At 43.7% G+C, this 343,858-nt stretch carries 322 protein-coding genes, 5 tRNA genes and 2 riboswitches (1 of these 329 running past the window's edge); of the genes, 186 read left to right on the top strand and 141 right to left on the bottom strand.

Going from position 1 to position 343,858, the window contains the following annotated elements; genetic code table 11:
- Positions 1 to 78: 78 nt before the first annotated feature.
- Entirely contained in the window at positions 79 to 459 is a 381-nt protein-coding gene (locus JEY82_RS01845; protein ID WP_304082022.1) for a PDDEXK nuclease domain-containing protein, read from the bottom strand.
- 190 nt (positions 460 to 649) lie between these two features.
- Between JEY82_RS01845 and JEY82_RS01840 the strand changes: the two genes are divergently transcribed.
- Both JEY82_RS01840 and JEY82_RS01835 read left to right on the top strand, forming a co-directional pair.
- Complete coding sequence (locus JEY82_RS01840) at positions 650 to 886, top strand: DUF6088 family protein (protein WP_304082020.1); 237 nt, start codon at positions 650 to 652, stop codon at positions 884 to 886.
- Positions 887 to 1,148: 262 nt separating this feature from the next.
- A complete protein-coding gene (locus tag JEY82_RS01835) occupies positions 1,149 to 2,363 on the top strand; it encodes a hypothetical protein (protein ID WP_304082018.1) in 1,215 nt (404 codons plus the stop codon).
- Positions 2,364 to 2,706: 343 nt separating this feature from the next.
- Here JEY82_RS01835 and JEY82_RS01830 read toward each other — a convergent pair whose 3' ends face one another.
- The gene (locus JEY82_RS01830) at positions 2,707 to 3,045 is read right to left on the bottom strand and encodes a hypothetical protein (protein WP_304082016.1); all 339 of its coding nucleotides are present in this window, start codon (positions 3,043 to 3,045) and stop codon (positions 2,707 to 2,709) included.
- An 800-nt stretch (positions 3,046 to 3,845) separates the two neighbouring features.
- Here JEY82_RS01830 and JEY82_RS01825 point away from each other — a divergent pair.
- The gene (locus tag JEY82_RS01825) at positions 3,846 to 4,781 is read left to right on the top strand and encodes a hypothetical protein (RefSeq protein WP_304082014.1); all 936 of its coding nucleotides are present in this window, start codon (positions 3,846 to 3,848) and stop codon (positions 4,779 to 4,781) included.
- A 74-nt stretch (positions 4,782 to 4,855) separates the two neighbouring features.
- Here JEY82_RS01825 and JEY82_RS01820 read toward each other — a convergent pair whose 3' ends face one another.
- The 23 genes from JEY82_RS01820 to JEY82_RS01710 form a co-directional block, all read right to left on the bottom strand.
- Positions 4,856 to 6,166: a hypothetical protein gene (locus JEY82_RS01820; RefSeq protein ID WP_304082013.1), complete on the bottom strand. Its 1,311-nt coding sequence runs from the start codon at positions 6,164 to 6,166 to the stop codon at positions 4,856 to 4,858.
- Positions 6,167 to 6,177: 11 nt separating this feature from the next.
- The gene (locus tag JEY82_RS01815; RefSeq protein ID WP_304082012.1) at positions 6,178 to 6,864 is read right to left on the bottom strand and encodes a hypothetical protein; all 687 of its coding nucleotides are present in this window, start codon (positions 6,862 to 6,864) and stop codon (positions 6,178 to 6,180) included.
- On the bottom strand, positions 6,861 to 7,394 hold the full coding sequence (locus JEY82_RS01810; protein WP_304082011.1) for a DNA-binding protein: 534 nt from the start codon (positions 7,392 to 7,394) through the stop codon (positions 6,861 to 6,863). The genes JEY82_RS01815 and JEY82_RS01810 overlap by 4 nt, the downstream gene beginning before the upstream one ends.
- Positions 7,391 to 8,293, bottom strand: coding sequence for a hypothetical protein (locus JEY82_RS01805; protein ID WP_304082009.1), 903 nt, complete (start codon positions 8,291 to 8,293; stop codon positions 7,391 to 7,393). Before JEY82_RS01805 ends, JEY82_RS01810 begins: the two co-directional genes overlap by 4 nt.
- Positions 8,293 to 8,586 (bottom strand): hypothetical protein, encoded by a 294-nt coding sequence (locus tag JEY82_RS01800; RefSeq protein ID WP_304082007.1) that lies wholly within the window; start codon positions 8,584 to 8,586, stop codon positions 8,293 to 8,295. The genes JEY82_RS01805 and JEY82_RS01800 overlap by 1 nt, the downstream gene beginning before the upstream one ends.
- 5 nt (positions 8,587 to 8,591) lie before the next feature.
- Positions 8,592 to 11,381 carry a phage tail protein gene (locus JEY82_RS01795; protein WP_304082005.1) on the bottom strand — a complete coding sequence of 930 codons (2,790 nt, stop codon included), beginning with the start codon at positions 11,379 to 11,381 and terminating at the stop codon, positions 8,592 to 8,594.
- A complete protein-coding gene (locus JEY82_RS01790) occupies positions 11,378 to 11,974 on the bottom strand; it encodes a phage tail protein (RefSeq protein WP_304082003.1) in 597 nt (198 codons plus the stop codon). The genes JEY82_RS01795 and JEY82_RS01790 overlap by 4 nt, the downstream gene beginning before the upstream one ends.
- A complete protein-coding gene (locus JEY82_RS01785; RefSeq protein ID WP_304082001.1) occupies positions 11,971 to 13,140 on the bottom strand; it encodes a baseplate J/gp47 family protein in 1,170 nt (389 codons plus the stop codon). Before JEY82_RS01785 ends, JEY82_RS01790 begins: the two co-directional genes overlap by 4 nt.
- A gap of 2 nt (positions 13,141 to 13,142) precedes the next feature.
- The gene (locus JEY82_RS01780; RefSeq protein WP_304082000.1) at positions 13,143 to 13,466 is read right to left on the bottom strand and encodes a DUF2590 family protein; all 324 of its coding nucleotides are present in this window, start codon (positions 13,464 to 13,466) and stop codon (positions 13,143 to 13,145) included.
- A complete protein-coding gene (locus JEY82_RS01775) occupies positions 13,466 to 15,268 on the bottom strand; it encodes a phage tail tape measure protein (protein ID WP_304081999.1) in 1,803 nt (600 codons plus the stop codon). The genes JEY82_RS01780 and JEY82_RS01775 overlap by 1 nt, the downstream gene beginning before the upstream one ends.
- 171 nt (positions 15,269 to 15,439) lie before the next feature.
- Positions 15,440 to 15,715: a putative phage tail assembly chaperone gene (locus JEY82_RS01770; protein ID WP_304081997.1), complete on the bottom strand. Its 276-nt coding sequence runs from the start codon at positions 15,713 to 15,715 to the stop codon at positions 15,440 to 15,442.
- 15 nt (positions 15,716 to 15,730) lie between these two features.
- On the bottom strand, positions 15,731 to 15,955 hold the full coding sequence (locus JEY82_RS01765; RefSeq protein ID WP_304081995.1) for a hypothetical protein: 225 nt from the start codon (positions 15,953 to 15,955) through the stop codon (positions 15,731 to 15,733).
- Positions 15,956 to 16,459, bottom strand: coding sequence for a hypothetical protein (locus tag JEY82_RS01760; RefSeq protein WP_304081993.1), 504 nt, complete (start codon positions 16,457 to 16,459; stop codon positions 15,956 to 15,958).
- On the bottom strand, positions 16,456 to 16,863 hold the full coding sequence (locus JEY82_RS01755; protein WP_304081992.1) for a structural protein: 408 nt from the start codon (positions 16,861 to 16,863) through the stop codon (positions 16,456 to 16,458). Before JEY82_RS01755 ends, JEY82_RS01760 begins: the two co-directional genes overlap by 4 nt.
- On the bottom strand, positions 16,860 to 17,060 hold the full coding sequence (locus JEY82_RS01750; protein WP_304081991.1) for a TraR/DksA C4-type zinc finger protein: 201 nt from the start codon (positions 17,058 to 17,060) through the stop codon (positions 16,860 to 16,862). The genes JEY82_RS01755 and JEY82_RS01750 overlap by 4 nt, the downstream gene beginning before the upstream one ends.
- Positions 17,060 to 17,512 carry a DUF2597 family protein gene (locus tag JEY82_RS01745; RefSeq protein ID WP_304081990.1) on the bottom strand — a complete coding sequence of 151 codons (453 nt, stop codon included), beginning with the start codon at positions 17,510 to 17,512 and terminating at the stop codon, positions 17,060 to 17,062. Before JEY82_RS01745 ends, JEY82_RS01750 begins: the two co-directional genes overlap by 1 nt.
- Complete coding sequence (locus tag JEY82_RS01740; RefSeq protein WP_304081988.1) at positions 17,513 to 18,628, bottom strand: DUF2586 domain-containing protein; 1,116 nt, start codon at positions 18,626 to 18,628, stop codon at positions 17,513 to 17,515. It abuts the gene before it with no gap.
- A gap of 9 nt (positions 18,629 to 18,637) precedes the next feature.
- Positions 18,638 to 19,354, bottom strand: coding sequence for a hypothetical protein (locus tag JEY82_RS01735; RefSeq protein WP_304081986.1), 717 nt, complete (start codon positions 19,352 to 19,354; stop codon positions 18,638 to 18,640).
- Positions 19,355 to 19,356: 2 nt separating this feature from the next.
- Positions 19,357 to 19,818 (bottom strand): phage tail protein, encoded by a 462-nt coding sequence (locus tag JEY82_RS01730; RefSeq protein WP_304081984.1) that lies wholly within the window; start codon positions 19,816 to 19,818, stop codon positions 19,357 to 19,359.
- Positions 19,815 to 20,288 (bottom strand): head completion/stabilization protein, encoded by a 474-nt coding sequence (locus JEY82_RS01725; RefSeq protein WP_304081982.1) that lies wholly within the window; start codon positions 20,286 to 20,288, stop codon positions 19,815 to 19,817. The genes JEY82_RS01730 and JEY82_RS01725 overlap by 4 nt, the downstream gene beginning before the upstream one ends.
- 103 nt (positions 20,289 to 20,391) lie before the next feature.
- Positions 20,392 to 21,099 (bottom strand): phage terminase small subunit, encoded by a 708-nt coding sequence (gene gpM, locus JEY82_RS01720; protein WP_304081980.1) that lies wholly within the window; start codon positions 21,097 to 21,099, stop codon positions 20,392 to 20,394.
- 83 nt (positions 21,100 to 21,182) lie between these two features.
- Positions 21,183 to 22,208 carry a phage major capsid protein, P2 family gene (locus JEY82_RS01715; RefSeq protein WP_304081978.1) on the bottom strand — a complete coding sequence of 342 codons (1,026 nt, stop codon included), beginning with the start codon at positions 22,206 to 22,208 and terminating at the stop codon, positions 21,183 to 21,185.
- Positions 22,208 to 23,083: a GPO family capsid scaffolding protein gene (locus JEY82_RS01710; RefSeq protein ID WP_304081976.1), complete on the bottom strand. Its 876-nt coding sequence runs from the start codon at positions 23,081 to 23,083 to the stop codon at positions 22,208 to 22,210. Before JEY82_RS01710 ends, JEY82_RS01715 begins: the two co-directional genes overlap by 1 nt.
- Positions 23,084 to 23,194: 111 nt before the next feature.
- Here JEY82_RS01710 and JEY82_RS01705 point away from each other — a divergent pair, with 111 nt between their 5' ends.
- From JEY82_RS01705 to JEY82_RS01690, 4 genes are read left to right on the top strand one after another with little or no spacing between them, the layout of a single operon-like run.
- Positions 23,195 to 24,976, top strand: a complete 1,782-nt coding sequence (locus JEY82_RS01705; RefSeq protein ID WP_304081974.1) for a terminase family protein — start codon at positions 23,195 to 23,197, stop codon at positions 24,974 to 24,976.
- 11 nt (positions 24,977 to 24,987) lie between these two features.
- Positions 24,988 to 25,962: a phage portal protein gene (locus JEY82_RS01700; RefSeq protein ID WP_304081972.1), complete on the top strand. Its 975-nt coding sequence runs from the start codon at positions 24,988 to 24,990 to the stop codon at positions 25,960 to 25,962.
- Positions 25,963 to 25,986: 24 nt separating this feature from the next.
- The gene (locus JEY82_RS01695) at positions 25,987 to 26,247 is read left to right on the top strand and encodes an ogr/Delta-like zinc finger family protein (protein ID WP_304081970.1); all 261 of its coding nucleotides are present in this window, start codon (positions 25,987 to 25,989) and stop codon (positions 26,245 to 26,247) included.
- Positions 26,244 to 27,041 (top strand): hypothetical protein, encoded by a 798-nt coding sequence (locus JEY82_RS01690; RefSeq protein ID WP_304081968.1) that lies wholly within the window; start codon positions 26,244 to 26,246, stop codon positions 27,039 to 27,041. The genes JEY82_RS01695 and JEY82_RS01690 overlap by 4 nt, the downstream gene beginning before the upstream one ends.
- 65 nt (positions 27,042 to 27,106) lie before the next feature.
- Here JEY82_RS01690 and JEY82_RS01685 read toward each other — a convergent pair whose 3' ends face one another.
- From JEY82_RS01685 to JEY82_RS01660, 6 genes are all read right to left on the bottom strand, one after another.
- Positions 27,107 to 27,583 carry a hypothetical protein gene (locus JEY82_RS01685; RefSeq protein ID WP_304081966.1) on the bottom strand — a complete coding sequence of 159 codons (477 nt, stop codon included), beginning with the start codon at positions 27,581 to 27,583 and terminating at the stop codon, positions 27,107 to 27,109.
- 1 nt (position 27,584) lies between these two features.
- A complete protein-coding gene (gene dcd, locus JEY82_RS01680; RefSeq protein WP_304081964.1) occupies positions 27,585 to 28,187 on the bottom strand; it encodes a dCTP deaminase in 603 nt (200 codons plus the stop codon).
- A 674-nt stretch (positions 28,188 to 28,861) separates the two neighbouring features.
- Positions 28,862 to 29,335: a hypothetical protein gene (locus JEY82_RS01675; protein WP_304081962.1), complete on the bottom strand. Its 474-nt coding sequence runs from the start codon at positions 29,333 to 29,335 to the stop codon at positions 28,862 to 28,864.
- An 18-nt stretch (positions 29,336 to 29,353) separates the two neighbouring features.
- Positions 29,354 to 31,984, bottom strand: a complete 2,631-nt coding sequence (locus JEY82_RS01670; protein WP_304081960.1) for a toprim domain-containing protein — start codon at positions 31,982 to 31,984, stop codon at positions 29,354 to 29,356.
- Positions 31,974 to 32,225 carry a hypothetical protein gene (locus JEY82_RS01665; RefSeq protein ID WP_304081958.1) on the bottom strand — a complete coding sequence of 84 codons (252 nt, stop codon included), beginning with the start codon at positions 32,223 to 32,225 and terminating at the stop codon, positions 31,974 to 31,976. Before JEY82_RS01665 ends, JEY82_RS01670 begins: the two co-directional genes overlap by 11 nt.
- Position 32,226: 1 nt before the next feature.
- Positions 32,227 to 32,430 carry a hypothetical protein gene (locus tag JEY82_RS01660; protein WP_304081956.1) on the bottom strand — a complete coding sequence of 68 codons (204 nt, stop codon included), beginning with the start codon at positions 32,428 to 32,430 and terminating at the stop codon, positions 32,227 to 32,229.
- Positions 32,431 to 32,786: 356 nt separating this feature from the next.
- Here JEY82_RS01660 and JEY82_RS01655 point away from each other — a divergent pair, with 356 nt between their 5' ends.
- Both JEY82_RS01655 and JEY82_RS01650 read left to right on the top strand, forming a co-directional pair.
- Positions 32,787 to 33,083 carry a type II toxin-antitoxin system RelE/ParE family toxin gene (locus JEY82_RS01655; protein ID WP_304081954.1) on the top strand — a complete coding sequence of 99 codons (297 nt, stop codon included), beginning with the start codon at positions 32,787 to 32,789 and terminating at the stop codon, positions 33,081 to 33,083.
- Positions 33,040 to 33,414, top strand: a complete 375-nt coding sequence (locus JEY82_RS01650) for a helix-turn-helix domain-containing protein (RefSeq protein ID WP_304081952.1) — start codon at positions 33,040 to 33,042, stop codon at positions 33,412 to 33,414. Before JEY82_RS01655 ends, JEY82_RS01650 begins: the two co-directional genes overlap by 44 nt.
- Before the next feature lie 216 nt (positions 33,415 to 33,630).
- Here JEY82_RS01650 and JEY82_RS01645 read toward each other — a convergent pair whose 3' ends face one another.
- Together JEY82_RS01645 and JEY82_RS01640 are read right to left on the bottom strand one after the other, a co-directional pair.
- Positions 33,631 to 34,119 (bottom strand): phage regulatory CII family protein, encoded by a 489-nt coding sequence (locus tag JEY82_RS01645; RefSeq protein ID WP_304081950.1) that lies wholly within the window; start codon positions 34,117 to 34,119, stop codon positions 33,631 to 33,633.
- Between the two features lie 18 nt (positions 34,120 to 34,137).
- On the bottom strand, positions 34,138 to 34,401 hold the full coding sequence (locus tag JEY82_RS01640) for a hypothetical protein (RefSeq protein ID WP_304081949.1): 264 nt from the start codon (positions 34,399 to 34,401) through the stop codon (positions 34,138 to 34,140).
- 106 nt (positions 34,402 to 34,507) lie between these two features.
- Here JEY82_RS01640 and JEY82_RS01635 point away from each other — a divergent pair, with 106 nt between their 5' ends.
- Complete coding sequence (locus JEY82_RS01635) at positions 34,508 to 34,789, top strand: hypothetical protein (RefSeq protein WP_304081948.1); 282 nt, start codon at positions 34,508 to 34,510, stop codon at positions 34,787 to 34,789.
- A 15-nt stretch (positions 34,790 to 34,804) separates the two neighbouring features.
- Here JEY82_RS01635 and JEY82_RS01630 read toward each other — a convergent pair whose 3' ends face one another.
- Positions 34,805 to 34,969: a hypothetical protein gene (locus tag JEY82_RS01630; protein ID WP_304081947.1), complete on the bottom strand. Its 165-nt coding sequence runs from the start codon at positions 34,967 to 34,969 to the stop codon at positions 34,805 to 34,807.
- Positions 34,970 to 35,150: 181 nt separating this feature from the next.
- Between JEY82_RS01630 and JEY82_RS01625 the strand changes: the two genes are divergently transcribed.
- The 5 genes from JEY82_RS01625 to JEY82_RS01605 all read left to right on the top strand — a co-directional run bounded on the left by JEY82_RS01625 (position 35,151) and on the right by JEY82_RS01605 (position 39,741).
- On the top strand, positions 35,151 to 35,384 hold the full coding sequence (locus JEY82_RS01625) for a DNA-binding protein (protein ID WP_304081946.1): 234 nt from the start codon (positions 35,151 to 35,153) through the stop codon (positions 35,382 to 35,384).
- Position 35,385: 1 nt separating this feature from the next.
- On the top strand, positions 35,386 to 36,411 hold the full coding sequence (locus JEY82_RS01620) for a hypothetical protein (protein ID WP_304081944.1): 1,026 nt from the start codon (positions 35,386 to 35,388) through the stop codon (positions 36,409 to 36,411).
- 355 nt (positions 36,412 to 36,766) lie between these two features.
- The gene (locus JEY82_RS01615) at positions 36,767 to 37,954 is read left to right on the top strand and encodes a site-specific integrase (RefSeq protein ID WP_304081943.1); all 1,188 of its coding nucleotides are present in this window, start codon (positions 36,767 to 36,769) and stop codon (positions 37,952 to 37,954) included.
- 93 nt (positions 37,955 to 38,047) lie between these two features.
- Positions 38,048 to 38,791, top strand: coding sequence for a DUF6088 family protein (locus JEY82_RS01610; RefSeq protein WP_304081941.1), 744 nt, complete (start codon positions 38,048 to 38,050; stop codon positions 38,789 to 38,791).
- Complete coding sequence (locus JEY82_RS01605) at positions 38,788 to 39,741, top strand: nucleotidyl transferase AbiEii/AbiGii toxin family protein (RefSeq protein ID WP_304081939.1); 954 nt, start codon at positions 38,788 to 38,790, stop codon at positions 39,739 to 39,741. Before JEY82_RS01610 ends, JEY82_RS01605 begins: the two co-directional genes overlap by 4 nt.
- Before the next feature lie 553 nt (positions 39,742 to 40,294).
- Here the strand turns inward: JEY82_RS01605 and JEY82_RS01600 are convergent.
- From JEY82_RS01600 to JEY82_RS01560, 9 genes are all read right to left on the bottom strand, one after another.
- Positions 40,295 to 40,609: a DUF6573 family protein gene (locus JEY82_RS01600; RefSeq protein ID WP_304081937.1), complete on the bottom strand. Its 315-nt coding sequence runs from the start codon at positions 40,607 to 40,609 to the stop codon at positions 40,295 to 40,297.
- Positions 40,610 to 40,841: 232 nt separating this feature from the next.
- Positions 40,842 to 41,678 (bottom strand): hypothetical protein, encoded by an 837-nt coding sequence (locus JEY82_RS01595; protein WP_304081935.1) that lies wholly within the window; start codon positions 41,676 to 41,678, stop codon positions 40,842 to 40,844.
- Between the two features lie 267 nt (positions 41,679 to 41,945).
- A tRNA-Ser gene (locus tag JEY82_RS01590) sits at positions 41,946 to 42,077 on the bottom strand.
- The gene (locus JEY82_RS01585) at positions 42,028 to 43,467 is read right to left on the bottom strand and encodes a relaxase/mobilization nuclease domain-containing protein (protein ID WP_304081932.1); all 1,440 of its coding nucleotides are present in this window, start codon (positions 43,465 to 43,467) and stop codon (positions 42,028 to 42,030) included. Before JEY82_RS01585 ends, JEY82_RS01590 begins: the two co-directional genes overlap by 50 nt.
- Positions 43,458 to 43,757, bottom strand: a complete 300-nt coding sequence (gene mobC, locus JEY82_RS01580; RefSeq protein WP_304081930.1) for a plasmid mobilization relaxosome protein MobC — start codon at positions 43,755 to 43,757, stop codon at positions 43,458 to 43,460. Before mobC ends, JEY82_RS01585 begins: the two co-directional genes overlap by 10 nt.
- A 271-nt stretch (positions 43,758 to 44,028) precedes the next feature.
- Complete coding sequence (locus JEY82_RS01575; protein WP_304081928.1) at positions 44,029 to 46,080, bottom strand: bifunctional DNA primase/polymerase; 2,052 nt, start codon at positions 46,078 to 46,080, stop codon at positions 44,029 to 44,031.
- Between the two features lie 3 nt (positions 46,081 to 46,083).
- Positions 46,084 to 46,344, bottom strand: coding sequence for a hypothetical protein (locus tag JEY82_RS01570; RefSeq protein WP_304081926.1), 261 nt, complete (start codon positions 46,342 to 46,344; stop codon positions 46,084 to 46,086).
- A 46-nt stretch (positions 46,345 to 46,390) separates the two neighbouring features.
- The gene (locus JEY82_RS01565; protein WP_304081925.1) at positions 46,391 to 47,707 is read right to left on the bottom strand and encodes a hypothetical protein; all 1,317 of its coding nucleotides are present in this window, start codon (positions 47,705 to 47,707) and stop codon (positions 46,391 to 46,393) included.
- A 159-nt stretch (positions 47,708 to 47,866) separates the two neighbouring features.
- A tRNA-Ala gene (locus tag JEY82_RS01560) sits at positions 47,867 to 47,942 on the bottom strand.
- Between the two features lie 257 nt (positions 47,943 to 48,199).
- Between JEY82_RS01560 and JEY82_RS01555 the strand changes: the two genes are divergently transcribed.
- From JEY82_RS01555 to proB, 15 genes are all read left to right on the top strand, one after another.
- Positions 48,200 to 49,192 carry an ABC transporter permease gene (locus JEY82_RS01555; RefSeq protein WP_304081923.1) on the top strand — a complete coding sequence of 331 codons (993 nt, stop codon included), beginning with the start codon at positions 48,200 to 48,202 and terminating at the stop codon, positions 49,190 to 49,192.
- Positions 49,192 to 50,037, top strand: coding sequence for an ABC transporter permease (locus JEY82_RS01550; protein ID WP_304081921.1), 846 nt, complete (start codon positions 49,192 to 49,194; stop codon positions 50,035 to 50,037). Before JEY82_RS01555 ends, JEY82_RS01550 begins: the two co-directional genes overlap by 1 nt.
- Positions 50,038 to 50,049: 12 nt before the next feature.
- Positions 50,050 to 51,609 carry a DNA repair protein RecN gene (locus tag JEY82_RS01545; RefSeq protein WP_304081919.1) on the top strand — a complete coding sequence of 520 codons (1,560 nt, stop codon included), beginning with the start codon at positions 50,050 to 50,052 and terminating at the stop codon, positions 51,607 to 51,609.
- 161 nt (positions 51,610 to 51,770) lie between these two features.
- A riboswitch (SAM riboswitch) is annotated at positions 51,771 to 51,869 on the top strand.
- 269 nt (positions 51,870 to 52,138) lie between these two features.
- The gene (locus JEY82_RS01540; RefSeq protein ID WP_092160156.1) at positions 52,139 to 52,411 is read left to right on the top strand and encodes a hypothetical protein; all 273 of its coding nucleotides are present in this window, start codon (positions 52,139 to 52,141) and stop codon (positions 52,409 to 52,411) included.
- A 166-nt stretch (positions 52,412 to 52,577) separates the two neighbouring features.
- The gene (locus tag JEY82_RS01535) at positions 52,578 to 53,168 is read left to right on the top strand and encodes a hypothetical protein (RefSeq protein ID WP_304081917.1); all 591 of its coding nucleotides are present in this window, start codon (positions 52,578 to 52,580) and stop codon (positions 53,166 to 53,168) included.
- An 18-nt stretch (positions 53,169 to 53,186) separates the two neighbouring features.
- On the top strand, positions 53,187 to 53,705 hold the full coding sequence (locus JEY82_RS01530; RefSeq protein WP_304081915.1) for a nitroreductase: 519 nt from the start codon (positions 53,187 to 53,189) through the stop codon (positions 53,703 to 53,705).
- The gene (locus JEY82_RS01525) at positions 53,705 to 54,328 is read left to right on the top strand and encodes an MBL fold metallo-hydrolase (RefSeq protein ID WP_304081913.1); all 624 of its coding nucleotides are present in this window, start codon (positions 53,705 to 53,707) and stop codon (positions 54,326 to 54,328) included. Before JEY82_RS01530 ends, JEY82_RS01525 begins: the two co-directional genes overlap by 1 nt.
- A gap of 367 nt (positions 54,329 to 54,695) precedes the next feature.
- Positions 54,696 to 55,298 (top strand): flavodoxin family protein, encoded by a 603-nt coding sequence (locus JEY82_RS01520; RefSeq protein WP_304081911.1) that lies wholly within the window; start codon positions 54,696 to 54,698, stop codon positions 55,296 to 55,298.
- Positions 55,295 to 55,672 carry a response regulator gene (locus tag JEY82_RS01515; protein WP_092160166.1) on the top strand — a complete coding sequence of 126 codons (378 nt, stop codon included), beginning with the start codon at positions 55,295 to 55,297 and terminating at the stop codon, positions 55,670 to 55,672. The genes JEY82_RS01520 and JEY82_RS01515 overlap by 4 nt, the downstream gene beginning before the upstream one ends.
- Positions 55,673 to 55,682: 10 nt before the next feature.
- Complete coding sequence (locus tag JEY82_RS01510) at positions 55,683 to 56,363, top strand: ComF family protein (protein ID WP_304081909.1); 681 nt, start codon at positions 55,683 to 55,685, stop codon at positions 56,361 to 56,363.
- A gap of 78 nt (positions 56,364 to 56,441) precedes the next feature.
- A complete protein-coding gene (locus JEY82_RS01505) occupies positions 56,442 to 59,549 on the top strand; it encodes a DUF5714 domain-containing protein (protein WP_304081908.1) in 3,108 nt (1,035 codons plus the stop codon).
- A 72-nt stretch (positions 59,550 to 59,621) separates the two neighbouring features.
- Entirely contained in the window at positions 59,622 to 59,933 is a 312-nt protein-coding gene (gene rplU / locus JEY82_RS01500) for a 50S ribosomal protein L21 (RefSeq protein ID WP_092160172.1), read from the top strand.
- A gap of 33 nt (positions 59,934 to 59,966) precedes the next feature.
- Entirely contained in the window at positions 59,967 to 60,236 is a 270-nt protein-coding gene (gene rpmA, locus JEY82_RS01495) for a 50S ribosomal protein L27 (protein WP_304081905.1), read from the top strand.
- 243 nt (positions 60,237 to 60,479) lie between these two features.
- Positions 60,480 to 61,526 carry a GTPase ObgE gene (gene obgE, locus JEY82_RS01490; protein ID WP_304081903.1) on the top strand — a complete coding sequence of 349 codons (1,047 nt, stop codon included), beginning with the start codon at positions 60,480 to 60,482 and terminating at the stop codon, positions 61,524 to 61,526.
- A complete protein-coding gene (gene proB / locus JEY82_RS01485) occupies positions 61,501 to 62,643 on the top strand; it encodes a glutamate 5-kinase (protein WP_304081900.1) in 1,143 nt (380 codons plus the stop codon). The genes obgE and proB overlap by 26 nt, the downstream gene beginning before the upstream one ends.
- A gap of 51 nt (positions 62,644 to 62,694) precedes the next feature.
- On the opposite strand, the gene JEY82_RS01480 is transcribed toward proB, so the two are convergent.
- Positions 62,695 to 63,411: a potassium channel family protein gene (locus tag JEY82_RS01480; protein WP_304081898.1), complete on the bottom strand. Its 717-nt coding sequence runs from the start codon at positions 63,409 to 63,411 to the stop codon at positions 62,695 to 62,697.
- A gap of 155 nt (positions 63,412 to 63,566) precedes the next feature.
- On the opposite strand from JEY82_RS01480, the gene JEY82_RS01475 reads away from it, so the two are divergent.
- On the top strand, positions 63,567 to 64,748 hold the full coding sequence (locus JEY82_RS01475; RefSeq protein WP_304081896.1) for an MFS transporter: 1,182 nt from the start codon (positions 63,567 to 63,569) through the stop codon (positions 64,746 to 64,748).
- Positions 64,749 to 65,021: 273 nt separating this feature from the next.
- On the opposite strand, the gene JEY82_RS01470 is transcribed toward JEY82_RS01475, so the two are convergent.
- The 3 genes from JEY82_RS01470 to JEY82_RS01460 form a co-directional block, all read right to left on the bottom strand.
- Positions 65,022 to 65,378, bottom strand: a complete 357-nt coding sequence (locus JEY82_RS01470; protein WP_304081894.1) for a PilZ domain-containing protein — start codon at positions 65,376 to 65,378, stop codon at positions 65,022 to 65,024.
- A gap of 127 nt (positions 65,379 to 65,505) precedes the next feature.
- Entirely contained in the window at positions 65,506 to 66,693 is a 1,188-nt protein-coding gene (locus tag JEY82_RS01465) for a cation:proton antiporter (RefSeq protein ID WP_304081892.1), read from the bottom strand.
- Between the two features lie 74 nt (positions 66,694 to 66,767).
- Positions 66,768 to 67,943, bottom strand: coding sequence for a cation:proton antiporter (locus tag JEY82_RS01460; protein ID WP_304081890.1), 1,176 nt, complete (start codon positions 67,941 to 67,943; stop codon positions 66,768 to 66,770).
- 277 nt (positions 67,944 to 68,220) lie between these two features.
- Between JEY82_RS01460 and argB the strand changes: the two genes are divergently transcribed.
- Genes argB through JEY82_RS01435 form a run of 5 tightly spaced genes read left to right on the top strand, consistent with a single transcriptional unit; the run spans position 68,221 to position 73,539 of the window.
- On the top strand, positions 68,221 to 69,099 hold the full coding sequence (gene argB / locus JEY82_RS01455) for an acetylglutamate kinase (RefSeq protein ID WP_304081888.1): 879 nt from the start codon (positions 68,221 to 68,223) through the stop codon (positions 69,097 to 69,099).
- Positions 69,100 to 69,117: 18 nt separating this feature from the next.
- Positions 69,118 to 69,825 (top strand): molybdopterin-guanine dinucleotide biosynthesis protein MobB, encoded by a 708-nt coding sequence (locus tag JEY82_RS01450; protein ID WP_304081886.1) that lies wholly within the window; start codon positions 69,118 to 69,120, stop codon positions 69,823 to 69,825.
- An 8-nt stretch (positions 69,826 to 69,833) separates the two neighbouring features.
- A complete protein-coding gene (gene glp / locus JEY82_RS01445; protein WP_304081884.1) occupies positions 69,834 to 71,075 on the top strand; it encodes a gephyrin-like molybdotransferase Glp in 1,242 nt (413 codons plus the stop codon).
- A gap of 25 nt (positions 71,076 to 71,100) precedes the next feature.
- Entirely contained in the window at positions 71,101 to 73,032 is a 1,932-nt protein-coding gene (locus JEY82_RS01440; RefSeq protein ID WP_304081882.1) for a molybdopterin biosynthesis protein, read from the top strand.
- A 21-nt stretch (positions 73,033 to 73,053) separates the two neighbouring features.
- Positions 73,054 to 73,539, top strand: coding sequence for a hypothetical protein (locus JEY82_RS01435; RefSeq protein ID WP_304081880.1), 486 nt, complete (start codon positions 73,054 to 73,056; stop codon positions 73,537 to 73,539).
- Positions 73,540 to 73,619: 80 nt separating this feature from the next.
- On the opposite strand, the gene JEY82_RS01430 is transcribed toward JEY82_RS01435, so the two are convergent.
- The 6 genes from JEY82_RS01430 to JEY82_RS01405 form a co-directional block, all read right to left on the bottom strand.
- Complete coding sequence (locus JEY82_RS01430) at positions 73,620 to 74,276, bottom strand: cytochrome b/b6 domain-containing protein (protein WP_304081878.1); 657 nt, start codon at positions 74,274 to 74,276, stop codon at positions 73,620 to 73,622.
- 2 nt (positions 74,277 to 74,278) lie between these two features.
- Entirely contained in the window at positions 74,279 to 75,907 is a 1,629-nt protein-coding gene (locus JEY82_RS01425) for a tetrathionate reductase family octaheme c-type cytochrome (RefSeq protein ID WP_304081876.1), read from the bottom strand.
- A gap of 182 nt (positions 75,908 to 76,089) precedes the next feature.
- Positions 76,090 to 76,698, bottom strand: coding sequence for a glycosyltransferase (locus JEY82_RS01420; RefSeq protein ID WP_304081875.1), 609 nt, complete (start codon positions 76,696 to 76,698; stop codon positions 76,090 to 76,092).
- A complete protein-coding gene (locus JEY82_RS01415) occupies positions 76,671 to 77,234 on the bottom strand; it encodes a DUF3880 domain-containing protein (RefSeq protein WP_304081873.1) in 564 nt (187 codons plus the stop codon). The genes JEY82_RS01420 and JEY82_RS01415 overlap by 28 nt, the downstream gene beginning before the upstream one ends.
- 136 nt (positions 77,235 to 77,370) lie before the next feature.
- Complete coding sequence (locus tag JEY82_RS01410; RefSeq protein ID WP_304081871.1) at positions 77,371 to 77,838, bottom strand: iron-sulfur cluster-binding protein; 468 nt, start codon at positions 77,836 to 77,838, stop codon at positions 77,371 to 77,373.
- Positions 77,831 to 78,817, bottom strand: a complete 987-nt coding sequence (locus tag JEY82_RS01405; RefSeq protein WP_304081869.1) for a 4Fe-4S dicluster domain-containing protein — start codon at positions 78,815 to 78,817, stop codon at positions 77,831 to 77,833. The genes JEY82_RS01410 and JEY82_RS01405 overlap by 8 nt, the downstream gene beginning before the upstream one ends.
- 328 nt (positions 78,818 to 79,145) lie before the next feature.
- Between JEY82_RS01405 and JEY82_RS01400 the strand changes: the two genes are divergently transcribed.
- The 3 genes from JEY82_RS01400 to JEY82_RS01390 all read left to right on the top strand — a co-directional run bounded on the left by JEY82_RS01400 (position 79,146) and on the right by JEY82_RS01390 (position 82,380).
- The gene (locus JEY82_RS01400) at positions 79,146 to 80,540 is read left to right on the top strand and encodes a sigma-54-dependent Fis family transcriptional regulator (RefSeq protein ID WP_304081868.1); all 1,395 of its coding nucleotides are present in this window, start codon (positions 79,146 to 79,148) and stop codon (positions 80,538 to 80,540) included.
- 343 nt (positions 80,541 to 80,883) lie between these two features.
- Positions 80,884 to 82,173, top strand: a complete 1,290-nt coding sequence (locus JEY82_RS01395; protein ID WP_304081867.1) for a citrate synthase — start codon at positions 80,884 to 80,886, stop codon at positions 82,171 to 82,173.
- 121 nt (positions 82,174 to 82,294) lie between these two features.
- A tRNA-Leu gene (locus JEY82_RS01390) sits at positions 82,295 to 82,380 on the top strand.
- 131 nt (positions 82,381 to 82,511) lie between these two features.
- On the opposite strand, the gene JEY82_RS01385 is transcribed toward JEY82_RS01390, so the two are convergent.
- A complete protein-coding gene (locus JEY82_RS01385) occupies positions 82,512 to 83,180 on the bottom strand; it encodes a Crp/Fnr family transcriptional regulator (protein WP_304081864.1) in 669 nt (222 codons plus the stop codon).
- A 79-nt stretch (positions 83,181 to 83,259) separates the two neighbouring features.
- On the opposite strand from JEY82_RS01385, the gene JEY82_RS01380 reads away from it, so the two are divergent.
- Together JEY82_RS01380 and JEY82_RS01375 are read left to right on the top strand one after the other, a co-directional pair.
- On the top strand, positions 83,260 to 83,976 hold the full coding sequence (locus JEY82_RS01380; RefSeq protein ID WP_304081862.1) for an HAD family hydrolase: 717 nt from the start codon (positions 83,260 to 83,262) through the stop codon (positions 83,974 to 83,976).
- 49 nt (positions 83,977 to 84,025) lie between these two features.
- On the top strand, positions 84,026 to 84,463 hold the full coding sequence (locus JEY82_RS01375; protein WP_304081860.1) for a PACE efflux transporter: 438 nt from the start codon (positions 84,026 to 84,028) through the stop codon (positions 84,461 to 84,463).
- A 90-nt stretch (positions 84,464 to 84,553) separates the two neighbouring features.
- Here JEY82_RS01375 and JEY82_RS01370 read toward each other — a convergent pair whose 3' ends face one another.
- A complete protein-coding gene (locus JEY82_RS01370; RefSeq protein WP_304081858.1) occupies positions 84,554 to 85,003 on the bottom strand; it encodes a hypothetical protein in 450 nt (149 codons plus the stop codon).
- A gap of 854 nt (positions 85,004 to 85,857) precedes the next feature.
- On the opposite strand from JEY82_RS01370, the gene JEY82_RS01365 reads away from it, so the two are divergent.
- The gene (locus JEY82_RS01365; RefSeq protein ID WP_304081857.1) at positions 85,858 to 87,432 is read left to right on the top strand and encodes a DEAD/DEAH box helicase; all 1,575 of its coding nucleotides are present in this window, start codon (positions 85,858 to 85,860) and stop codon (positions 87,430 to 87,432) included.
- 84 nt (positions 87,433 to 87,516) lie between these two features.
- Here the strand turns inward: JEY82_RS01365 and JEY82_RS01360 are convergent, their stop codons facing one another.
- Together JEY82_RS01360 and JEY82_RS01355 are read right to left on the bottom strand one after the other, a co-directional pair.
- Positions 87,517 to 89,979, bottom strand: a complete 2,463-nt coding sequence (locus tag JEY82_RS01360) for a cytochrome ubiquinol oxidase subunit I (protein ID WP_304081856.1) — start codon at positions 89,977 to 89,979, stop codon at positions 87,517 to 87,519.
- Between the two features lie 2 nt (positions 89,980 to 89,981).
- Positions 89,982 to 91,022 (bottom strand): hypothetical protein, encoded by a 1,041-nt coding sequence (locus tag JEY82_RS01355; RefSeq protein ID WP_304081855.1) that lies wholly within the window; start codon positions 91,020 to 91,022, stop codon positions 89,982 to 89,984.
- A 206-nt stretch (positions 91,023 to 91,228) separates the two neighbouring features.
- Between JEY82_RS01355 and JEY82_RS01350 the strand changes: the two genes are divergently transcribed.
- From JEY82_RS01350 to JEY82_RS01340, 3 genes are all read left to right on the top strand, one after another.
- A tRNA-Leu gene (locus JEY82_RS01350) sits at positions 91,229 to 91,315 on the top strand.
- A gap of 95 nt (positions 91,316 to 91,410) precedes the next feature.
- A complete protein-coding gene (locus JEY82_RS01345) occupies positions 91,411 to 92,295 on the top strand; it encodes a DMT family transporter (protein ID WP_304081854.1) in 885 nt (294 codons plus the stop codon).
- A gap of 102 nt (positions 92,296 to 92,397) precedes the next feature.
- Positions 92,398 to 93,087 carry a hypothetical protein gene (locus JEY82_RS01340; protein WP_304081853.1) on the top strand — a complete coding sequence of 230 codons (690 nt, stop codon included), beginning with the start codon at positions 92,398 to 92,400 and terminating at the stop codon, positions 93,085 to 93,087.
- Positions 93,088 to 93,143: 56 nt separating this feature from the next.
- Here JEY82_RS01340 and JEY82_RS01335 read toward each other — a convergent pair whose 3' ends face one another.
- The 3 genes from JEY82_RS01335 to JEY82_RS01325 all read right to left on the bottom strand — a co-directional run bounded on the left by JEY82_RS01335 (position 93,144) and on the right by JEY82_RS01325 (position 97,389).
- The gene (locus JEY82_RS01335) at positions 93,144 to 94,022 is read right to left on the bottom strand and encodes a methylenetetrahydrofolate reductase (RefSeq protein ID WP_304081851.1); all 879 of its coding nucleotides are present in this window, start codon (positions 94,020 to 94,022) and stop codon (positions 93,144 to 93,146) included.
- A gap of 72 nt (positions 94,023 to 94,094) precedes the next feature.
- Positions 94,095 to 96,368 (bottom strand): 5-methyltetrahydropteroyltriglutamate--homocysteine S-methyltransferase, encoded by a 2,274-nt coding sequence (gene metE / locus JEY82_RS01330; RefSeq protein ID WP_304081850.1) that lies wholly within the window; start codon positions 96,366 to 96,368, stop codon positions 94,095 to 94,097.
- Positions 96,369 to 96,447: 79 nt separating this feature from the next.
- A riboswitch (cobalamin riboswitch) is annotated at positions 96,448 to 96,645 on the bottom strand.
- 171 nt (positions 96,646 to 96,816) lie between these two features.
- Entirely contained in the window at positions 96,817 to 97,389 is a 573-nt protein-coding gene (locus JEY82_RS01325; protein WP_304081849.1) for a DUF4136 domain-containing protein, read from the bottom strand.
- 211 nt (positions 97,390 to 97,600) lie between these two features.
- On the opposite strand from JEY82_RS01325, the gene JEY82_RS01320 reads away from it, so the two are divergent.
- The 3 genes from JEY82_RS01320 to JEY82_RS01310 all read left to right on the top strand — a co-directional run bounded on the left by JEY82_RS01320 (position 97,601) and on the right by JEY82_RS01310 (position 101,231).
- A complete protein-coding gene (locus tag JEY82_RS01320; protein WP_304081847.1) occupies positions 97,601 to 97,957 on the top strand; it encodes a pilus assembly protein PilZ in 357 nt (118 codons plus the stop codon).
- Between the two features lie 89 nt (positions 97,958 to 98,046).
- Positions 98,047 to 99,042 carry a glycosyltransferase gene (locus JEY82_RS01315; protein WP_304081845.1) on the top strand — a complete coding sequence of 332 codons (996 nt, stop codon included), beginning with the start codon at positions 98,047 to 98,049 and terminating at the stop codon, positions 99,040 to 99,042.
- 326 nt (positions 99,043 to 99,368) lie between these two features.
- Entirely contained in the window at positions 99,369 to 101,231 is a 1,863-nt protein-coding gene (locus JEY82_RS01310) for a methyl-accepting chemotaxis protein (RefSeq protein ID WP_304081844.1), read from the top strand.
- Positions 101,232 to 101,347: 116 nt separating this feature from the next.
- Here the strand turns inward: JEY82_RS01310 and JEY82_RS01305 are convergent, their stop codons facing one another.
- From JEY82_RS01305 to JEY82_RS01280, 6 genes are all read right to left on the bottom strand, one after another.
- Positions 101,348 to 103,084 (bottom strand): phosphoenolpyruvate carboxykinase (ATP), encoded by a 1,737-nt coding sequence (locus JEY82_RS01305; protein WP_304081842.1) that lies wholly within the window; start codon positions 103,082 to 103,084, stop codon positions 101,348 to 101,350.
- 360 nt (positions 103,085 to 103,444) lie between these two features.
- Positions 103,445 to 104,572 carry a sodium ion-translocating decarboxylase subunit beta gene (locus tag JEY82_RS01300; RefSeq protein ID WP_304081840.1) on the bottom strand — a complete coding sequence of 376 codons (1,128 nt, stop codon included), beginning with the start codon at positions 104,570 to 104,572 and terminating at the stop codon, positions 103,445 to 103,447.
- Between the two features lie 9 nt (positions 104,573 to 104,581).
- Positions 104,582 to 104,845, bottom strand: coding sequence for an OadG family protein (locus JEY82_RS01295; RefSeq protein ID WP_304081838.1), 264 nt, complete (start codon positions 104,843 to 104,845; stop codon positions 104,582 to 104,584).
- A gap of 30 nt (positions 104,846 to 104,875) precedes the next feature.
- Positions 104,876 to 106,708: a biotin/lipoyl-containing protein gene (locus tag JEY82_RS01290; RefSeq protein WP_304081836.1), complete on the bottom strand. Its 1,833-nt coding sequence runs from the start codon at positions 106,706 to 106,708 to the stop codon at positions 104,876 to 104,878.
- Positions 106,709 to 107,467: 759 nt separating this feature from the next.
- The gene (locus tag JEY82_RS01285) at positions 107,468 to 107,653 is read right to left on the bottom strand and encodes a FeoB-associated Cys-rich membrane protein (RefSeq protein ID WP_304081835.1); all 186 of its coding nucleotides are present in this window, start codon (positions 107,651 to 107,653) and stop codon (positions 107,468 to 107,470) included.
- Positions 107,654 to 107,828: 175 nt separating this feature from the next.
- Positions 107,829 to 108,002, bottom strand: a complete 174-nt coding sequence (locus JEY82_RS01280; RefSeq protein WP_170830344.1) for a hypothetical protein — start codon at positions 108,000 to 108,002, stop codon at positions 107,829 to 107,831.
- Positions 108,003 to 108,292: 290 nt separating this feature from the next.
- On the opposite strand from JEY82_RS01280, the gene cbiM reads away from it, so the two are divergent.
- Positions 108,293 to 108,904: a cobalt transporter CbiM gene (gene cbiM, locus JEY82_RS01275; RefSeq protein WP_304081833.1), complete on the top strand. Its 612-nt coding sequence runs from the start codon at positions 108,293 to 108,295 to the stop codon at positions 108,902 to 108,904.
- A 92-nt stretch (positions 108,905 to 108,996) separates the two neighbouring features.
- Here the strand turns inward: cbiM and JEY82_RS01270 are convergent, their stop codons facing one another.
- The gene (locus JEY82_RS01270) at positions 108,997 to 110,367 is read right to left on the bottom strand and encodes an MATE family efflux transporter (RefSeq protein WP_304081831.1); all 1,371 of its coding nucleotides are present in this window, start codon (positions 110,365 to 110,367) and stop codon (positions 108,997 to 108,999) included.
- 210 nt (positions 110,368 to 110,577) lie between these two features.
- Positions 110,578 to 110,850, bottom strand: coding sequence for an HU family DNA-binding protein (locus JEY82_RS01265; RefSeq protein ID WP_092160242.1), 273 nt, complete (start codon positions 110,848 to 110,850; stop codon positions 110,578 to 110,580).
- A gap of 512 nt (positions 110,851 to 111,362) precedes the next feature.
- On the opposite strand from JEY82_RS01265, the gene JEY82_RS01260 reads away from it, so the two are divergent.
- On the top strand, positions 111,363 to 111,635 hold the full coding sequence (locus JEY82_RS01260) for a co-chaperone GroES (protein ID WP_092160244.1): 273 nt from the start codon (positions 111,363 to 111,365) through the stop codon (positions 111,633 to 111,635).
- Positions 111,636 to 111,693: 58 nt separating this feature from the next.
- Entirely contained in the window at positions 111,694 to 113,280 is a 1,587-nt protein-coding gene (groL, locus tag JEY82_RS01255; protein WP_304081828.1) for a chaperonin GroEL, read from the top strand.
- 146 nt (positions 113,281 to 113,426) lie between these two features.
- Here groL and JEY82_RS01250 read toward each other — a convergent pair whose 3' ends face one another.
- The 5 genes from JEY82_RS01250 to JEY82_RS01230 are packed head-to-tail and all read right to left on the bottom strand — an operon-like array spanning position 113,427 to position 122,016.
- A complete protein-coding gene (locus JEY82_RS01250) occupies positions 113,427 to 116,405 on the bottom strand; it encodes a phosphoribosylformylglycinamidine synthase subunit PurS (RefSeq protein WP_304081826.1) in 2,979 nt (992 codons plus the stop codon).
- Positions 116,406 to 116,451: 46 nt separating this feature from the next.
- Complete coding sequence (locus JEY82_RS01245; protein ID WP_304081824.1) at positions 116,452 to 118,944, bottom strand: HDOD domain-containing protein; 2,493 nt, start codon at positions 118,942 to 118,944, stop codon at positions 116,452 to 116,454.
- 29 nt (positions 118,945 to 118,973) lie between these two features.
- Positions 118,974 to 119,942 carry a polyprenyl synthetase family protein gene (locus tag JEY82_RS01240; RefSeq protein ID WP_304081822.1) on the bottom strand — a complete coding sequence of 323 codons (969 nt, stop codon included), beginning with the start codon at positions 119,940 to 119,942 and terminating at the stop codon, positions 118,974 to 118,976.
- Between the two features lie 59 nt (positions 119,943 to 120,001).
- Positions 120,002 to 120,700 carry a futalosine hydrolase gene (gene mqnB / locus JEY82_RS01235; protein WP_304081821.1) on the bottom strand — a complete coding sequence of 233 codons (699 nt, stop codon included), beginning with the start codon at positions 120,698 to 120,700 and terminating at the stop codon, positions 120,002 to 120,004.
- A gap of 5 nt (positions 120,701 to 120,705) precedes the next feature.
- Positions 120,706 to 122,016, bottom strand: a complete 1,311-nt coding sequence (locus tag JEY82_RS01230) for a nucleotide sugar dehydrogenase (RefSeq protein ID WP_304081819.1) — start codon at positions 122,014 to 122,016, stop codon at positions 120,706 to 120,708.
- 140 nt (positions 122,017 to 122,156) lie between these two features.
- Between JEY82_RS01230 and JEY82_RS01225 the strand changes: the two genes are divergently transcribed.
- A complete protein-coding gene (locus JEY82_RS01225) occupies positions 122,157 to 122,366 on the top strand; it encodes a DUF2065 domain-containing protein (protein WP_092160402.1) in 210 nt (69 codons plus the stop codon).
- Between the two features lie 5 nt (positions 122,367 to 122,371).
- On the opposite strand, the gene JEY82_RS01220 is transcribed toward JEY82_RS01225, so the two are convergent.
- From JEY82_RS01220 to JEY82_RS01185, 8 genes are all read right to left on the bottom strand, one after another.
- Positions 122,372 to 123,106 carry a ubiquinone/menaquinone biosynthesis methyltransferase gene (locus tag JEY82_RS01220; protein WP_304081817.1) on the bottom strand — a complete coding sequence of 245 codons (735 nt, stop codon included), beginning with the start codon at positions 123,104 to 123,106 and terminating at the stop codon, positions 122,372 to 122,374.
- Positions 123,107 to 123,292 carry a hypothetical protein gene (locus JEY82_RS01215; RefSeq protein ID WP_092160263.1) on the bottom strand — a complete coding sequence of 62 codons (186 nt, stop codon included), beginning with the start codon at positions 123,290 to 123,292 and terminating at the stop codon, positions 123,107 to 123,109.
- Between the two features lie 292 nt (positions 123,293 to 123,584).
- Entirely contained in the window at positions 123,585 to 125,594 is a 2,010-nt protein-coding gene (locus JEY82_RS01210; RefSeq protein ID WP_304081815.1) for a hypothetical protein, read from the bottom strand.
- A gap of 68 nt (positions 125,595 to 125,662) precedes the next feature.
- On the bottom strand, positions 125,663 to 126,064 hold the full coding sequence (locus JEY82_RS01205; protein ID WP_304081814.1) for a cytochrome c3 family protein: 402 nt from the start codon (positions 126,062 to 126,064) through the stop codon (positions 125,663 to 125,665).
- A gap of 139 nt (positions 126,065 to 126,203) precedes the next feature.
- A complete protein-coding gene (gene cobJ / locus JEY82_RS01200; protein WP_304081812.1) occupies positions 126,204 to 127,058 on the bottom strand; it encodes a precorrin-3B C(17)-methyltransferase in 855 nt (284 codons plus the stop codon).
- Positions 126,944 to 127,987 carry a cobalt-precorrin 5A hydrolase gene (locus tag JEY82_RS01195; RefSeq protein ID WP_304081810.1) on the bottom strand — a complete coding sequence of 348 codons (1,044 nt, stop codon included), beginning with the start codon at positions 127,985 to 127,987 and terminating at the stop codon, positions 126,944 to 126,946. Before JEY82_RS01195 ends, cobJ begins: the two co-directional genes overlap by 115 nt.
- A gap of 89 nt (positions 127,988 to 128,076) precedes the next feature.
- Positions 128,077 to 129,345 carry a glutamate-1-semialdehyde 2,1-aminomutase gene (gene hemL / locus JEY82_RS01190; protein WP_304081809.1) on the bottom strand — a complete coding sequence of 423 codons (1,269 nt, stop codon included), beginning with the start codon at positions 129,343 to 129,345 and terminating at the stop codon, positions 128,077 to 128,079.
- A gap of 64 nt (positions 129,346 to 129,409) precedes the next feature.
- On the bottom strand, positions 129,410 to 129,886 hold the full coding sequence (locus tag JEY82_RS01185) for an Lrp/AsnC family transcriptional regulator (protein WP_304081808.1): 477 nt from the start codon (positions 129,884 to 129,886) through the stop codon (positions 129,410 to 129,412).
- Between the two features lie 288 nt (positions 129,887 to 130,174).
- On the opposite strand from JEY82_RS01185, the gene JEY82_RS01180 reads away from it, so the two are divergent.
- The 4 genes from JEY82_RS01180 (at position 130,175) to JEY82_RS01165 (ending at position 133,604) form a co-directional block, all read left to right on the top strand.
- A complete protein-coding gene (locus tag JEY82_RS01180) occupies positions 130,175 to 130,744 on the top strand; it encodes a NapC/NirT family cytochrome c (RefSeq protein WP_304081807.1) in 570 nt (189 codons plus the stop codon).
- A gap of 18 nt (positions 130,745 to 130,762) precedes the next feature.
- A complete protein-coding gene (locus tag JEY82_RS01175; protein WP_304081806.1) occupies positions 130,763 to 132,115 on the top strand; it encodes a multiheme c-type cytochrome in 1,353 nt (450 codons plus the stop codon).
- A 199-nt stretch (positions 132,116 to 132,314) separates the two neighbouring features.
- Positions 132,315 to 133,304, top strand: a complete 990-nt coding sequence (locus tag JEY82_RS01170) for an NAD(P)H-dependent glycerol-3-phosphate dehydrogenase (protein ID WP_304081805.1) — start codon at positions 132,315 to 132,317, stop codon at positions 133,302 to 133,304.
- A 21-nt stretch (positions 133,305 to 133,325) separates the two neighbouring features.
- A complete protein-coding gene (locus tag JEY82_RS01165) occupies positions 133,326 to 133,604 on the top strand; it encodes a hypothetical protein (RefSeq protein WP_304081803.1) in 279 nt (92 codons plus the stop codon).
- Positions 133,605 to 133,665: 61 nt separating this feature from the next.
- Here the strand turns inward: JEY82_RS01165 and JEY82_RS01160 are convergent, their stop codons facing one another.
- Positions 133,666 to 134,631: a chemotaxis protein gene (locus JEY82_RS01160; protein WP_304081802.1), complete on the bottom strand. Its 966-nt coding sequence runs from the start codon at positions 134,629 to 134,631 to the stop codon at positions 133,666 to 133,668.
- A 139-nt stretch (positions 134,632 to 134,770) separates the two neighbouring features.
- Between JEY82_RS01160 and JEY82_RS01155 the strand changes: the two genes are divergently transcribed.
- The 3 genes from JEY82_RS01155 (at position 134,771) to JEY82_RS01145 (ending at position 137,852) form a co-directional block, all read left to right on the top strand.
- On the top strand, positions 134,771 to 135,409 hold the full coding sequence (locus JEY82_RS01155; RefSeq protein WP_304081801.1) for a hypothetical protein: 639 nt from the start codon (positions 134,771 to 134,773) through the stop codon (positions 135,407 to 135,409).
- Between the two features lie 113 nt (positions 135,410 to 135,522).
- A complete protein-coding gene (locus JEY82_RS01150) occupies positions 135,523 to 137,202 on the top strand; it encodes a long-chain fatty acid--CoA ligase (protein ID WP_304081799.1) in 1,680 nt (559 codons plus the stop codon).
- Positions 137,203 to 137,333: 131 nt separating this feature from the next.
- On the top strand, positions 137,334 to 137,852 hold the full coding sequence (locus JEY82_RS01145; RefSeq protein WP_304081797.1) for a hypothetical protein: 519 nt from the start codon (positions 137,334 to 137,336) through the stop codon (positions 137,850 to 137,852).
- A 75-nt stretch (positions 137,853 to 137,927) separates the two neighbouring features.
- Here JEY82_RS01145 and dxs read toward each other — a convergent pair whose 3' ends face one another.
- From dxs to JEY82_RS01100, 9 genes are all read right to left on the bottom strand, one after another.
- Positions 137,928 to 139,847 carry a 1-deoxy-D-xylulose-5-phosphate synthase gene (dxs, locus tag JEY82_RS01140; protein WP_304081796.1) on the bottom strand — a complete coding sequence of 640 codons (1,920 nt, stop codon included), beginning with the start codon at positions 139,845 to 139,847 and terminating at the stop codon, positions 137,928 to 137,930.
- A 136-nt stretch (positions 139,848 to 139,983) separates the two neighbouring features.
- The gene (locus tag JEY82_RS01135) at positions 139,984 to 140,874 is read right to left on the bottom strand and encodes a polyprenyl synthetase family protein (protein WP_304081794.1); all 891 of its coding nucleotides are present in this window, start codon (positions 140,872 to 140,874) and stop codon (positions 139,984 to 139,986) included.
- The gene (gene xseB, locus JEY82_RS01130; RefSeq protein WP_304081792.1) at positions 140,864 to 141,106 is read right to left on the bottom strand and encodes an exodeoxyribonuclease VII small subunit; all 243 of its coding nucleotides are present in this window, start codon (positions 141,104 to 141,106) and stop codon (positions 140,864 to 140,866) included. The genes JEY82_RS01135 and xseB overlap by 11 nt, the downstream gene beginning before the upstream one ends.
- A gap of 25 nt (positions 141,107 to 141,131) precedes the next feature.
- Positions 141,132 to 142,031 carry a M23 family metallopeptidase gene (locus JEY82_RS01125; protein WP_304081790.1) on the bottom strand — a complete coding sequence of 300 codons (900 nt, stop codon included), beginning with the start codon at positions 142,029 to 142,031 and terminating at the stop codon, positions 141,132 to 141,134.
- Between the two features lie 17 nt (positions 142,032 to 142,048).
- Positions 142,049 to 143,452, bottom strand: coding sequence for an exodeoxyribonuclease VII large subunit (gene xseA, locus JEY82_RS01120; RefSeq protein WP_304081788.1), 1,404 nt, complete (start codon positions 143,450 to 143,452; stop codon positions 142,049 to 142,051).
- Positions 143,453 to 143,531: 79 nt separating this feature from the next.
- Complete coding sequence (locus JEY82_RS01115; RefSeq protein ID WP_304081787.1) at positions 143,532 to 145,274, bottom strand: proline--tRNA ligase; 1,743 nt, start codon at positions 145,272 to 145,274, stop codon at positions 143,532 to 143,534.
- Positions 145,275 to 146,351 (bottom strand): flavodoxin-dependent (E)-4-hydroxy-3-methylbut-2-enyl-diphosphate synthase, encoded by a 1,077-nt coding sequence (gene ispG / locus JEY82_RS01110; protein WP_304081785.1) that lies wholly within the window; start codon positions 146,349 to 146,351, stop codon positions 145,275 to 145,277. It lies immediately after the preceding gene.
- A 211-nt stretch (positions 146,352 to 146,562) separates the two neighbouring features.
- Entirely contained in the window at positions 146,563 to 147,273 is a 711-nt protein-coding gene (locus JEY82_RS01105) for a uracil-DNA glycosylase (protein ID WP_304081783.1), read from the bottom strand.
- On the bottom strand, positions 147,273 to 147,959 hold the full coding sequence (locus tag JEY82_RS01100; RefSeq protein ID WP_304081781.1) for a phosphoadenosine phosphosulfate reductase family protein: 687 nt from the start codon (positions 147,957 to 147,959) through the stop codon (positions 147,273 to 147,275). The genes JEY82_RS01105 and JEY82_RS01100 overlap by 1 nt, the downstream gene beginning before the upstream one ends.
- Positions 147,960 to 148,191: 232 nt before the next feature.
- Between JEY82_RS01100 and JEY82_RS01095 the strand changes: the two genes are divergently transcribed.
- The 3 genes from JEY82_RS01095 to JEY82_RS01085 all read left to right on the top strand — a co-directional run bounded on the left by JEY82_RS01095 (position 148,192) and on the right by JEY82_RS01085 (position 150,478).
- A complete protein-coding gene (locus JEY82_RS01095) occupies positions 148,192 to 148,680 on the top strand; it encodes an ATP-dependent zinc protease (RefSeq protein WP_304081780.1) in 489 nt (162 codons plus the stop codon).
- A gap of 1 nt (position 148,681) precedes the next feature.
- Positions 148,682 to 149,587 (top strand): 30S ribosomal protein S6--L-glutamate ligase, encoded by a 906-nt coding sequence (gene rimK / locus JEY82_RS01090; protein WP_304081779.1) that lies wholly within the window; start codon positions 148,682 to 148,684, stop codon positions 149,585 to 149,587.
- Positions 149,588 to 149,887: 300 nt separating this feature from the next.
- Positions 149,888 to 150,478 (top strand): hypothetical protein, encoded by a 591-nt coding sequence (locus tag JEY82_RS01085; RefSeq protein ID WP_304081778.1) that lies wholly within the window; start codon positions 149,888 to 149,890, stop codon positions 150,476 to 150,478.
- Positions 150,479 to 150,570: 92 nt separating this feature from the next.
- Here the strand turns inward: JEY82_RS01085 and nifJ are convergent, their stop codons facing one another.
- The 10 genes from nifJ to JEY82_RS01035 all read right to left on the bottom strand — a co-directional run bounded on the left by nifJ (position 150,571) and on the right by JEY82_RS01035 (position 164,771).
- A complete protein-coding gene (gene nifJ, locus JEY82_RS01080; RefSeq protein ID WP_304081776.1) occupies positions 150,571 to 154,107 on the bottom strand; it encodes a pyruvate:ferredoxin (flavodoxin) oxidoreductase in 3,537 nt (1,178 codons plus the stop codon).
- A gap of 171 nt (positions 154,108 to 154,278) precedes the next feature.
- A complete protein-coding gene (gene pta / locus JEY82_RS01075; protein ID WP_304081774.1) occupies positions 154,279 to 156,411 on the bottom strand; it encodes a phosphate acetyltransferase in 2,133 nt (710 codons plus the stop codon).
- 55 nt (positions 156,412 to 156,466) lie between these two features.
- Entirely contained in the window at positions 156,467 to 156,628 is a 162-nt protein-coding gene (locus JEY82_RS01070) for a hypothetical protein (protein WP_304081772.1), read from the bottom strand.
- Positions 156,629 to 156,981: 353 nt separating this feature from the next.
- On the bottom strand, positions 156,982 to 158,520 hold the full coding sequence (locus JEY82_RS01065; protein ID WP_304081770.1) for a DASS family sodium-coupled anion symporter: 1,539 nt from the start codon (positions 158,518 to 158,520) through the stop codon (positions 156,982 to 156,984).
- Between the two features lie 196 nt (positions 158,521 to 158,716).
- Entirely contained in the window at positions 158,717 to 160,036 is a 1,320-nt protein-coding gene (locus tag JEY82_RS01060) for a malic enzyme-like NAD(P)-binding protein (protein WP_304081768.1), read from the bottom strand.
- A 57-nt stretch (positions 160,037 to 160,093) separates the two neighbouring features.
- Positions 160,094 to 160,648 carry a Fe-S-containing hydro-lyase gene (locus JEY82_RS01055; RefSeq protein ID WP_304081766.1) on the bottom strand — a complete coding sequence of 185 codons (555 nt, stop codon included), beginning with the start codon at positions 160,646 to 160,648 and terminating at the stop codon, positions 160,094 to 160,096.
- On the bottom strand, positions 160,648 to 161,487 hold the full coding sequence (locus JEY82_RS01050) for a fumarate hydratase (protein ID WP_304081764.1): 840 nt from the start codon (positions 161,485 to 161,487) through the stop codon (positions 160,648 to 160,650). Before JEY82_RS01050 ends, JEY82_RS01055 begins: the two co-directional genes overlap by 1 nt.
- 3 nt (positions 161,488 to 161,490) lie before the next feature.
- A complete protein-coding gene (locus JEY82_RS01045; RefSeq protein ID WP_092160312.1) occupies positions 161,491 to 162,228 on the bottom strand; it encodes a fumarate reductase iron-sulfur subunit in 738 nt (245 codons plus the stop codon).
- Between the two features lie 28 nt (positions 162,229 to 162,256).
- Positions 162,257 to 164,110, bottom strand: coding sequence for a fumarate reductase flavoprotein subunit (locus JEY82_RS01040; protein WP_304081761.1), 1,854 nt, complete (start codon positions 164,108 to 164,110; stop codon positions 162,257 to 162,259).
- A gap of 13 nt (positions 164,111 to 164,123) precedes the next feature.
- Positions 164,124 to 164,771 carry a succinate dehydrogenase/fumarate reductase cytochrome b subunit gene (locus JEY82_RS01035; protein WP_092160316.1) on the bottom strand — a complete coding sequence of 216 codons (648 nt, stop codon included), beginning with the start codon at positions 164,769 to 164,771 and terminating at the stop codon, positions 164,124 to 164,126.
- A 1,086-nt stretch (positions 164,772 to 165,857) separates the two neighbouring features.
- On the opposite strand from JEY82_RS01035, the gene JEY82_RS01030 reads away from it, so the two are divergent.
- The 4 genes from JEY82_RS01030 (at position 165,858) to JEY82_RS01015 (ending at position 169,236) form a co-directional block, all read left to right on the top strand.
- Entirely contained in the window at positions 165,858 to 166,430 is a 573-nt protein-coding gene (locus JEY82_RS01030; RefSeq protein ID WP_304081759.1) for a TetR/AcrR family transcriptional regulator, read from the top strand.
- Positions 166,394 to 168,619 (top strand): MFS transporter, encoded by a 2,226-nt coding sequence (locus tag JEY82_RS01025; RefSeq protein WP_304081758.1) that lies wholly within the window; start codon positions 166,394 to 166,396, stop codon positions 168,617 to 168,619. The genes JEY82_RS01030 and JEY82_RS01025 overlap by 37 nt, the downstream gene beginning before the upstream one ends.
- A complete protein-coding gene (locus JEY82_RS01020; RefSeq protein WP_304081756.1) occupies positions 168,616 to 169,032 on the top strand; it encodes a hypothetical protein in 417 nt (138 codons plus the stop codon). Before JEY82_RS01025 ends, JEY82_RS01020 begins: the two co-directional genes overlap by 4 nt.
- Positions 169,033 to 169,159: 127 nt before the next feature.
- Positions 169,160 to 169,236, top strand: a tRNA-Arg gene (locus JEY82_RS01015).
- Positions 169,237 to 169,576: 340 nt separating this feature from the next.
- Here the strand turns inward: JEY82_RS01015 and JEY82_RS01010 are convergent.
- The 8 genes from JEY82_RS01010 to JEY82_RS00975 form a co-directional block, all read right to left on the bottom strand.
- On the bottom strand, positions 169,577 to 170,242 hold the full coding sequence (locus tag JEY82_RS01010) for a GntR family transcriptional regulator (RefSeq protein ID WP_304081754.1): 666 nt from the start codon (positions 170,240 to 170,242) through the stop codon (positions 169,577 to 169,579).
- A gap of 79 nt (positions 170,243 to 170,321) precedes the next feature.
- On the bottom strand, positions 170,322 to 171,209 hold the full coding sequence (gene murI, locus JEY82_RS01005) for a glutamate racemase (RefSeq protein WP_304081753.1): 888 nt from the start codon (positions 171,207 to 171,209) through the stop codon (positions 170,322 to 170,324).
- On the bottom strand, positions 171,172 to 172,422 hold the full coding sequence (locus JEY82_RS01000; RefSeq protein ID WP_304081751.1) for a hypothetical protein: 1,251 nt from the start codon (positions 172,420 to 172,422) through the stop codon (positions 171,172 to 171,174). Before JEY82_RS01000 ends, murI begins: the two co-directional genes overlap by 38 nt.
- Positions 172,423 to 172,485: 63 nt before the next feature.
- On the bottom strand, positions 172,486 to 173,766 hold the full coding sequence (locus JEY82_RS00995; protein ID WP_304081750.1) for a TRAP transporter large permease: 1,281 nt from the start codon (positions 173,764 to 173,766) through the stop codon (positions 172,486 to 172,488).
- A 12-nt stretch (positions 173,767 to 173,778) separates the two neighbouring features.
- Positions 173,779 to 174,270, bottom strand: coding sequence for a TRAP transporter small permease (locus JEY82_RS00990; RefSeq protein ID WP_304082027.1), 492 nt, complete (start codon positions 174,268 to 174,270; stop codon positions 173,779 to 173,781).
- Positions 174,271 to 174,335: 65 nt separating this feature from the next.
- Complete coding sequence (locus tag JEY82_RS00985) at positions 174,336 to 175,331, bottom strand: TRAP transporter substrate-binding protein (protein WP_092157090.1); 996 nt, start codon at positions 175,329 to 175,331, stop codon at positions 174,336 to 174,338.
- A 113-nt stretch (positions 175,332 to 175,444) separates the two neighbouring features.
- The gene (locus JEY82_RS00980) at positions 175,445 to 176,446 is read right to left on the bottom strand and encodes a D-cysteine desulfhydrase (protein WP_304081748.1); all 1,002 of its coding nucleotides are present in this window, start codon (positions 176,444 to 176,446) and stop codon (positions 175,445 to 175,447) included.
- 35 nt (positions 176,447 to 176,481) lie between these two features.
- Entirely contained in the window at positions 176,482 to 176,865 is a 384-nt protein-coding gene (locus tag JEY82_RS00975; protein WP_092157094.1) for a RidA family protein, read from the bottom strand.
- A 532-nt stretch (positions 176,866 to 177,397) separates the two neighbouring features.
- Here JEY82_RS00975 and JEY82_RS00970 point away from each other — a divergent pair.
- Positions 177,398 to 179,824: a cache domain-containing protein gene (locus JEY82_RS00970; RefSeq protein WP_304081745.1), complete on the top strand. Its 2,427-nt coding sequence runs from the start codon at positions 177,398 to 177,400 to the stop codon at positions 179,822 to 179,824.
- A gap of 17 nt (positions 179,825 to 179,841) precedes the next feature.
- Here the strand turns inward: JEY82_RS00970 and JEY82_RS00965 are convergent, their stop codons facing one another.
- Entirely contained in the window at positions 179,842 to 180,249 is a 408-nt protein-coding gene (locus JEY82_RS00965) for a hypothetical protein (RefSeq protein WP_304081743.1), read from the bottom strand.
- A 260-nt stretch (positions 180,250 to 180,509) separates the two neighbouring features.
- Here JEY82_RS00965 and JEY82_RS00960 point away from each other — a divergent pair, with 260 nt between their 5' ends.
- Entirely contained in the window at positions 180,510 to 185,909 is a 5,400-nt protein-coding gene (locus JEY82_RS00960; RefSeq protein WP_304081741.1) for an alpha-2-macroglobulin, read from the top strand.
- 145 nt (positions 185,910 to 186,054) lie between these two features.
- Complete coding sequence (pbpC, locus tag JEY82_RS00955) at positions 186,055 to 188,373, top strand: penicillin-binding protein 1C (RefSeq protein ID WP_304081740.1); 2,319 nt, start codon at positions 186,055 to 186,057, stop codon at positions 188,371 to 188,373.
- 3 nt (positions 188,374 to 188,376) lie between these two features.
- Here the strand turns inward: pbpC and JEY82_RS00950 are convergent, their stop codons facing one another.
- The gene (locus JEY82_RS00950; RefSeq protein WP_304081738.1) at positions 188,377 to 189,969 is read right to left on the bottom strand and encodes a SidJ-related pseudokinase; all 1,593 of its coding nucleotides are present in this window, start codon (positions 189,967 to 189,969) and stop codon (positions 188,377 to 188,379) included.
- A gap of 203 nt (positions 189,970 to 190,172) precedes the next feature.
- Between JEY82_RS00950 and JEY82_RS00945 the strand changes: the two genes are divergently transcribed.
- The 5 genes from JEY82_RS00945 to JEY82_RS00925 all read left to right on the top strand — a co-directional run bounded on the left by JEY82_RS00945 (position 190,173) and on the right by JEY82_RS00925 (position 195,486).
- Entirely contained in the window at positions 190,173 to 191,450 is a 1,278-nt protein-coding gene (locus JEY82_RS00945; protein WP_304081736.1) for a double-cubane-cluster-containing anaerobic reductase, read from the top strand.
- 63 nt (positions 191,451 to 191,513) lie between these two features.
- On the top strand, positions 191,514 to 192,278 hold the full coding sequence (locus JEY82_RS00940) for an acyl-CoA dehydratase activase (RefSeq protein WP_304081734.1): 765 nt from the start codon (positions 191,514 to 191,516) through the stop codon (positions 192,276 to 192,278).
- A 102-nt stretch (positions 192,279 to 192,380) separates the two neighbouring features.
- Positions 192,381 to 193,883, top strand: a complete 1,503-nt coding sequence (locus tag JEY82_RS00935) for a 30S ribosomal protein S1 (protein WP_304081732.1) — start codon at positions 192,381 to 192,383, stop codon at positions 193,881 to 193,883.
- Positions 193,884 to 194,233: 350 nt separating this feature from the next.
- Positions 194,234 to 194,959, top strand: a complete 726-nt coding sequence (locus JEY82_RS00930; protein ID WP_304081731.1) for a sulfite exporter TauE/SafE family protein — start codon at positions 194,234 to 194,236, stop codon at positions 194,957 to 194,959.
- 26 nt (positions 194,960 to 194,985) lie between these two features.
- On the top strand, positions 194,986 to 195,486 hold the full coding sequence (locus tag JEY82_RS00925; RefSeq protein WP_304081730.1) for an FxsA family protein: 501 nt from the start codon (positions 194,986 to 194,988) through the stop codon (positions 195,484 to 195,486).
- An 85-nt stretch (positions 195,487 to 195,571) separates the two neighbouring features.
- On the opposite strand, the gene JEY82_RS00920 is transcribed toward JEY82_RS00925, so the two are convergent.
- Both JEY82_RS00920 and JEY82_RS00915 read right to left on the bottom strand, forming a co-directional pair.
- Positions 195,572 to 196,297, bottom strand: a complete 726-nt coding sequence (locus tag JEY82_RS00920; protein ID WP_304081728.1) for a septal ring lytic transglycosylase RlpA family protein — start codon at positions 196,295 to 196,297, stop codon at positions 195,572 to 195,574.
- A 92-nt stretch (positions 196,298 to 196,389) separates the two neighbouring features.
- Positions 196,390 to 196,698: a hypothetical protein gene (locus JEY82_RS00915; protein ID WP_092157121.1), complete on the bottom strand. Its 309-nt coding sequence runs from the start codon at positions 196,696 to 196,698 to the stop codon at positions 196,390 to 196,392.
- Between the two features lie 39 nt (positions 196,699 to 196,737).
- Here JEY82_RS00915 and rlmD point away from each other — a divergent pair, with 39 nt between their 5' ends.
- From rlmD to JEY82_RS00895, 4 genes are all read left to right on the top strand, one after another.
- On the top strand, positions 196,738 to 198,141 hold the full coding sequence (gene rlmD, locus JEY82_RS00910) for a 23S rRNA (uracil(1939)-C(5))-methyltransferase RlmD (RefSeq protein WP_304081726.1): 1,404 nt from the start codon (positions 196,738 to 196,740) through the stop codon (positions 198,139 to 198,141).
- A 108-nt stretch (positions 198,142 to 198,249) separates the two neighbouring features.
- Positions 198,250 to 202,218, top strand: a complete 3,969-nt coding sequence (locus tag JEY82_RS00905; protein ID WP_304081724.1) for a class I adenylate cyclase — start codon at positions 198,250 to 198,252, stop codon at positions 202,216 to 202,218.
- Positions 202,219 to 202,246: 28 nt separating this feature from the next.
- Positions 202,247 to 203,491, top strand: coding sequence for an HD domain-containing protein (locus tag JEY82_RS00900; protein ID WP_304081722.1), 1,245 nt, complete (start codon positions 202,247 to 202,249; stop codon positions 203,489 to 203,491).
- 180 nt (positions 203,492 to 203,671) lie between these two features.
- Complete coding sequence (locus tag JEY82_RS00895) at positions 203,672 to 204,157, top strand: CBS domain-containing protein (protein WP_092157124.1); 486 nt, start codon at positions 203,672 to 203,674, stop codon at positions 204,155 to 204,157.
- An 84-nt stretch (positions 204,158 to 204,241) separates the two neighbouring features.
- On the opposite strand, the gene JEY82_RS00890 is transcribed toward JEY82_RS00895, so the two are convergent.
- Entirely contained in the window at positions 204,242 to 205,255 is a 1,014-nt protein-coding gene (locus JEY82_RS00890) for an HD-GYP domain-containing protein (protein WP_304081719.1), read from the bottom strand.
- A 429-nt stretch (positions 205,256 to 205,684) separates the two neighbouring features.
- Here JEY82_RS00890 and mraZ point away from each other — a divergent pair, with 429 nt between their 5' ends.
- The 26 genes from mraZ (at position 205,685) to gltX (ending at position 236,049) form a co-directional block, all read left to right on the top strand.
- Positions 205,685 to 206,134 (top strand): division/cell wall cluster transcriptional repressor MraZ, encoded by a 450-nt coding sequence (mraZ, locus tag JEY82_RS00885; RefSeq protein WP_092158750.1) that lies wholly within the window; start codon positions 205,685 to 205,687, stop codon positions 206,132 to 206,134.
- Positions 206,135 to 206,256: 122 nt separating this feature from the next.
- Complete coding sequence (rsmH, locus tag JEY82_RS00880) at positions 206,257 to 207,231, top strand: 16S rRNA (cytosine(1402)-N(4))-methyltransferase RsmH (RefSeq protein ID WP_304081717.1); 975 nt, start codon at positions 206,257 to 206,259, stop codon at positions 207,229 to 207,231.
- Between the two features lie 7 nt (positions 207,232 to 207,238).
- A complete protein-coding gene (locus JEY82_RS00875; RefSeq protein WP_092157127.1) occupies positions 207,239 to 207,529 on the top strand; it encodes a hypothetical protein in 291 nt (96 codons plus the stop codon).
- A 30-nt stretch (positions 207,530 to 207,559) separates the two neighbouring features.
- Positions 207,560 to 209,506, top strand: a complete 1,947-nt coding sequence (locus JEY82_RS00870; protein ID WP_304081715.1) for a penicillin-binding transpeptidase domain-containing protein — start codon at positions 207,560 to 207,562, stop codon at positions 209,504 to 209,506.
- A gap of 12 nt (positions 209,507 to 209,518) precedes the next feature.
- Positions 209,519 to 210,976: a UDP-N-acetylmuramoyl-L-alanyl-D-glutamate--2,6-diaminopimelate ligase gene (locus tag JEY82_RS00865; RefSeq protein ID WP_304081712.1), complete on the top strand. Its 1,458-nt coding sequence runs from the start codon at positions 209,519 to 209,521 to the stop codon at positions 210,974 to 210,976.
- Positions 210,973 to 212,364: a UDP-N-acetylmuramoyl-tripeptide--D-alanyl-D-alanine ligase gene (gene murF, locus JEY82_RS00860; protein ID WP_304081710.1), complete on the top strand. Its 1,392-nt coding sequence runs from the start codon at positions 210,973 to 210,975 to the stop codon at positions 212,362 to 212,364. The genes JEY82_RS00865 and murF overlap by 4 nt, the downstream gene beginning before the upstream one ends.
- Complete coding sequence (gene mraY / locus JEY82_RS00855; RefSeq protein WP_304081708.1) at positions 212,361 to 213,437, top strand: phospho-N-acetylmuramoyl-pentapeptide-transferase; 1,077 nt, start codon at positions 212,361 to 212,363, stop codon at positions 213,435 to 213,437. The genes murF and mraY overlap by 4 nt, the downstream gene beginning before the upstream one ends.
- Positions 213,438 to 213,442: 5 nt before the next feature.
- Complete coding sequence (gene murD, locus JEY82_RS00850) at positions 213,443 to 214,747, top strand: UDP-N-acetylmuramoyl-L-alanine--D-glutamate ligase (RefSeq protein WP_304081706.1); 1,305 nt, start codon at positions 213,443 to 213,445, stop codon at positions 214,745 to 214,747.
- The gene (gene ftsW, locus JEY82_RS00845; RefSeq protein ID WP_304081704.1) at positions 214,744 to 215,859 is read left to right on the top strand and encodes a putative lipid II flippase FtsW; all 1,116 of its coding nucleotides are present in this window, start codon (positions 214,744 to 214,746) and stop codon (positions 215,857 to 215,859) included. The genes murD and ftsW overlap by 4 nt, the downstream gene beginning before the upstream one ends.
- Positions 215,859 to 216,941 (top strand): undecaprenyldiphospho-muramoylpentapeptide beta-N-acetylglucosaminyltransferase, encoded by a 1,083-nt coding sequence (gene murG, locus JEY82_RS00840; RefSeq protein ID WP_304081703.1) that lies wholly within the window; start codon positions 215,859 to 215,861, stop codon positions 216,939 to 216,941. Before ftsW ends, murG begins: the two co-directional genes overlap by 1 nt.
- A 53-nt stretch (positions 216,942 to 216,994) precedes the next feature.
- Positions 216,995 to 218,416, top strand: coding sequence for a UDP-N-acetylmuramate--L-alanine ligase (murC, locus tag JEY82_RS00835; protein WP_304082025.1), 1,422 nt, complete (start codon positions 216,995 to 216,997; stop codon positions 218,414 to 218,416).
- Positions 218,417 to 218,445: 29 nt separating this feature from the next.
- Entirely contained in the window at positions 218,446 to 219,318 is an 873-nt protein-coding gene (murB, locus tag JEY82_RS00830) for a UDP-N-acetylmuramate dehydrogenase (protein ID WP_304081702.1), read from the top strand.
- Positions 219,315 to 220,181 carry a cell division protein FtsQ/DivIB gene (locus tag JEY82_RS00825; RefSeq protein ID WP_304081701.1) on the top strand — a complete coding sequence of 289 codons (867 nt, stop codon included), beginning with the start codon at positions 219,315 to 219,317 and terminating at the stop codon, positions 220,179 to 220,181. Before murB ends, JEY82_RS00825 begins: the two co-directional genes overlap by 4 nt.
- A 39-nt stretch (positions 220,182 to 220,220) precedes the next feature.
- A complete protein-coding gene (gene ftsA, locus JEY82_RS00820; RefSeq protein ID WP_304081700.1) occupies positions 220,221 to 221,450 on the top strand; it encodes a cell division protein FtsA in 1,230 nt (409 codons plus the stop codon).
- Between the two features lie 90 nt (positions 221,451 to 221,540).
- On the top strand, positions 221,541 to 222,794 hold the full coding sequence (gene ftsZ / locus JEY82_RS00815) for a cell division protein FtsZ (RefSeq protein ID WP_092158754.1): 1,254 nt from the start codon (positions 221,541 to 221,543) through the stop codon (positions 222,792 to 222,794).
- A gap of 68 nt (positions 222,795 to 222,862) precedes the next feature.
- Positions 222,863 to 224,563, top strand: a complete 1,701-nt coding sequence (locus JEY82_RS00810; RefSeq protein ID WP_304081698.1) for a radical SAM protein — start codon at positions 222,863 to 222,865, stop codon at positions 224,561 to 224,563.
- Between the two features lie 189 nt (positions 224,564 to 224,752).
- Positions 224,753 to 225,238, top strand: a complete 486-nt coding sequence (locus JEY82_RS00805; protein WP_304081697.1) for a Spy/CpxP family protein refolding chaperone — start codon at positions 224,753 to 224,755, stop codon at positions 225,236 to 225,238.
- 191 nt (positions 225,239 to 225,429) lie between these two features.
- Positions 225,430 to 226,311, top strand: a complete 882-nt coding sequence (locus JEY82_RS00800) for a DUF4405 domain-containing protein (protein WP_304081696.1) — start codon at positions 225,430 to 225,432, stop codon at positions 226,309 to 226,311.
- A gap of 19 nt (positions 226,312 to 226,330) precedes the next feature.
- Positions 226,331 to 228,046: a nitrogen regulation protein NR(II) gene (locus JEY82_RS00795; RefSeq protein ID WP_304081694.1), complete on the top strand. Its 1,716-nt coding sequence runs from the start codon at positions 226,331 to 226,333 to the stop codon at positions 228,044 to 228,046.
- 3 nt (positions 228,047 to 228,049) lie between these two features.
- Positions 228,050 to 229,450: a sigma-54 dependent transcriptional regulator gene (locus tag JEY82_RS00790; RefSeq protein WP_304081692.1), complete on the top strand. Its 1,401-nt coding sequence runs from the start codon at positions 228,050 to 228,052 to the stop codon at positions 229,448 to 229,450.
- Between the two features lie 633 nt (positions 229,451 to 230,083).
- Complete coding sequence (locus JEY82_RS00785) at positions 230,084 to 231,274, top strand: glycine betaine/L-proline ABC transporter ATP-binding protein (protein ID WP_304081690.1); 1,191 nt, start codon at positions 230,084 to 230,086, stop codon at positions 231,272 to 231,274.
- Between the two features lies 1 nt (position 231,275).
- Positions 231,276 to 232,106 carry a proline/glycine betaine ABC transporter permease gene (locus tag JEY82_RS00780; RefSeq protein ID WP_304081688.1) on the top strand — a complete coding sequence of 277 codons (831 nt, stop codon included), beginning with the start codon at positions 231,276 to 231,278 and terminating at the stop codon, positions 232,104 to 232,106.
- A gap of 25 nt (positions 232,107 to 232,131) precedes the next feature.
- Complete coding sequence (locus JEY82_RS00775) at positions 232,132 to 232,983, top strand: glycine betaine ABC transporter substrate-binding protein (protein WP_304081686.1); 852 nt, start codon at positions 232,132 to 232,134, stop codon at positions 232,981 to 232,983.
- 157 nt (positions 232,984 to 233,140) lie between these two features.
- A complete protein-coding gene (locus tag JEY82_RS00770) occupies positions 233,141 to 234,196 on the top strand; it encodes an HDOD domain-containing protein (protein ID WP_304081685.1) in 1,056 nt (351 codons plus the stop codon).
- Between the two features lie 79 nt (positions 234,197 to 234,275).
- Entirely contained in the window at positions 234,276 to 234,500 is a 225-nt protein-coding gene (locus JEY82_RS00765; protein ID WP_092157164.1) for a NifU family protein, read from the top strand.
- A 154-nt stretch (positions 234,501 to 234,654) separates the two neighbouring features.
- Positions 234,655 to 236,049, top strand: a complete 1,395-nt coding sequence (gltX, locus tag JEY82_RS00760; protein ID WP_304081683.1) for a glutamate--tRNA ligase — start codon at positions 234,655 to 234,657, stop codon at positions 236,047 to 236,049.
- A gap of 60 nt (positions 236,050 to 236,109) precedes the next feature.
- Here the strand turns inward: gltX and JEY82_RS00755 are convergent, their stop codons facing one another.
- Entirely contained in the window at positions 236,110 to 236,793 is a 684-nt protein-coding gene (locus tag JEY82_RS00755) for an ABC transporter substrate-binding protein (protein WP_304081681.1), read from the bottom strand.
- A 235-nt stretch (positions 236,794 to 237,028) separates the two neighbouring features.
- Positions 237,029 to 237,700, bottom strand: a complete 672-nt coding sequence (locus tag JEY82_RS00750) for an ABC transporter substrate-binding protein (protein WP_304081680.1) — start codon at positions 237,698 to 237,700, stop codon at positions 237,029 to 237,031.
- Between the two features lie 306 nt (positions 237,701 to 238,006).
- On the opposite strand from JEY82_RS00750, the gene ggt reads away from it, so the two are divergent.
- Positions 238,007 to 239,677: a gamma-glutamyltransferase gene (gene ggt, locus JEY82_RS00745; RefSeq protein WP_304081678.1), complete on the top strand. Its 1,671-nt coding sequence runs from the start codon at positions 238,007 to 238,009 to the stop codon at positions 239,675 to 239,677.
- Between the two features lie 36 nt (positions 239,678 to 239,713).
- On the opposite strand, the gene JEY82_RS00740 is transcribed toward ggt, so the two are convergent.
- Both JEY82_RS00740 and JEY82_RS00735 read right to left on the bottom strand, forming a co-directional pair.
- On the bottom strand, positions 239,714 to 239,998 hold the full coding sequence (locus tag JEY82_RS00740; RefSeq protein WP_304081676.1) for a hypothetical protein: 285 nt from the start codon (positions 239,996 to 239,998) through the stop codon (positions 239,714 to 239,716).
- Between the two features lie 32 nt (positions 239,999 to 240,030).
- Positions 240,031 to 240,363, bottom strand: coding sequence for a CGGC domain-containing protein (locus JEY82_RS00735; protein WP_092157171.1), 333 nt, complete (start codon positions 240,361 to 240,363; stop codon positions 240,031 to 240,033).
- 556 nt (positions 240,364 to 240,919) lie between these two features.
- On the opposite strand from JEY82_RS00735, the gene JEY82_RS00730 reads away from it, so the two are divergent.
- The 3 genes from JEY82_RS00730 to JEY82_RS00720 all read left to right on the top strand — a co-directional run bounded on the left by JEY82_RS00730 (position 240,920) and on the right by JEY82_RS00720 (position 244,319).
- Positions 240,920 to 241,909 carry a TAXI family TRAP transporter solute-binding subunit gene (locus JEY82_RS00730; RefSeq protein ID WP_304081673.1) on the top strand — a complete coding sequence of 330 codons (990 nt, stop codon included), beginning with the start codon at positions 240,920 to 240,922 and terminating at the stop codon, positions 241,907 to 241,909.
- Between the two features lie 39 nt (positions 241,910 to 241,948).
- On the top strand, positions 241,949 to 243,856 hold the full coding sequence (locus tag JEY82_RS00725) for a TRAP transporter permease (protein WP_304081671.1): 1,908 nt from the start codon (positions 241,949 to 241,951) through the stop codon (positions 243,854 to 243,856).
- Between the two features lie 100 nt (positions 243,857 to 243,956).
- Entirely contained in the window at positions 243,957 to 244,319 is a 363-nt protein-coding gene (locus JEY82_RS00720) for an STAS/SEC14 domain-containing protein (protein WP_304081670.1), read from the top strand.
- Between the two features lie 78 nt (positions 244,320 to 244,397).
- Here JEY82_RS00720 and rpmB read toward each other — a convergent pair whose 3' ends face one another.
- The gene (gene rpmB / locus JEY82_RS00715; protein WP_092157176.1) at positions 244,398 to 244,619 is read right to left on the bottom strand and encodes a 50S ribosomal protein L28; all 222 of its coding nucleotides are present in this window, start codon (positions 244,617 to 244,619) and stop codon (positions 244,398 to 244,400) included.
- A 183-nt stretch (positions 244,620 to 244,802) separates the two neighbouring features.
- Between rpmB and JEY82_RS00710 the strand changes: the two genes are divergently transcribed.
- From JEY82_RS00710 to JEY82_RS00595, 24 genes are all read left to right on the top strand, one after another.
- Positions 244,803 to 245,321 (top strand): DUF177 domain-containing protein, encoded by a 519-nt coding sequence (locus JEY82_RS00710; protein WP_092157177.1) that lies wholly within the window; start codon positions 244,803 to 244,805, stop codon positions 245,319 to 245,321.
- 47 nt (positions 245,322 to 245,368) lie between these two features.
- The gene (rpmF, locus tag JEY82_RS00705) at positions 245,369 to 245,548 is read left to right on the top strand and encodes a 50S ribosomal protein L32 (protein ID WP_092157178.1); all 180 of its coding nucleotides are present in this window, start codon (positions 245,369 to 245,371) and stop codon (positions 245,546 to 245,548) included.
- Positions 245,541 to 246,566: a phosphate acyltransferase PlsX gene (gene plsX / locus JEY82_RS00700; RefSeq protein WP_092157179.1), complete on the top strand. Its 1,026-nt coding sequence runs from the start codon at positions 245,541 to 245,543 to the stop codon at positions 246,564 to 246,566. Before rpmF ends, plsX begins: the two co-directional genes overlap by 8 nt.
- Positions 246,567 to 246,680: 114 nt before the next feature.
- Positions 246,681 to 247,664 (top strand): beta-ketoacyl-ACP synthase III, encoded by a 984-nt coding sequence (locus JEY82_RS00695; protein WP_304081667.1) that lies wholly within the window; start codon positions 246,681 to 246,683, stop codon positions 247,662 to 247,664.
- 190 nt (positions 247,665 to 247,854) lie between these two features.
- Complete coding sequence (fabG, locus tag JEY82_RS00690) at positions 247,855 to 248,598, top strand: 3-oxoacyl-[acyl-carrier-protein] reductase (RefSeq protein WP_304081665.1); 744 nt, start codon at positions 247,855 to 247,857, stop codon at positions 248,596 to 248,598.
- A 30-nt stretch (positions 248,599 to 248,628) separates the two neighbouring features.
- Complete coding sequence (locus tag JEY82_RS00685; protein ID WP_092157183.1) at positions 248,629 to 248,856, top strand: acyl carrier protein; 228 nt, start codon at positions 248,629 to 248,631, stop codon at positions 248,854 to 248,856.
- 128 nt (positions 248,857 to 248,984) lie between these two features.
- The gene (gene fabF, locus JEY82_RS00680; protein ID WP_304081663.1) at positions 248,985 to 250,223 is read left to right on the top strand and encodes a beta-ketoacyl-ACP synthase II; all 1,239 of its coding nucleotides are present in this window, start codon (positions 248,985 to 248,987) and stop codon (positions 250,221 to 250,223) included.
- 45 nt (positions 250,224 to 250,268) lie between these two features.
- Positions 250,269 to 251,507 carry a serine hydroxymethyltransferase gene (gene glyA, locus JEY82_RS00675; protein ID WP_304081661.1) on the top strand — a complete coding sequence of 413 codons (1,239 nt, stop codon included), beginning with the start codon at positions 250,269 to 250,271 and terminating at the stop codon, positions 251,505 to 251,507.
- A gap of 123 nt (positions 251,508 to 251,630) precedes the next feature.
- A complete protein-coding gene (locus tag JEY82_RS00670) occupies positions 251,631 to 252,086 on the top strand; it encodes a cytidine/deoxycytidylate deaminase family protein (RefSeq protein WP_304081659.1) in 456 nt (151 codons plus the stop codon).
- A complete protein-coding gene (gene ribD, locus JEY82_RS00665) occupies positions 252,061 to 253,203 on the top strand; it encodes a bifunctional diaminohydroxyphosphoribosylaminopyrimidine deaminase/5-amino-6-(5-phosphoribosylamino)uracil reductase RibD (RefSeq protein ID WP_304081657.1) in 1,143 nt (380 codons plus the stop codon). The genes JEY82_RS00670 and ribD overlap by 26 nt, the downstream gene beginning before the upstream one ends.
- An 11-nt stretch (positions 253,204 to 253,214) precedes the next feature.
- Positions 253,215 to 253,880: a riboflavin synthase gene (locus tag JEY82_RS00660; protein ID WP_304081655.1), complete on the top strand. Its 666-nt coding sequence runs from the start codon at positions 253,215 to 253,217 to the stop codon at positions 253,878 to 253,880.
- A 221-nt stretch (positions 253,881 to 254,101) separates the two neighbouring features.
- Entirely contained in the window at positions 254,102 to 255,322 is a 1,221-nt protein-coding gene (locus JEY82_RS00655) for a bifunctional 3,4-dihydroxy-2-butanone-4-phosphate synthase/GTP cyclohydrolase II (protein WP_304081653.1), read from the top strand.
- Positions 255,323 to 255,334: 12 nt separating this feature from the next.
- Entirely contained in the window at positions 255,335 to 255,805 is a 471-nt protein-coding gene (gene ribE, locus JEY82_RS00650) for a 6,7-dimethyl-8-ribityllumazine synthase (protein ID WP_092157191.1), read from the top strand.
- A gap of 182 nt (positions 255,806 to 255,987) precedes the next feature.
- Complete coding sequence (gene nusB, locus JEY82_RS00645; RefSeq protein WP_092157192.1) at positions 255,988 to 256,449, top strand: transcription antitermination factor NusB; 462 nt, start codon at positions 255,988 to 255,990, stop codon at positions 256,447 to 256,449.
- Positions 256,450 to 256,519: 70 nt separating this feature from the next.
- Entirely contained in the window at positions 256,520 to 259,018 is a 2,499-nt protein-coding gene (gene leuS / locus JEY82_RS00640; protein WP_304081649.1) for a leucine--tRNA ligase, read from the top strand.
- Positions 259,019 to 259,104: 86 nt separating this feature from the next.
- Positions 259,105 to 259,611, top strand: a complete 507-nt coding sequence (gene lptE / locus JEY82_RS00635) for an LPS assembly lipoprotein LptE (RefSeq protein WP_304081647.1) — start codon at positions 259,105 to 259,107, stop codon at positions 259,609 to 259,611.
- Positions 259,612 to 259,723: 112 nt separating this feature from the next.
- Positions 259,724 to 260,710 carry a DNA polymerase III subunit delta gene (gene holA / locus JEY82_RS00630; RefSeq protein WP_304081646.1) on the top strand — a complete coding sequence of 329 codons (987 nt, stop codon included), beginning with the start codon at positions 259,724 to 259,726 and terminating at the stop codon, positions 260,708 to 260,710.
- A 245-nt stretch (positions 260,711 to 260,955) separates the two neighbouring features.
- Complete coding sequence (radC, locus tag JEY82_RS00625) at positions 260,956 to 261,633, top strand: DNA repair protein RadC (protein WP_304081644.1); 678 nt, start codon at positions 260,956 to 260,958, stop codon at positions 261,631 to 261,633.
- Between the two features lie 28 nt (positions 261,634 to 261,661).
- Positions 261,662 to 261,934, top strand: a complete 273-nt coding sequence (locus JEY82_RS00620) for an acylphosphatase (protein WP_304081642.1) — start codon at positions 261,662 to 261,664, stop codon at positions 261,932 to 261,934.
- A 148-nt stretch (positions 261,935 to 262,082) separates the two neighbouring features.
- Positions 262,083 to 264,602, top strand: coding sequence for an endopeptidase La (gene lon, locus JEY82_RS00615; RefSeq protein ID WP_304081640.1), 2,520 nt, complete (start codon positions 262,083 to 262,085; stop codon positions 264,600 to 264,602).
- A gap of 167 nt (positions 264,603 to 264,769) precedes the next feature.
- Positions 264,770 to 265,018 carry a zinc ribbon domain-containing protein gene (locus JEY82_RS00610; protein ID WP_304081639.1) on the top strand — a complete coding sequence of 83 codons (249 nt, stop codon included), beginning with the start codon at positions 264,770 to 264,772 and terminating at the stop codon, positions 265,016 to 265,018.
- A gap of 31 nt (positions 265,019 to 265,049) precedes the next feature.
- On the top strand, positions 265,050 to 265,982 hold the full coding sequence (hemC, locus tag JEY82_RS00605; protein ID WP_304081638.1) for a hydroxymethylbilane synthase: 933 nt from the start codon (positions 265,050 to 265,052) through the stop codon (positions 265,980 to 265,982).
- A complete protein-coding gene (locus JEY82_RS00600; RefSeq protein WP_304081636.1) occupies positions 265,963 to 266,232 on the top strand; it encodes a helix-hairpin-helix domain-containing protein in 270 nt (89 codons plus the stop codon). The genes hemC and JEY82_RS00600 overlap by 20 nt, the downstream gene beginning before the upstream one ends.
- Positions 266,233 to 266,480: 248 nt before the next feature.
- The gene (locus JEY82_RS00595) at positions 266,481 to 266,705 is read left to right on the top strand and encodes a hypothetical protein (protein ID WP_092157209.1); all 225 of its coding nucleotides are present in this window, start codon (positions 266,481 to 266,483) and stop codon (positions 266,703 to 266,705) included.
- Positions 266,706 to 266,814: 109 nt separating this feature from the next.
- Here the strand turns inward: JEY82_RS00595 and selD are convergent, their stop codons facing one another.
- Together selD and cobT are read right to left on the bottom strand one after the other, a co-directional pair.
- Positions 266,815 to 267,858 carry a selenide, water dikinase SelD gene (gene selD / locus JEY82_RS00590; RefSeq protein ID WP_304081632.1) on the bottom strand — a complete coding sequence of 348 codons (1,044 nt, stop codon included), beginning with the start codon at positions 267,856 to 267,858 and terminating at the stop codon, positions 266,815 to 266,817.
- 23 nt (positions 267,859 to 267,881) lie between these two features.
- Positions 267,882 to 268,961: a nicotinate-nucleotide--dimethylbenzimidazole phosphoribosyltransferase gene (gene cobT / locus JEY82_RS00585; RefSeq protein WP_304081630.1), complete on the bottom strand. Its 1,080-nt coding sequence runs from the start codon at positions 268,959 to 268,961 to the stop codon at positions 267,882 to 267,884.
- Positions 268,962 to 269,045: 84 nt separating this feature from the next.
- On the opposite strand from cobT, the gene JEY82_RS00580 reads away from it, so the two are divergent.
- Entirely contained in the window at positions 269,046 to 269,900 is an 855-nt protein-coding gene (locus JEY82_RS00580; protein WP_304081628.1) for a WcbI family polysaccharide biosynthesis putative acetyltransferase, read from the top strand.
- A gap of 47 nt (positions 269,901 to 269,947) precedes the next feature.
- Here JEY82_RS00580 and JEY82_RS00575 read toward each other — a convergent pair whose 3' ends face one another.
- From JEY82_RS00575 to pyrR, 5 genes are all read right to left on the bottom strand, one after another.
- Positions 269,948 to 270,496: a hypothetical protein gene (locus JEY82_RS00575; RefSeq protein WP_304081626.1), complete on the bottom strand. Its 549-nt coding sequence runs from the start codon at positions 270,494 to 270,496 to the stop codon at positions 269,948 to 269,950.
- Between the two features lie 42 nt (positions 270,497 to 270,538).
- On the bottom strand, positions 270,539 to 271,939 hold the full coding sequence (locus tag JEY82_RS00570) for a beta-1,3-glucanase family protein (protein ID WP_304081624.1): 1,401 nt from the start codon (positions 271,937 to 271,939) through the stop codon (positions 270,539 to 270,541).
- A gap of 146 nt (positions 271,940 to 272,085) precedes the next feature.
- Positions 272,086 to 272,688, bottom strand: coding sequence for a hypothetical protein (locus JEY82_RS00565; protein ID WP_304081622.1), 603 nt, complete (start codon positions 272,686 to 272,688; stop codon positions 272,086 to 272,088).
- Between the two features lie 24 nt (positions 272,689 to 272,712).
- Entirely contained in the window at positions 272,713 to 273,249 is a 537-nt protein-coding gene (gene thrB, locus JEY82_RS00560; protein ID WP_304081620.1) for a homoserine kinase, read from the bottom strand.
- A gap of 44 nt (positions 273,250 to 273,293) precedes the next feature.
- Positions 273,294 to 273,833, bottom strand: coding sequence for a bifunctional pyr operon transcriptional regulator/uracil phosphoribosyltransferase PyrR (pyrR, locus tag JEY82_RS00555; RefSeq protein WP_304081619.1), 540 nt, complete (start codon positions 273,831 to 273,833; stop codon positions 273,294 to 273,296).
- A 136-nt stretch (positions 273,834 to 273,969) separates the two neighbouring features.
- Between pyrR and JEY82_RS00550 the strand changes: the two genes are divergently transcribed.
- Positions 273,970 to 276,456 carry a heavy metal translocating P-type ATPase gene (locus tag JEY82_RS00550; protein WP_304081617.1) on the top strand — a complete coding sequence of 829 codons (2,487 nt, stop codon included), beginning with the start codon at positions 273,970 to 273,972 and terminating at the stop codon, positions 276,454 to 276,456.
- Positions 276,457 to 276,514: 58 nt separating this feature from the next.
- On the opposite strand, the gene JEY82_RS00545 is transcribed toward JEY82_RS00550, so the two are convergent.
- The gene (locus JEY82_RS00545) at positions 276,515 to 277,069 is read right to left on the bottom strand and encodes a TetR/AcrR family transcriptional regulator (protein ID WP_304081615.1); all 555 of its coding nucleotides are present in this window, start codon (positions 277,067 to 277,069) and stop codon (positions 276,515 to 276,517) included.
- Between the two features lie 194 nt (positions 277,070 to 277,263).
- Between JEY82_RS00545 and JEY82_RS00540 the strand changes: the two genes are divergently transcribed.
- Positions 277,264 to 277,575 carry an IscA/HesB family protein gene (locus JEY82_RS00540; protein WP_304081614.1) on the top strand — a complete coding sequence of 104 codons (312 nt, stop codon included), beginning with the start codon at positions 277,264 to 277,266 and terminating at the stop codon, positions 277,573 to 277,575.
- A 108-nt stretch (positions 277,576 to 277,683) separates the two neighbouring features.
- Here JEY82_RS00540 and JEY82_RS00535 read toward each other — a convergent pair whose 3' ends face one another.
- Positions 277,684 to 278,340, bottom strand: coding sequence for a CBS and ACT domain-containing protein (locus JEY82_RS00535; protein ID WP_304081613.1), 657 nt, complete (start codon positions 278,338 to 278,340; stop codon positions 277,684 to 277,686).
- A 316-nt stretch (positions 278,341 to 278,656) separates the two neighbouring features.
- On the opposite strand from JEY82_RS00535, the gene JEY82_RS00530 reads away from it, so the two are divergent.
- The 7 genes from JEY82_RS00530 to JEY82_RS00500 all read left to right on the top strand — a co-directional run bounded on the left by JEY82_RS00530 (position 278,657) and on the right by JEY82_RS00500 (position 284,398).
- On the top strand, positions 278,657 to 279,004 hold the full coding sequence (locus JEY82_RS00530) for a hydrogenase maturation nickel metallochaperone HypA (RefSeq protein WP_304081611.1): 348 nt from the start codon (positions 278,657 to 278,659) through the stop codon (positions 279,002 to 279,004).
- A gap of 21 nt (positions 279,005 to 279,025) precedes the next feature.
- Positions 279,026 to 279,682 carry a hydrogenase nickel incorporation protein HypB gene (hypB, locus tag JEY82_RS00525; RefSeq protein ID WP_304081610.1) on the top strand — a complete coding sequence of 219 codons (657 nt, stop codon included), beginning with the start codon at positions 279,026 to 279,028 and terminating at the stop codon, positions 279,680 to 279,682.
- A 114-nt stretch (positions 279,683 to 279,796) separates the two neighbouring features.
- Positions 279,797 to 281,131, top strand: coding sequence for a sigma-54-dependent Fis family transcriptional regulator (locus JEY82_RS00520; protein WP_304081609.1), 1,335 nt, complete (start codon positions 279,797 to 279,799; stop codon positions 281,129 to 281,131).
- Positions 281,132 to 281,366: 235 nt separating this feature from the next.
- Positions 281,367 to 281,711: a NifB/NifX family molybdenum-iron cluster-binding protein gene (locus JEY82_RS00515; protein WP_304081607.1), complete on the top strand. Its 345-nt coding sequence runs from the start codon at positions 281,367 to 281,369 to the stop codon at positions 281,709 to 281,711.
- Positions 281,708 to 282,067 (top strand): NifB/NifX family molybdenum-iron cluster-binding protein, encoded by a 360-nt coding sequence (locus JEY82_RS00510; protein WP_304081606.1) that lies wholly within the window; start codon positions 281,708 to 281,710, stop codon positions 282,065 to 282,067. Before JEY82_RS00515 ends, JEY82_RS00510 begins: the two co-directional genes overlap by 4 nt.
- Positions 282,068 to 282,235: 168 nt before the next feature.
- Positions 282,236 to 283,489, top strand: a complete 1,254-nt coding sequence (locus JEY82_RS00505) for an iron-sulfur cluster carrier protein MrpORP (RefSeq protein ID WP_304081604.1) — start codon at positions 282,236 to 282,238, stop codon at positions 283,487 to 283,489.
- A gap of 186 nt (positions 283,490 to 283,675) precedes the next feature.
- Positions 283,676 to 284,398: an SDR family oxidoreductase gene (locus JEY82_RS00500; protein WP_304081600.1), complete on the top strand. Its 723-nt coding sequence runs from the start codon at positions 283,676 to 283,678 to the stop codon at positions 284,396 to 284,398.
- A gap of 108 nt (positions 284,399 to 284,506) precedes the next feature.
- Here JEY82_RS00500 and JEY82_RS00495 read toward each other — a convergent pair whose 3' ends face one another.
- From JEY82_RS00495 to rfaD, 6 genes are all read right to left on the bottom strand, one after another.
- Entirely contained in the window at positions 284,507 to 285,691 is a 1,185-nt protein-coding gene (locus tag JEY82_RS00495; protein ID WP_304081598.1) for an ABC transporter substrate-binding protein, read from the bottom strand.
- Between the two features lie 89 nt (positions 285,692 to 285,780).
- Positions 285,781 to 285,969, bottom strand: a complete 189-nt coding sequence (locus JEY82_RS00490; protein WP_304081596.1) for a hypothetical protein — start codon at positions 285,967 to 285,969, stop codon at positions 285,781 to 285,783.
- Between the two features lie 58 nt (positions 285,970 to 286,027).
- Entirely contained in the window at positions 286,028 to 287,152 is a 1,125-nt protein-coding gene (alr, locus tag JEY82_RS00485) for an alanine racemase (RefSeq protein WP_304081594.1), read from the bottom strand.
- Positions 287,153 to 287,185: 33 nt separating this feature from the next.
- Positions 287,186 to 289,069, bottom strand: a complete 1,884-nt coding sequence (gene mutL / locus JEY82_RS00480) for a DNA mismatch repair endonuclease MutL (protein WP_304081592.1) — start codon at positions 289,067 to 289,069, stop codon at positions 287,186 to 287,188.
- Between the two features lie 146 nt (positions 289,070 to 289,215).
- A complete protein-coding gene (locus JEY82_RS00475) occupies positions 289,216 to 291,453 on the bottom strand; it encodes an LPS-assembly protein LptD (protein ID WP_304081590.1) in 2,238 nt (745 codons plus the stop codon).
- Between the two features lie 111 nt (positions 291,454 to 291,564).
- Positions 291,565 to 292,542 (bottom strand): ADP-glyceromanno-heptose 6-epimerase, encoded by a 978-nt coding sequence (rfaD, locus tag JEY82_RS00470; RefSeq protein WP_304081588.1) that lies wholly within the window; start codon positions 292,540 to 292,542, stop codon positions 291,565 to 291,567.
- 634 nt (positions 292,543 to 293,176) lie between these two features.
- On the opposite strand from rfaD, the gene JEY82_RS00465 reads away from it, so the two are divergent.
- From JEY82_RS00465 to JEY82_RS00455, 3 genes are all read left to right on the top strand, one after another.
- Complete coding sequence (locus JEY82_RS00465; RefSeq protein ID WP_304081586.1) at positions 293,177 to 294,496, top strand: serine dehydratase subunit alpha family protein; 1,320 nt, start codon at positions 293,177 to 293,179, stop codon at positions 294,494 to 294,496.
- Positions 294,497 to 294,609: 113 nt separating this feature from the next.
- Positions 294,610 to 295,674, top strand: coding sequence for an OmpA family protein (locus tag JEY82_RS00460; RefSeq protein WP_304081584.1), 1,065 nt, complete (start codon positions 294,610 to 294,612; stop codon positions 295,672 to 295,674).
- Between the two features lie 117 nt (positions 295,675 to 295,791).
- Complete coding sequence (locus tag JEY82_RS00455) at positions 295,792 to 296,211, top strand: hypothetical protein (RefSeq protein WP_304081582.1); 420 nt, start codon at positions 295,792 to 295,794, stop codon at positions 296,209 to 296,211.
- A 94-nt stretch (positions 296,212 to 296,305) separates the two neighbouring features.
- Here the strand turns inward: JEY82_RS00455 and JEY82_RS00450 are convergent, their stop codons facing one another.
- Positions 296,306 to 298,309 (bottom strand): methyl-accepting chemotaxis protein, encoded by a 2,004-nt coding sequence (locus JEY82_RS00450; protein WP_304081580.1) that lies wholly within the window; start codon positions 298,307 to 298,309, stop codon positions 296,306 to 296,308.
- Positions 298,310 to 298,319: 10 nt separating this feature from the next.
- Positions 298,320 to 298,799 carry a cytochrome c family protein gene (locus JEY82_RS00445; protein ID WP_304081579.1) on the bottom strand — a complete coding sequence of 160 codons (480 nt, stop codon included), beginning with the start codon at positions 298,797 to 298,799 and terminating at the stop codon, positions 298,320 to 298,322.
- A gap of 525 nt (positions 298,800 to 299,324) precedes the next feature.
- Here JEY82_RS00445 and JEY82_RS00440 point away from each other — a divergent pair.
- The 8 genes from JEY82_RS00440 to JEY82_RS00405 all read left to right on the top strand — a co-directional run bounded on the left by JEY82_RS00440 (position 299,325) and on the right by JEY82_RS00405 (position 306,548).
- On the top strand, positions 299,325 to 299,885 hold the full coding sequence (locus JEY82_RS00440) for a 4Fe-4S dicluster domain-containing protein (protein ID WP_304081577.1): 561 nt from the start codon (positions 299,325 to 299,327) through the stop codon (positions 299,883 to 299,885).
- Positions 299,882 to 300,772, top strand: a complete 891-nt coding sequence (locus tag JEY82_RS00435; RefSeq protein ID WP_304081575.1) for a CoB--CoM heterodisulfide reductase iron-sulfur subunit B family protein — start codon at positions 299,882 to 299,884, stop codon at positions 300,770 to 300,772. The genes JEY82_RS00440 and JEY82_RS00435 overlap by 4 nt, the downstream gene beginning before the upstream one ends.
- 41 nt (positions 300,773 to 300,813) lie before the next feature.
- Positions 300,814 to 302,772, top strand: coding sequence for a CoB--CoM heterodisulfide reductase iron-sulfur subunit A family protein (locus JEY82_RS00430; RefSeq protein ID WP_304081573.1), 1,959 nt, complete (start codon positions 300,814 to 300,816; stop codon positions 302,770 to 302,772).
- Positions 302,760 to 303,224: a hydrogenase iron-sulfur subunit gene (locus tag JEY82_RS00425; RefSeq protein ID WP_092157256.1), complete on the top strand. Its 465-nt coding sequence runs from the start codon at positions 302,760 to 302,762 to the stop codon at positions 303,222 to 303,224. Before JEY82_RS00430 ends, JEY82_RS00425 begins: the two co-directional genes overlap by 13 nt.
- Positions 303,225 to 303,253: 29 nt before the next feature.
- Complete coding sequence (locus tag JEY82_RS00420) at positions 303,254 to 304,213, top strand: 4Fe-4S dicluster domain-containing protein (RefSeq protein WP_304081570.1); 960 nt, start codon at positions 303,254 to 303,256, stop codon at positions 304,211 to 304,213.
- Positions 304,213 to 305,277, top strand: coding sequence for a 4Fe-4S dicluster domain-containing protein (locus tag JEY82_RS00415; RefSeq protein ID WP_304081568.1), 1,065 nt, complete (start codon positions 304,213 to 304,215; stop codon positions 305,275 to 305,277). The genes JEY82_RS00420 and JEY82_RS00415 overlap by 1 nt, the downstream gene beginning before the upstream one ends.
- A 2-nt stretch (positions 305,278 to 305,279) precedes the next feature.
- Positions 305,280 to 306,110: an FAD/NAD(P)-binding protein gene (locus JEY82_RS00410; RefSeq protein WP_304081566.1), complete on the top strand. Its 831-nt coding sequence runs from the start codon at positions 305,280 to 305,282 to the stop codon at positions 306,108 to 306,110.
- Positions 306,111 to 306,173: 63 nt separating this feature from the next.
- Positions 306,174 to 306,548, top strand: coding sequence for a response regulator (locus tag JEY82_RS00405; RefSeq protein ID WP_304081564.1), 375 nt, complete (start codon positions 306,174 to 306,176; stop codon positions 306,546 to 306,548).
- Positions 306,549 to 306,666: 118 nt separating this feature from the next.
- On the opposite strand, the gene JEY82_RS00400 is transcribed toward JEY82_RS00405, so the two are convergent.
- Positions 306,667 to 307,854: an NAD(P)/FAD-dependent oxidoreductase gene (locus tag JEY82_RS00400; RefSeq protein ID WP_304081561.1), complete on the bottom strand. Its 1,188-nt coding sequence runs from the start codon at positions 307,852 to 307,854 to the stop codon at positions 306,667 to 306,669.
- Between the two features lie 118 nt (positions 307,855 to 307,972).
- Between JEY82_RS00400 and JEY82_RS00395 the strand changes: the two genes are divergently transcribed.
- Positions 307,973 to 308,707, top strand: coding sequence for a hypothetical protein (locus JEY82_RS00395; RefSeq protein ID WP_304081558.1), 735 nt, complete (start codon positions 307,973 to 307,975; stop codon positions 308,705 to 308,707).
- Between the two features lie 20 nt (positions 308,708 to 308,727).
- On the opposite strand, the gene JEY82_RS00390 is transcribed toward JEY82_RS00395, so the two are convergent.
- Complete coding sequence (locus JEY82_RS00390) at positions 308,728 to 309,045, bottom strand: XRE family transcriptional regulator (RefSeq protein WP_304081557.1); 318 nt, start codon at positions 309,043 to 309,045, stop codon at positions 308,728 to 308,730.
- A gap of 2 nt (positions 309,046 to 309,047) precedes the next feature.
- Positions 309,048 to 309,398, bottom strand: coding sequence for a type II toxin-antitoxin system RelE/ParE family toxin (locus JEY82_RS00385; protein ID WP_304081554.1), 351 nt, complete (start codon positions 309,396 to 309,398; stop codon positions 309,048 to 309,050).
- 155 nt (positions 309,399 to 309,553) lie between these two features.
- Here JEY82_RS00385 and ychF point away from each other — a divergent pair, with 155 nt between their 5' ends.
- Complete coding sequence (gene ychF / locus JEY82_RS00380; RefSeq protein ID WP_304081552.1) at positions 309,554 to 310,654, top strand: redox-regulated ATPase YchF; 1,101 nt, start codon at positions 309,554 to 309,556, stop codon at positions 310,652 to 310,654.
- A gap of 72 nt (positions 310,655 to 310,726) precedes the next feature.
- On the opposite strand, the gene JEY82_RS00375 is transcribed toward ychF, so the two are convergent.
- Positions 310,727 to 311,653 (bottom strand): DMT family transporter, encoded by a 927-nt coding sequence (locus JEY82_RS00375; protein WP_304081550.1) that lies wholly within the window; start codon positions 311,651 to 311,653, stop codon positions 310,727 to 310,729.
- A 197-nt stretch (positions 311,654 to 311,850) separates the two neighbouring features.
- Here JEY82_RS00375 and JEY82_RS00370 point away from each other — a divergent pair, with 197 nt between their 5' ends.
- Positions 311,851 to 313,014, top strand: coding sequence for a hypothetical protein (locus JEY82_RS00370; protein WP_304081549.1), 1,164 nt, complete (start codon positions 311,851 to 311,853; stop codon positions 313,012 to 313,014).
- Positions 313,015 to 313,023: 9 nt separating this feature from the next.
- Here JEY82_RS00370 and JEY82_RS00365 read toward each other — a convergent pair whose 3' ends face one another.
- Entirely contained in the window at positions 313,024 to 313,470 is a 447-nt protein-coding gene (locus JEY82_RS00365; protein WP_304081547.1) for a PACE efflux transporter, read from the bottom strand.
- Between the two features lie 194 nt (positions 313,471 to 313,664).
- On the opposite strand from JEY82_RS00365, the gene JEY82_RS00360 reads away from it, so the two are divergent.
- The 30 genes from JEY82_RS00360 to JEY82_RS00215 all read left to right on the top strand — a co-directional run.
- Positions 313,665 to 314,840, top strand: a complete 1,176-nt coding sequence (locus JEY82_RS00360) for a CDP-glycerol glycerophosphotransferase family protein (protein WP_304081545.1) — start codon at positions 313,665 to 313,667, stop codon at positions 314,838 to 314,840.
- 19 nt (positions 314,841 to 314,859) lie between these two features.
- Positions 314,860 to 315,546 (top strand): phosphocholine cytidylyltransferase family protein, encoded by a 687-nt coding sequence (locus JEY82_RS00355; protein ID WP_304081542.1) that lies wholly within the window; start codon positions 314,860 to 314,862, stop codon positions 315,544 to 315,546.
- Positions 315,547 to 315,570: 24 nt separating this feature from the next.
- The gene (gene pseF / locus JEY82_RS00350) at positions 315,571 to 316,254 is read left to right on the top strand and encodes a pseudaminic acid cytidylyltransferase (protein WP_304081540.1); all 684 of its coding nucleotides are present in this window, start codon (positions 315,571 to 315,573) and stop codon (positions 316,252 to 316,254) included.
- Positions 316,247 to 317,287, top strand: a complete 1,041-nt coding sequence (locus JEY82_RS00345) for a PseG/SpsG family protein (protein ID WP_304081537.1) — start codon at positions 316,247 to 316,249, stop codon at positions 317,285 to 317,287. The genes pseF and JEY82_RS00345 overlap by 8 nt, the downstream gene beginning before the upstream one ends.
- Entirely contained in the window at positions 317,280 to 318,203 is a 924-nt protein-coding gene (locus JEY82_RS00340; RefSeq protein WP_304081534.1) for a bifunctional 2-polyprenyl-6-hydroxyphenol methylase/3-demethylubiquinol 3-O-methyltransferase UbiG, read from the top strand. The genes JEY82_RS00345 and JEY82_RS00340 overlap by 8 nt, the downstream gene beginning before the upstream one ends.
- A gap of 6 nt (positions 318,204 to 318,209) precedes the next feature.
- Positions 318,210 to 318,959 (top strand): SDR family NAD(P)-dependent oxidoreductase, encoded by a 750-nt coding sequence (locus tag JEY82_RS00335; RefSeq protein ID WP_304081532.1) that lies wholly within the window; start codon positions 318,210 to 318,212, stop codon positions 318,957 to 318,959.
- 38 nt (positions 318,960 to 318,997) lie between these two features.
- Entirely contained in the window at positions 318,998 to 319,828 is an 831-nt protein-coding gene (locus JEY82_RS00330) for a transketolase (protein WP_304081530.1), read from the top strand.
- Entirely contained in the window at positions 319,828 to 320,760 is a 933-nt protein-coding gene (locus JEY82_RS00325) for a transketolase family protein (RefSeq protein ID WP_304081527.1), read from the top strand. Before JEY82_RS00330 ends, JEY82_RS00325 begins: the two co-directional genes overlap by 1 nt.
- Positions 320,761 to 320,786: 26 nt before the next feature.
- On the top strand, positions 320,787 to 322,316 hold the full coding sequence (locus JEY82_RS00320; protein ID WP_304081525.1) for a TIGR04372 family glycosyltransferase: 1,530 nt from the start codon (positions 320,787 to 320,789) through the stop codon (positions 322,314 to 322,316).
- 19 nt (positions 322,317 to 322,335) lie between these two features.
- Positions 322,336 to 323,541 (top strand): class I SAM-dependent methyltransferase, encoded by a 1,206-nt coding sequence (locus tag JEY82_RS00315; RefSeq protein WP_304081524.1) that lies wholly within the window; start codon positions 322,336 to 322,338, stop codon positions 323,539 to 323,541.
- A gap of 4 nt (positions 323,542 to 323,545) precedes the next feature.
- Positions 323,546 to 324,781, top strand: coding sequence for an ATP-grasp domain-containing protein (locus tag JEY82_RS00310; RefSeq protein ID WP_304081522.1), 1,236 nt, complete (start codon positions 323,546 to 323,548; stop codon positions 324,779 to 324,781).
- A 1-nt stretch (position 324,782) separates the two neighbouring features.
- Positions 324,783 to 326,732, top strand: coding sequence for a glycoside hydrolase (locus JEY82_RS00305; RefSeq protein WP_304081519.1), 1,950 nt, complete (start codon positions 324,783 to 324,785; stop codon positions 326,730 to 326,732).
- Positions 326,732 to 327,709 (top strand): UDP-N-acetylglucosamine 4,6-dehydratase (inverting), encoded by a 978-nt coding sequence (gene pseB / locus JEY82_RS00300; RefSeq protein WP_304081517.1) that lies wholly within the window; start codon positions 326,732 to 326,734, stop codon positions 327,707 to 327,709. Before JEY82_RS00305 ends, pseB begins: the two co-directional genes overlap by 1 nt.
- 20 nt (positions 327,710 to 327,729) lie before the next feature.
- Positions 327,730 to 328,749: a sialidase family protein gene (locus tag JEY82_RS00295; protein WP_304081514.1), complete on the top strand. Its 1,020-nt coding sequence runs from the start codon at positions 327,730 to 327,732 to the stop codon at positions 328,747 to 328,749.
- 8 nt (positions 328,750 to 328,757) lie between these two features.
- Positions 328,758 to 329,633 carry an N-acetylneuraminate synthase family protein gene (locus JEY82_RS00290; RefSeq protein WP_304081511.1) on the top strand — a complete coding sequence of 292 codons (876 nt, stop codon included), beginning with the start codon at positions 328,758 to 328,760 and terminating at the stop codon, positions 329,631 to 329,633.
- Positions 329,634 to 329,678: 45 nt separating this feature from the next.
- On the top strand, positions 329,679 to 331,208 hold the full coding sequence (locus JEY82_RS00285) for a PfkB family carbohydrate kinase (RefSeq protein ID WP_304081508.1): 1,530 nt from the start codon (positions 329,679 to 329,681) through the stop codon (positions 331,206 to 331,208).
- A 6-nt stretch (positions 331,209 to 331,214) separates the two neighbouring features.
- Positions 331,215 to 332,207, top strand: coding sequence for a hypothetical protein (locus JEY82_RS00280; protein WP_304081504.1), 993 nt, complete (start codon positions 331,215 to 331,217; stop codon positions 332,205 to 332,207).
- A complete protein-coding gene (locus tag JEY82_RS00275) occupies positions 332,197 to 332,763 on the top strand; it encodes an SIS domain-containing protein (RefSeq protein WP_304081501.1) in 567 nt (188 codons plus the stop codon). The genes JEY82_RS00280 and JEY82_RS00275 overlap by 11 nt, the downstream gene beginning before the upstream one ends.
- 14 nt (positions 332,764 to 332,777) lie before the next feature.
- Entirely contained in the window at positions 332,778 to 333,848 is a 1,071-nt protein-coding gene (locus JEY82_RS00270; protein ID WP_304081498.1) for a radical SAM protein, read from the top strand.
- 10 nt (positions 333,849 to 333,858) lie between these two features.
- Positions 333,859 to 334,488, top strand: a complete 630-nt coding sequence (locus JEY82_RS00265) for a hypothetical protein (protein WP_304081495.1) — start codon at positions 333,859 to 333,861, stop codon at positions 334,486 to 334,488.
- Positions 334,475 to 335,509, top strand: a complete 1,035-nt coding sequence (locus JEY82_RS00260) for a hypothetical protein (protein ID WP_304081493.1) — start codon at positions 334,475 to 334,477, stop codon at positions 335,507 to 335,509. Before JEY82_RS00265 ends, JEY82_RS00260 begins: the two co-directional genes overlap by 14 nt.
- Before the next feature lie 42 nt (positions 335,510 to 335,551).
- Complete coding sequence (locus JEY82_RS00255) at positions 335,552 to 336,358, top strand: transketolase (RefSeq protein WP_304081491.1); 807 nt, start codon at positions 335,552 to 335,554, stop codon at positions 336,356 to 336,358.
- Positions 336,348 to 337,274, top strand: a complete 927-nt coding sequence (locus tag JEY82_RS00250; protein ID WP_304081488.1) for a transketolase family protein — start codon at positions 336,348 to 336,350, stop codon at positions 337,272 to 337,274. The genes JEY82_RS00255 and JEY82_RS00250 overlap by 11 nt, the downstream gene beginning before the upstream one ends.
- A 27-nt stretch (positions 337,275 to 337,301) precedes the next feature.
- Positions 337,302 to 337,949, top strand: a complete 648-nt coding sequence (locus JEY82_RS00245) for a bifunctional 2-polyprenyl-6-hydroxyphenol methylase/3-demethylubiquinol 3-O-methyltransferase UbiG (RefSeq protein ID WP_304081485.1) — start codon at positions 337,302 to 337,304, stop codon at positions 337,947 to 337,949.
- A 2-nt stretch (positions 337,950 to 337,951) separates the two neighbouring features.
- Positions 337,952 to 338,560 (top strand): hypothetical protein, encoded by a 609-nt coding sequence (locus tag JEY82_RS00240; RefSeq protein ID WP_304081483.1) that lies wholly within the window; start codon positions 337,952 to 337,954, stop codon positions 338,558 to 338,560.
- A gap of 20 nt (positions 338,561 to 338,580) precedes the next feature.
- Positions 338,581 to 339,240, top strand: a complete 660-nt coding sequence (locus JEY82_RS00235; protein ID WP_304081481.1) for a class I SAM-dependent methyltransferase — start codon at positions 338,581 to 338,583, stop codon at positions 339,238 to 339,240.
- A 20-nt stretch (positions 339,241 to 339,260) separates the two neighbouring features.
- A complete protein-coding gene (locus JEY82_RS00230) occupies positions 339,261 to 340,328 on the top strand; it encodes a radical SAM protein (RefSeq protein WP_304081479.1) in 1,068 nt (355 codons plus the stop codon).
- Positions 340,329 to 340,346: 18 nt separating this feature from the next.
- Complete coding sequence (locus JEY82_RS00225; RefSeq protein WP_304081477.1) at positions 340,347 to 341,198, top strand: sugar nucleotide-binding protein; 852 nt, start codon at positions 340,347 to 340,349, stop codon at positions 341,196 to 341,198.
- On the top strand, positions 341,195 to 342,322 hold the full coding sequence (locus JEY82_RS00220) for a class I SAM-dependent methyltransferase (protein WP_304081476.1): 1,128 nt from the start codon (positions 341,195 to 341,197) through the stop codon (positions 342,320 to 342,322). The genes JEY82_RS00225 and JEY82_RS00220 overlap by 4 nt, the downstream gene beginning before the upstream one ends.
- Positions 342,323 to 342,389: 67 nt before the next feature.
- Positions 342,390 to 343,858, top strand: partial view of a radical SAM/SPASM domain-containing protein gene (locus tag JEY82_RS00215; protein ID WP_304081473.1) — the 5' portion only. Its footprint extends 1,135 nt past the window's final position; only the first 1,469 of its 2,604 coding nucleotides appear in the window; it begins with the start codon at positions 342,390 to 342,392; its stop codon lies beyond the right edge, outside the window.

Genomic DNA, 343,858 nt, shown 5'->3' with positions numbered 1-343,858 from the left:
ACACTCCTTTTAGGCTGAAGAGTGAGTATGCAGGATTTCAAAAATTATGAGTAGATGGAGCCTATGTGACGCTTACATTCATAAACTTCGTTTCAATTCTTCTGTCAGCACAAATTCACTCACGCCCATGGGCTTATTAATATCAAGTGGAGCAAATTCTGTTTCTATTTTCTTCTTATCACGGCAAAGAAGCATGCCTATTGTAGGATTGTCTTCTTCTGATTTCAAAAGGATATCTACGGCTAAAAGATAGAAATTAAGCTGTCCTGCATACTCAGGGATAAATTTTATATTCTTCAGTTCCAACACAACAGAGCAACGCAAAATAATGTTGTAGAAAAGCAAATCCAGATAGTAATCACTTTCACCAACTTCCAAATGATATTGCTTACCCACAAAAGCAAACCCTTTACCAAGTTCAAGCAAAAATTTCGTAATGTGCCCCAGTATGAGGCTCAATTGAATAATCAACTGGAAAACCAGTAATATAGTCTCTTTTTTTTAAGCACACCAATTACTAACGGACGAAGAAAGGCTTCTGATATTTTGGAGGAATTAACATTCTTAAACTATTCTTTTGTCATGTTTTAACCACTAAAACTTTACAATATTAAAGAAAAACCACATTATTTCGAGAGTGGATTAAATCATGCAAGTTTCAGCACAAATAAATAATTACATAAAATCGATCCCACCGGGAAAGATCATCACTTATCAGGACTTTCGGGACTTGCAGAAAAGCAAACCGCAAGCTCTAGCAAAGGCTTTGGAGCGTTTGGTGAAAAAGCAGGTTTTAATCCGGCAGGCAAAAGGAACTTTCTACCGCCCAAAGAAAACTATTTTTGGGCAGGTCAGCCCTTCTGACTTTACCATATGCTGGAATTGAATATAACGGAACTATTGGCCTCTATAATCCAATTTAAGAGATCTTCCAACTGAGGTAAAACCCCTAAATTAAACATACTGGATGAATAAACAATTTCGGCTCAAAATTAAATCAAAACACTTAATTGAACAGCCGGGGAAACCTAAAATGCCTGTGGAATGTACTACACTTTGAATAAATTTTATATATATTTTTTTTAAAACACGAACATTAACAAAAAACACTATTGCTTCAAACACTATAACTATTGACCATAAAAGATATGTTTAACACTCTGCCAGATAAAATATTAAATAATGCATCATCTGAACTATTCTTCCTATTAGTCGGGTCCCTTATACTTTTCATAATACAACTAATATACAAACACTTTAAAAATATTAAATATCGCCACACAATAAAATCAGAAATTAAATTTTATAAAAAAAGAAAAGCAGCTATAAATGTTATCGACCTTGCAAATGGAGACCCGGAATTTGAAAAAAAGAATATCTTTACAAGAGAAATTTCAACTTTTGGCGTTAAACGATGCCTATATATCGGCATACCAGACAGCATTAAATCAATAGTTACTTCAAAAGAAATAAATTATGGATACTCAAAATCACAGTTAACAAAATTTAATACAGACACATCGTTCGACCAAGGTCATGACTTCAAAGATCTTGTTGACATGACTGAAATACAACATTTGCCTGACCTCATTGCTAAACATAAACATATTGTAGGTACAAAATTTCTGGAAACAAAAGACGGGTTAATATTTAATGGGAATAAATACGGTATTTTCAATATGAATTTTACCCGCTTTGGCGAAAATGAAAATCCGGGAGCTGAGATTGATTTCTTTCATACAGACTATTTCACCCACAGGGTATTTCGGTCTATTTATCACGAATTAAAAAGCACAAGCCACCCCATTGCCTCTGCAGAAATTTCAAACTTTCTAAAATACAAACCTTTTCTTACATCATTTGGAGTAAATACTCTTTTAATTTGTGACGGAGAAAAAGGAAAAGAAATTGTTTTATGCAAGCGATCAAATAGAGTTCATGGAAATGCATCAAAATTCCATATCACAATGAACGAGGGACTATCTCAGACAGACAAAGATCCATTTGGAAAAATAGACATAGAGAGATGTTTTAAGCGCGGCTTAGCCGAAGAATTAGGAATTAATGACAAACTATACCAATATGGAATAACAGCTACTTTTTATGATTTTTTTTTAGAAAAGAACAATTTTGAAATTGGCTTATCCTCAGTTTTTGAATTAGACCTTAATTTCAAAAAGGATATCGAACCTCTAATCGCTAGGGATAAATGCCTTGAAGCAGACTCATTTGTAACGATCCCTCTCAACTCAAAAGAGATAAATAAATTCATTGCTAAACACGAATTCATTCCTCACGGATTATATGTACTAGAGAGAGTGCTCCTTAGAAAGAACATATTACTTTCCACCCCCCAAAAATAGACTTAGTGCACCCGAAAATGCATTCACAATAGCAGAGCTTGTATTCTGCGTATGTGGTTAGGTGGGTTGGCATTTTCCACCAATTGTCTTCTATTCCAAAAAACATTTGGGATACTTCATTTAAAACTTCCCAAATGTCTCGCCACAGCATTTAATATAATTCAAAATTTAAAAAAAGAAGATGACAGCAGATGTATACTGTCACTCCCAGAAGAGTGAGAAGAAACGTGCAGTGAGTTTGTTGCCGGAATTGTAGCGTGTTCTGATTGATCGATTAGCTTTAAATTATGAAGGCCAGTCCTGTTATGGGGCTGGCCTTCTTTTGAATTACCTTAACAGGAAACTATTTCTTAATGTCATTTTTAGCTTGAAAGTATACTGGAACCTGAAACTTAACCCTGCTCACACTTTCATGATTAACTGCTGAATCCCGCTTTCCATCAACAGATATGCCAACACCGATTACAGAAATTTTAGCACTCCCACCACCAGTTAAGCTACTAGCATCAACAACGGTAGTAGCAATATCAAACTCAATCAGTTGGGGGTCAACTATAGTTGTTCGACCTTTACTAGTTGTCACGTACCCCGGTGCTATTGAAACAGGTGAAATATCCTTAGCCTCCTCCACTGCACTGGTAATATCTGCTAATGCTTGCTTTACAAAGTTTTTCAAGTCCACGATATCCTCCTTACTAAATAAGAACTACATGTATAAAAGAACAACTTCGTACCCAATTAATAGTATCCAGCAAAAAGCATTCTAAAAACTATCGACTGCCATGACTATGCACAATTTTTCTAGCAAAATGGTACCGATCATTCAAGATGTGACTCTCAAAATCAACAACCCAGAATTTCAAAATGTTATCCAATTGTTATCCAAGTGGTTATCCACACAAAAAAACCGACTAAGCTTCTACGCCTAATCGGTTAGTTTTATTCACAAAAAGTGGTGGAGCTGAAGAGAATTGAACTCTTGGCCTCTTGAATGCCATTCGTGCGTGCTAAAAATATATCCTTAGAAACTAGTAGGTTGAATATTTTTTTACGACATAAATATACAGTTTCCCTTTATACGCTCGGTTCTCTGTACGTAAAACAATGTCGTAAAAAGATTATCGCCCCATGGCCATAAAGCATAATCTGAATAGATCTAGTCACCAACTTTTTTGAAAACGGCATAAAGCTCTATCTTTGTTGAATTTATTTTTTATTGTAAAGCCAGCCCCTTTGCACAAACTTGCAATTCTTTGCAAAACTTGCAATCCGCTAAAACCGCTAGAAAGCCTGTGTCTAGGCTCCATCAATAAGGCATTGCACGGTTCTTTTCTTTGCAAAAAATCGCTCCAAATGCCTCGAAGGGAGGTACGGGTGAGTTCGTTTCTTCTGCGGGCCGCTCTTTTTCTTTGAATTGACGCTTTTTATCAATTACACCAATTAAATAGTCACTAACAGAATCAAACCAAAAGGATTAGACCTATGAAGTTCGGTTTCCTTCTCGATAAAACAAAAATTACTTTTGACGGGATTACGATTTCGCCCCTTAAAGAACAGGAAGAAGTTGTCAGATTCGTTTTTGACGAATTCCCCGTTGCTAATGGATGGATTTACCCGCCAATAAAGAAAGTTAAGTTAAATAGAAATGAAGAAAAATTGAATATAAAGACTGAAGCCTATGAGCACTCTATTCCTTTTAAGCTGCCAGCTACACATCAAATTAAATTTGAGAATGGAAACGAAGATGATGATAATAGATTTGAATTTTTAATCCTATGCTATGGCTTTTTACATGGCCTATATCTATTAAAAGACGGCTATAACTACTTGATAAAAACCCCTTATAAAAAAAACACGGCTCATAGATTTGTCCCAAATAAAAAAGACTTAAAAATAGGAATGTCCGTTTTAAATAATGCGCATATAGAAAATACTGAAGAAATTAGAAAATATATTTTTGCTGCATTGCATTGGTTTCTAATAAGTGAATCCTATGAAAGACTATGGGAACACTTTGAAGCACAATACAAAGTACTTGATGGTGTTTATAAAATTGCTGAAAAGAAAAAAATTATCACAATCCTTAAAAAGAAGGATAGGTCTCACGCCAAAAGGCCAATTCTTATTGCTAAAAAATTTGGTCTCAAAATCCCAAACTGGGCAGATGTTAAAGAAGGTACGTCTTCAAGCACTCTTAGCATTCTCCGTAATAATCTTGTTCACCAAGCTCTTTTTGAGGGGGAACCAATAGGATATCGGCAGCCAAAAGAAAATTATCGACGTTATTTTAATAACTTTAATTTGAATCTAATCTGTGCAGTACTGGGCCTAAATACTAAACATCTGCGTGAAACGCCCACAACTAGAGGGATCACAGGCTGGGATCTTTTACCTTCCCCGATAACTCCTGTGGATTAAATGGCAACCCACACCAAAAAGCCCCGCTTCATCACTGAAGCGGGGCTTTCCTTTCTCATATCTCCGCACCAACCTTACCCAGACAACACATCCAACTTGCCCCGTATCACTCCTATATCATCCGCGTGGCTTTGAACTTCCGGACCTTCTACAATCTTGGTTGCTTCCGGATGCGTATGAACGGCCAGCACGTTAAGAGCATCCCGCACTTCCTGCATGAAATCCAGCATCAACGGAAAGAAACTAATTGTTCCGTCCTTTGTCATTAGCGTAATGGTCGTTCCTTTGATTCTCACGTTTTCTGCTTCAAGCTGCTTATCGCCGGTGACGGTTTCGTTGCTCTGCCCTTCAACGGTTGAATCCTGATTCCCTGTTATTAATTCAGTATAATTGCCATCGGTCTGGCTGGTGAAATTTTGTTGTACTGTCCTGGAAAAATCTTCCTTCACAATATCTGTTTTGTTGCCATTAATCGTAGCAGTTCGATCTTTCAGGACCGTTTCAATTCTATTTTCATTTACAGTGGAAGTGTGATCCTTCCCGACTGTTTCAGTCCGGTTCAAAATAACCGCCTCAGTCAGATCCTTCTGAACTGTCAAACTGTGATTCTCTCCCACCGTTTCAGTTAAATTCAGAGTTGTGTTTTCATTCCGATTCATCAGCACATTTTCAGTCATATTCAGTTTAACTGTATGGTGATGATTCCCGCCTGTAACCCCGTTCCAGTGTTGGGATATAATCCAGCTACAATCCTTGGCCGTGACAAAATTCAAATTATCCACTGCCACCATATCAATATGGCCACCGGAACCAAGCAGCACCGCGCCCAGTGCTTCAATATGCTTCACCCCGCCTATTTCCTCGGTACTGTTTCCGGCAACCTTGCGGAAGTCGCGCACCAGCTCCACCATGGAATCAACAGCTTCAACAACCCGCTTTAAGGATCTGTCTGTGATCTGGCCAGTTGTTTTCCGCGTCCAGTTTCCGTTTGGATCCACACGCTGCAAAGTGTCTGCGTCCTGCTGCCAAAGCAATTCACCGGTGGCCACTTTAGGAAGTGATAATCCTAATGGATAAATTTGCTTTATCAGCGGATGATCCGGACGGCCGTAAGCAAAACCAATCACAACCAGTGTTCCGGTTTCTGGGAATCCATAAACCCCGCGTTCCATTCCCGCACTGGCCACCGGAAGCGGAACGTCCTTATATATTGGATAGGCTGCGTCCCTTTCCCCTTCAGGTGTGAGAATTTCCAGATCTACAGCATAACGCGGCCGGAACCGTTCACAACTGCCGCCCTGCTCCGGTTCATCAGCCACGGCCAGAACTCTTGCATATCTATCCAGGTGTAAGCCTCCGGACAGCTCCGGAAACAATTTCAACATTACTTTCCTGATTATTTCACGCATGTAATCACCATTTCATGACCTTTTAACTGTACCTGCTTAACTCGCTTGCCATTCAGCTTAATCCCCGGCCGCATGGCCGGAATAATTGGACAGCACTTTGACCCATCGGTAAAGACGCGCTTGAACCATTTTTCAGCCAGCTCCAAAGGTTCATTTACGTTTTTAGTATCTGTCCATGATCCAACAAAAACGCGCCCATCAGGTTGCGGTTGCCATACATAATCAGGAATTGAAAAAACGGATCCGAATGAATCAACCCCGTGGTATCCATCTCCCAGAGTTTGAAAAAATGGTACGCGGGTACTTGAATAAGGCTTATCCGGAACAATAAAGATTATTCCGGTCTTTTCAGTATAATGATTTAAAACATCTACCAAAGTAGGATGGCGCATGGAGATAGGACAATGCAGATCAAGTACACCGGACAATTCACGGCAAAAAATGCGCTGTTGCCCGTTATCTACCATATGGCAGCTATCAATATAGCCCGTAAAATAAAGCCGGTCTTTGTCCTGGGTAGAATAACCAACAAAAAATTGAACTAAGCCAGTAACGGATTCCTTTGCTTTAATCTGAAAGACTGCGCGCCCAGTACCGCACAATTCCAGCCGGATATCATCACTGATAATATCAAATGCTTTCCCGGCAACGGTTAAGGTTTTGCGAATCTTCACGAAACAACCTCATCCACTTTTTTGATAACTTTATCCCAGGATGATTTTAAATCTGTAGCCGGTTGCACTGAAGAATCAGAAGTTGAATTTATGCCGTCCTCACTTTTAATAACGGCTGCAACTCCTTTTTCGCGCTGTTCAACTCGTTCAGGTACGGACAAATGTTCCCGCAAGCTAAAAGACACAGACCACGCCCTGACTGTTTCCTGTTCATCCCATCCTACGGAAGAAGTACACCGCACTTGCCTGATACCGCCCATGTTCGCGGTACGGTTGGCAATGGTATAAATCTTCATTTCTCCGTTTTCATCCTTGGTTTCAAGAACCTGGATCAACTCCCGCAATTTATCTTGATCTTTAAATTTTATATTAAGGGAAACGTTAAGATTTTTTGCTTTAATGCCCTTATTAACAACATCTGTTCCGCTTGTTTCTCCGGACAGTTCTTCATCGTAAATCTCCATGCCTCCGGAAACCTTCAGGCCGTAACCTGGAACATTGTAATCACCGAGTCTTAAAAATGTATTCATATGCCTAAAACCTCACGAAAAACAGTCATGGCTTCAGCTTCACCAATCCAGCAGCAAATCACGCTTAATACATGCGTTCCGTCACTTGTTCCCATGTTTGCGAGCTCAAGCCGGATATCGCGAACGCTGCCGTTTAAATATGCCGCCTGCCCAGATCCACCTGAAAAAAGAGAACAAAACCTTTCCCAAGCTGCACCGGCTTCTTCAGTGGCTTTTTGTTTTTTAGTAATCAGTTCACTTAGCAACGTTTCCGGCCGTTTATTTTGGCAGTCATACCCATGAGAAACCGCCACCATTCTGGCCAGTTTTGAATCCATTTTATTATTCGTTACCTGCTGCCTTGCATCCAGATCCTGAAACTTTGGAGAAATAAAACCATCACCCAGAATATACTTTTCAGTTTCAAGCACGTTTAAATCTTCGGCCCTGCGCTGAACCATCTGCAAAGGGGTAACGGGAAGAACCGCATTGAAAGCGGCAAGCTTTGCGGCCAGATCTGCGTGATCGTAAGCGGTAAATTTCAGGAAGACGGATCCGGAAACGGTTTCCGGCAAATCATCTGAAGGATCTGCAAGCTTGGCCAGCATTCCATCCAGACAGCCGGAAGGTGAAAGATAGGTATAATCGCCGCGCTTATCTCCCAAAGGATGAACATAGGGGTGTGCGCATAAAAATTTGCTTGATACGTTCAGCAGTTCATTCAGCTGACTGATTAAACCCTGCGCATTGCCGGCGCTGCCGGATATAATTGAAGGTGTGACCGGAATAAATCCGGCCACACCTGATAAGCGGCTTCCAGCTGCAGACATTTCACCAGCCACGGCAGCAAGAACAGGATCCGCGCCCTGGTTGATTGCTGCAGCTGCAGCAGGAACTTTAAAATTTACGGATTTCCACACTATTTCCTGCCCATCAAAATAACTCGGAAAATCCCGATTACGGTTTTAACTGCTGCTTTTAACCCTGCAATTGTTGTTGCATCATCAAGCGCGGCTTCAGCTGCCGCCAGCTCGTCATGGGTTCCAGTTGATATCTTGCCACTGTCCACGATCCGCACTTGCACTTTCACGGATTTTTCAGTTCCTGGAAGGATCATTTCAGGATTGGCGTGCAACTGCTGAACAAAGAAAGGGAGTAGGTCTGCAGCAAGCTTTTTTTTGTCTTCAAGTGATAGAGTTTCTACTTTTATCATCTTTTTTATCCCAGTTTGTAAGTATCAATTCTTGTTTCAGCTACACGGCATTCACTGCCAGCAGGTAAGTTTTTAACGCCCATGGCAACGCACCGGAATGGAACGCCACTTAATTTTATTGATTCAAGTAGTAAGAAGTTTGGATTGTCCGGATCTGTGTCGGTTCCGAGAGTTATTTTTTCAATCGTAATTTCTGTGAAATTGTCGGCAGTGAAAGCGGTTCCGGCCGCGCCTGTTGCGGCGGTGAGTGCTGGTAATTTATGGGCGCGATTTGGTGCTGTGGGAAAGTTCGCAGCCGAAATATCACCGTGATACACAGTGCATTCTTCTGCAAAAAGTCGCTGTATTTCTACATCTGACAGACTACGTTTAAACACCCGAACTTGATCATAATATTGATTTGCCGAAGATCCATATTGAGACTGTAACGCAGAAACAATTAATTCTGGTTGAGCACTAGTCCCACGAGTGTAAATTAAATTATTATCTATCCACAATTGAACTCCATCAAGAATTGGAACAAGACAAATATGATGCCATCCTCCAGAAAAAATAGCAGCTAATTGGTTTTGAATATCAGCTGGTAATAACCCCCCGGCTGTACCTTGATGTTGCGGTGAGTCGAACCAGCCGAATATATAATTACTAGCTAATCCAATGTGGCTATGAAGATAACCTTCAATAATTCCAAATCCAGTTCCGCTTGTTGACCAATAAGAAAACGAATGATCAGCTGTGATTGAAAACCCGTTAGCTTGTGAAGCATAGTTGCCGGGAGTACAGAGAGCTGTACCAAAATTCCCACCAACATATGACATTACGCCTTCCCATGTTCCTCCGTGAGTCCCTAAATTTGTACCGTTACCATTAAATTGATAAAGGGCGAGACCACTAGAATCGTTAAAAGGATCAGGATCATCAAGCCTTGCAGCTACGGACGTAGTTACAACGCCAACGGTTGCGAGACCTAACCCCGTTGCAACCAAATCTTCTTGATTGATCCGACTTGTCGTATCCAATTGATCTTTAGATGTAGAATCTAAAATGTTAAGTCCTTTATCGCGAACCTTCGCCCGAACCGAAATTTCCCCCCAATCGCCATCCCCTTCATCTTGATCAATCCCATTACTACAAAGCTCTGCACCATCTTCAAGCGCCATCCCTACGGAACTGGCCTTGCTCACTATATCCCAAGCTGAAGGATAAACCGCTTCATCACCAACCATAAACGCAGCAACTGTTCTAAAAGTCGTTGCAAGCGACCATTCAGACCAGTCCAGATTTGCACCCCGGTGACGGCATTCTAAAATATAATCCGAGGAAACAAGCAGAAGGCCAGCAGGAAGGATATATTCAAAGCCGGCTAAAATTTCAGGTGAAACATGCAGCACGGTATCACCAATCCGGATCCGGAACTGTGTTGCCGCGTGTGTGTCTTCAGCATCACCGGCAACGGAAAAAGGACCGGATTTCAGAACTGGCCGTTCCTGGATACCTATTGCATTATTTACCGGTTCCAAGTTCACAGGCCTGGCAACATAATTAAAAACTGAGCGAGTCGTAAAAATCACAATTTCAGACCATGGGGACCACTGGCCCGTATTCAAACGGCGGCGGCAACGCACTTTATAAATATTACTTACCTGCAGATATCCGGCTGGCATTTCAAAGCTGGTCAAGGCTACAGCTGAAGGACCAGAGTCAAAAACAGGATTGGAGAAATCACCAGAAGCATAATCAACTTGCCACTGTGCTGCATTCTGAACCGTGTTTATGAAGATAGGTACAAACTCATTGCTGCTAAAAACAGGAGTTTCACCGATATCAACAGCAGCCTGAAGCGGGTTCATAATGACAACAATGCCAGTTGCCAGTCTTGCAAGCAGTTCCATATGTGCATTCGGATCCGCGCCATGCCCACTGATTAGATTTTTCAAATATTCAACAAGATCCGTTTCAATATTATCTACTGTTCGGCAGTCTGTAACAGTTCCGGACCCGTCTATTTCAGCGATTTTTACAAAGTAATGATTTATTCCATCCAGAATAGAATCTTCAAAATCATCACCGTAAACTGGAACTGCCTTTGCTACGACATCAGAACCCTGCAATGTGTATGAAACATCCAGCCAAACGGATTTGGGAAGATTTTCACCGGAAACCGGAAGCACGTTTTCCAAGTCAATGCGGATACCTTCCACATATCCAACGCCAGCGGACAAAGTGAAAGCACCTTCAGCATTAACCAGCTTGAATCCGTCTTTCCAGAACCTTGCGCGGCCGTAAGTGTCTCTATTTGATTTTCGTTGCCTGTCATCAATTCCATTCAGACGAACTGAAAAATCAAGCTGCCATGTATCAGCTGCCACATTCATTCCGGTGCTTTCTGCCGCTCCGGTAAATTCAAGCATGAAATTTCTGGTTAAGTGGTTACCCTGAATTTGACCTTCAGTTTTCCATTTTGAAATTTTCGGCAGTGTAGTTATGGCCACAACCACATCATCAGCGGATGAATAAAGCCCGATCCAGTTGAAATCATAGTTTCCAGCATTGGAATCCAGAACAATGGAGTAAACCACCTGATTAGGATTCACGAACCCCTTGTATTCATCTGGAATGATAAATTCCTGCATAATCTGGCCAGCTTCAGGCTTGCCAGTAGCACGATCAATAGCAGCTTCAGGATCCACACCTTCAACATTTGCAAAGATCATTTTATCAATATTCAATACTCGCCCTTCGCCCTGGCATTGAGCTATCAGGTTTTCGCCTTTTGTCGTAATAATTGCGCTCATAATTTAGCCTCTACTGTCATGGTATCGTTATCGAAAATCTGCCCGTTTAAACTAACGGATAAAGGAGGAACAGCCGCGTATATTGTGAAAGTGTCGTGATTGAATTCTTGAGTCTGAACAGATATGGCCAGCGGGGTTATTACCTGCCAATCATAACGGCGACAGGTGCGGCCATAATGCTGAATCAAGGTTTCAAGTAACCGTTGATTAAGTGAAAGCTGGCTATCAGAAAGCCGGATGGAAACAATGTCCCAATCCTGCCCTGGAAGCCTTTCTTCTATTTCCACATACCCAACGCCTAGACGCTGAAAAATGCTTTTAAATCCGGCAACACTGCCCGAATCAACAGCATTGATATAAGCAAATTTAACCCGTTTCCTGAATAATTCGATAGGTTCGGTGTCAAAGCGCCTGATATCGCGCTGCCATGCAATCAGATTTAAAAACAGCTCTGTGCAAGTTTCAGGATCTTGCTGATTAGCGGGGAGCATTGCCCAGCTTGCAACCTTCTCCCAATACTTAAGAGCAGCTAAACGAAGCTTTTCAAGTTCAGGCCCACCTAACCAAAATGGAAGCTTCAGGACTGGTATCATTCACCCAGCTCCACGGTTAAACTTGACAGTTCAGGCAGATTCATCCCGGTTACTATGTCTTGATTCAAGCTGAATTCAACGGACTGAAGATCTTTGAATGCAAGATGCAGCTCTTCTTTTAATCTGGACAATGAAAAGCGGCTGAAGGGAAATGTCTGCGTAACTTCATAGTTGCTATTCTCACGAAAAGCAGAGCGGATCATATCCCCAAGACCTTGAAGCAGGGCCACTGTTTTTTCTTCAGATAAATGCGCCACTGGGTAAACCGTAGCAACTATGGCCACATCAATAAGCGGCATGGGAAAACATACCATGTCATCACCATGGCCATGATGGCCGGTATCGCGAACATAGTTATTGATTGCGTCAACGAAATCTTGAGAAGGTGCGCCGGAATCAATCATTATGAAACCGTTAGCGGTTCCAGGTCCGCGCGGTGCGTCATGCTCAAAATAAATATAATCGGGCCTGATACCCGCAAAAAGTGAAATATCGGCAGTGTAAGCTGCATCATGATGATACTGGCCAACAGCAGAAAACTGATTCTGCGCCCGTAGCTTGAAAGGTTCATCCTGTTCTTTGTCTGCACCGGGGATATCCAGCCAATCGCTTTCATTTTTAACTGAAGCTATGCCGGGAATAGGGCGGGGCAAAATTGAATAATAGCCAGGTCCAAGATTGTAAGCAGCTCCGCTATTTTCAGCCTTCACCGGAATCTGAAAAGTTAATTCTCCATCAGCTGCAGCAACTTCTTCAGAAGTAATAAGCCGATAAACATAGCCGGATATTGAAGGCGTTTCTATGATTGTCCCTGCCGGAATAGTCACGGCTCCGACACTGTTTACTCTTGTAAAAATCAAAAACCCCTGGGCAAAGGTAGCGTTCTTGCGTTCCAGATCTACGCCCCAGGCGAATATATCAAGCCAGATCCCTGAAGACGTTTTTAAAAAGGTATTAGGCAGGGCAGTATCAGCAAGGAGATCAACCAGCCATTTGCATGGTGTTGTCACAATTGCAGTAATAAGCTTCCAGAACGGGGACCATGTTGAATCATTCTGAATGACAGAACCTTGTTCAATGTTCAGATCCTTCCAGACTTTATCCATTTCCAGTTCAGTAGTGGGAACGCCTGCGTCCTTCAGCATTTGCCTGTAATCAACTGTCATTGCTAAACCTCGATAGAAAAGCCCAGCTCACCAAAATCATAAGCTATGGCCGTCAAATTAAATGTTCCAGGCTGGCCAGTAACTTCAACAATCTGGCAAGTACCGGGAACAATGCGTTCATCATCTTCCACTTCAATAATAATTTTAATGAGGTTTTCAGCTGTTACCCGCTTATCTCTGTTTGCAACAAGCTCCACCAGCAACCCGGTGTCACGGATCATGTGCAGCAGATCTTGCGCAATGCAGGCCAGATCTGTGACTTTTTCAGGGTTTCCCCCAGCGTCCAGCGTGATATCATTTTCTGATATTAAAATATCAAAATACATCAGCCACCCAGCCCGAGAGCGAACTGCTCATTTGTATTTGAATGTGGCCCGTAATGATTATGAGTTACCGGCCCGTTATTCTGAGTCTGGGAATTGCTCTTATTGGAAATATTAACCAGATCTTGCTTAATGCCGCCGCTTGCAACTGCAGATTGCTTCATTTGCTGCAAAGACTGAACAGGTGCAACTTTACTGGCTGAAACAGTTTCAGAAGCCTGCACCACTTTTTCAACCTTGGAAGTTGCTGAAACATCGAAAGACAAACCTAACTTTTCCAGAACCCAGCCCACCGCTTTTCCAAGACTTTTAAGCCAGTCCATAACTGGATCAAGTGCGCCTATTAAAGCCTTGCCCCACCAGGTATCACCGAAGGCGTTTTTAAAAGAATCCCAAAGTTTCGTGATTACGGGAATTGCGGCAATCAGCAGAGTTATTCCGGCTAAGACCATGCCGAAAGGACTAGCCTTCCAAGCCATATTTAAAAGAGTAGTGGCCTTACTCCATATGGTTGTGGCCAGAGCTGCGCCCTTAGTAACAGTGGTCCACATAGAAACCGCACCGGACCACGCCAGCATTGTAATTTTCCCAAAACCGGCAACGATGGATAAAACTCCAAGTATTCCGGTAAAAGCCAAGAGGCCAACCCCGGCATATCCAACCCACTTAGCAAGTTCAGGATAAGCGTTCGCCCAGTCAACAATCCCTTTTGTTACATCAGCAACAAAGTTAAAAAGTTTATCAATGGCCGGTGTAAGCAAGCGGCCTATCACTATCTGTGCAGCGTTCGCGCCCTGAATCATCCGTTGATAGGGATCAACCCTTTTCATGGCCATAGATTCAGCCTTTGCCATGCCACTTACTTTTTCCAGCTTGCCGATTGATGCTGAAAGATTATCTGTGTCATTTATCAACAACTTTATCATTGCGACAGCTTCAGCAGATCCAAAGGCCGATTTCAACGAATCAGATTCCGCAACGTCCAGAGTGTCACCGAACTTTGATTTCATCTTTTGCATGATATCAAGCATCGGCAGCATCTTTCCTTCAGAGTCGGTGAAACTAAGCCCAAGTTTTTTCTGAGCAGCTCCAACACCATCAAGAAAAGCTTTGTATTTCGTACCGGCTTCAGATCCGGACATGGTAGCCTGAAGAGTTCCAAGGACTGCAAATTGTTCAGAAGCAGATATTCCAGCCGCTTGACCTGCCGCCCCCACTGAGCTGAAAGCCTCGCTCATTTGCGTACCAGTGGTTTTAAACATTTCAACAGCGGTGGCCGTTTTGCCGGACATTTGTTCAACCCACTTACTTTTCCCCATGGCTTCAGCATCCTTTTTAAAAATGCCGTACATGGTTCCCATATAATTTGTGATTGTTCCCGCGTCCGCTTTGGTTCCTTTTGCCAGAACGTTACTGGCATTTGTAAAACTGGCTAAATCGTTTCCACTCAAGCCACCAATTGCAGACTGAATGTCATAGGAAGAGGATACAAATTCAGCAGCTCCTTCACCGTATTTTACTGAATAAAGCAGAGATTTATTCGCCAAAGCATCCATTGCATCAGCCTGAACACTAAGCGAGCTAACGTCCCGCATGGCATTATTGAAATCAAGAGCAGGCTGGATCATGGACTTGATAGCGAACCCCGCACCAAGAACACCAGCCCCGCCCATTCCAATGTTTCTAAAAGCAGAAGAAGCTTTGTTAGCTAGAGTATCTAAAGATTGCTGAACCTTCCCGACTGTCCCCATGGCCTTGCTGGCCAGAACATCAATTGAGAAAGTAAGTTTTTCTAATTTTGACACTCTACGGCTACCCCTTAAAAGCTTTGATCATTCCGTTACATATCGCCACGTTCATCTTTTCCCAGTAATCTTTTTCCAGAAATAGAGCTTCAGCCATGACCTGCTCAGTTACGTCTCTTCCTGGAAACCATTTAGAAGACAAAACTTCTAACTGAGAAAAACCATTACTCTCTATTGAACTGGCGAGCTTTTCGACTTTCCCACAACAATCTCAACTTCCGGTGTGAATTCTTCAATCACCGCAGCTGCAAGCTGAATTTCAAGTCCAGCCAGCTTAAGCAATTCACATAAATCTTCTTTGCTTTCAGGCAGAACACTGCGCATTAAAAAATTATGAGCAGGTGCAACTTTATTGTCCGGCCGCAAATCATTAATGTAAGTATTAAAAACGGAAGTCTTAACATCAAAATCCAAGTTTTTTCCGTTCACTTCTACAGGTATAATCATTCGTAATTCTCTCTTTTATTTTAGATCCATTTTTGCGTCTAAACGATCAAAACGCTTTTCCATTCGGCTGATAAATTTATCCATTTCATCCGTTGAAATATAATTTTTAGCCATATCAATCTGGACTGACTGAAGATCATCACGATTAGCAAGAACAGCACTGTGCAAATATCCATTCCAAAAAATGACCACAGACCAGACAATACTTATAACCACACGGATTATATTTTCTGCCTTCACTTACTTGGCCCCCTTTGTGTTGCCGCCCCCGTTCTGACCAAAGACTTTCATAATCAACGGCTCCAAATTCTTGATAGTGCGTTCTCCAAACAAAAAGCCAAGTACCAGGAAATTGATGATGCACAGGGCCGTTTCCTGTGTCTCGGTCAACTTCCAAGTCGTGAACCAGAGAAAATCCATATACAGAGTTGCAAAGCCCCACATAGGCCGCTGGCAACCGCGCAAAAAAATGATTAACGCGCCAAGGTAGGGCACACGCAGAAGGTCAGAAGCAGAGCCTTCCAGCTTCGCGATCCTGTCAGTCACAGCCTTGTCGGCTTCCATGGCCTTATCCCTCACAAGATTGGCCTGCTTGTCGGCTGCAGCTTTAATTCCCAGCTCAAGAGTCGCTTTCTGTTCAGGAGTCATATCAGGTGGAAAATATGTTTTGACGGCATCAAGAATAGTCCCGCCAAGCCCTTTTTCACCGCCCAAAGCCGCGCCAATAGTGGCTAAAATACTCATGCAACCCCCATAGCCATGTTCACACCGCGCTGAACAGTTGCAATGTCGTAAGGCTGCACACCGTTTTCATGGCGAATAATGGCCGTGCAAAGTTTATCCAGGAACGAACGGACAACAATAGGTTCATCAACTCCAACTTCCAGCTGCTTGGCTACGTGTTCCGCATATGCGTTTGTGTCGTTTTCGATAGGTGGAGCCCAGCGATCAATGATACCGGAAACGGTATCAAGACCGTACTTGTCCTGATAAGTAATCAGAATCTTACCCATGGCTCTGATTCCATGTTCAGGGGTTTTAAAAGTACAGAAAGATTTATCAAGCTGCTCTTCAGCAAGACCGTTCCACTTTGCACCATGACGAATATTGCCGGGATTGTGATTTCTGATACCTCTTGGTTCACTCATTGTATTTGCTCCATTTCAGTTTGACATTTGATGCAGTACCGGACTCCTGGGATTGCAACCCGTCTTGCTTCCGGAATCTCTTCGCCGCACTCTTCACAATATTTATTGCTGGGCCTGTTTGGGCAGCTCAACCTGTTAGCAAGGGCAGCTTCTATAAAAAGCTTTTCAACGCCCTGGGCAGCATCAACAATATCCATTACAGACCTTCAATATCTTCTTCTGAGAGGTACGGAACTCCGTTAATGCGCACAAAATCAGGGCTGGTAACTTCAAAAGGAATCTTGGAAATATGCTTTTCACCGCCTGCTGAATCAATATCCAACAATGAGGTAAGCTTGAGCTTGCAGCCGAAAGCCTGAACTTTCAGTTCATCCGTTCCGGTTTTTGCAAAAAATAAAATATCGAATTCTGGTAGCTCCCTGAAAGATCCGGCAGAAGAAGCTGCTTCCATAATCAAATTCAGATTACGTGCATCAACTTCAATTTCTCCGGATGCGGCAACGTCACCATCAACCCAGCCATTAGGAACTCCGCGGTCTTTTGCGGTGGAACTATTGTCTTCAATTTCAAGAGTCGCTTTTTCAACACGAAGCAGCATATCTCCTAAAGTCACATCAAAATTCTTTCCGCTTAAACGCTGGCCGCTCATTTACGCCTCCGCCTGATTCTGCAAGTTCAAAAGTAGATTGCAGGTAATATGTTTGGGGGAATTATAAGGAGTGACAACCAGATAAATTTCCACTTCGTATTTACTTTTCCAAGAAATCACGATGTCGGAATCCTTAGGTGGTTTAATTTCACCGGGAAACTGAATGCCCATAATTTCCACAGATTTAGCCATTGAGAACAGCGGACGCATGAAATAAAGCTTGTTGGCTTCAATGCTATTAGGGGTAGAATTCAGTTTTCTATCAGCGATTCTGGCAACGGCCAGCACGTAGATCCGGCGCATGGCTTTCTGCACGACTCGCAGATTTTCGACCATCTGATAATCTCCGGCAGGTACATCAAGCATGTTGCCGTCTGCCCAATAAACACCGGGATAATCCGGATACCATTGCGGAACTGACAAGCGGGAGCTTTCCAGATCTTGCAAAATGGACATATCAATTGCACGGCCGTCTTTATCAACCGGCTTGGCAGACCATGCACCCAGAAGCGGACCGGTTGCCACACGCATGGGAGAATCAGCAATGGTAACAGAGCGGTTGCATAACCTTCCGGCCAGCGTTCCCAAATCCATTCCCCACAGAGTAGGAACGACCATAACTTGATCTGCAGCAATGCTGCTAACAATGGGCTTCACTGCTGCAGTAAAATCAGACCAGCTTTCATCAACGGCCATGGCTCTTGTAGTTCCCATGAAAAATAAAGGCCGCATGTACTTGCCCATAATTAACTCTGCTTTAGCCTGCAGAGCTTCCACCGCGACAGAATCGGCAAGCGGATCCGTGACAACGATAGCTTCAACGGAAGCGAGTTCCATACATGCATCAATTGCATCAGCCAGATCTTCATCAGCTGCCAGCGGATAAACGCAAGCCACCCAGTTCTGACCAGCGTTAAGTTTGGCCGCTTCAATGTGAGTTTTTAAATTAAATTCATTTGCGCCCAGAACATCATCAAGCTCGGTATCACTGTTAACAGTGACAAGCTTTCCTTCATTCGTTCCGGATCCACGGCCGATAAAAAGAAAGTAATTTTCTACCTCCTTAAATTCGCCCTGCATTAAATTCAGGTTGTTTACTTGTACTCTGCCTAGCATTCAGATCTCCTATGCTTTTTTGATATATTGTAAGGCTGTTCGGGCCAGCTCGGTTGTATATTGAGTGGCATCTTTTGAAGTTATCCCTAAAAAAGGACGAGCTGGGATTTCAATTTTCCATTTTTCTTTTGCAGGAACACCAAGCAAAGTCTGAAGTGCAAAAGAGGCTTGCCCCCTGGTCAAATTTTCCATGATAAATTTTGAACTAACCCGTCGAACTCTATCTTTCTGCCCAGGATTTCGAAATGTGTGCCTGTACCTATTTTCTACCAACTCTTTAGCCAACCAACGAGGACACTTTGCCCTCCGCGAAACATATTTTTTTTCTCTTTTAAGCTGCTTGGTCAAAAGAATATGACCGCTTTGAACTTCCGCTCCATGCTGATGCTGATATGCAATCTGAGCGAGAACTGGATTCCTCCATGAAACAGAAACGCCTGCTTTGCCCGAGGGAATAATGCCCATGAACCGATTTAAATTCCGAAACATTTTGACGCTTTTATTCTTATGTCGTCCACGAGCTCGCTTTTTACGAGATTCCATAGACTTTCCGTCAATAGTTGTTCTTCTTGTGGTGTTGCGTCTTGCGCGCTTCCTAATATCTCCACCAACTTTGTTATTAAAAATCTTCCGTTGCTTTGGAGTAAGAGCTAAAATTTCAAGCTGTTCACGCAATCTAAGAAGCTTCTTAGAATCAACATCGCAGGTCATTGCAGAATCAGACATAACTAGTCCTCTTCATTTGACTTCCCATCCATATCAACCAGCTCTTCAGCAACATCCACTTTCAATTCACTGACAGACCACTTCTTGCCGTTCCAAAAAATTGGCCCCTCTTCATCCAGAACAATTAGAAGCGGCTCTTCAAAAGATATGGCAATTTCAACATTTGCGGTGTTGCGATTATTCAATGAAATATCAACTTCCGGATCCGGAAGATTTAAATCATGGCGTTCTAGATCATTTTCTGAAAGCCACGCCATGACATGGGCCAGCAAAAGGTTTGCATCACCGTGAAACTTTTCAATCCAAAAAACGGCATCATATTTAAGCCGTCCCAGCTCCACGCAATTTCCCAAATCTTTTCCGGTTAAAATCAAATCACCACGATCCGCAAAACATTCCAATTGCTCACGTTTAACTTCTAAAACTTCCAACAAAAATTTTGATAGATTTTGCAGCTGCTTCATAATGCTTCAACCATAATAGAAATTTTGCCTTGCAGATCTGCAATGGCCGCACTGGCATACTGATAAAAAAGTGATTCTTGGCTTTCAGCTTCGACAGCATCACCGATTCTTGAACTTGCACCCTTGGCCTGAACCATAGTTTTGTACTGGTGAATCAAGCTGCCCTTTGCACGACAACAAACAGCGTGCTTGTAATGAATGATTTTGGTTGTTTCGCCACCAATCATAGGCGCTATAATATCAACCAGAGCAGTTATTCCTTCTGCCTCTTTCTCTGCCTTGAAAGTTTCAAGCTGGCTATTTGCCCACGCTATGGCCAACTTCAAATGAGTCTTGACCATTTCAAGTTCATATTCAGCGGGTACACGGTAGCAATCGTGAAAATGTGAAACGGATATGCCAGGGTAAAACGATTCATTTTGTATTTCTTCGTCTTTCACTTCATCCGTCAAGCCGCTAAAACCAATCATGCAGATCTCACTTTATTTTTAAGACTGGCCCTTTCGGAATTATGAGAGAAGGAAAAAACAAATCTCATATTCATCAGGGCCAGTGCGAGGTTGGGTGTCTAATTTATTCTTTTGGCTCTGTTGATTCGTTTGAATTCTTCAGTTTCTTCTTAAGTTTTTCGAGTCTGGTCTTGACCTGTGCGCCAATATCAAGCGCCGTGGTAAGAAGCTCGGCAGCCTCTTCAAGTTCACCGTTCTGCTCTTGCTGGAAACCCATCATTTTATAGAGATCAGCAGTAACAGCGTCTGCAATGTCCCAATCCTGTTCAATGACCATTTCAAAAATCTGGGCAATGTAAGGATCTGCAGATCTATCTGCTGAAAGTTCCGCTTCAGCCCACTTGCAAAACTCACCCACTAGGAAAGTTTTCAGTTCAGATTTGAACCGTTCAGGCAAGGAAATATTGTTTTCGACACAGTAGGAACCGAAAGAAAGAACTTCGTCCCAGTCCTGTGCATCAATCAGCCAGACCAAATAATATCCAAGCAATGGATGATCCTGATTCAGTTCTTTCAACCTGCTGATATATGGCTGATATTTGGGAATCAGCTCGTTTTTTTTGAATTCAATTTTGCGAGTCACGGCCTGAATTTCATGGAGCTGGTGAAGATCTTCTTCAAGGGAGTTAGTAAGCAGCTCTGCCATTTGCTGAGTTCCGACACTGCCGCCAGGGAAAATCCCGATTTTTGCAGATGAAGCCACGGCAGATTCATCAGTTTCAACTTGCCCCTGCTCTTTCATTTTTCTTTGATGCGCTAACATTAAACTCATAATTTTTTCCTTCTTAAAATTGGCGGGAGCATCAGCCCCCGCCACTGGATTCAATTTTCAATTAACTTGGTTAAGCTTTCAGCTTATGCCCAACCGCCGGCACCATCAGAAATCAATACATTATCAAATTCCAAAGCAACAAAAGCTTCGGTATTTTCAACGGTATATCCCTCATTGCGGGAGTTGAAATCCTCAACACGGTTCTTTTCAGGCTTGTCCTTAAGGTTCCTGCGCCAAGAGCCAGACTGTGTGTAAATAGATAGATTTGAATAAGAAGTAATAACCAGACCACGACCAGGGAAATTAGAAGGAGTTTCCCAGGGAAGACCGCCAAACTTTTCAAGTGAAGCTGTAGCAGCAAGTTTCTTAACCGGATCATCAACGATAGCCTTGTAAAGCCCCGTAGACTCGGTACCGACAAGTTCATCACCAACCAAAGCGACTAGATCTTTGCGCAGCCATTTAGGAATGCCCTGTTTCAAATCAGCAACAATATGGTCGATGCTTTTAAAATCACCATCAGTGCCGACTTTGATTGCTCCGGCAACAGATCCCCCTTCAGCAAGGATATTTGCTGCACGTTTTTCACGCATGTACTGCAGCCACCCCTTATTGACATCCTGCATCAACGGGTAGGTTGTAATATTAGTGTCGGCAGCAGCAGAAACACCGTTCCAGCCGATAACTTCACGGTCATTTGCAATACGAGCTTGAACGTAACGAGCGTAACGTTCCTGGAAGTCATGAAATTTAGCCCATGCATCAAGGTGGGAATAAAGCATGTAAACATCAGAATCAGTTTGATGCAGCGTAAAAATGTTGGAATCCATGCCAAGCAGGTTAACCGGCACACGTTCCTTATCTCCGCTAGTATCAGTACGTCCGGAAGCAGGCCCGTTTGCATAGCCAAGGATGTTCTGGCCAGTCATTTCATCAACGGTAATTACGTTGATCTTCTGTAAAAAAGTGGACTGTTCAACAATCTTATCCTGAAGGCGCTGTTCAACGCTCGGCTCAACAGTGAACTGCTCGGTCACATTCTGAACGCCGTAACCTTTCGCAAGATTAGCCTGCAACGCAGAATATTGCTTTCTTGAATGGCTATTCATTAGATAAGCCCTCCATCAGCTGCAGCACCATCATTTTCAGGGACAGGAGTGGAACCGGCTGCACCTTCAAGGCGGGAAGTAAAGTCTTTCACGGAAGTTGTAAGCTCTTTCATCTGGGCGGAAAGCTCTGAAAACTTATCAGGTTCAGCTGCATCCGCTGGCTGCTCATTCACGCCTTCGGCCGGAACTTCTCCTTTGCCGGGTTTCATGGATTCAGCGAGTGCCGAAAACTGAACTCCAAGCCCTGCGATAGAGTCATTTAGTTGTTTAAATTGTTCTGCATTCATAGGCTGTTCTGTGTCCTCTACTTTGAAATTTTCAGGTTCTTTTTTTTCGACATGGGAATTGTTAGAGCCAAACTGAGACATGAATTTTTTGAACCAGCTGGGCGGCTCAAATTCATCAGCAGCTTCAGCCTGGGAAAAGCTGTTTGCATCCAATTCAACTCCACACAGCATGATATTTTTTTCATTCTGCTTGCGATGTGAGAACATCAATTCATGCGTTCCGAGGGATGCGGGGCTATCTGTAACGGCCAAGCCTGTAAGATAACATTTGCCGGACTTGGCAAAATCTGAATCTAGTTCCATGGAGGTGAAAAGTTTCTGGCGGGATTTATTATAAGCAAGAAGCTGTTCACCTGGCTGCAACTTCGCATATAGAGAAGTTATCCCGTCCTTTTCTTCAGCTTTCAATTCAACAACCTTTCCAGCGTTCCCGAAAAAGCGGAAATGTTCAGGCCAGATCAATGAAACATACTGGTCCAGATCATAAGAAGCGGCAGCTTCTTTCAACCAAGCTGCTTCAATCGTCCGTCCATCAGCAGTCGGCCCACTCTGACCAATCTTGATAAACCCAGTTATTAATTTACTCATAGACACAACAATACCCCTGCCAATGCATTGCAACAAGAAAAGCAATTCCTACAATGCAGTAATAGGAAACTAGAATAGAAAATATGAAGATAATTCATGTATTGTGAGCGAATGTCACAATACGCAGATGAAATAAAACAAGCAGCTAGATCACTATACCTGCGTAAATTAAAAATATCAGAGATAGCTGAAGATCTGAATGTTCCAAAGCGCACTTTGTATCATTGGGCAGATGTAGGAAACTGGAATGATTTAATAGCGCATGAATCAGCAGAAGAAGCGATCCGTAGAAGGATAACTTTGCTTGTAGAACGGGAAGACAAAACCAAGCTCGAATTGAAAGAACTTGATTCTCTCGTTTATCATTTAGAAAGGCTGGCCAGATTAGCGACTAGAAAGAATGGATTCGAAGATTCGGCAGACGGATCCGCGCAACAAGACTCGCACCAGGGTAATAAAAACAGCGGCAAAAAGAACAACAAAAAGCGTAAAGGAAAGATCATTAAAAATGATGTTTCCCATTTAACGCTGGCAGATTTTCAAGACAAATTTCACAAAACATACTTTCATTACCAGACAGAACTTTACGAGAATAAAGAGCGCCGCAACCGGTTCTTGCTCAAGTCCCGCCAGATCGGTGCAACTTGGTACTTTGCGCAGGAAGCTTTTGAAGATGCTTGCCTGACTGGCGATAACCAAATTTTTCTTTCAGCTACCAGGGCGCAAGCTGAAGTATTCCGCGCTTACATTGTAGCCCTTGCACAAGAGCATTTCGATATTGAACTGAAAGGTAATCCCATTGTGCTGCATACCGCCAAGGGACCAGCTACACTATATTTCCTTTCCAACAATTCTAAGTCTGCGCAGTCCTATCACGGTCATGTTTATATAGATGAATGTTTCTGGATCAATAAATTCAGTGAACTTTATAACGTGGCCACAGGCATGGCCGCTCATAAAAAATGGCGCAGAACATTCCTTTCCACTCCATCAACTATAAATCACGAAGCCTACCCGCTTTGGAGCGGCGAAAACTACAACCAGCGATTTAAAAAGAAACGAGCCGTATTCCCGACCTTTGCAGAAATGCAAGCCGGTGCTGAATGTCCGGATAATATCTGGCGTAAAATCATCACGCTTGAAGATGCGGAAAAAGGCGGTCCGAAGAATGGCGGTTGTGATCTCTTTGACCGTAAGGATCTGGAACTGGAATACGCGCGTGATGTATTCTTGAACCTGTTTATGTGTCAATTTGTGGATGATACCTTTTCAGTCTTCAAACTGCATTCGCTCGAAAAGTGCGGTGTAGATCTGGACACATGGAAAGACATAAACATCTTTGACCCTAAACCAGTTGGCAATCTGCCTGTGTGGTGTGGTTATGATCCTTCCAGATTCAAAGATGATGCATCCTTTGTTGTTCTACTGCCGCCATTAAAAGAAGGTGGAAAATTCCGAGTAATTGAAAAACACAAATGGCTGAACAAGTCTTTCACGTTCCAAGCTGCACGAATCAAAGAAATTTGCGCGCGGTATAATGTTCAATTCATGGGCGTTGATGTTACGGGCCCAGGCTACGGAGTTTTTGAAAAAGTTATGGAGTTCTACCCAAATGCAACCGCTATTCATTATAGCGTTGAAAGCAAAAACCATATGGTTCTAAAAGCTGCTGAAGTAATAGAAGAAAGCCGTCTTGAATGGGATGCAGCTCAGACAGAAATAGCCCACGCCTTTATGACTATTCGCAAAACAACATCAAGTTCAGGAAAAATTATATACGCGGCAAGACGTACTGCAACAACTGGCCATGCGGATGTTGCATGGTCCGTCATGCACGCCCTTTCACACGAACCAATCAGAAATCAATCTAACGGCGTAATAGTAGAATTTTAGGAGTAAATTATATGAGTAAAGCAGAAACATTTGCTTTTGGCGATCCAGAACCGGTTCTTTCTTCTCACATAACAGATAATCTCGGAATCTGGTTGCTGGACAATGGCCGTTATTATTCAACACCTACACCGTGGACGGGACTAGCTAGGCTGTTAAGAGCAAACGCCTACCATGGCCCTATTCTGGATTTTAAAACCCAGCTTGTAATGCGCGGTTTTAAGGGATCCAAAGTCCTGAAGCGTAGAGCTATGCTTGCAGCAACAACAGATTATAATGTTTTTGCAAACAGCTATTTTCAGCTAGTCCGCAATCATTTTAAAGAAGTGATTGAAGTGCGACATTTGCCGGCTATCAATATGCGCAGAGCAAAAGAACCAGATACATATTGTATATTAAACACAATCGGCGAAATAGTTAATTTCAAGGCTGGTGAAGTCGTTCATATAAAAAATTATGATGTGTCCCAATCTGTTTATGGAATGCCCGGTTATCTGGGTGCGATTCAGTCCATGCTTCTTAATGAAGATGCAACACTATTCAGGCGCAAATACTACTTGAACGGTGCGCACACGGGTTACATCTTCTATTCTTCTTCAGCATCGCTAGGAGAAAAAGAACAAAATGAGATTCGCAAATCTCTAAAATCAACAAAAGGTCCAGGTAATTTCAAGAACACATTCTTACACATTCCGAACGGCCGTGAAAAAGATATTCAAATTATTCCCGTTGGTGACTTCTCCACCAAAGATGAACTTGAAAAAATCAAGAATATTTCGCGTGATGATATCATAGCAGCGCACCGAATGCCGCCTGCACTGGCCGCCATCATACCCCAAAATATGACAGGATTTGGAGACATAACAAAAGTAGATGCTGTTTATAAAGAAAATGAAATTGAACCCATCAGAGAAACGCTACTTGAAATCAACGATCACCTTTTAAACACTGGTAAAATCAGCTTTGAAGCGGTACAAGTATCAGCATAATAATTAAGCGGAGGGGTTAACACCGTGAGTGTAAGAATACGTTGTGATAGATGCGGACAATTAGCGAGGATTGAATCCAGTTCACAGGAAGCTGAGTCATACAAGAAGTTGTATTGCTCTTGCAAGAATCCTGAGTGTGGCCATTCATTTGTTATGGATCTTACTTTTTCACACACGTTAAGCCCTTCGGCCTTGGATCTGCCTGACCCTCTCCGGAAGAAAATTCAGAGTATGGGGCATGCGGAGCAGTTGGAATTGTTTGCGGGGTTGGGGGTAAATTTATGAGAGACTATAAAATTATTCTTACGATTGGAATTTCCATTATCATCTTTGGACTCATTATTGGATTCATTTTCTTGCTTAAGACACAGAGCCAAGGGTATTTAAATTTGGGGGGCATAGATTTTGAAAAATCTGCACAGATTGGATCTTTCTTATCTGGAGCGGTAGCCCCATTCTTATCCTTGGCTGGAACAATCTTCTTTCTCGGTGCATTATGGCTTCAACGGGAAGATTTGGTAGATCAACGTCAGGCAATCAAAGCACAACAACAAAATTCAAGACAACAATTATTTGAGACCTACTTATTCAAAAATCTTGATTTATTTGATAATGCTATAAAAGAATTTATTGAAAAAGGCATCGACCCTATACTCAACTCTGCTACAGATGAATTTTTGGATAAAAATTTCTCCTATGACATAGATTTTGGATATGACTGCAACAACGGTGAAGAGGTAATATATGAGATGGAACTACAAGAAGATTTAGAAAAATATGGAACGCGGATTGACGAGCTACGAACTAAAAAAATCCAATTGTCCTATACTGAGACTTTTCTAGCAAATCACTTTTACAATATATTAGAAGGCATCAAAAAAAACGACGTAAGTGAAAACAATTATGAACAATTAGTTTTTGCTAAACTTCCGAAAGAAATTCTTCGATTCCTTTTATATTACACATTATTCCACCAAGAAGACAAACTACATCTCTTAAAAGAGTTAAGAGTCGCAATCCCGCTTCATCCTCTATACCACCCAAGCCACGCAAAACTATTTAAACCTGAAACAGAATAACAAAACCCTCGGCACTGGATTCAGTACCGAGGGTGTTTCATATATATTTTTTAAGGAAAAGATCTTTACCGAGGGGAACGACGGTAGCGAATTATTATATTTAAAGCTAGCAACAAAAAAAATAATCCTGAAGAACCATACATAATATTCTTTGTTTGCAAAAAAACATCAGAATACAAAAATTCTATATTACTTTTGCCTTCAAGAGCAGGAGGTAAAACAGCAAAAAAAAGACCAAAAATAAAAAGAATCACTGTAAAAGATGATTCCAAAAACCTATCCAATGCAGAAGCATGAGTCAGTTCTTTTCGAACATCTTTCACAATTATATCTTTAACCTCTTCAATCGACACACTAGCTTTATAATCTCTGAGCAACTCATCAGCTTGAGGCCCTACGATTCTAACAATATTAGGCCTAAGCTCTTTCAATTTATCTACATCAATTTGAACGCAATCAGATTCCATAGTTAAACAGGCATCTACAACAAGACCGTCTAATATTTTTTCTTTTATCTTTTCCTCAGAAGAGCAAGAACTCATACTATTTACCCATCATTTTACGATAGAGAGAAACACCTGATCCGTCTCTAAGAGATTGAGCCATAGCACTTAACTCTTGATCTGTATGAATCAAAGAATGTGAAGCCTGCTCCTTAAAATACTTTGCATCGCTGCCCTCTTCATATTTATTCCTAGGAGAACAAGAAAGACTAAAAAGAACAAGCTGAACAGCTCGTACCCCTGGAACAATTGTAATGGTCATAGACGAATTATTAGTAATGTGAACAGGGAGAACACCACTATACCCAGGCTGAATAAATATTTCGCTAATAGACAACCCAAGTCTTGTAATACTAGAGCGAGGCTTTAAAATTCCACAATGACTTTCAGGAATAGTTATACTCTGTGCTAATGCAATATGAGCCGAATCATTTGGCCCTATTTCATGCTCTATAAATTCAAACTCATCCAACAAGTCCGAAGGAAATTCTTCTCCCAGCGTATATCTATCTTTAGTGTATCTATAGGCACAGCATCCTAGCCTCAAATCAATAGAAGCAGGAGAAATAGAATACTCACCCTTTGGTTCAATTTTTACTTCACCGCTTGAAATAAGTTTTTCTAGATCTTTGTCTGCCAGCACACACATACTCAGCCCCTTTATTATTACATACAAACAAATACAACCTATAAAAACATACCAAAAAAAGTAGGATATGAGATCCTAGCTCATTTTCCTTATCATATCAAGCTAAGTTGTCGTTGTTTACATTGCCGCGGCTCTGGCTCCGATCCAGAATAGGGATACAGCCCAATCAAATTCATGGGTATTTCCTTACCACCTTCCAGCCTTACTGATTCAGATCCTACGTGTAAAACCTTACGCGCCTTGCCATCTACTTTAAGATATCCGTTTACTTCCATGATGCTCTCCTAAAACTTAAGGGGGTAGGGGCATCGGAAAGAGGTTACATTGATGCGTAAAACCTTCCATACTACCTAAACACTCAATATCTTTGATTTATTATTGTAACCTGAAAGTCCTAAAACAGGTGACATTGAGGTTACTAAAAAGGTGACATTCAATTATTTCAGTATGTTAACTTTTTGCAATTTGGTTTCAAAAATAGGTTACATTGTCACCAGTTGTGCCTTACTTGTAACTATAAGACTTTAACCAATTATTAATATATTTGAATATGTTATATATATATTTATTTTTTGTAACCACTGTCACCTCTTTCCGTAGCCCCCTATAGCGACTTAATTCAAACTCACACACGCGTGTGCGCATGTGCGCGCGTATATACACATAACCTACTGTAATTTTTTAAATATATAACACTTTACGGCTCTACTATCATGACAACTGCGTACGGCCTTATTCCTTTCCATGAATTGATACTGCTGCGAGTACGGCAACCACTTTATCAAAGTCATACGATCAAACCCTGTGTATCCGTTTTTTTCACAAAAGTTCATAAACTGATTCAGGTTTATTGCCAGCTCATAATCATTTTTTTTGTGATTCAAATCTACCCAGTGTTTTTCTACTATATTCCAAAACTGCTGTAGAATAGGTTCTTCAGGAAGATCATGCAGAAAATGAAGCTGTTCTGATACGTTCACTTGTTTTGCGCCACAAAGCATTTCAGCCATCTTCAACATGTCTAGAACATTTTTTTTAGACATGTTGACCCTAGTGTAAGCAGACCAGACTTCAGTCAACCATTTAAGATTCTCCGGACTTATATCTAATACATTTGGAATTTGTTTTCTCAGATCTGACACGGCTCTTCCTCCTAAATGTTATTTTTTAAAAACCCAGCACTTAACAACTTTATCAAACAACTTACTGCGCACAGACCTGTTCTTTTCAATCAGTTCATGCTTTTTGGAATGAATAAGCAGCTTCTTCAGCTCCTTCATGTCTGGAACTTCTTGACCGTTTTCGCGACAACGTTGTTTAAAATGATTCAGGTTTATAGCGTACTGATCTGGTTCAGCACTATGGTTCAGCGTGTAATCAATTGAAGCTTTAGTTTCCGAATTTAAATACCTGAAAGTTTCCCAGAACTGTTCAACCAGCGGATGATCTGCCGCAAGACGTTCTTCACGTAGCAAGGCTCTACTTAATAGGTAGTCCTGCAGCCTTTGCGTACTCCGATCCTCAATGTTCGGGAATAAAACCTTAAGGGCATGGCCACAGGCGGCAACCTGTGCGTGATTCTTAGCTATTCGTTCATTTTTAAGCTTTGAAGAAAAGTCCTGCTCGATGCGGTCAAAGGCTTCAAAGAAAGTGGCCAGAATCTTCTTTTCATTTTTGAGTGCTTCTTTAAGAAAGCCGGAAACGTCTTCACTGCTTAATCGTTCAAAGAATCTTGCAATGTCTCTTGTGCCAGCTCCGTGGTGCGATTTATCCGCATGGCAATGAACCACGCGCTGAAGGAGTGCTTCCGATCCGTCAACCTCTGCGTTCTGGGAGATAATAAGCGAAGCCTGAAACAATGATTCATCAACATCGTTATTTCGTCTGGCCACACCGAGTGTTCCGGTTCCACGGCCGTTATAGAATGGTTTACATTCATCAAAGTTAAACTGCCGTTGTTTGCCGTCTGAAACGCCGCTGTCTCTGTCTGATTCTATAATTACAACCGGAAGATTAGAAACCTGATTGAATGCTCTGCGTCGTCCTGCAACGGTGGCCTTCATAACATCAAACCCTTCGTAACCTTCACGGCCAACCAGTTTCCAAAGGAATTCAAGCAGGGTTGATTTACCTGCACCGGGATCACCAGTGAATTCAAAGAATGGAAAACTTTTATGGTCTTGCCGGATCTGCTGAACAAACAACGAGCCAAGCCAGAACGCAAGTAAGGCAACGCCTTGCCAGTGAAATGCCTTCATAAAATCCGGCAACCAGCGTGGATCAAATTTACCATCCGAACAAATAGAAACGGATTTAAGCCCCGGTCTAATGAAAGTCTTTCCGAAGTCGAAAAACTTATTTTCATTCAGAAGTATTTCACGGCCGTTATGATAGGCGGCTGAAGGGAAAACATATGTCTCTGATTCTTTGTCGTAACCAATGTAGGGGATTGAGCGGACAATGGGCAGCGCGTCACGGAGCCAGCGCCCTGTTAGCACTCGCATATCAGCAGGGGAACCATTGAAGATTCCCCCGCCTGTTTTATTCAGTAAGGCTTTATGAAAGGCATCAGCTGAAGCAATATTGGTTCCTTCAAAGCTAACCACTTCCGGCTCACCTTTCGGGGAATGGATCTTGAACACATAAAACTGTTCGCCTAGAATTTCATCAACTTCACGGTAAAGGCACTGAGGATCACGGTTGCAGATTTCTATCACGTCACAATTAGACAGGAATATTTTAAAACCATCATCCGTTTCGATGGGATCGCCTTCAAGATCTTCAACTATTTGTCCAATATCAATTTTCACACTGAAAAGACGGTTCCGGAAGTTAATTACAAACTTCCTGGAAGTGAACTTGCAATATTTGATGTAGGCGCATTCTTCTACAGTCTCGGCCATCATCAGCTTACCGCGATATTCGCAGCCCTTCAGGAAGGTTGAATTGATCTTTCCAGCTCTGTGCAGATCATCCCAATCCTGTTTTTCCGGCAGCTGGTAAACTTCGTACTTTTCGCCCATCACACGGAGCTTTCTTGCGTGTTTCCGGCTGTAATCCATTCCGGCCTTGTCACCATCCAGCGCAAGGATCCAGATGATACCCTTTCCTTTGTGCTGCTCAATAAAGTTCTTCGGGAAATTATTACAACTGAAACAAGCCGCTGATTTCTTGTCGTGATGATGCAAGGCTATGGAGTGGAAAACACCTTCCACGAGAAAGCATTTATCCCCTTCCTTCAGCTCTTGTTCTGGCGGTGTCCATGCATCACCTTTGTATAAAGTTCCGTCTTGCTTTTTCTGGCCGCCAAAGTTTGCTTTCTGGCCATCCTTCTTAGTTTTATCTATCAGCCGTTCCCAGTACCGTGTGCGCTCTTTATCAAAATAGAAACGTACCGTATTGCAATGCTGATTAGTTCTAGGAATCTGATAAGCTTGCTGTTCATACCAGCCACGAATCCGCGAAAGGTCAAAGGCTCTGTCTATTCCTAAAAAAGCATCCGCTGTTCTGTTTGGTTCTTCTTCCGTTGCCGGATACTTTCTGGAGAAGTCCGCAAACACTTCCGGAAAAACGTTCCTGGTTGCTTCTTCATAACCGCATTTGTTTAGCCGGTTGCATTTCATCTGCCACGGCTTTTCTTTGGATATATATAATTCATTTTTACCACAGGACGGGCATTCACCTTTAATGAATGCCGTTCCTGTTTCAGTAAAATTAAACTGAGAAGTGCGCAGGGCTTGCACTACTTCGTCAATGTTTACTGTGAATTTGGGAGGGGGGTTATTGGTCATTAGCCACCTCACTAGGAATATATGAAATCTCTTTTCGGATTTTGATACGGAACAGTTTTTTATTACCTTCGGAATCCGTAACTTCAATGGGCGGCATATCGTCAAATTCATCCTGTGTTTCGATCATTCCCACTTCTGCTTCTTCTTCAGCAAACAGGCTGGCGGCTATGGCCATACACGGACATTGATAGGTAGCATCCTCTGCATCATCATTCAAAAATTTAACTGTGAATCTTTCCATCTTAATTTCCCCCTTCTGCTTCAACATCAATTGCATCGTCCAAAACCACCGCGCACGAACACACGCCATGAGCCACAAGATCAATAAGAATCTTGGCTCCGGCGGAGATTTGTTCGTCTGGTAAAGTCTTAAGAGTTTCGAGCGCAGTGCATGCGTCAAAGAGGAAGAAAATTGCCTGATTAGGGGACAGGTCTTGTCTGGCCATGATAGCCTCCGTTCTAGTTTTGAGTGTCGGCTGCTCAGTCTCCCAAAAACAAAAGAGCAACCAGAATTCTCAACGCCTAGAACGACGCCCCCATGCTTCACAACATGGAGATTCTGGTTGCCCTGTCTATCAGGATTAGTACCTTCTAAAAAGAATGGACTAATCCCGTCAGATTCATAGGGTGCGCTAATGCGCAATAAAAAGTCCCCAGTTAGGCTGGAGAACACCGTTCTAGATTTGAGGACTTCAGAATGCCCTTTATCTTTTAATTTTGTCAAGTAGCTAGGGTGATCTATCCTAAACAAAAATAAACTATCATAGTTGACAAGTAACCTGTCAGGGCTTACTTTGTATTCATGAACTGGACAGTAAACATTTCCACAAAATTGCAGAAGCAAATCAAGAAACTGCCAAAACAAGTGCAGCAGGCTTTCTTCCTTTTGAACAACAGACTCAAAGAGGATGGTCCAGAACAATTCGGCTGGGCCAACTATGGACAGTTGAAAGGAATGGAAAGCGTTTACCACTGCCACCTGAACAAAGGTAAACCCCGCTATGTGGCTGTCTGGAAGGTGGAAAAGAACAGTATTCAAGTAATGGAGGTCAAATATGTTGGAACTCACGAGAAGGTCAATTACAAAAGATTCGGTTGATTTCTGCGTCCGTATTCCTGCAAAAGAGGCCGCTAAAATCATTGAAAGCACAAAGTCTTTCTGGTTGCTGGCAGGTCTTGAAGTCATGGAAAAAAACAGTGAAGGAGAAGAAATCATCACCGTAGATGAAGCTTTTCCAGATGTTACCCCCGGCGATCTTCTGCGCGGAGCAAGATTCCGTGAAGACATGACACAGATTGAACTGGCTGCCGCAACAGGGATACACAAGAACAACATTTCTGAAATGGAAAGAGGTGTTCGGCCTATCACCTTGGAAATGGCCAAGAAGCTGGGTGAAGCTCTGAACATTTCATACAAGTCTTTTTTGTAGTTCATTTTTACCCTTCACAAGAAACGCCCTTGCCAGTATTTGGTTAGGGCGTTTTCTATTTGAAATATTGAATTGTTATCACTCTTCATTTAATTATCTGCAGCCCTTCCCTATGCAATTTAATTTATTATATTTGAGGGAGGGAAGGACCGCAGATAATGCCGATTATCCCGACTTCGGCAGGCTTCAGCAAAGGAGGTCGACATGCAAAATTTATTAGGCAGATTCCTTAATCATCTTTGTAAGATCTCTTTCTGCCTTCCGGATCTCTCCGATCGTTTTCATAGCTTTATCTGTCAGCTGAGTTAATTCTTTGATGATCCTGCGCAGTTCGGACGGTTCCAGCTTGCCATCTTTTATAGCGGCCTGAACCTCAGTTCCCACATCACTGGTTTCTCCGAAGATCTGACCAACGCGAAACAGTAAAGCCGTGCAATCAATCTCTTCTACTGACAACGGCTGTTCGTAATTTTCAGCCTTAACAGCCAGCCACTCAATAACGATATTATTGCCAACAACAGCACAAAACTTTGGAAGATCTTCATAAGAACAATAGTAATGCTCAGGGGAAAAAATCCGGTTGGTATGGTAGTCCTGCCAGCCCATTTCATGCGAGATCTCCTGTTTTGATTTATCGCTGAGTTCAAGCGCAAGTTTGAAGGCATCCAGAGCATCAAGAGGAAGTAAGCTTTCTTTGTTATCCATTGGTTTTACCTGTTTATTTTATATAGTTCTTGCTTGCTTACATGCGGCGCGGATATCTTCAATTGGAACGCCATAATCCTCTCTCAGAATTCTAAGCGTTATTTTCAATCGTAAATATTTGGCAGCTAAAATAATTGCCCTGCGTGCGCTTCGAGTCATCTTCAAATCTTTACGCTGATTGCGGTAAGTGCGTGGATCAATACCCAAAAGCCTTGCAGAGCTAGAATAAGATCCCGTCTTCTCTTCGATATATCTAATGTGTTTTATTATTCTGTTTCTCATGTATGTAGACTTAGGATTAATAATCCTATCTAGTCAAGGATAAAATAGACCTTTACTGCTAGGATAATGAATCCTATACAGTACAAAAAGCAATCTGGAGAACTCAATGAAAATAGAATTTGAAAGGGTTTTTGTGAGATTTATAGTTAATTATCTTACTGAAAAAAGAATCTCACATTCAGATTTTGCGCGGCAACTCTTCCCTGACTTGTCAGAAGAAATTGCAGTTAGACAATGGCGCAGAATCAGAGACCCAAGAGGAGGAGGAAAACCAAGAAAATTAACACTTTCAGAATCAGAAAGAATCAGCAGCATATTAAATATAGAATTCCCAAGTCTGATCTGGCAGGTCGACCAGTACAACAAAAACCTAAAAGACCCGAAATAATCGGGCCTCATTATATTACTCCTTCACCACTTCTTCCTCTTCAAGCTTTAGAACAACTTGATACAATCTGTTCTTCAATATTTTCAACATATAAGACAACCCTGAAGGCGCTGTTTTACTACATAAATCAATTGCTTCAACTAACTGAAAAAGTTCATCAATAGGATCTTCCACTTCCACCCCTTCATTTTCCTGCAAATGTACATTTGTAAGATTTTAAATATAACTATCTTGATAATTAGGATATAATAGCCTAGCTTGTGCCTCACGTTGAGGACATAAAAGCCTATTAAATTAGGCGATCAACAACGCTTTTTATAAAGATTAGTCACATTATTAAAGGGATTTGAGGGAGGCAATTATGGATATAACTAGCATCAAGGGGCCGTTTTACAACAAGAAAAAAGCGGCTGAATATTGTGGATATGCAGTTTCGACATTCGATGAAAAATTAAAAGGTTATGAGATTCCTTTAGCTGGTCCGGAGCGGAATAGATTTCCGGAATCCATGCTTGATCTTTGGATGGTGAGTCCCGAAACATTTAGCAAGCAACCAAATCTGCGCAGAAGAAAATTCAACAGGGTAAAGGTTTAAAGTGAGTGTTAGAAAGCGAAAAGATGGATACTGGATTGTTGATTTCCGTGACGAATTCGGAAAACTAAGATCCCGTTCATTCGGCAAAACTCAGGCCGGACAAAAAAAAGCTACTCAGTTTGATCTTGAAATTAAGCTTAAGAAAGCAAAGGGTGAAGCCTTGCCGCTTCATAGATCTGAAGGGATCTATATTGACGAGCTATGCCAAATGTGGATTGACGAAAAAAAAGCGCAAGGCAGGCGGGAAAAATGGCTCAAAGACTGGGCAAACGTTTTCAATAATTATTTTGCTGAAGAACTTAGTAGCAGACCTTGCCGATTAATAACTCAAGCCGATGTTATGAAAATCATCAGCACGCATTATTCAGATTCTTCCCAATCAACAAGAAACCGCTATATTGGATACTTAAGATCTATTTTTCAGTTCGGACAGGATCACGGATTGATTCAAAAAAATCCATTAGGGCTATGGAAAAAAGGAAAAGAATCCAGCCGTCATTCAATGCTTACAGTTAAGGATCTTAGATCCATTCAGGATCATTCACCGGACCATTTAGCATGGGTTCTTGATGTTGCCTGGAATATCCCGGTAAGAGCGGGAAAGCTAGATTTCTTTTCCCTGCGCTACGATAGCAATGTGAATTACACAACCGGCGAAATTAAAGTATTTCATACGAAAGTAAATAAATGGGCTACGATTCAATGTTCAGACGAATTTATAAAAAAAGTTTACCTCTCGGAGCTGCAGCACAAAAGCGGATTCATCATAGAATACAAAGGCAAACCTGTTACGCATGTTCGCCGCTCACTGACCAGAGCAACAGGCCCGAAAGGTGCAGATCTACCGTACCCCGTTTGCCTTTACGATATTCGTCACCTTTGGATCACAACGATGCTTAACCAGGGTATAGAGATGTCAACCATAGCCTATTTGGCCGGAACCAGCGTCCGGATGATCATGAAAAATTACTACGAACCACATTCAGCGGATCGGGCGCGGGCTTCTGAGGTTTTGCCACAACTTTAAATTTTCATCGCCAAATTGTGCAAGTCATGCAAACGCAGAAAACCCGCTTCAATTGAGGCGGGTTTTCTGCGTTTTTAGAGGCTTTGTACGTAAAGGCTGTACGTAAAACAAAAAAAGGGTTTACGACATTACTCGTAAACCCTTGAAATATATGGTGGAGCTGAAGAGAATTGAACTCTTGGCCTCTTGAATGCCATTCAATTATTTCACCCTTCATTTCACCTCACAAAACGTCACATTATCCCTTTGTTTAAAAGAAACTTGACGACTTTACACTTATTTTCATATCACCATATTTCAGGTTGTTTTTTACAAAAAGTGGTACCTAAGTGGTACCGCACTTTTGGAGGCACGTATGGCGAAGGAAAAAAGAAAGTGGATTACTTCTACAAAGTTTTCAGGTGTTCGCTGGTACCAGCATGAAACTCGAAAGCATGGGGTCAAATTTGATAAGTGCTATGGCTTACGCTATGCGGCAGCTGGAAAAAGATTTCAACCGACTCTAGGTTGGGCTAGCGAAGGTTGGACTGAGCAAAAAGCAGCGATAGAACTTTCAAAGCTCAAGGAAGCTTATAAAACAGGCAAAGGCGACTTCTCACTTTCAGAAAAACGGAAAAAGAACCAGAAGAAATATCTGCAAGAACAAGAAGAGATAAAAACAAAAGAAAAAGAATCTATCACCTTCTCTGATTTCTGGAAACAAAGCTACTGGCCAACGCAAAACTATAAGTCTGTCGGGTCTCTCGGAGCTGAATCGGCACTCTACAGAAATTGGATATGCCTGAAGATAGGCAAGGTTCAGCTTGTAAGTCTCAAAGCTAAAGATATTGAAAAAGTTTCATCCGCTATGTTTGCAAAGGGTAGAAGTGTAGCATCTGTCAACTATGCTTTAGCCGTGATCTCACAAGTATGGAATCTTGCAAAACGCGATGGACTTGTTGCAGAAGACTCCCCCACTAAAAAAGTGAAACTCCCAAAAAAAGACAATCGGCGCACCCGCTTTTTGACGAAAGATGAAGCAACCAGACTTTTCAAAGAGCTAAAAACAAGATCCCCCGAAACCCACGACATGGCTATTCTAGCCTTATACTGCGGATTACGATTCGGAGAAATAGCATCCCTTACATGGCAGGACATCGATTTCGAAAATGAAGATATTTATATCAGAGATCCAAAGACCCCAGTAAACCGAAAGGCTTTTTTCATTAAGCCCGTACGCGAAATGCTAGAACGAAGAGCTATAGAGCCTCATTCAAATTCAGACCGCCTGTTCAACACAGTTAATGGAGACAAACTTGCACGAGTTTCTAAAACATATGGCAGAATCGTTGCGGAGATGTTCAACCAAGGCGTAGACGACTCAAGACAAAAAATGTGCTTTCATAATCTCCGTCACACATTCGCATCATGGCATGTCCAGCTTGGAACAGACTTGTACACTGTAAAAGAGCTTATGGGCCATAGTAACTTCAAAATGACTCAACGCTATGCACACCTTGCCCCTGATGGACTCAGGAAGGCTGTTAAGGTTTTGGAGGATTAGCAGGTTTATGTAATCTTTTTGTCACGTTTTAACCACTAAAAACTTGACAAATAACAAAAGGAGAATAACTTTATTTCAGGAGAGAATTAAATCATGCAGGTTTCAGCGCAGATAAATAATTATATAGAATCGATCCCGCCGGGGAAGATCATCACTTATCAGGACTTTAGAGACTTGCAGAAAAGCAAGCCGCAAGCTCTGGCAAAAGCGTTGGAACGTCTGGTGAAAAAGCAGTTTTTAATCCGACAAGCTAAAGGGGCTTTCTACCGCCCCAAGGAAACTATTTTTGGGCAAGTTAGCCCTTCTGATGAGGAACTTATTTCTTTTCTGACACGCAAAGGCGACAAAATAACCGGACTCCTCACCGGACAGTCAGTATATCTCAAACTCCAGATAGCCACGCAGGTTCCGAGTACTCTAACCATTGCGACTATCACTCCCAGAAAAAAACAAACGGTGGGTAAACTGCAAGTCCAGTTCGTGCGCAGTTATGTTTCATCGATCGATGAAAACGACATTCCCCTGCTAGAACTGCTTGAGGCTCTGAGATTCATCAAGAAAGCTCAGGATTGCACACCGGACGAAATTGTTGCTGCTGTTGGGAAAAGTATGAAAGACCTTACAGAAAGGGAATTGAAAAGATTTGTTCAGTTTGCGAAAGCATACCCTCCCATGGTTCGAGCCCTTTGTGGAAACCTTTGCGAAACCATTCCTGAAGGGTTAGCTAAACCCTTTCTGATCGAGTCATTGCGTGCGACTTTGAATCCATATACGAAATACAAATTGCCAATATCTGAAACGATTCTGAGAAACAAAAAGGCATGGGGTATAGTGTGAAACTTCATGAATCCGAAGAGCTTTTTAAAGACGCAATTCAGGCCACCGCAGAACACCTCCGCCTGCAAAACATCTTCATTGAAAAAGATTACTGGCTGACATTGGCCATCTATCGCATTGCCCAGACAGACCTTGCAGATGTGACGGTATTCAAAGGCGGGACTTCACTTTCCAAAGCATACGGATGTATCGAACGCTTTTCAGAAGATGTTGACCTTGCCGTCATTACAGACAAGGACCAGCCAGCTAACCAGACAAAAAAGCTACTCAAAAGAATCACCACAGTAGCGAGTGTGGATTTAAAAGAAGAACTGAAAGGCAGCAGCAAAGGCTCCATGATACGTAAGATCTACTATTCGTACCCAAAGTCATTCGATGGAACATTTGGGCCTGTTTCAAATAAAATTTTGTTGGAAGTTAACGCCTTCGCCCATCCGTCACCAGCTCAGCCCATGCCGATTTCTACTTATATTCACGACTTTCTGAAAAGCCGTGGGCAAGATGAAATTATCAAGCAATTTGACCTTCAGCCTTTCTCGTTTCAGGTTCTATGCCTTGAGCGGACCTTCACAGAAAAAGTCATGGCAATAGTCAAAGCATCATGCAGTGAGACTCCGATCGAATCTCTGCGCCAGAAAATCAGACATATCTACGACATCCACCAGCTTATGCAGAGGAAAGAAATTCAAACCTTCGTCGGCTCTTCTGCCTTTCATGAGCTACTGGAAGTGGTGCGTAAATATGATCAGGAAGCCCCGGTTGGAGATGCCAAGTGGATAGACATGAATATTGCAGGATGTCCTATTTTTGCTGACACAGAAAAAGTGTGGGGATCGTTAAGTTCCGCGTATCGGGATGGGCTTGGGGCTATTGTTTATGGGGAGTTGCCTGCGGAAAGGGATGTGTTGGAATCGCTTATGAAGATTGGGGCTATCTGTAGGTCAAATTGATTCTTTCCCGCGATCAACTCCATCTCAATCGGCTCCCGATATTAGCAATCAATGAATTGAGCCTCCATCCGGGGCACAATTACCCTAATAGAAAAAGATTAGCTCTCGATTTGCAGCTAACACCGAACGGAGCTGCGCTCGGGCACCCCGTCCTTTGATATCTTTGAGCCATGCTATATATTGTGAATCTAGTTTTGAAATACTATATATTATCTCGAATTCAGCCTACTATCAGGCATTAATTAATCACTATTTATGCTAAAAAGGCGCTACCCAAATGGTGCTTTTCTATACCGCAGAACACCGCCACAGAAGCGAAATTTAGAAAATTGGTAGACCAACCTTTCAGTTTCAGGTGATGCCCCTGAAGGATTACAGAGGCACACCCCATCCCCATATTCACAGGATCGCTGTTGTCTGCATCCGCCTGCTATCCAGTAAATACCATACTGCCCCTGCTTCTATTCTCAGCCTGTATGGTTTTGAATCCCCAAAATACCACAGAATCCAAATAGATCAACTCCAGTCCAGTTAACCAGCAAGCTATTCAGTTTTAATCATCATCAGGCAGCATCAGAGTAATGCAGGGCTTCATATCATCGTCTGGCCCGCACGGACTGATAACCTCTACGTCTTCAAGGGTCCTAGGCTGTGACTTGGTTAAAAACAAGACCTGAAAGCTTATCCTGCTCTGGTCCAGCTTATCCTGCATAGCTAACAAGCACATGGTGAACAAGTCATGGAGTCGACCAGTAACGCTCTGCCCTTCGCCTTCAAGTCCTTTCGGTGGAGTGATGTGCTTCGCATACAGATTCAGAGACACCGCTACTGGAACCTTGAATCCGGTCTGCTTCGCCTGCCCGGTCACACGATTAAATTTCCGTCTTCGATTGCCTGCTTTCTGGTATATGAAAAGATTACGTTGAACAGTGAATCATCAAGCCCGTGCATAAGTAAATCTCCTTCAATTTCATATTGTTAAATAATCATGAAAATTGAAGGTCATCCTGATTGGTTTGATTTGGTCACTGGGGGGATTTGATTATCTTTCGATTTTTTTGGTTATTATAGAAGTTAGTCTCTGCCTCTTGATTAGCCTACTAATATTTTATAAAAAAACGCCTATACCAAGAAGACTGAGGCACATAACGAGCAATCCTCTGCACAAAGAGGTCTATAAAGGACAATGGGTAAAGCGGAATATCTGCAAAAAATATTTCTTGCACAAGGGCATTAGCAATGGCTTTTTTAGTATGCATACCTTTTGGTAAATCTTCGATATGATGCGAAAGAGCTTTGTGCTTTGAAAAAAGTCTAAAGCGCCCACCTGCGTAATAGATGGGGCTAAACATATGCTCAAAAAGATTGCGCATAAGTGCTGGAACATGTACAGGACGCAACCCATTAAAAATATATATTTTTGCCTTGCTCTCATGGGCAAAGTTCCGCATATCGGTTTCTGGTGACGCCTCCCACTTGAGTATTTCCGGGTGGGCGGCAATATAGGATTTTTTTATCAAAAAGAAGTCAACGCCAAGTGATTTTCTTTTTTCGATCCAGATCGTTGTGGCAATATCAGCACCAGACAAAATACCTTCATTAATCAATGCATCATCAAAAATCCAAAAATCAGACTCTATAAAGAGCACATAATCAATGTCCTGACGGCATTGAATATGCGCATAGCTTTTTTTTACAAGATCGGTAGCTCCAGATAGATGCCCTGAATTTTCTGTAACATCAATAACCTCTGCCTGTTGTCTGATTTCTTCATCAAGGATATAACCATCATTCGCGCCATTGTGCGCTATAAAAAGGGTATATTTATTTTTTTTCCAATATTGCTGTATGATTTGTACAAGAGCTTTAGCATCGTCCACCCGTGAGTAGACTCGAATGATGACCGCAATATGTTTGCTGTCAGCTGTTCTAGACATGGATTTTACCTTTTAATGAAATTGTTGCGAAAACCATACTGTGCATGAAGACAAACTATTTACTCTTCAATCTTTTAGTTTAGACAGTCATAATATATAGTTTCAACATACTAAAAACAAGAATTAATTATACAAATTTACGAATACACCCACCCCGGTTGGCACCAAAGGTTGGCAGCACACCAAAAATACCGCAAATAAACGCAAAAAAGTGCTAACTCAAAAAAAAGAGTTAACCCTTTAATATTGTACTACTTTTGTACTAAATGGTGACCCCGGCAGGAATCGAACCTGCGGCACCAGGATTAGGAATCCTGTAAATTGTGAATAAATCCTGTATCATCACACATTAACGCCCCATCACCTTATTTTTCACCCGTTTTCTCACCACTACCCGTCCAAACGCCCCGACAACAGCTCCAACTCGCTCAAGACTCTTTCCAAGTCTTTCTGCAAGTCCCGACAACCTTGAACCTCCCTTGTCAGCTCGGCAATTTTCTCGTCCTGGTCGCTTAACCTGCGACTTTGTTCCTTCTCTATTCTTCCCAATGCCTCCGATAAGTTCTGACTTAACTCGTTCATGATCTACCTCTTTAGTAAAAGCGCAGGACTTCCGCTCTCTGTGCGTGTTATTTCCAGCTTCATTCCCTTGGGAAAGACCAGATATTTTTGACTCTCGGTCTGATATGCGTTGATCTTCCATGCTGTAAATTTGCTTATATTCTTCTTCTGGCTTGCTATTTGTGTGTTGATTCTCGCTAATTCCTCGTGATTCTCGTTGATTCTCCAACCGTAGAATCCTGTTATGGAGACCGACACTATGACTAGCAGCAAAGCGGATAGGAAATTTGCCAGTAAATTTTGCTTCCAATGATAAGCCGAAATTGCGGACTGCCTCTTTCTCAACTTTTGCAGCTGTTCGTCCATATCGTTTTTGATTGTATTCAGCTCGGCTGCGGCGTACTTCCTCAAGCTCTCGCTCAAGTCGTGAAATACGTCCTGTACGGCTTGCTCCATTTCCTGCGACTGTGAGTTCACCTGCTCTTTCAATTTGCTTGTCAGCTCTCCAAGATGCTGCATAGATTCCTCCTTTCATCCTTATTCGTTGACCGTCCTGAGACGACTCCAATGTGATATACTTTTTGCCCTTACGTGGGATGGAAAAACCTGCTTTTTCCATCCCTTCAATTAAATCATCCCTGTTTTGATAAACGCCCTTAGAAATGCCCTGAGCCAGATAATCCGTAATTTGTTGCTTCAGCTCTGCCCGTTTGTTTTTGCTGTCAAACTGAATTTCCTTACCCGGCTGAGCAACTCGCGCCCGCTTCGGATCATCCGGCCTTGCCCACTCCATTCGCTCGTTCCATAAATCCCGCCAGACATCATATTGCTTCTGCCAACCCGGTGGACATGCATTCATAGCCTTATCCTGAGTCAATTCCGTACGTGGGATTATGAAATGCATTTCATGATGCCCTGCGTGGCTATGCCGAACCCACAAGACCGAATATTGATCAGGTTCCATGCCTGCGAAAGCTGTTTTCTCAAAATCTTCCATGATCTTCTTTTCAGTTTCTGGCGAAACCTGATCTTCTGGAGCCCATGAAAGAACGCCTGAAGTATACTTCCACTTACGACCCGTTGATCCGATCACCTTTCGGACTATCTCCGGATCTCCGCGCAAAACTTCAGGCGGCGATTCCTCCCGCCCCTTCCTTTTCGGATCAATCACGTAATTAACGGCCTTGGCTCCATCTCCCTGACCATGAGCGAAAACCTTCATATACATTTCACCTCCCGCTCAATTTCAGTCAGCTCGGAAATAATTAAAAGCGAATCGGCACTGCTCTTATATGTATTTGCCCAGCGGGCGAGCTGATTCAGATTGTTACCAATACAGGCAATATGAAGCAGCTTTTCTCTTTCTATTTTAGTGCGACGCACTCTGGTTTGCCCGAGGCGAACTCGCACAAAATCAGCGAGACTCATGCCGCATTCATCGGCTAGGGCAAGAATGCATTCCTTGTCTTGTGGACTCACTCGCAGTGAGAGATGTTTTGTTTTTTTGGCATTATTCATATGTATTTCGTCCAGAGGGTTTGAAGGGAGGCGGAGCAACTCCCTCACCAGCCCCAATGTTTTTGCGGAGCAAAAGTGTGACATTGGGTAGGCTGGCTTAGCAGGATACGCAAACTCCAATAAGAGCACCTGAACCAACAACCGCTATCCCTGCTTTTTTTATTTTTATTGCGATTTTTGCGAACTTTGCGAATTTACTATCTCGATCTAAAGCATGCGAATTTTGCGAACTTACTCTCATGGCACTTTTAGTAAATTCGCAAAATTCGCTTTATTCGCACAAATAAAATAATTTTCGAGGTCTTCCGCCACCTTCAGGCTTCATCTCATCAAGCCGTATATTTTTGCTGGCAAGGAGGTTATTCAGGGCAACGGTCATTTTCTTTTTCGAGATGTGATTTCCAAAAAACTTATACAACCCAGAAGTGTCCAATCTTCCGCCAGACTCCTCCAAAGCTTCTAATATTTTCTGACATGTCGAATCTGTTTCCATGCCCGCAAAAATGAACTGCGCTGACTGTTCGCAAAAATCCCAAAGCGAAAGCGCAGCCCTTAGATGAGAAAGTTCAACACTCTCACATCCATCAAGCAGGGCATAAATTAACGCTATGCGCCTGACATACGCTTCAGACCGATTCAGCACTGAGCCGAGTAGATCAGCTCGTTCTTTTGCAAGAAATGGATAGTTGTCTCCCCACTCCTTTTTTGCTTCAGGACTAAAATCCATCTGAGATCGTGACTTTGATAATTTTAGAAGGGAGATCAGCTTATCTTGAAATTGTTTCACCATCGAAACGTTGAGCGGCTCGGGGAATGGAATGAGTTTTGTTCTGCGAACACAGAGCCATAAAAATCGGTTAGCAAAGCCGTTAAATATCTCGACTCGGTCAAGACGAGCGTGCAGCTCCTGCAACGTGATATGTGTTGTGATAGCTACATGGGGATTTGTGGCCACCAGCCTGCTGGTTTTGGTCAGCGGCTCGATAGTGCCACCGTCAAACAATGTACGGATTATAGTTGAAAGGGTATTCCCTTCCCTTTTAGTACAGGCAAGAGCTCCAGCAAATTCCTGATCCAGAATAAACAGCCGTTTGTCGTCAACACCGGGATCTGTCGTAATGGATTCACAAACACCAGTACTCTTATCCACCTGAAACTTATGTTCTGGGTCACGAATGGCATGAATTAGACCCTCCCCACTGGAAAGCGGCCCTTGAGAAGTGTGTGCGGGAATCCATTGCTTTTCATTGAAACTGAAAAGTTCACGAATGGGCAAAGCGGATGTGCCTTTTCGAGCCTTTGAACTTTGGCCGACCAGCACAACATTAATTCTGCCATACTGCTTTTCCCCAGCAAACATATGCGGAGAGTGACCGATCTCAACGCCAAAGCGGCATAAGAAAGTAGCTAGGACAGCAATAGGATCGGCTTCAGATTGCTCGACTGCAAATTGTGCAAATTCCCCCGCCAAGCCATAAAAGACATTCTTAGCAGGAATGGGCCACGGAGCGGTTTCAAGGCTTGAGTATGGATTACTTTCCTCAACTACTTTTTTCCCGGCCTGCACACCGCTTTGAATCGTACTCTGAACTTCCTGTGAACCAAGTCCTGTTTTCAAAGCAGCCTCTGCAATAGCATTGACGCTTTCTGCTCCGGTCTTTCCCGAAGCTATGTCTTTCCCAACTTGAAAGGCTGCCTTGTTAAGAGAATCGTTCCGAGAGCCTTCTTTGGCATTCAATAAAGACTGAGCATAAGGAATATTCTTACCTAGTGAATTTGGAACGGATGATCCAGACTTGGAATTTTGAACAATCAACTCGATCAGCCAAGCCGGAGCATCAACGGGTAAAACTTCGGTTATCCATTGATAGCTATTTCCTGATTTATGAATGGAAGGTGGCAGAATGACATAACCGCCAGAACCTCGAATATCGAGACCCAATCCAATTTTACCGGCAGAGTTGCGAATATCCATTCCGACCGGCTTGGAAAAGAAAAGATGTCTTCCACCACTTCCGGTTCGCTGGGTCAAAGTTTCAGGTAACCGAGAATTATTGCTTTCAAGGAAGGCTAGAGATTCCTCTCCATGCGGAGGATCAATATCTAAGACAAAACTATTTGCGCCAGTAGGACTTCCAATATTTGCATCAGGAAATCTCTGCCACCAAGCATTGATTTGATCTAAATCTGTGCTCGCAGCATTAAATCCGCCAGAAACACAGGGGCGTTTATCAATGCATGGAAAGACGGAAATTCCAGAGCGAGCGTACAGCAAAGCGGCACGGCTTATACTAGATTTATTTATATGAAGATAATCCAGCATGGCTTAATCATTCCCTGTGCGGGATTCAAGCCACTGTACAAAACTATCACGTTCATAAACAACGTGACCGCCGATTCTGCGTGATTCTGGTCCTTGCCCGGCAGAATCAAGATTTGCCATATAGCCTACACTTATCAAGTTACCAAGGTACTTAGGCAGCTCCTTACGAGGAATGATGGGGGGAAGTTCAGCTAAAAGATTTTTAAAAAACGTATCTTGACGTTTTGATTCCTTAGTCGTTGTTTTTAATTTCTTAAAAGACATGATGTCATCTCCAGAGTTATGATTTCCTCCAAAGATAACGGCAAAACTAGGGAATAATAGGAATATTCTCAATATTCCTTTTCATACAAAACTCTTTTATTTTCGGGATGATAGGCTTTATTTCTTTGAAATACATGGTTTTAAATGTACTTTTTTGAACCTGACTATCTTTTGTTGAATTATTCAACAGACCTAAATGCCTGATGATACCTCCACTCAAAAAGATCTTAACTTCATGGCCATCAATATTGCGAGTTTGCAAAGGATTATCTGCCAAATATTTTTCAAGCCATTTCCAAAAGGACTTGAAAGTCAGATTATTCCCTACTCGTACAAACTCATAAGCAATAATGGCAAAATAAATATCTCTACGGTGGTGATCTTCTTCAAGTTTTGAAAGAAACTGAATTACATCAGCATTGACATTTTCAATCAAATCTTCACTTTCGCCTAATAAATCAGCCGGTGGCAACTCAACAACTTCAACTTCCAAATGCTTTTCAGTTGATTCAGTACTCCTTTTTGCACTAAGAGAATAATTGTTTTGTTGCGGAGATTCTGATGCAACCTCAGACTCCAATATAGCTTCAGATAATGATTTATAAGGAATCATTAATCTTGCTACATCCTCATATGGAATTTCTCTTAACGACTTTTCCCGTTCCATTTCAAAATTCACAAAATCCCGGTCAGAATGAGTTCTATTCAACAGGAATTTTAATTCTTTTCCATTCTCTACAAGTCTTTCAAATAAGGGATTATTAATAGTCCCAGCTTCTCTATATTCTTGCACAAGAATGGATGATGCCATGAAAATTTCTAAAAAAACTCTCTGAAAAATAATTATCTTGGGGTAATGGGCTAAAGCAGGATTTCCTAAAAAACCCCTTAAATAATCTCCAGAAAAAACATATTCAGGAAGTGAAGTGAAAGGGGTGAATACATGAGCACTAGAGGGATGGGCTTCATAGACATCAAAGATTGGATGATAATATTTTTGATTGATGCCACTTAAACAAAATATAGAATTCATCTCTGCTAATGATCGAAAACACGCTTTATTGATCATTAAGCCATTTAGCGCATTTACGTTAATAGATTCAACAAAGCTGCAAAAACATTCAGAAAGACCTTGTGTATTTTTTTTACTAGCACCCTCTATTCTTTCACAAATAAAAGAACTGACACTACGAAAAGCGTATTGTTCGAGAAAAACATCTTTTTCAGCCCTTTTCTCATATTCGTTTTTGCAAAAAACATTTTTACAAAACGAAACTGCCTTTGAATAAAGGCTCTTATCCTTACGGGGAACCCCTTTTAAGATAGAGCTATCCTTGTCCTTATTGAATAAAATTGAAAACATACGCCACCTTTTCATTTTTTTTCACAGAGAATGACATAATATGAAGGCATTTTGAAGTGGTACCAAGTGAAAGCATAAAAACTGGTACCAAACTGGTACCTCTGATGACAACGCACAAAAAAAGGGTTTACGAAATTACTCGTAAACCCTTGAAATGTCTGGTGGAGCTGAAGAGAATTGAACTCTTGGCCTCTTGAATGCCATTCAAGCGCTCTCCCAACTGAGCTACAGCCCCACTCGTTGTGGAAAAGTATCTACAGACTACTATGCAACCTGTCAATACTCTCGACTGTTTTATTTCAATTTTATTCTAAACTTACTGCTAAAACATCACTTTTTTGCTGATCAACCTTAGCTTTCCCTCTTCTATTGTTTTTTTTAACTTACTATACTTAATTACTCATCGATTCAGCTGTTGATTAGCCAGAAGACTTAGACTATCTTAGTAAAGTTTTGATAAAAGCCTAACTCTCTACTTTTTCACGAGGTATCATGCTGGATATTGCCTTTAAAATTGCTTCAAAAATAGCTTGGGTCGGTGTTGTCTTCATAGGCATCACTGTTATCAGCTTCTGGGTAATTCACCTTGCCCCCGGCTCGCCCACAGATATGCAGACCACCATGAACCCGACCGCTACAATCGAAACCCGCCAAAAACTTGAAAAACTTTACGGGCTGGATAAACCTCTGCACGTTCAATACGGCAGATGGATTTCACGTATGGTCCGTTTCGATTTCGGACGCTCAATGTCCGGCGACAACCGCCCTGTGTGGGAACGCATAAAAGAAAGACTGCCTCTCACCTTCGGCATGAATGTAGCTTCGCTGTTGCTGACGCTTTTGATAGCCGTACCTATAGGTGTGTACTCCGCGTGGAAACAAGGAGGCTGGTTCGACCGGGGAATGACGGTCTTTGTTTTCATAGGTTTTGCTGTGCCGGGCTTCTGGCTGGCACTTCTGCTCATGCTCTGGCTGGGCATCTATTACCCGATTCTGCCCATATCCGGCCTGACCTCACTGGATTATGCAATGCTTTCACCGATGGGTAAATTTATCGATATTTCGCGCCATCTGGCCCTTCCCATTTTTATATATACATTCGGCAGTCTGGCGGGAATGTCCCGTTTCATGCGTTCATCAATGCTGGAAGTTCTCCGGCAGGATTACATCACCACCGCCAAAGCTAAAGGGCTTCCCATGCGGACGGTGCTGTTCAAGCATGCCCTTCGCAACGGACTGCTTCCTGTTATTACTCTGCTGGGCCTTTCCATTCCCGGGCTTATCGGCGGCAGTGTTATCATTGAATCAATTTTCGCTTTGCCCGGACTGGGACAGCTTTTTTATAATGCGGTTATGTCGCGTGACTACTCATTAATTATGGGCAGCCTTGTACTCGGGGCACTGCTCACCCTTGCCGGAAACTTGCTGGCAGATGTGGCTTACGGTTTTGCCGACCCCCGTATTCGGGCCGGAGGTAAGGACTGATGCTGAACAAAAAACCACTTACTCCCCCCACCCGCTTTCAGCGATACGGTTTGCTTATTTTAGGGCTTACACTCGTGGGAACCATTTCAATTGCGGCAATTTGTGCGCCTCTGCTTACGTCCTATGACCCCTTTGCACTTAATGTGGATAATCTTCTGCAAGCTCCGAACTTAACACACCTGTTCGGAACAGACGCGCTTGGGCGCGACGTTTTCTCCCGTATTCTATACGGCGGACGCGTCTCACTTTGGGTCGGATTTGTCGCAGTTGGAATTTCGACTGCTATAGGACTTGTGCTCGGGCTGACAGCAGGGTATTTCGGAGGTCTGGTTGATGAAATAATCATGCGCGGCGTTGACGTAATGCTCTGCTTTCCGTCATTTTTCCTCATTCTGGCGGTTATTGCCTTTCTTGAGCCAGGCCTTATGAACATTATGATAGTGATAGGATTCACCTCATGGATGGGCGTGGCTAGACTGGTGCGGGCGGAAACTTTATCGCTTCGAAAGCGTGATTTTGTGCAAGCATCAAAGCTGGCAGGCGCAGGCCCGATACGCATCATGGCAACTCATATTCTGCCGAATGCCATAACACCTGTACTTGTCTCAGCGACTCTCGGTGTGGCGGGTGCAATACTTGTGGAATCATCTCTCAGCTTTCTAGGTCTCGGAGTTCAGCCGCCTGATCCATCTTGGGGCAACCTGCTCATGGATGGAAAAGAGGTGCTCGAAATTGCTCCGTGGCTCTCTATTTTCCCCGGAATGGCGATACTTCTAACCGTTCTGGGCTATAATCTACTTGGTGAAGCATTGCGTGATATTCTTGACCCCAGACTGAAACAGTAAACGGGATAATAAATGCTGGAACTGCTTAGAATACGTGACCTTGCCCTGATTGAAGATGCTGAAATCGAATTCGCCCCCGGCATGAATGCCCTGACAGGCGAAACAGGGGCAGGTAAATCTTTCATTTTACGCGCCATTGATTTTTTAACAGGGCAGCGCATGGCTCCCGATATGGTTCGCCCCGGTAAAAAACAGGCTTTAGTTGAAGCTATGTTTGTACACCCTGACGGACAGGAATCAATCATCCGCAGAGTTCTTTCCGCTGAAACTGGACGCAGTAAAGTTTACGTCAATGACAAGCTCAGTTCACAGGGAATCATCCGTGACATGGGCGCGACAATGATTCTGCACACCAGTCAGCATGCTCAGCAAAGGCTCTTACAACCATCATATCAATGTGTGATTCTTGATACTTTTCTGAAAGACAAATCTCTGCCCCAAATAAAAGATAATATTTTAAATTCATTACGAGAACTTCTTGCGAAAAAAGAAGCTCTGAAAAACCGTTCAGCAAATTTGCTTGAAAAGAAAGATTTTCTCGAATTTCAACGCACTGAGATTGAAAAAGTTGATCCTTACCTCGGTGAAGAAGAGGAACTGCTCAGTAAAAAGAACCTGCTTCGTCAACATGAAGATGCCGGAAAATGTATCCAGAATACTATGGATATTATACGCGGTGAACATGACCTTTCAGGAGGACTCTCCGCCCTTTCAGCTGAAATGGAACGAGTCTGTGACCTCTTCCCCGACTACGAAAAAGATCAGGAAACAGTAGTTGAATTTAAACATTTTCTTGATGAACTTGGAACACGTCTCCGTTCACAGCCGCTGGACTTTGAAATGGAAGAGTCTATCGATGATATCGAAAGCCGTCTTTATGATCTTTCAAAACTTAAGCGCAAACTGGGCCGCACACTGGATCAAATTGTTGGTATGCAAAAAGAAATTGAGGACAATCTCAACTTCCTTGACTCCTGCGCCATTGAACTTACCCAGCTTGAACGAAAAGAAAAAGAACTTGTCGACAAACTTAGAGCGGCCTTGGAAAACCTTTTCGCAGCCCGAAAAATTGCTTCGAAAAAGCTCACTACCCGCATTGAAGCGGAACTGAAAGGGCTGGGGTTTTCCGATCATGTCCACGTGGAATTCGAATTTGAACCTCACGAACTTTATCCGGATTTATATGAAATGCGGGGGCGGCTTATGTGGGTTCCTAACCCCGGACAAGCTCCGCAACCTCTTGAAAAGATTGCATCCGGTGGTGAGCTTTCACGCTTCCTGCTCGCCATTACAGGATTGCAGGGTGAGACAGATAAACCGACGCTCATCTTTGATGAAATTGATTCAGGGATAGGCGGGACCACGTTGAACAGAGTCGGTGAAAAAATGCAGGAGCTTGCTAAGCGCCAGCAAATGATATTAATCACACATTGGCCTCAGCTCGCAACTCTCGCGGACAGGCATTTCCTGATTCATAAAGGCGTAGTGAACAAGGAAACATTCACAACGTGCCGACAGCTTAATGAAGCGGAAGTTGCCGCTGAACTTTCACGTATGAAGGGTCAGGAATAAAAGGACAAATCCAATTATTTTAGAATTTCCGTAAAAACTTGTTGACGCAGCTCCGAAGCAAGAATAATTTGTATCCACGTTCTTTGATTTACAAATAAAAAAAAGATTGTTCAAAAACAGCGAGAACTTAACAAAGTGATCGATGAAATTTTGTACAATATTACTCATGAAGAGGGTGCGAGGGATCTGGCCTGTCGACCACCCGGCAACCTGCTGTTATACAGCAAGGTGCCAATGCCTCCCATTCGGGACCATGAGCGAAGATCTACAATAGAATTTTCAAAAAAGGCATTTCCAGAAGGAAGTGCCTTTTTTTTGTTTTAAGTGTCTGAGCAACTTAGTTGTCAGGCCGCCCACAGGTGGGAAGATTTATGATACTTGCGCGCCCACCTTAAAAACAGATGCCGCTAAAATGCCCATGCTAACGGAAAAAATCCCGTTACCCTTTAAAGAGGGCCTACAGGATTTTATTATGCGAACTGCTTCAGGGCATTCAAGGAAGCAAACCGCAAACACGGAGATTTTTAACATGACAAACATCGTCAAAAAAGCATCATGCAACCGGTCCGCCGGAGTTATTCAGTTTTTATGCAAAGACAACGCCTGTGAACCACTGCCTCAAGATTACAGTGATCCTCTGGCTCTTCTTGGTGATATTAAAATTTTGAACCTCGATACCACTCAGAAAAAAGAACTCCGGGAAATTCTTAATAAAGAAGTAACCACAAACGGAGCCAAAGATGTCTGGGATAACCGTACATTCCGTAAAAACTTAATCCTGTCCTTTGGTAAAGTTGTCTAAACCGGAACAAATACAGAAAACATTTTATATTAAGCCCTTCCTGCTCTACATAGAATGGAGCAGGAAGGGCTTTCTTATGTTTAAATATTCCTACGTTGCTTTTGATCGCATGTATGGTTAAGACCTGTACAACGTACACTACGTTCATATTAAGAGGGGAAATCTTATGACGCTACGCAGACTTTCTATATTTTTCATGTTTTTCGCAGGACTTATTCTTTGCGCTGCACCTTCTGCCATGGCGCAGAAAAAAACTTTCACTATTATTAACCATACAGGCAGCGTTGTCCGAATATGGGGTAAAAGTAATGATTTTGAATTCGGAAGAGTAAAAGCAAGTACAATTACAGACTGTTCCTGCAATGCTCTTTACAATAAAGACTGCTTTGACAAAAAAGGCGGCAAGGCCAAAATAAAGCTGGCCCGTGAAGACAAGAACGGCGTAGACTTCTGGTCCGGCGATACATGCGTTAAACTTTACATCGCCCCCGGAACAAATATTGATGTAACGCTTGCTGCTGACGGGCGCCATATTAAGTGTGAAATTGTTAAGGATTATGAAATCAAAAAACCTCTTCCCACCTTTGAAGAAGCCGACCTCAACAAAGATGGTAAAATAGATGAAGAAGAAGCAGAAGCAATTCAGCTGAAAGCTAACTTTAAAGATTTTGACTCTGACCTTAACAATGAGCTTAATCCAAGTGAGTTTGACAACGCGGTCAACAAATTCAATATTTTCAGAGGCGTGCCCTTCTAAAAAGGAGAATACGACACAATGATTGATAACAATCCCGTTCTTGAAGCTCTGGCGGATAGACGCTCCATACGAAAATACACAGACAGTCCCATTTCCCGTGAAGACCTGACTGCAATACTTGAAGCCGGCAGGTGGGCGCCCAGCGGTTTAAATAACCAGCCATGGCGCTTTCTGGTGATACACAAAGACGACCCGCGTGCCGCAAAAGTTGCACAGTGCACAAAATATTCTAAAATTGCGCAAGCGGCAAAAGTTCTTATCTGTGTATTCCTTGAACGCGAATGTATCTATAATGAGATGAAAGACCATCAGGCTGTCGGTGCATGTCTGCAAAACATGATGCTCGCCGCCCATTCTTTAAATATCGGAACAGTCTGGCTCGGAGAAATTCTCAATCAGGAAGCTCAGGTGCTTGAAATACTGAACCTTCCGCTCGAAAAATATGAACTACAGGCTGTTGTAGCCGCAGGACACCCAGCCCAGAAGGGCGGATCCAGTCGCAAAGATCTTTCTAAAATAATGTTGGAGACCTATTAATGGATATTAAACTTTTTCCTCTCGGACCGCTTGAAACTAATTGCTACGTGATCACTAATGACAATAAAGCTGTTGTAATTGATCCGGGCGGCGATCCTACTTCCCTGCTTAATTTTTTCAAAAAAACAGGAGTCGAGCTAGACTGTATTCTAAATACACATCTTCACTTCGATCACATAATTGGAAATGCAGCATTGGTTGAAGCAACTGGCAAGACTATATATGCAGACGAGTCCGGACTTTCTCTTATGGAGACAGGATTAGGCGACGGCAGCATGATCGGTGTAAAGGTTGCCCCCTTCGAGTCAGAACACATCAAAATCGGCAAAACTGAAATAATAGGTCTTGAATGTAATGTCCTGTCTACTCCGGGCCATGCTCCGGGCAGTCTGACTTTTTATTTTCCAGCTCTTGAAACGGCTTTTGTGGGAGATCTCATTTTCCAGCGCTCCATCGGCAGAACTGATTTCCCCGGCGGTGATCTTGAACTGTTGAAAAAGTCCGTACAGGAAAACATTTTCACTTTACCCGAAAATACAACTCTCTTATCAGGACACGGCCCTGCCACGTCTGTCGGAGATGAAATCAACCATAATCCTTTTTTTAGCAGCATGCAGTTTTAGACTCTTCCCCTTTAGTTGAAAATATACTAAGAATAACTAATCTCTTTTGCTTCACTTTTAAAAAAAGTTGCATATCTCCTAGGATTAATTTCGGAAGGAATACAGATGGATAACAACTCACGGACAGTAGATATCCGTAACAAATGTTGAGGAGTAGGACTGGAGGTAGGTTGGTATCTCCGTTTTGCCAGAACTCAGGAAGTAATAGCTCTTACAGATAAGGGCACGGAACCCCAGTTGCATCATCAACTGGAAATTTTACCCGAATGGTCACTTGAAATTCAAGATGAAGACGACCATGTAAAAGCGATTTTTACATGCAGTCATCCAAGGGATAAAAAAAAATCTTAAAAGCAGACTTGAATATATGAAACAACCTCCGGTCCTTTTTGCTTGCAGCCATCATAGAAAAGGCAACAGCGATCTCGCTGCTGATCTTTTTCTTGAAGGAATTCAAAGAGCCGGAGGAAACGCAGAAATAGTTACTCTCGGCAATTTAGATTTTCATCACTGCATCGGCTGTCTGAAATGCCGGACATCAGAGAACAATCTCTGTATCTTTGCCGCTAAAGACGAAGCGCAGGAACTTTATTTGAAAATTATCCATGCGCCGTTCACATTCTTTGCCTCCCCTATATATTTTTATCATCTCCCTTCCCGTCTGAAAACTTTTATAGACCGGTCCCAATGGGCTTTTGAGGCTATGAATCAGTCGGCACCGCAACTTTGCACTTTACCCGCGAGACCTTCTTACGCATGTTTTATTGCCGGCAGACCCAAAGGTGAAAAACTGTTTGAAGGCGCGGAACTTTCGTTAAAATTTTGTTTGAAATTTTTTAAAGCATCCCTTGAGCCCCCTATTACTTTCAAGGGAATCGATTCTCCGCAGGACCTTAAAAGTCAGCCGGATAAATGTGAGCTGTTAATTCAGGCTGGAATAAACGCATGGGAAAGGAGCCTTCAGGCATGAGCTGTAAAGATCTATCAAAATTCAAAATTCTAGTTGCGGAGGATTCCCGTCCGGTCCGCCTTGTGCTCAAAACTTATCTGGCCCAGCTCGGAATTAAGCCTGTTTTTGCAGTAAACGGCAGTGAAGCTCTCGAACAGCTCAATAATGAAGAATTCGACATGGCCCTGATGGACGTTCATATGCCCGAAATGAACGGGACAGAAGTCGTATCAAGAATACGAAACGAAGGAATAACTACACCTGTTTTTGCCATGACTACAGGGGACAATGCAGACCTGCTCACAGAATGTCTGGACTGTGGATATAACAGTTTTCTGCTTAAACCGATTGTTAAAACTGAACTGGCTAAAATAATTTCCAGATTCACTGATTAAAGCTTATTTTATGATCTCCGGCTTTATTTCATACTTTTCACCGATTGCCGCATTCGACAGATTAAGATCAATCTTTACTGAAAAAAGATGCCCGATCTGTCGTACACCGCATTCGAATAAAAAACTTCTCTGCCCTGATTGCTATTCTGAACTTATCGAAGGTTCTGTTCATGACGAAGAAGAGGCCCCTCATAAAGGAATTTACTTTTACGGACCATACCGCGGCCTGCTTCGCGATTTAATATTAGATTGGAAATTCAATAACAACTTCGGTTACAGCGCACTCCTTTCGCAGTTCGCAACCGGTGTTGCCGAATCAATTCCCGAGTCCTCCCGCCCTGACATTATTATTCCTGTTCCTCTTCACCCTTCGCGGCTACGCAAAAGAGGATTTAATCAAAGCCGGATAATAGGACGCAGTGCGGCCTCGGTATTAGGCGCTAAAATTTCTGACCGCGCTCTTGTAAGAAATCGTAAAACTACTCCGCAAAGCACGCTTTCTAAAGAGATGCGTACCGAAAATATCAAGAACGCTTTTACTGCGAATCCGGCAACCGTCGCCGGAAAAAAGATTCTGCTGATCGATGACGTCTATACAACCGGATCGACTGTTCAGGAATGCGCCAGTACATTATATGATGCTGGAGCCGAAAGAGTGGAAGTTCTGGTTCTGGCAAAGACCTTGATTTAACGGTCATAAATAGACTAAGATCGTCCTCCTGCCTTTCATTTAAAATTAAAAAACAATCTTTCAAACGGAGAAATCCCTTTGCCTTTTAAACTCAGCGAGTGGACTAGAATCTCACACGACAATACCCCTGTTTATATCAGACCGAAATCTCCAGACTGGTTTGTCCCCACTCCGGCAGGCGATGCCCTGCTCCAAAGATTATCCGAAGATGAAAACAGTTGTTTATCCATTGCCGATGAAAAATTTCTTATGCGCTTACCGGATGAAGCAACTAGTATTTACCCGGGCAGGAAAGAACTCCTTAAACTAGACACTCTCCGCGAACTTTGGTTTCACCTGACCAACAATTGCAACATGAGCTGCAATCACTGTCTATTCGCTTCATCACCTTCCGCAGCCTCATCACTTTCCTCCGAAGCACAGCCGGAGCTAGCAATCGAAAGAGTTCTCGATTTGACCGATCAGGCTGAAAAGCTGGGCTGTAAACTTTTTGCCCTGACTGGCGGAGAACCATTAATTCACCCGGGTGCGGACAAAATCATCAACAGAATGCTTGAAATTGAATCAAGCCACGTTGCAATTCTTTCCAACGGCCTTAATGCTAAAAATTTCTTTTCAAAACACCGCTATGACTTTGAACGCTGCCACCTGCAAATCAGTGTTGACGGCATAAAAGATACACATGACGAAATCAGAGGACCGGGCATGTTTGCTGCCCTTGAAAATTCTCTGAAATGGCTTTCATCCGAAACCATTCCCTTTACAATCTCCATGTGTGTTACAAAATCAAATGTAACTCAGATGAAGGATGTAGTTGAATTAGCGGCTGAGACCGGAGCTTCAAACGTTCATTTCATGTGGTATTTCGTGCGAGGAAGAGGACAAGCGCAGCGTTTTGTTGATCCGGACATTATTTACACTCATTTGCTTGAAGCAATAGAGACAGGAGAACGCACCGGGGTAACAATCGACAATATCGAAGCAATAAAAAGCATGATTTTTGCTCCTTGCGGAACTATTCACGATGGGTCGACTGCCGGATGGGAATCTCTGGCAATTGGACCGGACAATAAGCTGTACCCTTCTCCAGCAACTGTCGGCATTGAAAAGCTTGCCACCCCTCTTGATAAAAACCTTGAAAAGGGCTGGAAAGAAAGTCGTATTCTGACGGATATACGTGAAACCACCGGCAAAAATCTGTCTACCCCCTTCAAGCTTATTCTTGGCGGCGGTGACACTGATCACAGCTGGATGCACAGCGGAGATTTTACCGGTAACGATCCTTACACCGGGCTATATGAAAAAACTGCTCTAAAACTGATCACAGACAAAGCCGCGCAAAGTCCGGGCCACGATTCTCCGAAACTGCTCCTTAAAATGGGTGACAAGCTCGACAAATGTTCAGAACACGGCAAAGTGGCGCTGACTCACACCAACTGCCTCTTAGCTGTCGCAGGTAAGGACAGCCTTACAGTTGTAAAAGACTTTTACACAGATGCTGCCGACACAGCCAAAGAAGATATTTTAAACCCTGCATGCTATGATTCTGAGCTTATGGTCCACATTCCAGAGGAATTCAAATTCAGAGGATACGGATGCGGTTCTCCGGTTATGGACGCACAAATTCTGTCTGGAGAACACGTTGTAGATCTCGGCAGCGGACGCGGGATAGAATGTTTTATTGCATCTAAAATGGTGGGTTCTTCGGGCAAAGTCACCGGAATAGATATGCTTGATCCCATGCTCGCCCATTCGCGCAAAGGGCAACAAGCTGTTGCCGCCAATCTGGGCTATGACAATATGGATTTCCGCAAAGGATATCTTGAATCTATCCCTCTTGAAGATAATTGCGCAAACCTGTTGCTTTCCAACTGTGTTCTGAATTTATCCACCGATAAGCGCAAAACATTTTCTGAAATGTTAAGGATTCTAGCACCAGGCGGCAGGCTGACAATTTCGGATGTTGTCTGCGAAACTGAACCCGGCCCTGAAATCCGTAATGATGACAAGCTGCACGGAGAATGTATCGCCGGAGCGCAAACTCTGAAAAACCTTGTCGGGCTACTCGAAGAAGCTGGATTCAAATCAATTTGTATGATCAAGCGTTTCCCATACAGAGTTGTCGGCGGGCACAATTTTTATTCTCTGACATTTTCAGCACTGAAACCGTCTACTGAGAAAATGACAAAAATCATGTTCAGAGGTCCGTTTTCAACAGGACAGACCGCACAGGGAGAATTGCTTGTCCCGGGAAGCATCACTGAAATTTCCGAAAAAGAAGCCGAACAAATGGGAGAGCAAATCTTCATTCTTAATGATGAAGGTGTCATATCTAATATGATGGTAGGCGAGTCCTGCTGCTGTCCGACTCCTGATTCTTTTGACGGGCCTACAGCTCCCCTCTTATCTGGCCACACTGTCAGCATGAAAAATAAGAGTGGCTGCATGGTCTGCGGTGCTGAACTGAACTATCTGACCAGATATGAAAAAAGAATCTGCGCATACTGCGGAGAAGAACATGAGGCCAATGCTTACTGCGTAAACAAACACTTTGTCTGTGATAATTGCCACAGAGAAGACGGAATTGAAGTTTTGCCGCATCTGCTTACAAGCAGCACTGAAACAGATATGATTGACCTTCTTATGAAAATAAGAAATCATCCGGCAATCCCCATGCACGGCCCTGAGCATCACGCCCTGGTTCCGGGAATTATAGTTGCCGCCTACCGCAACAGCGGCGGGAAAATAGACAACAAAGTAATTGAAACCGCAATTTCACGCGGAGCTAAAATTGCCGGTGGATTCTGCGGATTTATGGGAGTCTGCGGCGCAGCAATAGGTGTAGGAGTAGCAATAAGTGCTATTCTTGAAGCCACTCCGTTGACACCCGACCTAAGATCTACCGCTCAGAAGGGAACTCTTGCTGCGCTTCAATTAATTGCTGACATTGAAGCTGCAAGATGCTGTCAGAGAGACTCGTGGCTTGCCCTTAAAGCCTTCGCAAAAATATCAGAAGAAATTATGGGCTTGCGTATTACTGCAGACAAGCATATGGTGTGCAACCAAATGGATACCAATCTGGAGTGCATGGGCCGAAACTGCCCTGTAATCCGCAACAATAAAGGGAAGAATATCTTTATTTCTCCGATGTTGGACTTAAGCGTTAATTATGCTAAAAAAAGTTAATTACGCGCTTGACTTTTGCATCGAGTTACGGATACTTTCCCCTCTCTTATACATGATGGAGGTTAGTTACAAATGTACGCAATAATAGAGACTGGCGGCAAGCAGTTCCGCGTTGAAGAAGGCTTGGAACTCAATATCCAGAAAATGGACGTTGAAGCAGGCACCAAGGTCGATCTTGATAAAATTCTTCTCATCGGTCAGGGCGAAGATATTAAAATCGGAGCTCCTTACGTTGAAGGCGCGAAAGTTGCCTGCACAATCCTTGAACACGGCCGTGATAAAAAAATCATCGTTTTCAAGAAAAGACGCAGGAAAGACTCTCAGACCAAACAGGGTCATCGTCAGGATTATACAAGAATCAAAGTTGAAGCTATACAAGCTTAACTTGACGACAAGTCCTAACTAAGGAGATTTAAAATGGCACATAAGAAAGCGGGCGGTAGCTCGAAAAACGGTCGCGATAGTAATGCGAAACGCCGCGGTGTTAAGCGTTATGCTGGTCAGGAAGTTCTGGCTGGAAGTATCCTAGTTCGTCAGGTTGGAACTAAAATTCACCCCGGCAAAAATGTAGGTACTGGTAGAGACTGGACTTTGTTTGCACTGGTTGACGGCGTTGTGAAATACGAAAAGTATATCCGCAACAACCGTAGCAAAACCAGAGTTCTCATCGTTCCTGCCGAAGCCTAATTATTTCAGGCCGAAAGTTTTTCGGGCAGAGGTCGCATTGATAAATGCGTCCTCTGCCTTTTCTTGTCTGGAATACATACATGGATCTCCCTTATCCCGCTGTGACAGCCCCCTAGAGTGCATGCCTGATTATTCAAAAGGCACTCGAAAGGTATACTCACAGCTTTATCTATATTTTATCCGAGAATATTCCTGCCTGAGAAAAGGCTAGGCCCTTCTCAGGTCATTCAAGGAAGGAATTCAATGAAATTTTTTGATGAAGCAACAATCACAGTGCGATCAGGAAAAGGCGGCAACGGATGCGTAGCCTTTAGACGTGAAAGGTACATCCCAAAAGGTGGCCCTTGCGGCGGAGACGGCGGTAAAGGCGGAGATTTAATCCTTCGCGGAAGCTCTGACCTGTTATCTCTTTACGACTTCAGACTGAAAAGAGTTTATGACGCTAGAAATGGAATGCAGGGACAGGGCAGTGATAAGTACGGTAAAGCTGCCGACGACACAATTCTCGACCTGCCTATCGGAACTCTCGTATATGAAGTATACGAAGACGGTTCCGAGAAACTGCTTGCTGACCTGACAAAAGAAGGCAAGCAGGTTGTTATATGTAAGGGAGGCGATGGCGGACGTGGTAATATTCACTTCAAGTCCTCCGTAAACCAGACTCCCAGACAATCGGAAGACGGCTTCCCCGGTGAAGAAAAAAGACTTCGTCTGCAACTTAAAATTATTGCAGATATTGGTTTACTTGGACTTCCTAACGCTGGAAAATCGACCTTTATTTCTAAAATTTCTGCTGCGAAACCTAAAATCGCAGCATACCCGTTTACCACCCTCGTTCCTAATCTTGGAGTTATTGAGGACTACATGGGCAACAAGCTCATTATAGCCGACATTCCCGGACTGATTGAAGGAGCCAGCACAGGGCTGGGACTGGGACATAGATTCCTGAAACATGTTGAACGCACCAGATTTCTTGTTCATATTTTGAGCGCAGCCGACCTCAGCCTTGACGATCCTTTTGAAGGATTCAATATGCTGGACGAAGAACTCCGCATATATGATAAAGAACTTGCAGAAAAAACTCAGCTCCGTGTAATCAACAAAATCGATTTGCTTTCCGAAGAAGACCTTGCGACTTTGAAAGAAAAAGCTAAGGAAGCAAACGACAACATCTACTTTATATCCGCTCTGCACAAAGACGGAGTTGACCTGCTTTTAAAAGATATGTGGGACAGATTCAACACCATGAATCAAGAGGAAAAAGATGAGCAAGATGAGCAACAGGCTTGAGACTCTTCGCGAAGCTAAAAGAATTGTTGTAAAAATCGGCAGTGCCGTTCTGACCACGTCAGAAGGCATCAACCTCGGCCTTATATGCAGACTGGCAGATCAGCTGGCAACTCTGCATGAACGGGGTGTTGATATTGTTCTGGTTTCTTCCGGCGCTGTTGCTGCCGGACGTAAATCTATTCCTTCAGGGCAGAAGCTGAGAGATCTTCCGGCCAGACAGGCTGCTTCATCCATCGGACAAAGCAGGCTTATGCACGAATATGATGAAACCTTCCGCAGATTCGGACTGGTTTCCTCACAGATTTTGCTCACTCGCGATGATTTAAAACACCGTGACCGCTTTCTCAATGTCCGCAATACCCTCTCAAGACTTCTTGAATGGAGGGTAATTCCTATCATTAATGAAAATGATACTGTTGCAGTTCAGGAACTCGAGTTCGGAGACAATGACACTCTGGCAAGTTTAATTCTGAATGTTGTGGAAGCTGATCTTTTCATTAACCTCACTTCCGCTGACGGGGTCTTTGATAAAAATCCCGACAAAAATCCCGACGCAAAAAAACTTTCCCATGTTGAGAATATAGGGTCGCTGGACCTCGACGCCATGTGCGACGGAAAAACAGCAGTAGGCTCAGGCGGCATGTTCTCTAAAATGAGAGCAGCTCACAGAGCGGCCCAGCTCGGCGTTCCGACACTGATATTATCCGGTAAAGACCGCATGGTAATTGAGCGGGTATTTAACGGTGAAGAATGCGGTACATGGATTGTTCCTGATGAAAAGTGCGTATCAGGCCGTAAATTCTGGCTTGCATACAACTGTGACCCGGCCGGTGACCTGATCATCGACGAAGGCGCAAAAAAGGCACTGATGGCCGGAGGTAAAAGTCTACTTCCCGCTGGTATAACTGCGGTTGAAGGTGATTTTAAAGCGGGCGAACTTGTACGAGTTGTCAGCAAATCCGGTATACCTGTTGCTGTAGGACTAGCCTGTTACGGTTCCGAAGACATGAACAAGATTCTCGGTCATAAATCAGATCAAATAGAATCCATTCTGGGCAAATGCCCTTTCCCCGAAGCAATTCACAGAGATAATCTGCTATTAGACGCAGCTCTTTAATTTTTATTTAGTACGGCGGCAGAATTTATTTTCTGTCGCCACGCTAAAGATCTATTCCAACTTCCTGCTCTCAGACTCAACTTCTTCATCAACACTTCCCCTATCCCGCTGTGCCAAAAACATTCCTATAGTTCCGGCGACAAAAACCGCCAGATACATTTGTCCGAAAAGACCCTGCAACATAACTAAAGACCTAGCCATATTGGTAACGGGAAGCATTTCTCCATAACCAACTGTCATCATTGTTATATAGCTGAAATACACAAGAATATTACGTACAGCGAAAACAGATTCACCAAGATCAATACCGGAAACTGCGCTGCGATCATAAAGTACGCACAAACTATACCCGTTGGCCCAAAGCAACGCGCAAAGCATATACACGCAAATTGCCCCCGATACTAAGTCGCGGGTAACTTTTTTCTGCTTGCGCATAAAGATCAGAATTCCCCAGATAGCGATCCCGAGCATCATCATATCAGAGGCTTCACTTACGCCAAGCCAGTAGATGGAATGCAATTTAAAAAATAAAACGGAACTTACAAAAGACGTTACATATAGCGATATAAAAACAACAAGTTTTGCTCGACTTTCAATTATAGCTGTAACCGCTGAAAGAAGAACTAAGTATGTGTAAAAATATAAAATCTGCTGAAGATAAATTGATTTTCCGGCAATCGGGGTTAAAAAAATCTGCGAAATCATAAACCCCAGAAGCACTGTAAATTTGGAAGGGCTGTACCTGAATATTTTGTGTAATCTAAACATAGTTGCTCTTAATTAACTGATAAGAATAATAAACTCTATTAATTTTTCGTATACAGATTACTTATTATAAAAGTGAGCGGCGTTCATGTTGCGGTGTCCACAATTTGCGAGTAGCTTGCCACTTCATCTACATCTTCGGAAAGGATTGCTATCTGATGAAAGATCTCTGTAAAAATAAAAATCTCCGCATTTTATTCGCGGTTACCCTCATGGCCATCATGGGAGTCTCAAGTATTATCCCGTCTTTACCGCTAATGATCAGGGAACTCAATATTTCTCCTTCATCAATAGGTTTAGTCTTTACCGTTTTCACTCTGCCGGGAATCATTTTTGCTCCTCTTGCAGGAATTTTTGCCGACAGAATCGGCAGAAAAAAGATTCTTGTTCCCTCGCTGATTCTTTTCGGAATAGCCGGAATAGCCTGCTATTTTGCCCCCGACTACAAATGGCTGCTTGCTTTACGGCTTTTTCAAGGAATTGGAGCCGCAGCTATCGGAGTGATAAACCTTACCATAATAGGGGACCTTTTCACAGGTCAGGACCGAATCAAGGCCATGGGGCTGAATGCAAGCGTCCTTAGCATCGGCACCGCAATTTTTCCGGCAGTGGGAGGAATACTGGCTCAAATAAGCTGGCAAACACCATTCCTGCTAGCAGTTGTGGCTCTACCACTTGCATGGGTCGTCGCCTTCAAACTTGAGAACCCCGAGCCTTCATCAAACGGCGCATTCATGAAATACCTGAGCGCGGCAGTAAGCGGCATGAAAAATAAGCAGGTACTGGGACTTTTCGCAATTTCCATGCTGACCTTTATTATTTTATACGGCCCCATCGTGACCTATCTGCCCATACTTCTAAACTCACGTTTTGAAGCTTCTCCGCTGATGATAGGATTTGTTATTTCAAGTGCCTCATTTGTTACAGCATTAGCAGCTTCGCAGTTGGGAAGACTGGCAAAAATAATGTCGCAACCAAGAATGATTGCACTCTCAGCCTTCGCATATGCTACTGCAATGGTCTTAATTCCGGAATCAGGCTCTGCGCTTTGGTGTATAATCCCCGTCTGCTTTTTCGGCCTAGGACAAGGACTGAATCTTCCGAATTCAATGTCCATGCTGACCACAATTGCTCCCATGGAACAACGGGCTATTTTCATGTCCATGAACGGAATGCTGCTCAGAGTAGGACAAACCATCGCCCCGATACTTATGGGACTGATTTATTCAGGATTTGGACTGGAATCTATTTTTTATGCAGGAGTAGTAATATCAGCAATAGTCTTTGTTATTGCAATCACGACTTTAAAAGGATTTAAAGCTGAAGAGTTGCATGACTAGATATGGAAACATCAATAATTGACTAAAATTCAATTTAGAGCCACTTTCTTATATCAATGAATGACAATAAATAACCGCTTTCATAATAAACAATTAACCAGCTAGAAACTAACATGAAAATCGGAATTAAAGAATTTATGGAGCATATATTTAATCCGCTCCACATTTATTGCAGACTCATTGACTGTGGCCTTTCATCCCGTACAGCAAAAAAAGTAGCCCGAATTTATGAACTGTTTATATTTAAGCCCACTGCTTTTTGCATTCCTACTATCAAGCATCAAAAGCAGGCAAAGTAAGCTCGCCATCAATAACGTCCGCATCTGTTGAATTATACTGAATCACTCTGTGCAAGTGTGTAAAACTTTCCTCATCCAGCAAGATAAAATCTACAGCCAGACCGGAATCATCAGACCTTACAACCTTCCCCTCAATGCGAATAACTATCTCTTCTGAAAGAGTAATTAAAACTTCACATTTCTCCCCGACAGCGAACCCTTCCACTCCAGTGCAAAGAATACCTTTCAAACTTAAATTCTGAGTTTCAGCAATCGCACTGAAGCCATTCTTATTTAACTGAACGGTAAATTCTACATCAATACGAGTTCTGCGCCTTTTATTCTGTTCCATCACCGACTCCATCCGAGCTTATTAATTTTAAAAAACGGCTTATTGATTAATTTATTTAAAAGAATAAATACCCGCTATCTGTAAAATAGACAATTTAATATATGTTAAAAATTATGTAATTAGAAGTCTAAATATGCCTATGCCCGCTCTCCGGGATATCGCCTACTTTATTAAGAGCAATACGAGTACAGATAGGACCGGCAATCTCAAAAAAGACTGTTGCCGTAGCTACAACTGTGACAATTGATTCAAACTGCGAGAACCTGTGAGCTGCGGCAAGAGCCATACCCAGAGCCACTCCGGCCTGTGGCATAAGCGCCAATCCCATCCACTTGCCGAAAGTTTTTCCTTCCCCCGCGACCCCTGCTCCAAGTATCACCCCTATTATACGACTTACTATGCGCAAAAAGATATAAGCTACGATCACTAATGCGTTAACCGAAATATCCTTAAGCTCAATACTGACTCCTGCAAAAATAAAAAACAAAACTATAACGGGCCATTCCACCCCTTCGATGGCTGAAAATGGACGGGTATGATGTTTGGCAAGATTTGCAACAACAGCTCCCATTGTCATGGAAGAAAGCAGAAACGACACATCAAGCCATAATGCAACACCACTGCATATAAAAACCATCCCGAGAGCTTCAACTAGAGTGGGCTCTCCCCGCTGGATACGCCCGGTAAGAAAACTCATAGGCACTCCCAGAGCAACTCCCACAAGTATCGCAAGGAAGAGATCCCGACCGCCTGTCATAAGAATATTCATACTTCCACCGCCAAGCATTATCATCTGTGCTGCGGCAAGCATAAAGCTGAACAGAATCAACCCCCATGCATCATCTATTGCAGTTATTCCTAAAAGAGTCTTTGTAAAACGACCTTTTGCCTTTGATTCATTTATAACATCCGCCGTGGAAGCAGGATCTGTTGCGGGGGCGAGTCCTCCATAAAGAAGTGCAAGCTGCAAAGGGATGCCTACCATCCATAGACCGAAGCTCACCATCACAGCGGTTATCACCACAACGGCAATTGAAATAGAGACAACAGCTCGGCCTGATTCTTTTATTTCTGAAAACTTTAAAGAATTGCCCAATAGAAATCCGATCATTGCCAGCGCCATATCAGACACAAGGGGCATCCAGTGATTCGTTGTTACCGGTAACACGTCAAACCCGGAAGGCCCTATGCAAAACCCGAAAACCAAAAGAGCTGACACACGGGGCAAGGGAGTTCTCTGCCCGATAAAATCAGCAACAAGACCCACAAGAAACAAAAGGCCCAACGTGATTAATGAAAGAGCTGGAGAATCCATTTTTTACCTTATTCTTAATTTGAAAACACAGTAATAAAGTACACGATTTTAAAGAATTATAACATTTTTTAATTTCACGAAGCATCTCCCATCCTGTGCAAAGCTATACGAGTAAATACAGGGCCTACAATTTCAAAGAAAACGGTGGCCGTAGCGATCACAGTTACAATTGATCCCAATTCTGGAAATCGATGAGCAGCGGTTAAAGCCATTCCCAGTGCTATCCCGGCTTGCGGCATCAAAGCCATTCCCATCCACTGACCGTAAGATTTATCAATACCCACCACCTTCGCGCCCGCCATAGAACCGATAAGACGCCCGGCAATCCTGAAAACGATGTATAAAATTATAAGCAGAGCATTCTTTGAAACATCTTCAAGTTCAATGCTGACTCCTGCAAAAATAAAAAACAATGCAAGAATCGGCCACTTAATAGTTTTTATTGTTTCGATAGCGCAGAGAGGGCAGTTATGATGTCTAGCCATGTTTGCGACGACAACCCCCATGGTCATTGCCGCTAAAAGAAACGAAACATCGAGCCACAAAGAAAATCCTCCGCAAATAAAAACCAATCCCAGAACCTCAAGAAGTGTCGGTTCCCCGGATTTAACCCGCCCTGCGAGGTAGCTCATAGGAAGTCCAAGTAAAATTCCCACAAGCACAGCAAGAAAAATGTCGCGTCCACCAACAAAAATAATGTCTAAACCGCCGCCACTATTTATCATCATTTGTGCTATCGCGACCATTATGCTGAAAACTATCAAACCTACAGCATCAGATGTCGCTACAATTTTAAGAAGATTATCCGTAAAAGAACCATGAGCCTTGGATTCATGAATAACATCGAGAGTCGTAGCAGGAGCGGTTGCAAGAGCAATCCCGGCATAAATAATAGCTAGCTGTATTGAAAATCCTGCTACCCAAATACCGACACTCATAATTAAAAGTGTAATTATCACAACGAAAAAAACAATGCCCAGAACCAACCGTCCAGAATTTTTAAGGGCAGACCATTTTAAGGAACTTCCCAAAACAACCCCGATAAGAACAAGTGCCATATCCGAAACAATAGGCAGCCATTGGCTTGCTTCCTCGGGAAGCACATTAAACCCGGACGGGCCGATACAAAATCCAAAAATAATAAGAATTGAAACTCTGGGGACAAGTGTAGTCCGGCCGATAAACTCGGCAACAAGACCTAGTAAAAACAAAAGACCCAGCGTTATTAATGTAAGTGCTGAAGATGTCATTTTTTACCTTTATAAACAAGTCACTACAAATTATAACTCTTGTACTTTGAGAGCCACCGGGCTTACTATATTAAATCAAAAGTTAATATTTAAAAAGTAAATCAATCAAAAATTCACTTGTTCAATTTCTAACTCAAGAAAGACAGGGTTTCCCTCGGCACTTTTTTAAATTATACAAGTTTTGTAGATTCAGTTATTTAATTTTACTGCACAACTTAAAGAAGTATTCACATATAAATTACAGGTTCTAAGTTAGATATTAAGGAGAGTTAAGATCATGGAAAGAGATATAATGAGAGCAAAACTTCTAATTGAATCACTACCATACATTAAAGAGTTTTTCGGGGAAACCGTTGTTATCAAATATGGCGGAAATGCCATGATAGACGAAAACCTTAAACGAGCCTTTGCTCTTAATATAATTTTGCTGAAATATATCGGTGTAAATCCTGTTGTTGTACACGGAGGCGGGCCGCAAATTCAGAAGATGTTAAGCGCACTGAACATCGACAGTCATTTCAAAAGCGGATACCGCGTAACCGATGAAGCAACTATGGATGTTGTGGAAATGGTCCTCGTCGGAAAAGTGAACAAACAGATTGTCAACCTGATCAACCTTAACGGCGGAAAAGCTGTCGGACTTTCAGGAAAAGACGGGATGCTCATTAAAGCCGAAAAAAAAGAAATGGTTATTGAATCAGAAGCTAAAGCTCCTGAAATCATTGATCTAGGAAAAGTAGGCGAAGTGACTGAAGTTAATACAACCCTGATCAATTCATTACAGAGAGACGGATTCATCCCCGTCATTGCACCTGTCGGAGTTGATGACAAAGGGTCCACCTACAATATCAATGCTGATTCTGTTGCCGGAGCCGTTGCGAAGGCTATGAATGCCAAAAGGCTCCACCTGCTCACAGATGTCACAGGATTGCTGGATAGAGATAAAAAACTCATTTCATCAATGACCTGCCGGCAAGCTGCGGAATCCATCTCTTCCGGTGTTGCCACGGGCGGTATGATTCCTAAGCTTACCTGCTGTATTGAAGCAGTTCATGGCGGAGTCGAAAAGGCTCACATAATTGATGGAAGGGTTGAAAATTGTGTCCTGCTTGAGCTTTTCACCAAGACAGGTATCGGCACTGAAATAGTTGGTTAATATAATCTGGAGATTAATATGAAAGCTGTTGCAATAGTAGGAAAAAAGAAAAGCGGAAAGACGACTCTTGGACTGGCTCTTGTTCAATATTTTACTGATAAAGGGTTAAAAGTCGGAGTGATTAAACATTCTCATCACGGCTTTGACGAAGAAGAAGGAACCGACACACAACAGTACAAGCAGATAGCTACTTCTGTGGCGGCTTATTCTCCTTCACAATCTTTTGTCTCATGGAGTAAGGAGAAGCCTCTTCAAGATCTTATCCCTCTGCTTGATGCGGATGTTATCGTTATGGAAGGCGGGAATAAAATCGGCTGGATGCCTCGCATTATCACTGTCCGCGAAGACGATGACGACAAAGATTTTTTTCCCGAACTTGCGATCGCCCAGATTCCGGCTTGCACTAATGATAATCCTCCAAGCTCAGAAGAAATTGAACGGCTGGCTACGCTTGTTATGGAAAAAGGATTTTTGTTACCCGGACTTAATTGCGGAGCATGCGGAAGAGAATTCTGCAGAGATTTTGCCGCAGATATTAATGCAGGAAAAGCAACACTTAATGGTTGCAAATCTACATTCGGCAAAATGGATGTTACCTGCAACGATATGCCTCTGGCTCTTAATCCCTTTGTTGCCGACATGCTTTCAGCCGGAATTTCAGGAATGTTATCCCAGTTAAAAGGATATGTTCCCGGAGACCTCAAAATAACTATTAAAAACCGGTAGCTAAATAAATGCATCATGATTTTTTCAACATCATAAGCCGAGAAGAATTTGAATCTCTGCTCCTTTCTTTTGCTCCTACCGGCATTGAAAAAAGTTCCATCGCTGACGCATACGGCCTTGTACTTGGCGAGAATATTCTTTCGCCTGAAGACCTTCCACCCGCAAACCGCTCCTGCATGGACGGTTATGCTATAAATGCCCGCAACGCTTTCGGAGCAACAGAAGGAAACCCTGCATACCTCGAATGCTGCGCTGAATTACGAGTTGATGAAGCCCCGAATTTCACACTAAAACCCGGCGAATGCGCAGCCATTCCGACCGGTGGCACATTGCCGGACGGTGCTGATGCTGTAGTAATGGTTGAACATACCCACGAACTGGGGTCCGGAACCATTGAAATCCGCAAATCATCTGCTCCCGGCGAAAACATCATGCTTAAGGGTGAAGATACAGCCAAAGGCGAAAACATATATGAATCCGGACATACCGTCCGTTTTCAGGATGTAGGCTTACTGGCAGCCCTTGGTATCGGCACTGTTTCAGTCCACAAAAAACCGAGCATCGGCATAATCTCCACCGGAGATGAGCTTGTTGCAATCGAATCACCGTCCCGTGCCGGGTCTATTCGAGACGTAAACTCACACACTCTGCGCTGCCTCGTATCCAAGGCCGGAGGGATTCCCGTAAATTACGGTATAGTTCGCGATGAAATTGAAAAACTCGAAGCCACCCTTGCGAAGGCTATTGCTGAAAACGACATAGTTCTCCTCTCAGGCGGAAGCTCGGTCGGAATGCGCGACTTGACGGTTCGAGCCATCGAATCCATGCCGGAGTCAAAAATACTCGCCCACGGAGTCGCAATCAGCCCCGGCAAGCCCACAATTTTAGGCAAAGTAGGTTCCAAACCTGTACTTGGCCTGCCGGGTCAGGTAACGTCCGTTCAGGTCGTTATGCTTTCAATAGTAATGCCGTTTATCAGGCATATTATGGGACAAAAAGACGCGTTTGCATGTCTTGACCGCCCCATTCGTTTGGCAGAACTCGGCCGCAACACCCCCTCCAAACAAGGGCGTGAGGATTATGTCAGAGTCAGCTTGGAACACAGAGAAGGGAAGCTTCCTATTGCCCATCCTGTTTATGGTAAATCAGGACTTCTTAAAACTCTGATTAAGGCTGACGGGCTTATGATCATTCCTGCTGATACGGAAGGCTTATATGCCGGAAATCAGATTCAGGTCTGGTTGATTTAGTATACTTCACTTACGGAGACTCATTATGTCTAAACGCAATATATATTTAAAAACAATTCCTGTTCATGAAGCTGTAGCTACCGCCATTGCTGCACTTGACCGCGAAACTCTCGTTAAACCGGAAAGTGTTCCTGTTCACGAAGCGTTGAACAGAGTTACCTCCGAGGCAGTACATGCCCGTTGTTCTTCCCCCACATATCACTCCGCCGCTATGGACGGGTACGCTGTAAAAAGTGACACAACTTTTTCTGCACGAGAAGGACAACCTCTTGATCTGATCAAAAACAATACATGTATCCCGGTCAACACGGGTAATGCCCTTCCAGAAGGCATGGATGCAGTTATAATGATAGAAAATATCGTCGACAACGGTGATTCTGTCAGCATAGAGGCTCCGGCATTTCCATGGCAGCATGTGCGGAGAATCGGTGAAGATATTGTCGCAACCGAAATGCTTCTGCCCCGCAATCATTCTATTTCCGCATTTGATCTCGGAGCGCTGCTTTCCGCCGGAATCTACGAGATAAAAGTCCATGAAAAAATACGCATGACCTTTATTCCCACAGGGGATGAAATTCTTCCCTTCGCAGACCGCCCTACACCGGAACCGGGTGAAGTTATTGAATCAAACTCACAGGTCTTCCGTTCTCTGGCTCTGGGGTTGGACGTAGAATTTAAGGCCACATCACCAGTTCGTGACCGTGAAGATCTGCTGGCTAAAGCCGTTGAAACTGCTCTGCAAAATTCTCACATTGTAGTGATAGGTGCAGGGTCTTCAGCCGGAAGCAAAGATTTTACCAGCAAAACTATCGCTCAACTCGGCACCCTGCTCGTTCACGGTATCGCAGTAATGCCGGGCAAACCGACAGTGCTCGGAACTGCCAATAACAAACTGCTAGTCGGCGCTCCCGGATATCCTGTAAGCGCAGTTGTTTGTTTTGAAGATGTTCTGACTCCTATAATTTCATGGCTTTCAGGCAAACCGACACCGGAAAGAGAAAAAGTTCAAGTCAGGCTTGCCAGACGTACCCCCTCCAAACCGGGTATGGAAGAAATTGTCAGACTTGCGGTTGGAAAAGTCGGCGAAGGTTATGCAGGAGTTCCCCTTGCTCGCGGAGCAGGAATGATAACCACCCTTACCAAAGCGCAAGGATTCACCCGTGTTCCGGCAGAAAGTGAAGGTATTGAACTCAATGAATCCGTTGAAGTTGAACTATTCTCAGGCAAGCAAACCTTAGAAACAATCCTCATGCACGTCGGAAGCCACGACAATACTCTTGACCTGCTGGGTGACATCCTCATGGGCGGCGACACTCCCATACGACTGGTATCTACTCATGCGGGGTCAATGGGCGGACTGGCGGCTCTCAAAACAGATGTAGCTCTGTTCGCCGGAGTGCATCTTTTCGATCCTGAAAGCGGTGATTTCAATTTTCCGTTCCTTACAAAATACCTGCCGGGTGTAGATGTAACCGTCATCAATCTGGCTATCCGTCATCAAGGATTTATTGTTCCCAAAGGAAATCCTCTGAATATCATAGGAATTGAAAGTCTACGAGATGGTAAAGTGAGCTTCATCAACAGACAAAGAGGAGCAGGAACAAGAATCCTGTTTGATTACCACCTTGATAAGGCCGATATTTTACCGACATTAGTCAAGGGATATGATAGAGAGGAATACACCCATATGGCCGTTGCGGCCAACGTGCTGACAGGTTCCGCCGATTGCGGACTTGGAATATACGCTGCTGCCAAAGCTCTTGATCTGGGCTTTGTCCCTCTGGCTCATGAAAGATATGACCTCGTAATACCTGACAAATATATTCAGGATAGAAGAATCATATCACTGATCAACCTTCTTAAGTCAGATAAAATTAAAAAAGCTGTGAGCGAACTCGGCGGCTATGAAACTCCACTGACAGGGGAAATAATGAAACCGGGTATGGGCCTCGGCTAGAGAATCAAGCGAAGGGGATTTATGAACAGAGACAAAGAACATCTTATAAAGCAGAAGTGCCGTGAAAACGTCATCGGCTTTGCTCCGTTCAGATACAGATTCAGCAAAGGCAGTGCCGTAAGAGAAGGGTTGCTGAACATCGGCAAGTTCAAAGAAGACAACGGGGAAAACCTTGTCCTGACCTTCATATTCGATTCCGACAATTTACAGACTGACAGCGATATTCATGACCGTTTGTCACACCTTAAATTCAACCCGATTATGAAAAAAGGACTACTTACTGCTTTACGCAATTCTGCCGAGTTTGAAGAAAATGAAAACTTCGCGATGCATGAATTCAACTTCTACTTTGACAAGATGCCGGCCAATCTTGAAAAATTAATGAATGCAACCATGATCCCGTTTTTTATGGAACATCTACCAATAAAAATTGGCAAAGTGGAATGGATGAAAAATGACGAAGGTCTGAATTTTTTCTGCATATTGAAAAGCAAGTTGAACTTGTAGGATTTGCCTGAAAGACAAAAACAAAAGTCCCGCTGAATTAAAACTCAGCGGGACTTTTGTTTTCCATAAACTAAATAGTTCTAACTCTTTTCATGAACTTCCCAGTCTTCGACCTTGTAATCTTCCGACACTTCTTCCCAGCCGCTGAACATTGCACCGATATGAGCAGTTAGAGAATGCCCTGTTGTGGTCATATAAATATGCACAATCAGGAAAGCCAGCAATGCGTAGGCGCATCCCATATGCACATTCGCAATAGTTTCCAGGCTTACAAAATTAAGCCCGTAAGCAGCCCAGTCGTTATAGGTCCAGTACAACAACCCTGTTACCATCTGCAAAGGAAGAAGAATCGCGGACAGGCCTAGATAGACAAGCCTCTGCAATGGATTGTGCTTAGCACCAGCGCTCTTGTGAACAGGATGTTCTTCACCTTTGAAGATACCTACTGCGTAATATCTTGCCACCGCAAACAGCTTCTTGGAAGTAGGAATATACTGCTTCCATTCACCAGTTGTGAGCAGCCAGAAAACGATAAACACAAATAGTACCAGCCAGCTTAATCCCAAGGTATTATGCAGATCTACCGCTCTTTCGAAACCGAAGAGCTTAAAAACTCCGTGAACTTCCATCCCTGTGATCATAAGCATGATGATCAGTATGGACTGAGTCCAGTGCCAGAAACGCTCAAACCGTGAATACAGATATATCTTTTTCATATTATTATGTGTTGCAGCCATGACTAGTCCTCCTTGCGTCCCTTTATGAAGATTCGCCCGAGTGCATGCAGAACAACTCCCACAATGGAAGCTATTACGATGAACCAGCCGCCCGCATCCACAACACGACTTGCATCCCGTCCCGGCATATAAAACGTAGTGAGACTGCTCAAACGACTTTGCTTACTGTGACACGCTTCACAGGCAAGTACGTTGTCCTTAGGAGCAACCATGTGAGTGATAGGATAAACATATTCAGTATCTACAAAACCGACATCTCCGCTAAAAGGAAGGCCCGCATAAGCCATTCCGGCAGCGGTTGCCTTGGTCCAGTCATATCCCTTCCAATATGCGGCCTTGTCCTTACCGAACAAATGGGGAATTACCATATTCTTATTAACCACGTCGTAAGGAGTCTTTCCGCGATGCACTTTGAAAGGCATAATGCGCGACTTATGATCCTTACTGCTTCCGATAGGTCTGCTGACCTTTACAGGTGCTCCGGGATCAATAATAGTCTTGGCGGTAATGGATTCTATTGTGCCGTTAAACCAGTAATATTCAGGAATAACATTCTTTTCCCAGCGCATGTCACCTTTCTTGCTCATATACGTAGGCTTGCCCCACTCACCCTTGACCACATAAGGCTTGCCGTCCTTCATCTTACCGGCCTGCGACCAGTCCCACCACATTTTGGTTGGGAGTTCTCGTGCAAAAGTCGGTATATGACAGCTCTGACAAGCTACTTTGTCAGTATGATCATTAAGCTTCATACCAATCTCGGACTTATGCGGAGTTGCGCTATGGCAGGACTCACACATGATCTTTGCACCAAGGTCATCTTCGAGCAGAGACTTACGATCTACAGCCGCCGGATTTGAATAAATACGGCCCGCAATCTGATGCTTCACAGTTGTATGACAACGGGAACATTCAAAATTCTGCCCCTCAGTGCTCATGTGAACATCAAGATTCTTGCTCGGCATACGCATGGATGAATCAAGATCACCATGCTTTACACCGTCACCACCGCCACCGTAGAAATGACACGTTCCGCAATTTGCACGGGTCGGGCGACTGACAGATTGAGCCACCTTGTTCCATTCGGGTGACTTATAAAATTTACCGTTTCCCTTAAACAACATCCCCGGCGCAGGGGCAGGATTACCCGCTCCAGCTGGAAACTTCTTATAAGTTCCGGTCTGCTCATGACAAACTAGACAGTCGATCTTTTCTTCCGACTTAAAATCAAAATCCTTATTTTTCCACCCATATCCGGCATGACAGGAAGTACAGCGAGGTTCATTGGACTGAATGCTGATACAGAAGTTGTTAAGCACAAGACCGCCCTTCCCTATACCCATTTCCTTTTCGGCCTTGGGGTCGAGCCATGTCCAGTGAATAGTCTTGTGAAACTGATGTCCGGCCTCTGTATGACAGGTCAGACAAGCCTTTGTAACTTCAGGACCGCTTTTAAAAGGCTGCTTAAGAGCATCAAACTTGGAATGATCCGCAGTAATCCAAAGTTCTTTACCCTTTGTCGCCTGACGAGCCATTTCTATGCCCGGAGCATCGTCACCGACGCCAAAAGCTGGACCGCACAAAAAAACAACTGCTACCAGTGCGAAGACTGATCTCCTTATGAATCTCATTACTACCCTCCATCTTTTGTAAGCCCCGGTAAGTTAAAAAAACTTACCATCTTCAAAGTATGATGAACGCCCCCGAATAGAGGCTGTCAACGCAGTAATTCCGAGAAGAATCGCAAAACTTAAATGTGTCCATGGTTACGTATGAAAAAAATTTAATTAATATCTGGTCATAACATTAATGCTTACTGATAAAAAAACATGTTCATCTTTGAAATAATTTCTACAATTCTATGCTGATAAGTATGATGGGCGAAAATTCTTTTCATTCCGGCGCAGATTATTTTTTTACGCCCCTTCTCATCTATAAGCCATTTCGATACAATTTCTGAAACACTATCAGTATCGTTATAGCACACAACCTCTCTACCTGGTTCAAAAAGATTTTCCAGTGCAGAGTTATATTCGGTTAACAAAAAAGCACCGCAAGCAGGCACATCGAAAATACGTTGATTTAAGGAAGCCGCAGACTGGAGGCTGACTGTATTAAAGTTCAACTTAGACTGCCTGTAAAAAGCAGGTAATTCCTCTTCATATTTAAGATGATTCCACCATGTAAAATCCATCCTCTTCTTAGATAAAACTTTAGCCCAATAAGCATCCCCCACAATCGCAGGATTAAACTCCAGTAACCCCGACACAACCTTGATGCGCCTTAACCTTGTGGCTTGCAGTTGTATAAGACGAAAAAACATCTCCTGCTTGTCTGGAGGTAAACTCTTACACGTTTCAAAAACTTCATTCCCTGCATGGTCAAGCAGCTCATTTATACTAATTGAAAAATCTGCCTCCAACAATCTGCCAAAGTTTTATATTTCCGTAGCAAAACAGCAGGAAAATCTCCGGCACGCAACACATCAACTATCTTAGATGTCCACGAAGATCCTACGAAAGAGACTGGATACGCGAAATCATGATCTGCCCTGACTGGATAAAAAATAGAAGTATCAGTTCCAAGAGGGAGATACTGAGCATAAGGGACATTTCGCTTACTCAAAAACGAAATGGCCTCTGGATCCCAACTAAAAACAGCAAGTAAAGAATTAGGATCAACAGATGATTTCAAATACGTTTCCTGCCGATCCACAAACCAGCTTGCAAAAGGCACCCCGCAACGTTTTAACAATTCCAGAACCTGCCCTTCTCCGTCCAGTCCGGCATGATTAACCGATAATATAAAATGAGGTTTGAAAACCGCAACCTTATCAAACAGCTCTTTAAGAAAAGAAGGACTCTGTTGAAAATCTACTGAAGCAAAGGAAATTCCAAGAGACCTCAACCCCCTAGCAAGTTCAGGAACAATGAAATAATCTTGAGTGATAAGCAGCACCCGAGGGCTCTGCCCTTTTATATATGGAATTTTAATCATCTATAAATAATTATAGTGCGAAACAGGCAAAGTCTATCATAGATTACACACTGAACCCTCCACATACACACAACTAAGAAAGATTCCTGTCTTGAAGTCATAACTTTCTCTCCACTCTACCCTCTTCAAAATATGAAGAACGCCCCCGAATAAGGGCTGTCAACGCAGTAATTCCGAGAAGAATCGCAAAACTTAAATGTGTCCAATCAATCATCATAACCGTTAACGGGTCCATCGTTACATACGGAAGATTCTTAATTACACGGAAAACACCCGTAAAAATTACGGCAGCAAAAAGAGAAGCACGCACGACACCGCAACGCGATAACTGCAATGTATTCCTTTTGCTCAAAATATACTCAGTCGCCAGATACATGACCATAAAGATTAACACTGCGCCTAGTGCGTAATGAATTTTATTAGTTAGATAAAAATCGGCAAGCCATCCCAGACCGGGAATATCCGAGATGTAGTATCTTTTAAAAACAGGCATCTGGGCAGCTCCGGTAAGAGCTATGAAAAATACTGTTATTTTAAATAAACGGGCGAAGATGATATTACTCATTGTTCTTCCCCTTTGCGGAGGAGGACAGATAATGTCCGGCCTTGATAATTCCAGCGGCAATACCGGCTAACGGAGCAATAGCAACCGCAGTTGCAAGAGTTTCCTCATCGGCCATCGAATCGGCGACCGGCTGCAAACCGGGCTTTCCAGCCCCCTTATCAATTGCTCGGTTCAAAAGATCAAAAGGAACAGGGGATACATAAATTGTATTGGTTCCGCCGTTTTCTTCTTCACCGTAAATGAACCAGCCGTTTTTATCTGCAAGTTCATGCGCCTTGGCTAAAATTTCACTGCGCGGACCTATGGTCTGAACATTTTCAGGACAAACTTCTATACAGGCCGGTTGCTGACCTTCAGCAATGCGATTGTAACAACGATCGCACTTATACATAACGCCATTACCTCCGAACTTCGGAAGCAATCGCATGTACAGTCCAACTCCGGTTTGACGCTGCGGAATATGCCAAGGACATACCGTCCGGCACTTAGCGCCGCCCAGACAGACATTATCAAAAATCCTTGTGATGCCGTTCTTCTGCTTAGCAGCCGCACCCCACGGACAAAGATTCGCGCAAGGTGGATTTTGACAATGCAGACAACGGCGCGGAATATTAATTTCATGAAGAGTACCGTTGTACTCAACTTCCGCACTCTGAATGAAAAGCCAGTTATACGGTGTCAGCCGATCATCCACATCCCGTTTATCCGACCAGTCTTCAACCTCAACACGAGATGTCGGATACATTACCGGGAAAGGCTTTTTCGGTTCAGGATATTTAGATTCGTTAACCTCAGAGCATCCTCTTACGCATTCACCACAACCGATGCATTTTGAAATATCAAGCAAAGTCGCAATTTCTTCTGTTTCCGAAGAAGACGCGACAGCAGGCAAAGCTGATGGCAGAAGCATAGCAGCACTTCCGGCACCAAGCCCTTTTAAAAAATTGCGTCTTGATATGCCTTTGTTTTTTACTGTCATATATATTTTTCCTAGCTCCACATTCAGATTAAGATTCAGATTTAAATACCAACATTTATGGATTTGCAGCCTGTTTTTTATGTAAACAAAGCAGAATTCGTGCCCGAAAAGTGTATTTTATAAATAAGTACCACAAAACATTGTAAAAAGGCCAACTTTTGCTTTTTCCCTTAAAAACAGGCTTCACAAGGGAAACTATCAAATTAGACATATGCTTAAACATATGTTCAAATATATACATATACACTGACAAATTGAACACAATTGGACACGTGTAAAACAGCCACACATAATCGTGGCATTAAAGTAAACGGGAAGACTAAAAAGCATGAAAGATCAGGAAATTAATTTATACCTTCGTAAAGTGATTGACACTATGAACGAAGGCCTTTTTCTTATCCGGCCGGACGGAACTATCATGCTGGTTAATGACGCATTGCTAAGAATGACCGGATTTGAGCGAGAAGAATTACTCGATAAACCATGTTCAGTGCTTGGCTGTGATGATTGCGAACGTTCAAGAAAACTCGGCAAACAGCATTGGTGTAAATTATTCAATACCCGCAAAGAAAATCGCAAGAACTGCCACTTTATCAGCAAGAACGGTTCATATCTTCATGTTCTTAAAAGTGCTTCACTGCTTGAAAATGAAAACGGAGAAATTATAGGCGCGGTTGAAACACTTACTGACATTTCTGAATTGGATCGCAAGGAACTTAAAATACAGGAACTTTCACTTAAATTGCATCATGAAGATGAACGCTTTTGCGGTTTTGTCGGCAAATCCTCGGCCATGCAGAAAGTATATGCACTCATCAAAAAAGCTGCACAATCAGATGCTCCTGTAATAATTTTCGGAGAATCAGGAACGGGAAAAGAACTTGCCGCACAGGCCATCCATGAACTCAGCCCGAGAAGCGATAAACCTTTTGTTCAGCTCAATTGTGCGGCTCTTAACGACGCATTACTTGAGAGTGAACTGTTCGGACATGTAAAGGGAGCGTTCACCGGAGCTTACAGACACAGAGCCGGAAGATTTGAAGAAGCAGGAGACGGGGATATTTTTCTGGACGAAATAGGAGATGTGCCACTCCCTATTCAGGTCAAATTGCTACGAGTGCTTGAAACACGCTCCTTCGAAAGAGTGGGCGACAGCCTGTCACTTTCCATGAACGCCAGACTCATAACCGCAACCAATCAGAATTTACAGGAACTGGTGCTGAATAAAAAATTCCGCGAAGACTTCTTTTTCCGCATCAACGTAATCCCAGTACACCTGCCTCCTTTACGAGATCGGAAAGAAGATCTTCACCTGCTGGTTGAGCATTTCATTAATATTAATCCGAATCTGGATAAGACGGAATACCCCACGCCGGAAACAATGCGGAAGCTTGTTGAATACGACTGGCCCGGAAATGTGCGTGAACTGAAAAGTGCATTGGAATATGCCGCAGTGGTAAAAGAAGCTGGCCCTATGCAGCCCGAACATCTACCGCCACAAATCGGTGCATTTTCAAAAAAAAATTGTATCTTCCCTGAAATTCAACAGATGGTCATAGAGGATACACTGCCAAGCGATTTAAACGAAAAAGATCAACTTATATATGCACTTAATAAATCTTCAGGAAACAAAAGCGAAGCGGCCCGCATCCTGAAAGTTAGTCGTGGAACCATTCATAACCGGATTCGTAAACATGGCATCGAGTACCGAATTTACGAATAATTGATGTTTAATCAACCTTATTTATATTAATTATTCAGCCGGGCTCACTCTTTCCAGAAGAGAAGGCAAGAGTTGTTAAGACTGGACATTTTCTGACAAATTACGTAGTGGTCTTGGAACATCAGGGGAGGAAGCACCAGCCTTCAACCCCGCTTTTTCAGCCGTATAACTTATACACTGGTGACATTAATCAAGCCGCAGCTGACTTGATCCCAGTGACAAAGCAACAAGATTGCCCGCTCAGCCATCCGGATTTTTTCAAGGTTCACAAAACCCCCTGAAACCGGACACCGCAATACCCCGGCATCAAGTAAAATTCAGTTCTTTTCAGGAGACCCCACCAATGAGCAATGAAGAAAAAGCTACTCTTAATTACAAAGGTAAAGAATATGAATTACCTATCATCACAGGATCAGAAGGCGAAGTTGGTCTGGACATTTCTAATCTGCGATCACAAAGCGGATTAATCACCTTCGACCCCGGTTTCGGAAATACCGGTTCCTGCAAAAGTAACATCACATTTGTTGATGGCGAAAACGGCATTCTGCATTACAGAGGCTATCCCATCGAGGAACTGGCTGAACACGGAAATTTCATTGAAACAGCATGGCTTTTGATTTTCGGAGAACTGCCTCTGAAAGAAGATCTTGCCAGATTCAGAGCGCTGCTTTGCGCCGAAGAACTGATTCACGAAGATCTGCTGCATCATTTCAACGGCTTCCCTTCACACAAGAGTCAACCTATGGCTATTCTTTCCGCAGTAATCAATGCGCTGGGTAGTTATCATACAGACCTTTACGACATCCATAATAAGTCTGAATTTTTCCTTGCTGTGGGTAAAATGATATCCAAGGTCAGAACCATTGCCGCATTTTCATACAGAAAATCCATCGGCAGACCTTTCATGTACCCCAACCCCGATCTCAGCTACTGCCATAACTTTCTGCACATGATGTTTTCCATTCCAAACAAACATTATGATCCACCGATTGAAGCAGTAAAAGCGCTTTCATTGGTGTTCATGCTCCATGCCGACCATGAGCAAAACTGCTCCACTTCCACAGTACGCATGGTCGGATCTACTCAGGCAAATATTTTTGCATCCGTATCAGCCGGAATCTGCGCTTTGTGGGGAAAACTACACGGCGGAGCAAACGCTGCGGTTATCGAAATGCTTGAGCAGATCAAAGACGGTGACATCACCATTGATGAATATCTGGAAAAAGTAAAAAAGAAAGAATGCCGACTAATGGGATTCGGTCACCGTATTTACAAGAGCTTTGACCCCCGCGCACGGATCCTTAAAAGAGCTGCGGACAATCTGCTCCAGAACGGTTTCAACGACCAGCTTCTGGATATCGCGCTGGAACTTGAAGAAAAAGCAATTGCGGATGATTACTTCACCGAACGCAAACTGTATCCAAATGTAGACTTCTACTCTGGAATAATTTTGCGGGCACTGGGTATTCCGGTTGCAATGTTCACTGTAATGTTCGCCATAGGCAGACTGCCCGGCTGGATTGCTCACTGGTATGAGGATTTCGAAAATCCAACCACAAGGATCAACCGCCCAAGACAGATTTACACCGGGCAGACACAGAGGAATTACATCCCTATCGATTTCAGAAAATAAGATAAAAACTAAGTCCAAGATTACACCATATAATAATGTGTAGTCTTGGACTTTTTTATTAATATGCACCGAGCAAAAAACACTTGCATTCACCGTAACTTCAATCTATATCCACCGTCGTGCCGAAGTGGTGGAATTGGTAGACACGCTAGGTTCAGGGTCTAGTGGAGTTACTCCGTGGAAGTTCGAATCTTCTCTTCGGCACCATCTTTCAAGAAAAAAGGGTTACAGCTTAATAGCTGTAACCCTTTTTTCTTTTCGGCGTGAAACAATATAAAACCGACAAGATAGCCACAAACAGTTAGAGACCAAACAGCAAATACTTTATTTTCGCTCTTTTATTCTTCGTAAGCTGACAAAACGAGATTCAATGTGTCTATTGATACTATCTCTATTGTCCCGTTTCCACTTTTAAGAATTTTCCGTTCATACAGGATGGATAAGACCCTGCTAACGCTTCTGAAGCTTGTTCCCAAGTAATCAGCGATTTCTCCTTTGGAGACAAACAATACTCTAGAATTGCTATCATTTGACAACAATTTTAGGAGCTTCAACACCGAATACTCCAAAGGATATGATAAATGGATTGCCGCACGTTTAGTGATTTTTTGCAGCCGATCACAAACTATTTTGTTTATCAACAAAGTGAAATCGTGGTCGTCTTCCAACCACTGCAGATAATCCTCTTTCGTAAGTGCAGCCATCCGAACATTTTCAATAGCTTCCACAGAACAACTATACAATTCTCCTGTCAAAATCTCGACCTCTCCCAATATCTCGCCCGGGCCTTCTATGGCAATAAGATAATCGTTACTTTTCAACGTACTATGAAAAATTTTGACAGTCCCCTCCAATACAATAAAAACTTTTTTCGGCGCAGAACCTTGTAAAATTACATTTTCTCCTGCCTGCAAGAAAACCTCAAGGCCTTGGTGTGCCAAGGACGGAGACCTTGCCTCATAAGCTTCCAGCAAATCCAAAGCTAATTTATTATGCAATGCTTCCATATGAACACCCTCAGGACAAATGTCCTTTTAACGCAAAATACTTTTATGTATTCCTTCAGCCAAAACAACTGGAGAAATAATGTATAAACCAAAAATCAATGTTATTGCATTCGATGCGGACGACACTCTGTGGGTAAATGAACCCTTTTTCCACAAGACAACAACCAAGCTGTGCGCGATGCTGTCAAACTACAGGAATCCCGAGGCCGTTGGCAAGCAACTTGAAGAAATTCAAAGCCGCAATTTGCAAATATTTGGATATGGAATCAAGGGATTTACTATTTCAATGATGGAAACGGCCCTAGAAGTTTCCCAAGGTCAAATCGATGGAGACACTCTTAAAAATATCATAGACATGGGCAAAGAAATGCAAACCCACCCCGTCAAACTGCTTCACGGCGTAGAGAACACCTTGCAGCAACTACACAGCCATTTCAAACTCATGCTTATAACAAAAGGTGACTTAATTGAACAAGAACGCAAACTCCATCAGTCAGGATTATCAAACTATTTCCAGTACGTGGAAATAGTGAGTGAAAAAAACGAAACTCTTTATGAAAAACTGCTCACAAAACACGACATAGCGCACGATCAGTTTCTCATGGTCGGAAATTCAATCAAGTCCGACATTCTCCCCGTGATAAACATAGGATCACACGCCTTTCATATTCCATTTCACACTACGTGGATTTTGGAACAGGTTAATCAACAAGATATTCAAGACCAAAAGATTATAACCCTGAAGTATGCCCACGAATTGCTAGATATATTATTGCCTCCAAGCGTGAGCCAATAACAAATTTACCTGCATAGCTTAAATTTTTTACACATTAGAAGGAATTAACATGCGAACTATCTCTGAACGTATCCGCCACACCATATTATTTGAAGGAATAGCCCTAATTATTGTCATCCCCGGCACTTCAATTATCACAGGCCGCCCCCCTCATGAAATAGGAGCCATGTCTATTATCGTAAGCATAATCGCCATGAGTTGGAATTATATATACAATTTAGGCTTCGATAAAATATTAATCAAAATGAAGAAACCTCTCATGCCTCGTCCTGCCCATATGCGTATCTGTCATGCTCTTTTCTTTGAAGTGGGACTTATTGGTCTTATGGTCCCATTTTTTATGTACTGGTTCCAAATGGGAGCCTTGCAGGCTTTGATCTTCGATGCAGGTATAGCTCTTTTCTTTTTGATTTACAGCTATATGTTCAACCTAGCTTACGATCATCGTTTTCCTGTTCAAACAATAATGGAAGAACTACATACATAGGCTCTCGCTCACTTCTCTTCGGCACCATCTTTCATAAAAAAAGCCGCAACTGATGTTGCGGCTTTTTTGTGCTTTTATTAAAAAAGTAAATTAGTCGGCAAGAGGCATATAATACATTGTGAGCTTATGTACTGTTCCTTCAATATCTTCTTTCAGCTTGATTTTAACATCACCTTTAGTCCACTTGTTGACAGTCCAGCCATCTTGAATGGAAACTTTTGATTTGCCGAAACTCTCACTAAAATGCTTGTAAAGCTTATCAAGATCGGAAGAATCAAAGATATTTACTATTCGGGCATACAACTTTCCACCTTTGAAAGCATAAGTAGCCTTAGCAGCAGCAACCTTAGTGACTTCACAAACCTTTTCGCCTTTCACTACATAGTATTTAATATCATTGCTTTCGTGCGAGAAGGTCAAATTCTTGAATGTTGAAAAGTCTTTTCCCCAAGGGAGTTCATGACCATCAGATGCATAAGAAATGCTACAGATGGATAGAATAAACAAGGCACACAGTAAACTTACAAGTCTTTTTTTCAAAGCAATTTCCTCCATTTTTTCAATACGATACCTAATTACAATTTATTAGCAATGATTGAAAAAAAGAGAAATGGCTTCAACTATAAAAGACTTAATTTATATGATTCATGGTTATACTTTTCTACATACTTCAGAGAGGAACTATATTGGTAGAGAAATATTTGAAGATATTCTTTGCGAGTTCGATTAAATTTAAAAATTAAGAGCTAATTCATAAGTTAAATGAATTTCATTTTAATTTTTTATCAAAAGAAAAAACTTGACCCACTTTTAATTTAATGCTTAAAGGGTCATCGTCCGTCCAAATCCGGTTGTGTTGATTCTGTGTTTTTCAGAATCGAATCATGCAAGGGCAGTGTACCTGTTTCGTACTCCGTCCTACCTAATAGACGATAGACCTTAGAACTCCTTTTAAATTACAGGGACCATAACGCTAAGCACCCCGCTTGGCTGTTCTAAGGATAAGTACGATCTGCCTTTGACTGGCTTGCTACCCGCTTGCTGTTTGTAGATCGCGATAACCGGACGGTCCCCTCAATTACCGGACATTAATTACGGTAGAAAGACTTCCCCATATTTTCTTGGGGTGGGCTTTTCTTTTGTTTGCACCCCGCAATTTCCGCCGACCCGGAACCTTCGATCACGAAGAGTTGATCGTGTTTTTATTATTTTTGCTTATGCAAAAGTTTTAGATAACCGACTGATGGTTTATAAAAAATCCGGATTAGCTGAATAACGGGAATTAAACATGGGACTATTTATTAAATGGCCCCTTTATGATGTTTATTGCCCTGTTTTCATTACTCAACTTATATAATCAACCACTTCAACATACATAAAAGAAAATAAACAATATGGAAAAATTTAGAAATCTCGGCCTTTCAGACGCAATTATCGACGCACTTTCAAAAAAAGGTTTCACCGAACCAACTCCTATTCAAGCACAGACAATTCCTATGCTCCTTTCCGGTGAAAAAGATATCGTTGGTCAGGCTCAGACCGGAACAGGTAAAACCGCTGCATTCGGTCTGCCTATCCTTGAAAACGTTCGTGAAGGCGCTGGACATGTTCAAGCAATCGTCCTGACTCCTACACGTGAACTTGCTATGCAGGTTGCTGACGAAATCAGCTCATTCCGCGGAAATAGAAGAGTTCGCATTGCGACTGTTTACGGCGGACAGGCTATGCTTCCTCAGCTTAGAGCTCTCAAGAGCGGCGCTGACATAGTTGTCGGTACTCCCGGACGTGTTCTCGATCACATCAAAAGAAAAACTTTAAAACTTGCAGACATTTCCTTCTTTGTTTTGGATGAAGCAGATGAAATGTGTAACATGGGCTTTCTTGAAGACGTAAGCGAAATCATGGAAAACGCCAGTGGCAAACACCGCACACTGCTTTTCTCCGCAACCATGCCTCAGGCTGTTATGCGTATTGCCCGTAAATTCATGGGTGATTATGATGTCGTTTCTGTTAAACCTGAAAAAAATGAGATTCCTCTCACCGAACAGGTTTACCACGAAATGCCTGAACGCGACCGTCTGGAAGCTCTTTGCCGTGTTATCGATTCCCAGAACGACTTTTTCGGACTGGTTTTTTGTAGAACACGTGCAGACGCTGACCGCGTAGCTGCTGCTCTCAATGAAAGAAAATATCCAGCTGAACCAATTCATGGTGACCTTTCACAGTCTCGCCGTGAAGAAATTCTCCGTAAATTCAGAAACCGTAAATGTAAAATTCTTGTTGCCACTGACGTTGCAGCACGAGGCATTGACGTTCCTGACCTGACTCATGTTGTCAACTTTGCTCTTCCACAGGACCCGCAGAGTTACGTTCATCGTATCGGCCGCACCGGCCGTGCAGGTAAAAGCGGTATCGCTGTTACTTTGATCAACCCGCATGAATTCGGCAAACTCAGATATATCTCCAAAGTTACCGGCGCAAAAATAGAAAAGAAAGCTCTGCCTACTATTGACCAGGTCATCGAAGCAAAAAAAGCACACATGGGTGCTGAGCTCCACGACATCGTCACCAACGGCAAGCACTTGTCCTACCTGCCGCTTGCAAGTGAACTGCTCGAATCAAGCGAAGCTGTCGAAATAATCGCAGCGCTTCTCAAACATTCACAGGGTAACGTTCTGGACAAAAAAACTTACCGCAGAATTGACGAAGGCGGACGCAATGGCGCTAGCGGCAGCGCTCGCGGTAGAGTTAGATTCACAGCTTGTGTTGGTCGCGCCCACGGCATGACTCCTCGCAAACTGGTTGATATGATCTGCCTCAGATCCAAAATCAATCCTGTCCGCATTCAGCATGTTAAGATTAACGGTCAGCAGTCCACTTTCTCCGTTCCCGGTGATGACTCTGATCGAGTAATGAGCTCAGTTAACAAATCTTCAAACAACGGCAAGCCTCTTTTGAGACGTGCTTAGTAAATATTCAGACATTTAAAAAAGCCCGTCCAAGGTTACTTGGACGGGCTTTTTTTTGCCTAATTTATTATGAATATGATTTTGCTATTCAAGCCCCATTCCGGGATGATGTGCAGCATAGTCCATATCATTTTCATGGCAGACGGTGCAGGTTCTGCCTGAGCCTATCGGCTTTGCTTCCCCCATATACTGAAGCGCGCGCAGATTGTCGCGTTCATCAACAGCAGGGAAGACGGCATGCGGTGCATTGTGACACGCTGCGCACATAACCGCGTCCATTTCATCCTTGCGATTACGGAACAATTCAGACTTATCCTCGTTCCAGACGTTGAAAGCAGAATCAGTGTCAGGCCCGGCAAAGTCCACATGACAGGTGAGACAGTCCGGCTCCTGCGTCCAAGGCATGCGCGGATTAATCTCTTCCATCTCCATATCAACAGGCATCAGCAGACCAATTAAATCTTTTGCAACGAGTTTATCTTCTTCCGCCTTAAGCAATGCCAGAGCATGATTTTCCATCACGCCATGACAATTCACACATTCCATCCCCACTGTACGATGCAATCCACGCAAACTCTCCTGCGAATGACACATGGTGCAGGCTTCATTCTCTTTACCGGAAAGGTAAACTGCGTGGAAACCGTGCAGTGCGGTCGACAAATCAAGCTGAGTGTCGCCGTCGTGACAGCTTAAGCAGTCAATCGTATCGCCCAACTTAACTCGAGCGGTAAAATCAGTATAATTATCACGGTCATGAATTTTCAGGAAATCATCCGCAGTTTGCGCGGCAAGCCCCCCCTGACCTTTAACAGCCCAGTCTCCGCCATGACAATTATTGCAACTAGCCCGTGTTGAAACCGGAAGAACAATCGTTGTAGTTGCAAGTATCTCTCCGGCATCATCAACCGCGCTGACTTCCACCAGCGGCAACGGCTGATATCCGTCATCCGAATATGGAAGCACATTTATTGGAGGAGACTCAAAGAATCCGTCTTTAGCCTTCATTTTATAAGGCTGATGAACATTTTTAAGCTCACAGATTATCTTCACATCATCGGTTACAACTTCAGGAGGATCGCCACGCAGAAGCAATTGTGCGCGTACCTTGCTTCCACTTTCGGAAACCGAAACCCGCCCTTCACTTTCTACAATCAGACGCAATCCTTCCAGAGACCATGCCATTAAAACATACTCCTGATCCGCTACGAACGGAGCAGGTTCAACCTTTGTTTCTTTCACCTCTGCAAGCACGGTTTTAACCTGCGGACTGAGGCTATCGATGTATTCGGCAAGAGCCATTCGCTCGGTTTCGTCACCTAAGAAAGGAGACATATATTTACTGAGCTTACCCATTCCTGAAATAAACGCATCCAGTCCGGCAGCGCTGTACTTAACAGTTCTAGGCACAATATCATTCATAGGTCCGTTAATGGCATGACACGAGACACATTCCATCTGATACAGCCATGCTCCGGCCTTAAGTTTATTCTCATCAGTAATTTTTCTTAAATTATCCGGCACCCATTTAGCTTCCTGCAAGAGGGATTTGCCTTCCATCTCAGCGGCTTTATCAACCATAACCGAGTTGGAATATACAACTCCCCACAACACATAAGGCTTTCTTCCGGCTTCGCGGATAAATTCAAATGAGCCGTAAAAAACCAGTGCGATCAAAAGTAAAATCAAAGCTGACGGGAACTTTATTTTGCGAGGCATACAGATTGCCATGATCAGTCCACCCACAAGAATAATCGGAGCGGTGACCTGATACATCTTCAAGAAATATGCAACTCGATGAGATTTATTTAAAATCATCTCGGCCTGTTCAGGTGGCAAAGCCATCATATACCAATACCCGCACGGCAATAAGAGAATAAGCCCGAGCAAAGTCCAGATGCTGCAAAGACGAACCATCTTACAACGAATGACCGGATCTTTAAGCCACGCCGCGGTTACAAAACCGAAAAGTCCAGCCAGCATAACCGATAGAAAAGAACGGAAAGCCAATTGCGGCCAAAAAGTAGGGTTGAATATTCCATCCCAGAAATCGTGGGTTTGCAGCCATTCTCCGGGAGTGAGCATAAAGCCGACCACACCGTTGATAGTAAAAAGTGAAAGCCACGCAAAAATAAAATAGAACCAGCCTATCTTTATATGATCAGAGCGGCTCATTTTGTCCCATGAATAAAAATAAATCAGCAGGGCCACAATTTCGCCCACAAACCAAACCCACTCCGTTGCCCATGCAAATAAAAATTCGCGAACAAGGAGAAGCGCTCCCTGCGGACTTAAAAGAGCCATACTGAACCAGAGGGCAACACCGCTGACGCCCCCGAATACCATGGTCAGGAGCAGGAAAAACTTTGAATGTTTTTTTACATAGTCGAGCAGTTCATCCGAGCCGGTGCGGTAAGCCATCTGCTCACTTAAAACCAGAAACAAACCTCCGCCTACAGCAAACTGAGCCACAAAAACATGGATGGTTGCGATAAAAGCAATCCAGAAGCCGCCGCCGAAAGTGGTGAGGTGCCAAATTGGATATTCCATAATTAACTCCTCCCCGACTTGCACATAAGCTTAAGCATGTAGATTATCGAGATTACACCAATGACCAGCGATATAAGAAATAAATATAAAGGAGAGTATTGACCTGTGACCGGAATATCTTCGACTTTAAAATATGGAGCAAGATACGCATCTCTCAGCAAATGCCTCATAAGTACCATAACATAGACCATAATCACGGTAAGAACAGATGTCAGCACCACTTTTTGCTTCATTCCGGCATAAATTAAGATAACAGTTCCCACCAGCCCTATTCCGAGCAACGAAGTTGCAAGCATATCCTTTCCCATAAAAATCAGCATAATTTCTCTGGGAAGCACCATCAGGAACCATAATCCTACGCCGATATTAACAACGGTAGCCCACACGAACCATTTAAAACCAGTTGCAATGTAATCCTGATCAGATTTCCTCTTACCCAGAATCGCCACAAACAGACCGCCGACAGCCAGCGCGGAAACCATAAAATGCAGATACCGCGGTAGCAATGCCGTATCATTAAGATTGAGCACCAACCCGTTAGGATTATCAAAGTACGCTAGCCAGTGATCAGGTCTGAGCATAAGCGTCATATTATTAGAAAGCATGAACCCTACATATAAAAGTATGCACAGCACCATGAAGATTAAACCCTTGCGCCCGCCGTCTTTCATACTTTCGTAGCGGTAGTAATGCCAATAGAGACCATAATATCCAACGAGCAGAGCAACAACTGCCGCAAGCCAGTATACCGCCATCAGCACCGATGAAGTGTAATTAAACTGAGCATAAATCGCTTTTACAAACAAAAGCGGCGGCACTCCTGCATTAATTACTAAAGCAAGGATAGTCGGCAGTTTACCGGAAAGATCGCGCGAAATTTTACTTCCACCACCTACGCTATGGCAAGCAACAATAACTGTCCCGCCAAGTGCAATATTCATGAGTAAAAGGTGTATCGCAAAAGTTGTTACCAAAAGAGTTTCCAGCCAGATAGGAGCCACTGCGAAAGTGTTTATCGCCGGAATAAGTGAAGATGGGATCATAGATATTCCCCCTGAATATTTTCCTGATTTATAGAGGTATAACAAGACTATTCGCTACAAACAATTAGAATTTTAATTGAGTTCACAATGACACATACTGTCCAAGTTTTATACTGGGCAATATATTTTCTATTCTCTCAAACGGGTTACCTCTAAAAAACGCTTGCCAAAGAGATCTTTAATCAATATATACAGTGCTTCTGAGTGCCGAAGTGGTGGAATTGGTAGACACGCTAGGTTCAGGGTCTAGTGGGGGTTACTCCGTGGAAGTTCGAGTCTTCTCTTCGGCACCACTCAAAAAATTAAGGGTTGTAGCAGCTAGCTACAACCCTTTTTTATTTTCAAATCCCACCATGATCATCAGTCATAATTTTAATATAGGTAGTCAATGACAAGCAATTCTAAGCATCTTCCCATTATAGCATTTGTACTGCTCGGCGTAATATGGGGGACTAATTTCATATGCATGAAGCTTGCTTCCGAACTGATCAGTCCCGCTCAAGTGGTATTCTTCAGAGCTCTTTTCGGCTTTTTTCCTGTTCTAATTTTCGCTCTTGTCAAAAAATCACTATGCATAGACCACCTGAAATATTCTGTTCATTTTTTTGTAATGGGTTTGCTTGCAACATCCCTAAACTATTATTGTTTTGTCAAAGGAACATCCTTACTACTTACCGGCGTGGCTGGTGCAATTAGTGGATCTATTCCCCTTTTCACTTTCGTACTTGCAGTTCTTTTCATTCCGGAAGAAAAACCATCGCTAATGAAAATTGTCGGCATCGCCATAGGTTTTATAGGTGTTGTCATCATCGCCCGCCCTTCCGGCGACAGTTTGCTGTCTTCCAATTTTGAGGGAATCCTGTACATGGTCGCAGGCTCATTAAGTGTCGGATCTTCATTCGTTTACGCAAGAAAATTCATAACACCACTGAACATTCCTGCATCAGCCATTACAACTTATCAACTTGGCTTCGCTATGATCCTGCTGTCACTTACAACCAGCTATGACGGAATGTCAGCCATATGGACCAGCTACAATGCATCAATTGGATTAATAGTAGGACTGGGCCTTCTCGGCACGGGCTTAGCTTACATAATTTACTATTACATCGCTTCCAAGATGGGAGCTGTCACAGCATCTTCTGTTAGTTACATCCCTCCCCTTGTCGCTCTTGTGATTGGATCAGCTATCGTCGGAGAACCAATTGAATTAGTGGATTACTTCGCAACGGCATTAATTTTTGCTGGTGTATATATGCTTAGACGAAAATAAAATCATGAAGATGAGGTTTTCTATCGTGTAGGTATGAAAAAACATGGCAAAAATTATCTCTTTTAAGTATAATTACAGTCTACAAAAAAAGGAGCATTTATTATGAAAAATTATTTTTCCGCATCAAAGACCTTATCTATATCTTTCATAGCCTTATCTTTCTTACTTATTCAGATCTCAACCGCAAAGGCCTTCAGCATGAATGATCTTTCATCCACAGCTGAAACCGCTAAGACAGCTACTGATTCAGCCAAAGCCGCTGCCGATGGTGCAAGCCTGCTAGATCGCGCTAAAAATGTATATTCAGGATTTTCAGACTCGACTGAAAGTCTCATAAGCGCGCAGACTGCAACCATGAGTCTCATCAATCCAACTCAGCACGCAGGAGCTGTTGAGCAGATAAGCTCCTTTGACTCAGCAACAGGCCTTACTAAACTAATGGAAATGACCTCGTATTCTCAAAGTCTGGAATCTGAAATGGACGGCCTGGACCTGACCGGTAGGCTGAAACAACTTCTTACCAACCCCGCAAGCCTTGATAAAGCTAAGTCTATCTACACAGATGCTTCCGGAGCTTACAGTTCCGGCAAACAATCTGTAGCCGAAGCAAAAACTCTTTATACAGAGATCAAACAATTCATGGCAGCTCCGTCTTCAAAGAATTTAAGCAGCTCAATGCTTTCCAGTCTTGGAGACTATTCTGATAAAATTCTGCCCTTCATAATTGATAACGGCCCTGAACAGGTTAAAACAGCCGCAAATCTTGCAAATGTGCTTAAAGGTTTTCTCTAAATAAAAATCGTCCCCGTTTACCGTAAGACCCGGTAGGCGGGGATATAATTTATAATTTAAATAAAATAACCATCAGATTTTAAACTTCCGATCAAACGCTCACACATAGAAGCTCGATTAAGTGTATAAATGTGAACACCGGGAGCGCCGCCGTCGAGAAGACCTGCTATTTGTTGCTGAGCAAAATTAAATCCGAACTCCATTACAGCCTCATCCCCGCCGGCCTCAAATGCTTTTTCAACCCCGCAATATAAATCTCCCGGAATAGATGCCCCGCAAAGCCCCATAATTCTCCGCAATGACCCTAATGACTGAATAGGTAAAACTCCGGGTATCACCGGTTGCTCAAACCCCGAAATTTCAAGTCTGCTAACATAATCAAAGTATTGGCGATTATCAAAAAACAGTTGAGTAATAGTAAAATCCGACCCTCTGGAAAGTTTATCACAATGATATCTTATATCCTGCGCAATAGTTGACGAATCAGGATGCCCGCCCGGATAACCGGCAACCGCTATTCCCACATCTGAAAATTTATCATCAACATATTCGACGAGATCTGCGGCATGAAAAAATCGGCTTTCATTGTTCACATCATCCTTTCGACCGTCTCCGCCCAGTGCCAGAATATCTGAAACTCCCGCATCGTTAAGCCTGCCGACAAAGTCATCAATTGACGTTTCACTTGCTCCCACACAAGTTAAATGAGCAAGAATGTCGACTCCCATTTCTTTTTTAATGACTCCGCAAACATCAAGGGAATTATCATGACTTGACCCCCCAGCTCCATAAGTGACCGATGCAAAAAGAGGTTTCAAATCAGCCAGTCTTTCCGCTTTTTCAGTAAAGTTATCCCATGCTTTTTTCTCTTTGGGAGGAAAAAATTCAAAAGAAAAAAACTGTTTGGACTCTTTTATGCTGCTTGCCACATTCATTGTATTATCTCCTATAATTAAAAACTCCCCGGATCATAAAAGATAGATCCAATCCGGGGAGACATTACTTTACTAAATTTTCTGACGCACTCTTTTAGCAGCCTGAACCATATTAATAAGAGAAGGCTCAACTTCTTCCCATCTACGAGTTTTAAGACCGCAATCAGGATTTACCCAAAGCCTCTCGGCAGGAATTACTTCCAGAGCTTTTTCCAGCAAAAGAGTCATTTCATGTTCCGAAGGAATCGCCGGGCTATGAATATCATAAACACCCGGACCGACTTCATTAGGATAACTAAAGTCTTTAAAATTCCCGAGAAGCTCCATGCGACTGCGGCTGGCTTCAATGCTGATGACATCGGCATCGAGCGCGGCGATAGCCTCAATTATTTCATCGAATTCGCAATAACACATGTGCGTATGAATTTGAGTTTTATCCTCCACGCAAGAAGCTGACAGACGAAAACATTCCTGAGCCCATTTCAAATATTCTGCCTGCTCAGCTTTACGGAGCGGCAAACCTTCACGAAGAGCCGGTTCATCAATCTGAATAACTTTAACTCCGCTTTTCTCCAGATCGGAAACCTCATCACGAACGGCAAGGGCAATCTGTCTGCAAGTCTCACTGCGCGGCTGATCATCACGGACAAAGCTCCAGCAAAGAATGGTTACCGGTCCGGTCAACATTCCTTTAACTTCTTTTTTAGAAATACTTCTGGCGTAATTAATCCAGTCAACGGTAATTGCTTCGGGGCGTGAAACATCACCATAAATAACAGGTGGTTTTACACACCTTGATCCATAGCTCTGAACCCATCCGTTTGAGGTGAAACAATATCCTTCAAAATGTTCACCGAAATATTCCACCATATCATTACGCTCAGGTTCACCGTGAACAAAAAGATCAAGCCCGATTTCCTCCTGGCGGCGGATGCAATCGGCTATATAATCCTGCATAAATTTTTCATACTCATCTTTACTAATCTGCCCAATTTTAAACTTCTTTCTGACAGAACGAACCTCAGAAGTTTGCGGAAATGATCCAATTGTTGTTGTCGGTAAAAGAGGGAAATTAAGTTCATTGCGATGAATCTCGGCACGCCTTTTGTAAGCTGAGATTCGCTTGAAATCCGCTTCCTTTAAATCAGCAATTCTTTTTGCAACTGCCGGTTTATTTACTCTGGAACTACTTTTACGGGATTCAATAATTTTGCGGTTAAGAGCCAATTTATCTGCAACATCAACCCCGCTGACTGCGTCGGTAATAAGTTTAATTTCAGAGCACTTCTGACGGGCATAAGCCATCCATGATTTTATTTCAGAATCAAGATTTGTTTCAAGGTCGAGGTCAAAGGGAACATGTAGAAGTGAACATGATGGAGCAACAAGAACCCGCTCAGAACCTAAAGACTGCACAGCCTTTCGTACTATCGAAACAGCTTTATCAAGATCAGCACACCAGATATTTCTACCGTCGACAACTCCGAGAGAAAGAGAAACCTTACTGCCCAGACTGGCTAAAAGCGCATCAAGATCCTGCCCGCCGCGAACAAGGTCTACATGCAACGCGTCAACCGGAAGCTTAGCTGCGGCTTCAAGATTTTCACCCAAACCACAAAAGTAGGTTGCCACCATAATTTTTGTATAAGATGCGGCTTCCCTAAAAGTTCTGTATATCGGTGCAAACAAGGCCAGCACCTCTTCGTCGAGATCAAGAGCAAGTACAGGCTCATCAAACTGAATCCATGAGCAAGAACCGGAAAGACGTTCGATCAACTCGGAATATGCCGGGATCAATCTTTCAAGCAGGCTCAAACGGTCAAACTCTTTTCCAGAACATTTTCCTAAAAGCAGAAAAGTCAACGGACCGGGCAAAACAACTTTAACTTTGTATCCGATTGCTGTTGCTTCTTTAACCTGTTCCAAAAGAGATTCATCAGCGATCAAAAATTCCTGATCTTCTTTGAACTCCGGCACTATATAATGATAGTTTGTATCAAACCACTTAGTCATTTCCATCGCAGGAGTTCCATTTTCTCCAGCCTTTCCGCGCGCCATTGTGAAATAATCATCCAACCCGGCTTTCCCGTCCTTAACATTATATCTATCAGGAATAACGCCGAATCTTACCGCATTATCAAGCATATGATCATAGTAAGAAAAATCACCTACCGGAAGAAGTTCCACTCCTGCCTGTGATTGATTCTCCCAATGCAGCTTCCTAAGTGAGCGGGCTGTGGATGCAAGATCATCTTCCAACACCTCGCCTTTCCAATATGATTCGAGTTTCCTTTTCAGCTCTCTGTTACTCCCCATTCTGGGATATCCTAAAGTGTGCGTCAGCATTTTTATCTCCTGTTTGATAGTGCTCCGCCGAATGGCGGTGAGAAGAAGGACTTCTCTATTGTGAATCTTACTCGCGAGATTCAGTGTGCTTCTCTGCGGGACGTCTTCTGGCTTCCGGACTTAAATGACGCACGGTGTCGGGCCTTCCCGGTTTCCCAGTGAACCAACACCACATGACAAATACTTTTCAACTACCCATTCCGGTTACAGCAGCGCGTCTGCGGCGGAATTTCACCGCCTTCCGTTTCCCTCAGAATCTACATCCTTAATTCACTATATAAATATATTGTTATATAGAAATAAAAAAGTGCCCACACTTTCCAATTAAGTCAAGCTGGATTTTAAACTTTTTGCTGAAAATTCATAACAAACGATCATAAACAGCGCATAAAAAAACCCTCGAAGCATTGCTTCAAGGGCTATAAAACCAATAATAATAAATTAAACTCTATTCACATGTGCCGAAGCGAAGCTTCTCACGAAAAGACCCGCTTGCCACAGGAAACTTCATCAAAGCCCCTTTAACAAGACACTTACCGAAGACATCCACCCCTTCCTGTCCCTGACTGGCTGCGCTACCGCGCCAAAGGAAAGTTTTCAGACCTTCATTTTCGGGAGTAACCATATATAATCGCACAATATTATCATTTCTATCAGCGTCACTTGCCTTAACAACACCTATGTCAGTGTATGAATTGCTTAGGTAATCGTAGTTATATGAGTCACGTTTATATGTAACTCCTCTCTCCATCACAGCTTTGGAACTAAAATTAACAATCACAAGAAAATCAGGAGAATTCACATCATAAACAAATCCCTTTGCTTCTAACTCGAACCGTGCGGCTTTAAGCAATACAGCCTCAAGATCACCTTTGGAATCATTGGATTTTTTATACGCAAACGTGTGAACTGTACTCATATCAAAACCCGGTTCAGGCCTATTATCCACATTCATATCAACATAGACGCAACCTGAAAGCATCATCCCAATCAAAATAAAAACCGCCAATAACTTCTGCACCCCGGACTCCTAGAGAAAAATAAAAATTAAGCAACCTTGCAATCTCGGCTTAGCTGCATTATAAACACACGCAATGTTAACTGTATTATGACTACTTACCTGCTTTATCTCCTTTAGCCAAGGATTGAAAGAGCTTTACCATATGAAATTTAAAAATAATACACTTCAAACATTAATTACAATAGATTTGGAATCAGGGAGGAGAATAAAAATGAATAATTTTAATGAAAGACGCGACTCAACTCGAATAGACCTTAATAATATTGATGGGTTTTTCAGGCAATGTGATATTGCAACATCATCATGCAGCTCTGATCTGGACATCACTATTTTAAACATTTCACCATGCGGCATGAAGCTCAAACTTAACTCAGAGGAAGACCTCACCAAGTTGGACTTGAATACTGAAGTTTTTATCCGTGGGTGCATATTCAATGACCGTATAGGATTCCTGAGCAGTCAAAAGGCTGTCGCGGTTTGGAAAGAAGAATCTCTTGTCGGACTGCGTTTTACGCCTGAGTTAGATTTTGACGAGCCGGCTCTTCGCAAAATGATGATAAGTCACTAAACCCTTTTCAATTCTCTCAATTATCAAATTTTAAAAAAAACGAAAGTACCTGCTTTATCATACTCCCATAAATTGATACGTTCCCACTTGTGATCAAAGAAAACACCAAAATAATCGCATGGATCGGCAACACATTTTTCCGCACGGGAATGGATCAGCTGGGTTATAAAACAATCCACATCCCAATCCGCGGCCAGCAGGTCTTTACATGGAAAGACATTGTCGAAAAATCTGGATGCATCCCAGACATGGTGGTTTACGCAGACCGAAGCATAGCTCCGCCTTTAGCCGGAGTTGAATCTTTCCCATGCCTGACAATATTCTACTGCATAGATACCCATATTCACAGCTGGTACCCGCTTTACGCACAAGGGTTTGATATCTGCCTTGTCAGCTTGAAAGATCACCTGAATAGATTCACACCCCGCCTGCCCGACTCCCGTCTTTTATGGTTTCCCCCGGTTGTGATGGATAATGATGTTCCGCTCACAATGGAGAAAGAATGGGATTTGCTTTTTGTAGGTAAAGTAGACCCGGACTTGACTCCTGAACGCATGAAATTTCTGGATGAAGTGGCAAAACTTGTTCCCGGACTTCACATTACGCAGGGCGAGTATCGCAAACTCTTCCCCAAAGCCAGAGTGGTACTGAACATTGCCGAGCGCGGAGATCTCAATTTCAGAGTATTTGAAGCTCTGGCGTGTGGCTCCTGCCTGCTTACCCCCTATATTGAACATGGTCTAAACGATATATTTACAGACGGAGTTCACCTTATTACATATGAAGCGGGCAATGCGGCAGACCTTGTATCCAAACTCGAGCAATTATTGGCAAATAAAGAATTGCGTGAGAAAATAGCCAGACAGGGGAATGAACTTATTGAATCATCCCACCGCATTATTCACAGAGCTGAAACCCTTCAAGCTGTAATATCAGGCATGGATGTAAATAAAGCAGTGTCCACTCGATTAGCGGCAAATCCCGTAATTAGAAAAAATTTCATGAAAAGTATTTACCTGCACTGGGCTGAAGCCATTTCCGATCCACTCCTTAAACAAGTATACCTGCAAGCAGCTAAAAACTAACACCTCTTTTACTTCACTCTCCTGAATTAATTACAATTTAAATATTAAATATTTATTTATTTTGAATGTGACTAAATCAGCAATCACTCACTAATCTATTCATGAAATAGCAATAATACAAATAACTAAAGAATTATTTTTGACCCGCGACAATTATAAGATATATGTTACAGGTCAATATAATTTAAGTAACAGTAGAGCGTGCCCAAGTTAAAAGGATTGGTGTAATTTGCAATATCTTTTACAGTGGACAAACTCGTTTCAACAGTGATCATACAAGTTAATAAGCCTTCACTAACCATCCCAACTGATAAGGAAGTAAGAGTATGAGACTTAACTTAAAAGCAAAATTTATTTTTACCATTATCCCGATGGTAGCTCTGACAATCGGGATATTATCGTGGGTGGCTTACTCCTCCGGGGCAGGGAGTCTTGAAAAAGAACTTACCGCAGCTATGATAAACACACGTGATAAAGCGGCATCAACTCTAGATTTCTGGTACAATGACAGGATTAGAGACGGTAAAATTTTAAAGACACTCCCTGAAATTGATGCTGCTTTGACTACAGACAACTTCGAAGATGTAACCACATCTCTACATCATTACTTAAAAGAGTCCCCTTTCTACGAAAACGTATTCCTTATGACCCCTGACGGAACAATTAAAGCTGATGGAGGGCAAAGTACATTAGTTGGCTCTAATATAAACTCAATCCATAATGGCCGCATGAACATTGATAAAGCCGGACAAAATAAAATTTTCATGGGAGATGCATATGAAGGCGAGAACAAAAGCCCAATATGTCTGCTGACCTTCCCCGTTATGAATTCAGGTAAATTAATCGGAATTATCGGTATGACTCTCAAAATTTCAGTTTACAACAATCAATATCTGAAAGGGGCCAGAATAGGAGAACAGGGTTACCTGTTTTTAACAAACTCCGACGGCCTTATAATAGGCCATCCAAATACCAAAACACTTATGAAATCTAGCATAAAAGATTTCAGCTGGGGTAAAGAGATACTAGCGAATACAACGGGTTCAATTGACTATTCTTATGAAGGAATTGAAAAACGTATGAGTTGGCAGAAAGATTCAAAAACCGGCTGGTATATAATCGCAACTGTAACTCATAATGACATTTTTCAGGCCAGCACAACCATGGCATGGACTCTATTATGGCTCGGACTTGGATCCATATTAGTCCTGTCCATAATCATCATATTAGTGACTGACAGAATCATTATATACCCACTTTCAAATTTGCTTGCACTCTTCAAAAAGATTGCCGGAGGTGATCTTTCCATTAGTGCTGAAGTTAAAGGGCAGGATGAAATAGCTGAACTTTCATCGGCTACTAATGACATGGTTAAACGAATTTCAGATGTTGTTCGTGAAGTTCAGATGGCCTCGTCATACGTGGAATCCGGCAGTAATGAATTAAGTTCTACTTCACAAATCATGTCTCAAGATGCATCGGAACAAGCTTCTTCTATGGAAGAAATATCTGCATCCATGGAAGAAATGGTATCCGGAATTGCTCATAACGCAGAGAATGCAAAAAAGACGGACGAAATGTCTCGTAAAGCCGCATTGGAAGCTGCCAAAAGTGGAGAAGCTGTCATCCAGACTGTTGAGGCAATGCATAAAATAGCTACACGAATTTCCGTTGTAGAAGAAATTGCACGACAAACTAACCTGTTAGCTTTGAATGCGGCTATTGAAGCAGCGCGAGCCGGAGAGCATGGCAAAGGGTTTGCAGTCGTTGCTGCGGAAGTTCGCAAATTAGCTGAAAGAAGCGGTCAGGCTGCTGGAGAAATAGGTGAACTATCCACTTCCAGTGTTGAAATAGCTGAAACTGCGGGTAACATGCTTAAAGCAATTGTGCCGGACATTCAGAAAACAGCAGAACTGGTTCAAGAAATTACGGCTTCAAGTGCTGAACAGAATTCAGGAGCTGAACAAATCAATAGCGCCCTTCAGCAATTCGATGTCGCTGTCCAAAATAGCGCATCTACATCAGAGGAAGTAAGCGCATCCTCAGAAGAACTACTGATACAGGCTGAAAGTTTAACAAACGCAGTCGGTTTTTTTCAGCTGTCAGAAAACACAGGATCGGTTTCACCTGCCCTTTCTCTCGAGTTAGAAACTGAAAAGAATTCGAATTCAGATTTCAAGCGCTTCTAGCCTTTTTGCTAATCTTCAAATCTTCGACCTGACCAAACTAAAAAAGCCCCGATGAAATTTTCATCGGGGCTTTACTATTAACTATTCCAGCAAGCACTTCAAAGCGAGACTTACGATTAATCTTTTATTCTGAGAACCTTGGTAAGTTTTGCAAGAATTTCAGGCTTACAGTTAAGATCAGCAGTCTGCTCAAGGAAGTGTCTGCGCTGAGCAAATCTATCTTTGAGAGTCTGAATATAATCATCATTATTTTCAGCATTCTTAGGATTATATGTATCATAAAATCCGGGAAGAATTCTTTCCATACAATTACGCTTCGGCAGCTGTGCACCGGGCAGAAGATCCCAGTCTTCCCATTCCAGTTTATCCAGAAGAATTGAAGACTGCAAAGTCAATGATGTCTGTAATGGAATCGCATGCAGATCGGAATCGGAAGAATTCCAGAAACCTATTGAGTTAAAGCTGTATCCGGTTGCGCCGCAGTCAAAAACACCTGCAAAAGCTTCAACATCTTTCCAAAGCTCATAGACCCTGAACGGGTTGGCATAAGGAACAAAAACAAGCTTCTTAAGTTCTTCTTCGGAAACGTTTTCAGCAAGATTACGCTTTGTCATAAGGGCTGCGCCCATTGCAACTGCGAGATATGTATCTGTGAAACGAATAACCGGAGGCAGACATGTGTCCTTCATAAGCCAGCACAAAACTTCAGGGAATTTACAACGATTGACATATTCACCCAAAACATCACGATCAATCAAAGCGCGCCCGTTCGGGTTACGGAGATCCTGCCCGACAGGCAGAACTTTTCCGTCAACTTCAAGAGTTGCATGGTTCATCACTGAAACCATATATTCCCAGTCGGGATGACCAACCGGCCTTGAATCTGTCTTATCAAATAAAGTAGGTTCCCATACCCGGCAAACACGGTTAGCCGTATCAATCTGAAAAGCATCATCGTGCAGAACTTTCTTGGAAAATCCTTCAGGAAGAGTGCCGCCGTTATCGTGGGAATTTGTATGAGAAGACTTTCCTGTTCCGGAAAGTCCGAAGAAAGCGATGGAGCGCTGTCCAATTTTCTTTGCATTTTCATCAGCACAGCCGGAGAAATCAAATTCCTTGATTCCACCATGACATGCTGCCATGCCTACGCGAATGCCGGAAGTCCATGCAAGAGTCAAAGTTCCTTTTTTGCGTTCACCGAAGTAGCGCATGCCGAAATTGTAGATGACATTGCATTCTTCATCGACAAGTGCGAGCTGAGGGAATCCCTGATTATGATAAAAAGAATCTTCGTTGCGCCAAAGATTATCACCGATAATGATGATATCCTGAATGGGCAGTTTCGCGCTTTTTTCATACTCTGCTGCCAACTCTTCATAAGGAGTAAAGTTGACGAGCCAATTAAAAATATTTGCAGCATCATCTTCGCCGCCAACGATGGTAGCCCTGATCATGAGATCTTTATCAAGACCGATAATAGCTTCAGCTTTGATCAAAGGACGCTGCTGCATGTCAGAGATAGCTTCTCTAAGGTCGCCAAGCACTTTACGCTGATCCGGTCCATTCAGATTATTATAGAATCTGCGTGCCTGACCTGTACGACCTACGATCTTACCATGACAGTTGTTTAAAACAGTGGCGCCTTCCGGCAGACCTAACCGTTTTGCAGCCTTAGGATAGATCTCCTGATCAGTATCCATGACATCCCACTGCGTCTTAGCAAGTGCGTATGCATCGGCAGCATTTATTTTTCTTACTCTTTTATCATTAATGAGAGTTTCCGCAATAGCCCGTAAAGGCGGTATTTTAGAAAGATCACTTTTATAGAACTCATAGGTAGATTGACTAGCCACTGTTTACTCCTCCAATGAAAATATAAGACTGACTAAATGTTAAGAACCGCCCTAACCCTATTCCCCAGAAAAATCCACTCTACTTAACAGCCCTCTCCCAAAATATTGTGAAGAACTGAACAAACCTAACGAATGTACTTAAGAGTGGTCACCCAAATACTTCAATAAAACAGTATAATTTGATTTAATACGAAAAAAAAAGCGCATTCTCATTTCGAGAGTGCGCTTTTTTTTCATTAATGAACAAAGTTTACTTTTTTCACCGGCATGGTTGTCGTCAGGCCGAGTTTATTACTTTTTAAAACTCGCTTAAGCTTTTTAATTCTCGCTCGATTTGTAACGACTTTCATGATCTTTTCCCTATAATCCGAGTACAGACCAGAGAACACCTGCCGCAACCGCAGAACCGAGTACACCAGCTACATTCGGAGCCATGGCATGCATCAGCAGGAAGTTGTGCGGATCATCTTTGCGGGCAACCATCTGCACAACTCGCGCAGAGTCAGGAACAGCCGATACACCGGCAGCTCCGACCAGAGGGTTGATCTTATCTTTAAGGAAAAGATTCATAAGCTTAGCAAAGAGTAATCCACTGGCAGTAGCTACGCAGAAGGAAGCTGCACCAAGACCGAAAATCAGCAAGCTGTCAGGAGTCAGAAAAGTCTGAGCCTGAGTTGAAGCTCCGACTGATACACCCAAAAGGATAGTAACAGAGTCGATGAGCGAAGTACGTGCTGTTTCAGCCAGACGTTCAGTTACGCCGGATTCCTTCAAAAGGTTACCGAAGAAAAGCATCCCTACTAAAGCAATCGAACCGGGCGCGATTAACGCCGTGATGATAAATGCTCCGACAGGAAAAAGAATTTTCTCGCGTGTAGTAACCTGTCTTGGAGAAGACATACGGATCAAACGTTCTTTTTTAGTTGTAAGCAGTTTCATAATCGGAGGCTGAATAACGGGAACAAGTGCCATGTACGAATAAGCCGCAATGGCGATAGCTCCCAGCAGATGCGGCGCCAGCTTGGACGCAAGGAATATCGCAGTAGGACCGTCAGCCCCGCCGATAATTCCGATAGCACCAGCTTCAGCCGGACTGAAGCCTAGGTATAGCGCTCCGACAAGGGTAATAAATATACCCATCTGAGCCGCCGCACCTAGAAGGATTAACTTTGGGTTGGAGAGCATGCACGAAAAGTCGGTCATAGCTCCGATTCCAAGAAATATCAGCGGAGGAAAAACACCTTTGCTGACCCCGAAGTATAGATAAGAGAGCACACTCCCTTCGTCATAAACGCTGAGAGGCATACCCGCGATAGACGGGATATTACCTATAATTGCTCCGAATCCGATAGGAAGGAGCAAAAGTGGCTCATAGTCCTTTATAATTGCAAGGGCGATGAAAACAATCCCGATGACAATCATTATGAAATTGCCCGGAGTCATTTCCGCAAAGCCCGTTGTACTTAGAAAATGAAGAAGTATATCCATGACGTCCGTCTAGCTCTTATTTTTATGCAGATATGCAACTGCAGCTGCGACTATTTCAGCTTCAGCCGGTCCCGAAGGAGGTGGAGCCTCCACCCCGCAGTGATGAGCTGCAGGCGGAATAATCTTATTAAAGAATCCAGCCAGCCTTGGAAGCATAGCGATATAAAGACTCACCAGCATCAAAGCTACAAACACAATACTCATACCAGTTATGGAAAGAGCGACTCCGTCACCATTTACCACATGCTGCCAACTGAACACCATTTCTTGCATTGGGATCTCCTTTTGCCTTTAAGTGTCCGGCTAGATGGTCATCTGAGCTAGAGGCTGTCCCTGCTGAACTTGATCACCGGCGGTAACCGCGAAAGAGACCAATGTTCCGGGCCTGTGAGCCTTAACTTCCATTTCCATCTTCATAGCTTCCATAATCAGCAAAGTCTGACCTTCCTGAACAACAGTACCCGGATTAACTGCCAGACGGACAATAAGTCCGGGCATGGGGGCTGCAATAGGTTCAGTTACGCCGCCGACTGGAGCACCGGAAGCTGCCGCGGCAGAAGTTCCATCTCCGGAACCGATCCTGAAAGATTTACCATTCAGAGTTGCTGTGTCGCCGTCGACAGTAACAGTATAGGACAAGCCATTAACTGAAACATCCACAGTTCCTGAACCGGATCCACTTGCAGAAGCAGTTTTTCCGGTAAGCTTAGCAACCTGTTCAGCTTCAACATCTTTCTTATAACGGACACCTACGCGGGCATCACCTTTAAGGTAGGTGATTCCTTTGTCCTTACAAGTTGCAACGATGAAAACATTTTCGTCAGTAACAGGAAGACCTTCTTCTTCAAGACGCTTGCGAGCAGGAGCAAGTCCTTTTTCAGGATCAGCATCGTTGAGTTCAATAGGGCTTTTAGTGGTAGGTTCAAGTCCCATCTGTTCGGATGCACGTTTAACAATTTCAGCATCCGGAGCAACCGGAGTTTTACCGAAGTATCCCAAAACCATTTTGCCGTAACCGTCAGCAAATTTTTCCCATGGTCCGAACATGACGTTATTGAACGCCTGCTGGAAGTAGAACTGGGAAACAGGAGTAACGGAAGTACCGAATCCACCTTTGCGGACAACTTCACTCATGGCACGGATGATTTCAGGGTAGCGATCCATCAGACCGTTATCTCTGAGCATCTGAGTATTCGCAGTCAGCGCTCCACCGGGCATCGGGCTGAAAGGAATCATAGGGTCGACCTGAGTTGCTTCGGGCGGCAGGAAGTAATCCTTCATGCAGTCACGGAAGACATCTTCAGCAACAATAATTTTATCTATATCTATATCGAGGGTATAATCTGTTCCGCGCAGGATATGCCACATGGTGACGATATCAGTCTGACAGGTTCCGCCGGATGCTGGAGCCATTGACAAATCAATCGCATCAGCTCCTGCTTCAATAGCAGATTTATAACAAAGACCGCCGATTCCGGCTGTTTCATGAGTATGAAAATTGAGCATTACATCTGCGGGAAGCATCTTGCGAGCGCGCTTGATGGTCTCAAAAACTTTAGCAGGGGTAGACGTTCCGGAAGCATCTTTGAAACAGACTGAATCAAAAGGAATATCTGCATCCAAAATCTGACGAAGAGTACTTTCGTAGAATGCGGCATCATGGGCGCCCGAACATCCGGGAGGCAGCTCCATCATTGTAACGACTACCTGATGTTTCAGACCGGCATTTGCAATGCACTGCCCGCTATAGATCAGGTTGTTAACATCATTAAGAGCGTCAAAATTTCGGATGGTGGTAATACCATGTTTGGCAAAAAGATCAGCATGAGCCTTGATAACATCACTGGATTGAGATTCAAGACCTACAACGTTAACTCCGCGAGCCAAAGTTTGTAAATCTGCGTCAGGTCCGGCAGTCGCCCTGAATCTGTCCATCATATCAAATGCATCTTCATTGGAATAAAAATAAAGAGCCTGGAACCGTGCTCCTCCGCCTGCTTCAAACCAATTTATACCTGCGTCTCTTGCAGCTTCAACTGCAGGCAGGAAATCATCGGTTTTGACTCGGGCACCGTAAACGGACTGAAAACCGTCACGGAAGGCAGTACACATGAACCTAATTTTCTTCTTGGCCACTTCCCCTCCCTTGGTATGTGAATGAGTGATTCACCGCAGACTCGACAGCCTACGTTTAAACATTCTTGTTAAACATATCTTTCTAAAGGAAACCAGTTATTTATGAGAACATATTCGCCATGTAGGAATATCACATGACATTATGACAAGCTGAAAGTGAACATCAAGTAGCATAATTCAATTACAAATTCAGCAAGAAACCGCAGCATAAAAAAAATTAGTGCCCGTTTTGGACAGCAAACTGAAAAGGAAACTTCTATAACAAACAATAAATAATAATGGAAAAGGTATTTAGATAACTAACTATCTGATTTTATAGGAAAAAACTTTGTTATAAAAAAATTATGTCATTATAATGCAAAATAATCATAAATTACGCGTTTCGCAATCAAAAGCTAAATTTACACTGACATCGTAAGATTAAGCACAGGATTACCAATCAATAAAGAAGAAATTTACGCAAGAAAAGTTGCTTTTTTACAATTTTGTCTCTTAAATTATACATGACTACGCATTGATTAATTTTAATCAATTTTAATCTGCAAAAAGACGTATTGAGCGTCTTAATATCCATTATGCTCAAAATTATTTTTTAAAGCTTAATTCCGTTACGACACAAAACATTACACTAATAGTTCATTTAATAGAAAAGTCACCCTAAACAGAGTGGCTTTTCTATTAAATGCGGGTGAACAATCAAAATTGTAATTTTAAAAAAATATGAAATAGACAACAAGTCGTTAACTTATCGCTCCATATTTACTTCTTCTTTCTAAGATCTCCAATCTGAGATTCATCAGGACCGGAACAATCTCCCTTAGAAGTTTTATTTGCACCGCCGCAATCACACCCGCAGCCGCATCCCGCCCCCCCTTTCCTGAACCATTTAATTCCCAAGTACAAAGCCGCTACTGCTATAACTACAAACACTAATATATCCTGCATAACATCTCCCGCTGATATAGAAACTCATTTTCATTTACATAATAAATAATATTTATACAGCTTAAGTCAATCCTAATCGAAAACTAAAAAAATTATACTTCTAAATACCCATATAAAAAAATCCTCACTCAACCGAAGGGGCTGAGGAGGATTTTTTTGCATACACTTCAATCACTCATGCGAGAAAATTTTGCAGCATACCAATGATTTTGTGAGCCGGTTCAGGAAATCTTTCCACAAGAGTTCGAAAAGTTATATAGCTTGCGAACAAGAACGCCGCAAATCCGCCATATACAACAACATCAAACAGAACAGGAATGACTTTTTCAGACAATCGCATTTTGTGCATATTTTTCCTCCTCCACCTAGCTTTGCAACAAATACACCAATATCTAAATATTTTCTAAAAACTGCATGCAGCAGATAAAATTAGGAAAAATCATTCTGTGATCAAAAAACATATAAAAAAAATAGATCACAAAAAAGTAACAACCTTAAAATTTCAATAGCAAAGTTTATGCTGAGTTCTTGACACACACACGGTGGTGCTATATTTCTAGAAAAAGTATGCACACATGCACCTAAAAACATAAAATAAGCCCGAAATTTCTTGCCCAATAATAAAGAGGATCGTGAGCCATGCACATATCTGAAGGAGTTCTATCCCTTCCCGTCCTTGCTGTAGGAATAACTGTGACCGCCATCGGCACAACTATTGGTCTTAAAAAGCTCGATTCGGAAAACCTCATTACAGTAGCTCTCCTTTCTTCAGTTTTCTTTGTGGCCTCGCTTATTCATATTCCTGTTGGTCCTTCAAGCGCACACCTTATTCTCAGTGGACTTATGGGGCTTATACTCGGCTGGGCAGCCTTTCCTGCTATATTTACAGGACTGCTTCTGCAGGCCATCCTTTTCCAGTACGGCGGACTTACCGTAATCGGCGTCAACACAGCCACAATGGCTTTACCGGCTGTTCTCTGCCACTACTTATTTCGCTCCCTGCTCAACAAAGGCGGCAAAAGCATGAGTATCGCTGCCTTTATGTGCGGTGCTCTTTCAATTGGACTTTCTGCTATACTGACTGCTTTCGCGCTATCCTTCACCGATGACAGTTTTATCGGCGTTGCTCAGCTAATCGTATATTCACATATTCCCATAATGATTATCGAAGGCTTTATCTGCCTGTTCACTTACAGCTTTCTATATAAGGTACGCCCGGAAATGCTGGTAGTCACTCAGGAATCAGCTTAACAAAATAGCTGCTTCAAAATTTCACAAAATAAAAGGCATAAGAGGAATTCCTCTTATGCCCTTCTTGCTTTCAAGATAAAAACAATTTCCATCTATTCGATAACTTTCATACTTTCCCACTTTCCACCCTTGAAACGGAAATAAAAAACAAAACTGAGCACGAGCACATAGGCTGTAAAAATTGCCCAGAGAAAATTCGGGCCGAACTTAAATACTTCCACGCCGAGATAACACGGAATAACCATCAGCGTTACACAGAAAACCCCGACAGCTTTCATAACATAAACAACATCACCCGCCCCCTTAAGCGCGCCGGAGTAGACGAGCGCAAGTCCATCAAAAAAGATATAAACGACCATAAACAGCAAGAATATTCTACCATGTTCGAGAACTTCGAAAAACTGAACATCACTTATATCATGCGGGCGAAACATACTTATCAATACATCTGGAATCGTGACGTAAATAAACCCCATAAAGAGCATCCAGACACATGTAATATGAAACGCACAGACCGTCGCCCTTTTAGCATAATCCGGACGCCCCTGCCCGATTGCCTGACCAACTAAGGTGCTTACCCCGACGGAAATCCCATACGCCGGAAAAAAAGAAATCCCGTCAATCGAAAGCGCTATATTACTAGCTGCAAGGATAGTTGTTCCCAGCCTGCCCACCATATAGACAAAAAAAGTTACTGCAAAAATATCCAGAAAAAATTGTGTACCATTTGACAGGCCATACTTGATAAACCGGATGAAAAGATCTGGTGCAAATTTGAAATTGCTTATAATTCCATATTGCTTTTCATTCTTACTATTAAAGATAAGTGGACAATAAAGTCCTACAATTACGGCCCCGGCTGCAACGGTAGCTATTCCGGCCCCTTGGATACCCATTTCCGGGAAAAACCAGAAACCATTAATAAGTGCATAGTCGAGCGGTATATTAACCAAAGCACCCGTCATATTTACGAGCATAACGGTTCGAGTCAAACCACGACCTGAATAAAAGCTTGAAAGAGCAGTATCAAGCACAGGCAAACCGGCTCCAAACATCAAAATTCTAAAATACTGAGTTTCAAGTTCAGTAACATCCGGTGGATGACCGCCAAGAACAAGCAAAGGGGTCAAAAAATGACCTACCAGAATTAAAATAACCCAAGCGCCAAGTGAAAAATATATACCCTGCCAGAGACTCGTTGCGACTTTGTCAGGTCTTACGGCACCGGTATACTGAGCGATAAAAACATTGATGTAGCTGGCAACGCCCATAAAAAAGGATATAAATAAAAACGCAAGGATTCCAGCTGGAAGCGCGGCGGCAATAGCTTCAACCGAATATCTTCCCAGAAAGATCCTGTCAGTGATCTGCATAAGAGTGGTCGAAGCCATACTTACAGCAAGAGGCAGGCTTATTTTTAAAACATCCCGGTAGCCGAAAGGTCTGGTCCAAAGAGAAGACATTTAACATTACTCCGTAAATAACAATTTAGTATCAATACGCTTAGATCTTGCCGGAAGTTCACGCAACCAGAACTTTCACAAACGGCCTTTAGCAAAAAATAAAGAATTTATACTGGTCAGATTTATCAAAATTAAACTTTTATCATCAGGCATAAAAAAAGCCGCCCCCGGAATCCCCGGAAGCGGCTTAACAGTCAATATTGAATAAGCTTATTTAACTGCGTCCTTAAGAAATTTTCCGGGGGCAAACTTTACTCCGCGAGAAGCAGGGATCTCAATGGCCTGGCCAGTCTGAGGGTTACGACCTGTACGTGCGGAACGTTCAACAGTTTTAAATGTACCGAAACCAGTAAGGGTCACATTGCCTTCTTCCTTAAGCCCATCTTCAATTGCACCGAGAACTCCGTCAATCGCTGCGGAAGCATCTTTAGCACTCATGTCTAATTTTTCCCGGAACTTCTTAACAAGAACAGTCTTACTCATAATAAACTCCTTCATTTTTTTAAACCGCAACCCGAGCGGTATATCCGTACCCCAACAGGCCCACTACACCATTAAACAATAAAAAGCCATAGGGTAATATCAAATCATAACTGACTAAGCATTACTTTTATCAGAATGATATCAAATCAAGCTTTATACAAAAGCAAAACATTATTTAACCTTTTTTGGCTGGACGTGGCGGACTACAGGGAAGAACTGCTAATTGTCAAGCTGAACCGTATAATTTCTATACTTTTTGAATTAAGAGACATATACAGATCACTCCTTTCAACGAAAAGCAAAATCAAATACTTTAATACCGTTTTTTTCATTATACGGTGTTGACATATTGCTCTTCTGTCTTAATTTAATTCAACTTCATACGCATGAAGCGAACTGCCTTGAATGACACAATAGGCAACTCGACTTTAAAAATCAAAGAAGAATCTGCCACAACCCCGCAGATTATTAAGTGATTATCAACCAATACTTTATTTAGTTCAGGAGGAAACATGACTCTCAAACCGTTACAGGATCGCGTACTCATTAAGCGTCTGGAAAGCGAACAGAAAACAGCCGGTGGTATTATCATCCCTGATTCCGCTCAGGAAAAGCCTATGAAAGGTGTTGTTGCTGCAGCCGGACCAGGTAAAGACAAAGCTCCCATGTCCGTAAAAGAAGGTGACGTTGTGCTCTTCGCTAAATATGCAGGCAACGAACTTTCTATTGATGGTGAAGACTTCATCATCATGCGCGAAGAAGAAATTCTCGCAGTTGTTGAATAATTTTCCGCTAGCGCCTCTATATATAAATCAAACGAATTTCTCTCAGGAGGATCTTTAAATGGCTAAAGCTATTGAATTTAATGTAACAGCACGTGAACATCTCAAAATCGGCGTTGATACTCTCGCCGACGCTGTAAAAGTAACACTCGGACCCCGTGGTCGTAATGTTGTGATCGAACAGTCCTGGGGCGCACCAACAATCACCAAAGATGGTGTTACAGTTGCTAAAGCAATCGACCTTGAGGACAAGTTTGAAAACATGGGCGCACAGATGGTTAAGGAAGTTGCTTCCAAAACCAACGACATCGCCGGTGACGGTACAACTACCGCAACAGTCCTTGCTCAGTCCATTTTTGCTGAAGGTGTAAAGCTCGTTGCTGCCGGACGTAACCCAATGTCCATCAAACGCGGAATTGACGCCGCTGTTTCAGCTATTGTTGATGAACTCAACAAACTTGCTAAACCAACTCGTGATAAATCTGAAATCGCTCAGGTCGGAACAATTTCCGCAAACAGCGATTCCACAATCGGCGAAATCCTTGCTGAAGCAATGGACAAAGTCGGTAAAGAAGGCGTTATCACTGTTGAAGAAGCTAAATCCATGAAGACTGAACTGGATGTAGTTGAAGGCATGCAGTTTGACCGCGGATACCTTTCTCCTTACTTCGCAACTGACACAGACAAAATGGTCTGCGAATTTGAAGATCCTATGATCCTTCTCTGCGAAAAGAAAGTTTCCAGCATGAAAGACCTTCTGCCCATTCTTGAGCAGGTCCTCAAAATGTCCCGTCCTCTGCTCATCGTTGCAGAAGACATCGACGGTGAAGCTCTTGCAACTCTCGTAGTTAACAGACTCCGCGCCAACCTTCAGGTTTGTGCTATCAAAGCTCCTGGCTTTGGTGACCGCCGTAAAGAAATGCTTCAGGACATCGCTGTTCTGACCGGTGCTCAGGTTGTATCTGAAGACGTAGGTTTGTCCCTTGACGCTATGACTATCGACGGACTCGGAACTGCTAAACGCATCAGAATCGACAAAGAAAACACAATCATTGTTGACGGTGCCGGTTCTGTTGATGATATCAAAGCTCGTGTACGCAGAATCGAAAGTCAGGCAGCTGACTCTACTTCTGACTACGACCGCGAAAAATTGCAGGAACGTCTCGCCAAGCTTGTTGGCGGAGTTGCAGTAATCAAAGTCGGCGCAGCAACTGAAATCGAAATGAAAGAAAAGAAAGCTCGCGTTGAAGATGCTCTTAACGCAACTCGCGCAGCTGTTGAAGAAGGCATCGTAGCCGGTGGCGGAACCGCCCTTGTTCGTTGCGCTAAAGTTCTCGACGACCTCAAATCAGGTAACGATGACGAGCTTGCCGGTATCGGTATCATTCGCCGTGCTGTTCAGCAGCCCCTTCGCATGATCGCTGAAAATGCTGGTTTCGAAGGTTCTATCGTTGTTGAAAAAGTTGCTGAAGGCAAAGACGGCTTCGGCTTTAACGCAGCAACTGGTGTATACGAAGACCTTATCAAGGCCGGTGTTATCGATCCTAAAAAGGTTACCCGTATCGCTCTCCAGAATGCAGCATCAGTTTCCAGCCTTCTGCTGACAACCGAATGCTCCATCTCCGACGCTGTTGAAGACGACGAATAGAAGTCTTTAACTTCACGGTTATAAATATTAAAGGCCCGGAAGCTCACGCTTCCGGGCCTTTTTAATTGCCTATCTCTTCCCATAAAAAAGAGCCGCATCGAAATTAACCGATGCGGCTCTTCTAAAAGCAATATTTCGTACAGAATCTACCAGTCGAGAGTGCCTTTGAAGGCATCTGCAAGAAGGTGAATCTTGCTTCTGACTATTCCGGTTGTTCCTTCTGCAAGGCCGAAAGTATCAAGTCCGGTTGTCATACCTATACGTCCGAAAACCTGTCCTTCGAAGAGGGCTTCAAACTTCTGAGCATGCTCAGGCGATACAGTCACAACAAATCTACTTGCAGATTCACTGTAAAGGATAGCTAGAGTACTCAAACCATACTCGGAAGGAACGGAACAAAGATCAGCCTCTACGCCGATTCTACCGCCGATTGACATCTCAGCAAGAGCAACTCCGAGTCCACCGTCAGAAAGGTCATGACAGGCTGAAATAAGCCCCTGGCTCATGGCTGTCTGAACTGTTTCATAACGTTTAAGGGCAGTAAGAGCTTCTACATGCGGAACAGAAGGATGAACAAAATCGAGCTGAGAAGAAACTTCCGAGCCGCCAAGTTCATTTCTGGTAATACCTAGAACATACACAAAATCACCGGGATTCTTGAAATCTGAAGTGACGCACTTATTAACATCAGGAACAATCCCGACCGCAGAGAAAAGGACCGTTGGAGGAATGGATATTTTTACGCCCCCGCCCTTGTAGTCATTTTTCATTGAGTCTTTACCGGAGATACAAGGCACGCCATATGCGCGGCTGAAGTGAGAAAGAGCCTGATTAGCTCTGACCAACTGAGCAAGCTTGTAATGTCCGTCAGGAGTTGTTTCGGATTGAACCGGATCACACCAGCAGAAGTTATCAATTCCGGCCATGTGTGAAATGTCACCACCCACGGCTACGGCATTTCTGACAGCTTCATCAATGGCATTAGCCATCATCCAGTATGTGTCGAGGTCACTGAACTTAGGACATATTCCGTGAGAGACAACAAGCCCCTTATCGGAATCAAGGTCAGGTCTCAGCACACCGGCATCAGCGGGACCGTCCTGCTTCTTACCGACCAGAGGTTTGACGACACTGCGTCCCTGAACCTCGTGGTCATACTGACGGATGACGTATTCTTTACTGCATATATTAAGTCTGCCAAGCATATCTTTAAGCAGAGCAGTATGATCTTTAACTTCCGGCTCACCTTTGAAATCAACAACTGGACGGTCCCAGACAGCTTTAAGCTGCATCTGAGGCACACCGTCATGCAGGAAGTCCATACGAAGAGCTGCAACAGGCTTATCACCGTATCTGATATTATAGATACCGCTGTCTGTGTAAGTACCGAGCGCAGTTGCTTCAACGTCCATCTCTTTTGCCAAGGCCATGAACTCGTCCAGCTTTTCGGGAGGAACAGCCAGAGTCATACGCTCCTGAGCTTCGGAAACAAGAATTTCCCAAGGCTTAAGACCGTCATATTTAAGCGGAGCCTTAGCGAGATCGAGATCACAGCCACCGGTATCTTCAGCCATTTCTCCAACGGAAGAAGACAACCCGCCGGCTCCGTTATCAGTAATAGCACTATATAGCCCGGTATCACGGGCGCGCATGAGGCAATCATACATCTTGCGCTGAGTGATAGGGTCACCAATCTGAACAGCTGTAGCAGGAGATCCTTCGTGCAATTCTTCGGATGAGAAAGTTGCGCCGTGAATTCCGTCTTTACCGATACGACCACCTGTCATAACGATAATATCGCCGACCTGGGCTTTCTTTTCATGGCTCAAACGTCCGGCAACCTTGACGGGCATTGTTCCGACAGTTCCGCAATAAACAAGAGGTTTACCGAGGTATCTTTCATCGAAAACAATGGAACCGTTTACAGTAGGCACACCTGATTTATTACCGCCGTGTTCAACACCTTCGCGAACTCCTTCAAGAACTCTGCGAGGATGAAGTAAACGCGGAGGAAGTTCTCCTTCGTAAAAAGGGGAAGCAAAACAGAAAACATCAGTGTTACAAAGAAGGTTTGCACCCAGTCCGGTTCCCATAGGGTCGCGGTTAACACCAACAATTCCTGTCAGCGCTCCGCCGTAAGGGTCAAGAGCGGAAGGACTGTTGTGAGTTTCCATTTTAACGCAAACATTCAGCTTCTCATTAAATTTGATAACCCCGGCATTGTCCTTGAAAACTGACAGACAAAAGTCATCATCGCCTTTGTCTTTACGAATTTCCTTGGTGGTATTCTGAATGCAGGATTTGTAGAGACTGTCTACGGTAGTAGATACTCCGGTCTCTCTGTTCTCGTATTCAATTTTAGAACTGAAAATTTTGTGCTTGCAGTGCTCAGACCATGTCTGTGCAAGAGCTTCAAGTTCAGCATCTGTGGGATTAGGATCAATCCCCATTTTCTTGCGTTCTGCAAGAACTTCGGGATCAGAGTAGTAATCACGAATGGAATGAAATTCTTCAATACTCATGGCGAGAGTATTTGCACGGCTGAACGCCATCATTTCATCATCATTCATTGCAAGAAGATCAATAATTGCAACTTCGTCACTGGCTTTGCCTGTGACTTGAGCCGCTTTAGCTTCAAATCCGGGAGATTTTTCCCATTCGTCAGCAGAACAAATTTCGTAACGCTGAATCAATTCGTTAGCTAAAAGATCTTTTGCAATAGATGCAATCTGCTCTTTCTCAAGCTTTTCTGAAAAAATGTACTGAGTAGAGGTGTAAACCTTAACTTTTGCAGCATCTTCAGGATTAATAACCAGAACCAGAGATTCTTTTGCAGTGCGACCTTCGTTATCCGTTACACCCGGACGAAATCCGACTTCCAAATTCCAGGCGAAGTCAGCCGCAAGAGGGGTAAGAGACGGAATGTGCAGGACAGGATCATGCAGAACTCCAAGCTCCAGCACCTTATCAATATCGGCTTTTTCAAGACCTTCAACAGTATAAACTTTAATGGTCCGGACTTCGCCGGCTTCTATGCCGAGCTCTTCCCTGATTTTACGGGAAACTTTATTCCCGTGAACATCCCGGACATTCTTTTTAAGACCAACCTCAACCCGCCAGAGCATGGTTATCTCCTTTTTTAATATAAATAATAAAATCTCAGCTGTACGCTCAAGATTCTTTTTTCGCCCATTTCAACAAATTACCACCCAAATCCTTGGCATCATATGCCGCTGTGTCAGCCCGCTTAAGCATACTGACCGGAGAATCTCCATCTTCATAAACGGTCATACCGCCACTGATGGTGACTCTTCCTGAAAATTTAGTCTCTATTTTCATCCGAATTCTATTCCCTATCATTTCAAGGGATTCAGGCCGGACCTCTGTAACAATCACTCCAAACTCATCTCCGCCGTATCGACACGGAAAATCCATTCCTGCTCTGAGTTCTTCCTTCAAAATAACTGCGACACTTTTCAAGACATCATCTCCGGCCTGATGTCCCTCTGTATCATTAACTTTTTTGAACCCGTCCAAATCAAAAAACAATATACCGACAGGACGCCCGGTTCTTTTGCTACGGGTTATTTCACGGCCGAGCATCGTGTTGAACTGAGTATGATTGAACAACTCTGTCAGTCCGTCAAAGACAGCCTGTTTTTTCAGTTTTTCTTCCAGCCTTCTGATAGCAGTCATATCTCGGGCGACGATCAAATATTTCTCACCCGCCCCTTCAAGCTTACTGATGACAAGTTCAAACGGTAATCCAGTAGAATCCGTTCTTTTCATCAAAACTTCCACAACAGATTTAGGCTGCTCAAACAGTTCAGGACCCCATCGGCCGGTAAAAGCACCTGAGGGAGTCGCTATATCAAAGAGATTACGTCCTAGAAAAATTTTGGAATAGCGAGATGATACATAATGTATATTTCCGCGAACATCGACAGTGAAAACAACATCACGCATGGAATCAATAAGACCTTCCAGAAAATCTTTCTGCTTAAGCGCCTGAATCTGAGTTTCCGAAATTTCGCGAACATCTTCCATAATTACCGAAATGAGCCAATCTTCTCCACTTTTCTGCTTATATGCAGAAATATAAAGGCATGCATCACGCGGGATTCCACCCGTACGAAGTCTTACACAAAGGATTTTGCTGAAAGAAGTTTTGGAGTTATCTGCAAGAAACTCAGCCCATCCCTTGCCAAGTCCAGCACCGACACCCATATTAAATAATTCACTGAACTCCTTCGCTCCGGAGATTCCAGTTCCTCCAATAATACGTACCATCTCATCGTTCATATCAAGAACACTGCCCTGAATATCTAGGCGGGCAATCCCGAGAGGCAGAGTTTCAAGAGTTACAGCCCGCCCTTCCAGCAAATGCTGCCTTAGGCTGTAATGCTCATAAGCCTGACCTATAAATCTGAAATATAATTTTAAATCATTCTTCTCACTCTCAGAAAGCCCCGGACACAAACACCGAAACTCACCAAGGAAAACACCACGGCTGGAAATGGTTATACCATCAGCTCGCACAGTCCACTTGAGGTCTTTTTTATCAACCTGTGAGAAAACCCTTTCCAGTCCTGACTCTCCGACTCTATACAAATAATATTTATCAAAATCCGGAGACTTAAGAACAAGTTCCCATTCATTTATATCCCAGTTAAGCTTAACATGGCGCCCTATTATCCGGGAGATTGAATCCACTCCACCTTCGGCTGTAAGAAGCTCGAGGCTCATAAAATAACTGGCTTGAAGTGTCTTTATGGAATGGTTATAAAAATGGGTTCCACTCCCACCTTCATCCATTCCCAATGTATTAAGCATGGATTGAAATTTAGTACGGCAAACACTTCTAAAATCTTCAATAGTTTCTTCATCCATATCCAAAGCGTTTTGAAGCTGAACTTCAAACTGCAAAACATTAAAAGGAGCAGAAGAATTGCCCAGTTCCATCTCGGCCCACTTAGTACCCAGAATTACAGCCTGAGTCGGCAAATCGAAAGAATCTAATTCTTCTAAAGAATGATGATGCAGGATGGATGGACATTCAAGAGTCTTAAGTTTCCAGCGAGAAAGCAAAAGTTGACTGAGTGCTCCATGAGTCATGCCCCAACTATCATTCTCAGCTTCTGCCTGACCGGAATAAGATCTTGTAACCGAATCATTTGAAAACATCTCAGGAATTTCATCAGGGGCAGCACATCTGAGAAACAACAAGGATATATCTTTAAGAAGACAGCAAAGATACATCTTGTCAGCATACTCAGGACAAATTCTGGAAGCAATCAATTGAGCGGAAATAGCTCCCCACACGGTGAGCATCCAATCGCTGTAAATCTTGTAGTCTTGTTTCTCAAGATGGTCAGAAATATGTTTTTGAAACGAAACAGTAACCGCAAGATTGAGCAACTCTCTCGTTCCCAGAACTATCGCAGCACGCTTAAGATCTGAAACTTCCTGTGACAAACCATAGAAAGGAGAGTTGACCAGATTAAGTATGGTAGTTGAAAGAGCCGGGTCCATGCTGATAATTTTTCCCAACACAGAAAAATCAGGCTCAGGCTTGGCAGCCTCCTCCATCAGTTGAAGCATCACCGGAGGAAAGCTGAGCTTCATCATCAGCCGTGGTGATTCAAGGATCTCGTCCAGACTCATAGGTCTCGGCTCCTGTTTTTAAACTACACCTACTTGCGGCGGGTCAAAACAAAGTCAGCGGACAGCTTGAGAACACGACTTTCAACACTGTCAGACAATGGAGTCAGACAAGCTTTAGCCTTTTCAATGTATTCGGCTGCGGATTGCCTTGTTTTTGTTCCCAACCCAAGCGCACGTATACTTTCAAGCACCTCATCCCGCCTAGCATCAGAAAGAGTACGATTTTTAATTTCAGCAAGCAAAGACTCAGCTTCCTTATCCTCTAACATCTCAAGATAGAGAATTAAAGGTAAAGTAACCTTGCCTTCTTTCAAATCTCCGCCTTCCGGCTTACCGGTATCTCCGACAGGAGATTCATAATCAAGAGCATCGTCAACCAGTTGAAAAGCAATGCCCATATTAAGGCCGAAATCTCCGAGAGCGTCTTCAAGTTCTACGTCATCACAAGCAACAGCTGCCCCGATGCGGCATGAAGCTTCAAGAAGCCTTGCAGTTTTACCTATGATAATATCCATATATATATCACGGTCCACTTTCGGCTCTGAAATATGTGCTATTTCCCGAATTTCACCTTCTGCTGTGGACATTATAGCTGAAGCCAGAATCGAACTTATACGGGATTTCCCGTAATCAGCACCGATTAAATTGGCAAGAGCAAGAAGAACATCCCCGGCAAGAACGGTCTCTGTAATACCGAAAACAAGATGTGAAGCCTTAACTCCCCTTCTCAGATCAGCGTCATCTAGTATGTCGTCATGAAGCAAGGTTGCAGCGTGCAGCAGCTCAAGTGAGCTTGCTAAAGGATAAATATCTTCCTTTGAATATCCTAAAGCCCGGGCAGAAAGTATGGTGAGAATCGGACGTATCCGTTTACCGGGAGCAAGCAATACATGCTTTGCAACCCCCTTTACCAACCCCTCAAGCTTATCGGTCTCTTCATCCAAAAAACCGTTTATCTTAGGCAACTCTTGTTCAAAATAGGCTAATAACTCAGTCATCCGCGTATGAATTATCCCAGTTGTGAGTGGAAAGAAGCACAGCAAAAAATAGGGAGAGGTTACTTAACCAAAGGAGAACAAATTCGGCCGAGTTCGACTAAAGCTCCTTGCAAATCCCAATCTTTCCGGTCTCTTGATCCCACAAGGTTCGATACAGTTCGCACCTGACATACGGGTATACCCGAAAGAGTACATCCATACGCGATTGCAAAACCTTCCATATTTTCTATATCCGCCCCAAACTCAGTTTTTAATCTTAAGGCTTCTTCCGCCGTTGCAGTAACTCCGCTTACTGTTAAAGAAACAGCTTCGGGCAGTTTTTCAAATCGGTCAAGCACTGACTTTTTAAGAGCACTGCCTGAACAAAGATCAACTCTGTCCCATATCGGTTTACTATCTACTTCAGCTAAACTAAAACCAAGCCCTTTCGGGTCGACTTTTTTTTCTGTTTTAAGCCCGTATTCCGGCCAGATCTCCGTTTTTACAACGCATGCAGATCCAACAGAAAAACGTTCCGGATCGAAGGTTCCTGCCACTCCGGCAAGAACAACAAGCTCAATTTCATATTTTGCAAGAGCCTGCCCCAATGCAAAAGCCGAATTAATAATTCCAATACCGGTGACCAGCAATAAACCTGATTTGCCACGAAAATCAAAAGGAACCGCAACTGCCTGCTTTAACGCTGGCAGTATGCACACTCCGCCAAGGGCGGCTTTCATTTCTTTTACAGTCGCAGTGACAAAAAGAATAGTTTTCACAGATTTTAAAGTCTCCAGAATCTAATTCCGGCTTTAGTCAATTCATCCCGGTCAAAGAAACATTTTACATCAATGATCAAAGCATTTTCAGGCTTTCTGAACCAGCTCTTAATTTCATCAAAACCAAGACTGTGATATTCCTTATGTGAAACAGCAAGAATAAGCGCATCAAGGTCGTTAAACTCGGAAAAAGGTACTGTTTCCAGTCCGTATTCTTCTACAGCTTCCTTCGGATCAGCATAAGGATCATGAACAAGAACATTCACACCGAAAGAACGCAGTTCTTCAACAACGTCAACAACTTTGGTGTTACGCAGATCCGGAACATTTTCCTTAAAGGTCAAACCGAGGATACCAACTTTAGCGTTTTTAACTTTGCTGTCTCCATCAATCATCTGTTTGATTGTGGTTTCAGCCAAAAATTTACCTACAGAGTCATTGATTTTACGACCGGCAAGAATAACCTGCGGATGATGACCAAGAGCTTCTGCCTTTGTAGTAAGATAATAAGGGTCAACTCCGATACAATGACCGCCGACTAAACCTGGACGAAATGGAAGAAAGTTCCATTTTGTTCCGGCAGCTTCAAGCACATCAAGAGTATCAATACCCAGACGGTCAAAAATCATGGAAAGCTCATTCATCAATGCGATGTTAAGATCACGCTGAGTATTTTCAATAACTTTCGCGGCTTCAGCAACTTTAATACATGAAGCTCTATGAGTTCCGGCAGTAACAATGGTCGAGTATAGATTATCAAGAAGTTCAGTAACTTCATCAGAACTACCGGCTACAACCTTTACAATTGTCTGCAAGGTATGTTCTCTGTCGCCCGGATTAATTCTTTCGGGTGAATAGCCGACTCCGAATTCTTTCTGACATTCAAGACCGGACTCTTTTTCAAGAATAGGGATACAGATGTCTTCGGTAAGACCGGGATAGACTGTTGATTCATATACAACAATTGCCCCTTCAGACATGTTTTTACCGACCATGGTGGACGCACCTACGACCGGACGAAGATCAGGATTGCGTGCTTCATCAATCGGAGTAGGCACAGCAATGATAATAATCCCTGCCTTTTTAAGGTCTGCGGGATTACTGCTGAATTCTACAAAATTATGAAAGTCTGTTTCAAGAACTTCAGCAGTGCGGTCATAGCCGGTACGAAGTTCTCTTATACGCTGTTCAGAAATATCCAGCCCCAAGACATTAAAATGACGTCCTAGAGCAACAGCGAGAGGCAACCCTACATAACCAAGCCCGACGACTGCGACATAAGTTTTCTTATCTTTAATATCTTCAAATTTTATCATAACATCTTGTCCTTTAATGTTTTTCCGGAAAAACGGATACCGACAACTCTATTCATTACTTAATAACTAAAATTTTTATCAACAAACTACTGACAGAGGGGTAGACAATGTGTGGCAGCCCATATAAAACTGCTGCTATTATGAATATTGACTGGTCTTTTCTGCTATCAGCCCTAGGCTTGGCCTTCATTCTTGAAGGAATTCCATACTTTTTGTTTTCTGAGCGTATGCCCAGAATTCTAATTTCTATTATCGAAAGAGGCCCGAAACAATTACGTATTCTGGGGCTTATCGCAATGATCTTCGGATTATTGCTGATCTCTTTCGGACAATCTCTTGCAGAACTCTGACGACTTTATTCTGCCGGCTTTTCAGCCACGTGAATATATACAATACCGGAAAGCAACGGAATAAACATAACTCGGCCGAACCCTGAGTTACGAAGCTCTGTGCCCAAAGTTCTTTCATCCGGAAAAGAACGGATTGTATCTGCCAAATAAGTATAGGCTCCGGAATCGCCTGATACAACCTTTCCCAAAAGCGGAAGGATTCTATTCAAATAAAAATTATAGAAACCTTTCCATATACGTTTGCGTCCAGAACCGAATTCAAGAATACAAAATCTGGCACCGGGTTTCAGTGTTCGCAAAATCTCTTTATAAGCTTCTTCACGAGGAAGAATATTGCGAATTCCAAACGCGATAGTTGCTCCGTCAAGACAGGAATCCGGCAGCGGCAGTTTCTTTCCGTCAGCCTGTACGGCGGCAATAGAAGCCCCTCTGGTGTGCTCATGCTTTCCGTCGAGCTTCTTAGACTTACCACAAGCAAGCATAGGAAAAGCAAAATCCATAGCTAAAACTTTAATGTCCGGATACTGTTTCTTCAGTTCCACAGAAACATCAAGAGTTCCGGCAGCAAGGTCAAGTACCAAACCATTCTTAGCCGGACGGACTAACTTTACCAGCCTATACCGCCAGTAAATATCCTGCCCCGCGCTCAAAGCGTGGTTCAAAAAATCATACCATCCGGCAATGCGCCCAAACATGGCCGCAACTTTTTTACCGTGCTCCTGGTGTGTCTGATCCTGCATCTACTCAGATTCTCCACTGGCGTCTTTCGGCTTACTTTGCTGCTGCAATCTGACAGATGCTATAACATCGGCATAAATTGAACTGAAAGTCTCAGAAAAATTAGAAGGAGAAATTCTTCCCACTTCAATAAATTTCACTACGATTTCCTTAGTTACCTGCAAAGCCTGCTTCTCAATTTTATCCATAATATGCCTCCTGCTTACGCTGAAAAAACCCCGCCCGGGGGAAATGGCCACGACCTCCACAGGTAGGGCTACCGGGCGGGTAAAAAGAAAAAAACTGGAAAGCCCCTCTCTTTTGAGAGGCTCTTTAACATGAGACCCCTATTTAGTCGACCCGCTTATTTACCCCTAAATCGCAACAAAGAGCCTGTGAAGCGGACAATAATCCTCAAGAATTAAGGCACATAAACCAAAAAGGCCCGCCGGGAAATTACTCCAGCGGACCGTTAAATTAATCTGTATTTTTTTAGCTTGTCTATTCTTCAAAATCTCGGGCAAGAGCCGCAATTTCTTCACGAATAATACGTGCAGCCTCGGCCGGAACCGATTTTTCGAGCTTTTCAGCCAGAATATCATCGATAGAAGATTTAAAGGCTTCTTCAATTTCGCCCTTTATATCTTCTATCTTTTCAACTAAACGCGGAGCCAGATAATCTTCAATATCTTCTGTAAGACGGCTCTTTATGCGGTAAAACGATGTTGAATCAGGATCAAGTTCTTTTTCCAATTCCTTCCGCACAAGCTCTTCCACATCAGGAGCATTTTGAAGTTTTCCTTCTACCGCTGCTACCCGCTCACCTATTTCAACCTGAATTTCACGAAGTCCAATCTGAATCTGTTCTTCAACTTGTGCCTGTATCTCGTCAGCTGCCGTAGCGGCAATTGCAATCACAGCGGGAGAATCAGCTTTAAGCTCTTCGCTTAACTTCTGCCCGACAACAGACTCAATCTCTCCTCCTGACAATCGTTCTTCAAGCCCCTGAACGGTAGCCAACAAAGAAGAAACAGTACTTTCAAGAGCATCAATCTGAGCAACTTTTTCTTCCAGATCTATAATCCTTTCAGAAGCTTCAGAAAGCGAATTCTCAAGGTCTTCCGCACGTTTTTCCGCCAGACCTACTTTTTCCTCAAGATTAGCACCCCGGCATCCAACAGCGGTTGCTTCAATAAGCCCCTTCATTTTTGCTAACTCTGAATCAAGAAACTCAACTTTATCAGTCAAGTCATCAACAGCTTCAGAACTGACAACGGCAGAAACGGGTTCATCAATTTGCATAGACTCTTCTTCATCAAGATCGGAAAAATCTATATCAACATCTTCAAGCAATTCTCCGAGATCTATATCGTCGTCATCCAGCATAATATCATCACCACTATCTGAATCAAGAATTTCTGCATCATCAAATGATGTATCAAGCTCTTCATCTTCAGCAGTAAGGGATAGATCTAAATCTGTGGTACTTTCAAGGATTGAATCGAGGTCGACATCAAGGTCAACATCTTCAAAATCTTCTTCGGCGTCTAATACGGTTTCGGCAACCTCAACAGTCTCGATAACTTCAACCGGTTCAATTTCAATAACTTCTGCTGTTTCAAACTCAACTGTTTCAGCAGGCTCTACTATTTCAACAGGCTCTACTATTTCAACAGGTTCTACTGTTTCGACAGGTTCTACTGTTTCGACCGGTTCGTCTACGACATCAAAATCCACGTCAAGAACATCATCGAGAGGTTCGAGCCCTTCTTCGGAAATCTCTATAATATCTTCCTCGTCCGAAAGCAGTCCTTCAATATCTTCATCTGCAAGAACATCCTCTCCCAGACCGGAAAGATCCACTCCGTCAGAGACCTCACCAAGCAAATCATCAAGTTCACCTATCTCGTCATTATCACCGGACTCTTCCAACAGTTGATCAAGGTCCGCGACATCTGTGTCGCTGTCAAACAGGTTATCAATATCCTCTTCATCATCTGCGGCAACGGTAATTTCTCCGCCCAGCTCATCGATAACATTATCTAAGCCTTCGGGATCAATCTCACCTTCAACGGAATCATCCGCCTCAGCCATAAGCGATTCTTCACCGAGATCAAAATTTTCTAAAAGATCATCTGTATCAGAATCCGGAGATTCTAATTCATCAACTTCCTCGACAATGTCATCGAGTTCCAGGATATCATCTAGTTCCAGAATATCTTCTTCCTCTTCTTCCACAACGTCATCAAGGATCATCAGATCTTCGTCACTGACTTCTTCGATAACATCATCGAGCACAAGAAGATCTTCATCCTCTGAATCGTCTTCATGATTAACGACAGCGGGCTCTTCAAGCTCCAGATCTTCGGAAAAAAGGTCTTCAAGTTCCTGCTCGAAACTGGCATCTACATCATGACCTCCAGAAGCATCGTCTTCAACGATTTCTTCCGCGATATCATTAAGGTCAAGAACCTCATCCTTTGCCTGCTTATCCGGTGAATCCGGGGTCATAGCTTACCCTCTGTGAAAATTTAAAAAGGGGACCCGTAAGCCCCCTTTCATTACAAAATCAAGAAGACTTACTTCTTAGGATGACAGTCGCCACACTTAGTAGGTCCAGTCTTAGCTTTAGCTTTCTTCAAAGCCTTATGGCAGCCTACGCAGCTCTGCTCAGACTTAGCGTGGAAAGCAGAGTAGAAGGACTCAGGCTTTTTCTTGCCTTCTTTACTTGTGTCAACATGACAACCTTCATCAGAACATTTCTTTACTGCAGCAGCGCCGTCCCATGTGTGATGGCATTTTTTACAGTCAAGAGCTGCATGCCCTTTGTGAGAAAAATTAACAGGCTCTTTGGTCATCTTAGCACCGGCAGGTGCTTTCAAAACCATGTCGCCGGGAGCGTCTACAGCATACAAAGTTGGAAGTGCGAAAGCACATACCAATGCTGCTGTAACCATACAAATCAATAAGGTCTTTTTCATCCTAAGTTTCCTCCATTAAAATAACGTTAACCTAATTACAGTCTTCATGAGGATTTAATTTAGAAAAAAAACCATGTCAAGCACACTCAGCAAAAACAATCTATTAACCGCTACTAAATTAAACACTTTTCCAGATTTATCATATGTCATACTTTCCAGCATAACCACGCGGGGTTAACATTTTACCCGAGACAGCTCTGGTAGAAGAATTACCAATAATCAGGACTGTTTGCATATCAACATCTTGCTCATTTACCGTATCAAGAGTCACTAACTGAATCCTTTGACCTTCCCTGTAAGCCTTGTTCACAATTCCCACAGGAGTTGTTCCGGACCGAAATGCCTTTATAATTCTTATAGCATCATTTAAATGCCCGGCCCTTTTCTTAGAGCGAGGATTATAAATTGCGATAACAAAGTCAGCATCAGCGGCACACTTAAGTCTTTTTTCGATCTTATCCCAAGGGGTGAGCAGATCACTTAAGCTGACAGAAGCAAAATCGTGCATCAACGGCGCTCCGAGTAAGGCCGCCGCCGCAACAAAAGCCGGTATCCCCGGAACGACCTCAAAACAAATATCTTTGAAAAGATCGCGAACTTCAAGTAGCTCCATAACAAGGCCGGCCATGGCATAGATACCGGGGTCCCCGCTGCAGACCATCACAACCTTTTTACCAGAGAGAGCTTCATCCACAGCCCTGCGGCATCGTTCAACTTCTGCCATCATACCGGTGGATAAAACATCTTTTCCCTCAAGCAAATTAGGACCGATCAACTTTATATAGCCAGTGTACCCTACCACAACGTCAGCCTGATGGATAGCTTCCAGTGCCTGCGGAGCCATTAAACATTCATCGCCCGGCCCGAGACCCACAATTTTCAAATATCCTTTACCCGAAAATCCTTCGCCAGAGCCATTGTAACCCGTGCACTTTTGTTCTTCGGAATTATCAAGTCCTGAACCCCGGCCTGTTTCATTGCTGCCGCTTCGCATACGCTGCCAACTCCCATATGTTTCATGACCAGTCCCGAAGGAGTAGTCCCTTCAATTTTATCTAATTCATCCGCACTGAAAAATTTAATCTCAAGCCCCATACGCTCCGCAAATTCGAGCATCCCCTCTTCATCATTTTTAGCATCAATAGTGCCCATAGAAGCAATAGCTTGCCCGGCAACTCCGTGATCAGCCAAAACTGCCACAATAAGCCCTCGGATCTCCACAGCCGGAACCCCCCTGCGGCATCCAACCCCGAGCCGTAAGCATTGCGGATAAATTTTCAAAACACTTTCCGGCAAATCATGAACCCGCCAGTCAACACAAACCCCGCAACGCAGCTCAATTAAATCAACAACGTCCTCAACTCTGTAAAAATAATCACTCAAACCCTCTATGTCCAGAAAAGGCTCAGGATCGTAGACCCCGACCTTCTCGCCATCCAGCAGGGCGGCATTAACATGCTTAATTAAACCGATATCACCGATCTCAAGTTCATTATCGTAAGCAATCATATCTATTGAAGGAATTCCGGAACAATCGGTGGCAGTAGTAATCACAGCGGTAGCTCCGATATTCTCGGCTATCGCCCGCGTTAGATTATTAGCCCCGCCCAGATGACCCGAAACAAGTGAAATAGCAAACTGTCCTTCTTGATCAAGTACCACCACAGCAGGGTCAATATCCTTCGAGCGCAAATGCGGAGCTATTGAACGAACTACAATACCCGTAGCCATAACAAAAACATGTGAATCATAAAGAGAAAAAGTTTCTGCGATAAGCGGGAGAAATTGCGTAAAAGAAATATCACTATCTTCGGCATATCGCTCAAGAACGTAAGAAACCACGTTTTTTGAATGAGCAATGTCACGCGCAAGTTCTGCGCCTTTGGCGGTGAGGGCGTATATGGCTATTTTATGGCTGTTCATAAGACTTCTCTTAATGATGTAAAAAAACGGGAAGAGTCTCCCCTTCCCGTTTTAATGCAATCTTTTTTATAACGTCAACGTCTTACAAACTAACCTTTAAAGCTTTTAACTGCTTCTAAAGTAACTTCGTAATCTGATTCGCTGTGAGCGAAAGAAGTGAATGTACATTCAAAACTTGATGGTGCGAGGTTGAATCCTTTTGCGCGCATGTGGCGGTAAAATGCGGAATAAACATCTGCGTTACCGTTTTTTGCGGACTCAAAATCTGTTACCGGTTTGTCTGTGAAGAACAGGGTAAAGATTGAAGCAATGTGATTCAAATGAATGCTGAAACCATTGGCTTCAAGCGCAGCTTTAAGATCCTGAGCAAGCTTAAGAGTACGAGCTTCAAGAGCATCATAATCCTGTTTTTGCAATGTACGGAGAGTTGCGATTCCTGCTGCCATAGCAACGGGATTACCGGAAAGAGTTCCAGCCTGATAAACATCACCGCAAGGAGAAATGCGGCTCATGTACTTACGCTTGCCTCCGTATGCTCCTACGGGGAAACCGCCGCCGATAATCTTTCCGAGGGTGGTGAGATCCGCTTCGATTCCGAAACGTTTCTGCACGCCGCCGGAAGCTACTCTGAATCCGGTGATAACTTCGTCGAAAATCAGGAGTGCGCCGTATTCGTCACAGATATCGCGAAGTCCCTGAAGAAATCCTTCAGCGGGCAGAACGAGCCCCATGTTACCGGCTACAGGTTCAACGATAATGGCTGCAATATTTTTGCCTTCTTTTTCAAAGACAGCTTTAACTGCTGCAAGATCGTTATAAGGAGCAAGCAAAGTATCTTTTACTGTGCCTTCGGGAACACCGGGAGTTCCGGGAATAGAAAAAGTTGCCAGACCGGAGCCGGCGCTGGCGAGAAAACAATCGCTGTGACCATGGTAACAACCTTCGAACTTGAGTACTTTATCTCTGCCGGTCACACCGCGTGCGAGGCGAAGAGCACTCATAGTTGCTTCGGTGCCGGAGTTAACCATGCGAACCATGTCGATAGAAGGGATCATTTTGATGATTTCTTCTGCTAGAGTAATTTCATCGGGACAGGGAGCGCCGAAACTTGCACCCATATCTACGGCCTTATGCGCGGCATCTTTAATTGCCTGATAACCATGACCGAGTATCATCGGCCCCCAACTCATTACATAGTCGATGAGTTCCTGTCCGTCGACAGACCACATGCGGCTGCCGTCAGCTTTTTCTATAAAAAGAGGTTCACAGCCGACGCTTTTGCAAGCTCTTACAGGGCTGTTAACACCGCCGGGAAGGACTTCCTGCGCATGCTTAAAAAGATCAGAAGATGAAGCCATAAAAGACACTCCTTATCTGTTGAGTAGTATTTATTAAATCCCCACGTTCTGAGGGATTTGAAAATTAGAAATATTTCATCGAAGTCTTTTTGAGTTCTTTAAGACTCCGCAAAATGCAATGATCAGTGACACCCGTTTCCGCCATCAGTTCTTTGACTACTTTTTTGCAGTCATCAGGACCTTTGCCGTGAATCATCGTATACAAATTGTAAGGCCAGTCAGGATAAACAGTGCGCAGATAGCAATGGCTGATTTCCGGCCTTTTAGCCATCTGCTCACCGATTTTCTCGGGGTTTTGCGATTCTTCCACACGCCACGCAACCATTGCGTTAGCTCCGTATCCTGCCTTCTGGTGCCTGAGAGTGGCACCGAAACGGCGAATTATTTTTTCATCTTTAAGACGAGTCAACAACTCAAGAACTGTTTTTTCATCAGTTCCGGCTTTCTCAGCTATATCAGCATAGGGCGTAGCACTCTCAGAAAGGGTACTGCCAGCAAGTGCCAAAATATTCTCTTCAATCTCGGTAAATTTTATAGCCATATCCCATCCTTGACTGCGGCCTGAATCTTTCGGGCCGGATTCGTTTTTATAAAAATGGTGATACCCGCATATCACATCATCCTCAAGGGCTGAAACACAATTAATTACCATCAGCCGTTTGTACAGACAGACATCACCTTTTTTGACCTAACTTATGGACTTAAATTTCTACCAATGAGATAGTCATATTGATAATAATTTTTTATAGGAGGTATGCTCAGAAAATTTTGACATTAAGGATTTGAATTAAAAGAGATAACTCCTAACAGCATGGAGGTGACTGAAAAAATGCCAGACAACCCTAAACTAAAAGGGAGTGGCGGTTTCAGTCGAAAATGGCGTTGGGGAGTTGCAACGGGACTTTTGGTAGCAATTGTTACGGTGCTTGCATCTGGGTTTATGATAGACACGACAAATACGGATGTATTTTGTCAAACGTGTCATGAAATGAAACCGTTCAGAGCTTCTTGGCAAAAATCTGTACACGGCGGAGAAAATCCGCAGGGCTTTGCAGCTCAGTGTGTTGATTGCCACCTGCCGCACGGAAACTTTCTAGAATATCTTACAACCAAAGCAATTACCGGAACAAGTGACGTAATCCATCATATCACGTTCAACCCTTCAGAGTTCGACTGGGCCGAAAATGCCGAGAAGAACAGGTTAAAATTCACCTACGACAGCGCTTGCAGGCATTGCCATGTTAAGCTTGAACCAAGAGGTGTCAAACCTGGGGCTCTTCTCGCCCACCGGGCTTATCTCTACGGACAGACTGATAAAAAATGTGCCAGTTGTCACCCGCATGTCGGTCACAAAGACATGATTGAAATGACCAACAAGTTCTTCAAAAAGGACTTATGATTTTAATTGGGGGTAATCATGTTGAAGCAGATGATTAAATTAGTTGTAGCCGCGATGCTTATCGCGCTATCCGCTGCAGCCGCTTATGCTGCGGAAGCTCCTTTTCCCAACCTTGCTCCTAAAGAGCTGGTAGTTAAAAGAGGTTTTTCGGAAGATGCTACAAAATGTATTGAGTGTCATGCCAAGAAAACACCCGGGATTGTAGAAGACTGGAAAACAGGCAAAATGGCCCACGCTACAGTCTCCTGTTATGACTGTCACATTGTTGAAAAAACTTCGCCCATGGCCAGTCAATGTGAAGGATTGAAAGGAACTAATACCTTCATTTCACCAATGGTGTCTTCCAAAACATGTTCCCGTTGTCACCCGCAAGAAGTTGAGCAGTTCCTGAAAAGCGGACATGCAAAACTTGCCGGTGCTCCGGTCATCGAAAACAAAAAATTCCTCAAACTGATGTACTATTATGAAGGTGCCCAGTTTATCGGAGTGAAAGCAGACACACCTCAGAACATGGCTTCACGTGCAGCCGGTTGTCAGATGTGTCACGGAACTCAGGTTGAACTCGGACCTGATAACAAACCTATCAAAAACACATGGCCGGGCGGTGTCGGAACACGCTATCCTGACGGATCAATCGGAACCTGTACTGTCTGTCATACCAGACATAAGTTCTCCATTGAAGAAGCACGTAAGCCTGAAGCTTGCGCCAGCTGTCATTTAGGACCGGACCATCCGGATATCGAAATTTATCTGGAAAGCAAGCACGGTCAACGCTATCTCACCCACGGTGAAGAATGGAGATGGGACAGTGCTCCTGACGCCTGGCAGCCGGGCGACTACGATGCTCCTACCTGCGCAGTATGTCACATGAGCGGAATCGGTGAACTGAGCACGACTCACAACATCAATGAACGCCTCAAGTGGGACCTCATGCACAAGAAGAGCGTTATCCGCAGCGGCGAACGTGGTGACGGCGAAAAAGGCGACAAACTCATGCGTAAAGTATGTGCTAACTGTCACGGAATCACTCACACCAATGTTCAACGCCAGACCCTTGATGATGCTGTAGAACTCTACAACACATATTGGGACGGAGCGACTAAGATGCAGAAGGAACTTGCTGAAAAGAACCTCCTTCTTATTGATGAACCTTGGGATGACGGCTTCCAGGAACTGATGTATTACCTCTGGCATCATTGCGGCAGACGTGCCCGTCAGGGTTCAGCTATGAATGGACCTGACTATGCACATTGGCATGGTTTCTTCCAGGTCTTCCAAGTCTACAAGGACATGCAGAAGATCTATGACTACCGTATTAAGAACGGTAAGATTGAAGAACTGTCTCACGTAATGAGCACCGGACCTCTCTAGGCCGCACACCATTTCGTCAACAATTCAAACAGAAGGGGCCGCACATTGTGCGGCCCCTTTTTTACGTTTATGCAGGTTGCCATAATCACTTAGTATGAGTACCTTGCCCTGAGTACGTTAATGCAAATTATATCCGCCGAATAGATGGTCTCATTTTTTCTGCGGAATTCCCAATATGTTTTGTCTTGAAGGAGTAAATATGAAAATTGCTGTTATCGGTGCCGGAGCTTGGGGCACAACTTTAGCAAACACCCTTGCCAAAAATAATCACAATGTCAGTCTTTGGGTCAGAGAGCAGGAACTTGTTGATGAAATAAAGAAAACCGGACGCAACACAGTCTTTTTACCGGACTTTGAGCTTTCCGAAAAACTTATCTGTGACAGTGACCCTGAAAAAGTCATGAAGGACGCAGACTACTTTATTCTGGTTGTTCCGAGTCAGTTTATGCGCTCCGCACTCAGCGATTTAAAACAATTTTTCCCCCAGAATCCAGCTATTATCTGCGCAAGCAAAGGAATAGAACTAAACACCGGCGCACCAATGTCGCAGGTAATTTTCGAAGCACTTGAAGGACTAAACCCCAGATACGGACATATATCCGGCCCGACTTTTGCTTATGAGCTAAGCGCGGAAATGCCTACTTCACTGGCATTTGGCTGTGAAGACGAAAAATTAGGCAAAGAAGTTCAAGAAATTTTCGCCTGTGATTACGTACGAGTCTACACCAACCCCGATTTCCGAGGAGTTGAGATTGGCGGCGCTATAAAAAATATTATGGCCATTGCAGCAGGAATCGCTGACGGTCTTAAATTCGGACATAACGCCCGGGCCGCGCTCATTACCCGGGGAATTGCAGAAATGAGTAGACTTGGAGTTGCAATGGGTGCGAACCCCGCAACTTTTATGGGACTTTCAGGACTCGGTGATCTGGTGCTTACCTGTACAGGAGATCTTTCCCGAAACAGACAGGTCGGTTTAAAGCTGGGACAAGGTCTTAAGCTTTCTGAAATTCTCAAAATGAGAATGGTAGCGGAAGGAGTTAAAACAACGGAATCAGTTCATGCCTTAGCTCAAAAGTTAGGTGTGGAAATGCCCATAACCGAACAAGTCTACCAAATCCTATACAAAGACAAAAACCCGGCAACAGCTGTTCGCGACCTGATGGGACGCGATCTTAAACCAGAATAAAAAACGGAAAAGGAGTTAGCTATGAAAAGACTTTTAACAGTTATCGCTACACTGCTGATTTTAGGCGGATGTTCCTCATGGCATAATTCAAATATAGTTGACCCTGCACAGCGGAATAAAATTCTTGCAAAAGATAAAGCTTTCTGTCGGCAACGAGCAGCGCAGCAGGTTCCCATTGGAGCAGAAACAGACGGAGCACCTCCAGAACCAACTACATACCAAGCTGAATTTTCCGGCAACTATGCTCAGGCAAATACTTTTGAAAAATGTATGACCGGACGCGGCTGGTATAAAAAATAATCAGCTGAAGTCAAAAAGATTAAAACCCCTGTCGGAATATCCGGCAGGGGTTTTTGTAATGTTAAGCTTCGGCCCGTTTAGCTTTATATTTTTCAATCTGCGTTATGGCCCGTCCTGTAAGAGCCCCGAATTCAGGTTTGGTGACCTGATCGTCTGCTTTAACCTTCTCACCTTTATGATAAAGCCCCTTCGTTATCAGCGAAGAAAACAAAATCACCGGCAGCTTTGACAGTTCAGCATCTTCCTTGATCTGACGGGTAAGCGTATAACCATCCATTTGAGGCATCTCGATATCCGAAACAATCACATCCACCATGTCTGTAATAGATTTTCCGCCTTCTTTTGCTTTATCCCGCATAGCCAGCAATCCTTCCCATGCTTCAAGCCCGTTGGTGAAAAGCTGTACATCGAAATTAGCCGCTTCAAAATTTTTATTCAGCAGAACGCGGACAGAAGCGGAATCATCAACAATAAGTGCAGACCATTTTTCAGGAGCCAAGGCTCCTCCGCCTTCCAGATTCTCGGCCATGCCCGGATCAAGCTCACCCAAAATTCTTTCAAGATCGATCATTAAAACAAAACGATCCTTAATACTGATTGTTCCCGTGATACAGTTTGTATCCATATCCGCTATATACTTGTTGGGAGTCTTTAAATCAGTCCAACCGATTCTATGAATCTGCGTTACTCCACTAACAAGAAAACCAGTAACCACCGAATTGATCTCAGTTACTATAATCAATTGAAATTCCGATTCCTTACGGGGAATATCGAGCCAGACGGAAAGGTCAATCACCGGTAAGATCATATCCCGAAGCGACATTGTTCCCAGATAGCTGGGGTGCGGAGCGCCTTCGGCAGAATGAAGTCCCTTCGGAGCCTCCACAACTTCCAAAACTTTGGCAACATTGATTCCGAAATAATCTTTATTTTGGACGCCAGAGCCAGCGTCAGCGTCATCAATAAAAAATTCAATTATTTCAAATTCATTTGTTCCAGCATCCAACAAGATATCATTCCCGCTCATAAATTACCCCACTCAACTTCGATATTGAGACTCTACCATAAAAGTTTAACGCCGGCTTTCGCAATCTGTTTGCCCCATTAACTGTAATGGTATACGAAAGCACTTAGCAATATTTATTATAAAAAAAACAGAGGATACTATGCTTAAAGAATCTGCAATTATAAAATTAATTACGGTCATGTTCCTGCTGATGATAACAGGTTGTTCCAGCCACAACACGAAGCCGGCAGTTCCGATGACTGTATTTAACCCCAGTTCAGGTTCTTTTAATGTCAAAGTTGTACTATTTCAATTACAAGGCGACGGCAGTGCTCAAAACCTTGAATCCGGTATTGTTCCCATCGAACAGAACATTATCACAGCTCTCGAAGGATTAGGCTATCATTATTCCCCGAACGGTGACGTAAACTACCTTATTGAAGCCAGAATCGGAAGTATTTCTCCCAAACTGGCAGTAGAACGAAGATCTGAAAGAGTCGGTTTCGAAGTAGACAACTACGGAGGATGGCCTTTCTTCAATAGTTATCCGGTTTTAATCAGCGAATGGTCTCCTGAAATTCAAAAAATAAAAAGCGGCCCCGACACTTGTTTTATTACCATGCAGGTTCTCATAAAAGAAGATAAAGCACAGCGGGATTTCGTCGTTTACCATGGCACACCGAGACCTCTGGAAGTTCCCTTCGCCTTGGGATGTCCCTTCTCAGAATGCGGTACGGGAGCAAATAAAGGCTTAACTGACTATATTTTATCCATTTTTACCCCGGCGACTCGCAATTAATATACATACTTGCCAGAACTTAAACTGATCCATATACTCACGCCTCTTTGCAGCTGAAACCTGCCCTTGATTCAAGGGTATCAGATAAATATTGAATAATTGGAAGGTGTTGAGTGAAACTTAATCGCCCATGGCTTGATCATTACGACCCTGAAGTACCAAAGAGTCTGGATTTTAATAATTGCCCTCTCTTTGACTATTTGGACAGAACAGCTGAAAAATGGCCTAAACGAAAAGCTATAGAATTTCAAAACTGGTCTATTACTTATGAAAAGCTGAAAAACGCAGCCGAAGTAATGGCGGCCAACCTCCGCAAAAACGGAATCAAAACGGGTGACAGGGTGGCATTAATGCTCCCCAACACCCCGCAGATGATTATATCCTATTGGGCCGTCCTTAAAGCAGGTGCAGTCGTCACATTGACCAATCCTCTTTATATGGAAACCGAAATCATACATCAAATAAATGATTCCGGCGCCCAGATAATTATCACTCTGGATATGCTTTGGCCCAAGCTGCAAAAACTGCGCGACAAATTACCTGTCCGTAAATATTACATCACAAGAATTTCAGACGCTCTAAAATTCCCGCTCAAACAGCTATATAATCTGAAAAGCTTAAAAAATCATAATACGCCTAAAGTTCCATACAACGGTTCATCCATCCTGAAATGGAAAACGTTGCTGGAAGGAAAAGAAACTTACTCCGCACCCAATATTCGTCCATTAGAAGACACTGCCCTGCTTCAATATACAGGGGGTACCACAGGACTGTCTAAAGGGTGTAACGTCACGCACGCAAACCTCGGGGCCAACATACAGCAATTCCACGCAATGCTGCATAAGCTTGGACAACAGCAAGAGGTTGTTCTCGGAATTCTGCCGTATTTCCATATATACGGACTTACTGTCTGTCTTAATTTTTCGACATCCTTAGGGGCTACAATGGTTCCTTTCCCGCGCTATGTGCCGCTGGATGTCCTTAAGGCTATGCACAAATTAAAGCCGACTCTTTTCCCCGGAGCACCTTCCTTATACATTTCTCTGCTCCAGCAAAAAGAATTGGCCAAGTTCGATATAGCTTCAATCAAATATTGCCTTTCCGGATCTTCGCCTATGCCTGTTGAAGCAATTCAACAGTTTAACTCCGTATTCGGTTCAACAATAGTTGAAGGATACGGACTGACAGAAGCTTCCCCGGTGACACATCTCAATCCTCTTGACGGCACGAAAAAAGCAGGATCAATCGGTGTGCCTCTTCCAGGCACCGATGCCGCAATCGTTGATATGGAAGTGGGCAGTCTGCATCTCCCTCCCGGTAAGATGGGTGAACTTATTGTTCGCGGCCCTCAAGTCATGAAAGGGTATTACAATAAACCCGATGAAACTGCCGGAGCCTTACGCAACGGCTGGCTTTACACCGGGGATATCGCCTACATGGACGAGGAAGGATATTTTTATATAGTTGACCGCAAAAAAGATATGATCATATCCAGCGGTTACAATATTTACCCTCGTGAAGTAGATGAAATTTTATATGAACACCCCAAAATTCAAGAAGCAGTAACAGTAGGCTTGCCGCACAAAACCCGCGGCGAAGTCATTAAAGTATATATTGTCCTGAAAGAAGGGCAATCCATGGATCGTACAGAAGTTATTGGCTATTGCCGCGAAAAACTGGCCGGATATAAAGTCCCCAGAAAAGTTGAATTCCGCAAAGAACTACCTAAAACAATGGTAGGAAAAGTATTGAGACGGGCTTTGCGCGAAGAGGAAGCTCAGAAAAAGAAATAAATAAAATTCACCACTCATATTTGACAAAGCTACATCTTACACCCATTGTTAATAAATCAAATAATACAGCTCATTATGTTTAAAAAAACATAATGAGCTGTATTAAACGAATGAAGCAAAGGGAGATAAGCATGTATAAAAATATGATTCCTATAACCATTACAGCAGAAACACCCGGCACTGTAACGCTTCTTCAAAAAGGAGTCGGTGTGCGCGGAACAGCAGGAATGAGCATACGGGAATTTATTAAAAGTTGTGTCGGTTTTGCTCCTGATTATATAGAACAAAGAGTTCGAACTGTTTTCCTGAATAATTGCCCTGCGGACGACATTGATTCGGTCAGAGTAAAAGACGGTGATATTTTATCACTTTCAGGAGCATTGCCCGGCGTTGCAGGAATGGCGATGGGACGAGATACGGCTATCAGCGCATTTCGCAGCGAAATAAGTGCGAAAAACACCGAAGATGTAGGTGAAGGCGAAATGCTCGTAACAGTCAAACTCTTCAACCTGATAGCCAAAGAAGGCGGTCCCGGCCTTCTGAAACAGGGTGTAATCGTAGATGCAGATCTTATTCTTCAAACTTTCGGGGAAAAAGCACCTGACGGGATTACTGCTGATTCGGGAAAACTGCTCTTAAAAACAAATTAAACTCATCAGTTCAGCCATAAAAAAATCCTGCCGAATTACTCCGGCAGGATTTTATACTTTCTAGTCTAGTAAAAACTACTCTTTGTTCAGCAATTCAAGCATTGCCTTTTTCATTCCATTCTTATCTATACCGAGTTCTTCACGAAGTTCTTTCTGTGTTCCATGCTCAATAAACCGATCAGGAATACCAAGCCGTTTTATATGATGCCCGTCAATTGCGTTTGAATCAACAAGCAACTCAACTACAGCGGAACTGAATCCACCGGCTTTAGCATTTTCTTCAACAATGACAATCCGTTTAAAACGGGCAGCCAGTTCTAGAATCTGTTTTTCAGGCAGCGGCTTTAAAAAGCGTGCGTTGAAGACTGCTACGGATTTACCGGATTCATCGTCAAGTTCTTCAACAGCTTCAACGGCAGGCCAGACTCTGGAACCCAGAGTAATCAGTAACCCGTCAAATCCATCACGGAGAAGTTCTCCTTCGCCTATTTCAAGAAGAGAAGGATCTTTTTCCAGTACAGCGCCGATTCCTACTCCACGCGGATAACGAACCGCAGCAGGACCGTCAAAATCAATAGCAGTTGCAACCATGCGTGCAAGCTCAGATTCATCTTTAGGAGCCATGCAGATAATATTAGGAATATGACGCATGAAAGACATATCGAAAACGCCGTGATGAGTCGCGCCGTCAGCGCCGACCAATCCACCGCGATCAAGGAAAAAGTTTACATTCAAATTTTGCAGACAAACGTCATGCACTATCTGATCATATGCCCTCTGATAAAATGTCGAATAAATCGCAACAGCAGGCTTGTAACCCATAGTTGCAAGTCCGGCGGCAAAAGTCACAGCATGCTGCTCACAAATACCTACGTCGACAAATCTGTCAGGGAAAATTTCTCTGAAACAATCTGTTCCGGTTCCTTCAGGCATTGCAGCAGTGATGGCTACAATTTTATCATCTTTAGCTGCAAGCTTACAAAGAGTCTTACCGAAAACTTCAGTATATGAAGGGAGTCCGCCTTTAAACTTGGCAGCCATACCTGTTTCAGGCTCGAAACTTCCAACCCCATGAAAATAAGTAGGATTATTTTCAGCAGGGGCATACCCCTTACCTTTGGTTGTTAAAACATGAACAAGTACAGGAGTATCAAGTTTTTTAACCTGTTCGAAAACTTCGATAAGGGCCTCGGTATTATGCCCGTCAATCGGTCCCAGATAAGTGAAATCAAGTGCTTCGAAAAGCATTCCCGGGGTGAAGAAACTTTTAAAAGAGTCTTCGCCACGCTTGGCATACATAGCAAGATCGTCCCCGATCTTAGGAATCTGTTTCAGAAGACCTTCAAAATCTTTTTTGAATCTGGTCAGAACAGGATGAGACAGCTTACGACTGAGGAACGAAGACAAAGCACCCACGTTGGCCGAGATAGACATCTCGTTATCGTTTAAAACGACAACCATTTTACGCTTCATTCCACCGGCCTGATTAAGACCTTCGAAAGCCTCTCCCGCAGTCATGGACCCGTCACCGATTACAGCAACACAATTACGATCTCCGCCATCAAGGTCATTGGCAACAGCCATGCCCAGAACGGCGGAAATAGACGTACTTGAATGCCCTACACCGAAATGATCATATGGACTTTCCGCCATACGCGGAAAACCGCTGATGCCGTCTTTGTGGCGCAACGTATGAAAATTCTCATAACGTCCGGTCAAGATTTTATAGGCATAAGCCTGATGACCTACGTCCCAGACAATACGATCAGTATCAAAATCAAAACACTTAAAAAGTGCTATGGTTAATTCAATAACTCCAAGCGAAGGAGCAAGATGCCCGCCGCCTTTGGAAACGGTATTTATAATACACTGCCTCAATTCATCAGCAAGCTGAAGCTGCTCTTCTTTTCCAAGAGCCTGAATCTGGACAGGATTCTTTATACTTTTAAGCAGAGGATAATCCCCGCATTTACATGACTTTTCAGAACTGCTCATATTCCCCGAACCTCGCACCGGGTTATACTTCCCCAAAAAAAACGTAGGCAATGTCACACAAGTAGACTTAAGTATTACTTAACAGTGTTAACCACCTAACACAAAAACGCCATCGTGTTTTCATAAAAAACAACGATTAATACACTCTATCAACTATATATTGAGCAAGCTCTGATAACAACTCCGCTTCTGCGCCGGAATAAGGAGCAAGCAACTCAACAGCTTCGTCCACATATTTGCGGGCAAGCTCTTTACTTTCTTCAAGTCCAATCAGACTGGGATAAGTAGACTTACCCTGCTCTTCATCACTTCCCACAGGTTTTCCGAGAGAAGCTTCGTCACCGACAACGTCAAGGACATCATCAACAATCTGAAATGCGACTCCAATCAAACGGCCATACTCTTCCGCGCGTCTGACATCTTCTTCGGTCGCCCCCACCCCTTTAGCCAGAATAGCGCCCGACTTACAAGCGGAAAGAATTAAAGCTCCGGTTTTCATTGCGTGCATAACTTTGAGCTCGTCAAGAGTTATGCCATCACGACCGGTATATTCCATATCTACAGTCTGACCGCCGACCATTCCGCTAGCACCCGCAGAGTGGGCCATAAGGCTTATAGCTTCTACTACGACTTCTGCCGGAGCATCAGCTTTTGCCATAAAACCGAATGCTTCTGTCAGCAGTCCGTCTCCGGCAAGAATTGCGGTAGCTTCACCGAACTTTTTATGATTGGAAGGCTTGCCGCGTCTCAAATCATCGTCATCCATTGCGGGAAGATCGTCGTGTATTAATGAATAAGTATGAATCATCTCGAGACTTGCGGCAAAGGGCATAACCGCTTCTTTCTTGGCTCCGAGCATCTGTGCCCAGACAAGTACCAGCACGGGACGAAGCCGCTTTCCGCCGGCAAGAAGGCTGTAATCCATTGATTCAAGCAAACCATAAGGAATGCCTTGCCCCTTAAGACATTCTGAAAGATATTTTTCAACTTCTGCAGCATGTACCGCAAGTTTTTCTTTAACTGTCATCCGTCATATCCTCATTTTCAACTTTAGCTTCAAAATCTTCAATTAATCCATCGCCGACGATTTTAACTTCATTAGCGGCTTTCTGGAGTTGATCCGCACAATTTTTCGCAAGAGCCTGTCCTTCTTTAAAAAGAGCAACGCCCTCTTCAAGGGGAAGATCGCCCCGCTCCAGACCTGCAACGATTATTTTCAAACGTTCCAGTCTTTCTTCAAAACTTTTGTTGTCTTTCATATAATTATCTTCATCTGACATCGGCTTAAAGACCGAGCAGCTTATCCGTATTTTTTTCCAACACAAAGCGAGGGTCAACAAGACGGCCTTGAACACTTACGCTCATATGCAGATGCGGTCCGGTTACTCTTCCGGTTGATCCTATACGACCGATTGTCTGGCCTCTCTCAACCATGTCGCCTTCCTTAACATCGAATTGCGAAAGATGGAAATACATCGTGACAACCCCGTTTCCGTGATCAAGGTAGATAGAATTACCAGCGTAGTAATGGTTTTTAACCAGTAAAACTTTTCCATCTTCCATTGCATAAATAGCTGTTCCCTTGGCTCCCCGGAAATCCAGTCCCCGATGAGGATTCTTAGGCTTGCCGTTCAAAATTCTCCGGGCTCCGTAAGGACTCGACTGAGCTCCTTTTGTCGGCCTTTGAAATGGAACAAACCACATTCTTTTTTCAGATTGAGTTTCTTTAGCAGCTTTAACTTCTACCCGGTCTTTACGGATACGTTCAAGTTCTTCTTTCGGGGGGGTGACCATATTTTCAGGCAGGGTAAGCCGCTGAACTTTATATTTCTTACTAAAAATCTTAATTTTACGGCTGAACTTGCGATCTTTTCCATCCTCAACAGCGCGTATAATCAACTCCTTTTTACCGGCCTTATCAGCAAGAACATCTGTTCCGAACATTACAAGAGCAACAGATTTTCCTTTCCACTTTCTTATTTCAGGCTGAACCGTTACGCCGAGCCACTTTACAGAAACTGAATCCAAACTCTTATTCGAAGTAACTCTGACCATAAAAGGTTCACCAATTCCCGCTTTTTGGGGATAGGCCAGAGAAACAGCCGCGAAAGCTGATGACGCTATAAATAAACAAAGAGTAACTGCGAGTGTCAGAATTTTTATATATCGCATGGAATTTTTCAATTTAATATCTCCGATTCTCATTTGATCGCAACTTTCGCACGTATTTCTCCAGACTTCACTCGAACAAAAAGTCCGTCGCCATCCACAACTTCATCAGGGCTTCGCAAAAAGGTTCCGCTCTTCTCAACGGTAACAAGGCTATATCCACGTTCGAGCGGCATCTCAGGATCAAGCATTCGCAGGGAATTAGCTATGTTGTCAAATTCAGAAATTTTATTATCTATAAAAACTTTTCCGCTTCTCTCAAGTCTGGCTGAAAGGTCGGATAATTCTTTATTAAGACTATCAAAACGCCTTTCATCAAAGGAACAGCACAGCCTATACACCAACGCGCCAAGTTCCGAAGTCTTACGCTCTACAAAAAGATCTGCGCCTCTTTTGAGTCTCAACTGTTCATCACTGAACGATTCAAGAAGTCTATCAATTCTCTGCGAAGGTGAAAGCCACGACAGCCCTTTCCGCAACGTTTCAAGGCTGGACTTACGGACTTTCAAAAAATTATCATAACTGCGGATCAGCTTGCTTTCCAGCTCATCCACGCCCTGCATAAGAGTTTCGCGTCTGAGCCAGAGTTCCTGAGCGGCATGACTGGGAGTTGCAACCCGTTTATCAGCAACATAATCTGCAATGGACGTATCAACTTCATGCCCGACTCCGCAGACAACGGGAACATTTGACCTGAAAAGCGCATCAGCAACAGACTCGGTATTAAACGCCCACAAATCCTCCAGAGAACCGCCGCCGCGAATGAGTACGAGAACTTCCGCCCATCCATCATCGCAAACTTTATCAATAGCTTTAGCAATCTGAGCAGGTGCTTTATCTCCCTGAACCAGAGAAGGATAAATTCTGATCTCAGCACCGGTTCCGCGCCCTTCTGCTATACGCAGAAAATCCATTATGGCCGCGCCCGAAGGAGCCGTTACCACCGCAACTTTTGACGGAGAACGCGGAATCTCCATTTTGCGGTCTTCAGAAAAATATCCTTTATCAGCGAGCTTGCGTTTCATAGCTTCAAAAGCCAATCTTAAATCACCGACGCCCTGCTCTTGAATAAGCTCTGCAATAAGCTGATATGATCCCCGAGGTGGATAGACATTCATATGTCCGGCGCAGAGAATCTCCATGCCGTCCTCAATCTTAAGCGTTCCGCCGGACTCAACTTCGCCCGTCAGAGGATTGATCCTCTCGGTTTCCTCGGCAGGACTCCCAGCCGGACCTTCACCTACACTGTCCCGCTGATTGCCCTTGAACCAGACAACAGAAATCCCAGCCTCACCATCAGTAAGCGTAAAATAAATGTGGCCGGATGCAGGACGTGCAAGATTAGTGACCTGTCCTTTTACCCATATAAAAGGGAACTCGGCTTCCAGAACGTCCTTAACGGCGCGGGTGATATCACTGACTGAAAATATTTTCATATATGACGAAAAAAAACTTAGGCGATCAGAGAGGCGGAACCTTTTTTAAAAAAGATTCCGCCTCTCTGGATTCCCTAAACTATAAAGTAAGTCCCCATGACTGCCAGATTTCTGCGCGCCATGCGGTGAATGCTTCTGCGAAACCTTCAAGCGGAAGCTCAATTTTTTCGCCGGTTTTGCGATTCTTAGCTTCAACAATTCCGTTTTTGAGTCCTTTTCCGCCAAGCACGAGCTGCATTGGATAGCCGATAAGATCAGCATCAGCGAATTTTACGCCGGGCCTTTCTTTGCGGTCATCATAAGCAACATCGATACCCATTTCCATGAGCTGTCCGTAGAGTTCTTCGGCTTTTTCGCCAACGGCTAGGTCTTTGCCGCCTAGTGAGATCAAGCAAAGTTCAAAAGGAGCGATGGCTGGAGGGAAAATAGCTCCGCTCTCATCATTATTCTGCTCAATAGCAGAAGCCATTATACGGGAAACCCCTATACCATAACAACCCATGATCATTGGTTTACTCTTGCCATTTTCATCAAGGAAAGTAGCATCCATTGCTTTGGAATACTTCTCACCGAGCTTGAAAACATGCCCGACTTCGATACCTTTAGTGAACTCAATCTTACCGCCGCAATCAGGGCAGGGGTCACTTTCGGTAATGACGCGAAGATCTGCAAAATTTTCAATCTTACAATCGCGACCAAGAGAGAGATGCTTGATATGAGTATCACCCTTGTTTGCACCGGCAACCCAGTCGGTTGAAGCGCAAAGTTCATGGTCTGCAAAAATACGTTTTACCTTCAGACCAACAGGTCCGGCAAAGCCGACAGGAGCGCCTGTCCATTCTTTAACCTCATCTTCGGAAGCAAGATCAATCTCATTTCCACCCATAAGATTTCTAAGCTTAACGTCGTTAATTTCACGGTCACCGCGAACAAGGGCCGCAACAGGCTCACCGTCAACGTTAAACAGCAAAGTTTTAACAAGCTTGTCAGCAGAAATTTCAAGAAATGCACAGACTTCTTCAACAGTATGTGTACCGGGTGTCGCAATTTCTTCAATTGCAGGACACTCAGCTTTACTTGCGCTGTCATCTGCCGGAGCATTCACTTTAGCTTTTTCAAGGTTGGCAGCGTACTCGCATTTCTCATTCAAACAAACGGCGATTGTATCTTCACCGGTATCAGCAAGAACATGAAATTCATGCGAAAAGTCACCACCGATAGCACCGGAATCAGCCTGAACAGGACGGAAACGCAGCCCGATACGGGAGAATATTTTTTTATACGCTTCAAACATCAAGCGATAGGATTCTTCTGCTCCGGCTTCATCCTTATCAAAGGAATAGGCATCTTTCATAACAAATTCGCGACCGCGCATCAGGCCGAAACGGGGACGGATTTCGTCACGGAATTTGGTCTGAATCTGATACAGATTAATCGGAAGCTGTTTGTATGATTTAACTTCGCCACGAACTAGGTCAGTCACAACTTCTTCGTGCGTAGGTCCGAGGCAATAGTCACGCCCGTGACGGTCTTTCACTCTGAGGAGTTCACTTCCGTAAAAATCCCAACGGCCTGTTTCCTGCCACAAATCACCGGGCTGAACCATAGGCATCAGCACTTCGAGAGCGTAAGCACGGTTCATTTCTTCGCGAACGATATTTGCAACTTTGTTCAAGGATTTAAGTCCGAGAGGCAGATAGTTGTAAATTCCACTGGTAACTTTACGGATCATCCCTGCACGCATGAGAAGTTTATGTGAAACAACTTCCGCGTCGGAAGGATCTTCTTTCAATGTTGGTATGTAAAAACGGCTTAAACGCATTTATTTTCCTCTTTTTTCTTCCAAAAATGATTCGATCTCTTTCATAAATTCGGGCAAAAGGTTTTCAGCCCCCCGAATCTTGCGGACAACTTCACCTTTTCTAAAAATAATACCTAGATCACGGCCTCCGGCAATACCGATATCAGCTTCGCGAGCTTCTCCCGGTCCGTTTACAACGCAACCCATAACGGCAACGGTAAACACATCCTTAACACCACGCAGATTTTCTTCTACCTGCTGAGCCAGTTCAATAAGATTTATTTCTGTTCTTCCGCAGGTAGGACACGACACAATCTCAGGCCCTCTTTCACGAAGACCAAGCGCGCGCAGAATTTCCCACGCAACTCCCACTTCGGCAACAGGATCATGGGTCAGTGAAACACGCATGGTGTCGCCCAGACCTTCCCAGAATAAAATACCAAGTCCCACCGCAGACTTTACCGCTCCGCGAACAAGAGTTCCGGCCTCGGTGATGCCTACGTGCTGAGGATAATCAACCTTCTCAGACAGTAATTTATAAGCGGCTATGGTGTTCAAAACGGAGGAGGATTTCAGCGATATTTTAATATCATGAAAATTTCTTTTTTCAAGAAGAGCCACATGTTCCAAAGCACTTTCCACCATTGCTTCTGGTGTGGGTCCGCCATACTTGGCAAGCAGTGCCTTGTCCAGTGAACCGCCGTTAACCCCGATGCGGATAGGAACTCTGCGGTCTTTTGCCGCTGAAACAACAGCATCAACCTTATCTTCTCCGCCTATGTTACCGGGATTGATACGCAGTCCGTCAATTCCGGCATCAATCGCAGCAAGGGCAAGACGATAGTCAAAATGAATATCCGCAATCAATGGGACAGGAGAATTCTTACGAATTTCCACCAAAGCGGCGGCCGCTTCTTCGTCCGGCACAGCTACCCGCACAATCTCACAACCCGCCTCTGCCAGAGCATTGATCTGCGTTCCGGTAGTAAGCACGTTACGAGTATCGGTATTACACATGGACTGAACACGGATAGGATTGTCTCCGCCGATTCCCACGTTCCCTATGAACAGTTCACGAGTCTTTTTTCTATTGATCATTTTTCACCTGATTTATTCAATTATCGCGATTAACTAAAAATGCGTGAGCAGGAGCATAATATATATCAGCCACGGAGCCAACCATAGCCAGTACTAAGAAAAGAATGGCCTCCGGCAGCTTAAACCCTTTTGGGAAAAGGGTTTAAGAATCCCAAAACTTTTTAATTAAAGAAGCGTACTTAAAAAGAAAATTCTTTTAAAGATTTAAAAATCATTCGACCCAGTTTATTTCTGGGCATTTTGCGAAATGATTTTCCTTTATGAATGAACCTTCTTTTTGATCGAACAGGCGGGGATGATAACTTGTAAGTTTTTGAGAGTCCGGCACAAACGAACAAAATTCTTGAGCATCTTTTCCCCAGAGGAACCATTTTGCTTGCGGCTTTTTATCACTGATAAAAGTCAATAATTCTGTGGAAAAATGTTGCCACTTCTCAGTATGGCTACCTGAATTATCAATTTCACAGGTAAAAGCGGCATTGAGCATTAATACGCCCTGCTCTTCGAAATGAGTGAATAATTCAGTCGGCGGAAGGATGGGAAAAAGTCCGGCATCAATATCTTCACGGACCTTACTGATAGCACCGATCTCAGATGCTCCGGTATAATTTTTATGAAACAGCTTAAGCATATTCATCAATGACGCATTTCGCTTAAGATCTGCCCAATGGTCAATATTCCCGACTTCAAACGAACGTCCTGTAGCAACTCCGGGCTGTGGATATGGGTCTTGTCCGATAATAACGACCCGAACCTTATCGAGATTCACTTGCGTAAAACGCAACACCCTCTCAGCCGGAGGAGTAAAATTAGTCCCCACCGCAAACTCGATATATTTAAGCAAAATCAGCTTTTCAGTAGTAAAAAAAGAGTCCCACGAGCTATCTACTTCATATGTTGCGTCACAAAAATTAATTTTCATTAGAAATATCCCAGTGATGTTAGTAATTCCAGATTTTTTTCTTTATCTTCACTTCGTCCCTGCCGTTCGCTCCCGCCATCGCCCAATACGGTGCAAGGCTGGCATCCAAGCGATCTATATCCTTGATCGTAAAGTTCACAATAGGGAATTGCGTGCATAGTAATAAAGGACCATATATCCATCTCTGTCCACTCGAGAATAGGATTAAGTAAAATATGATCTGGATTTTCCCGCTTTTCAAAAGCCTCTCTAGTTGACCTGCTCGGATGCTCATCACGCCGGATCCCGGTGATTAAAACCTGAATGTCATATTCTGCCAACGCTTTTTGAAGCGGCTTTATTTTTAAATCGCGGCAGCAGGAAACTGTATCTTTTGCTACAGGGTATGTTTTTATATTCACTTCAGGACGAAGCACTTTTAAATCAATGTCCCACTCTTGCGCCAAGCGATCTCTGAATGCCATAACCTCAGGGAACTTAACACCTGTATCAATAGAAAAAGATAAAGGATTAAACAGTCCTTCAGCCTTAAGAACTTCGCGCCATATGGCAAGAACGACTGTGGAATCTTTTCCGCCAGTCCATGCAACCGCAATTTTTGACGGGTCATGCTCAAGTAAAACAGTTTTCATTTTAGAGGCAGTATCTGCTACTTTTTCATCCAGCGGGGAATTTGCTGTAATCATATCAAACATTCTCTCCTTTAATGTGCATATGCATGTTGTCGCCTAAAGTCAGCAAAAACACGATTAATGAGCCTTATATATTTCTCTTGCATTTTAAGACAACGAGCTTTATCCACTTCCTCGTTCTGACTTTCAAGCTTTATTAATATTGTTTGCTGAAATACATTTAAAATTGATAAACTGTCCATTCATCTATTAAATATGCGCTTGAACGACAAAACAGGAGCACAGAGTGAAGCGACCAGAGACAGTATATGGCAGAACGATCATTGGCTGGCGGGAATGGGCCAGTTTCCCGGAACTGGGAATCCCTGCAATTAAGGCCAAAGTTGATACGGGCGCAAAAACATCCTGCCTGCATTCTTTTCAACAAGAGATCTTCGAGCGGGAAGGTAATCGCTGGATTCGTTTCGGCATCCATCCTGCGCAAAGAAGAAGAGACATCGAATTATTCTGTGAAGCCCCTGTAGTAGACATTCGCCGCGTGACTAATTCCGGTGGAGGTGTTGAAAAACGGACTGTCATCATGACCCCGATCACTATGGGCCACCGTACCTGGAATATAGAAGTTACATTAACCAACCGCGATACCATGAAGTTCAGAATGCTTCTGGGACGCACTGCTATGACACAAATATTTGTGGTTGATCCTCATCGTTCCTATATTTTGGGAAAAGATTTGGCCGCTGTGCATAAAAAGAAATCCGTTTCCGGAGAATGATATGAAAATTGGCATTCTTTCACGCAAAAAAGAACTTTACTCGACGTCTTCCCTTGTTCGCTCCTGCGAAGAACGAGGTCATGAAGTCCATGTAATAAATCCCTTGCGTTGCTATATGAATATAACCTCGCATAATCCCAGCATCCTCTACAAAGGGGAAAAGCTTGAGGGATTTGATGCAATAATCCCGCGTATCGGGGCCTCTATCACCTTTTACGGTTGTGCAGTCGTCCGCCAGTTCGAAATGATGGGAATTTACTGTGTAAATGAGTCAGTAGCTATAACCCGATCACGCGACAAACTAAGAAGTCTGCAACTTCTAGCGAGAAAAGGAATCGGACTGCCGGTAACAGCTTTCGCTCATTCCACAAAATATACTGATGACCTTGTCAACATCGTAGGCGGTGCGCCGTTGGTCATTAAGCTTTTAGAAGGAACTCAAGGCAAAGGTGTTGTTTTGGCGGAAACAAAAAACACCGCTGCAAGTATCATTGAAGCTTTCAAGGGATTAAAAGCCAATATTTTAGTGCAGGAATTCATCGCCGAAGCATCCGGTTCTGACATCCGTTGCCTGATCATAGGTGATAAAGTCATTGCTTCCATGAAGCGTCAAGGCCGCGAAGGAGACTTTAGATCCAACCTTCATCAGGGGGGAACAGCTTCACTTATCAGTATTACTCCTGAAGAACGTTCAACAGCTGTGCGCAGTGCCAAAATTATGGGTCTGGGCTTTTGCGGAGTTGATATACTGCGCTCAAAACACGGCCCGGTTGTTATGGAAGTAAATTCCTCCCCTGGACTGGAAGGTATAGAAAAAACTACCGGAAAAGATGTCGCTGGAAAACTCATCGCTTACATTGAAAAAAACGCCAAGCCTGGTAAAACAAAAACTAAGGGCCGCGGCTAGTAACAATTAAATTTTATTGTTTGACAAATAAATTACGTTAAAAACCGCCTCAACCGAGGCGGTTTTTTTAATATTCACTAAATTTAGCTATATATATTGAAATATTACTATTTCATATCTTCCACACATCGACAAAAAGTATTCCACACTACTTCTCACTGAAATCATATAGAAAAGTAAAGACTGCTTAAGCTTATTTTTTTAACTTTATTCAGCTTTATAATTCTTAATACAACTTGGTCATAAACTTGCTTAAAAACATCATCTACAACTTTTTATATTCTAAAAAAGGAGGTTTTCATGGTTGGAATTTCATCACTGGATGGCAGCATGGCTAATGGTGTTTTAGACACTGGTCAAGTTGTTAAGCAAAAACAAATTGAGGATGAAGAATTAATCCAAACTAAAATGAAATCCGGAGACACTGTTACCATTTCCGCAGAAGCTATGACTTTGTTCAAATCAAAACTTGATGAATACGGAGCAGACGATCCTTCTGAGCTTTCTGACAAGCAGAAAGAAGACTTGAAAGGAACCATGGATGAATTTGCTAAAGATCACGGACTTGATCCATCCAAAGTTGAGGACATGCCTCCTTCCCCCGGAGGAAACGGTGAGGGTCCGCCAGAGGGTAAAGGGGAAGGACCACCTCCAGAAGGAGCCCAAAAATCCGGCGGAGCTAAAGGAGGCGAAGCAGCCCAAGGTTCAACTGCAAGCTCTGATAAAATAGCCGAAAAAGAAAAAGAAATTGAAGAAAAAGAAACTGAAATTCAAGAACTCAGAGCAAAATCTTCCACTGATGAAAAAGCTGCTGAATCTTTAAAAATGAAACAATCAGAATTAGCCCTGCTTCAATCTGAACTTACTATGCTTAAGAAAAATTCAGCATAAACAAGCCTCAAAACTTGGTTTCTTTGCCATTAGGAAGCCCCCGAATTCGACTTAACGAATCCGGGGGCTTTTTAATTCATAATGTACTGAGACTATTCAGCTGGTTCATCAAATGAATAATCAAGTTCGGAAAGCTGCTTGAGAAGTTTATATCTCTGCAAACAATCCTTTTCAATTCCAGAACGCAATGTCTTGGAAGTCTCGGGCATCATGCGCTCGAGCATTGCGTAGCGATTTTCTCCGGACAGGAATTCCTGAAGAGTTCCATCTGGGTTCTTGTATTCAAGAATAAGAGGATTCTCACCATTTTCAGCGCGGCGTGGGTCAAACCTGTAAAGAGGCCAATAACCGGAATCAACAGCAAGTTTACCTTCGTATTGAGTTTTACCCATACCCTTCTTGATTCCCTGATTGATACAAGGTGCGTATGCGATAACAAGGGATGGTCCGGGGTAGGATTCCGCTTCAAGGAATGCTTTCATTACCTGATTCTTGTTAGCACCCATGGATACGGATGCTACGTAGACGTAACCGTAAGTCATCATCATACGTCCAAGATCTTTCTTGGCAGTCAGCTTGCCACCGGCTGCAAACTTAGCGATAGACCCGAGTGGAGTCGCTTTAGAAGCCTGACCACCAGTGTTGGAATACACTTCGGTATCCATTACCAGTACGTTGATATCCTTGCCGGAAGCAAGAACGTGGTCAAGACCGCCGAAACCGATGTCATATGCCCATCCGTCACCACCGAAGCACCATACTGACTTCTTGGTGAAGATATCTTCCTGCTCTTCAATTTCGCAAAGCAGATCACTGCAATCAGCTTCAACTGCAAGAAAGTCACGAAGTTTGTCACCGTATTCAAGTGATTTCTGAGCATCATCTTTATTTTCAATCCAGCCTGTCATGGCTTCGCGCAAGTCTGAACTGATATCGCCTTCCATAGCCTGCTTCATGAGCACAACCAGACGGTTACGACGATTGGAAACAGCCATTTCCATACCGAAACCATATTCTGCGGCATCTTCAAATAAAGAGTTACCCCATGCTGGTCCGTGGCCTTCCATATTCTCGCAATATGCAGTGGAAGGAGCCGATGCGGCCCAGATAGAAGAGCAACCTGTTGCGTTGGCGATAATCATGCGCTCACCGAAGAGCTGGGTCAGAACCTTTGCATATGGAGTTTCACCACAACCTGCGCAGGCACCGGAGAATTCCATCAAAGACTGCTGAAACTGGCTGCCCTTAACAGTTGTGCGAGGCAGAATGTCATCCTTAAAGGAGACAATCTCAGAGAAGTCATAGTTAGGAACCTGAACCTCTGTCTGAGAAGCGATAGGTTTCATAACCAGAGCTTTTTCTTTCGCAGGACAAATGTCCGCGCAGTTTCCGCAACCCTGGCAATCAAGGGAGTTGACTTGCATACGATACTGCAGACCATCAAATCCTTTACCCTTGGCTTCAACAGTTTCAAAACTATCAGGAGCAATTGATTTTTCTTCTTCGTTGACAAGCACGGCGCGTAAGGCACTGTGCGGACAGACGAATGAACACTGGTTACACTGGATACAATTTTCTTTGATCCATTCAGGAACCAGAATTGCTACACCGCGTTTTTCAAAACGGCTGGTTCCCATTGGGAAACGTCCGTCTGGAGAAAATGCGCTGACAGGTAATTTGTCACCTTTCTGAGCAAGGATGGGGTTAACAACATTTGTGATGAATTCAGGCTCGAAAACTTCTTCGTCCTGCGCATCTACAGCTGTTGCCCATGACTCAGGATATTTTATTTCGTTGATGTTAGCTTCAGCTTCATCAACAGCGGAATTATTCATATTGACGATTTTATCGCCCTTTTTACCGTATGCTGCTTTAATTGACTCTTTAAGGTAAGCAACTGCATCCGCGAAAGGAATAACTTTTGCTAATTTAAAGAATGCTGTCTGCATGATCATATTGATGCGGCCGCCAAGACCGACTGCACCTGCAATCTTAACTGCATCAATTGTGTAGAACTTAAGATTGTTCTCAGCAATTTTGCGGCGAAGCTTTGCGGGCAATTCTGCTTCCAGTTCTTCAAGTCCCATGCTGGTATTCAGCAGGAATGTTCCGTCGGCACGAATTCCGTCAAGCAGATCGTAAAGTTTTACGTAACTTGGATTATGACAAGCTATGAAATCTGATATTTCAACAAGATATGTTGATTTAATAGGATTATCACCAAAACGCAGATGCGATACAGTGATACCACCTGATTTCTTGGAATCATAAGCAAAATAACCCTGAGCAAACATATCGGTTTTATCACCGATAATTTTAATTGCCTGTTTATTTGCACCGACAGTTCCATCGGAACCGAGACCCCAGAACTTACACTGAACAGTGCCTTCAGGAGTAACGTCCAGATTCGGGCCGACTTCAAGAGAAAGGCGGGAAACATCATCATTGATACCGACAGTGAAGTGATGTCTTGGAGCAAGAGCCTTCATGTTGTCGTAGATAGCCTTGACCATGGAAGGAGTAAATTCCTTGGAACCGAGGCCGTAACGACCAGCGTGAACAGGAAGATCAATATTCATTTCTCTGAGAGCAGTACAAACATCAAGATACAGAGGATCACCGATAGCGCCGCCTTCTTTGGTGCGGTCGAGAACAGTAATCTGCTGAGTAGTTGCAGGTAATGCGCGTCCCAGATGTTCCATTGAGAACGGACGGAAAAGTCTGACTTTTACAAGTCCAAGTCTTTCACCCTGTGCATTCAGCCTTGTGATGGTTTCTTCAATGGCTTCACAACCGGAACCCATAGCGATGATAATATCTTCAGCTTCAGGATCACCAACATAGTCGAATAATTTGTATTCGCGACCGGTGATATCCGCCACTTTTTTCATTGCATCTTCAACGTGACCAGGAACTGCATCTCTATAAGGATTGATTGATTCAAGAGCCTGGAAATAAATATCCGGATTCTGAGCAGTTCCTCTGGTGTGAGGATGTTCAGGATTCAGTGCGCGATCACGGAAGTCTCTGACTTTTTCCCAGTTAAGGGCTTTTGCCATATCTTCATAGTCGATAAGTTCGACTTTCTGAATTTCATGAGAAGTTCTGAAACCATCAAAGAAATGAATAAACGGAATGTCTGATTCGACAGTTGCAAGATGTGATACAAGCGCAAGATCGAGACTTTCCTGAACAGAGTTGGAAGCCAGCATTGCAAATCCGGTCTGACGACAGGCCATTACGTCCTGATGATCACCGAAAATGGAAAGAGCGTGGCCCGCTAAAGCGCGAGCTGAAACATGAAAGACTGTGGGGAGAAGCTCACCGGCAATCTTATACATGTTAGGAATCATCAGAAGAAGACCCTGAGAAGCTGTGAACGTACAAGAAAGGTTCCCAGCTGCTAGAGCACCATGAAGAGCTCCAGCGGCTCCGCCTTCTGATTGCAGTTCGCGAACTTCCATCGTGGTTCCGAAAATATTTTCTACTCCCTTAAGGGCCCATTCATCAGCGAATTCAGCCATAGGTGAGGAGGGAGTGATCGGATAGATAGCTGCGGTTTCGCACATAGCATATGCTACGTATGAAGCGGCTTGGTTGCCATCCATAGTTTTCATTTTTTTAGCCATTATACTTTCTCCGTGTCTTTTGGTTGGGAAGGCGTGCAGGGACGCATCTTAGCATATGTGTATACCGCTTGCCTACCCGTAAAATAAGGGCACAACCGATTATTATCAACATACCACAATTCCGAACTGACGCAACCGAATTAAATTTAACTTATAAAACTTGTTGCAACACTAGACTGATACTTTCACACTCTGGCCAGCCTCCTCCTCAGCTTGAGCTTGAATAGCCGTAATCGCTACAGTATTTACAATATCGCGAACCTGACACCCTCTGCTTAAATCATTAACAGGCTTTTTAAGCCCCTGCAGTATCGGGCCTATAGCAACTGAATCGGGTACCGATCTTTGAACAGCCTTATAAGTATTGTTACCTGTATTGAGATCAGGGAAAATTAATACAGTAGCCTTTCCCGCAACTGCGCTGTTCGGCATAAGTTCTGCTGCAACATCGGGATCAATTGCCGCATCATACTGGAGAGGCCCTTCCACGGCCAACCAGGGTGCTTTTGCACGAACAATTTCAGTAGCTTCCATCACCTTATCGACATCTTTGCCTTTGCCTGAAACACCTGTTGAATACGAAAGCATTGCCACCCTCGGTTCAACACTGAAAATTTTCGCAGTCTCAGCTGAGCTGATCGCAATCTCAGCCAGCTCCTGAGCATTGGGATTCGGATTTACAGCGCAATCTCCATAAACCATAACCTGATCATTCTGGCACATGAGGAAAACGCTTGAAACAATTGATACACCGGGCTTTGTTTTAACAAATTCAAACGCGGGTTTAATCGTTTGCGCTGTTGTAGTAATCGACCCAGAAACCATACCGCCTGCTATGCCTTTCCAGACCATCATTGTTCCAAAATATGTCGGGTCGCTCATGCGGTCACGAGCATCCTCTTTCATGATACATTTGTGCTTACGAAGCTCGTAATAATCATCCACAAACTTCTCAAAATACTCTGATTTAACCGGATCAATAACATTTATGCCCTTAAGACTGATATCAAGGTTGGACGCAATCTGCCGTACTTCATCTTCGTTGCCGAGCAGAGTTAGATCCACAACATCTCTGCGTTTCAAAATATCCGCAGCTCTTAAAATCCTTTCACTTGTTCCTTCCGGTAAAACAATATGCTGCTTTTTCTCACGGGCTTTATGAAGCAACGTATGCTCAAACATGAATGGAGTAATTCTTGAAGATGTTGTTGAAACCAGTTTATGTTGCAATTCATGCGAATCTACACATGTTTCAAAAAGTCCAAGTGCAGATAAAACCTTAACTTTATTTTCAGGATCAATGGTTCCGTGTAAACCTTGCAGGATTTGCGCGGTTCTATAAGTATGATCTGGAACAATAAGAATAGGTATAGGAACGCCTTTCCAGCCTTCTATCAAATGATGCACGGTTGTTGCCGGCTGTATACCACCTGTCAACAGAATACCGGCAATCTTGGGGTAGACATCAGAAAGGCGCGAAGCCAGACTTGCAAGGATTATATCCGAACGGTCTCCAGGGGTAATAATGAGACTTCCCTCGCTCACATACTTCAAAAAATTCTCAATCTGCATCGCGGCAACAACGTAATCATTTACAGGTGTTTCCAATCTGTCTGCACCGTACAAAACTCTACAATCAAGCCATGTCAGAACATCTTTTACAGTTGGATTTCCAAGTCGTTTGTCGTCAGGAATTATATAGACAAGAGGTTTATTATCACTACTAAAACCAGATTTAATCCTATCAACCAAATCACTGGAAAACTTCTTCTCCGCCCTGTTGATCATAACAGCGATGACGTCCAACCCCTTTTCTTTAAACAATTCAAATGTCCGCTGAGACAAATCACAGATTTCATCTTCCTCACTATTCATGCCGTTAAGCACTGCCAGCACCGGACAACCGAGATTGCTCACAACGTCCATATTTATCTCAAATTCAACAGCGGCCTCTCCGCCCAGATAATCAGAACCTTCGCAAAGTACAAAATCATATTGCTGCTGGAGATCTCTGAACTTTCCAAGAATATTTTCCATTAATAAAGAATGCTTGCCATCATTAAGCATACGAGTCGCCTGACTTTGGGTGTAGGCGTAAGTTGTCTTATATTCTTGAGGGAGTTTAAAATGGCGCAAAATTAAATCGATATCATGATCCCGCCCTCCGCCAAAATCGTCGTGAATAATAGGCCTGAAAATCGCAACCTTACGTACATGAGTCAGCAACAGCTGCATTACTCCGAGCACTATGGCGGACTTACCGCTACGAGCTTCTGTCGCCGCTATATATAAACAATTCGACATATCATCTCCGGATTAATGAACTGAAATAAAAACTCACTCTAGCAGAAGTTGTTTTTTATTTCACTCTTCTATTTCTATTTGTAGGAGACATCCCGGCAGCGGACGCAGGAGGTGCTGATGAGGTCCGCCTTACTGCCAAGTCGTAAGCGCTACAACTCGATGTTGCGATGAGCAGGCAAACTATAGCGTCACTGCCGGGGAAATGCTTGCGAGGCATTTTGATGTCTCCCATGACAACTCGAAACTTTATCCGTAATTATTACGCCTTGCGGGTAGCGTAAATCAGAACGAATAAACAAACTGTTGTCATATATTGTCGACCGATAATTCTTAATTTTTTCAATTAAGAAGCGCCGTAAAAAAAGCAAAAGCAGAAGGGACGTTTTTAGTTGTTCTCTCGCTTTTTAAATCCGACTTCGGTCAGAAAATTTTTATCTTCAGGACGTAAGAATCGAGCCCGACGCATTTTCACGACAGGTTTAAAAGCTACAATATACTGTAAATGTTAAATATCTTTCAAGAATGTTTCCGGGCGATAAAAACGTATCGCCCGGAAACAAGAGAGTAGTCTTACTTAGGCATTACAGCCCATGCGGGAAGTACATTCAAATCGATACCCCAGAGGATCGGCAGGGCGTAAACAACGGAGAACGTTATTAAGAACGCTCCGAGTATGTTCAGCCAGAAACCGGCCGCGGCCATCTGTTTAATCGAAACGCACCCGCTACCGAAAACAACCGCATTAGGCGGAGTTGCAACCGGAAGCATGAATGCGAAAGAAGCAGAGACACAAGCTCCAACAATTGTTGCGAGAGGGTTAACACCCATAGCAATTGCAGCACTACCCATGATAGGTACCAGCAATGTTGCAGTCGCAGTGTTGGAAGTTATTTCAGTCAGGAAGATTGTTATCAGAACAACCAATCCGACAAATACAAGCAAAGACATGCCTTCAAGCATAGTCAATCTGGATGCGATATAAGAAGCAAGTCCGGTTTTTGAGAAACCGTTCGCAATTGCCAGACCACCACCGAAGAGCAAGATTACATCCCAGGGAATTTTAACAGCGGTCTTCCAGTCAAGTAGAAATTCGCCTTTTTTAAAATCAGTAGGAATAGCAAACAGAATCAAAGAACCGAGGATACCTATTGTGGCATCTGCAACATACTTAAAATTAGGCCAGAGTTCTTTCATAAAAGAAGCTTTCACAAGGAATCCACGAGACAACCAGAAAGCAGCAATAAAGCAACCGACGATTACTATATACTTCTCTTCTTTGCTCATGGGGCCTAGCTTTCTTACTTCTTCATCAATAATAGCTTCACCACCGGCAAGCTCCATTCCCTTGGTCGGGAACAAAATCTGCGTGAGAATCCACCATGAAACACCGATCATAATCACAGCAAGAGGAACACCATACATCATCCATTGACCGAAACCGATTTGTACGCCGTACATTTTGTCGACCATACCGACCATTACAGTATTCGGAGGTGTACCGATAATTGTTCCGACACCACCCATTGATGCAGCATAGGCGATACCAAGCATAAGACATTTACCAAAGTTTGATTCAGGACCGGAACTTGGACAAGCTCTGAGAGTCTGTGAATCAAAACCTGTTGCCTGCTGAATAACAGCCAGACCGATGGGAACCATCATCATTGCTGTTGCGGTGTTGGAAACCCACATTGAAAGAAAACCGGTAGCAATCATGAATCCGAGAATCATACGTCCCGGACTTGTTCCAACGGCTTTAATGGTATGAATTGCTATACGACGATGCAAATTCCATCTTTCCATTGTGACTGCCAGAAAAAAGCCACCCATGAAAAGATAAATCAGATGATTGGAATACGGGCCACATGCTGCGGCCGATTTCATAACCCCGAGAATCGGAAACAAAGCGATAGGCAGTAGAGCTGTCGCCGGAATTGGAATAGCTTCTGAGATCCACCAGATTGCCATCAGAGCAGTTACAGCTGCAACTTTCCAAGCCCCCGGTTCCATCCCGCTTGGCACCGGCATAATCAACATTAATGCAAATACGATAGGCCCTAAGAAAAAGCCGATTCGTCTACCATTACCACTGTCCTTTTGAGCGCTCATAGTCCCTCACTTTGCGCTTATGCAGTCTGCGGACAAACTAAATGCAATCTGGTGCTCTGTTTAGAAAACAGACTGTCAACGCACCTTAATCACACCCTACCTAATCCTTATGCAGACCACTGATAACTCATATACAAGACCTCATCACCTATTTTACCTTTCCGGCTTCATTTGAAGCCGGAAAGGATTTTTCAAGTTAAATTCCCAAATCATAAGATTCAATAAAGTCATTGACGCGAGTTCTGGAAGCAGCCAGACGTTCACGCAATTCTTTTTTATACTCTTCAATATCAATCGTGATTTGAGCCACTCCAGTGTCCATTGCAGCCTGTGCAACAGCGGCGGATTCAAACTCGATCAAACGCAGATCAAGAGGTTTAGGAATAATATAATCAATACCGAACTCAAGTTTATCAACCCCGTAAGCTTCGCAGACATAATCAGGAGTCGGCTCTTTTGCCAGAGCCGCAAGAGCATTAGCAGCTGCAATTTTCATTTCTTCATTAATGGTGGTTGCACGAACATCAAGCGCACCTCTGAAAATGAAGGGGAAGCCAAGAACATTGTTGACCTGATTAGGATAGTCAGAACGACCGGTTCCCATAATAGCGTCGGGTCTTGCTTCTTTAGCATCAGTATAGCTGATTTCAGGATCAGGATTAGCACAGGCAAAGATGATAGGTGAATCCGCCATGGATTTAACCATATCTTTTGAGACTATACCCTTTGCGGAAAGACCAAGGAACAGATCTGCGCCCTTCATGGCATCAGCTAAGTCCTTGTACTCTTTGTCTGTTGCATATTCCAGCTTTTGAGCATTCAATCCTGAGCGGCTTTTGTTGATGTGTCCTCTTGAGTCAAACATAGCAACGTTTTCACGTTTGATTCCGAGTGACATATAGAAGTTGGTACAAGCGATAGCAGCTGCGCCAGCACCGGAAACAACAAGACGCATATCAGCAATTTTCTTACCGGTAATTTCTGCGGCATTGATCAGTCCGGCACCTGAAATAATTGCGGTTCCGTGCTGGTCATCGTGAAAGACCGGAATATTCATTTCTTTTTTGAGCTTTTCTTCAATGTAGAAACACTCAGGAGCTTTAATGTCTTCGAGGTTGATACCACCGAAAGTAGGCTCGAGTGCTTTTACGATAGCGCAAAGTTCGTCAGGATCAGTTACATTAAGGTTAATATCGAAAACATCGACATCTGCAAAGACTTTAAATAAAACACCTTTGCCTTCCATAACAGGCTTACCTGCTTCAGGACCTATATTTCCAAGACCAAGAACAGCAGTTCCGTTTGAAACAACTCCTACCAAATTTCCACGACCTGTGTAGAGATATGATTTTTCCTTATCTGCAGCGATTTCCATGCAAGCTTCGGCTACGCCGGGACTGTAAGCCATGGAAAGGTGTTTCTGAGTTGCACAAGGTTTAACCGGAACAACTTCAACTTTACCTCTTCTGCCTTTGGAATGATAATCAAGCGCTTCCTGTCTAGTGAAAAGAGCCATAACTTTCTCCTGAGTTAACCGTTGTATTCGACCTCTATTTTAGCAATAAGTATTTATTTAAAGACCTGCGGCTTTACGATTCGGAACGGCGTAAAGTTCTCCGCCATGACAATCGTTGATGACCAGTAAAGGGAAGTCTTCAACGGTCAACTCACGGATAGCTTCCGGGCCGAGCTCGTCAAAAGCTATTACCTTTGCTTCTTTGATGCACATAGACAGAAGAGCTCCGGCTCCGCCGGTTGCTCCGAAATAAACAGCCTTATTATCTTTAAGGGCCTGCTTAACTTCTTCGCTTCTCTTTCCTTTTCCTATGCTGGCTTTCTGCCCGAGACTGTGCAGACGGGGAGCATAAGTATCCATGCGATAACTGGTAGTTGGGCCTGCTGCACCGATCGGTCTGCCCGGAGGGGCCGGACTTGGTCCGACATAATAAACCACTGAACCTTTCAAGTCGAAAGGAAGAGGTTCTCCTTTATCAAGCAGGTCAGTCAGCCTTTTATGGGCGGCGTCACGTGCAGTATAAATAGTTCCGGTCAGTTTTACGACATCACCGGCTTTAAGCTGCACCATGTCCTCATCGGTAAGCGGGGTGGTGAGTGAATATTCAGCCATTATAAGACCACCTCCTCATGCCTTGACGAATGACACTGGATGTTAACAGCCAGCGGAAGACTGGCAATATGACAGGGACGCATTTCTATTTTCACATCGAAAACAGTGGTTTTACCCCCAAGTCCCATGGGGCCGATGCCCAGTTTATTAATATCTTCCATAAGTTCAGCTTCGAGTTTTGCGATCTCAGGATCAGGACTCGGCTCACCTACTTTTCTCATGAGAGACTTTTTAGCTAAAAGTGCGGAGTATTCAAAGGTTCCGCCGACACCGATACCTACCATTGTGGGAGGACAGGGATTCGGACCGGCTTCCGCAACGCGTTCGATGACATATTTCTTGATACCTTCCCAACCCTGAGCAGGGGCAAGCATGGTAACACGGCTCATATTTTCAGAACCGCCGCCTTTTGCCATAAAGGTAATTTTGATTCTGTCACCGGGGACGATATCAAAATGAATGATCGCAGGAGTATTATCGCCTGTGTTTTTACGGGTCAAAGGATCACAGGAGGATTTTCTAAGGTAACCTTCCTCATATCCCTTGCGGGTTCCTTCTGTGATGGCTTCACGCAAGGTCATTCCTTCAACTTGAACATCTTCGCCCACGTCTACGATATAAACGGCGAGTCCAGTGTCCTGACAAAGTGGAAGACCTGATTTTTCGGCCAGTTCCCAATTTTCTTTGATCTGCCTGAAGACTTCTTTGGCAGCAGCGGAATCTTCCGCAGCAGCACATTCTTCAAAACGTTTACGTACGTCTTCCGGCAAGTAGCGGTTTGCGCTTACACACATCTTCGCCACAGCATCAATGACAGTTTCAGCTTTAATAGTTCGCATCATCTACTTCCTGAATATTTCCTTAATAGCGGTGATACCCATCTTGCGACGCAGGAAGCCTAACTGGTTCTGTAAAGGAAGATTCTTAGGACAGACATCTTCACAACCAAGTAAGCCCATACAACCGAAGATTCCTTCATCATTTCCAATTATTTCAAAATAATCTCTATCAGTACGCTGGTCCCGAGGATCAACAACGAATCGAGCAATACGGTTAAGAGCGGCGGCCCCGATGAAATCGTCACGCAAACGGGCAGTACCACAAGCGGAGACACAGCAACCGCACTCAATACAACGTTCGAGTTCGTAAATCTGTTCGGCAACATCATTTTCCATACGTTCTTCGATAGCACTATCTTCAAATACTTTATGAGTATGAACCCATGACTCTGTAGTCTGATACATGTCTCTGAACCAGACTCCTGTATCAACTGAAAGATCACCGATCAGTTTAAAAACCGGAAGAGGCAACAAAGTTATCCGAGTTGGAAGGTCAATAGTCTTTGTCTGACAGGCCAGTCCGGGACGGCCGTTCACAACCATGGCACATGCTCCGCAAATACCTGCGCGGCAACAGAAATCGAAGATCAGGCCGGGGTCCTGTTCCTCGCGCAAGCGATTAAGTGCAATGAAGAGGGTCATGTTCTCAGTCTCATCCAGAACAAAAGTCTGCATGTGCGGAACGGAACTCTTCTCCTGCGGATTATAGCGGAATATATCGAATTCGAGTTTTCTGCTCATTTTGTGTTCCTTGATTACTTTCAGGAGTTTATCTCTTGATCATTTTTGCTTCAATCTCAGCCTTGTCAGCTTCGATTATCTTTCCGGCACCGTAACCGCGATCTCCCGGTGGAATTTCGTATACGGGAGTGACTTCTTCATACTTAAGTTCAGGCATATCATTGCCTTCAGGCCAGTATGCAAGAGTTCTCTTGAGCCAGTCGCGGTCATTACGCTCGGTGAAGTCTTCACGATTGTGAGATCCACGGCTTTCAGTACGAACCAGAGCAGCCTGCGCAATACAGAGTCCGAGTTTGACCTGCCCTACAATCTTAAGGGCGGCAGCCATTTCGTGGTTGGCTCCAACACCATTTGAAACAAGACCGACTTTGCGGGCTTTTTCAAGAGTACCTTTAAGAGTTTCAATACAAGTCTTAAGACCCGGATCACTTCTGAATACGAAGCAACCCTGCATGAGAGCTTCCTGCAACTCTTCACGCACTCTGTAGACATTCTCGGTTCCGTTGGTTTTATGAGCAAGATTGTGCATTCTTTCTTCCTGCTTACGAACAGCATCAGCAATAACATCAGTTTTAAACTGAGTTTCGTAACCTTTCAAGAATTCAACAATCTTAACCCCGATAATACCACCGGCTACAACGGTTTCTGCAAGTGAGTTACCGCCGAGTCTGTTAAACCCGTGCATATCCCAGCATGCGGCTTCACCGGCTGAGAACAGACCTTTCAGACCATAAACTGCGCCGTCTTTATTGGTACGAACACCGGCCATGGTATAATGCTGAGTAGGACGGACAGGAATAAGCTGTGTGCGGGGGTCGACATTAAGGAAGTTTTTACAGATTTCATCAACTTCACGAAGCTTGGTGGAAATGTGCTTGTCACCAAGATGGCGGATATCAAGCCAGAGATGTTCACCGTAAGCAGATTTAACGCCTTTGCCTTCACGCATATGGTGAGTCATCCAGCGGGAAACAACATCACGGGAAGCAAGTTCGGCTTTCTCAGGCTCATAAATGTTCATGAATCTTTCTTCATTAACATCGAGCAGAGTTCCACCGTCACCACGGCAACCTTCCGTTACCAGAATGTCGGTAGGCACAATTCCGGTGGGATGAAACTGAATAGCTTCAGGATTCCCGATAGGAACAACACCTGTATCGTGAGCGATAATATGTCCGCCACCGTCACAGATTACTGCGTTGGTAGTGGCTTTATAGATACGGCCGAAACCGCCGGTACAAATTGCAGTTGATTTGGAAAGGTAAACTTCCAGTTCTCCGGTACGCAGGCAGCGAACAACTGCGCCGGTACAGGTATCACCGTCATGAATCAAAGAAATTGCTTCTTTGCGGTCAAGAACAGTAATTCCAAGCTGGGCACACCTGTTATCCATAGTACACATAACAGCATGGCCGGTTCCGTCAGAAGTATAGCAGGTACGCCATTTAGCGGTTCCGCCGAAAGAACGTGCAGTGATTAGACCGCGTTTCTCTTCTTTCTCTTCTTTGTCAAATTTTTCTCCGCCCTTAAAGTAGAAAGACTTTCCGGGAACAACTCTGTTCCAGGGCACTCCCCAATGAGCCAGACGTCTCATTTCAATAGGTGCGGCATCCGCAAAAAGTCTTGCCACTTCCTGATCACAACCCCAGTCAGAACCGCGGACAGTATCACCAAAGTGAACGTCTACGCTATCGCCTTCCCCTTTGACACAGTTGCCGAGCGCGGCCTGCATTCCACCCTGAGCCGCAGAAGAATGAGATCTGCGGGCAGGAACAATGGAAAGGCAGATTACGTCAAAACCTTCCTGTGCGGCTTCAACAGCCACTCGCTCGCCCGCCAGTCCGGCGCCGATGACAAGGAGATCAGAGTAATATGTTTGCATTTAAGAACCCCGTTTAACTTAAAGTTACGAACCTGATCAGAGTGATGATGCCGATAACCATGAAGATGGAAAAGAGAAGGAACTCAAGTCTCTTAGCTTTTGCTCTTCCCTCGGTCTTGATAACTCCCCACTTAACGCCGATGCGATAGAAACCGATGCTGACATGCAGTTCGGCACAAGGCAGAAGGATAAGATAAAATAACAACCACCATCCCTCGGACATACGAGCTGCTGATTTTGCAGCGGTGATTGGAAGATCATTCAGGACCACCCACATATGGATAGCGCCCATGACAAGAATAATCATGGCAGTTACGGCCTGAACAACCCAGAGCCATGTGTCACGGTGTTTCAGCATTTTTGCATGCTGCCAAATGGCAGCCTGACCGTCGGAACGGAAAGGTATTTTTCTTGCTGCCAGCACAAAATGTAGCAGAAAAGTCAAGAAAATCAAAGGGCCACCAACTTGAGCCATATACGTGTATTCAAAGAAGCCGGCAATAGCATCCATAACCTTCGGTGATATTACAACCGAAGAAACCAGCAACATATGACACCACATAAAGGCAACCAATCCGACACCGGTAAGCATTTGCAGCCAATCAAGAACCGCATCTCGTTTTCCCGGCCGCACACCGTGCAGGGATACATCTAAAGCCATAATCATCCTCCTTTGACGGAACTACTCCCGCATTAATGGACTACCAACATGACCTCATCAGCCTGATTACAGTGGTACAAATCTGCCACAGACCACTCGTCTGCATACAGCCTTGTCCCGCACTCAAACACTCTAAAGAGATGGCAAGACCTCTCTAGAAACCGAGCTAACAGCCCGGTTTAAAATACCTAATCCCTCGAAAGGAAAATACTTTATAATTTGATGTCAGGAAAATATCTGAAAATAGATCTCTGTGAAGTAAATGAATTAATCGGAATGAGTTTGTGCGAAAGAAGTGATTGAAAATGGATTTGATGCGCAAGAAAGACCCTTTAAGAATAAACGCTTGAAGCGAAACAGGTCTATATATATTTTTTAGAAAGGCGAAAAAAGGCATGATAGAAGAAGATAAAGAAGCAGACAAAAAAAAGGCACCGAAAGCAAAATTAAGCATTGAGCTATTCTGCATTTCATTTTGTCGCTTCGGCCTAAAACGGGTTAGACCGGACACGCTGATCATGTTTTGACTTCCAACTGGCATACATCCTCCGCCTTCCCAAAAATCGTCTCAAAAAGCAAACTCACTCAGGAGCTATTTCCTACGATTCCCGGAAAGAATTTAAAAAGGACCAGAATCACAAAACTCTCAACTCTGCTTGTCAATTGCAACGACTTAAGTCGCTTGCTTCCTTCATCTGATTTGACTAATATCACTCCTTAATTGGCTGGTCAATCAATATTGAGAAAAATATTGACAACTCTCGTGTTTTTTGCAGAACGCATAAATGCTACTTTTTTGAAATTAGTATCACTGAAGAGATATGCTACTAAAAATAAACAGCTTTATTTGTTTTTATTGACACAATAAACTATCAAAATATTATTGTCAGCCTCTATTTTTTTCTCATGACTTCACAATTATCTAATTTACAACCTTGTTAAATTTTAATTTGAGGATTAATCACATTAAGTACACATTTATTTAACCACTGGCCTTGAATCCTTTTGGACAGTTTTCACAAATATCTGTATCAGCAATTCAGTTTCACTTCAAACATGCTTTAAAAACTTTGGAGCCTCGCAGAGATGACCAAAAAACAAAAGATCCTCCTCGCAGCACAAGAACAATTCGGAATTCACGGCTTCACAGGCACCACTCTCAAAATGATTGCTGACCATGCCGGCGTAGCTTCAGGACTGGTCTCTCACTACTTCGGAAATAAAGACCATCTGTTCCTTGAATCAGGAGAAGCACTGATAGACCAGATGCTGACTCTTTTCACCCAAAAAGCAGATAAGGCGGAAAACGGTTTAAATGCTTTAAGAATATTTGTTGAATCCTATTTTGATTTTACAATGGCACATAGAACAACTTTTCCGGCTCTGCTCAGATGCTCACCGTTTAGTGACGAAAATCCGCAACTGGACAGACACGAAATCGCTGCAAAATTCCAAAGACTTATTGATCAAATTGAAACTTATCTGAAAAAAGGTATGGAGGACGGTTCCATAAAACAACTTCCTCTTCCGCAAACATCCTTTCTTATTTATGGTAATATTGTCGGAGCGATCCGCACCGAATTTCTAGCACCATACCAAATTCCGGATCTGTTTGAAGAATCATGCTTATTCATAATTCGAAGCGTAGCCAAAAGCTAAAACAATTCCAGATTCCACTTCTGATTACTGCTACATTTATAGCGTCAGTCGGAATCGGTATTTTCACATTCACACTCCCTCTGCTAAGTCTTGATGAAATGGCAGGCGGAATGTGGCTGGGGACGGCTTTCAGTGGGTACTTCCTTGCAAAACTTCTCATTGCTCCTCTTTCAGGAATAATCTCTGATCGCAACGGACCTAAAAAAATCCTGCTTATTTCAGCAGGTCTTGCTTCCCTGCTACCTCTCATTTATTTAATATCTCCCTCGATTGAATCCCTTTACGCCATCCAGTTCGCTCTGGGCCTCTGCGCAGGAGCTATAAAGACAGTTGGAATGGCGGCAGTCGGAGCACAAACGAGCGGAAACAAGCTTACAAAAAGATTCTCAACGCTTGTTGCAGGTATTAATACGGCTTTCTTCCTCGGACCTATCCTTGGAGGCTTCTTATATATAGATCGAGATTTCATCCCCATCCTCACGGCTCTCTCATTATGTATGATTACATCCTTTTTACTTTTTACACTTTGCGAACTGTCACAAAACTGCGTTTCCCAAGCAGCTCCTCAGCCCAAACGAATTGAGAGCAAATATATATTCGGCTCCGCCCTGCTTGCCATCTTCGGAAGGACACTCGGCATAGGAGGCTTAATTGCGTTCTACCCAATCCTGATAAAATCAAGCCTACAGCTCCCAACCGTAACAACTGGAATAATTTTTTCTATCCCCAATCTCGCGACCATACTTTTACTGCCGATTGCGGGACGTTTCTTTTCTAAAGCCAAACGGGAATTTATTATTTGCTCAGGCCTGCTCATCAGCGCGGCAGGACTATATTTTCTAGCCGATTACACAACCATCTCTGAATTTATTTTTGCGGGTATCATTATCGGAACAGGCTCAGCTCTTTCAATTCCCGGCTCCATGGCCCTATGTTCTGAACTAAGCCCTGAACAGGGTAAAACATTAGGCATTGCAAACCTGATCACAAATTTAGGATTTATAGCCGGCCCTCTGCTTGCCGGAATAATTATTAATTTATCAGGTGAGCTTACTACTTCATTTAAACTAATTGCACTTGCTGGTGCTGCCCTATGTTTACCTCTTTTAAATCAGGCCCTACGCATTAAGTTTAAAAGCAAATCTATTCTCATAGTCCCGAGTATCGCTTTAATATCCATACTCTTTCTTGTTCAAACAAACTTCACGCAGGATTTTAAACAATCTTCGGAACAAAACCCGGATAAAACATTATTCCGCTACACCGATGTTGCGATGGGAACTATTGTAAATCTGACCCTTGAAACTCCATCAGCAAAAAAAGGGGAAAAGGCTGCCCGCAACGCAATTGCAAAAATGCGCAGTCTTCAAAAGGATTTCGATCACCGTAACAAAAGGGGTTCTATCGGAAGAATTAACAGAGCCGCAGGACTTAAGGAAATTTCGATTTCAAAAGAAGCCCTTAAATTGATTGATCATGGTTTGAAGTTCAGTGAAAAATCAAACGGCACCTTCGATATAACCATCGGGGCTGTCACTACCACCCAATTTTATTATGCGCTGGGACCAAAGACCATACAAAAACGCAAACCGTTGATTGATTACAAACTTGTAGAAATAAACCTTGATAAAGGCACAGTAAAACTCCCGCACAAAGGTATGGCTCTGGACCTCGGAGGAATAGCCAAAGGAACGATCATAGATTCAGCGGTTGAAAAGCTCATCGTGTCAGGCATAACAACAGCCCTTGTTGAAGCCGGAGGCGACTTCTACGGCTACGGAAACAAAACATGGACCATAGGCATCAAAAACCCTCGCGGAGAAGGGCTGCTAGGAAATATAGCAATTCAGAATAAGGCTGTCTGCGGCTCCGGTGATTATTATCAGTTCATCACCACTGACTCAAACAGCGGGGAATCCAGAAGGCACCACATTTTAGACCCTTCACTGATGCGGTCATCACATGAAAGCATTGCGACAACAGCCATCGGACCAAACGCGGAAACAGCTGATGCCCTCGCCACAACTATTTTCATAATGGGCCCAATCGCAGGAACCAAGTTTATTAAGCGCTTTTACCCCGAATGTTCAGCCATGTGGGTAATGCCTGATAAATCCATTCATAAAACAAACAACTTTCCGCAAATTACCCTTACAGCAAAAGCCGCGGAGCCAAGGAAAAACAAATGACCGTTTATCCTCAAACTATTGCTATCTACGCAGCCGCATGGATTCCAATGATATTTATCGCAATAGTCAACGGCATAATCAGAGAAGCTCTGTACTCTAAGTATATGAAAGAACTCTCAGCCCACCAGCTTTCATCTGTCACGGCAATTGCCCTTTTTACCTTTTACACTCTTTTTATCCTAAAACAGTTTCCATTACACTCTTCAGGAGAGGCGCTGCTGATAGGATTTATGTGGTTGATACTGACAATCACCTTTGAATTCCTTTTCGGACATTTTATTATGAAGAATTCATGGGTTATCTTGTTTGAAAATTACAATATTTTTAAAGGAAGAATCTGGGTTTTAGTTCTTATAGCTCTCACAATTCTACCATTCCTTATTTTTCTCCAAAATAACAAAAACACACTTTAGATAACAATTTAAGATAGTTAAATATTATACCAAAAGTAAGAGACAATTTTAAATCAAAAAAGTTCATCTTTATTTTAAATAATGCTTGACGAAAACTAACTTTCTCCATAGTAATTTCTTCCGAAGCGCGCCTGTAGCTCAGCTGGATAGAGCGCCGGACTACGAATCCGTAGGCCAGAGGTTCGAATCCTCTCAGGCGCACCACAAGAAAAAGTAAGGACTTAGATGAAAATCTAAGTCCTTTTTCTTTTTTGTGCTGTTTTTGTCCAATCCGTAAGATTCCCTCCCGTAAAAACCCTTTTTTTAGCCAACTAATAAACACAACAAATTAAGTCACATAAAGATGCTGCTTCTAAAAAGGGTTTTATCTTTTTCACAACACAACCTTGTAGAATTATAAAATATTCAATACAAAAATTCTAGTTCTCTGCCGGATAGGCAGCTTAGAAACGTTTACAAAACTACAAAAAAAATGCGCTGATATTTATCAGCGCATTTTATTAGAAACATCTTTAAAAAAGATAAAACGAATTTTTCGAAAAGGTTATTCCTGCCGATCGACTCCATGCCGAGCCATTCGTTTACCGGAATCAACATAATGCTTTCTTATTGCTTTCTCAAGTCTGGAAGATTTTTTAGACTCAAGCGCCTCGAATATTAAATTATGCCGCTCATACACTTCTTGAGGTGTAAACAGATTTATCCAGTAACGATATAAAAGAAACTTTGAGATTCCCTGACATGAACGTCTGCATAACTCGATCAGCAGTTCATTATTGATACGCGAAAATAAAATGTTATGAAAAGCGTTATCGAGTTCAGCTAAAGATTTTTCATTCTCACCAGTCTCTGCAATCTGCCTCATCCCTTCTACAACCTCTTTAAGGTTACTTAGGTCTTCATCAGAATACAGAGATATAGCCTGAGTGACTGCGGCAGCTTCAAGAACGCCACCGGTAAAATAACTGTCTTCTATCTGCTTTGCTGTCAGGGCTGCAACATATTTACCTTTTTGCGGCTCAAAACAAATAAGCCCTTCTCGAGAAAGCATTTGCATGGCTTCACGAATCGGAGCGCGACTAATGCCCAGAGTTTTGGAAAGAACTACTTCTTTGACCTGATCTCCGGGCGAAAGTTCACCTTCAAGAATCAGACGCTTGATATACTCAGCCACCTGTTCGCTATAGGTCAATTTTTTTATACCGATCATATCTTCCTCTGAACTGAAAGGATCACAGGCAACGGATGAAATATTTGAATAATTATTGTTCATATCTTTACAGGTAAGTTCACTGGTTGTCGAGATTAACTCTGCCGACAGATTCGGCCGAAATATCAGTTCCGAGAAACTTTCCCCCTACACGGGCAAAGCGACTCAGGGCATCCGTTGCATAAAAAGAAATGGTTCCTTTATCATCAGGACAATACGGATCAGGCGTCTTAAACACCCCTTTCAACTCAACAGCAAGACTTTCTGCTGGATCAATAAGAACAGTCTGCGTCCCTACTATCTTTTGAATCAACTTTTTAAATTGAGTAAAATGAGTACAACCCAAAATAATACTATCCGGCATAATACCGCCAAAGCTTCCAAGCAGTGGTAAAATATATCTTTTTACCGACATATAAGCGATTTCATCATCAGTCCATCCTTCCTCTGCAAGTAAAACCAAAAAAGGACAAGCGGTTGATTTAACTTCTATCGTTGCATCTAAAGCAGCAACAGCTTTCTCATATGCTTTCGCGGTAACAGTACAGGTGGTCCCGATCACCGCAATGCGCCCGCCCCTTGATTTGGAAACCGCCGCCCGGGCACCCGCAACAACCATCCCTGTAACGGAGATTCCGGGAAAAGAATCTTTCACAGTGTGAAGAGCTACAGATGAGGCCGTGTTGCATGCAATCACTACGGATTCAGCCTCTTGTGAAATCAAAAAACGAACAGCCTGCATTGAAAAATCTATAATAGCTTCAGGGCTTCTGTTGCCATATGGAAGTCTCGCTGTATCACCTAGATAAATATAATTAAATTGCGGCAGTTGATGAACGAGTTCTTTAAGAACCGACAACCCGCCGACTCCTGAATCAAACAGACCTATTATTGGCCTGTTCGGTACTGAGCGAAGATTTTCATAAACTTCAGCTCCGTACCGTTTTTGAGCCGAACAAAAATTCATGGTCATCCTTATTAAATGAAAAACGTTCATTAAGCTGTTCAGTTGCTTTATGAATGTTCGTTGCAAGAACAGGCAAAGCTTCGCTGATAACTTGTAAAATTTTAGCAGAATCGGCAGGTACAAATGCAGGAATTTTCCATTCACGGATGTATGATTCAGAAACGGTCATCGACAAAACAGCACACATTCCGGACATAATTCCGCCCCCTCCGACCTGATCATGCATATGAGAACTCATAAAAGTTACGCCACCGGCATCCTGACTGACAAGAAGAGCCAGTTCGGCAATAAGAGTCACTTTTTCTGCAGAAGTCTTTGTCTTGCTGAAAGTCGAGCCTATTTGAGAGATACGTTCTCCCAACACTTCAACCGCATCTTTTAATTCACCAGTCCCTCTCGGGTATGCAGTATCTGAATTTATATAAGGAAATTTTGTTTTTTCAAGTCCCTTCAAAAGGGCTTCATAAACATAAACGTTGTCTGAATCTTTATTGATGCGAACCCAAAGTCTGTCATGATCGATTCCCTGACACAAAGAAGGGACATAAGCTTTACTCTCAAGAACAATTGTAGGGACAACATCAAGGCCCAGATCTTTCATAGCACGCCCTTTATCACCAAGCATGATATTCCCTTCCAGGTCTTCATCCGGCCCCACGCCACCGTCACTACTATTAACCAAAGCCATCACAGAAACAGGAATTCCTTCAATTTCAACACATGCCCCGAAACAACCACCGTTTTTATTCGGCATGTCTTCAAGACCGTATACAAGTTCGCCGGGGAACTGTTTTTCGAAAGTATCCATGACGGCAAGACAACACGCTGTCTGCAAAGCTACGGGAGCTTCAAGGACACCCTGCCCGTAAATTCTACCGAAAACTTTAAAAGCAGCAGTTTGACTGTAAACCGCATCAAGCCCTTCACCTCTGTCCAGCAACTCAATTTCATAAGGAGTAAAACCACGCCGGGCTGTAGCTTTTCCAACTCCACCGCCGTCAGTGACGACAGTTATTTCACCAGAATAAAGATCCGCAGAAACGGAGGATATTGTAGTTCTTGCGGGAAAAGCCTTTTTAATAATTTCAGTTGCCACAGCAAAACCAGCCGAATCATCCTGAACAAAGCCGCAATGGCTGTGCACATGTCCGGCTCCGGCATGACCTGAAATACCTATAATACTCTTTTTGGAAACTGATTTTGTTACTTTCATTATGAACTGCTCCTAAAAAAAATTCTCACTGCCTGCATATGCAGACAGTGAGATTCTTTACTACTAAAGTCCGGGAAGCCACAGGGATATCTGAGGAATGAATACGATTGCAAGCAGTGCCAGAACCATTGTGAAAAGGAAAGGCATAACTGCCGCACTGAGCTTTTCAATACTGATATTACCGATACTGCATCCGACAAACAGGTTTACACCTACAGGGGGAGTCAAAAATCCCATGGATGAACATACGATCATAATAATACCGAAATGAATCGGATTCATACCCAGAACCTTAACCACCGGTAAAAGAAGAGGTGTAAGGATCAGAATATTTGCAAGAGCATCCATAAATGTTCCCATAATGAGTAGGAAAACAAGGATGATCGGAATCAATACATATCTATTATCTGAAATACCTACAAGAATTTCTACCAGCATCTCTGGAACATTATAGAAAAGCAGAATCTGCCCAAGAGCGGTAGCTGTCGCGACAACAAGAAAGATAGAGGATGTAGTAAGAGCAGTTCCTTTGAAAATTTCAGCAACTTTACGCCATGAAAGAGTTCTCAGGAAGATGCCTTCAGCAACGAAAGCATAAAGGACAGCAATAACTCCGGCCTCTGTGGGGGTGGTTAATCCACCGTAAATACCACCGAGAACAATAAGAGGAACCATCAGAGCAACAAGAGCTTCTTTTGTTGCAATCATGATTTCTTTAAAACCGGCCCGGTCGCCAGTTCCCGTGTAGCCGTGCTTCTTTGAAATGACATAACTACAGATCATCAAGCAAATGCCCACGAAAACCCCCGGAACAACTCCGGCAATAAACAAATCACCAACGGAAACCCCGGCAGTAGTTCCATAAATAATGAGTGGAACACTTGGAGGGATCATTACTCCGAGACAACCCGCTGCGGTGTTTACGGCTGTAGAAAAGGATCTACTGTATCCTTCTTTAATCATTGAAGGGACCATTATCCCACCAACTGCCGCAACTGTTGCAGGAGCAGATCCGGATAATGCTCCGTAAAACATACTTGTCAACACAGAAATATGAGCCATGCCGCCGGTCATATGCCCTACGAGTTTCTTAGAAACTGTAAGCAACCGTTGCGCCATACTCCCCTTTTGCATGATCTCCCCGGCCATAATAAAGAACGGGACTGCCATGAGGGGGAATACATCAAGAGATGTAACCATCTTCTGAATAATAAATTCGTAAGGCAGCATATCGCCCGCCCATACACCTACTATAACACTCATTCCAATAGCTATGCCGATGGGAACACTGAGGAGTAGAAACGCAGCCAAGGCCACGAAAGTCAGGATTATTGCAGTCTCCATATTGATTACCTTCTATTTGCAGGACATGGCGGCGAAATCTACTTCGCCTTTTAAGATTGAAATTATACGCTGAACAGTTCTTATAGCCATGAGGCCCAGTCCAACCGGTACACTGAGGAAAACCCAGTACATTTGAATTTCGAGCGCAGGCGTTTTCTGTCCGGTTTCAGCAAGAAACAGAACCATCTGCATCCCCCAGACAGCTATACATCCACAGAAAATAATTGTGAAAATATAAGCAAAGATAGTTATATATTTAGCAACGGCCGGACCGAACATGTTACGAAGAATAGTAACTTCGAGATGTCTGTCAGCTTGTGTGGCATAACTGCACCCGACGTACACAGACCAAATGAAAAGATAGCGGGCAAGTTCTTCGGACCAATCCAGAGAACTCTGAAGTACATAACGTTGAAAGACCTGAACTGCGATAATCAAGGCCATTACAGCCAGACAGCTCGAAGAAAAAATTTCTTCCGCTTTATCAAGATATTTTAATTTCATAAAACTCACGGGGACACTCCTCGTTAAGCAGGCTGCCGGGGTTTCCCGGCAGCCTTTACAGGAATTTATTCGCCAGCAATTGTTGCTTTGGCTTTATTAATCAAGTCCTTGCCGATACGATCTTGAAACTGTGCGTATACACCGGCAGTTGCTTTTGCCCAGCGTGCACGTTCTTCAGGAGTCAGAGTATAAACAGTTACACCTTTAGCGGCGAGTTTGCCTATGATTTCCTTTTCTCCGTCACGAATAAGTTTACGCTCATACAGTTTACTTTCTTCAAATGAATCAAGGATGATTTTCTTGTTTTCAGGAGAAAGGCTGTCCATGAAACGTTTGGACATCATAACAAGGTGAGGACTGTAGAGGCTGTTAACAATTGTGAGGTTGTTGTTAACTTCAGGGAAGTTATTGTGCCATGCGAGATTGAGGTCGATGTCGATACCGTCAACTGTCTTCTGCTGCAAAGCTGTGTAAACTTCACCCCATGAAATAGGTGTAGGATTCATGCCCAGAGCTTTAAGAGTTGCGATATGAGCTTTGGAAGGAGTGGAACGAATTTTCAAGCCCTTTGCATCTTCAAGAGTCTTTACGGTACGCTTGTTGTTCCAAATATTACGGAAACCGATTTCGATATATCCAAGACCGATAATACCGCTCTTTTCAAGGGCTTTTGCTGCGTTCATACCGACAGGTCCGTCAGTGATTTTGTCTGCTGCAGCATAATCAGGGAACAGGAAGGGAAGGTCAAAAATCAGGAATTCATCTGAAAATGGAGCGAGATTAGGAGTTGCTGCAGACCCCATCTGCAACATATTGAACTGTAAGCCCTGAACAACGCTGTCAAAGTTACCAAATTTTGAACTGTCATAAATGTCTACACGGAATTCACCGTTAGTACGTTTTTCAACAAGTTCTTTAAATTTTTCAAATCCCTGTCCCATTGGATGCTGCGGAACGTTGGGATGAGCTAGTTTGATTACAGTTGGTCCTGCGATTGCAGAAGAAACACCCATGGCGACAACCATGACAAGCGCTAAAATCAATGTTTGGATTCTGGACATGTTCTAATACTCCTAATTTTTTTTTAAAATTCAGAGAGAGAATTTACACTCTCGCTCCCTCCAGGTTTTATAAAAAAGACCCGCACTTAAAAGAAGTACGGGTCATTATGTAATTAGTCTCTGAATGTATCAAGGTATGCGTAAAGCGCAGGAGATCCGCCGGTATGTAAGAACATAACATTAGAACCTTCAGGAAAATGCCCTTTGCGTACGAGATCAATAAGACCAGCCATAGCTTTACCGGAATATACAGGGTCAAGCAGAATGCCTTCAGTAGAAGCAAGCAGTTTAACTGCTTCTACCATGCTGTCAGTAGGAAGTGAGTAACCAGGTCCGACATAACTATCAAAACAAGTTACTGCTTCTGCTGGGATTCCACCTTTAACGCCAACGCGCTCAGCAGTCTCTTCAGCAAGCTTATGAACAATTCCTTCCTGAACATCTTTAGGACGGCTTACATTGATACCGCTTACAGGAATGTTAGCGTTACAACCGACCATACCTACGACCATACCTGCATGAGTTCCTGCGCTGCCACTGGGAACAACCATGTGATCGATATTAAGGCCGAGTTCGAAAAGCTGCTGCATTGTTTCTTCAGCACAAGCAACATAACCGGTAGCACCGATTGTGTTTGAAGCACCACCGGGGATTATGTAAGGCTTTTTACCTTCTGCTTCAAGTTTAGCAGCAAGTTCTTTCATTTTAGCCATCATATCAGAACCGCCGGAGACAACATCAATGCTCTTCACGCCCATGATCTGGAAAAGGAAGTTATTACCGGAAGCCTGAGGAGAATAAGTTCCCTTCACGCGTTCTTCCAGAATAAGGTGACAATCCATACCTTCTTTAACAGCCCATGAAAGAGTCAAACGACAATGGTTGGACTGAACAGCACCACAAGTAATGATTGTGTCAGCACCGTTTTCAAGAGCGTCAGCAATACAAAAGTCTAGCTTACGAGTTTTATTACCGCCTGCGCAGCCTGGAAGCAAATCATCACGTTTGATGAAAATATTTACTTTTCCGCCAAGAGCTTTAGAGAAAGCTGGAAGAGCTTCGAGAGGAGTAGGGCCCTGCAAGTAACCACGTCTAGGGAATTTTGCGAGATTCATGATTTTTCCTTCTTAAGGAGTTGAGATTTTTAAAATTAGAGACTGATGATCGCTTCCATTTCAATGTCAGAACCAAGAGGAAGACCCGCAACCTGAATTGCGCTTCTGGCAGGAAATGGTGCTTTGAAATATTCGCTGTAAACAGCATTAACAGCCTGAAAGTCTGCTAAGTCTGTCAAAAAAACAGTTGTTTTAACTACACCGTCAGCATTACCGCCTGCGGCTTCGACAATTGCACAAAGGTTTTTAAAAACCTGATGCGCACGGTCTTCAATGCTTCCTTCAACCATTTTGCCCGTTTCCGGATTAATGGGAAGCTGTCCTGATGCAAACAACAGGTTACCGGCTACAACTCCCTGAGAATAGGGACCGATAGCACCGGGGGCGTTGCTTGTTTCGATTGCTTTCTTGTTACTCATTTTTACAATTCTCCAGTTGGAATAATCATTCCATTCGGGTTTATCGACATCATGCTGACTGGCGAATGTCGACATTAGACATTTGACACTTCGTTTTTTAGATCTATGGATTCCAATCAATCTTGTCAAGCATCTAATCCCAAATTTCACAAACTATTATTCGCCTGTAAAAAATACATGAATAAAATTAGATATATAGAACATCTTAATGTCGACATTTTACTCAGGTTTTTAATTTACCAACGATAGGTCGTGAAAAAAAGCATAAGAGAATACAAACGCAGCAAAAGAAGTTTGCAGGGGAAAATGCTCAAAATTTAAAGAAATATTCCCCTAATAAACCTTCGGAATAGGTTTTCTGTCGGCTATTAAGAAATGTAGTCCAAATATTCAAATCCGTTCTTGTATCATTGTGTGCGGAATGATAACAATTTTAATTAGAACACATTGTTTGAGAGACTGCGTACGTCCCCCGTCACTTAAACAACTTCCTCTTATAACATTCAGATATAATTTTTAATCGGTATTTTTTATGAAGAGTATTGCCTCAACCCTTGCCCGCTATATATTTACATTTTGTATTTCATCAATTCTAATATTTGGTGGAATCATCTTTTATTTCATGATTTCAGATTATCATGATGAAAATATTCAAACCGAAGAAGCTATTACAGGCAGCGTCAAGGCGGCACTGAAATCAAAGATGGGGAATATTGAAAACTACATAAATTTCAGTAAAAACAAAGCCCGAACAATTGCAAAAGAATCAATCAAAGCAGAATTATTAGAAGCACATAAAGTAGCCCTTCACTTATATAAAACCTATAAGGATTCCATGGAGGAAGACGAGCTAAAAGGTGTGATCATCGAGGCATTACGTTTTCTTCTCCATAACAACAGCAACGATCACATATTTGTATTGAGCATGGATGGGATGCAGATTATGTCATCCGACCAGCCAGAATTAGAACTAACAAATGTGCTGCCCAAACTAACTCCTAACGGACGGGCTATCATCAAAGAAACAATTGAACTCGCCCAATTACAAAAAGAAGGATTTCTTGAGTTCCTTTCACGAAAACCGGATAAAACTGGAAAATCTTATCAAAAAATTACATACATAAAAAACTTCGCCCCTTTCGACTGGATTATCGGAGCTGGACAAAATTCAAATTCAATTAAACAAACAACTCAGGTTGAAGTTCTGAAACGAATCAGTCAAATGCACTTAAATAAGGATGAATATATTTTTGGAGCAACCTACGATGGGCTTGTTCTTCTAGGTCCTGGAAAAGATCAAAATATTCTCAAAGCCAAAGACTCCAAGGGTGCTGAGATTACGCAAAAACTAATTAGCAAGGCAAAGTCGGGAGGGGGATTCTTAAACTATACTGTGCCTTCTATAGATGCGAATTATAATCAAGTCCTAAAAATCAGCTATTGTCTGCCCGTCACTGATTGGAACTGGTACCTTGGTTCCGGATCAAACATTTCTCTAATCGAACAAAATCTCAAAGAAAAAAAAGAAGAGCTCTTTGAAAAACTTTTGCTACAAATTTCAGCAGTATGTGTACTGTTTTTTCTGTTTTCACTTGCCGTTGTATTTTTTACTGACAAATTCAAACAAATTTTAACGGACAATTTCAATTCGTTTGAAAACTTTTTCCGCAAAGGAACTGATTCACCAGTTAAAATTAATCAATCAAAGATAGCATTTAAAGAATTTGATCAAATGGCTGTCCTTGCCAATAAAATGATCGACAGTAGAGAAGCTGCTCGAAAAGAGCTGTTAAAATCTGAAATTACTTACCGCGAAATATTCAACGCAACTAAAGACGCTATCGGCGTTCTAGACATTGAACAACGTGTATTCATTGATATAAATCAGGCTTTTCTTGACTTCTTCGGACTTGAAAGAATGCAGGCAATCGGAATGACCCCGGAAACAATCAGCTTCAACACTCCTCCATATGATAATAAATATGCTGTAGAATTATTCAAAAAAGCCTTGCTTGGCGAAGCCGTTCACTTCGAGTGGATGGTAAAAAATATTAATGGAGAACCTTTCTGGACTGATAACCTAGCAAGAGTTGCAACCATCGGCGGAAAAAAACGGCTCCTGATTGTTATGCGAGATATTACCGAGCGTAAGAAAATGCAGGAAATTATGATCCAAACGGAGAAAATGATGTCTGTCGGGGGCCTTGCAGCAGGCATGGCTCATGAAATAAACAATCCACTCGGCGTCATTCTTCAAGTCACTCAGAATATAATTCGCAGGACTTCACCCGAACTACCCGGTAATATTCCTGTAGCCGAAGAATGTGGGATAGATCTCGTCAAGCTTCAGCATTACATGGAAAAACGCGGAATAAATTATTACTTGTCAAATATTCAGGATGCAGGAACCCGTGCGGCAACAATTATCCGATCCATGCTGGATTTCAGCCGCAAAAGTAATTCGGCGAAGGTTTTGGGTAATATTGAAACAGTGATTGAAAATGCACTGTCTCTGGCCGCTAACGACTACGATCTAAAAAAACAATATGACTTCAAAAAAATTAATCTTATAAGAGAATATAATCCTCTTCCGCTCTTCAATTTCACTGAGATGGAAATCAGTCAGGTCATATTAAATCTGATAAAAAATGCTGCACAGGCTTTATCCGAAAACTACAAAACCTCAGAAATTCCGACAATCACAATTCGTACATCCATGGATAAAAATTCAGTTCGCATTGAGATCGAAGATAACGGTCCGGGACTTTCTGACAAATATTTAAAAAGGATATTTGAACCCTTCTACTCTTCCAAAGCTCCCGGAGCAGGAACCGGGCTGGGTCTATCTGTTTCATATTTCATCATTACACATAACCATGGCGGAACTATCACCGCAGACTCCAATCCCGGAGAAGGAACAAGGTTCACTGTAACCCTTCCAATCTTCACCAACCAGTAAAAGCCTTAATACAAAAATTATTCATGCTGAGACAAAAGCATATCTGCATATGACTGAGACTTTGTAGATCTGACTTCCGGCAAATATTCATCCTCGGCGATAAGAGCCCAGACCAGCCTTGCAAGCCTTTTCTGTGCAACCTGAGTGTAATTATTTCCTGATTCTGCCAGCTTTCTGCGCAAAATCTCAGCGACTTTTTCATCCCCGGTAAAATCAAAAATAACATCGATTTCAACACCAAACTTAACGATGTCATCAATACAACCAACCGGAACGCCCTTCTCAAGCGCCAACCGTTTACCAGCTGTCTCAGTTAACTCGCAAACGCTTCTTATTTTAAGAGCGCCGTCATTATTTAAAACCTTCTCCAGAAAAACCGCCCCGACTCTCCCCAGTCCGATAATCGCAATATTATGATTTTCCACGATGGCCTCCTCTGAACCTTTACAAATCTCTAATAACTACAAAGCAACTATAACAATGCTATTAAAAAACAACTATCTCATACCCTGTATTTAAGCTATTTCGCAAGTAAACTTATTAATAGTCCTCAGCTCTGAACATTTCCTTTTTATTCGATAAGTAAAGTTCCATCTTACGATGACTATATAGAAAAAAAATGGCACTATGCCTCAGTCGCTGAGAACAAAGAAATAAACGCTATATATATGATGAGGATTACCCCATGGACAGAGGACCGTCACCTTTCAGAGATAAAAAGAATATCATAATCGGTATGCTGCTGATGTTGTGTATTATTCAGGCTTCCGCTCTACTCAAAAACAAACATGAATCCATTTCAGAGCGAATGAGCGCAGGGGACGGGGTAATCATTACTGATGTCAGCCTCGACAGTCAGGGGTACTCGCAACTACTTATTGCTTTTGACAAACCCATCGGACCGCTAGGAGTTTCTGCGGCATTAATAAAGCCTCCGGCACAAATAACTCCCGAAGTAAAAGGTGAATGGAGATGGATTAATCCTTATGGCCTGCGATTTAAGGCAGATCCTTCATTTGCGCCCGACACCCGGTTCACAATTGAGATGCAGCCTGAGAATTTACTGCTTAAAGGTCAATCGCTCACCGGAGAAACCTCTTTTTCAGTTCAGACAGGCAGTTTCTCCGTCACTGAAACCAATTTACAAGCTGAGCCGGTCCCCGGTCCGGGCAAACAGGTCAGGATCGAAGGAAATATTTCTTTCAGTAGTTATGTGAACCCTGAAAACACTCTAAAAAATATTTCCCTGAGCGGACCTGACGGCAAAGATATTCCTGTAAGCATCACCACCAATTATGATGATTACTATCAAAGTTTCGTCAGTTCTCCGATTGAAAAAACTACCGACAAGAAAACTTATACTCTCAAAATTGCTAAAGATATGCCTGACGGTAAAGGCAGCATGGTACTAGGTAAAGACTACGAAAAAAATATTGAAATAGTTTTTGACCCAGTCCTGAAATATAATGGATATAGCGGCGCAAGTACCATTTCAGGTTCAAGAGTCGAACTGGGCTTTTCAAGTCCGGTAATTCCGACACAAGGGCTGGAAATGATTTCAATTACGCCCGAAGTTTCTGTCTCAGCATCTTCATCCGGTAAAAAATTAATCCTGTCCGGCTCCTTTCTGCCCGGCAAAAAATATAAAATTACTCTGAAAAAAGGACTTGCCGCCGCTGACAGCGCAGTGCTTGAAGAAGAAGTCATTGCAGAAATAAATATTCCGGACATCACACCTTTTGCTGACTTCACTGCCAACGGGATGTTTCTGTCAGAATCCGGATACAAAACTCTGGGTGTTGAAACAATAAACGCCAAACATGTTGATGTAGAAGTCGACCGCGTTTTCCCCAATAACTTATTTTCGCTATTCACCCATTACGGTTACATGGCTTTTGATTCGACAACCTACGGCGGCGGAATATCTCCAGCTCTCGGCAATAAAATTTTTTCCGGTAGAATTGACACTAAAGGCAAACCGAACAAAAAAACTATTACTCCGCTATCCCTGCAAAGCTTTATAGCTGAAGGTGGAAAAGGGTTATACAGAGTCAGTGCCGGAGTTCCCCGCCAAGGTCAGAAAGCTCAGCGATGGGTGATGATCACAGACCTCGGGATTGTAGTGAAACAAGGCGAAGATGAAACGCTGTTCTGGGTATCGTCGATTTCGAATCTTAAGCCGGTCCTCGACGCTAAAGTGCAGGTTATAAGCGACCGGAATCAGGTGATGGCAAGCGGAACCACCAGCAAACAAGGCATGCTCATCATCAAAAAGAATGCTTTCCGCCACGATGTAGGTAAACCCTACATGGTTATTGTAACACTTAGAAATGATATGACTTTTCTACTTTTAGACCGCTTTGCCACAGACATGGCGGGGCTTGATGTAGCCGGACAAAGACTCTCTCCGAAAGGTTTCACCGCTTTTTCATACGGTGAAAGAGATCTGTACCGCCCCGGTGAAACAGTTAAAGGCGTGGCAGTTATAAGAAATGAAAAACTTGCACCATCAAGCAAAATGCCCGTTGTTCTGGTTTACACTGATCAGCGAGGAAGAGAGCTTTTCCGTAAAACAGCCTCCACTGACAGTCAGGGCATGGTTGAATTTAAAAGGGAAATTCCGGATTACTCACCAACCGGACACTTCTCTGTAAAAATTTTGGCCGGTAATGAAAATATCGGCAACTATCGTTACTCAGTTGAAGATTTTATGCCGGACAGAATCGCGACTGAAATAATTACAACCAAAACACCGTCTCTTGGCGAAAATCTAGAATTTGAAGTTGAAGGCAGATATCTTTTCGGACCTCCGGCAGAAAATCTTCCGGTAACAGCGCGAGTATCTCTTGAACCGTCGGAATTCAAACCCGACGGATACAAACAATTCCGTTTCAACACGGACTCAAGTGCCTTTAAACCGCGCGAAATTATGGTTTCTGATGAGAAACTTGATGAAACAGGCAAGTATTCTTTCGCTGTTCTTATCCCTGAAAACTTAAAATCAGACTCAGCCCTACAAGCGAGGGTAACCGCAAAAATCAGTGAAACAGGTGGACGCGGAGTTACAGCAACAAAAACTGAACCCGTTAATATTTCTAAATTCTATCCCGGCTTGAAAACACTTACCAAACAGGGCTATGAGCTAAACGAAAAGGTCAAACTTGACTACGTGACGCTCACTCCGAAAGGCGAAAAAACCGTAGCTCCCAAGCTGATAATGACTCTGTACAGAGATCGCTGGCAGACTATTATCCGCACCACTCCGTCCGGCGGTTTCAAATATGTTACCGAACGTGATCCGCAATTGGTTGAAACACGCAAAATATCTCCTTCGAATGCGCTAGGTTCATTTAAAGTGACTCCCGCCGAATTCGGGAGCTATCGCGTAATACTCAGCGACCCCGAGTCCGGTGTTTCCGCACAGGCAAACTTTTTCTGCGGGGGATGGGGTTATTCCCCATGGGCACTGGAAAATCCTTCACGGCTGGATATAATCCCGACCCGAAAAGGCGACTACAAAGCCGGAGAAACGGCAAAATTCCAGATACGCACCCCCTTCTCGGGACGTATGCTTATTACTATTGAAGATCGCTCTGTCCGCTGGATGAAAACTCTGACCATAAAAGGAAACACAGCAACCATATCCGTTCCGGTTCAAAAAGGATTAAGCCCTAACGCATATGTCACTGCGACTTTGATCCGGTCGATCAATGATATCGAACCGGGAGCATCAGCACGCGCGGTGGGTGCTGTGCCGATTTTCGTAAACAGGCAGTCGAACAGACTTCCAGTTTCCATAGATTCCCCTGAAACGACCCGTCCTGAAAAAACGGTTACATTTAAAGTGAAAACCACTCCCGGAGCAAAACTGACCATTGCGGCAGTCGACGAAGGGATACTCAGACTTACCGGACAAAAAACTCCTAATCCTTTTAACTACTTCTACGCAAAAAGAGCGCTCGGAGTAAGATGGTCGGACACTTTTGGAATGCTCATGCCCGATTCAGGTCCGATCAATAATTCCCCGGCAGGCGGTGGCGCGGCTCTTGCCATGATGAAGCAATTTGCAGGCAGCGGATCGATTAGAAGAGTTAAACCTGTAACATTCTGGTCCGGCGTCATCACAGCTGATAAGAAAGGAAACGCATCTTTTGACGCTGAAATTCCAAGCTTCAACGGAGCCTTAAGAATCATGGCTGTTGTTACCGACGGTAAAAAGTTCGGTTCTTCATCAACCCTGATGACAGTCCGCTCACCACTTATGGTAACGCCGACTCTGCCGAGATTCCTTGCTCCTGATGAAATCTTCGATATTCCGGTAAGTGTCCGTAACGACACTCCTACTGACGGAAATTTCACTGTCGCTGTAACATCATCCGGCGCTTTCCAGACTGAAATGAGTTTTGAACCATTGGTAGTATTCAAAGAGAGACAGAGCACTGCCTTCTTCAAAACACAAACAGGCAAAAATATAGGTAAAGCAACCTTTACCATCACAGCAGAAGGCAACAAAGAAAAAGCCGAAGAAACAATTGATATGAATATACGTCCTGCCCTGCCCGTTCAACGCAGCAGTGAATCAGGATTTTTGAAAGACAAAGAAACTTCATTCCCCGCTGAATTTGAGGGAATGATGAATTCAACCATAAACCGAACTCTGACCATCGGTAATCAGCCAATGATCCGTATGGCAGGAAAACTGGATTATCTCCTTCGCTACCCTTATTCCTGTACTGAACAAATAGTATCAGGGGCTTTCCCTCTGCTAAAATTCCCCGAACTAGCCCGTGAACTTTCACCCAAAAGTTTTGATAAAAATTCTCCGCAATACATGGTGCAGTCCGCGCTCAGCAGACTTTCTATGATGCAAACCGGAGACGGCGGCTTTTCCATGTGGCCTGACGGACGCAAGGCTGAGAAGTGGACCTCTGTTTACGCACTTCATTTCCTCTACGAAGCTGGAATTTCCGGTTATCAGGTAGATACTCTGCTGTTAAACTCAGCACTGGCCTACGTTTCGAATGTAGCAGGAAATATAAAAGATAACGGTTCATTCAGATTACCCAGCTATGCGCTCTATGTTCTGGCAAGATGCGGTAAGCCTATGCACGGGCCCATGAATTATTTACGTGAACAGAAAACCGACAAGCTCGATGAACTTTCACTCACCCTGCTCGGCGGAGCTTTCGCCGCAACAAGCGACATGAAAGCATACACACAACTTCTATCAACCAGACCTGCTCCGATTTCGAAAGCTGACAAAGACAACGTTTTCAGTTCCGAAACACGCGATCTCGCTCTTGAAACTCTCGTTCGCATGGAGTCAGACAAAACAGATGATTCCATACCCAAAATGATTCAAAAGCTATCCGATCTCATGGCTGATAACAAAAAGGATGTGACTCAGGACAACGCGCTCGGTTTCATGGCGTTAGGTTCATTCTTCGGTCAGACAAAGGCTGAGCCCATCCCGTCAGGACGGATTATGAGCAACGGCAAAGAGCTTGCCAGATTCGACAACAACTCAACCACAGTTGTAACGGTTCACGGTGACGTTTCACTCTCAATTGAACTGGACTCCGTACCGACAGCGGGAACAGCCGTATGGACAATAAATTCACGCGCAGTGCCCCTAGTCACCAATTGGAAACCTTTCTCACACGGGCTGGAAATCAAACACGAATTCCTGACTCGCGAAGGCGAACCTTTAAATCCCGAAGAAATCAAACAAGGCCAGCTCGTAGCAATGCGAACAGTTGTATCAAGCACAGGCAAAGCCGTATCAAATGCGGTTATTCAATGTTTACTTCCATCCGGTCTTGAGCCTGAAAATACCAAGCTTGCCACGCGCGAAGATCTGCCATGGATAGAAAAAGGTAATGTTCGCCCCGACCATGTTGACATCAGAGACGACAGAGTGCTCGTGTTCACTGACATTCCTAAAAAAGGTAAAATTGAACAAGTGACTTTGCTACGGGCCGTGACTCGTGGAGAATTTAAAATTCCTCCGGCACAGGTCGAAGCTATGTATAATCCTGAAGTGGCTGGCGCTACTGATATCGGGAAGATGATAATTGGGGAATAGAAAGAGGAAGAAAAAGACGGATGCCTCCGGCGGCTTAAACCCTTTTGGATAAGGGTTTAAGAATCCCAAAACTTTTTATTAGTTTAGGGATTTGATGAACTTGATAAATTAGGCGTTGTAACTAAAGTCTTTGGTTGGCGATAATTTGAACAGACATAAAAAATTAATGATTATTCTTGGCGGCATTGCTTTTTGCTTTGCCGCCTTTTTTGCTTTGGATATAATTTTTCCTTTCCCTGAGCATAAGCTTCATCCCGCAACCGCTACGGTTGTTTATGATCGAGATCACAAACCCCTGCGTATTTTTCTGCCTTCGGATGGAGCGCGGCGGATGCATACGGACATTTCAACAATTTCACCGATTCTGATACGCTCGCTCATAGCTTCGGAAGATGGGTTATTTGAGTATCATCCGGGCATTAATCCAATCTCAGCTCTGCGCGCAGCTGTTTCTAACATAAAAGCAGGCCATATTGTTTCCGGCGCATCTACTATCCCCATGCAAATTGCACGCATGGCGGAACCAAAATCACGTACGATGTCGTCTAAACTGAAAGAATCGTTCAGAGCAATACAACTTAAATTACATCACTCAAACGAGGAACTGCTCGGAATATATCTGAACATGCTTCCTTATGGAGGTAATATCGAAGGAGTCGCGGCGGCCTCACATTTCTACTTCGGACATGATCCATCTACTCTTTCACTTGCACAATCGGCACTACTCACCACCCTGCCCCGTGGACCTGCTTATTATGATCCAATCAGGCACCCCAAGCAGGCTAAACAGGGCCGTAATCTTGTAATGGATCAACTGGAAAAGCATGGAGTTTTCCCCACCGCAGAAGTTGAGCGAAATAAAAAAGTTCCTCTTCCAACCGCAATACGCCCCGTACCACTGAAAGCACCTCACTTTTGCCGCATGGCGCTTGAGCGAAGCGGTTCAACTCCTGAAATCGTCACGACTTTAGATTATGTTTTACAACAAACTGCGGAAGAACGGCTGAAAAATCATGTTTCACGTTTGCGAAATGATGATATCGACAACGCCGCGTGTGTCATCATTCATATTCCCACACGGGAAATCCGCGCGCTGGTCGGTTCCGCTGATTTTTTTGAAAAAGGGTACGGCGGCGCGATTAATCTAGCTGAAACCAAACGCTCCCCCGGTTCAACGCTCAAACCTTTTCTCTATGCGCTGGCAATGGATAAGGGCCTCATGGCGCCCGCATCCTTTCTATATGATATACCTGTAGATTATTCGGGTTACTCGCCTGAAAATTATGACCAGACATGGAGCGGACAGGTTGAAATGCGTGACGCACTCGCCCGTTCTCTTAATGTTCCGGCAGTAAAAACTTTAGCTCAAACAGGCGTTCCTGATTTTGTAGATCTGCTCAGAAAAGGCGGGCTGACGACCTTAAATAAAAATCCGATGGAATATGGGTTGCCGCTGGCCCTCGGCGGGTGCGAAGTAAAACTCACGAAACTGACAAATTTATATGCCAGCCTAGCTGATAGTGGAAAATATCGCCCTTTCAAAATCGCGCCATCTACAAATGACATAAGTTCGCAATTATTTTCACCTGAAGCATCATGGATTACGCTTCAAATGCTTTCAAAAGTATCAAGACCGGAAATGAATGATACATGGATGCTGACAAACGACATGCCGGAAGCGGGATGGAAAACAGGAACATCCTTCGGACACAGAGATGCGTGGGCATTGGGTATTTCCGGTGATTACGCAGTGGGAGTATGGGTGGGGAATCCTGACGGAAGACCACGCAAAGGAATATCAGGAGCTTCCCATGCCGGTCCGCTGCTTTTTGATTTACTACGCGCGGCATCCCCCAGAGGAAAACTTCCGCATCAGCCAGAAGGAGCAGGAATAACCGAAATAAAAGTCTGCGCACACAGCCATCAGTTGCCCGGTCCTTTCTGTACAGAAAAAATCACCATACAGACCCTGTCCGGCAAAACACAGCTTACCCCCTGCAAATATTGCAGACAGATTTTCATAGATCCTAAAAGCGGATTCCGTCTTTCCGGTGAATGTTTAGACCGTAAAAAGCTTGAAAGAAAAATTATCAGAACGCTTCCAGCTCAACTTGCCAGATGGCGTGCTGAAAACAACATGGAAGTACCGACAGTTCCGCCACTTGCGCCCGACTGTGATTTAATTCCGGCAGGTAATGCGCCGAGAATTATTTCACCGGCTTCAACCACACCCTATCTATTAAGAAAAGGAACGCCTCTAAAATATCAACAGATAGGACTGAAAGCGAATGCAGAAGCCGACAGCGGAACACTGCACTGGTTTCTAGACGGAAGGCTGATCAACAAAGGGGAATTCAATCAAAAACTTTTCACCGAAGTTAAAGCTGGAAAACATAAAATATCCGTGACGGATTCACTGGGCCGGACCGATTCGGTTTTATTTGAAGTGCGGGGCGGGAAATAGCCCCTACACCACACCAAGCCTAGCACCACCCCACCTACCACCAAGCGACTTGGCCGCAATGCAACACCCTGCCGCCATTGCGGACCATTCTATTATTTCGGGTAGAGATATAGCCCCGTTGAAATCACCTAGATGCGGCCCTGTTACCAGTGGGATATCAGCCTCACCTTTCGTAATTATTACAACTTTCTCAGGTGCCATTCCATATTTCAACAAATAATCACGAAACTCCTGATCTTCCAGAATATCCTGATCAACAACCCGCATGACCTCGAACATATGCTGATCAACACCCATTTCATCAATCATGCACTTTACGAGTTTAGCAGGATGCAAGTCAATTTCGTGCTGAAACTCTATTCCCGTAAAACCTCGATAATATTCTCCAAAACAGGACATCACAGCTTTTTCAAAAAATTCAGGATCAAAAAGAGCGCGCGCATCGACAGGTTCATCATTTTCATCCAGCCCGCAAAGCTCGGGATTCTGCGCCCTGAACCAACTCCCAATGACCAGCAGTATACTCATAAAATGTGAACCGACAGCCCTGTAAAATTTATCTGAACCGGGTTTCATAACTTGCAAATGTTCAAAATCGCGCAATCCAGAGAGACCGAAATTCGGGAATCGGCAAGACTCAAGCCAGCGATCAAGCCGCCCGAATCTGTGCCACTGGTACACACCTTCGTCTGTGCGGCGGATGGCCTGAACTCTGTTGTGAAACAACGGGATGGGGGCATCGTGTACAATGCCTCTGCCTGCGAGCCAGCCCATTATATATGAATTACGGGACATTATTTCTAAGAAATCCTGCGGTCCCGTACGCCTGCCTTCCCTGTCATCGTTAGGGTAGACAAAATAATCGCTATGAGCATGATAGGCCATTGCATAGCCTTCTTTGTGCAAATTAACAGGGCCGTCTTCCGGCAGATCCGTAATCTTAAAAACAATCTGACCCGAAACAGAAAAAGGACGGGGACAGTCAAAACGCACTGAGCAGGACTGCGCATCATCAAAAAGCTTTTCCATCCATTTACCTTCAAGATGAAGACCGGCAGGGAGTTCTCCCGCACGCGCAATTTTGATTGTAAAAATTTGGTTATCACCCGCAGACTGTATCACGGCGCTACGACCTGAAAATACAGGCTCGCCGGTAACTTCTCCGGCTTTCAGGAGCTCATTCCAAGATATAGACGGAGATCTTCCTGAAAATTTAGCTGGAGAATCTGGAAGAACCAGCTCAAACGGTAACACGCCAAGTCCGCCGGAAGCCTCTATTGAGGCATGTTCGGAACAGGTACTTGCGGCCTGCACTTGAAGACTAAGCGCCTGTGAAGAAAGTTCTGAATCAGTGCAGGATGCCCCCACAGCCGCAAGGGATTTGGAGCACTCTCTATAAAGAAGGCGTGACATGGTCTGATCTGAATATCTCTGCTCGATAATCACATCCCATACAGCTTTTATTATTTCATAGTCAGCACAGTCGGGACTCTTTTGTAGAATTCCTCTCAAATTTCTCAGATCCATATAAGCAGCGCAAAATTCCCTTTCAGGAATTAAACCGCGAGCATAAGCCGTTGCTTCCGCTTTCTTCAATTGCACCCTCTTTGGTTTGTATGCGGCAGAAGTATATGAATAAACATATTAAGGCTAGCAAACGACCTTCACAGTTATCGGCCTGACAAATAACAAATTGCATCAAAGATTATTTAAATCAATTTGTCCTATTCTCATAACTCCTTTATTTCGAATGATTATATCAAATTGAAATTTAAACAATTTTCACGGGGGAACCAACCATGTCAGAATCAGCTTATAAAGAAATGTGGGAAAATCTGAACCTTGATGTCGCGGCCCATGACGGGTTGCTTGAAGTACTGGGTAAGTTCTACGGTGACATTTATATGAGCCAGCAAGGCCGCCTACAGGGCATGGAATACCTCGACTTCGTACTTTCGGAAGTGCATGGACTCCGCATTAAGGAACTGATGGATGCCAAAGCTGAAGGCAAAAAAATCATCGGAACTTTCTGCGTTTTCGTCCCCGAAGAACTGTCTCTCGCTGTTGAAGCCGTTCAGGTCGGGCTTTGCGCCGGAGCGGATGCCGGAACTGAAGCCGCCGAAACTGTCGTCCCCCGTAACACTTGCGCGCTGATCAAGTCTTTCATCGGTTTCAAAATGGCGAAAATCTGTCCTTACACCGAATCATGCGACCTTATCATCGGTGAAACAACCTGTGACGGAAAGAAAAAAGCATACGAAGCTTTCGGCGAAATGGCCCCCATGCACATTATGGAAGTGCCGCAACGCAAAGAAGCAAGTGACAGAGTTTTGTGGAAATCCGAAGTTCTGCGTCTGAAAGATGAACTTGAAAAACTTACAGGCAAAACTGTCACGGCTGAATCCCTTAAAAAGGGTATCAAAATTGTTAACGAGAAAAGACGCGCTCTGCAAAGGCTCAACAAACTGCGCGCAGCCAAGCCTACACCTATTTCGGGTCGTGATGTTCTACTTATTAATCAGGTCAGCTTTTACGATGATCCGATTCGTTTTACTGCGTCCATCAACGACTTGTGTGATCAGATTGACGAGCGTATTGCAAAGAGCGAAGGAATCGTCCCTGAAAATACTCCCAGACTTATGCTTTCCGGCTGCCCGATGGCTGTTCCCAACTGGAAACTTCCTTACATTATAGAAAGTTCCGGCGCAGTTGTTGTTGCAGAAGAATCCTGCATCGGAACACGCAACAGCCGCGACCTTGTTGATGAATCAGGCGAAACCGTTGAAGAAATGATTGATGCGATATGCGATCGTTATATGAAAATAGACTGTGCCTGCTTCACCCCCAACAACGAACGCATGGATAACATTAAAGAGCTTGCCGAAGAAGCAGGCGTCGACGGCGTTATTCATTACTCACTCATGTTCTGCCAGCCTTACACTCATGAAACATTCAAAGTGGAAAAAGCTCTTGCAGGACAGGATGTGCCTATGCTCGCAATCGAAACGGATTACAGCATGGAAGATGTGGAACAGCTCAAAACAAGAGTTGAAGCCTTTGTGGAAATGATTTCCTAATATTATTCTGAATAAACAGAGGGGCGACTTACCGCCCCTCTATATAAAATAGATGAGAAAAAAATGATTGCTGGAATTGATATAGGCTCACGATCAATGGAATTAGTTCTGCTTGATAAAAATGAAATGGTACTTGAACGCAAATTACCCACAACTTTCGATCCTGCCTCACAATTAAAAATCATTCTGGACGGAGTCAAAGCGGATCTGATTTCCGCAACGGGCTACGGCAGAAAGCTTGTCACCGAAGAAATATGCGGAGCACCTTGCGTATCTCTGACAGAAATAAAAGCTTACGCACTCGGCATTTCATACCTTTTCCCTGAAGCACGGACCATCCTCGATATAGGCGGACAGGACACTAAAGCAATCTCACTTATGAAAAACGGTAAAGTTGCCAAATTCGAAATGAATGATCGCTGCGCAGCCGGAACAGGAAAATTTCTTGAACATCTGGCTACAGTCTTTCAACTCCCCATCGAAGAATTCGGAAATTACGCTCTCGGGGGAACCGAACCGCTCACAATAAACAGCATGTGCACCGTTTTTGCGGAGACAGAAGCAACCTCACTTATGGCTCAAGGTAAAAATCCTCGTGATATAGCTCTTGGTTTACATGCTTCCATTGTGCGCCGCACAACAAATATGCTGCACAGAGTGGGACTGTCTGAACCCTTTGTTTTTGCAGGAGGAGTTGCCAACAACCCCTGTGTTATCAACATGTTAACAGACGCACTCAACATTAAACCGCTAGTTCCGGAAGGCCCGGATATGGTCGGAGCACTCGGTTCTGCCCTCTACGGAAAGTCCTTAACTGAAATATCTTGAATAAATCGTTTGAAAAATGCTTCCATTACCGTTAGGTTCCCAATGTTCGCGGCACTAAAAAACACATCTGTCGCGATGACTTTCCCCCCAGGAGTACAGAGAATGTCCGAGCAAAACTTGGAAGCAAATGGCGAAGAAAACTTTGCCGAACTTTTTGAAGCTTTTCAGTCAGAATCAAACGACAACCTTCAAGTCGGTGATCTAGTTAAAGGAACTGTAATTTCAATCACTAAGGATTCCGTGTTCATAGACACCGGATCCAAAGTCGATGGAATAGTTAACCGTGACGAGCTCCTCGATCCCGAAGGCGAACTGACTGTTAAAGACGGAGACTCCGTAGAACTCTACGTAATCTCCATCGACAGCAATGGAATCAGCCTATCCAAAGCCATGTCCGGCGCAGGCGGCTTGAATATGCTTCGTGAAGCATACGAAAGCGGCGTTCCGGTAGAAGGTAAGGTTACAGAAACCTGCAAAGGCGGTTTCAGAGTTAGCATGATGCACCGCAAGGTGTTCTGCCCCGTCAGCCAGATTGACGCAACTTTCGTGGAAACCCCCGAAGATTACGTGGGTGATACACACAACTTTAAGGTCATCAAGTTTGAGGAAGGCGGTCGCAACGTAGTTGTATCCCGCAGAGCTCTTCTTGAAGTTGAACAGGAAAAATTCCGCGAGAAATTTGTCGCGGAAGTTGAGCCTGGAACAGTTCTTGAGGGTAAAGTTACCAAACTCATGGCCTTCGGCGCATTTGTGGAACTTGTTCCCGGTGTGGAAGGAATGGTTCACGTTTCAGAACTTAGCTGGTCACGTTCGGCTAAACCTGAAGACGTAGTTCAGCCCGGTGATAAAATCACTGTCAGAGTCCTTTCCATTGAACCTCGCAAAGACGGCAAAGGACTTAAAATCGGTCTTTCTCTCAAGCAGCTTCAGGCTGATCCTTGGGACGAAATCGGTGACAAGTTTAAAGCCGGCGACAAAATTACCGGAACAGTTGCCCGTTGCGCAGACTTCGGTGTATTTGTTGAAATCGCTCCCGGTATCGAAGGTCTCGTTCATATCTCTGAAATGAGTTATACCAAACGCGTCCACAAACCAGCTGATGAAGTCACTCCCGGACAGGAAGTTTCTGTCATGATCAAAGATCTTGACCCAGTCAAACGCCGTATTGCTCTCAGCATGAAAGATGCTGAAGGTGATCCATGGCTTGACGCGGCAGACTCTTTCAAAGTCGGAACAGAAGTAGAAGGCGTTGTTGAAAACAAAGCTGAATTCGGAATTTTCGTGAGCCTTGCTCCCGGCATAACCGGACTTCTACCAATGTCACGCATCTCCCGTTCAGAAAGGAAAAGCGAACTGGAAGCACTGACTCCCGGTCAAAAAGTTAAACTTCTCATTGAAGAACTTAACTTAGCTGATCGTAAGGTAACCCTGAACGCAGGTGATCCTAAAGAAGATATCGACTGGAAGAAGTACGCAAAACCTGCTGCTTCTAAAAAGTCAGCTCCCCGTAAATCCGAGCCTAAAATCACCACTTCCGGTGATTCCAGCGGATTTGGAGCACTTCTTGGAATGAAACTCCAAGAAGCTATGAAGAACAAGAAATAATATTCAAGGCCGGATTCTTTACGGAATCCGGCCTTGTCTTCAAGCTTAATCATTATGAACACAAATGAAACAGTCATATGCTGGGCCGATTGCTGAGCAGGCTTCATAGAGACGAGTTCTCGTCTTCAAGATCTCAAATCGGGCACAACGCTTTCTGTTGAAATCTCTTCAGACCAACGGAAACGAATCGATATTATCGCAAAGGTAAAATATGCCGAAGTGATAACAGAAACACCCCTTCGTGAAGATAGAACGCTTTTAGTTCTACTCAAAAGTTAATTCCTGAAATATTCCGCAAGACTTTTAATTAACAGCAATTTAGCTGACCTTTTTGCCCCCCTGATATCAACATGACACCTTTTATAGCTGTACCATTAATACTTCTAAGTTCAGGCTTTTTGCAAGGTTTAACCGGCTTCGGTTCAGCACTTATTGCAATGCCACTTCTTGCTTTTATCATCGACATTAAAACGGCTGTTGCCGTCTGCACTCTCTGCGGGGTTACCATCACCCTCAGAATGTGTCTCAATTTACGCTCAAGCCTTGACCTTAAAAAAATTATGCCTCTGATTATAGGCAGTGTACCCGGATCAATTTTCGGGACTCTCGTCCTGAAAGAACTGGACGGTCATATTATAACATTATTTCTCGGAATCCTTGTGTCGGGCTACGCAACATATTCCCTGTTCGTCAAACCTGTTGCCCTGAAATTAAAACCCGCATGGGGACTTCTTGCAGGCTTTTTAACAGGATCTATAACCGCAGCAATAAGTGCCGGCGGACCACCGACTTTAATTTATTCCTCCCTTATGGGTTGGAAAAAAAATGAGCTAAAAGCCACGCTGTCCGGTTTTTTTCTGGCAGCAGCGGTAATGGGAGCAACAGGACATCTTTTAAGCGGCTTGACCACCCTGTATGTCCTCAAATTATTTCTAGCTTCCATTATTCCTATTCAACTGGGAGTTTACCTTGGTCACACTCTTTCAGGAAAGGTTTCTGAAGGATTATATAAAAGAATGGTCATGATTCTGCTTGTCTTCATGGGAATCATGCTTATTTTTCAAAGCACCGGATAAGATTTTAAAGCACGGAGAAAAAATTAATGCTTGGCAAACTATTTTTAGCCTTTGTTATTATACCGATCTTTGATTTATACCTACTAGTACAGATAGGTTCAGAAATCGGCACACTTAACACAGTTATGCTGGTTCTGCTCACAGCTTTCATCGGAGCATCCCTCGCCCGTTCGCAAGGCATGTCTACAATGCAGAAAGTACGCGAAAGCATGGATCAAGGAATCATGCCCGCCGAAGAAATTCTCGATGCAGTCATCATATTTGCAGCAGGACTGGTTCTGCTCACCCCCGGATTTATCACCGATGCACTTGGCCTTCTCTTACTCTTCCCGCCCACACGTGGATATTTTAAACGCTGGTTACGCATCCAGATGGAAGAATGGAAGAAAAAACCTAACGTCCACATGACCTACCATCAGACAGAGTTCAAAGCTTGGACGAATCAGGACCAGAACTCACAAAGAATCGATAACGTTATCGACATTGAAACCAGTAATCCGAACGATAAAGATACACCTCTTCAATAAAAACAGATATCACACAAAAAAACCCGCGTTCGATAATTTCGAACGCGGGTTTTTTTTAATTTCCTTGAAATATAAAACTTAAACTCTACTCCTGAATCACATCCGCGAGTACAAATGTTCCGGGAAAACCGGCACCGATTTTCAGTGAAGCTTTACGCGCACTGGCGAGAGTTTTATACATTCCCAACTGAACCTTGAATATTTGAGCACTGTCAGTCACAACCCGTACAAGTCTGGCATTATTAAAACCGGCCTTTCCGAGTCGTTCAATCAATCTATCAGCATTTTCTTTAATCTTATATGCTCCAACCTGAATATAAAAAGCACCATAAAGTTTTGTAACTACAGGCGCAGCGACAATTTCTTTTTTCACTTCCGGGCGGTAAGGCTCAATACGGACATTAGCTTTGCCTGCATCGATAAATCCGAGCTTCTCCGCTGCCGCGCGGGAAAGATCTATAATCCGGTCCGGCACAAACGGACCTCTGTCATTAATAGTTACGGCAACACTTTTACCGGAACCAAGATTTGTAACAGTAACTTTTACTCCAAGTGGCAGATAATTATGGGCTGCGGTCAGCTTTTCCATATCATAAGGTTCACCGCTGGCAGTTACTTTTCCCTGAAATTTTTCTCCGTACCATGAAGCGACGCCTTCTTCTGTATAGTCAGCGGGGATAACCTGAGCAGGAGCTTCATCTATAATAGAAGTTGAATTCCCCTCAGTACCGTTATCAGCCTGCTCTGCAGCAAATGCAGCGGATGCAAAAATAAAAAGCACAAGCAGCATTAATAAAAATCGTTTAAACATAAAAGTCTCCCGCCGTATGATATGTAGAAGTCCGGTTACAGCACTGTACCTTTATTCAGAATACGCCGTTTTTGCAAGTAGATATCAATAATTCATAACTTCTTCATCTCACGTTCACGCATAGAATCATCATATTCACCAAGTTCATACATTCTTATTTTATTACTGCGGGGAAATTCACGCTTAAAGAGAGTTTTCAATAGCTTGCGCACCTCTTTCAACTTAACATTATGCTCAATCGTTTCATAACCGTCTTCAAATATAGTGAAGTCCTCACTCTGATAGTGTATAATGAGTAAAGAACGGTTGCGTTTGTAGGTTCGCAGGTCTATGCAGTGCCCTACAGGAAGCTTTTTTAACTTCCGCAGCACCGACTCGAGAGCGGTTGCTTTATCAATCATGAGCCGGAATATATAGCGGCTCAAGGAGAACTGTCAAATATGACTAATGAAAACAATGCCCTTGCAAAGGGCAGTACTATAGAAATTGAGATTGAGTCTTTAGCGTTCGGAGGACAGGGTATTGCCCGCCATGAAGGATTGACAATTTTTGTGGACAACGCAGTACCCGGACAGGTTTTGAGTTGTGAAATAACCAAACTCAAAAAAAGATTTGCCTTCGCTAAACGTCTTGAAGTTATCACTCACTCCAAAGAAGAAGCTACACCTTTTTGTGAACACTTCGGAACCTGCGGCGGCTGCCTGCATCAGGACATTGATTACAAGTCGCAGACATACTGGAAAGGACGCCAAGTCAGCGACACTTTAGCCAGAATCGGTAAAATTTCAAAAGAGACCGATGGCATGGGTAAAGATACTCTGGGGTCGCCTCTTGAAACAGGCTACCGCAATAGAATGAATTTTTCTTTTCAGGGATATGGAGATGAGCTGACCGTAGGTTTTAAAAAACGCGGTTCTGAAACAGAAGTAGTCAGTGTCGGCACATGCCCTTTGCTACCGGAATCCTGCAAAAATATTCCTGCTATGGTTCAGTCGTACTGCTCAAAAAGCAAGTACGGAACATACAGGCATGGTAAAGGCGGTTATTGGCGCAAACTGGTTGTCAGAGTTTCACACGAAAGTGGTAAGATCATGATTCACGTCATTACCGCACCTTCAAAAACTCACAGCGCTATTAAAGGACTCGAAGAACTTCTGTTCGCCGAAATTCCAGATCTTAAAACCTTTGCGCATTCTACACGCATCGGCAGACCTGACATTGCTGCGGGAGAACGCCTTATTTCCCTCAAGGGAGAACCGTTCATCACCGAAACTCTGAAAAAATCCGACGGCACTCCTGTCAGCTATAAAATCAGCCCTAACGCATTCTTCCAGACCAATTCAGCCGGAGCGGAAGTCCTTTTCCAGAACTGTCTTGATATGGCTGCCCCTGCTGCAAGCGACGTAGTCTACGATCTTTTCTGCGGATCAGGCGGAATCGGAATGTTTATGGCAAGTTCAGTTAAAAAAGTTATCGGTTTCGAACTTTCTAAGGAAACCGTTCTTTCTGCCAGAGAAAACGCCGAACTGAATAACATAGAAAACTGTCAGTATATCACAGCCAATCTAGCAGATAAAGACGGAATTCCCGTGGAACTGCCAAAGCCGAACGTTATTGTATTAGATCCGCCTAGAAGCGGAGTTCCAGCACCGACTTTAGCCAGAATATTATCTATGGCTCCTGAAAAGATTATTTACGTTTCCTGCAACCCATCCACTCTTGCCCGTGATGCGGAGAGGCTGGAAGAGAAGTACACACTTACAAAATTCAGTTCTGTAGATATGTTTCCGCATACTGCACACATTGAATGTATTGCTTTGTTGACTAGACACGGCAAAAGCTGACACGATTCAAATAATCAGCAAGGGGTGAGGAGCTTTCCTTACATTATTTAAAACCGATGAATCTATCCTCACGGAACCCTGAATAATTTCAGGGTTCCGTGATTATTAATGCTTATGTCCGAACCGGTAAAACATGACACTCTGCTCCGGGAATTACGACGCTTTAATCTTTACCCGCCGGAAGAAAGACAGCTTTTCGATCTGCGGTCCAAGGTTGAATCTAGATTTCTGGTGCCCGACAGAATTTTCAATCCTCAGCAAACAGCCAGATTTGCAGTACTCCTTTACGGCCTTGCTCTTAAATCGTTAGAAGCTGAAATTTCTTCAACGGTTTCCTCGCCCTCTGCATATAAAACAGAAGACTCTGCAATCGACATATGTCTGGACGCCCTTTCCAATCTGGACCTTTTCGGTCGTACTCTTGCGGCTGAAATACTTTCCTGCAAAATCATGCCTCTTTCAAAAGTAAAAGAATGGTTCAATCGGCAAACCAAAACATCTCACATTGCCGTTGCCGACAGAATGCTTGCTCTGAGTCATGGCCTGCCTCAGGAAAGGAAAAAACTAGCTCAAGCGATTATCTCTAAAGTTTCCGATTTTGACCCTGAAGAGGCTGTTAATTTTTTCAAAAAGAATGGAACCCATAAAGGGCAGCTGACCTTTTTCACTCTGGAAAAGTTCATGTCCGGCAACTACGGTTCTAAGTGCCGCAAAGAGCTTACACAACCGGAATCTCTGGAACAGATCAGCTTTTATTCTGGAACCGTCCCTTCATATCCAGACAATGAACTGGTTACAGACGTGGCTCTTCACCTGCGCACCATGGACCCGCTGATCATGGAAAAAGTTCTTTGCGCCATAAGCAGACTTGCCGAGTCGATTGACAACAATCTTTTAAAAGAAATCATGCCGCTTGCTGAATCTCCAACTCTGTCTCTCGGTAAAGCAGCCATGAATATTATCGCAAAATTCGGGTGCAGAAAAAGCGGACCTATCTTCGCCCAGCTTTTCAACAGCGCGCCCAAAATAAGAGCGGAAATAATCAACAGACTGCCCAGATTGGACAGCGATAATTTTGCTAAATTTATGACGGGGATTTCTCCCCATTTTCATGCTCCTGTAATTTCTGCATTGTTCTCCACTCTCTGTGAAGAAGATCCACACTGCTTCGGTCAGAACGTATCAGCAATGATGAAAGGTTCACGCGGCAAAAAAAATCAAGATCTCAGTGCAATAATTGCAAAATCCATCAAAATCGATACTCCTAAATATCCAGCTAAACCGGCATCTCCCGTGGGAAGACATGTTCCCGGAGTAGATTTTGTCAAACTTGGCGCACCGATCGTCTTAAATATTGAAAAAAAACAGGCGGTAAAAGGATTTAAAAGAATCTTCGGCAAAGAAATCGAAGAATCTGACGCTTCGCCTGATGTATATGCAGACGCACAAATTTCAAACCAGCGGCTACACAAACTTAATCGCTGGAAGAGCCTTTCAAAAAATCTTATTTTTCAATCTTCCACCTTCAATGCCTCTGATTTAAGAGCATCTACGATGGAAAAATGTAAATTTGTCGGATGCACTTTTGAATCAACCTCTTTCGCTGATGCAATACTGATAGAATGTGAATTTAAAAACTGTTCCTTCGCCGGCTGCTCATTCAACAATTCCATGTTGTACGATACTGCCTTCAAAAAATGCAGCATCAAAACAACCCACTTTGATTCCGCAACATTCTTCTTGTGTTCAATCAGCCATAATGATTTTTCAGCAGTGACCACCGCAGGATCTTTTTTATGTAGAACACAGATCAAATCATGTACATTCGACATTTCTGATTTTCGAGAAGCACTCTTTTTCCGTGGATCTGTGAACGGGGTAACCTTCAAAAACAGCGACTTTGATAAGACCTTTTTCAACAACACTGAAATAAAAAATATTACATTATCCAACTGCGCCACTGGAAAATGCCAAGCCGTTAACATTTTAACGGATGCTCCAGCCATGCTGACCGCCATGGAAAGAACTCTCGGCGCGCGTCTGGCTGAAAGAGAACGACTAAAGAAAAAACCGGCAGGATTAAGTAAGCTTGAAGAATCTGCTCGTGATCTCACTTTCAAGGCCATAAAAAGATGGTTTGCGGTAAAAGATATCAACCGCAATTATGAAAAATTTGCAGAAAACAACGAACGGCGTACAAGCTGGGCTGAAGAAAAATTAACCGATAAAGCAAAAATTTTCTTTAAAATACTGCCCGTTCTGCTGCATACCGATATATTTGAAAAAGCGCTTAAATTAGAAGCGGAATCTGTCCCTTCAAAAATTTCAGGATATACCCCGCCACCTGAGACGACTTCTATTCTCGCGGACCTTTTCCCTGAGATTAAACCAGAAGATAATCCTGAAAACTTTGTACCGATTGAAACCATACTGACAATAGGAAGTATTGGAACAATCGCTCAAACAGCATCCTCGGATCTCGATTGCTGGGTATGTTGCGACTTCTCGCTAAACTCACCAGTAAGCAGAGATCGCTTAAAATATAAGCTGAGCCTTATTGAAGAATGGGCCATGCGAGAGTTTTCAGTTGAAGTTCATTTCTTCCTGATGGATGTGCAGGAAGTACGTGATAACAATTTCGGGATAAGTGATGCGGAAAGTTCAGGCTCCGCACAAGGGGCTATTCTCAAAGAAGAATTTTATCGCTCCGCTCTGCTCATAGCGGGCAAGCCGCCTCTTTGGTGGTTCTCCCCAGTTGAGGCTACCGACAAAATTTATCAAACAGTTAAGAAACGGGTCGCGGTTCTCAAAGGGCAAAATTTTGCTGTGGATCTTGGCAATGTGCCTCGTATCCCCGGCGAAGAATTTTTCGGAGCATCTCTGTGGCAGATTGTAAAAGGAGTTAAAAGTCCTTTCAAATCCATCATGAAATTCGGTCTGCTTGAACGATATACTTCGGGAACCAGAGCACCTCTGCTATGCGAAACAATTAAGAAAAACATTCTTGAAGGACAGCGTGAACTTATTCGCGTTGACCCTTATATGTTGATGTACCGGGAACTTGCTGTTTTTTATAACAGGCAGGGGGAATTCGAAAACGGATGGCTGACAGGAATGGCTTTACGGCTTAAATGCGGTCTGCTCGGAGAAAAATACACAAATAAAACTCCTGAACGTCCGGAAGAAAAAGATCTGATCGAATTTACAGAAAATATTTCCAGACAAAGTATTGATTCTGACAAGCAAGCCTTTGTGGACCTTACTGATTTTAAATCTGTACTCACTCTCGGTGAAAAAATTAACCTTTTCATGATCAATACATATCAGAAAATCAGGAAAGAACAGAATAGGTTTGCCGGGGTTTCCATCACGCCCGAAGACCTCACAAAACTCGGCCGGAAAATTGCTGCGAACTATACACAACGCCAATTCAAAATTAACAGACTTTGTCTACCGGGCCCTAAAACTCACTTTTTCAAAAGTATTCTAGCCTCCCGCCCTAATCCTAAAAAATGGGTTTTAAATGGAGAATATCCCGATGAATCAGGTGCTAGGAATATTTTAACTGAAATTAAATCCAGCCCTAAACTCCCCTCCATACTTGCTTGGCTGGTGCTGAACGGACTATACGACAGCAACATAAAAATAAAAACAGACCTCAGTTCATCTCCTGTTAGAGAACGGGATATCAGAAAATTATTTACAGATATTAAAAAGTTCTTTCCCCCGAAGTCTATATTCGACACTCCTATTGAGGAGACTCTTAATCCTGAACGCATGTTAAAAGCTTTTTTTATTGTTAATTTATCTATCCCAAGAGAAACGAATGCGGTTAAAGAAGTTTGCCTTTTATACAATACAAACTGGGGAGAAGTTTTCTGCAAACCTCTGAAAGTAAACCGTAAATTAATTGAATCTCCTGCGGCATACCTCCTAAGCGAAATGAAAGACATTTGCTCCACGCAACCGGAGATGCAGCAATATGTTCCGCAAAATTCCGCGTGCCCGTATTTAAAAATTCCAGTCGGTCCTAAACGTGCTGTTATCAAACCTGAAGCCTACGTTAAAACCAATTAATCAGACTCATTAATTCACGAGGTCTAATATGCCCAATATACGAAAAAGCCTGCTCCAACTCATTTTTTCCGGCTCATTTATGAAACGCTGGAATGACAAACTTCGCCCGATGGAACTGGTGGAAGTGGATAAACAGGCCCACAAAATGATTGCAGCATGGATTCTTTTCACTCTAAACAGTGAGCACATGGACCAGCGCGAGAAAATTAAGCTTGGAAACGAAATTGTTGAAGGTGGAATCTTCGAATACCTGTTCAGAATGGTAATTACAGATATTAAACCTCCTGTATTCTACCGTATCAAAGAAAACCCGGAACACTACCGCAAACTGTCCGAGTGGGTGCTGAAACAACTACGCCCACGCTTGATGCCTCTTGGACTAGAATTCTGGGAAAAACTCAAAAAATTTCACTTGAATCCTGATGACAAATCTCTTTCTGCCAGAATTTTAGCAGCATCACACATGTACGCAAGCTACTCAGAATTCAAACTTCTCAAGCACCTTAACCAGCCTGACGATGAACTCCTCGAAATCGAGGAAAGTTTCAGATCTCGCCTTGAAAGCTATTCAGACCTTAAAGGAACTCAGGAACTACTTAATTCTGAATCAACGGCTCTGGGCAGATTTGCTGACCTTTGCGGACGGCTTAGATTTCAAACAAGGTGGTCTCAAACTCCTAGAATTCCTGAGACGTCTGTTCTTGGACATGTTTATATTGTCGCGACCTATGCATGGTTTTTCAGTCTTGAAATCGGAGCATGTCCCGCAAGACGGCAGAACAATTTTTTCACAGGACTATTTCATGACCTGCCGGAACTACTTACCCGCGATATTATATCGCCTGTAAAAAAAGCAGATCCTACCATAGGTGATTTAATCAAAGAGTATGAAGATCAGGAACTTGAAAGCAAGATTATGAAACCACTTATTGATAACGGCTATGAATCCATCGCTTCAAGATTAGGATATTTCCTTGGGTCAGAAACGGGATCTGAATTCCAGTCAGCTGCAATAATCGGCGGTTTTGCAAAAAAGGTCACAACAGAAGAACTCGATTCCCGTTACAATGACGACTGCTATGACCCCCGAGACGGTGAACTTCTCAAACTTTGTGATCATCTGTCAGCATTCATGGAAGCATATAATTCCCTGCAAAACGGAATAACTTCAGCATCTTTGCAGCAGGCATACTGGAGAATAAGTCAAAACTACATGGAAAACCCGGTAGTTGCAGGCATTCATGTAGGCCCGCTGCTTGCTGATTTCGATTAAATTTACTTTTAAGAATCTACAGCAAAAGGATTTCTTTTATACCCCTTACTCTTTACGAAAAGGGCCAGTATATGCTTTAACTTATTGCCAGTAGGAAAAAGCAAATGAATGCTTGCTCATATTTACTGAGACCTGTACGTTTTTCACATAAATAACAACAGCTTTGCGAAGGAGATGCTGATGCTGCTGAGAAAAAGAGCCTGGGACATGATGCGCGAAGATTTTGCTACTATTGATGAATCAGCAAGTCTTGCCGAAACAATAAGGCTTCTCCGGGACAGTATGAAAACTGCCCCTGATAATAATATCGTCGTGGTCAAAACTAAAAAGGGTTCGCTTCGAGGAGTTGCATCCATATGGACCATGCTCAAGGCAGTGGAAGATAAAGTCCTCAAAGATGAAGATCTGCGCCTGAATGAAGACACAGACTGGGACCGGGCATTCAAAAGAGCTGGAACAGCCTGCTGTCACAGCACACTTGATGATCACATTGAAACAGATATCCCCATCCTTAAACCGACAGACCCTATGCTTGTTGTGCTGGAAATATTCCGCAAAAAACATCGCTCATGGGCATTGGTGCAGGAAGGCGGAAGCATAATAGGTGTCGTCCTGATAAGTGACGTATACCGTGAATTAACACGAGATCTAGTCACACAGTTTTAATAATTTATCAGCCCTCAAAAAAAAACAGCCCGCAATCTAAGATTGCGGGCTGTTCTGTTATACGCCTAATTCTTTTCAACTGAATTACTTTTTTACAGTCAAAGCCCATGCTTGAATGTACTTAGTGACTTCAGGATCATATTTGGCATCCTGAGAAATCATCGAGGCAGCTTTAACCGGCTCAATAGCCTCTGTATACGGCCTGATGGTAATCATGGAACAATAAGAATCCACCGCAGCGCAAATTCTGCCAAGCTGGGTTATATCTTTCCCTGATTTTTTCTGAGGATATCCTTTTCCGTTCAAGCGCTCATGATGTTCAATTACACAAGCTTCAATTTCTTTATATTTAAGATCCAACTTACTCAACATTTCATAACCGATCAAAGGGTGCTTATCTATTTTGTTACGCTCATCCGTAGTCAACGGTTTCGGTTTTTCGCGAATGAAAGCAGGTATTTTAGTCATTCCAAGATCATGAAGAAACATGCCCGCTGTAAGTCTGTTAAAATGATTCCGGGTAATCTCTTTTTTAACAAACGAATCTGCTTTTATTCTGATGAATATTGCAAGCCCGAGAACTCCGCTGTTAACACTGTGTTTAGCCAGAGAGTGTTCCTTGTGGAGACGTTTTGCCAAAGCTTTGATTCTATGTACATCATCCCAGAGATACTCTGTGAGCACCATCAAATCGGACCACAGTTTTTCTAAAACAGCCGCAATCGGCTGATCAAAAAATTCCGTCATACGCATTGTTAACGCTTCAATAAAAATATCTGCTATTTCGCTTTCTTTAAGATTACGATCAATAAGAACCAAATCAAGCTGATAAGCTATATGCTTTACATAAACAGCATGATCAGCGCGGGATACAAATATCAATCCCTCCTGAACCAAGCCGGAAAGCTCTTCGATGCGCTCTTTGCTGAGTCTCTCTCCGACTTTATAGTACGAAGCTATACGGCCGATATCCTCTTTAAAAAGAAAAATATCCAAAGGTGGTCTGAACTTGTTAAAACTTTGAAGAATATCAGCAGTTATCTGATAAAATTCCTCATTCAACCCCTCAGGAACTGACATTTTACCTTTCGCATTCATACCGTAACACTCTCCAAAAGTAGGACAACTTTCCGTAATATTTAACTACACAACATTATCCAAACGATCTTTACGTAATTTACAGAAAGCTTTCCCTCTAAAAAAAACAACTCTTTCCTAAAAATACTCACCCTATAGCAAAAGCCTATAGCATTCATATTCCAATTCGTGAAGAGTCTCTCACTTAAGATAGTATTTTTTAGTAATTATTTTTTAAAAAACACATTTTTTTTTATTCTCCAAAGTAGTTTTCTAAAGTCCATATATTTAAACTGTTAAAACACCAAAAAAAGAATTTAACGCCCGTGTTCAGTACATTTTTGTACTGCCATTTTTTTAAAGAGGTATTGACTTTTTGCATATTTTCACACACAGGTGGAGAGACGGGGGGAATTGGTGGTAGAACTGTGTAATTAAGTGGTAGACGGAATGAAATTTAGAAGTCACGCTCATCGAAGCATGGATGCCAAAGGCAGACTGATGCTTACGCCGGAATTCCGGGATCAGATTTACTCTGATTCTGCGGAAGGCCTCGTGACTTTAACTATTTTTGAAGGAAACATCGTCGGTTTCACTCCTCCTGACTGGGCTATTCTTGAAGAAAACCTTGCCAAAATCAAGAATCCAAGCCGAAGTCTGAGAAATTTCATCCGTATTATCATTTCCGGTTCTGAAGAAGTTCACCTTGATAAACAAGGTCGAATCACCATCCCCTCCCATTTGCGTAAAAGCGGAAAGCTGGACAAGGAAATTGTTCTGGCTGGAGTCGGCGACAGATTTGAAGTCTGGGACAAAAGAGCTTTTGAAGCTCTGCTTGAACAGGATTTCGACGACGTTTCCGAGGAATTATCTCAGAGCGGAGTAGAGCTTCCGTTCTAGAAATCGCTTCACCGCCCCACTGTTGCACATAGTTCTTATTTAATTTTGGAAACTTAATTTCCTTAAGCCACCAAAGATTCAAAAAGTTCCCCCCCAGAACCCAAAGATTGAATCAGGAAGTTATGGAAACAAAGAATACGACCCCTGAAAAGGTTCACACCTCTGTTCTACTTAAAGAAGTCATTGACTGGATCGCCCCTAAACCCGGAGGTCTATACCTTGATGGAACTTTAGGTATGGGCGGACATTCCAGTGCTATTCTGGAAGCTGCCGGCGAAGGCGCTCAATTGATAGGACTGGATAGAGATGAACAGGCTCTTGATCTTGCAGAAGTGAGACTGGCTCCTTTCGGAGACAGGGCTCACCGGTTTCATTTGGCCTTCAGCAAATTTGAAGAAGCTCTTAATGAGATGGGCTGGGAAAAAATTGATGGAGTAATTCTGGATCTAGGAGTTTCATCTTTGCACCTTGACCGGGCTGAAAGAGGTTTCAGCTTTGCTAAAGACGGTCCGTTGGACATGCGAATGGACCCTTCAGGAGGAATGCCCCCTGCTTCAAGTATCGTAAATAAAGCATCTTATTCCGATCTCGTCAGAATAATTAAAATGTACGGAGAAGAACCTCTGGGTTCAAAGATCGCAAGCTCTATCATTAAGGCAAGAGAAGAAAAAAAGATAACAACCACTCTGGAGTTGGCTGCTATTGTTTCTAAAACTTATCCAGCCAAGCGGCGGGCTTTATCCAGAACACATCCGGCAACAAGAACATTTCAGGGTTTACGCATTGCAGTCAATTCAGAGCTTGAAGAGCTTAAAAATTTTCTGCACAGAATCCCCGAAAGACTCAATCCCGGAGCTAGAGTCGCGGTTATATCCTTCCATTCACTGGAAGACAGAATAGTTAAAAGATCTTTTAGAGATGAATCCAAAGAGTGCGACTGTCTGCCAATGCAGCCGGTATGCACATGTGGAAACAAACAAAGAATGAACGTGCTGACAAAAAAACCTATTCTGCCCACAGAAGAGGAAATGGAAGTCAATCCACGTAGCCGAAGCGCAAAACTCCGAGTGGCTGAAAGGTCACAGGAAAAAAAGTGATCCTGTCATGAAAAATGACCCCAAAGGCATCGCTTTAGCCCTGACCGCAACAATGGCCTCAGCTCTTATTTTAGGGCTTATATCGGTCTGGCTTAATATAGAACGTGTCGACAAGGCTTATAATTTAAGACGAATGGAAAAAATACTTAATGAGCAGGAAGCTCTTGAAGGGAAACTGGAAGTTGAAAACAACAACCTTCTCTCCCCGATAAGATTAAGAAAATTGGCGAAAAAGTACGGATTCGGCCCAGCCTCGCAGGGACAAATAAGAAGACCCCGTGAGAACAGAAAGCAATAGCACCGATAACTAAAAACAGGAGCCTGAATCGTGGCAAAAAGGAAAAAAGAAAACCTGAAGTCGAGCAAAAACAAAATGCTCTTCGTCATGGTTCTTTTCGCCCTTTTGTGGACAGGGCTACTTGGTAGAGCCGCATGGTTGCAGCTTTATAAAGGCGCTGATCTTTCACGACTTGCACTGCGCCAACATCTTGCGGCGGAACTTGAACGCGGAGAACGCGGTTCCATTTTTGACCGAAACGGGAATTTACTTGCAACAAGTGTTGAAGCTTCATCGCTTTATATACGCCCTGTAAATGTCAAAGACGTTGGTAGGACTGTAACTAAGCTTTCAAAGATCCTTGGAATATCAAGGTCTAAACTTAAAAAAAGTCTTTCCAAGAAATCGAATTTCATCTGGATTAAGAGGCAGCTCGACGATAGAACGGCCAATAAAATAAAACAGGCCGAACTGCCCGGAGTTTACCTGACAACGGAATTTGTCAGGCTGTATCCCTACAATCATCTGGCAGGACAACTGCTTGGATTCTCAGGGATTGACGGAAAAGGTCTTGAAGGTCTCGAAAAAGAATTTAATGACCGCCTTGCAGGACGTAAGGCCCAGTTCGTGGTTCAAAGGGACGCATCAGGGCGCAGGCTCTATCTTGATGAGATGGGTCGTGAAGTTGATATCAGAGGCAAAGACATTCACCTGACTATTGATTCGCATCTGCAATCAGTGGCTGAAAATACTCTGGTTGAAACTATAAAAAAATACGATGCGAAATGGGGTACGGCAATTGTTGTGGAAGTTGCGACAGGAGAAATCCTCGCACTTGCCAACTGTCCGAGATTCAACCCTAATATTTTCCGCACCAGCTCTCCAAAAACATGGAGAAACCGTGCGGCTATTGACGTGGTCGAGCCGGGTTCTACAATGAAACCCTTCTTGATCGCCGCCGCTTTAAAACACGGAGTAATAACTCCTGAAAAGCTCATCGACTGCGAAGGCGGAAGATGGAACCTGAACGGAAAGTACATAAAAGATACGCATAAATATGGCTGGCTGCCGGCTCATAAAGTGCTCAGATATTCCAGCAATATCGGCTCAGCAAAAATCGGACTTGAACTTGGTGCTCAAAATTATCACAAGTTTCTGCTCGACGTTGGGTTCGGTAGAAAAACAGGACTGCCTCTCCCCGGTGACCGGGTCGGTTCAATCCGTCCTGCCGCAGACTGGAACGAAATTGATCTTGCAGCGGGAGCATTTGGACAAGGCATAGGAGTCACAGCTCTACAAATGGCGAAAGCCTTTTTATGTGTTGCCAACAAAGGAATTGCTAAACCTTTAAGATTGGTGCAATCGCCCCGGTCCGAAGAAGACGAAGCACCTAAAAGAATTTTCAGTGCAGACGTAGCAGAAAAAGTTCTCTCCATGATGCGTGAAGTTGTTCAGGAAGATGGAACAGGAAGACGCGCCAGAATCAGCGGAACAACCGTTGCGGGTAAATCCGGAACGGCGCAAAAAGCAGGCAAAGGCGGATACGGCGATCAATATATGGCCTCTTTTGTCGGCATGGTTCCGGGATACAACCCCGAATATATCGTGGTTGTACTGGTGGACAGCCCTAGTGTGAATCATTACGGCGGAACAGTTGCCGCGCCTGTAGTTAAAACAATCATGACCGAGGCTCTTGCCTACTACGGCAAGTTGCCGGAAAAGCAGAACTCGCTTCCGGTCATGGCGGCAAAGATGGAAACATCTTCTGAAATGCCAAAAAAAGCGGTGAGGTTAAACTCAGCGCTTAAAGCTGTTTCCGGAGAAACAGTACCTGATGTAAAAGGAATGCCCATTCGCAGGGCTGTTGAAATAATGGTGAAGAAAGGATTCATTCCCAAACTGAAAGGTCAGGGAATGACAATAATCAAACAGGTTCCCCCCGCAGGTGATAAATGGCCTGAGGAAAAGAACGCAGAAATCGTTCTCTGGTTATCTTAAAGAAAGGCGAAGATGTCAGACATTATTATGGACATAGCAAAATGGAACAGACTCCTCGATAAAGTAAAAGAGGGGCTCATGGTTCGTGCCGATTCGCGGAAAGTGCAGGATGGTGACGTTTTTGTCGCTATTTCCGGCCCTCTTTGCGATGGCGCTGATTTTGTGAAACAAGCCATTAAGAACGGAGCCGCATATATTGTTTGTGCCTCTCAGATCGACACAGAATCAGCTGAACTTATTCTTCACTCTGATCCCCGCAAAGCGCTGGTGGATCTCGCTAAAGCATATTTCAAGACCGACAGCAGCACAGTTAAAATTGTCGGGATTACCGGGACAAACGGTAAAACAACTACATCTTACCTCATCGAGCAGATGCTTACCTCAGCAGGTATGAAAGTGGGAGTTATCGGAACCGTCAGTTACCGCTGGCCCGGCTTCGAGATGGATGCACCTCTCACCACTCCCGGCTGTTGGCAGCTGCATGAAATGCTCGCGCAGATGAACGAAGCAAATGTCGACGTTATGGTGATGGAAGTGTCGTCACATGCCCTTGACCAGGAACGCGTCGCCGGGCTGAATTTTGATGCGGCTATTCTGACAAATGTCACTCAGGATCACCTTGATTATCATGGTGATATGGAATCATATTTTGAAGCGAAATCTCTGCTGTTCAGCCACTATCCTATGACTGACAAGCGTGGAATCATAAATTTTGATGACCCATACGGAAAAAGACTTCTGGAATCTTACTCTCCTTCCATCGGATTCGGGCTTGGATCTCCTGAAGAACTAAGCGGAAACAACCTTTGCGGTGAAATGATTTCATGCACCGGCAAAGGAATGGTTCTGAAAATGACTTTCGGTACTGATACATGGGAAATAGAAACCGACTTTATCGGTAAGCATAACGGCTCAAACCTGCTTGCAGCTCAAGCTGTGGGTCTGCATCTGGGCCTTACGCCTGAACAACTGAAAGCAACCTCTTTTCATGGAGTTCCCGGAAGGCTTGAAAGAGTAAGAAATGATCACGGGTTCGATATTTTTGTGGACTACGCTCATACTCCCGATGCTCTTAAAAATGTACTTTCCACTTTGAAAGATTTAAATTTCAAAAGAATCATCACTGTTTTCGGCTGCGGCGGCGACAGAGACAAAACAAAACGTCCTCTCATGGCAGAAGCTGCATGCAAATATTCGGATGTGGCAGTGCTGACATCAGATAACCCGAGAACAGAAGATCCCCTTGAGATAATCAAAGACGTCCGCCCCGGCATGAATGGTTGCCCTATGACTATAGAAGAACCGGACAGAGCTGTAGCGATTCGCAAAGCTGTAAAAGAAATGACCGCCGAAGATGTCCTGCTTATAGCCGGGAAAGGTCATGAAACATATCAGATCATAGGAACGGAAAAACGCGACTTCAGCGATGTGCAGGAAGTCACTCTGGCAATCAAGGAGATATACGGTTGAAACTAACCTTATGTGAACTTGAAAAACAGCTCAGAGGGGGAAGTGAAATCCCCTGCGCAGGAGACACCGAAATCACAGCCGTGCGTATAGACAGCAGGCTCGTGAGAAAAGGTGATATTTTCTTCTGTGTAGACGGTGCAAATTACGACGGCCACAATTTTGCGGCAGCCGCTCTTAAGGCTGGAGCTGTTGCAGTTGTTACATCACAGCATATGCCGGACCTTGATGGTAAACCGGTTATTATGGTGAGAAACACAGTAGCGGCTCTCGGTAAACTTGCTGCATATTGGCGCACTCGCTCAAAAGCGAAAATGATCGCAGTGACAGGTTCAGCCGGAAAAACCACCGTTAAAGAAATGCTGGCTCATGTCATTGCCGGAAAGCACTCTGTTCACAAAAATTTCATGAACCTGAACAACCAGATAGGACTACCCATGTCCATGCTGGAAGCTACAGGTGACGAAGATTTCTGGGTAATGGAACTTGGAATAAGTCTTCTGGGAGATATGGCGGAACTCGGACCCGTGGCAATGCCGGACATGGCAATTATCCACAACATAGGTCCCGCACACCTTGAAGGTTTAGGCTCAATGGAAAACGTTGCAGCTTCAAAAGCATCACTTTTCAAATATCTGCAACCGGATGGAAAAGGACTGTGCTGTAAAGATCATACACTGCTCTGGAACGCAGCATCAGAGCTGACCGAACCGATTTCTTTTTCTTCTCAGGATAAAAGCGCATTTTATTATAGCGAACTGATTGAAACCCTGCCGGACGGCACTGGACGTTTCCTTATTAAAGCCGGAAATGAAACGGCTGAGACAATTTTGCCGACCTGCGGTTCTCATTTCGCTGAAAACGCTGCCGCTGTAACCTGTGCGGCTTCACTGCTCGGGTTCAATCTGCAGGAAATTGCTGACAGATTAAATACTGTACAATTACCGAAACAAAGATTTCACTGCCATGCTCTAGGAAAGTGGACGCTCATAGACGATTCATACAATGCGAATCCGCTTTCCATGAACAAGGCAATAGACACAGCAAAACAGATTGCTAAAGAAAGACCTCTGGTTTTGGTACTCGGAGATATGCTCGAACTTGGCGGTGATGCTGTGGAGGCTCATCGCGAACTAGGCAAAAAAATCGCTGCGATCAAACCGGATGTAACTTTCTATTATGGTAAACATTACGATGATGTTGCTTCAAGTACAAACGGCTCAACTTTTGTTCCGGTGAACAAGCCATCGGAATTTTTGAACGGAATACATGAGCTTGGATTGAATGATGCGGTGGTTCTTTTTAAAGGGTCAAGATCCTGCCGCATGGAAAATTACTTCCACGCACTTAATAACGAGGTCACTGGGGAGACCGGAGGAAACAAAGCATGATTTATCATTTTCTTGTCCCCCTGAGCGCACAAATCAGTGCTTTGAATGTTTTCAGATATATCACATTCAGATCAATCTACGCTCTGCTGACTGCTCTGATAATTACTATCGTTCTCGGCCCTGCCATGATGCGCTGGCTGCAAAGAATCAAGTGCGGTCAATACATTCAGGAAGACGGCCCTCAGCATCAATGCAAAGCTGGAACCCCTACCATGGGCGGATTGCTTTTAGGATTCGGAGTATTAATTTCCACCCTTCTCTGGGCGGATCTTTCAAACGTATATGTATGGCTGACAATGTTCGTGTTTGTGGGATTCGGAGCTGTCGGTTTTGTCGATGACTACATCAAAGTGGTCAGAAAACAGAATAAAGGGCTATCAGCCGTTGCGAAACTCGGCGGACAGTTGATCGTCGCCGGAATCGCAGTTGCGCTTCTTATTATGCAACCCGCTTATTCCACAGAACTTTCAGTCCCGTTCTTTAAAAACATAAGCCCTGATCTAGGCTGGTTCTATCTGCCGTTTGCACTGCTGGTTCTCATTGGTTCATCCAACGGAGTAAATCTTACAGACGGGCTGGACGGACTGGCTATCGGCCCTTCTATCGTCGGAGCTAGCTGTTTTGCATTTTTTATTTATGTTGCGGGACATGTCGGAATAGCTAGTTACCTGAACGTCACCCACGTTCCCGGAGTGGGAGAAGTAACCGTTTTTTGCGGAGCTTTGGTAGGAGCAGGACTGGGATTCCTCTGGTACAACGCCTATCCTGCTCAAATTTTCATGGGTGATGTGGGATCACTCAGTATCGGCGGAGTTTTAGGTTTTATCGCGGTTCTAGCCAAACAGGAACTTCTGTTGACCATCGTAGGCGGAGTCTTTGTTTTCGAAACTCTCTCCGTAATTCTTCAGGTTGGATATTTTAAATTCAGCGGCGGCAAACGGATTTTCCGCATGGCCCCGCTTCATCATCATTTTGAACACAAAGGCGTTCCTGAATCAAAGATAGTCATAAGATTCTGGATACTTTCAGTTTTAATGGCCTTAATGGCTTTAAGCACCCTGAAACTCAGGTAAATAAAATGGATAGCGAATTCGTCAAACAGGTCACTAAGACCCGCATGTTTACTAACCGACTGGCCGTTGTTGCCGGAGCCGGACGCTCAGGGCTTGCCGCCGCAAGGTTGCTTCACGCCCTTGGTGCCACAGTGCGTATTGTTGATGAAAACAAAAATATTACTGAAGATATTCTGAGCGGCCTCGGTGCGGATGCACAGCTTATGATCGGCCCGGCTTGTCCTGAACAGTTTAAAGGAGCCGACGTTATAGTCGTCAGCCCCGGTGTTCCTGTCCGGAAAATCAAACCGATGCTTGGCGACATGCCGGAAAGAAAAATCATTTCCGAGCTGGAACTGGCTTCATGGTTTGCAGACGAGCCGATGATTGCCATCACCGGAACGAACGGAAAAACAACGACCACTGCACTCATAACGCACATACTTGAACACTCGGGTAGAAAAGCATTTGCGGGAGCCAACTACGGAACGCCCCTCTCCGAATACATTCTGGCTAAAGGGCAGTGTGATGTTCTTGTTCTTGAAGTTTCAAGCTTTCAATTACAAAACTGCCACCTTTTCAGACCTGATGTTGCGATTCTTCTTAACATTTCAGCTAATCATCTGGATTACCATCTGGATATGGATGAATACGTTTCAGCTAAGCTTAAAATCTTCGAACGGCAGGCTCCGGATGCACTGGCAATACTTCCGGCTTCAATGCGCAATGAACTAACTCCGGCTGAATTCACAAAAGCTTCAGTCAAATGGTTTGATGGGATAAATGTTAAAGAACAACCGAATCTTCCCGGAAAACATAACCGCTCTAACATAGAAGCGGCATGGCTTGCCCTTGAAAAAATGGGCCTTACCAAAGAAGAAATTCAAGCGGGTATTGATTCATTCAAAGGAAAACGCCACCGCATTGAAAATCTAGGTTCTGTAAACGGAGTAACTTTTATCAACGACTCAAAAGGTACAAACCTTGATGCGGTCGTTGCTGCACTCGGCAGCTTTGACGGTCCTATAAGACTCTTGCTCGGCGGAGTTTTTAAAGGCGGAAAAGTTGCTGATCTGATTCCTGCTATGAAAGGAAAGGTTACAGAAGTAGCGCTGTTCGGAGCTGGACGGGAACATTTTGAATCCCCTTTGAAGAACGATTTTAAAATTTCGTGGCACGATAATCTCGAAAAGGCAGTTAAAACTCTTTTCGCGAACTCGACCGCAGGAGATACAATCCTGCTTTCACCTGCCACTGCAAGCTTTGACGCATACACAGGATATGATGCCAGAGGCGATGATTTCAAAAGGATCATGGAGGAACTGTCTTGAATAAAAAGAAGACACTTTCCGACAAACCGGAACGCCCGGACTATTGGCTCTTAGGTGCCGCATTATTGCTGGCATGCTTCGGGCTTATGATGGTTCTGTCTGCCAGCGGCATTATGGCGGAACGGTTTTTCGATGATAAATACCTGTTTTTCAGAAAACAGGCTATCTTCCTTGCGACTGGCATCTTTATGATGTTCATATGCTCAAAACTGCCTAAGTCCTTTTTTTACAATATGGTTTATGTATGGCTTATGGTGGCGTTCCTGCTGTTGTTTCTATGCGATTTCACACCTCTTTCTGTCTCAGCCGGAGGAGCCAAACGGTGGATTGCAATGGGACCGCTAAGAATACAGCCACTTGAGTTCTGTAAACCAGCACTAATACTGTATCTGGCCTACTTTTTCTCGCGCAAGCAGGACATGATCAGATCGTTCAGCATAGGCTTCCTGCCGCCTTTCGCCATTACCGGTGCATTGTGCCTGCTGCTTATGCTTCAGCCTGATTTCGGTGGAGCAGTCTTCCTTGCCATGATCCTGTTTTTCATGAGTCTGGTTGGCGGAACCCGCATATCATATCTGTTTACCTCACTCCTTTTCGCAGGCGGCGCAGGATATCTGTTAATCACTAGTTCGCCTTACAGACTAAAGCGTATGACAGCTTTCATGGACCCCTTTAAAAGCGCTCAAAACGAAGGTTATCAGCTAGTTCAGTCGCTATATGCTTTCGGTTCAGGAAACATTTTCGGACAAGGTCTTGGCGCCGGTAAACAAAAATTATTCTTCCTACCGGAAGCACACAATGACTTCATCATGGCTGTAGTCGGCGAAGAACTCGGTTTTGCGGGAGTTACAGTCGTATTTCTTGTTATCGGATTCCTGCTTTGGCGCGGCTTTAAAATAGCTCTGGCGCAGGATGATCTTCAAGACAGATTCACAGCTTACGGAATGACAATCATGCTTGCACTCGGATTTACTCTGAATCTGGCTGTTGTCATGGGTGCTGTACCTCCGAAAGGAGTCCCGATGCCTTTCGTAAGTTACGGTGGTTCCAGCATGCTGATATCATGTGTTTGCATAGGCATTCTCCTCAACCTTTCGAGGGGGAAAGTCTGATGAAACGCATCATCATCACAACAGGAGGCACCGGTGGACACGTTTTTCCAGCCTTGGCAGTTGCTGCTAAAATTCAGGAAAAACACCCACACTGTGAAATCCTTTTCCTCGGCGGCAAAGGGCCGGAAAAAGACATGGTAAGACATGCAGGAATCGAATTTATAGGTCTTCCGGCAAAGGGAGTCCTAGGCGGCGGATTTAAAAGAATTTTCGGTTCGTTTTGGATATTTAAAGCTTTTGTTCTTTCAATAAAAGAACTTGTAAGTTTTAAACCGGAAGCAGTCATAGGTTTCGGTGGATATGCCGGATTCTGTCCAGTGCTCGCAGCATGGATGCTCGGAATTCCTACTGCGATACATGAACAGAACAGCATTCCGGGAATTACAAACAGGATACTCGGTAAAATTTCAAAGGCAGTCTTCACCTCTTTTGAAGATGAAAACGAAGCTTTCCCGGCAGAAAAGGTTGATGTTGTCGGGAATCCTGTTCGTAAAGAAATAATTGATTTCGGCAGTCAGGCAAAAGAGAAGAATGTACTTATTTTTGGCGGAAGTCAGGGTGCGACCGCAATCAACAATGCAGTTATCGAAGCACTGCCCATACTCAAAGATGCAGATATCAATCTGCGGCACCAGACAGGGAAAGAAGATTTTGAACGGGTGAAAACTGAATATAAAAAGGCAGCTGTAAATTCCATGACAGTGTCTCCGTTCATTCATGATATGTCTGCCGCATATTCAGACGCTCAGCTTGTGGTTTGTCGCGCGGGAGCCTCAACAGTTTTTGAAATTGCGGCAGCAGGAAAACCGGCCATTTTTATTCCGTTTCCACAGGCCACGCATGACCACCAGACCGCCAATGCCGATTCTCTGGAAAAACTCGGCGCGGCCAAAGTCATTCCACAGAATAAACTGACCGGGAAAGTGCTGGCCCATGAAATATTAAACTTAATTTTAGACCAGGACGCACTTCAAGAGATGGCCAAGCAGGCCCTAAAATTTGCGCGCCCGGAAGCAGCCGCCGCAATAGTGGACGGCCTCGAAATAATTATTCGCATGAAAAAGGTGAGAGGTTTAGCATGATCGCAGCAGAAGGACCTAACGTACCGGCAAATATGGACACAGCATGTCCCCTTATGCGCAGCAGAGTAAGTACCATTCATATGATAGGTATCGGCGGCTCAGGCATGAGCGGAATAGCCGAAGTTCTGATCAATATGGGCTTTACCATTACAGGCTCTGACCTTGCGGCAGGAGATCCGGTTAAAAGACTTCTCAAAATGGGCGCACAGGTTTTCATCGGACACGGCGCTGAGAACGTAACTGACGCGGATGTTGTGGTGAAATCCACTGCAATTGCAGATGATAATCCGGAACTGATCAAAGCTCGCGAATTGGGTATTCCCATCATTCCAAGAGCGGAAATGCTTGCTGAACTCATGAGACTGCGCTCCGGTATAGCCGTTGCCGGAACACATGGCAAAACAACGACAACTTCATTGCTTGCAACAATTTTTACTGAAGCAGGACTTGATCCTACTGTAATTATCGGCGGCAAATTAAATACATTCGGCAGCAACGCCCGCCTCGGCGATGGACAGTTTCTCATCGCGGAAGCAGACGAATCAGACGGTTCATTCCTCTGCCTGTCACCGATCATCACAGTTGTAACCAACGTTGATATGGATCACATGGATTTCTATCCTGATCAGGAAGCCATAGACACATCATTCAGAACTTTTATGAATGCCATTCCTTTCTATGGAATGAACGTTGTCTGCGGAGACGATCCCGGGGTAATGAGACTTCTGCCTTCCATCAAACGTCCGTATATCACATACGGTCTGGGCAAGCAGAACAGACTCAGAGCGGAAATTCTTTCTTGCGAAGTTCGTAGTCTTTTTAAAGTTTTTCTTGATGATGAACTTCTCGGTGAAGTTTCACTTGCCCAGCCCGGAAAACACAATGTGCTGAATGCTCTTGGAGCAATCGGCGTGTCTCTTGAAGCCGGACTCAATAAAAAAGCAATTCTTCAAGGCCTCTCAAACTTCATGGGAGTCGGGCGCAGATTTGAAAGAAAAGGTGAATGTAAAGGTGTTCTGGTTGTGGATGACTACGGACATCACCCCGCAGAAATCAGAGCGACCATTGAAACAGCAAAAGCCTGCTATCCTACAAGACGACTGGTCATAGCTTTTCAGCCGCACAGATTTACGCGTACACAGGCACTTTTCGGAGACTTCTGCAAGACTTTCGAACTGGCTGATGAGCTTCTGCTAACTGAAATTTATCCGGCGTCTGAATCACCAATTCCCGGCGTTAACGGGATGTCACTGGCTCAGGGAATCAGACAGGTGAGTTCAACTAAAGTACGTTTTTATCCAGACTTTGAAATGATGGAAAATGAACTCCCGAACATTTTGAAACCCGGTGATATTTTCATAACCCAAGGTGCAGGATCTATTTATCGTATCGGTGAAAACTTTTTGAAATATCTGAAAAATGAATCTGAAAATGATTCAGCATCCGAAACTGCTGAAACAGTTATTCCGCTTTAAAAGCGAAGAGTAATGGCAGAGGAAAAGTAATGACACTTGAATTGCTTCATGAACCGAAAATGGCAGACCTTACCTCTTTAGGTATAGGCGGGACTGCCAGAGCGCTCGCAAAAGTGCGCGACGAAGCGGGTCTGGACGAGCTGGCTTTCTTTCACGAGAAAGAGGCAGCCGGACTTATCGCTATCGGGGAAGGAAGCAATATGCTCGCAGCTGATGGAAAGCTGAATATTGCATTTGTGCACATGGCCCTTGCAAAAAAAAACGAGCCTGAAATCTCCGGTCTGACAGTCAGAGTCTCTGCCGACACAAGACTGCCCGGGTTGCTCGCATTTCTAATTCGCAACGGCCTCAGCGGCATGGAAGGATTGGCAGGAATTCCCGGTTCTGTAGGCGGTAGCATCGCCATGAATGCCGGTTCGTACGGAACAGATATGGCTGCTTCAGTCACGAGAGTACGACTCTGGACTCCAAGCAAAGGGCTGTTCTGGAAAAACGCAGATGAAATGAACTTTGGATACAGACACTTTTCTCCCGAAACAGGTGAATTCACCTTTATATGGGAAGCAGAATTTTTACTGAACCGCTCCTTTGAAGCTGTAGTTAAGAGCAAAGTTCAGGAAGTTTTCAGTAAAAAGAAAAGCTCACAGCCTGTGCTTGAAAAAACAGCAGGCTGCGTTTTCAAAAACCCGGAAGGCTACAGCGCTGGAAAACTTCTGGATGATGCTGGATTCAAAGGCAAGACTTTAGGGGGCATGGCTTTTTCTGAAATGCACGCAAATTTTCTGGTGAATAAAGGACAGGGGACAGGGGCCGAGGCCTTAGAGCTTTTGGACATGGCCACCGAAGCTGTTAATAATAAATTCGGTATAACTCTTGAGACGGAGGTCATAGTACTACAATGAGCGTTGCAAGATTAAACAAAAGCCGTCTGAACCTGAATAACACCGACAGGAAAACACGTGCCCGCAATGTCAACAAGATGCGTAGAGAGCCGTCTCGTCCGCTTTCAGATGTTTTAACAACTCTGTTTCGCAAGACGTGCATATCTTCCGTCTGCCTGCTGATGCTGGCAATAGTAGGACTCGGCTGCCTTGCAGGATATCGCTGGCTTACAGCACATCCTTACTTTGCATTGCAGGATATCAAGGTCACTGGAAACCATCGACTGTCTTATGGGGAAATTCTTGGAATTTCTGAGGTTGGACTGAATAAAAACAGCCTTGCTGTTAATATAGGAGACGTTGAAGGCAGACTGAGCCAGAACCATTGGATTAAGTCCGCAGCGGTAAAACGCGAACTCCCGGGCAATCTGTCTATCCATGTAAGGGAAAAAACTCCTCAGTTCATGGTGAGACAAAGCGACAAACTTTTCTATTGTGACAGTTCAGGAGAACTGATTGCACCGGTTGCACCGGGCAAGTTCACCTCTCTGCCATTTTTAAATATTGAATCAGATGCCATGAGAAAAGCTGAAATACTTCCAGAATTTATGGCAGTTTTAAGCAGAAGAGAGCTTCCTTTTGATCCGGGCCAAATCGCATGGATCAACATCAAAGGCGGCGACAGAATGGAAATTTTCATGGATAACCTCGGCCTGACAATTAGGCTGGGGCTGGACAACTGGCAAGAACATCTTTCGGACCTGAACATCGTCTGGCATGACCTTAAAAACCGGGGAGAGTTCAGGAACGTTGCGACGATATCAGCTGGAAATGGTAGGGTCTGGGTTGAAAAACGGACTTCCGGCCAAGTAGCGTCGCAATGAAAAATGCCCCAATATCTAAGGTGATGAGGAGAAAATATTATGGCCAAATCTGATCTGATAGTCGGCCTCGACGTAGGCACCACTAAGATCTGTGCTGTTGTCGGAGAGGCTACAGCTAACGGAGTCGATATTGTAGGCATCGGCACTGCACCTTCTACGGGACTTCGTAAAGGAGTTGTGGTTAACATCGAGCAGACAGTTCAGTCGATAAAGAAAGCTCTTGAAGAAGCTGAACTAATGGCTGGATGTGAAATCCGTTCCGTTTACGCAGGCATAGCAGGAAGTCACATCAAAGGTTTTAACAGTCATGGAGTCATAGCTGTTAAAGGCGGAGAAGTGACGCAAAAGGATGTGGACAGAGTTATCGACGCAGCGAAAGCTGTTGCTATCCCACTTGATAGGGAAGTAATTCACACCCTGCCGCAGGAATTTATAGTAGATGACCAGCGTGGCATTGCCGATCCGCTGGGGATGGCCGGTGTGCGCCTTGAAGTTAAGGTCCACATTGTAACCGGTGCTGTGACATCAGCGCAGAATATCATTCGCTCATGTCACCGTTCAGGACTGGATGTATCAGACATCGTCCTTGAATCACTTGCTTCAAGCAAGGCTGTTCTTTCTGAAGAAGAAAGAGAAATCGGCGTTGCCATTGTAGATATCGGAGGCGGCACAACCGACCTCGCAATTTTTGCAAATGATTCAATTAAGCACACCTCGGTTATCGCCCTAGGAGGCAATAACCTGACCAATGATATAGCTTTCGGCCTTAGAACCCCCATGGGTTCGGCAGAACAGATCAAGGTCAAATACGGAACGGCTCTGACCGATCTCGTCACAACTGATGAGACCATCGAAGTTCCTTCCGTTGGAGGACGTGACCATCGCAAGATGTCTAAACGTGTTCTTGCTGAAATATGCGAGCCGCGTTGTGAAGAGATCATAGCCTTGGTGGATCAAGAACTGGTTCGAAGCGGCTACAAAAATCTGATTGCAGCCGGAGTTGTACTTACCGGTGGAACTTCACTGGTGGATGGCATGCAGGAACTTGCTGAACAGGTTTTCGACCTTCCGGTACGCATTGGTTATCCAGCCGGAATCGGAGGCCTTAAAGACGTTGTTCACAGTCCCAAATACGCAACTGCGGTGGGACTGCTTATGTACGGCGCTGAAAAGGAAGGCAGCACTGAACAAGTATTCCGTATTCGAGATGAAAATGTTTTCAACCGCATTCTGGGCAGGATGCGTAAGTGGTTCACCGATATAGCTTAGTCACGGCTGCATCAGGTGAAGGCTTTCCCGGACCCGATCATCCGGGGATTTGAAATTAATGGAAGCTTAAACAGGGGAATGAAAATGATGATGGATTACATGGAAATCGAAAACGACGGTCATGCAAAAATTAAGGTAATCGGTTGCGGTGGCGGTGGTGGAAACGCTATAAACAACATGATTCAGTCCGCTCTTACAGGCGTTCGCTTTATTGCTGCGAACACCGATGTTCAGGATATCAACAAATCTCTTGCTGAATACAAAATTCAGCTCGGCGACCAGCTGACTAAAGGTCTCGGCGCCGGCGCCAACCCGGATATCGGTAAAAATGCCGCACTCGAAAGCATCGAACTGATCCGTGAACTCGTCTGCGACTGTGACATGGTTTTCGTCACAGCCGGTATGGGCGGCGGAACCGGAACCGGAGCTGCTCCTGTCATCGCTCAGATTGCCAAAGAAGCAGGCGCACTCACAGTAGCTGTTGTCACCAAACCTTTCTATTTTGAAGGCAAACGCAGACTTCTTCAGGCTGAAAAAGGTATTGAAGAACTCAAAAGCGTTGTTGACTCAATTATCACTATTCCTAACGACCGCCTTCTACAGCTTGCAGCTAAAAAAGCAGCCTTCTCCGAAATGCTGAAAAAAGCTGATGAAGTCCTTTATTACGGTGTTAAAGGTATTGCCGATCTGATTACTGTTCATGGTTTAATCAACCTTGACTTTGCTGACGTTAAAGCAGTTATGTCCAGCTCAGGTCTCGCTCTCATGGGAACAGGAATCGCAAGAGGCGAAAACAGAGCTCGTGAAGCTGCAATGAAAGCTATCACAAGTCCTCTTCTTGAAGATGTTTCCATCGAAGGCGCTAAAGGCGTACTCATCAACATCACCTGCTCTCCTGACATGACCATTGATGAAGTCAGCGAAGCAGCAAGTATTATTTATGAAGAAGCTCACGAAGATGCACAGATTTTCTTCGGAACTGTTTTCGACCCTGAAGCAGGCGACGAAATGCGCATCACAGTTATTGCAACAGGCATCGAAACTGCTGAAGAAAAAACTATGCAGCCTGTGTGCGAAATACAGCAGCCTGTCCGCTCAAACATTACTCCGAGAGGAATGGCTCCAAGAGCAAAAGAACACGGTAACGTAAGACAGCTCGGCAACCCTCATTCAGAAGAAGACCGTTCTATCCCCGCATATCTGCGCACCGGTGCAAAACCTGCGGAAGCAGCCGGAAAACCTGAATCAGTTAGAAGTGCTGCAAATTCCGGTGGAGAAGAATTTATCTTCCACGATGATGACGATTTTGAAGTTCCTACTTTCATCCGCAAACAGGCTGATTAATTCTGTCTGCATATGAAAAATAATACGGAAACAACTCGGATTAACCGGAACACATCGGACCTTGATACATGTCAGTAAAAGAGGATTTCTTCTATTACGGACGTGAAGAACCCGCAGCCGAAGAGACTGGTGGACGTCTGCCCACGGCCCTGGTCTTCCCCGGCAGAAAGGGTGCTGCGCTCTCCACTTTAGGATGGCAGGCTGTTTATCGCCTGCTGGCTCCTGATACGGAACTTGCAGTAGAAAGGTTTTTTATAAGTGAACCGGGAAAACCTGCTGTTTCCATGGACAGTGACAAAGATCTGTCCGAGTTTCCCCTGATCGGCTTCAGCATAAACTTCGAGGAAGAGTATCTCTACCCCGTAAGAATGCTGAAAGATTCGGGTGTTCCGGCCTTAGCGTCGGAACGCCCGGGCTTCCCGCTGGTTATGGCCGGAGGTCCGGTTGCATTTTTAAATCCTGCGCCTATTGCGGCTTTTTTCGATTTTTTCTGGGTTGGAGAAGCCGAAGCCGGACTTAAGGATTTGTGCGTCGAACTCAAACGGCACATATATGACGGTGGAAGTAAAGATGACTTTCTTGAGCTGATTAAGGATAGATACGGAGTATATGTTCCGGGCAAGACCATGAATAAGGTCAAACGAGCCGTAGTTCTTCCTGAAACCAGCACGGACAACAATCAAGTTCCGGTATTAACAACACCAGCATACTCATGCTTCATCAGTCCCGAAGCTGTTTTCAAAGACATGTTCCTCGTCGAGGTAAACAGAGGATGTCCTTACGGATGCCGTTTTTGTGCGGCAGGATATATTTATAGACCTCCCAGACACGCATCTATTGATAAGCTGAAAGAAATTGTTGAACTCGCAGATCCGCCTAAAGTGGGACTCATCGGGACAGCTCTTACCGACTGGCCCGATCTTCTTCCATATATCAACTGGCTCAAAGACAGAAAAACAAAATTTTCCTTATCCTCAGTCAGAGCTGACGGACTTACCGAAGAATTACTCGACACTTTAAGAGCTTCCGGTGTTCGCACTGTGACCTTGGCTTTAGAAGGGGCAAGTAAGCGACTGAGGGACAGTGCAAGTAAAAATCTTGAAGAAGAGGATTTCCTGCGCGCTGTAGAACTTTGCGCATCCAAAGGTGTAAATCATTTAAGAATTTACATCATTGTAGGTTGGCCCGGTGAAACCGACGAAGATTACGAAGAATTTTCTAACATGCTCGAAAAAATTGATCAGGCCCGTAACCGCGGACAGGGTAAAAAGAAAAAGCAGTACATGCGCATCACCCTTGGCGCCAGTTGCCTCGTGCCGAAACCGTGGACTCCATTGCAATGGTCTGCCATGCCTTCTGAAAAAGAGCTTAAAGATGTCCTTTCAAAAGTGAGTTCGCTTACAAAAAAATATAAAGGTATAGCCTTTTCCGGAGATTCGCCTTTCCAAGCCAGACTGCAAGGGATTCTTGCCCGCGGAAACGAAGAACTACATAAATTTATTATGATAGCTGCAGAAAAAGGCGGCTGGAAAAAAGCTTTCAAATACTACGAAGGCGACCTTGAAAATATTATTGATCACAATCTGGATAAAAAAGATCCGCTGCCATGGGACTTTATTGATACGGGCATAAACAAAGCTTATCTGTGGCGTGAATGGGAACGCTATCAGCAAGGAGTTATTACTTCTCCATGTCCTCCGAAAGGTTGCGCCGAATGCCGGTCCTGTGGAATGTACAAATGGATTACAGACGAAGCTGAAAATCAATAATCAGCCTGCACCACAGCCCTCATCAACCTGCACTTGTGCAGTTAATGTGCAGATAACTGCACATTAACATACACTCACTTTTTACCACAAACAGCATAAGGCCTTAATATTACATCGTTAAAAAGTTTGGCACGCATACTGCTTTAAGTTAATTCGAGAGGGCAACAACTTTTAACAGCAGGAGATCAGATGAATAAAAAAACCTTGATCCCATTAATAATCGTATTTGTATTATCAATGGCAACAATAGCCATGGCACGCGGTGGCTCCCAGAATGGATACAACAATGGGGGCAACAGAGCAGCATTCAACCAGCTGACGCCAGAAAAACAGCAGCAAGCTCAAGCAATCATGGACAAGTACACAGCTACTTTCCAAACACTCCAAAATCAGCAATGGGCCAAACGGACCGAACTTAATGCTCTTGTAAACTCAGGCAAGGCAGACAAAGAAACAATCCATGCATTGGTAAAAGATCTCTCTGATGTAAGAGAAAAAATGTTTACCACTCATCAGAAAATGGCCGCTGAATTAGAAAAAGAAATCGGAATTACGTTCCCCGGACCGAGAAACGGATCTAGAGGAATGATGCAGGGCGGCAATAATGGCTGCGGCAACAATTACCAAAAAAATCAAAATTGCGGTTCACCGCAGGGATGTCCCCGCTTTAACTAAGCAATTGAATTAAGCGTTCATCTACACATAATAAGGAAAACGGGTAAAAAGGAGGACTTAAAAGTCCTCCTTTTTTATTAATTGCCTTTCTAATACAACAAGTTTTACGCTATACGTAGCAGAACAAAACCTCATAAATCAGGTTACTCAATATTTTTCATTAAACGTTCCATACGAATAGGAGGCTTTTCATGCTTAGAAAAATCACTTCACTAATTAGTTTCTTCGCAATTATCGTTATGTCTTTAACAAGTGTAATTCTCTACCTCGTGCCTCAAGGAAGAGTTGCATACTGGGCCGACTGGCAATTACTAGGACTTACAAAAGAACAATGGGGCGATATTCATATCTGCACCGGAGTCCTATTTCTTTTTGTTTCAATCCTTCATATCTGGCTCAATTGGAAACCTATCACCGCATATTTGAAAAAAAAGGCAGCAGCAGTAACCTTTTCATCAACAGCTTTCTTTATCAGCATTTTTATCACTCTGTATGTAGTAGTTGGAACTTTATCTGGGCTGCCCCCTATGAAACAAGTGCTTGAATTTTCGACCTACCTGAAAACTCAGGGAGAAATTAAATACGGAGTCCCACCCTACGGTCATGCGGAACTCAGCCCTCTTTCTGTCTTCTGCAAACGTATGGGGCTAGATCTTGACAAGGCTGTGGCTTCAATCAAAGCGGCCGGGATTGAAATTGAAACGTCTGCACAGTCGATCAAAGATATTGCCCATAAAGGCGGACTTACGCCAAAAGAACTTCACGAAATTATTTTGAAGGATCAGCCGACTCCAGCTACCAATATAAAATCCGGAGCTCCGATCAACAAAACCGGTATAAATCAAAATTCAGGGAATATTAAAGGAGCCGGTATGCATAACGGAGCCGGAACAGGACTGGGCCAAATGACACTTGAACAATATTGCAAAAGACAGAATCTTGATCTGAATACGGCTCTCGGAATACTTAGAGAAAAAGGTGCGGTTGTTGACAAGTCTACAACCATCCGAGACATTGCCGGAATGCTGGAGATGACATCTCCGCGTGAAATCGGAATACTTCTGCACCCTTAAAAGAATAATATAGATATACATGGAACTAAGTTCACAAAGATCACAAAAACTGCCGCTAGCCTTAGCGCTTCTGGCCCTGCTGTTACTTGGAGCAGGCTCCCTCTACCTTACGTGGCAGAACCTGCGTCAGATGCACCAGACTGTGTTTGAACATATGCTTCTTTCTGCCAAATCCATCACCCGCGGGCTTGATATTCAGCTCGCGGACGGAATGCGCAGAATGAGGCGGCAGGGAATGCACAACAAACAGGCACAGGAAAACCTGACTCCGGCGGCAAGAGACCTTTTCAAAGAGATGGTTGCACAGGGAGATCTGCTTTTTATCGGGTTATACGGCCCCGATGACAAACCTATAGTGGTCGTCGGACAAGGAAATGCAGCGACATCATTCACTCCCCCGGCCCCCATCTTTAATATGATTCAAAAACTCAATGAATCCAGCACTCCGGCGATGATCAACGGAAAAGCTGCCTTGCTGTACGGCACGCTGGGACAACCGCATCTACTAAGATTATACGGTCATAGAAACAGCAACTTTCTACCGTCTCAAAAAAGACAGACCTATCTTCTACTCGGTTTGAATGCAGAAAAACACCTCGCCCAATTTAAACAATACAGGCGTGCGGCTCTTATGCAGACCGGCTATATTTTTCTAGCCGGATTTGTTCTATGGCTACTTGCTGTCGCCTACTTTCAACGCCGCGAAGAAGACAAACAGCTTGTTAAACTAGAAAGATTTCAGGCTAATCTGCTCGACAATATGCCGGACGGATTGCTTACTCTTTCACCGGAGGGGTCTATTTTAGCTGCCAACGGATCTGCCCATTCACTGCTGAACAGCACAGATGGAGAAACCCTTGTCGGCCGGAACTGGAAAGATTTTTCTTTTGAGCCAATTCAAAAATTCAGACGGGGTGAAGTTCTTTGGGAGCATGTTAAACTTAATGGAAAGAATCTTGAACTGATCATTTTCCCGTACTTTGAAAGCCCCGAAGAATACCGGACCATGATCATTATAAGAGACAGAACAGATATCGCTGTACTGGAAGACGACCTCAGCGAAGCCCGGAGACTGGCCTCAATAGGCTCACTAGCCGCAGGTGTCGCGCATGAAATCCGCAATCCACTGAGTTCTTTGCGAGGTTTTGCTCAACTTTTTGCTGACAAATTAAAAGATGAAAAACCTTACGGAATGTATGCAACCACCATGCTTGAAGAAGCCGACAGGTTAAACAGGGTTGTTACCGACCTGCTTTACCTGTCAAAACCTCATGAACTGGAGCCGCAAATCGTTAACTTAAACGACATATGTGAAACCATGAATACCCTTATGGGGTTTGAACTGGACCACAAAGGGGCTACCATTGAAAGTAACCTTGAGGTGCATGAAGTTTTTGCAGATCCGGACGGAATTCGTCAGGTTCTCTTAAATCTTCTGGTAAACAGCCTTGACGTTGTCCCGGAAGGTGAAGGTAAAATATTCATCAACGCAAAAACAAATGAACACGGTGTCTGGATAAGCGTCTGTGACAACGGTCCCGGCATGCCGGAAGATATACGCAAACATGCGCTTGAACCTTTCTTTACGGCTAAACCGAAAGGGACCGGACTCGGTCTTGCCATAGTAAACACCATTATGCGCGGCCATAGCGGTCGAGTAACAATTCCTTCTTCCGCTTCGACGGGAACGTGTGTAGAACTTTTCTTCCCGAGCTTACACAACGAAGGATCATAACATATGACCATAAATGATAAAAATGTACTTATTGTAGATGATGAGCCCTCTCTTAGATTGCTGATCAGAGCAATTCTTGAAGATGACGGCTGGACTGTTCACGAAGCTGTTTCAGGCGAACAAGCCCTTAAAATGCTTCCCTCTCTTACACTGAATACCGCACTGATTGATATGCGTATGGACGGCATGGACGGCATGACTCTACTCACAGAGATACATGCAAAAGTTCCGGGATTACCGATCATAATGCTCACAGCTTACGGCAACGTCGGTTCTGCGGTTGTGGCAATGAAGCATGGCGCTTTCGACTACCTCACTAAACCGGCAGACAATGAGGAGCTTAAAGCCGTTATGGCAAAAGCTCTCGATTATTCCAGACTTGTGGGCGAAAATAAGAGATTGAGGTCTGCAGTTGAAGCTACTGAGCGGATGATCGGAAACAGTCAGGCGATGCGAGATGTTAAGGAACTCATAGAGCAGGCCGGACCTTCCGAAGCAACAATTCTGGTGCTCGGAGAATCCGGTACAGGTAAAGAACTTGTAGCCGAAGGTCTGCACCGCGCAAGTCACAGAGCGAATAAACCTCTTATAAAAGTCAACTGCGCCGCCCTTCCTGCCAACCTTCTTGAAAGTGAACTGTTCGGCTATGTAAAAGGAGCCTTCACCGGAGCCACGATCAACAAACCGGGTAGATTTCAACTGGCATCCGGCGGCACTCTTTTCCTCGATGAAATCGGAGAATTGGAACAGGTTCTTCAAGCAAAAATTTTAAGGGCAATTCAAGAAAAAATAGTTGAACCTCTAGGCAGTGTTGCTCCTGTCGAAACAGATGTCCGCATAATTGCCGCAACCAACCGGAACCTGAAAGAGGAAGTGGAAAATGGAACATTCAGAGAAGACCTTTTTTACAGACTGAGTGTTCTGGAAATACGTATTCCTCCTTTGAGAGAAAGACCCAGCGACATTCCCGCTCTGGTTGCACATCTACTGGAAAAACTGGGACGCAAGAACAACAAAAAAGTTCGCTCAGTCAGTCCTTCTTTCCTTGATGCTCTCAGCCGCTACGGATGGCCCGGTAACGTCCGCGAACTTGAAAATGTACTTGAACGGGCTATCATACTAAGCAGGTCGGAAGTACTCGGCACCGAACTTCTGCCTCCGCAAGTACTTAGTCCTTCTCCTGTTGCGGTAAAAGGCGGCTCAGCAGAATCGGCTTCTAAACCCGACTATGTACCGTTGCCGCGCAAGACAACTTCGACATCACTTGATGACGCAGAACGTCAGGCATTAATTGACGCGCTTGAAGCAAATCAGGACCACCGCGAACGGACTGCGGACGCTCTCGGGATCAGCCGCAGAACGTTGCAGTACAAACTTAAAAAATACGGGCTTACCAGAAGGTAATTTTTCTGCCCCGAACAGACACCCATCTGCACTAAAAAAACTGCAATCAGGACAACTCAATACAAGTTGTCCTGATTTTTTTTAGCTTCATTCTAAGCTTACCCTTTGAGCAACTTTAATTCACATAAAAAGGATGATTTTCGAGATTTGAGTAACACCTGCTTAACCCCCACCATGCCTACACTCACACGGTTTTATGTATTAAAATATTTTTTGCATTTTTATCGATTTAATTCTCAAAAAATCTAGCCTTTTTTTCGCAAAACTTGTAACATTTGACAATGTACTCTTATTTAACTAACCTTAATAAAAGAAAAGGCCCGTTCACTTCCCATAAAAAACAACAAATTGCTGTTTCAAATCAAACTTGTTTAGCAATTAAAAATCAAATTTTGCATACAAAGTAAAACACATATACATATAGCATCATCCCCAATTTACAACAGCAAAACAAACACACAACAATACTTCATAATGTTAATTTTAAATACTACATTAAAAGTTACTTTAAAAGTACATTAAATACATTAAAAAAGAAGAACGAACGCAGGGAATAAATCTGCGCTTCCTCTTCTTTTTGCCCGCTTCAAAATAAAACAAAAGCGGCTCTTTTTCATTTTAACCGGAGAAGTCATGGAAAAAATACGCGTAGAAAACCTTTACAAAATCTTTGGCCCGCAATCGGGAAAAGTCATCCCAATGCTCGAACAGGGAGTATCTAAAGATGAGATTATGAAAAAGACCAAACACGGTGTCGGCGTAAATAACGCCTCATTCTCAGTTGAAGAGGGTGAAATCGTGGTGGTAATGGGATTATCGGGTAGCGGAAAATCCACTCTCGTCAGGTGTATCAATAGACTTATCGAGCCGACCAAAGGCCATATCTATATCGATGGTATCGACATCACAGCTTTGGATAAAAATGAACTTCGTAAAGTAAGACTTCAAAAATTGGGAATGGTTTTCCAGAATTTCGCTCTCTTCCCTCACCGTACAGTCCTTCAAAATACTGAGTACGGACTTGAGATCAAAGGGATGGCCCCCGAAGAACGGAGCAAAAAAGCATATGAAGCTCTTGAGCTTGTAGGACTTAAGGGATGGGAAGAATCACTTCCTAGTCAACTTTCCGGAGGAATGCAGCAACGTGTGGGATTAGCCCGCGCCCTGGCTTTAGACCCGGACATCCTTCTTATGGATGAAGCTTTCAGTGCTCTTGACCCACTCATCCGCCGCGACATGCAGGATGAACTTATCAGTCTTCAAGAACGCATGCAGAAAACCATCCTTTTTATCAGCCACGACCTTGATGAAGCCCTGAAACTTGGCGACCGCATTGTACTTATGAAAGATGGTGAAATTGTTCAGGTCGGCACACCGGAAGACATTCTCACCAGCCCAGCTAATGATTATGTACGCCGCTTTGTTGAAGATGTAGATATAACAAAAGTACTCACAGCTGAATCAGTAATGAAGAAAAGTGAAGCAGTTGGACATATCAAAACTGACGGACCAAGATCTTCTCTGAGAAAGATGCGCAAAAACAACATCTCCAGTCTTTTCATTTTAAATGAAGACCGCAGACTCATGGGCGTAGTAAACGCACAGGACTGTGCCCGTCTTGTTGAAAAGGACTGCCGCGATCTTACAAGCGTCATCTGTACATCCTGCAAAACAGCTCACCTTGACACCCCGGCTCAAGATCTATTTATCATCATGCAGGACCTCGGCTACCCGCTGGGTATTGTTGATGACGATAACCGTTTCAGAGGCGTAGTTGTCCGAGGCTCTCTAATAGCCGCCTTGGCCGAAAGAGGAGGTAATTAAAATGGATATACCACGTATTCCCGTTGGAAAAACAATTGAAGCCGGTATTGATTTTCTGGTCGAACATTGCTCATTTGCAACCAGAGCTTTCTCTGATGTGCTTGATACAGGTTTGGATATTGTCCAGACCGGCATGCTCGCCCTTCCTCCATTGGTCTTTATCCTCATAGTCGGACTAGTCACATGGAGACTTTCTAAAAGCTATAAAATTGGTATCTTTTCAATTGCCGGACTGCTGCTGATCCTGAACATGGGATTATGGAAAGCAACCGTTAGTACCATAGCACTGGTCATAGTCTCAACCCTTATGGCTCTTCTGATCGGCGTGCCCACCGGCATTCTTGCCGCTATGAACAAATACGTAAATAAAACAGTCATGCCTGTGCTCGATGTAATGCAGACCATGCCGGCTTTCGTATACCTCATTCCTGCAATCCCTTTCTTCGGACTGGGTAAAGTTGCTGCTATTTTCTCAACTGTCATTTTTGCAATGCCTCCGGCCATCCGGTTCACATGTCTCGGCATTCAGCAGGTTCCAAAAGAACTCATTGAATGTTCAGAAGCTTTCGGTTCCACCCGCTGGCAACGACTGGTTAAACTTGAACTGCCGCTTGCTACTCCGACTATTATGGCAGGAATAAATCAAACCGTTATGCTGTCTCTATCCATGGTCGTTATTGCCGCCATGATCGGAGCCAAAGGACTCGGTGGAGAAGTCTGGAAAGCTATCCAGCGCCTCCAGATGGGTAAAGGATTTGAAGCAGGCATCGGCATTGTTATCGTTGCCATAATCATGGACCGCGTACTTCAGAAATTAGGTTCCAGAAAATAATCATTCTTACAACACGGAGAAACGCATGAAAAAGATTCTTACACTTCTTATGGCTGCCCTGCTTATTGCATCACTCAGCTCTACGGCTTTTGCCGGCGATAAAAAAGTTAAACTAGCCTACGTCGAATGGGACTGCGCAACAGCAACAACAAATGTAATCCAGGCAGTACTTCAAGAGCGCATGGGATACGAAGTTGAAATTCTCCCCGTTGCGGCTGCAATCATGTGGCAGGCTGTCGGAACAGGTGATGTTGACGCTACAGCAGCAGCATGGCTACCTATTACTCACGCTGACTATTTGAAAAGAGTTGAAAAGAATGTCGTGGACCTCGGACCTAATGTAACCGGTGCAAAACTTGGGTGGGCTGTTCCAACATATGTAACAATTGATTCAATTGAAGATCTCAATAAATATGCCGACAAATTTGACGACAAGATAATCGGAATTGATCCCGGTGCCGGACTCATGGGACTCTCTGAAAAGGCAATAGAAGAATATAAGCTTAAAGATTTTGAATTAATGGAAGGCTCTGGGGCAACCATGACTGCAAGTCTTAGCAACGCAGTCAAAAACAAAGAATGGATTGTTGTTACTGCATGGTCTCCTCATTGGCTTTTCGGTCGTTGGGATATGAAATATTTGAAAGATCCTAAAGGCATCCTCGGCGGAGAAGAAACCATTAACACAATCGCCCGCAAAGGACTCAAAGAAGACAAGCCTGAAGTATACGCATTTCTTGATAAATTCGAATGGAAAGATGCTAACCAGCTTCAGATGGTGATGGCTTGGAATCAGGAAGAAGGCGCTGATCCTTATGAAAATGCTAAACGTTTCATCAAGGAAAACAAAGAACAGGTCGACTCCTGGCTTAAATAACCTCGATCTATAATCTCGCAAAATTCAAAGCCCGGGAAAAGTTTTTTTTCCCGGGCTTTGTTATGGACTTCGCATTAATTGCAATCACTACTTTGCTAACAACTTTTTTTAATGTAATATTAACATAGAGATTTAACCTAAAGCAAGGCGTAACCATATGACCCACGATACAACCATCCCCGAGCACACACTTCAAGCAGCTACAGCCCTGATGGAAGATCGCTTTGCACATGCTGACAAAAACAAGCCCGTCCTTAACACACTATTTGAACTCGGAGTTGCCCATGTAGCAAGGGATTTGGTTGAGCACCCGGAACTCTATAAAGAAACCTCTCCCTTGCCCATGCCCACGGAAAGGTTTGAACCGGTCGACCCCATATCGCTAATGCATTCCGACATAAAACTCCCGTCCCTGCCGCAGGTTTTTCTTGAAATGAGACAGGTTATTAACGATCCGGTCAGTTCTGCAACCGACGTTGCAAGAGTTATTTCACGGGACACAGCTTTATCCGCTTTTCTTCTGCGCATGGTAAACAGCGCTTTTTACAGTTTTCCTTCCCAGATAGACACTATTTCGAGAGCTGTAGCGGTTATCGGAACAAAACAACTTTCGACTCTTGCTTTAGGCACCTCCGTAATGGACATGTTCAAAGGCATTCCTACCAACATACTTGACCTTGAACTCTTCTGGAGACACAGCTTTGCCTGTGGCATCATTGCCAGTCAGTTAGCTAAAATGTTCAAAAACGGTTCGCCGGAAAAATGTTTTGTAGCAGGACTTCTGCACGACATAGGCCGCCCCGTTTTCATGATGGCCCTGCCGGACAGAGCTATTGCCGCAACAGCCATATCCAGAAACAAAAAAGCTTTGATGTTCAAGGCCGAAAGAGTTGTTGCCGGATTTGATCATGCCGAACTTGGCGGCATGCTTTTGCGCAAATGGAATCTCCCCTTCTCTCTTGTTACAGCTGTTCTTTATCATCATAATCCTGCCAAAGCTGTAAAAACTCCCGAAGCTCTCTATGTTTACTTTGCCAATATTATTGCAAAAACACTCGGCATAGGCGGCAGCGGAGACTTTTTTATTCAGGACGTCAAAAACCAGAGATGGGAAGAGAACGGCCTCACCCCGGGAAAAATTAGAGAGCTTAACAACGGGCTTGCTCCGATTCTGGATGATGCCTTTGCTATTTTGACCACCATAAAATCTTAACCAACTTAAATCCTCCCTGCGTTGACAAGGTCAGTTAAAGGCATTATTTGACATTGCATAACAAACCGGAGGATTTACCATGTACGATAAAGTCGAAGCTGCACTCGAAAAAGTCAGACCCTTTTTACAAGCTGACGGCGGCAACGTTGAACTCGTTGAGGTAACAGATAAAGGCTTTGCAATGGTCCGGCTTCAGGGCGCATGTAAAGGCTGTCCCATGTCTCAAAAGACATTGAGAAGTGTTATCGAACGCACCTTGCTCAAGGAAATTCCTGAACTGAAAGGTGTTGAATCTGTTGATTAAATACATGGCCGGGACGTTAAAATCCCGGTCAATTTAATATAAAAAAAGCACTTACGCGTTATAAAGCGCACTGACTTCAAGTACTCTGACCGCCCTACGAGGCGGATTTTTCAATTATAAGCCTTTTTCATAACAAAGGTCAGGAGATATTCCGATGAGCAATACAGTAACACGCTTCGCCCCAAGCCCTACCGGGCATTTACATATCGGCGGCGCAAGAACCGCACTTTTTTCATGGCTTCTGGCCCGTCGCAACAATGGAAAATTTGTTCTGCGTATTGAAGATACAGACCAGAAAAGATCTACTCAAGAATACACTGACGCCATTCTTGATTCCATGAGATGGCTTGGCATAGATTGGGACGGCGAACTGATGTATCAGAGCGAACGGTTTGATCTATACAACAGCTACATCGACAAGCTCCTTGAAGATGGAAACGCCTACTGGTGTGACTGTACGTCCGAACAGGTTGATGCCATGCGCGAAAAGGCCATGCTTGAAAAACGCAAACCGAAATATGACGGTTCCTGCCGCGATAAAAACCTCGGCCCCGGCGAAAACCGGGTAGTCAGATTTAAAGCCCCTCTCGAAGGGCGTACCTCTTTCAATGACATGATCAAAGGTCCTATCGTCATAGAAAATGCTGAAATGGATGACATGATCCTTCGCCGCTCCGACGGTGCTCCGACTTATAACCTCGCAGTTGTGGTTGATGATCATACCATGGGAATTACGCAAGTTCTGCGCGGAGATGACCACATTAACAACACTCCCCGCCAGATTCAGATATACAAGGCTCTCGGCTGGGATATTCCGCGCTTCGGTCATGTCCCTATGATTCTGGGACCGGATAAGAAAAAACTTTCCAAAAGGCACGGCGCTCTTTCCGTCATGGAATATGAAAAGATGGGATACCTGCCCGAAGCTGTTTTGAACTATCTAGTCCGCCTCGGCTGGTCACACGGTGATCAGGAAATTTTCTCCAAAGAAGAACTGTTCGAACTTTTCAACACTGAACATCTCGGCAATTCACCTTCAGTTTTCGACACCAAGAAACTGGACTGGGTGAACTGTGAATACATCAAAGCAAAAGCTCCGGCAGAACTTATTCCCGGAATGCGCTCTTTCCTTCCTGAAGGAACTGAAGTTGCGGATGAATATCTGGAAAAAATTATTCCCCTGCTCCAACCTCGCGCAACCAACTATAAAGAAATGGCTGACATGTGCGACTTCTTCTTAGTAAGCGCTGATAAATTGGAATATAATGAAACTGCTGTTGCAAAAGTATTCACTCCCGAAGCGATAGCTCACCTCAAAGAGTTGACCGCTAGAATTGAAGCTGACACTGAGTTCAGCCATGACTCTCTTGAAGCTATCCACACTGGATACCTTGCTGAAAAAGAACTTAAATTCAAAGCAATCGGACAACCTGTACGCCTCGCACTCTGCGGAAAAGTACAAAGCCCCGGTGGACTTTACGATCTGATGCTCGTTATGGGTAAAGATGAAAGCATTGCACGTATGAAAAAAGCTATGACACTAGTCTAAACCTCTATTCCCAATTACCAAAAACTGAAAAAGCTCCGTACTTACTAAGTACGGAGCTTTTTATTTTTCCTTACATGGTTCAAAATAACTATCTATTATGAGCTGATAAGCTCCACCTTTTTTTATTCCGTCTAAAGCTTTCTGCCACTTTAAAACAACTCCATCCGGAATGTGAGCTGCAAAAGCAATATACCCTTCCGACCTCATCACACATGGCCCTACTTTTTCGAACATTGACTCATCAATATCCGGAACCTCTTTTAAAAATTCACGTATGATTCTATCGCCCATTGGAACAAGGTCAACATACCCTTTTAATAACTTGCGGAAATCTGATCTCTGACAAGAACTCACATCAAGGTTAGTAAATCCCTTCTCTTTTAAAAATTGGTGATAAAGATCATCGCGAGTAACAGAAATCTTACCAACCTTTTTAGCATCTTCAAAACTGTCGATATTAATAGATGATCCTTTTTTGCGATAAAAATGAACCTCATTACTGAAAACAGGGCCTACAAACTTAAAAAACTTCTCCCGTTCCGGCGTGCGCGCCATAGGAAAAAGCACATCACTGGAACCATCCCTGAGTTTTTGATAAGCTCTGGGCCAAGGATAAAAGACTATTTCGGAAGAATGCTCACCAACCTGCCCCATAAGCAGACGAACAATATCCACAACAAACCCTTCGGCATGGTCATCAACTTGATAGCTGTATGGAGGGTAATTTTCCGTCATTATCTTCATATGGCCTGCAAAAACCTGAACAGGCATAAGTAATAAAAAGAATACGAAGACTGATGTGCGGGTATGATTATTCATGATTTAAAAATAGATCAGAGAAAAATAAAAAGCAATTCCTTATGGAATTTAATCCGCTAAAATGCTTTTAATCAGTATTTAGCCATTTTTTTCAGCACAGCAATATCAAAATTCCAACATTTCAAACAACACAACTACTAAAAGAACAAGAAAGTTTACTTTATTCGTTGTGCCAATTTAGATACTTATCCACAATTTTTTGATATTCTCCTGATTCTTTCAATTCATCTAAAGCCTTTTGCCATTCCAAAACTACCGTATCCGACACATGAAGACCAAAAGCAATATACCCCGATGCAGAGCAGATTGGAGGCCCGACTCTTTCAAACATTGACGAATCAATATCAGGAAAATCAATAAACAGCCTCTGCAACATCTCGTCAGAAACCGAAATTAAATCAACACGCCCTTTCAAAAGCTTATGAAATCCTGCTTCATAAGACGAGCCTACATCAAGCTTGGTAAAACCTTTCTGGATTAGGACCTGATGGGGGAAAGTGCTGCGGACTACTCCGATTTTACTCACAGCTTTAGCGTCATCAATATTAACAACATCAACATTTGAGCCTTTCTTGCGATAAAAATACTCAGAAGTTTTGAAAACAGGCCCCACAAATTTAAACTTATTTTCCCTCTCAGGTGTTCTGCCCATTGAAAAAAGAACATCACCAGATCCATTCTCAAGACTATGATACCCTCTTGCCCACGGAACAAATACAATTTTGGTATCACTTTCTCCGACATTATCCATAATCAAACAGACAACATCGTAAACGATCCCTTTTGCTATGCCATCTTCTTTATAATTATATGGAGGATGGTGTTCTGCCATTACTTTTAAATGCCCGGCAGAGGCAGGAAAGTTATTCAACAGCAAAACAAAAACTGAAAGAAAAATAATTATTTTTTTTATCATTATTAGTTAGAACTAAAACAAAGATAATTTAAAATCAATTCTTGCATGAACTTTTTGACAAGAATACATTGCAGATACAATATTAATGCAAATTAAAAATAACACACATACACTAAGTAATACTATCGCCACTTCTGTCCTAGCCTCTTTTTCCTTATGTTATTGATCATTTTAAGGTAAATCCAAGTTTGCAATATGCTAACTTAAAATGGAGAATCATATATGCCCTCCTTTGAAATATCCCGACAGGCTCAACCGGAATTCTCCTTCAATTCCAGAAGATCACCCGTCTACTCTACCAAAGGTATGGTTGCATCCAGCCAACCCGCAGCCACCGAAGCGGGACTTGAGATGCTTCGCGCGGGAGGCAATGCAGCAGACGCTGCCATTGCTACTGCCGCCGCTCTTGCTGTGCTGGAGCCATGCAGCACGGGTCTCGGAGGGGATGCGTTTGCCCTCTTCTACAATGGAGCAAACAATAAAGTCTCCGCCCTTAATGGATCAGGTAAATCGCCACGAGAAATGACTCTTAAAAAGATTCATGACATGGGCATCAAAAACTCACTGCCCACGCGCCATGCCCTGACTGTAAATGTTCCGGGAGCATGTGCCATGTGGTGCGACATGGTAGACAGATTCGGCAGCCTGCCGCTTTCAAAAATTTTCGCTCCGGCAATACGACATGCAGAAGAAGGCTTTCCCGTAAGCTCTGTAACTGCGAGCCTCTGGAAAGACGGGGAAGAAGAGGTTCTCACCAAAAGCCCCGGCGGAATGACTTTGCTTCTGAACGGCAAAGCCCCCAAAGCCGGAGAGATTATGAACAACCCCGCGCTTGGTGGATTACTGCGACAGCTTTCATCGCACACCCCGCAAGAAGCCAAAAAGCTATTTTACACAGGTGAAATTGCAAAAAAAATCGTAAAATCCGTCCGAGACAATGGAGGTATGCTTTCCACCGAAGACATGGCTTCTCATGAAAGCTTATGGGGAGAATCCATCAAAACCGACTACAGAGGGTACGAAGTTCACGAATGCCCGCCCAATGGACAGGGACTCGCGGCCCTGCTTGCTTTAAACACCCTCGAAAACATCGATCTTGCGGGTAAAGATTCTCCATACTCCGCTGAAAGGCTGCACTACCAGATAGAAGCAATGCGCCTCGGTTTCGCAGATGTTAGACAGCATATTGCCGACCCTCATGTATATAAAACTCCTTTGAACGCTCTCCTTTCTAAAAAATACGGAGCTAAGCGAGCTGAGGAAATACATTCAGGCAAAGCAAACCCGGACGCAAAACACGGCGTACCCGTAAACAGTTCCGACACAGTATATTTTAATGTTGTAGATAAGGACGGCAACGGATGTTCCATGGTCAACTCAGTCTACATGAATTTTGGAACCGGCATTGTCCCGAAAGGATTAGGATTTTCATTGCAGAACCGTGGACACAACTTCTCTCTGGACCCTGCTCATCCAAACGTGCTGGCACCGGGCAAACGAACCTATCACACCATCATTCCCGGTATATGCTTGCGGAAAAACGGATCACTCCACTCTGTTTTCGGGGTGATGGGCGGTTTTATGCAACCGCAGGGACATTTGCAGGTAATATCAGCCATGCTGGACGACGCAGCCGATCCGCAGGAAGCTCTTAACCGTTTACGTTTTTGTATTGAACCGGGCGAGGCTGGAGGAAAAGTTTGCGTCGAGGAAGGTTTCCCCGCTGAAACGCTCAATCAACTTTCACAAATGGGACATGAAATTGAAGTAAGAAAGGGATATAAACGAGTACTCTTCGGACGTGGGCAGATCATTTCAAGAGATGAAACAACCGGAACACTTTGCGCAGGATGTGATCCTAGATCAGACGGAACAGCAAACGGTTTGTACTAAAAAGGCCACCTTATTAGAAAGTGGCCTTATAAAAATCTAAGAATTATCCAATGCCGTTACAATTGCAGTACACACTGCAACTGCCGCACGGGCATCATCCACAAAAAAGTCCACACCGTCTTTTGAAAACATTGCGCGCCACATACAATCATCCATGCTCCGTCGGCAGAGATCTTCCATTTGAAAAGAATATCCCTTCGACTTCATATTTTCCGCAGCCTGCAAGGCAATATTCACATCTTGCGCAGCATGGGCAGGAGCATCCGCACCCATGAGTTCGACAAGACGTTTTTCCAGTTCTTCAGTCTTTAATTCAGGCATTTAATGTCTCTCAATAATAGTTTTAAATTCACCTAATGGGTGTAATCCAGAATTTCAATTTCCGGGCCGACTTTCCGAATAACCGCACTCTTAATTTCTTCAAAAAAAGGACAGGCATATCCAATTGGATTTCCTTTTGAAATGCATGAAGCAAAAGCAATAATCTCTGCACCACGATCCACCATCATTTTTGCACGAGCTACAGCCCTTTTTCCCGGACAGCCACCGCAACTGACAAAACCGACAATTTCAACAGGACCAGTAGACTCAAATCCGAGTGTCCCATTTGCTGTAACTTTGAAATCCATTGATCCCGGGCAGATATCCTCTGTTTGCAAACACCGAATAATTCCAACTTTTTTCATTTGATCTATTTCCCGTACTCAGTACTTGGTACCCATCCCTCAAGAACGGAACAAAACATCCTTTGATCGAACCCATTAAATTAGCTTTGCGACTAATTTAATACACGCTTATAACACTCAGACCACGTATGACAAGAATCATACTCTATTACGATGAAATACTGATAATTAACTTAGAAATCTTAAATTAATACTAAAGTATCCAACAAAAAGACACTTCACTCATTTCACATTACAATATCCAAAAATTCTTTTATAAAACATTTCATTCTTACTATATTGTAAAATACACATCACTTCCTTTAATATTTACGCAAAAACACAACATTATTATGTTTTTTTTAACAATCCTATGTATTAAAATTTCTTATTACATAATAACATAAGATCAAACATATTATTACAGTTATGTTTGATCTTCCAATCAAGAGCAAGAAAACGTCACAACTTCATTACAACTGGAGTTTTAAACCGTTTTATAATACATAATTTTATACTTAAGATTTTAAAATAGCCATTGATCTCAACAGATAAACAAAGCAACTCTGGAGAAAACATGTTTAAAAGACTTTCCTGTCTGCTCTTAACCTGCATCATCGGTATAACCTTTTCCGCAGCACCTTCACAGGCAAGCGATAAAAACCTCATCATTGCGACCGCAACAACGGGTGGAACTTTTTACCCCGTCGGAGTTGCAATCGGCACACTCATAAGTATCAAGCTTTCACAAAAGGATAAAATAACAGCCACTGCTATCAACTCCGCAGGTTCCGGTGAAAACATCCAGATGCTTAAAAACAAAGAAGCCGATGTTGCTATCCTGCAAGCTCTTTACGGCCTCAATGCTTATAAGGGAGAGGGGCCATACAAAGGAAAAGCATACAAGGATTTCAGATCCATCACTATGCTCTGGGAAAACGTTGAGCATTTCCCGTTGCTGAAAAAGTACGCAAAGAAAGGTAACATTGAAGACCTGAAAAATCTGGATCAAAAATTTTCAATAGGTAAGCGAGGCAGCGGAAGTGAAGGTTCAGGACGGACTCTGCTAAGAATCATGGAAATAGATGTAGACAAAGACGTTATACTTGAATTTATCGGCTACACTCCTTCTGCGCAGGCTATGATGGACGGACGTATTGCCGGAGCTAACATTCCTGCTGGACCTCCTGCCGCAGCCATTACTCAACTTTATGCACAGCTCGATTCAGACGATGTAACCGTTCTAGAATTCACTGATGCTCAGCTTGCCAAAATTCAAGAACAGTACCCCATCTGGAATAGATATGTGATCCCTGCCGGAACATATCCTTCACAGAAAAGCGACATCAAAACTATAGCGCAGCCTAACTTTCTGACATGCCGTGCCGATCTATCCGATGAAGTTGTCTACCTTATGACTAAAACTATTTATGAGAATCTGTCTTTCCTGAACAATATCCACAAGGCAACCAAAGCAATGAGTCTTGAACGTGCCACAATAGGTCTTCCAGTTCCGCTCCATCCCGGCGCCGAAAAATATTATCGCGAAGTCGGTATAATTAAATAATATTCCCTAAAGATTTATTCGAAAAGACAGGAAAAACTCATGGCTGAAGTAAAAGAAGATTCCGAAGGGGAAACCCTGGCGATAAAAAGAGTACTGGAGGGTCAACCCGCTCAAATTATTTATACAATGGGCATAATTTGTTCATTGTTTCATCTGTGGGTAAACACAATCGGGGTGATGCCCGAAATTCAGCGAAATGCTATCCATTATTCATTCATGCTGTTTATCGGATTCCTTCAGTATCCACTTTTAAAAAAACATGGACGGGCAACTCTGCCTATAGATTATTTTCTGGCAATACTGTCTTTTGCAATAGGTCTTTATCTGGTCTTTTTTGAAGATGCCCTGCATATGAGAAATGAAGTCCCGATCATGGTGGACCTTATTGCGGCAGGACTGGCTGTTATTCTGCTCATGGAAATAACCAGACGCACGACAGGATTTTTAATCCCGGCTCTGGCAATCGTATTTCTGGCATACGGCCTCGGCGGCGGGCGCTACCTTGACGGATTATGGCATTTCCCGGGCGTAACTGTGCCTAGAATGCTTTACCGCATGTATTTTGCCCCTGACGGAATATTCGGAACCATTGCGACAATATCGAGTACATTCGTATTTCTCTTTGTTCTTTTTGCATCATTTCTCATTAAATCAGGAGCCGGAGATTTTATAATAAAACTGGCTTTAGCAACTATGGGCCGGACCATCGGAGGTCCTGCCAAAATGGCTGTTTTCGCCAGCGGGATAATGGGATCTATATCCGGCAGCGCAGTTGCAAACACAGTCGGAACAGGTTCCATAACCATTCCCATGATGAAAAGAACCGGATTTCCAAGCAAGTTTGCAGGCGCAGTTGAAGCGGCCTCATCCACAGGCGGGCAGCTGATGCCCCCGATTATGGGTGCGGGAGCGTTTATAATGAGCCAATGGACTCAAATCCCGTACCTTACAATCGTCGGAGTGGCATTTATTCCCGCAATTATGTACTTCGTCAGTGTGGCTTTCTTCATTCATCTTCGGGCAAAAAAATTAGGTATAAAGCCTATCCCGAAAGAAGATATTCCGAAACTTCGCGAAGTAATAAAAGAAGGCTGGAATTTTTTCATCCCCATCGGGATACTGATGGGACTGCTAATGGTAGGATACACACCGACATTTGCAGCCTGCGGCGGGATAGTCGCAATTGTGATATCCAGCTGGCTTAATCCCAAAACACGCATGTCGGGCAGGGATATCCTCGACGCGCTTGCCGGTGGCGGCGTGAACATGGTCACAACAGGCGTAATTCTGCTTTGCTCCGGCATTGTGGTAGGCGTAGTTCTCATGGTCGGCATGGGAATCAAATTCTCAATGCTGATAACAATGCTCGCCGGAGACAGCCTGCTTCTAACCATCCTGATGGTTGCCATAGCATCCCTTATTTTGGGAATGGGGTTGCCCGTAACCGCGTCCTACATAGTTTTAGCAGTGCTAGCCGCCCCTGCAATGCAAATGCTCGGCACAAGCCTGATTGCAGCTCACATGCTTATTTTCTGGTATTCGCAGGATGCAAACGTAACACCTCCTGTATGTCTTGCGGCTTACAGTGCAGCTGGAATATCCGGTTCAAAACCGCTTGAAACAGGCATTGAGTCATGGAAAATTGCTAAAGGGCTTTATATTATACCGCTACTCTTCTGCTACACCCCGATCCTTTTTGAAGGCCCATTATGGATGATTGCGGAAACAGTTATCACCGCGACAGCAGGCTTATTCTGTTTTGCTGTGTTCTTTGAAGGATTCAATACATATAACCTTAATATTCTTCAAAGAACTGCCTATGCAGGCGTGGCAGGACTGCTCCTCTGGCCCGACATAAAACTTCACGCGCTGGGCGCTGTTTTATTGACAGCCATGTTTTTGCGGGAACGGTCGATATTCAGAAAACAGGCTTTCGAAGTTGCATAATTATTATTTTTTAACATAGAAAAAAAGATGAAAAAGCTTTATACAGTTGAGTAGCACACACTATTTTTGATGCAAAATTGAAAACCAATGGAGACTGACCATGATTGAAATTATGCCTGAAAGTAAAGGTCGTATGCTGGCTGTAAGAGCAAGTAAAAAATTAACTGAAAGCGATTACGCGGAAGTTTGGATTCCAGCTCTTCAAAAAGTAATTGAGGAACATAAATCAGCCAATGTACTGCTCTACATGGATGAAAATTTTGAAGGATGGGAACTCAAAGCCATGTGGGAAGATGCCAAGTTCGGCTTTGCCCATCGCAATGATTTCAATAAAATTGCAATAGCAGGCGGACCGGCATGGGTGGAATGGGGTTCAAAAATAGCTTCGGCTCTCATAAATTGCGAACTTAAAATATATGAACCGGAAAAATTATCTGAATCTCTAATCTGGGTGGCAAAATAACATTTGGTATAACAAAAAAAGCCCCGACCAATAAAGATCGGGGCTTTTCACACGGCAGCCGTGTAGAAATTAAGAAGTCTAATCAGCTTTATTTTCAGCTTTCTTAGCAACGGGCTTAATGACCGAGCCAGAACGAATGCAACGAGTGCAAGCTTTGATGCTTTTTACTTCACCGCTAGGGAGCTGAGTGCGAACACTCTGAAGATTAGGCATAAAACGTCTTTTGGACTTGTTGTTAGCGTGAGATACGTTGTTGCCTGTCTGGGGCCTTTTACCACATATATCGCATACTTGGGACATGATGAACCTCCTTATTGAACTTACCTTTTCGTATTTGCATGAAACTCACAAACCTTGCCAAGAAGAATTGCTCCTGCCACGCAAAAGAGGTATCATTTAAACGTTGGCTCAGAAAAATGCAAGCTCTTTTTCCTTGACATTAGAAAAAAAACTCATATAGGAAACCCTTCCGCGAGGAAAAATATGGCAGAACTTTGGATTACATTAAACGACATCCCTGAAGAGGGCAAAGATTTAGTTTTTGATGATCAGACCTTTTGGACTGATGCATGGAAAAACTATAACATAGACGCTCGTCCAGCGACACCTCTTATTTCGGAAGTATTTATACTCCCACAGGATAACGGATGTCTCGTCCGGGGTAAAACATCCGGAGCAATCACACTTGTTTGCGACAGATGCACGGCAGACTACAAGCAGAATATTTCAACCAAGTTCGATGAATTTGAGCAGGTTGCAACCGCCGAGGACACGGAACCGTCCCCGGTTGTTAAAACCAAAGAAGGCTTAAAAATCGAAATTGGGGCTCTCCTCTGGGAGCATTTCGTCATGGCTCTACCCGTAAAACCCTTATGCAACAACGATTGCAAGGGACTTTGCGACAAATGCGGAGCTGATTTAAACAAAGACGGATGCTCCTGTAAAAAAGAAGAGGGCGATCCAAGGCTTGCGGTTTTCCGCAATCTTAAGATAAAGAACTAAATTCCGGTTCGAATGGACCGGGTCAAAATCACTCTCAGGAGACAGTCATGGCACAGCCTAAAAAGAAAACTTCCAAGTCCCGTAGAAATATGCGCAGGTCTCACGACCACGTAGAAACTCCTAACATCCTTTTCTGTGATTGCGGTGAACCTATCATTGCTCACAGAGCTTGTTCCTCTTGCGGTACCTACAAGGGTCGCCAGGTAATCACATCTGAAGATGCCTAAAACCCTTCCCCGCATTGCAGTTGACGCCATGGGTGGCGATCACGGTCTTACGGGAATAGTTTCCGCTGCGGTTAGTTCCGCAAAGAAAGGAACTCCGATAACTTTGGTTGGAGATGAGTACATGATCCGGTCCGAGCTTGAAAAGCTTGATACCGGATCATGTACTATTGACGTTGTTCACGCATCACAGGTTGTCACAATGGAAGACAAGCCTGCCGATGCCATGCGCAAAAAAAAGGACTCGTCAATTCAGGTTGCCTGCAGACTTGTTAAGGACGGCCTCGCTGACGGAGTTGTCAGCGCAGGTAACTCCGGAGCAACTGTAGCCGCCGGCATGTTTATCATAGGAAGAATCAAAGGTGTGCTAAGACCCGGAATGGCCGGTATTCTGCCCACCGAAAAAAGACCTATGGTGCTTATCGATGTCGGAGCCAACGTCGATTCCAAGCCGGAACACCTTCTCCAATTCGGAATTATGGCCGATGTTCTTGCCCGTGACGTTCTTGGTTTTAAAGAACCTCGCATAGGACTTTTGACCATTGGTGAAGAAGAAGGCAAAGGGAATACTCTGGTAAAAACCACCTACAATATGCTCAAAAGTTCTTCGTTGAATTTTGTCGGCAATATTGAAGGCAGGGATATTTTTACCGGAGATGTTGACGTTGCAGTCTGCGACGGATTTGTCGGCAATGTTGCACTCAAGCTTTCAGAAGGTCTTGCCAACAGCCTTGGCAATCTCCTTAAAGGAGAGCTAAAACGCGATATTGTTTCAAAAATCGGTGCAATGTTGGCAATGAAGGCTTTCAAAAGATTCGGTAGACTGGTAGATAAATCTGAATATGGCGGAGCACCCGTACTCGGATTAAAAGGTATTGTCCTTGTCTGCCATGGTAAAGCCGATAGTCTGGCAATTGAGCGAGCCATTGAAATGGCCGCACGATTTGTAAAAAACAATGCTGTTGCTCATCTAAAAGAAGGTCTGGCCGCGCACAGTGCAATAACCGAGCGCAAACTATAAAAAGTAGCCGGACAAGTTAATTCTTCATACCCGGATGTATACAGATATTTTTTACAGGAAGGCTTCGTTCACAGGAGAACTTCACCCTCCCAGTCAAAAACAGGAACTGTAACAATGAGTAATTTCTCCTATATCAGAGGACTTGGTTATCATGTCCCTGAAAGAGTTTACACTAATGCCGATCTTGAAAAATTTGTCGACACCACAGATGAATGGATAAACTCTCGAACTGGAATAAAACAGCGTCACGTTGTTGAAAATGAAACGTGTCTTGATCTGACTTTTGAAGCAACTCAGAAAGCTCTCAAAAATGCAGGAATGGAAGCGGATGAACTTACGCATATTTTAGTTGCAACTTTCACCGCCGACACAATAATCCCATCAACAGCATGCCTGCTGATGGAACGACTAGGCCTCAAACATAGAATCCCGATGGATATCTCTGCAGCTTGCTCGGGCTTTGTATACGCCGTAGAAGTTGCCAGAGCTCTTATCAATTTAAATCCCGACTCTAAGATCCTTGTCTGCGGAAGCGAAGTCTTAACCAGCCGCGTAAACTGGGAAGACCGTTCCACCTGCGTTCTCTTCGGGGACGGAGCCGGAGCAATCATCCTCACCTCGGAAGACTGCGAGAATTCAGGCAAAGTAATTGACGTGCTGCTTTCCTCCGAAGGCGAAAGTGAAACATTGACTGTAAGAGGGGCCGGCTCAGCCTACCCATACAAGTTAGGTGATGTTGTCGGAGAAGACCACTTTATCCAGATGCAGGGCCGTTCAATCTACAGAAAAGCTGTCAGATCCATGTCTTCTATTTCAAATGAAATACTCGCAAAACATGGTTTTACAACTAAAGACGTAGATCTGCTCATTCCGCATCAGGCCAATTTGCGCATTATTGAGGCTGTCGGTAAAAAACTTGAACTTCCTACCGAGAAAGTTTTTGTAAATGTTAATAAATTCGGCAATACATCAGCAGCATCAATCCCGATTGCACTTGCAGAAGCAAAGGAAATCGGCGCGATAAAAAGTGGTGATCTCGTCCTGTTAGCCACTTTTGGAGGCGGATTGACCTGGGGATCAACCTTGATTCAATTTTAAATTTCATACATTTGAGCGGTTCTGTCTACCAAAACAGACACTCTCAACAGTCAGAAATAATTAAATTTTATTTAATTTATTAAACATATTGAGATCATCTTTCGCAGAACGCGGATATATTAAATTTGCAGTCAAAGCCGCTTTAGGCTATGAGACGCAGGACTAGACAAATTATACAGAGGAAATACCTATGAGTGATCTACCAAGCACCGCCCTTATTACGGGCGGATCAAGAGGCATAGGAGAAGCTTGCGCCAAGAAAATGGCTAAAGACGGCTTTGAGGTAATTATTACCTACGTGAGCCGCCCTGACGGAGCGGACAGAGTCTGTTCCGAAATTGAAGCCGCCGGCGGAAAAGCAAAATCCTTCAAACTGGACTCTTCTGACAGTGAAGCTGTTACCTCCTTTTTCAAAAGTGAAATTAAAGGAAAGGTAAAACTTGATGTTCTGGTAAACAATGCCGGAATCACCAAAGATGGACTCCTTGTCCGTATGAAAAACGATGACTGGAACAAAGTTCTGGACATCAACCTTACAGGCGCTTTCACTTTTCTACGCGAATCCGCAAAGATTATGATGAAACAGCGTTATGGAAGAATCATTAATATTTCCTCAGTAGTAGCTCAAGCCGGCAATGTCGGTCAGGCAAACTACGTTTCGGCCAAGGCCGGTCTTATCGGACTGACTAAAGCCAGCGCCATTGAACTTGCTCCGCGCAATGTCACCGTGAATGCCGTCGCACCGGGATTCATAAAAACAGACATGACCGCTGAACTGTCTGAAGAAGTGGTGGCGCATATGCTGGAAAATATACCGCTGAAAAAACTCGGAACATCCGATGATATAGCTAATGCAGTTTCCTTCCTCGCGTCGGAAAACTCCGGTTATATTACGGGACAGACTCTCGCTGTTAACGGCGGGATGTACATGTAAAGAAACAAACTTAATGATTTGGAGGGGACCATGTCCGCAGCTGAAAAAGTAAAAGCAATTATCGTAGACCAGCTTGGCGTATCCGCAGATGAAATTAAAGACGAAGCTTCCTTTGTTGAAGATCTCGGTGCAGATTCTCTTGATCTGACCGAACTCATCATGGCAATGGAAGAAGAATTCGACATCGAAATCGAAGACGAAGACGCTCAGAAGATCCTTAAAGTCAAAGACGCCATCAGCTTTGTTGAAGGCAAATAGTCGACTCTACTTGATCTAGACAAGGCTTTTGAATGAGCGCCTTACTCAGCCCATACGGGCGTAAGGCGCTCCTTTTTTTCATTTGCCATTGATAATAATCTCCAACACATCTTACAGGCTATAATACCATGAACAGGGTAGTAGTAACCGGCCTTTCCGCCATCACCCCTATCGGTAATGACATAGATACCAGCTGGAACAACCTCCTTGCTGGTAAATCCGGCATCGCTAAAATAACATCTTTTGATGCGAGTGAATTCACATCTCAGATTGCTGGCGAAGTCAAAAATTTTGACCCCAAAGATTTCATCCCTCACAAACAGGCTAAACGCATGGAGAGGTTCACACAGCTAGCTGTGGCCGCTGGCGAGCAGTTGCTCGAAAATGCGAAGTTTAAGCTTGAAGGTGATGATTGCAAACGCACAGGCGTAGTTATCGGGGTTGGTCTCGGCGGTCTTCAGACCATTGAGACCCAGCACGCAAAACTGCAAAAAAGCGGTCCTAGAAAAATTACTCCTTTCTTTATCCCAATCATCATCGGAAATATGGCATCCGGACAGGTCTCCATCTTTTCGGGAGCACGTGGACCGAACATGTGTATGTGTACAGCATGCGCTTCCGGTACACATTCCATCGGCGCAGCATATACCGACATAATGCTCGGACGTGCAGACGTTATGATTTGCGGTGGTACAGAATCAACCATTACTCCTTTGGGTTTTGCAGGCTTTACTTCCATGAAAGCCCTTTCCACCCGTAACGACGATCCCGAAAAAGCTTCACGCCCATTCGATAAAGGTCGCGACGGGTTTATTATGGGTGAAGGATGCGGTCTGCTCCTTCTGGAATCACTTGATCACGCAAGAGCCCGTGGCGCTGAAATCCTTGCTGAAGTCGTAGGCTTCGGAGCTTCATCCGATGCTTACCACATGACTGCTCCACCGGAAGACGGACGCGGAATGGCTTTAGCCATGGAAGCTGCCATCCGCGAAGCAGGCATTGATTCTTCACAGGTTGATCATATCAACGCACACGGAACTTCTACATATTTGAATGATTTTTGCGAAACGAAAGCTATCAAAAAAGTTTTCGGAGACCACGCACGCAACATCGCGATAACTGCGAACAAATCCCAGACCGGCCATCTCCTCGGCGGAGCGGGCGGCATGGAAGCTGTCTTCAGTGTAAAAACTCTCGCAACCGGCATTATCCCCGGAACTGCAAATCAGCTTGAAGCAGATCCAGACTGTGATCTTGATTACGGCAAAGACGGAATGCGCAAAAAACAAGCAAATTACGTCCTGAGCAACTCATTCGGATTCGGTGGAACAAACGCCTGTATGCTCTTCAAAAAATTTGAAGATTAATTGGCCCCCTCTTTGTAAGGGACCGTCAAACTCTTGGAGCTTGTCATGGAAGAACTAATGATGAAAGATCCGGCTGTTGCCGCAACCATCGCCCGCGAAGTAACTCGCCAGATGACCGGCCTTGAACTTATCGCTTCGGAGAACTTTACCTCCACCGCGGTTCGTCAGGCAATGGGCAGCGTTATGACTCATAAATACGCTGAAGGTTACCCGGGCAAACGTTATTACGGAGGTTGCGAGTTCGTTGATCAGGTTGAAGATTTAGCACGCGACAGAGCTAAAGAAATCTTCGGCTGTGAATATGTCAATGTTCAGCCTCATTCCGGTTCACAGGCCAATATGGCTGTATATTTCGCTGCGCTTAAGCCCGGCGATACCGTCCTCGGTATGGATCTTTCTCATGGTGGACATCTTACCCATGGAAGCCCGGTAAACTTTTCAGGTAAACTCTTTGATATACACTTCTACGGAGTGGACCCTGAAACTAAAACTATCAACTATGATAACGTCCTGAAGATTGCCAAAGAGTGCAAACCCAAGATGATCATAGCTGGTGCAAGTGCATATCCCCGTATTATCGATTTCGCCCGCTTCCGTCAGATTGCTGATGAAGTAGGAGCTGTCCTCATGGTCGATATGGCTCACATTGCAGGACTTATCGCCGCAGGCGTTCATCCTTCCTGCATCGAGCATGCACACTACACCACCACTACCACCCACAAGACCCTTCGCGGGCCTCGCGGCGGTATGATTCTTTCCAGTGAAGAAAATGCAAAAGCTTTGAACTCCAACATCTTCCCCGGAATTCAGGGTGGACCGCTGATGCACGTGATCGCAGCTAAAGCAGTTGCTTTCGGCGAAGCTCTTTCTCCTTCATATGTTGAATACCAGAAACAGGTTGTTGCTAATGCTCAGGCTTTAGCCGGACACCTCACCGGAGCAGGTTTTGAACTTGTCTCTGGCGGAACCGATAACCACCTTATGATGGTCGACCTGACAAACAAGAACATCACCGGCAAAGATGCTGAGATTGCTCTTGATGAAGCAGGAATCACCGTCAACAAGAACACCATTCCTTTTGAAACTCGTTCCCCGTTCGTCACTTCCGGAATTCGTATCGGAACCCCGGCTTTGACAACAAGAGGAATGAAAGAAAAGGATATGGAAAACATAGCATGCTGGATTACCGCTGCTATCGGTTCCATCGGCAATGAAACTAAACTTGCCGGAATACGTAAAGAAATCGCTGACTTCGCAAAAGATTTCCCATTATTTGCTTATTAGTAAAGATTGGAAATCAGCTGAAAATCAGCTGAAGTCTTAAATTACATATCAAATTCATTGACATAAAGGCGGATTCGGGAATTATTCCGAATCCGCCTCAGCTTCAAAAGCAGGGTGCTTCCCATGGATAATAGACTTCCTTGGCCTGAATATTTTATGCGCATAGCGCATCAAGTTGCGGAACGAGCCACATGCACAAGACGCAAAGTCGGTGCTATTGCGGTCAAAGATAAACGAATCCTTGCCACCGGATACAATGGTTCTCCCTCGGACATCGCACATTGTGCCGAAATAGGATGCCTGCGTGAAACACTCGGAATACCTTCGGGTGAACGTCACGAACTCTGCCGAGGTTTACACGCTGAACAGAATGTCATCATTCAGGCTGCTGTTCACGGCATCAAACTTAAAGGCTGTGAAATTTACTGTACCACCCAGCCCTGTCTCATCTGCACAAAAATGCTTATCAATACTGGCGTAACAGCTGTATATTTTTCAGAAAGCTACCCTGACGAATTATCTGAGGCCATGTTAAAAGAAGCCGGAGTAAAGTTTGAACTTCTGCAGTTCGACATCTAATTCATCTGAACAGTTCATGGCTCGCGCCGTGACTCTGGCCTTGCGCGGCAGGGACCGCACAGCACCCAACCCAACGGTTGGAGCTGTCATGATTCGTGACGGGCAGATTGTCGCCGAAGGCTGGCACCATTACTGCGGAGGATTACACGCAGAACGTGAGTGCATTGCCGACGCGATCAGCAAAAATGTGGACATGACAAAATGTACCATGTTTGTAACTCTTGAGCCGTGCAATCATTTCGGCAAAACACCTCCCTGTACCGAAGGAATAATTGAAGCCGGAATTCCGCACATTGTCATCGGCACAAGAGATCCTAATCCGAAAGCTGCCGGTGGACTTGAATTTCTCGAATCCAAGGGTGTTAAAGTTGAAACAGGCGTGCTTGAAGAGCAATGCCTCGACCTTATATCCGACTTCCTGCTTTGGCAGAATAGTGACCGTCCATATTCGATTTTAAAACTGGCCTCGACAATCGATGGTAAAATCGCCGGAACAACAGGCAGGCAGGAAGCTGTATCCTGCCCTGACTCCTTCGCTGATGTACAAAAACTTCGTGCCATGGTCGGTGCAGTTATTATCGGCGGCAACACCCTGCGCGAAGATAATCCGTCCCTCAATTGCCGACTTGAAATCAAGCCGAAAAATTTTGTGCAGCCTAAGGCCGTGGTTGTAACTACCAGACTTCCCGAAAATCACGAAGAATTCACACTGACGACAACGCGCGCCAAAGAAACAATATTCTGGACCACCGCAGAACAAGCCTCCTCTGAAACAGCAAAAGCACTTGTTAATAAAGGTATTGAAGTTATAGGTCTTCCCTCCGGCAAAAAAGGACTTACATTTGAATGCGGATTCAAATTTTTGCGCGAAAAACACGGAGTGCTCCGTACTCTCTGCGAAGGCGGCGGTAAACTGGCTTTATCACTTGCCGAGCAAGAATTGATTGATGAATTCGTAATGTATCAAGCGCCACGCATTCTGGGTAACACACTCGGAAGACCTAACTTTGCAGGATCAGATAGACAGTTTATGGAAGAGGCCCTTAATTTCAGGGTCAACCGAGTAGAACAAAGCGGCTTGGATTTAAAAATAGTATTCAAACCCGCTGATAGATAAAGGACCAATAAATGTTCACCGGACTTGTTCAGGGTAAAGGCTCTATTGCAAAAGCTGAAAATCGGGGAAAAGAGACCCGTTTTACAGTTAATGCCCCTGATATTAAAGATTATGCCAAAGGTGAGTCCATAGCTATAAATGGAGTTTGCCTCACAGTTGAAACTTTCAGTGACAGCTGGTTTTCATGTTACGCAAGTAAAGAAACCATGGACTGCACCAATCTTGGCAGCTTAAAACCGGGGTCTAAAATTAACTATGAGCGGGCACTGGCTATGGGGGACAGACTCGGAGGACACATAGTCAGCGGACACATTGACTGTATAGCTTCTGTGGAATCTGTGCGCCCTGCCGGAGAATCCAAAATCTACAAGATCAAATTTCCGTCGGAACACGGACCTTTCGTTGTGCCTAAAGGGTCCATCGGACTGGACGGAATAAGCCTTACAGTGAACGACTGCGGTGCTGATTTCCTTGAGGTCAACATCATTCCTGAAACTCAGGAACAGACCACAATTTCAGACTGGAAACCGGGATACCTTGTTAACATGGAAACAGATGTTATCGGCAAGTATGTTCAGAGAATGCTGGGACCATGGACCGGTCAATCCGGATCGGCTAAATCCGGTAGTCCGAAAAGCAAATTAACTATGGATTTTCTCCAAAAAAACGGTTTTTAAGACTGTTTATAGAACAGGCTGATTGCCATCAGATGATAATTGAAAATTAAAAATATGTTTTACATCTTTTTAACCACCTAATATAAAAAGATATTTAAACATAAAAAAACATATTTCACCCTTTTTGTTTTTTAAGGTAAGAAGACTTCTCCTGTTCGTAAAAACTGAACTGGGAAAATATAATGAACTGCTCCTAGATGCCGGAGCATGAGGATATCAAAATGCCTTTCTGTACAATTGAAGAAGCGATTGAGGATCTCCGCGCAGGTAAAATGGTCATCATGGTCGATGATGAAGACCGTGAAAACGAGGGTGATCTCGTTTGTGCAGCGGAAAAAGTAACTCCTGAACTTATCAACTTCATGGCCACACACGGCAGAGGTCTTATATGCCTCGCCATGTCCGGTGAAATGGTTGATGCTCTCAAGCTCCCGATGATGGCTCAACACAACGACTCTCAGTTCGGAACAAACTTCACGGTTTCCATTGAAGCCCGTAACGGAGTTACAACCGGTATCTCCGCACAGGACAGAGCTACAACCATTTTAACAGCAGTAGCTGACGATGTTGAAGCTGACGACATAGTTTCTCCCGGTCATATCTTCCCTCTCCGGGCTAAAGATAGCGGAGTTCTTGTCCGTGCAGGTCAGACTGAAGGCAGTGTCGACCTTGCTCGTCTGGCAGGCCTCAAACCTGCGGGTGTCATTTGTGAAATCATGAAAGATGATGGAACAATGGCCAGACTCCCTGATCTTAAAATTTACGCTGAAAAACACGGTCTTAAAATTTGCAGTACTGAAGATCTCATTAAATACCGCATGAAATTCGGCAGCCACACCGTAAAACGTCAAGCTGAAGCAGAACTGCCTACCCGCTGGGGTGATTTTAAAGCTGTGGCTTTCCATTCCAGTGAAGACAACCGCACACATATCGCATTGATTATGGGTGAACTCGACCCCAAAGAACCTACTTTGGTCAGAGTGCACAGCGAATGTTTGACTGGTGATGTCTTCGGATCAATGCGTTGCGATTGTGGAGATCAGCTTTCTGCCGCAATGTGCATGATCCACAACGAAGGTAAAGGAGTTTTCCTCTACATGAGACAGGAAGGACGCGGAATCGGCCTCGGCAACAAAATCAAAGCCTACCATCTTCAGGATCAGGGTTGCGATACCGTTGAAGCAAACGAAAAACTCGGATTCAAAGCCGACCTTCGTGAATACGGTACCGGAGCACAGATTCTGGTGCAGCTTGGAATTTCTAAAATGAAGCTTATGACCAACAATCCTAAAAAGATTGTAGGTCTTGAAGGATACGGACTTGAAGTAACCCAGCGCGTTCCGATTGAAATGGATGCGTGTGAAGTTAATTTAAAATATCTCAAGACTAAAAAAGAAAAAATGGGCCACCTTCTGACTCACTTGGAAGACAATAAGAAATAACGGAGACGGGACATGCATCATATCAAAACTATCGAAGGACAGCTTGACGCAAAGAATCTTAAAATTGCTCTGATTGCCGGACGTTTCAACGACTTTATCGTTGAAAGACTCGTCGGCGGAGCTGTTGATTACCTCGTGCGTCACGGTTGTGACAGAGCAAACATCACTTTGATTAAAGTTCCAGGCGTGTTTGAAATGCCAGTTGTCACCAAAAAAGTTGCAGAAACAGGCAAGTACAACGGAATAACCTGTCTCGGAACGGTTATTCGTGGTGCAACACCTCATTTTGATTATGTTTGTAGCGAATGCGCGAAGGGAGTTGCTCAGATAAGCATGGACAACAACCTGCCCATCGGATTCGGAGTCCTTACTTGTGACACACTGGAACAGGCTATCGAACGTGCCGGTACCAAAGGTGGAAACAAAGGTGTTGAAGCTGCTTCTGCGATGCTCGAAACCATCAGGGTTATGGAGCAGATCTAAGCAACTTATTTTAAGCTGCTACAGCCTTCATACGGCTGTATTCTTTAAGAATATTCACATGGGCAGCCGGACTCCGGTTAAAATCGGAGACCGTTTGCCCATTGTGTTGTTTTAAAAACAATTTAATTGTATCTTACGGACACGGCGCAAGTGCGTCTGAACCGACAGGATTATAAAGTCAGATGTCCCAGACAAAAGGTTTACGCAGAAAAGGCCGTATTTTAGCTTTTCAAGTTCTCTACGGCATTAGTTTTGTCCCCCCTCACGGTGGCTGGACATGTGAACGTATATACAACCAGAGCCCGGCAGTTACCAGGGAAACAGATGAAGATCTCATTCTGTACGCCCGTGAGCTTCTGCTTAATGTTTGGAATACGCTTGAAGAATTAGATGAAATCATCTCAAAATACTCAAAGCACTGGAAGATTGAGCGGATAGCTAAAGCTGAACTCGCAATCCTCAGACTCTCCGTATATGAGCTGCTCTACAAGGCGGATATTCCCCTTAAAGTAGGCATCAACGAAGGGATTGAACTTGCTAAGAAATTCGGTGATGACAATTCACGCAATTTTATCAACGGAATTCTCGACGCTGTGGCTCGCGATATAGACAGCGGAAAATTTTCAGTTACTAAAAAATTCTGATTAAAAATATCCTTTCAACGGGAGCATTTCGTTTTTCCGCTCTCATAAAAGACTAAGCAAGGATTCTACAATGGGCTTCGGGAAATACAACCCAGAAATAATTGAACAAAAATGGCAGAAGGCATGGGAAGATCAAGGATCTTTCCATGTTAAAACAGACACATCACGCCCCAAGTATTATGTCTTGGAGATGTTTCCGTATCCTTCCGGTAAAATTCACATGGGACACGTGCGTAACTACTCCATTGCTGACGTAGTTGCCCGTTATAAACGAATGAAGGGATTCAACGTCCTTCATCCCATCGGTTGGGATGCTTTCGGTCTACCCGCAGAAAATGCGGCGATCAAAAACAACACTCATCCGGCAGAATGGACCTACGCCAATATAGATGACATGCGTACTCAGCTTTCGCGCCTCGGTTACTCCTATGACTGGAGCCGAGAAATGGCGACCTGTCATCCCGGATATTATAAATGGGAACAGCAGTTTTTTCTGGATTTCCTGAAAAAAGGTCTGATCTACCGCAAAAAATCTCCAGTTAACTGGTGTGAAACCTGTAATACCGTCCTTGCAAACGAACAGGTTGAAGACGGTCTCTGCTGGCGTTGCGAAACTCAGGTTGAACAGAAGGAACTTTCCCAGTGGTTCATGCGCATCACCGATTACGCAGAAGAACTCCTTGAAAGCCTTAACAAGCTTGAAGGCGGATGGCCTGAAAGAGTTCTGACCATGCAGCGTAACTGGATCGGTAAAAGTGTCGGTGCTGAACTTGATTTTGAAGTTGCCGATGGCGATGACACAATCAGCGTTTTCACAACCCGTCCCGATACTCTTTACGGTGCAACTTTCATGTCTCTTGCCGCTGAGCATCCCATGGTGGAAAAACTCATCAAGGGCAAAGCTGAAGCTGACAAGGTACGCGAATTCGTAACAAAAGTTTCAAACATTGACCGCATTGTCCGTTCCGCTGACGACCTTGAAAAAGAAGGTGTATTTACCGGAGCTTACTGCATCAACCCGCTTAACGGCGCAAAGATGCCGATCTATGTGGCAAACTTCGTGCTCATGGGTTACGGAACCGGCGCAGTAATGGCCGTCCCCGCACATGATCAGCGCGACTATGAATTTGCTAAAAAATATGACTTGCCGATACAGGTTGTAATTCAACCTAAAGGTGAAACTTTAACTCTCGATGGAATGACAGAAGCTTTCACCGCGCCCGGAGTTCTGGTTAATTCAGGTGAATTCGACAACCTGCCCAACGACGAAGCAAAGAAAGCCATTGTTGATTACTTAGGCAAGAGCGGCAAAGGCAAAAAGTCTATCAACTATCGTCTGCGTGACTGGAATATTTCCCGCCAGAGATTCTGGGGTTCTCCTATCCCGATTATCTACTGTGATCATTGCGGAATTCAACCTGTCCCTGAAGAAGATCTTCCAATTATTCTGCCGGAAGATGCGATTATGAATGAAGATGGACGCTCTCCACTGCCGCAGATGGAATCTTTCATCAACACAATCTGCCCTAAGTGCGGAAGACCTGCCGAGCGGGAAACCGACACCATGGACACCTTTGTTGAATCGTCATGGTATTTCCTGCGCTATACTGACGCACGCAAAGACGACGGAGCTTTCAACCGTGACGCTCTGGACTACTGGTTGCCTGTCGATCAGTATATCGGCGGAATTGAGCACGCGATTTTACATCTGCTCTATGCCAGATTCTTCACTAAAGCCCTGCGTGACGAAGGCTACACAGGCCTTGATGAACCTTTTGCAAACCTGCTCACTCAGGGAATGGTACTCAAAGACGGCGCCAAGATGTCAAAATCCAAAGGCAACGTTGTTGACCCCAAAACCATGATTGAAAAATACGGAGCAGATGCAACAAGACTTTTCATTCTGTTTGCTTCGCCTCCTGAAAAAGATCTCGAATGGAGTGATCAGGGACTGGAAGGAGCTTCCCGCTTCTTAAACAGAGTCTGGAGACTTGCTGAAGCCTTGGAAGACGTAGTTTCTCCGGTCGGCTCATGCGCCTCTCCCGAAGGAATCAATCTTCCCTCCGAAGCTAAAAAACTTCGCCGGAAAGAACACGAAACCGTCAGCCGCGCAAGCCGTGACATGGAAAACAAATTCCAGTTCAACACGGTAATTGCCGCGACAATGGAACTGGTCAACGAAATGTACGCCCTTAAGGAAACACTCGTTGAAACCGACGGCGGTAAATTTGCTTTGTCATCAGCTTTCAGCACTGTCCTTACTGTGCTGGCTCCCATAACTCCGCACATGTGCGAAGAACTCTGGGAAATTCTTGGTTACAAAGGAAGCGTTGCTGAGGCCGCATGGCCTGAATATGATGAATCTGCACTCGTCACTGACGAACTGCTCATCGTCATTCAGGTAAACGGAAAAATGAGAGCAAAACTCTCTGTTCCCGCTTCCGCTTCAAAAGAAGAAATTGAAAAAGAAGCTCTTGCCCACGAAAATGTTGTTAAAAACATCGAAGGCAAGACCGTCAGAAAAGTGATCGTTGTTCCGGGTAAACTGGTCAACATCGTAGCTAATTAGTTCATTATTGCGGGGCGGTATTTGCCGTCCCGCATTTCCACTTTAACAGCAACCCGCCGAACGCGGCTTACAGGGAACCCCTCAGAATGATCGCCATTAACACCGTAAAACGACTCTTATTACTTCTATGTCTCGTTTTCTTCGTCAGCGGATGCGGTTATCATAATTCTGCGAGCGAACCTAATAGACTGCCTGAAGCGTTCAGGGAAGTTGCTATTGCCGAAGTTACCAACCCCACTCTTGAACGCTGGCTTGAACCTAAAATAAGATCCGGCCTCAGAGATGAAATCACACGCCGTGGACAGCTCACATGGGTTGAAAAATCAAAAGCAGAAGCCCTTTTCAACATTAGAATTGTAAAATTTTCAAATGGCAGCCGCGTGCTCGGTGACAAAGACAAAACTCTAAAATACAATGCGACCCTCAGAGTTCAAATGAAAGTAGTTGATGCCGCTGACGGCCATCTCATCTGGAATTCCGGAAATGTTGAGGTTACAGAATCTTACTACACCGGACAGGAAGAGGCTACTGACGAGCTGATCGTAAGGCTTCTGATCCGCAGACTTGTCGACCGCATGAATCAGGCTTACTAAGTTAAATATTTCTCTGCAAAGTAGATCTGTATCCGTCGCAAAATCTTTGTGACGGATACAGTTAAACCAGTAAAAAACAGTAAATCAGAAGCAACACTTAAGCAGGATAAACATGTCCAGACCGGGATACATTTTTCTCACCTGCCCTGATGCAGAGCTGCTCCATAACCGCATTACCGAAATTCTTGAAAGTAACAATGCTTCTGATTTTGAAAAAAAAGTATACTGGGCGGACGACGAACTACCATCCCAATTCTGGGACGACCTCACTCTCCAGACCCTTTTCGGTTCCAGCAAAGCTATCATCTTAAGACGTGCTCACACTCTTAAAGTTGCTACATGGAAAACTCTCGACAAAGCTCTGTCATCTCTTTCAGATTCTTCTTTTCTATTCTTATGCCTTGAAGGCAAATGGGATAAAAAAGGCGCTCCTGTCCCTGCTGTCCTGAAAAAACGCAACTGCTGGAAATATGCTGAAAAGCAAAAATGGTTCTGGAACTCCGCAGGGCTTGATGAAAAATCCATTACAGGATTCGTTAATAAATGGTCTGCGCAAAATTCCATAATAATGGATAATGCGGTCAAACACGCCCTGACTAAAGCTTTACCCAAAGACGCACGAGCAGCGAAGCTCGAACTTGATAAGCTGGAACTTGCTGCCGGACCTGAGAAAAAACTACTCATGGATCACTTGAGTCTGATAGCTTTTTCCGAAGAGATGAATTTTTTCGAGTTTATGAGTTCCATGTCACAGGGCGGCGACCCTGTAGAAATATGGAGACGTGTTCTGACAAATCACATGGAAAAAGATTCCATGATCTTTATGCTTACAGCATCTCTTACCCGTGAAGCCAGAGCCTTATGGATGATGCTCCACGGAGAGGACTCCTCTGTGAGACTGCCTCCCTTTGTTAAAAAGCAAAAAGCAGCGCTCGCTCAGCGCATAGGTGCGGCCCGCATCGCAAAAATTTTCGACATCGTTATGGAAGCTGAAATAGGAATTAAAACAGGAAACCGCAGACCTGATCAGGCTCTCGAACTTCTTGTAGCCGCGCTCACAAATCTTTTTGCAATACAGCCTTCAAATCGGCGAAGATAACCTTTCCCCTCACTTTCTGTCTAAAAAACACATTATTTAACGCCAAATGATGTTTTTTTATCAAAATAAGCTAAAATCCCTACTCACGCAGGTTGATTTGCCGCGCCATCCGGTTTATCTCTTAAAAATAGATATCGACGTTAAAAACATTAATTTCATGCTTTTTACACCTTTTTTTAATGTTTTTACTCTTTTTACATACTTTTTAACTATACGACTTGCCAAAGCAGACTTACTATCTATTTATGAATGACAAACCGCACTACCATGGACACCGTCAAAGGCTTAAAGAGCGGCTTTGCGTTAATTCACAAAATCTGGCGGACTATGAGATTTTAGAACTTATGCTCGGTCAGGTGCTTCCAAGGCAGGACACAAAACCTATAGCCAAAGAGTTACTTTCAGAATTCGAAACTCTGGGCGGGGTTTTCAAAGCTTCGAATGAAAGACTTAAAAACATCAAAGGTGTCGGCCCCGGAGTTTTAACTTTTTTTACACTTCTTCGTGAATTCTGGGCAAGAATGGCCGAAGAACCCATGTTTGTTCAAAGTGCACTTTCATCGCCGGACACGGTTTCAAAGGCAGCGATGGCCAGAATTGGAAATTTAGCGATTGAACAATTTTGGGTAGCACTGGTCAACAATGGCAATAAAGTGATATGCTGGGAAAAGCTTACGGAAGGAACAGTTGATAAAACTGCTGTCTTTCCCCGCGAGATAGTTGCTCTGGCACTCAGAAACAACGCGAGCGGAGTTATCCTGGCCCATAATCATCCCGGAGGAGACCCTTCCCCGTCTCCTGAAGACCTTGCAAGAACTATGGAAATTGCATCGGCTTGCCGGGAACTTGAAATACGTCTGCTTGATCATGTTATTGTCACCGCAGACAGATTTTACAGTTTTATGGAATCAGGACGATTGTAATTCCACCTCAAGCCAAAAGGAGAGCTCGATGATTAGAAGTTATCATTGTGTTGTTACCGGTAAGGTTCAAGGCGTTTTCTTTCGTTCATGGGTTAATGATCAGGCGGTAGCACTGCACTTAGGCGGATGGACTCGCAATTTAGATGATGGGCCAATTGAAGTTCTGCTTCAAGGCCGTGAATCCGATATTGCAGAAATGAGAACAAGGCTTCTTGTCGGCCCTCCTTTGTCACAGGTTACAGACCTTAAATGCAATTGGATCGACTATGACACAAAGCATGATTCATTTGAAATCAGGTAATTGGGTAGCCAACGGGATTTTTTTGCTAAGCTTCTGAAATGCATTTTATAGTATACTTTTTCAGCCTCTTACTTAGAGATATGAGGCTGAAAAAGTATGCTCTTTATATAGTTAAATAAATAACCACTTTTGACATAAGGATCTTCCGTTGAAAAAAAAGAAATCCCCGATCAAACCTCTCAAGCTGCGTAAAAAAGACAAAGCTGGTTCAATAAAAAATATTAAAGCGATGAAAATCTCTGATGCCGGAAACAATCAGGGACTGAATAAACCGCCTGTTTCTCCCCTGAATGTTCTTCATGACGCAGCTGATCTGCTGGACGATACAGGGAATATTTCTGAAAATGTACATACGAACATTCCTACAACTCTTCCAGTTTTGGCGGTACGCGATATAGTTGTATTCAACTACATGATTCTGCCTCTGTTTGTAGGCCGTGAAAAGTCCGTCAATGCCGTTGAAGCTGCAATGACCGGAGACCGCTATGTACTGATCCTCACGCAGGAAGATGAAAGCATCGAAGCGCCTGAACATGACGATCTTTATACAACCGGAACAGTCTGTATGATTATGCGCATGCTCAAAATGCCTGACGGCAGACTGAAAGTACTGGTACAAGGCGTATCAAGAGCTAAAGTAAAAAGATTTATCGGTTCCGAACCGTTCCATATTGCTGAAATAGAGACCATATCCGAAGCAGAAGCGGGAGATGTTTCCTCCGAACAGGAAGCACTGGTCAGATCTTCACGCGAGCAAAGTGAAAAGATTCTCTCACTGAGAGGCATTTCTTCCACCGACATTATGAGCGTGCTCAATAATGTTAATGAACCGGGGAGACTCGCCGACCTCATCGCCTCCAATCTTAGAATGAAGGTTCCTGTTGCGCAATCCATCCTCGAGTGCGAAGAACCTGTCGCGCGCCTCACACTGGTCAACACACAACTTACTCAAGAAGTTGAAGTTGCCTCCATGCAGAACAAGATTCAGAACAGAGCCAAAGAAGGCATGGATAAAGCTCAGCGCGATTTTTATCTGCGTGAACAGCTCAAGGCCATCAAGGGCGAGCTTGGAGAATCTGCTGACGAAGCAGAGGAAATGGACGAAATCAGAAAGGCAATTAAAAAAGCTAAAATGCCTAAAGATGTGCGGGTTGAAGCAGAAAAACAGCTCCGCCGTCTCGAAGCCATGCACCCTGATGCATCCGAAGCCACCGTTATCAGGTCTTATCTTGACTGGATGACTGAAATACCTTGGAAAAAACAGTCACGTGACCGCCTCGACATCAAAGAAGCCAAACGAATTTTAGATGAAGATCATTACGATCTCGAAAAAGTAAAAGAACGTATCCTTGAATATTTGAGTGTCCGCAAATTAAACCCTGCGATGAAGGGGCCTATCCTTTGTTTCGTAGGCCCTCCCGGTGTCGGTAAAACGTCACTTGGAAGATCAATTGCGCGCAGTCTGCAACGGAAATTCCACCGTATGTCCCTCGGCGGAATGCGCGACGAAGCTGAAATTCGCGGTCATCGCAGAACCTACATAGGTTCCATGCCCGGACGTATCATTCAGGGAATGAAACAATGCGGAACCCGCAATCCGGTTGTAATGCTGGATGAGATTGATAAACTCGGTTCAGATTTCCGAGGCGATCCTTCTTCCGCTCTGCTGGAAGTTCTCGATCCTGAACAGAATTTTTCTTTCACTGATCATTACTTAAACGTTCCTTATGATCTCTCGAAGGCAATGTTCATTTGTACTGCAAATGTTCTGGACTCTATCCCCCGTCCTCTTTTGGACCGCATGGAAGTTATCAGGCTTCCCGGATACACTGAACACGAAAAGGTCAAAATCGCCCGTCGTTATCTTCTTTCCCGTCAGGCAAAGGAAAACGGACTCGGTGAAGATGAACTTGTTATGGACGATGAAGTTTTAGCTAAGATTATTAAAGAATACACCCGCGAAGCAGGTCTTAGAAATCTTGAGCGCGAAGTAGGCAGTGTCTGCCGTAAACTGGCCCGCAAGAAAGCCGAAGGCGAAGAAGGCCCGTTTGAAGTGACTACAGATAATCTTGAGAAATTATTGGGAATCCCCAGATACCTTGAAGATGAAAGAGAACACATACTGCCTCCGGGCGTAGCAGTCGGTCTTGCATGGACTCCAGTGGGCGGAACAACTCTGCACATTGAAGTTTCAGCCATGCCCGGTAAGGGTAAGCTGCTCCTGACCGGACAGCTTGGCGATGTAATGAAAGAATCTGCGCAAGCCGCGGTTTCCTTTGCCCGTCGCCATGCGGACGAATATGGTATCAGCCCTAAGTTCCACGAAGAGCAGGATCTCCATATTCACGTTCCTGACGGCGCAACTCCGAAAGACGGACCTTCTGCCGGTGTTACACTGGTAACGGCGCTTCTTTCCGCGCTCACAAGCAGTCCGGTTAATCCGGAACTTGCGATGACCGGTGAAATATCTTTGCGTGGACGCGTACTACCCGTTGGCGGAATCAAAGAAAAAATCCTCGCCGCAGTTTCTCTCGGAATGAAACGGGTTCTTATCCCGTCACAGAATGTGAAAGACCTTGAAGATATTCCAGACGAACTTCGCAGCATGATCGAAATTACCCCGATCGAAAGAATAGAAGAAGTATGGCCGATAGCTAAAATGAAATAGCATTGGTATTTAATTGCCTTAAATTAAACGCGGCTTACCAGCAGGTAGGCCGCGTTTTTTTATTGCATTTCTCAGAACCGGACTTATATGGGTTCAAGACATTGCCCACCCGACTGTTTTGGGCTATGCAATTTTCTCCACTATACTTTCAAAACATGGAGTAATTCATGCCAATATACGAATATAAATGCGCGGACTGCGGAAAAGAGTTTGAAGAGCTTGTCTTCAACCGCGACGAATGTCCTCCCTGCCCCGAATGTAAATCAGAAAAAACCGGAAAGCTTATTTCAGCCTGCAAGTTCAAAAACGGCGGAGCTTCGGACTCAAGAGATACGGGAGAATCTGCTCCATCTTCGTCCTCATCAGGCAGCAGCTGTGCAGGATGCTCCGGTGGCAACTGCTCCACTTGCGGTTAATTAACTAATTTTTAAATAAAACGGCGGCACAATGAGAAAAATCACCATCGCGACCCGCGGAAGCAAACTTGCTCTCTGGCAGGCCAATCATATTTCAGACCTCCTTCGTAACGAATATCCCGGTATCGAAGTTCAGTTGCTCAAGATAAAAACCAAGGGCGATATAATTCTGGACGTTCCACTTGCAAAAGTCGGTGGCAAGGGTTTGTTTGTAAAGGAAATCGAAGAAGCTCTGCTCGCTAAAAAAGCCGATCTTGCAGTACACAGCATGAAAGACGTGCCGACAGAACTGCCTGAAGGACTTGAAGTCGGGATCATCCCGCCTAGAGAAGCTGAAACTGATTCCCTGCTCTCCGTAAAATATGATTCGCTTAAAGACCTGCCGGTTGGCGCAGTTGTAGGAACAAGTTCCCTGCGCAGACAGTCACAGCTCCTCACCCTGCGTAGCGACCTCAAGATTGAATCACTGCGCGGCAATCTTGATACCCGTGTAGGCAAACTTCTGGCCGGCAAATTTGACGCCATTGTTGTTGCCACAGCAGGTATGAACAGACTGAATCTCACAGCCCCTAAGAGTGAAATACTCGGTCCTCCACAGTTCCTACCGGCTGTGGCTCAGGGTGCACTCGGAATCGAATACAGAATCGAGGACACGGAAATTCAGGACATTCTCGGATTCCTTCACCACGAAGAAACTGCGCGGCAGGTTCGTGCTGAACGCGGTTTCCTGACCGGCCTTGACGGCGGTTGTCAGGTTCCCATCGCAGCATGGTCTGTACGCGAAGGTGACAATATTAAACTGACTGGATTTGTAGCGGATATCGACGGAAGCAGTCCTATCAGGCTCCAAAGAACCGGCCCCGCAGATGAAGCTTGGGATCTTGGAATGAGCCTTGCTGATGACGTTCTTGCTGCCGGAGCCAAAGAAATTCTTGATCGCGTCTATGACAAATGCAAAGCCTGATATCCTGAAAAGTTTCCGCACCCTGCCCGGGGTAGGTAAGTCAATTGCCGAAGACCTCTGGGATATGGGTTATCGCTCCCTTGATGAAATGAAGAGGGAAGATCCGGAAACCATGTATCTCCGGCTTGAAGAATTAGCCGGAAAGCACGTGGACCGTTGCATGCTTTATGTTTTCAGGTGCGTTGTCTACTGCGTCAATAACGAACAACGCGACCCGCATCTCGAAAAATGGTGGAGTTGGAAGGACTGATTCTTTCTACCTTACCTAAATATAATTTTAAACCCGAAATCTTTTGCATTCAATATAATGCATGGATTTCGGGTTTTTTATTTTCAAAACAAAATAATTTGTGTATCAAAACGACAACCACGTTAAATTGTTAATCATATATATTTAGCCCACATCTTAAGTTTTGAAAGGCTCAACCGATAAGATTATTAAAGGGGAAACATTTACTAATGCATTCTACTTATAACTTCCACGGACGGAGGTCTTAAATGACGAACTCTCTAGATTTGACACAAGTGGCTCAGGCCCCTCCACAAAGGGAAACAGAAAATCTGGCTAACACAATGAAGACGTTGCAACGCAAGAGACTGCATAGACAAGCTTTTGCCGATCCTTCCATGCACCGCGAGCTCGTAAAGATTGAATCCTCGCCGGTATATAATGCCAGCGGAAACCTGATTCAGGCTGTAACTTCGAGCCACGGCAGTGCATAACTATCAGGACCTCCTCCATGCGACTTTAAGACTTACCTATCTATGATTAAAGCGCGAACCTGCATAACAGATTCGCGCTTTATTATTTCTATAAATTGTAACAAGCAGGTTATCCGATTCTGAGGCGCCCTCGCTTCTTATCGAATGAAACAACCTGCCCCACATGCTCGGCTAAGTCTCCAGCTTCAAGCAGCATATCCTTAGCCTGCTGTAGTTGAGCAGCAGGAACAGCTAAAATTAATCCGCCCGATGTCTGAGCATCAAAAACAAGATCAGTCTTAATCAGATCCGCGCTTGCCGCAGTTTCCACCTGTGAACTGCAAAAATTGCGATTGGCAAAACTGCCGGCCGGAATCAAGCCCATGGATGCAAGATCAATAACATCATCCATGAATGGAACCTTATCCAGCCACAACTCAACGGCCACGCCTGAAGCATCTGCCATTTCAAGAACATGACCGCCCAGACCGAATCCTGTAATGTCAGTAGCCCCTTTAAGGCCAAGTTCACGAATTACCCGTCCACCCGCAATATTAAGACGGGATGCCCACTTATAAACATCCTTTTCAAAACGTTCAGCGCCGTCCCAATCGGCCTTTAAGGCCGTCGCGAGTACGCCTGTTCCAAGAGGCTTGGTCAAGAGCAGCTGATCGCCTTCACGCAAACCTTTGTTCGAAGCAAACCGATCTGGATCGACAAAACCTGTGACGGAAAGACCGTATTTCATTTCGTCATCTTCAACACTGTGACCGCCTGCGAGAACAGCTCCGGCCTCACGGGTTTTATCCATGCCGCCTTTGAGAATTTCGCGCAGAATCTCGCCACCCATTTTTTTCATGGGATAACAGACGATGTTCATCACAGTCCAAGGCTCACCGCCCATTGCGTAAACATCAGAAAGAGAGTTAGCCGCAGCAATCTGCCCGAACCAATACGGATTATTTACAACAGGTGTAAAAAAATCCACGGTCTGAACAAGAGCTTTGCCCGCAGGAAAAGACACTATGGCGGAATCCTCATTCCCCCCCAGTCCGGTCAGCAGACGCTCGTCTTCCACAGCCAACCCTTCAAGCACCTGCTCCAGGTCCCCCGGAGCAATCTTGGCGGCTCAACCCGCGGATTTGACAGTCTTGACCAGTTCCCAAGCGGACATAGTCATTCTCCTTTCAGTAAAAATTAGTTACCGGAATCAACTCCGGCATCATCAAATGTAGCCATATCATTATAAATATTAGCCGCCGCCCGAAGCATAAACATGCTCAGTGCGGCTCCTGAACCTTCACCTAAGCGCATATCAAGGTGCAATAAAGGCTTTCTGCCAAGAGCTTTTACTACTCCAGCATAACCGGGTTCTGCGGACGCATGACTCAAAACAGAATATCCCCCGACAGCGGGACAAAGCTTACACGCGACAGCATACGCAGCTGTTGAAATAAAACCGTCAATACAAACCATCTGCCTGTTCTTTGCGCCGCCGATAATAAGCCCTGCAAGAGCGGCAATCTCATACCCGCCCAAGGCTGCCAGAATAGAAAGAGAATCACCAGCTTCAATAACAGCTTTATTCGCCGACAGCGCGCGATGTATTACTCCGGTTTTCCTGATTACGCCCTCGGCATCTATTCCGCCACCGGGGCCCGTCACAGATTTTGGATCAAGTCCGAAAAAAGCGCAATAAAGCGCCGTGGAAGGTGTAGTATTTGAAACGCCCATCTCACCGGTTCCAAGAGTCTTTATACCTTCACGATGAGCCTGATCCGCCAGATCAATACCAAGGAACACAGCCTTTAAGCAATCAGCCTCAGTCATGGCCGGGCCTTTAGAAATATTTGCTGTTCCGCAATTGATTTTGCGCTGAATCAAACGGGGATGCTCTGGAAAAGTTCCGCCCATACATCCGGCATCAACCACAACAAGCTCTACGCCGGAAGTCGTTGCAAGCACGTTAATTCCAGCTCCGCCTCGAAGAAAATTTTCTACCATCTGACGGGTTACTTCCTGCGAAAAAAAACTCACATTTTCGGCATTAACACCATGATCTCCGGCAATTGCATATATACGCGCCGGATCAGACTTTGGTGGATTACCGCCGGAAGCCATATACATCTTGACCGCAAGGTCTTCAAGTCGACCAAGACTGCCTATCGGTTTAGTCAAATTATCCAGATGAGCGCGCGCAGATTTCTCAAGCGCAGGATCAACTGCTGCGACTTTTGAAATTACCGCTTCTAAGTCTGTTCTGAAATAATTTTTCATATATTTTGCCTTGAAGTAATCATAAGGGAAGAGGGTTATCTTTATTGTGCTATCATAATGGATTATGCTAATCTGCGTTCCATAATGAAAAGGAAAATATGCATATTACAGGCGAACTGCCAAGGTGAACCTATTGAAAACCTTTTGAACTTAAGTTCTGATTTTACGGAAACTTATGAGGTTCACCGTTTCACCAATTATATAAGAGAGCCGATCCCCGAAGAGCTTCTCACAAAATGTAATCTTTTTCTGTACCAGCACCTTGCCGAAAATTGGGGAGAATTATCCTCGGCAACCCTTCGCAACAAGCTGAAACCTGAATGCAAAACTATCGCTTTTCCAAGCATGCTTTTTATTCACTACTGGCCGCTCTGGTCCGGCAAAAAAGGATTCGACTACCCGGATACTTTTCTGGAATCTTTATTTGAAAGAGATCTCAGCGAATCCCAGATTCTGCACCTTTTCCTGAATGCCAAACTCACAAAAATATACGATTTCGACTCAATCATTGCTAAATCTGAAAAAATAGAAAGAAAAAAAGAAACCTACTGCTCTACAAAATACGTTGATTTCATCCTTTCGAATTACAAACATAGAAAACTTTTCAATACAATAAACCACCCCGGAAAAGAGCTACTGCTTAACACGGCAAACGGGGTTCTGTCCGAACTCGGTTTCTATGAACTTGGAACAGGGATTACTGAATCAATCGCTGACCCCTTCCCCGATTTTGAACAACCTATCCATCCGCAAGTTGCAGAACATCTCGGCTTAGAATTCTGCGGACCTGACACACGCTACCATGTATACGGAGCGGACCTGACCTTTAAAGAATACGCCATACGCTATATAAAATGCCGCCGAATGGGAATAGAAGATTTCATCGGTTTTCTACAAGCCACAGCATTGAAAAAAAACCATAACAGTCTAGCATACTGAAAAAAAAATCCCCCTGCGACGGAGTCGAGGAGGATTTTTGATTAATATTAACTATTCAATTTTCGCCTGCGTAAGACTCCTGAAATCAAGGCTATTAAAAACAACCCTGCAAGCTCATAAGACATACTGGATTCAGGAACAAGGACACACCCGGATGAAGACAGCTTTGTCCCGGCAGAAACAGGATCAGTGATATAACCTGCCGTGAGATCTTCATCAAAAGCTCCATTATCTTTAACCACGAAGTGTATATAATACTGAGTTCCACGAGTAACAGTGTCACTTGGAATCAGATGATTATACTCTGCATCTGTAAGCCACCAAAACCCGTCTTCATAGGCAGGACCGGACACCGCGTATGTATAAAGAGCAGACGTCCCGCTGGAATAAAGTTTCATCAGTTTAATGTCTGAAACTCTTCCGTTCGGAACCTTATGAGTGTCCATCATAAAGGTGGCACAAAGACCAGAAGGAATTACGGTTCCATTAAAGGAACAGATGGAAGTGATAGGATCAAAATCATCCGCTTTATAATCAGCCTTCAAAGCAGAAGCACTCTTCTCTTTGATTACCGTTGTTCTAATTATTAATGTCACCCCGGGAGCCTGACTTGGACTAGGGGTAATCGAAGAACCAGCCTACGGTTCAATAATCGCTAATAGATATCCGTTTGGATCTGTACCTGTATTAAGATGCAATAAATTCTGTCCCAATCTATCCTGTAGAGCGAAACCGTATCCCGGAGTGACACCGTTAAGAGCAGCCGCATAAGTATGATAATTCAAAGGCTCGCCCGGCTGAGCTAGTTCAAAAACAGTTCCATTACCGGCGGGAGTATCCGCTCCGGCAATAACTGTTCCGTCTGCAAGAGGGCCGCCCCACCATTGCCGACTGTACATACCCCCTATGGCTGTACCTTTATATGTAGTTGCACTGCCCGGAAATCCCCAACTTAAACCTGCAAGCAAATCTCCCACAACCCACCCATAAAAATCATTCACGATTCCTAAAGTCAAAGCTCCGCCGCCCACACTGTATTTAGGGTTGTTACCATATATACCGGTAGCCGCGCTCAACTCGGCAAAAGAAACAGTAATTACAGCTGTTGCAGTTTTACCGACTCCGGGGTTGGTTCTCATCGGAACTGGAACTCCCGCCACTGCGCTGGAACCAGAGTCCGAAAGAGGTGTTGGGGTAAAAGTAACATCTCCTGCACCGGAAATAGAAACTGTGTAATCATAACTTTGAGCCTGACGCTCATTACTTGAATAGTTAACCTCACCAGCAAGAAGAACTCCCGCAAACAATCCTTTAAGGTGTACCGTCTTACCTTGAAGAGTGGTTTTCAAATAATTCGTCCAGTCGTGATATAAAGCTGCACCGGTAGGAGTATTAGGAGATATTACCCGGGCAAACGATTTACTGGGCAACTTTTCATTTGGAGGAATAACAGACGAACCGGCAACAACCGTAGTTCGAGCCAACCGATCGGTAAGCACTTTACTGGTAACCGTTGTTTTTTGAGGGCTGAACTCCGCATTCGGAGCATTCTTAGCTTCCAGCGTCAGAGCTATTGCAGCAAAATCTATATATGACAAATCCACATGTGCATCAGCCCCTATAATGGTAGGTTCAAAATACTGGTAACGTTCATAGTAATTTGGATCAGTAGAGGTCTGAGGGGCGGGTTGAGCAACAGGGCTCATATCGGTACTATTGCCGATTGTAATAAAAACTCTGCCGGAAACATAGTTTGAAATTAAAACAGCGGGGACATTAGCAGGTGCGCCCCCTCCGACTGAAACAGGTCCTGTTATTTCAGCAAGAGTATATCCTCTCGTCGTAACCAGGTTCTGGACAGCACCGAGAGTATTTACATATGTACCAGTGATAGAACTGCCTAGAAACTGAACATGAACATCCGCAGCTTTTAAAGTTGAGGGAATTTCAAATACAATCGGTACGGCAGTTGCCGCAAACGCAATCGAAGAGGCCATCATTATTAAAAACAAACAAAATCCTGCCACTTTTTTTCCCACAAAACCCCCGAAGTGCGTACACACTTATAGATTACAGGCCTGAATTGCCCTAAATACACTTTCTCCTTTTAAAAAATATATTATAATGCCGAATAGATCAATACCATCCCGAAACAAGGCCAGAGTCTAGATCAAATCTGCCTTTTCTATGAACGTTTATTCAAATCAGGCGGGCCCATAACAATCATCTCAGCGAGAGTCAGGTCTACTTTGGGCATGGTCTTAATTTTGTTGCCGAGCAAAGCCATTTCAAGCCCTACTAGATCTCTGTAAAGCGGGGTTCTATCAAGAACCGGCACGTTATCCATGTTTTCTGTAAGAGCCTGACACTTAAAACATCCGGGAAAAGCATGCTGCTTGCCATTCGGCTGACGTAAAGTATTCACAACTCCGTGCATACGGCAGATCATGAGGCGATGTTTGTAAACTCCGCAAAGACCGTTATCATTCAAAGGGCACAGAATCTTGGGACGCACTCCGGTTTCGAGCATAGCACGAGAGCCGCGCACGTAATCCTCGGCCCGCTGCACATATTCACTTCTTTTTTCTTCAGTAAGCAGGTTTAACCCTTGCCATAGGTACAGCCATTCAACATATGTATGGTGCTGAAAATAACTGGTACAGCAATTGTCTTCACAATTTTCACACGATAGACCGATACGTGCGGAAGTATCTGCATAAACGGAGGCCATGCGTTCATAAAGGGAATCAAGTTTACGGAAAACTGCCTGTCTGGTAATTTTTTTCATGAATTATTAAACCCTAACTTACTTTTATTCTTGTATTGATTTCAACCACTGGAAAATTTTCTCAGCACATTCATCAGACGAAAATTTATCTGTATCTACCGTAAAATCAGCATAACGCTCATAAAGAGGAACGCGTTCATTGTATAAACTTTCGAGACTTTGATCTGGCTTTATAGCAAGCCCCCTGCCGTATCCCTCTCCGACCCGCTGAAGGCAGGTTTTGCATTCCATGCGGAGATAAACAACAGGCCCGAGACTTTTAAGCCTTTCCATCGTTTTTTCACCGTAAACAACGCTCCCTCCAGTGGAAACGACTGTTCTGAGAACTCCGAGGGTGGAAAGTATTTCTTCCTCGGCCTTACGGAAATCTGCAAGACCCAGATAATCAACAATATCCTGCAACGGTTTACCGTAAAAAGACTCCACGACTTGATCGGTATCGATAAACTGCCAATCTAATTTGGTGGCAAGAAGCGGTGCAAGAGTAGACTTTCCGGCTCCGGCCATGCCTATAAGGCTGACTGCGCATCCATCTGAAAAAACTAATTCCCTGTCACTCATATAGAAACGGACCTTCCGGTTTTAATACAATTTTTAAGCGGAAATTATTCAGGTAAAAGAAGAACAACTTTATCTTCATCATCACGTTCTTTCACCAGCACATTTACATGCTGATCTTCACCGGTCGTAACTTTTTTACCCACATAATCAGCGCGAATCGGCAATTCACGATGACCGCGATCAACCAGAACAAGCAGTTCAACTCTGCGAGGTCTGCCGAAATCTAAAACTGCTTCAAGGGCAGCACGAACTGTTCTTCCAGAAAAAAGAACATCGTCAACCAGAATAATTGAAGTTCCTTCTATCTCAAAAGGAATCTCTGTACAATTAATGCTTGGCTGGCGGCTCAGATTTGTCCAATCATCACGATAGAGATTGATATCAAGCTTACCTAAGGGTATTTTTCTGCCAAGCCGCTCGTCCAGCAGGTCTTTAAGCCTTTGAGCTAGGTCTGCGCCTCGGCGCTGAATACCTATAATAGCAAGTTTTTCGCAATCACCACGACGCTCTGTGATCTCAGAAGCGAGTCTATCAAGGGTGCGAGTCATATCTATTTCTGAAAGGACAATCTTTTCTTTTTGCATATTACTCCGCCTTAAAGAGGTTGAGAATTATTATCAAAACTGTTCTAATCTTTAAACGAGACTCCCCGTCGGGAGTAGCTATAAAAAATGTAACTGGGTAATGCAATCCCCGCGAGTACCCCAAACAGGATATATTATGGATGCACTTTTTGAAATAAAAGGGATGACCTGCTCTGCATGTTCATCAAGGCTTGAAAAAGTTATCAACAATATGGATGGAGTTAAGCATGCCAGCGTCAATCTGGCTACTGAATCCTTAGCCGTAAATTTTGATAAAGAATCAACTTCCGTTACGGAAATAATTAAAACCGTCGAAATGTCTGGATTTGAAGCTACTGAAAAAATTGAAGGAACTGAGGTCGCTCTACCCATATCAGGAATGAGCTGCTCTGCATGTTCATCAAGACTTGAAAGAGTTTTAAATATGACTGACGGAATAGTCAAAGCCGGAGTCAGCCTGCCGGGAGAATCAGCAATAATAAAATTCAATTCCGCAATTATATCACTGAGACAAATCAGACTAATAATAAAAGATCTTGGATTCGAGGCTGGAGAAATTCAATCCGCACAGGATGCACAAAAAAACTTTGAGACACGACGTAAGCAAAATGAAGCAAAATTAGCTTTAATGAAAAAAAAGCTGATCTATGCTCTGACATTTACCGTCCCGCTTCTCATCATAACCATGGGACACATGGTGGGCATGCCTCTGCCGAACTTTATAAGCCCCCATCATTCACCGCTTGGCTTTGCCCTTATTCAACTTTTTCTGACTATGCCTGTACTTTGGTTCGGTAAAGATTTTTATATTCACGGATTCCCGAACCTCATGCGCGGCACCCCAAATATGGATTCCCTTATTGCGGTGGGAACCTCTGCGGCTGTCGTTTATTCACTTTGGAACTTTATTGAAATAGCATTAGGAGTTGATCCTCAAGCAAGAGCTATGGATCTCTATTTTGAATCCGCGGCAACAATTATCACTCTTATTTTACTTGGCAAATTTCAGGAAGGACGAGCTAAATCACGCACATCAGAAGCCATAGAAAAATTAATGGACCTGACTCCGGCAAAAGCCATCCTGCTTGAAAACGGCGAACAAATTTCAACCCCCATTGAAGAAATCGGTCCCGGTGACAATATTTTGATCCGGCCCGGCGACAGAGTAAGTGCAGACGGCACTGTCTATGAAGGACATTCAGAGATAGATGAATCAATGCTTACAGGTGAAAGCATGCCTGTCTCCAAATCTGAAGGAGACGCAGTTGCGGGTGGTACTGTTAATACTGGCGGAGGGGCGCTCAAGGTTCGTGTAAAAAATGTCGGTGAAAACACGGTACTTTCCCGCATCATCAAACTTGTACAAGATGCTCAAGGGTCCAAAGCTCCGATTTCCTCCCTTGCGGACACCGTAAGTTTTTACTTTGTGCCATCGGTAATGACTATCGCTGTTCTTTCCGGTCTCAGTTGGTACTTTTTCAGCGCTGAGCCTTTTTCCTTTGCTCTGCGCATTTTCATCAGCGTAATGGTCATTGCCTGCCCTTGCGCAATGGGACTTGCCACCCCGACCGCAATAATGGTCGGAACAGGACGTGGAGCACAGCTTGGCGTGCTTGTAAAATCAGGAGAAGCCCTTGAGACTGCCGGTAAAATCAACACCATGATCTTCGACAAAACCGGAACTCTTACTTACGGACAACCCGAGCTGGTGGACACCTTTGTCGCTTCAGGTCAAAACGGAGAAGAATTATTAGCACTGGCCGCTTCGGCAGAAAAACAATCCGAACATCCCCTTGCAAGAGCAGTACTCCGCGCAGCCGAAAAGACAGGCATATCGTTACCGGAAACGACATCATTTAATGCTGTAGCAGGTCTTGGTATTGCCACAAAAACAGGTGGTCATTCCATGCTGCTCGGCAATCAGGAATATCTGAACCGCAATTTTGTCGGCGGACTTGACGAGAAAAAAGCCAGAGATGCGGCCTCCAGTTTCGAATCTGCGGGCCAAAGCCCGCTCTACATTGCTAAAAACGGAAAACTTGCCGGAATTATGGCCATCGCTGATAAAATAAAAAAAGAAGCCCCAGCGACAATCAAAAAGCTTCACGCTCTAGGCGTAAAAACTGTCATGCTTACCGGAGATAACGAGAAAGTAGCCCGCACAATCGCAAAAAGCGCAGGAATCAACGAAGTGGTAGCGCAGGTTATGCCGGACCGTAAAGCTGAAGTTGTAAACAGAGAAAAGGCTCAGGGCCGGAAAGTGGCTATGATAGGCGACGGCATCAATGATGCGCCCGCTCTTGCCTCGGCAGACCTTGGAATTGCCATGGGCACCGGGATTGATGTCGCAATTGAATCCGGCGACATTGTGCTTATGAAAGGGGATCTATCAGGTGTTTTAACAGCTCTGGCACTAAGCCGGGCTACAGTTAGAAATATCAAACAGAACCTTTTCTGGGCTTTTGCTTTCAATGTACTGGGAATTCCTGTTGCTGCCGGAGCACTCTATATTTTCGGAGGCCCGACTCTTTCACCTATGTTCGCCGCTGCGGCAATGTCGCTCAGTTCAGTAACAGTGGTGACAAACGCACTGCGGCTGAAATTTTTCACTATCGAAAATTAAAAATATAAAAAAAAGGCCGCTAATTACTGGGCGGCCTTATAAAAAACTTTAAAAAAAACTATTTGAGAAGACTGCGACGACAGAAATCAATAGCTTCTGTACGAACATCTCTCTGGTTAGGCCAGTACAGATGCATTCTGGTCAGACCGAAAATAATTGTCATGATAATTGTAGCATTTTCTTCAACAGCAACATCTCTGAGGATTCCTTTTCTGATCCCTACCTTGATACAATCTTCAAGGATAAGCTCTAGATTTTTAAGGAAAACAGCCATCAGGCGCTTAGAAGAATCAAGCAATCCGTATGTGGAAAGCATAATCTTCATGTCAACTTCATTATCTTCAACAAAAGTGAAATAATCAGCCATTATCATATCAAACGAACACTCATCTTTATCAAGCTTCTGACGAACGCCTTCAATATAATATGAGAAACTTTCTTCAAGCCCTGCAAGAATGTGAAGAAGAATATCTTCCTTACTCTCAAAGTGCCTGTATATGGTACCTTCCGAAATATTAGCAGCTTTAGCTAAATTAGAAGTCGTGGCTCTATGGAAACCCACCTGAGAAATTATTTCTTTGGCTGTTTCCAATATAAGATCTTTAGTCTTCATTATGATGACTCCCTATAAACGACGGAAGCGTTTAATTTGTCTTGTTGAAATATCTGAAACAAATAATTATATTGGTAAAACTGAACAGGAGTATATTTCCTACCTTAAGAGACTATCAAGGTCAACATGGAGCATTTGACAAAACCAAATAGAAAACTTATTTTTGTATCGAGAAGTCCTATAAGGAGGGAATAATGGTTGAAATAACAGAAGCTGCCTCTAAACAGCTTGAAAGCTACTTTGCAGATAAAGAAAGAACCCCTATACGCATCTACCTCTCTACAGGTGGCTGAGCAGGCCCCAGATTGGCATTGGCTCTGGATGAGCCAAAAGACACTGACGAGAACCTTGATGCAGCGGGATTCACCTTTCTGATAGACAAAGAACTTAACGGACAGGGAAGCCCTTTCAAAGTCGACCTTAGCTATAGCGGATTTGTTATCACTTCAGCTATGGAAATGGGCGCCGGCGGAGAATGTGGTTCGTGTTCAGGAAGCTGCGGTTAATAAGCAGATAATTATACCGTTTAATTCCGGGGTCGCAGACCCAATAGGAAAGGGCCGCATCATAAAAGATGCGGCCCTTTTTATTTTCTTAAAAAAAAGACTAAAAAACTATGACTTCCATTCATGTTTAAAGTCATCGGGACCGACAACTTTATGTCCGCGTTCCCTTAAAGATTCTATTATAGGGGAAGGATCTTCAGTATCCACACGAACAACAACCATTCTGCGGTTTTTATGATAAAATAATCCGGTACTGATAATGTTGTATTTCATGTTTGAAATAATTCCAGCGAGTTCATAAAGAACCCCGGTCCTTTCTTCCGCTTCAACAACAATACGGGAACCACCTTGCTTTAGTCCCATTTCTTCGACAAGAACTTCCAGCATCTTATTCCGGTTAATATAGCCGATGAGCTTTCCTTCCTTATCCACCACGGCCAGACCAGAGAGATTCATCTCATACATAAGATCTGCAGCAGCTTCGATGTCAGTTTCAGGCGGAATTGTGGTTATGTTTTTACGAACTACGTCCCTGACAGTAATTTTACTGAGCAGATAATTCAGCTCGTGCTTTTCAAGAGAGCTTATTACTGAGGGTAGAGCGGCCCGGACGTCCTCTTTTGTGACATAACCAACAAGTTCTTCACCGTCTTTGACAAGAAGCATCCACAACTGATTATCTTCGAGAAGTTTGTCCGCATCCTTCACTAAAGTTTCAGGAGTTACCGTAACAAAATCCTTGAGCATTTTCAGTCCTACATACATCTATAAGTCCTCCAGAATCCGGTAACACCGGGTTCGTAAAAAGTTATGCTTCAAGCATTAACATTAAATCTGAATACGTGTCTAAAAAAACGCACAGCCCAAACGTTTGCAGTGCATTAATGGTCGATAAAACACTCCCATCACTTACGCAAGGTTTATGAGAGTGTAATAGAATCCTGAAGAACATTATATCAATCCTATTGATCTCTTATGTATTTTCAAAATAAACCACATTAGACATGAAATAATAAAATTCCATTCAATTTCTACTTTGAAGTATCTTGCCCCTGATACTTTTTTGGGGTAGTCCAAATTCATGCATGAAATGTCAATAGCTCAAAGCATACATACGATAGTCCTAGAGGAATTAGAGAAGCACCCGGATGCCACACTTAAAAAAGTATTGGTAAACAACGGAGCTCTCGCGGGAATCGTCTCAGAAGCTCTGACCTTTGGATGGGAAGCCATCACTATGGATACTCCGCTTCAAGGCTCGATTCTTGTTGTTAACGAAATCCCAATAATAGTCAGTTGCGGCTCATGCCAAAAAGAGTTTACCCCTAATGATAGACTTTACATGCCCTGCCCTGACTGCGGTCTCGAAATCGGACATAAAGTTCTTCAAGGAAAAGAATTACAGATCGAAGGTATCGAGATTGAATAAGATTTAATTAAGGAGACTCGGATGAGTGAAATACCTATTGTACGAAATATTTTAGAAGCCAACGATAAAATCGCAGCGGAACTGAATACTTTTTTTACTGAGAAAAAGATCCTGTGTCTAAATCTCATGAGTTCCCCTGGATCAGGTAAAACAAGCCTTCTGGAAAAAACCCTCGCAGACCTCAAGGGTGAATTCAAAATGGCGGTTATCGAAGGCGATCTTCAAACAGACAACGATGCCCGTCGCGTAGCAGCAACCGGTGCGCAAGCTGTACAGATCAATACCGAAGGCGGCTGTCATCTTAATTCAAGTCAGGTAAAAGAAGCTCTTTCTCATATCGATACCGAAGGACTCGATATCCTTTTTGTAGAAAACGTCGGAAACCTCGTATGCCCCGCAGAATTCAATGTAGGTGAACACCACAAAGTTACCCTGCTGACCGTAACTGAAGGTGATGATAAACCTGAGAAATATCCTCTCATGTTTCATATTTCTTCTGTCATGATCCTCAACAAAATTGACTTGCTTCCTTACGTTGATTTTGACCTTGAAAATGCAAAGAAACATGCCCGCAAGCTAAACAAAGACATTTCTATCTTCCCTCTTTCCTGTCGCTCACGTGAAGGACTTGAAGATTGGTACCAATGGCTCAGAGAAACCAGAGCAACAAAGGCATAAAACCGTAAAACGTTTTATCCGCTGTTAAAATAGCTGAACGCGCCCCTTGAAGATGACAAATCGATAGGGGCGCATTAATTAGATAAGAACAACCGGAATAGTGCGGAGCGGAAAATGAGATTCCCCAGCAACCTTCCTTGTTCCGCAGTGCTCGATTCCCTCGCAGACGGAGTCTTCACTGTAGACAAAGAATGGAACATAACGTTCTTCAATGAAGCCGCCAGCCGAATCACAGGAATCCACTGTGAAGAAGCTGTCGGCTACAAATGTTGGGAAGTATTCCACTCCAGCCTGTGCGACGGGAATTGTGCACTGCGCTCCTGCATGAAGCACAACGGACGAATCAGTAACAAATCTATCTTCTTTATCCACGCTGACGGTAAAAAAGTACCTGTATCCATAAGTGCGGCCCCGCTTGTTGATTCCGCGGGCAAGATTATCGGCGGAGTAGAAAGCTTTCGAGATCTCACTGACATTCAAATTATGCGCCGCGAAGTTCAGGACTCGTGGAGATTTGAAGACATTATCGGTAAAAGCAAACTCCTTGCCAAAGTTTTTTCAATAATGCCGCAGGTAAGTAAAAGCGAAGCTACCGTTTTGCTTTTAGGCGAATCCGGCACAGGAAAAGAGCTCTTTGCCAGAGCCATTCATAATCTCAGCGACCGTAAACACGGCCCGTTCGTTGCAGTAAACTGCGGAGCTTTACCTGACAATCTGCTCGAATCTGAACTTTTCGGATATAAGGCCGGAGCATTTACTGATGCCCGTAAAGATAAACCCGGACGGTTTGAACTTGCGGCCGGTGGTACTATTTTTCTTGATGAAATTGGAGATATGCCGCCAAAACTTCAGGTAAAACTACTTAGAGTCCTTCAGGAAAAAACATTCGAACCGTTGGGCGCTGTCTCCAGCGTTAATGCCAACGTTAGAATTGTAGCAGCAACAAATCGTAATCTTGCAGAACTTGTAGAAAATGGAACCTTCCGTCAGGATCTCTTTTACAGACTCAACGTTGTTACCCTCAATCTTCCATCTCTTAAACAACGGACCGAAGATATTCCCCTGTTAATCAACCACTTCATAAACAGGCTCAATGTACTTCAAGGTAAAAACATCGACGGTCTTTCAGAAGATTCTCTGCAGATACTCATGCGCCACCCCTATCCCGGCAATGTTCGTGAGCTTGAGAATATCCTTGAATTTGCCTTTATCCTCTGCCCGTCAGGCTTCATTCAAATTGAGCATCTACCCGAATATTTGCAGCCGCAACTAAAGTGCACACTTTCTCCCGGCAATCAACCAATGACGCTGGAAGAAGTTAAATGCCTCGCCATCAGTCGCGCCCTTGAAAGAAATAACGGCAAAAAAATGGCCACTTGCCGAGAGCTTGGCATTTCCAAGGACACCCTGCGCAGATCTATCTCCCGCTGTGAAGAGATGGACGCATAACAAGCCCTAATCTTATTTTACAGACGCAAAAAAAGCCTTAGACACTCTCTCTTCACACCTCTATATCCAACCAAGTATCCAGAATATCGATATTATTTTAAACAGGCACGTCCAGTGCTTTGTCGTTGTCATGAGAGGACACAAAGAACGCACTATTAATTCGGCGACAACACTTTGTTTAGCTTGTTTTGAAAACAGGCTGGCCTCTGTATTTGACAACGCAACGGAACTTAAAATGTTCCAGTTAATCGACAATAAAATTTGCCCCGCAGGTCTCCTATCCCTTCCCTCAAAAGACCCAAAGGACAGGACATCCGCCACTTTGACCTGCGGGGCAACATTTCTCATATGCGGCGCTATTTGCGGCTGCACACGAAACGCCCTGGAGCAGGCCGGAATTAAAGTTATTCCATGGGTACGGGGAACAGTCGATGAAATCCTCGAGGCCTACAGGCTGAATCTACTTGAAAACTTTATCATGCCCGGTTGTTCGGGCAGGTTAGGAAAAAAAGGCAGATGCAGACAAAGACAAGGCAAAGAAATTAATCCCAACCATAGGTTCAAGGAGAAAATAAAATGAAAATTGCAATTAGCTGCCAAGGTCCAAATCTGAATGATTCAATAGACCCCCGTTTCGGTCGTGCTAAAGGTTTTGCTATTTTAGACACCGACAATGACTCTTATGAATTTGTAGATAATACTCAGAACTTAAATGCTCCGCAGGGAGCCGGAATCCAGTCAGCGCAGAATGTTGCAGCGACAGGAGCAAAGGTTATTATTACCGGACATGTAGGCCCAAAAGCTTTCACGGCTCTGGAGAAAGGTGCAATTAAGATTTTCTTAACTGAAAGCGGCACTGTTGAAGATGCTTTTTCTGCCTATAAAAATGGCAATCTGGAAGAAGCTTCCGGCGCAGACAAACCAGGCCACTGGTAAAAAGAAAAGACAAAGCATAATAAGACTCGTTACATCCGTACATTGACAACGCGGTAACAGGTCTTATTTTATACTAATATTTATTATCATTCAGACTTAGGCCGTTCTTAATTCTTAAACGACCTAAGAAAAACATTACCCCTAATACTAAGGGGCAGGAGATTATATATGAGCGATCATGCTTGCGGAAGTTGTTCTTCCTCCGGTTCAGGATGTACATCTCAGGATTGCAGTCCTGAAGATATGAAACTAAAAAAGACTCTTTCCAAAATTAAACATAAAATAGTTGTCATTTCAGGCAAAGGCGGAGTCGGCAAAAGTACTGTTGCAACAAATATTGCTGTAGCTCTTTCTCTTGCCGGAAAACAAGTCGGTTTACTTGATGTTGATGTTCACGGACCAAGTGTCCCTAGATTGCTTTGCCTTGAAGACCAGAAACCTCATATCGGTCATGAAATCATCGAACCTATTTCATACAGTAAGAATCTTTGGGTCATGTCTCTCGGATTCATGCTTCCAAGTAAAGAAGATCCTGTCATCTGGCGTGGACCTGTAAAAATCGGTTTAATAAAACAGTTTGTTCAGGACGTAGCATGGGGAGATCTTGATTTCCTTATCGTAGACTGCCCCCCTGGAACAGGCGATGAACCTCTTTCCACACTCCAGACCCTCGGATCTGATGCTCAGGCCATAATCGTTACAACTCCACAAGGCATTGCAGTTGATGATGTCCGCCGCTCAGTTAACTTTTGTAAACAGGTCGGTAACCCCATCCTTGGACTCATTGAAAACATGAGTGGTTTTGTCTGCCCTGATTGCGGCAGCATTCATAATATTTTCAACACCGGCGGCGGCGAAGCTCTTGCAAAAGAAACGGGTGTTAAATTCCTCGGAAAAATTCCTCTCGATCCAGAAGTAGGACGCTCCGGAGATGAAGGCTACCCAATTGTCCGAGTTGATCACGAAGGAATCACCGGCAAGGCATTAAACGCAATAATTAAGCCTATACTAAACATTTCCGAAACATTGCAGGAGAATTTAAAAATGCCTTCCGTTAATGATCTAAAAGCTAAAAACGGCATGATCAGGATCGCTATCCCTGTTGCAGGCGGAAAACTCTGCATGCACTTCGGACATTGCGAACAGTTTGCATTGATGGATGTTGACACTATGACTAAAGGAGTTGTCGCCACCAACATGGAAACACCTCCACCTCATGAGCCAGGTATTTTGCCTAAGTGGATTGCAGATCAGGGCGTTCAGCTCGTACTTGCAGGCGGAATGGGCGCAAAAGCTCAGTCTCTGTTCACTGATGCAGGTGTCAGAGTCGTTGTAGGCGCTCCCGCAGAATCTCCTGAAAATGTAGTTGCAAGCTATCTTGCAGGAACTCTTGTCACCGGACAAAATACCTGCGATCACTAAGATACTTTTCCAGTACAAAGTATATCGCTATTCCTACTCCTTAAGTACCGATGGCCCGCAGAACTCATCTTCTTGTGGGCCATTGGGCTTTTTAGGTTTTAGCCTTCCAAACTTTAAGTCTGAATTACTTTATGATAACAGTTCAAACTGTCTCAAAGTCAACTTAAACCGAAAAGGACATATTACATGAGCAAGGAACTCGTAGTTATCACAGGAGCAAGTTCAGGAATAGGAGAGGCGACAGCCAGAGCATTCTCGCTTGCAGGACACCCTTTGCTTTTGCTTGCGCGCAGAGTTGAAAGACTGGAAGTATTAGAACTGCCAAACACCATGTGTGAAAAAGTAGATGTAACCGACCTTGAGTCTTTTAAATCAGCAGTTAAAAACGCCGAAGCTAAATACGGACAGGTAGACTGCCTTGTTAACTGCGCAGGTCTTATGCTCCTCGGTAACATCGACACCCAGTCTCCAGCAGAATGGAAAGCCATGTTTGATGTAAATGTCATGGGAGTTTTGAACGGAGTAAAATCAGTAATTTCTGAGATGAAAGCTCGTAAAGGCGGCACAATTGTGAACATAAGTTCCGTTGCAGGCCGAAAAACATTCCCCGAACATGCAGCATACTGCGGCACCAAATTCGCGGTCCACGCAATGACCGAAAACATTCGCGAAGAAGTCTGCGGTTCAAATGTCAGACTCGTTACCATTGCCCCCGGAGTAGTTGAAACAGAACTTCTAAGCCACACAACCTCTGACGAAATCATCAGCGGATACAACGAATTTAAAAAATCAATGGGATCGGTTCTAATTCCACAGGATATTGCCGGAGCAATTATGTTTGCCTACCAGCAACCCCAAAATGTATGCGTGCGCGAAATAGTTATTGCCCCCACAGGACAACCTCAATAATTTCGGCAAAACAAACCACTTACTGTGTAATATACAGAATATAAAAACAGCCCGACATTTAAAATGACGGGCTGTTTTTTTTGTAACTCTAAAAAATTTAGTTGATGATCATTTCACAAAAATAGTATCTCTCAAAACAACGCGCCCGTTCCTGATCTGCGAAATAAATACATCTTTATCAGGATCGCCATTATTATTATAATCGAAAGTACCAGTCACTCCTGCATATGGCGGCATATCAACAAGACCGTCGTGTATTGTTTCAGGATTTGCAGAATGAACATGGTTAATTGCTGCGAAAAGACTCATTGCAGCATCATAAGTTAGAGCCTCAAGCTCTGTAGCTTCAACTCCGTTCTTTTTCTTAAAATCAGCTTCAAACTCTGCATCTCCGGGAATAGGAAGTCCGGAAAACCAGTGATCTGTAAAATAGCTATTTTTGAAAGCATCATTTCTCAACAAATCAACAGAGTCCCATGAATCACTGCCCAAGAAAATTCCTTTGAAGCCTAGCTTTCTGGCTTGACGCGCCTGTAGCTGTACTTTCTTCGTATTATTGGGAAAAAATAAAATTTTAGGATGAGTTGCAATAATTTTCTTGAGCTGCTCCGCATACTCGCGCGCGCCTTCAGGATAATTTTCAAAAGCAGCAATAATGCCGCCATTCTTTTCATAATTCTTTTTGAATAAAGTCGCTAATTCAACACTGTAAGGATTATCAGCTCCATATAAAACAGCAACCGATTCACGATTTAAAGATTCACTCACAAACGTTGCAATCGCCGCCGCCTGTACTGAATTTGTATATGAAACTCTGAACGAATATTTAAACGCAGTTAGCTTATTGGTACTGGCGACCGGAGTAATAAAGGGTACTTTCTTTTTTTCGCAGACTTCAGCGACAGCCAGAGCAACGGAACTGCTTGCTCCACCGATAATAACTGAAACTTTATCCTTCTCAATCAAACGAAGTGCCATCCGAGTCGCAATTTCGGGAGATCCTCCGCTATCAACAGGATAGAGAATAACCTTATGCTTAACACCGGATACATCTACCCCACCTTCGGCATTAACAATATCAGTAGCATAACGAACAGCCGTTACTATATAGGTGCCTCTTCTGAACAACTCACCGCTGGTAACAGCAATGACGCCCACCTTGAACTCAGAAACTTCTTTAGCTTTGTCACTGGAACAGCCCCCCAAAAAAGAAACCATCAGAATTGTCAGACATAAAAATGCCAGACATATAATATTGGGGCACGAAATCATCGCTGCTTTTTTAATAATCATGTGCAGAATGACCTCCGGTGAGAATTTTAAAAGAATCTATACAGTAGTAAAACATAAGGGGCGGTTCCCAAAAAACCACCCCTTAATAACTAAATTCCAGCCATACAATCCCATAATTCTTCACTGACTTCGATACGCACAATACCGTCTTCGATGTACACACGAACATTCAGTTCAGGAATTAAAGCCATATCAATTGCAATTTCTTCCCATTTGTATCTAAGTTCCGCAGGATCTACATCCTTAAGGGGATAACTTTCAGCTACTTTCCAACTCATATCAACATCCTCCAAAAAACAGTTTTAACTTCAGTTTGAAGCGTATTCAATGCACCATTTATTCAACATAACTCTTCGGGTTAAGCCCCAGAAGACAGAAAACTTCATAAGTAATTGTGCCCCACCAGGAAGCCAAATCATCAGGAGAAATAGCACCTTCACCTTCTCCGCCAAGCAAATAAGCTATATCACCGAATTTTACGTCAGGAATAGAACTAACATCCACTGCGGTAAGCTGCATACACACACGCCCGACAATCGGAGCCCGCCGGCCGTTTATGCACATTGAACCTTTACTGGAAAGCCCCCGGCTGTACCCGTCGGCATATCCGGCACAGACAATCGCAACTTTCATATCTTTCTGTGCGGTATAAGTGCAACCGTAACTGATTGATTGCCCTTTTTTCAGTTCACGCACAGCAGCAATCTTTGTACGGACCTGCATTGCCGGCTTCAAACGGGAACCAAGATCTTCCCATGATGTGCCGCTGAGTGGATTGGCTCCATACAGAGCAATCCCACCCCGCTGAGCCGTAAAATGAACATTATCATGTTTTAAAATTCCCGCTGAATTCGCAAGACTAGCTTCAACCTTAAATCCCGCGGACTCAAGAGTCTTCAAAATAAATATGAACTTCTCAGCCTGCGAGCCCACATAACCTTCGTAAGCCGGATCATCAGAGGTTGCAAGATGTGAACTGGCCATTACAGGTCGAATCTGCGGACCGGCTTTAAGAGTCGCAATCAATTCAGCAAGCTCATCAACACTGAAACCCAAACGAGACATTCCTGTCTCAAATTTAAGACTGATTTCAATCTCAAGCTGATGCTTTTCAGCTACAGAAACAAGCATATTGAGTTGATCAAAACAACCTACAAACGGAATAATAGTATCTTCAGCAATAGCTAAACAATCAGCCTCATTAAGCGGACCGAGCAAAGAAATAATTCTCTTTTCGCATCCACTGCGCCGCAACTGAACAGCTTCGCCGACAGTTCCCACAGCAAAAGTGTCAGCGCCTTCGCTTTCAAGGGCACGCGCAACCTCAATCATCCCGTGACCGTATGCGTCAGCTTTAATCACTCCGTAAACATTAGATCCTTTCTCGCAAAGGATTTTGTAATTATGCCGTATAGCTCTTAAATCAACACCGACTTCAAAAGTATTATATCGAATTGCCATTTTTATTTACCGTATGCCTGTCTAAAACATATTCTATTTACGTTTAAATAATTTTTCCATTTCAGAAAAAGACCAGCTTATTATTACAGGTCTGCCGTGAGGACAATATTCCCGCTGTGGGCATTTTGCCCATGCCTCAAGCAATGCCAGAGCTTCATCCAAAGCAAGAGACTGATTTGCCTTAATAGCCGACTTACAGGAAAGCATAATCCAGAGATCGTCAAGATTTTTAGCCTGCCCGTCAACCGCTGCTTTCAAATACCCTTTAGCTTCTCCGGTTTCAAGACTTGGCGGTATTCCGCGCATAAAAAGATTTGAGCCGTTTTCAAGTTCGAGCATAAAGCCGGCCTGACGCAACTCTTCCCACATATCCTGAACTCGGGCCACTTCACTTGGATGGAGCGTCAGTTCTATGGGGATGGCAAGGGGCCTCGAATCGCCCTTAGTCCGCTCAGCACGCATATGATAGTAGATTACCCGTTCATGAGCCGCATGCTGATCAAGAAGCCCGAGTGATCCATTTACAAGCTTAAGAACAAGATAAGTATCAGCTACCTGCCCCAGATATTCGATTGATGTTCCGGGCACAAATTTACTTCGTCCAGCTTCAGAAGAGGTTTGATTCTCTGTTGAAAATACAGGTAATTTATATTCAGATTCACCTGAAAGATTGGACGAAGTGACCGTCTCATTATGAATTTGATAACCGACAGGTTGCTCATGAACAAACTCCCGCGAAACATCATTTGCCTCGCCAGAGGAAGGTGACGGAGCCGTAAAGTCGAGTTTCTCATCAGAATAATCAGTATTCTTGAACTCATTCCAACTGGCAAATTTTGCACGAGGTTCAATGGGCAAACTTGCACGTGAAGCCGCAGGTATCTTTTGGACAGGAGTATCCAACCCTTCAACAACTCCAAGCTCGTAACGAGAAAGTGCCTGAGAAATACCATTATGAATGATGCTGTAGATTGAACGTTCGTCCTGAAAACGAACTTCCATTTTTGCGGGATGAACATTCACATCAACCAAATCCGGCGGAAGCTCCAGAAAAATCACAGCTTGAGGGTATTCACGGGAAATCAACCTACCTTTGTAGGCGCCCCTGATAGCACTGAGCAGAAGCTTATCCTGAACAGGCCGCCCATTCACAAACATTAAAATTCTATCGCCGCGTCCCTGTGCCAGCGAGGGAATTCCTGCACAACCGGACACTTTCATTTCTCCGGCTTCATGCGAAAATGTCAGCAAAGATTCACAAATATTACGCGGCCAGAATATGGCAAGCCTATCAGGAAGCGTTTGATTAGGAGGAAGTCTGAATTGTTCCCTGCCGTTTGAAATAAAAGAAAAACCTGTTTCAAGGTTCGCAAGACTGATCTTAAACAAAACCTGATTACAACGACGGGCTTCGGTTGATTCAGTTTTTAGAAATTTAAGTCTGGCAGGCACATTATAAAACAGATCCTTAACCTCAACCGATGTTCCCGCGGGCATAACGGCTGGACCTTCATCTACAACTTCTCCGCCTTCAACATTTATGAACCATCCTTCCTGTGCATACGCAGTGCAGGAAGCCATTTTAAATCTTGAAACAGAAGCGATACTTGGCAAAGCTTCGCCTCTGAAACCAAAACTTGTAATGGCGGAAAGATCTTCTACATCCGATATTTTACTTGTGGCATGCCTTGTTACCGCAAGATTAAGCTCGTCCGAAGAAATTCCAAAACCGTTATCGCGCACAACAAGAAGCCCCTGTCCACCGCGCTCGACGGTAACATCAACCTGAGAACTTCCTGCATCTATGGAATTCTCAACCAGCTCTTTAACCACGCTGGAAGGACGTTCTACAACTTCACCGGCAGCAATCTGATTTCTAAGCGCAGCGGGAAGAACATGAATTTTACTTCTAGTCATATCCAGATACTCAAATCCTTGATGTTGGATTATTAAAATTACAGCTCATTTTCATTACTGGCACTGAAAAGAACCTACAAGAAGGAAGGCCCCCCGTCCATCATATGAACGGGGGGCCTAAAATTTTCAAACAAATTTTTAATGAACTAGAACACTCCGAAATCAACAAGATTGAAGTTCACAGCGTATCGTTCGTCAATTGTCGTTTTTGAAGCAAGAAATTCAACGAAGAAACATTGATGGTTCCAACCGAGTGAAACTGTCTTTTCGAGGTCTTTACTATTATTAATATCAGCGCGATATTCACCACCGACAACCAATCCCCAAGGCAGGTAAGCTTTAGCCGCGTACCTGACAATCTGCATGTCTGATTCCTGTTTACGCTTATATTCATCAATCTTACGCAGGTAGTCATATCCAAACAGAATTTCACCATATGAGTCATTGAAAATTTTCAAAATATTTTCATGCTCTGTAACATCGCCGAGATAAGGGGAAACCCAAGTACGGGAGGTCAAATTAACGTAATTATACGGGGTCAGAATAATTTCACCCATGACATCCGAGAACGGACGGCGTTCATACTGACCGAGGTCTGCGGAACGCCCAGCTTCGTCAATGTCATAACCTTGTTCTAAACGGAATCTGAAAAATTCGAGATATTCACTTTCCAAAACAGCCTCGCCGTCTTTGCCAGCCACAACCGTGGACTGACTACGGTCCAAAACATTTGTCAGCGAGAAAGTGATATCATTAGACTTTGTAATGCGGTCTCTGGAATCGAAGTAAGGAAGTTCTTTCTGGTTAGGATCATCCTGTACCCAGTTATATTCGAGACGTGGAACAATATTATGTTTCATTTTGGTCCAGCTGCTTTTCCCGATATTATCTTTGGAAGCAACCAGATCTGAACCTACATCAAAAACTCTGAAAAATTCGGAAAACGCGGTGATACCGGCATCAGCAATCAAACGGCCTTGAGTTGAATCTCTTTTGATATCTGAGCTTGCGTTCTGATAAGAATCCATCAGATACGAAGTTGCTCTTACTCCTGCACGAGGAATGAAAGTAACGCCTCCGGCTGTAACCGGCATGCTGAGTGTAGGATGAACATCAAAGCGAGCACCGGTCATACCGAATTCACGCCAGAAATAATTGGCGCTGACTTCAGCTTCCCACTCGAGAGGAGTTCCCATCAGGTTTTCTTTGAAAGCGAAAGCATCTAACTGAGGCAGCTTTTGCAGAGCAGGATTTTTATCACCGGGATTATTACCGTTACGGTAGCGCAAATCTTCATCATATTGGACAAGTCCAGAAACCGCGAATTGGTCCCAGCTTTTAGCGACTAATGCGGTACTGACTCTATGATCGGAATCCATCGGGTTAATATCACGACCGAATTCCTCAAGGAAACCTTCCCTACTTGCTTCGTAGCCGTTTGCACCGGATCTGAATTCACGCAGATAATCCTGATCAGAAACCAAATCAAGGTCAACGATTGTCTGCCAATCAGGTGATCCTACGTAGCCGTTATATTTTGATCTGATCCACCATCTGTTATTGTTGGGTCTGATCATACCTTCGTCTTTAAATACACTCTCAGAATCGGCGGCGTTGTCATATGTTTTACCGTCATACAACCAATCGGCACGCCATTGCCCTTTTGAGTTCACATCTTCTGTGTGGCGGAAATCTACGCCGGGCCTAAAACCGCGTTTAGCCAGATATTCACCGTAAACAGTAAGATCTGTTTCTTCGTTAATTGCCCAGTAATAGGGAATATTAATCTTTGTGCCCATCTTTTTAGAAGAGCCGACTTCAGGAGTTAGAAAACCGGATTGACGCTTTTGATCAAGCGGAAGACTCATATAAGGAGTATACGCAACCGGCACGCCTTTAATTTTAAACTTGGAATGCCAAAGTCTTGCATATCCATTGAGAGTAATATCACCTTCTCCGGCCTCAAAAGACCAGGCGGGATTCTCTCCGTCACAGGCTGTCACTTTTGCATCTTTAAAGCTGTAAGTGGCGCCGTTATGTTTTTCTATAAATTCACTTTCAAAATAGACATGCGGCTTTGCAACAAAAACACGCCCTTTTTTCAGCCATCCGACCATGTTATTCAGATCGAACTCAGCTTCAGCAGCATCGTAGAAATCACCTTTCCACTGAGCTTTAACATTGCCTTTCAGGTAAATCCATTTGGTAGCCTGATAAAAGCGTGCAAAGTCAGCTTTGATGTAACTTGTCCCACTTCGGACTGTTACATTACCATAGGCTTGCACATACTCACTGTCGTTCTCAGCGACAACTTTATCCGCAGAGAACTGCCACTCCTGTTGCGCCTGAGCTGTACCGTTACCGTCAGGCGCAGATATTATCACCTGCTCTTGGGCAAAGGCATATCCCGAAGTGCACAAAAGAAGGCAAAATATGAGTATGATAAACCTTAATTTCAAAACGACCTACCCCTGATATTCAACAAATTTAAACTGTTAGCTTTTTAGATACGGATCTTCTTGAGCGAGATAGTTCTGCACATAATCTTTAGCCGCATCTTCAAGTGAAGTGAACGGCTTTTCATACCCTGCAGCAACCAGCTTACTCATATTCGCTTGAGTAAGGTACTGATATTTATCCCTGATTGACTCAGGCATTTCGATGTAGCTGATATCCGGCTTAACATCCATGGCAGCAAAAACAGAATTAGCAAGTTCATTCCACTGACGAGCCTGCCCGGTTCCGATATTGAAGATGCCGTTCTTATCCTTGTTCTGAAGAAACCACCACATAACATCCACGCAATCTTTGATATAAACAAAATCGCGCTTCTGTCCGCCATTGGAATATTCAGGTTTGTAGGATTTAAAAAGCTTCATCTCACCGGTTTCACTGATCTGACGGTGAGCTTTGCAGATGACACTTTTCATATCATCTTTATGGTACTCATTCGGTCCGAATACATTAAAAAATTTGAGACATACAAGCTTATCCAGAATTCCGCCGCGAAGAGCCCATAAATCAAAAAGCTGTTTGGAATAACCATACATATTCATGGGTTTAAGCTGCTGAATCCCAGCATGGTCATCATCAAACCCGAATCTGCCGTCACCATATGTTGCAGCACTGGATGCGTTGATAAAACGAACATCGTGCTGGATACAGAAACGACAAATCATCTGGGTATAACGATAGTTATTCTCCATCAGAAAATCTGCGTCCAGTTCTGTGGTGGAAGAACAAGCTCCCATATGAATGACTGCGTCAGTTTGAAAAGGATCTTCCCCTTCGAGAAGAATCTTATAAAACTGATCTCTATGAACATAATCTTCGTAACGAAGATTTACTAAATTTTTCCATTTATCGCTCTTTGCAAGGTTATCAACGATCAAAATATCGTCAATTCCCATCTGATTGAGCTTCCAAACCATGGCACTGCCGATGAAACCGGCACCGCCGGTAACAATATACATATATCAATTCTCCAGCTTTTTTAAGCAGATATGACTATTTATCTAAGTAATCTCACAGTTCAAGATGACGGATGTTACTTATTTTTCTATCTTTTTTCAACTACATTTCGACACTTAAACAAAGATTAACTGATACTTGCTACTCCAGACATAAATATAATAGCCCGGATACAATGCTATGAAATTTTAAATTAGAAATTATAACCCTGTAAAAACTAACTAAAATCCAGAAAACTCTTCACACTTTGCAATTTTACCCGAAACATTTTTATAGCTTACACCTATAAAATCTTGTAAACACTGCAACACATTAATATACACCAGTTATATCATACATTATTTTTTATTGTATAACGCATTATCCATACTATTGATTTACATATGACGAACATTTCATACATATTAAAATAAATTTACAACATTATTAACCTTAATAGCACCCGTTCAACAGGGAATCACAGGTCAAAAAAAATTAAATTAATGCTTGATTGCTTTTCATACCATGCTATAATCAAAGAAATACTTACTTTTATCATGATTTTTTCTAGACTTTCTTGATAGTAACGGTATAGATTCTTAACACAAAAGGATTGTTTTAAACATTTATAGAACTCAGCACCAAACGAGAACGAATATGAATTATACCGTAAAAGAAATACTCCACCTTGAGGTGGCTCCGGCACTTGGGTGTACTGAACCTGTAGCAATTGCCCTTGCTACAGCGGCGGCCGCTTCAGTTATTAAAAATGAACGCCCGGAACATATAGAAATATGGGTTGATCCAAACATTTATAAAAATGGACTGGCTGTTATTATTCCCGGAACGGGTGGACTTAACGGACTTGATACTGCGGCGGCTTTAGGAGCTTTATGCGGCGATCCGGCTCTTGGACTTGAAGTTCTGGAACCCGTCACTGATGAAGGTGTCAACGCAGCCTACAAATTTAAAGATGAAAACAATGTTGCAGTTAACCTGCTTCAAGATCAAAAAGGAATCTATGTCAGAGCCTTATTGACCTATAAAGACCACGTAACAGAAGCGATCATCGAAGGAGTTCACGACAATATCACCAGCCTCACGATGGATTCTCTTCCGATTACAGATTCTCCGCTGGTAAAAAAAACACAAGCTGAAAAAGCTGACGTGTTCAAGCTTGAAGATTTCATTAAAAAACTTTCTTTGGATGACTTGATCGATATGATCAACGACCTTGATAAAGATGATTTTACTTTTCTCAAAGAAGGTATCACATATAATATGAGGCTCGCCGACTACGGCCTCAAACACGGTTCGGGACTTGGTGTAGGTCTTGCCCTTGAAAGACTTGCCCGCTTGAAACTCCTGACTCGCGATATGATTCTTTCTGCCCGGATTATCACCTCCGCGGCGGCAGATGCAAGAATGGGTGGAATTAAACTCCCCGCCATGAGCTCCGGAGGATCTGGAAATCACGGTTTAACTGCTATTTTGCCGATTTATGCGGTCAGCAAGTTTGTCGACTGTGATGAAAAGACCTTACTCGAAGCAATCGCACTCAGCCACCTTGTGACTGCTTACGTTAAAGCCCAGACAGGCAGACTGTCAGCTGTCTGCGGATGTTCCGTTGCAGCAGGCGCAGGAGCTACTGCAGGTACTACCTATTTAATGGGAGGAACTTCAAGTCAGATGGCCGGAGCCATTACTAACCTCACTGAAGATCTGGCAGGCATAATTTGTGACGGAGCAAAATCAGGTTGCGCTTTAAAACTCGCAACAGCTGCCGGAACTGCTGTTCAAGCTGCATTGTTTGCAATTCACGGTGTAAATGTCCATTCGACTGATGGTATTATCGGGACATCCCCCGAACAAACAATGCAGAACATAGGAACCCTCAGCACGCAGGGAATGATAGACACAGACAGAACAATCCTTAAAATAATGCTCGAAAAACACTTTGCGACTACAAATATTTAAGAACTAAATAAAATAACACAATAATTATTGCTTAAGAAAAAATAATGCCTTAATAATTAAGGTCTAAATATACATTTAAAACCTATTACCCTACCGATCGGAGGAATGTAATAATGAAAAACAAAAAATTAATTTCACTTCTGACTCTTACACTGATTGCCTTCATGGCCCTTGGTTCAATGGCTTCAGCCGAAACCAAAATTGTGCTTAAACCTAAAGTTGATGCCTTTGCATTGTTTGTAGATACTTCACCTTCAATGAATGAAGCATACAAAGCTACCGGTAACTCTAAAATAGTTGCCGGGCTCAATGCATTGAAGCATTTGAACGGAGTTATTCCTAACCTTGGCTACCAGTCAGCGCTTTACGCAATGCCTGATTTTGTTACTTATTCCCCAAAGGCTACTTACAACAAAAGTGCACTTGCAAAAGGATTGGCCTCCACTCCTACTGACTTGCCTTTTTTCCAGTCTACACCAATGGGCAAAGGCTTTAACGATCTAGACGGCATACTTTCCACATGGAAAGGGAAATTAGCTGTAATATTTGTTTCTGACGGCCTTTCCAACACCGGCAGAAACCCTGCAGCGATTATTTCCAATATGTCCAAAAAATACGGTGACCGTTTCTGCCTACACACCGTCAGTGTTGCTGACACTCCAAAGGGACTCGCAATGATGAAACGTCTTGCTTCCCTCACTCCTTGCGGAGTATTTGTTGAAGCATCCGACCTTTCCAACAAAGCAGTACTTGATAAGTTTGCTCAGGATGTTTTCTACACTCAGGAAGAAGAACTTATCGTTGAAATCGTTCCAGTTGTAGTTGTTCCTCCTGTTCAGGAAAAAATTGTTTTCCGTAACCTGAACTTCGGCTTCGACAAATTCCAGATCACCGAAGAAATGGAACCTTCCCTCGTTGAAGCTGCTGCCATGCTCGAAGCATATCCTAACCTGAAAGTTATGGTAGGCGGACACACTGACAGCACCGGCCCGGAAGCATACAATCAGGGCCTTTCCGAGCGCAGAGCAAAATCTGTAGCAGACTGGATGGCGGCCAACGGAATAGCATCAGATCGTATTGTTGCTACCGGATACGGCGAAATGAATCCTAAGTACGAAAACACCACGAAGGAAGGGCGTAAGCTTAACCGTCGTGTTGAAATCGACGTAGAAGAGTAGTATAAAAATTAAAGATTAAGACCTCTTGTCGGGTTCTTGTTTTCAAATTCGATTTAGAGTAACAATAGGGTGGAAAGGGCATTGCTCTTTCCACCCTTTTTTTAGTTGGAGAACCAAATGAACCTTACCAAAATAAAAACGTTTGCAATTATACTTTGCCTACTACTTTCTACAAATGCACTCGCCAGTGAACTAGCCGGACAGACCGAACTGAACCACTTCCAAGTCTTCTCTCAGAGCTGGGTAACCAAGCTCAACCGAAGCCATATAAAAGGCATACAGCGAATGGAGATCCTTCCGCGAGAGAACGGAGCTTACCTCGCCAGATATCATGCCATAGACCCGGGCAGCATTAAGTGCATTGTCAAAAGAACAAGCTCAAAGAAAAAAGGTCTTATAGGTCTTCTTAAATATATAGAGACCGTATATGAAAGTACCGGTAAAACGCCTGAGATAGCTCGTAATAACCACTTCACGGCAACAAAGAGAACCCGCATCACAGAAATTTTCAGTAATACCGGCAAGGGCTGGCGTTAAGATCCAGCGCTTCATACCTTTTTACTGCTCACAAAAAAACCGCCCCGCTGAAATGTTTCAGCGGGGCGGTAATTTTTTACTCTTTATTCAGAATCTATTTAAAGCGGGAGACAAGCTCACTTAAGTGTTGAGCCATTTCAGAGACTTCCTGAATTCCCTCATTAGCATTCATGATCCCCTGTGACAAAGTCTGTGAGAGACCGTTAATCTCAGTAACGCTGTTGTTAACCTCGTCACTGGTTGCAGACTGTTCTTCGGCCGCAGTGGCAATTGCCCTTACCATGTCGGCAATATTTTCAGATTCCTTGACGATAGCCTCAAGAACTCCACCAGCACCTTCAGCCATCGTGACGGTTCTGCCGACACGCTCACGGGCATCAGACATTTCCGTTACGACTTTTTTAGTACTCTGCTGAATCAAGTCGATAGCGCCCTCAACCTCATTGGTTGCGGACATCGTCTTTTCTGCAAGTTTACGGACTTCATCTGCAACAACCGCAAATCCTCGTCCGGCTTCACCGGCACGGGCTGCTTCAATAGCTGCGTTAAGAGCCAGAAGATTAGTCTGGTCTGCTATATCATTAATTACCGACATAACGGCACCGATATTCTCAGCACGAACAGAGAGATCATTCAAAAGTTCCGCAAGCCTATCAGTGGTCTTGGTAACCATGTGAATTTCTTGAACGGTATTCCTGACAACTTCACCGCCATCACGGGCAACAGTGTTAGCTCTTTCAGAAGCCTCAGCTGTTTCACCTGTATTCTGCGCAACCTCAAGAACAGTTGCATTCATCTGCTCCATAGCCGTTGCAACCTGTCCGGTCTGCATCGCAGTGGTATCAACACCGATAGTGAGTTCATTCATCTGCTGCGATAGTTCTTCAGAATATGAAAGCAGTTTCGTTGAAACTTCGGTAACTTCGTTGGCAACCTCAAGAAGAGCTTCCTGCTGCTTCTCAATATGCATCCGGCTTTCTTCTTCTTCAGTAAGATCAATCATAACGGCAATAGCGCCGACAATTTCATCTTCAGCATTTAAAAGAGCACAAACCTGGTACCTAAGCGGGAATTCAACTCCGTCTTCCCTCATATAACGAAGCAAGTCTTGAGGGCATCCATTGTTTTGAAGGGCATCAGCAGTAATAGCTTTGCCGTCTTTCATAAAGAGACTATCGACCGGAGAGCCGATTATTGCTGATTCTGTTTTTTGCAAAATCTTAAGCATAGGCCCATTTACGAACCCGATATTATTATTTTCATCAGCTACGAACAAAGGCACGGTTATTCCATTCAACACACCCTTATTATATTGTAGCTGGTCTTTAATCTGTCTGGCCATTTCGCCGAGATTATTTCCGAGCAAACTAAGTTCATCGCTTCCGGCCACTTCAAAATGAGCATCAAGATTTCCACTTGTGAACTCATCGGTTGCTCCAGTGATAACCTCAATCCGATTAACAATTGATTTGCGCATAAAGAACAGTAAGGCTCCAAGCAAAACGACAAACCCGGTAAAAGAAAGCATTGCCCCCTTAATTTGGGAATCTACCAAGGAGCCGAACTGACTGGACACATCCTGAACCATTACTAATGAACCAAGAATGGGTTGTCTGCTACCGTGGCAATGATAACAGCGTTTTTCATTTTTTATTGATTCTACTTCAACAAAAACATCCTTACCGCCGATCTCCGAAAGCATTCCTTCCTTTATTACGGACTTAAGGCTCTTTGCGTAGAGTGCTTTAATTTCGGGATTATCAAATTTAGGAGCTAGCTCAGAGCGCAAATCTTTCTTAGAAGTTGAATAAGTAATATTACCTTTATAATTAGTAAGATATACGCTTACGTCATTATAATTTTCTGCAACTGTGGCGAACTTTTCAGTAGTTGCTTTATTGTTACCTTTGGCCATAGGTTCTCTAATCGCAAGCTGTAACAAATCAGCAGTTCTAACAGCTGCACCTTCAATCTCGTGCAACATTGAATTTTTCTGCCAGTAAGAATTTGCTGCAAACAAGCAAATAAAAACTGTCGCTGTCAACAAAGACGTCAAGACCAGAACTTTGTTTCCAAGGGAGTCTTTGATAAAATTCATAATCCCTCCCTTAGTGTGCGCCGCCATAAATCAGCGGTTTAAAGTTAAAGTTCTCAACTCTGTCGGCATTATGACAGACTTCACAGTCCTTGATATCAACCTTAGCTTTAATAAGCTCAGGATCGCCATCTTCAGCATGAAGCGACCCCGGTCCATGACAAACTTCACAACCGGCATCAGCTAACTGAGGCGTTTTTTCAAATGAAACAAAACCGCCGGGTTTGCCATATCCTGTGGCATGACAGGAATAACAATCCTCAAGTTCGTCCTGAGCAAGATCAGAAGCCATAATTTTAATACTTGCACTGGAGTGAGCTTTTTTGGAGTACTTGCTATAGTTTGAAAATTCTTTCTCATGACACTCTGCACAAGCTTCTGATCCAACATAGGTTGCCGAATTTGTGACACCATAACCAACGAACGACAGCCCGAACACTGTCAGTACCGTTAAAAAAACACCGATTCGTATGGTATAGCTTTTTCCTCGCATAAAGATTCACCCCAAATTTAAATGTAAAAATTACACTTCCCCTTAACCCAACTCAACCTCGCGTTACTCAACGTCCCTAAAAATCTTTTACTATGAATTCAAAGAGATTACCCTATTACTCTATAAATAATTCACAGTCTTGCCAAAGATATATCGACCATTCCATTACTAGCTTTAGGGTTATATGTGAAGAGAAATATAATATAACAGCTAGCCATATTCTATGGAATAACAAAAACAATAGCGACGCCACTAAATCAATTCTCATATAATTTAAGGAGATACATTAAAATATTCTTTATGCACACCTATTTTCACATGATTATATAATCAATCCAGTGCTTTGACAAAAAAAAAGTTTTATACAAAGGTTCAAAGTCTGTGAATACTACTTGCGGTAAGGATGGATCTTCTGGCAGTATGCCTCATCTTAAGAATCCATCCTCTGTTATGAATCTTTAAGCCAATCTACACACAGCAAGTTCGCTCCACCGGACTTCAAAGCGTAAAGGCGGCTACTCATTTATGGAAATAGTTAATATTACCAAAACTTACGACGCTAATTTTGTAAGGCAAGTCGAAGAAGAAAGCGGCCAGGACATGAGCCTCTGCTATCAATGCGGTAACTGTACCGCAGGGTGCCCGTATACATTTGTATATGACATACCTGTGAATCAGATTATGCGCCTTGTACAAACTGGGCAGAAAGAAACTGTTCTGAAATGTAAATCTCTTTGGCTATGTGCAACATGTGAATCATGCACAACAAGATGTCCAAACAACATTGATGTAGCACACATAATGGACGTATTACGCCACATGGCCCGCCGTGAAGGCTATGCTCCAGTGCCTACTGTTAAATCCTTCTGGGACAGTTTCCTGTCATCAGTTGAAAATAACGGACGAGTCTTTGAAATAGGGCTTCTAGCATCCTATATCACTAAAACCGGACGCTTCTGGACAGACGTCGATCTGGGACCAAAAGTTCTGCCCAAAGGGAAAATGCACTTCACGCCTCCCCAGATACAGGGCAAAGAAGAAGTCAAAAAGATCTTTAACCGATTCAAAGAGGAGTCTCGTAAATGAGTGATTCCTTAACTTATGCGTATTATCCAGGTTGCTCCGGCACCGGAACTTCTATTGAATATGACATGTCCACCCGCGCAGTCTGTGCAGAGCTGGGCATAACGCTGACCGAAATCCCCGATTGGAGTTGCTGCGGTTCCACCCCGGCACACACAGTCGATCATACTTTGTCCTCAGCTCTGTCGGCCCGCAATCTTGCTCTGGTCGAAAAAATGAATCTGGACACAGCGATCACTCCTTGTCCTAGTTGCCTGACCAACCTCAAGACAGCCACTCACAGAATGAAAAAAGACGGCTTTCGTGACAAGGTCAACAAACTGCTCGACACTCCCTATCAGGGCGGAGTCGCAACGAAATCCGTATTGCAGATTATTGTTGAAGACATGGGACTCAAGGCTCTTAAAGACAAGGCTGTTAAACCGCTTAAAGGACTTAAAGTCGCGGCATATTACGGTTGCATCATGAACCGCCCGCCGGAAGTCATGAACTTTGACGACCCCGAGCACCCCATGGCTATGGATAATATCATGACAGCTCTGGGAGCAACGGTCCTTCCTTTCCCGCTTAAAGTTGAGTGCTGCGGAGCATCATTCGGTATCCCCCGCAAGGATATTGTTATGAGCCTCTCCGGCAAACTGCTTGACGCAGCAAAAGACATCGGAGCTGAAGCGCTGGTTACGGCCTGCCCTTTGTGCCAGATGAATCTTGATCTGCGACAGGATCAGGTAAACTCTGCTGCCGGAACCAATCACCATATCCCGGTGTTTTATTACACCCAGCTTATCGGATTGGCTCTCGGACTAAGCGAAAAGGAACTCGGAATCGACAAGCTCTGCGTGGACCCTCGCAAAGTCATTAATGCCATCGGCAGGGACGAGACCTCCTAAGAGCTCCCACCCCGGTCAAGAACGTCAAGGAGAAGACTTAAATGAAAATAGGAGTCTTTATCTGCCACTGCGGAACTAATATTGAAGGAACCGTGGATACTGCCGCGGTTGCTGAAGCTTCCCGGGAATTTCCCGGCGTAGTATTCGCAACAGATACAATGTACGCCTGCTCCGAACCCGGACAGGATGGTATAATAGAAGCTATTAAAGAACACCGTCTAGACGGTGTGGTTGTTGCATCCTGCACACCCAGAATGCATGAACCTACTTTCCGCCGTACTCTGGAAAGAGCGGGTCTGAACCGCTACCTTTTCGAAATGGCGAACATAAGAGAACACGTTTCATGGGTAGGGAAGGACAGAGAAGCCAATACCAACAAGGCATCTGATCTTGTTCGGATGGCAGCTGCAAAACTTCTCAAAAACCGTCCGCTGTTCTCCAAACAATTCCCTGTAAACAAAAGTGTCATGGTAGTCGGTGGCGGTGTCGCCGGTATTCAGGCAGCTTTGGACTGTGCCAACGGTGGACTAAAAGTAGTCTTAGTTGAAAAAGAAACCACCATCGGCGGCAAGATGGCTAAACTGGATAAAACATTCCCTACTGTGGACTGTTCCAGTTGTGTCCTCGGACCTCTCATGGTTGATGTTGCACAGCACCCGAACATTACTCTCCACGCATATTCGGAAATCAAAGAAGTTAACGGTTATGTCGGAAACTTTGAGATCCAAATTAAAAAGAAAGCCAGCTACGTTAACTGGGATCTCTGCACAGGCTGCGGTCTATGTATTGAAAAATGTCCCAGCAGAAAAGCTACTGACTTCTTTAACGAAAAACTTGCAACGACAAAAGCTATCAATATCCCGTTCCCGCAGGCCATTCCTAAAAAAGCAAAGATCGACCCTGAATTCTGTATGAAAATACAGAAAGACAAATGCGGCGTCTGTGCAAAGGTCTGTCCTTCGGAAGCAATCGATTTTACTCAGCAAGATGAAATTATCACTGAAAATGTCGGCGCAGTTGTCGCGGCAACAGGATATGATCTCTTCGACTGGACTGTATACGGAGAATACGGCGGCGGAAAATACCCCGACGTTATTACCTCCCTGCAATACGAACGCATGCTTTCCGCTTCTGGGCCAAGTGAAGGACACATCAAACGTCCTTCCGACGGCAAAGAGCCAAAGAATGTTGTTTTCATCCAGTGTGTAGGATCAAGAGATAAATCTGTCGGCCGTCCGTATTGTTCAGGCTTCTGCTGTATGTACACAGCCAAGCAGTCAATTCTGACCAAAGACCACCTTCCCGATTCTCAGTCACATGTATTCTATATGGACATCCGCTCTCCAGGTAAAATGTACGACGAGTTTACCCGTCGCGCTATGGAAGAGTATGGAGCCAATTACATCCGCGGTCGCGTTTCAATGATCTATCCTAAAGGTGATAAACTGGTTGTTCGCGGTGCAGATACTCTTATGGGTGCTCAGGTTGAAATTGACGCAGATCTCGTTGTTCTAGCAGTTGGTGTAGAATCCTCTGTCGGAGCCACCGATCTGGCTAAAAAACTGCGTATCTCATACGATAATTACGGCTTTTATATGGAAGGACATCCTAAACTTAAACCTGTTGAAACAAACACTGCCGGGGTTTACCTCGCCGGAGCCTGTCAGGGACCGAAAGATATCCCTGCTTCAGTAGCACAGGGCAGCGCGGCAGCATCTAAAGTTCTGGGATTGTTCTCGCAAGACATGCTTGCAAGCGACCCGCAGGTTTCAGTAGTTGATATCAAGCGCTGTATCGGATGCGGAAAATGTATCCAGACATGCCCCTTCGGAGCCATCAAGGAAATTGATTTCCGCGGCATGAAGAAGGCCGAAGTGATTGAAACAATTTGTCAGGGTTGCGGAATCTGTACAGCCACCTGCCCTCAGGGCGCAGTTCAGCTCCAGCATTTCACTGATAACCAGATTCTCGCGGAGGTTAACGCAGTATGCCGATTCTAGAAGGTAAAGAACTTAGAATCGTCGGTTTTCTCTGTAACTGGTGTTCCTATGGCGGTGCTGATACCGCCGGAGTAGGAAGATTCAAACAACCGACAGATTTGCGAGTTATAAAGGTTCCCTGTTCAGGTAGAATTGACCCCCTGTTTATCGTCAAGACTCTCATGTCCGGCGCTGACGGAGTGCTGGTTTCCGGCTGTCATCCTAGAGACTGCCATTATACCGAAGGCAACTTCTACGCCCGCCGCAGATTGGAAATGCTGAAAAGGTTCCTTCCGATCATGGGTATTGATGCCAAGCGTTTTGAATACACTTGGGTTTCAGCCTCTGAAGGGCAACGCTGGCAGGAAGTCGTAACGAAATTCACCGAGCAAATCCATGAGCTTGGACCCGCCCCTAAAATAGCTGGAGCGGATGCAGAAGAGACTCTCAAATTGATGGAAGCGGCTCTTTAAGCTGCCGTTTTCAACCAAGGAGATACAGGGTGCAAAATCTGAAAGATCTGAAAGAACAAATCAGGAAAGCCCTGCCGGAATTAGATGTTGTGATAGGATGGACGGGTGGATATGACCCGCTTCACGCCACTCCGCATTTCATTCGCAGGGATGAAGATATTGATAAACTTCAAGTGAATGCGCTTTGCGTTCATAACCTTGCCACCTACCTGCCCGCCCTGCGCGGCAAAAAGGTCGGCATTGTAGTAAAAGGTTGCGACAGCCGCTCCGTAGTTGAATTGCTACAGGAAAATCTTATCGACCGCGCAGGTGTAACCATCTTCGGGTTCGGTTGTAACGGCGTCGTAGATCAGACCAAAATCCGTAGAATCGTAGGAGACGTCGGAAACATCGACTCCTGTGAAATCTCAGGATCAGACGTCACGGTCAGCGCTTCCGGCGCAGAACACAAACTCCCCTTGGGAGATGTTCTTGCCGACAAATGCGCAACCTGCCGCTACCCTAATGCAGTGCTCAGCGATCACTTTGCAGGAGAAGAAGTAACAACCACAGCAACATTTGAAGACGGCTACAAAGATGTAGTCGAATTTGAAGAAAAACCTGTGGAAGAAAAGTTCGGATTCTGGCTGAAAGAAATGGACCGTTGCATCCGCTGCTACGCATGCCGCAACGCATGCCCGTTATGCGTATGCCGCGACCACTGTGTTGCTCAAAGCCGCGATCCTCACTGGCTGAGTCAGGAAGCCCATGTTCGTGACAAATGGATGTTTCAGGTTATCCACGCCTATCATCTTGCCGGACGCTGCACTGAGTGTGGAGAATGTCAGCGGGCATGTCCTGTAGATATTCCCATCCTCCTGTTCAAGAAAAAAATGAACAAAGAGATCAAAGAAGTCTTCGACTATGAAGCCGGAATAGATCCGGAAGCGACACCACCGCTCATGACCTTCAAAACTGAAGAAGATAAGATCAGAGAGAGGAAATGGTAATGGCGCAGACTAAATTCATAAAAAAAGAAAGTTTGTCGGCATGGCTGGAAGAACTGGGACAAGATCACGAAGTGCTTGCCCCCCGGTTCGAAGGTGACTCTATCATTTTCCGGCCCTATGATTCAGAGAAAGGTTTCTTCATTGACCGGGAAGCAACTGCGCCACCTAAAAAGGCAATCTTTCCGCAAAGTGAAACTCTTCTTGAATACAGCCAGATAAAAGACATGGAAAACCTTTCCAAGATCGCTATGGATGTAAAGGAAACTATTCCGACCACATCCTATGTTGTTTTTGGAAACCGTCCCTGTGATGCTCGCGGTTTTACTATGTTCGACCGTGTTTATCTGAATGGGGAAAAAGTCGACGTATATTACAAAGCTCGTAGAGAAAACACCTACTTCATCACTCTGTCATGCGAAAAAGGTGAAGCCACCTGTTTCTGCAACGCAGTGGGGAGCGGGCCGTCTGACCCTTCAGGCTCAGACCTTCTCATGACTCCTGTAAAAGACGGCTATTATATCGAATCTGTCAGCAAACGAGGCGAAGAACTTCTCAAGAGTTCCCTGCTCACTGACGGCTCCAAAATGAAAGCCGAAGCTGATAAATATAAAAAAGCTGCCAATGCTTCCATGAACAAAGCTCCTGATTTCACAGGCAGCCCGGAAAAACTTCTGGCTGTTTTTGATAACGGTGCGTTCTGGGAAGAAATGTCAGACAAATGTATTAGCTGCGGAGCCTGCACATACCTGTGCCCCACATGCTACTGCTTCAATATAACAGACGAAGCAAACGGCCTGAAAGGAACACGCATCAGATCATGGGACAACTGCATGTCAGCCCAGTTCACATCTGAAGCAAGCGGACACAATCCGCGTCCCGCCAAGGCCAACAGGCTCAAGAATAGAGTCGGTCATAAATTCAGTTACTATCCCGATCTGCACGGCGGAGTTATCTCCTGCTGCGGTTGCGGACGCTGTATCAAGAGCTGCCCGGTCGGCGTTGATATCCGCCAGATAGTACTGAGTGCAATCGCCTACAAGCCAGCAACCAAGAAGGAGGCCTAACAATGAATAGTAATCCTTATCTGCCGGCAATGGCGACTATTCAGGAAGTGATTGAAGAGACTCCGACTATCAAAACCTTCCGCGTTACGCTGAACAACCCGAACTTGAAAAAAGATTTCACTTTCGGTCCGGGTCAGGTCGGACAGCTGTCCGCATTCGGAATAGGAGAGGCCACTTTTGTAATCAATTCCTCCCCTACCCGCATGGATTACCTGCAATTCAGCGTAATGAAGACCGGTGAAGTAACTTCAATGCTTCACACCTTAAGCGCCGGAGATCAGATCGGGGTTCGCGCTCCGCTCGGCAATGCGTTCCCTTACGAAGATATGAAAGGCAAAGACATCGTCTTCGTCGGTGGCGGAATCGGTATGGCACCGCTTCGCACACTGCTGCTTTTCATGCTCGATAATCGTAAAGATTACGGCAAAATCACTCTGCTCTACGGAGCAAGAAGCCCGGTAGACATGGCGTTCAGCTATGAACTTCCCGAATGGCTGGAAAGAGATGATCTTGATACGCATCTGACCATCGACGCACCTTTTGAAGGCTGGGAGCACAACGTGGGTCTAATCCCGAATGTACTTCTGGATATTAATCCTTCTCCTAAAAACTGCGTAGCGATAACTTGCGGTCCGCCGATCATGATTAAGTTCACAGTTCAGGCGCTCGCAAAACTCGGCTTCGAGGATGAGCAGATTTATACCACCCTTGAAAAACGCATGAAATGCGGTATCGGCATATGCGGACGTTGTAACATCGGAACCAGCTATGTTTGTCAGGATGGCCCTGTTTACACATACGCACAGCTGAAAAAACTTCCTAACGAAATGTAATTAAATTCAGCGCCCTGTTTCCAAAAAACGGGGCGCTGTTAAAAAATCAAGCACACGAGCTGGATGAAAATACTTTTAGCCGACGACGAAAAAATAAATCTGCTCTCCGCATCCAGACTGCTGGAAAAACGCGGATATACGGTGACCACGGCTGTAAACGGCTTGCAAGTGCTTGAGTTGCTAAAAAATAACGACTTTGACTGCATCCTCATGGATATAGAAATGCCGGAAATGAGTGGACTTGAAGCCGCCAAAAGGATTCAAGACAGTTCCGTTTTCGGAGAAAAATCCAAAACTCCGATCATTGCCATGACCGGACATTCCTTACAAGACACTCACGACGATTTTGAAAAAGCAAACATAAAATATTATGTCAGCAAGCCGTTTGATATCGAAATTTTAGTTCAGACCATAGAAAAATCGACTTCCAGTAATTAATAATTACCGAAAGCCGATTTATATTTTCAGCTAAAAGCCTTCCCCCAAAACGAGAGTCCAGAGGGCCGCGGGCCTTCTGGTCCAGCCGAAGGCGAAATCACCCATTCTTTTCTATTCTTTATACATACTCAGCAGCAGCAAAAGCGGATGACCAAGCCCATTGCAGATTATATCCGCCCAGCCAGCCTGTTACGTCCAAAACTTCGCCGATAAAGTATAATCCGGGAACCTTCTTAGATTCCATTGTCTTAGACGACACTTGATTAGTATCCACGCCGCCCACAACAACTTCTGCCTTGGCGTACCCTTCTGTCCCCTCTGGCTTAAGAGTCCAGCAATGAACACGTTCAGACAATGCAAGACGACGCTCTTTAGTAAGCTGGCTGACGGGAGTTTCTGCGTCTTCACCTGTGAGCAGTACGTCCACGAGTTTACGGGAGAAATATCTAGCCATGAAAGAATGCAAAGCAATATTTTCCGTGCGAAAATCTTCAAGCACATCACCAAAGTTCTGACCGGGCAGCAGATCAATATCTATGCTGGAACCTTTGCGCCAGTAAGATGAAATCTGTAATGCCGCAGGTCCGGAAATACCTTTGTGAGTGAAAAGCATATCACCTTCAAAGCTCACACCGTCGCAACTGATGCGGACAGGCAATGAGTTGCCGCTGAGCTCTTCACATATTTTACCATTCGGGCCGCCAATCATAAGCGGAACAAGGCCGGGATGAGGATAAACAATGCGGTGTGCGTACTGGTCGGCAATGTTATAACCGAGAGCTGTTGCGCCCACAGAAGGCCAAGTCGGGGAGCCGAGCGCCACAACAAGTGATGGGGCTTCGAAAATCTCCACGCCGGTTGTCACGGTGAAAGGTCCACGCCCTTCTACGGAATCAATGTTGCGGTCGAGCAGAGTTTCGACACCAAGGCGGTGACATTTGGAAACGAGAAGTCCGGCAATCTGTCCGGCACCATCCAAAGTGAAAAGCTCACCTTCGTTACGATCTTCGTAAGCAATACCCGCTTCGGAAATAAATTCTATAAAGTCCCACTGGTTATGACGAGCCAGTGCGGATTTACAAAAATGAGGGTTAGCACCGAGGTAGTTCTCAGGCTCGACACTCATGTTAGTAAAGTTACATTTTCCGCCGCCGGTAACCCGGAGCTTACGGGCAGCCTTGCCCGCATGGTCCAGAACCAGCACACGTTTGCCCCTTTTGGCAGCGTGCATGGCACAGTAAAGACCGGATGCGCCCGCACCTAAAATAATTACGTCGAAGTCAGTGTTAATATCGGAGTTGTTCATCAGCGCTTTGTAGAATTATTGTGGGAATGCGTAAAGAGGATTGTTTAGGCAGAATACAAACTGTTATTTCATATATCGAAAAACTGGACCTACTTCGGAGGTTCAAGTATTAATAATTATGGCTAATTCAAAAGATAACAAACTAAAATTAATTGTTAAAACAATCTATTCACCTATTGCATTAGGATTTATCATAAGTTTATTCTTAGTCTTAAAAAGCTGTAATGAACCTATCCCTATATTTTTAAAATCTTCTTATTTTAAAATACTTTTTGAAAAATTTTTGATCGGTAATACTCTTATATTTAATATTTCTAGCGGTTTCCTTGTGAGCATCACCTTTTATACAATTTTAGTATACTTACCAGAACGGCAAAGAAAAAAAAGAATAAAGAAAAGACTAAATCTGCAATATAAATATTTTAAAAAGGATGTACTTACACTATTTCTCAGTGTAGAAACATATCCCTATTCAGATGATATAATTGAAGAACTAATGGACCAAGATAAATTCAGGCTTCATTTCAATAAAAAAAATGGCGATTCACAAAATAAATGGCAACAAGTCGTGAATAGGCTAGAGGGGAAAATTTTAATCTCGCTACTTACTGAAATGGAAATTTTTATGACAGAAATATCTTTAGTACTAAACAATGTTGACATTGAAAATGAAAAAGTCTTCACATTTTTTAAAACCCTTTCTCAACAAGTCTATAGACTTAAAAATACAACCAATGATTATGATGAAATAAAATCTCTTGGTCGCTTTCTATATGAAGTTTTCGCGGGCTTTAGTTTCATTGATGGATACCGCAAAGAAGATATAATTCAGTCAATGATTGATTCTATTTAGAAGTAATTTTTAATCCAACTTTACTGCCCACACTCCTCAAACTGAGTCAACTTAAACTCCCCCTTGCCGGGTATAGAAGCCGTGACCTTCAAAGTGCCGCCCATCGCATGGATAATCTGACATAGAGTGCTGATCTGCATGTCTGTTTGCCGTTCCTGTTTTGAAACAGAAGCTTGTGATACCTTTAAAATTTCCGCAAGTTCTACCTGCGAAAGCCCAAGCTCCTTACGAAGTTCGTGCAGAGTAACTTCCATGAAAAGTTGATCTGCCCTAGCCTTAATTCGACTTTGCCGCTCTTCGGGAAGTTCCCTCAGCATATCATTTAGATTACGTGCCATGTTTATTTCCTCCCCTGATGTTTCAAATGATTCTTAAAACGTTCATTCGCAATTGGAATTAGTTTCTTATAAAATTTCTTGTCATTGGCTTTGCTTCCACCCACCAGAATAATTGCCCGTCTCTCAGGATCAAAAGCAAAAAAATATCGATGCGGCTGTTTATCAAAGCTGAAACGCAACTCTTTCATATTACCTATTTTTGACTGATTAAGACTATCCACCAAAGGACGCCCTAACGCAGGTCCAAACTTACGAAGAACTATAAGATGAGCCATAAGCTCGTCTTGCAATTTTTCATTGAAGTCTGCGAATTCAAGCTCGAACTCGTCACATAAAATTATTTCCCATTCCATAATCAAAATATAACCTACAATGAATATTTGTCAACACACCAATTCCACCCCCCATTCTTCCCTTGCCCAACACCGCGAAGCAAGGTATTGAGGGCCGCGTAGGTCTGTTTTAAACACCCTGCCCCCACAATAAAGAATTCAGGAGTACCACCGATATGGCCCTTAGTATAGGAATCGTGGGCTTGCCTAATGTCGGCAAATCCACACTTTTTAATGCCCTCACAAAAGCTCAGAACGCAGAAAGTGCAAACTACGCATTCTGTACCATTGAACCTAATAAGGCTGTTGTCCCAGTGCCGGACGTTCGCCTTGATAAGCTTTCCGAGCTTGTTAATCCTCAGCGGGTTCAAAGTTCCACTGTAGACTTCATCGATATCGCCGGACTTGTTGCCGGAGCCAGTAAAGGTGAAGGACTCGGTAATAAATTTCTTGGTAACATCCGCGAAACACAGGCCATTCTTCATGTTGTCCGCTGTTTCGACAATGACGATGTTATCCATGTTTCCAACTCTGTCGACCCTATCCGCGATATTGATATTATTGAAACCGAACTCATTCTTTCCGATGTTCAGGTTCTTGAAAACCGTGTTGAACGCATGGCTAAGCAGATCAAAGGTGACAAATCTTTCGGCCCTAAAGTCGAGGAAGGCAGAAAACTGCTTGAGTACATGAACGAAGGCAACCCAGCCAACACATATGACAAACTCGACACCGACATCATGGATGAGCTGCTCAAAGACCTGCGCTTAATCACTGCTAAAAAAGTTATCTACTGCGCGAACGTTGATGAAGACGGCCTGACAGAAGATAATGATTACGTTAAATCCGTAATGAAACTTGCAGAAGAACGCGGCGCTGCGTTCGTAAAAATTTCCGCCAAGATGGAAGAAGAACTGATCGGTCTTGAAGATGAAGAATATCAGGATTTCCTTGAATCTTACGGCGTGACCGAATCCGGCCTTGCTAAAATCATCCGCACAGGGTTCAAAACCCTCGGCATGATCAGCTACTTTACTGCCGGAGTAAAAGAAGTTCGCGCATGGACCATTAATGACGGGGATAAAGCACCACGTGCCGCCGCCGCCATCCATACGGACTTTGAAAAAGGATTCATCCGCGCTGAAGTTATCGGTTACGAAGACTACGTTAAGCACGGTACAGAAGCAGCCTGTCGCGCGGCCGGAGTTCTGCGTTCAGAAGGTAAAGAATACGTCTTCAAAGATGGCGACGTTGTTCATTTCCTCTTCAACGTATAGAGATTTTAAAAGCACCAAAGTAAAAGGGGAGCCGTTCGCGGCTCCCTTTTTTTGTGATCAATAATGTATCTTTTAATTTCGCCTCTTAAGCAGAACAACCCCGCCGATAATCATAAAGCACCCCGCCCACTGCATCGTGGTCATAAATTCTCCCAGAACAGGTATGGCAACCAGTGCTGTCATCATGGGTTCTGTGGTCAGTAAAATATTCACCACCGAAGGAGACAAACGGGACATACTCATATTGATAAGCATCCAGCCGGTCATGGTCGGCCCGATGGCAAGTGTCAAAATGATACCCCACACCTTCAGCGGTACATCCGGCATTAAAATCTGTGCAGGTTCGCTTGCGGCTCCGGGGATAACTCCGCCCGAGAATAAATTTGCTATGAGCATAAAAAATGCGGCAAAGCCGAAAATATACATAAGCACGGTAAATGGATTCAATCCCCGAAGGGCACACGCCCTGCCCATAAGACCATAAGCCGCATAAAAAATACCCGAAAATAATCCCAGAAAAATTCCTATAGGTGTCAACGCAAAGTCTGAAATTCCCTGCACTCCGCAGACAAGCGCACAACCGACCATGCAAAAAACGATGGAAGGAATAATCCGCGCCGAAGGTTTTCCGCCTCCGAGCCACCATTGACCCAGAACAGTGATAGGCACGGAAACATACACCAAAACCGTTGCCACTCCGGCCCCGTTGAAAAACACGGACCCACCCCATATTCCGTTCAACAGCGCCAGAACCAGCCCGTAGCTTCCCAGCAAAAAGATATTTTCACGTCCGGCCCGCAATAATGCGGGGCTCTTAATTTTCAGCGCCACCAGCAAAATTCCGCAGACGAACAAATTACGCCAAAATCCCATAACAAGAACGGGCAAGGCGTAATCAACAACTAGTATTTTTATAAAAATGCCCACCAGTGAAATTAGCGCAGATCCGGCAAGAACTTGTACAATTCCGACTCGTACGGCTGACCTTTCGTTATACAATTACTACTCCATTGCGAATTTACGCAAAGTGCTACAATAATTTTAAAAATTAACGGTATTGAATTTGCTTGAGAGTTAAAAGAGAAATTATGCGTAAAAAAATATATTCTTTATTTTTCCCTGTTTGACGTATGAGACTGCAATTATATAGAAAGAGATAAGACCGATTAAAAAGCCCGAAACGGGCGAGGTATATAATGTCAAAAACGCTGACCAGATTAATATCTGCCGGAATGTTTCTGCTGCTTGCGGGTTTTATTATATTCATGCTGAATCAGATTTCAGCGCTGGCACAGCTTTGTGCCGCATACTTTCCACAGTCATATGATTACATTTTATTCGGACTGAGCGGGTTGTTTTTGATCATATGTATCAGCCCGTTGGTGATGTTTATTTTCCGCCCCGGACCCTTGACCATGCCGGATAACCCTACTCCCGCCGAACAAGAAAAATATATACGCAAACTGCGTAAAAGACTGCGCAGTAATAAACATGTGCGCAAAATGAAACTTAATCTTTCAAGAAATGAGGATCTCGATCTTGCTTTGAACGGTCTGGACGAAATTTCCACAGAAAAAATGAAATCCGTAGCTTCGCGGATATTTCTAAGCACTGCTATTTCGCAGAACGGCAAGCTTGATTCATTTATCGTGCTGGGGTCGCTCACCAAGCTGGTTTGGGATGTCTCTAAAATTTACAATCAGCGCCCGTCCTTACGGGATATGATTTCCGTATACTCAAATGTAGCAGTAACGGCTTTTTTTGCAAGCGCAGTGGAAGATCTGGACATTCAATCGCAGATTGAAGCGATAATGTCGCCCGTTCTGGCAGGTTCGGCTCTCGGCATGATTCCCGGAGCCGGCGGGCTGACCTCTATAATAACCGCGTCCATACTGGACGGTTCCACCAATGCGTTTCTAGCACTGAGAGTCGGCATCATCACACGTGGCCATTTCAGTTACAGAACGGATAAAAAAACCGCCGGATATCGCAGAGGAGTACTCAAAGAGGCCGCAGGCTTGCTGCTCTCCATTGCCGTCAATTCTACAAAGATGATCACCTCAGTCTACTTGAAAACAATTACACGTTCAGCTGGTGATAAGGCCATGAGCGCGGCAAGAAAGGTTGTGGATTCAAAAGATAAAGCATTCGAAGCGACGGGAAAGGCCGCACGTTATTCAGCCCGGCAAGCCCAGAAGGTTGCAAATTTTGCAAGTTTTTCAGGAAAGAATAAGGAAGAAGCAACAGAACCTGATTATCAGGAAGGGAACAGCTCTCAGGAAGAAAATTATAACAACGAAGAAAGCGCACGAAACAAAAAGAAGTCTGTTCTCGGCAAGTTATTTCGAAAAAGAAAATAAACGATAGAGTTAATTATTTTCAGCAGTAGCAGGGACAAGAGTTGCAGGCATTGGAAACACCGTATCGTACGTCCAGTTAAAGAAAAATGCATAAACCAGAAAAAATAAAGCAAAACCCAAATCCGTAACAAATGCATCCCACAAAGTCATATCCAGCCACCATGCAACACCGGGAAGAGTGAGTGCAAGCAAGGTCACCTCAAACAGCGTAGCATGAAATATTCTCATCCATGTCGGCCTGATATTTACCGGCCTTCCAAGCTTGATCAGCGCTTTATCAAACAACAAATTAAAGATAAAATTCAGACACATTGCGGTAAATGAAATAGCCAAACTCATTGTTCCTAACTGCGCAAGACCTTTCCCAAGAATCCATGACGCAAGGGGAACGCAAGCAGAAATGCCAATTATTTCAAAAAGTAACGTATGTCTAATTCTATCAGCTGTGTTTCGCATGGGCGGAAACTATCGTACAATAATCCGATTAACAAGGCCATTTTTATAAAAATTAATAATTATAAATAGTAAATAAAATAATGAATTATTATGTACTATTCACTTTTCATTGTTTTTGGCATTTAATTTGAATAAGATATGATTAAACGTCAAAAAAATCATACTTTCCAATAAAACATTAGTAGAGAGCTTTCATGTCGCAAAATGAAATGACAAAACTTCAAGAACTGGCTTCATCAATTCCTAAACAAAAAAATCTTACTATATTTTTTGGACGTGCGGGAAGTCGTTTCATGGATAATGTTAAATATTTCTTCCTTCATTGTGTGAAAAAACAGCCTGAACTGGAATGTCATTTTATGGCCTTCGACAAAAAAGAAGCAGATGTTCTTAAAGAACAGGGACTTCCCGCAACATGGGTTAACCACCCTGATGCAGCTGACCTTATGGCAAGAACAGGTATTGTTGTTTCCGACGATTTCAGTTGGAAGGATCAAGAGTTTCTGTGGGCCTTACTATCAGGCGCAAAAACAATACAACTCTGGCATGGCATCCCCTTAAAAGCCATCGGTTTTCCAGAAATAAACTCCACTGTGAACATGAATCCTGAAAAAGCGAAACATTTAACTTTCGTATACTCGGGCTATGATGCTGTAGTCTCAACTTCTCCATTTTTCACTGAAAAAGCTTTCGCAAAAGCATTTAGAGCCGAAGAATTTATCGAATCAGGTTACCCGCGCAACGATGTTCTCAAACGTCGCCCGACAAAATACGACATGATCAATGCCGATCGCGATCTTTATGGAGAGCTTGTAAAATTTCGTAAGCTCGGTGGCAAAACTGTATTTTTCATGCCCACTTTTCGAGACACCGGCGGCAGCCCATTCGAAGACGGAGCCATAGACTTGATGCGCATGTCAGAATTCTGCAAAAAGAATAATCTTATGTTCATCTGCAAATTTCACCCATATCTGACAATCAACAAGGTGACCCTGCCAGAAAACATCCGGTTGATGGATTCAAAAAGTGATGCATACCCGCTCCTTCCTCTTTGCGATGTTCTGCTCACAGATTATTCGTCCGTTTATTTCGATTTTCTGCTGGTGGATAACCCTATGGTTTTCTATCCATACGACTTTGAAAAGTATGTCACTAAAAACAGAGAACTCCTTTTCGATTACGACTCAATGACACCGGGCAAAAAAGTTATGAATGAGAATGATCTCTATACCGCTTTTGAAGAGATCATGCTAAATAACATTGATGATTTCGTAGATGTCAGGCAAAAAATTAGAGACTTATCTTTTAGCAATGCGGACGGCCTCGCGGCAGAAAGACTTGGTAAACATGTAGTTTCTAACTATCTCTAGCAAACAGGGAGCAAATATCATGAAAGCAGTCATCCTTGCGGCAGGTATCGGCAGTCGACTCAGCAGACCTTTTCCGAAATCTCTTTCAGTTCTGCCTTACGGAGAAACGATTCTCGGTAGACAGATCAGAATTCTCAAAGATCTGGGAGTAAATGAAATCATCATTGTCGTAGGCTTTAAGATGACTCTGATCATGGAAAATTTCCCCGAAGTCTACTACAAATACAATCCGAACTACTACATCACCAACACTTCCAAAAGCCTCCTTTGTGCCATTGAAGATCTGGATGATGATATCCTTTGGATGAACGGAGATGTTGTTTTTGACAAAGCAATTATTCGCAAAGTTTTAAGTATTAAAGATGACAGCTTTGTCTGTGTTGACTGCAAATCCTGCGGCGAAGAAGAAGTCAAATATACTCGCGACGATCAAGGCTACATCAATGAAATTTCTAAAGAAGTCGTAAACGCGGAAGGCGAAGCGGTCGGTATAAACATGATCCTCAAAAAAGATCTCGAGACCTATGCCGAGGCACTTCGCAAATGTGACGACAACGACTACTTTGAAAAAGGGATTGAAATGATCATTCAGGACGGTGTTAAAATTAAACCCGTAGACATCTCTGATTACAAATGTATTGAAGTTGATTTCGAAGAAGACTGGGTTTCCGCGCAGGCATCTTTCCAAACACGCGATAACAAATAATTTTAAGCATCGGACAAGTAAAATATGCAGGTAGCAATCATTCCCGCTCGCGGCGGAAGCAAACGTATTCCTAAAAAATCGATCCGCCCGTTTCTGGGAAAACCTCTCATTGCCTATGCCATTGAAGCCGCCCGCGAGAGCGGTTTTTTTGATCACATCATAGTGAGCACCGACAGTGAAGAGTTTGCCGAAGTAGTGAAAGAATACGGCGCAGAAGTTCCGTTTATGCGCCCGGCAGAGCTTGCCGGAGATTTTGTTGCAACTGCTCCGGTCATAGAACACGCTTTAGGCTGGGTAAAAGAAAACCTCGGCCAGCCCGAAAGATTCTGCCAATTTTTTGCAAACCCCTTTATTACTGCTGAAACCCTGCGCGGAGGTTACAAACTGATGCGCGAAAAAAAAGCGAACTGTGTTCTGGGCGTAACAGAATTTGCATACCCCATTCTTCGAGCTTTTAAGCTGAACGAACAAGGCGGTGTGCAATACGCATTCCCCGAATATGCATCAAGCAGATCTCAGGATTTACCGACATTCTTTCATGATGCGGCGCAATTCTACTGGCAGGAATTAACAGACCTTCCTTCCGACAGAACTGAAGCTCTGAATCTGCCCTACTTCCTCCCCCGCCACATGGCTGTGGACATTGACACAATAGAAGATTGGGAAATTGCAGAGCGGCTTTACAAGGCTTTCGTCCTCGATGCGTAACCCGTTTAAAATACTTTTATTCTGCGAAGGTTCAATCGAAAGAGGATTCGGACATGTTGGGAGATGCCTGGCTCTTGCCACGGAGCTTAGAGATGAACACGAAAGCAAGTGTGTGTTTGTATTCAAAGGCAATGAAGCCGCCCGGAACAAAATATGTGATGCAGGATTTGAAGTCATAGAAGTCTCGAATTTCAACTCGTATAAGTTTACAGACGAAGCTGTCGTTGTTCTCGACCTGCTCATTCCTTTAGATGAAGCTTTCTTCGCGAACGCATCTGCTAAAAACGTACTCATATGCACTATCGATGACCCCACACCGAATAGGTTAAAAAGCGAACTGGTTTTTTATCCTCCTGTCCCGCAAGTTCAAGAACTGAGCTGGAATAACTTTTCGGGAGAACTTTTTTGTGGCTGGCAATACATCCCTTTACGCAAAGAATTTAGCGCTATTAGCGGGATAGAGCAACAAAAGGAAAAATATTCCATACCTGAACTGCTCATAACGGCAGGCGGAAGCGATCCGGCAGAACTGACCGCAAAAATATTACAAGGTTTATCCTCCGTAAAAGAACCATGGCATGCAAAAGTTGTCCTCGGTCCCATGTTCAAAAATCTGGACAGAATCAAAAAGATAGCGGTAGAGCTTGGCGACAGGGTTGAACTTATTAACAATGTTCAAAACATTTCCCGGCTTATGGTCCAATGTGATGCGGCCGTGGCCTCGTTCGGTATAACAGCTTATGAACTGGCAGCCTGCCGCACTCCGCAACTGTTATTGTGCCTGACTGATGACCACGCCCGCTCGGCATCAGCATTGCATGAAACCGGAGCAGCTATATCCCTCGGCAGATATGACCTTGTGACAGATCAAGAACTGATAAAAAGCCTTCAAAAAATCATTTCCGATACGAAACTACGGGCTGAAATGGTTTCTAATGCCGAAAAATTAAACCTAGAAAACGGACCGTCAAACATTGCAAAGTCCATAATCAAGCGACTAAAAGCCAGACACCTCGGAGATGAAAATGAGTGACAAAAAAAGCTGGAAAGAACACGAAGGAACAGTCCTGCACAGTGTGGACGGGTTTGATGTAATAGACTGCGAACTCTGCGGTTTCAACCACATAATTCCTATCCCGGATGAGGATAAACTTCGTGAAAGTTACAAGCATGATTACCATGTAAAAGAGAAACCTCTCATGCTTGAACATCAGCTTGAAGACAAAGAATGGTTGGACAGCATTAATGATGCACGGCTTGCAACTCTCGAAAAAATTTCAAACGGAACAGGCAGCTTTTTAGACATAGGTTCCGGCAACGGATTCCTGCTCGGACAGGCAAAAAAACGGGGCTGGACGGTTAAAGGAATCGAGCCTTCCGATAAGGCCGCACAGTACTCATGCTCGCAGGGACTTGATGTAGAATGCGCTGTCTTTGACCAGGAGTGTGCAGACCGTCTGAGTCAATTCGATGTGGTTCACTTAGGGGATGTTCTGGAGCATGTTCCATATCCACGCGCAATACTGGACCTCTGCAATCAGGTTCTGCGTCCGGGCGGACTTATCGCTATAGGTGTTCCAAACGATTATACTCCCGTTCAAAAGATTTTAAGCGAAGACATGAGTACACGTCCGTGGTGGATAAATCCTCCGCATCATATCAATTATTTTAATAAAAAATCACTCGAAGGATTGCTCTCCCGTTGCGGTTTTACTACCTGTCATTCAGAAGTTTCATTTCCGATGGAACTCTTTCTGCTCATGGGTAAAAATTATCTCGATGACCCCAAACTCGGACGCGAATGCCACGCCATGCGCAAACAGCTTGAGCGAAATCTGACTAAAAGCGGAAACAGAGATTTTCTGGACAAAATATACGGCTGCTTTGCCGAGGCTGAAATGGGCCGAACCATACTTGTGATTGCACAAAAAAAGACCGAACAGGAATAATTTCCAATGAACAGATTGAAAAATAAAATAGCCTTGATCACAGGCGGCGGACGAGGAATAGGTAAGGCCATCAGCTCTAAGCTGGCTGAAAACGGAGCAGAAGTAATTCTCACATGGGTGTCAGACCGCAAAAGTGCAGATGAAACCGTCAATTCAATCATTACAAAGGGCGGCAAAGCCCGCACTCTCCAGCTTGAAGTAAGTGATGAAAGTTCTATAGACACAGTTGTTGCTGATATCACTGAAAAAGAAGGACGACTGGATATTCTGGTCAATAATGCCGGAATAAATAACCCAACCGACTTTGACAAGATAACTTCTGATGACTGGGATAAAATTTTAGGGGTAAACCTCAAAGGCCCATTCCTTTGCACTCAACGCTGCCTTGAGCTTCTCAAAAAAAGTAAGGCCGGAAGCATAATCAATATAGGATCGGTCAGCGGTCAATACGGCGGTCCACGGACGGCCCACTATGCAGCAAGCAAAGCAGGACTTATATCACTTGGACAAGTTGCCGCCAGATTCGGTGCAGAATGGAATATCCGCTGCAACACCATATCCGCGGGTCTCATTGCTTCCGAAATGGCCGATGCAGGGCTTAAAGATCCGGCTGTTCAAAAAGCGGCTGAAAATGTGCTCATGAAAAGATTCGGTGCAACTTCTGAAGTTGCCGACACCGTAGTATATCTGGCTTCCGATGATTCATCATACATCACAGCGCAGACAATTAACGTCAACGGCGGCCTTTATTTTTAACAGGTGCAGTATATATATCGACAGGAGAAACCATAAACGTGTCCAAATATGACGAACTTAAAAACTTTGCTGCCGAGCTGAGAAAGTCAATCATCATAATGAATTGCCATGCAGGATCGGGCCATCCCGGCGGTTCACTTTCATGTGTTGAAATCATTAGTTGGCTTTATTGCAACGAGATGAACTACTGCACGGAAAACATGAATGATCCTGCCCGTGACCGGTTCATACTATCCAAAGGACACTCCTGCCTTTCTCTTTATGCGGCTCTTGCGGAAAAAGGGTTCTTCTCCAAAGAAGAATTCAAAACTCTGCGCCATGCCGGAGGAATGCTGCAAGGCCATCCCGACCGGATCAAAACTCCCGGAGTAGAATTTAACTCAGGCTCGCTTGGTCAGGGATTTTCCTTTGCCATCGGATGTGCCCTCGGAGCCAAAAGAGCAGGCAGAAAAAACCGCACTTACACTTTGCTCGGAGACGGCGAATTAAACGAAGGCCAGATCTGGGAAGGCTGTATGTTCGCTGCTCATCATAATCTGGACAACATGGTTGCCATCGTTGATTACAACAAATTTCAAAGTGATGACCTGAACACCAACATTACCGCCCTCGAACCTTTGAACGATAAATTCAAGGCGTTCGGATGGCATGTAATTGAAATTGACGGTCACGATTTCCGCGAAATTGAGAACGCATTCGGACGGGCAAGAGCCTTGGCCGGAAAACCGACCATGATTATAGCCCACACAGTTAAGGGAAAAGGAATTTCGTACATGGAAAATGTGCCGAAATGGCACGGCAGTCTCTGCCCCACCGGAAAAGAAAGAGAATGTGCCATGAGAGAATGTGGCTGCGAGGACCTGATATAATGGAAAATATGAGAGACGCATTCGGCAAAATACTTACAGAACTTGCCGGACAACGTGAGGACTTCGTTGTTCTGGATGCTGACGTTGCAGGCGGAACGGGAACTTATCATTTTCGCGAAGCATATCCTGACAGATTTATTCAGTGCGGAATTGCCGAGCAAAATATGTTTTCAATGGCCGCAGGACTCGCGGAATCAGGGATTATCCCCATTGTTACCTGTTACGCTGTTTTTGCATCTATGCGGGCGCTGGAACAAGCCAGGAACTCAATCGCCTACCCTGAATTCAATGTAAAAATTGCCGCCAGCCATCTAGGATTGGACGTAGGCCCGGACGGGGCGACCCATCAGGCTCTTGAAGATATAGCCATATATCGCAGCATCCCCAGAATGAGCGTTGTCTCACCTGCTGATCCTATAGAACTTAAAGCGATAATGCCATATCTGCTCGACAATACAGGCCCGTTATACCTGCGAACAGGGCGCAGTCCGCTGCCTAATGTTTTTGACGAAAACACATTTTTTGAACACGGCAAAGCCCACGTTCTCCGCGAAGGAAACGATGCCACAATAATGGCTGTAGGAGTCATGGTTCACCGCGCACTGAAAGCCGCTGACCATCTCGCGAAAGAAGGTATCTCCTGCCGTGTATTGAACATGTCGTGGCTTAAACCTATGGACGAATCGGCTGTAATCAAAGCCGCAAAAGAAACAGGCGCAATAATAACCTGCGAAGATCACAACAAATACGGCGGACTCGGCGGAGCTGTGATGGAAATAGTTTGCGAAAACGTTCCGGTTCCTGTTGAACGAGTGGCTGTGAATGACATTTTCGGAGCATCTGGCGAGCCGGAAGATCTGGCTAAAGAATATGGCCTTCTGCCTGAAGATATTATTAAAGCTGTTCACAGGACTTTGACCCGCAAGAAATAAGCAAAAACAGGATTAATCGGATTTCAATGAAAAAAAAACGTTTGCTTATTATAGGTACAGCTAAACAAAGCTATATCAAAGACTATCTAGCAAAGATTGACTACAACACTACGGAAGTCCACCTTCTTGTCCCCGAACGTGACAGGGAAACTTACAGCCTGCCCAATATCAGTTATTTCAAAGGTAATTTTCACCCTCTTTTTCTGCCACTCTTAAAAAGGATGCTTTCTTTCAGACCGGATGAAGCCGTCATTGTCTGCGGCATGACTTATGACCATGACAATGTGGTCAAAGCGGTCAGTTTCTATTCATGCTTTAAAAATCTCAAAGTCAAAATTTCAGTCAGGAACATTGATGTACCAGCCGATATAAACCTGCGTCCGTCACCTGCAAAAGAAATAACTAAGTGGGCGGGGTTAGGAACAATCGCCCTGTTGATAAAAGCTGTAGCCCTTTTTAAAAAAATCAGAGTCGGTGAAATATATTCAACCCGCCTTGGGCACTTGACTCTGGAATGTGAAATTTATCTATCTGAGATAGATCTGGGTAGGCATAATGGTTACTTAGACCTCTTTTATTTTAAAGATGACAAAGTCGCCAACAATACGATTGCCTCACTTTATGCCCGGAAAATGAAAATTCACAGATTCAATAAGCACCTGCTCGATGCAATCCGCCGTTTCAATATGGCCGAGCAACATGAACTTCTTCTTAATACCCGTATTATTGCATTTTCCCGCGATTTCGAGTGCATGCTACAGCAAGCTGACCGCCATATAGCTTTTACCGAAGCTCAGGAAATCAAAGGGACTAGCACTCTGAAGGCAATGGGTGTTGATCCGAACCTCCCGCATGTGTGTTTGCTGGGTCGCGATTCCGTATTCCTTCAAGGGGCTATTCCTGTCTTTAATGATGGCGATATGCAGCGACCTAGAAATATGGACATAGACACTTTTAAGTCAGGAACGGAAGAACTCCTCAAACGTGGTTACAATGTTTTAAGGATGGGAAGTGTTGTCAAAGCTCCGCTCCAAATCGATCACCCGAGCTTCATCGACTACGCCACAAGCGGAATTCGTTCTGATTTCATGGACATTTATCTCACTTCTAAATGTTCATTCTTTGTGGGGATTCAAAGCGGCTTGCAACATGTCGCCAGTGCTTTCAGGATTCCCTGCCTGAGAGTTAACGTTGCCCGTCTAGAAATGATTGAATATTGCTATCCTGAAGATTTAATTCTTTTTAAACTGCTCTGGTCCAAACGCGAAAAAAGAATTCTCAAAGTTTCGGAACAATTGGAATCAGGAATCAGCCGCTGGCCGATTGAAAAGTTCATAAATTCCGACATTGAGGTTATAGACAACACAGGGGATGAACTTCGCGAAGCAATACTTGAAATGCACCGGAGAATTAACGGTACGTGGAAAACCTCTCCCGAAGATATTGAACTACAGAACAAATATAGATCGTTTTTCAAAGTTTCTGAATTGAACAGCCGCTTTGACACTCCTGTCAGCTCATACTTTTTGCGCAAACATGCCGCAAAACTTTTTTAACAGGCACAAGAGGAATTAAATGGATAAACCGATCATTCTGATACAGGCCGCATCCCGAGCATGGAGCGGCGCGCCGGACTGGTGCATGAATGAAATAGACGGCCGCCCTGTTGTTGCCCTGACAGTTGAAAACGCACTCAATCAGTTTCCCGACGCTAAAATTTATATAGTTGCACCGGCCTTTGACAAAGGAGGACGGCTCGACGACCTGCCTTCGATGTTTCCTGCACACAAAATTGAAGTCTTTTACGGATTTGATGACAGCCCGCTGGAACGCATGATCAATGCTCTTCAACATGTTCCGGACGAAACACTATTCGTGAGAGTTGACGGACTTCACTTCGGCTGGCTTCCTGAGCATGCAGCAGAAATGTTGAAAATTGCGGAACAGAATCATCTGGACTGTATAAAAATGGAGGATGACTTCCCCATTCAGCTTACCGCGGACATATACAGGCTGAGCGGGTTAAAAAAAGTTATATCCATGCTCAAATATTTACCGGAGGCAGGAGTCTTCAAAGTTCATCCAAAATTTTTCATGTTCAGCAACAGCGCTGATTTCAAATGCGAACGATTCAAAACATATTCCCCTGTCAGCGATGAATGGCTTAAAAAATGCCGAGAAATTGCGCATGGAGTTTATGTCGAAGGCCGAATGCAGGTCAGCAACAAAAACATAAAAACCGGTGACCAGCTCAGATTCCACTATGAACTGGCTCTTGACTTCATCAATCCGGGAATGACCGTTCTCGACTGTGCCTGCGGACCCGGTTACGGGGCAAGAATGCTTGCTGAAAAAGCTACGCATGTTATTGCTGCCGACCTTGATGAAACAACTGTCAGCAATGCGGCCGCCGAAACAACACAGAAAAACCTGACATTTAAAATTGGTGATGCTACCGCCTTTAATTGTGCAGACCAAACATTTGATGCAATCACCAGTTTTGAAACAGTTGAACATGTTGATCCTGCTCCTTACTTCAAGGAAATGTTCAGGATTCTCAAACCCGGCGGACGGCTTATTTTGAGCACCCCCCAAAACAGTCTGGGGCATATCCCCGTGAACTCCCAGCACCTGAGAGAATTTTCACTCGAAGAAATTACAAATCTATGCTCGGAACATTTTGAAATAGAAAAGATTATAGGCATAAAACAGGGAAGAGTCGTATTCCCTAATGATCACAAGGGACAGAACACTTTTATGGTCTGCAAAAAACCGGAATAATCTTATGAAAAAGACTCTGATCATAATTGGCGCGGGGTTGGAAACAATCCCTGTGATTCAAAAAGCTGTTGAGATGGGACTCCATGTGGTCGCCACCGACCTCAATCCCGAAGCTCCGGGGTTCAAATATGCCCATGAAACTGTGATCGGATGCGTCTACACCCCTGAAAAAAGCGTCGAAGCTCTCAAACTTTGGGCGGCAAAAGGGAAAAAACCTGATGGAATAATGTGTGCGGCTGTTGATGCCCCGCATACCGTTGCTGCTGTTGCTGATTTTTTTGGAATTCAAGCAGTAAGCAACGAAACGGCAGCCCTCGCCACCGACAAGTTGGCAATGAAAAACCGTTTCAAAGAAACAGGCATACCCATTCCTTGGTATAAAGAACTTTTTGATGCCGATGAACTTAGAAAAAATTTTACAAAACGGAAAGAAAGTCTCGTCATCAAACCGGTGGATAGCCGGGGTGCCCGCGGAGTGTTGCGCCTTGAATACGGTTCAGACACCCTCCCCGATTTGCAATGGGCTTTTGAACATGCACAACATGAATCGCCTGCCGGGCGGGTCATGATTGAAAGCTATCTGAACGGTCCACAAATCAGCACCGAAGGTTTTGTGGTAAACGGGAAAACATACACTCCCGGATTTTCAGACAGAAATTATGAATATATTGACAGATTTTCTCCGCATATAATTGAAAATGGAGGACAACTGCCCTCATTTCTATCAGACGAAACCCAACAGGAAGTGAAAGAACTTACCGGAATGGCGGCAATTGCTCTGGGTATCAATAACGGGGTATTCAAAGGTGACATGGTTGTTCATAACGGCAAACCTTACGTAATCGAAATAGCGGCGAGACTTTCCGGAGGATACTTCTGCACACATGAAATACCGTGGAATACAGGTGTGGACTTTATCGGAACAGCCATCCGGCTTGCAATAGGAGAAACTCCCGCACCAAAGGACATGATTCCTGTATTTCAGGAAGGAGTAGCACAGCGTTACCTCTTCCCTGATCAAGGAAAAGTTGTCAGAATAGAAGGAATCGAAGAAGCTCTTGCTATTGACGGAATCCGCATGGTCGAAATCCGCACACAGGCTGGTTCTATTATTCCTCCGACGACAAACCATCCTGCCCGAGCCGGAGTTGTGATGGGGGTTGCTGAAACGAGAGAAAAAGCTGTCGAAAACGTGAATAAAGCTGTTAACTGCATAAAAATAATCACCGAAAAAAGTTGATATGAAACTGTTTGCAATATTTCATCTCAACCTCATGTTCTCTTCCATACCGGAAGAAAGCCGCATGGAGGTCATTGAACGCTGCTATTGGCCGCTGCTTAATCTTATTGAAAAACACGATTTTCCGCTCGGTATCGAAGCTTCGGGCATAACTCTTGAAATAATTAAAGACCTTGCACCGGAATGGATTGAAAAATTTAAAGAATTGCTCAAAAACGATAAAGCCGAATTAATAGGCAGCGGATATGCCCAGATAATAGGGCCTCTGGTTCCAGCCTCTGTCAATAAAGCAAACCTGCGCATCGGTAAAAACGTATGCAACGAAATTTTGGAAACAACACCCCGTATAGCTCTTGTTAATGAGCAAGCATGGTCCGCAGGACTTGTGGAACATTATATTAATGCTGGCTATGAAGGGGTCTTTATGGACTATGACAACCCTGCCAGATTCTCCGGATGGGATGACCATATTCAGCATTTCCCGCAACGAGTCTCAGGCATTGACGATGAATCAATACCTGTACTCTGGAGTCGCTCCATGGTCTTCCAGAAACTGCAACGATTTGCCCACAAAGAACTGGAACTGTCCGAATATATTGAATACGTTGAAAGCCTTGGAACCGAATCCGGCTGGCTGCCTGTTTATGGAAACGATGCCGAAATATTCGACTTCAGGCCGCAAAGATATAAAACGGAAGCAGTGCAGGAAGCAGACAGTGAATGGTCCCTTCTTCTGTTAGCCTTCAAGGCTCTTCAAAACAGAAAGCATACATTCCACCTCCCCTCAAAAGTTCTGAACGACCTCGACCATCCGCTGGGGGGCAACAAACTTTCATTATGCTCGGCGCAACAACCCGTCCCTGTAAAAAAACAGAGTAAATACAATATCACCCGCTGGGCCGTTAGCGGACGAAACGATTTCTACATAAATTCATTATGCCGCGCTGTTGCCGCCAAACTTGACCAGATCATAGACTCTTGCCCGGAGACAGAACAAAAATGGCGGGAATTGTGTTTCTGCTGGTCCAGCGATTTTCGCACCCACATAACAAAAGAAAGATATGCCGAAGCCATCCAAAAGCTTACGAATATAGCAGAAGAATCAAGTGCGATTGTAGAAGAACCACTTTTCAAAGTTGAGGGCGACACAGTTGCCATGCGAGGAAGAAAGCTTAATGTGGAAACCCCCTCTGTTTCAATAACGTTGAATACTGCCAAAGGGCTGGCAATACATAAAGCATCCTTTGCCTCACACAACCGGTATCCTTCTTTCGGAACCCTCGGGCACGGCTACTTTAAAGATATAGATCTCGGAGCTGATTTTTTCTCAGGTCACATCATCATGGAAGGCCCCGGAATACCAAAAGATACAGATCTTGCTAAAATTACCCCCAGAATAAAAAAGACTTCTGAATTCACAACAATATCCTGCACCATGAATCTATATCAAGGGTCCCTTGATAAGGCTGTCAGAATTTACAGAGACAAACAGCAGATCGATGTTCTGTACAAATTTTCTTTAAACGAACCGCCACGAGGCTTTATGCGTCTGGGGCATGTGACTCTTCTCACCGGAACAATGAATCCGGATAAGCTTTTTTACGCAACTTCAAACGGCGGAAAACGGGAAACACATTTCCTGAAAGATTGTACTTTCGATCATAGCGACCATGTTTCTTTTCTCGTATCGTCATCTCAAGCTCTAGGAATGACCGACTCAACCGTGATTTTGGGAGGAGAGGAAAGAGCTCTTGAAATTTCCCCTATGGTTAAAGAGCATGCATTTATCGGTATGATTAAATGCCAGCAGGCAACCCCTTCTCCTTTTGTCAGAGTTTTTTTCTCTATGCAGGAAATGGATGAAACCAGCCTGCAAACTTCCTGCGAAGGTTCAAATTATATTTTTTCCACCGGCTTTTCTATCAAGCCATACATGGAGGATAAGTTCTAATGATTAACAACAAGTCTGTATTAATAACCGGTGGAACAGGTTCCTTCGGGCAAAAATTTGTAGAAATAGCTCTCACCCAATATAGACCGCAAAGACTTATCATCTTAAGCCGAGACGAACATAAACAACAGGAAATGCAGGAAAAGTTTTCTCCCGAAGATTACCCATGCCTTCGCTATTTTATCGGAGATATCCGCGACAAAGACCGGCTTCTCAGAGCCTTTTGCGGGATTGACCTTGTCATCCATGCGGCAGCGATGAAGGCTGTTCCTTCCTGCGAATACAACCCCTATGAGGCTGTGAAAACTAATATTCTAGGGACTCAAAACATAATAGAAGCAGCGATAAACGAAAAAGTCTCACGGGTAATAGCCCTCAGCACCGATAAGGCTTCAAATCCGATGAATTTATACGGAGCAACAAAATTATGCTCTGACAAATTATTTATCAACGGCAACAGCTATGCAGGAGTCAAAGGGACAAGGTTTTCAGTCGCCAGATATGGAAATGTTCTCGGAAGCAGAGGAAGCATTGTTCCCAGATTTTTAAAATTAAAAAAAACAGGACGGATTACCATAACTGATCCGGATATGACACGATTCTGGATTACTATGGAACAATCGATAGATTTTGTTATCAACAGTCTGGAAGTAATGCAGGGTGGTGAAATATTTATACCTAAAAGCCCCAGCATGCGCATAGGCGACATGGCGGAAGCCCTCTGCCCCGACTGTGAAATGGAAATAATCGGAATACGCCCCGGCGAAAAAATGCACGAACTTATCATCCCCGCAAATGAAGCCATAAACACTTACGAGTTTGAAAATTACTATGTGATCCAGCCGGCCTACCGCTACTTTGAAAGGGATAAAATAACCTGCAACGGTGTTAAAGTTCCCCAAAAATTCGAATACAGCTCCGACACCAATACCCAGTGGCTGAGTAAAAGCGACCTTCTTAAAATGGTTTCAGTATAAAAAAGCACGGCGTAAAAAATATGAACTCATCACGACCCAAACTTTCTGTTTCCATACTCGACACAAAACGCATCACTCCGGCGGAATGGGACGGCTATCAATCCTTTCCAACTATCACAAAAGTTAACGAAGACTTTCTGGTGGGGTTCCGCAGAGCTGTTAATATCCACCCTGATTTACGGGGGGTCATGGACCACGGCATGGCCGGAGATATTTATACAACCAGATCAACCGATGACGGTCTGACTTTTAAAAAACCGAACCTTGTAATCAGTCATGCCACGGATAAAACCAATGAGCATGACGCTCTGGTCACAGCTCTTGATACAGAGCGAGTGGTAATGATCACCCGCACCCACACCGCTGAACTGCGCCGAAACTATTTTTCACTGAGCACCGACGGAGGGAAAAGTTTCCCGCAAAGACGTCCCCTTGATCCTCCCGGAGGAGAATGGGCATCCTTCGGACACTTCATCCCGTCGCAGGACAAAGCAATTTTCATCGGAACATTCTATAACGGTGCAGGATGCGGAACATTCAAGTTGAATCCTGAAACGCTTGAAATATCTCATCAGTCATTTATGTTTAAACACACCGAAAACTTCAGAATGAATGAGACATCCATCACTCGTCTAAAATCAGGCAGAATCCTTGCCCTGATCAGGCAGCAACCCTGTTATGAGGGATTATTCAAATCTCACTCTGATGATGAAGGTCTGACATGGAGCACTCCTGTCTCTATAGGTCTATACGGAGAAGCCCCTGCGCTCCTGCTGCTACCGAATGGAAACGTTCTGATGATTTATCGGGGAATGATCCGTAAAAACCGCAGATGCCGGGTTGCCCTTTCTCTGTCCAAAGACGGGGGAGAAACGTGGAGTCATCCGCAAACCCTTGCATGGTATAAAGGCGGCAGATTTCATGGAGGATACGGGGACCTTGCTCTGAATTCAAAAGGACAAATTATTGCCGTATATTATATATCAAGAAAACATGAAGCTCCTACAGTTGAGCGGATGTTGATTGAGATTAATCAATAAAAACAAAAATGAAGAACATCCTCTCAAATCCCCCCCTCTTCGTCTCTGAAGTCTCAAGCAACCATGCCTGCGACATAAACCGTTGTTTCAAATTTATAGAAACCTCGGCCCGCATAGGATGCGATGCTGTAAAATTTCAACTCTTCAAAATAGACGAGCTTTTTGCCCCTGAAATTTTAGCAAAAAGCGAACAGCACAGAAACAGATCTGCGTGGGAGCTTCCTGAATCTTTTATCCCTGCAATCGCAACACGGTGCAACGAAACAGGAATAGCCTTTTCATGCACCCCCTTTTATCTGGGTGCTGTCGAAATTTTAACTCCATATGTAGACTTCTTTAAAATTGCCTCATACGAACTGCTCTGGAGTGACCTGCTTATTGCTTGCGCGCGGACAGAAAAACCCGTTGTGATCTCAACAGGAATGGCTGATATGAATGAAATCTCCACAGCAGTTTCCACCCTTAGCAAAGCCGGTTGTAAAGATCTGACACTACTGCACTGCGTTTCCGGTTATCCGGCACCTGCGGAACAGGCAAACCTTTCTGCAATAAACACGCTGAGAAATGAATTCCATTGCAAAACAGGCTGGTCTGACCATACAGTAAGCGAAGGAGTTATCCAACGCGCTGTACATAAATATGATGCTGAAATGATTGAATTTCACCTTGACCTGGATACGTCAGGCGCTGAATATTCTTCCGGACACTGCTGGCTACCGGATGATGCAGAGAGACTTATTAAAAATGTACTTACAGGCTTTAACGCAGACGGTGATGGAATAAAAACACCTACCCCTGTGGAACAGCCGGACCGGAAATGGCGCGCGGACCCCGAAGACGGATTGCGGCCGATAAAATCGATCAGAAGAGACTGGAAAGCTTAGACTTAAATTGCGAGCTCTGAATTGAGCGTGGAAAAGGATATAGAAATGACAAGTATTGATAATAAAATAAAAAGCATCTCTGAGCTTTCTGAAATTGCGGCAGAGCTTAAAAGTCAGGGCAAAAAGATAGTTCTTTGCCACGGGGTCTTCGACCTTCTCCATATAGGACATATCCGTTACCTAAGTCAGGCTAAAGAGCATGGCGATATTCTCATCGTAAGCCTAACGCCTGATCACTATGTAGATAAAGGACCGGACCGTCCTGCTTTTACTGAAATATTACGTGCAGAAGCGCTGGCATCACTGGGTGAGACTGACTATGTAACTATCAATGAATGGCCCACAGCCGAAGAACTTTTGCGGCTCATCCGTCCTGATGTGTATGCTAAAGGTGATGAATTCAAAGATGTTGATAGTGATCCTGCCGGAAAAATCGGCGGTGAGGCTGATGTCGTTAAAGAGATCGGTGCAAAACTTATATTTACTTCGGATATTGTTTTCAGTTCATCAAATCTGATTAACCGCTACCTGACTAAAAACAGCGAAGAACTTGACGAATATCTAAAAATGTTTCGGAATCGCTACGAGTTGAAGGATCTTCTGACCATGCTTGATGATATGAACAATTTAAAGGTTCTGATCGTCGGCGATACTATTCTCGATGAATATCAGATTGCTTCAACACTGGGTAAATCATCCAAAGACCCTATTCTTGCTCTCAAGTATCAATCCCATGAAATGTACGCAGGGGGCGCTCTGGCAGTTGCAAATCATGTGGCAAATTTCGCGGGAGAAGTTACCCTGCTGTCCATGCTCGGGGATACAGACCGTTACGAAAATTTTATCAGAGAAAAACTTAATCCCAAAGTCGTTCCGCACTTTTTCACCCGCTCCAAAGCTCCCACGACTCTAAAGAGAAGATTTATCGATGCTTATTCCCTGAGCAAGATCATGGAAATCTACATAATGAATGATGATCCATTAGCCAAAGATCTTGAACAAGAGATATGCAGCCAGCTTGAACAACTATTAGACGGATATGACATTGTTATCGTCGCGGATTTCGGACATGGTTTCATAACTCCGGCAATGGTCGAACTGCTCTCTGAAAAAGCTCCGTATCTTGCCGTAAACACACAGGCAAACGCCGGGAACAGAGGTTTTAATACTATCGGCAAATTCCCTAGCTTGGACTTTTTCTCTCTGGCAGAGCATGAATTAAGGCTTGAATCCCGTGATCAGGTAAATGAACTAAGGCCCCTACTGATAGAAGTCGGAGAAAAATTAAACGCAAAGCTTGCGATGGTGACTCAAGGCGGACGCGGCTGTTCCCTATGGAATCCTGTCAGTGAATTTGTCAGGATACCCTCTTTCAACTCTAATGTAGTAGACAGAGTCGGAGCAGGAGATGCGCTGTTCTCCATATCCGCAATGGCGGGTTGTATGGGACTTCATGAAGAGCTTGTAGGATTTTTCGGAAACATCGCAGGTTCTCTGGCTGTTCAGATTATGGGGAATGATAAATCAATAAGTAAGCAGGATATGCGTAAATATATTACAGCCACGCTAAAGTAGGTTTTTATGCCCAGCAAATATCAATTATTCGATCGCTCAAAACTGAGGGTTCTTCCCATTTCTGAAAGGAAAAGCCTCCTCGACACTTCAATAATAGCCATTCCAACGCCTTGTGAAAAAGTCCATCCATCGCTGGAAATAATCGCTGAAAACTTAGCCACGGCACGCGATAACGGCAGTTCCAGAATCCTCATGATCGGAGCTCATGTTCTACGTTCGGGGATGCAAAAATACCTGTTCGATATAATGGAAAAAGGATTAATCAGCTGTATTGCTGTAAACGGAGCGTGTGCAATTCATGATTTTGAATATGCGCTGCACGGCAGAACCACTGAAAGTGTTGCAACTTACATATCAAACGGACAATTCGGATTATGGCAGGAAACAGGTATACTGAACGATATTATTAATGAAGCAGCTAAAGACGGACGGGGTTTCGGTGAGGCAGTGGGTGAGTATATCGTAAAGAACAAACTGGACCATGCAGATATCAGCCTTTTTGCCAAAGCTTATGAGCTGAATATTCCCATAACGGTTCATGTCGGCATAGGCTATGACATCGTCCATGAGCATCCGAATTGTAATGGTGCGGCAGTCGGACAGGCAAGTTATACTGATTTTCTAATTTTTGCAGAGGCTCTTGAATCCCTTGAGGGCGGTGTTGTTATGAATTTCGGAAGCGCGGTTATGGCTCCTGAAATTTACCTCAAAGCCTTATCAATGGTTCGCAACGCAGCTACAGTTTCAGGCAAAGAAAAAGCCATTTGCCATTTTACAACCTTAGTATGCGATTTGCATGATTTACCTGAAAAGGTAAATATTGAAGCCTCCAAAACAAATGCCGAATACTATTTCAGACCATGGAAGACTATGCTGATACGAACTGTTGCAGATGGCGGAAGGAGCTACTATGTCCGAGGATTTCATGCCGATACAATCCCGCAGCTCTGGACAGCAATCAAAAAAAAATCACCCGCAGGACAAAACTTTGTGGAATAAACATACAGATTTATTACAGAATTGCTTGAACTCTCTTGAAGTGGAATGTAAACCTGAGTTTAATACCACTTGTGATCAAGCCTTTGAGTTTTGGAAAGAAAAGACGGTTGAAATTCGCAGTAATGGAAATATTATCTATCTTGTCGGCAACGGCGCCAGCGCATCAATGGCAAGCCACATTTCAGCCGACCTTGCAAAAAATGCCCATGTTCATACGCAAGTCTTTACCGATTTGGCACTTATTACAGCCCTTGCCAACGACATTTCCTTTGATCAGGTTTTTGTCGAACCTCTGAGACGACGGCTGACTCCATCTGACATGCTTGTAGCTATCAGCAGTTCCGGCAACTCGCCGAATGTTGTTAATGCCTGCCGCTTTGCGTCTGAACAGGGAGCTTCGGTTGTAACTCTCACAGCCATGGCTCCGACGAACAAGATGAGACAGATCGGCGATCTCAACTTTTGGCTACCTGCCGAAACATATGGCATGGCAGAAACAGGACACGCCTGCATCCTGCACTACTGGATGGATTCAGTTTCTGTTAATAATATCTGATAAAGGAAAATTTCATGAGCGATAAATATAAAATTGATTCACACAAACTCCATCTCCACCCCGCAAGAGTTGCAAAATGGCTCGCCGGAGAAAATATCGGTCCCATTTTTATGGAAGTCAGTCCAAGCGGATGCTGCAACCATCGTTGCCGATTCTGCGGCTATGATTTCATGGAATATGTACCAAAATTTCTTGATTATGAAATCTACAAAAAGCGCATAAACACTATTGCTGACACAGGGTTAAAAAGCATCGTGTTCTCGGGTGAAGGTGAACCGTTCATGAACACGAAATTCACCGATATATGTATTGCTACAACCGAAGCCGGAATAGATATAGGAATAGCCACCAACGGAGTGCTCATGACTCCTGATAAGCTGGAAAAGATAATTCACGGCTTGTCATGGGTAAAAGTCAGTTGCAATGGAATAACTCCCGGAAGCTATCAAGAAGTACACAGGTCACCTGATGGAGACTTTCAAAAGGTTATGAACAACCTTAAAGAAGCCGTCGCCATCCGCAAAAGAACCGGTTCCGACTGTGTTTTAGGGCTGCAAAGTCTACTGCTACCTGAAAACGCATCCGAGATGATAAATTTGGCCGAAATGTGCCGGGACATAGGTTTAGATTACATTGTAATAAAACCCTATTCTCAACACCCTCAAGGAATTACAAAAGAATTTGAGGGTCTTACTTACGAAGAATTTGTAGATCTTGGAAAAGAACTCAGGGCACTGGAAACAGACTCATTCAAAGTGATATATCGCGAAAAAACCATGGACAGACTGCAAGAGCAGGACAAAGGATATGAGCGCTGCCTTGCTCTCCCTTTCTGGTCATACATGGATGTTGATTTAAATATCTGGGGATGTGGAATTTTCATAGGTGATAATAAATTTTTATACGGCAATCTCCGGGAACAGAATTTCAAAGAAATATGGGACGGCGATAAGCGTGCTCAGTCACTCAGCTGGTGTAATGACAACCTTGATCCGCAAAAATGCAGAGTAAACTGCCGCATGGACAAAATGAACATATATCTGTGGGAATTATGTCACCCCGGACCTCATGTAAACTTCATTTAGGCGGCCTATTGTGCTAATCGGATTTGATCTGGATAACACCATCATACGCTATGATAAGTCTCTGCATAAAATTGCACTTGAGCGGGGACTTATTCAAAAAAACGTACCGATGCTCAAGCGTTCCATACGCGATGAAGTCAGGCGGCTGCATGGTGATGAAGAGTGGCAGAAGCTTCAAGTAGCAATATATGGAACTGAGATTGATAAGGCTGAGCTGATGTCTGGAGTATGGGACTGCCTTCTCACCTTAAAACAAGCCGGACACTCCTTTCAGATTGTCAGCCACAAAACCCGTTACCCCAACTACGGACAACTGAAAATTGACCTGCGAAAGTGTGCTTTGAATTTTTTAACGGAAGCAAACTTTTTCTCAAATGATACTCTTTCAATGTCAGTAAATGACATGTTTTTTCTTTCTACAAGAGAAGAGAAAGTAAGAAAAATAGCAGAACTTGGTCACCATTACTTTATTGACGATCTTGAAGAAGTTTTCACTGAACCGCTTTTCCCTGATAATGTTCATAAGATTCTTTTTTCTCCTGAAAAAGACGGGCACAAACTACCCGGCTGTTCTGTTTTTTCAACATTCGAAGAAATCAGTAATTTTATTGTAAAAAGGACAGACAATGGGACAATCTGAAATTGAACAGCTTGTCCATAATTCTTTAGAAAAAAAGGTCCTTTCGGCAAAAAGAATCTATGCCGGACGGAACAGCAAAGTATATAAAATCCTTTGTGAGTCAGGAGAAACTTACGCCGTCAAATTCTATACCCAGCTTACAGCTGACGGGCTTAGCAGACTTGATCAGGAGTGGGCTGCGATATCTTTTATGACACAAAACCGGATTAAAAATATTCCAGTTCCGGTTGCCATTGATTCTTCTAAACAGGCCGCCATCTATTCGTTTATAAACGGGACTCCTGTTGATAAAATCAAAAATAATGATATTCATGAGGTTTTGACATTTCTTAAGGAATTAAAAACCAGTTCCACAACCGGGAAGGCGCTCAACATATCTTCTGCGGCGGAAGCATGTTTTTCTCCAGCGGAAGTTGTGGAGAATATCAACAAACGGTTTAATATTCTTACGGCAATCCCCGAAGAGGATGAACTTTTTCGTGAAATGCGCCTTTTTTTGGAAAAAGATTTTTCAGAAGAACTCGAAAAAAGCACAACTTTTGCAAAAAACCAGCTCGGAATTGAAACTTGGAACTCCCCTCTGCCCGATAAATTACGGACATTAAGTCCATCCGACTTAGGATTTCACAATGCGTTACGCACCAGTCATAACAACTTATATTTTGTAGATTTTGAATATTTCGGATGGGATGATCCTGTGAAAACAGCTTCTGATTTCCTACTTCACCCTGCTATGAACTTAACGAAAACAGATATAAAAATATTTTATTATGGTATGAATGAAATTTTTAGGAACGACAAAAACTTTGAAATTAGATTTAAATCACTTTTACCTCTTTTCCGTTTAAAGTGGTGTTTGATTCTGCTGAACGAATTTTCTAATAAGAACTTGAAAAGACGAGCTTTCGCATCTGGAACACCGGACAATGTCCAAAATTTGAGAAAAGCTCAACTTGAGAAAGCAAAACTTTTTTTAGCTAAAGATAAAAAGATACTTAATACTCTTTTTGAGACTTATTAACCCATTATTACATTTTATTTTTAATAATACAGGAGGTCGACTTTGGATCACAGATCAAAGTTGCTCAGAAAAAAAATTGTAGATGTTTTGCATAATGCAGGGCGAGGTCATATCGGCCCGTCTCTTTCTTTAGTTGAGATAGTACGGGTTCTCTACGACTCCGTACTCAAATATAACTCTGCCTCCCCTGAACAAAACGACAGGGATCGCTTTATCCTCAGCAAAGGACACGGCTGTCTTGCCCTATATGTAATGCTGGAAGAAAAAGGATTCATTACCGAGGAAGAATTGTTCAGCTTCTGCCGCTTTGACGGATTACTGGGCGGACATCCCACAGCTAAAATCCCCGGAGTTGAGTTTGCTACCGGAAGTCTTGGGCATGGTCTATCATTTGCCGTGGGAATAGCTTCTGCGCTAAAAATAAATGGATCAAGCAGCAGAGTTTTCACGGTTCTCGGTGACGGCGAATGCGGTGAAGGTTCTGTATGGGAAGCAGCAATGAGCGCAGGAAAACAAAAGCTCAGCTCTCTGACCGCCATTATTGATTACAACAAACTGCAATCATATGGATGCACTGAACAAATTTCGGGATTGGAACCTTTTGCGGACAAATGGAAAAGTTTCGGCTTTGCGGTAAAAGAAGTGGACGGGCACAACGTGAAAGAACTTGAGCAAGCATTTGCAGATCTTCCATTTCAACAGGACAAGCCGTCAGCCATAATTTGCCACACTGTGAAGGGTAAAGGAATTCCGTTTGCTGAAGGAAACCCTGCATGGCATCATAAAACAAAAATGTCTGCGGAAGAACATGAGCAGATGATTAAATGTATCGAGGATTATGATGCGTAAAGCTTGTCTGGAGCAGGTCTACGAACTTGCAAAAAAAGATAGCCGGGTTGTATTTATCGGCTCTGATCTCGGGGCGGGAACCCTGTGTCATTTTCAAAAAGAAATGCCGGATCGCTTTTTTATGGAAGGCATAGCCGAAGGACACGCTGTCGGCATGGCAAGCGGCATGGCTCACGAAGGCAAGATTGTTTACATCAATACAATCCAGAGCTTTCTGACTCGTCGCTGCTATGAACAGATTGTTCTTGATGCCTGTCTGCACAACTTAAACGTAAGATTTATCGGTAACGGCGGCGGGCTGGTTTACGCCCCGCTAGGTCCAACTCACTGGGCCACCGAAGATCTGTCCATTTTAAGAGTCATACCCAATCTGACGATCCTGTCTCCGGCTGACGCTGAGGAAATGGTAAGAATCATGCCTCATACTCTGAGCCATCAGGGCCCCATTTTTATCAGGCTCGGCAAAGGGTATGACCCCATAGTGACTAAAGAAAAATCTTTTGAAATAGGTAAAGCCTACAGCTATGGGGAAGGTAAAGATGTATTGCTTGTCGGTTGCGGAGTTACGCTTGGAGTGATGCAAAAGGCGAGTGAGCTGTTAGCAAAAGAAGGTATTGCGGCCTCAATTCTTCACACGCCCACAGTTAAACCCCTTGATGCTGAAATGATTATTTCCAAAGCCCGCAACACTTCATGTGTCATAAGTGTGGAGGAAAATACAATCCTCGGCGGACTGGGGGGTGCTGTTGCTGAAATTCTTGCGGAAGCATGCCTTGATAAACCTCTACGGTTTAAACGTATCGGGTTGCCAGACACTTTTTCTGCTCATTATGGTTCGCAGCTTGAACATTTTGCTCACGTAGGAATCACTGCGGAAAATATTTTATGCGAAGCGCAAAAACTGCTCCGAAAATAACATCAGCATAACTAAAAAGAATCCACAATGAAGAACAAAAACAAACAGGCAGACAAACAGATCAGATTGTCTCCGCACATGGCCTACAATCTGAAAAAAGATCCCAAAAGGCTGGCTTTTGTACTGGCTCGCTATGCCTTTGCCGCACAAATGACGGATAGTTGCGAAAGCATTCTTGAACTAGGTTGCAGTGAAGGAATCGGCGCACCGATGCTTCATAAAGGGACAAAAAAATATTTAGGATTGGATCTTGATACGCCTGCAATTGAAGCCGCTGAAAAGAACTTTTCAACGGAGAGTGTACGCTTTGAAAACACAAATTTTCTGGGCCTTCAGGAAAGCTTTTTTGATGCGGTCGTCAGTCTGGATGTAATAGAACACATTCTTCACGGCAAAGACGAAGACGCATTCTTTAAAACCATCAGTGATAATATTCATAGTGACGGTATTTGCGTGATAGGCACTCCCAACGCAACAAGCACGCCTTACGCATCCCCTGAAAGTCAAAAAGGGCACGTGAATATGTTTGATGCCAATCGGCTCAAGTCAACAGTTGAAAAATATTTCAAAACAGTGCTCATTTTTTCAATGAACGATGAAATTGTCCACACCGGTTACTACCCTATGTCCCATTATCTTTTTGCTGTGGGCTGTAACAAGATAGAGCAAGGATGAGTATGACTGATCAAAAAACAAACAATCCTGAAGAAAGCTGGAAAGAAATGATTGAGGAATTCGGGAACGATCACTCTCCCCTCGGTCCGAAACTTTCCAAAGCTTTTACTGAGGATTCATATTCTCTCATGTGGCATGTTTCATGGTTCAAATTTGCAGGGAAAATGATTGGCGACAAGGGTAAAACACTTGTCTTCGATCCGCTTGAAGGACTTGGAGCATGGACTGTTGCCTGCGAAACTAAAGATGTTATCGCGGCCCTTCCCATTATTGATTCATACGAAAAAATACGTGCAGCATGGCCTGCCGAAAACATTCTTTTTGAAAAAAATACTGAGAGACTGCTTTCCGCTGACAAACTTTTCGCCGGAGTGGTCTGCTTTGACATTGGCGAACACAAAAGCAGGACAGAGTGGGAATCATTTTTTAAGGACGGTTCCCGTATTGTTGTTGACGGTGGAATAGTGATAGCTGGAGGAAGAGGCGACGAACTTGCACAGGTTCTGAAAAAAGCTGCTTCTGCTAATTTTAAGCATGTATTCATGTTCGGGCAGGGACAGCCTCATCCTTGCATCTCTCCCGCCGATGCAGTGATTGTTTTGGCCTGTTAGTTATAAAAAATAGGATGCGCATGGGCAAGCTGCTAAATTTAATTACTTCGATTCACACGGGCACACACCGTGAATATCTACCGCGGATGATAGACGACAAAGTCGCTTGCATGCTCAAAGCCAAAGAATATGAGATTGACTACTGGGACGGCAGCCGTCGTTTCGGATACGGCGGTTACAGTTATATGGAGGGGCGCTGGACTCCAATGGCTCAGGGACTAATTGATACCTATTCGCTCAAAAAAGGAGCGAAAATTTTAGACGTGGGATGCGGCAAAGCCTTCCTGCTCTATGAATTACATAAGCTAGGCATGGACGTGCACGGTTTTGATATTTCACAACATGGATTGAGCGGAGCTCCAAAAGAAATCAGAAGCAGACTTTTCACTCATAGAGCTGAATCTGCCTATCCATTTAAAGACAATAATTTTGATCTGGTTATTTCAATAAATTCATTACATAATCTTCAAATTTTTGATCTTAAAAAAGCACTCAAAGAAATGGAGAGAGTTGGAAAGAATAAGTATGTATGCGTTGAAAGTTACAGAAATGAACAGGAACTATTCAATCTCCAATGCTGGGCTCTGACCTGTGAATCTTTTTTCAACAAACAGGAATGGGAATGGCTTTTTAAAGAATTTAATTACACAGGCGATTACGAATTCATATATTTTGAATAATTTTTATACAAGGATATTTCATGCAGCTCTACACGAACCTCAAGATATTTCACTATCAGGACAAGCTGGATTCTCTCCCCCGCGAAGCTGAACAATCAACCGCTCCTATTCACATACGCATTAAACCGACCAACATATGTAATCACAACTGTTCCTACTGCGCCTATAGGGCTTCTGACATGCAGCTTGGAAAAGATATGGTTATCAAGGATAAAATACCTGCGAAAAAAATGGCTGAGATCGTAGAGGACATCATTGAAATGGGTGTTAAAGCTGTAACATTCAGCGGTGGCGGAGAGCCTTTCTGCTACCCTCATCTTGCCGAAACAGCGCAGGCTCTTGCAGACGGAAACGTTAGTATTGCGGCTCTGACCAATGGTAGTCTGCTGACAGGTGAAACTGCCGAAATATTTGCACATAAAGGAACGTGGATACGAATTTCCATGGACGGCTGGGATGGTCCCAGTTATGCAAAATACAGAAGTGTACCTGAGGACGAATTCAATAAAGTTTTAAAAAATATTGAAAATTTCAAATCGCTAAAAGGTAAATGCTTTCTCGGTGCCAATTTTATTATAAACAAAGACAACGCTGATCATGTTTTTGAAATGGGACAGAGATTGAAAGATCTAGGCGTCGACAGTTTAAAGTTTTCGCCTTGCATCGTAAGCAATTCCGGCAAAGAAAATAATGATTACCATGATCCTCTTTTTAATAAAATTAAAGAGCAGACTCAACGGGTGGTTGCAGATCTTTCAGATGCCGATTTTGAAGTTTTCGACTCGTACCATCGGTCAGAAGTCTTTTTTAATAAAGAATACAATTGGTGTCCTTATCAGCAAATGCAACCAATAATTGCCGCCGACCAAAGAATATACTCCTGCCACGACAAAGCATATAATTTAGATAGCGGAGTTCTTGGATCGATTAAGGATCAACGCTTTAAAGAGTTTTGGTTTAATGATCGAGAAAAATTTTTCAGCATAGACCCCAGTCGGGACTGCAACCATCATTGTGTTGCAAACAGCAAAAACATGCTGATTCATGAATATCTGGAAGCCGCTCCAGATCATCTGGCTTTTGTATAATCAACGAGCGGAGCTTTGATGAAAATTCTTGTTATCGGAGATGGAACACTCGGGAAAAGTCTAGCGAATGAATCAATAAAACGGGGCCACTCCGTTTTCAAAACTTCACGTAAAAATTCAAGCTGCCTTTATCTCGATCTGTCCCGCAAAGTGGATGTAACCACTCTCCCGAAAACAGAATGGGCCATTATTGCTGCGGCAGTCTCCGGCTTTAAATCATGCGAAAAAGATCAAAAAGCTTATACAGTAAACGTCACAAACACCATTAATCTAGCCAATGATCTGATGCAAAGAGGAACAAGAATTCTTTTTCCGTCAAGTACTGCTGTTTTCAACGGAGAAAAACCTTTTTATGGGCCAACTGCGCATCCTTCCCCACAAACTAAATATGGACAACAAAAAGCTGAAGTTGAAGAATTCTTAAATGAAAATAGTAGCAAAGCTTCGATTGTAAGGTACACAAAAATCCTCACTACAGAATCAGGAATTCTTTATAACTGGTTAAACTCTTTTCAAAAACAAGAAGAAATTACAGCGTTCACCGACTTATCAATTGCTCCTATTTTGATAGGAGACGCGGCTTTTGCAACATGCAGACTTATGGAAGAAGACAAAACAGGTATTTATCACTGCTCATCATCTGAAGAAGTCAGCTATTACGATTTTGCGCAAAGACTTTGCAAACACTATGGCTTTGATAAAAAACTAGTTAAAGAGACCACATGTAAAAGCAATAAGAACATGTATTGCCCTCCTTTTTCTTCTTTGGATGCAACAGAAACAGAAAATATTATCAACTGGAAATTCCCCAAAATGCCGGAAATGATCCCCCAAATATTAGTACCGAATAACTCAGAGGCAAAACTGTGAGACATTGTTTAGTATGCGGAAACTCTGAACTGCATATATTCGAAGACCTTATTCCTTTTCACGGAATAACTTCCGATTGCAAACCATGGCCGAGAGCCGGACAATTTATGGTGTGCAATTCATGCGGGCACCCTCAAAAAAATGTTTCTGAGCAGTGGCTGACGGACATAAATGAAATATATTCCAAATATGAAATGTACCCGTTAAGTGAGGGCAGTGAACCTCTCCTGTTTTCCGACACTGGTTCTCCCTCCCCCCGAAGCAGAGTTCTACTGGAAATATTTCTCTCAATGTTCCCCTTGAACCAATCTGGAAAACTACTCGATATAGGGTGTGGGAACGGATCTTTGTTAAAACAATTTCATGAACTGAAACCGCATTGGAATCTTTACGGACATGAGCAGTCCAGCAGGCAGGAAAACATTCTTTCCGTAGATGGCGTAGAAGGCTATTACTCGGGCGACCTAGATAGCGTTTCAAATCAATTCGATGTAATTGTGATGACTTATGTAATTGAACATCTTATCAATCCAATTGAAATTTTAAAAAAAATAAAACAGCTGTTGCTTCCGGGCGGACTCCTTATAGTGCAAACCTCATATTTTAATGACAACCCTTTTGACTTGATGGTTTGTGATCATTGTTCCCACTTTACACCTGAAACACTCGCTGTTGCAGCCCGAAAATCAGGCTTCTCAATAAAGCATGTAACTGATCAATGGATAGCAAAAGAGATCGGTTTCGTTGCTCAAACAGGAACGGACAATGAAATATCAGTTGATGCCGGTAAAAATAAAGTGGATCTGAACAGCGGTCTGCTCTGGCTACAAAAACTTGCCGAAGATTCAAAACAAAAATCCAATGAAAAGATAATAGGCATATTCGGAACAGCAGTAGCAGGAACATGGCTGGCCGCATCCCTTGAAGAAAAAGTTGCTTTTTTTGTCGATGAAAACCCGACTCAACATGGAAAATTTCATATGGGAATTCCTATTATTTCCCCTGAAAAAGTTCCCGCAGGCGCAGCAGTCATAATGGGATTTTTGCCAAAGTTTGCAGGTAAAATTGCCGCTCGCTTAAGTATACAATACCCTGAAATAGAATTTGTCATACCCAATTCATAAGTTTTTTATTGCAGATCACATTTATATTTAAACCTATTTAACGTTTTTATTCTCATTCGGAGAAAAAATGATAAATGCAGAAATGCTGGACAAAGCGACTCTTCTTCTTACTCATAAAAAATTTCTGGCTGCTGAAATATTAGCTAAACGAGTTCTTAAGTCTGACATTGACAATACCCGCGCTCTAAAAATTCTGACCAATATAGCTCTGCAATGCCGCGAATCGTCCCTTGCTATTTATTTTTTTGAAAAATATTCGGCTTTAACTGAACCTGATTTAAATTTTTCAACTAAGCTGGCTGAAACCTATGCCAGCCTTGAACAGGATGAAAAAGCGAAAAAGCTGTTATACAAAGCTTTTTCGTTAGCTCCTGAGAATGAAACAATCCGCAAACAATACTTCCAACACGGATACAATTCCTCAGACTTTGATATATTCCCCTATGAAGATTTCAGAATCAATCCAGATGAACCTCTGAATAAACCTGATAAAATTTATTTCCATGCAATAACAGTTGTATGGGGTGAAGAATTTACTTCCTGTTTTATGAATTCCGTATTGCCAACTCAACTCGGTGCCGGGAATCTTGATGCCCTGAATACAGATTCGCGGTCGCTATACATTATCTACACTACTCCTGAAAATGCTGAATATATTAAATCTTCCCCAATCTTTACTAATCTTAAAGAAACCATAGACGTTCGCATTTATTTTATTGACCAGTGCTACACAGACGAAAAAAACAAATACAAAATGATGACTCTTTGCCATAAACACTCTGTCCGCAAAGCTCACCAAGCCGGAGCTCGTTTAATTTTTTTGCCTCCCGATGACATTTTTTCCGACTCAACATTTAGAGTTATTTATCAGAAATCAGCAAAGGGATATAAAGCAATTATGGTGGGGACAACACGAGTCATTAAAGAAGAATTTCTACCTGCTATGAATAATAAGTTTTTCTCAGACGGCAAACTAGAAGTTCCTATCAAAGGAAGAAACTTAGTTGAAATGGCTCTTGATTGTTGGCATCCTGATACAAAAAGCTGTTTTGTTGATGCTGAAGAATTCAGTGGATGGCCATCTCAACTTTTCTGGGAAGTTCCTGGCGAGGGGGTATTGGCTCACAATTTTCACCTGCACCCTATAATGGTTTATCCTAAAGAACTACATTCATTTAATGGAACTGTTGATGATGATTGCGTTCAAAAAATATGCGGAAATTTTGATGACATTTATATTGTGCAGGATTCAGATGAAATGATCGGCTTTGATTTAAGCGAACGCGAAACAAGAATTATTCAAACTGAAGCAAAAGTTGAGATGAGTTCTCTTTTAGGATGGATGAAGGATTATACGGATGAATTCCATCGGAAATATGTAACACATAAAATTTATTTTCACTGTAATCCGATAAGTGAAAAATGGAATGAGATCAGCCGGAAAGCGGAGGCGTTCGTCAATTCTATTCTTACATATCCCGAGATTGAAAAAAGTCATTGTTTTTCTGAAATTCTTACTGACCATGACTTAAAATA

The sequence above is a fragment of the Maridesulfovibrio ferrireducens genome (assembly GCF_016342405.1).
Taxonomy (GTDB): domain Bacteria; phylum Desulfobacterota; class Desulfovibrionia; order Desulfovibrionales; family Desulfovibrionaceae; genus Maridesulfovibrio; species Maridesulfovibrio ferrireducens_A.
The sequence above is the reverse complement of the archived record's forward strand: the minus strand, read 5'-3'. Positions and strand labels throughout refer to the sequence as shown.

Excerpts from the sequence above, each read along its gene's own strand:
- JEY82_RS01840 (WP_304082020.1), top strand. The coding sequence starts at position 650 with ATGCAAGTTTCAGCACAAATAAATAATTACATAAAATCGATCCCACCG.
- JEY82_RS01835 (WP_304082018.1), top strand. The coding sequence starts at position 1,149 with ATGTTTAACACTCTGCCAGATAAAATATTAAATAATGCATCATCTGAA.
- JEY82_RS01825 (WP_304082014.1), top strand. The coding sequence starts at position 3,846 with ATGAAGTTCGGTTTCCTTCTCGATAAAACAAAAATTACTTTTGACGGG.
- JEY82_RS01820 (WP_304082013.1), bottom strand. The coding sequence starts at position 6,166 with ATGTTGAAATTGTTTCCGGAGCTGTCCGGAGGCTTACACCTGGATAGA.
- JEY82_RS01810 (WP_304082011.1), bottom strand. The coding sequence starts at position 7,394 with ATGAATACATTTTTAAGACTCGGTGATTACAATGTTCCAGGTTACGGC.
- JEY82_RS01800 (WP_304082007.1), bottom strand. The coding sequence starts at position 8,586 with ATGATAAAAGTAGAAACTCTATCACTTGAAGACAAAAAAAAGCTTGCT.
- JEY82_RS01795 (WP_304082005.1), bottom strand. The coding sequence starts at position 11,381 with ATGAGCGCAATTATTACGACAAAAGGCGAAAACCTGATAGCTCAATGC.
- JEY82_RS01790 (WP_304082003.1), bottom strand. The coding sequence starts at position 11,974 with ATGATACCAGTCCTGAAGCTTCCATTTTGGTTAGGTGGGCCTGAACTT.
- JEY82_RS01785 (WP_304082001.1), bottom strand. The coding sequence starts at position 13,140 with ATGACAGTTGATTACAGGCAAATGCTGAAGGACGCAGGCGTTCCCACT.
- JEY82_RS01780 (WP_304082000.1), bottom strand. The coding sequence starts at position 13,466 with ATGTATTTTGATATTTTAATATCAGAAAATGATATCACGCTGGACGCT.
- JEY82_RS01770 (WP_304081997.1), bottom strand. The coding sequence starts at position 15,715 with ATGATTATACCTGTAGAAGTGAACGGAAAAAACTTGGATTTTGATGTT.
- JEY82_RS01760 (WP_304081993.1), bottom strand. The coding sequence starts at position 16,459 with ATGAGTATTTTAGCCACTATTGGCGCGGCTTTGGGCGGTGAAAAAGGG.
- JEY82_RS01755 (WP_304081992.1), bottom strand. The coding sequence starts at position 16,863 with ATGAGTGAACCAAGAGGTATCAGAAATCACAATCCCGGCAATATTCGT.
- JEY82_RS01750 (WP_304081991.1), bottom strand. The coding sequence starts at position 17,060 with ATGGATATTGTTGATGCTGCCCAGGGCGTTGAAAAGCTTTTTATAGAA.
- JEY82_RS01745 (WP_304081990.1), bottom strand. The coding sequence starts at position 17,512 with ATGAGCGGCCAGCGTTTAAGCGGAAAGAATTTTGATGTGACTTTAGGA.
- JEY82_RS01740 (WP_304081988.1), bottom strand. The coding sequence starts at position 18,628 with ATGCTAGGCAGAGTACAAGTAAACAACCTGAATTTAATGCAGGGCGAA.
- JEY82_RS01735 (WP_304081986.1), bottom strand. The coding sequence starts at position 19,354 with ATGTCTGATTCTGCAATGACCTGCGATGTTGATTCTAAGAAGCTTCTT.
- JEY82_RS01730 (WP_304081984.1), bottom strand. The coding sequence starts at position 19,818 with ATGAAGCAGCTGCAAAATCTATCAAAATTTTTGTTGGAAGTTTTAGAA.
- JEY82_RS01725 (WP_304081982.1), bottom strand. The coding sequence starts at position 20,288 with ATGATTGGTTTTAGCGGCTTGACGGATGAAGTGAAAGACGAAGAAATA.
- gpM (WP_304081980.1), bottom strand. The coding sequence starts at position 21,099 with ATGAGTTTAATGTTAGCGCATCAAAGAAAAATGAAAGAGCAGGGGCAA.
- JEY82_RS01715 (WP_304081978.1), bottom strand. The coding sequence starts at position 22,208 with ATGAATAGCCATTCAAGAAAGCAATATTCTGCGTTGCAGGCTAATCTT.
- JEY82_RS01710 (WP_304081976.1), bottom strand. The coding sequence starts at position 23,083 with ATGAGTAAATTAATAACTGGGTTTATCAAGATTGGTCAGAGTGGGCCG.
- JEY82_RS01705 (WP_304081974.1), top strand. The coding sequence starts at position 23,195 with ATGTCACAATACGCAGATGAAATAAAACAAGCAGCTAGATCACTATAC.
- JEY82_RS01700 (WP_304081972.1), top strand. The coding sequence starts at position 24,988 with ATGAGTAAAGCAGAAACATTTGCTTTTGGCGATCCAGAACCGGTTCTT.
- JEY82_RS01690 (WP_304081968.1), top strand. The coding sequence starts at position 26,244 with ATGAGAGACTATAAAATTATTCTTACGATTGGAATTTCCATTATCATC.
- JEY82_RS01685 (WP_304081966.1), bottom strand. The coding sequence starts at position 27,583 with ATGAGTTCTTGCTCTTCTGAGGAAAAGATAAAAGAAAAAATATTAGAC.
- JEY82_RS01670 (WP_304081960.1), bottom strand. The coding sequence starts at position 31,984 with ATGACCAATAACCCCCCTCCCAAATTCACAGTAAACATTGACGAAGTA.
- JEY82_RS01665 (WP_304081958.1), bottom strand. The coding sequence starts at position 32,225 with ATGGAAAGATTCACAGTTAAATTTTTGAATGATGATGCAGAGGATGCT.
- JEY82_RS01660 (WP_304081956.1), bottom strand. The coding sequence starts at position 32,430 with ATGGCCAGACAAGACCTGTCCCCTAATCAGGCAATTTTCTTCCTCTTT.
- JEY82_RS01655 (WP_304081954.1), top strand. The coding sequence starts at position 32,787 with ATGAACTGGACAGTAAACATTTCCACAAAATTGCAGAAGCAAATCAAG.
- JEY82_RS01650 (WP_304081952.1), top strand. The coding sequence starts at position 33,040 with ATGTTGGAACTCACGAGAAGGTCAATTACAAAAGATTCGGTTGATTTC.
- JEY82_RS01645 (WP_304081950.1), bottom strand. The coding sequence starts at position 34,119 with ATGGATAACAAAGAAAGCTTACTTCCTCTTGATGCTCTGGATGCCTTC.
- JEY82_RS01640 (WP_304081949.1), bottom strand. The coding sequence starts at position 34,401 with ATGAGAAACAGAATAATAAAACACATTAGATATATCGAAGAGAAGACG.
- JEY82_RS01635 (WP_304081948.1), top strand. The coding sequence starts at position 34,508 with ATGAAAATAGAATTTGAAAGGGTTTTTGTGAGATTTATAGTTAATTAT.
- JEY82_RS01625 (WP_304081946.1), top strand. The coding sequence starts at position 35,151 with ATGGATATAACTAGCATCAAGGGGCCGTTTTACAACAAGAAAAAAGCG.
- JEY82_RS01615 (WP_304081943.1), top strand. The coding sequence starts at position 36,767 with ATGGCGAAGGAAAAAAGAAAGTGGATTACTTCTACAAAGTTTTCAGGT.
- JEY82_RS01610 (WP_304081941.1), top strand. The coding sequence starts at position 38,048 with ATGCAGGTTTCAGCGCAGATAAATAATTATATAGAATCGATCCCGCCG.
- JEY82_RS01595 (WP_304081935.1), bottom strand. The coding sequence starts at position 41,678 with ATGTCTAGAACAGCTGACAGCAAACATATTGCGGTCATCATTCGAGTC.
- JEY82_RS01585 (WP_304081932.1), bottom strand. The coding sequence starts at position 43,467 with ATGTATATGAAGGTTTTCGCTCATGGTCAGGGAGATGGAGCCAAGGCC.
- mobC (WP_304081930.1), bottom strand. The coding sequence starts at position 43,757 with ATGAATAATGCCAAAAAAACAAAACATCTCTCACTGCGAGTGAGTCCA.
- JEY82_RS01575 (WP_304081928.1), bottom strand. The coding sequence starts at position 46,080 with ATGCTGGATTATCTTCATATAAATAAATCTAGTATAAGCCGTGCCGCT.
- JEY82_RS01570 (WP_304081926.1), bottom strand. The coding sequence starts at position 46,344 with ATGTCTTTTAAGAAATTAAAAACAACGACTAAGGAATCAAAACGTCAA.
- JEY82_RS01565 (WP_304081925.1), bottom strand. The coding sequence starts at position 47,707 with ATGTTTTCAATTTTATTCAATAAGGACAAGGATAGCTCTATCTTAAAA.
- JEY82_RS01555 (WP_304081923.1), top strand. The coding sequence starts at position 48,200 with ATGCTGGATATTGCCTTTAAAATTGCTTCAAAAATAGCTTGGGTCGGT.
- JEY82_RS01550 (WP_304081921.1), top strand. The coding sequence starts at position 49,192 with ATGCTGAACAAAAAACCACTTACTCCCCCCACCCGCTTTCAGCGATAC.
- JEY82_RS01545 (WP_304081919.1), top strand. The coding sequence starts at position 50,050 with ATGCTGGAACTGCTTAGAATACGTGACCTTGCCCTGATTGAAGATGCT.
- JEY82_RS01540 (WP_092160156.1), top strand. The coding sequence starts at position 52,139 with ATGACAAACATCGTCAAAAAAGCATCATGCAACCGGTCCGCCGGAGTT.
- JEY82_RS01535 (WP_304081917.1), top strand. The coding sequence starts at position 52,578 with ATGACGCTACGCAGACTTTCTATATTTTTCATGTTTTTCGCAGGACTT.
- JEY82_RS01530 (WP_304081915.1), top strand. The coding sequence starts at position 53,187 with ATGATTGATAACAATCCCGTTCTTGAAGCTCTGGCGGATAGACGCTCC.
- JEY82_RS01525 (WP_304081913.1), top strand. The coding sequence starts at position 53,705 with ATGGATATTAAACTTTTTCCTCTCGGACCGCTTGAAACTAATTGCTAC.
- JEY82_RS01520 (WP_304081911.1), top strand. The coding sequence starts at position 54,696 with ATGAAACAACCTCCGGTCCTTTTTGCTTGCAGCCATCATAGAAAAGGC.
- JEY82_RS01515 (WP_092160166.1), top strand. The coding sequence starts at position 55,295 with ATGAGCTGTAAAGATCTATCAAAATTCAAAATTCTAGTTGCGGAGGAT.
- JEY82_RS01510 (WP_304081909.1), top strand. The coding sequence starts at position 55,683 with ATGATCTCCGGCTTTATTTCATACTTTTCACCGATTGCCGCATTCGAC.
- rplU (WP_092160172.1), top strand. The coding sequence starts at position 59,622 with ATGTACGCAATAATAGAGACTGGCGGCAAGCAGTTCCGCGTTGAAGAA.
- rpmA (WP_304081905.1), top strand. The coding sequence starts at position 59,967 with ATGGCACATAAGAAAGCGGGCGGTAGCTCGAAAAACGGTCGCGATAGT.
- obgE (WP_304081903.1), top strand. The coding sequence starts at position 60,480 with ATGAAATTTTTTGATGAAGCAACAATCACAGTGCGATCAGGAAAAGGC.
- proB (WP_304081900.1), top strand. The coding sequence starts at position 61,501 with ATGAGCAAGATGAGCAACAGGCTTGAGACTCTTCGCGAAGCTAAAAGA.
- JEY82_RS01480 (WP_304081898.1), bottom strand. The coding sequence starts at position 63,411 with ATGTTTAGATTACACAAAATATTCAGGTACAGCCCTTCCAAATTTACA.
- JEY82_RS01475 (WP_304081896.1), top strand. The coding sequence starts at position 63,567 with ATGAAAGATCTCTGTAAAAATAAAAATCTCCGCATTTTATTCGCGGTT.
- JEY82_RS01470 (WP_304081894.1), bottom strand. The coding sequence starts at position 65,378 with ATGGAACAGAATAAAAGGCGCAGAACTCGTATTGATGTAGAATTTACC.
- JEY82_RS01465 (WP_304081892.1), bottom strand. The coding sequence starts at position 66,693 with ATGGATTCTCCAGCTCTTTCATTAATCACGTTGGGCCTTTTGTTTCTT.
- JEY82_RS01460 (WP_304081890.1), bottom strand. The coding sequence starts at position 67,943 with ATGACATCTTCAGCACTTACATTAATAACGCTGGGTCTTTTGTTTTTA.
- argB (WP_304081888.1), top strand. The coding sequence starts at position 68,221 with ATGGAAAGAGATATAATGAGAGCAAAACTTCTAATTGAATCACTACCA.
- JEY82_RS01450 (WP_304081886.1), top strand. The coding sequence starts at position 69,118 with ATGAAAGCTGTTGCAATAGTAGGAAAAAAGAAAAGCGGAAAGACGACT.
- glp (WP_304081884.1), top strand. The coding sequence starts at position 69,834 with ATGCATCATGATTTTTTCAACATCATAAGCCGAGAAGAATTTGAATCT.
- JEY82_RS01440 (WP_304081882.1), top strand. The coding sequence starts at position 71,101 with ATGTCTAAACGCAATATATATTTAAAAACAATTCCTGTTCATGAAGCT.
- JEY82_RS01435 (WP_304081880.1), top strand. The coding sequence starts at position 73,054 with ATGAACAGAGACAAAGAACATCTTATAAAGCAGAAGTGCCGTGAAAAC.
- JEY82_RS01430 (WP_304081878.1), bottom strand. The coding sequence starts at position 74,276 with ATGGCTGCAACACATAATAATATGAAAAAGATATATCTGTATTCACGG.
- JEY82_RS01425 (WP_304081876.1), bottom strand. The coding sequence starts at position 75,907 with ATGAGATTCATAAGGAGATCAGTCTTCGCACTGGTAGCAGTTGTTTTT.
- JEY82_RS01410 (WP_304081871.1), bottom strand. The coding sequence starts at position 77,838 with ATGAGTAATATCATCTTCGCCCGTTTATTTAAAATAACAGTATTTTTC.
- JEY82_RS01405 (WP_304081869.1), bottom strand. The coding sequence starts at position 78,817 with ATGACAGTAAAAAACAAAGGCATATCAAGACGCAATTTTTTAAAAGGG.
- JEY82_RS01400 (WP_304081868.1), top strand. The coding sequence starts at position 79,146 with ATGAAAGATCAGGAAATTAATTTATACCTTCGTAAAGTGATTGACACT.
- JEY82_RS01395 (WP_304081867.1), top strand. The coding sequence starts at position 80,884 with ATGAGCAATGAAGAAAAAGCTACTCTTAATTACAAAGGTAAAGAATAT.
- JEY82_RS01385 (WP_304081864.1), bottom strand. The coding sequence starts at position 83,180 with ATGGAAGCATTGCATAATAAATTAGCTTTGGATTTGCTGGAAGCTTAT.
- JEY82_RS01380 (WP_304081862.1), top strand. The coding sequence starts at position 83,260 with ATGTATAAACCAAAAATCAATGTTATTGCATTCGATGCGGACGACACT.
- JEY82_RS01375 (WP_304081860.1), top strand. The coding sequence starts at position 84,026 with ATGCGAACTATCTCTGAACGTATCCGCCACACCATATTATTTGAAGGA.
- JEY82_RS01365 (WP_304081857.1), top strand. The coding sequence starts at position 85,858 with ATGGAAAAATTTAGAAATCTCGGCCTTTCAGACGCAATTATCGACGCA.
- JEY82_RS01360 (WP_304081856.1), bottom strand. The coding sequence starts at position 89,979 with ATGGAATATCCAATTTGGCACCTCACCACTTTCGGCGGCGGCTTCTGG.
- JEY82_RS01355 (WP_304081855.1), bottom strand. The coding sequence starts at position 91,022 with ATGATCCCATCTTCACTTATTCCGGCGATAAACACTTTCGCAGTGGCT.
- JEY82_RS01345 (WP_304081854.1), top strand. The coding sequence starts at position 91,411 with ATGACAAGCAATTCTAAGCATCTTCCCATTATAGCATTTGTACTGCTC.
- JEY82_RS01340 (WP_304081853.1), top strand. The coding sequence starts at position 92,398 with ATGAAAAATTATTTTTCCGCATCAAAGACCTTATCTATATCTTTCATA.
- JEY82_RS01335 (WP_304081851.1), bottom strand. The coding sequence starts at position 94,022 with ATGAATGTGGCAAGCAGCATAAAAGAGTCCAAACAGTTTTTTTCTTTT.
- metE (WP_304081850.1), bottom strand. The coding sequence starts at position 96,368 with ATGCTGACGCACACTTTAGGATATCCCAGAATGGGGAGTAACAGAGAG.
- JEY82_RS01320 (WP_304081847.1), top strand. The coding sequence starts at position 97,601 with ATGAATAATTTTAATGAAAGACGCGACTCAACTCGAATAGACCTTAAT.
- JEY82_RS01310 (WP_304081844.1), top strand. The coding sequence starts at position 99,369 with ATGAGACTTAACTTAAAAGCAAAATTTATTTTTACCATTATCCCGATG.
- JEY82_RS01300 (WP_304081840.1), bottom strand. The coding sequence starts at position 104,572 with ATGGATATACTTCTTCATTTTCTAAGTACAACGGGCTTTGCGGAAATG.
- JEY82_RS01295 (WP_304081838.1), bottom strand. The coding sequence starts at position 104,845 with ATGCAAGAAATGGTGTTCAGTTGGCAGCATGTGGTAAATGGTGACGGA.
- JEY82_RS01285 (WP_304081835.1), bottom strand. The coding sequence starts at position 107,653 with ATGCAGGATATATTAGTGTTTGTAGTTATAGCAGTAGCGGCTTTGTAC.
- JEY82_RS01280 (WP_170830344.1), bottom strand. The coding sequence starts at position 108,002 with ATGCACAAAATGCGATTGTCTGAAAAAGTCATTCCTGTTCTGTTTGAT.
- cbiM (WP_304081833.1), top strand. The coding sequence starts at position 108,293 with ATGCACATATCTGAAGGAGTTCTATCCCTTCCCGTCCTTGCTGTAGGA.
- JEY82_RS01270 (WP_304081831.1), bottom strand. The coding sequence starts at position 110,367 with ATGTCTTCTCTTTGGACCAGACCTTTCGGCTACCGGGATGTTTTAAAA.
- JEY82_RS01265 (WP_092160242.1), bottom strand. The coding sequence starts at position 110,850 with ATGAGTAAGACTGTTCTTGTTAAGAAGTTCCGGGAAAAATTAGACATG.
- JEY82_RS01260 (WP_092160244.1), top strand. The coding sequence starts at position 111,363 with ATGACTCTCAAACCGTTACAGGATCGCGTACTCATTAAGCGTCTGGAA.
- groL (WP_304081828.1), top strand. The coding sequence starts at position 111,694 with ATGGCTAAAGCTATTGAATTTAATGTAACAGCACGTGAACATCTCAAA.
- JEY82_RS01250 (WP_304081826.1), bottom strand. The coding sequence starts at position 116,405 with ATGCTCTGGCGGGTTGAGGTTGGTCTTAAAAAGAATGTCCGGGATGTT.
- JEY82_RS01245 (WP_304081824.1), bottom strand. The coding sequence starts at position 118,944 with ATGAGTCTGGACGAGATCCTTGAATCACCACGGCTGATGATGAAGCTC.
- JEY82_RS01240 (WP_304081822.1), bottom strand. The coding sequence starts at position 119,942 with ATGACTGAGTTATTAGCCTATTTTGAACAAGAGTTGCCTAAGATAAAC.
- JEY82_RS01230 (WP_304081819.1), bottom strand. The coding sequence starts at position 122,016 with ATGATAAAATTTGAAGATATTAAAGATAAGAAAACTTATGTCGCAGTC.
- JEY82_RS01225 (WP_092160402.1), top strand. The coding sequence starts at position 122,157 with ATGAATATTGACTGGTCTTTTCTGCTATCAGCCCTAGGCTTGGCCTTC.
- JEY82_RS01220 (WP_304081817.1), bottom strand. The coding sequence starts at position 123,106 with ATGCAGGATCAGACACACCAGGAGCACGGTAAAAAAGTTGCGGCCATG.
- JEY82_RS01215 (WP_092160263.1), bottom strand. The coding sequence starts at position 123,292 with ATGGATAAAATTGAGAAGCAGGCTTTGCAGGTAACTAAGGAAATCGTA.
- JEY82_RS01210 (WP_304081815.1), bottom strand. The coding sequence starts at position 125,594 with ATGACCCCGGATTCACCGGATAAGCAGGCAAAGGATGAGGTTCTTGAC.
- JEY82_RS01205 (WP_304081814.1), bottom strand. The coding sequence starts at position 126,064 with ATGAAAAAGACCTTATTGATTTGTATGGTTACAGCAGCATTGGTATGT.
- cobJ (WP_304081812.1), bottom strand. The coding sequence starts at position 127,058 with ATGCGAAGCGGCAGCAATGAAACAGGCCGGGGTTCAGGACTTGATAAT.
- JEY82_RS01195 (WP_304081810.1), bottom strand. The coding sequence starts at position 127,987 with ATGAACAGCCATAAAATAGCCATATACGCCCTCACCGCCAAAGGCGCA.
- hemL (WP_304081809.1), bottom strand. The coding sequence starts at position 129,345 with ATGGCTTCATCTTCTGATCTTTTTAAGCATGCGCAGGAAGTCCTTCCC.
- JEY82_RS01185 (WP_304081808.1), bottom strand. The coding sequence starts at position 129,886 with ATGGCTATAAAATTTACCGAGATTGAAGAGAATATTTTGGCACTTGCT.
- JEY82_RS01180 (WP_304081807.1), top strand. The coding sequence starts at position 130,175 with ATGCCAGACAACCCTAAACTAAAAGGGAGTGGCGGTTTCAGTCGAAAA.
- JEY82_RS01175 (WP_304081806.1), top strand. The coding sequence starts at position 130,763 with ATGTTGAAGCAGATGATTAAATTAGTTGTAGCCGCGATGCTTATCGCG.
- JEY82_RS01170 (WP_304081805.1), top strand. The coding sequence starts at position 132,315 with ATGAAAATTGCTGTTATCGGTGCCGGAGCTTGGGGCACAACTTTAGCA.
- JEY82_RS01165 (WP_304081803.1), top strand. The coding sequence starts at position 133,326 with ATGAAAAGACTTTTAACAGTTATCGCTACACTGCTGATTTTAGGCGGA.
- JEY82_RS01160 (WP_304081802.1), bottom strand. The coding sequence starts at position 134,631 with ATGAGCGGGAATGATATCTTGTTGGATGCTGGAACAAATGAATTTGAA.
- JEY82_RS01155 (WP_304081801.1), top strand. The coding sequence starts at position 134,771 with ATGCTTAAAGAATCTGCAATTATAAAATTAATTACGGTCATGTTCCTG.
- JEY82_RS01145 (WP_304081797.1), top strand. The coding sequence starts at position 137,334 with ATGTATAAAAATATGATTCCTATAACCATTACAGCAGAAACACCCGGC.
- dxs (WP_304081796.1), bottom strand. The coding sequence starts at position 139,847 with ATGAGCAGTTCTGAAAAGTCATGTAAATGCGGGGATTATCCTCTGCTT.
- JEY82_RS01135 (WP_304081794.1), bottom strand. The coding sequence starts at position 140,874 with ATGACAGTTAAAGAAAAACTTGCGGTACATGCTGCAGAAGTTGAAAAA.
- xseB (WP_304081792.1), bottom strand. The coding sequence starts at position 141,106 with ATGAAAGACAACAAAAGTTTTGAAGAAAGACTGGAACGTTTGAAAATA.
- xseA (WP_304081788.1), bottom strand. The coding sequence starts at position 143,452 with ATGAAAATATTTTCAGTCAGTGATATCACCCGCGCCGTTAAGGACGTT.
- JEY82_RS01115 (WP_304081787.1), bottom strand. The coding sequence starts at position 145,274 with ATGCGTTTAAGCCGTTTTTACATACCAACATTGAAAGAAGATCCTTCC.
- ispG (WP_304081785.1), bottom strand. The coding sequence starts at position 146,351 with ATGATCAATAGAAAAAAGACTCGTGAACTGTTCATAGGGAACGTGGGA.
- JEY82_RS01105 (WP_304081783.1), bottom strand. The coding sequence starts at position 147,273 with ATGAAAATTAATTTTTGTGACGCAACATATGAAGTAGATAGCTCGTGG.
- JEY82_RS01100 (WP_304081781.1), bottom strand. The coding sequence starts at position 147,959 with ATGATTACAGCAAATTCCCCGCTGGATGAAAAAGTAGCAGATACTGCC.
- rimK (WP_304081779.1), top strand. The coding sequence starts at position 148,682 with ATGAAAATTGGCATTCTTTCACGCAAAAAAGAACTTTACTCGACGTCT.
- JEY82_RS01085 (WP_304081778.1), top strand. The coding sequence starts at position 149,888 with ATGGTTGGAATTTCATCACTGGATGGCAGCATGGCTAATGGTGTTTTA.
- nifJ (WP_304081776.1), bottom strand. The coding sequence starts at position 154,107 with ATGGCTAAAAAAATGAAAACTATGGATGGCAACCAAGCCGCTTCATAC.
- pta (WP_304081774.1), bottom strand. The coding sequence starts at position 156,411 with ATGTCGAATTGTTTATATATAGCGGCGACAGAAGCTCGTAGCGGTAAG.
- JEY82_RS01070 (WP_304081772.1), bottom strand. The coding sequence starts at position 156,628 with ATGCCTCGCAAGCATTTCCCCGGCAGTGACGCTATAGTTTGCCTGCTC.
- JEY82_RS01065 (WP_304081770.1), bottom strand. The coding sequence starts at position 158,520 with ATGAGCGCTCAAAAGGACAGTGGTAATGGTAGACGAATCGGCTTTTTC.
- JEY82_RS01060 (WP_304081768.1), bottom strand. The coding sequence starts at position 160,036 with ATGGCTCTTTTCACTAGACAGGAAGCGCTTGATTATCATTCCAAAGGC.
- JEY82_RS01055 (WP_304081766.1), bottom strand. The coding sequence starts at position 160,648 with ATGGCTGAATATTCACTCACCACCCCGCTTACCGATGAGGACATGGTG.
- JEY82_RS01050 (WP_304081764.1), bottom strand. The coding sequence starts at position 161,487 with ATGCGAACTATTAAAGCTGAAACTGTCATTGATGCTGTGGCGAAGATG.
- JEY82_RS01045 (WP_092160312.1), bottom strand. The coding sequence starts at position 162,228 with ATGAGCAGAAAACTCGAATTCGATATATTCCGCTATAATCCGCAGGAG.
- JEY82_RS01040 (WP_304081761.1), bottom strand. The coding sequence starts at position 164,110 with ATGCAAACATATTACTCTGATCTCCTTGTCATCGGCGCCGGACTGGCG.
- JEY82_RS01035 (WP_092160316.1), bottom strand. The coding sequence starts at position 164,771 with ATGGCTTTAGATGTATCCCTGCACGGTGTGCGGCCGGGAAAACGAGAT.
- JEY82_RS01030 (WP_304081759.1), top strand. The coding sequence starts at position 165,858 with ATGACCAAAAAACAAAAGATCCTCCTCGCAGCACAAGAACAATTCGGA.
- JEY82_RS01025 (WP_304081758.1), top strand. The coding sequence starts at position 166,394 with ATGCTTATTCATAATTCGAAGCGTAGCCAAAAGCTAAAACAATTCCAG.
- JEY82_RS01020 (WP_304081756.1), top strand. The coding sequence starts at position 168,616 with ATGACCGTTTATCCTCAAACTATTGCTATCTACGCAGCCGCATGGATT.
- JEY82_RS01010 (WP_304081754.1), bottom strand. The coding sequence starts at position 170,242 with ATGATCGGTATAAAAAAATTGACCTATAGCGAACAGGTGGCTGAGTAT.
- murI (WP_304081753.1), bottom strand. The coding sequence starts at position 171,209 with ATGAATTTTTGTTCGGCTCAAAAACGGTACGGAGCTGAAGTTTATGAA.
- JEY82_RS01000 (WP_304081751.1), bottom strand. The coding sequence starts at position 172,422 with ATGAAAGTAACAAAATCAGTTTCCAAAAAGAGTATTATAGGTATTTCA.
- JEY82_RS00995 (WP_304081750.1), bottom strand. The coding sequence starts at position 173,766 with ATGGAGACTGCAATAATCCTGACTTTCGTGGCCTTGGCTGCGTTTCTA.
- JEY82_RS00990 (WP_304082027.1), bottom strand. The coding sequence starts at position 174,270 with ATGAAATTAAAATATCTTGATAAAGCGGAAGAAATTTTTTCTTCGAGC.
- JEY82_RS00985 (WP_092157090.1), bottom strand. The coding sequence starts at position 175,331 with ATGTCCAGAATCCAAACATTGATTTTAGCGCTTGTCATGGTTGTCGCC.
- JEY82_RS00980 (WP_304081748.1), bottom strand. The coding sequence starts at position 176,446 with ATGAATCTCGCAAAATTCCCTAGACGTGGTTACTTGCAGGGCCCTACT.
- JEY82_RS00975 (WP_092157094.1), bottom strand. The coding sequence starts at position 176,865 with ATGAGTAACAAGAAAGCAATCGAAACAAGCAACGCCCCCGGTGCTATC.
- JEY82_RS00970 (WP_304081745.1), top strand. The coding sequence starts at position 177,398 with ATGAAGAGTATTGCCTCAACCCTTGCCCGCTATATATTTACATTTTGT.
- JEY82_RS00960 (WP_304081741.1), top strand. The coding sequence starts at position 180,510 with ATGGACAGAGGACCGTCACCTTTCAGAGATAAAAAGAATATCATAATC.
- JEY82_RS00945 (WP_304081736.1), top strand. The coding sequence starts at position 190,173 with ATGTCAGAATCAGCTTATAAAGAAATGTGGGAAAATCTGAACCTTGAT.
- JEY82_RS00940 (WP_304081734.1), top strand. The coding sequence starts at position 191,514 with ATGATTGCTGGAATTGATATAGGCTCACGATCAATGGAATTAGTTCTG.
- JEY82_RS00935 (WP_304081732.1), top strand. The coding sequence starts at position 192,381 with ATGTCCGAGCAAAACTTGGAAGCAAATGGCGAAGAAAACTTTGCCGAA.
- JEY82_RS00930 (WP_304081731.1), top strand. The coding sequence starts at position 194,234 with ATGACACCTTTTATAGCTGTACCATTAATACTTCTAAGTTCAGGCTTT.
- JEY82_RS00925 (WP_304081730.1), top strand. The coding sequence starts at position 194,986 with ATGCTTGGCAAACTATTTTTAGCCTTTGTTATTATACCGATCTTTGAT.
- JEY82_RS00920 (WP_304081728.1), bottom strand. The coding sequence starts at position 196,297 with ATGTTTAAACGATTTTTATTAATGCTGCTTGTGCTTTTTATTTTTGCA.
- JEY82_RS00915 (WP_092157121.1), bottom strand. The coding sequence starts at position 196,698 with ATGATTGATAAAGCAACCGCTCTCGAGTCGGTGCTGCGGAAGTTAAAA.
- rlmD (WP_304081726.1), top strand. The coding sequence starts at position 196,738 with ATGACTAATGAAAACAATGCCCTTGCAAAGGGCAGTACTATAGAAATT.
- JEY82_RS00905 (WP_304081724.1), top strand. The coding sequence starts at position 198,250 with ATGCTTATGTCCGAACCGGTAAAACATGACACTCTGCTCCGGGAATTA.
- JEY82_RS00900 (WP_304081722.1), top strand. The coding sequence starts at position 202,247 with ATGCCCAATATACGAAAAAGCCTGCTCCAACTCATTTTTTCCGGCTCA.
- JEY82_RS00895 (WP_092157124.1), top strand. The coding sequence starts at position 203,672 with ATGCTGCTGAGAAAAAGAGCCTGGGACATGATGCGCGAAGATTTTGCT.
- JEY82_RS00890 (WP_304081719.1), bottom strand. The coding sequence starts at position 205,255 with ATGAATGCGAAAGGTAAAATGTCAGTTCCTGAGGGGTTGAATGAGGAA.
- mraZ (WP_092158750.1), top strand. The coding sequence starts at position 205,685 with ATGAAATTTAGAAGTCACGCTCATCGAAGCATGGATGCCAAAGGCAGA.
- rsmH (WP_304081717.1), top strand. The coding sequence starts at position 206,257 with ATGGAAACAAAGAATACGACCCCTGAAAAGGTTCACACCTCTGTTCTA.
- JEY82_RS00875 (WP_092157127.1), top strand. The coding sequence starts at position 207,239 with ATGAAAAATGACCCCAAAGGCATCGCTTTAGCCCTGACCGCAACAATG.
- JEY82_RS00865 (WP_304081712.1), top strand. The coding sequence starts at position 209,519 with ATGTCAGACATTATTATGGACATAGCAAAATGGAACAGACTCCTCGAT.
- mraY (WP_304081708.1), top strand. The coding sequence starts at position 212,361 with ATGATTTATCATTTTCTTGTCCCCCTGAGCGCACAAATCAGTGCTTTG.
- murD (WP_304081706.1), top strand. The coding sequence starts at position 213,443 with ATGGATAGCGAATTCGTCAAACAGGTCACTAAGACCCGCATGTTTACT.
- murG (WP_304081703.1), top strand. The coding sequence starts at position 215,859 with ATGAAACGCATCATCATCACAACAGGAGGCACCGGTGGACACGTTTTT.
- murC (WP_304082025.1), top strand. The coding sequence starts at position 216,995 with ATGCGCAGCAGAGTAAGTACCATTCATATGATAGGTATCGGCGGCTCA.
- murB (WP_304081702.1), top strand. The coding sequence starts at position 218,446 with ATGACACTTGAATTGCTTCATGAACCGAAAATGGCAGACCTTACCTCT.
- JEY82_RS00825 (WP_304081701.1), top strand. The coding sequence starts at position 219,315 with ATGAGCGTTGCAAGATTAAACAAAAGCCGTCTGAACCTGAATAACACC.
- ftsA (WP_304081700.1), top strand. The coding sequence starts at position 220,221 with ATGGCCAAATCTGATCTGATAGTCGGCCTCGACGTAGGCACCACTAAG.
- ftsZ (WP_092158754.1), top strand. The coding sequence starts at position 221,541 with ATGGATTACATGGAAATCGAAAACGACGGTCATGCAAAAATTAAGGTA.
- JEY82_RS00810 (WP_304081698.1), top strand. The coding sequence starts at position 222,863 with ATGTCAGTAAAAGAGGATTTCTTCTATTACGGACGTGAAGAACCCGCA.
- JEY82_RS00805 (WP_304081697.1), top strand. The coding sequence starts at position 224,753 with ATGAATAAAAAAACCTTGATCCCATTAATAATCGTATTTGTATTATCA.
- JEY82_RS00800 (WP_304081696.1), top strand. The coding sequence starts at position 225,430 with ATGCTTAGAAAAATCACTTCACTAATTAGTTTCTTCGCAATTATCGTT.
- JEY82_RS00795 (WP_304081694.1), top strand. The coding sequence starts at position 226,331 with ATGGAACTAAGTTCACAAAGATCACAAAAACTGCCGCTAGCCTTAGCG.
- JEY82_RS00790 (WP_304081692.1), top strand. The coding sequence starts at position 228,050 with ATGACCATAAATGATAAAAATGTACTTATTGTAGATGATGAGCCCTCT.
- JEY82_RS00785 (WP_304081690.1), top strand. The coding sequence starts at position 230,084 with ATGGAAAAAATACGCGTAGAAAACCTTTACAAAATCTTTGGCCCGCAA.
- JEY82_RS00780 (WP_304081688.1), top strand. The coding sequence starts at position 231,276 with ATGGATATACCACGTATTCCCGTTGGAAAAACAATTGAAGCCGGTATT.
- JEY82_RS00775 (WP_304081686.1), top strand. The coding sequence starts at position 232,132 with ATGAAAAAGATTCTTACACTTCTTATGGCTGCCCTGCTTATTGCATCA.
- JEY82_RS00770 (WP_304081685.1), top strand. The coding sequence starts at position 233,141 with ATGACCCACGATACAACCATCCCCGAGCACACACTTCAAGCAGCTACA.
- JEY82_RS00765 (WP_092157164.1), top strand. The coding sequence starts at position 234,276 with ATGTACGATAAAGTCGAAGCTGCACTCGAAAAAGTCAGACCCTTTTTA.
- gltX (WP_304081683.1), top strand. The coding sequence starts at position 234,655 with ATGAGCAATACAGTAACACGCTTCGCCCCAAGCCCTACCGGGCATTTA.
- JEY82_RS00755 (WP_304081681.1), bottom strand. The coding sequence starts at position 236,793 with ATGAAGATAATGACGGAAAATTACCCTCCATACAGCTATCAAGTTGAT.
- JEY82_RS00750 (WP_304081680.1), bottom strand. The coding sequence starts at position 237,700 with ATGGCAGAACACCATCCTCCATATAATTATAAAGAAGATGGCATAGCA.
- ggt (WP_304081678.1), top strand. The coding sequence starts at position 238,007 with ATGCCCTCCTTTGAAATATCCCGACAGGCTCAACCGGAATTCTCCTTC.
- JEY82_RS00740 (WP_304081676.1), bottom strand. The coding sequence starts at position 239,998 with ATGCCTGAATTAAAGACTGAAGAACTGGAAAAACGTCTTGTCGAACTC.
- JEY82_RS00735 (WP_092157171.1), bottom strand. The coding sequence starts at position 240,363 with ATGAAAAAAGTTGGAATTATTCGGTGTTTGCAAACAGAGGATATCTGC.
- JEY82_RS00730 (WP_304081673.1), top strand. The coding sequence starts at position 240,920 with ATGTTTAAAAGACTTTCCTGTCTGCTCTTAACCTGCATCATCGGTATA.
- JEY82_RS00725 (WP_304081671.1), top strand. The coding sequence starts at position 241,949 with ATGGCTGAAGTAAAAGAAGATTCCGAAGGGGAAACCCTGGCGATAAAA.
- JEY82_RS00720 (WP_304081670.1), top strand. The coding sequence starts at position 243,957 with ATGATTGAAATTATGCCTGAAAGTAAAGGTCGTATGCTGGCTGTAAGA.
- rpmB (WP_092157176.1), bottom strand. The coding sequence starts at position 244,619 with ATGTCCCAAGTATGCGATATATGTGGTAAAAGGCCCCAGACAGGCAAC.
- JEY82_RS00710 (WP_092157177.1), top strand. The coding sequence starts at position 244,803 with ATGGCAGAACTTTGGATTACATTAAACGACATCCCTGAAGAGGGCAAA.
- rpmF (WP_092157178.1), top strand. The coding sequence starts at position 245,369 with ATGGCACAGCCTAAAAAGAAAACTTCCAAGTCCCGTAGAAATATGCGC.
- plsX (WP_092157179.1), top strand. The coding sequence starts at position 245,541 with ATGCCTAAAACCCTTCCCCGCATTGCAGTTGACGCCATGGGTGGCGAT.
- JEY82_RS00695 (WP_304081667.1), top strand. The coding sequence starts at position 246,681 with ATGAGTAATTTCTCCTATATCAGAGGACTTGGTTATCATGTCCCTGAA.
- fabG (WP_304081665.1), top strand. The coding sequence starts at position 247,855 with ATGAGTGATCTACCAAGCACCGCCCTTATTACGGGCGGATCAAGAGGC.
- JEY82_RS00685 (WP_092157183.1), top strand. The coding sequence starts at position 248,629 with ATGTCCGCAGCTGAAAAAGTAAAAGCAATTATCGTAGACCAGCTTGGC.
- fabF (WP_304081663.1), top strand. The coding sequence starts at position 248,985 with ATGAACAGGGTAGTAGTAACCGGCCTTTCCGCCATCACCCCTATCGGT.
- glyA (WP_304081661.1), top strand. The coding sequence starts at position 250,269 with ATGGAAGAACTAATGATGAAAGATCCGGCTGTTGCCGCAACCATCGCC.
- JEY82_RS00670 (WP_304081659.1), top strand. The coding sequence starts at position 251,631 with ATGGATAATAGACTTCCTTGGCCTGAATATTTTATGCGCATAGCGCAT.
- JEY82_RS00660 (WP_304081655.1), top strand. The coding sequence starts at position 253,215 with ATGTTCACCGGACTTGTTCAGGGTAAAGGCTCTATTGCAAAAGCTGAA.
- JEY82_RS00655 (WP_304081653.1), top strand. The coding sequence starts at position 254,102 with ATGCCTTTCTGTACAATTGAAGAAGCGATTGAGGATCTCCGCGCAGGT.
- ribE (WP_092157191.1), top strand. The coding sequence starts at position 255,335 with ATGCATCATATCAAAACTATCGAAGGACAGCTTGACGCAAAGAATCTT.
- nusB (WP_092157192.1), top strand. The coding sequence starts at position 255,988 with ATGTCCCAGACAAAAGGTTTACGCAGAAAAGGCCGTATTTTAGCTTTT.
- leuS (WP_304081649.1), top strand. The coding sequence starts at position 256,520 with ATGGGCTTCGGGAAATACAACCCAGAAATAATTGAACAAAAATGGCAG.
- lptE (WP_304081647.1), top strand. The coding sequence starts at position 259,105 with ATGATCGCCATTAACACCGTAAAACGACTCTTATTACTTCTATGTCTC.
- holA (WP_304081646.1), top strand. The coding sequence starts at position 259,724 with ATGTCCAGACCGGGATACATTTTTCTCACCTGCCCTGATGCAGAGCTG.
- radC (WP_304081644.1), top strand. The coding sequence starts at position 260,956 with ATGAATGACAAACCGCACTACCATGGACACCGTCAAAGGCTTAAAGAG.
- JEY82_RS00620 (WP_304081642.1), top strand. The coding sequence starts at position 261,662 with ATGATTAGAAGTTATCATTGTGTTGTTACCGGTAAGGTTCAAGGCGTT.
- JEY82_RS00610 (WP_304081639.1), top strand. The coding sequence starts at position 264,770 with ATGCCAATATACGAATATAAATGCGCGGACTGCGGAAAAGAGTTTGAA.
- hemC (WP_304081638.1), top strand. The coding sequence starts at position 265,050 with ATGAGAAAAATCACCATCGCGACCCGCGGAAGCAAACTTGCTCTCTGG.
- JEY82_RS00600 (WP_304081636.1), top strand. The coding sequence starts at position 265,963 with ATGACAAATGCAAAGCCTGATATCCTGAAAAGTTTCCGCACCCTGCCC.
- JEY82_RS00595 (WP_092157209.1), top strand. The coding sequence starts at position 266,481 with ATGACGAACTCTCTAGATTTGACACAAGTGGCTCAGGCCCCTCCACAA.
- cobT (WP_304081630.1), bottom strand. The coding sequence starts at position 268,961 with ATGAAAAATTATTTCAGAACAGACTTAGAAGCGGTAATTTCAAAAGTC.
- JEY82_RS00580 (WP_304081628.1), top strand. The coding sequence starts at position 269,046 with ATGAAAAGGAAAATATGCATATTACAGGCGAACTGCCAAGGTGAACCT.
- JEY82_RS00565 (WP_304081622.1), bottom strand. The coding sequence starts at position 272,688 with ATGAAAAAAATTACCAGACAGGCAGTTTTCCGTAAACTTGATTCCCTT.
- thrB (WP_304081620.1), bottom strand. The coding sequence starts at position 273,249 with ATGAGTGACAGGGAATTAGTTTTTTCAGATGGATGCGCAGTCAGCCTT.
- pyrR (WP_304081619.1), bottom strand. The coding sequence starts at position 273,833 with ATGCAAAAAGAAAAGATTGTCCTTTCAGAAATAGATATGACTCGCACC.
- JEY82_RS00550 (WP_304081617.1), top strand. The coding sequence starts at position 273,970 with ATGGATGCACTTTTTGAAATAAAAGGGATGACCTGCTCTGCATGTTCA.
- JEY82_RS00545 (WP_304081615.1), bottom strand. The coding sequence starts at position 277,069 with ATGAAGACTAAAGATCTTATATTGGAAACAGCCAAAGAAATAATTTCT.
- JEY82_RS00535 (WP_304081613.1), bottom strand. The coding sequence starts at position 278,340 with ATGTATGTAGGACTGAAAATGCTCAAGGATTTTGTTACGGTAACTCCT.
- JEY82_RS00530 (WP_304081611.1), top strand. The coding sequence starts at position 278,657 with ATGCATGAAATGTCAATAGCTCAAAGCATACATACGATAGTCCTAGAG.
- hypB (WP_304081610.1), top strand. The coding sequence starts at position 279,026 with ATGAGTGAAATACCTATTGTACGAAATATTTTAGAAGCCAACGATAAA.
- JEY82_RS00520 (WP_304081609.1), top strand. The coding sequence starts at position 279,797 with ATGAGATTCCCCAGCAACCTTCCTTGTTCCGCAGTGCTCGATTCCCTC.
- JEY82_RS00515 (WP_304081607.1), top strand. The coding sequence starts at position 281,367 with ATGTTCCAGTTAATCGACAATAAAATTTGCCCCGCAGGTCTCCTATCC.
- JEY82_RS00510 (WP_304081606.1), top strand. The coding sequence starts at position 281,708 with ATGAAAATTGCAATTAGCTGCCAAGGTCCAAATCTGAATGATTCAATA.
- JEY82_RS00505 (WP_304081604.1), top strand. The coding sequence starts at position 282,236 with ATGAGCGATCATGCTTGCGGAAGTTGTTCTTCCTCCGGTTCAGGATGT.
- JEY82_RS00500 (WP_304081600.1), top strand. The coding sequence starts at position 283,676 with ATGAGCAAGGAACTCGTAGTTATCACAGGAGCAAGTTCAGGAATAGGA.
- JEY82_RS00495 (WP_304081598.1), bottom strand. The coding sequence starts at position 285,691 with ATGATTATTAAAAAAGCAGCGATGATTTCGTGCCCCAATATTATATGT.
- JEY82_RS00490 (WP_304081596.1), bottom strand. The coding sequence starts at position 285,969 with ATGAGTTGGAAAGTAGCTGAAAGTTATCCCCTTAAGGATGTAGATCCT.
- alr (WP_304081594.1), bottom strand. The coding sequence starts at position 287,152 with ATGGCAATTCGATATAATACTTTTGAAGTCGGTGTTGATTTAAGAGCT.
- mutL (WP_304081592.1), bottom strand. The coding sequence starts at position 289,069 with ATGACTAGAAGTAAAATTCATGTTCTTCCCGCTGCGCTTAGAAATCAG.
- rfaD (WP_304081588.1), bottom strand. The coding sequence starts at position 292,542 with ATGTATATTGTTACCGGCGGTGCCGGTTTCATCGGCAGTGCCATGGTT.
- JEY82_RS00465 (WP_304081586.1), top strand. The coding sequence starts at position 293,177 with ATGAATTATACCGTAAAAGAAATACTCCACCTTGAGGTGGCTCCGGCA.
- JEY82_RS00460 (WP_304081584.1), top strand. The coding sequence starts at position 294,610 with ATGAAAAACAAAAAATTAATTTCACTTCTGACTCTTACACTGATTGCC.
- JEY82_RS00455 (WP_304081582.1), top strand. The coding sequence starts at position 295,792 with ATGAACCTTACCAAAATAAAAACGTTTGCAATTATACTTTGCCTACTA.
- JEY82_RS00450 (WP_304081580.1), bottom strand. The coding sequence starts at position 298,309 with ATGAATTTTATCAAAGACTCCCTTGGAAACAAAGTTCTGGTCTTGACG.
- JEY82_RS00445 (WP_304081579.1), bottom strand. The coding sequence starts at position 298,799 with ATGCGAGGAAAAAGCTATACCATACGAATCGGTGTTTTTTTAACGGTA.
- JEY82_RS00440 (WP_304081577.1), top strand. The coding sequence starts at position 299,325 with ATGGAAATAGTTAATATTACCAAAACTTACGACGCTAATTTTGTAAGG.
- JEY82_RS00435 (WP_304081575.1), top strand. The coding sequence starts at position 299,882 with ATGAGTGATTCCTTAACTTATGCGTATTATCCAGGTTGCTCCGGCACC.
- JEY82_RS00430 (WP_304081573.1), top strand. The coding sequence starts at position 300,814 with ATGAAAATAGGAGTCTTTATCTGCCACTGCGGAACTAATATTGAAGGA.
- JEY82_RS00425 (WP_092157256.1), top strand. The coding sequence starts at position 302,760 with ATGCCGATTCTAGAAGGTAAAGAACTTAGAATCGTCGGTTTTCTCTGT.
- JEY82_RS00415 (WP_304081568.1), top strand. The coding sequence starts at position 304,213 with ATGGCGCAGACTAAATTCATAAAAAAAGAAAGTTTGTCGGCATGGCTG.
- JEY82_RS00410 (WP_304081566.1), top strand. The coding sequence starts at position 305,280 with ATGAATAGTAATCCTTATCTGCCGGCAATGGCGACTATTCAGGAAGTG.
- JEY82_RS00405 (WP_304081564.1), top strand. The coding sequence starts at position 306,174 with ATGAAAATACTTTTAGCCGACGACGAAAAAATAAATCTGCTCTCCGCA.
- JEY82_RS00400 (WP_304081561.1), bottom strand. The coding sequence starts at position 307,854 with ATGAACAACTCCGATATTAACACTGACTTCGACGTAATTATTTTAGGT.
- JEY82_RS00395 (WP_304081558.1), top strand. The coding sequence starts at position 307,973 with ATGGCTAATTCAAAAGATAACAAACTAAAATTAATTGTTAAAACAATC.
- JEY82_RS00390 (WP_304081557.1), bottom strand. The coding sequence starts at position 309,045 with ATGGCACGTAATCTAAATGATATGCTGAGGGAACTTCCCGAAGAGCGG.
- JEY82_RS00385 (WP_304081554.1), bottom strand. The coding sequence starts at position 309,398 with ATGGAATGGGAAATAATTTTATGTGACGAGTTCGAGCTTGAATTCGCA.
- ychF (WP_304081552.1), top strand. The coding sequence starts at position 309,554 with ATGGCCCTTAGTATAGGAATCGTGGGCTTGCCTAATGTCGGCAAATCC.
- JEY82_RS00370 (WP_304081549.1), top strand. The coding sequence starts at position 311,851 with ATGTCAAAAACGCTGACCAGATTAATATCTGCCGGAATGTTTCTGCTG.
- JEY82_RS00365 (WP_304081547.1), bottom strand. The coding sequence starts at position 313,470 with ATGCGAAACACAGCTGATAGAATTAGACATACGTTACTTTTTGAAATA.
- JEY82_RS00360 (WP_304081545.1), top strand. The coding sequence starts at position 313,665 with ATGTCGCAAAATGAAATGACAAAACTTCAAGAACTGGCTTCATCAATT.
- JEY82_RS00355 (WP_304081542.1), top strand. The coding sequence starts at position 314,860 with ATGAAAGCAGTCATCCTTGCGGCAGGTATCGGCAGTCGACTCAGCAGA.
- pseF (WP_304081540.1), top strand. The coding sequence starts at position 315,571 with ATGCAGGTAGCAATCATTCCCGCTCGCGGCGGAAGCAAACGTATTCCT.
- JEY82_RS00345 (WP_304081537.1), top strand. The coding sequence starts at position 316,247 with ATGCGTAACCCGTTTAAAATACTTTTATTCTGCGAAGGTTCAATCGAA.
- JEY82_RS00340 (WP_304081534.1), top strand. The coding sequence starts at position 317,280 with ATGAGTGACAAAAAAAGCTGGAAAGAACACGAAGGAACAGTCCTGCAC.
- JEY82_RS00335 (WP_304081532.1), top strand. The coding sequence starts at position 318,210 with ATGAACAGATTGAAAAATAAAATAGCCTTGATCACAGGCGGCGGACGA.
- JEY82_RS00325 (WP_304081527.1), top strand. The coding sequence starts at position 319,828 with ATGGAAAATATGAGAGACGCATTCGGCAAAATACTTACAGAACTTGCC.
- JEY82_RS00320 (WP_304081525.1), top strand. The coding sequence starts at position 320,787 with ATGAAAAAAAAACGTTTGCTTATTATAGGTACAGCTAAACAAAGCTAT.
- JEY82_RS00315 (WP_304081524.1), top strand. The coding sequence starts at position 322,336 with ATGGATAAACCGATCATTCTGATACAGGCCGCATCCCGAGCATGGAGC.
- JEY82_RS00310 (WP_304081522.1), top strand. The coding sequence starts at position 323,546 with ATGAAAAAGACTCTGATCATAATTGGCGCGGGGTTGGAAACAATCCCT.
- JEY82_RS00305 (WP_304081519.1), top strand. The coding sequence starts at position 324,783 with ATGAAACTGTTTGCAATATTTCATCTCAACCTCATGTTCTCTTCCATA.
- pseB (WP_304081517.1), top strand. The coding sequence starts at position 326,732 with ATGATTAACAACAAGTCTGTATTAATAACCGGTGGAACAGGTTCCTTC.
- JEY82_RS00295 (WP_304081514.1), top strand. The coding sequence starts at position 327,730 with ATGAACTCATCACGACCCAAACTTTCTGTTTCCATACTCGACACAAAA.
- JEY82_RS00290 (WP_304081511.1), top strand. The coding sequence starts at position 328,758 with ATGAAGAACATCCTCTCAAATCCCCCCCTCTTCGTCTCTGAAGTCTCA.
- JEY82_RS00285 (WP_304081508.1), top strand. The coding sequence starts at position 329,679 with ATGACAAGTATTGATAATAAAATAAAAAGCATCTCTGAGCTTTCTGAA.
- JEY82_RS00280 (WP_304081504.1), top strand. The coding sequence starts at position 331,215 with ATGCCCAGCAAATATCAATTATTCGATCGCTCAAAACTGAGGGTTCTT.
- JEY82_RS00270 (WP_304081498.1), top strand. The coding sequence starts at position 332,778 with ATGAGCGATAAATATAAAATTGATTCACACAAACTCCATCTCCACCCC.
- JEY82_RS00260 (WP_304081493.1), top strand. The coding sequence starts at position 334,475 with ATGGGACAATCTGAAATTGAACAGCTTGTCCATAATTCTTTAGAAAAA.
- JEY82_RS00250 (WP_304081488.1), top strand. The coding sequence starts at position 336,348 with ATGATGCGTAAAGCTTGTCTGGAGCAGGTCTACGAACTTGCAAAAAAA.
- JEY82_RS00245 (WP_304081485.1), top strand. The coding sequence starts at position 337,302 with ATGAAGAACAAAAACAAACAGGCAGACAAACAGATCAGATTGTCTCCG.
- JEY82_RS00240 (WP_304081483.1), top strand. The coding sequence starts at position 337,952 with ATGACTGATCAAAAAACAAACAATCCTGAAGAAAGCTGGAAAGAAATG.
- JEY82_RS00235 (WP_304081481.1), top strand. The coding sequence starts at position 338,581 with ATGGGCAAGCTGCTAAATTTAATTACTTCGATTCACACGGGCACACAC.
- JEY82_RS00230 (WP_304081479.1), top strand. The coding sequence starts at position 339,261 with ATGCAGCTCTACACGAACCTCAAGATATTTCACTATCAGGACAAGCTG.
- JEY82_RS00225 (WP_304081477.1), top strand. The coding sequence starts at position 340,347 with ATGAAAATTCTTGTTATCGGAGATGGAACACTCGGGAAAAGTCTAGCG.